The 459,074-nt window shown below is 72.0% G+C and carries 409 protein-coding genes, 2 tRNA genes, 7 pseudogenes and 1 riboswitch (2 of these 419 only partly in view); of the genes and pseudogenes, 230 read left to right on the forward strand and 188 right to left on the reverse strand.

The window, feature by feature from the left end:
* From WQO_RS22425 to WQO_RS22435, 3 genes are all read right to left on the reverse strand, one after another.
* A protein-coding gene (locus tag WQO_RS22425; RefSeq protein WP_010058534.1) for a phospho-sugar mutase crosses the window boundary here: on the reverse strand, positions 1-826 show its 5' portion. Its footprint begins 815 nt before the window's first position; the window shows 826 of its 1,641 coding nt (coding positions 1-826); the start codon lies at positions 824-826; the stop codon falls past the left edge of the window.
* 300 nt (positions 827-1,126) lie between these two features.
* Positions 1,127-1,951, reverse strand: coding sequence for a purine-nucleoside phosphorylase (locus tag WQO_RS22430; RefSeq protein WP_010058533.1), 825 nt, complete (start codon positions 1,949-1,951; stop codon positions 1,127-1,129).
* Positions 1,952-2,067: 116 nt separating this feature from the next.
* Positions 2,068-2,505, reverse strand: coding sequence for a gamma-glutamylcyclotransferase family protein (locus tag WQO_RS22435; protein ID WP_006127099.1), 438 nt, complete (start codon positions 2,503-2,505; stop codon positions 2,068-2,070).
* Between the two features lie 272 nt (positions 2,506-2,777).
* On the opposite strand from WQO_RS22435, the gene WQO_RS22440 reads away from it, so the two are divergent.
* Together WQO_RS22440 and WQO_RS22445 are read left to right on the forward strand one after the other, a co-directional pair.
* Complete coding sequence (locus WQO_RS22440; protein WP_010058529.1) at positions 2,778-4,217, forward strand: NAD(P)H-quinone dehydrogenase; 1,440 nt, start codon at positions 2,778-2,780, stop codon at positions 4,215-4,217.
* A 186-nt stretch (positions 4,218-4,403) separates the two neighbouring features.
* Entirely contained in the window at positions 4,404-5,366 is a 963-nt protein-coding gene (locus WQO_RS22445) for a DeoR/GlpR family DNA-binding transcription regulator (protein ID WP_073820414.1), read from the forward strand.
* A 107-nt stretch (positions 5,367-5,473) separates the two neighbouring features.
* On the opposite strand, the gene WQO_RS22450 is transcribed toward WQO_RS22445, so the two are convergent.
* Positions 5,474-6,016, reverse strand: coding sequence for a TetR/AcrR family transcriptional regulator (locus WQO_RS22450; RefSeq protein WP_441349757.1), 543 nt, complete (start codon positions 6,014-6,016; stop codon positions 5,474-5,476).
* Positions 6,017-6,189: 173 nt separating this feature from the next.
* Positions 6,190-7,944 (reverse strand): acetyl/propionyl/methylcrotonyl-CoA carboxylase subunit alpha, encoded by a 1,755-nt coding sequence (locus tag WQO_RS22455; protein ID WP_010058526.1) that lies wholly within the window; start codon positions 7,942-7,944, stop codon positions 6,190-6,192.
* A 353-nt stretch (positions 7,945-8,297) separates the two neighbouring features.
* Here WQO_RS22455 and WQO_RS22460 point away from each other — a divergent pair, with 353 nt between their 5' ends.
* On the forward strand, positions 8,298-8,732 hold the full coding sequence (locus WQO_RS22460; RefSeq protein WP_010058525.1) for a hypothetical protein: 435 nt from the start codon (positions 8,298-8,300) through the stop codon (positions 8,730-8,732).
* Here the strand turns inward: WQO_RS22460 and WQO_RS22465 are convergent.
* The 4 genes from WQO_RS22465 to WQO_RS22475 form a co-directional block, all read right to left on the reverse strand.
* On the reverse strand, positions 8,713-9,324 hold the full coding sequence (locus WQO_RS22465) for a nucleoside triphosphate pyrophosphatase (RefSeq protein ID WP_029182094.1): 612 nt from the start codon (positions 9,322-9,324) through the stop codon (positions 8,713-8,715). The genes WQO_RS22460 and WQO_RS22465 overlap by 20 nt on opposite strands.
* Before the next feature lie 80 nt (positions 9,325-9,404).
* On the reverse strand, positions 9,405-9,533 hold the full coding sequence (gene mmpB / locus WQO_RS37160) for a morphogenic membrane protein MmpB (protein WP_010058523.1): 129 nt from the start codon (positions 9,531-9,533) through the stop codon (positions 9,405-9,407).
* Between the two features lie 76 nt (positions 9,534-9,609).
* Positions 9,610-9,816: an acyl-CoA carboxylase epsilon subunit gene (locus WQO_RS22470; RefSeq protein WP_010058521.1), complete on the reverse strand. Its 207-nt coding sequence runs from the start codon at positions 9,814-9,816 to the stop codon at positions 9,610-9,612.
* Between the two features lie 42 nt (positions 9,817-9,858).
* Positions 9,859-11,439 carry an acyl-CoA carboxylase subunit beta gene (locus WQO_RS22475; RefSeq protein WP_010058519.1) on the reverse strand — a complete coding sequence of 527 codons (1,581 nt, stop codon included), beginning with the start codon at positions 11,437-11,439 and terminating at the stop codon, positions 9,859-9,861.
* Positions 11,440-11,684: 245 nt separating this feature from the next.
* On the opposite strand from WQO_RS22475, the gene WQO_RS22480 reads away from it, so the two are divergent.
* From WQO_RS22480 to hutH, 5 genes are all read left to right on the forward strand, one after another.
* A complete protein-coding gene (locus WQO_RS22480; RefSeq protein ID WP_010058518.1) occupies positions 11,685-12,554 on the forward strand; it encodes a biotin--[acetyl-CoA-carboxylase] ligase in 870 nt (289 codons plus the stop codon).
* Between the two features lie 238 nt (positions 12,555-12,792).
* The gene (locus tag WQO_RS22485) at positions 12,793-13,992 is read left to right on the forward strand and encodes an adenylate/guanylate cyclase domain-containing protein (RefSeq protein ID WP_006127111.1); all 1,200 of its coding nucleotides are present in this window, start codon (positions 12,793-12,795) and stop codon (positions 13,990-13,992) included.
* A gap of 113 nt (positions 13,993-14,105) precedes the next feature.
* Complete coding sequence (locus tag WQO_RS22490; protein WP_010058513.1) at positions 14,106-14,918, forward strand: enoyl-CoA hydratase/isomerase family protein; 813 nt, start codon at positions 14,106-14,108, stop codon at positions 14,916-14,918.
* 103 nt (positions 14,919-15,021) lie between these two features.
* On the forward strand, positions 15,022-16,176 hold the full coding sequence (locus tag WQO_RS22495; protein ID WP_010058512.1) for a GGDEF domain-containing protein: 1,155 nt from the start codon (positions 15,022-15,024) through the stop codon (positions 16,174-16,176).
* Positions 16,177-16,252: 76 nt separating this feature from the next.
* Complete coding sequence (gene hutH / locus WQO_RS22500; RefSeq protein ID WP_010058511.1) at positions 16,253-17,803, forward strand: histidine ammonia-lyase; 1,551 nt, start codon at positions 16,253-16,255, stop codon at positions 17,801-17,803.
* Positions 17,804-17,885: 82 nt separating this feature from the next.
* Here hutH and WQO_RS22505 read toward each other — a convergent pair whose 3' ends face one another.
* Entirely contained in the window at positions 17,886-18,185 is a 300-nt protein-coding gene (locus tag WQO_RS22505; RefSeq protein ID WP_010058510.1) for a hypothetical protein, read from the reverse strand.
* 152 nt (positions 18,186-18,337) lie between these two features.
* On the opposite strand from WQO_RS22505, the gene WQO_RS22510 reads away from it, so the two are divergent.
* The 4 genes from WQO_RS22510 to WQO_RS22525 all read left to right on the forward strand — a co-directional run bounded on the left by WQO_RS22510 (position 18,338) and on the right by WQO_RS22525 (position 22,533).
* Positions 18,338-18,742 carry a hypothetical protein gene (locus WQO_RS22510; RefSeq protein WP_010058509.1) on the forward strand — a complete coding sequence of 135 codons (405 nt, stop codon included), beginning with the start codon at positions 18,338-18,340 and terminating at the stop codon, positions 18,740-18,742.
* Between the two features lie 236 nt (positions 18,743-18,978).
* On the forward strand, positions 18,979-20,247 hold the full coding sequence (locus WQO_RS22515; RefSeq protein WP_029182092.1) for a L,D-transpeptidase: 1,269 nt from the start codon (positions 18,979-18,981) through the stop codon (positions 20,245-20,247).
* 227 nt (positions 20,248-20,474) lie between these two features.
* Positions 20,475-20,840, forward strand: a complete 366-nt coding sequence (locus tag WQO_RS22520) for a DUF1330 domain-containing protein (protein ID WP_010058506.1) — start codon at positions 20,475-20,477, stop codon at positions 20,838-20,840.
* A gap of 145 nt (positions 20,841-20,985) precedes the next feature.
* Complete coding sequence (locus WQO_RS22525) at positions 20,986-22,533, forward strand: SpoIIE family protein phosphatase (RefSeq protein ID WP_010058504.1); 1,548 nt, start codon at positions 20,986-20,988, stop codon at positions 22,531-22,533.
* On the opposite strand, the gene WQO_RS22530 is transcribed toward WQO_RS22525, so the two are convergent.
* Positions 22,500-22,952: an RDD family protein gene (locus WQO_RS22530; protein ID WP_010058503.1), complete on the reverse strand. Its 453-nt coding sequence runs from the start codon at positions 22,950-22,952 to the stop codon at positions 22,500-22,502. The genes WQO_RS22525 and WQO_RS22530 overlap by 34 nt on opposite strands.
* Positions 22,953-23,448: 496 nt before the next feature.
* Here WQO_RS22530 and gdhA point away from each other — a divergent pair, with 496 nt between their 5' ends.
* The 3 genes from gdhA to WQO_RS22545 all read left to right on the forward strand — a co-directional run bounded on the left by gdhA (position 23,449) and on the right by WQO_RS22545 (position 26,105).
* On the forward strand, positions 23,449-24,837 hold the full coding sequence (gdhA, locus tag WQO_RS22535; protein WP_010058502.1) for an NADP-specific glutamate dehydrogenase: 1,389 nt from the start codon (positions 23,449-23,451) through the stop codon (positions 24,835-24,837).
* A 329-nt stretch (positions 24,838-25,166) separates the two neighbouring features.
* On the forward strand, positions 25,167-25,643 hold the full coding sequence (locus WQO_RS22540; protein ID WP_335339652.1) for a hypothetical protein: 477 nt from the start codon (positions 25,167-25,169) through the stop codon (positions 25,641-25,643).
* 9 nt (positions 25,644-25,652) lie between these two features.
* A complete protein-coding gene (locus tag WQO_RS22545) occupies positions 25,653-26,105 on the forward strand; it encodes a helix-turn-helix domain-containing protein (RefSeq protein WP_010058500.1) in 453 nt (150 codons plus the stop codon).
* Positions 26,106-26,158: 53 nt separating this feature from the next.
* Here the strand turns inward: WQO_RS22545 and msrA are convergent, their stop codons facing one another.
* Both msrA and WQO_RS22555 read right to left on the reverse strand, forming a co-directional pair.
* Entirely contained in the window at positions 26,159-26,824 is a 666-nt protein-coding gene (msrA, locus tag WQO_RS22550; protein WP_010058498.1) for a peptide-methionine (S)-S-oxide reductase MsrA, read from the reverse strand.
* A gap of 75 nt (positions 26,825-26,899) precedes the next feature.
* A pseudogene (locus tag WQO_RS22555) lies at positions 26,900-27,676 on the reverse strand (LysR family transcriptional regulator); the annotation flags it as partial.
* 24 nt (positions 27,677-27,700) lie between these two features.
* Between WQO_RS22555 and WQO_RS22560 the strand changes: the two are divergent.
* Complete coding sequence (locus WQO_RS22560) at positions 27,701-27,874, forward strand: hypothetical protein (RefSeq protein WP_010058494.1); 174 nt, start codon at positions 27,701-27,703, stop codon at positions 27,872-27,874.
* A 54-nt stretch (positions 27,875-27,928) separates the two neighbouring features.
* Here WQO_RS22560 and WQO_RS22565 read toward each other — a convergent pair whose 3' ends face one another.
* Positions 27,929-29,032 carry a hypothetical protein gene (locus WQO_RS22565; protein ID WP_010058493.1) on the reverse strand — a complete coding sequence of 368 codons (1,104 nt, stop codon included), beginning with the start codon at positions 29,030-29,032 and terminating at the stop codon, positions 27,929-27,931.
* A 67-nt stretch (positions 29,033-29,099) separates the two neighbouring features.
* On the opposite strand from WQO_RS22565, the gene WQO_RS22570 reads away from it, so the two are divergent.
* Complete coding sequence (locus tag WQO_RS22570; protein WP_010058492.1) at positions 29,100-30,245, forward strand: cystathionine gamma-synthase; 1,146 nt, start codon at positions 29,100-29,102, stop codon at positions 30,243-30,245.
* Between the two features lie 60 nt (positions 30,246-30,305).
* On the opposite strand, the gene WQO_RS22575 is transcribed toward WQO_RS22570, so the two are convergent.
* The 10 genes from WQO_RS22575 to WQO_RS22620 form a co-directional block, all read right to left on the reverse strand.
* On the reverse strand, positions 30,306-30,503 hold the full coding sequence (locus WQO_RS22575; protein WP_010058491.1) for a DUF1059 domain-containing protein: 198 nt from the start codon (positions 30,501-30,503) through the stop codon (positions 30,306-30,308).
* 70 nt (positions 30,504-30,573) lie between these two features.
* Positions 30,574-30,831, reverse strand: coding sequence for a hypothetical protein (locus WQO_RS22580; RefSeq protein WP_010058490.1), 258 nt, complete (start codon positions 30,829-30,831; stop codon positions 30,574-30,576).
* Positions 30,828-31,313, reverse strand: a complete 486-nt coding sequence (locus WQO_RS22585) for a sigma factor-like helix-turn-helix DNA-binding protein (RefSeq protein WP_010058489.1) — start codon at positions 31,311-31,313, stop codon at positions 30,828-30,830. The genes WQO_RS22580 and WQO_RS22585 overlap by 4 nt, the downstream gene beginning before the upstream one ends.
* A 71-nt stretch (positions 31,314-31,384) precedes the next feature.
* The gene (locus tag WQO_RS22590) at positions 31,385-33,010 is read right to left on the reverse strand and encodes a fused response regulator/phosphatase (protein WP_010058488.1); all 1,626 of its coding nucleotides are present in this window, start codon (positions 33,008-33,010) and stop codon (positions 31,385-31,387) included.
* Entirely contained in the window at positions 33,007-34,383 is a 1,377-nt protein-coding gene (locus tag WQO_RS22595) for an ATP-binding protein (protein ID WP_010058486.1), read from the reverse strand. Before WQO_RS22595 ends, WQO_RS22590 begins: the two co-directional genes overlap by 4 nt.
* Positions 34,380-35,462, reverse strand: coding sequence for an ATP-binding protein (locus WQO_RS22600; RefSeq protein ID WP_010058485.1), 1,083 nt, complete (start codon positions 35,460-35,462; stop codon positions 34,380-34,382). Before WQO_RS22600 ends, WQO_RS22595 begins: the two co-directional genes overlap by 4 nt.
* The gene (locus tag WQO_RS22605; RefSeq protein ID WP_010058483.1) at positions 35,459-35,881 is read right to left on the reverse strand and encodes an ATP-binding protein; all 423 of its coding nucleotides are present in this window, start codon (positions 35,879-35,881) and stop codon (positions 35,459-35,461) included. The genes WQO_RS22600 and WQO_RS22605 overlap by 4 nt, the downstream gene beginning before the upstream one ends.
* On the reverse strand, positions 35,878-36,252 hold the full coding sequence (locus WQO_RS22610; protein ID WP_010058481.1) for an STAS domain-containing protein: 375 nt from the start codon (positions 36,250-36,252) through the stop codon (positions 35,878-35,880). Before WQO_RS22610 ends, WQO_RS22605 begins: the two co-directional genes overlap by 4 nt.
* Positions 36,249-37,100: an STAS domain-containing protein gene (locus WQO_RS22615; protein ID WP_029182090.1), complete on the reverse strand. Its 852-nt coding sequence runs from the start codon at positions 37,098-37,100 to the stop codon at positions 36,249-36,251. The genes WQO_RS22610 and WQO_RS22615 overlap by 4 nt, the downstream gene beginning before the upstream one ends.
* 144 nt (positions 37,101-37,244) lie before the next feature.
* Entirely contained in the window at positions 37,245-37,775 is a 531-nt protein-coding gene (locus tag WQO_RS22620; RefSeq protein WP_010058479.1) for a MarR family winged helix-turn-helix transcriptional regulator, read from the reverse strand.
* Between the two features lie 156 nt (positions 37,776-37,931).
* Between WQO_RS22620 and ilvA the strand changes: the two genes are divergently transcribed.
* The 3 genes from ilvA (at position 37,932) to WQO_RS22635 (ending at position 41,133) form a co-directional block, all read left to right on the forward strand.
* Entirely contained in the window at positions 37,932-39,161 is a 1,230-nt protein-coding gene (ilvA, locus tag WQO_RS22625; protein ID WP_010058478.1) for a threonine ammonia-lyase, read from the forward strand.
* Between the two features lie 137 nt (positions 39,162-39,298).
* Positions 39,299-40,273 (forward strand): daunorubicin resistance protein DrrA family ABC transporter ATP-binding protein, encoded by a 975-nt coding sequence (locus WQO_RS22630; RefSeq protein ID WP_010058477.1) that lies wholly within the window; start codon positions 39,299-39,301, stop codon positions 40,271-40,273.
* Positions 40,270-41,133, forward strand: a complete 864-nt coding sequence (locus WQO_RS22635; RefSeq protein ID WP_010058476.1) for an ABC transporter permease — start codon at positions 40,270-40,272, stop codon at positions 41,131-41,133. Before WQO_RS22630 ends, WQO_RS22635 begins: the two co-directional genes overlap by 4 nt.
* 91 nt (positions 41,134-41,224) lie before the next feature.
* Here the strand turns inward: WQO_RS22635 and greA are convergent, their stop codons facing one another.
* Together greA and WQO_RS22645 are read right to left on the reverse strand one after the other, a co-directional pair.
* On the reverse strand, positions 41,225-41,722 hold the full coding sequence (gene greA, locus WQO_RS22640) for a transcription elongation factor GreA (RefSeq protein WP_010058474.1): 498 nt from the start codon (positions 41,720-41,722) through the stop codon (positions 41,225-41,227).
* Positions 41,723-41,932: 210 nt separating this feature from the next.
* Entirely contained in the window at positions 41,933-42,349 is a 417-nt protein-coding gene (locus tag WQO_RS22645; protein ID WP_029182089.1) for a DUF4307 domain-containing protein, read from the reverse strand.
* Positions 42,350-42,503: 154 nt separating this feature from the next.
* Between WQO_RS22645 and mca the strand changes: the two genes are divergently transcribed.
* A complete protein-coding gene (gene mca, locus WQO_RS22650; protein WP_010058471.1) occupies positions 42,504-43,385 on the forward strand; it encodes a mycothiol conjugate amidase Mca in 882 nt (293 codons plus the stop codon).
* Position 43,386: 1 nt separating this feature from the next.
* Positions 43,387-43,632: a hypothetical protein gene (locus WQO_RS22655; protein ID WP_010058470.1), complete on the forward strand. Its 246-nt coding sequence runs from the start codon at positions 43,387-43,389 to the stop codon at positions 43,630-43,632.
* Between the two features lie 125 nt (positions 43,633-43,757).
* On the opposite strand, the gene WQO_RS22660 is transcribed toward WQO_RS22655, so the two are convergent.
* Together WQO_RS22660 and WQO_RS22665 are read right to left on the reverse strand one after the other, a co-directional pair.
* Entirely contained in the window at positions 43,758-46,979 is a 3,222-nt protein-coding gene (locus tag WQO_RS22660) for a tetratricopeptide repeat protein (RefSeq protein WP_058954067.1), read from the reverse strand.
* A gap of 291 nt (positions 46,980-47,270) precedes the next feature.
* Positions 47,271-49,007: an amidase gene (locus WQO_RS22665; protein WP_058954068.1), complete on the reverse strand. Its 1,737-nt coding sequence runs from the start codon at positions 49,005-49,007 to the stop codon at positions 47,271-47,273.
* A gap of 165 nt (positions 49,008-49,172) precedes the next feature.
* On the opposite strand from WQO_RS22665, the gene WQO_RS22670 reads away from it, so the two are divergent.
* A complete protein-coding gene (locus WQO_RS22670; RefSeq protein WP_010058467.1) occupies positions 49,173-49,844 on the forward strand; it encodes a TetR/AcrR family transcriptional regulator in 672 nt (223 codons plus the stop codon).
* Positions 49,845-49,997: 153 nt separating this feature from the next.
* On the opposite strand, the pseudogene WQO_RS22675 reads toward WQO_RS22670, so the two are convergent.
* A pseudogene (locus WQO_RS22675) lies at positions 49,998-50,420 on the reverse strand (Uma2 family endonuclease); the annotation flags it as partial.
* 89 nt (positions 50,421-50,509) lie between these two features.
* Here WQO_RS22675 and WQO_RS22680 point away from each other — a divergent pair.
* Entirely contained in the window at positions 50,510-52,531 is a 2,022-nt protein-coding gene (locus tag WQO_RS22680; protein WP_010058465.1) for a thioredoxin domain-containing protein, read from the forward strand.
* Between the two features lie 70 nt (positions 52,532-52,601).
* Here the strand turns inward: WQO_RS22680 and trhA are convergent, their stop codons facing one another.
* Positions 52,602-53,294, reverse strand: a complete 693-nt coding sequence (gene trhA, locus WQO_RS22685) for a PAQR family membrane homeostasis protein TrhA (RefSeq protein ID WP_010058464.1) — start codon at positions 53,292-53,294, stop codon at positions 52,602-52,604.
* A 225-nt stretch (positions 53,295-53,519) separates the two neighbouring features.
* Here trhA and WQO_RS22690 point away from each other — a divergent pair, with 225 nt between their 5' ends.
* The gene (locus WQO_RS22690; RefSeq protein ID WP_010058462.1) at positions 53,520-55,343 is read left to right on the forward strand and encodes a phosphoenolpyruvate carboxykinase (GTP); all 1,824 of its coding nucleotides are present in this window, start codon (positions 53,520-53,522) and stop codon (positions 55,341-55,343) included.
* Between the two features lie 273 nt (positions 55,344-55,616).
* Here the strand turns inward: WQO_RS22690 and WQO_RS22695 are convergent, their stop codons facing one another.
* From WQO_RS22695 to WQO_RS22705, 3 genes are all read right to left on the reverse strand, one after another.
* Positions 55,617-56,021 carry an SCO4983 family protein gene (locus WQO_RS22695; RefSeq protein WP_010058461.1) on the reverse strand — a complete coding sequence of 135 codons (405 nt, stop codon included), beginning with the start codon at positions 56,019-56,021 and terminating at the stop codon, positions 55,617-55,619.
* Between the two features lie 191 nt (positions 56,022-56,212).
* Complete coding sequence (locus WQO_RS22700) at positions 56,213-57,424, reverse strand: pyridoxal phosphate-dependent aminotransferase (RefSeq protein ID WP_010058460.1); 1,212 nt, start codon at positions 57,422-57,424, stop codon at positions 56,213-56,215.
* 283 nt (positions 57,425-57,707) lie between these two features.
* Positions 57,708-58,520: an arylamine N-acetyltransferase family protein gene (locus WQO_RS22705; protein WP_010058459.1), complete on the reverse strand. Its 813-nt coding sequence runs from the start codon at positions 58,518-58,520 to the stop codon at positions 57,708-57,710.
* 189 nt (positions 58,521-58,709) lie between these two features.
* Between WQO_RS22705 and WQO_RS22710 the strand changes: the two genes are divergently transcribed.
* Positions 58,710-59,039, forward strand: coding sequence for a hypothetical protein (locus WQO_RS22710; protein ID WP_010058458.1), 330 nt, complete (start codon positions 58,710-58,712; stop codon positions 59,037-59,039).
* A 75-nt stretch (positions 59,040-59,114) separates the two neighbouring features.
* Here WQO_RS22710 and WQO_RS22715 read toward each other — a convergent pair whose 3' ends face one another.
* The gene (locus tag WQO_RS22715) at positions 59,115-59,933 is read right to left on the reverse strand and encodes an NAD(P)-dependent oxidoreductase (protein WP_010058457.1); all 819 of its coding nucleotides are present in this window, start codon (positions 59,931-59,933) and stop codon (positions 59,115-59,117) included.
* Between the two features lie 101 nt (positions 59,934-60,034).
* Between WQO_RS22715 and WQO_RS22720 the strand changes: the two genes are divergently transcribed.
* Together WQO_RS22720 and WQO_RS22725 are read left to right on the forward strand one after the other, a co-directional pair.
* Entirely contained in the window at positions 60,035-60,448 is a 414-nt protein-coding gene (locus WQO_RS22720; RefSeq protein ID WP_010058456.1) for a winged helix-turn-helix transcriptional regulator, read from the forward strand.
* A gap of 113 nt (positions 60,449-60,561) precedes the next feature.
* Entirely contained in the window at positions 60,562-61,428 is an 867-nt protein-coding gene (locus WQO_RS22725; protein WP_010058454.1) for a S1 family peptidase, read from the forward strand.
* A 41-nt stretch (positions 61,429-61,469) separates the two neighbouring features.
* On the opposite strand, the gene WQO_RS22730 is transcribed toward WQO_RS22725, so the two are convergent.
* Positions 61,470-62,291, reverse strand: a complete 822-nt coding sequence (locus WQO_RS22730; RefSeq protein ID WP_010058453.1) for a TetR/AcrR family transcriptional regulator C-terminal domain-containing protein — start codon at positions 62,289-62,291, stop codon at positions 61,470-61,472.
* Between the two features lie 90 nt (positions 62,292-62,381).
* On the opposite strand from WQO_RS22730, the gene WQO_RS22735 reads away from it, so the two are divergent.
* Positions 62,382-63,230 carry a siderophore-interacting protein gene (locus tag WQO_RS22735; protein ID WP_010058452.1) on the forward strand — a complete coding sequence of 283 codons (849 nt, stop codon included), beginning with the start codon at positions 62,382-62,384 and terminating at the stop codon, positions 63,228-63,230.
* Positions 63,231-63,264: 34 nt separating this feature from the next.
* Here WQO_RS22735 and WQO_RS22740 read toward each other — a convergent pair whose 3' ends face one another.
* Positions 63,265-64,884 (reverse strand): N-acyl-D-amino-acid deacylase family protein, encoded by a 1,620-nt coding sequence (locus WQO_RS22740; protein WP_010058451.1) that lies wholly within the window; start codon positions 64,882-64,884, stop codon positions 63,265-63,267.
* 48 nt (positions 64,885-64,932) lie between these two features.
* Complete coding sequence (locus WQO_RS22745) at positions 64,933-66,255, reverse strand: type III PLP-dependent enzyme domain-containing protein (RefSeq protein ID WP_010058450.1); 1,323 nt, start codon at positions 66,253-66,255, stop codon at positions 64,933-64,935.
* A gap of 133 nt (positions 66,256-66,388) precedes the next feature.
* On the opposite strand from WQO_RS22745, the gene WQO_RS22750 reads away from it, so the two are divergent.
* The 5 genes from WQO_RS22750 (at position 66,389) to WQO_RS22770 (ending at position 71,932) form a co-directional block, all read left to right on the forward strand.
* On the forward strand, positions 66,389-67,672 hold the full coding sequence (locus WQO_RS22750) for a sugar kinase (RefSeq protein ID WP_058954069.1): 1,284 nt from the start codon (positions 66,389-66,391) through the stop codon (positions 67,670-67,672).
* Entirely contained in the window at positions 67,669-68,427 is a 759-nt protein-coding gene (locus WQO_RS22755; protein ID WP_010058448.1) for an IclR family transcriptional regulator, read from the forward strand. The genes WQO_RS22750 and WQO_RS22755 overlap by 4 nt, the downstream gene beginning before the upstream one ends.
* A gap of 6 nt (positions 68,428-68,433) precedes the next feature.
* A complete protein-coding gene (locus WQO_RS22760; RefSeq protein ID WP_006127176.1) occupies positions 68,434-68,844 on the forward strand; it encodes a RidA family protein in 411 nt (136 codons plus the stop codon).
* Positions 68,845-69,007: 163 nt separating this feature from the next.
* On the forward strand, positions 69,008-70,483 hold the full coding sequence (locus WQO_RS22765; RefSeq protein WP_010058445.1) for a GntP family permease: 1,476 nt from the start codon (positions 69,008-69,010) through the stop codon (positions 70,481-70,483).
* Positions 70,484-70,621: 138 nt separating this feature from the next.
* On the forward strand, positions 70,622-71,932 hold the full coding sequence (locus tag WQO_RS22770) for an Nramp family divalent metal transporter (protein WP_029182087.1): 1,311 nt from the start codon (positions 70,622-70,624) through the stop codon (positions 71,930-71,932).
* Positions 71,933-72,021: 89 nt separating this feature from the next.
* On the opposite strand, the gene WQO_RS22775 is transcribed toward WQO_RS22770, so the two are convergent.
* Entirely contained in the window at positions 72,022-73,752 is a 1,731-nt protein-coding gene (locus tag WQO_RS22775) for a chitinase (protein ID WP_010058442.1), read from the reverse strand.
* A gap of 575 nt (positions 73,753-74,327) precedes the next feature.
* Between WQO_RS22775 and WQO_RS22780 the strand changes: the two genes are divergently transcribed.
* The 15 genes from WQO_RS22780 to WQO_RS22850 all read left to right on the forward strand — a co-directional run bounded on the left by WQO_RS22780 (position 74,328) and on the right by WQO_RS22850 (position 88,340).
* Positions 74,328-75,194, forward strand: a complete 867-nt coding sequence (locus tag WQO_RS22780) for a hypothetical protein (protein ID WP_193407227.1) — start codon at positions 74,328-74,330, stop codon at positions 75,192-75,194.
* Between the two features lie 222 nt (positions 75,195-75,416).
* Positions 75,417-76,124: a Flp pilus assembly protein CpaB gene (cpaB, locus tag WQO_RS22785; protein WP_010058440.1), complete on the forward strand. Its 708-nt coding sequence runs from the start codon at positions 75,417-75,419 to the stop codon at positions 76,122-76,124.
* 7 nt (positions 76,125-76,131) lie between these two features.
* The gene (locus tag WQO_RS22790; protein ID WP_010058439.1) at positions 76,132-77,445 is read left to right on the forward strand and encodes a CpaE/TadZ family protein; all 1,314 of its coding nucleotides are present in this window, start codon (positions 76,132-76,134) and stop codon (positions 77,443-77,445) included.
* A 3-nt stretch (positions 77,446-77,448) separates the two neighbouring features.
* Positions 77,449-77,886: a TadE family protein gene (locus WQO_RS22795; protein ID WP_010058438.1), complete on the forward strand. Its 438-nt coding sequence runs from the start codon at positions 77,449-77,451 to the stop codon at positions 77,884-77,886.
* The gene (locus WQO_RS22800) at positions 77,880-78,290 is read left to right on the forward strand and encodes a TadE/TadG family type IV pilus assembly protein (RefSeq protein ID WP_010058436.1); all 411 of its coding nucleotides are present in this window, start codon (positions 77,880-77,882) and stop codon (positions 78,288-78,290) included. Before WQO_RS22795 ends, WQO_RS22800 begins: the two co-directional genes overlap by 7 nt.
* A 79-nt stretch (positions 78,291-78,369) precedes the next feature.
* The gene (locus tag WQO_RS22805) at positions 78,370-79,707 is read left to right on the forward strand and encodes a CpaF family protein (protein ID WP_010058434.1); all 1,338 of its coding nucleotides are present in this window, start codon (positions 78,370-78,372) and stop codon (positions 79,705-79,707) included.
* 10 nt (positions 79,708-79,717) lie between these two features.
* Positions 79,718-80,662 (forward strand): type II secretion system F family protein, encoded by a 945-nt coding sequence (locus WQO_RS22810; protein ID WP_010058433.1) that lies wholly within the window; start codon positions 79,718-79,720, stop codon positions 80,660-80,662.
* 31 nt (positions 80,663-80,693) lie between these two features.
* Positions 80,694-81,581 carry a DUF5936 domain-containing protein gene (locus WQO_RS22815; RefSeq protein ID WP_010058431.1) on the forward strand — a complete coding sequence of 296 codons (888 nt, stop codon included), beginning with the start codon at positions 80,694-80,696 and terminating at the stop codon, positions 81,579-81,581.
* Between the two features lie 74 nt (positions 81,582-81,655).
* Positions 81,656-83,095, forward strand: a complete 1,440-nt coding sequence (locus tag WQO_RS22820; protein ID WP_010058430.1) for a sensor histidine kinase — start codon at positions 81,656-81,658, stop codon at positions 83,093-83,095.
* Between the two features lie 14 nt (positions 83,096-83,109).
* Positions 83,110-84,084, forward strand: coding sequence for a response regulator transcription factor (locus tag WQO_RS22825; RefSeq protein WP_010058429.1), 975 nt, complete (start codon positions 83,110-83,112; stop codon positions 84,082-84,084).
* A gap of 210 nt (positions 84,085-84,294) precedes the next feature.
* Positions 84,295-84,525 carry a hypothetical protein gene (locus tag WQO_RS22830; protein WP_010058428.1) on the forward strand — a complete coding sequence of 77 codons (231 nt, stop codon included), beginning with the start codon at positions 84,295-84,297 and terminating at the stop codon, positions 84,523-84,525.
* Positions 84,525-85,133, forward strand: a complete 609-nt coding sequence (locus tag WQO_RS22835; protein WP_010058427.1) for a pilus assembly protein TadG-related protein — start codon at positions 84,525-84,527, stop codon at positions 85,131-85,133. Before WQO_RS22830 ends, WQO_RS22835 begins: the two co-directional genes overlap by 1 nt.
* Before the next feature lie 34 nt (positions 85,134-85,167).
* Positions 85,168-85,785, forward strand: coding sequence for a hypothetical protein (locus tag WQO_RS22840; RefSeq protein WP_058954071.1), 618 nt, complete (start codon positions 85,168-85,170; stop codon positions 85,783-85,785).
* 8 nt (positions 85,786-85,793) lie between these two features.
* Complete coding sequence (locus WQO_RS22845; RefSeq protein WP_032747640.1) at positions 85,794-86,441, forward strand: OmpA family protein; 648 nt, start codon at positions 85,794-85,796, stop codon at positions 86,439-86,441.
* A 282-nt stretch (positions 86,442-86,723) separates the two neighbouring features.
* A complete protein-coding gene (locus WQO_RS22850; RefSeq protein WP_058954072.1) occupies positions 86,724-88,340 on the forward strand; it encodes a hypothetical protein in 1,617 nt (538 codons plus the stop codon).
* A gap of 111 nt (positions 88,341-88,451) precedes the next feature.
* Here WQO_RS22850 and WQO_RS22855 read toward each other — a convergent pair whose 3' ends face one another.
* Both WQO_RS22855 and WQO_RS22860 read right to left on the reverse strand, forming a co-directional pair.
* The gene (locus WQO_RS22855) at positions 88,452-89,165 is read right to left on the reverse strand and encodes a haloacid dehalogenase type II (RefSeq protein WP_010063391.1); all 714 of its coding nucleotides are present in this window, start codon (positions 89,163-89,165) and stop codon (positions 88,452-88,454) included.
* A gap of 86 nt (positions 89,166-89,251) precedes the next feature.
* Positions 89,252-89,824, reverse strand: coding sequence for a hypothetical protein (locus WQO_RS22860; protein WP_010063390.1), 573 nt, complete (start codon positions 89,822-89,824; stop codon positions 89,252-89,254).
* A 19-nt stretch (positions 89,825-89,843) separates the two neighbouring features.
* Between WQO_RS22860 and WQO_RS37165 the strand changes: the two genes are divergently transcribed.
* Positions 89,844-89,966 carry a hypothetical protein gene (locus tag WQO_RS37165; protein WP_257721863.1) on the forward strand — a complete coding sequence of 41 codons (123 nt, stop codon included), beginning with the start codon at positions 89,844-89,846 and terminating at the stop codon, positions 89,964-89,966.
* Here WQO_RS37165 and WQO_RS22865 read toward each other — a convergent pair.
* Complete coding sequence (locus WQO_RS22865; protein WP_010063389.1) at positions 89,951-91,990, reverse strand: hypothetical protein; 2,040 nt, start codon at positions 91,988-91,990, stop codon at positions 89,951-89,953. The genes WQO_RS37165 and WQO_RS22865 overlap by 16 nt on opposite strands.
* A gap of 310 nt (positions 91,991-92,300) precedes the next feature.
* Between WQO_RS22865 and WQO_RS22870 the strand changes: the two genes are divergently transcribed.
* Positions 92,301-92,897: a hypothetical protein gene (locus WQO_RS22870; RefSeq protein ID WP_010063388.1), complete on the forward strand. Its 597-nt coding sequence runs from the start codon at positions 92,301-92,303 to the stop codon at positions 92,895-92,897.
* Between the two features lie 334 nt (positions 92,898-93,231).
* Positions 93,232-94,428, forward strand: a complete 1,197-nt coding sequence (locus WQO_RS22875; protein WP_010063387.1) for a glycosyltransferase family protein — start codon at positions 93,232-93,234, stop codon at positions 94,426-94,428.
* A gap of 76 nt (positions 94,429-94,504) precedes the next feature.
* Here the strand turns inward: WQO_RS22875 and WQO_RS22880 are convergent, their stop codons facing one another.
* Positions 94,505-94,903: a DUF192 domain-containing protein gene (locus WQO_RS22880; RefSeq protein ID WP_029182601.1), complete on the reverse strand. Its 399-nt coding sequence runs from the start codon at positions 94,901-94,903 to the stop codon at positions 94,505-94,507.
* 124 nt (positions 94,904-95,027) lie between these two features.
* Here WQO_RS22880 and WQO_RS22885 point away from each other — a divergent pair, with 124 nt between their 5' ends.
* From WQO_RS22885 to WQO_RS22895, 3 genes are all read left to right on the forward strand, one after another.
* Positions 95,028-96,044 (forward strand): prepilin peptidase, encoded by a 1,017-nt coding sequence (locus WQO_RS22885; RefSeq protein ID WP_058954073.1) that lies wholly within the window; start codon positions 95,028-95,030, stop codon positions 96,042-96,044.
* A 71-nt stretch (positions 96,045-96,115) separates the two neighbouring features.
* On the forward strand, positions 96,116-96,940 hold the full coding sequence (locus WQO_RS22890; protein WP_010063383.1) for a class I SAM-dependent methyltransferase: 825 nt from the start codon (positions 96,116-96,118) through the stop codon (positions 96,938-96,940).
* 137 nt (positions 96,941-97,077) lie between these two features.
* Positions 97,078-97,524, forward strand: a complete 447-nt coding sequence (locus tag WQO_RS22895; RefSeq protein WP_010063381.1) for a hypothetical protein — start codon at positions 97,078-97,080, stop codon at positions 97,522-97,524.
* 188 nt (positions 97,525-97,712) lie between these two features.
* On the opposite strand, the pseudogene WQO_RS22900 reads toward WQO_RS22895, so the two are convergent.
* Together WQO_RS22900 and mgrA are read right to left on the reverse strand one after the other, a co-directional pair.
* Positions 97,713-98,565, reverse strand: a pseudogene (locus WQO_RS22900) (DNA glycosylase AlkZ-like family protein).
* A 481-nt stretch (positions 98,566-99,046) separates the two neighbouring features.
* Entirely contained in the window at positions 99,047-100,096 is a 1,050-nt protein-coding gene (gene mgrA / locus WQO_RS22905; RefSeq protein WP_010063380.1) for an L-glyceraldehyde 3-phosphate reductase, read from the reverse strand.
* 262 nt (positions 100,097-100,358) lie between these two features.
* Here mgrA and WQO_RS22910 point away from each other — a divergent pair, with 262 nt between their 5' ends.
* The 4 genes from WQO_RS22910 (at position 100,359) to WQO_RS22925 (ending at position 105,420) form a co-directional block, all read left to right on the forward strand.
* Positions 100,359-101,120, forward strand: a complete 762-nt coding sequence (locus WQO_RS22910) for an isoprenyl transferase (RefSeq protein ID WP_010063379.1) — start codon at positions 100,359-100,361, stop codon at positions 101,118-101,120.
* Between the two features lie 327 nt (positions 101,121-101,447).
* Positions 101,448-102,770 carry a PhoH family protein gene (locus tag WQO_RS22915; RefSeq protein ID WP_010063378.1) on the forward strand — a complete coding sequence of 441 codons (1,323 nt, stop codon included), beginning with the start codon at positions 101,448-101,450 and terminating at the stop codon, positions 102,768-102,770.
* Positions 102,771-103,159: 389 nt separating this feature from the next.
* Positions 103,160-103,879 carry an aggregation-promoting factor C-terminal-like domain-containing protein gene (locus WQO_RS22920; RefSeq protein WP_010063377.1) on the forward strand — a complete coding sequence of 240 codons (720 nt, stop codon included), beginning with the start codon at positions 103,160-103,162 and terminating at the stop codon, positions 103,877-103,879.
* 146 nt (positions 103,880-104,025) lie between these two features.
* Entirely contained in the window at positions 104,026-105,420 is a 1,395-nt protein-coding gene (locus WQO_RS22925) for an AI-2E family transporter (protein WP_010063376.1), read from the forward strand.
* Between the two features lie 96 nt (positions 105,421-105,516).
* Here the strand turns inward: WQO_RS22925 and WQO_RS22930 are convergent, their stop codons facing one another.
* Both WQO_RS22930 and WQO_RS22935 read right to left on the reverse strand, forming a co-directional pair.
* The gene (locus WQO_RS22930; protein WP_010063375.1) at positions 105,517-106,050 is read right to left on the reverse strand and encodes an alkyl hydroperoxide reductase; all 534 of its coding nucleotides are present in this window, start codon (positions 106,048-106,050) and stop codon (positions 105,517-105,519) included.
* A gap of 12 nt (positions 106,051-106,062) precedes the next feature.
* A complete protein-coding gene (locus WQO_RS22935; RefSeq protein WP_003966619.1) occupies positions 106,063-106,617 on the reverse strand; it encodes a peroxiredoxin in 555 nt (184 codons plus the stop codon).
* Between the two features lie 133 nt (positions 106,618-106,750).
* Here WQO_RS22935 and WQO_RS22940 point away from each other — a divergent pair, with 133 nt between their 5' ends.
* On the forward strand, positions 106,751-107,743 hold the full coding sequence (locus WQO_RS22940; RefSeq protein ID WP_010063374.1) for a hydrogen peroxide-inducible genes activator: 993 nt from the start codon (positions 106,751-106,753) through the stop codon (positions 107,741-107,743).
* Positions 107,744-107,804: 61 nt separating this feature from the next.
* Here the strand turns inward: WQO_RS22940 and WQO_RS22945 are convergent, their stop codons facing one another.
* The 5 genes from WQO_RS22945 to WQO_RS22965 all read right to left on the reverse strand — a co-directional run bounded on the left by WQO_RS22945 (position 107,805) and on the right by WQO_RS22965 (position 112,788).
* Positions 107,805-110,204 (reverse strand): FtsX-like permease family protein, encoded by a 2,400-nt coding sequence (locus WQO_RS22945; protein WP_058954074.1) that lies wholly within the window; start codon positions 110,202-110,204, stop codon positions 107,805-107,807.
* Positions 110,201-110,887, reverse strand: coding sequence for an ABC transporter ATP-binding protein (locus WQO_RS22950; protein WP_010063370.1), 687 nt, complete (start codon positions 110,885-110,887; stop codon positions 110,201-110,203). The genes WQO_RS22945 and WQO_RS22950 overlap by 4 nt, the downstream gene beginning before the upstream one ends.
* Positions 110,884-111,408, reverse strand: a complete 525-nt coding sequence (locus WQO_RS22955) for a PadR family transcriptional regulator (protein ID WP_010063369.1) — start codon at positions 111,406-111,408, stop codon at positions 110,884-110,886. Before WQO_RS22955 ends, WQO_RS22950 begins: the two co-directional genes overlap by 4 nt.
* Positions 111,409-111,520: 112 nt before the next feature.
* The gene (locus WQO_RS22960; protein WP_029182599.1) at positions 111,521-111,820 is read right to left on the reverse strand and encodes a type II toxin-antitoxin system antitoxin; all 300 of its coding nucleotides are present in this window, start codon (positions 111,818-111,820) and stop codon (positions 111,521-111,523) included.
* Positions 111,817-112,788: an SPFH domain-containing protein gene (locus WQO_RS22965; RefSeq protein WP_010063367.1), complete on the reverse strand. Its 972-nt coding sequence runs from the start codon at positions 112,786-112,788 to the stop codon at positions 111,817-111,819. Before WQO_RS22965 ends, WQO_RS22960 begins: the two co-directional genes overlap by 4 nt.
* Positions 112,789-113,028: 240 nt before the next feature.
* Between WQO_RS22965 and WQO_RS22970 the strand changes: the two genes are divergently transcribed.
* Entirely contained in the window at positions 113,029-115,257 is a 2,229-nt protein-coding gene (locus WQO_RS22970) for a transglycosylase domain-containing protein (protein WP_010063366.1), read from the forward strand.
* Between the two features lie 92 nt (positions 115,258-115,349).
* Here WQO_RS22970 and WQO_RS22975 read toward each other — a convergent pair whose 3' ends face one another.
* The 3 genes from WQO_RS22975 to WQO_RS22985 all read right to left on the reverse strand — a co-directional run bounded on the left by WQO_RS22975 (position 115,350) and on the right by WQO_RS22985 (position 119,800).
* Positions 115,350-117,257: an ATP-binding SpoIIE family protein phosphatase gene (locus WQO_RS22975; protein WP_010063365.1), complete on the reverse strand. Its 1,908-nt coding sequence runs from the start codon at positions 117,255-117,257 to the stop codon at positions 115,350-115,352.
* Between the two features lie 384 nt (positions 117,258-117,641).
* Positions 117,642-118,328, reverse strand: coding sequence for a cytidylyl-2-hydroxypropylphosphonate hydrolase (gene fomD / locus WQO_RS22980; protein ID WP_010063364.1), 687 nt, complete (start codon positions 118,326-118,328; stop codon positions 117,642-117,644).
* A 56-nt stretch (positions 118,329-118,384) separates the two neighbouring features.
* On the reverse strand, positions 118,385-119,800 hold the full coding sequence (locus WQO_RS22985) for a class II fumarate hydratase (RefSeq protein ID WP_010063362.1): 1,416 nt from the start codon (positions 119,798-119,800) through the stop codon (positions 118,385-118,387).
* A gap of 105 nt (positions 119,801-119,905) precedes the next feature.
* Between WQO_RS22985 and WQO_RS22990 the strand changes: the two genes are divergently transcribed.
* On the forward strand, positions 119,906-121,459 hold the full coding sequence (locus WQO_RS22990; RefSeq protein WP_029182598.1) for a ricin-type beta-trefoil lectin domain protein: 1,554 nt from the start codon (positions 119,906-119,908) through the stop codon (positions 121,457-121,459).
* A gap of 58 nt (positions 121,460-121,517) precedes the next feature.
* On the opposite strand, the gene WQO_RS22995 is transcribed toward WQO_RS22990, so the two are convergent.
* From WQO_RS22995 to WQO_RS23025, 7 genes are all read right to left on the reverse strand, one after another.
* On the reverse strand, positions 121,518-124,100 hold the full coding sequence (locus WQO_RS22995) for an amino acid adenylation domain-containing protein (RefSeq protein WP_010063359.1): 2,583 nt from the start codon (positions 124,098-124,100) through the stop codon (positions 121,518-121,520).
* A gap of 36 nt (positions 124,101-124,136) precedes the next feature.
* On the reverse strand, positions 124,137-124,979 hold the full coding sequence (locus tag WQO_RS23000; RefSeq protein WP_032749140.1) for an SDR family oxidoreductase: 843 nt from the start codon (positions 124,977-124,979) through the stop codon (positions 124,137-124,139).
* An 80-nt stretch (positions 124,980-125,059) separates the two neighbouring features.
* Entirely contained in the window at positions 125,060-125,800 is a 741-nt protein-coding gene (locus tag WQO_RS23005) for a thioesterase II family protein (protein WP_010063357.1), read from the reverse strand.
* Between the two features lie 58 nt (positions 125,801-125,858).
* Positions 125,859-127,160 carry a M18 family aminopeptidase gene (locus WQO_RS23010; protein WP_010063356.1) on the reverse strand — a complete coding sequence of 434 codons (1,302 nt, stop codon included), beginning with the start codon at positions 127,158-127,160 and terminating at the stop codon, positions 125,859-125,861.
* On the reverse strand, positions 127,157-132,991 hold the full coding sequence (locus tag WQO_RS23015; protein ID WP_010063355.1) for a MupA/Atu3671 family FMN-dependent luciferase-like monooxygenase: 5,835 nt from the start codon (positions 132,989-132,991) through the stop codon (positions 127,157-127,159). The genes WQO_RS23010 and WQO_RS23015 overlap by 4 nt, the downstream gene beginning before the upstream one ends.
* The gene (locus WQO_RS23020; RefSeq protein ID WP_010063354.1) at positions 132,988-136,215 is read right to left on the reverse strand and encodes a type I polyketide synthase; all 3,228 of its coding nucleotides are present in this window, start codon (positions 136,213-136,215) and stop codon (positions 132,988-132,990) included. The genes WQO_RS23015 and WQO_RS23020 overlap by 4 nt, the downstream gene beginning before the upstream one ends.
* Positions 136,160-137,575, reverse strand: a complete 1,416-nt coding sequence (locus WQO_RS23025) for an MFS transporter (protein ID WP_073820919.1) — start codon at positions 137,573-137,575, stop codon at positions 136,160-136,162. The genes WQO_RS23020 and WQO_RS23025 overlap by 56 nt, the downstream gene beginning before the upstream one ends.
* 82 nt (positions 137,576-137,657) lie before the next feature.
* On the opposite strand from WQO_RS23025, the gene WQO_RS23030 reads away from it, so the two are divergent.
* Positions 137,658-138,659, forward strand: a complete 1,002-nt coding sequence (locus WQO_RS23030; protein ID WP_010063351.1) for a LuxR C-terminal-related transcriptional regulator — start codon at positions 137,658-137,660, stop codon at positions 138,657-138,659.
* Between the two features lie 58 nt (positions 138,660-138,717).
* Here the strand turns inward: WQO_RS23030 and WQO_RS23035 are convergent, their stop codons facing one another.
* Positions 138,718-140,388, reverse strand: coding sequence for a fumarate hydratase (locus tag WQO_RS23035; protein WP_006127248.1), 1,671 nt, complete (start codon positions 140,386-140,388; stop codon positions 138,718-138,720).
* A 198-nt stretch (positions 140,389-140,586) separates the two neighbouring features.
* Between WQO_RS23035 and WQO_RS23040 the strand changes: the two genes are divergently transcribed.
* Both WQO_RS23040 and WQO_RS23045 read left to right on the forward strand, forming a co-directional pair.
* Positions 140,587-141,282, forward strand: coding sequence for a DUF1707 SHOCT-like domain-containing protein (locus tag WQO_RS23040; protein ID WP_010063349.1), 696 nt, complete (start codon positions 140,587-140,589; stop codon positions 141,280-141,282).
* A gap of 165 nt (positions 141,283-141,447) precedes the next feature.
* Complete coding sequence (locus WQO_RS23045; RefSeq protein WP_010063348.1) at positions 141,448-141,819, forward strand: WhiB family transcriptional regulator; 372 nt, start codon at positions 141,448-141,450, stop codon at positions 141,817-141,819.
* A 113-nt stretch (positions 141,820-141,932) separates the two neighbouring features.
* On the opposite strand, the gene glpX is transcribed toward WQO_RS23045, so the two are convergent.
* Complete coding sequence (glpX, locus tag WQO_RS23050) at positions 141,933-142,964, reverse strand: class II fructose-bisphosphatase (protein WP_010063347.1); 1,032 nt, start codon at positions 142,962-142,964, stop codon at positions 141,933-141,935.
* A 203-nt stretch (positions 142,965-143,167) separates the two neighbouring features.
* On the opposite strand from glpX, the gene WQO_RS23055 reads away from it, so the two are divergent.
* Positions 143,168-143,671: a DUF4245 domain-containing protein gene (locus tag WQO_RS23055; RefSeq protein ID WP_010063346.1), complete on the forward strand. Its 504-nt coding sequence runs from the start codon at positions 143,168-143,170 to the stop codon at positions 143,669-143,671.
* A 100-nt stretch (positions 143,672-143,771) separates the two neighbouring features.
* Here the strand turns inward: WQO_RS23055 and WQO_RS23060 are convergent, their stop codons facing one another.
* From WQO_RS23060 to WQO_RS23075, 4 genes are all read right to left on the reverse strand, one after another.
* Positions 143,772-144,362, reverse strand: coding sequence for a malonic semialdehyde reductase (locus tag WQO_RS23060; RefSeq protein ID WP_010063345.1), 591 nt, complete (start codon positions 144,360-144,362; stop codon positions 143,772-143,774).
* Positions 144,363-144,504: 142 nt separating this feature from the next.
* Positions 144,505-144,747: an exodeoxyribonuclease VII small subunit gene (locus WQO_RS23065; protein ID WP_058954075.1), complete on the reverse strand. Its 243-nt coding sequence runs from the start codon at positions 144,745-144,747 to the stop codon at positions 144,505-144,507.
* A gap of 72 nt (positions 144,748-144,819) precedes the next feature.
* Complete coding sequence (gene xseA / locus WQO_RS23070; protein ID WP_010063343.1) at positions 144,820-146,043, reverse strand: exodeoxyribonuclease VII large subunit; 1,224 nt, start codon at positions 146,041-146,043, stop codon at positions 144,820-144,822.
* Between the two features lie 245 nt (positions 146,044-146,288).
* Entirely contained in the window at positions 146,289-147,752 is a 1,464-nt protein-coding gene (locus tag WQO_RS23075; RefSeq protein ID WP_050992358.1) for an APC family permease, read from the reverse strand.
* 82 nt (positions 147,753-147,834) lie between these two features.
* Between WQO_RS23075 and WQO_RS23080 the strand changes: the two genes are divergently transcribed.
* Entirely contained in the window at positions 147,835-148,824 is a 990-nt protein-coding gene (locus WQO_RS23080) for a 4-hydroxy-3-methylbut-2-enyl diphosphate reductase (protein ID WP_179887546.1), read from the forward strand.
* A 38-nt stretch (positions 148,825-148,862) separates the two neighbouring features.
* Positions 148,863-149,615 carry a polyphosphate--glucose phosphotransferase gene (gene ppgK, locus WQO_RS23085; protein ID WP_010063338.1) on the forward strand — a complete coding sequence of 251 codons (753 nt, stop codon included), beginning with the start codon at positions 148,863-148,865 and terminating at the stop codon, positions 149,613-149,615.
* Positions 149,616-149,849: 234 nt separating this feature from the next.
* Here ppgK and WQO_RS23090 read toward each other — a convergent pair whose 3' ends face one another.
* On the reverse strand, positions 149,850-150,425 hold the full coding sequence (locus WQO_RS23090) for a DUF6542 domain-containing protein (RefSeq protein WP_010063337.1): 576 nt from the start codon (positions 150,423-150,425) through the stop codon (positions 149,850-149,852).
* A 338-nt stretch (positions 150,426-150,763) separates the two neighbouring features.
* On the opposite strand from WQO_RS23090, the gene ychF reads away from it, so the two are divergent.
* From ychF to WQO_RS23125, 7 genes are all read left to right on the forward strand, one after another.
* On the forward strand, positions 150,764-151,852 hold the full coding sequence (ychF, locus tag WQO_RS23095) for a redox-regulated ATPase YchF (protein WP_010063336.1): 1,089 nt from the start codon (positions 150,764-150,766) through the stop codon (positions 151,850-151,852).
* A 174-nt stretch (positions 151,853-152,026) separates the two neighbouring features.
* Complete coding sequence (locus WQO_RS23100) at positions 152,027-152,311, forward strand: hypothetical protein (protein ID WP_029182594.1); 285 nt, start codon at positions 152,027-152,029, stop codon at positions 152,309-152,311.
* The gene (locus WQO_RS23105; RefSeq protein WP_010063332.1) at positions 152,293-152,706 is read left to right on the forward strand and encodes a hypothetical protein; all 414 of its coding nucleotides are present in this window, start codon (positions 152,293-152,295) and stop codon (positions 152,704-152,706) included. The genes WQO_RS23100 and WQO_RS23105 overlap by 19 nt, the downstream gene beginning before the upstream one ends.
* A gap of 497 nt (positions 152,707-153,203) precedes the next feature.
* Positions 153,204-153,641 carry an NfeD family protein gene (locus WQO_RS23110; protein WP_010063331.1) on the forward strand — a complete coding sequence of 146 codons (438 nt, stop codon included), beginning with the start codon at positions 153,204-153,206 and terminating at the stop codon, positions 153,639-153,641.
* Between the two features lie 67 nt (positions 153,642-153,708).
* Positions 153,709-154,806 (forward strand): SPFH domain-containing protein, encoded by a 1,098-nt coding sequence (locus WQO_RS23115; protein ID WP_010063330.1) that lies wholly within the window; start codon positions 153,709-153,711, stop codon positions 154,804-154,806.
* Between the two features lie 118 nt (positions 154,807-154,924).
* Positions 154,925-156,181 (forward strand): hypothetical protein, encoded by a 1,257-nt coding sequence (locus tag WQO_RS23120; protein ID WP_010063329.1) that lies wholly within the window; start codon positions 154,925-154,927, stop codon positions 156,179-156,181.
* The gene (locus tag WQO_RS23125; protein ID WP_029182593.1) at positions 156,171-157,160 is read left to right on the forward strand and encodes a hypothetical protein; all 990 of its coding nucleotides are present in this window, start codon (positions 156,171-156,173) and stop codon (positions 157,158-157,160) included. The genes WQO_RS23120 and WQO_RS23125 overlap by 11 nt, the downstream gene beginning before the upstream one ends.
* 76 nt (positions 157,161-157,236) lie before the next feature.
* Here WQO_RS23125 and WQO_RS23130 read toward each other — a convergent pair whose 3' ends face one another.
* A complete protein-coding gene (locus tag WQO_RS23130; RefSeq protein ID WP_029182592.1) occupies positions 157,237-159,915 on the reverse strand; it encodes a glycosyl hydrolase family 65 domain-containing protein in 2,679 nt (892 codons plus the stop codon).
* 363 nt (positions 159,916-160,278) lie between these two features.
* Entirely contained in the window at positions 160,279-161,400 is a 1,122-nt protein-coding gene (locus WQO_RS23135; protein ID WP_029182591.1) for a threonine synthase, read from the reverse strand.
* Between the two features lie 229 nt (positions 161,401-161,629).
* Between WQO_RS23135 and WQO_RS23140 the strand changes: the two genes are divergently transcribed.
* Complete coding sequence (locus WQO_RS23140) at positions 161,630-163,219, forward strand: S8 family peptidase (protein WP_029182590.1); 1,590 nt, start codon at positions 161,630-161,632, stop codon at positions 163,217-163,219.
* 115 nt (positions 163,220-163,334) lie between these two features.
* Here WQO_RS23140 and WQO_RS23145 read toward each other — a convergent pair whose 3' ends face one another.
* The gene (locus WQO_RS23145; protein ID WP_029182589.1) at positions 163,335-164,747 is read right to left on the reverse strand and encodes a glycoside hydrolase family 18 protein; all 1,413 of its coding nucleotides are present in this window, start codon (positions 164,745-164,747) and stop codon (positions 163,335-163,337) included.
* 266 nt (positions 164,748-165,013) lie between these two features.
* Here WQO_RS23145 and WQO_RS23150 point away from each other — a divergent pair, with 266 nt between their 5' ends.
* From WQO_RS23150 to WQO_RS23170, 5 genes are all read left to right on the forward strand, one after another.
* Positions 165,014-165,766 (forward strand): GntR family transcriptional regulator, encoded by a 753-nt coding sequence (locus tag WQO_RS23150; protein WP_010063322.1) that lies wholly within the window; start codon positions 165,014-165,016, stop codon positions 165,764-165,766.
* Positions 165,767-165,963: 197 nt separating this feature from the next.
* Positions 165,964-166,164 carry a hypothetical protein gene (locus WQO_RS23155; RefSeq protein WP_010063321.1) on the forward strand — a complete coding sequence of 67 codons (201 nt, stop codon included), beginning with the start codon at positions 165,964-165,966 and terminating at the stop codon, positions 166,162-166,164.
* Positions 166,165-166,380: 216 nt separating this feature from the next.
* Positions 166,381-166,785, forward strand: coding sequence for an NUDIX hydrolase (locus WQO_RS23160; protein ID WP_010063320.1), 405 nt, complete (start codon positions 166,381-166,383; stop codon positions 166,783-166,785).
* A 143-nt stretch (positions 166,786-166,928) separates the two neighbouring features.
* Positions 166,929-167,387: an ATP-binding protein gene (locus WQO_RS23165; RefSeq protein ID WP_029182588.1), complete on the forward strand. Its 459-nt coding sequence runs from the start codon at positions 166,929-166,931 to the stop codon at positions 167,385-167,387.
* Positions 167,388-167,601: 214 nt separating this feature from the next.
* Positions 167,602-170,169, forward strand: a complete 2,568-nt coding sequence (locus WQO_RS23170; RefSeq protein WP_010063318.1) for a SpoIIE family protein phosphatase — start codon at positions 167,602-167,604, stop codon at positions 170,167-170,169.
* 16 nt (positions 170,170-170,185) lie between these two features.
* On the opposite strand, the gene WQO_RS23175 is transcribed toward WQO_RS23170, so the two are convergent.
* Positions 170,186-170,899, reverse strand: a complete 714-nt coding sequence (locus tag WQO_RS23175; RefSeq protein WP_010063317.1) for a PspA/IM30 family protein — start codon at positions 170,897-170,899, stop codon at positions 170,186-170,188.
* A 58-nt stretch (positions 170,900-170,957) separates the two neighbouring features.
* Positions 170,958-173,069 (reverse strand): TPM domain-containing protein, encoded by a 2,112-nt coding sequence (locus WQO_RS23180; protein ID WP_029182587.1) that lies wholly within the window; start codon positions 173,067-173,069, stop codon positions 170,958-170,960.
* Positions 173,070-173,417: 348 nt separating this feature from the next.
* Between WQO_RS23180 and WQO_RS23185 the strand changes: the two genes are divergently transcribed.
* Together WQO_RS23185 and WQO_RS23190 are read left to right on the forward strand one after the other, a co-directional pair.
* Positions 173,418-175,085, forward strand: a complete 1,668-nt coding sequence (locus WQO_RS23185) for a glycosyltransferase (protein ID WP_010063314.1) — start codon at positions 173,418-173,420, stop codon at positions 175,083-175,085.
* 9 nt (positions 175,086-175,094) lie between these two features.
* Entirely contained in the window at positions 175,095-176,648 is a 1,554-nt protein-coding gene (locus tag WQO_RS23190; RefSeq protein WP_010063313.1) for a DUF6056 family protein, read from the forward strand.
* Between the two features lie 6 nt (positions 176,649-176,654).
* On the opposite strand, the gene WQO_RS23195 is transcribed toward WQO_RS23190, so the two are convergent.
* Positions 176,655-177,167 carry a MarR family winged helix-turn-helix transcriptional regulator gene (locus WQO_RS23195; RefSeq protein ID WP_010063312.1) on the reverse strand — a complete coding sequence of 171 codons (513 nt, stop codon included), beginning with the start codon at positions 177,165-177,167 and terminating at the stop codon, positions 176,655-176,657.
* A gap of 149 nt (positions 177,168-177,316) precedes the next feature.
* On the opposite strand from WQO_RS23195, the gene WQO_RS23200 reads away from it, so the two are divergent.
* Entirely contained in the window at positions 177,317-177,742 is a 426-nt protein-coding gene (locus WQO_RS23200; protein WP_010063311.1) for a Rid family hydrolase, read from the forward strand.
* A gap of 29 nt (positions 177,743-177,771) precedes the next feature.
* On the opposite strand, the gene WQO_RS23205 is transcribed toward WQO_RS23200, so the two are convergent.
* Positions 177,772-178,458, reverse strand: a complete 687-nt coding sequence (locus WQO_RS23205; RefSeq protein WP_010063310.1) for an SDR family NAD(P)-dependent oxidoreductase — start codon at positions 178,456-178,458, stop codon at positions 177,772-177,774.
* Positions 178,459-178,576: 118 nt separating this feature from the next.
* Here WQO_RS23205 and WQO_RS23210 point away from each other — a divergent pair, with 118 nt between their 5' ends.
* Positions 178,577-179,185, forward strand: coding sequence for a TetR/AcrR family transcriptional regulator (locus tag WQO_RS23210; protein WP_010063309.1), 609 nt, complete (start codon positions 178,577-178,579; stop codon positions 179,183-179,185).
* 28 nt (positions 179,186-179,213) lie between these two features.
* Here the strand turns inward: WQO_RS23210 and WQO_RS23215 are convergent, their stop codons facing one another.
* From WQO_RS23215 to WQO_RS23225, 3 genes are all read right to left on the reverse strand, one after another.
* Positions 179,214-180,191 carry a glycoside hydrolase family 6 protein gene (locus tag WQO_RS23215; protein ID WP_010063308.1) on the reverse strand — a complete coding sequence of 326 codons (978 nt, stop codon included), beginning with the start codon at positions 180,189-180,191 and terminating at the stop codon, positions 179,214-179,216.
* A 216-nt stretch (positions 180,192-180,407) separates the two neighbouring features.
* Positions 180,408-181,421, reverse strand: a complete 1,014-nt coding sequence (locus WQO_RS23220; protein WP_010063306.1) for a TY-Chap domain-containing protein — start codon at positions 181,419-181,421, stop codon at positions 180,408-180,410.
* Positions 181,422-181,503: 82 nt separating this feature from the next.
* Positions 181,504-181,830, reverse strand: a complete 327-nt coding sequence (locus tag WQO_RS23225; protein WP_010063305.1) for a hypothetical protein — start codon at positions 181,828-181,830, stop codon at positions 181,504-181,506.
* Between the two features lie 202 nt (positions 181,831-182,032).
* Between WQO_RS23225 and WQO_RS23230 the strand changes: the two genes are divergently transcribed.
* A complete protein-coding gene (locus WQO_RS23230) occupies positions 182,033-183,406 on the forward strand; it encodes an NAD-dependent succinate-semialdehyde dehydrogenase (protein ID WP_010063304.1) in 1,374 nt (457 codons plus the stop codon).
* A 43-nt stretch (positions 183,407-183,449) separates the two neighbouring features.
* Here WQO_RS23230 and WQO_RS23235 read toward each other — a convergent pair whose 3' ends face one another.
* Positions 183,450-183,998 (reverse strand): 2'-5' RNA ligase family protein, encoded by a 549-nt coding sequence (locus WQO_RS23235; protein WP_010063303.1) that lies wholly within the window; start codon positions 183,996-183,998, stop codon positions 183,450-183,452.
* 506 nt (positions 183,999-184,504) lie between these two features.
* Here WQO_RS23235 and WQO_RS37425 point away from each other — a divergent pair.
* From WQO_RS37425 to WQO_RS23260, 6 genes are all read left to right on the forward strand, one after another.
* Positions 184,505-184,948 carry a DUF6924 domain-containing protein gene (locus WQO_RS37425; protein WP_418082115.1) on the forward strand — a complete coding sequence of 148 codons (444 nt, stop codon included), beginning with the start codon at positions 184,505-184,507 and terminating at the stop codon, positions 184,946-184,948.
* Positions 184,945-185,136: a DUF6924 domain-containing protein gene (locus WQO_RS37430; protein WP_029182583.1), complete on the forward strand. Its 192-nt coding sequence runs from the start codon at positions 184,945-184,947 to the stop codon at positions 185,134-185,136. Before WQO_RS37425 ends, WQO_RS37430 begins: the two co-directional genes overlap by 4 nt.
* A 135-nt stretch (positions 185,137-185,271) precedes the next feature.
* A complete protein-coding gene (locus WQO_RS23245; protein WP_010063302.1) occupies positions 185,272-185,724 on the forward strand; it encodes a hypothetical protein in 453 nt (150 codons plus the stop codon).
* 76 nt (positions 185,725-185,800) lie between these two features.
* Positions 185,801-186,811 carry a YdcF family protein gene (locus tag WQO_RS23250; RefSeq protein ID WP_010063301.1) on the forward strand — a complete coding sequence of 337 codons (1,011 nt, stop codon included), beginning with the start codon at positions 185,801-185,803 and terminating at the stop codon, positions 186,809-186,811.
* A gap of 80 nt (positions 186,812-186,891) precedes the next feature.
* Positions 186,892-187,800: an alpha/beta fold hydrolase gene (locus WQO_RS23255; RefSeq protein ID WP_010063300.1), complete on the forward strand. Its 909-nt coding sequence runs from the start codon at positions 186,892-186,894 to the stop codon at positions 187,798-187,800.
* A gap of 34 nt (positions 187,801-187,834) precedes the next feature.
* Positions 187,835-188,710, forward strand: coding sequence for a Vgb family protein (locus WQO_RS23260; RefSeq protein ID WP_010063298.1), 876 nt, complete (start codon positions 187,835-187,837; stop codon positions 188,708-188,710).
* 126 nt (positions 188,711-188,836) lie between these two features.
* Here WQO_RS23260 and WQO_RS23265 read toward each other — a convergent pair whose 3' ends face one another.
* Complete coding sequence (locus WQO_RS23265; RefSeq protein ID WP_010063296.1) at positions 188,837-189,616, reverse strand: D-Ala-D-Ala carboxypeptidase family metallohydrolase; 780 nt, start codon at positions 189,614-189,616, stop codon at positions 188,837-188,839.
* 262 nt (positions 189,617-189,878) lie between these two features.
* Between WQO_RS23265 and WQO_RS23270 the strand changes: the two genes are divergently transcribed.
* Positions 189,879-190,709 (forward strand): alpha/beta fold hydrolase, encoded by an 831-nt coding sequence (locus WQO_RS23270; protein ID WP_010063294.1) that lies wholly within the window; start codon positions 189,879-189,881, stop codon positions 190,707-190,709.
* Between the two features lie 97 nt (positions 190,710-190,806).
* On the opposite strand, the gene WQO_RS23275 is transcribed toward WQO_RS23270, so the two are convergent.
* Complete coding sequence (locus tag WQO_RS23275) at positions 190,807-191,331, reverse strand: MarR family winged helix-turn-helix transcriptional regulator (protein ID WP_029182582.1); 525 nt, start codon at positions 191,329-191,331, stop codon at positions 190,807-190,809.
* 68 nt (positions 191,332-191,399) lie between these two features.
* Positions 191,400-192,458: a PP2C family protein-serine/threonine phosphatase gene (locus tag WQO_RS23280; RefSeq protein WP_029182581.1), complete on the reverse strand. Its 1,059-nt coding sequence runs from the start codon at positions 192,456-192,458 to the stop codon at positions 191,400-191,402.
* 146 nt (positions 192,459-192,604) lie between these two features.
* On the opposite strand from WQO_RS23280, the gene WQO_RS23285 reads away from it, so the two are divergent.
* From WQO_RS23285 to WQO_RS36160, 3 genes are all read left to right on the forward strand, one after another.
* Entirely contained in the window at positions 192,605-193,108 is a 504-nt protein-coding gene (locus WQO_RS23285; RefSeq protein WP_029182580.1) for a nitroreductase/quinone reductase family protein, read from the forward strand.
* 255 nt (positions 193,109-193,363) lie between these two features.
* Positions 193,364-193,585, forward strand: coding sequence for a hypothetical protein (locus WQO_RS23290; protein WP_010063290.1), 222 nt, complete (start codon positions 193,364-193,366; stop codon positions 193,583-193,585).
* 242 nt (positions 193,586-193,827) lie between these two features.
* Positions 193,828-194,130, forward strand: a complete 303-nt coding sequence (locus tag WQO_RS36160) for a hypothetical protein (RefSeq protein WP_158514072.1) — start codon at positions 193,828-193,830, stop codon at positions 194,128-194,130.
* Positions 194,131-194,143: 13 nt separating this feature from the next.
* Here the strand turns inward: WQO_RS36160 and WQO_RS23300 are convergent, their stop codons facing one another.
* Both WQO_RS23300 and WQO_RS23305 read right to left on the reverse strand, forming a co-directional pair.
* The gene (locus tag WQO_RS23300; RefSeq protein WP_010063288.1) at positions 194,144-194,995 is read right to left on the reverse strand and encodes an NmrA family NAD(P)-binding protein; all 852 of its coding nucleotides are present in this window, start codon (positions 194,993-194,995) and stop codon (positions 194,144-194,146) included.
* Positions 194,992-195,417 carry a nuclear transport factor 2 family protein gene (locus WQO_RS23305; protein ID WP_010063287.1) on the reverse strand — a complete coding sequence of 142 codons (426 nt, stop codon included), beginning with the start codon at positions 195,415-195,417 and terminating at the stop codon, positions 194,992-194,994. Before WQO_RS23305 ends, WQO_RS23300 begins: the two co-directional genes overlap by 4 nt.
* A gap of 85 nt (positions 195,418-195,502) precedes the next feature.
* On the opposite strand from WQO_RS23305, the gene WQO_RS23310 reads away from it, so the two are divergent.
* Positions 195,503-196,117 (forward strand): TetR/AcrR family transcriptional regulator, encoded by a 615-nt coding sequence (locus WQO_RS23310; RefSeq protein ID WP_010063285.1) that lies wholly within the window; start codon positions 195,503-195,505, stop codon positions 196,115-196,117.
* 164 nt (positions 196,118-196,281) lie between these two features.
* Here the strand turns inward: WQO_RS23310 and WQO_RS23315 are convergent, their stop codons facing one another.
* Positions 196,282-196,497, reverse strand: coding sequence for a DUF397 domain-containing protein (locus tag WQO_RS23315; protein WP_010063284.1), 216 nt, complete (start codon positions 196,495-196,497; stop codon positions 196,282-196,284).
* Positions 196,494-197,333: a DUF5753 domain-containing protein gene (locus WQO_RS23320; protein WP_029182579.1), complete on the reverse strand. Its 840-nt coding sequence runs from the start codon at positions 197,331-197,333 to the stop codon at positions 196,494-196,496. Before WQO_RS23320 ends, WQO_RS23315 begins: the two co-directional genes overlap by 4 nt.
* 93 nt (positions 197,334-197,426) lie before the next feature.
* Here WQO_RS23320 and WQO_RS23325 point away from each other — a divergent pair, with 93 nt between their 5' ends.
* Genes WQO_RS23325 through WQO_RS23340 form a run of 4 tightly spaced genes read left to right on the forward strand, consistent with a single transcriptional unit; the run spans position 197,427 to position 199,133 of the window.
* Positions 197,427-197,687 (forward strand): hypothetical protein, encoded by a 261-nt coding sequence (locus tag WQO_RS23325; RefSeq protein ID WP_010063282.1) that lies wholly within the window; start codon positions 197,427-197,429, stop codon positions 197,685-197,687.
* Positions 197,684-198,148 (forward strand): hypothetical protein, encoded by a 465-nt coding sequence (locus tag WQO_RS23330; protein WP_010063281.1) that lies wholly within the window; start codon positions 197,684-197,686, stop codon positions 198,146-198,148. Before WQO_RS23325 ends, WQO_RS23330 begins: the two co-directional genes overlap by 4 nt.
* A 22-nt stretch (positions 198,149-198,170) precedes the next feature.
* Positions 198,171-198,716: a hypothetical protein gene (locus WQO_RS23335; protein ID WP_418082116.1), complete on the forward strand. Its 546-nt coding sequence runs from the start codon at positions 198,171-198,173 to the stop codon at positions 198,714-198,716.
* Between the two features lie 36 nt (positions 198,717-198,752).
* Positions 198,753-199,133 carry a hypothetical protein gene (locus WQO_RS23340; protein WP_029182578.1) on the forward strand — a complete coding sequence of 127 codons (381 nt, stop codon included), beginning with the start codon at positions 198,753-198,755 and terminating at the stop codon, positions 199,131-199,133.
* 60 nt (positions 199,134-199,193) lie between these two features.
* On the opposite strand, the gene WQO_RS23345 is transcribed toward WQO_RS23340, so the two are convergent.
* The gene (locus WQO_RS23345; RefSeq protein ID WP_029182577.1) at positions 199,194-199,976 is read right to left on the reverse strand and encodes an MBL fold metallo-hydrolase; all 783 of its coding nucleotides are present in this window, start codon (positions 199,974-199,976) and stop codon (positions 199,194-199,196) included.
* 92 nt (positions 199,977-200,068) lie between these two features.
* On the opposite strand from WQO_RS23345, the gene WQO_RS23350 reads away from it, so the two are divergent.
* Entirely contained in the window at positions 200,069-200,671 is a 603-nt protein-coding gene (locus tag WQO_RS23350; protein ID WP_010063275.1) for a TetR/AcrR family transcriptional regulator, read from the forward strand.
* A 142-nt stretch (positions 200,672-200,813) separates the two neighbouring features.
* Positions 200,814-202,031, forward strand: a complete 1,218-nt coding sequence (locus WQO_RS23355; protein ID WP_010063274.1) for a low temperature requirement protein A — start codon at positions 200,814-200,816, stop codon at positions 202,029-202,031.
* Between the two features lie 26 nt (positions 202,032-202,057).
* On the opposite strand, the gene WQO_RS23360 is transcribed toward WQO_RS23355, so the two are convergent.
* From WQO_RS23360 to WQO_RS23385, 6 genes are all read right to left on the reverse strand, one after another.
* Positions 202,058-202,246: a hypothetical protein gene (locus WQO_RS23360; RefSeq protein ID WP_010063273.1), complete on the reverse strand. Its 189-nt coding sequence runs from the start codon at positions 202,244-202,246 to the stop codon at positions 202,058-202,060.
* A gap of 224 nt (positions 202,247-202,470) precedes the next feature.
* Positions 202,471-203,934 carry a glucoamylase family protein gene (locus WQO_RS23365; RefSeq protein WP_010063272.1) on the reverse strand — a complete coding sequence of 488 codons (1,464 nt, stop codon included), beginning with the start codon at positions 203,932-203,934 and terminating at the stop codon, positions 202,471-202,473.
* A 155-nt stretch (positions 203,935-204,089) separates the two neighbouring features.
* Positions 204,090-205,319 carry a glycoside hydrolase family 1 protein gene (locus WQO_RS23370; protein ID WP_010063271.1) on the reverse strand — a complete coding sequence of 410 codons (1,230 nt, stop codon included), beginning with the start codon at positions 205,317-205,319 and terminating at the stop codon, positions 204,090-204,092.
* A gap of 100 nt (positions 205,320-205,419) precedes the next feature.
* The gene (locus WQO_RS23375) at positions 205,420-206,298 is read right to left on the reverse strand and encodes a carbohydrate ABC transporter permease (RefSeq protein WP_058954076.1); all 879 of its coding nucleotides are present in this window, start codon (positions 206,296-206,298) and stop codon (positions 205,420-205,422) included.
* On the reverse strand, positions 206,295-207,278 hold the full coding sequence (locus tag WQO_RS23380; RefSeq protein ID WP_010063269.1) for a carbohydrate ABC transporter permease: 984 nt from the start codon (positions 207,276-207,278) through the stop codon (positions 206,295-206,297). Before WQO_RS23380 ends, WQO_RS23375 begins: the two co-directional genes overlap by 4 nt.
* Before the next feature lie 2 nt (positions 207,279-207,280).
* Positions 207,281-208,525, reverse strand: coding sequence for a sugar ABC transporter substrate-binding protein (locus tag WQO_RS23385; protein ID WP_010063267.1), 1,245 nt, complete (start codon positions 208,523-208,525; stop codon positions 207,281-207,283).
* A gap of 293 nt (positions 208,526-208,818) precedes the next feature.
* Here WQO_RS23385 and WQO_RS23390 point away from each other — a divergent pair, with 293 nt between their 5' ends.
* On the forward strand, positions 208,819-209,832 hold the full coding sequence (locus tag WQO_RS23390) for an acetylxylan esterase (RefSeq protein WP_010063265.1): 1,014 nt from the start codon (positions 208,819-208,821) through the stop codon (positions 209,830-209,832).
* Between the two features lie 72 nt (positions 209,833-209,904).
* On the opposite strand, the gene WQO_RS23395 is transcribed toward WQO_RS23390, so the two are convergent.
* Together WQO_RS23395 and WQO_RS23400 are read right to left on the reverse strand one after the other, a co-directional pair.
* Positions 209,905-211,098 (reverse strand): PP2C family protein-serine/threonine phosphatase, encoded by a 1,194-nt coding sequence (locus WQO_RS23395; RefSeq protein WP_029182574.1) that lies wholly within the window; start codon positions 211,096-211,098, stop codon positions 209,905-209,907.
* Positions 211,099-211,203: 105 nt separating this feature from the next.
* The gene (locus tag WQO_RS23400) at positions 211,204-212,286 is read right to left on the reverse strand and encodes a LacI family DNA-binding transcriptional regulator (RefSeq protein ID WP_032749125.1); all 1,083 of its coding nucleotides are present in this window, start codon (positions 212,284-212,286) and stop codon (positions 211,204-211,206) included.
* 467 nt (positions 212,287-212,753) lie between these two features.
* On the opposite strand from WQO_RS23400, the gene WQO_RS23405 reads away from it, so the two are divergent.
* From WQO_RS23405 to WQO_RS23465, 13 genes are all read left to right on the forward strand, one after another.
* Positions 212,754-215,177, forward strand: a complete 2,424-nt coding sequence (locus WQO_RS23405; RefSeq protein WP_010063262.1) for an ABC transporter family substrate-binding protein — start codon at positions 212,754-212,756, stop codon at positions 215,175-215,177.
* A gap of 367 nt (positions 215,178-215,544) precedes the next feature.
* Positions 215,545-217,419, forward strand: coding sequence for a translational GTPase TypA (gene typA / locus WQO_RS23410; RefSeq protein WP_010063261.1), 1,875 nt, complete (start codon positions 215,545-215,547; stop codon positions 217,417-217,419).
* Positions 217,420-217,954: 535 nt separating this feature from the next.
* The gene (locus tag WQO_RS23415) at positions 217,955-219,574 is read left to right on the forward strand and encodes a peptide ABC transporter substrate-binding protein (protein ID WP_010063260.1); all 1,620 of its coding nucleotides are present in this window, start codon (positions 217,955-217,957) and stop codon (positions 219,572-219,574) included.
* A gap of 128 nt (positions 219,575-219,702) precedes the next feature.
* Positions 219,703-220,632, forward strand: coding sequence for an ABC transporter permease (locus tag WQO_RS23420; protein WP_010063259.1), 930 nt, complete (start codon positions 219,703-219,705; stop codon positions 220,630-220,632).
* Complete coding sequence (locus WQO_RS23425; protein ID WP_010063258.1) at positions 220,625-221,581, forward strand: ABC transporter permease; 957 nt, start codon at positions 220,625-220,627, stop codon at positions 221,579-221,581. The genes WQO_RS23420 and WQO_RS23425 overlap by 8 nt, the downstream gene beginning before the upstream one ends.
* Before the next feature lie 11 nt (positions 221,582-221,592).
* On the forward strand, positions 221,593-222,651 hold the full coding sequence (locus WQO_RS23430; protein WP_010063257.1) for an ABC transporter ATP-binding protein: 1,059 nt from the start codon (positions 221,593-221,595) through the stop codon (positions 222,649-222,651).
* Positions 222,644-223,792 carry an ABC transporter ATP-binding protein gene (locus WQO_RS23435; protein ID WP_010063256.1) on the forward strand — a complete coding sequence of 383 codons (1,149 nt, stop codon included), beginning with the start codon at positions 222,644-222,646 and terminating at the stop codon, positions 223,790-223,792. The genes WQO_RS23430 and WQO_RS23435 overlap by 8 nt, the downstream gene beginning before the upstream one ends.
* A 164-nt stretch (positions 223,793-223,956) precedes the next feature.
* Positions 223,957-225,594 (forward strand): peptide ABC transporter substrate-binding protein, encoded by a 1,638-nt coding sequence (locus WQO_RS23440; protein ID WP_029182573.1) that lies wholly within the window; start codon positions 223,957-223,959, stop codon positions 225,592-225,594.
* Positions 225,595-225,697: 103 nt separating this feature from the next.
* Positions 225,698-226,621, forward strand: coding sequence for an ABC transporter permease (locus tag WQO_RS23445; protein ID WP_010063253.1), 924 nt, complete (start codon positions 225,698-225,700; stop codon positions 226,619-226,621).
* The gene (locus WQO_RS23450; protein WP_010063252.1) at positions 226,614-227,591 is read left to right on the forward strand and encodes an ABC transporter permease; all 978 of its coding nucleotides are present in this window, start codon (positions 226,614-226,616) and stop codon (positions 227,589-227,591) included. The genes WQO_RS23445 and WQO_RS23450 overlap by 8 nt, the downstream gene beginning before the upstream one ends.
* Before the next feature lie 13 nt (positions 227,592-227,604).
* Entirely contained in the window at positions 227,605-228,582 is a 978-nt protein-coding gene (locus WQO_RS23455; RefSeq protein ID WP_010063251.1) for an ABC transporter ATP-binding protein, read from the forward strand.
* Entirely contained in the window at positions 228,572-229,813 is a 1,242-nt protein-coding gene (locus WQO_RS23460) for an ABC transporter ATP-binding protein (RefSeq protein WP_058954077.1), read from the forward strand. Before WQO_RS23455 ends, WQO_RS23460 begins: the two co-directional genes overlap by 11 nt.
* Positions 229,814-230,016: 203 nt before the next feature.
* Positions 230,017-231,078: a hypothetical protein gene (locus tag WQO_RS23465; protein WP_237274157.1), complete on the forward strand. Its 1,062-nt coding sequence runs from the start codon at positions 230,017-230,019 to the stop codon at positions 231,076-231,078.
* A 30-nt stretch (positions 231,079-231,108) separates the two neighbouring features.
* Here the strand turns inward: WQO_RS23465 and WQO_RS23470 are convergent, their stop codons facing one another.
* A complete protein-coding gene (locus tag WQO_RS23470; RefSeq protein ID WP_010063248.1) occupies positions 231,109-233,235 on the reverse strand; it encodes a S9 family peptidase in 2,127 nt (708 codons plus the stop codon).
* Between the two features lie 182 nt (positions 233,236-233,417).
* Here WQO_RS23470 and WQO_RS23475 point away from each other — a divergent pair, with 182 nt between their 5' ends.
* The 4 genes from WQO_RS23475 to WQO_RS23490 all read left to right on the forward strand — a co-directional run bounded on the left by WQO_RS23475 (position 233,418) and on the right by WQO_RS23490 (position 237,418).
* Complete coding sequence (locus WQO_RS23475; RefSeq protein WP_010063247.1) at positions 233,418-233,612, forward strand: hypothetical protein; 195 nt, start codon at positions 233,418-233,420, stop codon at positions 233,610-233,612.
* A gap of 74 nt (positions 233,613-233,686) precedes the next feature.
* Positions 233,687-234,622, forward strand: coding sequence for an N-acetyl-1-D-myo-inositol-2-amino-2-deoxy-alpha-D-glucopyranoside deacetylase (gene mshB / locus WQO_RS23480; protein ID WP_010063246.1), 936 nt, complete (start codon positions 233,687-233,689; stop codon positions 234,620-234,622).
* Positions 234,619-235,092, forward strand: a complete 474-nt coding sequence (locus WQO_RS23485; protein WP_010063245.1) for a DUF6113 family protein — start codon at positions 234,619-234,621, stop codon at positions 235,090-235,092. Before mshB ends, WQO_RS23485 begins: the two co-directional genes overlap by 4 nt.
* A gap of 175 nt (positions 235,093-235,267) precedes the next feature.
* The gene (locus WQO_RS23490) at positions 235,268-237,418 is read left to right on the forward strand and encodes a hypothetical protein (RefSeq protein ID WP_029182572.1); all 2,151 of its coding nucleotides are present in this window, start codon (positions 235,268-235,270) and stop codon (positions 237,416-237,418) included.
* 84 nt (positions 237,419-237,502) lie between these two features.
* Here WQO_RS23490 and WQO_RS23495 read toward each other — a convergent pair whose 3' ends face one another.
* Positions 237,503-239,287, reverse strand: a complete 1,785-nt coding sequence (locus tag WQO_RS23495) for a hypothetical protein (RefSeq protein ID WP_058954078.1) — start codon at positions 239,285-239,287, stop codon at positions 237,503-237,505.
* Between the two features lie 298 nt (positions 239,288-239,585).
* On the opposite strand from WQO_RS23495, the gene WQO_RS23500 reads away from it, so the two are divergent.
* Positions 239,586-240,092 (forward strand): DUF4265 domain-containing protein, encoded by a 507-nt coding sequence (locus tag WQO_RS23500; protein WP_010061649.1) that lies wholly within the window; start codon positions 239,586-239,588, stop codon positions 240,090-240,092.
* A 78-nt stretch (positions 240,093-240,170) separates the two neighbouring features.
* Here the strand turns inward: WQO_RS23500 and WQO_RS23505 are convergent, their stop codons facing one another.
* Together WQO_RS23505 and WQO_RS23510 are read right to left on the reverse strand one after the other, a co-directional pair.
* Entirely contained in the window at positions 240,171-240,755 is a 585-nt protein-coding gene (locus WQO_RS23505) for a sugar O-acetyltransferase (RefSeq protein WP_058954079.1), read from the reverse strand.
* Complete coding sequence (locus WQO_RS23510) at positions 240,752-242,011, reverse strand: MFS transporter (protein ID WP_010061646.1); 1,260 nt, start codon at positions 242,009-242,011, stop codon at positions 240,752-240,754. Before WQO_RS23510 ends, WQO_RS23505 begins: the two co-directional genes overlap by 4 nt.
* Positions 242,012-242,180: 169 nt before the next feature.
* On the opposite strand from WQO_RS23510, the gene WQO_RS23515 reads away from it, so the two are divergent.
* The 5 genes from WQO_RS23515 (at position 242,181) to WQO_RS23535 (ending at position 250,063) form a co-directional block, all read left to right on the forward strand.
* Positions 242,181-243,158: an ArsR/SmtB family transcription factor gene (locus tag WQO_RS23515; RefSeq protein ID WP_029182385.1), complete on the forward strand. Its 978-nt coding sequence runs from the start codon at positions 242,181-242,183 to the stop codon at positions 243,156-243,158.
* 217 nt (positions 243,159-243,375) lie between these two features.
* Positions 243,376-246,123, forward strand: a complete 2,748-nt coding sequence (gene lanKC, locus WQO_RS23520; protein ID WP_010061644.1) for a class III lanthionine synthetase LanKC — start codon at positions 243,376-243,378, stop codon at positions 246,121-246,123.
* A gap of 81 nt (positions 246,124-246,204) precedes the next feature.
* Positions 246,205-246,336 (forward strand): SapB/AmfS family lanthipeptide, encoded by a 132-nt coding sequence (locus WQO_RS23525; RefSeq protein ID WP_003966507.1) that lies wholly within the window; start codon positions 246,205-246,207, stop codon positions 246,334-246,336.
* A 92-nt stretch (positions 246,337-246,428) separates the two neighbouring features.
* The gene (locus tag WQO_RS23530; RefSeq protein ID WP_010061642.1) at positions 246,429-248,177 is read left to right on the forward strand and encodes an ABC transporter ATP-binding protein; all 1,749 of its coding nucleotides are present in this window, start codon (positions 246,429-246,431) and stop codon (positions 248,175-248,177) included.
* The gene (locus WQO_RS23535) at positions 248,174-250,063 is read left to right on the forward strand and encodes an ATP-binding cassette domain-containing protein (RefSeq protein WP_010061641.1); all 1,890 of its coding nucleotides are present in this window, start codon (positions 248,174-248,176) and stop codon (positions 250,061-250,063) included. Before WQO_RS23530 ends, WQO_RS23535 begins: the two co-directional genes overlap by 4 nt.
* Here the strand turns inward: WQO_RS23535 and WQO_RS23540 are convergent.
* The 3 genes from WQO_RS23540 to WQO_RS23550 all read right to left on the reverse strand — a co-directional run bounded on the left by WQO_RS23540 (position 250,032) and on the right by WQO_RS23550 (position 252,887).
* Entirely contained in the window at positions 250,032-250,637 is a 606-nt protein-coding gene (locus tag WQO_RS23540) for a response regulator transcription factor (RefSeq protein WP_010061640.1), read from the reverse strand. The genes WQO_RS23535 and WQO_RS23540 overlap by 32 nt on opposite strands.
* A gap of 302 nt (positions 250,638-250,939) precedes the next feature.
* The gene (locus WQO_RS23545; RefSeq protein WP_010061639.1) at positions 250,940-251,821 is read right to left on the reverse strand and encodes a transglutaminase-like and tetratricopeptide repeat-containing protein; all 882 of its coding nucleotides are present in this window, start codon (positions 251,819-251,821) and stop codon (positions 250,940-250,942) included.
* A 70-nt stretch (positions 251,822-251,891) separates the two neighbouring features.
* On the reverse strand, positions 251,892-252,887 hold the full coding sequence (locus WQO_RS23550; protein WP_010061638.1) for a GNAT family N-acetyltransferase: 996 nt from the start codon (positions 252,885-252,887) through the stop codon (positions 251,892-251,894).
* 117 nt (positions 252,888-253,004) lie between these two features.
* Between WQO_RS23550 and fdxA the strand changes: the two genes are divergently transcribed.
* Both fdxA and WQO_RS23560 read left to right on the forward strand, forming a co-directional pair.
* Positions 253,005-253,325, forward strand: a complete 321-nt coding sequence (gene fdxA / locus WQO_RS23555) for a ferredoxin (RefSeq protein ID WP_003966501.1) — start codon at positions 253,005-253,007, stop codon at positions 253,323-253,325.
* A 110-nt stretch (positions 253,326-253,435) separates the two neighbouring features.
* Positions 253,436-254,530, forward strand: a complete 1,095-nt coding sequence (locus WQO_RS23560; protein WP_010061637.1) for a bifunctional succinyldiaminopimelate transaminase/glutamate-prephenate aminotransferase — start codon at positions 253,436-253,438, stop codon at positions 254,528-254,530.
* A 66-nt stretch (positions 254,531-254,596) separates the two neighbouring features.
* On the opposite strand, the gene WQO_RS23565 is transcribed toward WQO_RS23560, so the two are convergent.
* Both WQO_RS23565 and WQO_RS23570 read right to left on the reverse strand, forming a co-directional pair.
* A complete protein-coding gene (locus tag WQO_RS23565) occupies positions 254,597-255,064 on the reverse strand; it encodes a hypothetical protein (RefSeq protein ID WP_010061636.1) in 468 nt (155 codons plus the stop codon).
* Positions 255,065-255,354: 290 nt separating this feature from the next.
* Positions 255,355-256,281: a hypothetical protein gene (locus WQO_RS23570; RefSeq protein WP_193407229.1), complete on the reverse strand. Its 927-nt coding sequence runs from the start codon at positions 256,279-256,281 to the stop codon at positions 255,355-255,357.
* Between the two features lie 61 nt (positions 256,282-256,342).
* On the opposite strand from WQO_RS23570, the gene dapE reads away from it, so the two are divergent.
* Both dapE and WQO_RS23580 read left to right on the forward strand, forming a co-directional pair.
* Entirely contained in the window at positions 256,343-257,434 is a 1,092-nt protein-coding gene (gene dapE, locus WQO_RS23575; RefSeq protein WP_010061633.1) for a succinyl-diaminopimelate desuccinylase, read from the forward strand.
* Between the two features lie 93 nt (positions 257,435-257,527).
* The gene (locus WQO_RS23580; RefSeq protein WP_010061632.1) at positions 257,528-258,313 is read left to right on the forward strand and encodes an LOG family protein; all 786 of its coding nucleotides are present in this window, start codon (positions 257,528-257,530) and stop codon (positions 258,311-258,313) included.
* A 225-nt stretch (positions 258,314-258,538) separates the two neighbouring features.
* Here WQO_RS23580 and folP read toward each other — a convergent pair whose 3' ends face one another.
* Positions 258,539-259,411 (reverse strand): dihydropteroate synthase, encoded by an 873-nt coding sequence (gene folP / locus WQO_RS23585; RefSeq protein WP_010061631.1) that lies wholly within the window; start codon positions 259,409-259,411, stop codon positions 258,539-258,541.
* 129 nt (positions 259,412-259,540) lie between these two features.
* On the opposite strand from folP, the gene WQO_RS23590 reads away from it, so the two are divergent.
* A complete protein-coding gene (locus tag WQO_RS23590) occupies positions 259,541-259,954 on the forward strand; it encodes a cell division protein DivIVA (protein ID WP_418082127.1) in 414 nt (137 codons plus the stop codon).
* Positions 259,951-260,544, forward strand: coding sequence for a DNA-3-methyladenine glycosylase I (locus WQO_RS23595; protein WP_010061629.1), 594 nt, complete (start codon positions 259,951-259,953; stop codon positions 260,542-260,544). Before WQO_RS23590 ends, WQO_RS23595 begins: the two co-directional genes overlap by 4 nt.
* A gap of 7 nt (positions 260,545-260,551) precedes the next feature.
* Here the strand turns inward: WQO_RS23595 and chcB are convergent, their stop codons facing one another.
* Complete coding sequence (gene chcB / locus WQO_RS23600; RefSeq protein WP_010061628.1) at positions 260,552-261,364, reverse strand: 2-cyclohexenylcarbonyl CoA isomerase; 813 nt, start codon at positions 261,362-261,364, stop codon at positions 260,552-260,554.
* Between the two features lie 316 nt (positions 261,365-261,680).
* On the opposite strand from chcB, the gene WQO_RS35275 reads away from it, so the two are divergent.
* Positions 261,681-261,848 (forward strand): DUF3117 domain-containing protein, encoded by a 168-nt coding sequence (locus WQO_RS35275; protein WP_003966491.1) that lies wholly within the window; start codon positions 261,681-261,683, stop codon positions 261,846-261,848.
* A gap of 88 nt (positions 261,849-261,936) precedes the next feature.
* Here the strand turns inward: WQO_RS35275 and WQO_RS23605 are convergent, their stop codons facing one another.
* A complete protein-coding gene (locus WQO_RS23605) occupies positions 261,937-262,602 on the reverse strand; it encodes an O-methyltransferase (RefSeq protein WP_023609280.1) in 666 nt (221 codons plus the stop codon).
* A 177-nt stretch (positions 262,603-262,779) separates the two neighbouring features.
* On the opposite strand from WQO_RS23605, the gene sigE reads away from it, so the two are divergent.
* The 5 genes from sigE (at position 262,780) to WQO_RS23630 (ending at position 268,121) form a co-directional block, all read left to right on the forward strand.
* A complete protein-coding gene (sigE, locus tag WQO_RS23610) occupies positions 262,780-263,541 on the forward strand; it encodes an RNA polymerase sigma factor SigE (protein WP_172593797.1) in 762 nt (253 codons plus the stop codon).
* Entirely contained in the window at positions 263,538-264,608 is a 1,071-nt protein-coding gene (locus tag WQO_RS23615; RefSeq protein ID WP_010061625.1) for an anti-sigma factor family protein, read from the forward strand. Before sigE ends, WQO_RS23615 begins: the two co-directional genes overlap by 4 nt.
* A gap of 92 nt (positions 264,609-264,700) precedes the next feature.
* A complete protein-coding gene (locus tag WQO_RS23620; RefSeq protein ID WP_010061623.1) occupies positions 264,701-266,695 on the forward strand; it encodes a trypsin-like peptidase domain-containing protein in 1,995 nt (664 codons plus the stop codon).
* A gap of 131 nt (positions 266,696-266,826) precedes the next feature.
* Positions 266,827-267,327 carry a sec-independent translocase gene (locus WQO_RS23625; RefSeq protein ID WP_010061622.1) on the forward strand — a complete coding sequence of 167 codons (501 nt, stop codon included), beginning with the start codon at positions 266,827-266,829 and terminating at the stop codon, positions 267,325-267,327.
* A 125-nt stretch (positions 267,328-267,452) separates the two neighbouring features.
* Positions 267,453-268,121, forward strand: a complete 669-nt coding sequence (locus WQO_RS23630; RefSeq protein WP_010061621.1) for a hypothetical protein — start codon at positions 267,453-267,455, stop codon at positions 268,119-268,121.
* Positions 268,122-268,215: 94 nt separating this feature from the next.
* Here WQO_RS23630 and WQO_RS23635 read toward each other — a convergent pair whose 3' ends face one another.
* The 3 genes from WQO_RS23635 to WQO_RS23645 are packed head-to-tail and all read right to left on the reverse strand — an operon-like array spanning position 268,216 to position 271,226.
* Complete coding sequence (locus WQO_RS23635; protein ID WP_010061620.1) at positions 268,216-269,349, reverse strand: Mrp/NBP35 family ATP-binding protein; 1,134 nt, start codon at positions 269,347-269,349, stop codon at positions 268,216-268,218.
* A gap of 43 nt (positions 269,350-269,392) precedes the next feature.
* A complete protein-coding gene (locus WQO_RS23640) occupies positions 269,393-269,953 on the reverse strand; it encodes a DUF1003 domain-containing protein (protein ID WP_010061619.1) in 561 nt (186 codons plus the stop codon).
* Positions 269,940-271,226 carry a magnesium transporter MgtE N-terminal domain-containing protein gene (locus WQO_RS23645; protein WP_030810489.1) on the reverse strand — a complete coding sequence of 429 codons (1,287 nt, stop codon included), beginning with the start codon at positions 271,224-271,226 and terminating at the stop codon, positions 269,940-269,942. The genes WQO_RS23640 and WQO_RS23645 overlap by 14 nt, the downstream gene beginning before the upstream one ends.
* 265 nt (positions 271,227-271,491) lie before the next feature.
* Here WQO_RS23645 and WQO_RS23650 point away from each other — a divergent pair, with 265 nt between their 5' ends.
* A complete protein-coding gene (locus WQO_RS23650) occupies positions 271,492-272,259 on the forward strand; it encodes a hypothetical protein (RefSeq protein ID WP_029182380.1) in 768 nt (255 codons plus the stop codon).
* A 19-nt stretch (positions 272,260-272,278) separates the two neighbouring features.
* Here WQO_RS23650 and WQO_RS23655 read toward each other — a convergent pair whose 3' ends face one another.
* Together WQO_RS23655 and WQO_RS23660 are read right to left on the reverse strand one after the other, a co-directional pair.
* Positions 272,279-272,815 carry a hypothetical protein gene (locus WQO_RS23655; protein WP_010061616.1) on the reverse strand — a complete coding sequence of 179 codons (537 nt, stop codon included), beginning with the start codon at positions 272,813-272,815 and terminating at the stop codon, positions 272,279-272,281.
* A gap of 51 nt (positions 272,816-272,866) precedes the next feature.
* On the reverse strand, positions 272,867-273,997 hold the full coding sequence (locus WQO_RS23660; RefSeq protein WP_010061614.1) for a magnesium and cobalt transport protein CorA: 1,131 nt from the start codon (positions 273,995-273,997) through the stop codon (positions 272,867-272,869).
* Between the two features lie 466 nt (positions 273,998-274,463).
* Between WQO_RS23660 and WQO_RS23665 the strand changes: the two genes are divergently transcribed.
* The gene (locus WQO_RS23665) at positions 274,464-275,048 is read left to right on the forward strand and encodes a suppressor of fused domain protein (protein WP_010061613.1); all 585 of its coding nucleotides are present in this window, start codon (positions 274,464-274,466) and stop codon (positions 275,046-275,048) included.
* Positions 275,049-275,068: 20 nt separating this feature from the next.
* Here the strand turns inward: WQO_RS23665 and WQO_RS23670 are convergent, their stop codons facing one another.
* Complete coding sequence (locus tag WQO_RS23670; protein ID WP_010061612.1) at positions 275,069-276,307, reverse strand: MFS transporter; 1,239 nt, start codon at positions 276,305-276,307, stop codon at positions 275,069-275,071.
* Positions 276,308-276,473: 166 nt separating this feature from the next.
* Here WQO_RS23670 and WQO_RS23675 point away from each other — a divergent pair, with 166 nt between their 5' ends.
* The 3 genes from WQO_RS23675 (at position 276,474) to WQO_RS23685 (ending at position 278,862) form a co-directional block, all read left to right on the forward strand.
* Positions 276,474-277,151: a DUF6758 family protein gene (locus WQO_RS23675; RefSeq protein ID WP_010061611.1), complete on the forward strand. Its 678-nt coding sequence runs from the start codon at positions 276,474-276,476 to the stop codon at positions 277,149-277,151.
* A 99-nt stretch (positions 277,152-277,250) separates the two neighbouring features.
* Complete coding sequence (locus WQO_RS23680) at positions 277,251-278,117, forward strand: PHP domain-containing protein (protein WP_010061610.1); 867 nt, start codon at positions 277,251-277,253, stop codon at positions 278,115-278,117.
* A gap of 139 nt (positions 278,118-278,256) precedes the next feature.
* Positions 278,257-278,862 carry a MarC family protein gene (locus WQO_RS23685; RefSeq protein ID WP_010061609.1) on the forward strand — a complete coding sequence of 202 codons (606 nt, stop codon included), beginning with the start codon at positions 278,257-278,259 and terminating at the stop codon, positions 278,860-278,862.
* Between the two features lie 83 nt (positions 278,863-278,945).
* Here WQO_RS23685 and WQO_RS36245 read toward each other — a convergent pair whose 3' ends face one another.
* A complete protein-coding gene (locus WQO_RS36245) occupies positions 278,946-279,083 on the reverse strand; it encodes a hypothetical protein (protein ID WP_162493205.1) in 138 nt (45 codons plus the stop codon).
* A 222-nt stretch (positions 279,084-279,305) separates the two neighbouring features.
* Here WQO_RS36245 and WQO_RS23690 point away from each other — a divergent pair, with 222 nt between their 5' ends.
* Positions 279,306-280,226: an NYN domain-containing protein gene (locus WQO_RS23690; RefSeq protein ID WP_010061608.1), complete on the forward strand. Its 921-nt coding sequence runs from the start codon at positions 279,306-279,308 to the stop codon at positions 280,224-280,226.
* Between the two features lie 58 nt (positions 280,227-280,284).
* On the opposite strand, the gene WQO_RS23695 is transcribed toward WQO_RS23690, so the two are convergent.
* Positions 280,285-281,142, reverse strand: coding sequence for an alpha/beta fold hydrolase (locus tag WQO_RS23695; RefSeq protein WP_010061607.1), 858 nt, complete (start codon positions 281,140-281,142; stop codon positions 280,285-280,287).
* Between the two features lie 141 nt (positions 281,143-281,283).
* Positions 281,284-283,557 (reverse strand): DEAD/DEAH box helicase, encoded by a 2,274-nt coding sequence (locus WQO_RS23700; RefSeq protein ID WP_010061606.1) that lies wholly within the window; start codon positions 283,555-283,557, stop codon positions 281,284-281,286.
* A gap of 451 nt (positions 283,558-284,008) precedes the next feature.
* On the opposite strand from WQO_RS23700, the gene WQO_RS23705 reads away from it, so the two are divergent.
* The gene (locus WQO_RS23705; RefSeq protein WP_010061604.1) at positions 284,009-284,755 is read left to right on the forward strand and encodes a ferritin-like fold-containing protein; all 747 of its coding nucleotides are present in this window, start codon (positions 284,009-284,011) and stop codon (positions 284,753-284,755) included.
* 9 nt (positions 284,756-284,764) lie between these two features.
* Here WQO_RS23705 and WQO_RS23710 read toward each other — a convergent pair whose 3' ends face one another.
* The 4 genes from WQO_RS23710 to WQO_RS23725 all read right to left on the reverse strand — a co-directional run bounded on the left by WQO_RS23710 (position 284,765) and on the right by WQO_RS23725 (position 286,629).
* Positions 284,765-285,037 (reverse strand): hypothetical protein, encoded by a 273-nt coding sequence (locus tag WQO_RS23710; RefSeq protein WP_010061603.1) that lies wholly within the window; start codon positions 285,035-285,037, stop codon positions 284,765-284,767.
* A 198-nt stretch (positions 285,038-285,235) separates the two neighbouring features.
* Positions 285,236-285,463, reverse strand: a complete 228-nt coding sequence (locus WQO_RS23715) for a DUF3107 domain-containing protein (protein ID WP_010061602.1) — start codon at positions 285,461-285,463, stop codon at positions 285,236-285,238.
* Positions 285,464-285,603: 140 nt separating this feature from the next.
* Positions 285,604-286,245 carry a TetR/AcrR family transcriptional regulator gene (locus WQO_RS23720; protein ID WP_010061601.1) on the reverse strand — a complete coding sequence of 214 codons (642 nt, stop codon included), beginning with the start codon at positions 286,243-286,245 and terminating at the stop codon, positions 285,604-285,606.
* 168 nt (positions 286,246-286,413) lie between these two features.
* Entirely contained in the window at positions 286,414-286,629 is a 216-nt protein-coding gene (locus WQO_RS23725) for a hypothetical protein (protein ID WP_010061600.1), read from the reverse strand.
* 118 nt (positions 286,630-286,747) lie between these two features.
* On the opposite strand from WQO_RS23725, the gene WQO_RS23730 reads away from it, so the two are divergent.
* The 7 genes from WQO_RS23730 to moeZ all read left to right on the forward strand — a co-directional run bounded on the left by WQO_RS23730 (position 286,748) and on the right by moeZ (position 295,940).
* The gene (locus WQO_RS23730; RefSeq protein WP_029182379.1) at positions 286,748-287,713 is read left to right on the forward strand and encodes an alpha/beta fold hydrolase; all 966 of its coding nucleotides are present in this window, start codon (positions 286,748-286,750) and stop codon (positions 287,711-287,713) included.
* An 8-nt stretch (positions 287,714-287,721) separates the two neighbouring features.
* On the forward strand, positions 287,722-289,227 hold the full coding sequence (locus tag WQO_RS23735; protein WP_010061598.1) for a DUF3152 domain-containing protein: 1,506 nt from the start codon (positions 287,722-287,724) through the stop codon (positions 289,225-289,227).
* A gap of 233 nt (positions 289,228-289,460) precedes the next feature.
* On the forward strand, positions 289,461-291,350 hold the full coding sequence (locus tag WQO_RS23740) for a DUF3492 domain-containing protein (RefSeq protein ID WP_010061597.1): 1,890 nt from the start codon (positions 289,461-289,463) through the stop codon (positions 291,348-291,350).
* Entirely contained in the window at positions 291,343-292,707 is a 1,365-nt protein-coding gene (locus tag WQO_RS23745) for a hypothetical protein (protein WP_237274158.1), read from the forward strand. Before WQO_RS23740 ends, WQO_RS23745 begins: the two co-directional genes overlap by 8 nt.
* A 168-nt stretch (positions 292,708-292,875) precedes the next feature.
* Positions 292,876-293,841 carry an NAD-dependent epimerase/dehydratase family protein gene (locus WQO_RS23750; protein ID WP_010061594.1) on the forward strand — a complete coding sequence of 322 codons (966 nt, stop codon included), beginning with the start codon at positions 292,876-292,878 and terminating at the stop codon, positions 293,839-293,841.
* On the forward strand, positions 293,829-294,662 hold the full coding sequence (locus WQO_RS23755) for a spherulation-specific family 4 protein (RefSeq protein ID WP_010061593.1): 834 nt from the start codon (positions 293,829-293,831) through the stop codon (positions 294,660-294,662). Before WQO_RS23750 ends, WQO_RS23755 begins: the two co-directional genes overlap by 13 nt.
* Positions 294,663-294,761: 99 nt before the next feature.
* Positions 294,762-295,940 (forward strand): adenylyltransferase/sulfurtransferase MoeZ, encoded by a 1,179-nt coding sequence (gene moeZ, locus WQO_RS23760; RefSeq protein ID WP_010061592.1) that lies wholly within the window; start codon positions 294,762-294,764, stop codon positions 295,938-295,940.
* Between the two features lie 113 nt (positions 295,941-296,053).
* On the opposite strand, the gene WQO_RS23765 is transcribed toward moeZ, so the two are convergent.
* Positions 296,054-296,446 carry a MerR family transcriptional regulator gene (locus WQO_RS23765; protein WP_010061591.1) on the reverse strand — a complete coding sequence of 131 codons (393 nt, stop codon included), beginning with the start codon at positions 296,444-296,446 and terminating at the stop codon, positions 296,054-296,056.
* Between the two features lie 203 nt (positions 296,447-296,649).
* Between WQO_RS23765 and WQO_RS23770 the strand changes: the two genes are divergently transcribed.
* Positions 296,650-297,561, forward strand: a complete 912-nt coding sequence (locus WQO_RS23770) for an NmrA family NAD(P)-binding protein (RefSeq protein WP_010061590.1) — start codon at positions 296,650-296,652, stop codon at positions 297,559-297,561.
* A 9-nt stretch (positions 297,562-297,570) separates the two neighbouring features.
* Here the strand turns inward: WQO_RS23770 and WQO_RS23775 are convergent, their stop codons facing one another.
* Positions 297,571-299,157, reverse strand: a complete 1,587-nt coding sequence (locus WQO_RS23775) for an alpha/beta hydrolase (protein ID WP_010061589.1) — start codon at positions 299,155-299,157, stop codon at positions 297,571-297,573.
* A 172-nt stretch (positions 299,158-299,329) separates the two neighbouring features.
* Entirely contained in the window at positions 299,330-302,140 is a 2,811-nt protein-coding gene (locus WQO_RS23780) for a lysylphosphatidylglycerol synthase transmembrane domain-containing protein (RefSeq protein ID WP_010061588.1), read from the reverse strand.
* Between the two features lie 221 nt (positions 302,141-302,361).
* Between WQO_RS23780 and WQO_RS23785 the strand changes: the two genes are divergently transcribed.
* From WQO_RS23785 to nudC, 5 genes are all read left to right on the forward strand, one after another.
* Positions 302,362-302,886 (forward strand): MGMT family protein, encoded by a 525-nt coding sequence (locus WQO_RS23785; protein ID WP_010061586.1) that lies wholly within the window; start codon positions 302,362-302,364, stop codon positions 302,884-302,886.
* Between the two features lie 203 nt (positions 302,887-303,089).
* The gene (locus tag WQO_RS23790) at positions 303,090-306,629 is read left to right on the forward strand and encodes an ATP-dependent helicase (RefSeq protein ID WP_029182377.1); all 3,540 of its coding nucleotides are present in this window, start codon (positions 303,090-303,092) and stop codon (positions 306,627-306,629) included.
* An 87-nt stretch (positions 306,630-306,716) separates the two neighbouring features.
* On the forward strand, positions 306,717-310,352 hold the full coding sequence (locus WQO_RS23795) for an ATP-dependent DNA helicase (RefSeq protein WP_058954080.1): 3,636 nt from the start codon (positions 306,717-306,719) through the stop codon (positions 310,350-310,352).
* A gap of 10 nt (positions 310,353-310,362) precedes the next feature.
* Positions 310,363-311,760, forward strand: a complete 1,398-nt coding sequence (locus WQO_RS23800; RefSeq protein ID WP_010061583.1) for a dipeptidase — start codon at positions 310,363-310,365, stop codon at positions 311,758-311,760.
* Positions 311,761-311,827: 67 nt separating this feature from the next.
* Positions 311,828-312,784 carry an NAD(+) diphosphatase gene (nudC, locus tag WQO_RS23805; protein WP_010061582.1) on the forward strand — a complete coding sequence of 319 codons (957 nt, stop codon included), beginning with the start codon at positions 311,828-311,830 and terminating at the stop codon, positions 312,782-312,784.
* A gap of 93 nt (positions 312,785-312,877) precedes the next feature.
* Here the strand turns inward: nudC and WQO_RS23810 are convergent, their stop codons facing one another.
* Positions 312,878-313,132 (reverse strand): glutaredoxin domain-containing protein, encoded by a 255-nt coding sequence (locus WQO_RS23810; protein ID WP_006127421.1) that lies wholly within the window; start codon positions 313,130-313,132, stop codon positions 312,878-312,880.
* Between the two features lie 239 nt (positions 313,133-313,371).
* On the opposite strand from WQO_RS23810, the gene WQO_RS23815 reads away from it, so the two are divergent.
* The 5 genes from WQO_RS23815 (at position 313,372) to WQO_RS23835 (ending at position 317,372) form a co-directional block, all read left to right on the forward strand.
* The gene (locus WQO_RS23815) at positions 313,372-315,591 is read left to right on the forward strand and encodes an ATP-dependent DNA helicase UvrD2 (RefSeq protein WP_010061581.1); all 2,220 of its coding nucleotides are present in this window, start codon (positions 313,372-313,374) and stop codon (positions 315,589-315,591) included.
* A gap of 176 nt (positions 315,592-315,767) precedes the next feature.
* The gene (locus WQO_RS23820; RefSeq protein WP_010061580.1) at positions 315,768-316,100 is read left to right on the forward strand and encodes a hypothetical protein; all 333 of its coding nucleotides are present in this window, start codon (positions 315,768-315,770) and stop codon (positions 316,098-316,100) included.
* A gap of 173 nt (positions 316,101-316,273) precedes the next feature.
* Entirely contained in the window at positions 316,274-316,642 is a 369-nt protein-coding gene (locus tag WQO_RS23825; RefSeq protein WP_010061578.1) for a WhiB family transcriptional regulator, read from the forward strand.
* Positions 316,639-316,998, forward strand: coding sequence for a hypothetical protein (locus WQO_RS23830; RefSeq protein ID WP_029182376.1), 360 nt, complete (start codon positions 316,639-316,641; stop codon positions 316,996-316,998). Before WQO_RS23825 ends, WQO_RS23830 begins: the two co-directional genes overlap by 4 nt.
* Before the next feature lie 143 nt (positions 316,999-317,141).
* Positions 317,142-317,372 carry a hypothetical protein gene (locus tag WQO_RS23835; RefSeq protein ID WP_010061576.1) on the forward strand — a complete coding sequence of 77 codons (231 nt, stop codon included), beginning with the start codon at positions 317,142-317,144 and terminating at the stop codon, positions 317,370-317,372.
* 22 nt (positions 317,373-317,394) lie between these two features.
* Here the strand turns inward: WQO_RS23835 and WQO_RS23840 are convergent, their stop codons facing one another.
* Together WQO_RS23840 and WQO_RS23845 are read right to left on the reverse strand one after the other, a co-directional pair.
* Positions 317,395-318,828 carry an ABC1 kinase family protein gene (locus WQO_RS23840; protein ID WP_010061575.1) on the reverse strand — a complete coding sequence of 478 codons (1,434 nt, stop codon included), beginning with the start codon at positions 318,826-318,828 and terminating at the stop codon, positions 317,395-317,397.
* A gap of 64 nt (positions 318,829-318,892) precedes the next feature.
* The gene (locus WQO_RS23845) at positions 318,893-320,017 is read right to left on the reverse strand and encodes a ThiF family adenylyltransferase (RefSeq protein ID WP_029182375.1); all 1,125 of its coding nucleotides are present in this window, start codon (positions 320,015-320,017) and stop codon (positions 318,893-318,895) included.
* A gap of 234 nt (positions 320,018-320,251) precedes the next feature.
* Between WQO_RS23845 and WQO_RS23850 the strand changes: the two genes are divergently transcribed.
* The 4 genes from WQO_RS23850 (at position 320,252) to WQO_RS23865 (ending at position 324,077) form a co-directional block, all read left to right on the forward strand.
* Entirely contained in the window at positions 320,252-320,875 is a 624-nt protein-coding gene (locus WQO_RS23850) for a M48 metallopeptidase family protein (RefSeq protein WP_010061573.1), read from the forward strand.
* Positions 320,876-320,996: 121 nt separating this feature from the next.
* On the forward strand, positions 320,997-322,610 hold the full coding sequence (locus WQO_RS23855) for a TerD family protein (RefSeq protein WP_010061572.1): 1,614 nt from the start codon (positions 320,997-320,999) through the stop codon (positions 322,608-322,610).
* A gap of 11 nt (positions 322,611-322,621) precedes the next feature.
* Positions 322,622-323,302, forward strand: a complete 681-nt coding sequence (locus WQO_RS23860; RefSeq protein ID WP_010061571.1) for an AIM24 family protein — start codon at positions 322,622-322,624, stop codon at positions 323,300-323,302.
* A gap of 19 nt (positions 323,303-323,321) precedes the next feature.
* On the forward strand, positions 323,322-324,077 hold the full coding sequence (locus WQO_RS23865) for an AIM24 family protein (RefSeq protein WP_010061569.1): 756 nt from the start codon (positions 323,322-323,324) through the stop codon (positions 324,075-324,077).
* 87 nt (positions 324,078-324,164) lie between these two features.
* Here WQO_RS23865 and WQO_RS23870 read toward each other — a convergent pair whose 3' ends face one another.
* Together WQO_RS23870 and WQO_RS23875 are read right to left on the reverse strand one after the other, a co-directional pair.
* Positions 324,165-324,725, reverse strand: a complete 561-nt coding sequence (locus WQO_RS23870) for an NUDIX hydrolase (RefSeq protein ID WP_010061568.1) — start codon at positions 324,723-324,725, stop codon at positions 324,165-324,167.
* Positions 324,722-326,146 carry a zinc-dependent metalloprotease gene (locus tag WQO_RS23875; RefSeq protein WP_010061567.1) on the reverse strand — a complete coding sequence of 475 codons (1,425 nt, stop codon included), beginning with the start codon at positions 326,144-326,146 and terminating at the stop codon, positions 324,722-324,724. Before WQO_RS23875 ends, WQO_RS23870 begins: the two co-directional genes overlap by 4 nt.
* Before the next feature lie 190 nt (positions 326,147-326,336).
* Between WQO_RS23875 and WQO_RS23880 the strand changes: the two genes are divergently transcribed.
* The 3 genes from WQO_RS23880 to WQO_RS23890 all read left to right on the forward strand — a co-directional run bounded on the left by WQO_RS23880 (position 326,337) and on the right by WQO_RS23890 (position 329,572).
* Positions 326,337-327,488, forward strand: coding sequence for an SDR family oxidoreductase (locus WQO_RS23880; RefSeq protein ID WP_029182374.1), 1,152 nt, complete (start codon positions 326,337-326,339; stop codon positions 327,486-327,488).
* Between the two features lie 107 nt (positions 327,489-327,595).
* Positions 327,596-328,057, forward strand: coding sequence for a molybdenum cofactor biosynthesis protein MoaE (locus tag WQO_RS23885; RefSeq protein WP_010061565.1), 462 nt, complete (start codon positions 327,596-327,598; stop codon positions 328,055-328,057).
* 399 nt (positions 328,058-328,456) lie between these two features.
* The gene (locus tag WQO_RS23890; RefSeq protein WP_010061564.1) at positions 328,457-329,572 is read left to right on the forward strand and encodes a YlbL family protein; all 1,116 of its coding nucleotides are present in this window, start codon (positions 328,457-328,459) and stop codon (positions 329,570-329,572) included.
* Positions 329,573-329,655: 83 nt separating this feature from the next.
* Here WQO_RS23890 and WQO_RS23895 read toward each other — a convergent pair whose 3' ends face one another.
* Positions 329,656-330,216 (reverse strand): PPA1309 family protein, encoded by a 561-nt coding sequence (locus WQO_RS23895; RefSeq protein ID WP_234431486.1) that lies wholly within the window; start codon positions 330,214-330,216, stop codon positions 329,656-329,658.
* Positions 330,217-330,351: 135 nt separating this feature from the next.
* On the opposite strand from WQO_RS23895, the gene WQO_RS23900 reads away from it, so the two are divergent.
* The 4 genes from WQO_RS23900 (at position 330,352) to WQO_RS23915 (ending at position 335,953) form a co-directional block, all read left to right on the forward strand.
* Positions 330,352-333,345, forward strand: a complete 2,994-nt coding sequence (locus WQO_RS23900; RefSeq protein ID WP_029182373.1) for a UPF0182 family membrane protein — start codon at positions 330,352-330,354, stop codon at positions 333,343-333,345.
* A gap of 42 nt (positions 333,346-333,387) precedes the next feature.
* A tRNA-Met gene (locus WQO_RS23905) sits at positions 333,388-333,461 on the forward strand.
* 226 nt (positions 333,462-333,687) lie between these two features.
* Positions 333,688-335,763: a tetratricopeptide repeat protein gene (locus tag WQO_RS23910; RefSeq protein WP_029182372.1), complete on the forward strand. Its 2,076-nt coding sequence runs from the start codon at positions 333,688-333,690 to the stop codon at positions 335,761-335,763.
* A 116-nt stretch (positions 335,764-335,879) separates the two neighbouring features.
* Positions 335,880-335,953 (forward strand) — tRNA-Met (locus WQO_RS23915).
* A gap of 112 nt (positions 335,954-336,065) precedes the next feature.
* Here the strand turns inward: WQO_RS23915 and WQO_RS23920 are convergent.
* A complete protein-coding gene (locus WQO_RS23920) occupies positions 336,066-336,485 on the reverse strand; it encodes a Fur family transcriptional regulator (protein ID WP_010061558.1) in 420 nt (139 codons plus the stop codon).
* Between the two features lie 163 nt (positions 336,486-336,648).
* Here WQO_RS23920 and WQO_RS23925 point away from each other — a divergent pair, with 163 nt between their 5' ends.
* Positions 336,649-338,100 carry a catalase gene (locus WQO_RS23925; protein ID WP_010061557.1) on the forward strand — a complete coding sequence of 484 codons (1,452 nt, stop codon included), beginning with the start codon at positions 336,649-336,651 and terminating at the stop codon, positions 338,098-338,100.
* A gap of 80 nt (positions 338,101-338,180) precedes the next feature.
* Here WQO_RS23925 and WQO_RS23930 read toward each other — a convergent pair whose 3' ends face one another.
* Complete coding sequence (locus WQO_RS23930) at positions 338,181-338,585, reverse strand: CBS domain-containing protein (RefSeq protein ID WP_010061556.1); 405 nt, start codon at positions 338,583-338,585, stop codon at positions 338,181-338,183.
* 198 nt (positions 338,586-338,783) lie between these two features.
* Positions 338,784-339,584 carry a histidinol-phosphatase gene (gene hisN, locus WQO_RS23935; RefSeq protein ID WP_010061555.1) on the reverse strand — a complete coding sequence of 267 codons (801 nt, stop codon included), beginning with the start codon at positions 339,582-339,584 and terminating at the stop codon, positions 338,784-338,786.
* Between the two features lie 122 nt (positions 339,585-339,706).
* On the opposite strand from hisN, the gene WQO_RS23940 reads away from it, so the two are divergent.
* A complete protein-coding gene (locus WQO_RS23940; RefSeq protein ID WP_010061554.1) occupies positions 339,707-340,333 on the forward strand; it encodes a TetR/AcrR family transcriptional regulator in 627 nt (208 codons plus the stop codon).
* Here WQO_RS23940 and WQO_RS23945 read toward each other — a convergent pair.
* From WQO_RS23945 to WQO_RS23960, 4 genes are all read right to left on the reverse strand, one after another.
* Positions 340,290-340,613: a DMT family transporter gene (locus tag WQO_RS23945; protein WP_010061553.1), complete on the reverse strand. Its 324-nt coding sequence runs from the start codon at positions 340,611-340,613 to the stop codon at positions 340,290-340,292. The two genes, WQO_RS23940 and WQO_RS23945, sit on opposite strands and share 44 nt — an antisense overlap.
* Before the next feature lie 121 nt (positions 340,614-340,734).
* A complete protein-coding gene (gene rsgA / locus WQO_RS23950) occupies positions 340,735-341,751 on the reverse strand; it encodes a ribosome small subunit-dependent GTPase A (RefSeq protein ID WP_010061551.1) in 1,017 nt (338 codons plus the stop codon).
* 3 nt (positions 341,752-341,754) lie between these two features.
* Positions 341,755-343,107 (reverse strand): 3-phosphoshikimate 1-carboxyvinyltransferase, encoded by a 1,353-nt coding sequence (gene aroA / locus WQO_RS23955; protein ID WP_029182371.1) that lies wholly within the window; start codon positions 343,105-343,107, stop codon positions 341,755-341,757.
* Positions 343,108-343,210: 103 nt separating this feature from the next.
* On the reverse strand, positions 343,211-343,924 hold the full coding sequence (locus tag WQO_RS23960) for a M50 family metallopeptidase (protein ID WP_010061549.1): 714 nt from the start codon (positions 343,922-343,924) through the stop codon (positions 343,211-343,213).
* Positions 343,925-343,977: 53 nt separating this feature from the next.
* Here WQO_RS23960 and WQO_RS23965 point away from each other — a divergent pair, with 53 nt between their 5' ends.
* The 8 genes from WQO_RS23965 (at position 343,978) to def (ending at position 351,428) form a co-directional block, all read left to right on the forward strand.
* Complete coding sequence (locus WQO_RS23965) at positions 343,978-344,793, forward strand: SOS response-associated peptidase (RefSeq protein WP_010061548.1); 816 nt, start codon at positions 343,978-343,980, stop codon at positions 344,791-344,793.
* Between the two features lie 56 nt (positions 344,794-344,849).
* Entirely contained in the window at positions 344,850-345,491 is a 642-nt protein-coding gene (locus WQO_RS23970) for an alpha/beta hydrolase family protein (protein WP_010061547.1), read from the forward strand.
* 311 nt (positions 345,492-345,802) lie between these two features.
* Positions 345,803-346,459, forward strand: coding sequence for a sigma-70 family RNA polymerase sigma factor (locus tag WQO_RS23975; RefSeq protein WP_010061546.1), 657 nt, complete (start codon positions 345,803-345,805; stop codon positions 346,457-346,459).
* Positions 346,456-346,776, forward strand: coding sequence for a mycothiol system anti-sigma-R factor (rsrA, locus tag WQO_RS23980; protein ID WP_010061545.1), 321 nt, complete (start codon positions 346,456-346,458; stop codon positions 346,774-346,776). The genes WQO_RS23975 and rsrA overlap by 4 nt, the downstream gene beginning before the upstream one ends.
* Before the next feature lie 97 nt (positions 346,777-346,873).
* A complete protein-coding gene (locus tag WQO_RS23985) occupies positions 346,874-348,346 on the forward strand; it encodes an HD-GYP domain-containing protein (RefSeq protein WP_010061544.1) in 1,473 nt (490 codons plus the stop codon).
* On the forward strand, positions 348,343-349,626 hold the full coding sequence (locus WQO_RS23990) for an HD-GYP domain-containing protein (protein WP_010061542.1): 1,284 nt from the start codon (positions 348,343-348,345) through the stop codon (positions 349,624-349,626). Before WQO_RS23985 ends, WQO_RS23990 begins: the two co-directional genes overlap by 4 nt.
* 92 nt (positions 349,627-349,718) lie before the next feature.
* Entirely contained in the window at positions 349,719-350,714 is a 996-nt protein-coding gene (locus tag WQO_RS23995; RefSeq protein ID WP_006127468.1) for a tetratricopeptide repeat protein, read from the forward strand.
* A gap of 75 nt (positions 350,715-350,789) precedes the next feature.
* Positions 350,790-351,428, forward strand: coding sequence for a peptide deformylase (gene def / locus WQO_RS24000; RefSeq protein WP_010061540.1), 639 nt, complete (start codon positions 350,790-350,792; stop codon positions 351,426-351,428).
* A 6-nt stretch (positions 351,429-351,434) separates the two neighbouring features.
* Here the strand turns inward: def and WQO_RS24005 are convergent, their stop codons facing one another.
* Complete coding sequence (locus WQO_RS24005; protein ID WP_058954081.1) at positions 351,435-352,409, reverse strand: GlxA family transcriptional regulator; 975 nt, start codon at positions 352,407-352,409, stop codon at positions 351,435-351,437.
* An 81-nt stretch (positions 352,410-352,490) separates the two neighbouring features.
* On the opposite strand from WQO_RS24005, the gene WQO_RS24010 reads away from it, so the two are divergent.
* Entirely contained in the window at positions 352,491-352,703 is a 213-nt protein-coding gene (locus WQO_RS24010; protein WP_010061537.1) for a hypothetical protein, read from the forward strand.
* Here WQO_RS24010 and WQO_RS24015 read toward each other — a convergent pair.
* From WQO_RS24015 to WQO_RS24060, 10 genes are all read right to left on the reverse strand, one after another.
* The gene (locus WQO_RS24015) at positions 352,682-353,482 is read right to left on the reverse strand and encodes an ABC transporter permease (RefSeq protein ID WP_010061536.1); all 801 of its coding nucleotides are present in this window, start codon (positions 353,480-353,482) and stop codon (positions 352,682-352,684) included. The two genes, WQO_RS24010 and WQO_RS24015, sit on opposite strands and share 22 nt — an antisense overlap.
* A 5-nt stretch (positions 353,483-353,487) precedes the next feature.
* Positions 353,488-354,351, reverse strand: a complete 864-nt coding sequence (locus WQO_RS24020) for an ABC transporter permease (RefSeq protein WP_010061535.1) — start codon at positions 354,349-354,351, stop codon at positions 353,488-353,490.
* The gene (locus WQO_RS24025; protein ID WP_029182369.1) at positions 354,348-355,319 is read right to left on the reverse strand and encodes an ABC transporter ATP-binding protein; all 972 of its coding nucleotides are present in this window, start codon (positions 355,317-355,319) and stop codon (positions 354,348-354,350) included. The genes WQO_RS24020 and WQO_RS24025 overlap by 4 nt, the downstream gene beginning before the upstream one ends.
* 182 nt (positions 355,320-355,501) lie before the next feature.
* On the reverse strand, positions 355,502-356,521 hold the full coding sequence (locus WQO_RS24030; RefSeq protein ID WP_010061532.1) for a ribonucleotide-diphosphate reductase subunit beta: 1,020 nt from the start codon (positions 356,519-356,521) through the stop codon (positions 355,502-355,504).
* A complete protein-coding gene (locus WQO_RS24035; RefSeq protein WP_010061531.1) occupies positions 356,521-358,944 on the reverse strand; it encodes a ribonucleoside-diphosphate reductase subunit alpha in 2,424 nt (807 codons plus the stop codon). Before WQO_RS24035 ends, WQO_RS24030 begins: the two co-directional genes overlap by 1 nt.
* A gap of 137 nt (positions 358,945-359,081) precedes the next feature.
* Positions 359,082-359,205: riboswitch (cobalamin riboswitch) on the reverse strand.
* 64 nt (positions 359,206-359,269) lie between these two features.
* Positions 359,270-359,779, reverse strand: coding sequence for a GNAT family N-acetyltransferase (locus WQO_RS24040; RefSeq protein WP_010061530.1), 510 nt, complete (start codon positions 359,777-359,779; stop codon positions 359,270-359,272).
* Entirely contained in the window at positions 359,779-360,465 is a 687-nt protein-coding gene (locus tag WQO_RS24045) for a hypothetical protein (protein WP_010061529.1), read from the reverse strand. The genes WQO_RS24040 and WQO_RS24045 overlap by 1 nt, the downstream gene beginning before the upstream one ends.
* Positions 360,466-360,588: 123 nt before the next feature.
* Entirely contained in the window at positions 360,589-360,792 is a 204-nt protein-coding gene (locus WQO_RS24050) for a YbdD/YjiX family protein (protein ID WP_010061528.1), read from the reverse strand.
* Positions 360,789-363,014: a carbon starvation CstA family protein gene (locus tag WQO_RS24055; RefSeq protein WP_029182368.1), complete on the reverse strand. Its 2,226-nt coding sequence runs from the start codon at positions 363,012-363,014 to the stop codon at positions 360,789-360,791. The genes WQO_RS24050 and WQO_RS24055 overlap by 4 nt, the downstream gene beginning before the upstream one ends.
* Before the next feature lie 260 nt (positions 363,015-363,274).
* Complete coding sequence (locus WQO_RS24060; RefSeq protein ID WP_006127478.1) at positions 363,275-364,039, reverse strand: GntR family transcriptional regulator; 765 nt, start codon at positions 364,037-364,039, stop codon at positions 363,275-363,277.
* A 279-nt stretch (positions 364,040-364,318) separates the two neighbouring features.
* On the opposite strand from WQO_RS24060, the gene WQO_RS24065 reads away from it, so the two are divergent.
* The 4 genes from WQO_RS24065 (at position 364,319) to WQO_RS24080 (ending at position 369,136) form a co-directional block, all read left to right on the forward strand.
* Positions 364,319-365,617 (forward strand): sugar ABC transporter substrate-binding protein, encoded by a 1,299-nt coding sequence (locus WQO_RS24065; protein WP_010061526.1) that lies wholly within the window; start codon positions 364,319-364,321, stop codon positions 365,615-365,617.
* 115 nt (positions 365,618-365,732) lie between these two features.
* Positions 365,733-366,737, forward strand: a complete 1,005-nt coding sequence (locus WQO_RS24070) for a carbohydrate ABC transporter permease (RefSeq protein WP_010061524.1) — start codon at positions 365,733-365,735, stop codon at positions 366,735-366,737.
* The gene (locus WQO_RS24075; protein ID WP_010061523.1) at positions 366,734-367,597 is read left to right on the forward strand and encodes a carbohydrate ABC transporter permease; all 864 of its coding nucleotides are present in this window, start codon (positions 366,734-366,736) and stop codon (positions 367,595-367,597) included. Before WQO_RS24070 ends, WQO_RS24075 begins: the two co-directional genes overlap by 4 nt.
* Positions 367,598-367,606: 9 nt before the next feature.
* On the forward strand, positions 367,607-369,136 hold the full coding sequence (locus WQO_RS24080; RefSeq protein ID WP_010061522.1) for a glycoside hydrolase family 3 protein: 1,530 nt from the start codon (positions 367,607-367,609) through the stop codon (positions 369,134-369,136).
* A gap of 271 nt (positions 369,137-369,407) precedes the next feature.
* Here WQO_RS24080 and nagB read toward each other — a convergent pair whose 3' ends face one another.
* Positions 369,408-370,193, reverse strand: coding sequence for a glucosamine-6-phosphate deaminase (gene nagB / locus WQO_RS24085; protein WP_006127483.1), 786 nt, complete (start codon positions 370,191-370,193; stop codon positions 369,408-369,410).
* A 217-nt stretch (positions 370,194-370,410) separates the two neighbouring features.
* On the opposite strand from nagB, the gene WQO_RS24090 reads away from it, so the two are divergent.
* Both WQO_RS24090 and WQO_RS24095 read left to right on the forward strand, forming a co-directional pair.
* Entirely contained in the window at positions 370,411-371,493 is a 1,083-nt protein-coding gene (locus tag WQO_RS24090) for an SIS domain-containing protein (RefSeq protein ID WP_010061519.1), read from the forward strand.
* 362 nt (positions 371,494-371,855) lie between these two features.
* Positions 371,856-373,322: a sensor histidine kinase gene (locus WQO_RS24095; RefSeq protein ID WP_032748641.1), complete on the forward strand. Its 1,467-nt coding sequence runs from the start codon at positions 371,856-371,858 to the stop codon at positions 373,320-373,322.
* A 188-nt stretch (positions 373,323-373,510) separates the two neighbouring features.
* Here WQO_RS24095 and WQO_RS24100 read toward each other — a convergent pair whose 3' ends face one another.
* Positions 373,511-373,768 carry a WhiB family transcriptional regulator gene (locus WQO_RS24100; RefSeq protein WP_003953983.1) on the reverse strand — a complete coding sequence of 86 codons (258 nt, stop codon included), beginning with the start codon at positions 373,766-373,768 and terminating at the stop codon, positions 373,511-373,513.
* A 320-nt stretch (positions 373,769-374,088) separates the two neighbouring features.
* Entirely contained in the window at positions 374,089-375,057 is a 969-nt protein-coding gene (locus WQO_RS24105; RefSeq protein WP_010061515.1) for a diacylglycerol/lipid kinase family protein, read from the reverse strand.
* A 165-nt stretch (positions 375,058-375,222) separates the two neighbouring features.
* On the opposite strand from WQO_RS24105, the gene WQO_RS24110 reads away from it, so the two are divergent.
* A complete protein-coding gene (locus WQO_RS24110) occupies positions 375,223-375,672 on the forward strand; it encodes a hypothetical protein (RefSeq protein WP_010061513.1) in 450 nt (149 codons plus the stop codon).
* 30 nt (positions 375,673-375,702) lie between these two features.
* Here WQO_RS24110 and WQO_RS24115 read toward each other — a convergent pair whose 3' ends face one another.
* The 3 genes from WQO_RS24115 to WQO_RS24125 all read right to left on the reverse strand — a co-directional run bounded on the left by WQO_RS24115 (position 375,703) and on the right by WQO_RS24125 (position 377,562).
* Complete coding sequence (locus WQO_RS24115) at positions 375,703-376,659, reverse strand: RNA polymerase sigma factor SigF (RefSeq protein WP_373296724.1); 957 nt, start codon at positions 376,657-376,659, stop codon at positions 375,703-375,705.
* Positions 376,656-377,069 carry an ATP-binding protein gene (locus WQO_RS24120; protein WP_003966375.1) on the reverse strand — a complete coding sequence of 138 codons (414 nt, stop codon included), beginning with the start codon at positions 377,067-377,069 and terminating at the stop codon, positions 376,656-376,658. The genes WQO_RS24115 and WQO_RS24120 overlap by 4 nt, the downstream gene beginning before the upstream one ends.
* 232 nt (positions 377,070-377,301) lie before the next feature.
* On the reverse strand, positions 377,302-377,562 hold the full coding sequence (locus WQO_RS24125) for a UBP-type zinc finger domain-containing protein (RefSeq protein WP_010061511.1): 261 nt from the start codon (positions 377,560-377,562) through the stop codon (positions 377,302-377,304).
* A gap of 34 nt (positions 377,563-377,596) precedes the next feature.
* On the opposite strand from WQO_RS24125, the gene WQO_RS24130 reads away from it, so the two are divergent.
* On the forward strand, positions 377,597-379,198 hold the full coding sequence (locus tag WQO_RS24130; RefSeq protein ID WP_058954082.1) for a Na+/H+ antiporter: 1,602 nt from the start codon (positions 377,597-377,599) through the stop codon (positions 379,196-379,198).
* Here the strand turns inward: WQO_RS24130 and WQO_RS24135 are convergent.
* The gene (locus WQO_RS24135; protein WP_058954083.1) at positions 379,174-380,100 is read right to left on the reverse strand and encodes a 1-aminocyclopropane-1-carboxylate deaminase/D-cysteine desulfhydrase; all 927 of its coding nucleotides are present in this window, start codon (positions 380,098-380,100) and stop codon (positions 379,174-379,176) included. The genes WQO_RS24130 and WQO_RS24135 overlap by 25 nt on opposite strands.
* 206 nt (positions 380,101-380,306) lie before the next feature.
* Between WQO_RS24135 and WQO_RS24140 the strand changes: the two genes are divergently transcribed.
* From WQO_RS24140 to WQO_RS24165, 6 genes and pseudogenes are all read left to right on the forward strand, one after another.
* A complete protein-coding gene (locus tag WQO_RS24140; RefSeq protein ID WP_010061505.1) occupies positions 380,307-381,713 on the forward strand; it encodes a family 2B encapsulin nanocompartment shell protein in 1,407 nt (468 codons plus the stop codon).
* A 91-nt stretch (positions 381,714-381,804) separates the two neighbouring features.
* A complete protein-coding gene (locus WQO_RS24145; protein WP_010061504.1) occupies positions 381,805-382,848 on the forward strand; it encodes a family 2 encapsulin nanocompartment cargo protein polyprenyl transferase in 1,044 nt (347 codons plus the stop codon).
* A gap of 87 nt (positions 382,849-382,935) precedes the next feature.
* On the forward strand, positions 382,936-383,532 hold the full coding sequence (locus WQO_RS24150) for a GNAT family N-acetyltransferase (protein WP_010061503.1): 597 nt from the start codon (positions 382,936-382,938) through the stop codon (positions 383,530-383,532).
* Positions 383,533-383,599: 67 nt separating this feature from the next.
* Positions 383,600-384,031: pseudogene (locus WQO_RS24155) on the forward strand (DUF6304 family protein); the annotation flags it as partial.
* A gap of 211 nt (positions 384,032-384,242) precedes the next feature.
* Positions 384,243-385,211 (forward strand): SdpI family protein, encoded by a 969-nt coding sequence (locus tag WQO_RS24160; RefSeq protein WP_010061501.1) that lies wholly within the window; start codon positions 384,243-384,245, stop codon positions 385,209-385,211.
* A gap of 2 nt (positions 385,212-385,213) precedes the next feature.
* A complete protein-coding gene (locus WQO_RS24165) occupies positions 385,214-385,570 on the forward strand; it encodes a GntR family transcriptional regulator (protein ID WP_010061500.1) in 357 nt (118 codons plus the stop codon).
* Between the two features lie 115 nt (positions 385,571-385,685).
* On the opposite strand, the gene snpA is transcribed toward WQO_RS24165, so the two are convergent.
* On the reverse strand, positions 385,686-386,342 hold the full coding sequence (gene snpA, locus WQO_RS24170) for a snapalysin (protein ID WP_010061499.1): 657 nt from the start codon (positions 386,340-386,342) through the stop codon (positions 385,686-385,688).
* A gap of 316 nt (positions 386,343-386,658) precedes the next feature.
* Here snpA and WQO_RS24175 point away from each other — a divergent pair, with 316 nt between their 5' ends.
* From WQO_RS24175 to WQO_RS24195, 5 genes are all read left to right on the forward strand, one after another.
* Positions 386,659-387,612 (forward strand): LysR family transcriptional regulator, encoded by a 954-nt coding sequence (locus WQO_RS24175; protein WP_010061497.1) that lies wholly within the window; start codon positions 386,659-386,661, stop codon positions 387,610-387,612.
* A 121-nt stretch (positions 387,613-387,733) separates the two neighbouring features.
* Entirely contained in the window at positions 387,734-388,732 is a 999-nt protein-coding gene (locus WQO_RS24180; RefSeq protein WP_237274159.1) for an NAD-dependent epimerase/dehydratase family protein, read from the forward strand.
* Positions 388,733-388,879: 147 nt separating this feature from the next.
* A complete protein-coding gene (locus WQO_RS24185) occupies positions 388,880-390,397 on the forward strand; it encodes a choice-of-anchor A family protein (protein ID WP_237274160.1) in 1,518 nt (505 codons plus the stop codon).
* A 33-nt stretch (positions 390,398-390,430) separates the two neighbouring features.
* On the forward strand, positions 390,431-390,790 hold the full coding sequence (locus WQO_RS24190) for a DUF952 domain-containing protein (protein WP_010061494.1): 360 nt from the start codon (positions 390,431-390,433) through the stop codon (positions 390,788-390,790).
* Entirely contained in the window at positions 390,787-391,668 is an 882-nt protein-coding gene (locus tag WQO_RS24195) for an SDR family oxidoreductase (RefSeq protein ID WP_010061493.1), read from the forward strand. The genes WQO_RS24190 and WQO_RS24195 overlap by 4 nt, the downstream gene beginning before the upstream one ends.
* A 96-nt stretch (positions 391,669-391,764) precedes the next feature.
* Here the strand turns inward: WQO_RS24195 and WQO_RS24200 are convergent.
* From WQO_RS24200 to WQO_RS24210, 3 genes and pseudogenes are all read right to left on the reverse strand, one after another.
* Positions 391,765-392,434 (reverse strand): annotated as a pseudogene (locus tag WQO_RS24200) (alpha/beta hydrolase); the annotation flags it as partial.
* A 178-nt stretch (positions 392,435-392,612) separates the two neighbouring features.
* A pseudogene (locus WQO_RS24205) lies at positions 392,613-393,484 on the reverse strand (alpha/beta fold hydrolase).
* Positions 393,485-393,629: 145 nt separating this feature from the next.
* The gene (locus WQO_RS24210) at positions 393,630-394,565 is read right to left on the reverse strand and encodes a helix-turn-helix domain-containing protein (protein ID WP_058954084.1); all 936 of its coding nucleotides are present in this window, start codon (positions 394,563-394,565) and stop codon (positions 393,630-393,632) included.
* Between the two features lie 136 nt (positions 394,566-394,701).
* Between WQO_RS24210 and WQO_RS24215 the strand changes: the two genes are divergently transcribed.
* Positions 394,702-395,745 (forward strand): saccharopine dehydrogenase family protein, encoded by a 1,044-nt coding sequence (locus WQO_RS24215; protein WP_010061487.1) that lies wholly within the window; start codon positions 394,702-394,704, stop codon positions 395,743-395,745.
* A gap of 90 nt (positions 395,746-395,835) precedes the next feature.
* On the opposite strand, the gene WQO_RS24220 is transcribed toward WQO_RS24215, so the two are convergent.
* Positions 395,836-396,255: a MerR family transcriptional regulator gene (locus WQO_RS24220; protein WP_029182366.1), complete on the reverse strand. Its 420-nt coding sequence runs from the start codon at positions 396,253-396,255 to the stop codon at positions 395,836-395,838.
* Positions 396,256-396,683: 428 nt separating this feature from the next.
* On the opposite strand from WQO_RS24220, the gene WQO_RS24225 reads away from it, so the two are divergent.
* Positions 396,684-398,174: a SulP family inorganic anion transporter gene (locus WQO_RS24225; protein ID WP_029182365.1), complete on the forward strand. Its 1,491-nt coding sequence runs from the start codon at positions 396,684-396,686 to the stop codon at positions 398,172-398,174.
* 116 nt (positions 398,175-398,290) lie between these two features.
* Positions 398,291-399,412 (forward strand): hypothetical protein, encoded by a 1,122-nt coding sequence (locus WQO_RS24230; RefSeq protein ID WP_032748634.1) that lies wholly within the window; start codon positions 398,291-398,293, stop codon positions 399,410-399,412.
* 122 nt (positions 399,413-399,534) lie between these two features.
* On the opposite strand, the gene sodN is transcribed toward WQO_RS24230, so the two are convergent.
* On the reverse strand, positions 399,535-399,930 hold the full coding sequence (gene sodN, locus WQO_RS24235) for a superoxide dismutase, Ni (RefSeq protein WP_003966342.1): 396 nt from the start codon (positions 399,928-399,930) through the stop codon (positions 399,535-399,537).
* Positions 399,931-400,051: 121 nt separating this feature from the next.
* On the opposite strand from sodN, the gene sodX reads away from it, so the two are divergent.
* Positions 400,052-400,549 (forward strand): nickel-type superoxide dismutase maturation protease, encoded by a 498-nt coding sequence (gene sodX, locus WQO_RS24240; RefSeq protein WP_029182364.1) that lies wholly within the window; start codon positions 400,052-400,054, stop codon positions 400,547-400,549.
* Here the strand turns inward: sodX and WQO_RS24245 are convergent.
* Entirely contained in the window at positions 400,462-401,082 is a 621-nt protein-coding gene (locus WQO_RS24245) for a CGNR zinc finger domain-containing protein (protein ID WP_010061482.1), read from the reverse strand. The genes sodX and WQO_RS24245 overlap by 88 nt on opposite strands.
* A gap of 100 nt (positions 401,083-401,182) precedes the next feature.
* Between WQO_RS24245 and WQO_RS24250 the strand changes: the two genes are divergently transcribed.
* Positions 401,183-401,944 (forward strand): class I SAM-dependent methyltransferase, encoded by a 762-nt coding sequence (locus WQO_RS24250; protein WP_010061481.1) that lies wholly within the window; start codon positions 401,183-401,185, stop codon positions 401,942-401,944.
* A gap of 76 nt (positions 401,945-402,020) precedes the next feature.
* Here the strand turns inward: WQO_RS24250 and WQO_RS24255 are convergent, their stop codons facing one another.
* Genes WQO_RS24255 through WQO_RS24265 form a run of 3 tightly spaced genes read right to left on the reverse strand, consistent with a single transcriptional unit; the run spans position 402,021 to position 404,741 of the window.
* Entirely contained in the window at positions 402,021-402,785 is a 765-nt protein-coding gene (locus WQO_RS24255) for an amino acid ABC transporter ATP-binding protein (protein ID WP_010061480.1), read from the reverse strand.
* Entirely contained in the window at positions 402,782-403,750 is a 969-nt protein-coding gene (locus WQO_RS24260; protein WP_010061478.1) for an amino acid ABC transporter permease, read from the reverse strand. The genes WQO_RS24255 and WQO_RS24260 overlap by 4 nt, the downstream gene beginning before the upstream one ends.
* Before the next feature lie 28 nt (positions 403,751-403,778).
* Complete coding sequence (locus WQO_RS24265; RefSeq protein ID WP_010061477.1) at positions 403,779-404,741, reverse strand: ABC transporter substrate-binding protein; 963 nt, start codon at positions 404,739-404,741, stop codon at positions 403,779-403,781.
* 524 nt (positions 404,742-405,265) lie between these two features.
* Between WQO_RS24265 and WQO_RS24270 the strand changes: the two genes are divergently transcribed.
* From WQO_RS24270 to WQO_RS24295, 6 genes are all read left to right on the forward strand, one after another.
* Positions 405,266-406,519 carry an NAD(P)-dependent malic enzyme gene (locus WQO_RS24270; protein WP_010061476.1) on the forward strand — a complete coding sequence of 418 codons (1,254 nt, stop codon included), beginning with the start codon at positions 405,266-405,268 and terminating at the stop codon, positions 406,517-406,519.
* 346 nt (positions 406,520-406,865) lie between these two features.
* Complete coding sequence (locus WQO_RS24275) at positions 406,866-407,834, forward strand: zinc-binding dehydrogenase (RefSeq protein WP_010061475.1); 969 nt, start codon at positions 406,866-406,868, stop codon at positions 407,832-407,834.
* A gap of 88 nt (positions 407,835-407,922) precedes the next feature.
* The gene (locus WQO_RS24280; RefSeq protein ID WP_010061474.1) at positions 407,923-409,350 is read left to right on the forward strand and encodes a cellulase family glycosylhydrolase; all 1,428 of its coding nucleotides are present in this window, start codon (positions 407,923-407,925) and stop codon (positions 409,348-409,350) included.
* A complete protein-coding gene (locus tag WQO_RS24285) occupies positions 409,328-409,867 on the forward strand; it encodes a GNAT family N-acetyltransferase (protein WP_010061473.1) in 540 nt (179 codons plus the stop codon). Before WQO_RS24280 ends, WQO_RS24285 begins: the two co-directional genes overlap by 23 nt.
* Positions 409,868-409,898: 31 nt before the next feature.
* A complete protein-coding gene (locus WQO_RS24290) occupies positions 409,899-410,108 on the forward strand; it encodes a helix-turn-helix domain-containing protein (protein ID WP_010061472.1) in 210 nt (69 codons plus the stop codon).
* A complete protein-coding gene (locus WQO_RS24295) occupies positions 410,108-410,704 on the forward strand; it encodes a Clp protease N-terminal domain-containing protein (RefSeq protein WP_010061471.1) in 597 nt (198 codons plus the stop codon). Before WQO_RS24290 ends, WQO_RS24295 begins: the two co-directional genes overlap by 1 nt.
* A 35-nt stretch (positions 410,705-410,739) precedes the next feature.
* Here WQO_RS24295 and WQO_RS24300 read toward each other — a convergent pair whose 3' ends face one another.
* Positions 410,740-411,804: a PadR family transcriptional regulator gene (locus WQO_RS24300; protein ID WP_010061469.1), complete on the reverse strand. Its 1,065-nt coding sequence runs from the start codon at positions 411,802-411,804 to the stop codon at positions 410,740-410,742.
* A 1-nt stretch (position 411,805) separates the two neighbouring features.
* On the reverse strand, positions 411,806-412,663 hold the full coding sequence (locus tag WQO_RS24305; RefSeq protein WP_029182363.1) for a DUF4097 family beta strand repeat-containing protein: 858 nt from the start codon (positions 412,661-412,663) through the stop codon (positions 411,806-411,808).
* A 163-nt stretch (positions 412,664-412,826) separates the two neighbouring features.
* Between WQO_RS24305 and WQO_RS24310 the strand changes: the two genes are divergently transcribed.
* Positions 412,827-413,651 (forward strand): hypothetical protein, encoded by an 825-nt coding sequence (locus tag WQO_RS24310; protein WP_010061467.1) that lies wholly within the window; start codon positions 412,827-412,829, stop codon positions 413,649-413,651.
* Positions 413,652-413,717: 66 nt separating this feature from the next.
* Here the strand turns inward: WQO_RS24310 and WQO_RS24315 are convergent, their stop codons facing one another.
* From WQO_RS24315 to WQO_RS24335, 5 genes are all read right to left on the reverse strand, one after another.
* Positions 413,718-413,903 (reverse strand): DUF6104 family protein, encoded by a 186-nt coding sequence (locus tag WQO_RS24315; RefSeq protein WP_010061466.1) that lies wholly within the window; start codon positions 413,901-413,903, stop codon positions 413,718-413,720.
* 90 nt (positions 413,904-413,993) lie between these two features.
* Complete coding sequence (locus WQO_RS24320; RefSeq protein WP_010061465.1) at positions 413,994-417,818, reverse strand: multifunctional oxoglutarate decarboxylase/oxoglutarate dehydrogenase thiamine pyrophosphate-binding subunit/dihydrolipoyllysine-residue succinyltransferase subunit; 3,825 nt, start codon at positions 417,816-417,818, stop codon at positions 413,994-413,996.
* Between the two features lie 282 nt (positions 417,819-418,100).
* Entirely contained in the window at positions 418,101-419,177 is a 1,077-nt protein-coding gene (locus WQO_RS24325) for a HAMP domain-containing sensor histidine kinase (RefSeq protein WP_029182362.1), read from the reverse strand.
* Positions 419,174-419,911, reverse strand: a complete 738-nt coding sequence (locus tag WQO_RS24330) for a response regulator transcription factor (protein WP_010061462.1) — start codon at positions 419,909-419,911, stop codon at positions 419,174-419,176. The genes WQO_RS24325 and WQO_RS24330 overlap by 4 nt, the downstream gene beginning before the upstream one ends.
* Positions 419,912-420,146: 235 nt before the next feature.
* Entirely contained in the window at positions 420,147-420,866 is a 720-nt protein-coding gene (locus WQO_RS24335; RefSeq protein WP_010061461.1) for a spermidine synthase family protein, read from the reverse strand.
* A 259-nt stretch (positions 420,867-421,125) separates the two neighbouring features.
* Here WQO_RS24335 and lon point away from each other — a divergent pair, with 259 nt between their 5' ends.
* Positions 421,126-423,543: an endopeptidase La gene (gene lon, locus WQO_RS24340; protein WP_010061460.1), complete on the forward strand. Its 2,418-nt coding sequence runs from the start codon at positions 421,126-421,128 to the stop codon at positions 423,541-423,543.
* A 116-nt stretch (positions 423,544-423,659) separates the two neighbouring features.
* Here lon and WQO_RS24345 read toward each other — a convergent pair whose 3' ends face one another.
* A complete protein-coding gene (locus tag WQO_RS24345) occupies positions 423,660-424,412 on the reverse strand; it encodes a polysaccharide deacetylase family protein (protein ID WP_050992314.1) in 753 nt (250 codons plus the stop codon).
* Between the two features lie 244 nt (positions 424,413-424,656).
* On the opposite strand from WQO_RS24345, the gene WQO_RS24350 reads away from it, so the two are divergent.
* Positions 424,657-425,157, forward strand: coding sequence for a MarR family winged helix-turn-helix transcriptional regulator (locus WQO_RS24350; protein WP_010061458.1), 501 nt, complete (start codon positions 424,657-424,659; stop codon positions 425,155-425,157).
* A 19-nt stretch (positions 425,158-425,176) separates the two neighbouring features.
* Here WQO_RS24350 and WQO_RS24355 read toward each other — a convergent pair whose 3' ends face one another.
* A complete protein-coding gene (locus WQO_RS24355) occupies positions 425,177-425,971 on the reverse strand; it encodes a hypothetical protein (RefSeq protein WP_058954085.1) in 795 nt (264 codons plus the stop codon).
* 364 nt (positions 425,972-426,335) lie between these two features.
* On the opposite strand from WQO_RS24355, the gene WQO_RS24360 reads away from it, so the two are divergent.
* The 6 genes and pseudogenes from WQO_RS24360 to WQO_RS35290 all read left to right on the forward strand — a co-directional run bounded on the left by WQO_RS24360 (position 426,336) and on the right by WQO_RS35290 (position 433,147).
* Positions 426,336-429,437, forward strand: coding sequence for a sensor histidine kinase (locus tag WQO_RS24360; protein WP_010061455.1), 3,102 nt, complete (start codon positions 426,336-426,338; stop codon positions 429,435-429,437).
* A complete protein-coding gene (locus tag WQO_RS24365; protein WP_029182359.1) occupies positions 429,434-429,913 on the forward strand; it encodes a roadblock/LC7 domain-containing protein in 480 nt (159 codons plus the stop codon). Before WQO_RS24360 ends, WQO_RS24365 begins: the two co-directional genes overlap by 4 nt.
* Positions 429,910-430,326 (forward strand): DUF742 domain-containing protein, encoded by a 417-nt coding sequence (locus tag WQO_RS24370; protein ID WP_006127542.1) that lies wholly within the window; start codon positions 429,910-429,912, stop codon positions 430,324-430,326. Before WQO_RS24365 ends, WQO_RS24370 begins: the two co-directional genes overlap by 4 nt.
* A complete protein-coding gene (locus WQO_RS24375) occupies positions 430,307-430,981 on the forward strand; it encodes a GTP-binding protein (protein ID WP_010061453.1) in 675 nt (224 codons plus the stop codon). The genes WQO_RS24370 and WQO_RS24375 overlap by 20 nt, the downstream gene beginning before the upstream one ends.
* Before the next feature lie 39 nt (positions 430,982-431,020).
* Positions 431,021-432,256, forward strand: a complete 1,236-nt coding sequence (locus WQO_RS24380) for a styrene monooxygenase/indole monooxygenase family protein (protein ID WP_010061452.1) — start codon at positions 431,021-431,023, stop codon at positions 432,254-432,256.
* 40 nt (positions 432,257-432,296) lie between these two features.
* A pseudogene (locus WQO_RS35290) lies at positions 432,297-433,147 on the forward strand (IS5 family transposase).
* Positions 433,148-433,223: 76 nt separating this feature from the next.
* Here WQO_RS35290 and WQO_RS24395 read toward each other — a convergent pair.
* From WQO_RS24395 to WQO_RS24415, 5 genes are all read right to left on the reverse strand, one after another.
* Positions 433,224-434,555 carry a C40 family peptidase gene (locus WQO_RS24395; RefSeq protein WP_010060252.1) on the reverse strand — a complete coding sequence of 444 codons (1,332 nt, stop codon included), beginning with the start codon at positions 434,553-434,555 and terminating at the stop codon, positions 433,224-433,226.
* A 144-nt stretch (positions 434,556-434,699) separates the two neighbouring features.
* Entirely contained in the window at positions 434,700-437,567 is a 2,868-nt protein-coding gene (locus WQO_RS24400) for an outer membrane protein assembly factor BamB family protein (protein ID WP_010060250.1), read from the reverse strand.
* A gap of 178 nt (positions 437,568-437,745) precedes the next feature.
* Positions 437,746-438,021, reverse strand: coding sequence for a hypothetical protein (locus tag WQO_RS24405; protein ID WP_010060248.1), 276 nt, complete (start codon positions 438,019-438,021; stop codon positions 437,746-437,748).
* A 4-nt stretch (positions 438,022-438,025) separates the two neighbouring features.
* Entirely contained in the window at positions 438,026-438,802 is a 777-nt protein-coding gene (locus tag WQO_RS24410) for a TetR/AcrR family transcriptional regulator (RefSeq protein ID WP_010060247.1), read from the reverse strand.
* Positions 438,803-438,998: 196 nt separating this feature from the next.
* Entirely contained in the window at positions 438,999-439,934 is a 936-nt protein-coding gene (locus WQO_RS24415) for an AurF N-oxygenase family protein (protein ID WP_010060246.1), read from the reverse strand.
* Positions 439,935-440,186: 252 nt separating this feature from the next.
* Between WQO_RS24415 and WQO_RS24420 the strand changes: the two genes are divergently transcribed.
* Entirely contained in the window at positions 440,187-441,299 is a 1,113-nt protein-coding gene (locus WQO_RS24420) for a ferritin-like domain-containing protein (protein WP_010060245.1), read from the forward strand.
* A gap of 108 nt (positions 441,300-441,407) precedes the next feature.
* On the forward strand, positions 441,408-442,256 hold the full coding sequence (locus WQO_RS24425; RefSeq protein WP_058954086.1) for a hypothetical protein: 849 nt from the start codon (positions 441,408-441,410) through the stop codon (positions 442,254-442,256).
* 7 nt (positions 442,257-442,263) lie between these two features.
* Here WQO_RS24425 and WQO_RS24430 read toward each other — a convergent pair whose 3' ends face one another.
* The 9 genes from WQO_RS24430 to ligD form a co-directional block, all read right to left on the reverse strand.
* Positions 442,264-443,382 carry an amidase family protein gene (locus WQO_RS24430; protein ID WP_010060242.1) on the reverse strand — a complete coding sequence of 373 codons (1,119 nt, stop codon included), beginning with the start codon at positions 443,380-443,382 and terminating at the stop codon, positions 442,264-442,266.
* A 37-nt stretch (positions 443,383-443,419) separates the two neighbouring features.
* Positions 443,420-444,877 carry a peptidoglycan D,D-transpeptidase FtsI family protein gene (locus WQO_RS24435; RefSeq protein ID WP_010060239.1) on the reverse strand — a complete coding sequence of 486 codons (1,458 nt, stop codon included), beginning with the start codon at positions 444,875-444,877 and terminating at the stop codon, positions 443,420-443,422.
* The gene (locus WQO_RS24440) at positions 444,874-446,253 is read right to left on the reverse strand and encodes an FtsW/RodA/SpoVE family cell cycle protein (protein ID WP_010060238.1); all 1,380 of its coding nucleotides are present in this window, start codon (positions 446,251-446,253) and stop codon (positions 444,874-444,876) included. The genes WQO_RS24435 and WQO_RS24440 overlap by 4 nt, the downstream gene beginning before the upstream one ends.
* Positions 446,254-446,410: 157 nt before the next feature.
* Positions 446,411-446,911: an SH3 domain-containing protein gene (locus WQO_RS24445; RefSeq protein WP_010060235.1), complete on the reverse strand. Its 501-nt coding sequence runs from the start codon at positions 446,909-446,911 to the stop codon at positions 446,411-446,413.
* A gap of 94 nt (positions 446,912-447,005) precedes the next feature.
* The gene (locus WQO_RS24450) at positions 447,006-448,388 is read right to left on the reverse strand and encodes a sensor histidine kinase (protein ID WP_010060234.1); all 1,383 of its coding nucleotides are present in this window, start codon (positions 448,386-448,388) and stop codon (positions 447,006-447,008) included.
* Entirely contained in the window at positions 448,385-449,179 is a 795-nt protein-coding gene (locus WQO_RS24455) for a hypothetical protein (protein WP_010060233.1), read from the reverse strand. Before WQO_RS24455 ends, WQO_RS24450 begins: the two co-directional genes overlap by 4 nt.
* 145 nt (positions 449,180-449,324) lie before the next feature.
* Positions 449,325-449,642, reverse strand: a complete 318-nt coding sequence (locus tag WQO_RS24460; RefSeq protein WP_010060232.1) for a zinc ribbon domain-containing protein — start codon at positions 449,640-449,642, stop codon at positions 449,325-449,327.
* Positions 449,639-451,924 carry a HEAT repeat domain-containing protein gene (locus tag WQO_RS24465; protein ID WP_058954087.1) on the reverse strand — a complete coding sequence of 762 codons (2,286 nt, stop codon included), beginning with the start codon at positions 451,922-451,924 and terminating at the stop codon, positions 449,639-449,641. The genes WQO_RS24460 and WQO_RS24465 overlap by 4 nt, the downstream gene beginning before the upstream one ends.
* 243 nt (positions 451,925-452,167) lie before the next feature.
* Positions 452,168-453,058 carry a non-homologous end-joining DNA ligase gene (gene ligD, locus WQO_RS24470; protein WP_010060229.1) on the reverse strand — a complete coding sequence of 297 codons (891 nt, stop codon included), beginning with the start codon at positions 453,056-453,058 and terminating at the stop codon, positions 452,168-452,170.
* 104 nt (positions 453,059-453,162) lie between these two features.
* Between ligD and ku the strand changes: the two genes are divergently transcribed.
* Both ku and WQO_RS24480 read left to right on the forward strand, forming a co-directional pair.
* On the forward strand, positions 453,163-454,230 hold the full coding sequence (gene ku, locus WQO_RS24475; RefSeq protein WP_010060227.1) for a non-homologous end joining protein Ku: 1,068 nt from the start codon (positions 453,163-453,165) through the stop codon (positions 454,228-454,230).
* A gap of 54 nt (positions 454,231-454,284) precedes the next feature.
* Positions 454,285-456,024, forward strand: a complete 1,740-nt coding sequence (locus WQO_RS24480) for a serine/threonine-protein kinase (protein WP_237274161.1) — start codon at positions 454,285-454,287, stop codon at positions 456,022-456,024.
* Here WQO_RS24480 and WQO_RS24485 read toward each other — a convergent pair.
* On the reverse strand, positions 455,993-457,657 hold the full coding sequence (locus WQO_RS24485) for a hypothetical protein (RefSeq protein ID WP_029182244.1): 1,665 nt from the start codon (positions 457,655-457,657) through the stop codon (positions 455,993-455,995). The two genes, WQO_RS24480 and WQO_RS24485, sit on opposite strands and share 32 nt — an antisense overlap.
* Before the next feature lie 292 nt (positions 457,658-457,949).
* On the opposite strand from WQO_RS24485, the gene WQO_RS24490 reads away from it, so the two are divergent.
* Positions 457,950-459,074, forward strand: the 5' portion of a protein-coding gene (locus tag WQO_RS24490; RefSeq protein ID WP_010060221.1) for a serine hydroxymethyltransferase. The gene runs 177 nt beyond the window's last position; 1,125 of the gene's 1,302 nt are visible here — the first part of the coding sequence; the start codon lies at positions 457,950-457,952; its stop codon lies off the right edge, out of view.

A 459,074-nucleotide genomic window follows, 5' to 3' on the forward strand; every position in this document is an offset into this window, starting at 1 on the left:
CCATCGCGCCGGGCTCTTCCGGGTTGGGGAAGGCGACGGTGGGGAACGCGGGGTCGGGCTCGGCCTGCTCGGTGACGAGGACCGGCTCCGGGAACCCGGCGCGGGCGAACGCCGCCGTCAGCACCGACGTCCCGACGCCGTGCATCGCCGTGTAGACCGTGCGCGCGGTACGGGGGCTGCCGGAGGCCAGGACCGCGTCCGTACGGGCGAGGTAGGCGTCCAGGACCTCCTCGCCGAGGGTCTCCCAGCCGTCCTCGGGGCGTACGACGCCCGCCAGCGGGCCGACCGCGGCGATGGCGGCCGCGATCTCGCCGTCGGCGGGGGGCATGATCTGCGAGCCGTCACCGAGGTAGACCTTGTAGCCGTTGTCGCGGGGCGGGTTGTGGCTTGCGGTGACCTCGACACCGGCGACGGCGCCCAGGTGCCTTATGGCGTACGCCAGTACGGGGGTGGGGAGCGGGCGGGGGAGCACGGCGGCGCGGAGTCCGGCGCCGGTCATCACGGCGGCGGTGTCGCGCGCGAAGTCCGCCGACCTGTAGCGGGCGTCGTAGCCGATGACGACGAGCCCGCCCTCCTGCCCCTGGGCCTTCAGGTAGGCGGCGAGGCCCGCCGCCGCCCGGATCACCACGGACCGGTTCATCCGCATCGGGCCGGCCCCGAGCTCGCCGCGCAGTCCGGCGGTGCCGAACTGGAGCGTGCCGGCGAAACGGGCGGCGAGCTCGGCGGTGTCGCCCGCATCGATGAGGGCGGCCAGCTCGTCGCGGGTCTCGGGGTCGGGGTCCTCGGCCAGCCAGGTCCTGGCCTGCGCGATGAGGTCGTGCTGCACGGGGGCCGCCTTTCGGGGGTGTGCGGTGTGGTGGTGGTGGGGCGGTGCGGGTGGGTGGACGCCGGGGCTCCGCCCCGGACCCCGCTCCTCAAACGCCGGAGGGGGCCGGATGTGGGCCCGGTCCTCCAGTGCGGGGAGGGGTTGGAAGTGGGCCCGGTCCTCCAGCGCGGGAGCAAGGGAAGCGGCCCGGTCCTGCAGCGCGGGAGGAACGGAAGCGGCCCGGTCCTCGGGCGCGGGATGAACTGGTCGGGCCGCCGGAGAGGCGGGAAAGGCGGCCGGCCCGGAAAGCCGGGCTCGGCTCTAGATGCGCTCCAGCACCCTTGCCAGCAGCGCGCCCATCCGGGTCGCCGAGTCGCGGCCCGCCTGGAGGACCTCCTCGTGGTTGAGGGGTTCTCCGGAGAGGCCCGCCGCCAGGTTGGTGACCAGGGAGAGGCCGAGTACCTCGGCGCCCGCCTCGCGGGCCGCGATGGCCTCCAGGACCGTGGACATGCCGACCAGGTCGCCGCCCATGACCCGGACCATGTTGATCTCGGCCGGGGTCTCGTAGTGCGGGCCGGGGAACTGGACGTACACGCCCTCTTCGAGAGTGTCGTCGATCTCCTTGCACAGCGCGCGCAGCCGCGGGGAGTACAGGTCGGTCAGGTCGACGAAGTTGGCGCCGATGATCGGCGAGGCGGCCGTCAGGTTGATGTGGTCGCTGATCAGGACCGGCTGGCCCGGGCGCATGCCCTCGCGCAGACCGCCGCAGCCGTTCGTCAGGACGACGGTCTTGCAGCCCGCGGCCACCGCCGTACGGACCCCGTGGGCGACGGCGGCGACGCCCCGGCCCTCGTAGAAGTGCGTGCGGCCGAGGAAGACCAGGGCACGCTTCTCGCCGATCTTGTACGAGCGGACCGTGCCGCCGTGGCCCTCGACGGCGGGCGCCGGGAAGCCGGGCAGCTCGGTCACGGGGAACTCGGCCTCCGGAACGCCGAGTGCTTCGCCCGCGGGCGCCCAGCCGGAGCCCATGACCAGGGCGACGTCATGGGTCTCGGCGCCGGTCAGCTCGCGCAGGCGGGCGGCGGCCCCGGCGGCGGCTGCCTGCGGGTCGCCCTGGATGTTGTCCGGAATAACAGATGCGTTCACGCCGACGAGCGTAACCGCTGAATCCCTACGCGCGTAGATGCACTGGCGCAAAGACGCGCACGAGGCGTTCGTGCTTTTGTACGAAGAGGGGTCGGACGGGATGTCGTCCGCCCTGGTCAGCAGGGGCGCTTGCGCAGTTCCATCACATAGTCGTGCGGGGCGCCCGCGGACTCGGCGGCGTCGGCGATCTCGCCCAGATAGCGTGCCGAGGGCAGCCCGCCCTCGTACCCGTTGAGCACGTAGATCCAGGCCGGCTCCTCGCCGTCGAGGGTGTGCACCCGGATGCGCATCCGGCGGTAGATGTCGAGGCCGACACCCTCCCAGCGGTCCATGGAGTCCTCGTCCATGGGCGCCAGGTCGTACAGCGCGACGAAGACCTGGGAGCGCGGCGCCTCCACCACGGTGGCCAGCGCCCCCTCCCAGCCCATCTGCTCCCCGCCGAAGGTCAGTCGCCAGCCGTTGAGCCAGCCGGTGCTGCGCATCGGGGAATGCGGGGCGCGGCGGGTCATCAGCCGCGCGTCGAGGTTGCCGGCGTACGCGGCGTAGAGCGACATGGGTCCGAGGGTACGGGAGGTGGGGGCGGGAGCGGCGGTTCCTGTGACGAAGGCCCCGGTCGGGGGAGTGGGGGCGGGGAGTGGGAGCAGGGGTGAGGGGCGGGTGCGGCGCCCGTTCCGGGGGCTCGTTCCCGTATGGAGGGCCCCGGGGCGAAGCACCTTGGCGCGTGCGGGACAATGGAGTACGTACTGCATTCCCCCGGGGCGATCCCCCGGACCCCCGGCCGGGGCGGCAGGCGGCCGCGGGTTACACAACGCGAGGCGGACTTTTCGTGACCCGGATCGTGATCATCGGCGGCGGCCCCGGCGGCTACGAGGCGGCCCTGGTGGGTGCCCAGCTCGGCGCGGAGGTGACCGTCGTCGACTGCGACGGCCTCGGCGGAGCTTCGGTCCTCACCGACTGCGTGCCCTCGAAGACCCTGATCGCGACGGCCGAGGTGATGACCACCTTCGACTCCTCGTACGAGGAACTGGGCATCATCGTCGCCGACGACACCCCGCACGTGGAGCAGGCCGCCCGGGTCGTCGGCGTGGACCTCGGCAAGGTCAACCGCCGGGTCAAGCGCCTCGCGCTCGCCCAGTCCCACGACATCACCGCCTCCGTCACCCGGACCGGCGCCCGCGTGATGCGCGGCCGGGGCCGGCTCGACGGGCTCCAGGCCGCCGACGGCTCCCGGCAGGTCGTCGTCACCGCCGCCGACGGCACCGAGGAGCGGCTGACCGCCGACGCGGTGCTGATAGCGACCGGCGGTCACCCCCGGGAGATCCCGGACGCGCAGCCCGACGGCGAGCGCATCCTGAACTGGACCCAGGTCTACGACCTCGACGAGCTGCCCGAGGAGCTCATCGTCGTCGGATCCGGTGTCACCGGCGCCGAGTTCGCCGGGGCCTACCAGGCGCTCGGCTCCCGCGTCACCCTCGTCTCCTCCCGTGACCGGGTGCTGCCGGGCGAGGACCCGGACGCCGCCGCCGTGCTGGAGGACGTCTTCCGCCGCCGCGGGATGAACGTCATGGCCCGCTCCCGCGCCCAGTCCGCCAAGCGGGTCGGCGACCGGGTCGAGGTGACGCTCGCCGACGGCCGGGTCATCACCGGCTCGCACTGCCTGATGGCGGTCGGCGCGATCCCGAACACCGCGAACATGGGCCTGGAGGAGGCCGGCGTACGGCTCAAGGAGTCCGGGCACATCCTCACCGACCGGGTCTCGCGTACGAGTGCCCCCGGCGTCTACGCGGCCGGTGACGTCACCGGGATCTTCGCGCTGGCCTCGGTCGCCGCGATGCAGGGCCGGATCGCGATGTACCACTTCCTCGGCGACGCGGTCGCCCCGCTGAACCTCAAGGCCGTCTCCGCCAACGTCTTCACCGACCCGGAGATCGCCACCGTCGGCTACAGCCAGGCCGACGTCGACGCGGGCAAGATCGAGGCCCGGGTCGTCAAGCTGCCGCTGCTGCGCAACCCGCGCGCGAAGATGCAGGGCATCCGCGACGGCTTCGTCAAGATCTTCTGCCGTCCCGGTACGGGCATCGTGGTCGGCGGCTGCGTGGTCGCGCCGCGCGCCAGCGAGCTGATCCACCCGATCTCGATCGCGGTCGACAACAATCTGACGGTGGAACAGATCGCAAACGCTTTCACCGTGTACCCGTCCCTGTCCGGATCGATCGCCGAAGTGGCCCGGCAGTTGCACACCCGCAAGCTCACCGGCGAGGGCTGAGGACCCGGAAAGCCGGGCAACTCCCGCCAAACGCCGACAGATCGCGTGGTGCCGCGACCGCTTCGCGATCACCCCCGAACAACGAAGGGGCCTCCTATACCACTGGGAGGCCCCTTTGAAGTACAACTTCTGTTATTCGGCGCAAACTGCTGAAAACTCACCGGCGGCCAGGTTACTGTCAGTTTCGTGTTCGCTGCAGAACGTCGTCAATTGATCCTCGAAATGGTGCGCGCCAACGGGGCGGTATCGCTCCGTGAGCTCGCCCGCGTCGTCCAGACCTCCGAAGTGACCGTACGGCGGGACGTGCGGGCACTGGAGGCAGAAGGACTCCTCGACCGCCGGCACGGCGGTGCGGTCTTGCCGGGCGGTTTTACGCGGGAGTCCGGCTTTCCGCAGAAATCCCATCTCTCCACCGCGGAGAAGACCGCGATCGCCGACCTGGCCGCCGGCCTCGTCGGCGAGGGCGAGGCCATCGTGGTCGGCGCCGGAACGACCACGCAGGAGCTGGCCCGCCGGCTCGCGCGGGTTCCCGGGCTGACCGTCGTCACCAACTCCCTGCTGGTGGCGCAGGCGTTGGCCCATGCCAACCGGGTCGAAGTCGTCATGACCGGCGGCACCCTGCGCGGGAGCAACTACGCGCTGGTGGGCAGCGGGGCCGAGCAGTCCCTCCAGGGGCTGCGGGTATCCCGGGCCTTTCTCTCCGGGAGCGGCCTCACGGCGGAGCGTGGCCTGTCCACCTCCAACATGCTCTCGGCCAGCGTCGACCGGGCACTCGTGCACGCCGCCGCGGAGGTGGTCGTCCTGGCGGACCACACCAAGCTCGGCTCGGACACCATGTTCCAGACGGTGCCCACCGAACTGATCACCCGCCTGGTGACCGACGAGCCCCCGCTCCACGACGAGCGGGCCGCCGCCGAGCTCCAGTCCCTGGCCGATCAGGGGGTGGAGGTCACGGTGGCCGGTCCGGACGCGGACGCGCCGGGCGGGGACGGGCCCCCTCCGGGGGGCCGCCCTCGGAGGGACATGCCCCTGCCCGGCCAGCGGCGCACGCAGAACGGCGGCCTCGGGCCGCAGTTGCGCAGCGCGTCCGCCTTGGCGGACGTCTCGGGCGAGCAGCGGGCGCGGGTGGCGGATCTGCGGCGGCGGTAGGGGGGGCGCGTCGGGGGCGCTGCCCCCGGACCCCGCTCCGGAGTTCGCATGTCAGCCCCTCCGGCGATTGAGGAGCGGGGTCCGGGGCGGAGCCCCGGAAGGCACGGCTACTTCAGCCCGCGCAGCGTCAGGCGCAGCAGACGGTCCGCCAACTCCGGGTCGTCCGGGGACTGTTCGGCCGCCAGTGCGATCGCGTTCGTCAGCTGGAGCAGGTCGTCGATGGAGACGTCGTCCCGTACGGACCCGCTCTCCTGGGCCCGCCGCAGCAGCCCCGCGCCCGCTTCCCTCAGCGGCAGGTGGCACTGCACCAGGGCCGACGTCTCGTCGCGCGAGGCGGACATCAGGGAGTGGGCCAGGCCGCGGTACTCACCCGCATGAGTGATGATCGCGCCCAGCCAGTCCACCAGCGCCCGGCACGGGGCCTCCGCCGCCGCCAGTTCGCGGGAGCGGTCCAGGAGTGAGCACAGGGCGTCCTGGAAGACCGCGTTCATCAGGGCGTCCCGGTTCGGGAAATGCCGGTAGAGGGTGCCGATGCCCACGCCCGCCCGCCGGGCGATGTCCTCCAGCGAGGCGTCCGTACCGTGCTCGGCGAAGGACCTGCGCGCCTCGCCCACCAGCCGGTCGTGGTTCCGGCGTGCGTCCGCGCGCATCGGCCGGGCCGTCGGCTGTGCCGTGCTCGCGTCCATCGGGATCGCCCCTGCCATGGCTTTAGCCCCTCCCTCGGTCCTCGGGACCTTCGTGGGTTCCAGGATGCCACTGCGACGAAGGGGCCCGGTCCACGTCGTGACGACGCGGACCGGGCCCCTTCGGAGCGTGCGGGCGGTCAGTCCTTGATCTCGCAGATCAGAGCGCCGGAGGAGATGGAGGCGCCGACCTCGGCGGTGAGGCCCTTGATGGTGCCGGAGCGGTGCGCGTTGAGCGGCTGCTCCATCTTCATGGCCTCCAGGACGACGACCAGGTCGCCCTCCTTGACCTCCTGGCCCTCCTCCACCGCGATCTTGACGATGGTGCCCTGCATGGGCGAGGCGAGGGAGTCGCCCGAAGCGGCGGAGCCGGCCTTCTTGGCCGCGCGGCGCTTCGGCTTGGCGCCGGCCGCGAGGCCCGTACGCGCCAGGCTCATGCCCAGCGAGGACGGCAGCGAGACCTCCAGGCGCTTGCCGCCGACCTCGACGACGACGGTCTCGCGACCGGCCTCGTCCTCCGCGTCCGCTTCGGCGGGCGCGGCGAAGGGCTTGATGTCGTTGACGAACTCGGTCTCGATCCACCGGGTGTGCACGGTGAACGGGTCCGCGGTGAAGGCGGGGTCGGTGACGACGGCCCGGTGGAACGGGATCGCCGTGGCCATGCCCTCGACCTGGAACTCCGCCAGCGCGCGGGCGGCCCGCTGGAGCGCCTGCTCGCGGGTGGCGCCGGTGATGACCAGCTTGGCGAGGAGGGAGTCCCAGGCCGGGCCGATGACCGAGCCGGACTCGACGCCCGCGTCCAGGCGGACACCGGGGCCGGTGGGCGGGGCGAACAGCGTCACCGTGCCGGGGGCGGGGAGGAAGTTGCGGCCCGGGTCCTCGCCGTTGATCCGGAACTCGAAGGAGTGGCCGCGCACCGCCGGGTCGCCGTAGCCCAGTTCCTCGCCGTCGGCGATGCGGAACATCTCGCGTACGAGGTCGATGCCGGTGACCTCTTCGGTGACCGGGTGCTCGACCTGGAGGCGGGTGTTGACCTCCAGGAAGGAGATCGTGCCGTCGAGGCCGACGAGGAACTCGACCGTGCCCGCGCCGACGTAGCCGGCTTCCTTCAGGATCGCCTTGGACGCCGCGTACAGCTCGTCGTTCTGCGCCTGGGTCAGGAAGGGGGCCGGGGCCTCCTCCACCAGCTTCTGGTGGCGGCGCTGGAGCGAGCAGTCACGGGTGGAGACGACGACCACGTTGCCGTGGGTGTCGGCCAGGCACTGGGTCTCCACGTGGCGCGGCTTGTCGAGGTAGCGCTCGACGAAGCACTCGCCCCGGCCGAACGCCGCGACCGCCTCACGGACCGCGGAGTCGTACAGCTCCGGGATCTCCTCCAGGGTGCGGGCCACCTTCAGGCCGCGCCCGCCACCGCCGAAGGCGGCCTTGATCGCGATCGGGAGGCCGTTCTGCTCGGCGAACGCGACGACCTCGTCGGAGCCGGCGACCGGGTCCGGGGTGCCCGCCACGAGCGGGGCGCCCGCGCGCTGCGCGATGTGCCGGGCGGCGACCTTGTCGCCGAGGTCGCGGATGGCGGCCGGGGGCGGGCCGATCCAGGTCAGCCCGGCGTCCAGGACGGCCTGGGCGAACTCCGCGTTCTCCGACAGGAATCCGTACCCCGGGTGGATCGCGTCCGCCCCGGAGTCCGCGGCGGCCTGCAGCACCTTGGCCATGTCCAGATAGCTGGCGGCCGGGGTGTCACCGCCCAGGGCGAACGCCTCGTCAGCGGCCCGGACATGCAACGCGTCCCGGTCCGGCTCGGCGTAGACCGCGACACTCGCGATCCCCGCGTCCCGGCACGCCCGAGCAACGCGGACAGCGATTTCGCCACGGTTGGCGATGAGCACCTTGCGCACGATGACTCCCTCCTCGAAACAAGCTGAGTTTAGGGACTACCGACACGGCCGTACGACCTGTCCCCAATGGTGAGCTTGCCCACACGGAGTGTGATCCGAGGCTTGCCCCAGTAGTGAAATCCCTTGTGGCACCACGGTACGCCGGGATCCTCAACCGCACAGTAACCACCCGGTGTGGTCCAGGTCTCTGTCTCTAGGGTCAACGCCTCACGGCGTTTCTTTGTGGACTCCCTACGAACGGCCGGTGGATTCTTTGCTCGGCCCCCGGGCCCGTCCAACCTCTTGTCCGGACGAATACCCGCGAGTAGCGTCCGCGCTACGCACGTACCAGAGGTAACAGGGGTGGGACGCTGATGCGCAGACCGGTGGCGATCGTGACCGCGCTCGTGCTGTTCGGGGAGGCGGTGGGCATCGTGCTCATCAACGCCGTCCTGGCCACGGTCGCCGAGAACCAGAACATGTCGCTCGCCGGCCTGGAACCGGACGCCATGTCCGCCGGGACCTGGGTGATGGGCGGCGTCTCCGGGCTGCTGCTCGTCCTGTGCGGGCTGACAGCCCTGATCGCCGGGATACGCGACCGCGCACCCGGACGCGTCGGACGGATCGTCCTGATCGGCTGCGCGGTCGTGCACGGCGTCCTCGGCGCGGTCACCGTCGGCCTGGTGGGCTGGGCCGCCTTCGCGTTCATGATGGTCGTGCTGGCCCTGCTGGTGCTCACCCTGCTGTCGTACGGGCCTGAGACCCGGCCTCAGGCCCAGCGCCCCGAGCTCACACCCACAGCTCCGTGACCGACACGTCCAGCTCGCCCAGCAGCCGGCGCAGCAGCGGCAGCGAGAGGCCGATGACATTGCCGTGGTCGCCCTCGATCGAGTCGACGAACGGGGCCGACCTGCCGTCCAGCGTGAACGCCCCCGCCACGTGCAGCGGCTCGCCCGTCGCCACGTAGGCGGCGACCTCGGCGTCGCTCGGTTCGCCGAACCGTACGACCGTGGACGCCGTCGCCGACGCCGTACGGCCCAAGGCGGTGTCGATCACGCTGTGCCCGGTCTGCAGGACGCCCGCCCGGCCGCGCATCGCCTTCCACCGGGCGGTGGCCTCCTCGGCGTCGGCGGGCTTGCCGAGCGCCTCGCCGTCCAGCTCCAGCACCGAGTCGCAGCCGATGACCAGGGCGCCCGCCGCCTCGGGACGCTCCGCGACCGCCGCCGCCTTGGCCCGGGCCAGGACGAGCGCCAGCTCGGCGGGGGTCGGGGCGCTGAGCGCGTCCTCGTCCACCCCGCTGACGATCACCTCGGGGGCGAAACCGGCCTGGCGCAGCAGACCGAGACGGGCGGGCGAGGCGGAGGCGAGCACAAGACGGCGCTGATCAGTCATGTACGCCATCGTAGAAGGGCCGCCGGGCCCCGCGGCAGCGGATGCCGGGGTCGGGGCTCCGGGGGTGCCGGGGAACCTCGGGCGCCGGGTCAGTGGATGCCGAGCACGAACATCGCCACCAGCATCGCCAGCGCCAGCAGCACGCCGGCTCTGCGCATCATCGCCTGGGCGTCACGCAGTTCCTTCGGCGGCTTGTTCTCGGGATCGGACCACAGCATGCTTCCGATCCTGCTGCGCCGGGCGCCGCCGCGCCTGAGTACGGGTACTCAAGAGGCGGCGACGCCCGGTTCCGGCTCAGGCCGGCCAGTACGTCCGGGCCCAGGCCCGGGGCCCCGGCTGCGGGCGGCCGGTGCGGGCGATACGGCCCGGGTCGGACCACTGCTCGGGCGGCAGCGGGGCGCCGGACGACACGGCGGACGCGGCGGCGGCACGCGCCTGGACCACCGCCACGGCGGCGGCCAGCTCCTCCGGGGTGGGGTTGCCCCGTACGACCTTGATCATGGGCAGACCTCTCTGTGAACGGGTGAGCGGGTGGGCCGACGGCTACAGCGGGATGTTGCCGTGCTTCTTCGGAGGAAGGGATTCCCGCTTCGTACGGAGTTGACGCAGGCCCTTGACGATGTGGGCCCGGGTGTCGGACGGCATGATCACCGCGTCGACGTATCCGCGCTCGGCCGCCACGTACGGGTTGAGCAGCGCGTCCTCGTAGTCCGCCATCAGCTCGGCGCGGGTCGCGTCCGGGTCCTCGGCGGCGGCGATGGTGCGCCGGTGCAGGATGTTCACCGCGCCCTGCGCGCCCATGACGGCGACCTGCGCGGTCGGCCAGGCGAGGTTGAGGTCGGCCCCCAGGTGCTTGGAGCCCATCACGTCGTACGCGCCGCCGAAGGCCTTGCGGGTGATGACGGTGATCAGCGGGACCGTCGCCTCCGCGTAGGCGTAGATCAGCTTCGCGCCGCGCCGGATGATGCCGCCGTACTCCTGGTCCACGCCCGGCAGGAAGCCCGGCACGTCCACGAAGGTGATGACGGGGACGTTGAACGCGTCGCAGGTGCGGACGAAGCGGGCCGCCTTCTCGCTCGCGTCGATGTCCAGGCAACCGGCGAACTGCATCGGCTGGTTGGCGACGATCCCGACCGGGTGGCCCTCGACCCGGCCGAAGCCGGTGATGATGTTCGGCGCGAACAGGGCCTGGGTCTCCAGGAATTCGGCGTCGTCCAGGACGTGCTCGATCGCGGTGTGCATGTCGTACGGCTGGTTCGCCGAGTCCGGGATCAGCGCGTCCAGCTCGCGGTCCTCGTCCGTGGTGGCGAGGTCCGCCTCCTCCGGGAAGGACGGGGCCTCGGAGAGGTTGTTCGACGGCAGGTACGACAGCAGGGACTTGACGTACTCGATGGCGTCCTTCTCGTCGCCCGCCATGTGGTGCGCCACCCCGGAGGTGGTGTTGTGCGTACGGGCGCCGCCCAGCTCCTCGAAGCCGACGTCCTCACCGGTGACCGTCTTGATGACGTCGGGTCCGGTGATGAACATGTGCGAGGTCTGGTCGACCATCACCGTGAAATCGGTGATCGCGGGGGAGTAGACCGCACCGCCCGCGCACGGGCCGACGATCAGCGAGATCTGCGGGATGACACCGGAGGCGTGCACGTTGCGGCGGAAGATCTCGGCGAACAGGCCGAGCGCCACGACGCCTTCCTGGATGCGTGCGCCGCCGCCGTCGTTGATGCCGATCACCGGGCAGCCGGTCTTCAGCGCGAAGTCCATGACCTTGACGATCTTCTCGCCGTATACCTCGCCGAGCGAACCGCCGAAGATCGTGAAGTCCTGCGAGTAGACGCAGACCGGGCGGCCGTCGACCGTGCCGTAACCGGTGACGACCCCGTCCCCGTACGGGCGGTTCTTCTCGATGCCGAAGTTGGTGGAGCGGTGCCGGGCGAACTCGTCGAGCTCGACGAAGGAGCCCTCGTCCAGGAGCAGCTCGACCCGCTCACGGGCCGTCAGCTTGCCCTTGGCGTGCTGCTTCTCGACCGCGCGGGCCGACCCGGCGTGCGTCGCTTCGTCGATGCGGCGCGTCAGGTCCGCGAGCTTGCCGGCGGTGGTGTGGATGTCGCTTTGCGGCTCGGACATCGGGGGAGGCTCCCTGCCTGGTCACGCGGACGGCGACCGGATGGTGGTCACGGGGGGACGGGCGGTCGTCCGTCCGGCTCTGCGGCTACTGACTCGTCACGCGGATCCGGAATCCGCGCTGGTGCTGTGTTCGTACGGGCTCTGCTCTGGCGCTCTTGTTCGTCACTCTGCGGTTACTGCCTCGTAGGGTATCGGCGCGTCTCCGGAAAGGCAGTGCGTCCTTTGCCACACCTAGGCTGGGTTGCATGACACCACCGGATGCGTCACACAACCGCTGGTCGGACCTCGACCGGCCCCCTCTCAACGCCACCGCGCTGCGCCGCGGACTGCTGCGGCCGGACGCGCTGTGGACGTCGCTGGAGGTCGTGGAGTCCACCGGATCCACCAACACCGACCTCGCCGAGCGGGCCCGCGCCGGGGCGGCGGCCGAGGGCGCGGTGCTGGTCGCCGAGGAGCAGACCGCGGGGCGCGGGCGGCTGGAGCGGAGCTGGACCGCGCCGCCCCGCTCCGGTCTCTTCTTCTCGGTCTGCCTGGAGCCGGGCGACATCCCGGTGGAGCGGTGGGGATGGGTGCCGCTGCTGGCCGGGGTGGCCGCCGCGACCGGGCTCGCCAAGTCGGCCGGTGTCGACATGTCGCTGAAGTGGCCCAACGACCTGCTGGTCTCGGTGGAGGGCGAGGAGCGCAAGACCGGTGGCATCCTCGGTGAGTTCGCCGGGGACGGCATCGTCGTGGGCCTCGGTATCAACGTCTCCCTGCGCGCGGACGAACTGCCCGCCCCCACCGCGGGCTCCCTCGCCCTCGCCGGGGCCATCTCCACCGACCGGGAGACCCTGCTGCGGGCCGTCCTGCGTTCGGTGGAGCACTGGTACGGCGCATGGAAGGCGGCCGGCGGCGACGCGGCCGCGAGCGGGCTCCAGGCCGCCTACGCGGCGGGCTGCGCGACGCTCGACCGGAGGGTGCGGGCCGAGCTGCCGGGGGGTGCGTCCCTGGTCGGCGAGGCGGTCGCGATCGACGGGGACGGCCGGCTGGTCCTCTCCACCGAGGACGGGCTCCAGCAGCCGGTGTCCGCCGGGGACATCGTCCACCTGCGCGGCGCGGCGGGCGGCCTGACCTGAGGCGGCCCTCGACCCCCGATGGCACAGGGACCCGAGGCGGCCGCCGCCCCCGATGGCGTACGGACGTGAGAGCGCTTCCTCCGCTGATGTCACGCGCGACGCACCGAGGACGGGCGACCAAGGACGTGAGCCAGAGCACACCTGCCGTATTGTTGAGGCGATCCAGCGACAGATCACTGTTGGGGCGATCAGCGACAGATCGGCAGGCAGTGCGCAGGGAACGGGCAGGAGGCGGCTGGTGACCGTCGGCGACACGTCGTCCGGCGCGGGTGAGGAGCCCGGGGCGGACTCCTCGGTCCACGCCACACCCCACCACGAGGTCGACCACACGGTGGAACCGACCGACGACCCCCTCGCCATCCGCCTCGAAGCGCTGATCCTGGGGGCCGACCGGCGCTACACGCCGTTCCAGGCGGCCCGCACCGCCGGCGTCTCGATGGATCTGGCCTCCCGGTTCTGGCGGGCCATGGGCTTCGCCGACATCGGCCAGGCCAAGGCGCTCACCGAGGCCGACGTCCTCGCCCTGCGGCGGCTCGCCGGTCTCGTCGAGGCGGGGCTGCTCAGCGAGCCGATGGCGATCCAGGTCGCCCGCTCCACCGGGCAGACCACCGCCCGGCTGGCCGAATGGCAGATCGACTCGTTCCTGGAGGGCCTGACCGAGCCGCCCGAGCCCGGCATGACCCGCACCGAGGTCACCTATCCGCTGGTCGAGCTGTTGCTCCCGGAGCTCCAGGAGTTCCTCGTCTACGTGTGGCGGCGCCAGCTGGCCGCCGCCACCGGCCGGGTCGTGCAGGCGGCGGACGACGAGGAGATGGTCGACCGACGGCTCGCGGTCGGCTTCGCGGACCTCGTCGGCTTCACCCGGCTGACCCGGCGCCTGGAGGAGGAGGAGCTCGGCGAGCTGGTCGAGTCCTTCGAGACGACCGCGGCCGACCTGGTCGCCGCGCACGGCGGCCGGCTCATCAAGACCCTCGGCGACGAGGTGCTGTTCGCCGCCGACGACGCGGGCACGGCCGCCGAGATAGCCCTCCGGCTGATCGAGGCGATGTCCCAGGACGAGACGATGCCCGCCCTGCGCGTCGGCATCGCCTTCGGCACGGTCACCACCCGGATGGGCGATGTCTTCGGCACCACGGTGAACCTCGCCAGCCGGCTCACCTCGATAGCTCCGAAGGACGCCGTCCTGGTCGACGGGGCGTTCGCCAAGGAGCTCGTCCGCCACGGCGACGCCCCGGAGTCCGAGGCACAGGCCGCCGAAGCCGTCGCGGCCGCCGCCGAACGGGCCCGGCTCGCCGAGAAGGAGGGCCGCGAGCCCGACGACGAGCCGCCGCTGCCGACGTACCGCTTCGGGCTCCAGCCGATGTGGCAGCGCCCGGTGCGCGGGCTCGGCGTGGTGGAGCCGTGGCTGCTGGCCCGGCGCGGCAAGACCGGCTCCTGAGCGGTTACGGCATCGGTTGCGGCTTCGCCCTGTCGGCGGTCCGGTGGTCCTGCATAGGATTCCTGCCGGGTAACGCTCGTTAACGGGCGCAGTCGACCGACAGGGGTGCAGCCATGACCGTCACGTCCGAGCAGCGGTTCGGGGAGTTCGTCGTCGTACGGCGGCACGAGGGGCAGGACCACGTCGCCGAGCTGGTCCTCGACCGCCCGAAGGCCATGAACGCCGTCTCCACCGACATGGCCCGCTCGATCGCCGCCGCCTGCGACGCGCTCGGCGCCGACCGGGACGTCCGGGCCACCGTCCTGACCTCCAGCCATGAGCGGGCCTTCTGCGTGGGCGCGGACCTCAAGGAGCGCAACTCCTTCTCCGACGCCGACCTCGTCCGCCAGCGGCCCACCGCCCGTGCCGCCTACACCGGGGTCCTGGAGCTGCCGATGCCGGTGATCGCCGCCGTGCACGGCTTCGCCCTCGGCGGCGGCTTCGAACTCGCCCTCGCCTGCGATGTGATCGTCGCCGACGCCACCGCCGTGGTCGGGCTGCCCGAGGTGTCCGTGGGCGTCATCCCGGGCGGCGGCGGTACGCAGTTGCTGCCGCGCCGGGTGGGTGCGGCCCGCGCCGCCGAGCTGGTGTTCAGCGCCCGCCGCGTCGAGGCCGCCGAGGCACGCGAACTGGGGCTGGTGGACGAGCTGGTCGAGGCGGGCCGGGACCGCGAGGAGGCCCTCGCGCTGGGCGCCCGGATCGCCGCCAACTCGCCGGTCGGGCTGCGTGCGGCCAAGAAGGCGCTCCGGCTGGGGCAGGGGCTCGATCTGCGGGCGGGCCTGGAGGTCGAGGACGCGGCCTGGCGGTCGGTGGCCTTCTCCGGCGACCGGGCGGAGGGTGTGGCCGCGTTCAACGAGAAGCGGCGCCCGGACTGGCCCGGCGAGTGACGATGCGCGTCCGTGACGCAGGGTGGTCTCCCGGCGCGAAATAGTTGAAATTAGTTACGCACCAAACTGATCAAAAGGGGACAAATCTACATAGGCTGTAGAAATGGGTGGTGACGACGAACGGCTGCGGGCCGTGGTTTCGCTGGCGCAGACCATGGCCGCGGCCTACACGCCGCGCGAATCGTGGCGAGCGGCGGCGCTGGGCGCCTGCGAGGCGTTGAGCGGGAGCTTTGCCGCGCTCTCCGTGTGGGAGCGGGACCGGGGCAGGCTGCGGGTGCTGGTGAACGCGGGGCAACGGGCCGAGGGGGAGGAGGAGTTCCCCGAGGAGGAGGCCTACCCGGTCCATGAGTTCCCGGAGATCACCGAGTTCCTGCACGAGCGCTGGGCCGGCGGCGGCGAACCCGACGCCTGGGTGGAGACCGCCGACGGGCAGGCCGGAGCGGGTGGTCCGGCGCGCGGCGCCCGCCCGTACTGCCACCAGCGGGTCGCCGCGCTGCGGCGGCGCGGCCGGGGCTGCTGCGTGGTCGCGCCGATCGTGCTGCACGGCCGGGCGTGGGGCGAGCTGTATGTGGCGCGGCCGGCCGGGCAGCCCGTCTTCGACCGGGCCGACGCCGACTTCGCGACCGTGCTCGCCGCCGTCGTGGCCTCCGGGATCGCCCAGACCGAACGCCTGGAGGAGGTCCGCAAGCTGGCCTTCACCGACCCGCTGACCGGCCTCGCCAACCGCCGCGCGGTCGACATCCAGCTCGACGAGGCCGTCGAGCGGCACCGGGTCGACGACACGGTGGTCAGCCTCGTCGTCTGCGACCTGAACGGCCTCAAGGCGGTGAACGACACCCACGGCCACGCCGTCGGCGACCGCCTGCTGGAACGTTTCGGCTCGGTGCTGTCGCTGTGCGGGGCGATGCTGCCGGAAGCGCTGGCCGCCCGGCTCGGCGGCGATGAGTTCTGCCTGCTCGCGGCGGGCCCCCCGGCCGACGCGGTCGTCGGGGTCGCCACCGAGCTCTGCGACCGGGCGGCGGTGATCGAGCTGGGCGAAGGCGTCGCCTGCGGGGTCGCGTCGACCGGTGACCCGATCGGCCCCGTGCGCTCGGCTCGGCGGCTGTTCCGGCTCGCGGACGCCGCCCAGTACCGGGCCAAGGCGGCCCGCTCCCAGGGGCCTGTGGTGGCCGGGCGGGACGGCGAGGTCATCCGGCTCGCGGACTCCCCGCCGAAGTCCCCGCACGACCGGCGCAGGCTGCGCGGCAACCGGCCGTGAGTCCGGCCGGTGCCGTAAGGGGCCCTGTACGGCAGCACTAGTGACATGGAGGGTTTCAGTCCGTACGCTGCTGAATATGGATATGCACACTGTCGTGGTAGGGACGTCCGGAACCACCGCCGAGGACGTCGTCGCCGTGGCCCGCCACGGCGCCCGGGTCGAGCTCGCCGCCGCCGCCGTGGACGCGCTTGCCGCCGCCCGTCTCATCGTGGACGCGCTCGCCGCCAAGCCCGAGCCGGTCTACGGCGTCTCCACCGGCTTCGGCGCCCTCGCCAGCCGCCACATCAGCCACGAGCTGCGCGCCCAGCTCCAGCGCAACATCGTCCGCTCGCACGCGGCCGGCATGGGCCCGCGCGTCGAGCGCGAGGTCGTCCGCGCGCTGATGTTCCTCCGGCTCAAGACGGTCGCCTCCGGCCACACCGGCGTACGCCCCGAGGTCGCGCAGACCATGGCGGACCTGCTGAACGCGGGCATCACGCCCGTCGTCCACGAGTACGGCTCGCTCGGCTGCTCCGGAGACCTCGCGCCCCTCTCGCACTGCGCGCTCACCCTGATGGGCGAGGGCGAGGCGGAGGGTCCCGACGGCACGGTCCGCCCGGCCGGCGAACTGCTCGCCGCCCACGGCATCGCCCCGGTGGAGCTGGCCGAGAAGGAGGGCCTCGCCCTCCTCAACGGCACCGACGGCATGCTCGGCATGCTGGTCATGGCCCTCGCCGACCTGAAGAACCTCTACACCTCCGCCGACATCACCGCCGCCCTCTCCCTGGAGGCGCTGCTCGGCACGGACAAGGTGCTCGCCCCCGAGCTGCACGCCATCCGCCCGCACCCCGGTCAGGGCGTCAGCGCGGACAACATGCTGCGGGTGCTGGCCGGTTCGGGCCTGACGGGCCATCACCAGGACGACGCGCCCCGGGTCCAGGACGCCTACTCGGTGCGCTGCGCCCCCCAGGTCAACGGCGCGGGCCGCGACACCCTGGACTACGCGGCGGTCGTCGCGGGCCGCGAACTGGCCTCCTCCGTCGACAACCCGGTGGTCCTCCCCGACGGCCGGGTCGAGTCCAACGGCAACTTCCACGGGGCGCCCGTCGCGTACGTCCTGGACTTCCTCGCGATCGTCGCCGCCGACCTCGGCTCCATCTGCGAACGCCGCACCGACCGGCTGCTCGACAAGAACCGCTCGCACGGCCTGCCGCCGTTCCTCGCGGACGACGCCGGGGTCGACTCGGGCCTGATGATCGCCCAGTACACCCAGGCCGCCCTGGTCAGCGAGATGAAGCGGCTCGCGGTCCCCGCGTCCGCCGACTCCATCCCGTCCTCCGCGATGCAGGAGGACCACGTCTCCATGGGCTGGTCCGCCGCGCGCAAGCTCCGTACCGCCGTGGACAACCTGGCCCGGATCGTCGCCGTCGAGCTGTACGCGGCGACCCGCGCCGTCGAACTGCGCGCCGCCGAGGGGCTCGTCCCCGCCCCCGCCTCGCAGGCCGCCGTGGCCGCGCTGCGGGCCGCCGGAGCCGAGGGCCCGGGCCCGGACCGCTTCCTCGCGCCGGACCTGGCCGCGGCCGACACGTTCGTACGGGAAGGGCGCCTGGTCGCGGCCGTGGAGCCGGTCACCGGGCCGCTGGCCTGATCCGGCTCCCCTACGCGTACGGAGGAGGGTCCCCGCGCCGGGGGGGTGCGGGGGCCCTCTTCGTATGCGTACCCGTACCGGGTCAGTAGGCCGAGCGCGTCCCGGAGTGGCGCACCGAGTACGTGACGAAGCCCGCGCCGATACCCAACAGGGCGGTACCGCCGATGAGATACGGGGTGGTGTCCAGACCCGGACCGGTGTCGGCGAGACGCGCCTCGGATGCGGCGTCGGCCTTCCCGGCGGTCCGGTCGGATGTGGCGGCCGGGCCGCCCTGCTGCTCGGCGTTCTCACCGGTCGCGTTGGCCGACGGGACGAACCAGAGAGCGGCCAGCAGCGTGCCTGCGGCGGTGGCGGTCAGCAGTGTGCGACGAGCGACGGACACAGATTCGATCCCCTTGCGACAACCATGAGTTAGCCCCGTGGGCCGATGCTAAGCAAAGCAGCGGGTCGGTGGAAAGTCGTGGCCCCGCCGGGCCGTACGCTCCGGCCATGAGCACAGATGAGACATCCAGGTTTGTTCGACTTCGGGTCGAGATGGTGCTGGAGGTCACCGACCTCGACGCCCTGACCGGCACCGCCCTCGAATCGATCGCCGCCGAGTACGGGGAGCCCGTCGCCGGCGTCGGCGGGAGCGAGTCCGCCGAGGAGCGGATGCATGCCGAGGCCACGGTCCGGGCAGACGGTGCAGAGGCCCTCGCCTCCCTGGTCGACCCCTTCGACCTGGTCAGCGAGGTGCCGGGGGTCGAGCTCGCGCAGGCCTCCTGGAGCAGCGAATCCATCGAGTACGACCCCGACGCGGAGGGCTGGGACGACGCGGACGACGGCGAGGAGGGTCTCTTCCTGCCGCGGGACGGGGACGACGAGGAGGGGTACGGCGACACGGTCGCGCACAATGGGATGAACGACGGCGAGGACGGTGGCCCCGCGCAGCGGGTGTGACGTGTGAGAACACCGGCCCCGGCCCCGCTCTGCTGCGGACCGGGGCCGCGCCGTGCGGCGGAGGAAAACCGGGGCGCTGCCACGGGAACCATGACCGCCGGGGCGGCGTCGATGAGTGGTGTTCCCCACATCTGTCGAGGATGCGGAACGGACCGCCCTTCCCGGGTGTTCTTGGAACATTGACGGGGAATGCCGCCTGGCGGTCCCGTCCGGGGATTTTGGGGAAATCGGCAACGATGGAGAAGCGTGTGATGACGGACAGCAAGCGGCGCAAGGGCCTCGTGGCCGTGTCCGCACTGCTCGGCGGCGTGCTGGTGCTTTCGGCCTGTACCGACGACGGCGACAAGGGTGGCAAGGCGAACACCGGCACCTCGGAGTCCTCGCAGCAGGACGTCGACAAGGCGGCAGCCGCGGACGCCTCCGAGGCGCAGATAGCGATCAAGCCGAAGAACGGCGCCACCAACGCCAGCATCAACAACGCGGCCCAGGTCACCGTCACCAAGGGCAAGCTGACCGAGGTCGTCATGACGACGCAGGACGGCACCCCGGTCGAGGGCACGCTGGCCGCCGACGGCTCCAGCTGGAAGCCCGCGGGTCAGCTGGAGCGCTCCACCACGTACAAGATCGACGCCACGGCCGCCGACTCGAAGGGCCGCGAGGCCCACGAGAACAGCTCCTTCACGACCGTCTCGCCCGACAACAGCTTCATCGGGAACTTCACCCCCGAGGACGGCTCCACGGTCGGCGTCGGGATGCCCGTCTCGATCAACTTCAACAAGGAGATCACGGACAGGAAGGCCGTCCAGGACGGCATCACCGTGAGCTCCAGCAGCGGCCAGGAGGTCGTGGGTCACTGGTTCAACGGCCAGCGCCTGGACTTCCGCCCCGAGGACTACTGGCAGGGCGGCTCCACCGTCACCCTGAAGCTGGCGCTCGACGGCGTCGAGGGTGCGGACGGCGTCTTCGGCGTCCAGCAGAAGACCGTCACCTTCAAGATCGGCCGTAACCAGGTCTCCACCGTCGACGCGAAGACCAAGCAGATGACGGTCACCCGCGACGGCAAGACGATCAAGACGATCCCGATCTCCGCGGGCTCCCCCGACAACCCCACGTACAACGGTCAGATGGTGATCTCCGAGAAGCACAAGGAGACCCGGATGAACGGCGCCACCGTCGGCTTCACCGATGACGACGGCAAGGGCGAGTACGACATCAAGGACGTGCCGCACGCCATGCGCCTGTCCACGTCGGGGACCTTCATCCACGGCAACTACTGGGGCAAGGGCATCTTCGGCAACGCCAACACCAGCCACGGCTGCGTGGGCCTCGCCGACGTGAAGGGCGCGAACGACCCCAACGCCCCCGGCGCCTGGTTCTACGACAACTCGATGGTCGGCGACGTGGTCATCGTCAAGAACTCCCCGGACAAGACGATCACCCCGGACAACGGCCTCAACGGCTGGAACATGAGCTGGGCGGAGTGGACGGCCGGCTCCCAGGCCTGATCCGCCCACCGGCTCCCCTCCCGGTCCGCCGGTTCCCCTTCTCCGCACCACCCCGTCCCCGCCCGAAGGCGGCGGCCCCGGAAACCCCGGGACCGCCGCCTTCGGCGTGTCCGGGCCCGGCGGCCCTCTGGCATGACCTCCGAGGTAATCGACGGTCTCCGCTCCGCCCGGCAGCATCGAGGGTGTCGAGGGGATCCACCCCGACCATCCTTCCGGAGGGCCCGACCATGACCGCGTACGCCATCGCCCACCTGCGTCCCGCCGACGGCCCCGTCCAGGACGAGGTGCTGCACTACATCGAGCGGATCCAGGCCACCTTCGAGCCCTACGGGGGCCGCTTCCTGGTGCACGGCGCCGAGGCGGAGGTGGTGGAGGGGGCCTGGCCGGGCGCGGTGGTCATGGTGGGCTTTCCCGGGGTGGCGGAGGCCCGCGCCTGGTACGCCTCCCCGGCCTACCAGGGGATCCTGCCGCTGCGCACCCGGCATCTGGACGGTGACGTCGTGATCGTTCCCGGGGTCGGCCCGGAGTACGACGCGTCGGCCACGGCGGCGGCGATGCGGGCGGCGCGGGACCGTACGGCGCGGGAGGCCTGAGACCGGGCTCGGCCCGCGGCTCCCGCTCCTGGGCTGCCCACCCAGGTCGCGAGGGGGACAATGGAGCAGCCGGGAGACCGGTGCCGGCACATGGTCCGCACCGGCGGACGACAGCCGGAACGGGGGGCTGGGAGGAGCCTGGGCCATGGGTGCCACCGAGCGTTTCCAGGACGATCCCGGCTCTTCGGCCGTGGCGCCGTCGGACCCCGGTGGCCTGCTGGATGTGCTGAACGTGGCCGCTGTCCTGCTGAACGCCGAAGGCAGGATCGACCTCTGGAGCCCTCAGGCCGAGATCCTCTTCGGCTACAGCGCCGAGGAGGCCCTGGGCAAGTACGCGGGCCATCTGCTGATCGACAAGGAACACCTCGACACGGTGCTGGCGCTGTTCTCCCAGGTCATGGACGACGGCGAGAGCTGGGCCGGCGTCTTTCCCGTCCGGCACAAGGACGGCAGCACGCGGGTGGTCGAGTTCCGCAGCATGCGGCTGCAGGACGACCAGCGCGCATACTGGGCCCTGGGTCTCGCCACCGACCGGACGACGCTGCGGCGGGTGGAGCGGAACCTGGCCCTGTCCGCCCAGCTGGTCTCCCAGGCACCGATCGGGCTGGCCATGCTGGACACCGACCTCCGGTACATCTCCGTCAACCCCGCGGAGGAACGGATGAACGGTGTGCCCGCCGCCGAGCACGTCGGCCGGCACGTCAGTGAGGTGCTGCCCCGCCTCGACGCGGCCTTCGAAGGTGCCATGCGCGAGGTCCTGGCCTCCGGGACACCGGTCGTGGACCAGTACACCGTGGGCCGCACGCCGGCCGACCCGGACCATGACCACGCCTGGTCGATCTCGTTCTACCGGCTCGAATCCTCCGACGGGAGAGTCCTGGGAGTGGCCACCTCCAGCGTCGACGTCACCGACCGGCATCGCGCCGTGGAGGAACAGCGCCGGACCGCCCTCACCCTCCAGCGCAGCCTGCTGCCCCACCCACCCGCACAGCGGCCGGGGCTGGAGGTCGCCTTCCGCTACCGCCCCGCCCAGGCGACGATCGAGATCGGCGGGGACTGGTTCGACGTGATTCCCCTGGCCGGCGACAAGACCGCCCTCGTCGTCGGCGACGTCATGGGCAGCGGTGTGGCAGCCGCGGCCACCATGGGACAGCTGCGCACCGCCACGAGAACCCTCGCCGATCTCGATCTGCCCCCGGCCCGGGTCCTGCACCACCTCGACCACATCACGGACGGCCTCGACACCATCGCGACCTGCGTCTACGCCGTCTTCGACCCCCGCACCGGGCGATGCGACCTGTCCGTTGCCGGGCACCTGCCGCCCGTCCTCCTGCGTCCGGACGGCAGACGCGAGCTCCTCGACCTGCCCACCGGCGCTCCCTTGGGAGGCTGCGGCATCTCCTTCGAATCCACCTCCATCGTTCTCGAGCGGGGAGACCAGCTCGTCCTCTACACCGACGGACTCGTCGAGACGCGCGACCAGCCGATCGACGCACGCCTGAACGCTCTCCTCGACGTCCTCGACGACCCCCGCCGTTCGCTGGACGCCACCTGCGACCTGCTTCTGCACACCCTGCGGCACAGCGGAGAGCGCGACGACGTGGCTCTGCTCATCGCCCGGGCCGGTGCCGGCCCCGCAGGGCGAGGCGAGGGGCAGGATCAGTCCGTACGCCCCCGCACCGCCGCCCGGTAGGACCGCAGATCACTGCGCCGCACCTGGCGTACCCCCGCGAGGTCCTCCCACGGCTCGGCGGGGCGTCCCGCGGGGCGCTCGGGGCCGCCGTCGGCCGCCGCCGGGCCGCGGAGCCGGCGCCAGGGCTGGAGCGGCAGCCAGAGGAGGCCGTACAGCCAGCGCAGCACCAGCCTGCGGAAGCCCGGCCGGCCCGCGTCGGGCAGCCGGATCACCCGGACGCCCATGATCAGCTTTCCGGCGCTCGCCCGGACGGCCATGGTCAGCAGCACCTGGTTGGCGAACGACAGCACGGTCAGCTGGACGACCAGCAGGGCGATCGCGCGCCCCGTCCCGCCGGAGGCCAGGCAGGACCGCACCAGCAGCCCGACGGCCAGCAGGCACAGATAGGCGTCGAGCCCGACCGCCAGATACCGGCGCATGTCCGCCGTGCCCTTGGGCAGGCGCGGCTGCCCGCGGGGCCCCGGGGCGGGATAGGCGGAGGGGCGGGCGTAGGCCGGATACGCCGCTCGCGCGGGCGCCCGTACGGGAGGCGGCGGGGGCGGGACCGGGCGGGACCTCGGCGGGCCGTCCCCGGCCCGGTGCGCCCCGCGCGACGCCCGTAACTCGTCAGGAGGCTGCCCTCTCCGACGCCCCCGTGGCTTGGTCATGGGGGCATCATGACTGAACGTCAGGCGGGGTGTCCCTGTTCCTGACGGGTAACAAGCACGCCGGCCCCTTGTTTCACCGGACCCCCACGGTCCACCCGACGGTGCCTTGCGGCGGTTACGGGTCCGGAAGCGGGGGAAACGCCTGATCATGGCCACTATGTGGATGGCCCTCGAAGATCATCGGACAGCGTTGGACAATCGGACCGGTGGTGCCCTCCGGGACGGGGGCGCCGACGCGCACGAGCCGACCACGGAAGGTCTTGATCAGATGCCGGTCATCCCCGACTCGCCCGACTCCGCCCGCACGCAGGACGCCGCAGCCCGTGTCATCGAGCCGCTCTACGCCGAGATCCTGCGCCGCAACCAGGGTGAGCAGGAGTTCCACCAGGCGGTCCGTGAGGTCCTGGAGACGCTCGGTCCTGTGCTGACGCAGCGCCCCGAGTTCGTCGATGCCCGCATCATCGAGCGCATATGCGAGCCGGAGCGCCAGCTCATCTTCCGGGTGCCGTGGTCGGACGACTCCGGCGACATCCACGTCAACCGCGGCTTCCGGGTGGAGTTCTCCAGCTCGCTCGGCCCCTACAAGGGCGGGCTGCGCTTCCACCCCTCGGTCAACCTCGGCATCGTGAAGTTCCTCGGCTTCGAGCAGATCTTCAAGAACGCCCTCACCGGGATGCCCATCGGCGGCGGCAAGGGCGGCGCGGACTTCGACCCCAAGGGCCGGTCCGACGCGGAGATCATGCGGTTCTGCCAGTCGTTCATGACCGAACTCCACCGCCACCTGGGCGAGTACACGGACGTGCCCGCCGGTGACATCGGCGTCGGCGGCCGGGAGATCGGCTACCTCTTCGGCCAGTACAAGCGGATCACCAACCGTTACGAGTCCGGCGTCCTCACCGGCAAGGGCCTCGGCTGGGGCGGCGCCCAGGCCCGTACGGAGGCCACCGGCTACGGCACGGTCCTGTTCACCGCCGAGATGCTGCGCAGCCGGGGCGAGTCCCTGGAGGGCCAGACCGTCGCGGTCTCCGGCTCGGGCAACGTGGCCATCTACGCCGTCGAGAAGGCCCAGCAGCTCGGCGCGACCGTCATCACCTGCTCGGACTCCGGCGGTTACGTCGTCGACGAGAAGGGCATCGACCTCGCCCTCCTCAAGGAGATCAAGGAGGCCGGCCGGGGCCGGGTCGCGGAGTACGCCGAACGGCGCGGCGCCCACGCCCGGTTCGTGCCCGGAACGGGCGTGTGGTCGGTCCCCGTGGACGTGGCCCTGCCCTGCGCCACGCAGAACGAACTCCACGAGGACGACGCGCTGAACCTCGTACGCAACGGGGTCAAGGCGGTCGCGGAGGGCGCCAACATGCCCACCACGCCGGAGGCGGTCCGCATCCTCCAGGAGGCGGGCGTCGCCTTCGCCCCGGGCAAGGCGGCCAACGCGGGCGGGGTCGCGACGAGCGCGCTGGAGATGCAGCAGAACGCGTCGAGGGACTCGTGGACCTTCGCCCACACCGAGGAGCGCCTCGCCGAGATCATGCGGCACATCCACGACTCCTGCTACACGACGGCGGAGCGCTACGGCAGCCCCGGCAACTACGTGGTCGGCGCGAACATCGCGGGCTTCGAGCTGGTCGCGGACGCGATGCTGGCGCAGGGGCTGATCTGACGGACGCCGGGGGCGATGCGGACCGGGGAGGCGTCGACGCCTCCCCGGCGACCGCTGCCCCGCACGGCTGAGGCCGGTGCCTACGGCCTCCCCCGCGCGGGGGAGCGGCCCGGCCCGCGCGGGGGATTCGCCGTCGGGCCCGCCCCGCGAGGGTGGAGCCATGACCCCGAAGCTCTTCCACCGTCCCCCGCCCGCGGGGGACACCGAGCGGCCCGTTCCCCGCTGGGCGACGCCTGGCCCACGCGCTACCGCTGCTCCTGCTGCCGGCGTGCCTGTGGCGGCTGCCCTTCGCCGTGCACTTCGAGATGGGGCAGGTACAGGCGGGCGGCATGCCCGCCCACTGGCTGAGCATCCCGTACGTCCTCGGGCTCAGCGTGCTGACGGAAGTGATCGCGATCCTGACCATCGGGCTGGTCCGGGGCTGGGGCGAGGTGGCACCCGCCTGGATACCGCTCATCGGCGGCAGACGCATCCGGCCGACGGCCGCCTTCGTCCCGGCGGTCCTCGGCGGCCTGATCCTCACCGCCCTCTTCACGGCCGTCCCTCTCGGCGACGACCGCAGCCTCACCCTCTACGGCGTCGTCGACACCGTCGCGTACACCAACGAGGCCTGGAGCGCGCTGGCGACGGTCTGCGTCACCCCCGTCGCCGCCTGGGGGCCGATCACCATCGCTCTGGCGATCGCCTACTACCGTCGCCGGACCGCCCGTTCTCCGAACACAGCCGTCTGGCACGGAACTTCGCCGACAGCAGATCCGCCCGCAGCGCAACGCCCACCCCGTGCCGAGGGGGCGCCGAGCTCCTAACCTGGGACGGTGACCATCCGAGCGACGAACCAGGCCGACGTGATCCCCCTGCGCCCGCTCCCGACGGCGGCGGACCCGGCACCCCGGGACCTGCCCCGGGAGCCGCTCTGGCGCGACCTCGTCGGGGAGGTGCTGCGCCGCGAACGCCGGGCGCAGGGCCGGACGTTGAAGGACGTGTCCGAGGCGTCCCGGATCTCCATGGCGTACCTCTCCGAGGTGGAGCGCGGCCGCAAGGAAGCCTCCTCGGAGGTGCTGGCCGCCGCGGCCCAGGCGCTCGGCCTGAGCCTCGCCGACGTCCTGGCGCTGGCGGGGGAGCGGCTGGTGAGCCTCACGGCGGCCCGCGACCGGACCCGGTCCCGCTCGCTGGGGGCAGCGAGCGGGCACCGGCCGGTACGGACGAGCGGCCCGGTCCGTCCGACCGGCCCGGCGGGTCCGATGGGCGGCGTGCTCCTGGCGGCCTGAGTGACGGGCGGCGGCGTGCTGCCGGAGGCCCGGCCCGGACGCGAGGCCCTGGCTCAGCCCTCGGCCGGGGCCACGCCGATCGGGCAGGAGACGCCCGTGCCGCCGATTCCGCAGTAGCCGCCCGGGTTCTTGTCCAGGTACTGCTGGTGGTACGCCTCCGCCGGCCAGAACGGGCGGCCCTCGGCCGGGAGGATCTCCGTGGTGATCTCCTTGTGGCCCGAGGCCGTCAGGACCTTCTGGTACGCCTCACGGGAGGCGTCGGCCGCCGCTGCCTGGGCGGGGGAGTGGGTGTAGACCGCGGAGCGGTACTGGGTACCCACGTCGTTGCCCTGGCGGAAGCCCTGGGTCGGGTTGTGCGACTCCCAGAACAGCTTCAGCAGCTCCTCGTACGACACGACGGCCGGGTCGAAGACGACGCGTACCGCCTCCGTGTGACCGGTCAGGCCCGAGCAGGCCTCCTCATACGTGGGGTTCTCCGTGTAGCCGCCCTGGTAGCCGACGAGCGTCGTCCACACGCCCTCCGTCTGCCAGAACTTCCGCTCCGCGCCCCAGAAGCAGCCCAGCGCGAAGTCCGCCACCTCCAGGCCCTCCGGGTACGGGCCCACCAGCGGGTTGCCGAGGACCGTGTGGCGGGAGGGGACGGTGAATTCGGGGACGGGGCGGCCGCGCAGGGCCTGCTCCGGGGTGGGGAGCACGGGGGTGCGGTGGTTCAGGAACATGCGGGGCTCCTCCGGGGGGTTGGTGTTCGGTACGTACAACAAGGGAGCGGCCGCCGGGATTCCGGGGCCCGCCAGTCACCCGGCGGCCTCGGCGACGTCTGCCAGGGCCCGGGCGAAGCCCCGCGTCCGGGCCGTCTCGTGGTTCCGGTGCCACACCAGCGCGAGGGAGGACTCCGGGAGTCCGGTCACCGGGACGAAGGTCACCGCGTGGCTGCCGTAGTAGTCGGCCGTCGGGTCGCACAGCAGCATCCCGCCCCGGCCCGCCCGCACCAGGGCGAGGCCCTCCTGCAGGCTTCCCACCGCGGGCCCCGCCGGGATCGCGCGGCCACCGGGCGTGACGACCGGGGCCTGGGCGAGCCGCCAGTACTCCGGGGCCGCCCCCGAGACGCCGATGAGCGGGCAGCCCGCCAGGTCCTCGGCGTCGATGCCGGGGCGGCGCGCGTACGGGTGCCGGTCGGAGACGGCCAGGGTCAGCGGCCGGGCGGAGAAGACCGGGCCCAGCACCAGCGCGTCGTCCCGGACCGGCATCAGCACCACCGCCGCGTCGACCTCGCCCCGGTGCACCGCGCCGAACGGATCCGAGAGCGGTATCTCCACGATCTCGGCGGCGCAGTCGGGATGTCCGTCCCGGAACGCCGTGACCGCCCGCATGAACGGATCGTTCGCCGTCCCCTGGAAGCCGATGCGGAACACCCCGCCCACGCCGCGCGCCGCCTCCCGGACCTCCTCGATCGTCTCCACGATCGCGTCGAAGGCCGGCCGCAGCCCCGCGTGCAGCCGCTCGCCCAGCGGGGTGAGCCGGACCCGGCGGCTCGTGCGGTCGACCAGCCGTCCGCCGATCCTGCTCACGAGGCCGCCTCCTCGCTGTTCGTCGGGGTGTTCAACGCGGCCATCGCGCTCGGGGCGCTGGCCGGCGGGCTGGTGGCGGACGGCGTCGGCGTCACGGCGGTCACGGTGACGGGCGCGGCGCTCGTGGCGGGTGCGCTGGTGACGACGGCGGCGGGCCGGGCCCCTGTGCCCGAGGCACCCGCCGTGCCCGGGAAGGCCTGACCCCGCCGCGACGGCCCGGCCCCCGCCCCGCCGGACCATGCAGCCGTACGGAGGTCAGTGCGGCAGCGTCGCCGGGCTGCCGCCGTTCGCCTCGTACCCCGCGACCGCCAGCGCCCGGTAGACCGTGTACTGCGCGGCCGGGTCCGGCTCGGCCGTCCACGGCAGCGCGCCTACGTGGCCGTCGATCCGGATCAGCTGGTGCATCGCCTCCGACCAGCGCTCCATGTGCACCAGGAACAGCACCAGGAGGTGGCGGACATGGGCCAGCATCGGGTCGTCCTGGCGTGCCGCGTGCACCGCGAACATCGCGCCCTCGACCGCCTTGGTCACCACCTGGCTGCGGTAGAAGCCCTGCACCAGGTTGACCTCCGGCAGGTGCTCGTACACCGCGAACAGCGGCAGCGCCGCCAGCAGCGAACCGTGCGGGGCGCGGGCGGCGGCGGCCGTGGCGAAGGCCTCGGCGTCCTTGCGCGAACCGTGCCACCGCTCGGAGTGGAAGTGCAGCGCCGCGATGTGCGCGCCCAGGTGCGCCGGGGCCCGGTCGATGATCTTCGCCCACAGCTGGTCGAACTGCTCGGGGGTGTAGCCCAGGCCCCGGGCCACCGCCAGCTCCACGATGTACGGCACGGGGTCGCCCGGCGCGAGCAGGGCCGCCTCGCCGCAGACCGTACGGGCCTCCTCCAGGATGATCCGGAAGTCGTCGCTGCCCGCCGCCGAGGAGCGCCACGCCTGCTGCACCAGGAACTCCGCGTGCACCGCCGCACCGCCCGCGTCCTTCGGGGACTCCGCGCGCCAGGCCCGCAGCCACGAGCCGCCCCGGCCCGGCTGCTGCGCCAGCTCCAGCGAGGCCGCTCCCGCGAAGGCCTGGATCCGCTGCCAGCGCACCTCGCCCTCCTTCGGCGTCCCGGCCAGCAGCTGGGAGGCCGCCTGCCACTGCTGGGTGCCCTGGACGACGTCGAGCACGTCCAGGAGGTCCTGGTCGGGGCCCGGCATCCGGACGTCCAGCTCCTCCTGGCGGGCGAAGCCGTACGTGTCCGGGTCGGCGGCGTCCGGCGAACCGGGGGCGACCTGGCGGATACCGCCCCGGCGGCGCATCAGCCAGGGGCCGATGACCGCCGCGAGCATGCACATCGCGAGCAGGAACAACAGAATCTCCATGGACCCATTGTCCCCGGAGCGGCAAGTGGCCGGTAAGGGCCAGCGCCAGGAACTACGCTCGGGCCTCATGAGCGACCAGCACAGCTTCGAAACCCTCGCCATCCACGCGGGGAACACCGCCGACCCCCTGACCGGCGCGGTGGTTCCGCCGATCTACCAGGTCTCCACGTACAAGCAGGACGGCGTGGGCGGACTGCGCGGCGGATACGAGTACAGCCGCAGCGCCAACCCGACCCGTACCGCCCTGGAGGAGAACCTCGCGGCCCTCGAAGGCGGCCGCCGCGGTCTCGCCTTCGCCTCCGGTCTCGCCGCCGAGGACTGCCTCCTGCGTACGCTGCTGACCCCCGGCGACCACGTGGTCATCCCGAACGACGCCTACGGCGGCACGTTCCGGCTGTTCGCGAAGGTCGCCGCGCGGTGGGGCGTGGAGTTCTCGGTGGCCGACACCTCGGACGTGGCCGCCGTACGGGCCGCGATCACCCCGCGCACCAAGGCGGTCTGGGTGGAGACCCCGTCCAACCCGCTGCTCGGCATCACCGACATCGCCGCCGTGGCCCAGGTCGCGCACCAGGCCGGGGCCCGCCTCGTCGTCGACAACACCTTCGCCTCGCCCTACCTCCAGCAGCCCCTGGCGCTCGGCGCGGACGTCATCGTGCACTCCACCACCAAGTACATGGGCGGCCACTCCGACGTCGTCGGCGGCGCGCTCGTCGTCAGCGACCCGGAGCTCGCCGAGGAGCTGGCGTTCCACCAGAACGCCATGGGCGCGGTCGCCGGTCCCTTCGACGCCTGGCTCGTGCTGCGCGGCATCAAGACGCTCGCCGTCCGCATGGACCGGCACACCGAGAACGCCACGAAGGTCGCCGACCTGCTGACCCGGCACCCCAAGGTCTCCCAGGTCCTCTACCCGGGCCTGCCCGAGCACCCCGGGCACGAGGTCGCCGCCAAGCAGATGAAGGCCTTCGGCGGCATGGTGTCGTTCCGTGTCGCGGCCGGCGAGGAGGCGGCGGTCGAGGTCTGCAACCGGGCGAAGCTCTTCACGCTCGGCGAGTCCCTCGGCGGCGTGGAGTCGCTGATCGAGCACCCGGGCCGGATGACGCACGCCTCCGTCGCGGGATCTCTGCTGGAGGTCCCGGCCGACCTGGTCCGGATCTCCGTCGGCATCGAGAACGGTGACGACCTGCTCGCCGACCTCACCCAGGCGCTGGGCTGATCCTGCGGACATGACAGGGGCGCCCGCCGGTGACGGCGGGCGCCCCTCGCGTTCCGGTGTTCAGGCGCTCACCTTCTCGTCCGCGTCCTCCAGCATGCCCCTGATCTGCTCGCGCAGTTCAGGGGTGTTCTCGTGTCCGTGGACCGATGCCGCGTGTTCGCTCGCGGCCCGGACGACCTCGTCCTCCTCACCGGTGAGGGTGAGGGTGCAGTTCGTCTCGCTCGGATACTTGCGGCAGTCCGCGGTCTTCCTCGTCATCACGGCCTCCTCGGCTCGTACGACAGCCGCCTTCTCCAGCGTAGGCCTCTCCCACCGGGACCCCAACGGCTCACCAGCCCTCCAACGGCGGAGTGACCTGGGCGGGCTCGGTCGCCCACGGCTGCTCGACGCCGACCCAGACCAGGAACGCCACGAGCGCCAGGGCCAGCAGCCAGCCCGCCGTCCGCTGCGCCGCCCGGCGCAGCCGGAGGCGGCGTCCGCCGTGCCGGACCGCCTGCGCGGCCAGGTCGGGCGGCAGGGCGGGATGCGGGCCGTCCAGCATCCGCCGGACCTGCTCCTCGCGCGGGTCCCGCCGGTCCGCGCTCACGGCGTCCTCCGGGGTGCCGGGGCCGCGCCGCGCCCCGCACCCGACGCCCGCAGCGCCGCCACCGCCCGCGCGCACACCGCGCGGACCCGGTCGGCCGACAGTCCGAGCAGCGCCGCCGTCTGTCCCTCGCCGACCTCCTCGTACATCCGCAGGACCAGCACCAGCCGCTCGATCGGGGTCAGCCGGTCCAGCAGACCGCCGCGCGGCCGCTGGTGGCGCCGGGCCTCGCGGGCGAAGCGGAGAGCCAGCTCCCGGCGGGCCCGGTCGTAGGGGTCGCCGCCGTGCAGCCGGTCCCAGTCCGCGTACGTCCGGGCGAGCGCCGCGCGCAGCAGCGCCTCGGCCCGGACATACGCACCCGGGGGCTGCGACGGTTCGCCGGTCAGCAGCGTCGCCGTGTGCAGCAAGCGTCCGCCCGCGCCCGCCACGAAGGCCTCGAACTCCAGGGCGCGGAGCCGGTCCCGGTGGGTCGCCCGCTCTGCCATGCACCACATACGAGCCCCGGTGCCCGGGTGCGGTCAAGGGTGTGGGCACGGTGGGATCGGCTGGTGCGTCGCTATGCCGAGTACCGGTCCTCATGCAGATGCAGCGCGAGGAGCGCGATGTCGTCCTCCTTGCCCTCACCGAACGTGTCCAGGAGGTGGTCGCAGAGGGGTTCGAGCTCGCGCGGGCCGGCCGCCGCCGCGTCGAGGAACGCGCCCAGGCTGTGGTCGAGGTCCTGGTTGCGGACCTCGACCAGCCCGTCGGTGATCAGCAGCAGTCGGGATCCCGGTGCGGTGGTCCGGACATGGGCGGGAGGGTGGGGAAGCCGCAGGCCCAGCAGCGGACCGTGCTCGGACAGATAGGCCGCGCCGCCATCGGGAGCGAGGAGCAGCGGAGGTATGTGACCGGCGTTGGCTATGTGGATCCGGCTGTCGTCCGGCTCGACCAGGACCAGGCAGAGCGTCACGGTGAGACCGGGCCGGGTATGGGCGAGGAGGGCGTCCAGACGCTCCAGGACATGGTGGGGCGGGTGGCCTTCCAGGGCGTAGGCGCGCAGCGCGTGCCGGATCTCGCCCATGACCGTCGCCGCGACGAGCGAGTGTCCGGCCACGTCACCGATGGCCAGGAGCAGCCCGGCAGGGGTCTGGAGCGCCTCGTAGAAGTCGCCGCCGATCTCGGCGTGGTCGGAGGCCGGGCGGTAGCGCACGGCAAGGCTCGTGCCGGGAGCGTCCGGGAGCCGGTCCGGCAGAAAGGTCCGCTGGAGGGCCAGCGCCAGGGAGTGCTCCTCGTTGAAGGTGCGCAGGGCCTCCAGCGCCAGCGCACTGGCGTTCACCAGTTGCTGCAGGAGCTCGCGCTCGTCGGTGGTGCGGGCCGCGGCGGCCGGGACGGCGACGGCGACGGGCGGCCGGTTTCGTTTGGTGCGCGCCACGACGAGCGACACGTCGCCCTCGATCGGGTCGAGCGGCAGCAGCGCTCTCCACCGGCTCCCGGGAATCGTCACGACCTCGATGCCGGTGCTGCCTCCCAGGACCGGGGAGGCCAGCCCGTCGAGCAGCTCGGTCATCGCGGGCAGGGTGACCGGAGCGGCGTCCGGACCGGTCGCATGGCTGTGCACGGTCAAACCGTGTGGACTGAGGAAGACCGAGGTGGCGGGGCCGGACATGAGGGAGGCCGCACCACGGGTCGCCGCCGCGCTGAAGGCGGGAAAACCAACCGCCCGGTACACGTCCAGCGTGGCCCGGTTCAGCGCGGCCAGCCGCAGTGTCAGGTGCTCCGCGCGCCGCCGGGCCCGAGCGTAGCGAAGGGCTGCTGTCACGGTGGCCAGGAACTCGTTCGGATCGATCGGCTGGTCGAGATAGGCGTCCGCGCCCCGACTGAGTCCCTCGGTGTGGTCCTCCGTGTTGACGGCGACCGCTGACACGTGGACGACCGGCAGAGAGGCGGTGCGCGGATCGGCCTTGATCCGCTCGCACACCTCGAAGCCGCTCATGTCCGGGAGCTGTACGTCGATGACGGCCACCTCGGGCAGAGCGTCGCCCGTCTCGGCCAGCAGGTGGAGGCCCGCCGTCCCGTCGGCCGCGCCGAGCACCGTGTGCCCGGCGCGGGTGAGCCAGCTGGTGAGGATGTAGCGGTTGGTCTCGTCGTCGTCTATCACCAGGACGGTTCCTGGGGCGGCGTCGCGCCGGGCGGTCTCGGTCACGGGATGTTCTCCGGGGAGGGTGCGGGCGTAGCGGGCGTGAAGGGCAGCTCGACCTCCACTCGGGTGCCCGCTCCGGGGGTGCTCGACAAGCGCAGTGTTCCGCCGAGGAGCTCGGTGAGGGTCCGGGCGTAGGGGAGGCCGAGTCCGGTACCCCGGTGGACCCGCTGGAGGGGTCCGCGTACCTGGTAGAACTCCTCGAACACGCGGGACAGCTCGGCCTCCGGGATGCCCACCCCGGTGTCCGTGACCGTGAAGTAGATCCGCGGCGGTTCCACCCGGACGTCCAGCCTCACCTCGCCCCTCTCTGTGAACTTCAGGGCGTTGGACAACAGGTTGCGCAGGATGCGTGTGAGCAGGGCCTCATCGGTCACCGACACGGGCAGCTCCGAGGACGGCGGCATCAGCAGCGTTACGTCGGACGGGCCGGTGTTCCGCATCACCGCGCCCAACTGCGCCAGCAGCGCCCGCAGATCGGTCGGCGCCGCGTTGACCTCCAGCTGGCCCGCCTCGGCCTTGGCCACGTCCAGCAGATCGCCCACCAGCGCGAGCAGCGACTGCCCCGAGGCGTCGATCAAGGAGAGCTGCCGGCGCTGCTCGTCGGTGAGCGGGGAGGATCCGGGGGCCAGCAGCAGCCGGGTCAGCGCCACCACCGCGTTCACCGGGGTGCGGAGCTCATGGCTGATGTTGCGCCAGAACCTCGTCTTGGCCTCGCTCGTCTCGCGCAGCCGAGCGGACTTCTCCTCCAGTTCGGCGTGGAGGGCCACGACCCCGCTGTTCGTCTCCTCCAGTTCCTGCGACAGCTCGGTGTAGAGGGCGAGTACCCCGCGGTTGGTCTCCTCCAGCTCCTCGTTGAGCCGCCGCATCTCCTCACGTTGCGCCCGGGTCTCCTCCAGAGCGGAGATCAGGTCGCGGGTCTGGGCCCGCAGGTCGTCGGCGAGGGAAGGGGTCGCGTGGCGCCGCAGAGCCGCGACGACGGCGCTCCGGGCATCCGGGCCGTCCCTCCAGCTCGCCGGGAGGGCATGCTCCGCGACGATCCGGTGCCGGGCGGCGCCGGCCTCGTGGCGGACCCGGTTCAGCAGCCGGGAGGCCGGTTCCAGGTCGGGGCCCGCTTTCGTGCCGCGCGCCCACGCGAAGACGACGGTGAGCACGCGCTCCGCGTCCACCGGGAGCGCGAAGGTCACGGTCAGGTCCTCGCAGCCGAGGCGGTCGCGGCCGAGCTCGCTGAGCGCGGTGGCGAAGCGCACCTGGTCCTGCCGGTCCATGCCGAGCGCCTCCGCCGCGCTCTGCCCGGTGCGCCGCAGGGCGAAGACGTCCTGCGGCGTGGTGAGGCTGTACGAGGCGAGCACGCCCGGGTCCGGTGCGCCGCCCGTCACCAGGCCCCCTTGACGACCACGATCCCCGCGTCGTCGTGGCGGACACCGGCCTCGCGCAGCAATTGCCCGGCGATCACGGCCGGGGTGTGCCGGAGCAGCCCGGGCAGCTCGTCGGCCTTCCAGCGGTCGGTCAGGCCGTCGGAGTGCATGACCAGGGCCCCGCCCGGGGGCAGCGGCAGCTCGAACGTCCGCAGGCTGCGCATCTGCTGCCCGACGATGCCCGGTGCCGAGAGCAGGCCCTTGCGGGAGCCGGGGCCCAGCAGAACCCCGCTCACGTTGCCGATGCCGCAGTAGAGCACCCGTTCCCGGGCCGGCTCGATCCTGGCAATGGCGACTGCACCGCCCCGCGTGCTCCGTAGCGCCGCGTGGATCCGGCGCAGCAGGCCCTCCGGGTGCCGGTCCGCACTCCGCCGGAACTCCGTCACCGCCGCGTCGGCGGCGCGTGCGGCGAGCGGCCCGTGGCCCAGCCCGTCGCAGAGCATGACCAGCACCGCGGACCCCGACGCGGATGCGGAACGCGGTTCCGTCGCGTCGCTCGTCCCCCCGCCCTCGTCGACCTTGACGGCCCAGGCGTCACCGCAGCTGGTCTCCCCGCTGATGGGCCGCGTCAGCCCCGAGGAGACCGACACCTCCCCGCCGGTGGGCCCGCTTCCGGCCGGGCGGTCCCAGAACTGCGCGGCCATGACGGTGCCCCGGCCCGGCAGGGAGTGGACGTCGAACGCGTCGGCGAGACGCACCACCGCTCCCAGCCCGATCCCGAGGGTGCCGCCGGAGGACGTTCCGTCGGCCAGCGCCGCCTCGACGTCGGCCATGCCGGGGCCGGTGTCCACGGTGAGGAACTCGACCCCCGCCCGGTCCGAAGTGCGCAGGACCCGCAGCAGCAGAGCGCCGTCGCGCGCGTGCCGCTGGAGGTTGGTCGCGGCCTCGGTGACCGCGAGGGCGACCTCGGAGGCCCGGTAGCCGTCCAGCCCGATGCGCCGCGCAAGCGTGGCGGCAGCACCCCGGGCGGCCGAGGGCATCTCGGCGGCGGCGCGGAACCATTCCACGTCCTCGCAGTCGAGCACGGCCGGGCCGGTCATCGGGCCCACTTGACGATGGTGACGGTGGTGCCGCGGTCCACCTCGGTGTCCAGGAAGAACTCGTCGACGAGCCGCCGGGCCCCGCTGAGGCCGAGGCCCAGCCCGCCACCGGAGGTCCAGCCGTCCGTGAGGGCCAGTTCGGTGTCGGGGATGCCAGGGCCCGAGTCCTCGAAGACCGCCGCGACGCCGCGCCGGCCCTGCCGCTCCACCAGCCCGGCCCGCATCGCCCCGCCTCCGCCGTAGACCAGGGTATTGCGGGCGAGCTCGCTGGCGGCCGTGATGAACTTCGTCTGGTCGACCAGGGACAGCTTGCACTGCTGCGCGAACGCGCGGACGTGCTGGCGGGAGCGGACGACGTCGTCGTTCCCGGTGATCGGCTGTGTCCGCGGCGGGGCTTCGGCAGCCCACGGGACGGTCATGGCAGTTCCGCGCCGGTCGCAGACCGGCGCAGCAGCGCGAGTCCCTTCTCCAGGTCGAGTGCCGTGCGCACGCCGCCCAGGGAGAGGCCCAGCTCGACCAGGGTGATGGCCACGGCCGGACGCATGCCCACGACCACGGTCTCGGCGTCCAGCAGCCGGGATATGGAGGCGATCGTGGCCAGCATGCGGCCGACGAAGGAGTCGACGATCTCGACCGCCGTGATGTCGATGACGACCCCGCGGGCCGCCCGGGCGACGATCTGCTCGGCCAGATCCTCCTGGAGGTCCAGAACCGTCTGGTCCTCCAGATCGACCTGAATGGAGACCAGCAGGATGTCACCGATCCGTAGGACCGGAACGCGTTCGCTCATCGGCGCGCGTCCTGGTGCGTGACAAGGTCGACGCCGGACTTGCGTAGCGCGTGCTGGAGCGCGTCGGCGAGGGTCGCCTTGGTGACGATGTCGCCGAACTCGATGCCGAGGGCCACGATGGTCTGCGCGATCTGCGGCCGGATTCCGGAGACCGTGCACTCAGCGCCCATCAGCCGGGCCGCCACCACCGTCTTGAGCAGGTGCTGGGCGACCTGCGTGTCGACCGCGGGCACTCCGGTGATGTCGATGATGGCCTGCTCGGAGCCGGTGTCGACCAGGGCTTGGAGCAGCTTCTCCATCACGACCTGGGTGCGCGCCGAGTCCAGCGTGCCCACCAGAGGCACGGCGATGACCCCGTCCCACAGCTTGACCACGGGGGTCGACAGCTCCATGAGCTGGGCCGCCTGCGAGCTGATGATCTCCTCCCGGGTGCGGGTGTACACCTCGACGGTGTAGAGGGCCAGATCGTCCAGGGCGCGCCCCAGCCGGAGGTAGGCGGTGGTCTCTTCGGCGGAGTCGTTGCGCAGCGCGGGCTCCAGGGCCTGCTTGAGCGCCAGTACGCTGATTGCCGTCTCGCTCGGGGTGAACCCCTGCCGGGCCCGGTTGCGCGACAGCTCGGTCAGCAGAGCCCGCACCTCGGAGAAGCCATCCCCGCGGGTTTCCTCGCCACCCGCCCGCAGGCCCTCCACGAGAGCCTCGTACAGTTCCCGGAGCTCCCGGTCGACCTCGGCCTTGCTGATGCGGCCCTGGAGCGAGCCGGTGACCCCGTCGATCCACTCGGAAGTGATCTTCTCGCGGTCGGTGGAGAGCAGCTCCACCGGACCTCTCGGGCTTTCCTGCTGTGCCACGCCCCGCCCCTTCACTTCTAAAAAGTATCCTTCGGGAAACTCTTCAGGAAGCGTACGGCAGGGCGCCGCCGCTCCGGGCAGGGGCCTTCACGGGTGCGGCGGGGCGGGCGGCACGGAGAGGGAGGCGGGACCGGGAGAAGCGGGTCAGTCGGTCTGCGGCGGCTGGTGCGCGGCCTGCCGGGCGGCCAGCGACCCGTTGAAACGGGTGAGCAGGGCGCAGAACGTGTCCCGCTCCTCCTCCGTCCACCCGTCCGTCACCTGCGACATCAGCTCGCGGCGCGAGGCGCGGACCTCCTCCAGGCGGGCCTGGCCGCGCGGGGAGAGCTGGAGCACCACGGCCCGGCCGTCCTCCGGGTGCGACGTGCGCTTGACCAGACCGGTGTCGACGAGCGGCGCGACCTGCCGGGTCACCGTCGACGAGTCGATCCCCATCCCGGCCGCCAGCGCCTTGACGCCCATCGGCCCTTCCTTGTCCAGCCGGTTCAGCAGCAGGTACGCGGCCCGGTCCATCGAGTTGCGGACCTGGCCGACACCGCCGAGGCGGGTCTGCTCGGCACGGCGGGCGAAGACCGCCACCTGGTGCTGGAGCGCGTCCAGCAGGCGGTCGGGGCCCGGGTGTTCGGGGGCGGCGCCCCCGGAAGGAGACGCAGCAGTCGTCATGTCCTGTGGGGGCATGGCCGGGGACTCTCTTCGTGCGGTGTCGGATGAGTGGGGGACAGAGTACGCGGCCCCGGGGCAACGTGTACCAGTGCCGCACAAACCTGCGGACACCACCGCAGGCCGCCATGGACAAGTCTGCCGCGCCCCGTCCGAGCTGCAAGACTTGCGGGCATGAACTTCCGCGCGACCGCCCACCACCCGGCCCTGATCCTCGACGACGTCCGGGGCGCGCAGAAAATGCTGGACGGGGTGGCCCGGGTGACCGCACTGGAGGGAAGCCGCCATCTGACCGAGCTGGTCGGCGCCCCGGTCCACCTCAAGTGCGAGAACCTCCAGCGCACCGGCTCCTTCAAACTGCGCGGCGCCTACGTCCGGATCTCCGGCCTCACCCCGGTGGAGCGGGCGGCCGGGGTGGTCGCCGCCAGCGCCGGCAACCACGCCCAGGGCGTCGCGCTCGCCTCGTCCCTCCTCGGCGTACGCTCCACGGTCTTCATGCCCGTCGGGGCGCCCCTGCCGAAGGTCGCCGCGACCCGGGAGTACGGGGCCGAGGTGCGGCTGCACGGCCAGGTCGTCGACGAGACCCTCGCCGCCGCCCAGCGGTACGCGGAGGAGACCGGCGCGGTCTTCATCCACCCCTTCGACCACCCCGACATCATCGCGGGCCAGGGCACCGTCGGACTGGAGATCCTGGAGCAGTGCCCGGAGGTCCGCACGATCGTCCTCGGCATCGGCGGCGGCGGGTTCGCCGCGGGCGTCGCCGTCGCGGTGAAGGCCCTGCGCCCCGACGTCCGGATCGTCGGCGTCCAGGCCGAAGGCGCCGCCTGCTACCCGCCCTCCCTCGCCGCCGGGTACCCCGTCTCGCTGGACGCCCCGGCCACGATGGCCGACGGCATCAAGGTGGGCCGCCCCGGCGACGTACCGTTCGCCCTGGTCGAGGAGCTGGTCGACGAGGTCCGCACGGTCACCGAGGACGAGCTGTCCAGTGCGCTGCTGCTCTGCCTGGAGCGGGCCAAGCTGGTCGTCGAGCCCGCCGGGGCCAGCCCGGTGGCCGCGCTGCTCAGCGACCCGAAGGCGTTCCGCGGGCCGGTGGTGGCCGTGCTGTCCGGCGGCAACGTCGACCCGCTCCTGATGCAGCGCATCCTGCGGCACGGGATGTCCGCCGCAGGCCGCTACCTCAGCCTCCGGCTGCGGCTCACCGACCGCCCGGGAGCGCTCGCCGCCCTGCTGGCCACGCTGACCGTGGCCGACGCCAACGTCCTCGACATCAGCCATGTGCGCACCGACCCGCGCCTCGGACTCACCGAGGCGGAGGTCGACCTGTATCTGGAGACGAAGGGACCGCAGCACTGCGCGGACGTCGAGGGGACGCTGCGCGCGGAGGGCTACCGGGTCATGGGCTGACCGTCCGCTTCGCGCCGACTGGCCGGATCTTGCCATTCAGCGCGCGGCGACGCCCCGAGAATCCTAGGATCGCCGAATAAGCGCCGAGTGAGCCGTGTACGGGTGCAGTCGTCCACAAGTGACGGGGGAGTCTCTCCATGCCAGGTGCGATCCACGCCGAGGGTCTGGTGAAGACCTTCGGCGACGTAACAGCCCTGGGCGGTGTCGATCTCGACGTCCCCGAGGGCACCGTCCTCGGACTGCTCGGGCCCAACGGCGCGGGCAAGACCACCGCCGTACGGGTGCTGACCACGCTGCTGCGCCCGGACAGCGGCACGGCGACCGTGGCCGGGATCGACGTACTGAAGAAGCCCAACGAGGTACGCCGCTCGATCGGGCTCTCCGGCCAGTTCGCCGCCGTCGACGAGTATCTGACCGGCCGGGAGAACCTCCAGATGGTCGGGCAGCTCTACCAGCTGAGCGCCCGGGACGCGAAGGCCCGCGCGGGCGTCCTGCTCGACCGGTTCAACCTCGGCGACGCCGCCGACCGCACCGCCAAGACGTACTCCGGCGGTATGCGCCGCCGCCTCGACCTCGCGGCGGCGCTCGTCGTGTCGCCGCCCGTGATGTTCATGGACGAGCCGACGACCGGCCTCGACCCGCGCAACCGGCAGCAGCTCTGGGACGTGATCGAGGACCTGGTGGCGGGCGGTACGACCCTGCTCCTGACCACGCAGTACCTGGAGGAGGCCGACCGCCTCGCGAACGACATCTGCGTCATCGACCACGGCAAGGTCATCGCCCGAGGCACCTCCGACGAGCTCAAGGCCCGCACCGGCGGTGAGCGCGTCGAGATCGTCGTGCACAGCCCCGACGAGATCGAGCGCGCCCGTTCCGTGCTGAGCTCCCTCGCCAAGGGCGAGGTCACCGTCGTCCAGCTCTCCCGCAAGCTGACCGCGCCGGTCAGCGGCGGGGCCAAGCTGCTGGCCGAGATCATCCGCGACCTGGACGCCCAGGGCGTGGAGATCGACGACATCGCCCTGCGCAGGCCCACCCTCGACGACGTCTTCCTCTCCCTCACCGGCCACGCGGCCGAGGCCAACCGGAACGAGGACAAGGAGGACGCCCGGTGAGCGCGATCGCCAAGGACGCCCCCACGCTGGTACCCCGCCCCTCCGGGGGCGTCACGCAGTCCGTGAAGGACTCCCTCGTCGTCGCCAAGCGGAACCTGATCCGGATGACCCGGATCCCCGAGATGGTGATCTTCGGACTGATCCAGCCGATCATGTTCGTGGTGCTGTTCACCTACGTCTTCGGCGGCTCGATCAGCATCGGCGGCTCCACCGACCCGCAGCTGTACAAGGAGTTCCTGATGGCGGGCATCTTCGCCCAGACCGTCACCTTCGCCACCGCGGGCGCCGGCGCGGGCATCGCCGACGACATGCACAAGGGGCTCATCGACCGCTTCCGGTCGCTGCCCATGGCCCGGGGCGCGGTCCTCACCGGACGCACAATCGCCGACCTCGTCCAGACCACCCTCACCCTCGTCGTCCTCGCCGGGGTCGCCCTGCTGGTGGGGTGGCGCACCCACGAGAACATCGGCAAGGTGATCTGCGGCTTCCTGCTGCTGCTCCTGCTCGGCTACGCGTTCTCCTGGATCGGCGCGCTGATCGGCCTGTCCGTGCGCACCCCGGAGGCGGCCACCTCCGGCGGGCTGATCTGGCTGTTCCCGCTGACGTTCATCTCGAACGCCTTCGTCCCGGTCACCGGCATGCCGACGTTCCTTCAGCACGTCGCCGAGTGGAATCCGTTCAGCGCCACGGTGGCGGGGGCCCGCGAACTGTTCGGCAACACGATGCCGGGCGTGCCGAAGTCCGTGACCGGGGCCTGGCCGATGGAGCACCCGATCGTCGCCTCGATCATCTGGTCGGTGCTGATCATCGTGGTCTTCCGCACCCTCGCGGTCCGCAAGTACCGCTCGGCCGCCACCTGAGCCACCGAGGACCGACCGACGACGCGGGAGCCCCGGCCTTCATCAAGAAGGCCGGGGCTCCCGCGTCGTATGCGTCGTGGTGGGCCGGACGTCAGCCCGTGTACGGCTTCGCCGCCAGGATCTTCACCGAGGCGGTCCTGCCGTTCGGCAGCTCGTAGTCCGCGTCGTCGCCGGTCCGCTTGCCGTTCACACCGAGGCCGAGCGGGGACTGCGGGGAGTACGTCTCGATCTCCGTGCTGGCGTATTCACGGGAGGCGAGCAGGAAGGTCAGCGTGTCGTCCTCGTCGCCGTCGAAGGCGATCGTGACGACCATGCCGGGCTCGACCACGCCGTCGTCGGCCGGCGCCTCGCCGACCTTCGCGTGCTCCAGGAGCTGGGTCAGCTGGCGCACCCGCAGCTCCATCTTGCCCTGCTCCTCCTTGGCCGCGTGGTACCCGCCGTTCTCCCGGAGGTCACCCTCCTCACGGGCCGCCGCGATCTTGACGGCGATCTCCGTGCGCGCGGGACCAGACAGGTGCTCCAGCTCGGCCTTGAGCTGGTTGTACGCCTCCTGCGTGAGCCAGGTGACGTTTTCGCTGGTCTGGGTCACAGGTGCTCCTCGTCGGTACTGGGAAGTGCTGGGAATGCTGGGAAGTGTCGGAAATACAAAGCATCGCCCTACCCAGAAGCATGTGCCTCTGCGGGTGGGCGAAACCACGAGCCTAACAATTCCGCAGGAAAAGGGGGAGAAGGTAAACCGTCACACGCCAGGACCGGCCGTCACGCCGCGTATCGTCGCAGGTCAGGGCGGTGTGCCGGATCAGCCGCGCGGGCCGTCGTCGGCCGTGCAGCCCATCGGCTCGACCGCGGTCGCCCGGGACCGGGTCACCACGGTCACGACCTCGTCGATCCGGTCCTCGGCCCGGTCGAACCGGACTTCCTTGCGGCCCACCTCGGAGCCGTCCTCGCTGAGCGCCCGCACCACGCAGTAGCCGTGGCCCTCGCGGTCCTTGCGGACCTCCAGGTGGACGTCGGCCCGGGTGTCGGAGACGACCTTGAACTTGATCATCTCGCCGCTGATGCCCTGGTTGCCGACGTAGTCGTAGCCGATCCACCCGATCACACCGAGCAGGGCGACGCCCAGGACCGATCCGACGATCTTCAGCTTGCGGTCCGCACGCTGGTCCTCGGTCCGGCCGTACCGCCCCTCGGGCGCAGCCTCGCGAACCGTCGTCATGATCGTTCCCTCCGGACCGGGCATCGAGGAATTTTCCGGCCCCTCGGTCAGTCACTATAGAAGCCGCACCCCCGTCACCCGATCGCGCCCCACACCGACCGGATGGACAGCGACCGATGATCGACCAGAGCGACCAATGACTGAGGATCGAGCTTTGACTGAGCAGCTGCGACTGATGGCCGTTCACGCCCACCCCGACGACGAGTCGAGCAAGGGCGCGGCCACCATGGCCAAGTACGTGTCCGAGGGGGTGGACGTGCTGGTCGTGACCTGCACGGGGGGCGAGCGCGGCTCCATCCTCAACCCGAAGCTCCAGGGCGACGCGTACATCGAGAAGAACATCCACGAGGTCCGCAAGAAGGAGATGGACGAGGCCCGGGAGATCCTGGGCGTCCAGCAGGAGTGGCTCGGCTTCGTCGACTCGGGGCTGCCCGAGGGCGACCCGCTGCCGCCGCTGCCCGAGGGCTGCTTCGCCCTGGAGGACCCCGAGCTCGCCGCGGGGCGCCTGGTCGCGAAGATCCGCGCGTTCCGGCCGCAGGTCATCACCACGTACGACGAGAACGGCGGCTACCCGCACCCCGACCACATCATGACGCACACGATCTCGATGATCGCGTTCGACGGTGCGGCCGACGCGGAGCGCTTCCCCGAGGACGAGTTCGGCCCCGTCTGGACGCCGCGGAAGCTCTACTACAACCAGGGCTTCAACCGGCCGCGCACCGTCGCCCTGCACGAGGCGCTCCTCGCCCGCGGCCTGGAGTCGCCGTACGGGGAGTGGCTGCAGCGGTGGAAGGAGTTCGAGCGCGTCGAACGCACCCTGACCACGCACATCCCCTGCGACGACTTCTTCGAGATCCGCGACAAGGCGCTGATCGCGCACGCCACGCAGATCGACCCCGAGGGCGGCTGGTTCCGGGTCCCGATGGAGGTCCAGCGCGAGGTCTGGCCGACCGAGGAGTACGAGCTCGCGAAGTCTCTGGTCGATACCTCCCTCCCCGAGAGCGACCTCTTCGCGGGCATCCGCGACAATGCCTGATATGTACGCGACCCAGGCACTGACGCACCTCGTCCCGCTCGCCGCCGAAGAGCTCGACAAGAACAAGGTCACCCCCGGCGTCCTCGGCTTCCTCGTCTTCGCCGCGCTCGCCGTCGGCGTGTGGGCCCTGATGAAGTCGATGAACCGCCACATGGGCCGGGTGAACTTCGAGGAGGCCCCCGACCCGGACGCGCCGGCGGCCGAGCCCGCCGGCGACAAGGGCAAGGCGGCCTCGCCCGGCAAGTAGCGCGCCGAGTTCGCGGGTACGGAGCCGAGTTCGCGCGTACGGAGCCCACTTCGCGCGTACGGAAACGGGAAGGGCGTCCGGCCGGGTGGCCGGACGCCTCGTTCCCGTTCGCGCCGCTCACCTGCTCACGGCCTCGCCGGCTCCACCGCCACGCCCATGATCTGGCCGGCGCCACGGCCCGGGGTCAGCCCCAGCCGCCACGCCTGCCAGCCGTCCTCCAGGTCGACGCCCCGCTCCAGCGCCACCGCGAACGCCGCCGCCGACTGCTCCAGCTTGGTGTCCCTGGCCGGGTGCCGGGCCCCGATCAGCTCGGCCAGCTCCTGCTGCGCGACCACCGTGCCCACCTCGCTGCCCCCGGGCGAGGCGTACGGCAGCAGCGTGCAGCGCAGGAACCGGGCCCAGTCGCCGCCCCGCGCGTCCCCGTACGAGGCGAACAGCTCCGCCGCCTCCCCGCACAGCTCCAGCGCCTGCGGGGCCCGCCCGTTGCCCGCGTCGATCAACGCCAGCTCCACGCAGGCCCACGCCTCGCCGTACGGCACCTTGATCCGCCGGAAATCGGCCCGGGCGTCCATCAGCAGCTGCCGGGCGAACCCCGAATTGCGGAGGTTGCCCGTCTGCGCGGCCCGCTGGTCCCGGGTCACCCGGCCCGAGTGGTGCCGGGCGCAGGCCAGCCCGTACACGTCCCGCATCCGGGAGAACATCGTGCGGGCCCGCTCCAGCTCCCGTACCGCCTGGTCGGTGTCCCCGTCCTCCTCCAGCGCCTGACCCAGGTAGTACAGGGTCCACGCCTCGCCCCGGGCGTCCTCGTTGTCCCGGTGCCGGGCCAGGGCGTCCCGCAGCTGCTCCAGCGCGGCGGCCGGGTCCTCGTCCAGCAGCCGGGCCCGGGCCAGCTGCGTGATCGCCCACGCCTCACCGCGCCCGTCGCGGGTGCGCCCGTACAGCTCCAGGGCGGTGCTCAGGGCCTCCTCGGCCGCCGCCACCTCGCCCGTGCGCAACCGCACCTGGCCCAGCTGGAACTGCGTCCACGCCTCGCCGTGCAGCGACTCGCCCTCCCGGTGCAGCCGCAGCGCGTCGGCCAGCAGCGCCAGCGCCCTCGGCAGGTCGCCCCGGTCGCGCTCCACGGCCGCCAGCGCGTGCAGGGTCCACGCCCGGTCCTCGGCCTGCGCCTCGGAGGACTGGAGGGCCAGCGCCTCACCGAGCCGGGCCGCCGCATCGGTCAGATTGCCCTGGTGATGCAGGGTGATGCCGAGCGAGCAGAGGGCCAGCGCCTCGCCCGCGTCGTTCTGCGCCTCGTGGTAGAGGCCGACGACGGAGGACAGGGTGGTGCGGGCCTTGTCCAGCTCGCCGAGCTGCCGGGCCGCGATGCCCGTACGCCACTGCACCGAGCGCTCCAGCAGCCCCTGGTCCACGGCCTGGGTCAGCTCGCTGATCTCACCCAGCCGGTACAGGTCGCCGCGCAGCAGGCAGTAGTCGCACAGGGCACCCAGCAGATGCAGCACCGTGCCCTGGTCGACGCCCTCCGCGTGCCGCAGCGCGGAGGTGATGAAGCTCGACTCGTCGTCCAGCCAGCGCAGCGCCGAGTCCAGCGAACCGAACCCGTGCGAGCCGAACTGTCCGGCGCGGGTCGACATCTTCCCGTCGACCATCCGGATCACCGCGTCGGCCAGCTCCGCGTAGTTCGTCAGCAGCCGCTCCTGGGCGGCCGTCCGCTCGGCCGGCTCCTCCTCGTCCAGCAGCCGGGCCAGTGCGAAGGCCCGCACCAGGTCGTGCAGCCGGTAGCGCGATCCCCGTACGCGGGTGAGCAGCCCGGCTCGCGCCAGCACGGTGAGCAGCCGGTCCGCCTCCTGCTCGTCCGCCGCCAGCAGCGAGGCGGCGGCCGCCGCGCCGAGGCTCGCCCGGCCGGCCAGCGCGAGCCGCCGCAGCAGCCGGCGGGCCTGGTCACCCTGGTCGGTGTAGCGCAGCCACAGGGCCCGCTCGACCGGGTCCACCGGACCGTACGCCCCCAGGTCCTCCGCCAGCGTGTGCCGACTGCGCGCCCCCAGGGCGGAACCCGCCACCCGCAGCGCCAGCGGCAGCCCGCCGCACAGCTCCACGATCGCGTCCGTCGACGGGTAGTCGTACGGCCCGGTCTCGTCCTCCTCGGCGACCTCCCGCAGCAGCTCCTCCGCCCCCGCCGCGTCCAGCGCGCCGACCGGCAGATGGTGCACCCAGGCCGCCAGGTCCTCGGGCAGCTCCAGCGGCTCCCGGGCGGTGACGATCACCAGGCTGTCCGAGCGCTCCGGCACCAGGGTGCGCACCTGACCGGCGTCCGTCGCGTCGTCGAGCACGATGGTGACCGGCGTCCCCGTGAGGTGCTGGTGGTACAGGTCGGAGAGCCGCCGCACCTGCTGCTCCGCCGACGAGCCCTCCCGGAACAGCAGTTGCTCGCGCGGCGCGCCCAGCCGGTTCAGCAGATGGAGCAGGGCGTCCCGGGTCGGCAGCGGGTTCTCCCCGGCGACCTGACCGCGCAGATCGACCACGCACGCGCCCCGGAACTGGTCCTTGAGCGTGTGGGCCGCCCGCACCGCGAGCGCGGTCCGCCCCGACCCCGGGGCGCCGTGCAGCACGACGACGGTCGGCCGGGTCTGCGTGGAGGCGCGGGCCGCGTGCACCCACCGGGCGATCTGCGCCAGCTCGGTCCGCCGTCCGCTGAACGGCCCGTCCGCCTGCGGGAGATGGCCGAACGACTGCTCCAGCACCACCCGGGTGCGGGCCGCCGCGCTGCGGTCGCCGCCGCGCAACTGCTTGACCACCGGGGTGGTCTGCTTCTTCGGGGCACGCTTGGCGGGCGTCAGCATCCGCTGCTGGTCCAGGTACGGGCGGATGCCCCGTACCTCCAGGGCGGTCAGCCACTGGAGCCGCAACTGCTCGGCCCCGCCCGGCTGTCCGGCTGCCGCGGCCCGGCGGTGGGCGGCGGGCCAGTGCGAAGCGGTCACCTTCGCCACGGTCGTCGCCGTGCCGGCCACCGCGACGGCCGCACCCGCGCCGAACGCCAGGCCGGTGTTCGCACCGAGCGCCAGATCCGCGCCGAACGCGGCGGCCGCCGCAACTCCCGTCACCAGCAGGGGCGTTCCGAGCGTCGCTCTGCTGAAGCGCTCCGCCAGCGGCCGGTCGCCCGCCGCCGCCGAGTCCAGCGCCTGCGTGTACGCGGCGTACTCCTCGCCCGCGCTGGCGGCCATGGTGTCGAGCGCGGCCCGCGCCCGCGACATCAGCGCCCCGGCGTCGGTCCGCCCGCCGCTGCGCCGCGCCTCTTCCTCCACGGCCCGCACCAACAGCCTCTCGGCTTCCGCCCGATGGCTGTCCCGCATATGTGTCCCCCTCCAGGAGCTGCACTCCGGATCCCGGGTTCCGGAGCGTCGGATACCAAGCGTCGGGGTCAAGTGTCCTGCGTGGCAGGCTCCGGCGCGAGGGGCGCAGGGCAAGGGAGGGCCAAGGCGCGGGCGCAAGGGGGTCCGTGGATCGGTCGCCAGGGCTCTCCGGCGCCTCCGTGAAGGCCGAGGGCGTCGACGTCCAGCGGCCCCTGCCCGGCCCCTCCGCCCCTCCGAGGTGGCGGAGGCCGCCAACAGGGCCCTGCGCCGCGGCCCCCGCGGTGCGTCAGGTCACTGGGCCGGCAGGCGCGGGGTGCGCGGCGGCTCCGTGCGCCGGCTGCCGGTCTTCTCGAAGGCCGCTGCGAGGGAGAGCAGGGCGTTGTCGTCGTAGGCGCGGCCCGCGAAGGTCAGTCCGACGGGCATGCCGGTGTCGGCCATGGTGCCCATGGGGACGGTGACGGTCGGGATGCCGAGGTGGCGGGGGACCAGGTTGCCGTTCGCGACCCAGACGCCGTTGCGCCAGCCGAGGTCGGCGGAGGCCGCGTTCACGTCCATGTCGGCGGGGCCCACGTCGGCGACGGCGGGGAAGACCACCGCGTCCAGGCCGAGTCCGTCCATCCACTGCTCCAGGTCGACGCGGCGCGTCTCCTCCAGGCCCCGCAGCCCCTCCTCCAGCAGCGGCATGTCGGCGAGGGACTTGTATGGCCGCTCGCGCACGAAGCGCGGGTACTCGCCGATCGTGTCGTCGAAGCCCTCGTACCGGTCGGGCAGTTCGCCCTCCTGCTTGGGCCAGATGCGGTCGCCGTCGACGTCGGCGAGGGTGGAGAGGGCCGGGTCGCCGTTGGCGCGCAGGAAGTCGTCCCAGGCCCAGGCGGACAGGTCCTCGATCTCGAAGGTCAGGTACTCGCGGCTGACGAGCCCGCGGGTGAGCAGGGAGGGCGCTCCGGGGCGGTCGGACTCGTAGTTCGACACCGCGGGGAAGTCGACCTCGACCACCTCGGCGCCGACGGCCTCCAGGTCGCGGCGGGCGGCCTCCCACAGGGCGATCACCGAGGGGCGGGTGTCGACGCGCTGCCCGGTCTGGCCGCCCATGCCGCCGTCGGGGTTCGTTCCGGCGTCGGGGTCGGCGTTGATGTACATCCGGGGCACGCCGACGCGCTTGCCGACGAGCACGCCGGACGCGGCTGCGGCGTCGGCGGGCGCGAGGGCCGGGTAGGAGGCGGGGCGCACCCGCGACGGCGGGGGCAGCTCCAGCCACGGCTGGGCGCGCCACAGGTCGCCGCGCGTCTCGGGATCGTCGGCGACGATGACGTCGAGCAGTTCGAGCAGGTCGACCATGGTGCGGGTGTGCGGGACCACGACGTCCATGGTCGGCACGAGCGGCCAGTTGCCGCGGACCGAGATCACGCCGCGGCTGGGGGTGTAGGCGCACAGCGCGTTGTTCGAGGCGGGGGCGCGGCCGGACGACCAGGTCTCCTCGCCGAGGCCGAACGCGCCGAAGGACGCCGCCGTCGCCGTGCCGGAGCCGTTGGAGGAGCCGGAACCGTAGGCGCTGGTGAGCCACTCGGCGCTGTACGGGCTCTCCGCGCGCCCGTAGACGCCGCGCTGCATGCCGCCGTTCGCCATCGGCGGCATGTTGGTCAGGCCGATGAGGACCGCGCCGCCCGCGCGCAGCCGCTCGACGGCGAAGGCGTCGCGCTGGGCGACGAGGTGCTCGAACGCGGGGGAGCCGGACGCGGCAGTCAGCCCCTCGGCGAGGTAGCTGTCCTTGGCGGTGTACGGGATGCCGTCCAGCGGACCCAGCGTCTCGCCACGGGCGCGGCGTGCGTCGGACGCCTCCGCTTCCGCCCGGGCGCGCGGGTTCATCACGACCACCGCGTTCAGAGCGGTGGTCGTCCCGGGCCGGTCGTACGCCTCGATCCGTGCGAGATAGGCGTCGAGCAGCTCGACCGCGCTCGTCTCGCCCTTCTCCAGCGCCGTGCGCAGGTCGGCGATACAGGTCTCCACGACATCGAATCCGCGCGTCATGCGGTGTCTCCCTGGGCTGGTGAGCGGGGCGGGCGGAGCGTCGGCCGCCCGGGCGACCGCGCGAAGCGGGTCACCGAGACGGTCTAGATTTTTAATCTAGACTAAAAGTCTAGATTTCTGGAACCTAGACTGAGGACCCGGACATCCGGAACCGAGAGTGAGCACATGCCGACGTCAGAGACCGGGCCCGCCGGGACCGGCGCCGCCTCGCGCCGCCCGGCCCTGATCCCGATCGACAGGAAGCGCCAGCCCAGCGGGGACGAGGCGCGGGCGCGGGCCATGAAGGCCGCCATCGGCGTCATCGCCGAGAAGGGCACCGCCGCCCTGCGGATGTCGGACATCGCGGCGCGGGCCGGCATGAGCACCGGCCACATCCTCTACCACTTCGGCAAGAAGGACCGGCTCCTGCTCGAAGTCCTCGCGTGGAGCCAGGCCGACCTCTGGGCCCGGTTCCAGGAGGCCGTCGACCGGGCCGCGTCCCCCGCCGAGAAGCTGGACCTGTTCGTCCGCTTCTACCTGCCCACCCATCAAGGTGACGAACGCTACGCGCTGTGGACGCAGGTCCTGGCCCAGCGCCACGACGAAGCGGGCCGTCAGATCCTCACCGAGCTGCTGGACAGCTGGGACGAACGCCTGGAGGCCATCGTCCGCGAGGGCTGTGACCTGGGGCACTTCGCGGACGTGGACCTCCCCGAGTTCACCGTCCGGGCCGTGGCCATGCTGAGCGGACTCTCCGAGGACGTGATGTTCGGCCGCTCCCGCTGGCAGCACGCCTCCCCCCACGCGTTCGCCCTGGCCGCCCTCGAGCGCGAACTGCGTCCCGCCGACCGGCGCTGAAAGGCGGGCGGAGCGGCCTGTTCCGAGCTCGGTCAGGATCTGCGCCAGCAGCTCCTGCGAAAGAGAGATCACGGCACGCGCTCCCGGCAGCGGAGCCCGCCCGGCACGGTCAAGCGCCCCACCGGCCCGGCAGCGGGGCGACTTCTCGGTTCCTTACAAGACCCCAAGACCGACTGTGTTGGAGAAGGGCGCAGTGGCCTTCACCGTGCCGGTGAACATGTCGCCGTCCCGGTAGGCCTTGGTGGCGGGGCCGAGGACGTAGGTGTACACGATGGGGACACCGGTGGCGGCCTGTTCAATGCGCCAGTAGAAGGGGATGCCCGCCTTTGCGTACTGGTCCACCTTCACGATCCGGTCGGTGGTCTCCGAGCCGGGCGACATGACCTCGACAACCAGGAGTACGTGCTCGCGGCGGGTGGGAGTGAGGTCGATGGTCTCCGCCCGGTAGACGATGACGTCCGGACGGCGGTTGGTGAGCGGAACGTCCTGCAGGCGGACGGCGAAGCCCGTGTCGGCGTTCCAGTCCGGGCCCGCGGCGGCGTCCAGGGCGTTGGCCAGGAGCCGGGCCGCCCGACTTCGGCAGCGCACCCGGTCCCGCCTGCCCCTTCCCGCCCCGCCCCGTGGCGCGCGGGTCTCGCTGAGGAGGGTGCGCGAGGATGGGGTGTATGGCCAACCGACTTGCGCAGACCACCTCCCCGTACCTCCTCCAGCACGCCGACAATCCGGTCGACTGGTGGCCCTGGTCGCCCGAGGCGTTCGAGGAGGCCAGGAAGCGGGACGTGCCCGTGCTGCTCAGCGTGGGGTACGCCAGCTGCCACTGGTGTCACGTCATGGCGCACGAATCCTTCGAGGACGACGACACCGCCGCCTACCTCAACGCACACTTCGTGCCCGTGAAGGTCGACCGGGAGGAGCGGCCCGACGTCGACGCCGTGTACATGGAGGCCGTGCAGGCGGCCACCGGGCACGGTGGGTGGCCGATGACCGTCTTCCTCACGCCGGATGCCGAACCCTTCTACTTCGGGACCTACTTCCCGCCCGAGCCCCGGCACGGATCGCCCTCCTTCCAGCAGGTTCTGGAAGGGGTCACGACCGCCTGGACCGACCGGAGGGAAGAGGTCGCCGAGGTCGCCGGGCGCATCGTCGCCGATCTGGCGGGGCGGTCGCTGGTCCACGGTGGGGACGGGGTGCCGGGGGAGTCCGAGGTGGCGCAGGCCCTGCTCGGGCTGACCCGGGAGTACGACGAGCAGCACGGCGGGTTCGGGGGCGCGCCCAAGTTCCCGCCGGCCATGGCCGTGGAGTTCCTGCTGCGGCACTATGCGCGGACCGGGGCCGAAGGGGCCCTTCAGATGGCCGCCGACACCTGCGCGGCGATGGCCCGCGGCGGGATCTACGACCAGCTCGGCGGCGGATTCGCGCGGTACTCCGTGGACCGGGAGTGGATCGTCCCGCACTTCGAGAAGATGCTCTACGACAACGCCCTGCTCTGCCGGGTGTACGCCCACCTCTGGCGGGCCACCGGATCGGACGAGGCCCGTCGGATCGCCCTGAAGACCGCCGACTTCATGGTGCGGGAGCTGCGGACCGCCGAGGGCGGCTTCGCCTCCGCGCTGGACGCCGACAGCGAGGACGCCGAGGGCAGGCACGTCGAGGGGGCGTTCTACGTGTGGACGCCCGAGCAGTTGCGCGAGGTGCTCGGGGAGGACGACGCCGCCTTCGCGGCCGCCTACTTCGGGGTCACCGAGGAAGGGACCTTCGAGGAAGGCGCCTCGGTGCTGCGGCTGCCGGGGGACACCGGGCCCGTGGACGCCGCGCGCGTCGCCGGCGTACGGGCCCGGCTGCTGGCCGCCCGTGACGAGCGGCCGCACCCGGGGCGGGACGACAAGGTCGTCGCCGCCTGGAACGGGCTCGCCATCGCCGCCCTCGCCGAGACCGGCGCCTACTTCGACCGGCCCGACCTCGTGGAGCGGGCCACCGAGGCCGCCGATCTGCTCGTGCGGGTGCACCTGGGCGAGGTGGCCCGGCTGACCCGTACGTCCAAGGACGGGCGCGCCGGGGACAACGCCGGGGTGCTGGAGGACTACGGCGATGTCGCCGAGGGGTTCCTCGCGCTGGCCGCGGTGACCGGGGAGGGCGCCTGGCTGGAGTTCGCCGGGTTCCTGCTGGACATCGTGCTGGAGCAGTTCACGGGGGAGGGCGGCCAGTTGTACGACACCGCCCATGACGCCGAGCAGCTCATCCGGCGGCCGCAGGATCCGACCGACAGCGCCACCCCGTCGGGGTGGACGGCGGCGGCCGGTGCGCTCCTCTCGTACGCCGCGTACACCGGGTCCGAGGCCCACCGCACTGCCGCCGAGGGCGCGCTCGGCGTGGTGAAGGCCCTGGGCCCGCGCGTCCCCCGGTTCGTCGGCTGGGGGCTCGCCGTGGCCGAGGCGCTGCTCGACGGACCCCGGGAGGTCGCCGTGGCGGGACCGGTCGGCGGTGAGCTGCACCGTACGGCGCTGCTGGGGCGGGCTCCGGGTGCGGTGGTCGCCGCCGGGGAAGGGCCGGATGCGGGGGCCGAGTTCCCGCTGCTGGTGGACCGGCCGCTGGTGGGCGGCGAGCCGACCGCGTACGTCTGCCGCCACTTCGTCTGCGACGCGCCGACGACGGATGCGGGGGAGCTGGCGGCCAAGCTGGGCGGCTGAGGACCCGGCACATGCCAGGAGGGGCCGGCCGCTTCGTGCGGCCGGCCCCTCCTGCGTCACCCGAAGGCGTCTACCCGTGCTGGTACGCCACCAGCGAGATGCCCACGTAGTGCGCGACGAACGCCGCCAGCGTCAGCGAGTGGAAGACCTCGTGGAAGCCGAACCAGCGAGGCGACGGGTTCGGCTTCTTGATGCCGTAGATCACGCCGCCCGCGCTGTAGAGCACCCCGCCGACGATCACCAGGACCAGGACCGCGATACCGCCCGTCCGCATGAAGTCGGGCAGGAAGAAGACCGCCGCCCAGCCCATCGCGATGTAGCACGGGGTGTAGAGCCAGCGCGGCGCCCCGACCCAGAAGACCCGGAAGGCGATGCCCGCCGCCGCGGCCGCCCAGACCGCCCACAGCAGCGGCCGGGCCGTCGACTCGGGAAGCAGGAGCAGGGTCAGCGGGGTGTAGGTGCCCGCGATGATCAGGAAGATGTTCGCGTGGTCCAGGCGGCGCAGCACCGCCTCGCCGCGCGGCCCCCAGGTGCCCCGGTGGTAGACCGCGCTCACACCGAACAGCAGGCAGGCGCTGAGGATGTAGACGCCGCAGGCGATCCGGCCCATGGTGCTGTCGGTCAGCGCGATCAGGGTGATTCCGGCGATCAGGACCGCCGGGAACATTCCGGCGTGCAGCCAGCCGCGCATCCGCGGTTTCACGGGGGTGGGGTCGAGAACGACGGGGCCCGGGGTCGCGGCGGCAGCGGCGGCGTCAGTCATGACTCGCATGGTACCTACGCCTCCGTAGGTACCGGATATGGGGCGCAAATGAGTGGCGATGCTCACGTGTGAGGCCCCCTGGACATATGGGCGGATCGGTCGGATGATCAAATGAGTGCAGTCGGCACCGGATGAGCGCCAGGGGAATTCGAAGGGTACGAAGCATCCGGGTCGCAGCCCCCACGGGGCCTACAGACACCTGACACCCTCAACGTAGGAGCGATCGTGGCGCGCGACATCGCGGCTCCCCTCACTGCCCCCACCACCCACCAGGAGCTCATCTCCTGGGTCGACGAGATCGCAGCCATCACCCAGCCGGACCGGGTGGTCTGGTGCGACGGCTCCGAGGCCGAGTACGAGCGCCTGTGCGGGGAGCTCGTCGCCAAGGGCACGTTCACCAAGCTGGACGAGATCAAGCGGCCCAACTCGTACTACGCCGCCTCCGACCCCACCGACGTCGCCCGCGTCGAGGACCGTACGTTCATCTGCTCCAAGGAGGAGAAGGACGCGGGGCCGACCAACCACTGGAAGGACCCCGCCGAGATGCGGGAGATCTTCACCGGTGAGGAGGGCGTCTTCCGCGGGTCCATGCGCGGGCGCACCCTGTACGTCGTGCCCTTCTGCATGGGGCCCGTCGGCTCGCCGCTCTCCGCGATCGGCGTCGAGATCACCGACTCCGCGTACGTCGCCGTCGCCATGCGCACCATGACCCGCATGGGCCAGGCCGTCCTGGACGAGCTGGGCACCGACGGCTTCTTCGTGAAGGCCGTCCACACGCTCGGCGCTCCCCTGGCCCAGGGCGAGCAGGACGTCCCGTGGCCCTGCAACTCCACCAAGTACATCTCGCACTTCCCCGAGGACCGCGAGATCTGGTCGTACGGCTCCGGCTACGGCGGCAACGCCCTGCTCGGCAAGAAGTGCTACGCCCTGCGCATCGCCTCCGTCATGGCCCGCGACGAGGGCTGGCTCGCCGAGCACATGCTCATCCTCAAGCTGACCCCGCCGCGCGGTGAGTCGAAGTACGTCGCCGCCGCCTTCCCGTCCGCCTGCGGCAAGACGAACCTCGCCATGCTGGAGCCGACCATTCCCGGCTGGACCGTGGAGACCATCGGCGACGACATCGCCTGGATGCGGTTCGGCGAGGACGGCCGCCTCTACGCCATCAACCCCGAGGCCGGCTTCTTCGGCGTCGCGCCCGGTACCGGCGAGCACACCAACGCCAACGCCATGAAGACCATGTGGGGCAACTCCGTCTTCACCAACGTGGCGCTGACGGATGACGGCGACGTGTGGTGGGAGGGCATGACCGAGGAGGCGCCCGCGCACCTCACCGACTGGAAGGGCAACGACTGGACCCCCGAGTCCGGCACGCCCGCCGCCCACCCCAACGCCCGCTTCACCGTCCCCGCCGGACAGTGCCCGATCATCGCGCCCGAGTGGGAGGACCCCAAGGGCGTGCCGATCTCCGCGATCCTCTTCGGCGGCCGCCGCGCCTCCGCCGTCCCGCTGGTCACCGAGTCCTTCGACTGGCAGCACGGTGTCTTCCTCGGTGCCAACGTCGCCTCCGAGAAGACCGCCGCCGCCGAGGGCAAGGTCGGCGAGCTGCGCCGCGACCCGTTCGCCATGCTGCCGTTCTGCGGCTACAACATGGGCGACTACATGAACCACTGGGTCAAGGTCGGTGCCGACAAGGACCAGGCCAAGCTGCCGAAGATCTACTACGTGAACTGGTTCCGCAAGAACGACGCGGGCAAGTTCGTGTGGCCCGGCTTCGGCGAGAACAGCCGCGTCCTGAAGTGGATCGTGGAGCGCCTGGAGGGCACGGCCGAGGGCGTCGAGTCCCCGATCGGCATCCTGCCGGCCAAGGGTGCGCTGGACACCGAGGGCCTGGACCTCTCCGAGGCCGACCTCGACTTCCTGCTCACCGTCGACAAGAAGGTCTGGCGCGAGGAGGCCTCCCTGGTCCCCGAGCACCTCAACACCTTCGGTGACCACACGCCCAAGGAGCTGTGGGACGAGTACCACGCGCTCGTCGAGCGCCTGGGCTGATCCCGGCACCCCTCAAGGACCCCGCGGCCGGGTCCATCGGACATCCGCCCTGACCTGTGGGGCCGAACGACCCGCCGCGGTACGGGGCTTGTCGGCGACGACAGCCCCGGAGGGCCTGTCCCCGACCAAGGACACCCTCCCGGCCCCCGGAACCCCCTCACGGTTCCGGGGGCCGCCCCGTTTTCGCGGCGTTCCGGGGGCCGTCCCTGTGCGTGACGGGTGAGAGCCGTGGCGCCCGGTCCGCACGCCTCCGAGGCGCGCGGACCGGGGCCGTCAGTGGGCGCCGACCAGCTGCCCAGAGGGGGCGGTGTCGGCGGCGGCGAGGGCCGCGGTGTGGGCGTCCATCCGCTCGGCGGAGAGGATGGCGGCGGTCGTGTCGGCGCGGGAGGCGGCCACCAGCAGGGCGCGGCCCGCGAGGGCGTGGGCGCGGCGGTGGAGGTCCGCGGGGGCGGCGGCGGTCAGGCCCGCGTGCCGTGCGGGCGGGGCGCCGCGCAGCCGGGCCACCTGCTCGGCGATGCGGTCGCCCGCCGTGCCCAGGCCCAGCTCGTCGGTGACCGCGAGGAGGGCGGCCAGATGCCCGGCGAGCTGGATGTCCAGCTCCTCCTCGCGGCTGCGGTGCGGAAAGTCCGCGTCGTCGGCCGGGGTGTGGACCGAGGGGCTGCGGATCGGCTCGTACATGGATGGCCTCCCGAGGGTGCGTCGCACCATCCTACATTGGAACGAGTCTAAAGTTGTCTGCGATCCGGAAGTGTGATGGGTGCACGGCTGTCCGTGACCGTCCGCGGCGCGCCGACCGTCCGCGGCGCGCCGACCGGCTACTACTGCCCGTACCGCCGGTCCGGCTACGGCTGTCCGTACCGTCCGTCCGGCTACGGCTGTCCGTAACCGTCCAGGAAAGTGCCGATCCGGGTCACCGCGTCGGTGAGGTCCTCGACCGTCGGCAGCGTGACGATCCGGAAGTGGTCGGGTTCGGGCCAGTTGAACCCGGTGCCCTGCACGACCATGATCTTCTCGGCCCGCAGCAGGTCCAGCACCATCTGCCGGTCGTCCTTGATCTTGTAGACCTTGGGGTCGAGCCGGGGGAAGAGGTACAGCGCCCCCTTCGGCTTCACGCAGGTCACCCCGGGGATCGAGGTCAGCAGGTCGTACGCCGTGTTCCGCTGCTCCAGGATCCGGCCGCCCGGCAGCACCAGGTCCTCGATCGACTGCCGCCCGCCGAGCGCGGTGGCCACCGCGTGCTGCGAGGGCATGTTGGCGCAGAGCCGCATGTTGGCGAGGATCGTCAGCCCCTCGATGTACGAGGTGGCGTGCGCCTTCGGGCCGCAGACGGCCATCCAGCCGGAGCGGTAGCCGGCCACCCGGTAGTTCTTGGAGAGCCCGTTGAAGGTCAGCACCATGAGGTCCGGGGCCAGGGCCGCCGTCGGGGTGTGGGTCGCGCCGTCGTACAGGATCCGGTCGTAGATCTCGTCGGAGCAGACGATCAGGTTGTGCCGGCGGGCGATCTCGGTGAGACCGCGCAGCATCTCGTCGTCGTACACCGCACCGGTCGGGTTGTTCGGGTTGATGATCACCAGGGCCTTGGTGCGGTCGGTGATCTTCCGCTCGATGTCCGCGAGGTCCGGCATCCAGTCGGCCTGCTCGTCGCACCGGTAGTGCACGGCCGTCCCGCCCGCCAGCGAGACCGACGCGGTCCACAGCGGATAGTCGGGAGCCGGGACGAGCACCTCGTCGCCGTCGTCCAGCAGCGCCTGCATCGACATCTGGATCAGCTCGGAGACGCCGTTGCCCAGGTAGATGTCCTCGACGTCGAGCTCGATGCCCCTGGTCTGGTAGTGCTGCATCACCGCTCGGCGCGCGGACAGCAGGCCCTTCGCGTCGCCGTAGCCGTGCGCGCCCGCGACGTTGCGCAGGATGTCCTCGAGGATCTCCGGCGGGCACTCGAACCCGAACGCGGCCGGGTTGCCCGTGTTCAGCTTGAGGATGCGCTGACCGGCCGCTTCCAGCCGCATCGCCTCCTCCAACACGGGGCCCCGGATCTCGTAACAGACGTTGGCGAGCTTCGTCGACTGGATGACCTGCATGTCCGCGAGCTTACGGCGGCGTTTCACGGGGTGCGCGGGGATTGCTCCCGGCGTACTCCCTCCGGGGAGGGCCCTCGGCCCGCCCCGTCTTCCATCGCCATGCCCGCCGCCGCCCCGGACCGTGGGATCTCCCGGTCGGGGCGGCGTCGCGGCTTGGAAAGGCGGCGTGGGCGGCCGGGGCGGGTGAGATGCGCCACGCGGGGGCCCGCCCCGCCGTCGAGCGGCGGGGCGGGCGGGGCTGTTCAGCCTCCGAGGCGGGTGCGGCTCCGAGCACCGGGTGCCGTCACTCCGGCAGGCGCGTGCCCTCCGGGAGCCGGATGCCGAAGTCGTCCGCCAGGACCCGCAGCGCCTCGTCGCCGTCCTTGAGCCGCCGCTCCTTGACCGTGCCGTCGTCGGCCGTCTCCACCAGGTCCAGACCGGCCAGAGCCAGGTGGGAGCCGATCCGGGTGCGCTGCGCGTACACCGCCTGCCGGAACGGCGAGCGCGGGTGCGTCGCGACGTGCCAGTTCATCATCTCGTAGTCCGGCGCCTCGAACGGTTCCAGGGTGAACGTGTGCTGCGGCTCCCACGCGCCGCCCTTGTCCGCCTGCAGCTCCCACGTCGGCAGCGGACCGACGTGCGCGACGTGGACGAGCCGGTGGTGGCGCGGCGCGTCGAACAGCTCCGCTCCCTCCACGAGCTCGATGGGCTCCAGCAGAGCGCCGGTCGCCCCGAAGCCGACGTCCGCCAGATACGGGTGCGGCTCCCCCGCCACGTCCACCTGCAGCAGCATGTGCGAACGCGGCCGGATGTCGCCCGGCGCCGCGCCCAGCATCACGCGGGCCGTCACCGGTGTCACGGAGAAGCCGATCTGCCGCAGGACGGCGGCGAAGAGGGTGCCGTGCTCGAAGCAGTACCCGCCGCGCTCGCTGCGTACGAGTTTCGCCTCCAGGTCGTCGAGCGCCAGGGACGGGGCGGAGCCGAGAACGGCGTCCAGGTTCTCGAAGGGGATGCCGGACAAGTGGGCCCGGTGCAGGGACCGCAGCACCTCCAGGGTGGGGCGGGGCTCTCCGGTCCAGCCGATGCGGGCGAAGTAGGCGTCGAGGTCGAGTGTCATACCCCGAACGTACGCAGCCGGGGCGCGGGTATGCCTCCGGCTGCGGACCGAAGTGCGTGACCGGTGGGCCTCGGTCGCTGGACCGAGGCCGTCGACGAAGGCTCCGGGTGGGTGCGCTCACCCGGACCCGGCGGCTCAGATGTTGCTCAACTCCGGTGAGATTCGGGCCCGCCCGGGTAGCAGTGGATCATGAGCCTGTTCCGGAAGCCGCAGCCCCTCGCCGTCCTCGTCGTCCGTGACGCCCCCGATGTCGTCGCCGCACTGCGGAGTGCGCTGGAGGCCGCCCCGGACGCCGAGCGCCCCGGACTGGAGCACGCGCTCGCGCTGGCGGAGGAATCTGCCGGGCGCCCGGACGGCGAGCTGCGCGGCCGGTGGGTGCGCCAGCGGCTCGACGCCGCCGGGCACCAGGGCCCGGCGGACTCCGTGGAGGCCATCAAGATCCTGCGGCAGGCCGAGCCCGGGCTGACGCTGCTCCAGGCCGTGACGTACGCCAAGGAGGCCGCGGCGGCGGAAGCCTGACCCGGACGGGCGCGAGGCGGAAGCACCTGCCGGGGCGTCGCGTGCCCCGATCCGGCCCGGCCGCGACGCGGACCGTCACACGCCGTCCATCGCGCCCGCCGACGCGAGGAGCAGGGCCGTGCCGACGCCCTGCTCCTCGGCCGTGCGGAGCAGCGCCGCGTCCCCCGCCTCCGCCACGGCCGCGCTGGTCGGGTCGTCGGGCACGGGACCGCCCGCGTACGCCGCCGTCGCCGGGGCCATCGCCGTGAGCCAGTCCGCGACCAGGGTGCCGAACTCCTTCTGGTCGATCCCGGAGTCTGCCACCAGCGCGGCCGCGTGCCGGGCCCCGGCGAACATGGCGGTCATCGCGCTGAGCAGCGCCACGTCGTGGAGTGCGGCGAACCCGGGGTCGGCGCCGACGTACCGGGTGGCGACGGGCACGGCCAGCGTCGCGCGGTGGGCGTCGAAGACCTCGCGGGAGCCGCTGTAGAAGACGTAACCCCCGGCCTCCGGAACCCCGATCATCGGCGGCACGGCCATGATCCCGCCGTCCAGGAAGCGGGCGCCGCGCTCGTTCGCCCAGGCCGCGCGGGTCCGCGACTCGGCCGGGGTGGAGGTGGTGAGGTCGACCAGGTCCTTGCCCGTGAGGTCGGCCTCCGCCAGCGTCGCGCGGACCGACGCGTCGTCCAGCAGGCAGGTCACGACGAGCGGGCTCGCGGCCACCGCCTCGGCCGCCGTCGCGGCCACCCGCGCTCCGGCGGCGGCGAGTTCGGCGGTCCGGCCGGGGCTGCGGTTCCAGATGGTCAGGGGGTGCCCGGCGGCGAGCCAGGTGCGGGCGAGGGCGGCACCCATCGAGCCGAGGCCGAGCAGGGTGAGAGGGGCGGGGGAGGCGGAGGCAACGGCGTTGTCGGACATGCCGATTAGGCTGGTCGAAGGCTCCGAAGGCAACAAGTACGCACTACGGAGTGGGTGGTTACCTCGTGGATAGCGAGCAGGCGGGGAGGGGTGGACGGGCGATGACACGGATCGTACGGAGGCCGGGGGCGTTCGTCTGCGGGATCGACGCGGCGATGGACGTGATCGGCGGCAAGTGGAAGGTGCTCATCCTGTGGGCGCTGAACGAGAAGACCTGCCGCTTCGGTGAGCTGCGGCGCGCCGTGCCCGGGGTGACGGAGAAGGTGCTCAGCTCCCATCTCAAGGAACTGGAGGACGACGGCATCGTGCACCGCGAGGTGTACGCCGAGGTGCCGCCGCGCGTGGAGTATTCGCTCACCCCGCTGGGCCTCTCGCTGAACGCGGCGCTGGAACCGCTGGGGGCGTGGGGGCGCGACCACATCTACCGGGGGGCGGAGGAGTCCGGTGCTGAGGCCGCTGTCGGCGCTGCTGTCGAGCCTGCCGCCGAGCCCGTGGCAGGGCTGGGGAAGCGGTAGCCGTAGCCGCGGCCGGAATTGACCCCTTGTGATGGCCTGACATCTGCGCAAACATGCGCATGTCAAAAGCCGGAAGATCTCCGGCCCTTGGCATCACTGGAGGTACCCCCCACATGAACAAGCCTCTCGTCGGTGCGTTTCTTGCTGCCCTGCTCCTGGGAGCCGGTGCCGCGCCCGTCGTCGCAGCCGAACCCGCACAGCAGGCCCAGGCGCAGGAAACCGCATCCAAGGCCGTCCCCGAGGCGAAGGCCGTGACCTTCGCCGGGACCGTCGCGCTCAGCAACTGTTCGGGCTCCGTCGTCCGTTCGCCCGACTCCGCCCCCACCGACCCCGCTCTCGTGCTCTCCAACGGGCACTGCCTGGAGTCCGGCTTCCCGGGCCCCGGCGAGGTCGTCGTCGACCAGCCGTCCTCCCGGACCTTCACCCTGCTCAACGCCTCGGGCGACGGTGTCGGCACGCTGAAGGCGAGCAAGATCGCGTACGGCACGATGACCGACACCGATCTCTCGCTCTACGAAACGACCTCCACCTACCAGCAGATCGAGGACAGCTACGGCATCCAGGCGCTGGAGCTGGAGACCGCCCGCCCGACGGCGGGCACCGCCATCACGGTCGCCTCCGGCTACTGGAAGCGCACCTACAGCTGCGACATCGACGGCTTCGTCCACCAGCTCAAGGAGGGCCGGTGGACCTGGAAGGACTCGGTCCGCTACACCCCCGAGTGCCAGACCATCGGCGGTACGTCCGGCTCGCCGGTGATCGACGACGCCACCGGCAAGGTGGTCGCCGTCAACAACACCGGTAACGAGAGCGGCCAGGAGTGCACGGACAACAACCCGTGCGAGGTCGACGAGAACGGCGAGGTCACCGTCCGCGAGGGCATCAACTACGCCCAGCAGACGTACAACATGGTCCCGTGCATCGGGGCCGGCAGCACGATCGACCTCAACCGTGAGGGCTGCGGGCTGCCCAAGCCGTAGTCGCCCCGTCGCACAGGCGCGTCGGCCGGGTCCGGCCCCGGTCAGGTCCGGCCGACACGCGCCGCCTCGATCCCGTCCAGCAGCACCCCGAGCCCCACCCGGAACGTCTCGCGCGCCTCCCGCTCCGGATACGGCACCGCCTCGGCGCCCTCGGTCCCTTCGCCCGGATACGGCTCCACCGGCCCCTCCGCCTCCAGACCGCTCACCGCAGGGAAGCGCTCCGCGAAGTCCGGGACCAGCTCCAGCAGCGCCGCCGAACGCGCCGCCCACCACTCCTCGTCGGAGCTCCCGGTCGCCGCGGCGGCCAGCCTCGCGTCGGCCACCGCCTGCGCCGAGCCCCGGACGAACGGGAACAGGGTCCCCACCAGCCGCCGCAGCACCCCCGCTTCGAGCCCGGTCGCCCGCAACAGGGTCACCAGCGTGTCCAGGCCCGCGTACTCGTGCGGACCCAGCACCGGCCGCGCCTGCGAGACCTGGAGGACCCAGGGGTGGCGGACGTGGAACTCCAGGACCTCCCCGGCCCACGCGGTGAGCGCCGCCCGCCAGTCGGCCGGGTCCGACTCCGGGTATGCGGTGGGCAGTTCGGCGTGGACGGCGTCGTACATCAGGTCCAGCAGCTCGCTCTTGCCGGGGACGTAGGTGTAGAGCGCCATCGCCGTGCGCCCGAGCCGGTCGCCGACCGCGCGCATCGACAGGGCCCCCATCCCCTCCTCGTCCGCGAGCGCCACGGCCGCCGCCACGATCGCGTCCACGCTCAGCCGGGGCTTGGGCCCCGGGCCGCCGCGCGTCGGCGGCGGGGCGTCCGTGCGCCACAGGAGGGAGAGGGAACGGCGCGGATCGCCCTGCCCGGCGAAGACCACCACTTGCGACTCCTTACGGCGTAAAGTAACGTCCGGCGGGTCATTCCTTACGCCGTAAGGTATCAAGCTCCACGGGAGAGGGGGCGGGTTGCGATGGGTCAGGCGCTGCCGGTCACGTACGTACGGGTCGTGGACGTCGAGCGGGTCACCCCCGGGACGGCGAGGATCGGCTTCACCGCCGACGAGCTGCCCGGGCTCATGGAGGACCGCCCGGACCAGCAGATGAAGCTGTGCCTGCCGCGCGCCGGACAGGCCGTGCCCCGACTGCCGGAGCGGGACGCCGACGACCCGTACGGCATGCGCTGGTACGAGGCGTACCTCGCGGTCCCGGAGGCGGAGCGGCCCTGGATGCGCAGCTTCACCGTCCGCTCGTACGACCGCGAACGCAACGTGATGGCCGTGGACTTCGTGCTGCACGGCGAGGGCGGGCCCGCCGCGCGCTGGGGTGCGAGCGCCCGGGTGGGCGACGTCCTCGGCATGGTCGGCCCGTCCTCCCTCTACGCCCGCCCGCTGCCCGCCGCCCGGCGGATGCTCCTCGCCGGGGACGAGACCGCGCTCCCGGCCATCGCCACGGTGCTGGAGGTGCTGCCCGCCGGGACCGGGGCCGTCGTGTACGCCGAGGTCGCGGGCGCGGCGGAGGAACGGGAGCTGCCGCCCGCCTCCGGGGGCGCCGAGGTCCGCTGGGTGCACCGCGACCGGGGCGGCTCGCTGGTGGACGCCGTACGGGACGCCGGAGCGGACCTCGACGGGGTGGACGCGGCCTGGGTGGCGGGCGAGGCGTCCGCCGTGCGGGCGCTGCGCCGCCATCTGGTCGAGGACCGTGAACTGCCCAAGGCCGCCGTCGAGTTCAGCGGCTACTGGCGGCGCGCGCTCACCCAGGACGACGCCCCCACCGAGGAGGACCTCGCCTGGGCGGCCGAGCGCGCGGCGGACGCTTCGTAGGGCCTCGCGCGGCGGGCGGCTCACCCGTGAGCGGTCAGGCGGCCCCGGCTCCCCTGACCGCCTTGCCCGCCAGCACGGACGTCCGCTTGCCGTCCTCGATGACGAACCGGCCGTCGATCAGGACGTGCGGGATGCCCACCGGCAGTGTGCGCGGCTCATCGAACGTCGAGCCCGCCGCCACCGTCTCCGGATCGAACAGCACCAGGTCCGCGCGGTAGCCCTCGCGCACCAGGCCCCGGTCCGCCAGCCGCAGCCGGGCGGCCGGGCGCGAGGTCAGGTGGGCGACGCACTCCTCCAGCGAGAGGATGCCCAACTCCCGTGCGTAACGGCCGAGATACTGCGGGAACGTGCCGTACGCCCGGGGGTGCGGCTTGTCGCCCTGGAGGATGCCGTCGCTGCCGCCGGTGTGCACCGGGTGGCGCATGATCTGCTGGACGTTCTCCTCGTGGCCCACATGCTGGAGGATCGTCGTCCCGAGCCGGTCCTCGGTGAGCAGTTGCCGCGCGGTCACCCAGGGCTCCTCGCCCCGCAGCCGTGCCGACTCCTCGACCGTACGGCCCACGTACTCACCCAGCTGCGGTGCGCTCACCCCGGAGATCTCGATGGTGTCCCACTCGATCGGCACCCCGTGGCAGCCGTCCGAGCCCAGCACCTCCAGATGGTGCCGGATCTTCTCCGCGCTCACCGGGTCCGCGAGCCGGGTCAGGACCGACTCCGGCCCGCCCTCGCTCGCCCAACTCGGCAGCATGGCAACGAGCGTGGTGCAGCCGGGAGTGTACGGGTAGGTGTCGAGCGAGATGTCGGCCCCGGTGGCCAGCGCGCCGTCCAGGAGGGCCAGCAGGTCGGGCGCCTTGCCCTTGTTCACGCCGAAGTTCATGGTGGCGTGGGCGAGATGGAGGGCGCAGCCGGCGTGGTGCGTCAGCTGCACCATCTCCTCGTACGCTTCGAGCGCGCCCGCTCCGTAACTGCGGTGGTGCGGGCAGTAGTAGCCGCCGTGGCGGGCCACCACCCGGCAGAGCTCGGTGAGTTCGGCGTCGTCCGCGTACATTCCGGGCGTGTAGGTCAGCCCGGACGACATGCCGACCGCACCCTCGCGCATGCCCTGGTCCACCAGCTCCCGCATCCGGGCCAGTTCGGCGTCGGTGGCGGGCCGGTCGTCCCAGCCGACCGCGTACATCCGGACCGTGCCCTGCGGGATCAGATAGGCGGCGTTGACCGCGATGCCCTGGCCGCCGAAGTTGCGGTCCAGGCGGTCCAGATAGCCGCCGACCGTGCGCCAGTCGAAGTCGATGTCGCTCCCGTCGCCGTTCCAGCCGGCGATGGAGCGGCGGACCTCGGCGAGCGTCCGGTCGTCGACGGGGGCGTACGACATCCCGTCCTGGCCCAGCACTTCGAGGGTGACGCCCTGCGCCGCCTTCGCGCTGTGGTCCGGGTCGCGCAGCAGCGCCAGATCGCTGTGGGCGTGCATGTCGATGAAGCCGGGGGCGAGCACGAGGCCGTCCGCGTCCACGGTCCGGGCGGCGGTGGGGCGGGGGCCGGGGGAGCCCTCGGTGTGGATCTCGGCTATGCGGCCGCCGTCGAGGGCCACATCGGCGCGGTAGGAGGGCTCGCCGGTGCCGTCGACGACGAGCGCGTCACGCAGGACCAGGTCCATGGGTGGCCTTTCGGGGCGGGAGGGCAGGGGCAGGGAAGGGGCGGCTGCTCAGAAGAACGTGCGGATGTAGTCCGTGACCGTGCCGTCCGCCTCGACCAGCGGGATCAGCTGCCACTTGTCGAAGCTGGTGCAGGGGTGCGAGAGGCCCATGCCGACCCAGTCGCCCACCTCCAGCTCGGCCCCTGCCTCCGTCCGCACCCAGGTGTGCTGGTCGGAGAGGCCGGTGACCGTGACCCCGGTGGCGGGCCGCACCGAGCCGTCCCGGCCGGAGCGGACCACCTGCGCCTCGGGCAGATCGAGGTCGTACGCCGCGTCCCGCTTGCCCGCGTTCAGGAACGCCTGCTCGCCGGTCGGACGGGAGACGACCTGCGCCCAGAGCCGGAAGGCGGGCTCCAGGGTCCCCTCCTCGGGGACGCGGTTGAAGGGGGTCAGGTGCTTGTAGTGGCCGTCGTCGTGCGAGACGTACGCGCCGGAGCGCAGCAACTTCAGCACGGGCAGGCTCAGTTCGGGGATCTCGGCGAAGACGTCCGCGACCGCGTCGAACCAGGCGCTGCCGCCCGCGCTGATCACGATCTCCTCGGCCCCGGCGAACCGCTTCTCGCCGTCGAAGGCGGCCGCCAGCGCGACGAGCCGCCGCAGCCACGCCCGTACCCGCTCGGGGTCGGCGTCCGGCACCTCGCCCTCGTACCCGGCGACGCCCACCAGACGCAGCGACCCGGCCGCCGCCACCGCGTCGGCGACCGCGACGCAGTCGGCCTCCGTGCGGGCTCCGGTGCGCGCGCCCTCGCCCGCGCCCAGCTCGACGACCACGTCGACCGGGCGGGTGGCGCCGGCGGCGCTGAGGGCCTCGTCCATCAGCTCGACGCCGCGCACGGAGTCGGCGTAACAGACGAAGCGGAACGACGGGTCGGCCGTCATCTCGCCGGCCAGCCAGCGCAGGGCGACCGGGTCGACCAGTTCGTTGGCGAGGAAGATCCGGCCGATCCCGTACGCCCGGTAGACCCGCGCCTGGTGCGGTACGGCGGCCGTGATGCCCCACGCGCCGCGCTCCAGCTGGTCCGCGAAGAGCTGCGGGGACATGGACGTCTTGCCGTGCGGGGCGAACGCGAGGCCGTGGCGCTCCGCGTACGTCTCCAGGAGGTCGAGGTTGTGCGCCACCGACTCGGCGGCGAGCGCGAGGACGGGGGTGGTGAACCCGCCGGTGAAGAGGTTGCGGCGCTCGGCGGCCAGCGCCCCGACGGTCAGGCCCTCCGCGTCCGGCGGCAGAGCTTTGAACCGGTGGTCGACGCGCTCGTCGGCGAGGGAGGCCGTGAGGGATGCCGCGGAGGGTGCGGAGGACGCGGTGCGGTCGGTGGGGCTTTCGGCTGCCAAGGGGAGCTCCTCGAAGTTCGTTGCAACATATGCAACACCCATTGCGTATATCGCTCAACGCTGTCTAACATCCGAGCCGATGCCCGGTCAATGGTGACCACCGGCCCGCACGCCGATCAGCGAGGAGCCCTCAGTGTCCGGACCCGCAGCAGGGACGGCCGTCGCCGCCACGACCACCGATGTCGTCTGTCTCGGTGAGTCCATGGTGACGTTCCTGCCTTCGCAGCCCGGCCGCCTCGCCGACGTGCCCTCCTTCGGGCGCGGGATCGGCGGGGCCGAGTCCAACGTGGCCTGCGCGCTCGCCGCCGCCGGGCACCGGGCGGCCTGGGTCGGCCGGATCGGCGCGGACGGGTTCGGCGACCATCTCGTCGAGACGATCGCGTCGTACGGGGTCGACACGTCGGCGGTCCGCCGCGATCCTTTCCGCCCGACCGGCATCTACTTCCGTACGGCCACGGACCGGGGGACCGACACGCACGAGGTCGCGTACTACCGGGCGGGATCGGCGGCGTCCGCGATGTCGCCGGCGAACGTGCCGTACGAGGAGCTGTTCGCGGGGCGCATCCTGCATCTTTCGGGGATCACGGCGGCGTTGTCCGGCGACTGCCTGGCGCTGCTGCGCGAGCTGACGGCCGCGCGGCCGGGGCGGCCGCTGGTGTCCTTCGACGTGAACCACCGGCCGCATCTGTGGCGGGGCGGCGACGCGGATGCGTCGGTGCTGCTGGAGCTGGCGCGGCGGGCCGATCTGGTGTTCGTCGGGGAGGACGAGGCGGAGGAGGCGTGGGGGATCGTGGGCGCGGAGGCGATCCGGGCGGCGGTTCCCGAGCCGTCCGTGCTCGTGGTGAAGCGGGGGAGTGCGGGCGCGACGGTGTTCGCCTCGGGGCTCCGCCCCGGACCCCGCTCCTCAACCGCCGGAGGGGCTGAAAATGCCCCGGGCGCACGCTCCACGGCGGGCGGAGGCGCTGAAAATGCCCCGGGCGCACGCTCCACGGCGGGCGGAGGGGCTGAAGATGCCGCCGGAGCCCGCTCGTCGAGTGCGGGAGGGGCGGAAAGCGACGCCCGAAGGGCCGGAAGCGCCGGCCAAGGGGCTGAAGATGCCGACACGGCAGGTCCCGACACCGTCACCCACGTCCCCGCCCTCCGCGTCGACGTCGTCGCCGCCGTCGGTGCGGGCGACGCCTTCGCCGCCGGGTTCCTCTCCGCGACCCTGCGCGGGCTGCCCGTCCGTGACCGTGCCCGGCACGGGCATCTGATGGCCGCCGCCGTCCTCACCGTCCCCGGTGACCTCACCGAGCCGCCCGCCCGTGACCACGCCGACCGGCTCGTCGCCCTCGACGACGACGCCTGGGGGACACTTCGTCTCGGCCCCGGCTGGACCGCAGCCGACCGGGCCTCCGAGGAGGTACGCACACCATGAGCCAGACCGTCGACCGGGCGTTGAGCATCCTGCCGCTGCTCGCCCAGGGACCCGCCGACCTCGGCCAGGTCGCCGAGCGGCTCGGCGTCCACAAGTCCACGGCGCTGCGGCTGCTGCGTACGCTCCACGAGCACGGCCTCGTCTACCGCCAGGAGGACCAGCGCTACCGCCTCGGCGCCCGGCTGTTCGCCCTCGCGCAGGAGGCCGTCGAGAACCTCGACGTACGCGAGATCGCCCACCCCCACCTGGTCGCGCTCAACGACCGGTGCGGGCACACCGTCCACCTCGCCGTGTACGAGGAGCAGGAAGTCCTCTACATCGACAAGGTCGAGAGCCGCTACCCGGTCCGGATGTACTCCCGGATCGGGAAGCCCGTCGCGATCACCGTCGCGGCCGTCGCCAAGCTCCTGCTGGCCGACCTGACCGAGCCCGAGCGGCGCGTCATCGCCGAGAAGCTCGACTACCCCATGTACACGTCCCGTTCGACGCCCGACGCGGCCGCCTTCCTCAAGGAGCTGGCCGTCGTCCGCGAACAGGGCTGGGCCACCGACCTCGGTGGCCACGAGGAGTCCATCAACTGCATCGGCGCCCCCATCCGCGGCGCGGACGGGCGGGTCGTCGCGGCCATGTCGGTGTCCGCACCCAATGTGGTCGTCACGGCCGAGGAACTCCTCACCCTGCTCCCGCTGGTCCGGCGCACCGCCGAGACCATCAGCCGGGAGTACTCCGGCACCAACCGACCCAAGAAAGTCTGATCAGCCATGACCGAGAAGACCGCCCTCACCCCCTCCACCCACACCACGCCGCCCGCGAAGTTCTCGCACGGCGTGAAGAAGGGGAACATCCTCCAGGTCGCCGGCCAGGTCGGCTTCCTCCCCGCCGTCGAGGGCCAGGCCCCCACCCCGGCCGGCCCCACCCTGCGCGAGCAGACCCTCCAGACCTTCGCCAACGTCAAGGCGATCCTGGAGGAGGGCGGCGCGAGCTGGGACGACGTGATGATGATGCGCGTCTACCTCACGGACGTGGACCACTTCGCGGAGATGAACGAGATCTACAACGCGTACTTCGCCGAGCAGAACCTCAAGGAGGCCCCCTCGGCGCGCACGACCGTCTACGTGGGTCTCCCCAAGGGCCTGCTCATCGAGATCGACGCGCTCGCGGTGCTGAGCTGACGGTCCCGTATCCCCCAGGACCGTCCGGCTCTCTCCCCTCTGATCTGAATTCTTTGCTCCACACGCAGAACCACTCCCGCAGTACGCCGTACGGCGCGGCGCCCCGCTCCCCGGGGGCGCCGTGCCGCGCTCCCCCCTGCCCTCCAGCACCATCGGAGTCCCCATGCTGCTCGCCGCAACCCCCGCGCCGGCCGAGGCGCCACCGCACACCGGTGGACTGCTCCTCCTGATCGACGGCACCGCCGGTCTGCTGACCGTCGCCGCGCTCGGGATCGCCCTCCTGCTCTTCCTGATCATCAAGGTCAGGCTCCAGCCGTTCGTCGCCCTGCTCGCGGTCTCCATAGCCGTCGGCCTCGGCGCCGGGCTCTCGGTGACCGAACTCTTCGGCACCGTGCAGAAATCCGCCGCCGTCTCGGTCATCGAATCGGGCATGGGCGGCATCCTCGGCCATGTCGCGATCATCATCGGGCTCGGCACCATGCTCGGCGCGATCCTCGAAGTCTCCGGCGGGGCCGAGGTGTTGAGCGCCCGGCTGCTGAACCTCTTCGGTGAGAAGCGTGCCCCGCTCGCCATGGGGATGACCGGCCTCGTCTTCGGCATCCCGGTCTTCTTCGACGTCGGCATCTTCGTCCTCGCACCGATCGTGTACGCCGCCGCCAAGCGCTCCGGCAAATCGATTCTGCTTTATGCCATGCCCCTGCTGGCGGGCCTGTCGATGACCCACGCGTTCCTGCCGCCGCACCCCGGCCCGGTGGCCGCCGCCGGGCTCTTCAACGTGTCGCTCGGCTGGGTCATCCTGATGGGCGTCGTCGTCGGCATCCCGTCCGTCATCGCCGCCTGGGGCTACTCCGCCTGGATCGGCAAGCGGGTCTTCGTCGACGTACCGCAGGACATGGTGGAGGCCGCCGAGGAGGCCAAGGCCGCCGTCGCCGCCGAGCAGCGCGCCGCGGGCGTCACCCCGCACGAGAAGCCGGTCCCGCTCCTCACGGTCCTCGCGATCATCGGCACCCCGCTGGTCCTGATCCTCGCCGCGACGTTCTCCTCGATCGCCCTGGACCCGTCCACGCTGCGCTCGGTGATCGAGTTCTTCGGCAACCCGTTCGTCGCCCTGACGATCGCCCTGTTCCTCGCGTACTACCTGCTGGGCATCCGGCGCGGCTGGTCCCGCAAGTCCCTGGAGTCCGTCTCCACGTCCTCGCTCAAGCCCGTCGGCAACATCCTGCTGGTGGTCGGCGCGGGCGGCATCTTCGGCGCGGTCCTCAAGGGCAGCGGTATCGCGGACGCGCTCGCCGACACCTTCAACGACGTCGGCCTGCCCGTCATCCTGCTCGCCTGGCTGATCTCGGTCGTCCTGCGCGTCGCCCAGGGCTCCGCCACCGTCGCGATCGTCACCACGGCCGGGATCGTGGTCCCGCTCGTCGAGGGCCAGGACTTCTCCCAGGCCCACCTCGCGCTGATCATCATGGCGATCTCGGCGGGCTCGATCTTCGCCTCGCACGTGAACGACGGCGGCTTCTGGATGGTGTCGAAGTACTTCGGCATCAGCGAGCGCGACACCCTGAAGTCCTGGACGGTCCTGGAGACGGTGCTGTCGGTCGCGGGCTTCGTGGTCGCGGCGCTGCTGAGCCTGGTCATCTAGGGACTTTCCTCACGAGAGGCCCCTGGCTGCCCGTTCGTCCAGCGAACCGGCACACACCGTGACGTCCCGCGCCCCTGTCCCGCCCGATCCCCGCACACCCCCTTGTGCCGCCGTGCCGATTACGCTTCCTTGATCGGCATGGCGGAGACAAGCGCAACCACAGAGACAGGGGAGCCGGCCTCCCGACCACGTAAGTCCAGCTGGAAGTACATCGGCCCCGGCATCGTCGTCGCGGCGACCGGGGTCGGGGCCGGCGACCTGGTCGCGACGCTGATCGCGGGCAGCAAGTTCGGCTACACCCTGATGTGGGCGGCGGTGATCGGCTGCGTCGTCAAGATCTCGCTCGCCGAGGCCGCCGGCCGCTGGCACCTGGCGACCGGCCGCACGCTCTTCGACGGCTGGCGCAGCCTGGGCCCCTGGACCACGGTCTACTTCGCGATCTACGTCGTGGTCTGGGGCTTCATCTACGGGGCGACGGCCATGTCCTCCAGCGCCCTGCCCATCGTGGCGCTGTTCCCCGACGGTCCTGGGCTGAAGTTCTGGGCGATCGTGACCGGGCTGATCGGGCTGGCCTTCGTCTGGTTCAACCGGTACGCCGTCTTCGAGAAGGTCATGACGGTCCTGATCGGCATCATGTTCGTGGTGGTCATGTACGTGGCCATCCGGGTCGTCCCGGACGTCGGGGCCTCGTTCGCCGGACTGCTGCCCGTGCTCCCGGACGGCTCACTCCTCTACACCCTCGGACTGATCGGCGGCGTCGGCGGCACGATCACCATGGCCGCCTACGGGTACTGGGTCAACGCCAAGGGCTGGAGCAACTCCTCCTGGATGAAGGTGATGCGGCTCGACAACCGGGTCGCCTACATCACCACCGGGCTCTTCGTCGTGGCGATGCTCATCGTCGGCGCCGAGCTGCTGCACGCCTCGCAGATCGCCCTCACCTCCGGCGACCGCGGTCTTGTCGACCTGGGCAAGGTGCTGGAGGACCGCTTCGGCGCGGGTACGGCCAAGCTCTTCCTGGTCGGCTTCTTCGCCACGTCGTTCTCGTCGCTGATCGGCGTCTGGCACGGGGTGAGCCTGATGTTCGCCGACTTCGTGGAGCGGTTCCGGGCCCCGGCGGCCGGGGCGGCGAAGACGGAGGAGCACGAGGGGGCGGACGTCGCCGAGCGCCGGCAGCGCTCGCTGCCCTTCCGCGCGTACCTCCTCTGGCTGACCTTCCCGCCGATGACGCTGCTCTGGCTGGACCAGCCCTTCGGCCTGGTCATCGCGTACGGGGTGCTCGGCGCGTTCTTCATGCCGTTCCTGGCCCTGACCCTGCTCTGGCTGCTCAACTCCTCCCGTACGCCGGGGGAGTGGCGCAACGGATGGGTCAGCAACGGGATGCTCGCCCTCTCCGGGCTGCTGTTCGTCGTCCTGTGCGTCCAGCAGGTGCGCGACCTGCCCTGGTGACGGGCGGGCGCCCACGTAACGCCGCAGCGCCGCCGGGGGAGCGGCGGCGCTGCAGGTTCTGAGGATGCGTCGGTGTTACGGGATACGGGTTACGGCAGGCTGCGGACGTGCGGGCCGACCGCCTTCGACCAGGCGAACCCGGCCGTCGCGTCCCAGTTCGTCGACCAGGTCATCGCCCCGCGCAGCGACGGGTAGGTCTTCGACGGCTTGAACGAACCGCAGTTGGTGCCCTTGGTCAGGCAGTCCAGCGCCGCGTTGACGATGGACGGGGCGACGTAGCCGCTGCCCGCGCCACGGGTGGAGGCCGGGACGCCGATGCCGACCTGGGACGGGTCGAGGCCGCCCTCCAGCTGGATGCAGGCGAGCGCGGTGAGGAAGTCCACCGAACCCTGCGAGTAGACCTTGCCGTCGCAGCCGAGCATCGAACCGCTGTTGTAGTACTGCATGTTGACGACGGTCAGGATGTCCTTGATGTTGAGCGCCGTCTTGAAGTACTCGCCCGACGTCGACTGCATGTCGATCGTCTGCGGAGCCATCGTGATGACCAGTCCGCTGCCCGCCTTTGCCGACAGCTGGCGCAGCGCCTTCGTCATGTAGGTGGCGTTGAGACCGTTCTCCAGGTCGATGTCGACCCCGTTGAAGCCGTAGTCCTGCATCAGCGCGTACACCGAGTTGGCGAACGCGGTGGCGGAGGCGTCGTTGTCGACCCGGACCGTGCCCAGCTCGCCGCCGATCGAGATGATGACGTTCTTGCCCTGGGCCTGCTTGGTCTTGATGTCGGCCCGGAACTGGGCGTCGGTGTAGCCGTTCAGCCCGGCCGTGTCCAGGTTGAAGGTGACCTGGCCCGGGGTCGGCGTGGCGTCCGCGAAGGAGACCGCGATGATGTCGTAGTCGGCCGGGACGTCGGTGAGCTTCTGGACGGCCGCGCCGTTGTTGAAGTTCTGCCAGTAGCCGGTGACCGCGTGCTTGGGCACGGAGGTGCCGGGGCCGGGGCCCGTGCCCTCCTTCGCCGTACGGGCGCTGATGGCCGCCGACTTGACCGACTCTCCGGCCGCGTTGGTGGCGCTCACCGAGAACTGGTAGGCGGTGTCCGCGGTCAGACCCGTGACGGTCGCCGAGGTCCCGGTGGAGGTGGTCGCCTGCACGCCGTTCCGGTACACCTTGTAGCCTGTGGCACCGGAGACGGCGTTCCAGGACAGGGCGACGGAGGACGTGGTCGTGGCGCCCGCCGTGAGGCCGGCCGGGGCCGCCGGGATGACCGGTCCGGGCTCCTCGCCGCCCCCGCCGTCGGGCCCGGTCACCTCGATGTCGTCGGCGAAGTAGGCGGCCTGTCCGTACCAGCCGTGGGTGTAGACGGTCACCGACGTGGTGTTCGCGCCGGTCTTGAAGCTGGTGGAGAGCTTGGTCCAGGAGGAGGAGCCCGGCGTCCAGGTGGAGACGTCCGTGGTGCCCGTGCCGCTCACGCCGAGGTAGGCGTAGCCGCCCTGCACCCAGGAGCTGAGTGCGTACGTCGAATTGGGCTTCACCTTGACCGACTGCGAGCACTTGGCGTTGTCCTGGCCGGCCGGGGTGGCCTTCAGCGCGGACGTACCGCTGCGCACGGGCGAGGAGACGGCGGCGCCGCTGCCCCCGGAACAGGTCCAGTTGGCGAGGCCCGACTCGAAGCCCGCGTTCCTGGCGTTGTTGATGTCGGCGGCCTGGGCGGTGCTGACGAGCCCGGTGACGGTCAGGGCGGCGGCCGTGGCGACGGCGAGGGTGCCACCGAGCAGGGGCCGGGAGCGGCGGTGTCTTCTGCGACTGCGGCCTGCTGAGCGTTCCACTGGTGCCTCCGGGGGGAGTTGGGGGGTGCCGGGGATGGGCGGTGCGGTGCAGTGCGCATAAACTGGTCCAGACCAATCAAGTTGTCAAGACCTCTGGCGGCGAAAGGCCGTCCGCCGAGGCGGGTGCGAGGGGGAGCGGTCACCCCCGTACGGGGGTGCCGGCCGGCGGATTCCCGGTACGGGGGCGACGCCGCGAGCGCGCGCGGCCCCCCGCACGAGTGATCTTGCGGGAGATCTCCGGACGGTCACGGAAACGCCCTTACGAAAAGGGAGTCCGTCGCCCCGGAATCCAGGATGACGTGCGCGAATGGATATGTGATCGAAGAGTGGACGCGGGATTCGGTAACGCTCCGCAGTGACAGCCGAGTTGAGCGAAATCGATTTCATCCCGTTTAGCACCCGGCTTCCGTTGGAACGGTGTTCGCATGGTGCCGTACAGGTCTCCGATAACTGTTCTCTGCCTGGTGAGACGTGGCTAAAGTGCTGGGGCAGGAGCACGGAGCAGGAGCGATTGCGGTCGGCGTCCCCACGTCGACCGGAGCCGAAACGGGGAGAGCGTGCCGACCGCGATAGCAGTGACGAGCGCAGACCTGGTGCTGCCGCCCACCGACCAGCAGACACCGACCGCCGCTCTGCTCCAGGCCCCCGAGGCCCAGGTGCTGGAGCTGGCGATCGGCGACATGCACCTGCTGCTGGAACAGCACGGGTATGTGATCGCCCTCTACCCCTCGGGCATCCGGCCCGAGCACGAACGCCGCCTCCACTCCATCCGCTCGGTGCTGGAGAGCGACCGGATCGCCCTGGTCAAGGTGGACCTCCCGCCCCTCGGTGTCGCCGTACTGGTGCGTCAGCTGCGGCAGTTGTCCATCTGCGACTTCAGCCCCGGGGTGGTCGCCTCCGCCGCCCGGCTGCTGTCGCACTACATCTACGCGGGTGCCCTCCTCAACTCCGTCGCCCGGCTCGACCGGGTCCCGGTCAGCCTCAAGAGCCACGCCAGGTCCTGGGTCCCCGGCTCCCAGTTCGCCGTGCTCGCCGGCCCCGAGCCGCAGCTGGTGAAAGTGGGTCCGGCCGCCGAACCGCTCGCCGGTCCGGATTTCGGGACGCATCTTCTGGTGGCCAAAGGGAATCTGCAGTCGGAGTGGGTACAGGAGACCCTTGCGCCCTCCTGGAAGGTCCAGGCCATTCACGACACCTCGGTCCCGGCCGACTCACCCCGCTGGTGGGGTACGGGAAAGCTGGTGGAGTTCGCCGCCCATCTCCCGGACCTCTCCGTGCTCTACCAGCTGGTCTCCTCCGTACGCCGGGAAAAGTGTCACTGGTGCGCCATGGAACTCATCGGCGACCGCTGCGCATTCTGTTCCGCGCCTCTTCCGGTTTCGGAGAACCGCGCGCTGCCCGCCGGTGTCCCACACCATGGGGCCGACGAATCACCGGGCCCCTGACGCGACCGCTCCCCGCCACCCGTCCCCGCCCGGCGCCCCCACCCCGCCTCCTCCTCCCGGCCGCGGTGGACACAGCCGTAGATGTAAGCGCGTAACCGCTCCACAGCACGTCATCGCTCCACCGCACGTACCCCGTTCCACCGCACGTGCCCGTTCCACAGCACCGCTCACTCTGTCCGCTGTCCGCTCCACGCATCCGATTCGAACGAGGTTGTCCGGACCATGAACTCCCGCCAGCGCCGCGGCGTGATACTCCTGCTCCTGTCGGTCCTGTGCGCCTTCGCGGCCTTCGCCGGCGTGCTCTCGGTGATCAGCGACGTCAACTCGAAGGTCGGGCCCGAGGTGACGGCGTACCAGCTGAAGACCAACGTGGCGCCGTACACCGCTCTGAACAGCGGCCAGTTCGAGAAGATCAAGATGCCCAAACGGTGGCTCTCGGAGAACGCCGTGACCGACCTGCGGGAGGTCGAGTCGAAGATCGCGGTGACCGAACTCCGCCAAGGCTCGCTGCTCCAGTCGGACATGATGGTTCGCAAGCCCGAACTCCGCGCCGGTGAGCAGGAGATCGCCATCATGATCGACGCCTCCACCGGCGTCGCGGGCAAGATCACGCCCGGCGCCACGGTCAACATCTACGCCACCTTCGCCGGTGAGCAGCAGGGCGACCCGGCCCAGTCGAAGGTCATCGTCGCCAACGCCAAGGTGCTCGACGTCGGCGAGCTCACCGCCCTCGACCCGAGCGCGGACGACCGGGGCACCCGGGCCACCGAAGCCGTGCCGATCACCTTCGCCCTGAACACGCTGGACACCCAGCGCGTCGCCTACGCCGAGTCGTTCGCCGAGCACGTGCGCCTGGCGCTCGTCGCCCCCGGCAGCGACGGCACCATCCGCCCGGGGGACCGCACCTACACGCTCGACAAGGACAAGTGAGGATGGGATGACCACCAGAATCCTCCCGGCCGTCGGCGACATCGACGCGGCCCGCTCCGTCACCACCCTGCTCAGCCAGCTGCCCGACGCCGAACCGGCCACCCCGGTCGGCGACTCCACCCAGCTCATCGACACCCTGGCCCGCCTCGCGGGCGAGGCGCTGGACGAACTGCCCGAGGTGGTGCTGGTCCACGAGCGGATCGGCCCGGTGCCGGCCCTGGAGCTGATCCGGGAGGTGTCGCTGCGGTTCCCGTCCGTCGGCGTCGTCCTGATCACCGCGGACGCCAGCCCGAACCTCTTCGCCGACGCGATGGACTCCGGCGCCCGCGGCCTGGTCACCCTCCCGCTGAGCTACGAGGAACTCGCCAACCGCGTCCAGGCGGCCGCCCAGTGGTCCGCCGGGGTACGCCGCCACCTCACCTCCGGCAACGACGTCTTCACCGGCCCCGGCGGCACCGTGGTCACGGTCACCGGTGCCAAGGGCGGCGTCGGCGCGACCGTCACCGCCATCCAACTCGCCCTGGCCGCCCAGGCGTCCGGCAACACGGTGGCGCTGGTGGACATGGACCTCCAGACCGGGGACATCGCCTCGTTCCTCGACGTCCAGTTCCGCCGCTCGCTGGTCGACCTCGCCCTGATCACCGACATATCGCCCCGCGTGCTGTCCGATGCGGTGTTCTCCCACTCCACCGGCCTCGCCCTGCTCCTCGCCCCCGGCGAGGGCGAACGCGGCGAGGAGGTCAGCGACCGTTCGGCCCGCCAGATCGTCAGCGCCCTGCGCACCCGCTACGAGATCGTCGTCATCGACTGCGGCGGCCAGATGAACGGGGCCAACGCCGCCGCCGTCGAGATGGCGGACGTGGCCCTGCTGGTCACCACCCCCGACGTGGTCGCGGTGCGCGGCGCGAAACGCGTCGTACGGATGTGGGAACGGCTCCAGATCCGCAAGGCGGAGGAGACGATCACCCTCGTCAACCGCTTCACCCGCAACACCGAGATCCAGCCGCCGCTGATCCAGAAGATCACCGGCACCCGGGTCGCCTCGGCGGCGGTCCCCGCGAACTTCAAGGAACTCCAGGCGTCCATCGACTCCGGACGCCTGCACGAACTGGACGCCAAGAGCACGGTCAAGCAGGCGCTCTGGGGCCTGGCCGGAGAGCTGGGCATCGTGAAGGAGAGCGCGACAGGCAAGAAGAGCGGCGGTGCCCTGGTCAAACGGAACAGCGGCGCCTTCAAGAACGACCGGGGCTCGATCGGACGCCCGCGCCGCCGGCGCGACGGCTCCGGCCGCGGCCCCGGGGACTCCGAGGGGACACGTTGAGCGATGACCACCACAAGAACAGCTCGCAGCGGCATACGGGGGCGGATCACCGGCCTTCGTGACCGCCGGGGCCGGGACCGGGGCCAGACGGCCGTCGAGTTCCTGGGCATGACCCCCTTCATCATCCTGATCATGCTCGTGCTCTGGGAGTGCGCCCTGATCGGCTACACGTTCAGCCTCGCGGGCAACGCGGCGGACGTGGGCGCGCGCAAGGGGAGCGGGGCGGAGTTCGCGCCCGGGATGGCGTGCCGGGAGGGTGCGTTGAAGGACCTGCCCGGCGCCTGGCGGAAGGCGGCGGACGTGGACTGCGGTGGGAGCAGCAGCAGCCTGTACGAGGCCACGGTGGAGCTGAAGGTCCCGGTGCTGGTGCCGGGCCTGTTCGACCTCGACGCCAGGATCACGGGCACGGCCGGATCGCCGAGGGAGGAGCAGTCATGGTGACGACACAACCGCACGGCGAGCGCACCCGTCCCGCACGCGCGAAGGCCGACCGGGGCCAGGTGGCCATGGAGTACCTCGGCTTCCTGCCCCTGCTGCTCCTCGTAGCAGTGGCGGCCATCCAGCTCGGCGTCGCCGCGTACGCCGCCAGCCAGGCGGGCACGGCCGCCCGCGCCGGAGCCCGTACGGAAGCCAGCGTGGACGCCCGGGGCAGTGGCGAGAGCAACGCCCGCGACGCGGTGAGCGACTGGGTGGAGGACGGCGGATTCGAGTACCGCAGGACCGGCGGCCGCGACATCACGGTCACCGTCGAGGTGAAGGTGCCCTCCATCGTGCCCGGACTGGACGACTGGACGGCCAGGCGGAGCGCGACGATGCCCAACGAGCACGTCGGCTCCGGCTTCTGAGCCCAGCCCGCCCGGACAACCGACCGCGACGACCGCTACGACCCGACGACCCGACCACTCGACGAGGAGAGTTACGCAGATGAGCCTGCGGGCACGCATGACCGCTCCGGAGGAGCAGGGCGGGGCACGGGAGGACGGCCACCTGGTGGCCACCTACCGGGCCAAGCTGCTGGAGGAGATCGACCTCGCGGAGATGTCCTCGCTGGCCGCCGCCGACCGGCGGGCCCGGCTGGAACGCGTCCTCGGCCACATCATCAGCCGCGAGGGCCCGGTCCTCTCCACGGTCGAGCGCTCGCAGCTGATCCGCCGCGTCGTCGACGAGGCGCTCGGCCTCGGCATCCTGGAACCGCTCCTGGAGGACGCGTCCATCACCGAGATCATGGTCAACGGCCCCGACCAGATCTTCGTCGAACGCAACGGCAGGGTCGAACAGCTCCCGATGCGCTTCGGCTCCCACGAGCAGCTGATGCAGACCATCGAGCGGATCGTGTCGACCGTCAACCGCCGCGTCGACGAGTCCAACCCGATGGTCGACGCCCGCCTCCCCAGCGGCGAACGTGTCAACGTGATCATCCCGCCGCTGTCGCTGACCGGCGCGACGCTCACCATCCGCCGCTTCCCGCGCTCCTTCACCCTCCAGGAGATGATCGGCTTCGGCTCGCTGGACGAGCAGATGCTGGTGCTGCTTGCCGGGCTCGTCCAGGCCAAGCTCAACATCATCGTCTCGGGGGCCACCGGCACCGGCAAGACGACCCTCCTCAACGCGCTCTCCGGGCTGATCCCGAACGCCGAGCGCATCGTCACCATCGAGGACTCCGCCGAACTCCAGCTCCAGCAGAGCCATGTCATCCGGCTGGAGTCCCGCCCGGCCAACGTCGAGGGCAAGGGCCAGATCACCATCCGCGACCTGGTCCGCAACTCGCTGCGTATGCGCCCCGACCGGATCGTCGTCGGTGAGGTCCGAGGCGGCGAGTCGCTCGACATGCTCCAGGCGATGTCCACCGGTCACGACGGCTCGCTGGCCACCGTCCACGCCAACAGCGCCGAGGACGCGCTGATGAGGCTCCAGACCCTCGCCTCGATGTCGGAGGTCGAGATCCCCTTCGAGGCGCTGCACGACCAGATCAACAGCGCCGTCGACGTGATCGTCCAGCTCACCCGGCACGCCGACGGCGCCAGGAAGGTCACCGAGATCGCCGTCCTGGACAGCCACGGCCGGGACCCGTACCGCATCGTCACGGTCGCCCGCTTCAACGCCCAGCCCATGGCACCCGACGGCCGGATCCACGGCGACTTCCAGTACCTCCCGCTGCCCCGGAGGCTCGCCGAGCGCCTCTACCTGGCCAGTCAGCCCATCCCGCAGGCGTTCGGCGTCGCCCAGTCCGCCGAACAGCTCGCCACCCGAGAGGCCAACTAGGTACCGAGCCATGGACAACGTCAACCTCCCCCTGATCACCGTCGGCGTCACGCTGCTGTGCTGCGTGCTCGGCGTGATGGGCCTGTACGCCTACTCCGGCGGCAAGGCCGACCGCGACGCCCTCGTCGAGCGGCTCTCGCACGTCGGGCAGATCCCCGAGACGGGGCGCGTCCGCCGCTTCAAGGGGCTCGACCGCAGGCTGCGCGGCACCGCGCTGGGCCGCAAGCTGGAGCTCAAGCTCGCCGCGACCGGCCTGGACATCACGCCCGGCGAGTTCCTCGTCTACGCGGTCGTCGCGATGGCGGGGCTCTGGATGATCGCCTCCTCCATGCTCGCCGCGTTCTTCGGCCCGGTCGCCGCGCTGATCGGCCTCTGGGGCACCAACGCGTTCCTCAACTGGCAGCGGATCAAGCGCACCGAGCGCTTCATCAACCAGCTCCCCGAGCTCTCCCGCATCCTCGCCAACGCCACCCAGGCGGGCCTGGCCCTGCGCACCTCACTGTCCATGGCCGCCGAGGAGCTGGAGAACCCGGCCGGCGAGGAACTGGCCCGAGTGGCACGGCGCTTGGCCGTGGGCGAACCGCTGGAGGACGCACTGAGCGAGCTGACCGACCGCCTCCCCTCCCGCGAACTGGTCGTCCTGGTCACGACGCTGGTCCTCTCCAACCGGGCCGGCGGTACGGTCGTCAGCTCTTTGCGCAACCTCACCGAGACCCTGGAGGAGCGCAAGGAGACCCGCCGCGAGGTCAAGACCCAGCTCTCCCAGGTCACCGTCACCGCCTACGCCGTCCCCATCTTCGGCATCGGCGCGATGCTCCTGATGAACGCGGTCATGCCCGGCGCCCTGGACCGGATGACGGGCGCGTTCATCGGCCAGGCGGCGGTGGTCGTGGCGATCGTCCTGTACGCGATCGGATTCGTCGTGATCCGCCGCCTGTCCCGTATCGACGTCTGACGAGCTGACGAGCTGAGGGGAAGAAACCGCCATGGACCTGCTGCTAGCTCTCGTCGTCGGACTCGCCGTGTACGGGGCCATCCACGGCATCCGGATGTACCGGGCCGACGCCAAACTCCCCGGCGACCTGGCCATCGCCCTGGAGTCCGGCTCCTCCCGCACCAGCGCTGTCGGCTCCGGAATCGACCGCCTGGGCATCCGGTGGGCCCCCATGGTCCTGCGGATGATGGGCCCCAAGGCCGTCAACAAGAAGCGCCGCCAGATCGACCTGGCGGGCAACCCCGGCGGCCTCACCATCGACCGCTACGCCGCCCGCCGCGCGGTTTACGGCGCGCTGGGCCTGCTCGGCGCGTTCTCCATGCTCCTGCGCGGCCAGCTCTTCCTGGCCCTCCTGATGGTCGCCTTCGGCCTGTTCTGGGTGGAGGCCGGCATCTGGTCGGCCATCCGGGTCCGCCGCGAGCACATCGAACGCACCCTGCCGGACTTCCTCGACGTCCTGGCGGTCGTCGTCTCCGCCGGACTCGGCTTCCGGCAGGCGCTGGACCGGGTCGCGGAGAAGTACGAAGGCCCGTGGTCCGACGAACTGCGCATCACACTCCGCCAGATGGACATGGGCGTCAGCCGCCGGCAGGCCTTCGAGGAACTGCGCAGACGCAACGACTCCGAACAGGTCGCCATGTTCGTCACGACGCTCCAGCAGGGCGAGGAGCTGGGCGCCCCGATCGTCGAGACGCTGATCCAGATCGCCAACGACATGCGACGCACCGACGCCCAGAACGCCCGCCGCAAGGCGGCCAAGGCGGTCCCGAAGGCGACGTTCGCGGTGACCACGTTCCTCCTGCCCGGCACGCTCCTGCTGCTCACGGTCGGATTCGTGTACGGAGCCGACGTCGACTTCGGGGCACTCACGGGCGGATGACATGAACGACGGCCGGGATGGGGACGGAGACCCCGGAGCAGCTTTACGGGACACGAGACGGAGGTGACAGGCGCATGGCATACCAGCTGGGCAGCGCGCAGCCCGGACTGGCCGCGGAACTGACCCGCGCCCACACCGGCACCCCGGCCCGCCCGGCGTTCGCCATCCAGGTCAACGCGCTCCAGGCGATGTGCCGCCAGGTCTTCGGCTTCCGGCTGGCGATGATCGCGATAGCGACTCCGTACGCCATCAGCCACACGGCGCCCGGCCTGCCCACGTGGTTCATCGGCTCGGCGATCCTGGTCACCTTCATGGGCTCGTACGTCCTGTTCCGGGACTGGGAGCGCTTCGGCCCGATCCTGCTGCGCCACCCCTGGCTCTTGGCCGTCGACGCGCTCTTCGGCGCCCTGCTCCTGATCACAGCGACCCCCGAGTCGACCCTTGCGTACGTCACCGTCTGCACCCCGCTGCTGGCGGGCCTGATCCACGGCTGGCGCGGCGCGGCGGTCTTCGCGGCGCTCCAGGTGCTCATCGTCATCGGCGTGTACGCGAGCGTCCCGAAACTGGAGAGCAGCGGCCCGACGGCTCTCCTCCTCCCCGGCTTCTGCGTGATCGCGGGCGCGGTCGGGGTCACCCTGCGCAACCTGCTCCTGCGCTTCGGGACGGCCACCCAGGCGCTGACCGAGACCCGGGCGCGGCTGGCGGTGAACGAGGCGGTGGAGGCCGAACGCACCCGCCTGGCACGGGAGATGCACGACTCGGTCGCCAAGACCCTGCACGGCCTGGCACTGGCCGCCGACGGCCTGGCCGGCTCGGCGGACCGCATGGACCCGCCCACCGTGAAACTCCAGGCGGAGCTGGTCGCCCGGGCCGCCCGCCGGGCCGCCGCCGAGTCCCGCGAACTGCTCACGGACCTGCGTCGCGAACAGGGCTTGGAGGGCGGCGTCGACCTGGTGTCCGAACTGGCGGCCCACGCAGAGGACTTCACCGCGCGCCACCCGATCACGGCCACCTTCCGCCGCCTGTCCGAGGAGACCCCGGTCCCCCCGGTCCCGCAGGCGGTGGCCCGCCAGCTCCTCACGGTCGCCTCGGAGGCCATGGAGAACGCACACCGCCACGCCTCCCCGACGTACCTGATCGTCCTCGCGGGCGTGAAGGGCGACATGCTCCGCGTCACCGTGTACGACGACGGCCGCGGCCTGCCCGCCGGAACGACCCTGGAAGGGCTGCGCCGGGCGGGCCACTTCGGCCTGGTCGGCATGGTGGAGCGGGCCGCGTCGATCGGGGCCCGGATCAGGATCGGCCGGGGGAAGGCGGAGAAGGGGACGGAGGTGCGGGTGGAACTGCCGCTGGCGGCGCTGGCGGGCGGGTCCGCGGAGAGCCCGTCGCCGGCTCCTCGGCCCGCTTCCGTACCCGTGCCGCCCGTACCTGTTTCCGCACCGGCACCAGCACAGGCGCCGACGGCCGAGAAGACCACGACTTCTGCCATCCCCACCCATAACCCTCGACCCTGAGAGGAGGTCGCAGCATGCCGGACGATGTCTCCCCTGCGCCGGACCGCTACGGGGCGGCGGCTCACCGCCCCGCCCCCCAGCACCCGTCGCCGCCCATCCCGCTCACCCCGGCCCCCGACCCACGGAACACGGCGATCCCGTCCCCGTCCCCGCCCCCGTTCTTCCCGGGACCCGCCGCTCCGGCCGCCGAACGCCTCCGGGTGGTGGTCGCGGACGACAACCCGGTGGTCCGGGCCGGCCTGGGCGTACTGCTGTCCGGCCGGGCGGACATCCAGGTGGTCGCGGAGGCGGCGGACGGCCGGGAAGCGTACGAGAGGACGCTCGAACACCGCCCCGACGTCGTCCTGCTGGACGTCCGCATGCCGGGCGTGGACGGCATCTCGGCCCTGCCGCACCTGGTCGGCATCGCACCCGTGCTGATGCTGACGTACAGCCGCGAGAGCGAGATCGTCCACGAGGCGCTGCGGCTGGGCGCGGGCGGCTATCTGGTGCACGGCGAGTTCACGGCGAACCAGCTGGTCCAGGCGGTACGCGACACGAAGGACGGCCGCGCCAACTTCACCGTCACCGCCGCGGACGCCCTCCTGGCCCATATGCGCCACGGCACGCCGTCCCAGCGGGGTCCGCTCCCCGAGGGCCTGGGCTCGGCACTGGCGACGGCACCGGTCCCACCGCCCCCGCACACCGCCGAACCTTCGGAAAGCCTTTCGCAACTGCAACCAGTTGTGGGACAGTCTTCTGTATCCGGGGGGTCGGTATCCTCCCCCAACAGGCAGCAGTACGGGCTGAGTTCGAGGGAGGTGGAGGTCATGGACCTGATTGCGTCCGGAATGAGTAATCAGCAGATCGCCGCCACCTGCTTCATCAGTGAGAAGACGGTCAAGAACCACATCAACCGCATCTTCACGAAGCTCCACAGCGCCACCCGCAGCGAGGCCATCGCCCACTGGCTCGGCACCGCGCCCCGGAACCCCGGGCGGCAGCCGTGACCATGGCCGAGCGATTCCGCAACGCGGGGACCCAGAAGGACCTTTGGGCCCGGGAATGGGCCCACGGGCCCTCTGTGGGCGTGCGGATTCTCCCCTATGTTTCTCATGTCGCCAGCGGCACCGGCCAGGAGGAAGCCGGTAAAGAGGGCGGCGCCGCAGAAACGTGCGAGTCGGCCGGCAACCGGTCGGCCGAACCCGGAGGGGAACACCATGTCGGACATCACCGTGAAGACCGCCGTCCGCGTCAACGGCTGGGCCAACACCGCCGTCAGCGCGATCCAGAAGCGCTACGCGGCGAAGGACCGGGGGCAGACGGCGTTCGAGTACCTGGGGATCATTCTGGTGGTCGTGGCGATCATCGGGGCGATCGCGGCCTCCGGGATCGGCGGGAACATCTCCAGCCGCATCGACGGACTGGTGACCTCCATCGTCTCGGGCTGATGCGCAAGCGCCAACACGGCGACGCAGGGCAGGCCTTCCCCATCTACATCATGATGGTGGCGGGCCTGCTCTTCCTTGCGTTGGCCTTCTTCGCTGTCGGTAAGGCATCGGCTCTGCGCAACGGTTCCCAGGGAGCGGCTGACGCTGCTGCTTTGGCCGCCGCCCAGCAGGCACGTGACGACTTCGGGACGGGCTTCTACGCCTCGCTCCCCACCAACATGCTGGACGTGTTCCTCAACACGCTTTTTTCTGCGCCCTGTTACGAGGCGGACCGTCTCGCAGCGGCCAACGACGCCAGGCGGACCTCGTGCTATCCGACTCCTGGATATCTTCGCGACCGGATCACGGTCGAGGTCGAGGGCCTGAAGGCGGTCGACTCCTCGGTGCTGCCCGGCTCGGAGAACAAGAAGGCCAAGGCCAAAGCAACCGCACTCATCGAGTTCCGGTGCCCCCGCCCGAAGGCTGTGGACGCCAACAGCGACGGAATCATGGACCTTTTCATCTTCACGTGCCGGAACGGCAAGGTTCTCGAGATCGCACCGGGCAGCCCTCCACCGTGGGAGACGGTGAGCAGGACTCTCTTTGACGTGCGGTTGGTCGACCAGTGACAGCGAAGCGAACGACGAGTAGAGGAATCGGACCATGAGCATGCGGCGGACCACGACGACCAGAAGGGCCATGGCGGCTGTCAGCATGACCGCTGCCCTGGCCTTTGCTCTCGCCGGCTGTGGCGACGACGGAGGCGAGAAGCCCGGCAACGAGGGCTCCAGCGCGCCGCCCGCCCCTGCCAGCCCTTCCGCGGAGGACAAGGGCGAGTCGCAGCAGGAGGACACGGCTGCGGGCGAGAACGTGGACCCGGATGTGAAACTGGCGGAGACACGCGGGCAAGGTGGGCTCGTTCTGGTCGTCAACGAGGTCAAGCGGGACTCCGGCGGATTCCTGACCGTGCAGGGGGCGATCACCAACGAAGGGGACCAGGCGCGAACCACTTCGGGCTGGGCCGGCTCGGAAGTGAACATCGTGAACAAGAACCCCAACTCGGTCGCCGGTGCGACGCTGGTCGACAAGGCGGGGAAGAAGCGTTACTACGTACTGCGGGACACGGATTCCCGCTGCCTGTGCACTACGGCGATCACGTCCCTCGCCCCGGGCAAGTCGGCTCCGATCTTCATGCAGTTCCCCGCCCCGCCGCAGGACACGACCGAGGTCGACTTCAACCTTCCGACCTTCGCCACCACCTCGCTGAAGATTTCTGGGTGAACGCGGCCATGAAGACCACCCAGCGCCCCCGGGCGGCGCGCAGCGTAGGGCAAGCCGTAGCCGTCGCCGTGCTGATCGCCGGCACGACGCTGCTCGGTGCGTCACCTTCGTACGCGGACGACGGCCCGAGCGTGCCGCCCGGGACGGAGGCGACGTCGGAGCCGCCCGTCCCCGTCGACCCGAACGACCCCGACCTCAAGATGCCCGAGGGTGGCACCCTCGCCCCCGGCCGCGTTCTCGACATCGTCCAGGTCGTCGAGGACCTCGGCGGCGAGGAGCGCCGCGAGGACAGCAACGCCGACATCAAGTTCGCGCTCCAGGCGGAAGTCCTCTTCGGCAAGGACAGCGCCAAGCTCAGCTCGGCGGCCAACGCCCGTATCGCCGCCATCGCCGAGGAGATCAAGAAGCAGAACGCGACCAAGGTCCGCGTCTTCGGCTTCACCGACAACCTCGGTTCCTCGGCCCACGGCGACGTCCTGTCCAAGCAGCGGGCCGACGCCGTGCACGGGGTCCTGTCGAAGCAGCTCGGCCCCACCGTCACGTACGAGATCCGGGGCTACGGCGAGCAGTACCCGATCGCCAGCAACAGCAACGAAGAGGGCCGGAAGAAGAACCGCCGCGTGGAGGTCTCCTTCCCGCGCGGAGAGGGGTCCTGACCTCTCCCCACCCCCGGGCCCCCGCACCCCGAAACCCGCGCCCGCCGTCGTTCTTCCCACGACGGCGGGCGCGGGTGTGCCGTCCGAGGCCACACCGCCAGGGCAGGAATCCGGCCACATGTCCGCCGACACCGTCACCCGAACGGCGGACCCTCGTTGGTGTTGTGGGCCGGAATCCGGACTGCCCGGCGTAGCAGACTGTGACACGCCGCGCGCCGCAGCCACCTGCACAGGCAGGTGGCTGCCGCGGTGCGCATACGAACAGTCGTCGAGGAAGGTGTGATGGGTGTGGAGGCCCACGCGACGAACGAACGCGTGACGGGACGCCGGTGGACGGTGCGGCTGGACCCGGTCGGCCGTGGTCGTGCGGACGTACGCGTCTCGTGCAGCCGCCCGGCCTGCGCCGCGCAGGTGCTGCCCTCCGCCGCCGACGGCCGTACGGCGGCGATCGCGCACCTCAAGGCCCACCTGCGCGCCGGGCCGGCCCCCCGCCCCTCCGTGCACTGCGCCTGTCGGGCCGAGGAGTGCCATACGCACATCCGCCCCGCCGGGCCGCGCGAGCGCCCCGTGCCCTGGCGGTGCGGGGGAGCGGTCGTCCTGGCCGTCATCACGGACCGGGAAGGGCGCTGGTGGCAGGTCATGGAATGCTGCTCGCGCTGCGCCGCCGCCCACCCCACCGCGAAGGTCGTCGCCACGGCTCCGGCCGCCGAGGCATCGGCGAGGAACGACGGGTTCCGGGCCGACGCCCCAGCCCCCGCGACCCCCGGCGGCCCCGCAGCCACCACGCCGACCTTCTCGGCGATCAGCCCGCAGTTCTCGCACAGCGCGACCGCCACCGCCACCGGCACCGCCGTCCCCCAGCAGGCGTCGGCGCCCCGGTCCGCCGCCCGCTCCGCCCCCCGGTCCGCGAGGCCGACGCGGAAGCGCCCCCCGCGAGGGAGGATCGCTCAGCGCCTCGTCCCCCACGACCTGCGGCCCGTCGCGCTCCGGGACGAACTCACCGAGCTCGGCGAGCTCTTCCGCGCCTACCAGGCACGCACCGAACCCGACCTCGCGATGCTCGCCGACCTCCACGCGCGTAAAGCGGAGGCCTTCAACGCCTGGGCCGAAGTCACCGCCGACACCGGTCTGCGCCTCGACGCCCGGCGGGCCGAACAGGCCGCGGCCACCGCCCGCCTCCAGCATCTGCACCGCATCGGCCAGGCCCCGGACGGCGAAGGGCCCGCTGTCGTACGGCTGCTGACCGCCCCCGCGCAGTGGAACCACGCCCGAGCCGTCCTGGCACACGTGGCCGAGAACGCCCCCCTGCCGGGAGCCGAGGCGCGCCTGCTGGTGGTGATGGTGACGCTGCGCACCGCGCAGTCCGGGGTCGGCAACCTGGTCGGGCAGGACATCAAGGGGCTGCCCCTGCAGGATCCCGAGCACCTGGTGGGGCAGTTGGTGGAGTCCGGCTGGCTCGGCATCTCCGGGACCGTCGAGGAACTGATCGCCTCCCGCCCGGAGAGCCCCACCCGGATCAGCGTGCCGTCCCTCACGCCCGACGAGGACGACCCGGGGCCGTTCACGTTCGGCAGGAAGCTGCGCCCCAAGCTCAGCGGATGGGCCCAGCGGGTCGTCGGGGAGAAGAAGCTCCGCAAGGGCAAGACCGGGGCCGACGTACGGCTCCTGGCCCTGGCCCTGGCCACCGGAGCCGACGGCGAAGGACTGCTGGGGCCCGGAGGGGAGGGCATCGGCCTGGACGCCCTGTCCTCGTGGTGCTCCGTCGACCCCGCTGATCTGCCGGACCTCGTGGACCGGCTGACCGCCGCGGACTGGCTGGCGGAGGCCGACGTCACCGACACCCTCCTCACCGGCCGGCTGACCGAACGCGTCCTCCCGCTCGGCTGCCCGCTGACCTGAGGAGCGGAACGCGCCCCAGGTTCCCTGGCAGCCCCAGGGTCCCCGGCAGCCGCAGGGTCCCCGGCAGCCCCAGGTTCCCTGGCAGCCGCAGGCCCGCCGGGCCCGCGGCCTTCAGGAAACCCCGAGCTGACCCGCCAGATCCGCCAGGTCCTCCGCATGGAGGTCGAAGCGGTCCGAGGGCGCGGGCGGGTCGCCGACCGGGCGGGCCACATACGCCGTGCGCAGGCCCATCGCCTGCGCGCCGCGCAGGTCCCAGGCATGGGCGGCGACCATCAGCAGGCGCTCCGGCGGCAGCCCGGCGACGGTGACGGCCAGCCGGTAGACCGCCGGATCCGGCTTGTACGTACGGGCGTCCTCCGCGGACAGGGCCTGGTGCCAGCGCAGCCCGGCGTGGGCGTTCAGCTCCAGCAGCGCCGTCCGGCTCGCGTTGGAGAGGCCGATCAGCGGGAAGTGCCCGGCGAGGCGGGCGAGCCCCGCCACGGTGTCGGGCCACGGCGGGAGACGGCGGGCCGCCCGGGCCAGCGACTCCACGGCGTCCGGGTCCGCCACCGCCCCCGGACCCTCCGCTCCGGCCGCCCGCGCCACGACCTCGGCCGCCTCACGGTCCAGGGCGTCGCTCGGGAGATAGGGCCGGTCGCCGTCGACGATGCGGCGTTGCTCGCGCTCGATGTGCCGCTGCCACACCAGCAGAAGCCGTTCGGTCCCGGGGCCGTCCGGGTTCGAGGACGGGGCGAGCGCGCTGATGCCCGCGCGCAGTCCGGCCGGTTCGTCGACGAGCGTCCCCAGCACATCGAACACGACGGCGTCGATCGTCAGCACTGCCATGGCGAGGTCTCCTCCAGAAGACGGCCCAGAAGGTGGTCGGCAGAGGGAACAACGTCCCCAGCGCCCCTCTCCATGCCCCTCCAGCCCTACTTCACCGTGATCGACCCCACGAACGCGTCCAGGTCCTCCGCGTCCACCGCGTCCTTCACCGCGTTCAGACGCACCACGAACGGAACGCCCTTCGCGTCCACCCCCGCGACCAGGACCCCGGTCATCGGTGTCCCCCTGTTCGGGGTGTCCTCCTGGCCGTCCGCCGTGAAGTCGTAGTCGATCCGGCGTGCTTCGCGGGCTTCGCCGGCGTCCTCCGGGCCCGCGAGGCGGACGTCGTCCGTCGCCTTGCGGGTGGAGTTGAGGCCGATGCCGGCGCCCGCCGCTGCCGCCGCCCCGGCTGCGTCGTGCACGCCCGTGGCGAAGTCCAGCTGGACCGAGACCATGCCGGTCCGGATGCCGTCCTCCTCCTTGAGCGCGACGGCCGCGTTGGCCTTGGCCCGCTCGCCCGCAGGCTGCTCCGCGTACCCCTCGCTCTTCGGGTAGCCGACGCTCAGGCTGCCGGTCTCCAGGGTGCCCCAGCCCTCGGGTACGGACGCCTTGTCCGCGTCGCCGCCGCATCCGGTCAGCAGCACGGCCGCCACCGCGACGGCCACGGCGACAGCCGTCATCCGCCCCGGAGCATTCCGCGTGCTCTGCGTGCTCCGCGTGCTCCGCGTCCTGGTCCTCATCGACGTACTCATCGTCCGGCCCATCGCCGTACTCATCGCCGTACTCATCGACTCCGTCACCGCCGTTCAGTTCGCGCAGTAGCTGTACGGAAGATACGTGCGCGCGTCGCCCCGCGGCGCCCCGAGGAACTGTGCGTCCGTCAGCGTCTCCTTCTTCTCCTCCGTGGAGAGCGAGAACCCGAGGCTCATCCCGAGCGAGATCTCGAAGCCGAACTCCTGGGCGTCGCTCTCGCCCGTGTACCGCATGGTGCTGGACAGCCCGTCCTCGAACATCAGCTGCTGGAACGGGTCGTTGCCGTCCGGGCGGTTCTCCATGCCGTGGTCGCCGAAGAGGTACTCGAAGGGGGCCGTGTTGTTGCCGGAGCCGTCCAGCCACTGTTCGGCGATGCCCCGCTTGGCCTCGGTCGCCGCGTCCGTGTCCTTGCCGAAGACGATCGAGTTCGTCACGACGTCGATGCCCGTCTCGCCCGAGGAGTCCGACGCGCTGCCCTTGCCGCCCCGCTTGTCCTGGCCGCTCTCGCCGTTGTCGCCGCCGACCTCGACCTTGCCGGACGTCGAACCGCTCTCCACGGTCTGCGTCATGTCGATACGGACGATCTTCCCGGTCTTCTGGTCGCGCGTGACGGTGATGGCGCCGGTACGGTTCTGCTTGCCGCCCACCGTGCCCTTGACCGGGCCCACGTTCCCGCCCGCCTTGCCCTCCAGTTCGAGCTTGGCGGTGTACGTGGACGACTCGTTGCCGTTCACATCGTCCTTGGTGATCGTCACCTCGGGCGAGAACGTCGCCTTGCCGCCCAGCTTCGCGCCCAGCTCGTCCTCGTCGCCGCCCTTGACGGAGAGGCCGCCGTCCGCATAGGCGTTGAGGCCGACGGTCGAGTAGGAGATCTTCTTGTCGCCGATCTTCTTCTCGATGTCCTCCTTCTTCTCCGCCCACTTCATCGCGGAGTACCAGCCGCCGCCGTAGCCGCCGCTGTGCTTGGTGGAGGTCTCCCACATCTTCATCTCCTCGATGTCGTCCCGCATCCGCTGAGCCTCCTCCTCGCTCGCGAAGATCCAGGTGTCACCGTTGGTGATCTTGATGCCGCCGCCGATGTCGACATCCGCCTTGCCCAGGCTGCCGAGCTTGACGCCCGGCGTGCTGGCGGTGGCCCCGGCGGACGCGGCGTCGGTGAACGTCATCGAGACGACCTTGTCCTTGCCGTCGACCGTGCCGTCGCCGTTCACATCGGTGCCGGCCTGGGAGACCTTCTGCTGGAAGCCGTACTCCTCGCCCCACTCGAACCAGCCGATCTTGACCTTCCCGCCCGCCGTGTCCGAGATGCTGGAGACCTGGCACATCTTCGGTTCGTAGTCCGCGTCCGTCTTCGGCTTCGCCTCGGGGTCCTGGCCGCCGGACGCACAGGAGCCGCCGCCACCGGCCAGCGAGCTGATCGCACACCGCAGCCGCTCCCCGATCTTGCCGCCGACCCCGGCCATCGCCATCGCGCCGATCAGCATCGTGACGAGGACGACGAGCCCCAGGTACTCCATCGCCGTCGCGCCGCTGTCCCGCCAGTTGTACGCGTACCGGGGCGGCTCCGGGGTGCGCGTGGCGCGCTCCTCCAGCAGCCGGTCGACGGCCACCCCCGACGCCGCGCCCGCCGCCAGTGACACGGCGGGCATGAGGACGCCCTCGATGCCGATGACGTCCCCCGCGACGGCGAAGCCGTACAGCAGCCCTGCCAGCGGTACGGGCAGGGCCGCGAGCAGATACACCGTGCGGGAGGACTCGCGGTGCTCCTCGGGAAGGACGCGGGTCGCCGCCAGCACCGTCAGCAGCGTCACGACGAGGGCGGGCAGGTGGAGCAGGGCCAGCCGCCAGCCGAACGTCTCCAGCCGCTCCTCGGTGGCCAGCAGGTCGACCAGGACCCGGCTCATGACGAACCCGAGAGCGAGGTAGACCAGGCCGCCGATCACCCAGCTCCGGGTCAACGCGAAGAAGCGGCTGCCCTGTTGGGGCCGGTACGGGACACCGGAGGCGGCGATGCCGTGGTGTCCCAGCGGTATGTGCCCCGCGCTCCGGTCTCCCCGGGCCCGGCCCCGGTCTGCGCCCCCGTCACCGCTCACGGTGCACCCTCTCCTCGACCCGCGCGTGTTGCCGACGGCCGAGAGCGTACGGCCGAAAAGCTGCCACGGCCCGGGCCCCCGGTCCCAAAGCCGGGCCCAAGTCCTGCCCATGTCAGAGGTGTTGTGCCGGGGCGCGGTGGCCGTTCCGCTTGGGGCCGGCCGTGGGTCCGTGGGCCCACGCAGTCCCGGCCGCCGCTCAGTACGCTCGGGAGTGCCGGGGTCGCCGACCACGACGCCGCGCGAAGAAACAAGAGCGATCGCGAAGAATGAGAGCGATCGCGAGGAGCGAGAGCGATGGGGGTGGGCGTCGGTGGGTGCCGGATTCTTCTACTCGTACCACCTCGGCTGGACCCAACTGGACGCCCGCACCCTGCTGGGCGACCTGGAGGCCGAGGGGCTCCGTCCGGTGCACCCGGTGACCGGCCGCACGGTGCTCGTCAGCCTCGACTCCGCTTCCCTCGGGGCTCGTTCACCCGTCACCCGCGAGCAGTTGCTGTCCCTCGCCGGTCTCCAACGGCTGCACGAGGTCGGGTTCCGGCTGTGGACGGACGGGGGTCTCGACCTCCTGGTGCGCATCCGGCGGGCCCGGGCCGGAGTCGTCGCCGTCGAGTTCTCCGTGGGGGAGCTGCCCGAGCCGGAGCGGGAGCACGCGGTGGGCGCCATCCGGCGGACCGTCGGACGGGCCTCGGTGCTGTGCATCGGCTTCGTCGTCGACCGGGCCGGCGCTACGGCCGCCACCGACTGGGACGGTGTCGTCATCGAGGGCGCCGCGCACCTGGAGGCCTGGCCGGACACCGTCGCCGTACGGGACGAGACGGCGGCCCGGCACCCGCAACTGGCGGTGATGGACGCGGTGGAGATGTCGCCGTGGAAAGTGTTCGGGAACGAGGTGCTGGACGGCGTCTGAGAGCCGGGCGGCCCCGGCCGGTACGGGGGGCCGGGGACCGCCCGCACTTCTGCCGGACCCCTGCCGGACGCCGGTCCTGACCCTGCCGGACGCCCGCCGGGCCCTCTGCCGGCCGATCGCCCGGACCCCTGCCGGCCGATCGCCCGGACCCCAGCCGGATGCGGGCCCGGGCCCCAGCCGGATGCGGGCCCGGGCCCCAGCCGGATGCGGGCCCGGACCCCTGCCGGACGCGGGCCCGGACCCCTGCCCGGACCCCTGGCGACAGCCGTTCTCACCCCGGCCCTCCCGCCGCCCGTGGCTCAGCGCACCCCTCGCCGACGTCATAATCGGCCGTATGTCCGATCACCAGCTCCGCACCCGGACGCCCGCCGACCCGGCCCCCCGCACTCCCGGCGGGTCCCGGGCCGCCGCCGCGTTCCGGGCCGCCGCGCCCGCGCTCGCGGTCTACGCCGCCGTGCGGGCCCTGGGGCTCCTGGCCTTCTGGGCGGCCGCCTCCGCCGCCGGGAAGGACCCCCTGGGGCCGCTCAGCGGACGCTGGGACTCCGTCTGGTACCAGCGCATCGCCGAGCACGGCTACCGCTACACCGTCACCCTCCCGGACGGCTCCGTCCACTCCGATCTGGCGTTCTTCCCGCTACTCCCGGCCCTGGAACGCGCCGTCTCCGCCGTGACTCCGCTCACCCTCGGCGGCGCCGGGCTCCTGGTCGCCTGGACCGCCGGGCTGCTCGCCGCCTGGGGCATCTTCGCCGTCGGCTCCCAGCTGCGCGGACGGCGTACGGGGGTGGTGCTGGCCGCGCTGTGGGGCGTCTACCCGACGGCGTTCGTCCAGTCGATGGCGTACACCGAGACGCTGTTCACCGCGCTCGCCGCCTGGGCGCTGTACGCCGTCCTCAAGGGCCGCTGGATCGTCGCGGGCGCGCTCTGCGTTCTTGCGGGGCTCACCCGGCCCTCGGCGGCCGCCCTCATCGCGGCCCTGGCGATCACCTCCGCCGTCACCCTCGTACGGGAGTACCGCGACGAGCGCCGCGCCGGCCCGGTGCTCCGCCGCAACGCCCGGATGATCGCGGGCGTGGCGCTCGCACCGCTGGGCTGGCTGGCGTACGTGGTGTTCGTGGCCGTACGCGAGGGCAGCCCGGTCGCCTACTTCGATGTCCAGGCGCAGTGGGGCAACAACATCGACGGCGGCCGCGCGCTCGCCGCCTTCATCGCCGGGCTGCCGTGGCCCGCCGCCCTCGGCCTGTGCGCGGCGCTCGGGCTGCTGGGGTGGCTGGTGGTCCTCTGCGTACGGCAGCGGCAACCGCTCCCCGTGCTCGTCTACGCCATCACGATCGTCGTCATCTCGCTGATCGGCGCCGGATACTTCGGCTCCCGGCCGCGGCTGATGATGCCCGCCTTCCCGCTGCTGCTCCCGCCGGCCGTCGCCCTGCTGCGGCTGCGCACCACGGGCCGCACGGGCGCCGTGCTCGCCGCCCTCGCCTGCGCGTCAGCGGCCTACGGCGCCTGGACCCTGCTGGGCGCGGGCCCGCCGTAGGGCCGCGCCGTCCGGACCGTGGGCCCGCCGTGACGCCGAACCTGCCCGGGCGCGGGCCCGCCGTGAGCCCGCGCTCCTAGGCCGTGTCCGGCGCGGTGGCCGACGCCGCCTTCAGCTCCAGCCGTACGCCCGGCCGCACCCCCCACCGCTCCATCGCCCCGGCCTCCGCCTCCACCACGTGCCGGGCCCGCAGCCGGGGCAGCCCGAGGCGGCCCGGTTTCATCGTGGTGACCGCCAGGACCGTGAACTTCCGGTCCAGGTACGCCACATCGATGGGGAACCGCATCCGGAAGGTGTGCACGCTCCCGCACGGGGTGAGCATCATCGCCCCCTCGATCCCGTCCCGCCCGAGCAGTCCCTTGGTACGGGCCCGGTACGAGGCGGCTATCCGCAGCGGCACCGCCTGCCCCCCTGCCCCGGCCCCCGAGTCCGTGCCGACCGTCAGCGTCCCGTCGCCATCGCGCCATGTCCTCATGGGCACCGACCGTAGCCCCCGGCGGACGCCCCCGGACCCGGAACCGCGACGCTTGGGTCCCGGCCGGCCGCTCTGGGCCCCCGGGCCCAAGACCCCAGGTCCCGAGGCCCGTTAGGGTCACCCCGTGGACGCCGTGCTGCTCGCCCTCGCCGCGGTCTGGGGTGCCGCCACCGGACTGCTGATCCCGCGTGCCGCCTACCGGTTCGCCGTCGAGCCGGAGGAGCCCTGGCGCACGGCGTGCCCCGCCGGCCACCCGCTCACCGGCCCGGCCCGCGGCTGGCTCGGCCCGGCCCGGTGCGCACCGTGCGCCGCCCCGGCCGCCCGAGTCCCGGAAACGCCCGCCCCGGGAACCGCGGCTTCGGAAGCGCCAGGCCCGGGGGCCCCGGCTTCGAAAGCACCCGGCCCGGAAGCTCCGGTTTCGGAAGCGCCCGCCCCGGGAGCCCCGGTTTCGGAAGCACCCGGCCCGGAAGCCCCGGCGTCGGAAACGCCCGCCCCCGGAGCTCCGGCGTCGGAAACGCCCGCCCCCGGAGCTCCGGCGTCGGAAACGCCCACCCCGGAACCCCCGGAACCGCGGACCACGGACACCCCCACGACCTCCGCCTACGCCCCCACCACCCTCGCCCCCCTCGTCACCGTCCTCGCCTGTGTCGCGCTCGCCGCTGCCACCGGGGCCCGGCCCGAGCTCGTCGGGTGGCTGGCGCTGGCCCCCGTCGCCGTGCTCCTCGCCGTCGTCGACCGGCGGGTCCACCGGCTGCCCGACCCGCTGACCCTGCCCCTCGCGGCCGGGGCCGTCCTGCTGCTCGGCGGGGCGGCCCTGCTCCCCGGGCACGCCGGGTCCTGGACCTCCGGGCTGCTGGGCGGCCTGGCCCTCGGGGGCTTCTACCTGCTGCTCTTCCTGATCAACCCGAACGGCATGGGCTTCGGCGATGTGAAGCTCGCCCTCGCCCTGGGCGTCGCCCTCGGCTGGTACGGCTGGACCGTGCTGTTCGTGGGCGGGTTCGCCGGGTTCCTGTTCGGGGCGGCGTACGGACTCGCCCTCGTCCTCCTGCGCCGGGCGGGGCGCAGGACCGGCATCCCGTTCGGCCCGTTCATGATCGCCGGAGCGCTGACCGGAGTGCTGCTGGGGGCCCTCGCCGGGTGAGCAGGGGCGAGCCTCGCGGGCCGGGACGGAATCCGTTCGCGTCCTCCGGGCCTGTTTGACACGATTCCGGTATGCCTGAACCCACCACCCCCGACTCCGACTCCGCCTCCGCCCTCACGTTCGACTCCGCGGCCTCCCGCGACCGGTTCGAGGCCCTCGTGGCCGAGGCCGACGCCGTGTCCGTGGACGGGTGGGACTTCTCCTGGCTCGACGGCCGCGCCACCGAGGAACGTCCCTCCTGGGGGTACGCCCGCGCGATGGCCGAGCGGCTCGGCCGGGCCCATGCCGCGCTCGACCTCCAGACCGGGGGCGGCGAGGTGCTGGCCTCCGCGCCGAAGCTGCCGCCGGTCACCGTGGCCACGGAGGCCTGGCCGCCCAACATCGCCCGCGCCACCGCCCTGCTGCACCCGCTCGGGGCGGTTGTCGTCGCCGACGAGGACGAGCCGCCGCTGCCCTTCGGGGACGCCGCCTTCGACCTCGTGGTCAGCCGCCATCCGGTCACCACGTGGTGGGAGGAGATCGCGCGCGTGCTCGCCCCCGGCGGTACGTACTTCTCCCAGCAGGTCGGACCGGCCAGCGTGTTCGAACTCGTGGAGTACTTCCTCGGCCCGCAGCCGCCCGAGGTCCGTCGTGCCCGGCACCCCGAGGACGCGCGGGCCGCCGCGACCGCGGCCGGTCTGGAGGTGGTCGACCTGCGCTCCGAGGCCCTGCGCACCGAGTTCCGCGACATCGGCGCGGTGGTCTACTTCCTGCGCAAGGTGATCTGGATGGTGCCCGGCTTCACCGTCGAGCAGTACCGCCCCCAACTGGCCGCGCTGCACCGGAAGATCGAGAAGGAGGGGCCGTTCCTCGCCCGCACCGCCCGCTTCCTGGTCGAAGCCCGCAAGCCCCGGTGACGTTGGCCGAATCCCGCACCACAGGTCAACCTGCTTACTCCGTACGTCAGTTCAGCCGTGCCCCGGAGGCAACGGGATCGTGCGGGCCGCCGTCCTACCCTGCGAGGGGGCACGCACAGTGAAGGAGTGGGAGCGGCATGACCGTGGAGAGGGAAGACTGTGCGGGGCCCGCCGGGCGCGCGCGGCCCGGCAACGCCGACTGGCTCACGGGGGCCAGGATCACCGCCGTCCTCGGCGTCTACTACCGGCCCGAGGGCCGGGCGGGTGAGCCCGAAGCCGTCGAGTTCGTCCTCGCGGAGGACCAGTCCGTCCTGCTGACCTGTGCCTCCGACCGGACGCTGCGCGTCACCCCGGGCAGCTGGCCGCGGTTACCCGACTGGTGCGTCCCGGCGAGCCAGTGGCACCACGCGCCGCCCGCGCTCCTGCCGCCGGTGCCGTACGGGGGAGCGTGGACGGTCGTCGGCACCCAGGAGGTCAGGGACGACGGCGGCGAGGTGCTCCAGGCCGTCATCCGGTGCGAGGAAGGGGACTTCGTGGTGATCGCCGGAGACACGATGGCGATCCGCTTCGTCCCGCGCCCCTGAGGCGTACAGGCTGAGCCCCCGCCCCCGCCCGCGCACCGTACTCACCCCGCGCACCCGCCTCACCCCGCGCCCCGGAGACGTACAGGCCGAGCCTCCGCCCGCGAACCCACCTCCGCCCGCGATCCCGCCTCCGCACACCCGCCTCACCCCCGTACGCCCTCACCCCCGTACGCACGCCCCCCCCGCCCCTACGCGTGCGGCCCCACCGTCACCTGGCCGACCGTCAGCTCCGCCGTCCCCTCCATGATCCCGGCGACCCGCTCCACCTGCTCCTCCAGGTCCCGCAGCCGCGCCCCGGACAGCGGCTTCAGCGGTTCCACCGTCACCGCGATCCGGCGGCCCGAGCGGCGCTGGTGCCAGACGCCCGCCACCACGCCGTCCACCAGCAGCACCGGGAAGTTCCCCGCCTGCCCGCCGCCGAGAGCCCGCTCCCACGCCGCGCCCGGGAACAGCCGCTCGCGGGGGGCCGAGGCGATGGCGAACGCGTCGAAGTAGGGGAGCAGGCGCCCCCCCCGCACCGGCGCGTCCGGGAAGTCCGTGTCGCCCGCGGCCACCCACGCGGGCCCGTCCTCCCCGAACGTCACCTCGTCGATCGTGAGCTCCGCCCCGGTCAGCGCGTCCCCGACCGCCGCGACGACCGCCTCCACCCGGTCCGGGGTCATCCGGGCGTTCCCGGGGAAGGGGGTCGGGCCCGTCGGTACGGCGGAGAGGGCCCCGGTCCACAGCGGGAGGTCCGCCGCGGGCAGCAGATGGACCGTGCCGCGCGGCCCGAACGTCTTCACCAGGGTCGGTCGGTCCACAGCGCCGTACGGACGTCCGTACGGGTCATCCCGCCCCGCGCAGCCCCACCGACAGCTCGGCCGCCGACAGCACCTGGGCGTGCGCGCCGAGCATCGCGGCCACCGCGTCGCCAGGCTCGGCGAAGGGCGACGCGGTGGCGGCGGCGTCCGGGTGGAGGTGCTGCCGGGCCAGCCGCCGGGCGTTCGCCCCGGCCCAGGTCACGGTCACGGCAGCGGGCCCGAGCGCGGGGGGTGTCGTCATGCCCCGAACCTAGAGGCCCTTGCGGTCAGCTCCTGACCTCTTCCGTGCCCCACGGCGTGTGCGCCCCGGCCGCGTCAAGGCGGCGGCACCCGGCGACCCCTCGATACGGAGGCCGATAACGGGCCGGGAACGGGCCCCGAAGCCGGTGCCGACGTGGGGCGGGGCCTGCCCGCAACGGAGTCTGGCATATGCGGAGAGTAATGATGGAGTGGCGTGGCACGCGTTGGCACTTACGAAGGGTTATGGTGGAAACCCCCCCTCGGGCCGGTCCGTATCCCCCCCCACGGACCGGCCCGTTTTTCATGGGCCGGCACCGGCGCCGCCGTGCGGTCGGGCACCGGAGCCGCAGTCGCCGCCGTGCGGTCGGGCACCGGAGCCGCAGTCGCCGCCGTGCGGTCGGGCACCGGAGCCGCAGCGCGGCCCGGGAGCGGCCCCGGACCGCTCCCGTTCTTCCTTCCGCGCGGGCCCCGTTGAGCCGACGTCAGCCGCGACCGGCCCAGATGTTGGTCCCGGCCGTGTCCACGGCGAAGCTGTCGATCTCCTTCAGCTCCTCGGCGGTGAGCGCCGGACCCGCGAGGGCCGCCACGTTCTCCTCCAGCTGCTGCACGCTCGACGCGCCGATCAGCGCCGAGGTCATCCGGCTGTCGCGGAGCACCCAGGCGATGGCGAGCTGGGCGAGCGACTGGCCGCGGCCCTGCGCGATGTCGTTCAGTCCGCGCAGCCGGCGCAGGACCTCGTCCGAGAGCAGGCCGGGGTCCAGCGACTTGCCCTGGGTGGCGCGCGAGCCCTCCGGGATGCCCTTCAGGTACTTGTTCGTGAGCAGGCCCTGGGCGAGCGGCACGAAGGAGATGCAGCCCATCCCGGCCGCCTCCAGGGTGTCGAGCAGCCCGTCGTCCTCGATCCAGCGGTTGATCATGGAGTAGGACGGCTGGTGGATCAGGGCCGGGACGCCCATCTCCTTGAGCAGCCCGGCCGCCTCGGCGGTCTGCTCCGCGTTGTACGAGGAGACGCCCACGTACAGCGCCTTGCCCTGCTGGACGGCGGACGCCAGGGCGCCCATCGTCTCCTCCAGCGGGGTGTCCGGGTCGAAGCGGTGCGAGTAGAAGATGTCGACGTGGTCCAGGCCCATCCGCTTCAGGGAGGCGTCGAGCGAGGACAGCAGGTACTTCCGGGAGCCCCACTCGCCGTACGGGCCGGGGTGCATCAGATAGCCGGCCTTGGTGGAAATGACCAGTTCGTCACGGTACGGAGCGAAGTCCTGGGCGAAGAGCTTGCCGAAGTTCAGCTCGGCCGAGCCGGGCGGCGGGCCGTAGTTGTTGGCCAGGTCGAAGTGGGTCACCCCGAGGTCGAAGGCGCGGCGCAGGATCGCCCGCTGGGAGTCCAGCGCCCGATCGTCGCCGAAGTTGTGCCACAGGCCGAGCGACAGGGCGGGCAGCTTGAGGCCGCTGCGCCCGGTCCGGCGGTACTCCATGGAGTCGTAGCGCGAGGGGGCGGCACGGTAGTACAGGTCGGGGGAGAGGTAATCAGTCACGTTTCTCTGCTTATCACGGAGTTGTGACAGACCGGGTTGGGCCCTGGTGACCCGCTCGCAGTAATGTGGCGGCTTCGGGGAATGCCGATGTGCGGCGCGGCGATGGCCCGCGCGGCCCGTGCCGGTGGTAAAGGCGCGGACCGCCCAGGGAGTGTGCGAGCGGCGCGGGTCGTGCGGCGACCCCTGCGGGGGACGTCCCCTGTTGCCCCCGGCGACGGGGAGGGCGGGCCCCGGCCCGTACGGAACCGAGAGGGTGAACGCAGTGAACTTCCGCGACCTGGTGTACAGGCTCTACGCGCGCCGGGTGGAAGGCCGCCTGGACCACGACCAGGTGCCGAAGCACATCGGGGTCATCCTCGACGGCAACCGGCGGTGGGCCAAGGCCTCCGGCGGCTCCGCCGTGCAGGGCCACCAGGCCGGTGCGGACAAGATCTCCGAACTGCTCGGCTGGTGCGATGAGACCGATGTCGAGGTCGTCACCCTCTGGATGCTCTCCACGGACAACTTCGACCGGCCCGAGCACGAACTGAAGCCGCTGCTCGGCATCATCGAGAACACCGTGCGCAACCTCGCCGCGGACGGCCGCTGGCGCGTCCACCACGTCGGCACGCTCGACCTGCTCCCGCCGGAGACGCAGACGGTCCTCAAGGAGGCCGAGGAGGCGACGTCCGGAATCGACGGGATAATCGTCAATGTCGCCGTCGGCTACGGCGGCCGTCAGGAGATCGCGGACGCGGTGCGCTCGCTGCTCCTGGAGCACGCGGAGAAGGGCACCAGCTTCGAGGAGCTGGCCGAGGTCGTCTCCACCGACCTGATCTCCGAGCACCTCTACACCCGGGGCCAGCCCGATCCCGACCTGGTGATCCGGACGAGCGGCGAGCAGCGGCTCTCCGGCTTCATGCTCTGGCAGAGCGCCCATTCGGAGTACTACTTCTGCGAGGTCTTCTGGCCGGCCTTCCGCAAGGTCGACTTCCTGCGGGCGCTGCGCGACTACGCGGCCAGGCACCGGCGTTACGGGGCCTGAACCACCAGGGCGTCATCGGGCGGCCACCGGGACTTCTCCCCACCGTGTCATATGCGGCGGCATGGCTTCGGTTCGAATAGGGAATACCCCTGACAGGTCGACATCCGGTCATCAACCAGGCGGATGTCGTCACCAAGTGAGCGGCACCCAGTCCGCTCGCCCGGGAGGCCCTTTGCACACGAAGGACCGTACACAGCGTGCGGCCGACGCGGTGGCCGTGGTCAGGCCCGCGCACGAGGGCCCGATCCCGGTCCGTCCTCTCCCTTCGGGAAGCTCCGCGACCGTCCGTCGCACTCCCCGACCTCGTCCGAGGGGGTACGTCCTTCCGTGGTGAACAGCATCAAGCGCCGCATGCCCGACCGGCGCACATACGTTCTCGACACCAGCGTCCTGCTGGCCGACCCCGGCGCCATGGCCCGCTTCGACGAGCACGAAGTCGTGCTGCCGATCGTGGTGGTCACGGAGCTGGAGGCCAAACGGCACCATCCCGAGCTCGGCTACTTCGCCCGCCAGGCCCTGCGCCTGCTGGACGACTTCCGGGTCCGGTACGGCCGGCTGGACGCCCCGATCCCGCTCGGGGACCTGGGCGGGTCGCTCCGTGTCGAACTCAACCACTCCGATCCCGGCATACTGCCCGCCGGCTATCGGCTGGGGGACAACGACTCACGGATCCTCGCGGTCGCACGCAACCTCCAGGCCGAGGGGTACGACGTCACGGTCGTCTCCAAGGACCTGCCCCTCCGTATCAAGGCGTCCTCCGTCGGCCTCCTCGCCGAGGAGTACCGCGCCGAGCTCGCCATCACGGACTCCGGCTGGACCGGTATGAGCGAACTGTCCCTCGCCGGGGAACAGATCGACCTGCTGTTCAGCGAGGAGACGCTGTACGTCCCCGAGGCCGCCGAACTGCCCGTCCACACCGGCCTGGTCCTCCAGTCCGAGCGCGGCAAGGCGCTGGGCCGGGTGACGGCCGAGGGCAACGTCCGCCTCGTGCGGGGCGACCGGGAGGCCTTCGGCATCCACGGGCGCAGCGCCGAGCAGCGGATCGCGCTCGACCTCCTCCTCGACAGCGACGTCGGCATCGTGTCGCTCGGCGGACGCGCGGGCACCGGCAAGTCCGCGCTGGCCCTCTGCGCGGGCCTGGAGGCCGTGCTGGAGCGGCAGCAGCACAAGAAGGTGATGGTCTTCCGCCCGCTGTACGCGGTGGGCGGGCAGGAGCTCGGCTATCTCCCCGGCAGCGAGGCCGAGAAGATGAGCCCCTGGGCGCAGGCGGTCTTCGACACGCTCTCGGCGGTCGCCGGGCGCGAGGTCATCGAGGAGGTGCTCGGGCGCGGGATGCTGGAGGTCCTGCCGCTCACCCACATCCGCGGCCGCTCGCTGCACGACGCGTTCGTGATCGTCGACGAGGCGCAGTCGCTCGAACGAAACGTTCTGCTGACCGTGTTGTCCCGAATCGGGGCGAATTCGCGTGTCGTGCTCACCCACGACGTGGCGCAGCGGGACAACCTCCGGGTCGGCCGGTACGACGGAGTCGTCGCCGTCGTCGAGAAGCTGAAGGGCCATCCGCTGTTCGCGCACGTCACGCTCACGCGGTCGGAGCGTTCGCAGATCGCCGCGCTGGTGACCGAAATGCTGGAGGAGGGGCACATCTGACCTGCATGTCCCATTGATGCCGCCCGGCGAGCCAAGGAGCTTAGCCGGGCGGCATTGTGCTGCGCCGTCATTTCCGCAAAACCGATGGACCAAACGGGGTGTGACGTTTCCCACGCAACACAGAATTGCCTCCACGCGTCCCCGTCCGGCAGAGTCTTGCTTCCGTCAGGCCCCGCATACGGCACTTGGGCACCTCCAGAGGCGCCACGCACCACACAACTCAACACAAGACGCCCGTATGCCGCCCGCGAGCACCACGCGGCAGCCTCCTCACCGGGGTTGCCCATCGGGCCCGTGCCTCCCGTGACCCACGCAGTAGGGAGGCCAGTGTCAGGGGCACGAACGCGCCCGCGAGGTCACCTAAGCGGGCGATGCTGGAAGGACACCATGTGAGCCGGATCTCGGTCCGGGGGTTCGCCGTGGCATCCGCCACCGCGGTCACCACCGTAGGCGCCGTCGTAGGCGTTGCTGCGGGCGGCACACCTGCCGCCGACGACAACAACTTCGAGGCGGTCGCAGCCGACACCACGCTGCTCGCAGACATCCCCGCGGGCCAGCAGGCCCAGGTCCAGACCGCTTCGCTGACGCAGCAGGCCGACGCCCAGGCGTCCGCGGCCGACGCCGCCGCGAAGAAGTCGGCCGAGGAATCCGCCCGCCTCCAGGCAGCCAAGGACGCGAAGTCCAAGAAGCAGGCGGCCGAGGACCGGATCGAGGCCGAGCGCAAGGCCGAGGCGGAGAAGAAGGAAAAGGAAGAGTCCGAGCGCGCCAGCCGCTCTTCCGTCCGCGACGCCTCCTCGTTCGCGGCCCAGGGCTCGTACTCCGTGGCCCAGGTCCAGGCGATGGCCCGTCAGATGGTCCCCGCCGACCAGTTCCAGTGCTTCAGCAACATCGTGAACCACGAGTCGACCTGGAACTACCGCGCGACCAATCCGTCCTCCGGGGCGTACGGTCTGATGCAGGCGCTCCCGGGCTCCAAGATGTCGTCCGCCGGCGCCGACTGGCAGACCAACCCGGCCACCCAGATCAAGTGGGGCCTCAGCTACATGGACAGCCGTTACGGCTCCCCGTGCGGCGCCTGGTCCTTCTGGCAGGCCAACAACTGGTATTAGGGGAAGCGGGCGGAAGTTCACACGCCGCCCTCTCAACCCCGCGAGGCCCCTCACCGTCCAGACGGTGAGGGGCCTCGCGCGTTGTACGGTCACTTCCTGGTGAACCCGGAGCGCTGGGAAGCCCAGATGGGGGAAGGAAAGAGAGCATGTCAAAACTGCCGGGCTGGCTGGGCCGCTTCGGGTCCGAACTGACGGAGCTGGGCGCACGCCTGGACGAGCGTCGGGCGAGAGCCGCCGCCGACGATGAACCGTTCACGGTGAAGGGGGCCGTCCCCGACGCCGACGAGGAACCGGGGCAGGTGCCCGCGCCCCCCAGCTACGCCCCCTCGGTCGCCGCCAAGCCGGATCCGGTGGCGGCGATCCCGTGGGGCATGCGGGTCGCCGCGGAGGCCGGCTGGCGCCTCCTCGTCCTCGCCGGGACCCTCTGGGTGCTGATGCGGGTGATCACCGCCGTGGAGCTCGTGGTGCTCGCCTTCTCGGCCGCGCTGCTCATCACCGCGATGCTCCAGCCCACGGTGGTCCGGCTCAAGCGGTTCGGGCTGCCGCACGGGCTCGCCACCGCCGTGACCGCCGTCCTCGGGTTCGTCATCATCGGCCTGGTCGGCTGGTTCGTGGTGTGGCAGGTGATGGAGAACCTCGACACGCTCTCCGACCGGGTCCGGGACGGTATCGACGAGCTGAAGCGCTGGGCGCTCGACAGCCCGTTCCACGTCACCGAGTCGCAGATCAACGACATCGCCAAGAACCTCAGCGACACCATCGGCACCAACACCGAGGAGATCACCTCCGCCGGGCTCCAGGGCGTCACGGTGATGGTGGAGTTCCTCACCGGGCTGCTGCTGGCGATGTTCTCGACGCTGTTCCTGCTCTACGACGGCCGCCGCATCTGGGAGTGGTCGCTCAAGCTGGTGCCCGCCGCCGCCCGTCCGGGCGTCGCCGGGGCCGGACCGCGCGCCTGGCGCACCCTGACCGCCTATGTGCGCGGCACGGTGCTCGTCGCCCTGATCGACGCCATCTTCATCGGCCTCGGCCTCTACGTCCTGAACGTGCCGCTCGCGGTGCCGCTGGCCGTCTTCATCTTCCTGTTCGCCTTCATCCCGCTCGTCGGCGCCGTGGTCTCCGGAGCGCTCGCCGTGGTCGTCGCCCTGGTCACCGAAGGCGTGTGGACAGCCCTGTGGGCGCTGGTGGTGGTCCTGGCGGTGCAGCAGATCGAGGGCCACATCCTGCAGCCGTTCATCCTCGGCCGCGCCGTCCGGGTGCACCCGCTCGCGGTGGTCCTCGCCGTGGCGACGGGCGGCCTGGTCGCGGGCATCGGCGGCGCGGTGGTGGCCGTACCACTGGTCGCGGTGACCAACACGGTCGTGGGCTACCTGCGTTCGTACGCTACGCCGGGGCCCCCGGGCGAGAGCGGCGGGCGCACCGGGTCCACGGCTCTCTCGATGAACCCGGTGCCCGCCGGGGCCGCGCCCGCGCCACCCGGTCCGGGCCCGCAGGACGCCCCGGCCGAACGCCCGAAGGAGAACCCGCCGCCGCAGGAGTAGCGGGGCGGACGGGAGCACGCGAAAGAGCCCCGGGGACGGTCGGTCGTCCTCGGGGCTCTTCTCGTACCAGGGTGTATCAGGGGTGGTGCGGTGTCACTACTCGGCGAGTACGGCCTCGGCGTCGAGGGTCACACCGACCGCCTGGATCACCGAAGCGATCTTGACGGCTTCCTGGATGGTCTCGCGGTCCACGCCGGCCTTGCGGAGCACCTGCTCGTGCGAGTCCAGGCACTGGCCGCAGCCGTTGATCGCGGAGACGGCGAGCGACCACAGCTCGAAGTCGATCTTCTCCACGCCCGGGTTGCCGATGACGTTCATCCGCAGGCCCGCACGGAGCGTGCCGTACTCCGGGTCCGACAGCAGGTGCCGGGTCCGGTAGAAGACGTTGTTCATCGCCATGACCGCGGCGGCCGACTTCGCCGCGGTGTACGCCTCGGCCGAGAGGTTGGCCTTCGCCTCGGGCTCCAGCTCGCGCAGCACCTTCGGCGAGCGCGAGGCGATCGCGCAGGCCAGGACGGTGCCCCACAGCTGCTGCTGCGGGAGGTCGCTGTTGCCGATGACCGAACCGAGGTTCAGCTTCAGGTCCTTGGCGAAGTCCGGGACGGCGGACTTCAGTTCGTCGAGAGCCATGTCGGTATCAGCTCACTCGCCCGAGAGGAGCGCGACCGGGTCGAGGGTGTTCTCGCCCTTGGTCCAGTTGCACGGGCACAGCTCGTCGGTCTGCAGGGCGTCGAGGACCCGCAGGACCTCCTTGGGGTTACGGCCCACGGAACCGGCGGTCACCATCGTGAACTGGATCTCGTTGTTCTGGTCGACGATGAAGACGGCGCGCTGGGCGAAGCCGTCCTCGCCCTCGATGCCGAGGTCACGCATGAGCTCGTGCTTCGAGTCGGCCAGCATCGGGAAAGGCAGGTCGGTCAGGTCCGGGTGGTCCTTGCGCCAGGCGTGGTGCACGAACTCGGAGTCACCGGAGAAGCCCAGGATCTGCGCGTCGCGGTCGGCGAACTCCTCGTTCAGCTTGCCGAAGGCGGCGATCTCCGTCGGGCACACGAAGGTGAAGTCCTTCGGCCACGCGAAGACGATCTTCCACTTGCCCTCGTAGGTCTTGTGGTTGATCTGCTCGAACTCCTTGCCGCTCTCCAGCGAGACACAAGCAGTCAGGTCGAACTCGGGGAACTTGTCACCGACAGTGAGCACGCGCTCTCCTTGCAACGTCTGGAATTCCCTTTTTGAGGGTCTTCCTGAGGGTTGGACGGCTCCTACCCTGGCACAGAGTGCATTGATCACAGAAATAGCTACACTCGGTCCGGATGATCGGAGGTACCTATCAGTGACCCAGGTGAATCAGGGCGTACGCCCCAAGCAGTCCGGTAAGTCGCCGGTCAAGCAGCCCAGCCTGTCCCAGTTGAGGGCCTTCACAGCCGTGGCGGAACATCTGCACTTCCGGGACGCGGCGGCAGCAATCGGGATGAGTCAGCCGGCACTCTCCGGAGCGGTGTCCACCCTGGAGGAGGCACTGGGTGTCCAGCTCATCGAGCGTACGACGCGCAAGGTGCTGCTCTCGCCCGCGGGGGAGCGGCTCGCGGTGCGGGCCGGGGTGGTCCTGGAGGCCGTCGCCGCGCTGATGGAGGAGGCGGAGGCGGTCCGGGCCCCGTTCACCGGAGTCCTCCGGCTCGGCGTGATCCCGACCGTCGCCCCGTATCTCCTGCCCACCGTGCTCCGTCTCGTCCACGAGCGCTACCCGGACCTCGACCTCCAGGTCCACGAGGAGCAGACCTCCTCGCTGCTCGAAGGGCTCGCCGCCGGGCGGCTCGACCTGCTGCTGCTCGCCGTGCCGCTCGGAGTGCCGGGCGTCACCGAGATCCCGCTCTTCGACGAGGACTTCGTGCTGGTCATGGAGCAGGACCACTGGCTCGGCGGCCGCGCGGACATCCCCCGGGACGCACTGCGCGAACTGCCGCTGCTGCTCCTGGACGAGGGGCACTGCCTGCGCGACCAGGCCCTGGACATCTGCCGCGAGGCCGGCCGCACCCAGGGCGCGCCGGTCACCACCACCGCCGCCGGGCTCTCCACCCTCGTGCAACTGGTCGCCGGAGGGCTCGGCGTGACGCTGCTGCCGCGCACCGCGGTGACGGTGGAGACCGGCCGTAACGACGCGCTCGCCACCGGGTACTTCGCCCACCCGGCGCCCACCCGGCGGGTGGCGCTGGCGATGCGGACCGGGTCGGCGCGGGGCGGCGAGTTCGAGGAGCTCGCGGGCGCCCTGCGCGAGGCGATGAAGCCGCTGCCGGTGCGGCCGGTGGACCGCCCCGACCAGGAGTGAGGCGCGTACGGCCGGGGCTCCTGTTCCCAGGAGCCCCGGCCGTACGCCGATCACGCGGAGGTCACTCGGTGCGCAGCCCCTCCGGGCGCATCAGGCGCCACAGCGGCGGCAGCGACAGCAGCGTCACCAGCGCGATCAGCGCACCACCGGCGCCCACCATCGGCCAGAACAGCCACCAGTCGGCCACCGACTTGCTGATCATCCAGGCGAGCGTCCCGCCGAGCCCCAGACCACCCGCGACCGCGACCACCAGCCCGAGCGCCACCGGCACGGCGGTCTGCCACAGCACCGACCAGCCGAGCGTGGAGCGCCGGGTGCCGAAGGCGACCAGTACCGACAGCAGCCGCCTGCGCTCACGCAACTGCTCCAGCTGGGAGACCAGCATGGACGCGGCGATCAGCAGCAGGACCACGGTCGCCCCGACCTGGAGGCCGCTCTGCACGCTTTCGTACTGACGGTCGCGCGCCACCGGATTCAGCTCGCTGAAGCGCATCCCGGGGTCGATCCTGATCGCCGTGTTGCGTACGTGCTCGGCGACGTCCGGCACGCTCTCGTCGACCCGGATCTGGGCGACGATCGTGGCGCCGGGCAGCTTGCCCGCGTCCAGCGCGCCCGTGGTCGCCATGATCCCGAAGTGGGTTTCGCCCATCGGGTCCTTGCGGCCCATGACGGTCTCGGTGTCGGCGGGCAGCGTCCACCGGAACGGCTTGCGGCCCATGCCCTCGCCGATCAGGACGGTCCTGCCCTTGCGCGCGGTCTCGTCCACCCAGTCGGCCTGACCCTTGTCGCCCGGGGGGTGGACGACGAACGCGTCGCCGTCCTCGCACCGGTCGATGCGGGCCAGTTCGCGCAGGGTCGCGCAGGTGCCGACGGTCAGCGAGGTGGTGGGCTGGATCTCGTCGTCCGTGTAGCTCCCGGGCTTGGTCGCGTACGCCTCCACCGAGCCGATCACCGCCTCCACCCCCCGGGTGGCACGGAACTGTTCGATGGCGGAGGTGGCGGCCTCGCCGGTGACGTCCTCGGAGTACGCGGCGAACTGGGCCCGCGAGGGGTCCTGGCCGGTCGCCTGGTGGAAGTCGGCGTTCATCGCGGCGAACAGCATCTGCAGGGCGATCGCCCCGGCCACCGCGACCGTCACCCCGCTGACCGCGCGGGACGCGGCCCCGCTGCTGAACTGGAGCCGGCGGGTGGCGAGCTGCCACGGCACCGGGCCGCCGCGCAGCCGGTTCACACAGGTCTCGACCAGCCAGGGCAGCAGCAGCGCGAGACCCACCAGCACCAGGACCGCGCCCGAGGCTATGGCGAAGGGGTTCACCGGCTCGTACCCGTTGGTGCGGCCCGTCACGGCGAGCACCGCGAGACCGGCCGCGGGCATCAGCAGCCGCCACCAGAGCCGGCGTCCCCGCTCGCGGCCCCGGCGTACGACGCCGAGCGGCTCGATCACCACGGACCGCATCGCGACCAGGGTGACGAGGACGGCGGTCAGGGGCACCGCCACCACGATGAGGAGGGCGAGCCGGGGGTCGGGGACCAGGTCGGCGGGGAACGCGCTGACGTCCCAGATCTCCACCGAGCCGACGAACAACCGGCCCATCAGGAAGAACGCCAGACCGATCAGCAGCCCGAGCAGTGCGCCGAACATCGCCTCCCCGGCGGCGATCCGCCGGGTCGTCCGGATGTCCGCACCGACCAGGCGCAGCGCGGCCAGCCGGCGGTCGCGGCGGTCGCCGCCGAAGCGCACGGCGGTGGCGATGAAGATCGCCACCGGCACCAGCAGCACGACGCAGACCATGACGACGAGCACGATCAGCAGCGGCGGCAGGGGATCGCCCTCGCGGGAGTCCCCGTACCCGTCGATGCGGTGACCGCCCTTCGCGGGCGTCAGGGTGTCGCTGCCCGCGTAGTAGAGGAGTTCGTTGGGGGAGCGCAGCCCGGCGTCCCCGATCGTTCCGGTGATCTCGTACGGCAGCCGCTCGCGCAGCAGCTCGTTGCCCGGGTCGGCCAGCAGCTCCTTCAGCGCGGGGGAGACCACCATGGTGTCCGCCGCCGGGAAGCGGTCGACGCCCGGCGGCAGGACCGGCGCCGAACCGTCCGCGCGCATCAGATACCCGGCGACCGTCCGGTCCCGGTACTCGGACGTGGCGTTGATCCGCACCACCGAGCTGTCCGACGTCGCGGCGTTCGTGTCCGGTGAGTCGGAGATCCGCGGCTCGCTGCGGGCCTGTTCGCGCGCGTTCCGCTCGTCGAGCATGTGCGGTACGGAGGAGGCGAGCAGCAGCAGCGCCACACCGAGGCCGACGCCGACGGCGGTCAGCAGCGTGCGGATCCAGCCCTCGCGGCCACCGGCGGCGGCGAACCGGACGCCGAGGCCGAGGTCGCGGAGGGCCGCCGCGCCGCGCGAGGGCGGGGCCGGGCTCTCCGGTGCGGCGGGCGGGGCCGTACGGGAGTCGAGCAGCGTCATACCGCGTGCTCCAGATCCCGGGCGCGGCCGTCGCGCACGGTGACGTCACGGTCGGAGTAGGCGGCGACCCGGGCCTCGTGGGTCACCAGGACCACGGCCACGTTGGCGGACCGGGCGGCCTCGGTGAGCAGCTCCATCACCCGCTCGCCGTTGAGCGAGTCCAGGGCGCCGGTCGGCTCGTCCGCGAAGATCACCTTCGGCGACGCGGCCAGCGCGCGGGCCACGGCGACCCGCTGGCCCTGCCCGCCGGAGACCTCGCCGGGGCGCTGGGACCTGAGGTCGTCGACCTCCAGGCGCTCCATCCACTCCAGCGCGGTGCGCTCGGCGGCCTTGCGCTTCACGCCGTTGAGCCGCAGCGGCAGGGCGACGTTCTCCACACAGGTCAGCTCGGGGACGAGCTGGCCGAACTGGAAGACGAAGCCGAAGTCGCTGCGGCGCAGGGCGCTGCGCTCGGCGTCGGACATCGCGGACAGCTCGCGGCCCGCGTAGGTGATGGTGCCGGAGTCGGGTGTGATGATCCCGGCCAGACAGTGCAGCAGCGTCGACTTGCCGGAGCCGGAGGGGCCCATGACGGCGACGACCTCGCCGGGGTGCACGGAGAACGACGCGCCGTCCAGGGCGGGCGTCGAACCGTAGGTCTTGCGCAGATCGTGCGCGGCGAGCAGGGAGCCTTCGGGAATCACGGAGCCACCACCTTGGCGAGCTGGTCGAGGCGGGCGGCGGTCAGTTCCAGCCAGCGCAGATCGGCTTCGAGGTGGAACAGGGCGTGGTCGCAGATCAACTGGTCGGCGAGGTCGCCCTGGCGCTTGCGGTCGGTGAGGATGCGCATCATCCGCAGATGTGCCGAGCGCTGGGTGTCCAGCAGGTCGGCGGCGCTGCGGTCGGTCAGCAGCGCGAGGACGACCTTGGTGTAGAGCGTCGACTGGAGGTAGGGCTCCGGCTTCTCGGGCTGCGCCAGCCACTGCGAGACATCGGTGATCCCGGCGTCGGTGATGGCGTACCGCTTGCGCTCGGGGCCTCCTTCGCTCTCGACGCCGTCGACCTCGACGAGCCCGTTCTTCAGGAGCCGGGACATCGTCGAGTAGACCTGGCCGTAGTGCAGCGGGCGGTCCTGGCCGAACTTCTCGTCGAAGGTCCGCTTCAGGTCGTAGCCGTGTCGGGGGCCGGACTCCAGGAGCCCGAGGAGGGTGTGACCGATAGACATGAGGAGCACTGTACACGGTGTGTATACCCCCGATGTATACGCGTCCGAAAGGCGACCCCGGCCCTTGGGGTGGGCCGGGGTCGCTGTGTCGGTACGTGCCGGGGGTGTGGTGCTACGGGGCGTCCTGGCCGCCTGTCCCGGGCGGGGTCTCCGGCTCCTCCGGCAGCTGACCGGGCGGCTGGTTGGGCGGCCGCCCCCGCCGGGGGATCGGCCGCGCCGCCCCGGGCAGCCGGCCCGCCTCCGCGAGCGCCCGCCGCAGCAGGAACTCGATCTGCGCGTTGGCGCTGCGCAGTTCGTCGGAGGCCCAGCGGGCGAGCGCGTCGTGCACCGCGGGGTCCAGCCGCAGCAGCATCTGCTTGCGCTGCTGCGACCGGGACGCCGGCGTCCGCCGGGGAGGCGTCTGGTCGGTCACTGGTAGAGGGTGCCCGTGTTGAGGACCGGCTGGGCGCTGCGGTCACCGCACAGCACCACCATGAGGTTGCTGACCATGGCCGCCTTCCGCTCGGAGTCCAGCTCCACGATGTCCTGCTCGGCGATCCGGTGCAGGGCCATCTCGACCATGCCCACCGCGCCCTCGACGATCTGCTTGCGGGCCGCGACGACCGCGCCGGCCTGCTGGCGCTGGAGCATGGCGGAGGCGATCTCGGGGGCGTACGCGAGGTGGCTGAAGCGCGACTCGATGATCCGGACACCCGCCGCCTGCACCCGGGCGGTCAGCTCGGCGGCCAGCTTCTCGGTGATCTCCTCCGCGTTGCCGCGCAGCGAGAGGCCGTCCTCCTCGTGGGCGTCGTACGGGTACTCGATGGCGATGTGCCGGACGGCCGCCTCGGTCTGGGTGGCGACGAACTCCAGGAAGTCGTCGACCTCGAAGAGTGCCTGGGCGGTGTCCTCGACCTTCCAGACGACGATCGCGGCCAGCTCGATGGGGTTGCCGTAGGCGTCGTTGACCTTGAGGACGGCGGTCTCGTGGTTGCGGACGCGGGTGGAGATCTTCTGGCTGGAGGTCAGCGGGTTGATCCAGCGCAGCCCGTCGGTGCGGATGGTGCCGACGTACCGGCCGAAGAGCTGGATCACCCGGGCCTCGCCCGGAGCGACCATCTTCACACCGCTCATGCAGAAGAACGAGGTGAGCACCAGGAGCACCCCGAGGATGAGGAGCGGGACGCCGACCGCGTTGCTGCCGTTCGCGCCGATCACCCCGCCGACGATGGCGAGACCGGCCCCGGCGAACACCCCGACCACCGTCAGGAGCAGCCCGAGGCCGCCCGGGATCGCATGCGCGACGACCTCCCTGACCTGCGGTTCGGGCATGTCGGGAGCGTCGATGGAGAGGTCGGGCGCCGGGGCGTCCGGGTGGTGGTTCTCGTGCTGTCCGGTCATGGGATCCCCCGTTCGGCGCGGTATCGCACCGCGCTAGCAATGTGATTACACATTATCGGTTCTCGCAACCTTGTCCACCCCTGGGGAGTCGGTTCCTGTAGAGGCGGGTGCTGATTCTCACGTCCGCAAAAGGCCGGATCGCTTGTCTTTTGTCCCTGCTGTCGGTGTTAGCTGGCAGGTCTGAGCGAACTGAGGAAACCGAGCGAACCGGCCGAGCAGAGAAGCGGGAGCAACACACCAATGGGTCGAGCGGATGCGCGACGAGCCCAGGCGCAGGAGTCGCGCCGGGCCGCGAAGAGCGGCGGCATACGCAGACTCTTCACGTGGAAGAAACTGCTGGGCACGTTCTTCGGGATCGTCCTGCTGGGCATGGGCGCCTTCGGTGCCCTCTACCTGTACGTCGACGTCCCCGCCGCCAACGCCATGGCGGAGCGGCAGAGCAACGTCTACAAGTACAGCGACGGCACGGTCCTCGCCCGGACCGGCAAGGGCGTCAACCGCCAGATCGTCGACCTGGACGAGGTGCCGAAGAAGGTCCAGCACGCCTTCGTCGCCGCCGAGAACAAGACCTTCTACAAGGACCAGGGCGTCGACCTCAAGGGCACCACCCGCGGTCTCCTCAACACGGTCAGCGGCAAGGGCAAGCAGGGTGGCTCGACCATCACCCAGCAGTACGTGAAGAACTACTACCTGACGCAGGACCCCACCGTGAGCCGCAAGCTCAAGGAACTGGTGATCTCGCTCAAGATCGACCAGCAGCTGTCCAAGGACGAGATCCTCGCCGGGTACATCAACACCGCCTACTACGGACGCGGCGCCAGCGGTATCCAGGCCGCAGCCCAGGCCTACTACGGCATCGACGCCAAGGACCTGGACGTCTCCCAGGGCGCCTACCTCGCCTCCCTCCTCCAGGCCCCCAGCCAGTACGACTGGAACTCCGCCACCCCCACCGGCAAGAAGCTGGTCAAGGAGCGCTGGGCCTACACCCTGCGCAACATGGTCGAGATGGACTGGCTCACCGAGTCCGAGAAGGCGAAGCTGGAGTTCGACGTCCCGCAGAAGCCGAAGCCGGCCGCGGGCATGGAGGGCCAGACCGGCTATCTCGTCGAGGCGGCCAACAAGGAGCTGGAGAAGCAGGGCGTCTCCGCCGAGGACCGTGAAGCGGGCGGCTGGACCTTCACCCTCACCGTCGACAAGAAGCGCCAGCAGGCGCTCGAGAAGGCGGTCGACGACCAGCTGGAGTCCAAGCTCGACCGCGAGGGCAGCAAGGTCGACGCGACCGTGCAGGCCGGCGCCACCTCCGTCGACCCGAAGACCGGCAAGGTCGTCGCGCTGTACGGCGGCGAGGACTACATCAAGCACTACATCAGCAATGCCACCCGCCAGGACTACCAGCCCGCGTCCACCTTCAAGCCGCTGGTGCTCGCCTCCGCCCTGGAGAACGAGTCGAAGACGCAGGACGGCAGCCTCATCGGGCTGAACACGGTCTACGACGGCACCAGCAAGCGGCCCGTCGTCGGCAGCGACACCCCGTTCAACCCGCAGAACGAGGACGACCGCAGCTACGGTCCGATCTCCGTCCAGAGGGCGATGAACAGCTCGGTCAACTCCGTCTTCGCGCAGATGATCGTGGACGTGACGCCCTCCGCCGCGAAGCAGACGGCGCTCGACCTCGGCGTACCGGACAAGAACTTCCCCGAACGCCCCGCGGTCTCGCTCGGCACGATGAACGCCTCGACCTGGGACATGGCCGGCGCGTACGCCACGCTCGACAACCACGGCCAGAAGGTCACCCCGCACATCCTCCAGTCCGCCGAGCACCGCGACCGCACGGTCAACCCCGAGAAGCCCAAGCGGGAGCAGGCCATCAGCCGCGCCTCCGCCGACACCGTGACCAAGGCGCTCACCGGGGTCGTCGACGCCGGGTCCGGCAGCGCGGCCAACACCTCCGCCTACGACGCGGCGGGCAAGACCGGCACCTCCGAGGACAACAAGTCCGCCTGGTTCGCCGGGTACACCCCGGAACTGACCACGGTCGTGGCCCTCTTCGGCGAGGGCGACGGCGGCCGCAAGCAGGTCTCCCTGACCGGTACGGCCAACTCCGGCCGCGCCAACGGCGGCGGCTTCCCGGCCCGGATCTGGGCCGACTACACCCTCGGCGCCCTCGGCGGCGGGTCGGGCAAGACGTTCGACCTCCAGGACGTGGAGCGCGGCGAGGTGCCCGCCCCGCCGACCCCGTCGGACACGCCCTCCGAGGAGCCCACCGAGACCGAGGAGCCGACCCCGTCGGACACGCCCTCCGAGACGCCGAGCGAGACGCCCAGCGAGAGCCCGTCCTCGTCGGCTCCGCCGACGGACAGCCCGACCGTCACCACGCCTCCCACCAGCCCGGAGCTGCCGCCCCAGCCCGGGGAGGACGACGGGCAGCCGGGCGAACGGCCCGGCGGCAACGGTCTGCTCGGGCAGTGAGGGCCTGACAGCACCACGGACACGGCTCTACGGACGTGAGGGAGGGGCGGACCGATCGGTCCGCCCCTCCCTCACGTCCTTCCCGCCGACCGCTACTGGGGCCGCGCCGCCATCTCGAACCAGACGACCTTGCCGGTCGACAGCCGGGTCGCTCCCCACCGCCGGGCCAGCCGGTTGACCAGGAACAGCCCGCGGCCGCCCTCGTCCGTCTCGCGCGCCCGGCGCTGCCGGGGCAGCTGCGGGGAATCGTCCCCGACCTCGCAGCGCAGCACATCGGTCCGCAGCAGCCGCAGCGTCACCGGCCGCTCCGCATAGCGCACCGCGTTGGTGACGACCTCGCTGACCAGCAGCTCCACCTCGTCGGCCAGACCGTCCAGACCCCAGCGGCTCAGCGCCCGCCGGGCCAGCCTCCGGGCCCGGCCCGGAGCCGCGTCCTCCGGCTCCAGATACCAGTACGCCACGTCGCTCGGCGCGATCCCGTCGAAGCGGGCCGCCAACAGCGCGATGTCGTCGTCCCGGTCACCCGGGCCGAGCATGTCCAGCACGTCGTCGCAGAGCGCTTCCAGCGGCGGCGAGTGGTCGTCCCCGGTGAGCTGCGCGGTCGCCGCGAGCCGCTCCCGCAGCTGCTCGATGCCCGTCCACACGTCCCGCAGCCGCGACTCCACCAGACCGTCGGTGTACAGCAGGAGCGTCGCCCCGGCGGGCGCGTCCAGCTCGACGGCCTCGAAGTCGACCCCGCCCACCCCGATCGGGGCACCCGGCGGCACTCGCAGCACCTCGGCCCGCCCGCCCAGATGCAGCAGCACGGGCGGCGGGTGTCCGGCGTTGGCGATGGTGATCCGGTGCGCGACCGGGTCGTACACCGCGTACAGGCAGGTCGCCATCCGGTCGCTGCCGAGCCGCTGCGCCTGCTCGTCCAGGTGGTGCAGCACCTCCTGCGGCGGCAGATCGAGCTGTGCCAGGGTCTGCGCCGTCGTCCGGAGCTGCCCCATGATCGCCGCCGAGGTCATGGAATGGCCCATCACATCGCCGACGACCAGCGCGACCCGGCTGCCGGGCAGCGGGATCGCGTCGTACCAGTCGCCGCCGACCCGGGCGGTCTCGGCCGCCGGGAGGTAGCGCGAGGCGAGCCGGACACCGGTGGGCTGGGGGAGCGAGTCGGGCAGCATCGTGCGCTGCAGCTCGTCGGCGATGTAGGCCTCGCGCCCGTACAGCACGGCCTTGTCGATGCCGAGCGCGGTGTGCGTCGCCAGCTGCGCCGCGACCAGCAGGTCACTGGCCTCGAACGGGGTGCGCTCGGTGCCGCGCACGAAGACCGCCGCCCCGATGACCCGCCGCCGGCCGCGCAGCGGGGCGAGGATCGCCCGGTGCCCGGTGGGGACGGACCGGCCGGGGCCGAGCAGCTCCGGCAGCGCGGCCCGCGCCGCCGCGGAGTCGCCGAACACCGGCCGCACCCCGCGCAGCACCTCGGCCAGCGCCCCGCCCGCCCGCACCTCGCACAGCTCGGCGGCGGGCATCAGGTCGGCCTGCGGGTCCAGGATCAGCGGCCGCAGCCGCTCCGTCTCGGAACCGGTCGCCTCGGCGCCCTCCTCGTCGCTGACGCGCAGCCGGTCGCTGCGCCGCAGCCGCAGGACGAACGGGCTCACCGGGCGCTCGTCGCCCACGGGCAGCGGGTCGCGGAGGTAGACCAGGATCGCGTCGGAGAACGTCGGCACACTGGCCCGGCACAGTCCGAGGACGATCTCGTCCAGGTCTATGCCCCGGGCGATCCGCCGGGTCGCCGCGCCGACGAACCGCAGCCGGTCGCCCTCGCGGCGGGTGGCCGCCTGCGCGTCGGCGACGGCGGCCGCTCCGGGACCCGGGTTCGGTGCGGCGGCCGGAGCCGGCACCGAGGCGGCGGCAGCCGCGGCCGCGGCGTCCTGCTGCCGAGGCCGGGTGCGCTCCTGGGGCCGGGCAGCGAGCGGCTGCCGGCCTTCGTGGGAGGTGGGGTGCTCCGTCACGCGTGGGATTCCGTCCGTCCGGGCCGGTTGGATGAGGCAGTCGCCTCGTGGGGCGTCACTGTGCCCCGGCAAGCGCGGGAAGAACAACGGCTGTCACCGGATGCCCCCGATGAAGGGGCCGAAACCGAGCGCCGCGGAGATGGCCGACAGGCGACCCCTCCGGCAGCGGACGCGGCGAGCGGGCAGCGGACGGTGTGCATGTCTCCACCCCCTAGTAGTGGCTCCCGCGACCGCGCGGAACGTCCGGGTCCGTGGCCCGTCGCTCCGTACGACCGGTGTGGTGACTTGTGGTCAGTTCCGGTGTGGTGCCCGCTGGTTGCGGCGATCGGCCCTCCGTGCGACCGGACCTGCCGACCGGTCCGCCCGAAGGGTTCTTCCAGGGTCTCACGACGGCAGACGGGCAGGGGTGCGGTCCCAGTCATCCGGCAGCGGCGGAACCTGCCACCGCGGATCGGGCCGCCAGTGCTCCCAGCCGTCCCGGAACGGCGACCCCCAGCCGGTGATCACCTCGACCGCCGCCAGGCCCGCCTCCCGGACCCGACGGGCCGTCCCCCGGTCCATCAGGCCGACCTGCTGAGCCTGCGCGAACTCGTCCTCGTCGAGCCACTTCCAGCTCCGGTCGGGGTTCACGGAGATGTCGAGAAAGTGATCCTCGGAATCCACCCCTCCGGACCACCGGGTGCGGGGCTCCTCCAGATTCACGTACCAGTTGCGGAACATCCAGCCGCGGTCCCAGAACAGCCACACCGACCACGGGTCGCCCGGCCGGGCCAGCTTCAGCACCCCGGAGCCGAACCACGTCGAGCGGGCCGTCGTGCGCGGCGCGGTGTAGCGGGTGGCCAGCGGCTCGGCGTGCACCTGGGTGCCGTTCGCCAGGACCGGCCGCACGCACTCGGTGCCCGGCGCCATCCAGACGGCGAGCAGCTCGTCGGTGTCCTGCACGACGGTCACCGGACGGCAGATGTGCACGGGCGGGGCACCGGCCGTCCGGTGGGCCCGGCCGTTGTCGCGGTAGCGCCAGAGGATCTGGTCCCCCGGCGCCCAGCGTGCGCACTCTCCCGTACCTGTCATGGAGAGATCTTACGGAGCGCTCCCACCGGATCGCTGCGACTCAGGTCACCCGGGGATCACGGACGGGTCATCCGCAGCACGTCCAGCGCCTCGTCGAGCTGTTCCAGCGTCAGGTCGCCGCGGTCCACATAACCCGAGGCCAGGACCGTCTCGCGGATCGTCGTCCCGTCCTTCAGGGACTTCTTGGCGACCTTCGCCGCCTCCTCGTAGCCGATGTACTTGTTGAGCGGGGTCACCACCGAGGGGGACGACTCGGCGTAGGCGCGGGCCCGCTCGACGTCGGCGGTGATCCCGTCGACCGTACGGTCCGCGAGCAGCCGGGAGGCGTTGGCCAGCAGCCGCACGGACTCCAGGAGGTTCTTCGCGATGACCGGGAGCATCACGTTCAGCTCGAAGTTGCCCGCCGCACCGGCCGTGGCGACCGTCGCGTCGTTGCCGGTGACCTGGGCGGCGACCATCAGGACCGCCTCGGGGATCACCGGGTTGACCTTGCCCGGCATGATCGACGAGCCCGGCTGGAGGTCGGGCAGCGCGATCTCCGCGAGACCCGTGCGAGGCCCCGACGCCATCCACCGCAGATCGTTGGAGATCTTCGTCAGCGACACCGCGATGGTGCGCAGCTGGCCCGAGGTCTCCACCAGCCCGTCCCGCGCGCCCTGTGCCTCGAAGTGGTCGCGGGCCTCGGTCAGCGGCAGTCCCGTGGCCTCGGCGACCTCCGTGATCACGGCGGCGGAGAAGCCGGGCGGGGTGTTGATGCCGGTGCCCACCGCCGTACCGCCCAGGGGCAGTTCGGCGAGCCGGGGCAGGGAGGCGCGCAGCCGCTCCACGCCGTAGCGGATCTGCGCCGCGTAGCCCCCGAACTCCTGGCCGAGGGTGACCGGGGTGGCGTCCATCAGATGTGTACGGCCGGACTTCACGACGTCCGCGAATTCGGCTGATTTCCGCCCCAGGGAATCGGCCAGGTGATCGAGTGCGGGGATCAGATCGGCCGTCACGGCGGCGGTGGCCGCGATGTGGATGGAGGACGGGAAGACGTCGTTGGACGACTGGGAGGCGTTCACATGGTCGTTGGGGTGGACCTCGCGGCCGAGGCGCTCGGTGGCCAGGGTGGCGATCACCTCGTTGGTGTTCATGTTCGACGAGGTGCCCGACCCCGTCTGGAACACGTCGACCGGGAAGTGCTCGTCCCAGCGGCCGGACGCGACCTCGGCGGCCGCCTCCTGGATCGCGGCGGCGATGTCCGGATCCACCACCTTCAGCTCGGCGTTGACCTTGGCGGCCGCACCCTTGATCCGGGCCAGCGCCTCGATGTGGGCGCGCTCCAGCCGCTGCCCGGAGACGGGGAAGTTCTCCACCGCCCGCTGGGTCTGCGCGCGCCACTTGGCATGCGCGGGGACCCGCACCTCACCCATCGAGTCGTGCTCGATCCGGTACTCGGTATCGCCCGACGTGTCGCCTGCTGCGTCAGTCATGTGTTTAAACCTCCTGAAAAAGATGAGCACTTGTCTTGTTCTCTGTATTCCCAAGCGGCCTACCAGCCAGTAAATACCGGGGGTAACCACTTACCGGGAGGCGCAATGAGGCGCACCAGCACCAGACTTCGAGGGCTCCGAAGCCTTCGCCGGCTCCGCTGTACCGTCGCCGCCACCGTCGCTCTCGCGGCTGCCGTCGGCGGTATGGCCGCCGCCGGACCCGCGGGCGCGACGGAGTCGGCTACCAGCTCTATCGCATCCACCCCTCTTCCGCCCGCGCTGGAAGCCGTCCGGGCCGCCGAAGCCACCCAGCTGTACGGCAGCCCCGCCGAGCGGCCGCTCGCCGAACGCAAGACCGGGCTGATCTCGCTCGGCGACAGCGAGATCTCCGGTGAGGGCGTCGGCACCTACGACCCCGGAACGAACGGGCCGGACAACTGGTGCCACCGCTCTCCGGAGGCCGCCATCCACCGCACGGGCATCGCGGCGGACGTCACGTACAACGTCTCCTGCTCCGGCGCCTATACCGGGAACATCAAGATCGGCGGAAACAAGCAGTACGCCGACGAGCTCGTGCAGAGCGACAGCCTCGCGGTCAAGGCCCGCAACACCCGGATCAAGATGATCGTCCTGGTCGCCGGGGCCAACGACGACCTCCAGTTCGGCCCGGTCATGACCGACTGCGTGGTCCGCTACATCAGCCTCCAGGGTCCCTGCGAGCCGAAGTACGCGGGCGGCTGGCAGGCCCGCGTCGACGCGCTGGTCCCCAAGGTCGAGGCGACGGTCCGCGATCTGCGCACGGTGATGACCGGTGCCGGATACGCGAACAACGACTACCAGCTCGTCCTGATGGGCTACCCGAGCCCGATCGGCCCGGACTTCCGCGACAACCCGAACTTCCCCGGCAAGCTCATCTGCGGCGGCCTCGGCTACGACTCCGACACCGTCTGGGGCCGCAACACCGCCGTGCCCGCCTTCCAGGCCGGCATGCGCAGGGCCGCCGCGAGCACCGGGGCCTCCTACCTCGACAACTCCCGGCTCTTCCACGGCCACGAGGTGTGCAGCGAGGCCCCCTGGGCGCGCGGCCTCTACATCGACCTGAGCAAGCCCGGACTGCCCGACGAGAACTCCGTCCGGCAGTCCTTCCACCCCAACGCGGCCGGCCACCGGGCCTTCGCCTCCTGCCTGACCCAGCTGTACGACTCCGGGCTGCGCGAGGCGAGCTGCGCAGACCCGGCGAGCACGGGAAACCCGGTCCTGACCGGTAAGGCCTGGGACGACCTGTTCACCCCGCTGAAGAACGAGGCCACCGGGACCTGTGCCGACGTGCCGGGCTCGGTCACCCGTAACGGCACGGCCATCGGCGGCTGGGACTGCCACGGCGGGCGCAACCAGAACTGGTGGTACGACACCGGTACGCAGAACCTGCGCACCGCGCTCAGCCACGACCGGTGCCTGGACGTGTCCGGCGCCAAGTACAACCCGGGCGCCACGCTCATCGTGTGGAACTGCACGGGCGCGGCCAACCAGAAGTTCGTCCAGCAGTCGGGCACGATCCGCCCGGCCGCCGCGACGGGCCTGTGCCTGACGCTGGCGGGAGCGAAGGACCCGCTCAGGCTCCAGACGTGCGACGGCAGCGCGAAGCAGCGCTTCGTGTAGCCACCGCCGGTGAGCCAGGGGGTGACCGTGTGGGGCGGTCACCCCCTTCTCAGGCTTCTCAGGTCTTCAGGGCCAGGGCCTCGGACAGCGCCCCCAGCGTCGGCGTCAGATACAGCTGGCGCAGCGGTATACCGGGCAGCCCGCGCTCCCTGGCGAGCGTGCCGATGCGGATCGCGTACAGCGAATTGCCGCCCAGATCCCAGAAGTCGTCGTCCGGGCCGATCGCCTCGACACCCAGCACGTCGCACCAGATGGCGGCGAGGGCGGCGGCCGGACCGGCCTCGTGAGCCGCCGCGGCCGGGACGGGAACCGCCACCGGATCGCGCCGCGTCCCGGGCGCGGGCAGCCGGGCCGGGTCCAGCTTGCCGTTCGCGGTGAGGGGGAGGGCGGGCAGCACGGTCACCGTCGCGGGCACCATGTGCGGCGGCAGCAGCCGGGCCGCCCGCTCCCGTACGGGGCCGGGGCCCTCGCCCGACCCAGGGGCCGGAACCACGTACGCGTCGATCCGCACGGCCGCCGCGTCCCCGGCGCCGCCGCCGGTCACGGTGACCGCCGCCGCCGACACCGCCGGGTCCTCCAGCAGCACGTGCCGGATCTCGCCCGGCTCGATCCGGAAGCCCCGCACCTGCACCTGGTCGTCGATCCGGCCCAGGTGCTCCAGCGCTCCGTCGGGCAGCAGCCGCCCCAGGTCCCCGCTGCGGTAGAGCCGCCGCCCCGCCGGGTCCAGTGGGTCCGGGACGAAGCGTTCGGCGGTCAGGGCGGGCCGGTTCAGATAGCCGAGCGCCACGCCCGCCCCGCCCACCACGATCTCCCCGGGCGCACCAGGCGGCACCGCCCTTCCGTGCGCGTCCAGCACCCGGACCGACCAGCCGGGCAGCGGCCGCCCCACGGACCGGGAACCGGCGAGCGCGTCGCGCCGGGTCACCGTGGCCGCCGTGACATGGACGGTGGTCTCGGTGATCCCGTACATGTTGACCAGCCGGCAGCGGTCCTCCGGGTGCCGGTCGAACCAGTCCAGCAGCGGCCGGGCGTCCAGCGGTTCGCCGCCCAGCACCACCAGCCGGATGCCCACCGGCTCGGGGGCGGCCCGGTCGGCCGCCACGAGCTGGGTGAACGCGGAGGGGGTCTGGCTCAGCACGCTCACCCCCTCCCGGACCAGCAGGGCGTGGAAGTCCTCCGGGGAGCGGGTCGTCCAGTGGTCCACGACCACCAGCCGCCCGCCCGTCAGCAGCGCGCCCCAGATCTCCCATACCGAGAAGTCGAACGCCGCCGAGTGGAAGCACGTCCAGGTGTCGTCGGGGGAGAGCGCGAAGTCCTCGCGGACGGCGTCGACCAGGGCCGTGACGTTGCCGTGCGGGACGAGGACCCCCTTGGGACGGCCGGTCGAGCCCGAGGTGTGGATGACGTACGCGGGTGAGCCGGGCTCTCCGCGGGGTGCGGCGGGGCGGGCCGGATGGCCGGTGAGGGTGACCGGGTCCTCGACCGTCAGCCGGACCCCGGCGTCCCGCGCGGTGCGCTCCCGCCGGTCCGCCGGATGCTCCGGATCCAGCGGTACGTGGACGGCGTCCGCCTTCAGCACGGCGAGCATCGCCGCCACCAGGTCCGTCGAGCGGGGCAGGCAGAGCCCGACGAGATCACCGGGGCGGACCCCGTGGGCGTACAACCCGTCGGCCAACACCTCGGCGCGGCAGTTGAGTTCGGCGTACGAGAGCGTGGTGGCCCCGGCGGTGAGCGCGGGGGCGTCGGGTCGGGCGGCGACCTGTGCGGCGAAGGCCTCGTCGATGCGGAGGGCTTCCGGGGCCTGGGGACTGGCTCCGAGGGTCAGTTGCTCCGTGGACTCCGCCTCGCTCAGCGGATTCAGGCGGGAGAGGGGCGTGTTGGGTGGGCTGGTCAGCAACTGCTGGCGTATGCGCTCCACTTGGTGAGCGGGTACGGGAAGGGAGTCCGGTCCGGTCGGCAGGACGGCGGGTCCATCGCTCGCCATCAACGCCAGCGAAGGCGGCTCCTTGCCGTCGGCCGGCGCGACCGGCGCGGTGGCCAGCAGCTCCGCGACCGTACGCCCGGGTGACAGGTCCGCCGCGAACACGGCATACCCGTCGAGCGCCCCCAGTGCGTACGGCGGCCGGTCCCGGGCCGGTACGGGGACAGCGACGCGCACCGCGGACGCCCCCTCGTACCGACCGACGGTGAGTGCGAGCGCCGAGGCGAGGCGGCGGGTCTCCTCGTCGAGACGCAGGTCGAGCGGGAGCGGACCGGCGAGCGGCGTCACCGCCTCCGGGGCGAGATCGCCCCGCAGGACGCGGGCGACGACCCGCAACGAACGCGCGTCCAGGGCGGATCCGTCGGCCGTCAGGACGAGGTCGGGACCCGCAGCCGCTCCTTCCCGCCGCTCGTCCGCGTACCGCAGCAGCACCGCGCGCAGCCGGTGGCCCGAGGCGACGGGGCGGCTCGCCTCGGCCGCGCGGCGCCGGGCCGCCGTGTCGGATGCGGCCGGGGCGGGCACGGACTCCGTCCACAGCCGGGGGCGGCGGCGGTCCCCGGGCCACCACAGCTCGGCCGCCGCCGTGAGCGCGGCGGCGAGCACGGTGTCGGTGGCGGCCGGTGACAGGCGGACCGTCAGGCTGTGCTGGGCAGGCGGCACTTAGGCAACTCCTGGGGTGTGAGAGGGAGATCGGGGTCAGCGGGCGGTGAAGCCGCCGTCCACGGTGACCACGCTGCCGGTCACCTGCCGGGACGCGTCCGTGGCCAGCCAGAGCACCGCCTCCGCCACATCACCCGGCTCCACCAGCGCGTTCATCGGCTGGTCCCGGACGAAGGTCTCCTCGTGCTCCGCCACCGGCACCTCCAGCGAGCGGGCGATCTCCGCCAGCATCCGGCCCTCCATCGCCTCGTCGTCCCGCACCGAGCCCGGACAGACCGCGTTGACCCGGACCTTGCGGGGCGCGTAGTCCAGCGCCACCGCCTTCGTCAGGCCCACCAGACCGTGCTTCGCCGCGACGTACCCCGCGAAGTGCCGGTAGCCCACCAGCCCCGCCGTCGAGGCGACGTTGACGATCGAACCGGACCCCTGGGCGACCATCCGGGCCCCCACCGCACGGATCGCCCGCCACGCGCCGCCCAGATCCACATCGATCATCAACTGCCATTCGGCCTCGGTGATCTCGTGCGCCGGACGGCCCGAAGGGGCGGCGATACCGGCGTTGTTGACCAGTACGTCGATCCGCCCGAACCGCTCCTCCGCCGCATCGGCCGCCGCCTCCAGCGCCGCCAGGTCCCGGACGTCGGCCTGCCGGGCCAGCACGGCGGAACCCGCCTCGCGGCAGAGCTCCGCGGTGTGGGCGAGCTGCGAGGCCGAGCCGAGCGGATACGGCACCCCGGGCAGCTCGCCCGCCACGTCCAGCAGCATGAGGTCCGCCCCCTCGCGGGCGAACGCCAGGGCACAGGCCCGGCCGAGACCGCGCGCCGCCCCCGTGATCACCGCCGCCCGCCCGGCCAGCCGCCCCGTACCGCCGCCGGACACCGGACCGGTACCGGCGCCGCCGGTCACCGGCCCTGTGCCCGCACCGGCGCCGCCGGCCACCGCACCCGTACCGGCGCCGGTCACCGGCCCCTCGCCGCGCGTACCTCGGCGGCCACCAGCTGCAGCAGCTCGCCCGGCCGCTCGGCCAGATACATGTGCCCGCCGGCCGGCTCGGCCACCGTGAGCTTCCCGGTCGTCGCCCTACCCCACTCGGCCGCCTCCGCCGCCCCCACGAGGGTGTCCTCCCGCCCCCGGACGGAGATGACGGGAACGCCCAACGGGCGGTCCGTGGAGGGCACATACGTCTCGTGGAGCCGGACGTCCGCCCGCAGCGCCGGCAGCAGCAGCTCCCGCATCTCCGGGTCCGCCAGCGCCGGGTGGTCGTACCCGGCGAACGCCCGGACCCGGGCGGCGAACTCCTCGTCCGGCAGTCCGTCCGCCCGGTCCGTGCGCGGCGTCCAGGGGCCGGGCGCACCGCTGACGACGAGCGCGGCCAGGCGGACCGGCCCGCCCGCCCGCTCGATCCGGTGCGCCAGCTCGTACGCGAGCACCGCGCCCATGCTGTGCCCGAACAGCACGACCGGGCTGCCGCCCCCGTCCCCGTCCGCTCCGCCGAGCGCCGCCGTCACCTGCGCGTACGCGTCGTCGACGGCCGGGGCCGCCGCATCGTACGCGGGCTCGGGGAAGCGCTTCTCGCGGCCCGGCAGGGAGACCGGGAGGATCCGCAGCCCCTCCGGCGCGAGCTTCTGCCAGGGCGTGAAGAAGGAGGGGCCCGCACCGGCGAAGGGCAGGCAGATGAGGACGGTGTCTTCGTCGGCCACGATCGTTCCTGTTCTTTCTCTTCCAGCGGCTCTTCCAGCGGCTTCTGCCGGAGTCCGGTCAGTCCCCGACCATGATCGTCGTGAGGATCGCGGCGAGGTAGCCCGGGTCGCGGACCCCGCACAGTTCCCGCGCCGAGTGCATCGACAGGCCCGGCACCCCGACGTCCACCGTGGTGACGCCGAGACGGGCCGCCGTGAGCGGGCCGATCGACGTACCGCAGGGCATCGCGTTGTTGGAGACGAACGGCTGCCAGGGTGCCCCGGCCCGCTCGGCCGCCGCCGTGAACATCGCGATGCCGGTGGAGTCGGTGGCGTACCGCTGGTTGACGTTCACCTTGATGGTGGGACCGCCGTTGGGCAGCGGGCGGTGGTCGGGGTCGTGCCGCTCGGAGTAGTTCGGGTGCACCGCGTGCGCCATGTCGGCGGAGACGCAGAACGCGCCCGCCAGCGCCCGCGACCAGTCCTCGTCGCTGCCGCCGCGCGCCGACACGGACCGCGACAGGATCCGCTCCAGCAGCGGGCTCTGCGCGCCCGTCTCGGAACCGCTGCCGACCTCCTCGTGGTCGAAGGCGGCCAGCACGGGGATGAACCCGGGCTGCGTGGCCCCCGTCGCCGCGTCCACGAGCGCGGTCACCCCGGCGTGCACCGAGACCTGGTTGTCGAGCCGCGACGCCACCACGAACTCCCGTTCCACGCCCAGGTATCCGGGCGGCTGGATGTCGTGCAGCATCAGGTCCCAGCCCAGGACGTCCGCCGGGTCCTCACCGGCCGCCGCCGCGACCCGGCGCAGCAGCTCGCCCTCCCGCGGGTCGCCCAGCGCCCAGATCGGCGCGATGTGCCGCTGCCGGTCCAGTGCCACGCCCTCGTTCACCGAACGGTCCAGATGGATCGCCAACTGCGGTACCCGCAGCAGGGGTTCGTCGATCTGGACGAGCCGGCCGCGCGGCACGCCGTCGGGGCCGCGCAGCGCGAGCCGGCCGGAGATGCCGAGGTCCCGGTCGAGCCAGGTGTTCAGCGGCACCCCGCCGTAGATCTCCACCCCGATCTGCCGCCACCCCGAAGTCCCGGTGTCCGGTGCGGGTTTGATCCGCAGGTTCGGGGAGTCGGTGTGGGTGCCGACGATCCGGAACGGGGTGTGGGCGGGCGCGTCCTCGGGGACGTACCAGGCGATCAGCGCACCGGCGCGGCTGACGAACAGGCCGCCGGTCGCCCCGGTCCAGTCGTCGGTGCCGCGCAGTTCACGGAACCCGGCCTTCTCCAGGCGCTGGGCCGCACTGGCAACCACGTGGTACGGGGACGGGCTGGCGGCGATGAAGGAGAGCAGGTCGTCGGTGTGGCTGCGGTGGGGGGCCGGAGTCATACGGCGTCCGCCTTTCCGGTGTTCGGCAATGACAGGGAGGGTGACGGTCCGCCGGGCTGGTCGGGCCCGGCGCTGGCGCCCTGGGCGGAGCCCCCGGGGCCATGGCCCGAGGACCCCTGCGAGGGGCGCCCCCCGAGGAGTTCCCGCACCGGCCGGTCGGGCCGGGCGCAGAACTCCGCGAGCAGGTCGATGTACGACCCGAGAAGGTCGTGGGCGGTCGTGTGGTCCCACAGGTCGGTGGAGAATTCCAGGAACGTTCGATAACCCTTCGCGGCGTCCCGGCGCGGCGCAAGCCCGAAGCACAGCTCGCTGCGGGAAAGCGGCGGTGCCAGATCGGCCACCTCGACCCGTAGCCCGGGGATCTCGATGTCCGTGTCGACGGAGTTCTGGAAGGCCAGGACGTGCGGCACCCGGTCGGGGACGCTGACAGCGCCCGCGTCCCGCATCGCCTGCATGATGCGGGCCGTGGGCAGCACATGCGCCATGGCGCCGAGCGCACCCGCCCCCGTACGCACCGCGAGCTCCGCGCACGTCTCCGCAAGATTGGCTGAATCCAGTCGTACGCGAACCATCACCGCTGTGGACGTCATCGCCACGAGCGACTCCGAAGCGGTGCCCTCGCGGTTGGCGTACGGCACGCTCAGCAAGGTGTCCTCCTCGCCCGACAGCCGGGTCAGGAACACCCCGAGCGCGGCGGCGGCGACGGCGAACGGGGTGGTGTGCCGGTCGGCCGCGAGCTTCTCCACCGCCGCCCGCACATCGCCCGACGCGGCCCCGCGCACCGTGCCCCCGTGCCCGCTCAGCTTCTGCGGACGCGGCCGGTCCGTCGGTACGGGCAGGGCGGACGGCACCCCGTCGAGGTAGGCGGCGCAGAACGCGGCCCGCTCCTCCTCGGCCCCGGGATCGTGGTGCTCCCGCTGCCACCGGGCGTACCCGGGTGCCTGCATCGCCGGGTCGGGCAGTTGGTGCGGGACGCCCGCGGCGGCCGCCGTGTACAGCGCGGCGATCTCCGCGAGCAGCAGGGACAGCGACCAGCCGTCCGCGCACACGTGGTGCAGGACGAACATCAGCTGCCAGCGGTCCTCCTCGACCCGCAGCAGCCGCAGCCGGGGCAGCAGGGGCCGCCCCAGCTCGAAGGGGGCCGCCGCGTCCGCCCGGCACAGGGCGTCCGCCCGGGCCCGCCGCTCACCGGCGGGCAGCTCCGTCAGATCCTCCACCGGCAAGCCCACCGGCCCCGCGGCCACCACCTCCTGCCACCAGGGCCCGTCCGGCGCGTCCTCCTGGACGAACCGGGTGCGCAGCGCGTCGTGCCGGGCGATCACCTCGGACACGGCGGACCGCAGGGCCGCCGGATCCAGCGCCCCGGTGAACGTGATCCGCGTCGGGACGTTCCACACGGCGGGGTCGGGCATGGCGTGGTGCCCGGCGATCATCCGGGCCTGCTGGTCGCTGACGGGGGCGCGGTCGACGACGGCGGTGTCCTCGGCGGGGCCGTCCTCCGCCGCCGAGGTGGGCCCGTCGCCGGTCACCAACTGCGCGGTCATGGCCCGCAGGGTGGCCTCGGCGAAGAAGTCCACCAGCGGGTAGTCGACGCCGAGGGTGTCCCGGACCCGGTTCACGAGGCGGATCGCGGCGATCGAATTGCCGCCCAGGTCGAAGAAGTTGCTGTCGGCGGGGAAACCGCGCGTACCGAGGACGGACTCCCAGATCTCACGGAGGCGGGCCGCGGTGTCCGGGGCGGGAGCCTCGCGCGGGACGGCCTGCGCGTTCGGCATGTGCTCCTCGCGCGACGCTTGCTCCTCGCGCGGGATGGCCCCGTCGCCCGGGGCGGGATCCCCGTGCGGCACAGCTGTCACCACGTCCAACTGCTGGTCCAGCTCGGCGAGGTACCTCTCCGCCGTCGCCGCGTCGAACAGGTCCGCGTCGTAACGCAGCCGCAGCCGCAGACTCCCGTCCGGGGTGTGGGTGGCCATCAGCGCCAGCTCCAGCGGCGCCGACTCCGTCCCGGCCGCCACCCCCGCCGCCCGGAGCCCGGGCAGGTCGATTCCGGCCAGCGCCGAGCGGTCCAGATCGACCGAAACCGTCACCAGCGGCCGAGGGTTCCCCGGGGCGGGGTGGACGGCGGCGACCAGCGCGTCCAGGTCCACCCCGCTGTGCTCCTCCGCCGCGAACAGCGCCCGGCCGGTGGCCCGTACGGCCTCCGGCAGCGGGGTGGCGTCCGTCGCGGAGAGAGCCAACGGCAGCAGGGCCACATGGAAGCCGACCGTGTCCGTCGTCTCCGGCCGCCGCCGCCCGAACGTCGTGCCCAGCAGGAACGCGTCCTGCCCGGACCGCCGCCGCAGGACCAGCTGCCAGGCCGTGCACAGCGTGGCGAACAGGGTCACGCCCTGCTGCCCGCTCCACTCCCGCAGCCGGTCCGCCCGCTCCCGGCCCACGTTCCGGGCCACCGCCCCGCCGCGCCCCGCCACCCGGCGCCCGCGCGGCCGGTCCGTCGGCAGGGCCAGCACCGGGGGCTTCTCTCCCAGCAGCGCACGCCACCAGGCCAGGTCGGCCGGGTCGTGCGGCGGCTCGGGTGCCCCGACGGTCGTCCCGGCGGGCCGGGCGAAGACCGGCGGGCGCCCGGCGAGGGCCGCCGTGTACAGCTCGCGGAGATCCCCGGCGATCAGCGCGGCCGAGTGCGCGTCCGTGACGATGTGGTGCATCCCGAGGACCAGGACGTGGTCGTCCTCGGCCAGCCGGAGCAGCCGGGGTGTGAACAGCGGCCCCCCGGCCAGGTCGTAGGCACGGTGGCTCTCCTCGGAGAGCAGCGCCGCGATCGCCTCGTCCGGGTCCTGCCCCCGGGCGTCGGACACCGCCAACGGGATGCGGAGTCCGGCGCGGACGACCTGAACGACGCCCGCCTCGTCCGCGCCCCGGAACACCGTCCGCAGCCCCGGGTGCCGCTCGACGAGACCGTCGACCGCCGCCCGCAGCGCCGGCACGTCCAGCGGGCCGCGCAGCCGCACGGCCTGGGTCTCGTTGTACGCCGCCGGGTTCTCCAGCAACTGCGCGGCCAGCCACAGCCGCCGCTGGGCGGAGGTGGCGGGCGCGACGGTCTCCCGTACGACCTGGCTCCCGGCCTCCGCCGCTGCCTCCGCCGCCCGCTCCCGCGTCCGGCGGCGCAGCACGTCCAGCCGCTCAAGACCCGACCGCAGCCGCTCCCGGTCCATCCCGAAGTCGACCAGCGCGGCGATCTCGTCCACCCCGGCCCCGTGCAGCGCGGCCACGAACGGGGCGACGCTGTCCGGCGTACCGATCAGGGCCCGCTGGTCGCAGTAGCGGTCGTAGGCCCGGCGGAACAGATAGTCCAGGTCCTCATCGCTCGCCGCCGCCACGTCCTCGCGGCGCTGCCCGGCCGCCGTCGCCGCCGAGCGCATCAGCAGTGAGGACCGCAGGTAGCGCACCATCGGCTCCAGCGCTTCCGCCCGGGCGGTGGCATGGTCGTCGCCGAGATACGTGTGCACCAGCACCGTCACCCGCCCGGCGTCCGGGTCGAGCCCGCACGCCGCCCGCGTACGCCGGTAGAGCGCGATGTTCGCCGCCAGCTCGTCCACGGTCTGGCTCATCAGGTTGGTGACGACCCCGAGACCGCGCCGGGCCGCCTCCTCGTACGAGGCCGGCTGCCCGGAGGCCGCCAGGAAGAACGGCGGCTCCTCCTGCACCGGACGCGGCCGGATCCGGATCTCCGCCTCCGCACCTTCGCCCGTGCGCCGCCGCACCGCCTCCCCGCGCCACAGCCGCCGCACCTCGTCCAGGTGGTCGAAGGCGATCCGCCGCCGGTCCGCGAACCGGTCCGGGTGCAGGGCGAAGTCCCGGGCGTGCCAGCCGGTGGCGCAGCCGATGCCGACCCGGCCGCCGGAGAGGTTGTCGACCACCGACCACTCCTCGGCGACCCGCACCGGATCGTGCAGCGGCAGGACCACCGAGCCCGCGTTGATCCGGACGCGCCCGGTCTCCCGGGCCACGGCGGAGGCGAGCACGGCGGGGTTCGGGAAGAGCCCGCCGAAGGAGTCGAAGTGCCGCTCGGGCAGCCAGACGGAGGAGAAGCCGTGCTCGTCGGCGAAGCGCACGGTCTCGAAGAGCGCGTCGTACGCCTCCGGAGTCCCGCTCCTGCCGCTCCCGCCGGCCTCGGCGGCCTCCTCCGTCTCCGGGTAGTCGCCGAAGAAGTAGACGCCGAAGTCGGGTGCGGGGCGCGGGGTTCCCGTCGGCTTCACGACCGCCGGGCGCGGAGTGGACCGGGGAAAGAACCCGCCGTCGCGCAGCTCGCGCAGGGACCCCTCCACGGCCTCCGCGACCCGGTTCACGTCCTCCTCCGTGTGGGCGGTGGAGAGGTAGAAGCTGCGCCACTCCCACACGTACACACCGCGCAGTTGGAGGTGGTGGTAGAGCAACTCCAGGTCGGCGCGGTGCTTGAACCGGAACATCGAGCCGAAGTGCGCCAGCTCCAGCGGGAATTCCTCGTCGCGGAAGAAGGCGTTGAGCCGGTCGGCGAGTGCCTGCGTGCGGTCGTTCAGTCCGCTCTGCAGCCCGGGGCCCTGCTCGGTGAGGTGGGTGAGCACCGCGCGGGCCGCCGCCATCGACAGCGGGTGCTGCATGTACGTACCGCCGATGAACGTGGTCTCGCGCGAAGGCCCGCCGGGCTCCCCGTACCGCCAGAACCCGCCGTCCACCCCGTCGAGCAGATCCGCCCGCCCGGCCACCGCACCGATCGGGAAGCCGCCGCCGAGCGCCTTGCCGTACGTGGCGAGGTCCGGCACCACCCCGAAGTGCGCCTGTGCACCGCGCTGGTGGGGCCGCAGCCCGGTCAGCATCTCGTCGAAGAGCAGCACGATGCCCCGCCGCGCGGTGAGTTCACGCAGCGACCGCACGAACTCCACAGGCCGCAGACCCGGGTTGCGGCACTGCACGGGCTCGACGAGCACGGCCGCGATCGTGTCCCCGAGGGCGTCGATCGTCTCCAGGGACTCCTGCTCCCCGTACTCCAGCACGATCAGCTCCGCCACCGCACTGTCCGGGATGCCCCGGGAGACGGGGACCGCGTGCCGTCCCGGGCCGCCGGGGCGGCCGAGGACGGAGTCGATGTGCCCGTGGTATGAGCCCCGGAACATGACGACCTTGTCGCGCCCGGTCGCGGCCCGGGCCAGCCGAATCGCCGCCGAGTTCGCCTCCGTACCGGACGAGGCGAAGGCGACCCGCTCCATGCCGGTCAGCGAGGCGAGCAGGGCCGCCGCCTCGCCGGTGTCGGGGGAGCGGGGGCCGAAGCGCAGCCCGTCGGCGAGGTGGCGGCGCACGGCCTCGGTGACCGGCTCCGCCTCGTGGCCCAGCAGCAGCGCGCCGAAGCCCATGGTGATGTCGGTGTACGCGTTGCCGTCCACGTCGATCAGGCGCGAGCCGTGCGCCGAGCGGGCCGCGACCGGGTACAGCATCTCCTTGGTGGCGTCCCGGAACCCCACGACGGCCCGGCTGTCGGCCAGCACCGAACGGTACTGCTGGGCCAGCTCCTTGGAGGTCCGGGTGCGCTCGGTGAACCGCCGGACCAGCGACGCGGTGTGGGCCCGCTGCGCCGCGTCGGCCCCCGTCCCGGCCATCCCGCCCGCCGCGTCCACGACGAGCCGGGGGCCGTGCGCGCTCTGCTCGGCGAGCCGGAGCTTCTCCGCCGGGGCCTCCGCGGCGATCTGCGCGCGGGCCGCCGCCAGCCGGTCCGTGAGCGCCCGCGACAGCTCCGCCGCCCGGGCCACGGCCTCGGAGGCCCCTGCCGCCGCGTCGGCGGGTGCGGGTATCCCGGCGCTCATCGCGCGTCCGTCCCGGTGGTGCGGGCCGTCAGCAGGGCGACGGCTTCGGAGAGCTGGGTGAGCATCGCCGCCTGGGTCTCCGCCAGTTGACGTATCTGCTCGGACAGGGCGGCGACCTCGGCCCGGGTGGCGTACCCGGGCTCGTCGGCCACCGGCGCCGGTAGCGCCGAGGTCTCTGCGGTCTCTGCGGTCTCTGCGGTCTTTGTGGCCGCCGGGGCTGCCAGGGTGGCCGAGGGCGGGGCCGTCACCGAGGGAGCCGTCCGCCCCGCTATCAGCGCGGCCGTCAGCCGGGGCGTGCCCGCCTCCTCCAGGACCTCCCGCATGCTGATCTCCGTGCCGAACTCGGCCTCCAACTGCCGCACCATCCCGATGAGCTGGAGCGAGTCCGCGCCGAGCCCGACGAACGTGCGGTCGGCGGAGACCTCGTCGGACCGGTGGCCGAGATGGCGCGCGGTCAGCTCCAGCACCCTGTCCAGTACGGCCTGTTCGGTCATGCGGTCCTCCGTGGAGCGTGGGGATGGGTGAACGTAGGGTGCGGGGCCCCGCCAGTGGGAGCGCCGCTGGAAGGGGTACGTGGGCAGCCGGACGCGCCGGCCGCCGCAGCCGTCGAGCAGCGCCGCCCAGTCCACCCCCGCCCCGGCGCAGTGCAGGGTGGCCACCGCGCGCTCCCAGTCCCGCGTCGGTACGCAGACCGCGCCCGGCAGCGCCCGGCGGACGAGCCCCGTCAGCACGGCGGACGGGCCCAGCTCCAGCATCAGGGGCGCGGGGCCCAACTCCTCCAGCACGGCGGCGAAGTCGGCCGTCCGGCGGGCCTGCGCGACCAGGTACGCGGCGTCCGGCCGCCACCCGGCGGGGCGGACCGTGCCGTCGATCCCGTCGACGAACTCCGTTTGCAGCGGGCGTGGTTCCGTCTTGTCGGCGAGGACGCGGAACTCCTCCAGCGCCGGATCGAGCAGCGCCGTGTGGAACGCCCGGTCCACCGTCAGCACTTCGTACGCCTCGCCGCGCGCCGCCAGCAGGGCCCGCACCACGTCCACCGCATCCGGGGGGCCGCCCAGCACATGGTGCGTGGCCCCGTTGACCACGGCGAGCTCAAGGCCGGGGACGGCGGCCAGCAGCTCCCGTACCCGGGCCCGGGGGACGAACACGGAGACCATCGCGCCCGGAGCGGACCGTTCCTGCATCAGCCGCCCGCGCCCGCAGACCAGCCGCATCGCGTCCTCGGTGTCCAGCGCCCCGGCCACGCAGAGCGCGGCGTACGCGCCGACGCTGTGTCCGGCGACCCGGGCGGGGGTGACCCCGAGCCGCTCCCACAGCCGGGCCTGGGCGAGCTGGAGGGCGAACAGGGCGGGCTGCGCGAAGGCGGTGTCCCACCGCTCGGGGCCCTGCCCGCCGACGATCCGGTCCAGGAAGTCGTCCCGGCCGGTCTCCTCCCCGTACACCCGGGCGCAGGACTCCAGCACCTCGGCCACCACCGGGAAGCGCGCGGCGAGTTGGGCGCCCATGCCCGGATGGCCGCCGCCCTGCCCGCTGAACAGGAACACCGGGGCCGGATCCCGTACGCCGTCGGTGACCCCGGTCGTGTACGCCTCGCCCGCCGGGGCCCCGGACAGGAACGCCTCCAGCCCGGCCACCGGGTCCGCCGCCGTGACCACCAGCCGGTGCGGGAGGAGCCGCCGCCCGAGCGCGGTGGTGGTCAGCAGATCGGCGGGGGAGGGGCGGGCCCCGCCCGTCAGGTGGTCCCGCAGGGCGGTGGCGTACGCCCGCAGCGCGTCCCCGTCGGCGGCCGACAGCGGCAGCAGCGCGGGCACGGGGGCGGCGGGCGGCGCTGGGCGCACCGGCACGGCCTCCGGCGCCTGTTCCAGGATCACGTGAGCGTTCGTACCGCCCATGCCGATGGAGTGCACACCGGCTCGCCGTACCCCCGCCAGCGGCCAGGCCCGCTCCCGTACCGGCAGCAGGAACGGGGAGTCGTCCACCGCCAGAGCCGGGTTGGGCCGGGCGAAGTTCACCAGCGGCGGGACGATCCCGTGCCGCAGCACCTCGACGGCCTTGATCAGCCCGGCAAGACCCGCCGCACTGTCCAGATGGCCGATGGCCGGCTTCGTCGAGCCGAGCGCGCAGAACCCGGTCCGGTCGGTGTGCGCGCGGAACGCCTCGGTCAGGGCGGCGAATTCGATGGGATCGCCCTTGAGCGTGCCCGTACCGTGCGCCTCCACATAGCCGATCGACGCCGCGTCCACGTCCGCCGCGCGCAGCGCCCCGAGCACCGCGTCCCGCTGCCCGGCGACCCCGGGAGCGGCGAACCCCCGTTTGTCCGCACCGTCGTTGGTGACCGCCGAGCCCAGGATCACCGCGTGCACGGTGTCGCCGTCGGCCAGCGCCCGCTCCAGCGGCTTCAGGAGGACGGCGGCGGCCCCGTTCCCCCCGACCGTGCCGTCCGCGTCCGCGTCGAACGCCCGGACCGTGCCGCTGGGGGAGAGCGTCGAGCCCTTCACCGGGACATGGCCGCTGACCTGCGGCAGATGCAGGGCGGCCGAGCCCACCAGCATCAGGTCCGCGTCCCCGGCGCGCAGCGCCTGGCAGGCCAGATGCACCGAGACCAGCGCGCTGGAACAGGCCGTGGACACGGTGAGCGCGGGGCCGGTCAGACCGAGGCGGAAGGCGGCCCGGGTGGCCGTGAAGTCGGTGTAGTTGCCGACCTGGACCTGCTTGGCGGTCATCCAGTCGCCCGAGCCGGCCTCGGCCGCGAGGTGGTGGGCCAGATAGCTGTGCAGCGAGTACAGGCGGTAGCCGGAACTGCCGTACACCCCGATGCGTACGGAACCGCCGTCGCCGCCCGCGTAAGGCCTTCCGGAGCCCGCGTGCCCGCTCCCGCCGCCCGCGTACCGGACGTCCCCGCCCGCGTACCCCCCGTCCTCCAGCGCGTGGAAGCAGCACTCCAGGAACAGCCGGTGCTGCGGATCGGTGAGCTCGGCCTCCCGCCCGCTCATCCCGAAGAACCCGGCGTCGAAACCGTCCACGCCCTCCAGGGGCGCGCTCGCCCCGCCGAACCCCGGCCGCTCGCACTCCGCCGCCGGGACCCCCGCCGCGGCGAACTCGGCCCGGGTGAACCGGCGTACCCGGCTCCTGCCCGCCCGGATGTCGCGCCAGTACGCCTCGGGGGTGTCAGCCCCGGGAAACCTCAGCGCCGTCCCGATCACCGCGATCCGGTCGTCCCTCAACGGCCTCTTCCTTTCGCAGCCCCGCCCGCCCCGCCCCGCCCGCCCGCCCCATCGGGCCCGCGGGCTCCGCCCGTCGCAGCGCCGCCACCCGGAGCAGGAACACCACGGCGACGACGATGGCGGCGCCGTGGGACCAGCCCACCACCGCCAGCGGGGAGAACCGGTCCAGGGCCGCCGCCACCAGGATCATGCCGACCCCGAAACCCAGGTTCTCGAAAGTGGCCGAAAGACCGAAGGCGTGGCCGCGCAACGTGGCCGGAAGTGTCTGGAGGTGCGAGGTGTACGCGACCTCGGTGAGACCGTCCGCGGCCCCCGCGATCAGCGCGATCACCGCCGTGACCGCCAGCGGGAACCCGGCGAACGCCGCGATGAACGCCGCCGACATCACCACCGTGCCGTAGCCGAATCCGAGCGCCCCGACGGACTTGCCGGTGCGCTGGGTGTACCGCTGGATCACCTGCTGGGCACCGATGTTGCCGAGCGCCCAGACACACCAGAACGCGCTGACGAACACCGCCGGGTTTGATGCGTCCAGCGAGGTCGAGTAGATCGGCAGCGCCGCGTTGTGGGACGAGGAGCCGAACGCGTCGACCCCGCGCAGGGCCACCATCAGGCCGAGACCGGGGGCGGCGGCGAGCGCCAGGAAGGCCACCGGCCGCCACCGCGGCCCGCTCTTCGCTTCCTTCTCGCCCTTCCCGGCACCGGAGGCCCCGGCCTCGCTTCCCGCCCCCTTGCCGCCCGCGATCGGCAGCAGGGCCACCGTCACCGCGCAGATCACGAACGTCGCCATGTCGAGCAGGAACGCGGCGGTGTACCCGACGAGGGACACCACCACGCCCGCCGAGGCGAACCCCGCCACCATGGCCATCGAACGCCCGGTGATCGACAGGGAGTTGGCCCAGGCCCTGCGGTCCTCCCCGACCATCTCCGGGATCGAGCTGCGCAACGCGACCATGAACAGCGTCCCGCACGCCCCGATCACCACCGAGACGGCCATCAACGCCCCGGTCACCAGGGAGTCCGGGGCGAGGATGAGCAGCAACATCACGGCGCCCTGGCCGACATTCGCCCACAGCATGATGCTTTTCGCGCTGAAACGGGCGAGGAGTCCGCCGACGACCAGTCCGGCGACGAATCCGGAGGCCAGCCGCACCGCCATGAACAGGCCCATGGCCAACGCCCGGCCCGTCGTCTCGTAGACGAAGAGATTGAGCGCGACCATATTCAGGAATGTGCCGTAGGAAGACACCGCGTATCCGGCCACCAGGAATCGAAAACGGCGCTCGGAGACCGCGGTGTCCCGGGTCTTTCGAGATCCGCCGTCCGGCTCGTCCGCCGTCGGCCCGTCCGCACTCCCGATTCCAGATGTCACCCGCTCATACTCGTCGAGCGCGGGAGCCGGGCGGGAGACTCCCGATTGCACAAAGGTAATCTGCATCCTTGTGAAGGACGATCATTCCCCCTCACCGGTATGTGATTGCCGTGAATCACCCTCGGACCGGTCGATACCGGAACAACCCTGCGAGGCGGCGCTCGCGACCTATCGCCGTGCGCTGACGGAGGGCAGCCTCCCGGCCGCCGCCGCACCCCCCTGTCTGCTCTCCCTGCATCTGCTGGTCGCCGACCAGGACTCGCCCGGCCACCTCATCCCCGTACCGCCGGAGACCGCCTCGTTCGCCGCGCTCGCCCCCATCGAGAAGGCGATCGTCGAGCAGCGCCGCACCCTGCGCTCCGCCCGGGCCACCCTCGCCGCCTTCGAGGGCCTCTACGCCGAGGTCCACCGGCCCGAACGCCCCGCCCTCACCCGGCTCTCCGGCAAGGCCGTCATCGGCAAGGCCCTGGACGCCGGGGTCAGCGGCTGCCGTACCGAGGTCCGCACCGCCCACCCCGGCGGCGGACGCCCCGCCCACGTCCTGGCGCAGTCCCTCCCGCGCGATCTGAGCAACCTGCGGCGCGGTATCCGGCAGCGCACCCTCTACCAGCACACCGTCCGCTCCGACCGCACCACGCTCGCCTACATCGAGCAGGTGACCGCCGAAGGGGCCGAGATCAGGACCCTGCCCGAGGTCATGGACCGGTTCATCGTCTTCGACCGGGACCTCGCCTTCATCCCGTACTCCGACGAACCGCACACCGCGCTGCGCGTCCGGCACCCGGCGCTGGTCCGCTTCCTGGTCCGCCACTTCGACGAGGCGTGGTCCCGGGCCGTCCCCGTACGCCCCGAACGCGCCCCGCTGCGCACGCCCGTCGTCACCTCCGACCTCCAGCGCGCGATCCTCCAGGCCGTCGTCAACGGTGAGACGGACGCCGCGATCGCCCGCAGGATCGGCATGAGCCGCCGCAGCGTCGCCGAGCACATGCGCAAGGTCTCCGAGCAGCTCGGCAGCAACAGCCGGGCCCAACTCGGCTACCTGGTCGCGACATCGGGCCTGCTGGACGACTGAGAGACGCCGAAGGGGGCCTGCCCGGACGGGCAGGCCCCCTCTGTCGTACGCGTACGGGTCAGGCCAGACCCGGCCCCCGCACCGGAATGCTGGTGAACGTCGGAGCCGGGGCGGGCTCGGTGAAGAAGTCGTTGCCCTTGTCGTCGACGACGATGAACGCGGGGAAGTCCTCGACCTCGATCTTCCAGACCGCCTCCATGCCGAGCTCCTCGTACTCGACGACCTCGACCTTCTTGATGCAGTCCTGGGCGAGCCGGGCCGCCGGGCCGCCGATCGAGCCGAGGTAGAAACCGCCGTGGGAGCCGCAGGCGTCGGTGACCTGTTTGCTGCGGTTGCCCTTCGCGAGCATCACCTTCGAGCCGCCCGCCGCCTGGAACTGCTCCACGTAGCTGTCCATCCGGCCGGCCGTCGTCGGACCGAAGGAACCGGAGGCGTACCCCTCGGGCGTCTTCGCCGGGCCCGCGTAGTACACCGGGTGGTCCTTCAGGTACTGCGGCATCTCCTCGCCCGCGTCAAGGCGTTCCTTGATCTTGGCGTGCGCGATGTCACGGGCCACGACCAGCGGGCCGGTCAGCGAGAGCCGGGTCTTGACCGGGTACTTCGTCAGCTCGGCCAGCACCTCGTCCATCGGCCGGTTGAGGTCGATCTCCACGACGTCCCCGCCGGCCTCGTCGAGGTGCTCGTCGGTGGTGTCGGGGAGGAAGCGCGCCGGGTCCTTCTCCAGCTGCTCCAGGAAGACGCCCTCGGCGGTGATCTTCGCGGTGGCCTGGCGGTCCGCCGAGCAGGACACGGCGATCGCGACGGGCAGCGAGGCGCCGTGCCGGGGCAGCCGCACCACACGCACGTCGTGGCAGAAGTACTTGCCGCCGAACTGCGCGCCGATCCCGATCTTCTGCGTCAGCTCGAAGACCTTCTCCTCCAGCTCCTTGTCCCGGAAGCCGTGCCCGGTGGGGGAGCCCTCGGCGGGCAGCTCGTCGAGGTAGTGCGCGGAGGCGTACTTGGCGGTCTTCAGCGCGAACTCCGCCGACGTGCCGCCGACCACGATCGCCAGGTGGTACGGCGGGCAGGCCGCGGTCCCCAGCGAACGGATCTTCTCCTCCAGGAACTTCATCATGGAGGCCTCGTTCAGGACGGCCTTCGTCTCCTGGTACAGGAAGGACTTGTTGGCCGAGCCGCCGCCCTTCGCCATGAACAGGAACTTGTACGCGCCGCCGTCGGTGGCGTACAGCTCGATCTGGGCCGGCAGGTTGGAGCCGGTGTTCTTCTCGTCCCACATGGTCAGCGGGGCCATCTGCGAGTAGCGCAGGTTGAGCTTGGTGTAGGCGTCGTAGATCCCGTGCGACAGGGCCTCCTCGTCACCGCCCTCGGTCAGCACGTTCTGCCCGCGCTTGCCCATGACGATCGCCGTGCCCGTGTCCTGGCACATCGGCAGGACGCCCGCGGCGGCGATGTTCGCGTTCTTCAGGAGGTCCAGCGCCACGAACTTGTCGTTGGAGGACGCCTCCGGGTCGTCGACGATCCGCCGCAGCTGCGCCAGGTGGGCCGGGCGCAGATAGTGCGAGATGTCGTGCATCGCCTCGGCGGCCAGGGTGCGCAGCGCCTCCGGCTCGACCTTGAGGAACGTCCGGCCGTCGGCCTCGAAGGTGGAGACACCCTCGGCGGTCACCAGACGGTACGGCGTGGTGTCCTCCCCCAGGGGGAGCAGATCGGAGTACGCAAACTCTGCCATGACGGCCATTCCTCACTCGGCGACAGCGGCTGACCTCCCTCGGGCAGCGCGTCCACCAGGGTAGAACGCCGCCTTCGGGCGAATCCTGTGAGGTAAGGCTCACCTGGACGCAGACCGGGCCGGACGCGCCGGTCGGAGGCGAGGGCGCGCCGGTTGGAGGGGTAGTCGCGATCTATCGCGTTTGGGTACGCTGGGCCGGTGGACCTAGAGAAGCAGCCCCAGCAGCCCCTCACGCCGGCCGTCCCACCGCCCGCCGAAGTCCTGAACGGCGACGGCATCCGCGCCTCCGACGCCGACCGCGACCGGATCGCGGACATCCTGCGCGAGGCGATGGCCGAGGGCCGTCTGACGGCGGACGAGCACGCCGAGCGGGTGGACCTGGTCTACCGGGCCAAGACCGTCGGCGAGCTCCAGCCGCTCGTCCGGGACCTGCCCGCCGCCTCCGGTTCCACCGCGCAGGGCGCGGGCACGCGCCCGTACAGCTACGGCCCCGAGGCCCCGGAAGGCCCCGCGGACAATCTCGTCGCGGTCTTCAGCAGCTCCGTCCGCAAGGGGCGTTGGCGGGTCGGCGGCCGGACGAACGCCTTCGCGCTCTTCGGCAGCGTGGAGATCGATCTGACCGAAGCGCTTTTCGGCCAACGCTTCACCGTCATCAATGCGACGTCCATCTTCGGCAGCGTCGAGGTCCGCGTCCCGGAGAACATCTCCCTGCGCGGCAACGGCACCGGTGTGTTCGGCGGTTTCGAGGTGAAGTCGCTCGAATCCGCCGACCCGGAAGCCCCGGTCGTCGTTGTGAACGGCTATGCCGTGTTCGGGAGTGTGGAGGCGAAGCCGAAGCGGGGAAAGTTCGTCGCGGATCTCCAGCGACGGCTGCGTAAACACCTGGGCCACTGAATACGGCACCACTGACGACCTCTGATAATCGGCCAGAATGCCGCAGGGGCGCATTGCGGTGAGTCGCGCGCCGGTGCCACTCAGTGCATAGGCGTACGTACAGCGGGTAGGGAGTGCTGCATCGACTCTCGCTCGCGAAGCCGTAGCCGTCGTCAGGAGTAGCCCGTGCTGCAATCGCCGCATCAGCCTCTGCAGGTCGCCGCCGTTCCGGCCCAGCGGACCCCCGCTCGGGAGGACGATGCGGGCCCCTGGCATTCCGAGGCGGCCTGCCGCCGTGACGAGGCGGGCCTCTTCTTCGCCCCCTCCAAGGAACCGACCGCCGCCCGGCTGGCCCGCGAGGAGGCTGCCAAGCGGGTGTGCGGCGGCTGTCCGGTCATGATCGAGTGCCGGGAGCACGCGCTGATGCAGCCCGAGCCGTACGGGGTGTGGGGCGGGCTCACCGCGGCCGAGCGCCGGGTGGCGCTCGCCCGGCGGCGACGGCGGGACATCGAGATCAAGGCCGCGACGACGGCCGAGCACATAGCCGCGGCAGGCTGAAGGCGTACGCGAAGGGGGTGCGGGGAGCGAACAGGCTCCCCGCACCCCCTTCGTGCGCTTGGGGGGTCCGGCGGATCAGGGCCGGAAAACCCCCAACGCTCGCTGGCCCTCGGCTACTTCGCGCGGTCGAAGTCGATGGCGCTGTAGGCCCGCAGCTTCGACAGCCGATGGGTCGAGGAGATCGACCGGATCGTGCCGGACTTGGACCGCATCACGATCGACTCGGTGGTCGCTGTCTCCGCGCGGTACCGCACACCGCGCATCAGCTCACCGTCGGTGATCCCCGTCGCCACGAAGAACACGTTGTCGCCGCTGACCAGGTCGTCGGTGGACAGCACCCGGTCCAGGTCGTGGCCCGCGTCCAGCGCCTTCTGCCGCTCCGCCTCGTCCTTCGGCCAGAGCTTGCCCTGGATGACACCGCCGAGGCACTTTATGGCGCACGCCGAGATGATGCCCTCGGGCGTTCCGCCGACGCCCATCAGCAGGTCGACGCCGGTGCCCTCGCGGGCCGCCATGATCGAGCCCGCGACATCGCCGTCCGAGATGAACTTGATCCGCGCGCCGGTCTCCCGGATCTCCTTGACGATGCCCTCGTGCCGGGGCCGGTCGAGGATGACGACCGTGACGTCCTCGGGCGTGGAGTTCTTCGCCCGCGCGACGCGCCGGATGTTCACCGCCACGGGCGCGTTGATGTCGACGAAGTCCGCCGCCTCGGGCCCCGTGACCAGCTTGTCCATGTAGAAGACCGCCGAGGGGTCGAACATCGCGCCGCGGTCGGCCGCCGCCAGCACGGCGATGGCGTTCGGCATGCCCTTGGCGTTGAGCGTGGTGCCGTCGATCGGGTCGACCGCGATGTCGACCTCGGCGCCGGTGCCGTCGCCGACCCGCTCGCCGTTGAACAGCATGGGGGCTTCGTCCTTCTCGCCCTCGCCGATGACGACGACGCCGTTCATCGAGACGGTCGAGACGAGGGTCCGCATGGCCTTCACTGCGGCGCCGTCGGCGCCGATCTTGTCGCCGCGGCCCACCCAGCGCCCGGCCGCCATGGCGGCGGCCTCGGTGACCCGGACCAACTCCAGGGCCAGGTTGCGGTCGGGGGCCTCCGGGGAGACCTCCAGTTGGGACGGCAGATGATGCTCGGACATCGGAGCGCACCTTTCTGTACGGCGACGACCGGATATGAGGGTGCTGCGACTCTATCGGTAGGTCGATAAAATGAGCAGTGCGGGTCACGCATGAGCACCCCGGCGCCGCCGCCCCCCGACCGGCACCCTACGGCCGGGCGTGTCAGGCCGCGTGCCACCATGGACCCGTGGCAAGCAAGCGAGGCAAGCAGACAGTCCGAGACATGTTCCTGTCGACTTTGGTGATCGCCGCCTGCGCGGGGGTCATATACCTCTTCATCCCGAAGGACGAGCACGCCGACCCGGTCAAGGCGGTCGACTTCACCGTGGAGCTGGCGACGGTACGGACCGACGCCCCCTATCCGGTGGCCGCGCCGGAGGGCCTGCCGGAGAAGTGGAAGGCCACCTCCGTCCGCTACGACGGGGCCGAGGGCAAGGCCTGGCACCTGGGCTTCCTCGACGCCGACCGCAGGTACGTCGCGGTCGAGCAGTCCACCTCCGCCGCGCGCACGTACGTCCCCGAGGTCACCCAGAAGGCGAAGGACACCGGCCGGACCGAGACGGTGGCGGGCAAGGAGTGGCAGGTCTGGGAGGGCGACAAGTACAACGCCCTCGTGCTGCCCGGCAAGGGCCACACCACGGTGGTCACCGGCTCGGCGCCGAAGGAGAGCCTGGTCGAGATGGTCGAGGCGCTGAAGACGACGCCGCCCGCCACGCCGGCTTCCTGACGCGCGGCCCGCGCCGGCTCCCGTACGCGAAGGGCCCCGGAACACCAGGTGATGGTGTTCCGGGGCCCTTCGCGCGTGACGGTGACCGTACGACGGAGGCTCAGACGGTCGTGACGACCTCGTCGAAGGAGAGGCGCGGGCTGCGCGGGAACCAGGCGTCCTCGCCCGGCTTGCCGATGTTGACGACCATCAGCGGGGTGTGGTCGCCGTCCAGGAACTCCTTCTGGATGCCGGCGGGGTCGTAACCGGTCATCGGGCCTGCGGCCAGACCGGCGGCGCGGACGCCGATGATGAAGTAGGCGGCCTGGAGCGCGGCGTTGAGGCCGGCGGCCGACTCACGGGCCGGGCGCTCCGCGAAGAACATGTCCTTGGCCTGGGGGAAGTGCGGGAGCAGCGCCGGAAGCTCCTCGTGGAACTCGTTGTCGGCGGCCAGGATCGCGACCAGCGGGGCCGTCGCGGTCTTCGGACGGTTGCCCTCGGCCATGTGCTGCACCAGGCGCTCGCGTCCCTCGGCGGAGCGGACCAGGACGACGCGCAGCGGCGACTGGTTGAAGGCGGTCGGGCCGAACTTCACCAGGTCGTAGATCGCCTGGACCTGCTCGTCGGTCACGGGCTCGTCGGTGAAGGTGTTGGCGGTGCGGGCCTCGCGGAAGAGGAGGTCCTGAGCGGCGGGATCGAGAACGAGAGACATCTGGTGCAAACCTTCCGAACGAACGCGGTGGGGAGAGTCCGAAGGTACGCCAGAGATAGGTTAACTTTCAACTAAAACCGGAGCCGAGTGATCCATTACACACCCTTGCATGATGCAGCTAGTTGGTGTGAGGGTCCTGGGCTCAGACCTCGCCGCCGCCGTCCTGCGGACGGGCCAGGGCCGCGTCCAGCCGGGCGCGGGCGCCCTCCAGCCAGTGCCGGCAGACCTTCGCCAGCTCCTCGCCGCGCTCCCACAGGGCCAGCGACTCCTCCAGCGTCGTGCCGCCCGCCTCCAGCCGGCGCACGACCTCGATCAGCTCGTCGCGCGCCTGCTCGTACCCGAGCGTGCCCGTGGCGGCAGCCGCCGCCGTACCCTCGTCCGTCATGTGATCCACCCTAGATGTGAGCTGTTACGTCATCGTGGGAACGGCCCCGGCCCCGGCCTCTGGTCGGCCGGCTCATCCGTCCCCGTCCCGGTCCACCCGCACCGTGAACTCGCCCTCCGACACCCGCGCCCGCAGCGGCTCGCCGGGCGCCCCCGCCTCGTCGGGGGAGCGCACCACGTGGCCGTCGGGCCGCTGGAGCACGGCGTAACCCCGCTCCAGGGTCGCGGCCGGCGACAGCGAGACGACCCGGGCGAGCGTGTGCGACAGCTCGGAGTCGGCGCGGTCCAGCAGATGGCCCAGCACCCGGCGGCTGCGCCCGAGGAGCGCGTCCACCTCGGCCTCGCGCTCGTCCACCAGCCGCTGGGGCCGCTCCATCGCGGGGCGGCCCAGCGCGTGCGCGAGCCCCCGCTCCTCCCGGTCCAGCAGCCCCCGTACGGTACGCAGCGCCCGGTCCCGCAACTGCTGGACGCGCTCCAGCTCCTCGCCCACATCGGGCACGACCTTCTTGGCCGCGTCCGTGGGCGTGGAGGCGCGCAGATCGGCGACCAGGTCCAGCAGCGGGGAGTCCGGCTCATGGCCGATCGCGGAGACCACCGGCGTACGGCAGGCGGCCACGGCCCGGATCAACTGCTCGTCGGAGAAGGGCAGCAGATCCTCGACGCTGCCGCCGCCCCGGGCCACCACGATCACGTCGACCTCGTCCAGCGCGTCCAGCTCCTCGACCGCCTGCACCACCTGGGCGACCGCGTTCACCCCCTGCACGGCGGTGTTGCGGACCTCGAAGCGCACGGCGGGCCAGCGGCGGCGGGCGTTCTCCAGGACGTCCCGCTCGGCGGCGGAGGCCCGCCCGCAGACGAGCCCGATGAGCTGGGGGAGGAAGGGGAGCGGCTTCTTCCGGTCGAGTGCGAAGAGCCCCTCGCCGGCGAGCGACTTCTTGAGCTGCTCCAGCCGCACGAGCAACTCACCGATGCCGACCGGCCGTATGTCGGTGGCCCGCAGCGACAGCTGCCCCCGGGGCGCGTACCACTCGGGCTTGGCGAGGACGACGACGCGCGCGCCCTCCGTCACCACATCGGCGATCCGGTCGAAGACCTGCCGGAAACAGGTGACGCTCACCGAGATGTCGTGCGACGGATCGCGCAGCGTCAGGAAGACGACCCCGGCCCCCGGCCGCCGCGACAGCTGGGTGATCTGCCCCTCCACCCAGATGGCGCCGAGCCGGTCGATCCACCCCCCGATGAGCCGGGACACCTCGCCGACGGGCAGCGGCGCTTCCGCGGACGTGTTGAGAGCCATACGGGCGAGCGTATCGGCACCCACCGACAGGACCCGGGCCCCGCGCGAGGGGGACCCGGCCCGGACGGCGCGTCGCTCACCCGGGCGGGCCGCGTGGCTCACCCGTTCCTGCCCGAGCCGCTCACGCGGGCCTCACGGCGTCACGCGACCGGGCTTCAGCGCCGGCGGAGCCGGGCCTCAGCGCCCAGCAGCACCGGGCCTCAGCGCGCATCGGTGCCGGGCCTCGCCGCTCAGCAGACCCGGCCTCAGCGCTCGGCAGCGCCGGGCCCGCCGGGCTTCCCGGGCCCACCAGGCTTCCCCGGCCCGCCGGGCCCGCTCTGCCGCCCCGTGCCCTGCACCGCCAGCACCACGAGCCCCACCCCCAGCCAGCAGAGGCCCACCACCTGGGCGGAGGTCGTCGCCTCCACGATGACCGCGATGAGCACCCCCGCGCCGACCACGGGCACGAGGACATGCCGCCACCACACCGGCGGCCCCGCCATCCGGCGGATGACGAACCAGCCGACCACCGACGCGTGGAGCAGGACGAACGCCGTCAGCGCGCCGATGTCCACCACCGAGACCAGATGGTCCAGCCCGTCGTCGCGCCGGGCCGCCCACACGGCGGCCACCAGCGTCACGATGCCCGCGCCGAGGATCGCGAGGCGCGGCACGCCCGACGTCGGATCGACCTTCGCCAGGAGGCTCGGCAGCCGCCGCTCGCGGGCCATCGCGAAGACGAGCCGACCGGCGGCGGCCTGCCCCGCCAGCGCGGCGAACGCCGCCCCGATCGCCTTGCTGACCGCCACCAGATCGTGCAGCCAGGTCCCCACCGAGGCGTCCACCGCGTCGTAGAACGCCGACCCCTGCGCCGCCGGGTCCGCCGCCAGCTCGGCCGAGCTCACCGGCTCCAGCAGCGCCGCCAGATACGTCTGCGCCACGAACAGGACACCGGCGAGCACCAGACAGAACAGCACCGCCCGCGCCACCTTCTGCGAGCCGCCCGTCACCTCCTCGGCGAACGAGGCGATGGCGTCGAAGCCCAGATACGACAGCACGGCGATCGACACGGCTCCCAGCACCGCCGCCATGGAGAACGCGGTGTCCCCGGTCAGCGGCGTCAGCCAGCCGCGCTGGGCCCCGTCCCGTACGAGGACGACCACCGCCGCGACCACGAAGACCAGCAGCACCACGATCTCCATCGCCAGCACCGCGAAGCCGACGCGGGCGGCGGCCCGTACGCCCCACAGGTTGAGCAGGGTGGTCACGAGCACCGCGATCGCGGTCCACACCCACCGCGAGACCTCCGGCACCAGGGCGTTCATCGCGATCCCGGAGAAGAGGTAGGCGACGGCGGGGATCAGCAGGTAGTCGAGCATCGCCATCCACCCGGCGATGAAGCCCGGCCCTTCCCCGAGCCCCTTGCGGGCATACGTGAAGACCGAACCGGCGAAGGGGGCGACCCGCACCATCTGGGCGTAGCTGAAGGCGGTGAAGCCCATGACCACGGTGGCCACGATGTAGACGAGGGCGACCGCGCCGTCGGATTTCGCGTCCAGGGTGCCGAACACGCCGACGGGGGCCATCGGGGCGATGAAGAGGAGCCCGTAGACGACGAGGTCCCGGAACCCCAGAGTCCGCCGCAGCCTGCCCGGCTCCGCACTGCTGCCCGCACTGCTGTTCGTACCGCTGCCGAGACCGCTCTCCGACACCGGGTCACCACCCTCCATCACCATCCGCGATTCCTGACACACGCACCGCGACCAGTGTGGCGATCGGGCCGTCCTCGCGCCTGTTCGCCACGGCCTTACGATGGGACGCATGACTGCAACGCCTGCCCGCCGTGTCCTGCTCGCCGCTCCCCGTGGCTACTGCGCGGGCGTGGACCGTGCCGTGATCGCCGTCGAGAAGGCCCTGGAGCAGTACGGGGCCCCGATCTACGTCCGCCACGAGATCGTGCACAACAAGTACGTCGTGCAGACCCTGGAGAAGAAGGGTGCGATCTTCGTGGACGTCACCGCGGAGGTGCCCGAGGGCTCCATCGTGATGTTCTCCGCGCACGGAGTCGCGCCCACCGTCCACGCGGAGGCCGCCGAGCGCAAGCTCGCCACCATCGACGCGACCTGCCCGCTCGTCACCAAGGTCCACAAGGAAGCCGTCCGGTACGCCAAGGAGGACTACGACATCCTCCTGATCGGCCACGAGGGCCACGAGGAGGTCATCGGCACCTCCGGCGAGGCCCCCGACCACATCCAGCTGGTCGACGGCCCCGAGGACGTGGCGAACATCGAGGTCCGCGACGAGTCGAAGGTCGTCTGGCTCTCCCAGACCACGCTCTCCGTCGACGAGACGATGGAGACGGTCGGCGCCCTCAAGTCGAAGTTCCCGAACCTGCTCTCGCCGCCCAGCGACGACATCTGCTACGCCACGCAGAACCGTCAGATCGCGGTGAAGAAGCTGGCCGAGGACGCCGAGCTGGTCATCGTGGTCGGCTCCAAGAACTCCTCGAACTCCATCCGGATGGTCGAGGTCGCCCTCGACGCCGGAGCCGACGCCGCGTACCTGGTCGACTTCGCGAGCGAGATCGACGAGGCGTGGCTGGAGGGCGTGACCACGGTCGGCCTCACCTCCGGCGCCTCGGTGCCCGACGTCCTGGTCGACGGGGTCATCGAGTGGCTCGCCGAGCGCGGTTACGAGGACGTGGAGACGGTGAAGACGGCCGACGAGTCGATCACCTTCTCCCTGCCCAAGGAGCTCCGCCGCGACCTGCGCGCCGAGGCCGCCGCCCTTTCCGCCGAGTAGCCGCGCAAGGGGCCCGGCCTGCCCGTACCGTGGGTGCCATGGAGATCTTCGGCGTGGACATCGGCGGATCCGGGATCAAGGGCGCTCCCGTGGACCTGGACCGCGGAGACCTGGCGCGGGAGCGCCACAAAGTGCTGACACCGCACCCGGCCACGCCCAAGGGCGTGGCCGACGGCGTGGCGGAGGTGGTCGGCCATTTCGACTGGTCGGGCCCGGTCGGCATCACGTTCCCGGGGGTCGTCACGGACGGCATCACCCGCACCGCGGCCAATGTCGACAAGGGCTGGATCGACACGGACGCGCGCACCCTGCTGGCCGAGCGGATCGGTCAGCCCGTCACCATCCTGAACGACGCGGACGCGGCCGGGGTCGCGGAGATGACCTTCGGCGCGGGCAAGGGCCGTACGGGCACGGTCATCCTGCTGACGTTCGGTACGGGCATCGGCAGCGCGGTCTTCACCGACGGCAAGCTCGTCCCCAACACCGAGCTGGGCCACCTGGAACTGCACGGCCACGACGCGGAGAAGCACGCCTCCACGAAGGCCAAGGAGGACGAGGACCTGAGCTGGCAGCACTGGGCGCACCGGGTCCAGAAGTATCTGCTGCACGTGGAGATGCTGTTCTCGCCGGAGCTGTTCATCATCGGCGGCGGCGTGAGCCGCAAGGCGGAGAAGTTCCTGCCCCTGATCGAGAAGGTCCGGGCCGAGCTGGTCCCGGCGCAGCTGCAGAACAACGCGGGCATCGTGGGGGCGGCGATGGCGGCGGCGGGTTCGGCGCAGGGCCAGGCCTGAGCGGGCCGGGCGGACCGGGTCGGAAGCGGGGCGTCCGGGCCGAGCGGGCCGGGCCCAGGAGCGGGGCCGCCGGACCTCAGGGCCGCTGAGGGCGGCGGACCGCGATGGCGGAAGCAGCAGGCTAGGGCAGACCGGGCCCAGGAGCGGGGCCCCGGGGCCTCTGCGGCCGCGGGGACGTGATGGCGGAAACGGCAGGCCAGGGCAGGCAGGCCCGGGGAGCGGGGCCGTCTGACCTCAGGGCCTCTGCGGCCGCCGGGCCGCAGCCCCGGCTGTGCCCGCCGAGCCCGCCCCCGCCCTTACGGGCTTCGCGCCCGGCGGGGAGGCGGCGGCTGCGGCCCGGGGCGTGCGCTCACCGGCGGGGCCGCGCCCCTGGGCCAGGACGTACCGCCGCCGGGCCCGCATCAGGCGCACCTTGCGTACGGTGGCGATGACGCCCGCGACGAGCGTTCCGCCGTACAGCCAGCCGGCGTGCACGGCGAGGGCGGTGACCAGGCCCATGACCTGCCCGCCGAAGCCCTCGGACCCCCCGGAGATCGGGAAGACCCCGACGGCGAAGGCGATCGGCACGCTGATCGGCGCGGTGACGAGGTCGGCGGGCCGGACCCAGAGAGCGGTGAGCGCGCTGACGGGCAGGAAGAGCAGCCCGTAGACGAGCTCCGAGCTGTCGAACAGCAGTCGGTCGACACAGGCGAGCACGAACATGGTGAGCGAGGCGAACAGCCCGGCTCCGATCCCGGTGAGCCGGGGATTGGGGAACCGCCGCAACGCGAGGACGACGGGCGGCACGCTCCGCACCCGTACCCGGTACACGGCGGAACCACCCGGCGCGGGCGGGGCACCACCCGGCGCGGGCGGGGCGGGCGCGGCCTGCGGGGGCTGCCGGCGCTGCGGGGGACGTGTTTTGTGCTGCTCCACCTCCACAACGTAGGTCGCGGGGGGCGGGGAATCAGGCGTTGGACACGCGCTTTGGCCGACCTTGGGGTTGCGTTCGATGCCACACGGCCGAAAGCCGTCACTGTTCGGGCCCGTGGGGCAGGCCCGTAGACTGGAGAATCGGTCCACTGCGGGGTCCCGGCCACCAACGGCCGAGTCGGCCCCGGGACTCCTGCCCCCTGCCCCTCCCCGCCTCACTCCAGGAAGTCGCCAACGTGTCGCTCACGATCGGAATCGTCGGTCTGCCGAATGTCGGCAAGTCGACCCTGTTCAACGCCCTGACCAAGAACGACGTGCTGGCGGCCAACTACCCGTTCGCCACGATCGAGCCGAACGTCGGCGTGGTCGGCGTCCCGGACCCGCGCCTGAACAAGCTCGCGGAGATCTTCAGCTCGCAGCGGCTCCTCCCGGCGACGGTGGACTTCGTCGACATCGCCGGCATCGTCCGGGGCGCGTCGGAGGGTGAGGGCCTGGGGAACAAGTTCCTGGCGAACATCCGCGAGTCCGACGCGATCTGCCAGGTCATCCGGGCCTTCAAGGACGAGAACGTCGTGCACGTCGACGGCAAGGTCTCGCCGAAGGACGACATCGAGACGATCAACACCGAGCTGATCCTCGCCGACCTCCAGTCCGTCGAGAAGGCCGTCCCGCGCCTGACGAAGGAGTCCCGCCTCCAGAAGGAGAAGGTCGCGGTCCTCGCCGCGGTCGAGGAGGCGCAGAAGATCCTGGAGTCCGGCCAGACCCTGTTCGCGGCGGGCATCACGGCGGCCACGGAGAAGGGCAGGCTCCTCCACGAGCTGCACCTCCTCACCGTCAAGCCGTTCCTGTACGTCTTCAACGTCGACGAGGACGAGCTGGTCGACGAGGACTTCAAGAACGAGCAGCGCGCCCTGGTCGCCCCCGCCGAGGCGATCTTCCTCAACGCCAAGATCGAGTCCGAGCTGATCGAGCTCGACGACGACGAGGCCCTCGAACTGCTCCAGTCCATGGGCCAGGAAGAGCCCGGCCTCGCCACCCTCGGCCGCGTCGGCTTCGAGACCCTCGGCCTCCAGACCTACCTCACGGCAGGCCCGAAGGAGGCCCGCGCCTGGACCATCAAGAAGGGCGCCACGGCCCCGGAGGCGGCCGGTGTCATCCACACCGACTTCCAGAAGGGCTTCATCAAGGCGGAGATCGTCTCCTTCGCCGACCTGGTGGAGACGGGTTCGGTCGCCGAGGCCCGCGCCAAGGGCAAGGCCCGCATGGAGGGCAAGGACTACGTCATGCAGGACGGGGACGTGGTGGAGTTCCGCTTCAACGTCTAGCGGGTGGCACCGCAGCACGTCGCTGATCTTTCGGACATGCAGGTCAGAGAGGGTCCGGCTCTTTGAGTCGGGCCCTTGGTTTTCCGTGCTGGGACTTGCGCGGGCCGGACGCTGGGCGCGTGTGGAGGTAGCGCGGACGTGGCGCCTTTCCTACTCGTTTGACACAATCTGGGTATGGTTGAGACGACGAACAGCATCGGGGAAGGGCCGGCGACGCGGGTGAGCCTGTCACTTCCTGAGGGGACCGCGGAGGCGATTCGGGCTCGGGTGGGCAAGCGGGAGTTCTCAGCGTTCATCGCCGAGGCGGTCGAGCGTGAGCTGCGCGGGCAGGTCCTGGACGAGTACCTGGCGGACTACGAGAGCCGCAAAGGGCCGGTTTCCGAGCCGGCTCGTCAGCGGGCGCGGCAGGTCTTCGACGAGGTCTTCGCCGAGGAGGCCGAGTGGCCCGCCGCAGGCTGAGTCACGAGGGGACGCTGGTCCTTGACAGCGAGGGACTGTCGAGGCTGCTTGCCGACGACGAGCAGGTGGTGGCTCTGATCGCTGAGGCGCGCTCGCGCGGTATGGAGGTCGTGGTCAGTTCGCTCACCATCATCGAGGCCGTCCATGCCCGTCCGAACAAGTCCCGCCTGAACTGGGTGCTTTCCGGGCTGCGGGTCGTCCCGATCGGTGACGAGGAGGCGAGGTCCGCCTCGGAGTTGCTGATGAATGTGGGGTTGCACGGACACCAGTACGCGATCGATGCGGCCGTCGCCGAGGCCGCGCTGCGACAGCGCCGCCCCGTGGTCATGCTGACTTCCGACATCGACGACATGGCCAAGCTCTGCGGTGGCCGGGTGCGGCTAGTGGGGATCTGAATGCGCTCGACTACGTCGAGGCCGCGGGTTGCGCCAGGTCGGCCTCGTCGCCGCAGAGCCGGAATGCGAGCTGCCGCTACCGCGGCGAGCGTCCAGGCGTTGGAGGACTTCCTGGACGCGGGCCCGCGACAGTCAGTCGCCTGGTACTGACGTTGGGCTGCCGCCGGACGGAGGGACAGTTCCAGCCGTACGCCACCGGATTCCTCTTCGCGCGGCCGGTGCGGCGGAGGAGTCCTCGGCGGCGCCGATCGGCTACGGCTGGAACGGCTCGTTCGACTACGTACCGCGTGTACCGGACGACGATCACCTGCCGTACGAGCTTCCGTTTCCGAGTGGCCCCGCATAGGGAAGCCGGCACGTGAGAACGGGATTCGTGAACGGGGCCCGGACCCACGTGCCGGGACACACCGGAACTCGTAGATCGGGCAGGCCGGGCGGTTCCGGCCGGGGTCCGAAGGGGTACTACCTGAGTAGGTCCCCTTGGGGAGGCTGATTCGATGCCGTGGTTCGCATGGTTGCTCGCCGCCGCGGCGCTCGGCGCTGCGGAGTTCTTCACCCTGACGCTGGTCTTCGGGCTACTGGCCGGCGCGGCAGTGGTCGCTGCCGTCGTGGCCGGGGTGGGCGTCGGCCTGCTCGGTCAGCTCGTGGCGCTCGGACTGGCGGCCGTGGCGGGTCTCGCCCTCGTCCGCCCCGTCGCGATGCGGCAGCTCACCCAGGGGCCTCTGACCCGTGACGGCAGCGACGCGCTGATCGGCAAGCGCGCGGAGGTCGTGCAGGAGGTCACCGCGACCCATGGCCTGATCAAGCTCGCCGGAGAGGAGTGGACCGCCCGCGCCCTCGACGAGAGCCATGTGATCCCGGTGGGAGCGCTGGTGGACGTCATGGAGATCGAGGGCGCGACAGCCGTCGTCTATCCCCGCGAGCTCCTTCCGTGACCGGCCGAACACGTAGCGCTGAACCCCCGGCGCCGCGCCCGTAGCGAGCAGCGTTGGAGGAAGCAGCATGGATCCGGTGGTCATACCGATTCTCGTGGCGGCGCTCGTCGCGGTGTTCCTCGTGGCGGCCACCGTGCGGATCGTTCCGCAGGCGCGCCGCTACAACATCGAGCGGTTCGGCCGGTACCGCCGGACCCTCCAGCCCGGCCTGAACTTCGTCCTGCCGGTGGCGGACCGCGTCAACACCAAGCTCGACGTGCGTGAGCAGGTGTATTCGTCCGACCCCAAACCGGTGATCACCGAGGACAACCTCGTGGTCAACATCGACACCGTGCTCTACTACCAGATCACCGACCCGCGGGCCGCGGCCTACGAGGTCGCCGACTATCTGCAGGCCATCGACCAGCTCACCGTGACCACCCTGCGGAACGTCATCGGTTCCATGGACCTGGAGGGGACGCTCACCTCGCGTGAGGAGATCAACGCCCGGCTCCGTGCCGTCCTCGACGACGCGACCGGGAAGTGGGGCATCCGGGTCAACCGGGTCGAGATCAAGGCCATCGATCCGCCGAACACCATCAAAGAGGCGATGGAGAAGCAGATGCGGGCCGAGCGTGACAAGCGCGCGGCCATCCTGCACGCCGAAGGTGAGCGGCAGGCCAAGATCCTCACCGCCGAGGGTACGAAGCAGAAGGACATCCTGGAGGCCCAGGGCACGCAGCAGGCCATGATCCTGCGGGCCGACGGTGAGTCGAAGGCCGTGGAGCTCGTCTTCCAGGCCGTCCACCGCAACAACGCCGACGCGAAGGTCCTGGCGTACAAGTACCTGGAGACGCTCCCGCATCTGGCGCAGAGCGACAACAACACCTTCTGGGTGATCCCGGGCGAGCTGACCGAGGCGATCCGCACCGTCACCACCGCGTTCGGCGACCAGTCGGGCGGGGCGGGTCTTCCGGCGTCCGCCGAGCGCGAGGACGCGGCCGCCGATATCGCCGACAGCGACAAGGACAGCGTCGGGGCGCCGGAGATCGAGCCGAACTCCACCCTCGCGCTGGACGCCGTCGCCGCCGCCGACGAGGCCGCGAAGCAGGCCGCCGCCGCGGTGAGCGACGCGAAGGCGGAGGCGGAGGCCGCGGGCGAGACCAGGCTGCCGGGGCGGCGGTAGGCCATCGGCGCTGAGGCTTCCCGGACGTAAAACGTAAACGCCTTGGTACGGCTGCGCCCGTACGGCAGACTTGCCGCGCAACTCACTCACGGCACAGGCGACTCGGGGGAATACGACGGTGAATCGCCGCCCGGCCGTGCTGCTGGCCGCCTACGGGGCGTGGAGCCAGGCGACCGTCCTGTTCTTCCTCGACCCGCTGAAGCGGCAGGTCTCCGGCCTCGTGGAGCCCGAGGCGACCGTGGGCGAGGTCCAACTCCTGGGCCTCTCCCTCGAAGGCTTCGCGGTGCGCGACCTGTCCCATGTGCAGGGATGGCTGCCGCAGGTCGTCTTCCTGCTGCTGAGCGGGCTGCTCAGCTACGGCGTACTCCGCGCGAGCGCCGGCATCAGGCCGAGGCTCAGGACCGTCGTCGCCCTGGGCGGAGCATCGCTGCTCGCCGCGGGGGTGGCGATGCTGGCCGGGCCCGCCCTGGACCCGGACGCCGTCACCGCCGTGCCCACCTACGGCGCCTGGTTGGTGCGGGCGCAGATGGGCGAAGTGCCGGGCGCGGCAGCCCAGTTCGCGCTGCTCACGCTGTGGCTGCCGGTCCTCCTCTGGCTCCTGGTGTGGCGGTACCGGGAGTGGCAGCCCCTGCGGATGTACCTCAGGACCGCGGAGGACGGCCGCGACGGTCATGAGAAGTCCGTTCCGTCGCCGGTCTCCGCCCGGCCCCGGCGCCACCTCCTCAGCGCCGGGCTCATCCCGGCCGTGCTGCTGGCCGTGGCCGGCGGACCGGTCCTTCGCCACATCCGGGTGAACCATCTGTCGCAGGGCGCCCCGGGGTCTCCGGACGCCTCGGTCACCTTCGATCCGGATCTGTGGGAGAACTACCGGCCGCCCGCCACGGTCGAGGAGTGGAGCGGTGTCCTCTACCCGGCGCTGCGCCTGCGTCCGCTGAGGACCGAGGGGCCCGGCGGCTGGATCGCGACCCTGGTGGTCTGCGCCGTCTTCCTCCTGGTGCTGGCCGTGGCGCTCCGCGCCCTGGCGCGGCGTGCGGCGGAGGTACGGCGGTGGCGCCCGGCGACCCTCGCCGACCTGGCCATGAAGGGCTGGTACGCCACGGTCCTCGCGGCCGTCGTCGCCGCGGTCGTGGACGGCCGGCTGATGCGGTGGTTCGCCCCGCGCGGCGAGAGCGGTCCGGCGGCCGAACACCTGGGGGTGGCCCTCGGCGACGCCGTCCGGTTCGGGGCGGCCTGGGGGTGGGCCACGGGGCTCGCGCTCCTGGGCGCGGTTCTGCTGGTGACGCGGAGCACGGCGGTCCCCGTGGCCCCACGCGCCGATGATGACGAGGACCAGCCGGTCCCGGAGCGTGAGGAGCGGTCGGCCCATGGCGACTAACCGACGGGGGACCCGCAGGACGGGCGCGCTCACCCGGGCGAGCGTACGCCGGGGGAGCGGGGCGCGTCCGCCGCGCCCCGAGGAGGAGGACGCGGGGACGACGGGCCGCCTGCGGTTCGTGAAGAGCCCGACCACCTGGCTGCTGGGCATCCTGCTGGCCGTGGTGACCGTGACGTTCCAGGACGTCCTGACCGCGACGGTGAAGACCATCCTGCCGCTGGACCGGGTGCCGGACCGGCTCTCACCGCAGAACGCCATCGACGTGGTCGAGGTCAGGGACGTCAAGGACATCGGGTACTACGTGGTGCGCGACGCGGGCGGGGCCGGGCCCGGCGGGGACGGGAGGATCCTCGAAGAGATCTCGTCGGGCGGCCCCTGGCGGGAGGGCCGGAAGGTCGTCGACGCCGAGACCGCGGACTGGATGATCACGGTGCAGGGCAGGGCTTCCCAGCAGGTCCGGATCACCGACATCGTGCCCGTACTGGAGGGAGGAAGGTGCGAGAAGCCGCTCGGCGGCAGCCTGGCGCACTTCCCCTCCCAGGGGGTCATGGACGTCATCCCGCTGGAGCTGGAGGTGGACGCCCCGCGCCCGCGCCTGACGACCCTCGGCAAGGACGCCGAGGACGCCAAGCCGTTCTTCACCGGCCCCCAGGCCAAGCACATCACGTTGAACCAGAACGAGACCGAGGCGTTCATCGTGCACGCGACGGCCTCGACGGGCTACTGCCGCTGGCGGTACCGCGTGCACTACGAAGTCGGCGGCAGCACGGCCGAGACGACGATCAGCGGCCCCGGGGGCAAGCCCTTCGAGCTGACCGCGCGCCTGCCCGACGCGTCGAGTTACCGGAAGGTCTACTTCCCCACGCTCGACTGCGTGGTCCCGGACTCCCGTCTGCCGCACACCTGGTACGAGCAGACCGGCGCCGAGTACGCCCGTGACCGGCGCAGCGGCAAGGTGCCGCCCTGCCCGAAGAGCTGAGGCGGCACCCTGCCGCCGTCTGTCTGCAAGAGGCGAGGCGGCCCGGCTCCCTGCCCGCAAGAGGCGAGGCGGCTCCCTACCGCCCGTCCGCCTCCACCCGCAGCTCCGCCACCCCCGCCGGCTTCGCCGGGTCCTGCGAGCGGACCGTCACCCGGACCTTCCTGGCCGTGTCACCCGCCAGGAAGGGACGCCAGAAGCGGCCGTCGAGCGAGGTTTCCAGCGTGTGGGAAGCGGGCGGTACGTCGCTCCAGCGCGGGGTCGCCGCCGTGATCCGCAGCGGGCGCGGGCCCAGGTCCACCGTCAGGGAGCCCGCCGCGCCGTCGGGGGACCAGGACGTCGCCTGACTCCCGTCCACCGCCGCCTCCGCGTACAGGCCCGGGGCCTCGGAGGTCGCCGTCACCGGGCGGCAGCGCGCCGCGTCGGCCGTCGGGACCAGGTCCGGGCGGCGGGTGGGCAGGGTCAGGGTGGAGGCCAGGCGGCGCGGCCCCTGTGCCGTGTGGACCGTGAACGGGGTGCCCGAGGTCAGCCGGACCGTGGTCGTCCGGGGCCCGATCACGACCTCGTACGCCGCGTCCCGGAACCGCAGGCCCTTCAGCGTGACGCCCTCGTGCAACTGGGGCGGCAGCGTCGGGTCCAGCCGCACGCCGTCCTCGCGGAGGCGGAGCCCCGTCAGGCCGTGCGTGAACACCTGGAGGAAGCCGCCCTTGCCGGTCAGGAAGTCGTCGGCGGGGAAACCGGACAGCGGGTCCTGTGAGCCCGCCTTGTCGCCGCGCGCCTCGGAGAACAGGTCGTACGGGCCCCGCATGAACGGGCGTACCGAGCGCTGCATGTACGTGTACGCCGAGCAGCCCGGCTCCCCGATCGCCGCCGCGTCGATCGCGTGCACCGAGTCCGTCATCGCCGGGCCGTCCGGGTCGGTACGGGCCGCGTAGTAGTCCAGGGTGGCCGCCGCCGCGCCCGGCTCCATCGGCCACTCCAGGGGGTACGTGAGCAGGACCGTGTCCGCCTGCTTGATCGTGGAGCCGTTGTAGCCCGCGTACTGGAGGAAGACCTTCTTCTCCGCGTCGTACGGGATGCGGAGACGGTCCGCGACCCGGTTCCATTCGGCGGGCGGCGTCCGGCCGAGCATGCGGGCCGAGCGGGTCGCGTTGCGCAGGGCGGTGGCGGCGACCGCGTTGGTGAACACCCCGTCGTCGACGCCGTTGCTGTACTCGTCGGGCCCCGCCACGTCGTTGACGGAGTAGCTGCCGTCCGGGTTCGCCGTGGCGCGCGACCGCCAGAAGTCGGCGATGCCCTTCAGGAGCGGCCAGCCGCGTGCCGCCAGCCAGTCGCGGTCGCCGGTGGCGAGGTAGTACTGCCAGACGGCCAGCGACACATCGCCCTGGAGGTGATTCTGGGTCAGGCAGTGCGGCGGGTCCACGCTGTGGCACTCGGAGTCCAGCCGGCCCCGGCTCGCGCTCGTCCAGGGGTAGAACAGGCCGTCGTGGCCCAGCTTCACGGCGTTCGCGCGGGCCGCGCCACGGGTGCGGTAGCGGTACTCGACGACGGAGCGCGCCAGCTCCGGGCGGGTGGCGAGCAGCCCCGGGAACATCCACGTCTCGGCGTCCCAGAACACCAGGCCCGCGTAGTTGTCGCTGGTCAGACCGGCCGGGGCGACGCTGTCCGAGGAGCCGCGCCGGGTGTTCGCCAGCAGCGCGTACTGGGCGGAGCGGAGCCACCCCTGCAACGCGCGGTCGCCGGGGACCAGGACGTCGGCGGACCAGGCCTCGCGCCAGGCCGCCTCGTTCGCCGCGAACACCCGGTCCCAGCCGCGCCGCGCCGCCCGGTGCGCCGCCTCGCGGGCGTCCTCGGCCGGGGCGTCGGAGGTGAGGGCGGTGTCGACACCGACGTACTTCTCGAACGTGTACGTCCGGTCCGCGCGGACCGGGGTCGCGCGGGGGGAAGCACCCGGGCGCAGGGTCTCGACCACGCCCGAGCCGCGCCGCATCGCCTGCGCGACCGCCCCCTCGACCTTCGTGCCGAGCGTGCGGAACGTGCCGTTCTCGCGGAGCGTGATGCGGCGCGCGCCCCGCTCGTCGAGCCGGCCGGTGACGGTCGCGGCGCCGCTCCAGCGCGGGGTCATCCGCAGCCGTACGGCGCCGGTGTGGACGTCGGAGCGGTCGGCCAGGACCTCGTAGGTGAGGTCGGTCGCACGGCCGTCCGCGGTCGTCCACCGCAGAGAGGTGCGCACGAGGCCGCAGGAGAGGAAGACGGTCTGCCGGTAGTGCGAGATCCGGCCCGCCGGGGTGTCCGGGCCGAGGGTCTCCTTGCCGACGCCCACGTCGATGCCGGTCCAGCTGGGCAGCGCGGCGATCGCCTCCCGCCCCTCGGCGACGGCCGGGTCCGCCGCGTACAGCCCGGAGACGAACGCGCCGTCGTAGCGCGGGGTGTTAAGCGGCCAGCCGGTCTTCTCCCCGGTGGCGGCGTATCCGGCGCCGGTGGCCGGGACCCGATGGCCGAGATAGCCGTTGCCGACGTACGGGTCGTAGCCGTCGGCCTCCCCGAAGCGGGTGGAGGAGGGCGCCCAGGCGGGGTCGGAGGCGTTCCCGCAGGCGGGGGGACGGCCGCCGGGGCCGGGGGAGTCGGACGGGCGGCCCTGGCCGGACGCCGGCACGGGGCCGGGCCCGGTGGCCACGGCGACCGGCGGCAGCGGGGCGATCAGGGCGGCGACGACCAGGGGCGCGAGGGCGAGGGCGGAGACGCGGGGGAGGCTCACGGTACGAAGGTAGGGAGGCGGCGGTGCGGTCGCCGGCCACGGCACGCGCAGCCCCCGCACGGGGCGCCCGCCTGCCCGCCGGATGGAGCAGATCCGGCCACCGGGGAGGCCTTGGCGGCGGGCGGGTGCCCTTGGCCGCCATGGCGGGGGCAGGCCCCTCGGCCGCCGGACTGCGGCCACGCCGGGCCGGTGGCCCGGGTCGCCGTTCGCCGCCGGACCTCGACATGCCGGGACCCGCACCCGCCACCGGGGGAGGGCCTTGGCCGCCATCGGCGGATGCCCGTCGGCCGCCGGACCGCGGCCACCTCGGGCCGCCGGGCCGCCGCCGGGCCGGGACCGCACCGGCCATCGCGGGAGGCCCCCCTACCCCGCCATCCCCGTCTTCAGTCCCGCCCCGCACAACGGCACGACCACGCTGCCCCGTACCGCCTCGCCCCCCTCCCGGACCGCCGCCCAGCAGGCCACGCCCGTCGTCTCGACGTAGAAGCCGCGCGCCGCCAGGTCCCGTTGGGCCTCGCGGATGCCGTCCTCGGGGACCGTCAGGAACGTGCCGCCCGAGGCGCGTACCGCCGCCAGGATCTGGCGCGCGCGTGGCGGGCGGGGGATCGCGATGCCCTCCGCGAGCGTGGGGGCGGCCGGAGTGGCCGCGTCGCCCGGGAGCAGGTCGTCCGCGCCCGCATGGAAGGCGGCGGCCAGCGGAGAGACCGCCTCCGCCTGCACCGCGAGCAGGCGGGGACGCGTCTCGATCAGGCCCAGCGCGCGCAGTTCGGCGACCGCCAGCGCCGCGCCCAGCAGCAGGGTGCCGTTGCCGACCGGGACCGCCAGCGCGTCCGGCAGCCGGCCGCCGAGGTCCTCCCAGAGCTCGTACACGTACGTCTTCGTCCCGTGCAGGAAGTACGGGTTGAAGACGTGCGAGGCGTAGAAGACCCCCGGTTCGTCCGCCGCCGCGCGGGCCGCCAGCGCGGTCGCCTCCCGGCCGCCCGGGACGGCCACCAGGCGCGCACCGTGGGCCCGGATCTGCTCGGTCTTCTTCGCCGACGTGCCCTCGGGGACGTACACCGTGCACGGCAGTCCGGCCCGCGCGCAGTACGCCGCCACCGACGTGCCCGCGTTGCCCGTGCTGTCCGCCACCACCCGGTCCGGGCCCAGCCGCCGGGCCAGCTCCGCGAGCATCACCGCGCCCCGGTCCTTGAAGGAGAGCGTCGGCATCAGATAGTCGAGCTTCGCCGAAACGGTGTCCGTGAGCGGTACGAGAGGGGTGCGGCCCTCGCCCAGGGAGATCGCCGAGGAGTCGAGCGGAAGGAAATCCTTGTAACGCCACAATGAATCGATCCGGGCGGTAAGCGCATTCGGCCCGAGACCCCGCGCGGGGGTGAATGCAAGATCCCAGGGGCCCCGGCAGACCGGACAGCACCAGGTCAGAGCGGTGATCGCGGATCGCGTCCCATCCACTGGACAGTAATAGATCGTCATGTCCGTCAGCATGTCAGGCATATGGCAGGTGAATGGCGGGCGTATGGAACACCCCAAGGCACCCTTGTGAGTTCGCCATGGATCGGTCAATCTTTCGCTGGCAGCAGGGCATGCCGCTCACCGGACGACGCAGAACGTGGGGCGTTCCGATGGCTGATTTGTCATGCCCCTGTCGGGAGTCGGTCGTGCGGCTCCGGCACCACCCCCCACCAGAGCACCGCCTATGAGGAGGACCCCTCACATGTCAGTGACGCGTCAGACCCCCCAGGCCCGTCGAAGACTCGCCGCGGCGACCGTCATAGCCACCGCAGCCGCCGTCGCCCTCGCCACCGCCGCCCTTCCGGCGACCGCGGCCGAGCGCGCACCCGAAGGCGTGATCCTGAACGCGGACGCTCCGGGCACCATCAGCGACAGCTACATCGTCACGCTGAAGGACTCGGCCGCGAAGTCGGACTCCGCCCAGGGCAAGGCCCTCGCGAAGAAGTACGGCGCGAGCATCGAACGCACCTACCGCTCGGCCCTCAACGGCTACGCGGTCGAGGCCACGGCCGCGGAGGCGAAGAAGTTCGCCGCCGATCCGGCCGTCGCGTCCGTCTCGCAGAACCGCACCTTCACGGTCTCCGCCACCCAGACCAACCCGCCCTCCTGGGGCCTCGACCGGATCGACCAGCGGAGCCTCCCGCTGGACCAGCGCTACACCTACCCCGACAAGGCCGGCGAGGGCGTCACCGCCTACGTCATCGACACCGGGGTACGGATCAGCCACAGCGACTTCGGCGGCCGCGCCTTCAACGGCTACGACGCCATCGACAACGACAACGTCGCCCAGGACGGCCACGGCCACGGCACCCATGTGGCGGGCACCGTCGCGGGCACCGCCCACGGTGTCGCCAAGAAGGCGAAGATCGTCGGCGTCCGGGTGCTCAACAACCAGGGCTCCGGTACGACCGCGCAGGTCGTCGCCGGTATCGACTGGGTGACCGCCAACGCCGTCAAGCCCGCCGTCGCCAACATGAGCCTCGGCGGTGGCGCCGACGCGGTCCTCGACGCGGCCGTCCAGCGGTCCATCGCCGCCGGCATCACCTACGCCGTCGCCGCGGGCAACGAGTCGACCAACGCCAGCACCAAGTCCCCGGCGCGCGTCGCCGAGGCGATCACCGTCGGTTCGACGACCAACACCGACGCCCGCTCCAGCTTCTCCAACTTCGGCGCGGTCGTGGACATCTTCGCGCCCGGCTCCTCGATCACCTCGACGTGGAGCACCAGCGACACCGCCACGAACACCATCTCCGGTACGTCGATGGCCAGCCCGCACGTCGCCGGCGCCGCGGCGATCTACCTCGCCGACAACCCGGGCTCGACCCCCGCCCAGGTCTCCGCCGGACTCGTCGCGGCCGCCACCACCGGCGTCGTCACCAACCCCGGCACCGGCTCGCCGAACCGCCTGCTGCACGTGGGCCCGGGCGGCACCAACCCGCCGGAGCCGGGCAAGAAGTTCGAGAACACCACCGGCTACGCGATCAACGACAACGCCACGGTCGAGTCCCCGGTCACCGTCACCGGCATCACCGGCAACGCCCCGGCCGCGCTCCAGGTCCCGGTCAACATCTCCCACACCTACATCGGTGACCTGCGGATCGACCTCGTCGCGCCCGACGGTTCGGTCTACAACCTGAAGGCGTACGGCTCGGGCGGCAGCAGCGACAACGTGGTCACCACCTACACGGTCAACGCCTCCTCCGAGGTCGCCAACGGCACCTGGAAGCTCCGGGTCAGCGACAACGCCCGCGCCGACACCGGCCGGATCAACAGCTGGGCGCTCCAGTTCTGATCCCGGCCCGGCGGTGAACCACCGCACAGCGTGAGACAGCGTGAGAAGGCCGGGACGGTCGCGTCGTGCGACCGTCCCGGCCCCTTCGGCCGTCCAGCGACCAGATCCTCTGCCGTCAGCGGCGGTTGAGCGCGCGGTCGACCGTGGTGACCAGCTCGGCGTTCTCCGTGTCGCCGTCCAGCGACCAGAACATCGCCCCGCCGAGCCCCTTGTCCCGGACGTACGCGGCCTTGGTGCGCAGCACCTGCGGGTCGTCGTACGTCCACAGCGTCGTGCCGTCGAACAGCCACGCGTGGCCGTTCTTCACATCACGGTGGACCTTGTACGTCCCCGAAGCGGCCAGCTTCTTGAGGACCTTGTAGTCCTCGTAGCCCGCCGCCCAGGTGGCCGGCGCCGGGGCCGTCGCCGGCTGCCCCAAACCCGTACCGCCGCCGGTCACGCCGGTCCAGCCCTGGCCGTACGTCGGCATGCCCACCACGATCTTGTGCTTGGGCGCACCGCGGCGCACCCAGTCCCGCACGGTCTGGTCGACGCTGAAGTCGTTCCGCGCGTACAGGGCCGACTGCTGGGCCGTCTTCTTCTCGCCCGAGACGTGGTAGTCGTAACCCTGGATGTTGACGAAGTCGAAGTCCTTCATGAGGCGCTTCACGTCGAAGCCCGCGTCGATGGCCTTCGGGTTGGCCGGGACGTACGCCGACAGGTCGTAGTGCTTGGGCTTCGGCTTGTGGTGCCCGTGGCCGTGCCCCTTGCCCTTGCCCGCCTTCTCCTTGGCCTTCGCCTCGCTCTTGGCGTGGGCGTCGAGCTGTGTGCGGAACTCGCTGATCAGGGCGGTGAAGTTCTTCTTGTCCTCCGGGCGGAAGACGGTGCCCTCGTTGGCCGGCGAGCCGGGCCACTCCCAGTCGACGTCGATGCCGTCGAAGAGTCCGGCCGCCGCGCCGTCGCCGCCGCGTGCGCCGTCCTGCGGGAGGTTGCCCTTGATGTACAGGTCGATGCAGGAGGAGACGAGCGCCTTGCGGGAGGCCGCGGTGCGGACCGCGTCGGAGAAGTGGGTGGACCAGCTCCAGCCGCCCAGCGAGATCATGACCTTGAGGCCGGGGTGCTTGGCCTTCAGTTCGCGCAGCTGGTTGAAGTTGCCCGCGAGCGGCTGGGTGTCGGTGTCGGCGACGCCGTCCACCGATCCCGCCGCGTCGAGCGGACGGGCGTAGTCCGCCCAGGCGTCGGCCTGGCCGGGGATGTTGCCGGTGAAGCACGTGCCCTCGGCGCTGACGTTGCCGAAGGCGTAGTTGATGTGGGTCAGCCTGGCCGCGGCCCCGCTGGTGTCCAGGTCCTTGACCTGGAAGTCGCGTCCGTAGACGCCCCATTGGGTGAAATAGCCGATGTTCTTGTACGCGGGACGCTGGTGGCCCTTGCCGCGGTCGCCGCCGTTCCGGTCGTGGCCGGTACCGGCTGTGGCCGCGGGTGCGGCGCCTGCGAGCAGGGCCAGGGCGACGCCGGCGATGGTCATTCGGGACAGGTTTCTTCGACGCATGGGGCTCGTTCCTGTGCGGAAGGGGCGGGGGAGCCGTGCTGTGCACAGGAAGGTATTGGTCTGGACCAAAAATGGTCAAGAGCCCCGGAGTTGCCGGACGTCGCGGACGCGTGGACGGGGGTGGCGAGGGGCAATGATTCCGGGGTCGGGGGTATGCGTGGACCGCCACAAGATCATCACATTGGGTGAAACTCTGGCCCATGCTTGCGGTATACAACCCACGGTTGTCAGGCTGTCGCAGACTGTCAACCTGTTGGGAGTGGCCTGTGACTTTCGGTGAGCAGCCCGCCTATCTGCGCGTGGCGAGCGATCTCAGGGAGAAGATCGTCAACGGCGCGCTGCCGCCCCATACCCGCCTGCCGTCGCAGGCCCGCATCCGCGAGGAGTACGGGGTCTCCGACACCGTCGCCCTGGAGGCGCGGAAGGTCCTGATGGCGGAGGGGCTGGTCGAGGGGCGCTCCGGTTCCGGCACCTATGTGCGCGAGCGCCCCGTGCCCCGCATGATCGCCCGCTCCGGCTACCGGCCGGACAAGGGGGCCAGTCCGTTCCGGCAGGAGCAGACGGCCGAGGGGGCGCGCGGGACCTGGGAGTCCAGCAGCGAGCAGGAGGGGGCGAGTCCCGAGATCGCCGAGCGGCTGGGCATCGAGCCGGGCGACCGCGTGATGCGCACGCACTACGTCTTCCGGGAGGCGGGTGAGCCGATCATGCTCTCCACCTCCTGGGAGCCGCTCGCCGTCACGGGCCGCACGCCCGTGATGCTGCCGGAGGAGGGTCCGTTGGGCGGCTGTGGGGTGGTCGACCGGATGGCCGCGATCGACGTCGTCGTGGACAACGTGGCCGAGGAGGTCGGTGCGCGCCCGGGGCTGGCGGAGGAGCTCCTGGCGCTCGGCGGTGTGCCCGGTCATGTGGTCATCGTCATCGGGCGTACGTACTACGCGTCCGGCCGGGCTGTGGAGACGGCCGACGTGGTCGTCCCGGCGGACCGGTACCGGATCGCGTATCACCTGCCGGTGCGATGACGTGAGGTGACGCCTCGTCGGGCGAGCACAAGGGGGCGCATTCTGTGGATGCGCCCCCTTTCGTGATGGCCGGATGTGTATCTCTTTGTGTAAAGCCGCCTGCACTGAGTGAAGGTCAGGCGTACGCTCGGGCATATGCGTACTGCGGTTTCCTGGGGATCCTTAGAGACGTGCACGCCGGTGGGGAGAGGGGCGATATGCGGGGGAGCGACACGATGAGCGAGAGCGGCGCCGTGCTCCCGTGGCAGGTGATACGGCAGGACGACGGCGGCAACCGCTACCGCGTGGGCCGGTACGCCACGCAGGCCGAGGCCCAGAAGGTCGCCGACGGCCTCGACCACCGCCATCACCATCAGGTCTACCGGGTGGAGCGCGTGGGCCAGGGAACCGGTCCCTGACGGACGTCCGCCCCGTGGGGCCGTGAGGGTGGCCATCGGGCAGCCCTCACGGCCCCACGGGCTTCCCGGGCCCCTCGGTGCACGCGTGCGCTCCCGCATCGCCCGCATTCCGTGCGTCGGTGCCCCGGGCGGTAAGGTCCGGCCCGACCGGAGCGCGGAAGCCTCCGGCGGAACGGCGCCGCGAGCGGGGCGGAGTGATGACGGAGTGGTGACCAGGTGACGTCGGTGCTGATCGACACGGTGGCGTGGGTGCGGATCGAGGGCGGCAGGATCCTCTGCGCGCGGCCCCGGGGCAAGGACGTCTTCTACATCCCGGGCGGCAAGCGCGAGGGCGCGGAGACCGATCTGCAGACCCTCCTGCGGGAGGTCGAGGAGGAGCTGACGGTCGGCCTGATCCGGGAGACCGTCGTCCACGCCGGGACGTACGAGGCCCCCGTCGACGATCGGCCGGGCGCCGCCGTCGTCCGGATGAGCTGCTACTACGGCGACTACCGCGGCACGCTCGCCGCGAGCAGCGAGATCGAGGAGATGGCGTGGTTCTCCTTCGCCGACCGGGCCCTCGTACCGCCCGTGGACCAGCTGCTCTTCGACGACCTGAAGGCGACCGGCGCGTTGAGCTGACCCACCGGTCGGCCGGTGACGGGGGTGGGGCGTACGCCGTCTGCACCAAACACCCGGTTGCGCGGTAGTGCGCAATCAATGGTGGGTATGGGCTGTTTAGTCCCCATTTGGCTCGGGGGTGCGCCCGCGGTCGTCCCTGGGAAGTGATCGGCGTGATCGATACCGAAGGCGACTGCGCCGAGTGGACTTTCGCGGCCGAGCCCGGTTCCGTGCGCAGCGCCCGGCACGCCGTCCGGGGCGCGCTGGGTTCCTGGGGGCTCGACGCGGTGGTGGGCGACCTGGCGGTCCTCCTCGTCAGCGAGCTGGTGACCAACTCCCTCCGGTACGCCTCCGGCCCCATCGGCGTACGCCTGGCCCGTACGTACCCCGACGGGGACCCTTCCCCCGCCGATCACCTGCCCGCCGACCACCCGCCCGCCACCCCGGGACTGCTGGTGGAAGTCTCCGATCCGCTTCCGGATCCACCCACCGAACGCAGTGCGGGACCCGACGACGAAGGCGGCCGCGGACTCCAGCTCGTGGCCTGTTCCGCACGCCGCTGGGGGACCCGTCGCGGAAAGAGCGGCAAGACCGTGTGGTTCGAGCTGGCTCTCCCTGGTTAGGAGAGTGGAGGGAAGCACAGCGATCACCAGAGGTCGGGCAGAACCTGGCTGAAAGGGACTGAGACCTTGCTGTGATCGTGAACGCCGTGTCGGTCGGGGCCGTAGTGCTGAATACTGCGGGCAGGACCGGTCCGGTGCGTGAGCTGGAGGGGACGGTCGCGTGAGCGAAATACCTGGGACAACGGGCGACGCCGTCGGGACGGCCGGCGACGTCGTGTGGCAGAACAGCCCGCCCGGCTCGATCTATGACTACATCAGGGTGGCCTCCTTCTCGATCGGCCCCGACGGTCTGATCGAGCAGTGGAGCAGCCGGGCCGCGGGTCTGTTCGGCATGACCTCGACCGAGGCGGTCGGCCGCGACCCGGTGGAGGCCTTCATGCCCGCCGAGCTGCGTTCGGACGGCCATCGGCGGGTCGGCGAGATCCTCGACGGCAAGGAGTGGACCGGCCTCGTCCCGTTCCGGATGCCGGGCGAGGGCGGGGCGCACGGCGTCGCCGAGGTCTATGTGATGCCGAGTCTGACGGGCCAGGGCGAGCGGGCCGCGCTCTGCATCGTCGTCGACGTCCGGGCCCTGCGGCGCATCGAGACCGATCTCGCCGCGTCACAAGCCATATTCGGCCAATCTCCCTTCGGCTTCGTGCTGTTCGGCACCGACTTCGCGGTCGTCCGGGCCAACCAGCGCTTCGCCACGGTCTTCGGCGGCGCCGCCGACGACCACCGGGGCCGCACGGTGGAGGACTATCTGCCGCAGGCCGAGGCCGACCGGCTGTCCGCCACCCTGAAACGGGTCCTGGAGACCGGGGAGTCGGTCACCGACCTCCAGCTCGTCGGCACCGCTCCCGGCACCACCGAGCGCCGCCACTGGTCCATGAACCTCTACCGGGTGCACAGCGGGGCCGGCCGCCCCGTCGGGATCGCCGGCCTCGCCACCGACGTCACCCGCCGGCACATCGCCGCCCGCGAGGCCGCCAGCGCCCGCCGCAATCTCGCCCTGCTCAACGAGGCCAGCGCCCGCATCGGCAATTCCCTGGACCTGGAGACCACCGCCCGCGAGCTCCTCGACGTGGCCGTGCCCGGCTTCTGCGACCTCGCCGCCGTCGACCTCTACCAGGGCCTCCTCACCGGCGAGGAGGCCGCGCCCGGCAGTTGGGCGCCCGCCCACCGCGAGTCCGCCGGAGGCTCGGCGGAGCTGCGCCGGGTGGCCCACGCCAGCGCGGTCGCCGACGCCCTTCCCACCGCCGTGGCGGGCAGCGGACCTCCCGGCCCCGACGATCTGCCGCCCGCGCTCGGCTCCGTCCACCGCTTCCCGTTCGGTTCGCCCTGCGCCGTCGCGCTGCGCTCCGGCCGGGTCGAGGACGTCCCCGGCGACGAGATGGGCTTCGTGCAGTCGACGCTCGCCGTGCCGATGGTCGCCCACGACACCGTCGTCGGCCTCGTCCAGTTCTCCCGGACGAAGGGCAGCGAGCCGTTCGGCGAACGCGACCGGGGGCTCGCCACCGAGCTGGCCGCCCGCGCCGCCGTCTGCATCGACAACGCCCGCCTCTACCGCCGCGAGCACGAACGCGCCCTGATCCTCCAGCGCAGCCTGCTGCCGCCCGGCGACCCCGAGGCCGCCGGACTCGACATCGCCTGCCGCTATCTGCCCGGCAACACCGCCACCGAGGTCGGCGGCGACTGGTTCGACGTGATCGAGCTGCCCGGCCACCGCACCGCCCTCGTCGTCGGCGACGTCATGGGGCGCGGCCTGCGCGCCGCCGTCGCCATGGGCGAACTGCGCACCGCCGTGCGGACCCTGGCCCTCCTCGACCTGGAACCCGCCGAGGTGCTCTCCGCCCTCGACGAGGTCGCCCGCGGCCTCGGCTCCCCGGGCGGCGGCGAGCGCAGCGAGGGGCTCGGCGGCCGCGGGGGAGCGCAGTGGCCCTCCCGCGCCGCGCAGAAGTCCCGCGAGGCGGACCTCTCCGAGGTGTATCTCGCGACCTGCGTGTACGCGGTCTACGACCCGGTCACCCGGCGATGTACGTTCGCCAACGCCGGGCACATGCCCCCGGCCGTCGTCGAGCCCGGCCGGCCCGCCCGCCTCATCGACGTACCCCCGGGGATGCCGCTGGGCGTCGGCGGCGAGCCGTTCGAGGAGGTCGAGGTCGAGCTCGCCGAGAACGCTCTCCTCACCCTCTACACCGACGGCCTGGTCGAGTCCCGGGACCAGCCGCTGGACGAGGGTCTCGCGGCGTTGCGGGCCGTCCTCACCGGTCCGCAGATGGAGCTGGAGGACGCCTGCGACTTCGTCCTCTCCACCCTCGACACCCAGCACGGCGAGGACGACATCGCCCTGCTGATGGCCCGTATCCAGGGACTGCCCGCGGAGGCGGTCGGCGACTGGACGCTGCCGCGCGAACCCCGCTCGGTCGGCCGGGCCCGCGAGCTGGCCCGCGGCCAACTGCTCGCCTGGGACCTCGACGACCTGGTCGACACCACCGAACTCCTCGTCAGCGAGCTGGTCACCAACGCCCTGCGCTACGGCGAGGGCGAGATCCGGCTCCGGCTGCTGCGCGACCGCACCCTGGTCTGCGAGGTCTGGGACGCCGGTCTCGTCCAGCCGCGCCGCCGCCGCGCCCGCGACACCGACGAGGGCGGCCGCGGACTCCAGCTGGTCGGCCTGCTCAGCGCCGCCTGGGGGTCGCGCCGGACCCCGCGCGGCAAGACCGTCTGGTTCGAACTGGCCCTGCCGGACGGGGAACCGGCCGCCGAACTCTCCGTGGAGCAGCTGCTGAGCATGTACTGAGGCCCGCTCGGTCCGGCTACGCGCCCGTCTTCAGGGCCGCCAGCCGGGCCTCGATCTCCGCGCTGTCGCCCAGGCTGTCCAGCTGCTCGAACTGGGCGTCCAGCGAGGAGGCGGCCAGCTCCTGCTTGCCCAGGGCCTTCGCCTCCTCGCGCCGCACCTTGTCCTCGAAGCGGCTCAGCTCGCTCGTCGGGTCGAGGACGTCGATGTTCTTCACGGCGTCCATCATCTGGTTCTGCGCCTGGGCTGACTTCGAACGCGCCACCAGCTCGTCGCGCTTGGCCTTGAGTTCGGAGAGCTTGGCCTTCATCTGGTCGAGCCCCGTCTTCAGCTTGTCCACGACCTCCGTCTGCGAGGCGATGGTGGGCTCCGCCGTCTTCGCCTCCTGCTCGGACTGGAGCTGACGGCCCAGCGCCACCTTCGCCAGGTTGTCGAACGTGTCGGCCTCCGCCGCCGACCCGGCCCCGCGCAGCTCGTCGGCCTTCCGGCTGGCCGCCAGCGCCTTGCCGCCCCACTCGGCCGCCGCCTCCACGTCCTCCTTGTGGTCCTGCTCCATCAGCCGGAGGTTGCCGATGGTGGCCGCGACCGCCTGCTCGGCCTCCGCGATGTTGTTCGTGTAGTCCCGGATCAGCTGGTCCAGCATCTTCTGCGGGTCCTCGGCCTGGTCGAGGAGGGCGTTGATGTTGGCCTTCGCGAGCTGGGTGACACGGCCGAGGACGGTCTGCTTGGTCATGGGACGGCTCCTTGGAAGTCGAGACGGTTCACGCTGTGGTCCTGCTCTGCCGGTCGTTTCAGAAGCGGCCGCCCCCGCCCCGCCGCCCCCGTGTTCCGCCGCCGCCGAAACTGCCCGGCCCGCCGCCGAAGCCCCCGCCCCGGCCGCCGCCGAACCCTCCGCCGAAGCCGCCGCCGCCCCGGCCGCCGCCACCCCCGAACAGCCCGCCGAGGATGATGCCGCCGAGCACCGCCCCGCCCATGCCGCCACCGCCGCCCCGTGTCCCGCCCATGCCGCCGGGGCCCTGCACCGAGCCGAAGCCGCGGACGTCCTGCACGGCCAGGGCCATCGCCTGCCCGGCCAGCGCGTCCGCCTGCCGCGCCTCCGCCAGCGCCCCCTGCGCGTCCGTGGCCGACAGCTCCCGGGCCCGCTCCCACCGCCGCTGCGCCTCGGCCAGCCGGGTACGGGCCTGGCTGCCGACCGCACCCCGGTTGGTCGTGATGAAGTCGGCCGCCGCCCCGATCGCGGACCGGGCGGTGAGCATCGCCTGATCGAGGAGGGACCGGGCCTTCGCCTCGCCGCGCTCCTGGTCCCGGGCCCCCGCCAGCGCCTCGTCCAGGGCCGCGTCCGCCTCCTCCACCCGGCGCAGCGCGTCGATCGGGTCGTACGGTCCCGCCGCCATCGCGCCCCGCACATCGGCGAGTACGGCCTCGGCGCGGGCGATCCGGCCGCGCAGATCGGCGGTCGAGGCCCCCTCGGCGGTCCCTTCCAGCAGCCCGCCCGCGTCCGCGAGGTCGGTCTCCGTCTCGGTCAGCGCGGCCGGCAGCTTCCGGGCCGCCTCGCCCAGCTCCGCCGCCCGCCGGTCCACCGAGTCCAGCAGCGTGCCGGCCTGGCCCACCGCACCCTCGGCCGCCCGGATGTACACGGCGGCCCGGGAGTTCTCACCGCCGTCGACCGCCGCACGGGCCTCCTCCACGGCGGAGCCCGCGAAGACGAGCCGGTCCTTCGCCTGCTCGACGTCGGCCGCCACGGGGGCGGCGGCGCCCTCCCCGTACCGCTCGCGCAGCCCGGCGACGCCCGACTCGGCCGCCTCCACCCGGCCGGCGAGGTCGCGGTGGGTGGCGTCCACGGTGGCCAGGGCCTGCGGAGCGGTACGTTCCAGGGCGCGCAGCCGGTCGAAGTCCTCGGAGACGGTGTCGAGCCCGTCGTTCGCGGCCGCGCACCTCCGCAGGATCTCCTCCAGCATCCGGCGGCGGGTCGCGTCGTCCTCGGGGAAGGCGTCGTCGAGCTGCTGGCGCAGCCGGAACGACTGGGTCAGCTCGTCCTTCGCCCGCGCTACCGCCTCCGTGAACGGCTTCGCCGCCTCCTCGCCGAACTGGGCGGTGGCGAAACCGAGTTCCTCCTCGCTCGTACGCACCGCGTCGTCGGTGTCCACCAGCACCTGCTTCGCCTGAGCGTCCAGCTCCGGCAGCGGCGTCGGCGGCTCCGGCGCACCGCCCGCCCCCGCGCCCCGGCCCCACCCGGTGGCCGCCGGGGTGGTGCGCGTCGTCGTACGCCGTCTGCGCCGGGCGTACGCGTAGACGCCGACCGCGCCCACGCCCGCGACGACGGCCACCGGAAGGATGAAGTCGCGGGCGCCGGTCGAGTCGGAGCCGCCCGTTCCGGGGTCGGCGGGGCCCGGGGTGATCGCGGGGGCGGTCACCGGTCGTCCGGCCAGCACGGAGGCGTAGCCGCCGGCCGCGCCGATCGCCGCCCCCGCCCAGTCGTTCTCCCGCAGCGCGGGCTCGATCGCGGTCCCCGCCACGTCCCGCAGCTGGTCGTCGGTGAGCCGGGAGTCCGCGTCGACGGAGTAGGCGTACTGCCGGTCGTGGGTGGCGACGGAGAGCAGCACGTCGTCCTGGCCCAGACCGTTGCGCTCTGCGGTCTCGTCGCTCCAGGTCTGCCCGGACCGGCCGGAGAAGTCGCGTACGTACACCACGAAGAGCTGGATGCGCTGCTCGTCGTACAACCGGTCGAGGGCATCCTCCACCTGCCCCGTCCGGTCGCCCAGGGCCCCGACCCGGTCGGTGATCTGCCCGTCCCGGGACAGCTCGACCGGGTCGTCGGCGCGCGCGGGCGCGGCGGCGGGCAGCACCAGCCAGCCCACGGCGAGCAGCGCCGAGACCAGGGCGGCGAGCGGCGCGGCGGCCAGTGCGGCGCGTGGTGCCGAGGCCACGGCGGCGAGCGGGCCGGTCTTCCGTGGCGGTCGAGGAGACGTCACGTTTGCGAGGCTATGTCCGCCATTTCGCCCCCGCGACCCGGCGATCCACCGAACCGCATCCGCCGCCCGCCTGAGCGGTTGTGCCGGTCCGCCTCCGCTGTTCGCATGAAAGGGCGGCGGAAAGCCGTCCGCCCGCGCGTGTACGGACAGACGGAGGCCGCCGCCCGTCGTCAGATGGGGCGGACGCGGCGCGACCCGGGCCCCGGCGCCGGAGCCCGACGGCGCAGCCGCCGGTCAGGGACCCGGCCCCACGAGAGGCCCGAAGTCCGGAGGTGGCGAGTGACTGGCCTTCAGCTGTCCGTCGTCGTGCCGTGTTTCGACGAGGCCGAGGTCATCGAGTCCTTCCACGCGGCGCTGCTCGCCGTCCTGGACCCCCTCGGGGACAGCTTCGAGATCTGTTACGTCGACGACGGCAGCCGGGACCGCACCCGTCCCCTGCTCAACGCCATCGCCGCCCGTGACCCGCGCGTCCACTACACCGCCTTCAGCCGCAACTTCGGCAAGGAGGCCGCCATGCTCGCGGGCCTGCGCATGTCGCGCGGGGCGGCCGTGGTCATCATGGACGCCGACCTCCAGCACCCGCCCGAGCTGATCCCCCACATGCTGGAGCTGCACCGGCACGGCTACGACCAGGTCATCCCGCGCCGCGACCGCACGGGCGAGGGCATGGTCCGCAGCACCCTCAGCCACACCTACTACGCGCTCGTGCGCCGCTGCATGGACGTGGAGCTGATCGACGGTTCGGGCGACTTCCGGCTGCTGTCGCGGCGGGCGGTGGAGAGCGTGCTCTCCCTCCCGGAGAGCAACCGCTTCTCCAAGGGGATCTTCTCCTGGATCGGTTTCGACACGGTCACCTTCCGCTACCGCAACAGCGAGCGGGTGGCGGGCCGGTCGAAGTGGGGCAGCAGGCGGCTGCTGAACTACGGCATCGACGGACTGCTCTCCTTCAACAACCGGCCGTTGCGCCTCGCGATCTACGCCGGATTCTGGGTCTTCGTCTCGGCGCTGGCCTACGCCCTGTGGACCGTCGTGCGCGTCGTCCTGCACGGCGTGGACACCCCCGGTTACGCCACCCTGCTCACCGCCGTCGTCGCCCTCAGCGGCATCCAACTGGTGACGCTCGGGGTCATCGGGGAGTACGTGGGCCGGATCTACCACGAGGCGAAACACCGCCCGCCGTACGTCGTACGCGAGACGGACGCGACCTGCCGGGCGGTGCTGCCGGACAGCCCGCCGCGCCCGCAGCTGACCAGGGACGGGCACCTGAGCGGCGGCAAGCAGCTGACCAGGGACAAGCAGCTGACCAGGGACAAGCCGCTGAGCGGGGGCCGGGCGATCACCGGAGATCCCGCGCTCACCGATGGCGGAGGCCGGGCCAAGAGCTCCGCCACCGACTCCGCCATCGAGCCGGCCGCCGGCCCCGCCGCCCAGAGCCCCGGCGCCCCGGGCCCTCCCGCTTCCCCGAGCCGGTCCCGTACCGTCCGCCAGTTCGGCAGTTTCGTCCTCATCGGCTGCGTGAACACCGCCGTCTACCTCGGCGTCTACGCCTCCCTGAACCGCTGGATCCCCTACCTGACCGCCCATGTCATCGGCTACGCGATCAGCATCGTGTGCTCGTTCCTGCTCAACTCCTACGTCACCTGCCGGACGCGGCCGACCTGGCACGCGTTCGTCCGCTATCCCCTCTCCAGCCTGGTCAACCTGGTGGCGTCCGGGGCGCTGCTCTACGGAGCGGTGAGCGGCCTCGGGATGGACAAGAACCTCGCCGCGCTGGCCGCCGGAGTCATCGTCACGCCGATCTCCTTCCTGCTGGCGCGGTGGGCGATCACCTCCGGCCAGACCAAGGCGGCCGGCTCCGTGGTGAAGGCGGAGAGGGTTCCCGCCGAACCGCCGGCCGGCCGCCCCGCGCCCGCGACGCTGCCCACCCGCTCGCCCCAGGACCGGTGAGAGGACGCGATGTCCGACGAGGTTCCCGTAAGCGCGGCCCCGACCGGCGGCGCGCAGGAGACGACCGTGACGGACCAGGCAGGGCGGAACAGGACAGGGCGGACCAGGGCCGGGCGGGACCGTTCCGGGCGCCCGGCGGACCGCCCCTGGACGGCGCTCTGGGTGAGCGCCCTGGCGCTCCCGCCGCTCGCCCTGCTCGCCGCCGCCTCCTGGTTCGGGCGGTGGGTGCGGCCCAGCGCGGACGACTGGTGCTTCCTGCCGCGCGTACGGGACGACGGCATCGGCGGCCTCGTCGGGAAGTTCTACTTCGACGACAACGGGCGGGTCGCCAACGCGCTCCTGGTCGGTGCCTACGCGAAGTTCCAGGTCGCGGGACACCAGTGGTACCCCCTGGTCAGCGGGGTCCTGGTGCTCGCGGTCCTGTGGGCGGTGGCCGTCCTGGCGCTGCGCCGGGCCGCCCTGCGCACCCCGCGCGGGACGGCGCTCCTGCTGGCGGCCATGACCACCGCGCTGTTCCTGTTCGTCACGCCGAACACGTACAAGACGTTCTACTGGCCCGCAGCGTCCGTCTCGCACACGCTGCCGCCCGTCCTGGCCTGCGCCGCGCTGATTCCGCTCCTGCTCGCCCGTACCCGGCGGGGGCGGGTCGTCGCGATCGGCGTCGCGGTGCTGATGGCGGCCTTCCTCGCCACGCTGTCCGAGGAGACGGCGATCGTCGTGGTGATGGTGCTGCTGGCCGCGCTCCTCGTCTCCGGCCGGGTCGTCCCCGCCGCTGACCGGGGGTTCGTCCGCCTGTGGTGCGCCGGGGGCATCGCCGGGACGGCGGCCGGGGCCCTGGTCCTCATCACCTCACCCGGCTCCATGGCCCGCAGGGAGCGCTTCGGGGCGGAGACCACGTCGCTGCTCGCCCCCGACTCCCTCGCCGCGTCGCTGCGCGCGTTCGCGGAGATCACCGTCACCGTGGTCACGACCTGGCAGTACGCGGGCGCGGTCGCGGTGGGCGTCCTGCTGGGGCTGCTGTGCCGCCGGGCGGACGGGACGACGCCCCGCCCGCCCGCGTACTGGCCGCTGCTGACCGCCACCGGGCTGGTCACGCTGCTGGTCTCCGGCTACCTGTGCACGGTCATCGCGTACCCGGTGTTCCAGGACCGGGTGAGCGACCCGAGCGCCAACCGGCTGTGGAACGACTACCTCCTGCTGTACGTGATCCTGCTCGTCGGCGCGGGAGCCCTGCTGGGCCTGGCCGCCCGCCGGTACCTGCGCCGCACCGCCCCGGCGAAGGCGGTGTGCGCAGCGCTCTGCGTCCTGGTCTGCGTGGGCCCGGCGATCTCCCTGACCAACCTCGACGCCGCGATGCGGGCCCGGGCGGAGAAGTGGGACGCCCAGGACCGCCGCCTGCGCGAGGGGGCGGCGGCCGGGGAGCGGGTCCTGCCGTACGAGCGCCTGGTGATCAGCCAGATGCTGGAGCCGTTCAGCGAGGGTGGGGAGCGGTACTGGCCGGGCGGCTGTGTCGCCGACCTTTACGACCTCGACCGGGTCACGGACGGGGCCAGGGGGCGGTGATGGCGGTCAGCCGAAGTCGTCGGGCACGATCCGCATCTTCTCCGCGATGCGGACGAGCGCCTTCTGGTCGGCCGTGTTCAGGGAGTCGAGGACGAGGCCGCGCACGGTACGCAGGTGGGTGGGAGCCGCCTCGCGCACGATGTCGAAGCCCGCGTCGGTGAGTTCGGCGAGGGTGTAACGCCCGTCGGCCGGGTCGGGGGTCCGGACGACCCAGCCGCGCTGCTCACACCGTTTGATGACGTTGGAGAGCCGGGAGAGGGACCCGCTGGCGAGGAAGGCGAGCTCGCCCATCCGCAGTTTCCGCCCGGGAGCCTCGGAGAGATGGCTGAGTACGAGGTACTCGAACAGGGTGATGCCGTGCTCCTGCCGCAGCGGCGACTCCAGCTTGCCGGGCAGCAGCAGGACCAGGGAGATCAGCCCCGTCCACGCCGCCTTCTCCTGCTCGTCGAGCCACTGCGGCTGCTCGTCGTCCGTCTGCCCGCTCGTGCGCTCCTCTTCGCGCCCGTCCGTCTCGCTCATGGGCCTCTCCGCGTCGCTCATCGGTCTTCCCGTCCCCTCGGCGCGTTCCCCGATGACTTTGCGCTTGAAGTCATCGCTTGCTACGGTTACTTTACGCGTGAAGTCATGGAAGCGGAAACGCACCCTCGGGTGCGGGGAGAGGAAGCATCATGAGCACCGTCACCTTCGGCGTCGTTCCGGGCTACGGCGAGAAGCTTCACGAGGCCCTCGGCTACAGCGGCGCCGTCCGCGTCGGTGACCGGGTCGAGATCTCCGGTCAGGCCGGGGTCGACGACGATCTGGTCATCCCCGACTCGCTGGAGGACGAGATCGTCCGGGCCTTCGACAACGTGGAGCGCACGCTCGCCACGGTCGGTGCGACCTGGAAGGACGTCATCCATGTGAACTCGTACCACAAGGTCGCGCCGGGGGACGACGTCATCGGTGAGGACCACAACCGGGTCATGGCCGAGCAGTTCCGCCTCCGTCTCGGCGGCCGTGCGCCGATCTGGACCGAGACCGGCGTCACCGTCCTCGGACTTGCCGCCATGAGGGTGGAGATCCGCGTCACCGCCATCGCGGGCTCCGGGGCCTGACCGCCGCCCCCGGCGCAGGACCTGGGCGCCTACCAGGGCAGCACTCCGGCCTCGTCCTGCAGGGTTCCCGTCGGACCGTCCGCGTCGAGCGTCGCGAACCGTACGACGACCCGGGCGCTCTCCTCGGGGGAGCGCCCGATGCCGAACTCCGCGGTCATGTCGGTGGCGGTCGGGCCCGGCTCGACCGCGTTGAACCTGATGCCCGGCTCGGCCTTGGCGTACTGGACCGTGAGCATGGTGGCCGCCGCCTTCGAGGCGGAGTAGAGCGCCAGCGGCAGCGTGGACTCCACCCGGTCGGGGTTGTTCACCGCCCAGAACGACCCGGCGCTGCTGGAGACGTTGACGACCGTGGCGTTCGATGACGCGCGCAGCAGCGGGAGCGCCGCCTCCGTGACGCGGACGATCCCCACCGCGTTCGTGTCGAAGACCCGCAGGGCCTTGGGACCGTCGACGTCCCCGTGCCCCAGGAGGCCCGCGTTGTTGACCAGGATGTCGAGCCGGCCCTCGGCCGCGCCGATCGCCGCCAGCGCGCTGTCCACCGACGCGTCGTCGGTCACGTCGAGCCGGACGAACCGCGCGCCGAGTTCGGCGGCGGCCTTCTCGCCCCGCTCGACGTCACGGGCGCCGATGTAGACGGTGTGGCCCAGTTCCACGAGCTGCTGGGCGGTCGCGTAGCCGATGCCCTTGTTGGCGCCGGTGATCAGGGTGACGGTCATGGTGTTCCCCGGGTCCGTAGTCGTCGAGTTCCGTGGTCATCGAGTTCCGTAGTGATCGATGCGGAACTTCACCGTAGCACTTCTGCATCGGTCACTACGGAAGACGTAGGATGAGGGGGTGGAGACGAGGAAGAAGGGCCCGAGCGGCCGGCCGAGGGGGTTCGACGCCGATCAGGCGCTGGAGCGCGCGATGCTGGTGTTCTGGGAGCACGGCTACGAGGGCGCCAGCCTGGCCGCGCTGACGGACGCGATGGGCATCTCCGCCACCAGCATGTACGCGGCGTTCGGCAACAAGCAGGAGCTGTTCCGCAAGGCCATGGAGCGCTACGCCACCGGCCCCAGTGACTATCTGGTCCGGGCCCTGGAGCAGCCGACCGCCCGCGGCGTGGCCACCGAGATCCTGGCCGGCACCATCCGGACCACCACCCGCCCGTCCGGCCCGCAGGGGTGCCTGGGCGTCCAGGGCGCGCTGGCCGCGAGCGACTCCGGGCGCGAGGTCCGCGACCTGCTCGCCGACTGGCGGAACGACAGCTGCTGCCGGATCCAGGAGCGGTTCCGGCGCGCCGCCGACGAGGGTGACCTGCCGCCGGGGACCGATCCGGCGGTGCTGGCCCGGTACGTCACCACCCTGGCCTTCGGGATCGCGGTGCAGGCCGCGAGCGGAGTCTGCGGCGACGAGCTGCGGGCGATGGCCGATGTCGCTCTGCGCACCTGGCCGCCCGTCTGACGGAGACGGACGGCCAGGTGGACCGCTCTCAGTACCCGTGGATCATCTTGTACGCGACCTCCGGCAGGAACTGCCCGGCCACGGAACCGGCCCCGACCCCGCAGTTGCCGTCCGACTCGCCGGGGGTCTTCAGCCACAGCAGCATCTCGGCCCCGCCGCCCGTCTGACTGACGGCTCCCGTCCTGCGTCCGCCCGGGTTGCACCACTCGCCGTTGGAGCCGTTGCCGTTGCGGCTGGTGTCGATGACGTACGGCTTCGTGTAGCCGTAGGACGCCGACAGGGAGCCGTTGATGGCGTTGCCGTACGCGGAGTTCTCGCCGGTGGCGTAGTAGTTCGAGATGTTCAGTGTGAAGCCGTGCGCCTGCCGGGCCCCGGCGCCGTCGAGGTGCTGCGCCATGGTGTCCGCGCCGATCCAGGCCGGGTTTCCGGCGTCCAGGTAGGTCCAGGTGTTGGGGGCGTGCGCGGTGAACTGCGCCAGCGCGTCCCGGAGCATCCCGTTGCGCTCGTCGATCCGGGCCTGGCTCAGGCAGCTGAAGTCGCCCAGCGAATCGGGCTCGATGACCACCAGCGCCGGCCGCGACCCGATGGCGGAGGCGAACGCGGAGATCCAGGAGCGGTACGCGCTCGGGGTGCCCGCGCCGCCGCCGGAGTGGCCGCCGCAGGCGTCGCGCCCGGGGATGTTGTACGCGATGAGGACGGGCAGCTTGTCGGCGGCGTCGGCCGCGCCCACGTACGAGCTGACCGCCGCCCCGATGTCCCCGCTCCAGGCGCCGAACCAGCGGGCCATCGGCCGTGCGGCGATGTTGTCGCGGATGGCGGCGGCCCGGCCGTCACCGGGGTTCGCGGCGGCCCAGACGGCGGGCGTCGAGTGGGGGTCGGTGTAGAACCCGCTGGTCATGCCGATGGGGTCGGCCTGGGCGGTGGCGGCGGCCGGCTGTCCCGAGGAGAGGGGGAGCAGGAGGCAGGCGAAGGCCGAGGCGACGAGCGTGCGCAGAAGTCTCTTCATGAGTGCGGCCCTTCTGTGGGAGCGCTCCCAATCTGCGGCGGCCGAGCGGTGGGGAGGGGGCGCCAAGGTGGGGGTGGTGGGGGTGGTGGGGGTACGTACGTGCGTACGGCGGACCGGTGGGGATCCGGTCCGCGACTGCCGCCGTCAGTCAGGACGGTGACAGCGGGGCGCGGCGCTGTCAATGATTCCGGCAACGACTGCCCCCTGCACGGGAGTTCAGGCGGCGGAGTGGTGGACGCGCGGGATCCCCAGATCCGGCAGGTCGAGGTGGAAGCCGCGCCCGCGACCGCTCATGGTCCCGTCGTAGGAGAGGTCGGACAGATCGACGCCCAGCTGCCGCAGCTCCTCGACGAGCATGCGGGCGGCCGTCGCCGCGTGCGCGGGGCCGGCCATGGCGTCGGGGAACCGGCGTTGCCAGATGGAGCGGGAGAACTCCCAGCCGTTCTGCGCCAGGCGGGCGGCGTCGGCCGCGTCCGGCCGGTGCAGATGGCCGGTGGCCTCGACGACGAGGGTCAGATCCTGGCTCCAGCACTGGACGAAGCGCTGGGGATCGCGGGCGTCTCCCAGGTGCAGGATGAACCGGCCGGGGAAGAACGGGGTGTCGCGGCCGAGGGACCGAAGGGTTTCGGCCAGGCGCTTCTCGACCTGCTCCCAGGTGGTGCCGGGCAGTTCCGGTGAGGCGGGCGGCAGGTCGGCAGGTTCGGCGGCACGCCAGCGGCCACGGGAGTAGCCCCTCCCGGCGCCATCGCTGTCCGTTGCGGCAGGGAGGAGTTCGCAGCTCACCTCGCCCCCGTCGTGCGAGTGCACGAGGATGCTGGTGCCGGGGCGCCGCCACAGCATCCACGGCCCCGAGTCGCCTCCCCACAGCGTGGGCGGGCCCAGCTCGTCCTCCATCACCCACCAGGCGGCACGGATGAAGCCGGTGGCCGTGGCCAGGTCCTCGGGCGGCAGGTCGACGACGCGGACGTTCAGCTTGCGCAGCTGCTCGGGCTCCGATGCGTCGGCGATCAGGGTGCCGTATCCGGCCGAAGGCCCCTTCCGGGGAGCGAACCTGCGCCAGACCTGGCCCGCGACTTCCTTCGGCTCCCGAAGTTCCCAGCCCAGCGCGGAGGTTGTGCGCTCGACATCGGCCAGGCTCCAGGAGCCGAAGTGGAGCGGTGCGACCTCTCTCACGAACGTATGGAATATGTCGTCGTCGAGCCAGTTGCCGCGAGGGATCGTGTTCTCCATGCGCCGGACAGTAGCGGTTCGGTACGACAGAGCCGATGCCCCCGACGCGAGAGGCCGTCGACCGCCCGGGCGGAGCAGCGGCTCACCGCTCCCCGTGACCGTCGAACCAGGCGAGCCCGTCGCGCCACCGCCGGTCGCGCTCCCGCCCCGACTGCTCCCACCACGGGTCGCCCCGCTCGCCGAGTGCGACCTTCGCCCGCTGGACGCGGTCACGCGCCCGGCGCAGCCCGGCATCGTCCGTCGCGCGCTTCGCCTCCCGTACCGCCCGCCGCGCCGCCATCAGGTGGGAGCGCAGAGCGGCGGCCGCGTGCTCGGGGACGGCAGGGTCGGTCGCCCGCCAGCGCCGCCCCTTGATGATCACGTACCGCCCGTCGTCCGTCCGGTCCGGGCCGTCGCTCTCGGGCGGCATGTCCTCAGGCATGCCCTCATGATGCGCCGGATCCGTGCGGCCGGCCGGATTCGCGAGGGCGACACCGGGCGGAGTCGCGAGCGCGGTGGGAGGGTCGAGGTGTGCGCATCTGCCGGATGGGTACCCGAATGTCCGCCCGGTGGTCCTGCGGTCGTTTCCGTCTCGCAGGACCTTTTCCGGGAGCTGTCCACGGAAGGAAGTCATGAGTACGTACCGAGTCGTCAACCCTGCCACCGGTGAGACGGAACAGGAGTACCCCACCGCCACCGACGGCGAGCTGCGCGACGCGCTCGCCCTGGCCGACGACGCGCAGCGCGCCTGGGCCGCCCGGCCGGCGGCGGAGCGGGCCGAGGTGCTGCGACGGGTCGCGGACCTGTACGAGGAGCGCAAGGACCAGCTCGCCGCCATCATCACCCGCGAGATGGGCAAGCCGGTCAAGCAGGCCCTCGGGGAGCTCCGCACCGTCGTGTCCATCTACCGCTACTACGCCGACCGGGGCGAGGGCTTCCTGGAGACGGAGGAGCTGGACGTCGCCTCCGGCGGCCGGGCCGTCATCCGGAAGGAGGCGGTCGGCACGCTGCTGGGGATCATGCCGTGGAACTTCCCGTACTACCAGGTGGCCCGGTTCGCCGCACCGAACCTGATGCTGGGCAACGCGGTCCTGCTCAAGCACGCGCCGCAGTGCCCGGAGTCGGCGCTGGCGATGGAGCGGCTGTTCCTGGACGCGGGACTGCCCAAGGGGGCGTACGTCAACATCTTCGCCACCAACGAGCAGATCGAGACGCTGATCGGTGACGACCGGATCCACGGCGTCTCGCTGACGGGTTCGGAGCGGGCGGGCGCGGCCGTCGCGGAGATCGCGGGCCGCAACCTCAAGAAGGTCGTGCTGGAGCTGGGCGGCTCCGACCCGTATCTGATCCTCGGCGCGTCCAACATGGAGCAGGTGGTGAAGAACGCGCTGATCGGCCGGATGGGCAACGCGGGCCAGGCCTGCAACGCCGCCAAGCGCATCATCGCCCTGGACGAGCACTACGAGGGCTTCTCGACCGCCTTCACGGATGCGGTCCGGGGCATCACCGTCGGCGACCCCACCGACCCGGACACCTTCATGGGACCCCTCTCGTCGGAGAAGGCGGTCGAGACCCTGGACGAGCAGGTCCAGGACGCGATCTCCAAGGGGGCCACGGTGCTGGCCGGCGGCAAGCGCATCGACCGCCCCGGCGCCTGGTACGAGCCCACCGTGCTCGCGGGCATCACCCCGGACATGCGGGCCTACAAGGAAGAGCTGTTCGGACCGGTGGCCCTGCTGTTCAAGGTCGGCTCCGAGGAGGAGGCCGTCGACTTCGCCAACAACTCGCCCTACGGTCTCAGCGCCTCGATCCAGACCGACGACGACGCCCAGGCCGAGCGGGTGGCCCAGCGCCTGCAGACCGGCATGGTCTTCGTCGGCGCCCCGTCCGGCACCGCGGCGGAGCTGCCGTTCGGCGGGGTCAAGCGGTCCGGCTTCGGTCGGGAGCTGGGCCGGTTCGGCATGGAGGAGTTCGCCAACCACAAGCTGGTCCGGCTGGTGCGCTGACGTAAGGGAATGGGGGGCGCCCTGGCGCGCAGGCGGCGGCAACTCACGGCGCCCCCGGCCCGATGCCCGCCGTCGTCCGGCTCGTCGAGTCGTAGGAGCGGGCCTCGGCCCACCGCCCCGGCAGGGCGCCCGGCCCGGTGGCTTCCTCGGGGAGCCACCGGCCGTCGGGGCCGGGCCACACCGCGCCCCGGCCCCGGCCGAGCGTGATGTGCGGGACCCATCGGGCGGGGGAGAGCAGCGGGTTGGAGCGGTCGCCGCCTCCGTGCGATTCCCGCAGGATCCGCCACACCGTCTCGTGCAGTTCCAGGAGGGCGGCGTCGGGCCGGACCGCCCAGGCCAGCACGTTGACCCGGCCGGAGAAGCGCAGCAGCCCGGTCAGGTGGAGGGGGAGGGGGAGCGCGGCGAGGGCCTCCGCCAGTGCGGTGCGGGCTTCCGGGGGAATCGTCTCGGCCGTGGCGAGCGTGAGGTGCGGCCGGTTGGTCGGGTGGCGGTGGGCGCTCTGGCTGGGCAGGCCCTCGTCCGCGAGGGACCGCCACACGCCCCGTACGGCTCGGTCGGTCGCGGCGTCCGGTAGCAGCTCGATGCTGTGCACGGGGGCAGCGTAGGGCTGCCGCACCGCGGGCGGTGGCCGCCGCGACCGTGTGCCTCCCGCGGCCTCTCTGTCAGAGGCGGATGTTGGACCTGAGAGAGGTCTTCTCCGGCCCTGTGCAATCGATCTGACGAGGTGTCCGCCGATGCGTCCCCCCTTTCCTCTCCCTCCCCGCGACGAAGCGATCCGCGTGCCCGGGATCCTGCTGCTGCGCACCGACGACGGCAGCGAAAGCGATGCCTGGGAGGACGTCCTTGAGCGGATGGGCGAGCTGCCCGGTATGCGTCCGCCCGGGGCAGGGGGTGCGGCCGAAGCCGAGGCGTCCATTCCCAGGCGGCTGATCGTGGCGGAGGAGCCCGGCTGGGGAGGATCCGCCCGCGCCACCCCCGAGGAGATCGCCGTGGCCTTCGACCGCCCCGGGGCATGGATACCCGACCTGGTGGTGCTCACCGACGCCCGGACCACGCGCGACGCGGAGGCGCGCCCGCTGCTGGCCTTCAGCGGCAGCGATGGGCAGGCCTTCTGGATCACGCCGCGGCAGACGGCCATGGCGTACCTGGCGCTGCACCGGGGGCTCTCCTTCGCCTTCGACCGGTTCGCCGAGGAGGCTCCCGCCGAGTGGGAGGACGGGGAGGAGCCGGAGGAAGAGGACGGCTACGAGCCCGCCGGTTTCGCGTTGGAGACGCGGACCGACCCACCCCGCTACACCCCTCCGGCGCGCGCTGCCCGTGCTCGTCCAGGAGACCGATCTCCTCGTCCGTACCTACTTCGGCGACGACGCGGCCTGGGCTTCCGTGGTCGACCGTGTGCGCCGGGGCCGAGGGGCGGCGTCGGACGTGATCGAGGACTTCGGCGAGTACGTCACCTTCGTCGACGATCCGGCCTACGCGGGCGCCACACCGGAGCAGGTGATGGCCCCCAGGTCCGCCCGGGCGCGGATCCGGAAGCGATGATCTCCGACACGGTGCTGATCGCCGACAGCGCCACCCTGCGTGAGCCCGGACATTCCGTCCGGGTGGTCCCCCTGGAGGACGAGGTCGGGAACTCCTTCCGGGTGGACGCCGAGGTCGCCGGGATGATGGTGGTCAACCTGGCGCTGGGCAACATGGACCTCGGTGACTGGCGGGAGGGCGACGCGTAGGCCTCAGGGTCTGTGCGACCAGAGATGTACCCCTAAAAGCCCCATAGGTTGATGTTTCCGGCGCGTGAGCGGTCAAGAATTGAGGTGAGCAGAAGAGATCTGCTCGTAGTCGCAACAGGCATCAGGAGTGAGAACATGCGTGGCGTTCTGATAGGCGTCGTCGGCGCCGTGGCGGTCCTCGGAGTCGCGGCCGCCGTGGCCGTACCCGAGGCCAAGGAGTGGTACGACGGACGCCACGAGCAGACCTCGTCCTACGCCACGGGCAAGGACGCCAAGGAGGAGCGCGAGTCCGTTCCCCGCTGGCTGCCGGACGACGCCTCGTCCGTCGAGTACGCCATGCGGACCACCGGCGGCGAACGCATCCTCAAGGCCACGCTCCACGACGGCCGTCTCCCCGCGCTGTGCGAAGCGCTCGGCGGCGGGAGCGCTCCGGACCCCGAGATCAGCGCGTCCTGGTTCCCCTCGGGGACCGCGAGCAGGGCGAAGGGCCGCTGCGGCTCCTACTACGTGGCGCTCAAGGACCACACCCTGTACGCGTGGCAGACGAACGACGACTGGGTGGACGAGAACCGCCGCTCCGGGCAGTGACCGCCGCACCCCCGCGGATCCGCGGCCGGCGCTTCGCCGCAGACGTACCGACGTACCGACGAACCCGAGGCTCCCCGTGATCGCTTTCGCCCCGACGGCCGTGTTCCTGCTCTGGTTCTGCTGGGGCGTACGGCAGGACCGCCGCCAGTTCCGTAACGCGGTGCTGCTCGGCCTGACCGTGCTGAGCCTGTCGTTCGCCCTGCTGACGCAGGTGGACCGGCTGCCGGACAGCCTGGCTGTGCCGGTGTACGCGCTGGTCTTCCTGGTACCCGTGCTCGCGGTCGTGGTCCTCGGCGGCTTCCTCGTGGTCAACGGCCTCACCATGGTCCGCAAGGAGGGCCGCCGCCCCGCCAATCTGCTCTCCGGACTCGCCGGGATCGGCATCTTCGCCGTCCTGGCCCTGGTGGTCACCGCCGACTACCTCGGCGGCTCCAAGCCGTACCGCTCCTTCATCCTGGCCGTCGTGCTGATCACCGGCTATGTCGCCTTCCTTTTCCTCTGCTTCCTCGCCTACGCCTTCCTGTACGGCCGCATCCGGGTGCGCGGCGACGTGGACTTCGTGGTGATGCTGGGTTCGGGCCTCATCGGCGGGGAACGCGTGCCGCCGCTGCTCGCCTCGCGTCTGCGTTCCGGACTCCGCGTTCAGCAGCGGCAGATCGCCCGGGGCGGACCAACTCCCGTCCTGCTGGTCTCCGGCGGCCAGGGCCCGGACGAGAAGCTGCCGGAGGCCGAGGCGATGGGCCGCTGGCTGGTGGCCGAGGGTGCCGACCCGGACCTCGTCCTGGAGGAGAACCGCTCCCGTACGACGACGGAGAACCTGCGCTTCAGCCGAAGCCTGATGGAGGGGGCCGACGAGGGGTACGTCTGCGTCGTGGTGACCAACAACTTCCACGCGTTCCGAGCCGCGATGACCGCCCGCAAGGAGGGCGTGCGCGGCCAGGTGATCGGCTCGCCCACCGCCGCGTACTTCTGGCCGAGCGCGACGATCCGGGAGTTCGTCGCGGTGTTCTGGGAGCACCGGATCGTCAACGGCGCTCTGTGCGTGCTGCTCGCGGCGCTGGCCGTGGTGGTGGGGATGGGCTGGTAGCCCAAGGCATCCTCACCCCGCGCCGACCTCCCGCGAGAAAGCAGTTGCGCTTGTCGGCTTCTGGGCGTCAGGGTGCAGGGGTGATCGGATCAGAGATCGAACTGCCCGTCGTGGACGGGGTCCTCTCGGGTGTGGACTTCGGCGGCCACGGCGAGGGGGTGCTGCTGGTCCACGGCAGCGGACACAACGCTGCCGCCTGGGGGGACGTGGCGTCCCGTCTGGTGAGTGAGTGTCATCCGATCGCCATCGACCTCCGTGGCCACGGGCAGACCCGGCTCGACTCCACGGGTCCGGAGCAGTACTGGCGGGACATCGGTAGCGTCGTCACCGCGCTGGACTGGGACCGTCCCGTGCTGGTGGGCCATTCCACCGGCGGGTACGCGGTGACGGCTGCCACGGCCGGTGGCCTCGTGCAACCGGCCGCCCTCTGCATCGTGGACGGCGTGGTCCTCGACGACCGTGGCGCGTCACTCGCCGAGCACGCCGCCGCGCGCACCACGGAGGCGGCGGTCCGTCTGCGGACGATGTTCCGCTACGGCTGGGAAGCGCATGACGACCAGATGCATGCCTATGCCGAGCAGTGCGCGCGGGAGGCCGGAGGAGACTGGCTCAACGCCGGGGCACGGCGCGAACTCGTCGAGGAGGTCACGCGGCGCTCCTTCCTGCACCGCGGCCACCGGTGGGTACGGCGACCGGCCATCGAGGAGATCGCAACCGTCACCGCCGTGGACCCCGACGCGGAGGTCTTCCCGAGTGTCGAGGTGTACGACCGCCTCACCTGTCCGATGACCGTCGTGCTGGCCGAGGACGGTTTCTACGCCTCGCGGCGCGACGAAGTGCGAGCCGTCGTCGATGCCGCCCCCGGGCGCCGGCTGATCGACATCAGGTCGAACCACAACATCCCCATGACCCGGCCCGCTGACCTCGCAGCGATCATTCTCGACCTGGTGCGGGACCGGGCTACGGCGTCGGCCGGGAACGCCGGTTGACCCCCACTCCACTCCACCCCCGCAAGGAGTTGCTGTGACCGTGAGCGAGATGTCCGTGGCCGACAAGGACGCCGGACCGTACGGCATCGCGGCCGGACCTGACAACGCCCTGTGGCTCACCTTCGCGCACAGCGGCCGCATCGCGCGCCTCACCCTCGACGGTGAACTCGACGAATACCCCCTGGAACCGCCCGAGTGCCGCCCTACGGTCATCACCCCCGGGCCCGACGGAGCACTGTGGTTCACCCGGTCCCAGGACCACCGGATCGGCCGCATCACCGCCGACGGTGAAACGGACTCCTTCCCCGTGCCGACGCCCGGCAGCGGACCCTTCGGGATCACCGCCGGTCCGGACGACGCGATGTGGTTCGCAGAGATGAACACCGACCGGATCGGTCGCATCACCACCACGGGAGAGATCACCGAGTTCGTCCTTCCCTGTACGGGCGCCTATCCCTCGGCGATCACCGCAGGCCCGGACGGGGCCCTGTGGTTCACCCTCAACCAGGCGAACGCGATCGGCCGCATCACCGTCCACGGAGACATCGTCATCCACCCGCTCCCCACCCCGAGCGCTGCACCCGTGGGCATCACCAGCGACGGCGACGCCCTGTGGTTCGTCGAGATCGTAGCCGGCCAGATCGGCAGGATCTCGGTGGACGGCGCGATCAAGGAGTTCCCGCTCCCTGACCGTGCGGCCAAACCCCATGCGATCGTCGCGACCTCCACCGGGGACTGCTGGTTCACCGAGTGGGGAGCCAACAGCATCGGTCACGTCACCGGCAGCGGCGAGATCACCGAGTACAGCCTGCCGTCACCGTCGTCCGAGCCGCACGGCATCGCCCTGGGGCCCGACGGCGCTCTGTGGGCTGCCCTCGAAACGGGAGGGGTCGCGCGGCTCGAACCGTAGCCTCAGGACGAAGAACCGACCACTGCGGAGCATCGCGCACGCGTTTCGGTGGACGGGCACGGGCACGGGTACGGGGCCTCCGGTCCGCCGAGCGGAGGCCCCGTACGTCAGGAGAGCGCCGCGGTGTCAGATGCCGCAGCTGGGCGCGGACCAGAAGCGGCCGCTGCCGCCGGCGACGTGGGTGTGGTCGTTGTGGCCCGGGTAGCCCGGGCCGAGGATCTCGGTGAAGCCGTGGTTGCGGGCCGCCTGGGCGAGGGCGCAGAAGCCCTGGGATCCCGCGCCGAGGTCGGCAGCGTGGCCGTACATGTGGCGGCTGTTGGCGGCACCGCCGACGGCGCTGTTGCAGGAAACGCTGCGGAAGCCGCCGTTGACGGTCATGGGCCGGTCGCCCATGGCGTGCCGCATGGCCTGGAGCTTCCACATGGTGACCAGGGCGTTGGCGCGGGCGGTGGCGGCGCTGACCTTGCCCCCGGACCAGTCGGAGTTGCAGCGGTTCAGCTCGGCGTAGGTGAAGTTGACCGGGGTGCAGTCGTCGTCCTGGAGCTGGTAGATCTTGTTGAAGGTCGCGGGGCCCGCGATGCCGTCGGCGGCCAGCCCGTACGCGGCCTGGAAGCGCGACACGGCCGCCTTCGTCGCCGGGCCGAACGCTCCGTCGATGGCGATCTGGTTGCCGGTGCCGGGATAGCCCGCGACCCGGATCTGGAGCTGACGCACCGCCTCACCGCTGGAGCCCTCCCGGAGAGTTCCGCTCCAGGTGTAGCAGCCGTCGGCCGCACGGGCGGTGACGCCCGACGCGGAGTCGGGGGCCGGGGCGGCGGCCGGGCTCGCGGAGGCGGTGGTGCCGCCGAACGCCAGGGCGGCGCCGGCGAGGGTCGAGACGAGGAATCCGATGGGGCGTGATCGCATGGGGGCTACACCTCATTGTCGTCATGGCCGTCTGCGGTTCGTGGGGGATTCCGAGCCTCCGGCGCGGGCGGGGCAAGTGTCAAGGTCATGTCAACATGCTGCCAAGGGGGGCGGGGAGTGCCTGCCACCCGAGGGCGCGATGCGCTCCGGACGGCAGTGGAACTCGATCTCCGCCGGGTACCGATGAGTTCGCGGCGGTGCGGAGGTCTACCCCGGGGCGACCGCCGGTCGCCTTCTACCCCGTCGCTCAGAGGAGTTGACCATGTCCCCGGTCCTGAACCGGCCCGTCGCGGGCACCGTCGTGTCTGCCGACGGCACCGAGATCGCCTACGAACGGTCGGGCAGCGGGCCCGCGGTCGTCCTGGTGGCCTCGGCGCTGGCCGACCGTTCCGACACCGCCAAGCTCGCCGCGCTCCTCGCCGAGGACTTCACCGTGGTCAACTACGACCGGCGCGGGCGGGGTGCGAGCGGTGACGCCGACACGTACGCGGTCGCGCGTGAGGTCGAGGACATCGCGGCCCTGGTCGACCAGGTCGGCGGCTCGGCATCGCTGTTCGGTTCGTCCTCCGGAGCGGTGCTGGCCCTGCGCGCGGCTGTCGCCGGAGTGAAGGTGGACCGACTGGCCCTGTACGAACCGCCGTTCGTCACCGCCGAGGGAGACGCCGGACCGCCTGTGGATCTCGCCGAGCAGATCACCGTACGGCTCGCGGAGAACAGGGACGGGGATGCGGTCAGGTACTTCATGACGAAGGTTCAGGGCATGCCGGGCATCGCCGTGTCCTTCATGAAGCTCATGCCGAAGATGTGGGCGGGTCTCGTCTCTCTGGCCCGCACCCTGCCGTACGACATCGCGGTCATGGGCGACACCCAGCAGGGCAGACCGCTCGCCGCGGAGGAGTGGAGCGGCGTGGAGGTGCCGACTCAGATCCTGACCGGAGGAAAGAGTCCCGCGGCCTTCGGGCGTGCGGCCCGTGCCCTCGCGGAGATCCTGCCGCATGCCGACCACCGGACCCTGCCGGGGCTCAACCACGGAGCCGTCGTGATGGCCCCGAAGAAGATTGCGCCGGAGGTCATCCGGTTCCTGAAGGGCTGATCATGCCGGGCCTCGGCAGCCTCCATCTGCGCAGGCGGCTGCCGAGGCCCTCCTGAAGGCGGTCGTCAACGCTCCGATGCCGGGGCGTGGTCCCGGATCAGCCCGCCGTCTCGCCCCAGCCCAGCGGATGCGGCCCCGGGCGCTCGTCCGGCAGCAGCACGGGCCGCTCGCCGCCCGCGCTGTTGAAGTCCGTCAGCGCGCTGATCAACGCCGTCCGCTGCTGCGGGGAGAGACGCTGAACGATCGAGGCGATCTCCTCGCGCCGGCGCGCGGTGACGTTCTCCACCGTGCGACGTCCCTCCTCGGTCAGCCGGAGCAGGGTTTCGCGGCGGTTGCCCGGGTTGGTCTGCCGGTCGGCCAGTCCCGCCGTGATCAGCCGGTCGATCATGCGCATCGCCGTGGACGGGGCCACGCCCAGCAGCTCCGCCAGCGTGACGAGTTTGGTGTCCCCCCGGGAGGAGAGCACGACCAGCATCCGGAACTGGGGGAGGGTCACCCGCTCCTCCACCTCCGCCAGGGAGCGCGCGGAGACCGCGACCAGCAGCCGGGAGGCCGTCAGCACCGCCTCGGTCACCGCGTCCACATCGTCCATGCGCCCCGCCGGAGCGGCTTTCCTGCCCATGACACCTTTCTATCCTGCGTACGCCGCGGCCCGTGCCCGCGGGGGCCGCGACCGGTGCCCCTGCGGCGTCAGCGGTAGCGGAGCAGCAGCATCGCCGCGTCGTCGTGCGAAGAGCCGTCGGCGTGACGCGTGACGTCCTCGCGCAGTGCTGCAAGAGCCTGCCCGGCATCCGCGTCGCCGAGCAGTCCGGCCCGTTCCTGCAGGGGGTAGAAGACGCCCTCGGCGTTACGCGCTTCGGTGACTCCGTCGGTGTAGAGCAGCAGCTGGTCGCCCGGAGCGAACCTGGACCGGTGGGTCCGCGGAGGCTCCCCGCCGTGCATGCCCAGGCCCAGCGGAAGGGCGTAAGCGGGCGGGTGGGGAAGGTCGGTGGAGCCGTCGGCGCGGACGATCATGGGCGGGGGGTGTCCGCAGTTCAGGAGGACGGCCACCTGCTCGTCGGTGTGGATCTCGGCGAGGACGGCCGTCACGAACTTCTCCCCGTCCGCCTCGCGGGCCACGGTGCGCTCCAGCCTGGCGGCGAGTGCGGTCAGATCCGGCTCGTCGTGCGCCGCCTCCCGGAACACCCCCAGGACGGAGGCCGCCGTCGCCACCGCGGCGAGTCCCTTGCCCTGGACGTCCCCGACGATGACGCGAACCCCGTAGGGCGACGCCACCACCTCGTACAGGTCGCCGCCGATCCGCGACTCCGCGACCGCGGACGTGTAGGAGACCGCGGCCCGCAGCTCTCCGACCTGCCGGGGCACGGGACGCAGCAGCACGCTCTGGGCCGCCTCGGCGACCGAGCGCACGCCGGCCAGTTCCGCCTCGCGCCGCATCCGGGAGCCCGCGGCCAGTGCCCCGGCCAGGGTCACTCCGGCGACCGAGGCCATGGCGGTCCAGCCCCGCCGGGTGTCGAAGAGCCCGTCGTACACGCCCAGACCGGCGCAGAGCAGCAGGGCCACGCCGCCGATGAGAGCCGTACGCCGCCACGTGCCGATCAGCCCCGCGAAGGCGGGGCCGAGGGAGACCAGCGGAAGGAATCCCCCCTCCGGGCCGGCCGCCAGGTCTATTCCGGCGACGACCGCCATCACCACGATCGGCAGCCAGGACAGCATTGCTCCGCCGTCCCCTCGCTTCCCAGTGACCATGACGCTCCTAGCAGACGGACGTCCTCCGGCGGGCCGTCTTCCCCGGCGACCCAGCTTTAGACTATGCAAAGATTGCCCATGCTAAAGGTTGGCTCAGGTTTCCGTTACGCAATCGGTTCCCCTGCACGACGCGAGGAGGCGGCTCGATGACGAAGAGACGGCATGGCGTTCAGCACAACCGCCCACCGCCGGGCGGCGGGCGCCGACGCCGCGCACGCCTCTGCGTGGTCCTTTTCCGGGTGGGTCTCGGACCGGTCCTGGGCCGCCGTCTGCTGCTCCTGCACCACACCGCCAGAACGGACGGCCGCCTCCGCCACACGGCGCTGGAGGTCACCGCGTACGACGCGCGGCGCGGCGCCTGGATCCTGGCCTCCCCCGCTGACGCGCCGTGGTTTCTGGATCTCCTGGCCGCGCCCCTGACGACCGTCCAGGTCGGCAACCGCCACTACGCCGTCACCGCCTCCTTCCCGGAAGCCGACGAAGCCGCCGAGATCCTGGCGCGGCACCTCACGGACGGGGCGCGCCGCGCGCGACGCGCCTGCCCCGCCGGGGGAATGGCCGAGAACGCCGAGGCCCGGCCGCACGGGCGGACAGGGGATCTCCCCGCTCTCGTACGGCTCGACGCCGCCCCGGGGCAGCGCCTGCCCTGACCAGTGCGAACACTGCATCGGCTCCGCTGTTAGGGTCGGCCGTGCGCCGCACCCGATGCTGACCACATCGGTGTCATGCGGCTCATCAGCAGGGGGAAGTGCACGGGGGAGTCGAAGGCGCGCGCTGCGTGCCGTTTCCGGGGTGACGCCCGGTAATGCGCCGATGAACAAGGCGCGTTCTTCCGTCACCAGTCACAGGAAGGACGTGCTTTCGGCATGACATCACCATCGGGGTCGGCCTCTTCGAAGAACGAGGTGAAGACGCTCCCGTTCGCGGTGGGATTCGTCGTGGCGTTCGGCACGGGTTATGTGTGCGGGGAGTTCTTCGGCTTTCCGTGGTGGCAGCGCCTGATCACTGTCGTGGTCGTCGTCATGGCCCTGGAAGGCGCGAACCAGGCCGTGGGTCGCGCCCGCGCCAGAAAAAAAGCGCTGAGGGAAGCCGGTTCAGAAGCGGATCAACGCTCGTCCCGTTCCTGACGCGGCGGAGCAAGCCGGCCCTCGCCGGTCGCAGTGCCAGTTCATGCGACCGGCGGCGGGTTCTCCTCGAAGGTGATGACGGTGTGGCGGACGTAGTACGTGTAGATCTCGGCGACGGAGTAGGACCCGACGGTTGTCCGGTGCGGGCCCGTGGTCCCGTCTCCTCCGATCTTCTCCGAGGCCCTGGGCGGATGCGGCTCCCGATTGCAGAGTGGGAGGGTCAGGAGCTGAGCGAGGTCGTCATGTCCCGAGTACAGCGAACTCCTGTCCTCGGCGACCAGGGCACCGCCGAGGTGCTCGTGAAGACGCGCGCGATCGAGTTCAGGGGCGTGGAAGGCCAGACCCACGGTTACGAGCGGACCGTGATGGACGAAGAACTGCGCTCGTCCAGCCGCACGATGACGATCGCGGTCACGCGCGGCTGGACGACGGGTCATGCTCGCGGGCTCACCGGACTTGGTGAAGGAAGCCCTGGAGCCCGCGCTGCGGAAGGCGACGCAATGATCCACCTGCCGCCGCGGTCGGGCCGCCACCAGAACCCCTGATCTCCCTGGAGTATCAACCGATCCGGCCCGTCTCCCGCTCAAGGAGGGACCGGAAGGTCCGCGGGGGCCGGCCGGTGAGGCGGTGGACGGTGTCGGTGACGCGGTCCTCCGCCCCTTCCGCGATGGCGCGGTCCATCCCGGCCAGCATCGCGGCGAACTCCACCGGCACCCCCTGGGTGGTGAGGCGATCGCGCAACTGCTCGTAGGCCAGGCGATGGTGGACCACGGGCCTGCCGGTGACCTCGGTGATGATCGCGGCGATGTCGTCGTGGCCGAGCGCCTCGGGTCCGGTGAGGACGAGATCGGTGTCGGGGGCCTGCTCGTCGGTCAGAGCGCGTACGGCGACGGCCGCGATGTCCTCCGCGTCGACGAAGCCGACCCGGCCGGTTCCGGTGGCGGTCCGGATGACGCCCTCGTCGCGGATGCTGAGCGCGTGGGCGTGCGTACCGGTGAAGTTCTGCATGAACCACGAGGGGCGCAGCACCGCCCACTGCTCGAAGAGACCGGGCAGGGCCTGGTGCACCTTTCCGACCGCCGGGCCGCCCTCCGGGATGGCCGAGGAGCTGAGCAGCACCGCGCGGCGCACGCCGGCGGCGCGGGCCGCGCGGAGGAACGGCAGCATCGTCGCAGCAGGGTCGGAGTCGCCCACGGGCGGAATGAGGTAGACGCGGTCCACGCCGTCGAGAGCGGCCGCATGCGTCGCGGGGTCGTACCAGTCGAAGGGGACGTGCTCGGTCCCGGCGACCGGCGTGGCCCGGCGGCTGGCGGCCCTGACGCGGTGCCCTCCGGCCGTCAGCTGCGCGGCGGTGCGGCTTCCGGTGGTACCGGTCGCGCCGACGACCAGCGTGGTGGGTGCGGAGGTCATCGGCTGCTCCCGGTGAAGTCGGCGCCGGATTCCTGGACGGCGAGGGGGTTCCAGTAGTCGCGGTAGGAGGTGAAGTGCCCGTCGCGCACGGTCACGACGGCGATGTAGGTCATGTCGAAGGGGGCGTCGCTCTCCACCAGTCGGCCGACCCCGCGCATCTCGACCACGACGGTCTGCGGATCGGTGGTCCGGTGGATCCGCAGCTCGGGGAAGTCGTGCAGGTCGATGTGGTCGGGGTAGTGGCGCATGTAGGCGGCGACGGCCTCTTTGCCCTCCAGGCGCCGGGGCCAGCCGTCGGGAGCGAACGGGAACTCCATCACTCCGTCCTCGGCCCACAGGGCGATCCACGCGGGAATGTCCTTGTCGAGCAGCAGTCGCAGGCTGCGGCGGAAGAGATCCGCCGGGGAGGTCGGTGCGGGCATACGTGTCCTCCAGTCGTAGAATCCGGACCCGGGGTCCACTTAAAGATATGGACCGTGGGTCCGTTTTGCAAACGGAAGGAGCGGCATGTCCGAACGCCAGTCGTCCCGCAAGGACGCCATCCGCAACCGGGAGGCCGTACTCGCGGCTGCCGATGCCCTCTTCAGCCGCCGCGCGAGTCCGGAGGACATCACGATGGCCGACGTCGCGGCGGCGGCCGGAGTCGGCAAGGGCACGCTCTTCCGGGCCTTCGGCGATCGCGCCGGGCTGCTGCGCGCGCTGTACGAGGCGCGGCTCGAACCGGTCAGAGAGGCCGTCGAGGCAGGCCCGCCGCCGCTGGGGCCCGGGACCCCGCCGCAGGACCGCGTACGCGCCCTGCTCGATGCCGTCCTGTGCTTCAAGCTCGACAACGGGCCGCTCGCGCTGGCCCTGGAGGACAGCGGGAGCGACAGCAGCCCGTACCGGGCGGATCACTACGAGCGGTGGCACCGCCTGCTCCGAGCCGTCCTGGAGCAGATCCCCGGCCTGGCCGACAGCGACTTCACCGCCCACGCCCTGCTCGCCGCCACGCGGGCCGACCTCGTCGAGCACCTGGCGGGCGAGCGGGGGATTCCGCGGGAGCGGATGCGGGAACAGCTCGCGGGCTTCGTCGCCAAGGTCCTGGCCCCCGGCTCACGGCCGGAGGGGACCGTCGAGGAGTGAAGGAGAGAGGGGCGGCGGGTCCGCGGCCGTGCAGCACGCAGCCCGGTCGTCACCTTGCGGGTAGGGGCCGGGCTGTGTGCGGTGCGCGAGGGCTGCCGCAGAGGGTCAACTGCGGCCCAGGGCCACAGAATGGCCACGGGCCGCGCTCGCGGGAGCCTGTGGGATCAGGCGGCGTCGAAGCCGCCTGTCTTGACGCCCGCCACGAAGGAGGTGAACGCGTCAGCGGCGAGGGACAGGGCCGGGCCGCCCGGGTTCTTCGAGTCGCGTACGGGGACGATGCCGGTGGCGGAGGCGGTGGCCGGGGCCCACTCGACGCAGGTGCCGCCGTTGTCGCTGTAGGAGGACTTGACCCACTGCGGGGTCGTGGATTCGGTCGTCACGGGGTGCCCTTTCGATGCTGGTGGATCATGTCCACGGTATCTGTCTGCGACAGAGACACAGCCTGCAACTGATGGTAGGACCTCACCATCGGGATGACAGAGCTGAGTTCGCGGTCCAGATGGCCCTGCGTCTCGGACTCGACGTAGGAGACCACGGACCGATCCTGGAGCGTCAGCAGATTCACTGCCCGATTGAAGGGCCGCTGCTCACCGATGCTGTACGGGGCGATCTGCAGCATGGTGTGGGACTGTGTGGCGAAGTCGACCAGATACTGCAACTGAGTGTCCATCACGGCAGGGCTGCCGATCGGGCGGCGGATGCAGCTCTCGTCCAGCACCGCGATCAGCATCGGCGGCACGGTGCGTAACAGCGCGCCCTGGCGCTCCATGAGCAACGAGACGCGCTGATCGGCCTGTTCGGGGGTGATGACGCCCCGGTCGACCGCCCCGCGTGCCAGCGCCTCCGCATACTCCCGGGTCTGCAACAGCCCCGGGATGACGCCCACCTCGAACAGCCGGATCTCCGCCGCCCGGCCCTCCAGCGCCACGTACTCCGGGAAGCCCTGCAACAGCACCCCGTGCTTGATCTTGCGCCACTCGCGCTCGAACGAATCAGCGGTTCCCGTGTAGTTCATCGCCACGTCAACGGCGATCGAGAACTTGCGAGTTGGGGACTTGTGGCACAATTCCACGCCGGAAACGTGCCGCCCCGTGTAGCCGATACGGCCCCCGAGATCGTCCTGTTTCCAGCCCCGAGCCTCTCGCTCCCGCCGCAGACGCGCTCCGTAGGCCGCCTCAGGGCCCCCGTCCGGGTTCACTTCCTTGCGGTTGACCAACGTATCCCCCAGTTCCGAAACGTTGAAGACGTATCCACGCTAGGCCACGCTGAGTCGCCCCGGTAGTCGTTCGGCTACAGAGAGGAGCGATCGGTGTGCGGCGAGAACGCCAGCGCGAATACGGAACGGGCCCCACGCGTCCCTGCCCCCGGGACCCTGCTCGCGGACACCAGCCGCGGTGACCGCGTGGGGGAGTTCCAGGGCGTCGCCGGCCCGTACTGGTCGCTCCGGCCGGTCGGCGGCGGGCGCGAGTGGGAGGTCGAACCCCGTTACGTACGGCCCGCGTTGCTCATGGAGCAGTTACGGGCCCGCACGGCGCGGCTCAACGCCCGCAGCCGGGGAGAAGCGCTGTGAGGGCGGGGCTTCCCGGCGTGGGCCGGGCGAGGGTGCTGGACTACGTCGCGGCCGTCACGGTGACGGTCGGCAGCCGTGCCCTCCCGCTCGGCGGGGTCGCTCTGCCGAACCGCCGGCTCGTCCTCCGCTGGCTGCGGCGGCAGGCGCTGCGGCTGGCGGACGGGCACGGGCGGAATCTTCCTCCGGCCGCCCCCTGGCTCGGGGCCAGGGACGTCCGGCCGGTCGCCTTCCACGGCTGCGACGCCCCGGAGGCGCTCCGGGCGTGGGCGGACGACCACGGCCGCCAGGATCACGCCCTGGGCGCGCTGGAATCGGGGCGTCCCGCCCTGCTCACCGTGGTCGATCCCTTCGTGGGGCTGCGCGTCACCCTCGGCGCGTGGCCCGTGGACCTGTGGGGGTGGACGGCGGAAGCCTCGGCGGACCACCTGTCCCCGCCTCGCCCCCGCACGGAAAGGGCCTGACCGCGTGCTGCAATGCACCGCCGTGACCCAAGTCCCGTACGCGGAAGCGCTGCTGGCGCTGGCGACGATGGAGGGCGGGCCGGAGCACCCGCCCGACGCCGTGGAGCCGGAGGACTTCGTCCTGTGCGAGCTGGGCGACCACGACGAGTCGGCCGAGCACGCCGGGCACCTGTGGACGGCGGACACCCCGGACGACCAGGACCTGTGGCTCCTCTGGTCGGGCACCGGCGCCCACCGCGTCCACCGGCTCGACATGCTCCGCCTCTGCCCCGCCGTGCTCCGCGAGCTGGCGACCCGCACGGTGACGACGTGCGCGTTCTTCGACCACCACCCCGGGCCGCACTCCTTCTCCGTGACCGACCCGCTCGGCGACCTCATCGCCGCACACGTCCACAGCGAGGTCCGGCGACTGGTCTCGGAGGGCGACGCCCCCGGCGCGCCTGACGCTCCCCTCCCGCCCGATGCCCCTGGCATGCCCGACGCTCCTGGTACGCCCGACGCCCCCGGCACGCTCAACGGCCCTGGCGCTCCGGGCCGACCCGACACTCCCGACACCGACGCGCCCTGACGGCGACGACCGGAGGATTCCCGCCCCATGGACGCTATGGACCAGTGCACCGCCGTAACCCTGCTGCCGCCCCCGGACTTCGTGCTCCGCCTCGCCGCTGCCGGCGGCGGCAGCCGCCCGGAAGCCGGACACCTGCTCTGCGAGCTGGCCGCCGACCACGACGGCGACCACGCGATGGCGTTATGGGACGACGACACGAATCGCACCGCCGTCTGGGCCCGCTGGAGCGGCGAGCGGGCGACCCTGGCGGAGCTGGCCTGGTGCGGAGCTGTGGAGCCCCGGGGCGAGGACGCGTGCGGGCTGTTCGCCGGTCACCCCTCCGCCCACGACTGGGGCGTCGCCGATCCGACGCTCGCGGCGGTGGACGTCCTACTCGCGGGGGAGTACCCGCACCTCGCACCACGTGATGGCGTGTGACGGCTTCAGCCTCCCGCCCAGGGGTACGCAGCCGCGACCGTACCCGCCGGGGCGGTCCGGTCAGGCGGTCAGGTCCAGCCATTCGCCGACGGCCAGCACACGGGCGCGTGGTCCGGCGTGCCCACGCAGTTCCTCCGCCGGGTCGGCGACTTCGACGTAGCCCGCGATCTTGTCCGGCTGCTCCGGTTCGTAGTGGATCGGTACCACGTACCGGGCGTCGAGGATCTCCGCCGCCGCAGCCGCCTGCCCCGGGTCCAACGCGGCGAGCACCGGGCTCGGGGGTTGCAGATGCGGTGCGTCGACGACGGGCCCGTTGGCGGGCAGGAACGCCGCGTCGATCGGACTGAAGCGGCGCGCGATGAGCCACCAGGATCCGTGGAACATGGTGTCGCCGCCGTGGAAGAGCCGCTGCCCGTCGGCCTCGACCACCCAGTTCACCTGTGGGTCGCCCAGCCCGTCCACGGCCGGGACGGCGGTGACGTGGAACGGTCCGATCTCATGGACGGACCAGACGTCGACGACGGTCGCCGCCAGCCCGTGCGCGGTCAGCTCGCTCTCGGCGAGCAATGTCGTCACGTTGTCCACGTCGTCACCGTGGCCGGGAGCCGGCCTCAGCACCGGTGCTCCCGGCGCCAGCACCTTCGCGAGCGCGGACGCGTCGGTGTGATCCCGGTGCAGGTGGGTGACCAGCGCAGCATCGGCCTTCCCGCTCGGCTCCGCCAGCTGGTCACCGGGCTTCCATCCCGTGAACAGCGGTGAGATGTCCCGTACGTAGTCGATCACCAGCCGTTGGCCCCCGGCCTCGACCTCCAGTCCCGCCCAGCCCAGCCGTCGCACTCGCATCTCAACAACTCCTTCGTCTCGGTGACGCCCGCCAATTTAGCGTACGGTCGTACTCTAATCAATAGAAGACGCTCGTACGCTATGATCGGTGCATGTCTCCACGCCGCTCAGTAGCCGAAGCGCAGGCCACCAGGGGGCGGATCCTCAGCCGCGCCGCTGAGATCGCCTCGGAAGAAGGACTGGACGGCATCACCATCGGACGGCTCGCCGAGACGCTGGAGATGAGCAAGTCCGGAGTGCACAAGCACTTCGGCACCAAGGAGTCACTGCAGATCTCCACGCTGGACAAGGCGTTCGTGGACTTCTGGCACCGGGTGGTCGAGCCCGCGCTGGGCGAACCCCCGGGCCTGCGTCGGCTGCGCTTGGTGTGCTCCAACTCCGTGGACTACCTGGAGGAGCCCCTGTTGCCCGGCGGCTGTCTGATGACCGCGGCGCTCACCGAGTACGACGGCCGCCCCGGCCGGGTCCGTGACGCGGTGGCCGAGGTCTGGTCGCGCTGGCGTGAGCAGCTGCGGACGGATCTGGCCGCCGCGGTGGAGAACGCCGAACTGCCGGACGAGTTCGACGTCGAGCAGGCCCTGTTCGAGATCATCGCCGCAGGGCTGGCACTGAACGCGGCCATGCAACTCCAGCACGACCGATCGGCCGCGGACCGGGCCCGCCTCGCGATCGAACGGTCGCTGAGCCGGCCCTGAGAGCCCGGCACCTGAGGCTGCCGGACACAGCGCGTGTCGCCCATCCGCCTGACGTAGCGTCAGAAATGATGGCCGTATGTCTGAGCACCCGCCGAAAGACGACGACCACGGCAGACGCGCCCGTAGGCGCAGGCTCATCCCCATGACCGGACGTGACCCCGAGGAGGACGGCCGGGCCTCCTCCCCGCTGGAGCTGCTGTTCGACCTGACCTTCGTCGTCGCGGTCGGTACGGCGTCGTCCCAGTTCGCCGAGCTGCTGGCCGAGGGGCATCTGGCGCACGCGGTCATCGCGTTCGTCATGGCGATGTTCGCGATCAGCGTCGCCTGGATCAGCTTCAGCTGGTTCGCCTCGGCCTTCGCCACCGACGACTGGCTCTACCGGGTCCTCACGATGCTCCAGATGATCGGGGTCGTCGTCTTCTCGCTCGGCCTCCCGGCGATGTTCCACTCCGTCGACGAGGGCGGCCACCTCGAACTGCGCGCCATGGTCGCGGGGTACGTCGTGATGCGGATCGCGATGGTGCTCCAGTGGGCGCGCGCCGCGCGGGAGGCACCCGAGTACCGGAGCGTGTGCCTGGCCAACATCCGCTGGACGGTGATCGCCCAGGTCGGGTGGGTCGTCCTCGCCTTCGTCGGACTGCCGGTCTACGTCGTGTTCGCGGCGTTCGTCGTCCTCGGCGGGCTGGAACTGGCCCTGCCGGTCTTCGCCCAGGGCGCGGCGGGCGGCACGCCGTGGCATTCGCATCACATGGCCGAGCGGTACAGCCTGTTCGCGATCATCGTGCTCGGGGAGAGCGTGGTCGGCACGGTGGCCTCATCGGGCGAGCTGCTCGGTGGTGCCGATGGCACGGCCTGGACCGGGAACGCCATCGCTGTCGTGGTCGCGGGGGTCGGTCTGACCTTCGGCATGTGGTGGGTCTACTTCACGACCCCGTTCGGCGAGGTCCTGGAGCGCCGCCGCAACCGGGGCTACCTCTTCGGCTACGGCCACATCCCCTTGTTCATCGGGGTCGCCGGCGCCGGGGCCGGTCTGCACGTCGCGGGCCTCTACCTGGAACACCACGCGGAGATCCCCGAGACGACCGTCGTCCTCGCCCTGGCCCTCCCGGTAGCCCTCTACCTCCTGGTGGTCTACCTGCTGCACACCCTGCTGCTCTCGGCGGCGGACCGCTTCCACCTGCTGCTGATCGGCCTGACCCTCGCGGTCCTGCTGGCGGCCGGCCTGCTGGCTGTGACGGAAGCGCCGTTGGCGGTGTGCCTGATCGTCGTGATGCTCGCGCCCTTCGTGACCGTGATCGGTTACGAGACGATCGGGCGCGAGCATCAGCGGCGCATGCTGGAGGGGGCCGGGGTGGGGTAGGGCCGCTGGTGCGGGCGGTCGGCGGCTTACACCGACTTCCTCCCGGACCGGTACATCAGCAGTCCGATGCCCAGGAAGACAACGGGGGCGGCCATCACCGGAACGAATTTCGCCCCCGTGGCCAGCATGACGACAACGGATATCACCATGACTGCGGTCAGGGCGAGTATCAGGAGACCGAAGACCCTACTTATCGTTGCCTTCTCCGTGGTCATGCGCCTCACTTCCGGGTGTTCCATCCTCTGATGATGAGCGTCGTGATCACCGCGCAGGAAATGCTGATGAGAAAGACGGGGACCTGCCAGCCGTCCGGAATCCAGGAACCTTTTCCCTCAGATGCGAGAAGCCACACGACACCCACCCTCTCCGGCCGCAAGCAGGGCGATCGTCGACCCGCCGTGGAGTTTCGGATGCCCCCGGGGCAGCGGTTGAAGCCCCCTCAGATCGAGAACCGCTCCCTCTCCAGCAGCGGCCGCACCCGGCTCCGGAAACCCCCCGTCCGGAAAGGGCGTTGCAGCAAGCCCGGCCGCAGCTCCTGAGCCAGTGCCGCGGCGATCATCCCCTGGTCCAGCGCCAGCATGAAGTCGCTGACCCGGCCCGTCGACACGTTCACCGAGTCGCGGAAGCCGAGCCCCTCCTCGTACGCCCCGAAGTCCCGCTCCAGGGAACGCAGGTTGGCCACCGCCTCCCGGCGGGCGTACGGCAGGGCCAGGAAGGAGGCGTGCGGGGTGACCACGCCGTTGGTGAACGCCGAGGGGGGCGGCAGGGGTTCGCCGTCCGTCGTGTGCGTGCGGTCCGTGTTGGAGGCGTAGCCGTCCACCTGCATACCGAGCGCGTCCACCCCGTACTCCTGGTAGCCGTCCTCGGGGACGTTGGCGGGGGAGAAGCCCCAGTAGCCGTACTCCGCCTCCCGCAGGCCGTGGTCGATCTGGCCGCGTACGTACCGCTGGTGGGTCACGCCCCACGCGCGCGGCGACCACTCCGGCTCCGGCACGAACAGCGGCACCATCAGCGCCTCGAACATCGAGCCGCCCCAGGTGGGCACCACCTTCCGGCCGCGGTGCGTGTAGTGGCCGTTCCATACGCGTACGCCGTCGACCGTGACGTAGCCGCCGCCCGGCTTCTGCTCCTGCTCGTGCTCCGGCAGCATCGTGCGCAGCAGGTGCCAGTAGTGGTCGCCGGGGAGCGAGCCGTCCGCGATGCCCAGGTAACTCGCCATGCGGGGCTCGGTGTTGAGTGCTCCGTAGTGGTGCGGGGTCGGCTCGTCCGTGTCCGTCCAGACGCCGCCCCGGAGCTGGCCGGGGCCCGCCACCGGGTCGGCCGGGTCGTACGGCGTGTAGAAGTACGACCAGTCGGCGGTGGCCAGGATGCGGTCGATGCGCGGGCGCAGTGCCGGGGCCGCGTCGGCGGCGATCCGCAGGCCCGTCACCAGCCACGCGTTGTCCACCGAGGAGAGGAACGGGCGGACCGGGTCGCCCGTGCCGGGCCACTCGGTCAGCACCGAACCGTCGTGCGCGTCGTACCAGTTGAGCCAGAAGCCGTGGTGGCGTTCCAGCTTCTCCACCGCCGTGACCGTACGGGTCAGGGACCGGAGCATCGCTCCCTCGCCGATCACGCCCAGGCCCGCGGCGGCCACCGTCGACCACAGGCCGCAGCCGATGTTGGTGGGGGATGTCTGGCGGGACTGGACGGGGGCTCCCGCGCCCCTGAGGTCGATCTTGTCGGTGACCAGGCCGAAGCCGGTCGTCATCGCCTCGATCGAGCGGTACGTGTCGCGGAACCAGGTCCGCAGGAGGCGCGGATCGGCGGGGGCGGCTGCTGCTGTTGCGGGGGCTGTCACGGCTCCGAGCGACAGGGCCGCGGCCCCGGTCCCTGCGGCGGTGAGAAACGTGCGACGGTCCATCGGTCCGGCTCCTGGTGGCAGAAGGGAGAGAGGGGAACAGTGCTCGTGCGGGGGCGGCGCGGGAGCCGGCGGTCGTCAGGTTCCGCCGGCTCCCGGGCCGGAGGGAGCCGTCAGGTGGCTCCCCGTATCGAGGGCGCGCGAACGCGCGGGGTGAATCAGGCCTCCGTGCGCGGGAGTTCGCGGGTACGGCCCAGCGAGCCCAGCCACTTCGCCGAGTCGCGCGGGGTGCGCTCGAAGGTCTCCCAGTCGATCGCGATCAGGCCGAACGTGGCCTTGTACGTACCCCACTCGTAGTTGTCGAGCGCGCTCCACGCCAGGTAGCCCCGGATGTCGAGCCCGTCCTCCAGCGCCGAGGCGACCTCGCTCAATGCGCCCGTGTAGTAGTCGACGCGGCGGCTGTCGTCGGCGGTCGCGATGCCGTTCTCCGTGACGATCAGCGGCACGTCCCCGACGACCTCGGCCGTGTGGCGCAGCGCCTCGCCGACCGCACCCGGGTAGTACTCCCACGTCGTCAGCGTCCGCTCGACGTCGTCGGCCGCCGGGATCGGTCCGTCGGGGCCGATCCGCGTACGGGTGTAGGACTGCACGCCGATCCAGTCGTCACCGCGCGCCGCCTCGATGAAGACGTCCTCGCGCGGGTGGCGGTAGGCGGCGGTGACGTCCTCCGCGCCGGGGAGCGCCTGGTAGACCTGGTTGGCGATGGTCCAGCCGACCTGGATGCCCGCGTCCAGGGCCCGGACCTCCTTCACCGCCGCGAGGTGGGCGGCGATGACGGCCGCGGTCGTCTCGTCGTCGGGGGTGGGCAGGCCGGCGGGCGGGAAGCTGTTGTCGCCGCGCTTCGCCTGGCCCGCCATCACGGCGATCATGTTCGGCTCGTTGATCGTGCAGACGTGGGAGACGCCCTCGGAGATCACCGGGGCGCACGCCGCCACGTACCGGGCGAACAGCTCCACCGCGCCCTCCGCCGTCCAGCCGCCGCGCGCCTCGAACCACTGCGGGACCGTGAAGTGGTGCAGGGTCACCATCGGACGCAGGCCGCGCTCGATCGCGCCCTCCACCATCCTTCGGTAGTGGGCGAGCTGGGCGCGCGAGAAGCGGCCCTCGACCGGCTCGATACGGGCCCACTCGATGGAGAACCGGTAGTCGGTGAAGCCGAGCGAGGCCAGCAGGTCCATGTCCTCGGGCCAGCGGTGGTAGCTGTCGCAGGCGTCCAGGCTCGGCTCCGCGATGTGGGTGCCGGCGGCGTGCTCCTTGACCCACCAGTCGCAGTCGGTGTTGTTGCCCTCGATCTGGTGTGCGGCCGTGGACGCGCCCCAGAGGAAGCCCTCGGGGAACGGTACGGAAGCCGTTGTCGTCGGCCGGTTCGGGGCAGGGGTGTTCGTCATCGCGACATGTCTTTCTGGTGGTGGTGTGGGGTGTGCCCGCGCCGGGGTTCCGAGAGGGGTGTGGCGCGGTCTCTGTACGTGAAGTGCCTCGGCGGGGGCGCTACTTCATGCCCGCCGTGGCGATGCCCTGCGTGAAGTGCCGTTGCAGCGCGATGAAGACGACCAGCACCGGCAGCACGATCAGGAAGGCCCCGGCCATCAGCATCCCGTTGGAGCCGCCCGCCTTGTTGGGGTCGGTGGCGAAGGTCGCCAGGGCGACCGGAAGGGTGTACTTCTCGGGGTCGTTGGTCGCGATCAGCGGCCAGACGAAGTTGTTCCAGGAGCCCAGGAACGTGAAGATCGACAGCGTCGCGAGCGCGGGCTTCACCAGCGGCATCACGATCCGCCAGAAGATGTACCACTCGCTCGCGCCGTCCATCCGGGCCGCCTCCAGCAGCTCGTCCGGGATCGACTGCATGAACTGGCGCATCAGGAAGACCCCGAAGGCCCCGGCGGCGAACGGCAGCACCAGACCCGCGTAACTGTCGATCAGCTGCAGCTTGCTCATCAGCACGAACAGCGGCAGCAGCATCAGGTTGCCGGGCACCATCAGCGCACCGAGCACCAGGCCGAAGACCTTGTTGCGGCCGACGAAGTTCAGCTTCGCCAGGGCGTAGCCGAGCATCGAGCAGAAGACCAGGTTCGAGACGGTCACCAGGACCGCCACGATCACCGAGTTCATGAAGTAGAGCGGCAGGTCCAGCTTGTCGAGCAGCTGCCGGAAGTTGGTCAGCGTCCACTCGGTGGGGATCCACACCGGCGGGCTCGCCGACAGCTCGCTCTGGGTCTTGAAGGCGGAGATCCCCATCCAGAGGAAGGGCGCCGACATGACCAGCAGGCCGAGCGAGAGCAGGACGTAGGTCAGGGGGCGGGTGACGCTCCGCTTTCCGCGCGGCCCCTGGTCCAGGTTCTTGACCGGGGCGCTGCTGGTGGCGCTCATTTCGTGTTGTCCTTCAGCAGTCGGAGCTGGAGCACCGTGATGCCCATAATCACCACGAACAGGACGTACGCCATGGCGCTCGCGTAGCCCATGTGGAAGAAGTTGAACCCTTCGCGGTACATGTTCAGCGAGACCGTGAGGGTCGAGTCGGACGGGCCGCCCTGGGTCATCACGAACGGCTCCTCGAACACGTTGAGGTAGCCGATCGTCGTGATGACCGTGGCGTAGAGGACCGTCGGGCGCAGCAGAGGAATCGTGATGGACCGGAACTCGTGCCAGACGCTCGCCCCGTCGAGCTTCGCCGCCTCCCGCACCTCGGTGGGGATCGCCTGGAGGCCCGCGATGAACAGCACCATCACCGTGCCGACGTTCCGCCAGACCGCCATGACGATCAGCGACGGCATCGCCAGCGCCTCCGAGCCGAGGAAGTCCGGTGCCGTCCAGCCCACTTCGGAGAAGAGGCCGGCGATCAGCCCGTCGCTCGGGTCGAGGACGAACCGCCAGACCACGGCCACCGCGACGATGGTCGTGACCACCGGGGCGTAGAAGCCGACCCGGAAGAAGGTCCGTGCCCGGTCGATGCCGTTGTTCAGCAGGACGGCGACGACCAGCCCGATCCCGATCGTCAGCGGCACGCCGACGACCACGAAGTACCCCGTGTTGAAGAGGGATTTGAGGAACTTCTCGTCGCCGAACAGCTCGACGTAGTTCTCGAATCCGATGAACTCCGCCTCCCACGGGCGCGTCACATTGCGCAGCCCGAAGTCGGTGAAGCTCATCGCCAGCGTGGCGAGGATCGGGAACGCCATGAAGACGGCGAACAGGACGAGGAACGGGGTGGAGAACAGCCAGCCCGCCGCGTTCTGCATGCCCAGCGTCCGCTTGCGGCGGCCGCCGCCCGGAGCGGGGGCGGCGGATGCTCCCGCCCCCGCCTTCGCGGGCCGCGCGGCCTTCTCGGTCGTGGTGGTCGAGGTGCTCATGGCTACTGCTTCACGAGGCCTTCGATCTCGGACTGCGCCGTCTTCAGCGCGTCCTCGGCGGAAGCCTTGCCCTGCGTCACCTTGGCGATGGCCTGGTCCACCTTGTCGGTGATCTCGGTCCAGTTGGCCAGGGAGGGCGAGGACTTGGCGGTGTCCATCTGCTTCTTGAAGGTCTGCAGGTCGGTGTCGTCGGCGAGCGTGCCGGACTCCCACGCGGAGGTGTTGGCGGGCAGGTCCTTCGTCCGCTCGTACCAGTCGGCCTGGCCCTTGGTGTCGGTCAGGTACTGGATGAACTCGGTGGCCGCCGCCTTGTGTTCGCTGTCCTTGGAGACGACCAGCGAGGAGCCGCCGGCCATGGAGGTGGACGAGGCGTCCGCCGGAACGGGGGCGATGGCCCACTTGCCCTTGATCTGCGGCTGGCCCTCGTTGAGGAGCGTCACGTGCCAGGGGCCGCCGAAGAACATCGGGACCCGGCCGTTGCCGAAGTCCTTCACCACGTCGTAGCCGGGCTGGACGGACTTGTTGGCGAGGCCCTTGTCGAAGTAACTGCCGTACTCCTTCAGCGCCTTGACCGCCTCCGGGCTGTCGATGACCGCCTCGCCCTGCTCGTTGACGATCTCGCCGCCCGCCGAGTACAGGAAGGAGTAGAAGTTCTGCACGGTGTCCAGGCCGCTGGGCTGGATGGACAGCCCCCACTTCGTACCGGCCTTCTTCTGGTACGCGCCCGCCAGGTCCTGGAGCTCCTGCCAGTTCGCCGGGGCCTTGCTCACGCCCGCCTTCTCGGCCAGGTCCGTGCGGTAGTAGAGGACACGGGTGTCGACGTACCACGGCACGCCGTACGCGGTTCCCTCCACCTCGCCCTGCTCCCAGCCCGCCGGGAAGAAGTCCTTCTTCTCGAAGACCTTGGTGTCCACCGGCTCCAGCACGCCCAGCTCGGCGAACTCGCCCATGTAACTGCCGCCCATCTGCGCCACGTCGGGCAGGGTGCCCGCCGCCGCTGCCGAGACGAGCTTCTGATGGGCGACGTCCCAGCCGATCGGGGTCACCTTCACCGTGATGTTCGGGTTGGCCTTCTCGTAGACCTCGGCCACGTCCGCGAGCTTCTCGCCCTCGGCCCCCATGGCCCACACGGTGAGCGTCTGCTTCTCGTCGGCCGCGACGTCGCCGCCGGAGGAGCCGCAGGCGGAGAGGGTCACGGCGAGGGCGAGCGCTATGCCGGCGGGAGCTGTTCTGGCGATGCGGGACATGGGAGGGCTCCTCCTTGAGCAATCCGGATGCTGCGCTGTGCGCTGTGTATGCGCTGCCTGTAAGCGCATACATCACTCTGCGCCAGACGTTCGGCAATGCGCAAGAGGGTGGTGGGTCACACTCGTGCAACGCGCCCGACATCCTGGCGTCTTGTCGCCCGGCGTCTCGGCGTCCTGTCGTTGAACCGTAAACGCGGTGTTTGTAGAACAACAGGCGATGTGACCGATTCGTCGCCCCGGAGGGGCCCCGGAGGCGAAGGTTCCGCCGACGACCGGGCGTCTACCCTCGCCGCATGGCCTCATCCGTCGCGCTCTCCCACGACTTCCCGTTCGACCCGGCCTACGGGTACGACGCGCCGGACGCGCTGCTCTCGGTCCCCGCCCCGCCCGCTCCCGACGACTTCGACGCGTTCTGGCGCGAGCGGTACGCGCGAGCCCGTGCGGTGGACGCGGCGCCGGTCCTCGGCCCCGTGGAGGAGGAGCGCGACGGCGTCCGCGTGCACCAGGTCGCCTTCACCTCCGTGGGCGGCGTCCGGCTCGGCGGCTGGCTCGCGCTGCCCGCCGAGGGCCCGGTGCGGTACGGATTCGTCGTCGGGCACGGGTACGGCGGCCGCCAGCAGCCCGGCCGGGACCTGCCGGCGCCGCTGCCCGGGGCCGCCGTGATCCTGCCGTGCGTACGGGGCATGGGGGAGCGGGGGCGGGTGGACGGCATCCCGGACCTGGCCGACGCGCACGTCCTGCACGGCATCGGCTCCCGCACGTCGTACGTCATCGGGGACTGCGCGGCCGACCTGTGGTGCGCCGCCTCCGCCCTCACCGCGCTGGCGCCGGAACTGGCGGCGGCCGGGCAGCCTGGCGGGCCCCGCCTCGGCTACCTCGGGGAGAGCTTCGGCGGCGGGCTCGGGGCACTCGCGCTGCCCTGGGACGACCGCTTCGGCGCGGCCCAGCTCACCGTCCCCACCTTCGGCAACCACCCGCTGCGCCTGACCCTGCCCTGCGCGGGCAGCGGCGAGGCGGTCCGGGCGCACCACCGCGAACACCCCGAGGTCACGGAGGTCCTGCGCTACTTCGACGCGGCGACGGCCGCGACCCGGCTGACGCTGCCCACGCTCGTCGCGGCCGCGCTGTTCGACCCGTCGGTGCCGCCGCCGGGGCAGTTCGCCGTACACAATGCGCTGGCGGGGGAGCGCGAGCTCCAGGTGCTGACGGCGGGACACTTCGCGTACCGGGGGATGGCGGCCGAGGCGGCGGAGCTGCACGCGCGGCGGACGCGGTTCTTCGGGGAGCGGCTGGCCCCGGCCGCTTGAGGACCCGGGTGCGTTCCGGGTACGGCTCAGGTGCCGGGGGCTCAGGCGTCCGGGCCGGCTCGGGGCCCGGGCTCAGGCCTCCGGTTCGCGGGACGCGCTCCGGGGGCCGCGCCAGTCCAGGCACAGGACGGTCGCGTCGTCCTTGGGCGGGCGGCCGTCGTAGGCGTCGGCGACCGCGGTGACGAGCGTGCGGACGACCTCGCGCGGGTGCTCGGCGGCGGTCCGAAGCAGTATGTCGGGCAGGTCGACCGAGGCCGATTCCCGTTCCTGCACGCCGTCGGTGTACAGCAGGAGCCGGTCTCCGGGGCGCAGGTCCAGCTCCTGGATCGTGTACGGACCCTGGGGCGGAAAGCCGAAGGGCATGTCGACCCGCGGGGCGAGCACCTCGACCGAGCCGTCGCGCAGCCGGAGCGGCGCGGGGTGCCCGGCGTTGACGAACTGGGCGAGGGTCCCGTCCAGGGCGATGCGGAGCAACTGCCCGGTGGCGAAGGTGCTGCTGCCGTGGTCGAGGAGGGCCTGGTGCATCTGGCGGGCCTGCTCGGCGAGCTCCTCCCCGGCGCGGCGGGCGCCGCGCGAGGCGTTCACCACGAGGGTGGCGATCAGCGAGGCGTTGACGTCGTGGCCCATGGCGTCGGTGACGGACAGGTGGAGGTCGCTGTTGTCGAGGCTGTAGTCGTAGGTGTCCCCGGCGATGTCGGCGGCCGGGACCAGAGCCCCGGCGAGGGCGAACTCCGCCGCGTCGCAGGAGGCGGCGGACGGGAGCAGCTGACGCTGGATCTCCGCCGCCAGGCTGACCGGCGTGGTGCGGTTGCCCCAGTGGTAGAGGTCGGTGAAGCGGCGGTCGGTGACGATGATGTACGCCAGTGCGTGCGCGGCGTCCTCGACCTGCGCCAGCACCTCCTCGGTGACGGCGTCGAGGAACAGCTCCAGCACGCCGATGGTGTCACCGCGGTTGGTCACCGGGGCGAGGATGCGCTGACCGCACCCGTTCTGGTCCTCCTGCACCACCTTCTGAGAACGCAGCACCTTGTCGTAGATGCCACTGCCCTCCAGCGGAACCCTCTCGGTCCGGCCCTCGCGGGAGGTGTCGGCCGTGTCGTTGACCCGCAGCAGGCGGCTGCCGACCAGGTCCACGAAGAGGAACGACACATACCGCGCGCCGAACCGGGCGCGCAGATCGCGTGCCACGACATCGAGCGAATGCACCGGCGCGGCGTTCCGCGCGGCCGTCAGTACTGCGGCCAGTCCTGTTCTGTCGCTCACCACAGCCTCCTCGGGTAGGCAGTGCTTGTGCCCGCCCAGCCTCGGATCAGCGCCCTGTGTGAGAAACGCGGCTTATATGTGCGTACAAAAGCGCCCAAAGCGTCCGAGTCAGCCGCAGCCGCAGCTCGCCCTTCGTGTCACCGAGACCGGCAGCTCCAGCGAGACCGGGGCGCGGCCCGGGTCGGCCAGGCGCTGGACCAGGAGCTCCACCGCCTGCTCGCCCAGTTGCCGGATCGGCTGGCGGACGGTCGTCAGGGGCGGGCGGACCAGGCGGCTCAGCGGGATCCCGTCGAACCCGGTCACGGCGATGTCCTCGGGCACCCGCACCCCGCGCCGCTCCAGCGCCTGGAGCGCCCCGACCGCCATCTGGTCGTTGGCGAACAGCATCGCCTCCGGCCGCTCCACCCCCGTACCCTCCGACCGGTCCAGCAGGGCGTCCGCCGCCAGAGCGCCCTCGGCCTGCGTCATCATCCCGGCGCGCACCTCCGGTCGGGAGGGCACCGGAAGGCCCGCGTCCCGGCACGCCTCCTGGAAGCCCCGGAACCGGGCCTGGGCGTCCGGCGACTCCTCCTCGGCGCCGACGAACGCCAGGCGGCGCAGCCCGTGGTCCTCGATCAGATGGCGGGTCAGCTCGCGCTCGCCCTCGGTGTTGGCCACCACGATGTGGTCCAGGTGGTCGATCTCGCGGGGTCCGGCGAGCATCACCACGGGCAGCCGGCGCGATATCACTTCCAGGTCCGCGGTCGGCACGGTCCGGGCCAGTACGGCGAAGCCGTCGACCCGCCCGGCGACCTTCGCCACCAGGCTCTCCGGGCCGCCGTCCAGCGAGGCCGCGATCAGCAGGGCGTAGCCGTGCCGCCGGGCCGCCCGTTCCATGCCCCGGATGATCTGGTCGGAGTAGAGCATGACGGCCTGGTCGTCGTCCGCGTCGCTCGCCGCCGCCGCGGACTCGGCGTCCGGGTCCGCGTAGTCCGGGAAGCACAGCCCGAGCACGCCCGTCGTCCGGCTGGCCAGGCCCCGGGCGCTGCCGCTCGGTACGTACCCCAGCTCGCGGGCCGCCTCCATGACCTTCTCGCGGGTCTGGGCGCGTACGGAATCGGGGTTCCGGTAGACCCGGGAGACCGTGGCGATGGAGACGCCCGACCGCTCGGCGACGTCGTACACCGTGGGGGCGCTCACTGGACCCACCATCCGTCCACTTCTTCTTCCGCGGCCCCGCGTCCGGCGGTGCGGGTGCGGGTGCTGGTACCGGCCCGGCGGTCCGTGCGCCGGGCGAGGCGATCACGAGGCTCGTGAAAGCGCATTCACCCTAGATCCTGGGGCGTGCGAGGGGCAAGGTCATCCGGGTCGCGCGGCCTGCCCTTCCGGTGACGCGCGGGCTGCCCTCCGGTGCCGGGCCGGGCCCCTTCGGCGCCGGGCTCGGGCACCCCGATGACGGGCGGGCCGTGCGGGGGAGCCCGTCGGCCGTGTCGGGCGGAACGTTCCTCCGGGCGGGTGAGCTTGCGGCTCCCGGCCGTCGTGTCGTCGCCCCCTCGCGCGAAGGGGCGCTTTCAGTAAGCGGAAGGAATCAGTGTGATCAACTGCAAATGCCACCACATACGCACTATCCGGTCCATTCCGGTACGGGGTGGTCCGGGCCGGCCCCGGAGGTATCAGCCATGTCCCACGTCGGCGTCCCGCGCGGGACGGTTCGAAAGCGCCGATCGCTCGCGCTCCTCACGACGGGGGTGCTCACGATCCCCGTGCTGGCGGGGTGCAGCTCCGGCGGCGAGGAGACCGCCCGCGGCGTACCCCAGGACATCGCGCCCGCCGCTCGCGAGACGGTCGCCGACGGTTCGACGGCGGACTGGGCGGTCGACGCGCTGCCCGCCACCTTCAACGCCTTCCAGGCGGACGCGGACAGCGCCACCACCCGGATCACCGGAGCCCTGCTCCCGACCCTCTTCCCGATGGACAGGACCGGGCAGCCTAAGCTCAACCCGGACTACCTGGAGTCCGCGAAGGTCATCGAGCGCGAGCCCCGGCAGGTCGTGCTCTACAAGCTCAACCAGCAGGCGGTGTGGAGCGACGGGCGGGAGATCGGGGCCCCCGACTTCGTCGCCCAGTGGCGGGCGCTGAGGGGCAAGGACTCCGCGTTCTGGACCGCCCGCAACTCCGGTTACGAGCGTATCGAGAAGATCGAGCGGGGCGCGGACGACCTCCAGGTGCGGGTCACGTTCTCCAAGCCGTACGCCGACTGGCGCTCGCTGTTCTCGCCGCTCTACCCGAAGGAGATCACCGGGTCGCCGGACGCCTTCAACGACGGTGCGCGCACCACCCTGAAGACCACCGCCGGGCCCTTCGTCCTGAAGAGCATGAGCAAGTCCAAGGGCACCGTCACGCTGGCCCGCAACCCGCGCTGGTGGGGCGACAAGGCCAAGCTGGACACCCTCGTCTTCCGCGCGGTCGCCGCGAAGGACCGTACCCAGGCCCTCGCCGACGGCACGGTCGACATCGCCGACATCGACGCGGCCACCGCCGACCGCATCACGCTCGCCCGCCGCGACCGGGGCAGCAACGGCCAGCCCCTCAACCACGGCCCGGGCTCCGAGATCACGCCCGCCCAGGCCCTGCGCTCCTGGGCCCAGGCGCACGGCTCCGACGAGGACGCGGCGGAGATCGCGCAGGCCGCCCGGGAGAAGAACCGCAAGGCCGTCGTCGCCTATGCCACGGAACAGAAGGCCCTGCGCGACTTCGCCGTCCGCAAGTCCCTGGAGCCCGCCTACACCCAGCTCGCGCTGAACGGCGAGTCCGGCCCGCTCGCCGACGACCGGGTACGCCGGGCCGTCGCCCGCGCCCTGGACCGCCAGGAACTGGCCCAGACCGTGCTCGGGCCGCTGGGCCTCCCCGCGAAGCCGCTCGGCAGCCACCTCGCCCTCGCGGGGCAGCCGGGCTACAAGGACGGCAGCGGGGCGCTCGGCGAGCAGAACACCAAGGAGGCCCAGGCCCTGCTGGCGGACGCCGGGTGGACCCGGGGCGGCGCGGCCGAGCCGCCCAAGGACACCAAGGCGGGCAGCGAGGCGGAGAAGAAGGGCGGCAAGGACGACGAGGAGGACAAGGACGCCAAGACCGAGAAGAGCGAGAAGACCGGGAAGAGCGAGACCGAGACCGGGAAGAGCGAGAAGGACGGGAAGAAGGCCGAGGAGGACAGCACCGAGGACTCCGCCGCCGAGCGCAAGAAGGCCGACCGGGACTTCGAGGACACCGCCGCCTCCCGCGACGAGGGCCTCTACATCGTCGGCGGCGACAACAAGCCCGGTGCCCCCGCTCCCGCCACCGTTGCCAGCGCCTCCGCCGTCCACGTCCTGGCCCCCGCCCGGACCGCCGCCGCGCAGGGCACCGTTCTGCTCCGACAGGCGGGTGTCCTCGGTGAGGGCGGCGCCGTCGCCGCCACGGACAAGCAGCCCGGGGGAGCCGCCGGGGCGTACGCCCCCGTCGGCACCGCCGCCCCGGCGCCCGCCGCGGCCAAGGGGCAGCTCGGCAAGGACGGCAAGACGCTGACCCTGCGCTTCGTGCTCCCCTCCGGCCCCGGCTCCCAGTCGCTGCGCAGCGTCGGCGACAAGATCGCCGTTATGCTGGAGAAGATCGGCGTCGGCACGGAGATCACCAAGGTCCCGGACGAGAGCTACTTCAAGGACCACATCGCCTCCGGCGCGTACGATCTGGCGCTCTACTCCTGGCCCGCCACCGCCTACCCGGCCACCGACGGACGTCCGATCTACGCCAAGCCGGAGCCCGCCACCGACGGCTCGCTCCTCGTGGAGCAGAACTACACCCGGGTCGGCACCGACCACATCGACCAGCTCTTCGACAAGGCCGCCGGCGAGCTGGACGAGAAGGCCGCGCGGGAACTGATGAAGCAGGCGGACGCCCGGATCTGGGCCGCCGCCGGATCGATTCCGCTCTTCCAGCGGCCGCAGCTCGTCGCGGTCGACAAGAAGCTCGCGAACGTCGGGGCGTTCGGCTTCGCGGCTCCCCGGTACCAGGACATCGGGTTCAAGAACCGGCAAGCGGCAGGTTCCCCCGCAGACCGCAAGAAGTAGCGGGTAAATACCACACCCTCCCGCCGCCAAGCTCAGATGCACCTCAAAACCCTTGCCCGCCGGTTCGCCCGGCGGGCAGTGTGGTTTCTGCCCTGACCCGGGCCGTTCGTCGCTTCACCTCTCCTCACCCCCCACACGGCTACGCCCGTATTCCGGCCACATCGATGGCCCGGCAGTTCCTTGACACCGGCTGAATATCGCCTGAATCACACGGGAAGACCGCCTTCGCGGATCGGCCCGGGAAGCCCGGCGCGCCCGAGGCCCGTACGATGGGACGAGCCGTGGCGTGCCGCCCGGCGGGCGTACGAGGACTCGAAGACCGACTGAGACGCCTGATCCCACGATCCGAGAGAAGCGCAAGCCACCCATGCCCACGCGCCACGACATCCGTAACGTAGCCATCGTCGCCCACGTCGACCACGGCAAGACCACGCTGGTCGACGCCATGCTCAAGCAGGCCGGCTCCTTCGCCGCGCACGCTGCCGAGTCGCTCGACGACCGCATGATGGACTCGAACGACCTGGAGCGTGAGAAGGGCATCACGATCCTCGCCAAGAACACGGCGGTGAAGTATCACCCCAAGGACGGCGGGGACCCGATCACGATCAACATCATCGACACCCCCGGTCACGCCGACTTCGGTGGCGAGGTCGAGCGTGGTCTGTCGATGGTGGACGCCGTCGTGCTGCTCGTCGACGCCTCCGAGGGCCCGCTGCCCCAGACCCGCTTCGTCCTGCGCAAGGCGCTGGCCGCGCGGATGCCGGTCATCCTCTGCATCAACAAGACGGACCGCCCCGACTCCCGGATCGCCGAGGTCGTCGACGAGACGTACGACCTGTTCCTGGACCTGGACGCGGACGAGGACCAGATCGAGTTCCCGATCGTCTACGCCTGCGCCCGTGACGGCGTCGCCTCGCTGACCAAGCCCGAGGACGGCACCGTCCCGCAGGACAGCGACAACCTGGAGCCGTTCTTCAACACGATCCTGGGGCACGTGCCGGCCCCCGAGTTCGACGAGGCCGCGCCGCTGCAGGCCCACGTCACCAACCTGGACGCCGACAACTTCCTCGGCCGTATCGCGCTCTGCCGCGTCGAGCAGGGCGAGCTGCGCAAGGGCCAGACCGTCACGTGGATCAAGCGCGACGGCACCATGTCCAACGTCCGCATCACCGAACTGATGATGACCGAGGCGCTCACCCGCAAGCCCGCCGAGGTCGCGGGCCCCGGTGACATCTGCGCCATCGCCGGTATCCCGGACATCATGATCGGCGAGACGCTGGCCGACCCGGAGAACCCGATCGCGCTGCCGCTGATCACGGTCGACGAGCCCGCCATCTCGATGACCATCGGCACCAACACCTCGCCGCTCGTCGGCAAGGGCGGCAAGGGCCACAAGGTCACCGCCCGCCAGGTGAAGGACCGCCTCGACCGCGAGCTGATCGGTAACGTCTCGCTCCGCGTCCTGGACACCGAGCGCCCCGACGCCTGGGAGGTCCAGGGCCGTGGTGAGCTGGCGCTCGCCATCCTGGTCGAGCAGATGCGCCGCGAGGGCTTCGAGCTGACCGTCGGCAAGCCCGAGGTCGTCACCAAGCAGATCGACGGCAAGACCCACGAGCCGATCGAGCGCATGACGATCGACTCGCCCGAGGAGCACCTCGGCGCCATCACCCAGCTCATGGCGACCCGCAAGGGCCGTATGGAGACCATGACGAACCACGGCTCCGGCTGGGTCCGCATGGAGTGGATCGTCCCGTCCCGCGGCCTCATCGGCTTCCGTACGGAGTTCCTGACCCAGACCCGCGGCACCGGCATCGCGCACTCGATCTTCGAGGGCCACGAGCCGTGGTTCGGTGACCTGCGCACCCGTCACAACGGCTCGCTGGTCGCCGACCGCGCGGGCTCGGTCACGCCGTTCGCGATGGTCAACCTCCAGGAGCGCGGTGTCATCTTCACCGAGGCCGGCACCGAGGTGTACGAGGGCATGATCATCGGCGAGAACTCCCGCGCCGACGACATGGACGTGAACATCACCAAGGAGAAGAAGCTCACCAACATGCGTGCGGCCTCCGCGGACACCACGGAGAACGTGGTCCCGGCCCGGAAGCTGTCGCTGGAGCAGTCCCTGGAGTTCTGCCGCGAGGACGAGTGCATCGAGGTGACCCCGGAGACCGTGCGGATCCGCAAGGTCGTCCTGGACCAGCGCGAGCGCAGCCGCGCCGCCTCCCGCGCCAAGAACGGCTGACACGGGTGACACGGAGCCAGGAGACGCCCTGAGCCTCCCCTGAGCCCTTCCGGGGGCTCCGGGGGCGGGTCGGAGGCATACGCTCCGTATGCGCAGGCCCGTCCCGGGGTGGATCACCCCGTCGGACGGGCCGTCAGCACAGGCATTGACAGAAGGCCCGGCCCACCACGGACACTGTGGTGGGCCGGGCCTTCGTCAATTGCTTTTCCTGACCGGGGTGTCCGGATATCGGGGGTCGCTCTCCGGAACATGTGTTAACAGTCCGTTTCGGGCGTGTCTGTCTGGGATCGCTTTGTCCGGATTTCGGGCACACGGGCGGGTCTGATGTTGTCAAACCGAGACCCTTTAAGTGTGGTTTACAGCCCGGCCGTACTCAATAGTTGGCTCCATTGAGCTCGGGTCAATGGGTCACGCACTGTGGGGAGTGCCGACTCACGAGCACACTCGGGGCACTGAACGATCACCGTCAGGGGTGTCGGTGAATCTCTCCAGTGCCCTTCTTGTAGTCAAAAGTGGACTCATGAGGAGGAAACCCATGCGCGGTGCCAAGAGCGCCAAGTGGGTCGCGGGAGCGGCCGTCATCGCCCTGGCCGCGACTGCCTGTGGTGGCGGCGACAGCGGCGACGAAGGCAAGAAGAACACGTCGGGGCAGCCCGCCGGATACGTCTCGATCGACGTCGGCGAGCCCCAGAAGCCTCTGATGCCGGCCGACACGAACGAGAGCAACGGCTCCTACGTCATCCAGTCGCTGTTCACCCAGCTGCTGGACTTCGACGACAAGGGCGAGATCGTCTACACGAACGCCGAGTCCGTCGAGACCGAGGACTCCCAGACGTGGACCGTCAAGCTCAAGTCCGGCTGGAAGTTCCACAACGGTGAGGCCGTGACCGCGCAGTCGTACATCGACGCGTGGAACTGGTACGCCAACGTCGACAACAAGCAGCAGAACGCGTTCTGGTTCTCCGACATCAAGGGCTACGAGGACGTCCACCCCGAGAAGGGTGCGGCCAAGTCCAAGGAGATGTCCGGCCTGAAGGCCGTGGACGACACCACGTTCACGATCGAGCTGGCGAACAAGGTCCCGTACTTCAACTACAAGCTCGGCTACGCGACCTTCGCGCCGCTGCCCAAGGTCTTCTACGACGACCCGAAGGCGTTCGGCCAGAAGCCGATCGGCAACGGCCCGTACACGTTCGAGAAGTGGACCCACAAGAAGCTCATCCAGGTCAAGGCCTGGCCCGAGTACCAGGGTCCGAACAAGGCTGCCAACAAGGGCATCCAGTTCAAGAACTACTCGACCGTCGAGGCCGCGTACACCGACCTCGTCTCCGGCAACCTGGACATGATCCGCCAGGTCGGCCCGCGTGACCTCCCGAAGTACAAGACGGACCTCGGCGACGGCGCGATCGACCAGCCGTACGCGGCGATCCAGTCGCTGAACCCGGCGTTCTACTCGGACACGTTCAAGGACATCGACCCCAAGGTCCTCCAGGGTCTGTCCATGGCGATCGACCGTGACACCATCACGAAGACCGTCCTGAACGGCACCCGCATCCCGGCGACGAGCTTCACGCCTCCGCAGGTCAAGGGCAACCAGACCCTCGACTCGGACATCCTGAAGTACAACCCCGCCAAGGCCAAGGAGCTCATCAAGGCCGGCGGCGGCGTCCCGGGCAACAAGTTCACCATCCAGTACAACGCCGACGGTGGGCACAAGGAGTGGGTGACCGCTGTCTGCGAGTCCATCCGCAACGCCACCGGGGTCGACTGCGTGGGCGACGCCAAGCCGGACTTCCCGACCGACCTCGAAGCGCGTGACAACAACGAGGTCAAGGGTGTCTACCGCGGTGGCTGGGTGGCCGACTACCCCGTCAACGTGAACTTCCTCAAGGAGCTCTACCACTCCAAGGCGGAGTCCAACAACGGTCGCTTCTCCGACAAGGAGATCGACGACCTGATGGCGAAGGGTGACAAGGCCGACTCCCTGGAGGAGTCCGTCGCCGCCTACCAGGAGGTCGAGAAGGCCCTGGTGGACAAGATGCCCGCCATCCCGCTCTGGTACTACGCCATCAACGGCGGCCACGGCAAGAACGTCGACAACGTCAAGGTCGACTTCCACGGTGACCTCGAACTGACCGGCGTCACCACCAAGTAACGCCTGCGGGTCATTCCCCAACTGGCCGTCATCCGCCCGCGCCACCTGTCGGCGCGGACGGAGGCGTGGGGGTCGTCTCTGCGAAGAGGCGGCCCCCACGCCGCAGTTATCCCCACACGGAGGCACCCATGGGGCGTTATGTCGCACGACGACTGCTCCAGATGATCCCGGTCTTCATCGGGTCGACCCTGCTGGTCTTCCTGATGATGTACGCACTGCCCGGCGACCCCGTCAGAGCACTTGCCGGTGAACAGCATGTAGACGCATCGCAGATCGCCGCTCTGAAGGCCGAGTACGGTCTCGACCAGCCGATCTGGCAGCAGTATCTGAACTACCTGGGCAATCTGTTCCAGGGCGACTTCGGCACCCAGATCGGAACGCAGCGTCCGGTCGCCGAAGTCATCGCCGACGCCTACCCGATCACCGTCAGACTGGCGATCTTCGCCTTCGTCTTCACGGTCGTCGCCGGTATCTCGCTCGGCATCATCGCCGGTCTGAAGGCGGAATCGCTCCGGGACCGCGGTCTGCTCGGTCTGACGCTGGTGCTCATCTCCATGCCGTCCTTCGTGCTGGGCTTCCTCGTTCAGTACTTCTTCGCGTTCCAGCTCGGCATCGCCAAGCCCAACGTGAGTCTCGAACCCACCAACGGCGAGCTGATCATGCCGGCCATCGTGCTGGCGTCGCTGTCCCTCGCCTACGTGGCCCGGCTCACCCGTACCTCGGTCGCCGAGAACATCCGCGCCGACTACATCCGTACGGCTGTCGCCAAGGGCCTGCCGCGCCGCCGCATCGTCGGCATCCACCTGATGCGCAACTCGCTCATCCCGGTCGTCACCTTCCTCGGCACCGACATCGGCGCTCTGATGGGCGGCGCGATCGTGACCGAGGGCATCTTCAACATCAAGGGCGTCGGATCCCTCGTCTTCGAGGCCCTGTCCAAGCGTGAGGGTGCCACGGTCGTCGGGATCGTGACGTTGCTCGTCATCGTCTACCTCGTCTGCAGCCTGCTCGTCGACCTGCTCTACGCGGTCCTGGACCCGAGGATCCGGTATGCCTGACACCACCGCACTGACCAAGAGCACCGACGCTTCGGCCGCCGCAGCTCAGACACCGACCACGACGGACTCCGGCCCCGCGCCCGGCAAGCCGCGCAGCCTCTGGTCCGACGCCTGGCACGACCTGCGTCGCAACCCGCTCTTCCTCGTCTCGATGGTGCTGATCCTGCTGCTCACCGTCATGTCGATCTTCCCGGGCCTGTTCACCAGCGCCTCGCCGCGCGACGCGAACCTGGCCGAGCACTACCTCCAGAAGCCGAACTGGGGACACTTCTTCGCCCCCGACTGGCTCGGTTACGACGTCCAGGGCCGCTCCATCTACGCGCGTCTGATCTACGGAGCCCGCGCGTCCATCATGGTCGGCGTGATCGTGACCATCGCGGTCACCATCACCGGTCTGGTGATCGGGATGCTCGCCGGATACTTCGGCGGCTGGATCGACACGATCCTCTCCCGGATCACCGACGTCTTCTTCGGCGTCCCCTTCATCGTCGGCGCCATGGTCATCCTGACCACCTTCGAGGAGCGCTCCGTCTGGGTCGTGATCCTCTCCCTGTCCTTCCTCGGCTGGACGTCCATCGCCCGTGTCGCCCGTGGCTCGGTCATCACGATCAAGCAGGCCGACTACGTGGTCGCCGCCAAGGCGCTGGGCGCCTCCACCACCCGGATCATGACGCGGCACATCCTGCCGAACGCCATCGCTCCGGTGATCGTGGTCGCCACCATCGCGCTCGGCGGCTACATCGCCGCCGAGGCCACCCTGTCGTTCCTCGGTATCGGCCTCGCCGAGCCGACGGTCTCGTGGGGTATCGACGTCTCCGCCGCGAAGGACCAGCTCCGCAATGTTCCGACGGTCCTGATCATCCCCTCGGTGATGGTCTCGATCACGGTGCTGTCCTTCCTGATGTTCGGCGATGCGGTCCGCAACGCCCTCGACCCCAAGATGCGCTGAGGGAGGCGTTCGTGACCACCATCGACAAGACGGCTCACGTCCCCGCACCGCGGGAGTCCGTGAGTGGCGACGGTCCACTGCTCGACGTCCGTGACCTGCACGTGGAGTTCCACACCCGCGACGGTGTGGCCAAGGCGGTCAACGGTGTGAACTACACCGTCAGCGCCGGCGAGACGCTCGCCGTGCTCGGCGAGTCCGGCTCCGGCAAGTCCGTGACCGCGCAGACCATCATGGGCATCCTCGACATGCCGCCCGGGAAGATCACGCAGGGCGAGATCCTCTTCCGCGGCCAGGACATGCTGAAGATGTCCAACGAGGAGCGCCGGAAGATCCGCGGCCAGAAGATCGCGATGATCTTCCAGGACGCGCTGTCCTCGCTGAACCCGGTCCTCACCGTCGGCTACCAGCTCGGCGAGATGTTCCGGGTGCACCAGGGCCTGTCCCGCAAGGACGCCAAGGCCAAGTCCATCGAGCTGATGGACCAGGTCAAGATCCCGGCTGCGGCGGCCCGTATCTCGGACTACCCGCACCAGTTCTCCGGCGGTATGCGCCAGCGCATCATGATCGCCATGGCGCTGGCCCTGGAGCCGGACCTGATCATCGCCGACGAGCCGACCACCGCGCTCGACGTGACGGTGCAGGCCCAGGTCATGGACCTGCTGGCCGAGCTGCAGCGCGAGTACAACATGGGTCTGATCCTGATCACCCATGACCTCGGCGTCGTCGCCGACGTCGCGGACAAGATCGCCGTGATGTACGCGGGCCGGATCGTGGAGACGGCCCCGGTCGGCGAGCTGTACAGCCGCCCGGCCCACCCGTACACCCGGGGTCTGCTCGACTCGATCCCGCGCCTGGACCAGAAGGGCCAGGAGCTCTACGCGATCAAGGGTCTGCCGCCCAACCTGACGCGTATCCCCGCGGGCTGTGCCTTCAGCCCGCGCTGTCCCAAGGCACAGGACATCTGCCGTACCGAGATTCCGCCGCTCGCCCCCGTGACCGAGCAGGACGGCCTCGAGCTGGTCGGCCGCGGCAGCGCGTGCCACTTCTGGAAGGAGACGATCCATGGCTGAGCTCAAGAAGGAGCAGGGGCCCGTGGACGCCACCCCGAACGTCTCCGAGGTGGAGGCGGTGGACGCCGCGACCGAGGCGGAGGCCGTAGCCGCCATCGACGCGCCCGTCGGCCAGGGCGAGCCGATCCTCCAGGTGCGCAACCTGGTCAAGCACTTCCCGCTGACCCAGGGCATCCTCTTCAAGAAGCAGATCGGCGCGGTCAAGGCCGTCGACGGGATCTCCTTCGACCTGTACGCCGGTGAGACCCTGGGCATCGTGGGCGAGTCCGGCTGTGGCAAGTCCACGGTCGCCAAGCTCCTGATGACCCTGGAGCGGGCGACGGCCGGCGAGGTCTTCTTCAAGGGCCAGGACATCACCAAGCTGTCCGGGCGTGCGCTGAAGGCGGTGCGCCGCAACATCCAGATGGTGTTCCAGGACCCGTACACCTCGCTGAACCCGCGGATGACGGTCGGCGACATCATCGGGGAGCCCTTCGACATCCACCCCGAGGTGGCCCCGAAGGGCGACCGGCGCCGCCGCGTCCAGGAGCTCCTGGACGTCGTGGGTCTGAACCCGGAGTACATCAACCGGTACCCGCACCAGTTCTCCGGCGGCCAGCGCCAGCGCATCGGCATCGCCCGCGGCCTCGCGCTCAACCCGGAGATCATCATCTGCGACGAGCCGGTGTCCGCGCTCGACGTGTCGGTGCAGGCCCAGGTCATCAACCTGATGGAGAAGCTCCAGGACGAGTTCAACCTGTCCTACGTCTTCATCGCGCACGACCTGTCCATCGTCCGGCACATCTCCGACCGGGTCGGCGTGATGTACCTCGGCAAGATGGCCGAGATCGGCACGGACACGCAGATCTACGACCACCCGACGCACCCCTACACCCAGGCGCTGCTCTCGGCGGTCCCGGTCCCCGACCCGTCGGCCCGCGAGGGACGCGAGCGGATCATCCTCACCGGTGACGTTCCGTCACCGGCGAACCCGCCCTCGGGCTGCCGCTTCCGCACCCGCTGCTGGAAGGCGGAGGAGCGCTGCGCGACGGAGGAACCGCTGCTGGCGATCCCCGAGCGCTTCGTCTCGGCGGCCACCCCGGCCGCGCACGAGTCGGCGTGCCACTTCGCCGAGGAGAAGGACGTCGTGCACGCGGCGTAACCGCTCCCGCAGATCGAACGACCGAGGCCCGGCCCCTTCCGAGGGACCGGGTCTTCGTCGTCTCCGCCGCCCTCCTGCTCGTACGGGGCAATCCCGCATGCGATACGTCACGTAATGCGGTGATATGAGGCATTGAGCTACTCGATGACTCTAGGAGGCACTTCATGCGCGGAGCCACACAGGTCAGGTGGGCCGCATGTGCGGTGGCCGTCGCCCTGGCAGCGACGGCCTGCGGCGGCGGTGACGGCGACGGCGGCAGCGGCGGCGGCGGCGCCGACGGCATCGTCAGCTCCTCCTGGGGAGACCCGCAGAACCCGCTGGAGCCGGCCAACACCAACGAGGTCCAGGGCGGCAAGGTCCTCGACATGGTCTTCCGCGGACTCATCCGCTACGACCCGAAGACCGGCGAGGCCCAGAACATGATCGCCGAGTCCATCGACACGAAGGACTCCCAGAACTTCACGATCAAGCTCAAGGACGGCTGGACGTTCTCCAACGGCGAGAAGGTCACCGCCAAGTCCTTCGTCGACGCCTGGAACTACGGCGCGGCCCTGAAGAACAACCAGAAGAACGCCTACTTCTTCCAGTACATCGAGGGCTACGACAAGGTCCACCCGGAGTCCGGGTCCGCCTCCGCCGAGACCCTGTCAGGACTGAAGGTCGTCGACGACCTGACCTTCACCGCCAAGCTCACCCAGAAGTTCTCCCTGTGGCCCGACACCCTCGGCTACGCCGCCTTCGTCCCGCTGCCCAAGGCGTTCTACGACGACCACGACGCCTGGCTCTCCAAGCCCGTCGGGAACGGCCCGTACACCATCGAGTCGTACGCCAAGGGCTCCTCGATGAACCTGCGCAAGTGGGACGACTACCCGGGCGACGACAAGGCGAAGAACGGCGGCGTCGACCTCAAGGTCTTCACCGACAACAACACCGCCTACACCGACCTGACCGCGGGCAACCTCGACCTCGTCGACGACGTGCCCGCCTCCCAGCTCCGCAACGTCGAGGCCGACCTCGGCGACCGGTACATCAACACCCCCGCCGGCATCATCCAGACCATCGCCTTCCCCTTCTACGAGAAGGAGTGGGACACCGACGACGCCCGCAAGGTGCGCCAGGGCCTCTCGATGGCGATCAACCGGCCGCAGATCACCGACCAGATCTTCCAGAAGACCCGCACCCCCGCCACCGACTGGACCTCCCCGGTCCTCGGTGAGGACGGCGGCTTCAAGGAAGGGCTCTGCGGCAAGGAGTGCACGTACAACAAGGCCGAGGCCAAGAAGCTGATCGACGAGGGCGGCGGCATCCCCGGCGGCCAGCTGAAGATCTCGTACAACGCGGACACCGGCTCCCACAAGGAATGGGTCGACGCCGTCTGCAACAGCATCAACAACGTCATGGGCAACAACAAGGCCTGCGTCGGCGGGCCCGTCGGCACCTTCGCCGACTTCCGCGCCCAGGTCTCCACCCAGAAGCTCACCAGCGCCTGGCGCGCGGGCTGGCAGATGGACTACCCGCTGATCCAGAACTTCCTCCAGCCGCTCTACTACACCAACGCCCCGTCCAACGACGGCAAGTGGAGCAACCAGCAGTTCGACGACCTGGTCGACAAGGCCAACGCCGAGAGCGACAAGGCGAAGGCGATCACCACCTTCCAGGACGCGGAGAAGATCCTCGTCACGGAGATGCCGGTCATCCCGCTCTGGTACCAGAACGGCAGCGCCGGCTACTCGGACCGGGTGGACAACGTCGCGCTGAACCCGTTCAGCGTCCCGGTCTACGAAGAGATCACCGTCAAGTGACGCGCTGAGCGACGCGGACGGCCGGGACGCCCCGACACGCCGGCGCCCGGCCGTCCGCGCACCCCGTCCCCGGTACTGCTCGAACCGACCCCCGGAGCCCCTCATGGGACGTTATGTGATCCGGCGGCTGCTGCAGATGATCCCGGTCTTCTTCGGCACCACGCTGTTGATCTTCCTCATGGTGAACGTGATGGGCGACCCCATCGCGGGCCTCTGCGGCGACCGCCAGTGCGACCCGGCCACCGCCGCCCAGCTGCGCTCCGAGTTCGGCCTCGACAAGCCGGTCTGGCAGCAATACCTCACCTACATGGGCAACGTGTTCACCGGCGACTTCGGCACCGCGTTCAACGGGCAGAAGGTCACCGAGCTGATGGCCACCGCCTTCCCCATCACGATCCGGCTCACCATCGTCGCGGTCGTCTTCGAGGTCGTCATCGGCATCAGCCTCGGCGTCGTCACCGGTCTGCGGCGCGGCCGCCCCGTCGACACCACCGTCCTCATCCTGACGCTGATCGTCATCGCCATCCCCACCTTCGTCACCGGCCTGCTGCTCCAGCTCCTCCTGGGCGTCAAGTGGGGCATCATCAAGCCCTCGGTCTCCGCCGACCCCACCTTCGACGAACTCCTCGTCCCCGGGCTCGTCCTCGCCTCGGTCTCCCTCGCCTACGTCACCCGGCTCACCCGGACCTCGATCGCCGAGAACGCCCGCGCCGACTACGTACGCACCGCCGTCGCCAAGGGCCTGCCCCGCCGCCGGGTCGTCGTACGGCACCTGCTGCGCAACTCGCTCATCCCCGTCGTCACCTTCATCGGCACCGACGTCGGCGCGCTGATGGGCGGGGCCATCGTCACCGAGCGGATCTTCAACATCCACGGCGTCGGCTACCAGCTCTACCAGGGCATCCTGCGGCAGAACTCCCAGACCGTCGTCGGCTTCGTCACGATCCTCGTCCTGGTCTTCCTGGCCGCCAACCTGATCGTCGACCTCCTGTACGCCGTACTCGACCCGAGGATCCGCTATGCCTGAGCCGCAGACCCCGGACGAAGCGATCTCCCAGGCGGGCGCCGGCGGCGCGACGGACCTCGCCATGGAGGAGGGCACCAGCCTGGAGAAGAACCCGGGCGGCCCCGACGGCACCGGGCCCGCCGGAAAGCCGCGCAGCCTCTGGTCGGACGCCTGGCGCGACCTGCGGCGCAACCCGGTCTTCATCATCTCCTCGCTGGTCATCCTCTTCCTGGTGATCATCTCGATCTGGCCCTCGCTCATCGCGAGCGGCGACCCCCTCCAGGCCAACCTGGACGACGCACAGAAGGGCTCCGAACCCGGCCACCCCTTCGGCTTCGACCCGCAGGGCCGCGACGTCTACACCCGCGTCGTCTACGGCACCCGCACCTCGGTGACCGTCGGCGTCTGCGCCACCCTCGGCGTCGCGATCCTCGGCAGCGTCCTCGGCGGACTCGCGGGCTTCTTCGGCGGCTGGTGGGACGCGATCCTCTCCCGCCTCACCGACGTCTTCTTCGGCATCCCCGTCGTCCTCGGCGGCCTGGTCTTCCTCTCCGTCGTCACCAGCTCCACCGTCTGGCCCGTCGTCGGGTTCATCGTCCTGCTCGGCTGGCCCCAGATCGCCCGCATCGCCCGCGGCTCGGTCATCACCGCCAAACAGAACGACTACGTCCAGGCGGCCCGCGCGCTCGGCGCCTCCAACTCCCGCATGATGCTGCGCCACATCACCCCGAACGCCATCGCCCCCGTCATCGTCGTGGCGACCATCGCGCTCGGCACGTACATCTCGCTGGAGGCGACCCTGTCCTTCCTCGGCGTCGGCCTGAAGGACCCGGCCGTCTCCTGGGGCATCGACATCTCCGCCGCCGCCAACTACATCCGCAACGCCCCGCACATGCTGCTCTGGCCCGCCGGCGCGCTGGCGGTCACCGTGCTCGCGTTCATCATGCTCGGCGACGCGGTGCGCGACGCCCTCGACCCCAAGCTGCGCTGAGGAGCCGATTGCCATGTTGCTCGAAGTGCGCGATCTGTACGTGGAGTTCCACACCCGCGAAGGCGTCGCCAAGGCCGTCAACGGGGTCAACTACTCGGTGGCCGAAGGCGAGACGCTCGCCGTCCTCGGCGAGTCCGGCTCCGGCAAGTCCGTCACCGCCCAGGCCGTCATGGGCATCCTCGACATCCCGCCCGGGAAGATCGCCGGCGGGGAGATCCTCTTCAAGGGGCAGGACCTCCTGAAGGCCAAGCCGGACGAGCGGCGGAAGATCCGCGGCCAGGAGATGGCCATGATCTTCCAGGACGCCCTGTCCTCGCTGAACCCGGTCCTCACCGTCGGTCAGCAGCTCGCCGAGATGTTCGTCGTGCACCGCGGCATGTCCCGCAAGGACGCCAAGGCCAAGGCCGTCGAACTGATGGACCGGGTCCGCATCCCCGCCGCGAAGGAACGGGTCAACCAGTACCCGCACCAGTTCTCCGGCGGGATGCGCCAGCGCATCATGATCGCCATGGCGATGGCCCTCGAACCGTCCCTGATCATCGCCGACGAGCCCACCACCGCCCTCGACGTCACCGTCCAGGCCCAGGTCATGGACCTCCTCGCGGAACTCCAGCGCGAGCTGAACATGGGCCTCATCCTGATCACCCACGACCTCGGCGTCGTCGCCGACGTCGCCGACAAGATCGCCGTGATGTACGCGGGCCGGATCGTCGAGACCGCCCCCGTCCACGAGATCTACAAGGCCCCCGCCCACCCGTACACCAAGGGCCTCCTCCAGTCGATCCCGCGCCTGGACCAGAAGGGCCGGGAGCTGTACGCGATCAAGGGCCTGCCGCCCAACCTCACCCGCATCCCGCCCGGCTGCGCCTTCAACCCCCGCTGCCCGATGGCCCAGGACGTGTGCCGCAGCGATGTGCCGCCGCTCTACGAGGTCGACGAACAGCGCCGCAGCGCCTGCCACTTCTGGAAGGAGACGCTCGATGCACGCTGACCGCGACGGGCACGAGAAGACCGGTGGCGGCGCGGCCGGCTCCACCCTGCTCTCCGAGGCGAACAAGGACGCCACCGCCCCGTACACCGAGGGCGACCCGATCCTCCAGGTGCGCGGCCTCGCCAAGCACTACCCGCTCACCCAGGGCATCCTCTTCAAGCGGCAGATCGGCGCGGTCAGGGCCGTCGACGGCGTCGACTTCGACCTGTACGCGGGTGAGACGCTGGGCATCGTGGGGGAGTCGGGCTGCGGCAAGTCGACCGTCGCCAAGATGCTCGTCCACCTGGAACGCCCCACCGCCGGGGCGATCCGCTACAAGGGCGAGGACATCTCCCAGCTGTCCGGCCGGGCGCTGAAGGCGGTCCGCCGCAACATCCAGATGGTGTTCCAGGACCCGTACACCTCGCTGAACCCGCGGATGACGGTCGGCGACATCATCGGGGAGCCGTACGAGATCCACCCCGAGGTCGCCCCGAAGGGCAGCCGCCGCCAGAAGGTCCAGGACCTGCTGGACGTCGTCGGGCTCAACCCGGAGTACATCAACCGCTATCCGCACCAGTTCTCCGGCGGCCAGCGCCAGCGCATCGGCATCGCGCGGGGCCTCGCCCTCAACCCGGAGATCATCGTCGCCGACGAACCGGTCTCCGCGCTCGACGTCTCCGTCCAGGCCCAGGTGGTCAACCTGCTGGACCGGCTCCAGGCGGAGTTCAACCTCAGCTTCGTCTTCATCGCGCACGACCTGTCCATCGTCCGGCACATCTCCGACCGGGTCGGCGTGATGTACCTGGGCCGGATCGTGGAGATCGGCTCCGACGCGGAGATCTACGACCACCCCACCCACCCGTACACCCAGGCGCTGCTCTCCGCCGTCCCCGTACCCGACCCGACCGCCCGCGAGCACCGGGAACGGATCATCCTGCACGGCGACGTCCCCTCGCCCGCCAACATCCCCTCCGGCTGCCGCTTCCGCACCCGCTGCTGGAAGGCGCAGGAGCGGTGCGAGCTGGAGGTCCCGCTGCTGGCGGTCCCCGCGGAGTTCCGGCACGTCGACACCCCGGCCCGGCACGACTCCGCGTGCCACTTCGCGGAGGAGAAGCGCGTGGTGCCGCCGGAGGGCGAGCTGGAGATCCCGGGGCCGACGGAGGCGCCGGGGGACGGGGAGGCGCCGGGGGGCGGGGAGGCGCCGGGGGGCGGGGGAGCTTCCGAGGCGGAGGGGGACGAAAAGTCATGAACCGGCGTCAGCATCGTTAACACGTAAGCAACTCCGCCGTCGCCGCTCCGATATACGAACGCCCCATGCTGATCAGCGTACGGCCGTGCGGGTGCCGTGGTCCGGCCGGAGCGTCGTCCTGGCGCTCCGGCCGGTCGCCCGCCGCCACCGCCCCGCCCCCGAACGCCCTTGTTCATCCGTTCGGGGCAATGGAGTATCAGCGGGTGACACTTACACGGGGAGCAAGAATCACCGGCGCCGTTCTGTGCGCGGTGCTGGCACTGATGGCCGTCGCCTGGATCGTGCGGGACATACGGGCCGCCGACGGACCGGTGCCGGTCTGGGAGTACTGGTCGGGCACCGCGAGCCTCCGGGACATGGTGCGGCCCACCACCACCTCCACCAGCCTCGTCCTGCTGCTGGCCTATGCCGCCGCCGCTGTGGCGGCACTCCGCTCGGCCTCCGCCGCCTCGGTCCTGATCGTCACCGGCGTCGTGACCTTCGTCCTGCGGCTGCCCGGCGTCTGGACCGTCGCCGACGCCCCGGCCCCGGAGGAGCTCCGCGACCGGGCGCTGCTCACCACGTACGCCGCGCTGGTGGCCGGGCTCGCCCTGATCGTCGTGGGGACGGCGGGCCGCCGCCCCGTGCCGCAGGGCGAGGAGCGCCCGGCGGGTCCGGGGCGGGGTGCGGGGGTGGCCGTCTTCCTGCTCCTGGGTCTTCAGGCAGTGATCTTCACCGCCTGGGAGATCCGGCAGCCGTTCGTCTTCCCGTCCGGGTTCTATCCCGAGTGGTTCATCGGCGGGGCGCCCCTGAGCACCCCGCTCATCGAGGGGCCGCCCGGCTGGGTCACCGTGGCGATCATCCTGATGTCCCTGGTGGCGGCCCTCGGCGCGGTCGGCGGGGCGGCCCTCGCGCGGCCGCTCGGCCTGATCGCGGGCGGGTTCGTCCTCGCCTCCGGCGCGCTGGGCCTGGCGCGCATCATCCACTTCGAGCTGTACGAGCGGTTCACCGACCTGGACGTCGAGGGGCAGCTCACCCTGGTGAGCCAGATCTGCTCGCTCCTCATCGGGCCCGTCGTGATCGTCCTGCTCGCCCGCAAGGGCGTCGCACGGACCCCCGCCGCCGGCCCCTGGGGCGGCCCGAACTCCTGGGGCGGCGGCTGGGGCGCCCCGGCGCCCGGTCAGCCCGGACCGCAGGGTTACCAGCAGCCGCAGGCCCCGGGCTTCGGGCCGCCACCTGGCGGCGGCTTCGGGCCCCCGCCCTCGTCCCCGCCGCCCCGCTGGTGAACCGGGGGCGGACGGGGAACGGCGGGCGGCTCAGGCGCCGGACATCCCCAGCGACCGCTTGAGGAAGTCCACCTGGAGCAGGAGCAGGTTCTCCGCGACCTGCTCCTGCGGCGTCATGTGCGTCACCCCGCTCAGCGGCAGCACCTCGTGCGGCCGCCCGGCCGCCAGCAGTGCCGAGGACAGCCGCAGGGCGTGGGCGACCACCACGTTGTCGTCGGCCAGACCGTGCACGATCATCATCGGCCGGACCTCGGCGGCGGCCTCGGAGAGACCGTCGTCGGTGAGCAGCGAGTTGTACGCGTACACCTCCGGCTGCTTCGCCGGGTCCCCGAGATAGCGCTCGGTGTAGTGGGTGTCGTACAGCCGCTGGTCCGTCACCGGGGCCCCGACGACCGCCGCGTGGAAGACGTCGGGCCGCCGCAGCACGGCCAGCCCCGCCAGATAGCCGCCGAAGGACCAGCCCCGGATCGCCACCCGGGACAGATCGAGCGGGAACCGGTCCGCCAGCCCGTGCAACGCCTCGACCTGGTCCTCCATGGTCAGCACGAGGTTGTCCCGTACCGCCTTCTCCCAGGCGGGTGAGCGGCCGGGCGCGCCCCGCCCGTCCGCCACGACCACCGCGAAGCCCTGGTCCGCGAACCACTGCGACGTCAGGTGCGGGTTGTGGGCGGCGACCACCCGGCGGCCGTGCGGCCCGCCGTACGGATCCATCAGGACCGGAAGGGGACCGTCCGACTCCTGGTAGTCCGACGGAAGCAGCACGGCGCACGGAATCCGCCGTGCGCCCCCCTCGGTGAGGGTCACGCGGGCGGTGAGCACCGGCTCCTGGGCGAAGCTCGCGATGCGGACCAGCCGCTTGCCGTCCCGTACGACCCACGCGGCGGTTCCGGGCTCCTCGGGGACGGCCGAGACCACCACCGACAGAGCGCCCGAGCGGACCGCGGAGTGCACACCCACCCCTTCGGAAATCCGCTCGATTCCCAGCTCGTTGACCCGGTACACATGGATCTGCCCGATCTCCGGCTCGACCGCGTCCTCACCGGCCACCGCCGAGACCAGGATGTCCGACTCGCCGATGTCCAGCACCGCCTGGACGTGCAGCTGCGATCCGGTGAGCGGCCGGTCCCCGACCGCCAGCACCCGCGCGCCGCCCTCGTCCGCGATCCGCACCAGCCGCCCGTCCGGCGCCCACGCGGGCACCCCGGGGAAGAGATCCAGCCAGACCGGGTCCTCGTCGACATGGACGATCCGGGTCGCACCGGTCTCTGGGTCCACCGCCAGATACCGCTGACTGCGCTGGTCACGGGCCTGCACCAGCAGCAGCGGGGCACCCGCGGACGACCAGTGCACCTGGGCCAGGTACGGGAACGCCTCCCGGTCCCAGACCACTTCGGTACGGTCCCCCGCCAGGTCCACGACGAAGAGCCGCACCTCCGCGTTGGGCGTCCCCGCCGCCGGGTAGGCGACCTCGGCCGGCTTGCGCCCGGGGTGTGCCGGATCGGCGATGTACCAGCGCTGTACGGGGCTCTCGTCGGCCCGCGCCACCAGCAGCCGGTCCGACTCGGGCGACCACCAGAAACCCCGGTAGCGGTGCATCTCCTCGGCCGCGATGAACTCGGCCAGACCATAGGTGACCTGGGGGTCCTCCGGCTCGGCCAGCGCCCGGTCGCCCTCGCCCGTCGCGTCCACCACCCGCAGCGCGCCCTTGGCCACATAGGCGATGTGCCGGCCGTCGGGGGACGGACGGGGGTCGATCACCGGACCCGGCACCGGCAGCGCCCGCGCGGTCCCGGCCCGCAGCTCGGCCACGTACACCTTTCCGGACAGCGCGAACGCGGCCAACTCCGCCGCCGCGTCCACCGCGTAGGAGACGATCCCCGACGAACCCTCCCGGGTCCGCTCCCGCCGGGCCCGCTCCTGAGCCGACAGCTTCTCCGCCGAACCGCCCAGCAGGACGTCAGGATCGGCGGCGATCCGCTCCTCGCCGGTCGCCGGGTCGAGCACCCACAGCCGGGTGGTCCGGTCCGTTCCGGAGGTGGACCGGAGGAAGATCACACGTGTCTCATCCGGTGAGACGGTGAAGGCGCGAGGTGCGCCGAGAGTGAAGCGCTGGGTCCGGGCGTGCTGGCGGGGAAAGGACAGCTTCTGCGAGGTCATGGCTCTGAACCTAGCCCGCAACTCGGCCGCAGGGCACGGTTCGTGCGCCCCTCGTGCTGCTGTGCCCCGATCAATGCGTTGGCACGGAAAGTTATGATCCGTAGCGCTCGGTGGGTAAGAACCTGCTGGCTCCGTTTACCCCCGTTCCGACCGTCCGAACGTACCGATGGAGGTGAACCGCCGTGGCGCTCTCGATTTCGGCGGTAGTGCTGCTGGCGATCATCGTCTTCCTGCTGATCCGGAAATCCGGACTGAAGGGAGGACACGCGGTGGTCTGCATGCTGCTCGGGTTCTACATCGCGAGCTCGTCCATCGCACCGACCATCTCCGATCTGACGACCAACGTCGCGGGAATGATCAGCAGCATCAAGTTCTGACCCGGGCGGCCGAGGGCCGGCGGGCGCAGGGGCGCGGGGGCACGGGGGGCCTCCGGGCTCGTAGGGTGGTCCCCATGAAGGACCTCCCCGCCCGCCGTCTGCTGCTCGTGCACGCGCACCCCGACGACGAGTCGATCAACAACGGCGCCACCATGGCCAGGTATGCGGCCGAGGGCGCCCACGTCACCCTGGTGACGTGCACGCTCGGCGAGGAGGGCGAGGTCATCCCGCCCGCGCTCGCCCGTCTCACCTCCGACCGGGACGACGCGCTGGGACCCCACCGCGTCGGCGAGCTGGCCGCGGCGATGCAGGAGCTCGGCATCACGGACCACCGCTTCCTCGGCGGCGCGGGCCGCTACCGGGACTCCGGAATGATGGGCGCCGAACAGAACGGCCGCCCCGGCTCCTTCTGGTCCACCCCGGTGGACGAGGCCGCCGCCCACCTCGTCGAGGTGATCCGCGAGGTCCGCCCCCAGGTCCTGATCACCTACGACCCGGGCGGCGGCTACGGCCACCCCGACCACATCCAGGCCCACCGTGTCGCGATGCGCGCCGCCGACCTGGCCGCCGACCCGGCCTACGGCTCCGACGCACCGCACACCATCGCCAAGATCTACTGGAACCGGGTGGAGCGCGAGGTGCTGGAGGCCGCCTTCGACCGGCTGCGCACCACCGCGCCCGACGCCTTCCCCGGCATCGCCGCCGTGTCCGACGTCCCGGGCGTGACCGACGGGGAGCAGATCACCGCGGAGATCGACGGATCGGCGTACGCCGGGGCGAAGTCGGCGGCGATGCGCGCCCACGCCACCCAGATCGCGGTGGACGGCCCCTTCTTCGCCCTCTCCAACGACCTCGGCCAGCCCCTGCTGACCACCGAGTACTACCAACTCGTGCGCGGCGTTCGCGGCCTGGCCGGACCGGAGCGCGAGAGCGACCTGTTCGCGGGCGTCCCGGGCGCCGACGCCCCGGACACGGCGGGCGTCCCGGGCGCCGAAGGAGGCGCGGCATGAGCGGCACCCCCAAGAAGTCCCGCGGCCGCGCGGACTCCTCCCACGCGCCGCGCCGGAACGCGCCCCCCAGGGGGCCCGAGCCCATCGGATTCGCCGCCCGGCCGAACCCGGCCCGGATCGCCGCCTACTTGGGCCTCGCGGTCCTCGGCGCGCTCGTCGCCCTCGCCGGAACCCTCGTCCAAGCGGCCTGGTTCCCGGGCGGGTTGATCATCGCCCTGGTGGGCTCCGCGGGCCTCTTCTACGGCGGCCGGATCCTGACCCGCACCCAGATCGGCGCACTCGCCCCGGCGGCCGGCTGGTTCATCACCGTCTTCCTTCTGCTGAGCGGCCGGCCGGAGGGCGACTACGTCTTCGGCGACGAACTCGGCCTGGTGCTCTTCATGCTCGGCGGAACGGCCGTCGCTGTGATCTGTGCCACCACCTCCAAAGTGCCGCAATCAGCCATCCACAGCGGCCGGTCCGGCACGTGAAGTGCCAAGTCCGGGTCCGGAGAGACCCCCACAGGTGTGAGGCACGGGTGGAGGTTTCACCCGGTCGCGGAGTGTCCGACGGCGGCGGCCAGTATGGTGGTGCGCGCGCCGAGCCGTCCCCTGGCCTGCGGCATGGGGGAAGTACGGGCGGCGGAGCCAATCGGGAGAACCTGCTTTGAGTCGTGAAACTGACAGTTCGTCCTCCGGGCCCCAGGGCCGCGGCGGAGCCGCGTACCCCTCGGGTACGCCGCCGTACGGATCCCGCCAGTATCCGTCGCTGCACCCGTCGCAGGACGGCTCTGACGAGAACCCGGAATCCGTGGATCCGCCCCGGCCCGAGGAACCGAAGACCGAGACGACGCTGACGACGCGCATCCGGATCAACATCCCCGGCTCGCGTCCCATCCCGCCGGTCGTGATGCGTACGCCGATGGCGGCGAGCGACATCTCCGGCGACGGCGGCTCGGACACGGAGCGCACCGGCGCGACCCCGCGCCCCGGCACGCCGCCGCTCGCACCGGTTCCCGGTGCGAGCGCGAGCGCCGGTTCCAACGGCGGCGCGCCCGCGGACCGGTCCCGGGACGGCGGCCCGGCCGCCGACCCGGCGCCCGGGGAGAAGCCGGGCCGGGAGAAGAGCGGCAGCGACTGGTTCGCCCCGCGCAAGACCCCGGCCGCCGGACCGGCGGCAGCCGGCCAGGGCACCGGTGCGCCCGGTGGTCCGGGCGGCCAGGGCGCAGGCGGTCCCGGTGGTGCGGGCGGCCCGGGTTCGGGTGGCCTCGGCGGTCCCGGCGGTGCGCCCGACGGCGGCGCGGGTCGCTCGCGCCCCGACCTGCCGTACTTCTCGGACGCCCCGACCTCCGGCGGCGGACCGGGTGCGCCCGGCTCCGGCCCCGCCCGCAGCGCTCTCGACAGCTACGGCACCGAGCCCCCCGGCGGCGGCCCGCGTGCCACCCCCGGCCCCGGAGTGCCGACGCCCGGCCCGTCCGGCCCCACCACGGGACCGGTCACCGGCAGCTCCTCGCTGACCCCGAACCTCGACGGCGTCCCCGGCCTCGGCGGCCCCGGCCCGATGGTTCCGGGCACCCCCGGCGGCGTACCGCCCCGGATGTCCGACGACACCGCGATCCTCACGCCGCAGGCCCCGGCGCCCGAACCCGGCCCCGGCGGCCATGTCTCGGGCGACACGCTGACGAGCGGCATCCCCGTGGTGCCCAGCGAGCCCCGCGCCACGTTCCCGGGCGGGCCGGGCACCCCCGGCGGCCCGGTGACGGGCCACGGCGGTCCCGGCGGACCGGGCGGACCGGGTGTTCCCACGCCGGGTTCCGCCGCTCCGCGCCCCGCGCCGCAGGCCGCCGCCCCCGCATCCGCTCCCGCGAAGAAGGGCCGCTCCAAGCTGGTCCTGCTCGGGGTGGCCGCGGTCGTGCTGCTCGGCATCGCGTACGGGGCGGGCCTCCTGCTGAACCACGCCGAGGTCCCCAAGGGCACCACGGTGCTCGGTGTCGACATCGGCGGCGGCACGAAGGAGGCGGCGGTCACCAAGCTCGAAGCCGCCCTCGGCGAGCGGGCCAAGGCTCCCATGACGCTGTCCGTGGACGGCAAGGAGGAGAAGCTCGACCCCGAGAAGGCCGGTCTCACCCTGGACAGCCAGGAGACCGTGCGCGGCGCGGCGGGCAGCGACTACAACCCCGTCTCGGTGATCGGTTCGCTGTTCGGCGGGGAGCGCCCCGCCGACCCGGTGATCCCGGTCGACGAGGAGAAGCTCGGCGTGGCGCTGACCGACCTGGCGGGCGCTTCCGGCTCGGCCAACGACGGCACGATCCGCTTCGAGCCGAACAAGGCCGTGGCGGTGCCGGGCAAGCCGGGCAAGACGCTGGACGCCGGCCAGTCCCTGATCTCGGTCCGGGACGCCTACCGCGCCCAGGTCCAGACCGGGAAGGCCAACGTGGTCGAACTTCCCGTCACCACCAGCGAACCCACCATCACCCAGGCCGAACTGAACCGGGCGATGAAGGAGTTCGCCGAGCCCGCGATGTCCGGTCTGATCACCATCAAGGCCGGTCCCAAGCAGATCCAGTTCGGCCCGGCCCGGTCGCTGCCGCAGATCCTGTCCATGAAGCCGGTCGACGGCCGACTGGTCGACGTCTACGACAAGAAGGCGATCGACACGCTCCTGGACGGTGTCTTCGACGGCATCATGGCCGTCAAGGCCGACGGGAAGCAGCACCAGGTCGGCCCGGACGACGTGGCCCAGGCGATGAAGACCGCCCTGGCCGGGAAGACCCCGGCCGAGCGCACGGTCACCATCAGCCTGACCGGCGAGGGCTGAGCCCCGGCGCCCACGGCGAAGCGGGGCCCGGCGCTCACCAGCAGCCGGGCCCCGCTTCCGCACGACTCCCTCAGCCGATGAGGACTAAGGGAAGTTCACCACCTGGGACGGGACCGTCTCCGTGCCCGACGTCGGGGAGCCGACGTCGTTGATCACGTGCTCGTACTGGCCGTTGCCGCCCAGCGAGACGACGATCAGGCTGTGGAACTTCACGCCGGGCTTCACCGGTGCCTTGAAGCCGTGCTCCTGGATGATCGTCGGGTCGACGTTGTAGTAGCAGTAGCTGCCCATGCCCCAGCCCTCGTGCTGCTCGACCGAGTCGTCCACCCGGTAGGCCGCGTAGCCCTTCGTGTCGCCGTTCTGGATCGCCTCCTGGTTCGGGGCGTCGTACGCCTTCTCGTTCTGGAAGAAGATCGTGCGGCCGCGCTCGCCGTACCACTCGACGTCGTACTTGTTGAAGTGCTCCACGAACAGCCCGGTCGCCAGGACGTCGTCACCGTTCACGCGGACCCCGTAGTCGGCCCGGTTGGTCTCCCAGCCCCAGCCCTCGCCGTGGTCCGCCCGCCACACCCAGGTGTGGTCGATGATCACGTCGTCGCTGTTCACCACGATGCTCGTGGTCGCCTTGCCGGGGCCCGCGCCGCCGATCCGCACGAACACGTCCTGGAGCGAGGTGGGGTTGGCCGCGTGGTCCGCCGAGGCGTTCTCGGGGCCGACCTCGATCAGCGTCTCGGAGTTCACCGGGCCCGCGTCGACCAGCAGGCCGGCGAGCTTCACGCCGTCCACGTCACCGACCTTGATCGCGGTCACCCCGTTGTCCGGGATGATCGTGGCCAGGCCGAGGCCGAGGGCCACGGTGTCCGCGCGGTTGATGGTGATCGTCTCGTCGATGTGGTAGACGCCGGGCGTGAAGAGCAGGTGCAGGCCCTGCTCCACGGCCGCGTTGATCGTGGCGGCGTCCGCCCCCTCCTTCACGACGTAGAACTGGTCCAGCGGGATCGACTCGCCGGCGGGCGTGCCGTCGGCCCACGAGACACCGCGCGCGTTCTCGCGATTCTCGGGGACGAAGACCTTGTAGTCGGCGCCGTCGAGGTAGAGGAACGGCTTCTCACGCGAGATGGGTGTGGTGTCGAGCGTGGTGTACGGCGGCTCCGGGAAGCTGTTGGCCGGTGCGCCCTCGACGCCCGAGAACGTCATGTTCCAGACGCCGTTGACCCAGCCGCCGACGGAGCTGTCGCGGGTGTACCACTGCTGCTGGGAGTACGGGCCGACCTCGCCGTCGATCTTGGAGTCGGCGATGTAGCCGCCGCTCGCCCAGCCGTAACCGTCGGGGGCGAGGTTCAGCCCGCCCTTGACGTGCATCCGGCGGAAGGGTGCCGCCTGGGAGACCGCCCAGCGGTTGGTCCCGGAGACCGGGTTGAGCGTCAGGTTCTCCGCCGAACGCCAGAAGTTCTGTGTCGCGTTGCCGTCGAACCAGCCCGCGTCGACCGTCACATCCCCGTTGAACGTGGTGTCGTTCGGGTTGAGGCCGAGACCCGCGATCTGCGTGTAGAAGCCGATCTGCGCGTTGATGTTGTCGTACGTCCCCGGCTTGAACATCAGCGCGTGGCGCTCGAGGCCGAACTGCGCGGACTCCTGCTTCTTGAAGATCTCGTCGACCTTGCCCTGGATGTCGGGCGTCGACGGGTCGAAGACATGGACGTTCGGACCGAGGTCGCCGCCGCCCGGCACGGCCTTGGCCTCCTCGCCGAAGGCGGTCTGGGCCGTGGGCACGGACATCAGCATCGCCACGGCGAGCGCGGCGAACCCGAGGGCCCGGGTGCGGAGGCGGGTGCGTGGGGCGGTGGGGGGAGTGGGGGGAGCATGCATGAGGTACGTCTCCTGGGTCGTGGTACGTGTGCACGACGAACGGGCGAGAGAGCCTGGGGGGAGGCTGCGGGAGAGCGCTCTCTCGTTACGCCGATGTTTCCCCTGTGGGCCTGTACGCGTCAAGAGGTGCGCATCAGGAGCCTCAGGAGATGCGGCTGAATCCAACAACTGACCCTGAATGTCAGGAAATTGGCGGTCCCGACGCGGTGGGGGAGGGTCGCTGACTTCACAAGCTGATGTCGTGCCTGGTCGAGGCGGTGGACAGGCGGACGCGCCGCGCGCGGGGGACCATGGGGCCATGAGTTCCCCCGCCGGTCCGGAACGCCCACCCCGCGAGGCCGATCAGGTCAAGCTCTGGTTCCGGGTGGCCCCGCGCGAGGACGGGCCGCCGCCGTACGAGACGGAGGGCTTGTGGGCGACGCGGCTCGGCCCGGACACCGCGCGGGTGGACAACGTGCCCTTCCTCCGGGACGGGGTCGCCGAGGGCGAGACCGTACGGTTCCGGACGGACGACGACGGTGTGCACTGGGCCGTCGGCCGGGTGGCGGACTCCGGCAACTGCACGGTCCGGGTGCTGCCCGTGCCGGACGGTCCGCTCGGGCACGACGTACGGGCCGTGCACGAGCGGCTCGCCGGATTCGGGCTCACGGGCGAGGTCTTCAGCGCCGATTTCCCGCTGGTCGCCCTGACCGTGCCCGGCGGCGCGGACCTGCGCGGGGTGAAGGCGCTGCTCGCCCGGGGCCGGGACGAGGGCTGGTGGCACTTCGAGGTGGCGTGCGACACGGATGCCTGGCGGTCGGCGTAGGACACGGGTGCGGAAGCGTCCACGGGTGGGGACCCCCCCGGGTGCGTGGAGTGCCGGTTCGCGGAGGGCGCCGGTGGGTTACGCCTCCGGCTCGCCGATCGTCCGGATCACCCGGGCCGGGTTGCCGACCGCCACCACGTTCGCCGGCAGGTCCTTCGTGACGACCGCCCCCGCGCCGACCACCGTGTTCTCACCGATGGTCACCCCGGGGCAGACGATGACCCCGCCGCCCAGCCACACGTTGTCGCCGATGGTGATCGGCTCGGCGGCCTCCCACTTGGCGCGGCGCTGCTCGGGGTCGATGGGGTGGGTCGGGGTGAGGATCTGGACGTTCGGGCCCATCTGCACGTCCGCACCGATGGTGATGCGGGCGACGTCCAGGAGGACCGCGCCGAAGTTGATGAACGTCCGCGGGCCGATGGTCGTCCGGTAGCCGTAGTCGACCCGCAGCGGCGGCCGTACCTCCACGCCCTCGCCCACCTCGCCGAGCAGCTCGGCCAGCACCGCGCGCCGGGCCTCGGGGCCGGCGGCCGATGTGGCGTTGTAGCGCTCGCTCAGCACGGCCGCGTGCAGGGCCTCCGCCGCCAGTTCGGGGTCGTCGGCGAGGTACAGCTCGCCGGAGAGCATGGCTTCCTTCTGGCTGGGCCTGGCGTTGTCGCTCATGTCGTCTCTTCCGGTGCGGGATGTGCGGGGCGGGGTGTACGGGACGCTCGCGGTGACAGTGATCCGTCCGCTCCGAGCAGTCTGCCCCCGTCGGCGTCGACCGGCGTACGCAGCCCCGGGGCCAGCGCCAGCGTCACCGCCACCGAGAGGCCCGCGACCGCCGCCATGCCCGTCGCCGGGGAGGTCACCTGGGCGATACCGCCCGCCACGGCCGCGCCCACCCCCTGCATCGCGAGCATCCCCGAGGAGCTGAGCCCGAGCGCGTGGCCGCTCAGCTCCTGCGGGGTGAGGGCCAGCAGCCGTTCCTGGAGCAGCAGGCTCGCGGCGAAGCCGACGCTCGCCACGACGACCACCGCCAGGGCGACGGGCAGCCCCGGGCGCAGCGCGAAGAGCAGGTAGGGCGCGGCCAGGAGCAGCCGCAGCGGTGCCCCCAGCCGGACCCGCCACCGGACGGTCACGAACCGCCCGACCAGCGTGTCCCCGGCCAGCATCCCCAGGGCCCCGCCGGCGAAGAGGAGCCCGGCGTGCCCGGGCGCGTACGCCACGTACAGGGACTCGCAGCCGACGACCAGCCCGTTGGGCACCCACAGCGCCAGGAACACGTACCGGCGCGGCGTGGACGACCAGAGCAGCGCGTTCGTCCGCCAGGTCTCACCGATCGAGGGGCGGCCGGTCGCCCTCGGGGGCCGGGCGGTCAGCCCGACCCGGGTCACGGCCGCCGCGACGGCGTACAGGGCCGCACCGGCCAGCAGCGTGCCGCGCGCCGAGAACACCGCCACCAGCGCCCCGCCCACCGCGAATCCGCAGATCTGCATCGCGCCGCCCGTCATGTTCAGCACCGAGCGGCCGAGCAGGAACCCCTCGCGCGGCACGATCTCGTTGAGCAGCCCGTACCGCACGCCCCCGCCCGGCGACGCGGCCACCCCCATCACCAGCAGAACCGCGAACGCGGCCCACAACGGCAGCCCGGGGACGGCCTGGACGCCGGCGGCCCCCGCCGACAGCAGGGCGAGCGCGGTCAGCGCGGCACGCGGCGGCAGCCGGTCCGCCGCCGACAGCAGGGTGAGCGCCCCGGCCAGCTGGGCCAGCGACGGGCCGAACATCGCCAGCGCGGACAGCAGGGGCGAGCCGGTCCGGGCGTACACGAGGGTGCCCAGCGCCAGGCCGGTCGCGGTCTGGGCGGCCGTCTGCACGGAGACGGCCGCGAAGAAGGGGGTGAACTCCGGGGTCCGGAACAGTTCGCGGTAGGTGCGCATGGACGGAGTCTCCGGACGCCGTCGCCGGGGCCGTTACTGTTTCGCGCGGACGCGAAAGCCTGGGGCGGCCGGGCGGCGCGGGGTCTCCTGAACGGGAGCGCCCGGAGCCGACAGGGCGGAGAGCGCGAACAGGGCCGGCAGGGCCGGGAAAGAACGGGTGGTGGTGGGCGTGGGCTGGTGGCAGGTCAGCGCGGACACGCTCGCGAACAGCCGGTTCGTCGTCTCGCCGCTCGCGGAGGCCGTCGCGAGCCTGCTGCTCCTGGAGCGGTCCAACGCCGGGCACCCGGGGGAACGCGCCTGGCTGGAGGCCCATCTGCCCGCGTACCGGCGTCGGGCGGCCGGCGACCCGGTCTCCGCGCTGGTGATCCGCTCCGCCCTCGCGCCCCGCTGGACCGCCGACTTCCTCACCCCCGCACCGGTCCCCGCCCCACCGGGCCAGGCCCCGCCCTCCTTCGCCGAGGAGCTGGCGCGGGTCCGGGCCACCCCGCCCGGCCGGGCGCGCGCCGATCTGGCCGTGGCGCTGGGCGGGCCGCTGCCCGCCGCGCTGGACCGGGACGATCTGGCCGAGCGCGCCGCCGACGCCGTGGAGTGGGTCTGGACGCACACCGTGCTGCCCGACTGGCCGAGGCGGCAGCGGGTCCTGGAGGCCGATGTGGTCGCCCGCACCGCCCAGTTGGGCCGAGCGGGCTGGGCCGAAGCCCTGAACGGCATGCGGCCCGGCATCCGTTGGCTGGGCGAGAGCCGGCTGCAGATCAACACCTACGACAACCCGCCCCGCGAACTGGACAGCGCTCAGATGCTGTTCATCCCCGTCACCCCGGGCCAGTCCTGGGTCTGCTGGGACATCCCGCACCGGTACGGACTGGTGTACCCGTGTTCCGGCGCGCTCGCCGAGGCCGGGCACACGCCCGTACCCGCCGCTCTGAGCGCGCTGATCGGCCCCGCGCGGGCGGCCGTCCTGTCGCTGCTGGCCTCCCCGCTCAGCACGACGCAGCTCGTCACGCTGACCGGCCAGGGGCTGGGCTCGGTCGGCCGCCATCTGCGGATCCTGCTGGACGCCGGACTGGTCCGCCGCCGCCGGGCGGGCCGCTCCGTGCTCTATTCCCGTACCGAGGCGGGCGACTTCCTGGTGCGCGGCGCGGGCTGAGGAGAGCGAGAGCGCCCGATGCACGCCCCCGCGCGCCCCCGGGCAGCGGCCTTACCTGGCGGGGCGAGGATCGGATACGCATCAGTACGGGGTGCGCTCCGCATGGTTGGCGCGCATGTACGAGTCGTGACAACGGTGACTATGGGCACCGCTCGTCGTTATGACAACTTCTCTCTCGCCGCGAACGACGCGGAGGAACCGAGCGAGGGGGTCGTGGGTGAATCCGGAGTACGCCGCGTACTGCCAGGCGGACCGCCGCTTCTACGACGCACCCCACCGTTCCCTCGGACCGGCCGGGGCCGTCGACGCGGAGAGCTCGTTCTACGCGGCCGTCCGTGGCTCCGCCCCCGAGGGGTGGACCCGCTCCCGGCGCGGTGACTGGCTCTCCTACAGCCCCGACGGGCTGCGGCTGCCGGCCCAGGGCTGGAAGATCCACATATCCGCCGCCCTCGACAACGCGGCCTCCGTGCTCGACCGGGTCACCGCCCACTGTCTGGAGCACCGGCTCGCCTTCAAGTGCATACCGAACGCAGGGCTCTTGGGCCTGCGGAACGCCAAGTACGCGGACCGGGCGGGCAGCGGGAAGTTCATCACCGTCTACCCGCCGTCCGAGGAAGCGTTCCCCGAGGTGTGCACCGCCCTGATGCAGCTCCTGGAGGGCGAGCACGGCCCGTACATCCTGAGCGATCTGCGGTGCGGGAACGGTCCCGTGCACACCCGGTACGGGGCGTTCGCCGCCCGCTTCTGCTCCGGTCCGGACGGGCGGCCCGTGCCCGCCGTCGCCGACCCGCAGGGCCGGCTCGTCCCGGACGACCGGGGCCCCGCCTTCCGCGTCCCCTCCTGGGTGACCCCGCCCGGCTTTCTGATGCCGCACCTCGAAGCCCGGGCCGCCGTGGGCCTCGCCGACCTCCCGTACGCCGTCGAGAAGGCGCTGCACTTCTCCAACGGCGGAGGGGTCTACCTCGGCCGCGACACCCGCACCGGGGAGCAGGTCGTCCTCAAGGAGGCCCGGCCGCACGCCGGTCTGGCCGCCGACGGGGCGGACGCCGTGGCCCGGCTGGAGCGGGAGAGGACCGCCCTGGAGCACTTGGCCGGACTGGACTGCGTCCCGGACGTCCGCGACGTGTTCCAGGTCGGCGACCACCACTTCCTGGTCCTCCAGTACATCCCCGGTACCACCCTCAACACCGTGTTCGCCCGCCGCTTCCCGCTGGCCCGGCAGAACCCGTCACCCGAGCTCCTCGCCGAACACGCCGCGTGGGCAGAGGAGTTGTACGGGCAGGTCGAGCGGGCCGTCGAGTCGGTGCACGAGCGGGGCATCGTCATCAGCGACCTGCACATGAGCAACGTCATGGTCGACGAGGAGGCCGGACGGATCGTCCTGCTCGACTTCGAGGCGGCCTCCCCGGCCGCCGAACGCCGCCGCCAGATCGTCGCCAACCCGGCCTTCGTCGCCCCGGCCGACCGGCGCGGCACCGACATCGACCGCTACGCACTCGCCTGTCTGCGGCTCGCCCTGTACCTGCCGCTCACCACGCTGTTCGGTATCGACCGCACGAAGGCCGCCGGGCTCGCCCGGGACATCGCCCGCGCCTTCCCGGTCGCGGAGGAGGCGCTGCGACCGGCGGTCGAGGAGATCCTGCGCGACGTACGGGATGCGGGAGAGGCCGGCGCCCGGCCCACTCCGGCAGCGGCTTCCGGTACGACTCCCGCCGCCGAGTCCGGCCGGGATTCCGGCGAGGCTGCCGCTTCCGCGTCCGGCCGCGACTCCGACAAGGCTTCCGCCTCCGTCTCCGGCCCCGCTTCCGCTTCACCCGCCGACCTCCGCGACTGGCCGCGCGCCCGCGACGCCCTGGCCCGGGCCATCACCGCCTCCTGTACACCGGAGCGCGACGACCGCTGCTTCCCCGGGGACATCGCCCAGTTCGCCACCGCCACCGGCGGCCAGTCCTTCGCCCACGGGGCGGCCGGGGTGCTCCACGCCCTCCACGAGACCGGCGCCCCGCCGTGCGCACCGGCCGAGGACTGGCTCCTGCGGCACGCCAAGGACCCGGCGTCCGGCAGCCCCCTCGGCTTCTACGACGGGCTCACCGGCATCGCCTGGACCCTGCACCGGATCGGCCGCACCGCCGAGGCCGCCGATCTCCTCCGGATCATCCTCGACCAGCCCCTGGAGGGCCTGACCCCCGGGCTGCACAACGGGTACGCGGGCATCGGCCTCGCCTTCGACGACCTGGCCCGCACCGCATCCGCCACCGACGCCCCGGCCCTGTCCGCCGCCGCGGACCGCTGCACCGCCCTCGCCGTCCGCGCGCTCACCGACGGTCCGCCGTCGCCCCGCACCGGACTGCTGCACGGCGCGAGCGGCATCGCCCTGCTGCTGATCCGCCGGTACGCGACCACCGGGGACACCGCCCTGCTCGACCTGGCCGCCGCCGCACTCCGCCGCGACCTGGAACGCTGCCGGGCGGGCGACGACGGGTCACTCCTCGTCGTCGAGGGCAAGCGGCTGATGCCGTACGTCGGTTCGGGCAGCGCCGGTATCGCGGCCGTCATCGACGCCTACCTCGCCCAGCGTCCCGACCCGGAGCTGGAGACGGCGGGCCGGGCCCTGCTCCCGGCCGCGCTCTCCGCCTTCTACGTCCAGCCCGGACTGTTCAGGGGCTCCGCCGGACTCCTGCTGCACCTCGCGGCCACCCCGCTGTGCGATCCGGCCGACCGGCAGCGCGCGATCGACCGCCACACCGACCTGCTGGGCAGTCACGCCCTGGCGTACGGCGGCGGACTCGCCTTCCCCGGCGAGCAGTTGATGCGCCTGTCGATGGACCTGGCCACCGGGACCGCCGGCGCTCTCCTCGCCCTGGGCGCCGCTGCCGGCCGCCCCACCGGACTTCCCTTCCTGCCCGCCGCTCCGGCGGCGGCACACCCCGGCCGCGCGAGCGGCCCCACGAACCGGCCCCGTTAGGGGTCGTCGGACCGGCCCCACCCGGGGTCGTTCCAGCACCACCGCCCAAAGCACCACCAATCGTCCCCGAAAGGACACATCATGGCGCTTCTCGACCTTCAGGCGATGGACACCCCGGCCGAGGACTCCTTCGGCGAGCTCGCCACGGGCAGCCAGGTCTCGCTGCTGGTCTGTGAGTACAGCTCCCTCAGCGTGGTCCTCTGCACCCCGTGACCCGCACCGGCCGGCCCGTCGGTGAGCACCACCGACGGGCCGGCCGGCCACGTGCCCGCAGGGGCCGCACCCCCGACCCGAAAGGCGACCCCGTGCCGCTGCCGCACCCGGACCCGAGCCCCGGCACGGCGTCCGGCGCCCGACGGCTCGCCCGGCAGCACCCGGCCGCCCTCACCTGGCTGTTCCTCTGCTCCACCGGCGGGGCGCTCGCCGCCCTCGCCCTGCCCGCCGCCCTGGGCCACACCGTCGACCGGCTCGTCTCCGGCGGGCCCGTGCCCTGGCCCGGGCTGCTGCTCTGCGCCGCCCTCGTCCTCGCCGAGACCGGGTTCGACGCGGCGGCCGCCGTGACCGGCACGACCACCAGCGCCCGGCTCACCGCGTCCCTGCGCACCCGCACCGCCGCCCGGATCCTGGCCGCCGAACCCCGCCGGGCCCTCGCCCTGCCCACCGGCGACCTCACCGCCCGGCTCACCGCCCGCACCGCCGACGCCGCCTCCGCGCCCGTCACCGCCGCCGGAGCCGTCGCGGGCGTCCTGCTCCCGCTCGGCGCGCTCGTCGGGCTCCTCCTCATCGACGTCTGGACCGCCGCCGCCCTCCTCCTGGGCGCACCTCTCCTGGTCCTCCTGCTCCGCACCTTCACCCGGGGCACCGCCGACGCCGGGGCCGACTACCAGCGCGCCCAGTCGCTCATCGCCCACCGGCTCACCGAGGCCCTGGACGGCGCCGACACCATCCGCGCCGCCCGCACCGGCGCCCGCGAACACCGCCGCGTCCTGGAACCCCTGACCGCCCTCGCCGACCACGGCCGCCGCACCTGGACCGTGTACGGGCGGGCCGTCGGCCGCAGCGGCCTCCTGCTGCCCCTGCTCATGCTGCTGGTCCTCGCGGTCGCCGGACTCCGGCTCGGCGCGGGCGCGATCGGCGTCGGCGAACTCGTCGCCGCCTCCCGTTACGCGAGCCTCGCCGTCGGCATCGGCTCCCTCACCGGAGCGCTCGGCTCGCTGGCCCGCAGCCGCGCCGCCGCCCGGAGCCTCGACCCCCTCCTCACCCTCGCCCCGCTGCCCCACCGCGGCCTGGGCCCGGTCCCCGACGCCCCCGGCCACCTCGAACTCCGCGACGTCGGCGTCGAACAGGACGGCCGGCCCCTGCTGACCGGGGTCCACCTGACCGTCCCCGGCGGCACGTCCCTGGCCGTCGTCGGACGCTCCGGCTCCGGAAAGTCCCAGCTGGCCGCGGTCGCCGGGCGGCTGCTCGACCCGGACACCGGCAGCGTGCTGCTGGACGGCGTCCCGCTGGACGGCATGGAACCGGCCCGGCTCCGCCGCGAAGTGGCGTACGCCTTCGCCCGCCCCGCCCTCCTCGGCACCACCGTCGAGGACACGATCGCCCACGGCCCCTGGACCGCCGCGCCCGACGCCGTACGCGAAGCGGCCCGCGCGGCCCGCGCCGACGGGTTCCTCGCTCTGCTCCCGTACGGCTACGCCACCCCGCTCGCCGACGCCCCGCTCTCCGGTGGCGAACGGCAACGCCTGGGCCTGGCCCGTGCGTTCGCCCATCCGGGACGGCTGCTGATCCTCGACGACGCGCTGTCCAGCCTCGACACCGTGACCGAGCACCACGTCCGCCGCGCCCTCGACGCCCGGGCCGGGCGCTGCACCCGGATCATCGTCGCCCACCGGCTGTCCTCGGCCGCGCGGGCGGACCGCGTCGCCTGGCTGGAGGACGGCCGGCTCCGCGCGACGGGCCGCCACGACGAGCTGTGGGAGGACCCGGACTACCGGGCGGTCTTCAGCACGGACACCACCGCACCTTCCCCCCTCGCCGCAGCGGAGCCCCGATGAAGCCCGGCCACGACCCGGCACGCCCCGAGTGCGACACCGCCCTGCGCCGGGTCAGCCGCGAGGCCCGGCCCTTCCTGCGGGCGCGCACCGGGGCGATCCTGCGGCTGTCCGGGTGGTCCCTGCTGGAGTTCGCGCAGACCTTCCTCAGCGGATACGGGGTCGCCCGCGCCCTCGACGACGGCTTCCTCGCCGGACGTCCGGCCACCGGCCTCCTCTGGCTGGCCGTCGCCGCCGTCGCCGTGCTGCCCTCCGTGCTCGCCGCCCGCGGCGTGTTCGGCCGGCTCGCCGACCTGGTGGAGCCGCTGCGGGACGGACTGGTGCGGCGTGCGGTGGCACGGGCGTTGTCGGGCGCGCTCGGCCGTTCCGGAGATGTCAGCACCCGATCCCTCTCCCAGGTCACTCATCAGAGTGAGATCGCCCGGGACGGCTGGGCCGGACTCGTCCTGACCCTGCGGTCGTTCGTGTTCACGGCCGCCGGAGCCGTCACCGGCCTGCTGGCCCTCTCGCCCGCCCTCCTCCTCATCGTGCTGCCGCCCCTGGTCCTGGGGGCCGCGCTGTTCCTCGGCACCCTGCCGCCGATGGCCGCCCGCCAGCGCGCCTACCTCGCCGCCGACGAGGCGTACGCCGCGCACGCGGGCGAGCTCGCCGCCTCCGTAAGGGACATCGCCGCCGCCGGAACCGCCGGGCGGACGGTGGCCGAGTCCCGGGTCCTCGCCGACGCGCAGCTCGTCGCCTCCCGTTCGCTGGCCCGCTGGTCGGCCGTGCGGGTGGTGGCCCTCGCGGTCTGCGGCCGGTTCCCGCCGCTCCTGCTGCTCCTGGGGGCGCCCTGGCTGCTGCGGAACGGGCTCACACCGGGCGGTCTCGTCGGCGCCCTGACCTACCTCACCCAGGCGCTCGCCCCCGCCGTCCAGGCGCTGATGACCATGCTGGGCACGGCGGGCGGCCGCCTCGTCGTGGTCCTGGACCGCTTCACGGACGCCCCGCCCCCGCCCGCCGACGAACCGGCCCCGGCCATCTCCGACGACGCGCCGCCACCTTCTCAAGGCCCCGCCCGTCGCGCCCCGGTCGCCGAACTCCACGAGGTCACCTTCGCGTACGGGCCCCGCGCCCACCCCGTCCTGGACCGGCTCTCCCTGGCGGTCGGGGCGGGCGAGCACCTCGCCGTCGTCGGCCCGAGCGGCAGCGGCAAGTCCACCCTGGCCGCCGTCCTCGCCGGGACCGAGCAGCCCACCGGGGGAGCGGTGCGGTGGCGGGGACGCCCGGCGCGGCCGGCCGACGCCACCTCCGTACGCGTCCTGCTGCCCCAGCACGCCTATGTGTTCAGCGGCTCGCTGCGGGACAACCTCCGCTACCTCCGGCCCGACGCCCGTGACCGGGAGATCGCGGCCATGGCGGACGCGGTCGGCCTGGACACGCTGCTCTCCCGGCTCGGCTCCCTCGACGCGGCCGTCGAACCGGACCGGCTCTCCCAGGGCGAACGGCAGCTCGTCGCGCTCGGCCGGGCCTACCTCGCCGCCCCGCCGCTGCTGATCCTCGACGAGGCCACCAGCCGGCTCGACCCGGCCGCCGAGACCCGCGCCGAGCTGGCGTTCGCCACCCTGCCGGGCGCGCTGGTCGTCGTCGCCCACCGGCTCAGCTCGGCCCGCCGCGCCGACCGGACCCTGGTGATGGACGGCCCGCGCACCCAGTGCGGCACCCCCGGCGAACTCCTGCGCTCCAGCGCCCTCTACCGCGACCTGTCCGGCCTCTGGGAGCCGGAGGAAGCGGATGCGGTACCGGAGCAGGACGTGCCGGAGCAGGACGTGCCGGAGGAAGCGCGGCGGGAACAGCGGCGGCTCGGCGAGGAGCGCGCCATCAGATCCACCCCGCCTCCTTCGCCCGTCTGATCGCGTCCAGCCGATTCCGCGCCCCGGACTTCCGGATGGCGGCGGCCAGATAATTGCGAACGGTCCCCGGCGTCAGGTGCAGTCGCGCGGCTATGCCGGCCACGTTGTCACCCTCCTCGGCCATCGCGAGCACACTCAATTCCCTCGGCGATAACGGCATGTCGGCCACCTGCAGAAGACTGAAGGCCAGCGACTCGTCGATATGCCGTCCCCCGTCCGCCAGTTTGTGCATCACCTCGCACAGGTCGTCCACCGGGCGGTACTTGTCGATGTAGCCGAGCGCTCCCGCCTCGTACGCCCGCCGCAGGCCGCGCGGCTGGTCGCTGCGGGTGAGCACCGCGAGGGGATACGTTCCTCCCTGCGGTGCGGTGACCGTCTTCACCTCGTCGAGTACGTCCCGTGCGCCCGGACAGTCGAGATCGGTGAGCAGCACGTCGGGGCACCCGCCGCTCAACGCCGCGCGTATCGCGCCGCGTTCCGCGGTGCGGACCTCTATGCCCTGCCCCGTGCCGAGGAGCGATGCCAGCGATGCGCGCCACAACGGCACGGTGTGGACCAGCAGCACAGTTGTCATCAATCTGCCCTCAGCTCTTCTCTTCCGGCCGCCCAACGCGGAATGCGATGGACTGTGCGCGCCCCGTGACGGGTTTCCAGTTGAGCGCATGGGCATTCGTGTACGCGGACGAACGGGCCGAATAACGCCACCGTTGGGCGCGGAAGGGGGCGTTCGGATGTAAATCGGGAGCGCACATCGCTCACGGACCCATCCGTCTCGCCAGGCCGGGGCACTTGCACGCGTGACGCCAGGCAGATTTCGGCGGATCCGCAGATGAACGGATCCGCCGATCCGCGGATTTCTTTACCGGAGGGCGGGATTCAGTTCAGCAGGGCGCGCGCCGCGTGAGCCTTGCGCCGGATGTTCTCGGCCGTCGTCGGCTCGATCTCGGCCAGGATCTCCGCATATTCCTCCATCTCCGCCGCCCCGCGCAGGAATTCACCGCGCTGGACGAGGAGCTGGGCGTGCTCGTAGCGGAGCCTGGCCGGATGCGAGGGCAGGAGCAGCGACAGCTCCACCGCCCACAGGGCCACGTCCGTGCGCTCGGGCCGGGCCGCCGCCCACGCCCGGATGTTGTTCAGGATCCGCAGCACGATCTCCAGCGGGCGGGAGGGCACCATCATCGACGGCTCCAGCGCCGCCCCGGTCGCCCCCGTGACCAGCAGCTCCGCGTCCTGGCCGGTCAGCGGCGCGCCCCCGGCGAACGGATCGGCCAGCACCGGGCGTTCCCGGTCGCCGAAGCCGACCACGAAGTGCCCGGGCAGCCCCACCCCGTACACCGGGGCGCCCGCCCTCCTCGCGACCTCGATCCAGACGACCGAGAGCAGGATCGGCAGCCCCCGGCGGCGCCGCAGCACCTGCTGGAGGAGCGAGGAGTCCAGCCGCTGGTAGTCGGCCGACGAGCCGCCGAATCCGCAGCGCTCACCCAGCAGTTCGGCCAGCGCCGAGGCCCAGCCGGCGGGGGAGCGGGAGCCGTAGGGCAGCAGACCCGCCAGCCGGTCCAGCTCGATCTGCGCGGCGTCGATGCCGTACGGGTCGGGGACGGGCTCCCCCGGAGTCACCGGGACGACCTCGGCCGGCCCCACCGGCCCGGCCTCCGTACCCAGCAGCAGGCACAGGAGGGCGAGGTCCGGCCGCTCGGACCGGGCCTCCTCGGCGAACTGCCGCCGCCGCTCGGCCGCCCCGGAATCCAGCCCGCTCATGTCCGCCCCACGCCCCTGCTCGTCCTGTCCCCGCCCCGGTCCCGGCCTGTGCGGCGCGCCGCGTGGCCCCTCACGCCGAGCGGTAGTGGTGGTACCGGTGATGGCCCGCGAACCCCATGCCGTCGTACAGCGCCCGCGCCCCCTCATTGTCCTCCTCGACCTGGAGCCAGGCCGCCCAGGCACCCTCGTCCAGTGCGCGGCGGGCCAGTGCCGTCATCACCGTCGTGGCCAGTCCGCGCCGCCGCTGCTCGGGGGCGACCTCCACGGCCATGAACCCGGCCCACCGGCCGTCCACGACACACCGCCCGATCGCATCCGGTGCGTCGTCGCTCCCCGGCACCGTGGCGAACCAGACCGAAGGGCCGCTGCCCAGCACCCGCAGCACGTGCGGGCCGGGCGTGGAGAAGCGCTGGTAGCGGGCGAGCCAGGCCGCGTCCGGCTCCCGGGTCAGACGGACCGCGGACACCTCCGCCTCCCGGTCCCCGACCGGTGCCAGCGCGGCGATCCGCACCTCCGCCGACACCTCGCGCCGCCAGCCGTGCTCCTCCAGCTCCGCGCACAGGAGCTCCTGCGTGCCCTCGGCCCCGGTCGCCGTCTGGACGTACGCGGGCAGCCCCCGCTCGTCGTACCAGCGGCGGACGCGCCCGAACGCCTCGCCGAGCGGCAGACCCGGATCGCCGAGCGGCAGCACGGAGTTGGCGCGCCGGGTGAAGCCCCCGGCCGCGCGCAGCCGCCAGTCGCCCAGCGCCTCGCTCTCCACCGGCTGCCAGGCGCGCGCGGTGACGGCCGCCAGCTCCTCGAAGGAGGCGGCGGGACCCCGGCGCCGGGCCGGGGCGGCGGGCACGACCTTGCCCGCGACCAGGGACGATTCCACGATGTGGACGGATTCCCCGCTCTTTCGTGTGATCGACACCACACCGTCGTTCCATGATGTGAGCACGCCGACCACGTCGGTGAACTGCGCGCGCGTGCCGCCGCTGTCCGTCCGGCGCCGCACGGACACGCGTTTGCCCACGTCAGCGGGTGTGATGCGGACTTCCAGCCGTCCGCCGATGGTGAATTCCACAGCTCTGTCCGCCCCTCCTGTTCGGATCGTGCCCGAGAACGGAGATACTAGGGGCGGGCATCGACGACGCCGCGCTCCCGCGCGAGAGCCAACGCCCTACCGAGGAGGAACGACAGCGTGACCTACGTCATCGCGCAGCCTTGTGTCGACGTGAAGGACAAGGCCTGCATCGAAGAGTGCCCCGTCGACTGCATCTACGAGGGCCAGCGGTCCTTGTACATCCACCCGGACGAGTGCGTCGACTGTGGAGCCTGTGAGCCGGTGTGCCCGGTCGAGGCCATCTTCTACGAGGACGACACCCCGGAGGAGTGGAAGGACTACTACAAGGCGAACGTCGAGTTCTTCGACGACCTCGGCTCGCCGGGCGGTGCTTCCAAGCTCGGTCTCATCGAGCGCGACCACGCGTTCGTCGCCGGACTGCCGCCGCAGAACCAGTAACACGGCGGCACCACGCGCGCAGCCCGGTCCCGTACGGCTCGTCCCCGTGCGGGACCGAGCCGTTTCCCGTGCCGCCGCCGTACCCGAAAACCCCGAGAAAGCAGAGCCCCGTGTCCGCAGTCTCCTCCCGCCTCCCCGTCTTCCCCTGGGACAAGCTCGCGCCCTACAAGTCGACGGCCCAGGCCCACCCGGACGGCATCGTGGACCTGTCGGTCGGCACTCCGGTCGACCCGGTCCCCGAGCTGATCCAGCGGGCGCTGGTCGCCGCCGCGGACAGCCCCGGCTATCCGACGGTGTGGGGCACCGAGGCCCTGCGGGACGCGCTCACCGGCTGGGTGGAGCGCCGCCTCGGCGCGGTCGGCGTCACCCACGCCAACGTGCTGCCGGTCGTCGGCTCCAAGGAGCTGGTGGCCTGGCTGCCGACGCAGCTCGGGCTCGGCGCGGGTGACAAGGTCGCCTACCCCCGGCTCGCCTACCCGACGTACGAGGTCGGTGCCCGGCTCTGCGGCGCGGAGCCCGTCGTCTACGACGACCCGACCGACCTGGACCCGGCGGGGCTGAAGCTGCTCTGGCTCAACTCGCCGTCCAACCCCACCGGCAAGGTGCTGTCCAAGGACGAGCTGACCCGGATCGTCGCCTGGGCGCGTGAGCACGGCGTCCTCGTCTTCAGCGACGAGTGCTACCTGGAGCTGGGCTGGGACGCCGAACCGGTCTCGGTGCTCCACCCGGACGTCTGCGGCGGCCACTACGACGGCATCGTGGCGGTCCACTCCCTCTCCAAGCGCTCCAACCTGGCCGGATACCGGGCCGCGTTCATCGCGGGCGACGCGGCCGTCCTCGGTGAGCTGCTGCTGATCCGCAAGCACGGCGGGATGATGACGGCCGCCCCCGTCCAGGCCGCCACCGTCGCCGCCCTCGGCGACGACGTGCACGTCTCCGAGCAGCGTGCCCGGTACGCCGACCGGCGCCTCGCGCTGCGTGCGGCCCTGGAGGCGCACGGCTTCCGCATCGAGCACAGCGAGGCGAGCCTCTACCTGTGGGCGACCCGCGACGAGCCGTGCTGGGACACCGTGGCCTACCTCGCGGAGCGGGGCATCCTGGTCGCGCCCGGCGACTTCTACGGTCCGGCGGGCGCGAGCTTCGTGCGGGTGGCGTTCACCGCGACGGACGAGCGGGTGGCGGCGGCGGTCAAGCGCCTGTCCTGATCCGGACACGCCGGAGGGCCTGAGGAGTGCGCACTCCTCAGGCCCTCCGGCGTATGCGTGTGCCGGTCAGCCGATCGGCAGGCCGTTCAGCGGCAGGGCGTCGGTGGGCAGGCCGCCCTTGCCGAGGCTGTCGGTGGGCAGACCGCCGCCGAGGCCGTCGGTCGGCAGACCGCCACCGGCGGCCTCGGCCACCCCGCCGACGGCCTCGCCCGCGTTGCCCGCGGCCTGGCCGGCGGTCTCCTGGGCGGCCGGGACGGCGACCTTGGCGGACTTGCCGACGGTCTCGCCCGCCGCCGGGAGTGCGGTGCCGACGAGCCGGCCGCCGGTCTCACCGGCGGCCTGGGTACCCTGCTGAGCGGCGCTGTCCAGGGTGTTGCCGACGTTCGCGCCGTCCAGTGCGGTCAGGCCGCCCAGCTCCGGGGCCGCCGGGAGATCTGCGGCGCTCGCGGCACCGGCCGCACCGACCACGGGGGTCGCGCCAGCGGCGATCAGCAGCGCGGCACGAGCGATCCGACGGGTCAGGGGGAGGGACATGATGCTCCTTCAGCGGGTTGTGCACGAATCTGTCTGTCCGGTGATCGGACGCACTGACAACCGCTTCGGGGGAGGGGAAGGTTGCGGCGGGCAAAGGTAAAGACTGGGTAATGCGTCCGATTATCCGCCGCGGAAGAACCCGGGCAAACAATCCATACCGCCGCGACCCGATGAACCGTCACTTCCCTTGCCGTACAAGGGAATCGGGGCAGAGGCGCAAGGTCGCGAGAAGCCGCGTGAAAAGAGCTCGGGGGCCCGGCCCCCATGGCCCGTACGAGCGACAGGGCGTACTACTGAACGACCTCGATCCTGACTGCGGTCGTGCCCGTTTCCTTGCCCTTCGCGTCTTCCGTCCGCCAGCCCGTACCGGCGCTCCAGACCCGGTCGGCATAGCTCACGCGCTCGATCCGCAGCGCCTCGGACTGCGCCACGGCCCAGTGCGCCAACTCCCAGCCGCGCCGCGGCGACGCCTGGTCCTCGGCCCGCGCCGAGGTCGCCGGGACGGGCACGGAGACGGTCGAGGCGGCGGAGGCGCCCGCGGCCTTCGCGGCGGGCAGCACGTCCTTGCCGAAGGCCCGCACCAGCTCGGTCCGCACCTGCCCGGCATTCCCCGGGCCCTCGGCCGTGGCGGTCGACGGGGTGCAGTTCAGCGAGGCCGGCCGGCGCCCGGTCAGCGCGGCCGCGAGCAGCGCGGCGTCCGGCTCGTGCTTGGCGTACGCCTGCGGGAACCCGCTGCGCTGGACGCGCTGCGCGGCCACGGTCAGCGGCAGCCGGGAGTAGCCCGGGACCTCGGCGAGATGGTCGTAGAACGCCCCGGCGGAGTAGACCGGGTCCATGAGCTGGGCTGGCTTGCCCCAGCCCTGCGAGGGCCGCTGCTGGAAGAGCCCCAGCGAGTCCCGGTCGCCGTAGTCGATGTTGCGGAGCGTGGACTCCTGGAGCGCGGTCGCCAGCGCGATCGTCACCGCCCGCTCGGGCATCCCCCGGGTGGTGCCCACCGCGGAGATCGTCGCCGCGTTGACGGCCTGGGCGAGGCTCATCTCGTACCGCTGGGTCCCGCCCTCGTCCCCGTCCTTCGCCTCCACCACACAGCGCGGCGGGTTCTTCGAGCCGGAGGAGTCGTACTGCACGGCCAGATAGCCGCCCAGGGCCGCGAGCACGGCGAAGGCGGCCCCGTAGCGGAAGAGGCGTCGTCGGCGAGGGCTGGCTGTCCTGGACACGGGCCCACCGTACTGGAGGGCCCGGGCGGGGCCGATACCCCAGTCGCTTAGGGTCGGGTCCATGGCCGACAGCACCCTTGACCCCGCCCTTGACCTCACCCTGGACGGACCGGCGCTCACCGCCCGGCTCGTCGACTTCCCCTCGGTCAGCGGGGAGGAGAAGGCCCTCGCCGACGCGATCGAATCGGCCCTGCGCGCCCTGCCGCACCTCACCGTCGACCGGTACGGCAACAACGTCGTCGCCCGCACGAACCTGGGCCGCGCCGAGCGTGTCGTCCTCGCCGGGCACATCGACACCGTGCCGATCGCCGACAACGTCCCCTCCCGCCTCGACGGGAACGGCATCCTCTGGGGTTGCGGGACCTCCGACATGAAGTCCGGCGTCGCCGTCCAGCTCCGGATCGCCGCGACGGTCCCCGAGCCCAACCGCGACCTGACCTTCATCTTCTACGACAACGAAGAGGTCGCCGCCCACCTCAACGGCCTCGGTCACATCGCCGACGCGCACCCCGACTGGCTCGCCGGAGACTTCGCCGTCCTCCTGGAGCCCTCCGACGGCGAGGTCGAGGGCGGCTGCCAGGGCACCCTGCGGGTCCACCTGCACACGACGGGGGAGCGGGCCCACTCCGCGCGCAGCTGGATGGGGTCCAACGCGATCCACACCGCCGCCCCGGTCCTGGCCGCCCTCGCCGCGTACGAGCCCCGCCGCCCCGTCATCGACGGCCTCGAATACCACGAGGGCCTCAACGCGGTCGGCATCGAGGGCGGCGTCGCCACCAACGTCATCCCGGACGCCTGCACCGTCGTCGTCAACTACCGCTACGCCCCCGACCGCACCGAGGAGGAGGCCGTCGCCCACGTCCGCGAGGTCTTCGCCGACTGCGGCGTGGCCGAGATCGTCATCGACGACCACTCCGGCGCCGCGATGCCCGGCCTCTCCCACCCCGCCGCCCAGGCCTTCATGACCGCCGTCGGCGGCACGGCCCGGCCCAAGTTCGGCTGGACCGACGTCTCCCGCTTCGGCGCGCTCGGCGTCCCCGCGGTGAACTACGGACCCGGCGACCCGATGTACGCCCACAAGCGTGACGAGCACGTGGCCGTCGACAAGATCACCCACTGCGAGGAGCGCCTCCGCTCCTGGCTGACCGACTGACCCGCTGACCGCTCGACGCACGACATTCCCCCCTCCGTAACCTCCGCCGATCTACGCTGGCCGGACGAAGCAGGCTGGTGGAGGGAGCGGAACATGGGCAACGCCGAAGACGCACGGATCCCCGAGGGTGCGGAGGTTCCCGAGGGCGCGGTCAGCCCCGGGGAACAGTGGCTGGGCCCGGTCCTGCGCCGCAGGGAGCAGGTCCAGCCCGGTACGACCGATCAGCGGCTGCTGGACTCCGAGGGCGACTCCGAGTGGGTGCACACCGACCCGTGGCGGGTGATGCGCATCCAGTCGGAGTTCGTCGAGGGCTTCGGCGCGCTCGCCGAACTGCCGAGCGCGATCAGCGTCTTCGGCTCGGCCCGCACCCCCGCCGGATCGCCGGAGTACGAGGCCGGGGTGGCGATCGGCAAGGCCCTGGTCGACGCGGGCTTCGCGGTGATCACCGGCGGCGGCCCGGGTGCGATGGAGGCGGCCAACAAGGGCGCCCGGGAGGCCAAGGGCGTCTCGGTCGGCCTCGGCATCGAGCTGCCCTTCGAGTCGGGCCTCAACCCGCACGTCGACATCGGCGTCAACTTCCGCTACTTCTTCGTCCGCAAGACGATGTTCGTGAAGTACGCGCAGGGCTTCGTGGTCCTGCCCGGCGGCCTCGGCACCCTCGACGAACTCTTCGAGGCCCTGACCCTCGTCCAGACCGGCAAGGTCACCCGCTTCCCGATCGTCCTGTTCGGCACGGCCTACTGGGGCGGCTTGATCGACTGGCTCCGCGACACGGTGGTGGCCCAGGGCAAGGCATCGGAGAAGGACCTGCTGCTCTTCCACGTGACGGACGACGTGGAGGAAGCGGTGATGCTGGTGACGAAGGAGGTCGGGCGGTAGCTGCTTCTGCCCACCCGGCGAACTCAAGCCCGCCCGGCGTTCGAGGGCATCTTCGACCGGCACCTTCCGGGCGGGCTGGGGTGGCCGTGTCGGCCGGGCCGCGTAAAAATCAAGCCCGTCCGGCGCTTGAGGACATCCTTTCAGCCCCTCCGGCGCTTGGGGAGCGGGGCCCCGGGGCAGCGCCCCAGGCCCCGCCCGCCGGGGCAGGCCCCAGGCGGCAAGGAACTACGCCAGCCCCCGCCGGGCAACCGCCGGCGGCCGATGCCCGGCAATGGACGCCACCATGTCCAGAACCTGCCGCGTCTCCGCCACCTCATGCACCCGGTACACCCGCGCCCCCAGCCACGCCGACACCGCCGTCGTCGCCAGCGTCCCGATGACCCGCTCCTTCACCGGCCGGTCCAGCGTCTCGCCCACGAAGTCCTTGTTGGACAGGGACACCAGCACCGGCCACCCGGTACCGGCCATCTCCTCCAGACGCCGCGTCGCCTCCAGCGAATGCCGCGTGTTCTTCCCGAAGTCGTGCCCCGGATCGATCATGATCCCGTCCGGCCGCACACCGAGCTCCACCGCCCGCTCCGCAAGCCCCACCGTCACCCGCAGGATGTCCGCCATGACGTCGTCGTACGCGATCCGGTGCGGCCGCGTCCGCGGCTCCGCGCCGCCCGCGTGCGTGCACACGAGCCCCGCCCCGTACCGCGCGGCGACCTCCGCCAGCTTCGGGTCCACCCCGCCCCACGCGTCGTTCAGCACATCCGCCCCGGCCTCGCAGACCGCCTCGCCCACGTCGTGCCGCCAGGTGTCCACGCTGATCACCACGTCCGGGTGGCGGCGGCGGACCTCGGCGACGAACCCGACCGTGCGGCGCGCCTCCTCCTCGGCGGTCACCTCCTCGCCGGGGCCCGCCTTCACCCCGCCGATGTCGATGATCGCCGCGCCCTCGGCCACCGCCTGCTCGACCCGGGCGAGCGCCGGCTCGTCCCGGAACGTGGCGCCCTGGTCGTAGAAGGAGTCCGGGGTCCGGTTCACGATCGCCATGATCACCGGCTCGTGCGGGCCGAATTCCCGCCGCCCCAGCCTGAGTGCCCCGCTGCGCATCCCGTCTTTCCTCCTCAGATAACCGGCTACGACCCGCCTGCCGACCCTACGGCCTTTCGTGGCCCGGCCCCGACCTGTCGGTGCCGCATGGCACGATCGGAGCCGGACGAGGTTTCCGCCCCCGGGGAGATGCGCGTGTTCTGGTTCTTGCTGCTCACGATGGTCGTGGTCGTCACCGCGGTCACCCTCGCGGTGGTCGGGGGCGGTGGGAGCGCGGTGCTCCAGGACGTACCGCCCGAGCGGTTCACCGACCCGCTGCCCGCAGCCCGCCCCGTCGGCCGGGCGGACATCGAGGTGCTGCGCCTGCCCATGGCCCTGCGCGGCTACCGGATGATGGACGTCGACGAGGCGCTGTCCCGCCTCGGCGCCGAGCTGGCAGAGCGCGACGCCCGGATCGCGGAGCTGGAATCGACCCTGGCCGGGGACCGGGCGGCCGCGGTGACGGCGGGTACCGACCTGTTCAAGCAGCCCGGCGACCGGCCCGAGGCCGAACCGGCCGGCCGCGCGGACGGCCCGGACGGCACCGAGGAGGACGGCCGATGAGCGGCGGAGCCGTGGCCGCCCCCGACGGCAGGCTGCGCTGCCCCTGGGGCCTGTCCACCGAGGACTACCTCGCCTACCACGACACCGAGTGGGGCCGGGCGGTCCACGGGGACGACGCCCTGTTCGAGCGGCTCTGCCTGGAGGCCTTCCAGTCCGGGCTCTCCTGGCTCACGATCCTGCGCCGCCGCGAGACCTTCCGTACCGCCTTCGAGGGATTCCGGATCGAGGCGGTCGCGAAGTTCACCGACACCGACCGGGAACGGCTCCTGGCCGACCCGGGGATCATCCGCAACAAGGCCAAGGTCGACGCGACCCTCGCCAACGCGAAGGTCCTCGCCGGCTGGCCGGCCGGCGAGCTGGACGAGCTGATCTGGTCCTACGCCCCCGACCCGGCCGGCCGCCCCGCCCCGCGCACGCTGTCGGACGTCCCGGCCGTCACACCGGAGTCCACCGCGCTCGCCAAGGCGCTGAAGAAACGCTCGATCCGCTTCGTCGGCCCCACCACCGCCTACGCGCTGATGCAGGCCTGCGGCCTGGTCGACGACCACCTCGCGGACTGCGTGGCGCGCGGCGGCGGCCTGCCCCGCTGAGGCGCGGCTACTTCCCGAGGTAGACCGGCTTCTCCTTCGCGAGGAACGCCTCCACCGCGATGGTGTGGTCCTGCGACGCGCCCGCCCGGGTCTGGAGTTCGTCCTCCTTCTCCAGGGTCTCGGCGAGCGTGTGCCCGGCGGCGTACGCCATCGACTCCTTCAGCGCCGCGTACGCCACCGTGGGCCCGGCGGCCAGGGTGCGGGCCACGGCCGCCGCCTGCTCGGCCAGTTCGGCCGCCGGGACGACCCGGTTGACGATCCCCAGCTCCAGCGCGTCCTGGGCGGAGATCGACCGGGGGAAGAACAGCAGATCGGCGGCGCGGCTCTGCCCGATCAGCCGGGGCAGGGTCCAGGACACACCCGAGTCGGCGGTGAGTGCGACGCCCGCGAACGAGGTGTTGAAGGAGGCGGTGTCCGCGACCACCCGGTAGTCGGCCGCCAGCGCGAAACCGAACCCGGCCCCGGCCGCGACGCCGTTCACCCCGGCCACGACCGGCTTCGCCATCTCCGTGATCGCCCGCACGATCGGGTTGTAGTGCTCCCGCACCGTACTCAGCGCGTTGCCGCCGCCCGAATCGCGGGTCGCCGCGAGCGTGGCGATGTGCTCCTTGAGGTCCTGGCCGACGCAGAAGGCGCGCCCGGTGGCCGTGAGCAGAACCGCCCGGACCTCCGGGTCCGCCGACGCCTCCAGCAACGCGTCCCGCAGCGCGATCTTCGCCGCCGTGCTCAGCGCGTTCATCGCGTCGGGTCGGTTGAGCGTGATCGTCGCGAGCCCCTCGCTCACGTCGTACAGAACGGTGTTCGCCTGCTCGTCGGCCATTCCGGTTTCCCCTCGCTGCTCGGGCGTCGTTGCTCCTTGCAGGCAAGCATGGCCGACGCCGACCGGGGCAGAGATGTGACCTGCGTCTAACAATTGGCTCTCACCTGGAGGTCCGGGGCGGCGCAGTATCGCAGCCGGATCGCCGAATTGGGTGGTTTTGGGAAAGCGCGTTGCGCAAGCGATGCAGACCGATGTTGGTCATCGGGGTCGTTGATGCGGGATAATGGCGAAGAAGCAATGTGTTCGATGCCGGTGAGGCAGCGCCTGTCATGGGGCCGCCGGTTGCGATGAGCTGGTTTCAGGAAGGGGAACGAGCATGGCGGCCATGAAGCCGCGGACGGGCGACGGCCCGCTCGAGGTGACAAAGGAGGGGCGGGGCATCGTCATGCGCGTTCCGCTCGAAGGCGGCGGTCGGCTTGTTGTCGAGCTGACTCCGGACGAGGCCGATGCCCTCGGCGACGCGCTGAAGAAGGTCGTCGGCTGACGCGGAACGCCCATCACCTTCACGACTGCCCGGCACGGTCTCCGTGCCGGGCAGTCGTGCGTTCGCTCGTCCGTGTTCCCGAGGCCGCTCAGCCGCGCCGGACGGCGCAGAGCAGCCCGTCGCCGACCGGCAGCAGGGTCGACATCAGCTCCTGGCTCTCGCGCACCGCGCGCAGCAGCTCCCGCAGCCGCAGCACCTCGGCCGGCTGGGCCGCCGAGTCGATGGTGCGGCCGTCCGCGAAGACCCCCTCGAAGCAGACCAGACCGCCCGGACGCAGCAGGCGCAACGATTCAGCGAGCACGTCGAGGCTCTCCAGCCGGTCCCCGTCGCAGAAGACGAGGTCGTAACCGCCGTCCGCGAGCCGGGGCAGGACGTCCAGGGCGCGGCCGGGGATGAACCGGGCCCGGTTGGTGGCGAAACCCGCCGCGCGGAACGCCTCCCGGGCGAACTGCTGACGCTCGGGCTCGGGGTCCACCGTGGTCAGGACCCCGTCCGGCCGCATGCCGTGCAGGAGATAGATGCCGGACACGCCCGTGCCCGTACCGATTTCCGCCACCGCTTTGGCGTCCGCGGCGGCGGCCAGCAGGCGCAGCGCGGCGCCGGTGCCCGGTGACACCGGGCGAAGCCCCAGCTCGCGAGCCCGCTCCCGGGCCACGTGCAGTGCTTCGTCCTCGGCGACAAAGGCGTCGGCGAACGCCCAGCTCGTCTGCCGGTTGGCGGTAATGACCCTCTCCTGTCCCCGTAGTTGGCGCAACGGTGACTGTATCCGCTGGACCCGGGAACCCGCAGATGGGACCGGGCGTTGTGCAAGGAGTGGGGAAAGCGCAGCGACCGGGTCCGCGGATCGGACCGGTGAGCTGGGTGAAAGCCCCGGGCGACGCCCGGCCCCAACAGGGAAAAGGCTTATCCGGAGCTAACGGGCGAGGTGGCTATGGTAGGGGCTCCACTGGACACCACCAGAGCCGATAGGGGAGGTGCGGCTGCGCCTGTGGACCGGGGAGGGGTGCTGCGGCGCCTGCTCAGGTCGGCCGGTGAGCCGAAATCCGTGACCAACATTGCTGACCGTTCTTCCGAAGACTCCGCACCGACCGCGACCTTCGCCTCTGATGCGGACTCTCAGGCGTGGACCCCGCCCTCATGGGAAGAGATCGTCAGCACGCACAGCGGTCGTGTGTACCGCCTTGCCTACCGGCTGACGGGAAACCAGCACGACGCCGAGGACCTCACCCAGGAGGTCTTCGTCAGAGTGTTCCGCTCGCTGTCGACGTACACACCCGGCACCTTCGAGGGCTGGCTGCACCGCATCACGACCAACCTCTTCCTGGACATGGTCCGGCGCAAGCAGCGCATCCGCTTCGACTCGCTCGGCGACGACGCGGCCGAGCGGCTGCCGAGCCGTGAGCCGTCCCCGCAGCAGATCTTCAACGACACCCACTTCGACGCCGACGTGCAGCAGGCGCTGGACACCCTCGCGCCCGAATTCCGTGCGGCCGTGGTCCTCTGCGACATCGAGGGCCTCAGTTACGAGGAGATCGCCGCCACCCTCGGCGTGAAGCTCGGGACCGTGCGCAGCCGGATCCACCGCGGCCGCTCGCATCTGCGCAAGGCGCTCAAGCACCGTTCGCCCGAGGCCCGCGCCGAGCAGCGCTCCCTGGCGGACGCGGTCCTGGCGGGGGAGGGCGGACTGGCGTGAGTGGCACAGGTCCGACCGGTCCCACCCCTGCCGAAGCGCACCTGGGGGACCGGCTCGCCGCGCTGGTCGACGGCGAGCTGAAACACGACGCCCGTGAGCGGGTCCTGGCCCACCTGGCGACCTGCGCCAAGTGCAAGGCCGAGGCCGACGCCCAGCGCCGCCTCAAGAGCGCCTTCGCCATGTCCGCCTCACCCTCGCCCTCCGAGGGGTTCCTGGCCCGCCTGCAGGGCCTTCCCGGGGGTCCCGGCGGCGACGACACCGGCTCCGGCGGCCCGTTCGGCGGCCGGGGGCCCTTCGCCGACGAGTTCTTCCCCGGACTGCGGGCCTCCGGCGCCGGCACCCGCGCCGACAGCGGGCCCTCCCCGCTGGACGGTTTCGGATACCTCCCCGCCACCCACGGCTCCACCGCGGTGCTGCGCGGCGGGGCCGCCTCCGGTTCGGCCTTCCGCATACACGAGGTGGGCCGGGAAGCGGACCGCTCGCCCTGGCGCGGGCGTCGCTTCGCGTTCGCCGCGGCCAGCGCCGTCTCCCTCGCCGCGATCGCGCTGGGCGGCACCCTGCCGCTGGACTCCGGCCCCGAATCCTCCCTGCGCGCCGAGGGCGCCGGGAACAACGTCACCCCGCTCGACGCCGAGACCCGCGCCGAGAACGGCGCCACGGCGGTCAGCCGCCGGGGCGGCGGCGCCCTCGCGGTGACCGGCGAAGGCCGGGCCCCCGAGCGGCCGGGCTCCGGCAGCGCCGAGACCGGCACGAACGCGGTGCCCCCGTCGCTCACCGGGACGACCCCGGTGGTTCCGGCCGTCACCTCTCCGGTGAACCGGCAGGGACCGCCGACCGCGCCGCCACTGTTCGGCACTGCGGCCTCGGGCGGACACCCGTTCATGCTCCCCGTGCTGAACGTGTCCGTGCCGCCGCTGATACGCCCGGCGGCCTCCGGCACCCCGCTGCTGGCGGCGGCGCTCGGCAGCGGTGCGGTGCCGAAGACGGTTCCCTCCTCGCTGCCCTCGGGGCTGCCCCCCGGCTCGCCCGCCAACGATCTGGCGAGCCCGCTTTCCCCCCGGCCCTGACGGGACCCTGCGCAGGGTTTCGCAAACCTGGTTGAATTCCGGTGAGGGACGCCTCTGGGGGGCGTACGACAGAGGCCAGTTGCGGGGAGAGCATGGACGACGGGAAGCCCACCGGGCCGCAGGCGAAGTGGTGGAGCCGCCCCACGAGGCGCGCCGCCCACCCGGAGCCGGCCGGCGGCCCGGCCCCGGCGAACGCCCCGGAGCCGGAGGAGCCCGCTGCGGTCCCGGCCGCCCTGGACCAGGCGCCGGCCGCTCCGGTTCCTGCTGTCCCGGACCAGGCTCCCGCCCCGGCTCCGGCCGAGCCTTCCTCCACGGCCCCCGTCGCCCCGGACCAGGCGCCGGCCGCCCCGGCTCCGGCTGTCCAGGACGCGGTCCCGGCCGCCCCGGATCAGGCGTCCGCCCCGGCCTCGCGTTCCGACGCGGCCGCCCCGGCCGACGAGCCCGGAGGGCAGGAGATTCCGCGCCCCCGGCCGTCCGGGCAGCCGTTGCACGAGCCCGACGAGTACAGCACCCCGCCCTACGGCGGTCCCGGCCCCTGGGCGCCCGCCCCGCCGGTGCAGCGGCCGACCCCGGCCCACGGCACCGTCGTACCGCCGGGGGCCGGCGGACCGTCCCCGCAGTACCCCGCGACGAACGGCGCCGGAATCCCGGCCCCGGTCCCGCCGCCGGCCCCCGCGCCCGCACCGCATCCCGCGCCCGCCGACGGCCACACGCCCCCGCACGCCCAGCCCGCCGGAGCCTTCGCGGCCGCACAGCCCGCGCCCGCCGACGCCTTCCCGCCCCCGCACGCCGCGCCCACCGACACCTACGCACCGCCGCCCCCGCAGCCCCACGCCCACGCCCAGCAGCCCGCTCACCCGGCCCCCGGCCAGCAGCACCAGCAGACGCAGTGGCTCCAGTACGACCCCTGGGGCGCTCCGGGGCAGCCGTTCACCCGGCCCGGTCCGCCCGAGGGCGCCGAGCCCGGGCGGAAGAAGAAGCGGCGCGGCGGGGCCTTCGTGGGGGTGCTCCTGCTGGCCCTGGTCGCCAGCGGCATCGGCGGCGGAGTCGGCGCGTACATCGAGCGCAACGGCGGGCTGACCACCGTCGAACTGCCCCAGGCGGGCCGGGACAACGGCGACCGGGCCCCCGACAGCGTCGCGGGCATCGCCGCGAGCGCCCTGCCCAGCGTGGTCACCCTCCACGTCAGCGGAACCGCGGAGTCCGGCACCGGCACCGGCTTCGTCCTCGACGGCCAGGGCCACATCCTCACCAACAACCACGTCGTCGCCCCGGCCGGATCCAGCGGCGACATCACCGTCACGTTCAGCACCGGTGAGACGGCCTCCGCCGAACTCGTCGGCAAGGACAGCGGCTACGACCTCGCGGTCGTCCGGGTCCGCGGGGTCTCCGGCCTCAAGCCCCTGCCCCTGGGCAACTCCGACAACGTCCGGGTCGGCGACCCCGTGGTGGCCATCGGCGCCCCCTTCGACCTGTCCAACACGGTGACCTCGGGCATCATCAGCGCCAAGCAGCGGCCGATCACCGCGGGCGGCGAGAAGGGCGACGGCAGCGACATCAGCTACGTCGACGCCCTCCAGACCGACGCCCCGATCAACCCGGGCAACTCCGGCGGCCCCCTCGTCGACTCCCAGGCCCACGTCATCGGCATCAACAGCGCCATCCGCGCGGCCGACAGCGGGGGAGGCCCCGAGTCCGGCGGCCAGTCCGGTTCCATCGGCCTCGGCTTCGCTATACCCATCAACCAGGGCAAGCGCGTCGCGGAGGAGCTGATCAGCACCGGCAAGGCCACCCACCCGGTGATCGGCGTCACGCTGGACATGAAGTACACCGGCGACGGGGCCAAGGTCGGCACCAAGGACGCCGACGGCGGGCCCGCCGTCGCCAAGGACGGCCCCGCGGACAAGGCGGGCATCAAGTCCGGCGACGTGATCACGCAGGTCGAGGGCCAGCGCGTGCACAGTGGCGAGGAGCTGATCGTGAAGATCCGGGCCCACCGCCCCGGCGACGATCTCGACCTCAAGCTGACCCGCGGCGGCGGGGAACGGACCGTGACCCTGAAGCTCGGTTCGGCGAGCGGCACGTGATCCGGCATGTGAGCGCCACCGCGAGGTACCGCCCGGACACCTTCGACAGGTACCTTTGACCGGTCCGGGCCGCAGGGGGACCCGGGCCGCGATCGCACGGAGAACACGCGGAGAACACGAGGAGCAACAAGGTGTTCAATGACATCGGCGCACTGGAGCTGCTGACGCTCGGGGTGCTGGCCGTGCTGGTCTTCGGCCCCGACAAGCTGCCCAAGCTGATCCAGGACGTCACGCGCACCATCCGCAAGATCCGTGAGTTCTCGGACAGCGCCAAGGAAGACATCCGTTCCGAGCTGGGCCCGCAGTTCAAGGACTTCGAGTTCGAGGACCTCAACCCCAAGACGTTCGTCCGCAAGCAGCTGATGGACGGCAACGACGACCTGGGGCTGAAGGAGATCCGCGAGAGCTTCGACCTGCGCAAGGACCTGGCCGACGTCACCGACGCGGTCAACGGCCGCACCCCGGCCGCGTCCGATACCGCCAACAGTGCGGCGAACGGCTCTGCGGGCGCGTCGGCCGGCGCCCCCTCCACCAGCCTGGCCAAGACCGGCGACACCGCTCCTGACCTGCTGAAGAAGGCTCCTTCGCCGGCTCAGCCCGAGCGCCCGCCGTTCGACTCCGACGCCACCTGAGCCCCGGTCAATCCCGACTCGTCCGGACGGTATCGCTATTCTCCATCTGTCCGGTTGCGAGGACGCCCAAGCCCGCGGGGGGCGGGCCGCTCCGGATCCTGACCGATCGAGGAGCGGCCGCGCACATGGAGACGACGAGTCGGATTGATACGGACGGTGTCCCGGGCACGGCCACGGCGGAGGAGCCGCAGGAGGCCCCGGCGGCCCGGCAGGCCGCCGACGGCTACCGGGCGGCGACCTTCCCCTGGTACGGGCTGGACGAGGCCTTCACGGGCCCGCGCTGGCTGATGCAGGTCGGCACCGCGGCCGACGGCACCGTGCAGCACGGTGCGACCGGGCACGGTGACGAGCCGTCGGTGAAGTCGGACGGCTCCGTTGACAAGGAGCGGTTCGCCGCGGTGATCACGGTGGCCGCGAGCCCCGTGCGGCGCAGCGGCGACGGTACGGGGGTGCTGGACGCCACCACGGTGTCCTCGGCGGCCTGGCTCGCGGGCTCCGGCCTACTGGCGTACACCTGGCCGCCGCAGATGGACCACACCCTGCGCGACGACTGGCTGGACCAGCAGACCGAGACGGCGTTCACCCTCGCCGACGACCTCGGCAGCGCGCCCTGGACGACCCTCACCCTGCCGGTGGACGGGGTTCCGGTGGAGTTCCACTACCGCGAGTCCGAGTTCGGCTGGGTCCTCGCCGGATCCGCCCACGAGGGCGTGCACATCGGGGCGTACGGCCGGGGGATGAGCGCGTACGGTCTCGGCTTCGCGGTCATCAAGGACATCGGGACGTACGCGTAACGACCGCGGGAGCAGGAAGCACGACCAGCACGCGACAGGGCGGGCCGGATGACCACCGGCCCGCCCTGTCGTCCGTGTGTACCGGCCCGGTGGGTCAGAACTTGTTGCGCGGGGTGATCCCCAGCGACATGCCCGACAGGCCGCGCTGACGGCCGCCCAGCTTCGCCGCGATCGAGCGCAGCGCACTGCCGGCCGGGGAGTCGGGGTCGGACAGGACGACCGGCTTGCCCTCGTCGCCGCCCTCGCGCAGCCGCAGGTCGATCGGGATCGCGCCGAGCACCGGCACCTCGGCGCCGATCGTGCGGGTCAGGCCCTCCGCGACCCGCGCGCCGCCGCCCGAGCCGAACACGTCGACCGTCTCGTCGCAGTGCGGGCACGGCATGCCCGACATGTTCTCCACCACGCCGACGATCTTCTGGTGGGTCTGCACGGCGATCGAGCCGGCCCGCTCGGCGACCTCGGCCGCCGCCTGCTGCGGGGTCGTGACGACCAGGATCTCGGCGCCCGGCACGAGCTGCGCCACCGAGATCGCGATGTCGCCGGTGCCCGGCGGCAGGTCGAGCAGCAGGACGTCCAGGTCGCCCCAGTACACATCGGCGAGGAACTGCTGGAGCGCCCGGTGCAGCATCGGACCACGCCACACGACGGGCTCGTTGCCCGGGGTGAACATGCCGATGGAGATGACCTTCACGCCGTGCGAGGACGGCGGCATGATCATGTTCTCGACCTGGGTGGGCTTGCCGTCCGCGCCGAGCATCCGGGGCACGCTGTGCCCGTAGATGTCGGCGTCCACGACGCCGACCTTCAGCCCGTCGGCCGCCATCGCCGCGGCGAGGTTCACCGTCACCGAGGACTTGCCGACGCCGCCCTTGCCGGAGGCGACCGCGTACACCCGGGTCAGCGAGCCGGGCTGGGCGAAGGGCACCTCGCGCTCGGCGGTGCCGCCGCGCAGCGAGCTCGCCAGCTCCTTGCGCTGTTCGTCGCTCATGACGTCGAGGGTCACGTCGACCCGCGAGACGCCCTCGACCCGGGCGACCGCGTCGGTCACGTTCCGGGTGATCGTGTCGCGCATCGGGCAGCCGGAGACCGTGAGATACACCGTGACAGCGACTACACCGTCAGGATCGATCTCGACCGATTTCACCATGCCCAGCTCGGTGATCGGGCGGTGGATCTCCGGGTCGTTCACTGTCGACAGTGCCTCAAGCACCGCGTCTTCCGTAGCCATACAGACGATGTTACGGCGCGCGGGCCTACGGACGGGTAGCCCGTCAGCGGTCGCCTTCGTCACTCTCGGCCGGGAACAGCACCTGCCGCTCCTCCATGTCCTTCACCATGTCCTGGAGCTCCGAGCGGATCCAGTCCCGGGTGGCGACCTCGCCCAGGCCCATCCGCAGGGCCGCGATCTCCCGCGTCAGGTACTCGGTGTCGGCGATGGAGCGCTCGTTCTGCTTGCGGTCCTGCTCGTGCGTGACCCGGTCGCGGTCGTCCTGCCGGTTCTGCGCGAGGAGGATCAGCGGCGCGGCGTACGAGGCCTGGAGCGAGAGCATCAGCGTCAGGAAGATGAACGGGTACTGGTCGAACCGCAGGTCCTTGGGCGCGAAGATGTTCCACAGCACCCAGATGATGATGATCAGCGTCATCCAGACGATGAACCGCCCGGTCCCCAGGAAGCGCGCGATCCGCTCCGAGAACCGGCCGAACGCCTCCGGGTCGTACTCCGGCAGCAGCCGCCGGCGCGGCGCCTTCGGCTGGTCCAGCCGGGTACGCGGGGGCCGCACCAGCCCGGAGGAACCGGTCGAGGACGCCTTGGACCGCTCATCGCCCGCCACGATCGACCCCCTCCTCCCCGTGCAGATCCGTCAGGTCCGTCTCGCGCCAGTCGTCCGGCAGCAGATGGTCCAGGACGTCGTCCACGGTCACCGCGCCCAGCAGCGAACCGCTCTCGTCCACGACCGGCGCCGACACCATGTTGTACGCGGCCAGATAGCTGGTGACCAGCGGCAGCGGGGTGTCCGGCCGCAGCGGCACCAGATCGCTGTCCACGATCGAGCTGACCAGGGTGAACGGCGGGTCGCGCAGCAGCCGCTGGAAGTGCACCGTGCCCAGGTACTTGCCCGTGGGGGTCTCGTCGGGCGAGCGGCACACGTACACCTGCGCGGCCAGCGCGGGCGACAGGTCCGCCTGCCGTACGCGGGCCAGCGCGTCCGCCACCGTGGCGTCCGGGCGCAGCACGATCGGCTCGGTCGTCATCAGACCGCCCGCCGTGCGCTCCTCGTACGACATCAGGCGGCGTACGTCGGCGGCGTCGTCCGGCCGCATCAGCGCCAGCAGCCGTTCCTTGTCGTCCTCCGGCAGCTCCGAGAGCAGGTCCGCCGCGTCGTCGGGGTCCATCGCCTCCAGGACGTCGGCGGCCCGCTCCTCGGCGAGCTTGCCGATGATCTCCACCTGGTCGTCCTCGGGCAGCTCCTCCAGGACGTCGGCGAGCCGGTCGTCGTCCAGGGCCGCGGCCACCTCCACCCGGCGCTTGGGCGAGAGGTGGTGCAGGGCGTTGGCCACGTCGGTGGGCCGCAGCCGCTCGAACGTGGCGACCAGGTTCTCCGCGCCCTGCCCGTGCTCCTCCAGCGAGAAGCCGCTGACCGCCGACCACTCCACCGTCAGCGTCTCGCCCTTGCGGCGCAGCGCCCCGCCACGTCCCTTGCGGACGAAGTACTTGTCGATCTCCCAGTCGCGGCGGGCCGGCAGCTGCTGGATGGCCACGTCCAGGACGGTGACCTCCTCGTCGCCCTCGACCAGCCGGACCCGCCGGTCCAGGAACTCGCCGAGGACGAGCCGCTCGGTGGGCCGCTGTTCGAAGCGCCGCATGTTGACGACGCCGGTGGTGATGACCTGGCCGGACTCGACGCCGGTCACCCGGGTCATCGGCAGGAAGATCCGGCGGCGGCTGATCACCTCGACCACAAGGCCCAGGATGCGCGGCGGACGTCCGCCGACCCGCAACATCGCCACCAGGTCGCGGACCCGGCCGACCTGGTCGCCGTTGGGGTCGAAGACGGGCACCCCGGACAGGTGCGAGACGAAGACCCTGGGGGTGACCGCCGCCATCCGCCGCCTCCTTCGTCCGTCCGTGTCCGTGTGGTCCCGTATCCGACCGGAACCGTTTCGTCCGGTCCGTGGCCGTGCGTCCCCGACCGTCCCGGTCCGCCGTCGCCGACCAGCGGATTTCGCCGGTACGCCGGGATCAGGCTAGCCCGTACCGCCGTGCCGCGCCCCGGCGGACCCGGCCGTACGGCTGGCTGCCGGACGGTGCGCGCTCCCCAGGTACGCTGCCGTCTGCTACCCCCGATCGCAGTGGAGAGGCAGTGCGCCCGTGACCTCTTTTGCCCCGGCCGTGCGGAACCATCGCCGGACCGCCCTCGCTCTCGTGCTGTGCGGAGGGCTCACCGTGGCCCTGGCCGCCTGCGGCACGGAGGAGGACCCGGACAAGGGGACCAACGGCGTCGCCAGACTCTCCGCCGCCCAGATCGACAAGAAGGCCAGAGCGGCGGCCGACGCGGCCAGTGCCGTACGCCTGTCGGGCACGCTCGTCAGCAAGGGCGGCACCTACGAGCTGGACATGAAGCTCAACGCCGAGGGCGGCATGGGCTCGGTGACCTCGAAGAAGCAGAGCTTCGCGCTGCTGCGGGTCGAGGACGAGCTGTACCTCAAGGCGCCCGCCGAGTTCTGGACCCACGAGGGCAGCGGGGGCGAGGGCGAGACCGCCGACGCGGCGGCCGCCGACAAGCTGGGCGGCAAGTACGTGAAGGTCCCCGAGGGCGACCCCAGCTACCGCCTGCTGCGCGGTTTCACCGACAAGAAGGTCCTGCTCGACGGGCTCCTCGCGCTCCACGGCACGCTCAACAAGGGCGGCCGGGACACGGTCGCCGGGCAGCGCACCATCCAGGTCCTCGGCGGCAAGGGGGAGGGCGGGGCCTTCGACGTCTCGCTGGAGAAGGAGCCGTATCCGGTACGGGTGGCCCGGGGCGGCGGCGGGGGAACGGTCTCGCTGGCGGACTGGGGTCAGGCCTTCCCACTGGCGGCCCCCGAGAAGGACGACACCGTCGACTACGGCGGCCAGCTCCCCAAGTCCTCCGGCTGAGCCCCGGGCCCGGCCCCGCTCAGCCCTTCCGGCGGCGCTTCAGCAGCAGCCGGGGGACCGCTGCCGGGACGGGCTCCCGGGTGGTGGCCGCGGTCGGCAGCGGAACGGCCGCCAGCGAGGTGTCCGGCAGCTCGGTGCTCACCGCCTCGGGCGTCAGCCGTACCAGCGTGCACGTGCGCGCCCACCGCTCGGGCATCGCCTCGGCGTCCGGCGCGTTCAGCCGCTTGCCCTTCAGCTCGGCGACCGCCGCCTCCCACTCCTCGGAGCGCGGCGCCAGGAAACGTACCGCCGCACTCCAGGCGACGATCCGGCCGCCCTTGTCCTTGCTGCGTACGGTCACCTCGGCGCGGCCACCGTCGGCCAGGCCCTCCGGCAGCGGCTGCTCGCCGGGGCCGCCGCCGACCAGGAGCGCCGCGCCCTCGTGCCAGACGTGCCAGACGGCACGGGCGGGCCCGGAGCCCCGGACCCAGACCAGGCCCGACTTCTTGGTGGCCTCCTCGGCGAGGGCCCGCTCCAGCAGGCCGGCGGCGGCGTCGGTCGCGGCGGCGTCAGTCATGGGGGCGAGCTTAGACGGGCCTCGGGGCTTCTCGTCCGGATCGGGCCGGGCTCACAGCCAGCCGTTGCGCTTGAGGATGCGGTAGATCGAGAAGCAGACCGCCCCGATCACGCCGAGCACCAGCGGATAGCCGTACTTCCACTCCAGCTCCGGCATGTAGTCGAAGTTCATGCCGTAGACCCCGCAGATCATCGTCGGCACGGCGATGATCGCCGCCCAGGAGGTGATCTTGCGCATGTCCTCGTTCTGCGTGACCGTCGCCTGCGCCAGATTGGCCTGGAGGATCGAGTTCAGCAGCTCGTCGAAGCCGAGGACCTCTTCCTGGACCCGGGCGAGGTGGTCGGCGACATCGCGGAAGTACTTCTGGATGTCGGGGTCGATCAGGCGCATCGGACGCTCGCTCAGCAGCTGCATGGGGCGCAGCAGCGGGGACACCGCCCGCTTGAACTCCAGCACCTCGCGCTTGAGTTGGTAGATCCGGCCCGCGTCCGAGCCGCGTGCGGAGCCCTTCGCCGGGGTGGAGAAGACATCGATCTCCACCTCGTCGATGTCGTCCTGCACGGCCTCGGCCACCGCGATGTACCCGTCGACCACATGGTCGGCGATGGCGTGCAGCACGGCGGACGGGCCCTTGGCGAGCAGCTCCGGATCGTCCTGGAGCCGGTGGCGCAGAGCGCGCAGGGAGCCCTGGCCGCCGTGCCGGACGGTGATGACGAAGTCCCGGCCGGTGAAGCACATCACCTCACCGGTCTCCACGACCTCGCTGGTCGCGGTCAGTTCGGCGTGCTCCACGTAGTGGATCGTCTTGAAGACGGTGAACAGCGTGTCGTCGTACCGCTCCAGCTTGGGCCGCTGGTGGGCGTGGACGGCGTCCTCCACCGCCAGCGGGTGCAGCCCGAACTCCCGGGCGATGCCCGCGAATTCGGCCTCCGTCGGCTCGTGCAGACCGATCCAGGCGAAGCCGCCCTCCTCCCGCACCTGGAGCATCGCCTCGTGCGGGGTCGGGGTGGCGGGCGTCACCAGCCGGCGGCCGTCGCGGTAGACCGCGCAGTCGACGACGGCGCTGGAGGCGGACGGGTCGCGGGTGGTGTCGTACGCGCTGTAAGGGGCGCTGTTCTTACGGAGGGACGGGCGCAGGGAGGACGGGCGCACGGCGGCGCGCAGGTCACGGATCATCGACATGGCTGGCTCCTTCACGGAGGGCCGTCGGCGAGGGCGTGGAACAGCCCGGAATGGGGACGTGGGCTCACGTCCGCAAAGCGGGCTCCACCGCGCGGGCGCGATGACGGCGTTCGCTACAGACAGGCAAAATGCGCTACAGGCAGGCAGGAACGAAGGGCTCTTCCGTCACGCGGACCGCTGTCGGGAAGTCGTCCGGACACGACGGCGATGTCGGCCCGGGCGACCGACGGGAGACGTCGGATCAGCGGGAGAGGTGAGGCTCGGAAGAGCGGTCGGTACTGCACGGTCGACTTGGATCCATAGCAGTCCCCACCTCCTCCGGCCGGTCCCCCTTGGGGGACGACGTGTCGTCGGGACGAAGAAGAGCGACGCTTCTGCGTGCTGTCCCGACCGGCGGCCAGGCTATCAGCCGCTCAAGGCCCAATCCCGTACTTTGCCCATTCACCACGCGATCTATGCTCACCGCATGGCAGAAATTCTTCCGCTGGTCGAGGCCCGGCTCCGTTCCGCCCTCGGGGAACCGGACGCCCGCGCCGATGTGACGTTCCTCGGTACCGACCGCATCGAGGTGCTGCGCTTCCTCGACGGCGACATCGTGCGCTACGCGACGCTCGGCATGTCGGGCGCGCCGATGGCCGATCCCACCTCCCCGCTCGCCGACCCGGTGAAGGGGCCCCGGGCCGAGCTGATCCTCTCCGTACGGGGCGGAATCGCCGACACCGACCAGGTGCTGCGCCCGCTGGCCGTGCTGGCCGCCTCCCCGCAGGTCGAGGGGCTGATCGTGGCCCCGGGCGCCTCGCTGGACCTGGGGAAGCCGCTGTGGACCGGGGCGCCGTTCACCTCGGTGCTGGTCGCGGAGTCCGGCGGTCTGGTGGAGGACCTGGAGCTGGACGAGCCGATGGAGCCGGTCTGCTTCCTGCCGCTGCTGCCGATGACGCACAACGAGGCCGCCTGGAAGCGGGTGCGCGGCGCGCAGGAGCTCCAGGAGCGGTGGCTGACGCACGGTACGGACCTGCGCGACCCGCTGCGCACGTCCGTACCGCTGGACTGACCGGTCCCCCTGAGGAGGCGTCAGTCGGCGAAGACCGTCACGCTGTCCTCCATCGCGTGGGCCGGCTCCAGCTCCTCGGCCTCGTGGGTCAGCGCCGTACGCCGGGCGACCACGACGGCCGCTCCGACCAGGGCGGCGAGCGCGGCGACGACGAACGGGACGTGGATGTCGGTCCACTCCTCGATCTTCGGGGCGAGGAAGGGGGCCGCCGCCGCGGCGAACCAGCGGACGAAGTTGTAGCCGGCGCTGGCCACCGGGCGCGGGGCGTCGGAGACCCCGAGGGCCAGTTCGGTGTAGACGGTGTTGTTCATGCCGATGAACGCGCCGGAGACGATCGTGGCGACGATCGCCGTGGTGTGGCTGCCGTACCCGAGGACCAGCAGGTCGGCGGCGAGCAGCACCAGCGAGCCCCCGAGCACCTTGAGCGAGCCGAAGCGGCGCTGGAGGCGCGGGGCGACCAGCACGGAGAAGACGGCGAGCAGCAGGCCCCAGGCGAAGAAGACAGCGCCCGACTTGTACGGGGTCATGTCCAGCACGAACGGTGTGAAGGCCAGGATCGTGAAGAAGGCGTAGTTGTAGAAGAACGCCGAGGCCGCCACCGAGGCCAGGCCGCCGTGGCCCAGCGCCTTGACGGGATCGAGCAGTGAGGTCTTCACGGCGGGCTTCGGCTGCTCCTTGAGGAACGCGGCGATGCAGAGGAAGCCGATCGCCATCAGCGCGGCCGTGCCGAAGAACGGGTAGCGCCAGCTGGCGTCCCCGAGCAGCGCGCCGAGCAGCGGTCCGCACGCCATGCCGAGGCCGAGCGCCGACTCGTACAGCAGGATCGCCGCCGCGCTGCCGCCCGCCGCCGCTCCGACGATCACCGCGAGGGCGGTCGAGACGAAGAGGGCGTTGCCCAGACCCCAGCCGGCCCGGAAGCCGACGAGTTCGGCGACGGAGGACGAGGTGCCGGAGAGCGCGGCGAAGACGATCACGAGCGCGAGACCGGCCAGCAGGGTCTTGCGGCCGCCGATGCGGCTGGAGACGAAGCCGGTGACCAGCATGGCGAAGGCGGTGATCAGGAAGTACGAGGTGAACAGCAGCGACACCTGGCTCGCCGAGGCGTCCAGCCCCTGGGCGATGGACGGCAGGATCGGGTCCACCAGGCCGATCCCCATGAAGGCCACGACCGAGGCGCCCGCCGTGGCCCAGACGGCCTTCGGCTGGCGCAGGATGCCGCCTCCGGTCGCTCCTTCGTCGAACGGATCCTCTTCCCGCATGGGCTCTCTCCTTCTCCCTCGGCCCCATCAGATCGATGCGTTATGCACAGAATAAGTTAGACAATCTAATAAATGCAAGCTACATCTACTTTCCCCGGTCAGGGCCACGCTGCGGACGGGTGATCGTCCTTGACGGGAGGACCGGCGGGGAGGACGGTTGGTCCTTATGAGGGGCGAACCCAGTTGCCCGAAGTGCGGTGGCCGGGTCAGGGCGCCCGGTCTCTTCGCCGACGCCTGGCAGTGCTCCGTGCACGGCCAGGTCCACCCGATGCAGCCGGTCGTCCCACCGAGCGTCGAGGCGCTCGGCGTCGTGGTGCACCGCACCCAGGTCCCCGTCTGGATGCCCTGGCCACTCCCCGTGGGCTGGCTGTTCACCGGGGCCGCCAGTGCGGGCGACGACCGCAGCGGCGGCCGTGCGAGCGCCGTGGCCTGCTCCGGACCCGGTCCGCTGGGCGGGATGGGCGAGCTGCTCCTCGTCGCCGAGGAGCTCGGCGTCGGACTCGGCGCCCGGTACGCCGGCATCGAGGGCCCCGACCCCGGTCACCACCTGAACGTCGACTCCGCCCCCGACGCCAAGGTCCACGCCGCCGGCCGCCCCACCCCGCTCTGGCACGTCCGGAACGCCCCGGAGGACCGCGCCGTCTTCGCGGGCGAGGCGCGGGGGCTGTGGCTCTGGGCGATCCTGTGGCCCGAGCAGTCGGGGCTCCTGATGTACGACGAGCTGGTCCTGACCGATCTGCGGGACGCCGGGGGAGAGGTGGACCTCGTCCCCTGCGGCGCGCTCACCCCGCGCCTGCTCACCGCCCCGGAGGCGCCGCCCCGGCAAGGCAAGAGCGAGCGGTAGATCACGTGGGCCAGAGGGCTTTCGCGGCCTGAGGCCTGGCCCGCGACGGTTATCCTTGAGCGGTCCCCCGTCCGCCCGCGAGCCCCGGAGTCAGCCGTCGTGCGTATCGACCTGCACACCCACTCCACCGCGTCGGACGGCACGGACACCCCCGCCGAGCTGGTCGCCAACGCCGCCGCCGCGGGCCTGGACGTCGTCGCGCTCACCGACCACGACACCGTGGGCGGCCACCAGCAGGCCATCGACGCGCTGCCCGAGGGGCTCACCCTCGTCACCGGGGCCGAACTCTCCTGCCGCGTCGACGGCGTGGGCATGCATCTGCTCGCCTACCTCTTCGACCCGGCCGACGCCGAGCTGGAGCGCGCCCGGGAACTCGTCCGCGACGACCGGGTGCCGCGCGCCCAGGAGATGGTCCGCAAGCTGCGCGCCCTCGACGTCCCCATCACCTGGGAGCAGGTCGCCCGCATCGCCGGGGACGGCTCGGTCGGCCGCCCGCACGTCGCCGCCGCCCTCGTCGAACTCGGCGTCGTCCCCACCGTCTCCGACGCCTTCACGCCCGACTGGCTGGGCAACGGCGGCCGGGCATACGCCGAGAAGCACGAGTTCGACCCCTTCGAGGCCGTCCGTCTGGTGAAGGCGGCGGGCGGGGTCGCCGTCTTCGCCCACCCGGGCGCGGCGAAACGCGGCGCGGTCGTCCCCGAGTCCACGATCGCCGCCCTCGCGGAGGCGGGCCTCGACGGCATCGAGGTCGACCACATGGACCACGACGAGCCCACCCGGGCCCGGCTGCGCGGCCTCGCCCGCGAACTGGGGCTGCTCACGACCGGCTCCAGCGACTACCACGGCAGCCGGAAGACCGTCGAGCTCGGCGCGTACACCACCGATCCCGAGATCTACGGCGAGATCACCCGGCGCGCGACCGGAGCCTTCCCGGTGCCGGGCGCCGGTGGAGCCGTCCGCCGCTGAGGCTCGCAGCACCTTCGCCGTACCCCGTTCACCTCCCCGCGCCCCTGTGCGTACCGTCGCGTGCCCGACGCATCGCGACGCCCGCTGCCAGGACCCGCGCCCCCTCCGTACCGCCCGCTCATCTCTCGCAAGGCTCACTGTGTTCGACGTCGCTGTCTTCGGATCCCTTTTTCTCACCCTATTTGTGATCATGGACCCGCCCGGGATCACGCCGATCTTCCTCGCCCTCACCGCGGGCCGCCCCGCCAAGGTGCAGCGCAAGATGGCGCTCCAGGCGGTCACGGTCGCGTTCGGCGTGATCGCCGTCTTCGGTCTGCTCGGTCAGCAGATCCTCGACTACCTGCATGTCTCCGTGCCCGCGCTGATGATCGCGGGCGGACTCCTGCTGCTGCTCATCGCGCTCGACCTGCTGACCGGCAAGACGGACGAGCCGACGCAGACCAAGGACGTCAATGTGGCGCTCGTGCCGCTGGGCATGCCGCTGCTCGCCGGGCCCGGCGCCATCGTCTCGGTCATCCTCGCGGTGCAGCACGCCGACGGCGTGGGCGGCCAGCTCTCGGTGTGGTCCGCGATCGTGGCCATGCACGTCGTGCTCTGGCTGACCATGCGCTACTCGCTGGTCATCATCCGCGTGATCAAGGACGGCGGCGTGGTGCTGGTGACCCGGCTCGCGGGCATGATGCTCTCCGCCATCGCCGTCCAGCAGATCATCAACGGTGTCACCCAGGTCATCCAGAACTCCTGAGGCCCCGCTCGCGCCCCCGCACACCACAGCACCCCCGCACGGACGTTCCGTGCGAGGGTGCCTCGTCTTCACAACGTCAGGTGTTACGAGGCCGAACTGTCGGCCGGCCGGATGTAGATGCGCTGGCCCGTCGCCGCGGCCTGCTGCACGATCCGGTTGACGGAGGCGGCGTCCACGACGGTGCTGTCCACGGCGGTACCGTCGACGTCGTCGAGTCGCATGATTTCGAAGCGCACAGTGCTTCCCTTCGTCTGATCCTCCTGCTGGAGAACTGCTGGCGCCGGTGGGGCGTCCCACCGGCAAGACTAGGAACGCGAGGTTTCCCTCGCGTTCCACAAGGGTGACAACGAGTTGCCCCTGGCAAACATTCCCTACGCTAAGGAAATTTTTTGGATGTCTAAATACCCGTCGGTAGCCACACCACCACAGACCATGAGGTTCGCATGAACGAGGCGGACCCGCAGATCACCGGGGTCACCGCAGGTGCCGGCCTCGCCGCCCGCCTCGACCGCACCAACGAGCTGCTCCAGCGCATGCTCGTCGAGGTGGCGAAGACCCCCTCGACGCACGCCATCTTCGTGGACGCCGGCTATGTCTACGCCGCGGCCGGGCTGCTCGTCACCGGCACCGAGGACCGGCGCTCCTTCGACCTCGACGCCGAAGGGCTGATCGAGGCCTTCATCGACAAGGCCCGCACGATCTTCGCGGACAGCAGGCTGCTGCGCGTCTACTGGTACGACGGGGCCCGGCGCCGTATCCACACCACCGAGCAGCAGGCCATCGCCGAACTCCCCGACGTCAAGGTGCGGCTCGGCAACCTCAACGCCAACAACCAGCAGAAGGGCGTCGACTCCCTCATCCGCACCGACCTCGAGTCCCTCGCCCGGCACCGAGCCATCAGCGACGCGGCGCTCGTCGGCGGCGACGAGGACCTGGTCTCGGCGGTCGAGGCCGCCCAGGGCTACGGGGCCCGCGTCCACCTCTGGGGCATCGAGGCCGGCGAGGGCCGCAACCAGGCCGAGCCGCTCCTGTGGGAGGTCGACAGCCAGCGCACCTTCGACCTGGACTTCTGCCGCCCCTACGTCACCCGGCGGCCCGTCACCATGTACGAGGACGACACCCCGGCCCCCTCCCGGGAGGACGTCCGCTTCGTCGGCGCGCAGATCGCGGCCGCCTGGCTCGCCGCCCGGGGCCGGGAATCCCTCGCCGACCTGCTGCCCGGCCACCCCTACCTGCCGGGCTCCGTCGACCAGGACCTCCTGGTCGAAGCCGAGCGGCTGCTCCAGCACTCGCTGCGCGGCCACGCCCATCTGCGGCGGGCACTCCGCGACGGCTTCTGGCAGCACCTGCAGGCGCAGTACTGACCCTGCTGCCTCTCGCGCGGCTACGGACCCGGGGCGGGCGACCTCCGTCAGGCCCCCGTCAGGCGTCCGGCAGGCCGTCCCAGAACGCGGCCAGCGCCTTCGCGGTCTCCTGCGGGCGGGCGGTGTTGGGGGAGTGCTCGGCGCCGGCGACCGTGGTGCGGCGGGCGCCGAGACGCCGGGCCATGGCGTCGAACAGCTCCACCGGCCACACGTCGTCGCGCTCCCCGGACAGCACATGGACGGGCAGCCCGACGGCGGCCAGCTCGTCCACCCGGTCCGGCTCGGCCGCCAACTGGGCCCCGGTGGCGATCAACTGGGCCGGGTTGTGGGCCAGCCAGCGGCGGCGCATGTCAGCCCCGTCGCCGGTGTCCGCGTCCTGCGGGGGATCCACCGCCTGCATCGCCTGCCACACCTCGTCCATGGACAGCACGGACAACGCGTCGCTCAGCATCTTCACCTTGTCCCGCTGGGCCGCGACGACCTCGGCGGGGCCCGAGGACATCAGCGTCAGGGAGCGGAACGGGGAGGCGTCCAGCAGGACGGCGGCGCGGGCGATCTGACCGCCGAGCGAGTGCCCGAGCAGATGCAGCTCCCCGGGGCCCTCGCCCAGAGCCGCCGCCTGCGCCAGCACGTCCCGGGCCAACTCGCCCTGGGCGTAACTCTCCTGACGGTCCGTCCCCTGCGACTCGAACTGCCCCCGGCCGTCCACGGCGACCACCCGGTAGCCCGCCCCGGCCAGCGGTTCCAGCAGGGCGACGAAGTCCTCCTTGCTGCCGGTGTACCCGGGCAGCAGCAGGGCGGTGGCCCGGGCCGGGGTACGCGGCACGGCGTCCAGAACGGCGAAGTCGCCGCGCTCGGTGGCCAGGACACGGGCGCGGGCGCAGGGCGGCGGGGTGAAGGTGGGCGGGCGGCTCATACGGCGAGGCTATCCCCGCCGCCCCGGGCCCGCCGCCACCGGGCGGCCTTCCGGACGACGGGACGGCGAACGGCCCCGGCCCCCGCGCGGTGCGGGGGCCGGGGCCGTTGTCGTGCCGGTCGTGCGGTGTCGCCCGAAGCGTCAGCTCTCGGTCGCCGTGACCGAGGCGGCGCCCGCAGGACGGGTGGCCCGGCGGCGGCGCGGCTTCGGCTCGGCGGCGGCCTCGCTCACCACGGCCTCGGCGGCGGAGACCACGGCGGCCTCCTGCGTCGCGGTCGAGGTGACGCTGCGGGTGGCGCGGCGGCGGCGCGGCTTGGCCTCCGCCCCGTCGGCCGGAGCCTCGACGGCGGACTGCTCGGTGGCGACGGCCTTCGACGCGGCCTTGGTCACCTTCGCCGTGGCCTTCTTCTCCGCGGGCTCCGCCGTCTCCGCCTTGGCGCGGGACTTCGTCGCCCTGGTCGCCCGGGCCTTCGGCTCGGCGGCCGGCGCGGACTCGGTGGCCTTCGGCTCAGCCTTCGTGGCCTTGGGCTCGGCCTTCGCCTTCGACTCCGTCTTCGGCTTCGTGGCGCGGGCCGGGCGGCGACGCGTCTTGACCTCGGGCTCCGGCTCGGCGGCCGGGGCGATCTGGAAGTCGACCTCGTCGGCCGGCTTCACGACCCGGGTGCGGCGGCGCGGCTTGACGGCCTTCGGCTCGGCGACCGGCTCGATCACACCCGCCGCGACGGCCACCGTCTGGAACTCGACCGGTGCCGGGGCGGCCGGAGCCGCGGCGACGGGCGCGGCCGTCTCCTCGGCCACCGGCTTCGCCGCGGCGCGGCTGCGACGACGGCGCGGCTTGGTCTCCGCCACCGGCTCCGCGACCGGCTCGGCCACGGGCGCGGCCTCGATCACGGGTGCGGCCTCGGCCACCGGGGCGGGAACCGCCGGGGCCTCGGCGACCGCCACGGCCGCCTCGGCGACAGCCTCGGGGGCGCTGGCCCGCGTACGGCGGCGACGGCGCGGCGTACGCGGCGCCTCGGCGGCCTCGTCACCCGCCGGGGCGACCGGGGCGGCCTCCTTGGCGGGCGCGGGCACCGTCGCGGCGTCCGCCTCCGCCGTGGCTCCGCCACGGGTGCGGCGGCGCTGGCGCGGCGTACGGGTGCGCGGCTCGCGCTCCTCACGGGCGGGGGCCGGAGCGGCGGCCTTGCGGCCGCGGCCGCCGGTCTCGCCGAGGTCCTCGACCTCCTCCGCGCGCAGACCGGCACGGGTCCGGTCGGCGCGGGGCAGCACACCCTTGGTGCCCGCCGGGATGCCCAGCTCCTCGAACAGGTGCGGAGAGGTGGAGTACGTCTCCGGCGGGTCCGGGAACTTCAGGTCCAGTGCCTTGTTGATCAGCTGCCAGCGCGGGATGTCGTCCCAGTCGACCAGCGTGATCGCGATGCCCTTGGCGCCCGCCCGGCCGGTGCGGCCGATGCGGTGGAGGTAGGTCTTCTCGTCCTCCGGCGACTGGTAGTTGACGACGTGGGTCACACCCTCGACGTCGATACCGCGCGCGGCGACGTCGGTGCAGACCAGGACGTCGACCTTGCCGTTGCGGAAGGCGCGCAGCGCCTGCTCGCGGGCGCCCTGGCCGAGGTCGCCGTGGACCGCGCCGGAGGCGAAACCGCGCTTCTCCAGCTGCTCGGCGATGTCTGCGGCCGTCCGCTTCGTCCGGCAGAAGATCATCGCCAGGCCGCGGCCCTCGGCCTGGAGGATGCGCGCGAGCATCTCCGGCTTGTCCATGTTGTGGGCGCGGTAGACGTGCTGGACCGTGTTCTTCACGGTCGTGCCCTCGTCGTCGGGCGACGTGGCGTTGATGTGCGTCGGCTGCGACATGTAGCGGCGGGCGAGGCTGATGACGGCACCGGGCATGGTGGCCGAGAACAGCATCGTCTGGCGCTTGGCCGGCAGCATCGTGATGATGCGCTCGACGTCGGGCAGGAAGCCCAGGTCCAGCATCTCGTCGGCCTCGTCGAGGACGAGCCCGCGGATGTGGGAGAGGTCGAGCTTGCGCTGGCCCGCCAGGTCCAGGAGACGGCCCGGGGTGCCGACGATCACATCGACGCCCTTCTTGAGGGCCTCGACCTGGGGCTCGTAAGCCCGGCCGCCGTAGATCGCGAGAACGCGGACGTTACGGACCTTGCCGGCCGTGAGCAGGTCGTTGGTGACCTGCTGGCACAGCTCGCGGGTGGGGACGACGACGAGCGCCTGCGGCGCGTCGGTCAGCTGCTCGGGCCTGGCCCGCCCGGCCTCGACGTCGGCGGGGACGGTCACGCGCTCCAGGAGCGGGAGACCGAAGCCGAGCGTCTTTCCGGTGCCGGTCTTGGCCTGGCCGATGACGTCGGAGCCGGAGAGGGCTACGGGGAGCGTCAGCTCCTGGATGGGGAAGGGGGACATGATGCCGACTGCCTCAAGGGCTTCGGCCGTCTCGGGAAAAATACCGAGTTCGCGGAACGTAGTCAGGGTGCTGCCTCTTCTGTGAGACGCGGTCCGAGGCGAACGCTGGGGGTCGTACCGTGCCGGGGTTGGTCATCCGGCCGTGGTGGGGCCGGGTGGCGCGGGACCACTGCCGTCGCTCGAGCGCTCGTGCCGCTGAGGGGGCCCCTCATCTGCAGTCGTACGTGTCGTACGCACCGCGTGGAGGGCTGTCGGGTCGGAGCCGATCGGGCCTCCGACCGGGCATCCTCATTCAAGGGCGCGCCTCTGGCACAGCACAGTGCTCAGTAAGCGCAATACCACTGTACCCCGGATTCGCGCATGTGTGTTGGACGAATTCATCGGAACGGTATGGGGGCCCCGGCTGACCAGGCCCTTCCGCCCTGCGCCGGGAGGGCTATCGTTCCGTTTCATGGAGACGCCAGACCACGCCACCGACACCCCCGCCGACTCTTCCGGAGCCACCGGGATCGCCACCCAGGACTGGGCCACCGCGGCCGCCGACCCGCAGTACCGCGCCGCGGTCGTGGACCTGCTCGGCGCCCTCGCCTACGGAGAGCTGGCGGCCTTCGAGCGGCTGGCCGAGGACGCGAAGCTCGCGCCGACCCTCGGGGACAAGGCGGAGCTGGCGAAGATGGCCGCCGCCGAGTTCCACCACTTCGAGCAGCTGACCGAGCGGCTCACCGCGGTCGACGAGGAGCCGACCGCCGCGATGGAGCCGTTCGCCAAGGCGCTCGACGACTTCCACCGCCAGACCGCCCCGTCCGACTGGCTGGAGGGCCTGGTCAAGGCGTACGTCGGCGACTCGATCGCGAGCGACTTCTACCGTGAGGTCGCGGCCCGGCTCGACACCGACACCCGGTCGCTCGTGCTGTCCGTGCTCGACGACACCGGCCACGGGAACTTCGCGGTGGAGAAGGTGCGCGCCGCCATCGAGGCCGACCCGCGGGTCGGCGGACGGCTCGCGCTGTGGGCCCGCCGGCTGATGGGCGAGGCGCTCTCGCAGGCCCAGCGGGTGGTCGCCGACCGCGACGCCCTCTCCACGATGCTGGTGGGCGGCGTCGCGGACGGCTTCGACCTGGCCGAGGTGGGCCGGATGTTCTCCCGGATCACGGAGGCCCACACCAAGCGGATGGCCGCTCTCGGCCTGGCCGCGTAGGACCGTCGGCTACTGGGCCGCCGCCGACCGGGTGAGGCGGCGGCCGCGTGGCCGGATCAGGAGCGAGAGCGTCACCGCTCCGACCGACACGGCTCCGATCAGCGTCGCCAGGACATGGCCGGGACCCAGCGCGGCATGCGTCAGATAAGCGCCGAACAGGGCGCCCAGCGTGCCGGTGAGATAAACCGCACGGCCGGCCGGCAGACGGTCGGCCAGTGATCGGAGCGCCACCCAGGACAGGGCCAGTCCGAGCACGGCGGCGCCGAAGGATTCCCAGATCACAGAAGATCACCTCGCGGGGGTGTGCGGGGCGGGCAAATCGGTCGTAGGCGGTACTACCCCCCGGCCGCGGCGAGCAATCCTCCGACCGCCCCATCCGACCCGTACGGGAACGGCGGAGCCGCACCCCTGCACGTGAAACAGGACCGGCCCGGCGGGAAGATCCCGCCGGGCCGCTCCTGTGATCAACGCGTCCGTGGACTACAGCGCCCCGAACCCCACCCGCCGGGTGGTCGGCTCACCGATCTCCACATAGGCGATCCGGTCGGCCGGCACGAGGACCTTGCGGCCCTTGTCGTCCGTGAGGCTGAGCAGCTCCGCCTTGCCGCCCAGTGCCGCGGCGACCGCGCTCTCGACGTCCTCGGCGGAAAGCCCGCTCTCCAGAACGATCTCGCGGGGCGTGTGCTGCACCCCGATCTTGACCTCCACGGCTATGTCCCTCCGACGGTCAGTCCCTGCGCGGCGAACCGCGCCGTACGCAGCCACATTAGCCCGGCGGAAGCGGCGCTCAGGGCCCGACCGGCAACGCCCGCAGCGAACACGGTGTCAGGCGTCCCGGCGCGGAGGGGTCAGTGCTGCTCGACACCGTGCAGCGGGAAGCCCGCGATGCCCCGCCAGGCCAGCGACGTGAGAAGCTGCACGGCGGTGTCGCGGGGGATGGCGGACCGGCTGGAGAGCCAGTAACGGGCCACCACCTGGGAGACGCCGCCGAGCCCCACCGCCAGCAGCATGGACTCGTCCTTGGACAGGCCCGTGTCCCCGGCGATCACGTCCGAGATGGCCTCGGCGCACTGGAGGGACACCCGGTCCACCCGCTCGCGCACGGCGGGCTCATTGGTCAGGTCGGACTCGAAGACCAGCCGGAACGCGCCGCCCTCGTCCTCCACGTACGCGAAGTAGGCGTCCATCGTCGCCTCGACGCGCAGCTTGTTGTCCGTCGTCGAGGCCAGCGCCGTGCGGACCGCCTGGAGCAGCGACTCGCAGTGCTGGTCGAGCAGAGCCAGGTAGAGCTCCAGCTTCCCGGGGAAGTGCTGGTAGAGCACCGGCTTGCTGACCCCGGCCCGCTCGGCGATGTCGTCCATCGCGGCGGAGTGGTAGCCCTGCGCGACGAAGACCTCCTGTGCGGCGCCCAGCAGCTGATTGCGTCGGGCGCGGCGGGGCAGGCGGGTGCCCCGCGGGCGCGCCGCCTCTGTCTGCTCGATGGCTGTCACGCCGCCTCCCAAATATGTGTTCCAGCACAGCCGGTCCGTGCACGCTGCGCCGTACATCCATCGTACTTTTGGGTAACCCGGGTATGCGCGGCGCGGACGCAGAATTTCACGGACCGGACGGCTGGGGAAGTCACAGTTCTTTGCGGTCGTGGGTAAAAGCCGGGCGTTTCAGCGGTAATCGTCCTCGTCGAGGGGAATCACCCTGCGCTGTTCCGCGACGTCGGCCTCGTTGGCGGCGGCCGGGTCGGCGCTCTCCGCCCGCTCGTCGTGCTCCGGCCGGACGTCCGCGCGCTGCTCGGCGGCATCCGCCTCCGGAGCCTCCGGCCCCGGCTCGTCCGGCTCCGCGCTCTCGAAGGTGTCCGGGTCGCTCGGGTCGACCGTCATGTGCAACTCCCTTTCTGAGGTTCCCCATGAAGCCTAGGAGCTACCCGTCTACCCCGCGATGCGGCCCTGTGACGGCGAACACATGAATCAGTGCGTGATCGTCTCGTAACATTGGCGCATGTCTTCGACCGAACTGCCGGGTATGCAGGCCGCCGCCGCAGCGGTGGCCCCCACGGTCAGTGCCGTCCGGGTCGCCGACGGCGAACGGCTGCGCTCCGTGTCCTTGCCGGGGATCGGTCTGAACATCCGCTGCCGGCCGGGGGACCGGACCGGACTGCCCCCCGCGCTGTACGTGCACGGGCTCGGCGGCTCGTCGCAGAACTGGTCCGCGCTGATGCCGCTGCTGTCCGACGTGGTCGACGGAGAAGCCGTCGACCTGCCCGGATTCGGGGATTCGCCGCCGCCCGACGACGGCAACTATTCGGTGACCGGACACGCCCGTGCGGTGATCCGGCTGCTGGACGCGGAGGAGCGGGGGCCCGTCCACCTGTTCGGCAATTCGCTGGGCGGCGCGGTCGCCACCCGGGTCGCCGCCGTCCGCCCCGATCTCGTGCTCACCCTCACCCTGATCTCGCCCGCCCTGCCGGAGTGGCGGGTGCAACGGCCGGCCGTCCCGACCGGTCTGCTGGCGGTGCCGGGGGTCGCTTCCCTGTTCTCCCGGCTCACGAAGGGCTGGACCGCGGAGCAGCGGACGCGTGGAGTCATGGCACTCTGTTACGGCGATCCGGCACGGGTCTCCGAGGAAGCCTTCCGTCATGCGGTGGCCGAGATGGAGCGCCGGCTGGAGCTGCCGTACTTCTGGGACGCGATGACGCGTTCGGCCCGGGGCATCGTCGACGCGTACACCCTGGGCGGCCAGCACGGACTGTGGCGCCAGGCCGAGCGGGTGCTCGCACCGACCCAGCTCGTGTACGGCGGACGGGACCAGCTCGTCTCGTACCGGATGGCACGCAAGGCGTCCGCGGCCTTCCGCGACGCCAGGCTGCTGACCCTGCCCGACGCGGGGCACGTGGCGATGATGGAGTACCCGGAGGCGGTCGCCCAGGCGTTCCGGGAACTGCTGGACGATAGCGGCGGGAGCTGATCCGGGGCGTGGGACGACACAGTCGAAAGGGCTCCGGGGCGACTCGCCCGGACGCGACAGCGGCGGAGCCGGGCGGTGAGCGCGCCGCGGCGCACCCCGCGTCCGGCAACGGCCGCCGCAGGCGGACCGCACCCGCACCGACCGCGGACGGGCGCAACCTCTTCTCCCCGCTGACCGGTGACGGGCAGGGCCCGTTCCCGCCCGACGCCCCGCAGGTGCGCGGCGGCCACCCCGAACAGCATGAGAAGGGCGGCGGCTGGGGCGGCACCTGGAGCACCGGGGCGCAGCCCCGCTACGGGCAGGGGCCCGGCGCATCCGCATCACCCGGCGCCCCCCACCCGCAGGCGCCCCACCAGCACCCCGGCCCGGACGGCCGCCCGGGCGATGCCCGGCCGTCTCCCGACGGGCCGGGCGGGTCCGCCGGCTCCTTCGAATCCGATGACGCCGCCGCCCGGCAGCAGGCCGTGGCCCGTCAGGTCTCCGCCCAGCGAGCGGCCCAGCGCGCCGCGGACGGCCGGGCCGCACAGCAGCAGCCCGCCGGACCGCCGGTGCCCGGCCCGCGCCAGGAGTTCCTGGAGGCCTTCGACACCGAGGCCCCCGGGACCGCGTCCGCACCGTCGGCCGGGAGCCCGGACGGCCCGGACGGCCCGGACGGAACCGGGGCCGCGGAGCCCGAAGAACAGGCCGTGCCCCGTGGCTCCAAGGGGCGGACGTTCACCGGGATCGCCGCCGCCGCGGTGACCACCGTGCTCGCGGTCGTGGTGGCCGGACAGGTCGCCGAGGACTCCGGCGGCCGTGCCGCGGCCGCGCGCGCCGCCGAGGTGGACCGGCAGGGCCTCGGTGACGAGGCCTCCCGCTCCGACGCCCGCCCGACCCCGGAGCAGCCCGCGCGGAAGCCCGAGGTCAAGCCCCTCTCGTACGGGGCCAAGATGGCGCAGCCGTATCCGCTCGCCGCCGACCTGAAGGCGACCGGCGAGTTCGAGGCGGTGCCCGGACTGGCGAAGGCCCCCGGCAAGGGGCAGAAGCACCGCTACCGGATCGATGTGGAGAAGGGGCTCGGCCTCGATGCCGGGCTGTTCGCCGAAGCCGTGCAGAAGACGCTCAACGACGACCGGAGCTGGGCGCACAACGGCGCGATGACCTTCGAGCGCATCTCGTCGGGGCAGCCGGACTTCGTGATCACGCTCGCCAGCCCCGGGACCACCGGCGACTGGTGTGCCAAGTCCGGTCTGGACACCACGGTCGACAACGTCTCCTGCGACTCCGCGTCGACCGACCGCGTCATGATCAACGCCTACCGCTGGGCGCAGGGCGCCGCCACCTTCGGCCCGGACAAGCTGCTGCCCTACCGTCAGATGCTCATCAACCACGAGGTCGGCCACCGGCTCGGGTACAACCACGTGAGCTGCCGTACGCCGGGCGCTCTGGCCCCGGTCATGCAGCAGCAGACCAAGACCCTCGAACTCGAAGGCATCAAGTGCAAGCCCAACCCCTGGGTGCACCCCAAGGGTTGATTCCCCAGGCCCGACAACCCGGCAGGAGTTGGCCCGGGCCTGACGCTCCGTGACAACCGACCGCTGTATCGCGACGGAACGCGACCGGCACGGGAAAGTTACGACGGTTCACCCCTTTCGGTGGCGCGACGGACAACCGTCCGTCGCGCCACCGGCGTATCCGCTTACGGTCGTCCCGCTGTGAGTCGCCGGTTCAACGGCGGCCGCCCACAAGGGAGATCGGGGGTGCACTCGTGCGGATCGGACTGCTCACCGACGGTGGTTATCCGTATGCGACCGGTGAGTCCAGACTCTGGTGCGACCGACTGGTGCGCGGGCTGCCGCAGCACGAGTTCGACCTGTTCGCGCTGAGCCGCTCCGCCCATCAGGAGGCCCAGGGCTGGGTCCAACTGCCCTACCAGGTCAGCCGGGTGCGCACCGCGCCGCTGTGGACCCCCGAGGACGGCACCCTGCGCGGAAGCGGCGAACGCGGTCTGCTGGCCCGGCTGGTGACCGGCGGCGAGCAGTCCTACGGGCGGCGCGACCGCAAGCGCTTCACCGAACACTTCACCGCCCTCGCCACCGCCGTCTGCACCCCCGACCGGGCCGGGACGGAAGCGGGCGAGGGCCCCGGCGCCGAGCTCTTCACCGCAGGGCTCTACGGGCTGGCCGAGCTGGCCCGCGAGCGCGGCGGACTCCATCTCGCCCTGCGCTCCGAGACCACCGTGCGGATCCTGGAGGCGGCCACCCGCGCCCACGGCACCGGCCGGACCGTGCGGAGCGCCACCGTCCCCGACCACCTCGCCTTCGCCGCCGAGCTGGAACGGGCCCTGCGCCCGCTCTCGCTCGACTGGTACGACCAGGAGAGCCTCGGCGCGGTCGACCTCTGCCACGCGGCCTCCGGCGGGGCGGCCGCCCTCCCGGGACTCCTGGCCAAACGCTTCTTCGGGGTGCCGCTGCTGGTCACCGAGCACGGCGTCCCGCTGCGGGCGCACTACCTGGCCGCCGCGTTCGGCACCCCGTACGGAGCCCCCGTCCGCGCCCTCCTCGCCGCGTTCCACGGCCGCCTCGCCACCGAGATCTACCGGCAGGCCGCGCTCGTCACCCCCGGCAACACCCACGTCCGCCGCTGGCAGCAGCGCTGCGGAGCCGACCCCGCCCGGCAGCGCACCGTCTACCCGGGCATGGCGGCGGAGCGCTTCGGCCCGGTCGGCGAGGACGCCGAACGGCTCGGCGCGGCAGGCGAGGGCGCCGAGTCGGACGGCCCCGACACGCTGGTCTGGGTCGGCCGGATCGAGCCCGCCAAGGACCTGATCGCCCTCCTCCACGCCTTCGCCGAGGTCCGCCGCGCCCGGCCCGACGCCCGGCTGCGGATCTTCGGCGCCCCGGCGGAGGGCGACGAGGCCACCACCTACCTCGCGCACTGCACGGCCCTGGCCGCACAGCTCTTCCCGGACGAGGCCACCGGCGCCCACACCGAGGGCCGCAGCCCGGTCACCTTCGAGGAGATCGGCGGCCCCGAGATCCCCGATCTCGCCGAGGCGTACGGGGCGGGCGGCGTGATCGTCCTCTCCAGCACCGTCGAGGGCTTCCCGGTCAGCCTCGTCGAAGCCATGTTCTGCGGCCGGGCCACCGTCTCCACCGACGTGGGCGCGGTGGTCGAGGTCATCGGCGGCACCGGTCTGGTGGTGCCCCCGCGCAATCCCAAGGCGCTTGGCGACGCCTGTGTCGCGCTGCTGCGCGACCCCGAGCGCCGGGCCCGGCTGGGCGCCGCCGCCCGGGCCCGCGCGCTCGAACTCTTCACCGTCGAACAGAACCTCGCGGCATTTCGCGGCATTTACCTGGAGCTGATGTCGCACACCCCGGTGCGCCGGGAGACGGACACGGTGGACGCCCACGGCGACCCGCTGCCGTTCGCCACCCCGCCGGAGGCCCACCTCCTCGGCCACTGGACCCAGCCCGGGGTACACCTCAGGTCACCGGAGGACCCGGAGTGCCCTGCCGCCGTGCCCGGCTGGGCCGCCGCGCCAGGGGCCCGGCTGCCGGACCGGCCCGGGGAGCCCGAGCCGGAGCACGACCGGGAGCCGGAGCCCGAGGGCGTCTGCGCGGTCGCGGCAGGACCGGCGGGGGACGGCGATGCGTGACCACCCGGCCCCCGACCGCCTGGCCCTCGACGGCCCGGCCCGCCACGGCCCGGCCCGCCACGGCCCGGCCCGCCACGGCCCGGCCCGCCACGGCCCGGCCCGCCACGGCCCGGCCCTCCGCGAACGGCCGTCCCACCGACCGGCCTCCCACGACCCGACGCTTCACGACCACGGAGACCCCCCGATGACCCGTCCGGACGACCCGGTGACGCCCCCCGCTGCCGCCCCGGAACGCCCCGCGGAGATCCCGCCCCGCGCCTCGGCCCGCCGGGCGTCGGGCGCCACCGCCCGGCGGGGTCCCGCCGACCCGGTGAAATCCCTCCTGCACGACCACCGCGACCTGTGCGAACGGGCCGTGGACCCGCTGGAGATCGCCGCAGGACTGGAGGCCCACGGCCTCACCGACCGCACCGCCGCCCGCTACCGCCACCGGGACGTCTTCGCCCTCGCCGAGGAGCTGTACGCCCGCATGCCGCCCCGGGCCCACGATCCCGCCGCCGGCGGACCCCCCGGCCCCGGTCCCGACACCGAGGCGCGGGCCGCCTGGACGCTCCTCGCCCTGCTCCCCGGGGCCGCCTGCCTCGCGACCGCCGGGGTGCTCCGGGTCACCGAGGGCGTCCTCGGTGACGGGACGCGGGCCCTCGTCACCGTCGTCGGGGCGCTGCTCGCCTGCCTGGCGCTCCGGGCCTGCCTCGGCCGCGGCCCCCTGCGCGCCCCCGAAGGAGCGGGCCGCGCCGGGATGTACGCCTGCTGGCTCCTCAGCTACGCGGTGTACGGCGAGGAACTGCTCGCCCAGGTCATGACCGGCGGCCCGGACGGGCCGTGGGGCGGCAGCCCCGCCCCGCTGCTCGGCCTCGCCGCCGCCATCGCCCCGGCCGCCTGGTGCGCCCACCTCTTCACCGTCCGCGCCCACCGCAAACTGTCCGGCAGCCGCGCCCTGGAGGAGTTCGGCGCGGGCGTGCGCCCCCTGCTCCTGGCGGCCGTCTCCCTCTTCCTCGGCGCGCTGCTGCCCCTGCTGTACCTGGCCGACCTCGGTCTCGGCGGGGGCGGCGTGCCCGTGGCGGCCGTCGCCCTCGGGGTGCTGTTCTTCGTGGCCCGGCTGCTCGCCGTCCACGGACTGCCCGAGCCGGGCACCGTCGCGCTCGCCGCCGCCTGTGCCGTCGAGGCCGCCGCCCCGGCCCTCGTCCTCGCCGCCCGGCTCCCCGGCCTCGAACCCCTCGCCCAGCCCGTGGACGCCCTCGTCTCGGCAGGCGGGACAGGAGCTGTTTCCGCCCTCGCCTGCGGCGGGGCCGCACTCGGGCTGCTCCTGCACGCCGCCCTCGCGCTCTCCCGGGCCTCCGCCCACACCCGGGCCTGAGGACCCGAGGGCCCCACCGACGTACCACCGCACCACCCGCACCACTCCCGCGGAGCCGACGCCGCGGGCCCCACCGGCACCGTACGACTGACTGACCTAGGAGAAACCCGCCATGACCCCCCAGTCCCCCGCACCGGCAGTGAGCCGTCGGCACCGAGGCGGTGCGCGATGAGGGTGCTGCTGCTCGGAGCCAACGGATTCCTCGGCCGCTTCGTCGCCGACCGTCTCCTCGCCGACCCCGCCGTCCACCTCACGGCCCTCGGGCGCGGTGACGACGCCGACGTCCGGTTCGACCTCGCGGGCGGCAGCCCCGGGGCCCTCACCCGCTTCCTGGACGCCGTCCACCCCGGGGTCGTCGTCAACTGCGCGGGCGCCACCCGCGGCGGCGCCCGGGACCTCACCCGGCACAACACCGTCGCCGTCGCCACCGTCTGCGAGGCGCTGCGCCGCAGCGGCTGCGGGGCCCGGCTCGTCCAGGTCGGCTGCGCCTCGGAGTACGGGCCCTCGCAGCCCGGGTCCTCCACCGCCGAGGACGCGGTCCCGCGCCCCGGCGGCCCGTACGGCGTCAGCAAGCTCGCCGCCACCGAACTGGTCCTCGGCTCCGGCCTCGACGCCGTGGTCCTGCGGGTCTTCTCGCCGGTCGGCCCCGGCACCCCGGCCGGCTCCCCGCTCGGCCGGCTCGCCGAGGCCATGCGCCGGGCCATGCAGGCGGGCGACGGCGAGCTCAAGCTCAGCGGGCTCGGCGTGCAGCGGGACTTCGTCGACGTACGGGACGTGGCGCGGGCCGTCCACGCCGCCTCGCTCTCCGCCGCCCAGGGCGTCGTCAACATCGGCACCGGGCGCGCCGTCCGGCTCCGCGACGCCGCCGCCGTGCTCGCCCGCGTCGCCGGGTACGCGGGCGCGCTCCACGAGCTGGACTCGCCTCCGCCGCGGCTGCCCATCGGGGCCCCGCGCACCTCCGCCGAGTCCGTCATGGAGCACCTCTCCGCCACCCCGTCCCCGTATCCGGACGGCTGCGGCGCCTGGCAGCAGGCCGACGTCCGCACCGCGCGCGACCGGCTCGGCTGGCGCCCCCGGATCAACCTGGAGGAGTCCCTCGCGGACATCTGGATGGAGGCGGCGTGCCGCATCTGACCGCCTCCGCCGACGCCCGCCGGATCGCGGGCGGCGAACAGCTCGGCTTCGGCGTCCCCGGCTACGCCCACCCGCTGCTCGCCCCCGCCGAATGGGCCGAGCTGGCCCGCCCCGGTACCCCGTTGCACTGGGCCGTCCTCAACATCGCGAACGGCCCCGGCTCCCGGCCCGACCCGCACTGCCTGGAGGCGGCGGGCCGACTGCGCAACGCCCGCGAACGCGCCCTGCACGGCGAGGCCCCGGACGACACCGTCCGGGCCTCCGGCGGCCGGCTGCTCGGCCACCTCGACCTGGCCCACGGCGAGCGGCCGTTCGAGGAGCTGATCGCGGACGCCCGGTCCTTCATCGACTGGTACCGCATCGGCGGCTTCTACCTCGCCCGCTGCCCCGCCGACCGCGCCCGGCTGCCCGCCGTCCGGCGGCTCACCGGCACCCTGCACGCCCTGCTGGCGGAGAGCGACAGCGCCGACGGCGGGGGCCGCCTGGTGCTGGGCCACGGCACCCACCCGTACCCCGGGTACGCGGAGGCCGCCGACCAACTGGTCACCTTCCAGGGGCCGTGGACCGACTACCGCTGGTCCCAGGTGGCCGAGTGGACGGCCGACTACCCGCCGGAGCGGTTCGCCCACTTCGTCCACGGGGTCCCGCGCACCCACCTGGAGGAGGCCATGCGCGTCGCCCGCTGGCAGGGCGCCGGGACGATCTTCTTCACCGACCGGAACGACCGGGACGGCCGAAGCGGACAAAGCGATCCATTCGCGGCGCTGCCCAGTTACTGGGACGAAATCGTCTCGCGGATCGGACCCGGTATCTCGGAATGAGAAGGGGCGTGGCAGTGTTACGTGGAGAACAACCGTACGTAGTCGACCGTAAGAAGCCGGTCTACGTAGAATCCGACCACCTGCATTGTTGAGGTTCCTGTGTCGCTGCCACCCCTGGTCGAGCCAGCCGCTGAGCTCACCGTCGACGAGGTCCGCAGGTACTCCCGCCACCTGATCATCCCGGATGTCGGGATGGACGGACAGAAGCGCCTGAAGAACGCCAAGGTGCTGTGTGTCGGCGCCGGCGGCCTCGGCTCGCCGGCCCTGATGTATCTCGCGGCGGCCGGAGTCGGCACGCTCGGCATCGTGGAGTTCGACGAGGTCGACGAGTCGAACCTGCAGCGCCAGATCATCCACAGCCAGTCCGACATCGGCCGCTCCAAGGCGGAGTCCGCCAAGGACTCGGTGCTGGGCATCAACCCGTACGTCAACGTGGTCCTTCACGAAGAGCGGCTCGAAGCCGAGAACGTGATGGAGATCTTCGCGCAGTACGACCTGATCGTGGACGGCACGGACAACTTCGCCACCCGCTATCTCGTCAACGACGCCGCGGTGCTGCTGAACAAGCCGTACGTGTGGGGCTCGATCTACCGCTTCGACGGCCAGGCCTCCGTGTTCTGGTCCGAGCACGGCCCCTGCTACCGCTGCCTCTACCCGGAGCCCCCGCCGCCGGGCATGGTCCCCTCCTGCGCCGAGGGCGGCGTGCTGGGCGTGCTCTGCGCGTCCGTCGGCTCCATCCAGGTCACCGAGGCCATCAAGCTGCTCGCCGGGGTCGGCGACCCGCTGGTCGGCCGGCTGATGATCTACGACGCCCTGGAGATGCAGTACCGCCAGGTCAAGGTCCGCAAGGACCCCGACTGCGCGGTCTGCGGCGAGAACCCCACCGTCACCGAGCTCATCGACTACGAGGCCTTCTGCGGCGTCGTGTCCGAGGAGGCGCAGGAGGCGGCACTCGGCGCGACGATCACTCCCAAGCAGCTCAAGGAGTGGATCGACGGCGACGAGAAGATCGAGATCATCGACGTCCGCGAGCCGAACGAGTACGAGATCGTCTCGATCCCCGGCGCGAAGCTGATCCCGAAGAACGAGTTCCTCATGGGCACCGCCCTCCAGGACCTCCCGCAGGACAAGCGCATCGTGCTGCACTGCAAGACCGGTGTCCGCAGCGCCGAGGTCCTCGCGGTCCTCAAGTCCGCGGGCTTCGCCGACGCGGTGCACGTGGGCGGCGGCGTGATCGGCTGGGTCAACCAGATCGAGCCCGAGAAGCCGGTGTACTAGCACCCGTCCCGTACGGCTGTGATGAGAAGGGGCCCGGTCCGCGCGTCGCGGACCGGGCCCCTTCTTCCGTACTCCCTGACCGTGTTCCTCCGCCGCGTGCCGGAGGCGGCTCCTCAGTTCCTCCCGTCGCGGGGGCGGCCGTCGCCGGAGGGGCGTTCCGGTCCCCCGTCACGGTGTGCCTCGGTGATGCAGGCGTGCAGCCGGTCGCGTGCGTCCCGCAGATCCGTCATCTGCCGGTCCAGGCGGTCGCGTTCGGCGGTGAGCAGCCCCACCAGTTCCGGTGATGCCCCGCCGGCCCCCGCGAACGACAGCACTTCGCGGACGATTCTGCTCGGCAGGCCCGCGGAGTAGAGGCGCCGGATCAGTCCGACCCGCTCGACGGCGTCGGCCGTGTACTGGCGCTGGCCGCCCCGGTTCCGCGTGGAGTGCAGCAGGTCCTGCTCCTCGTAGTAGCGCAGCGCCCTGACGCTGACGCCCGCTTTCGCGGCGACCTCTCCGATCCGCATCCCGGCCTCCCGACCCTACTCCACGTCTCGCTTGCACCTGACGCCCACGTCAGGTTTTAGCGTAGCGGCGACCGGTGCGAACCGCCCTCACGAACCTGGGAGCCCCCTGTGACCAGCACACCCCGGACCTGCTTCCCGCGCTGCCCGGCAGGCCCGGCCCTGCCCGCCGTCGGGCTCCGCGCCCGGACCGGCGGGAGCGCGGCATGACCGGCACGGACGGCAGCCGGACCGTCGTCGTCCTGGGCGCCACGGGCCAGCAGGGCGGAGCGGCCGCGGCGGCGCTGCGGGCCGACGGCTGGTCGGTGCGCGCGGTCGTGCGGAACCCGTCCGGCCGCCGGGCCCGCGCCCTCGCCGCCGCCGGTGTCGACATCGTCCCCGGCGACCTCCGGGAGCCGGAGTCACTCGGCGCGGCCTTCTCGGGCGCTTACGGTGTCTTCAGCGTCCAGCCGAACTCCGGGCAGGCCGGTGCGGAGGTGACCGACGAGGACGAGGTCCGCTTCGGTACGACGGCGGCGGACCTCGCCGAGCGCCTCGGCGTCGCCCACCTCGTCCAGAGCTCGGCTGTCACTGCGGGCGCCGCGACGGGCGTCGGCCACCTCGACACCAAGAACCGTGTCGAGGCCCACGTCCGGAAACTGGACACCGCCGTCACCATCCTGCGCCCGGCCACCTTCATGGAGCTGCTGGTGGCCCCCGAAACCGGCCTCGACCAGGGGCGGTTGTCCTTCCTCATGCGCCCGGACCAGGCCATGCAGTTCATCGCGGTACGCGACATCGGGCGCATCGCCGCCACGGTCTTCGGCGCACCCGGTCGCTATGCCGGCCGTACGCTGGAGATCGCCGGCGACGCCCTCACCGGCGAGGCCTTGGCCGAGCGCCTGACCCGGGCCGCCGGCCGGCCGATCGGCTACCGCCGGCTGCCGCCAGGGGGCGAGGTCCTCGATCGGCTGATGGCGCTCGTCGACGACGGCAGGCTGGCGGGAAACGCGGACCTCGACGCGCTGCGCGCCGAGTTCCCCTTCCTGCTGGGCTTCGACCGCTGGCTGGCGGGTCCGGGGGCGGACCTGCTCGACGAGGCGCTCCGCGCTCCGCGGGAGGGCGACGCATCGCGCTGAGAGCCGGGGTCAGCCGCAGACCGTGCCGGACTTCGGGACCCGGCCGTTCAACAGGTAGCCGTCCACGGCCCGTTGCACACACGTGTCCTTGCTGTTGTACGCCCCGTGGCCCTCGCCCTTGTACGTCAGCTCCACGCCGACGCCCTTGCCGAGCTGCTGCACCATCGCCTTCGCACCCGCGTACGGGGTCGCCGGGTCACCGGTGTTGCCGATGACCAGGATCGGAGCGGCCCCCGAGGCGCTGACGTCCGGGGTCTCCCAGGCGCCCGCCACCGGCCAGCCGGTGCAGCTCATCAGCCCCCAGCCCAGGTACTCGCCGAACAGCGGGGACGCCTTGCGGAACGCGGGCAGCGCCGCCTTCGTCTGTTCCAGGGTGAACCGCTGCTTGGAGTCGGCGCAGTTGATGGCGATGTTGGCGGCGTTGGAGTTGTCGTACCGCCCGTCCTCCGAACGGCCGTTGAGGGAGTCGGCCAGGGCGAGCAGCAGCCCGCCGTTCCCGCCGCCCGCCTCGTCCAGGCCCTGCTCCAGCAGCGGCCAGGTCTCCTGGGAGTAGAGCGCGGACGCGATGCCGGTGGTGGCCAGCGTCTGCGTCAGGGTCCGGTCGCCGAGCCCGTCGACGGGCTCCTCCTCCAGCTCGGCCAGCAGATCGGCGATGCCCTGCTCGACCTCCTGCGGGGTGGCCCCGGGCAGGGCGCAGTCGTCTCGCTCCGCACAGTCCTTCGTGAAGTTGTCCAGGGCGAGCTGGAACCCCTCGGCCTGGCCGAGGGCGGACTGCTCGGCGTCCTTCGTGGGGTCGACCACCGCGTCGAAGACCGCCCGTCCCACCTTGTCCGGGAAGAGGTGGGCGTACACGCCGCCCAGCTCGGTGCCGTACGAGATGCCGAAGTAGTGGAGCTCGTCGTCGCCCAGCACCGTACGCATCAGGTCCATGTCGCGGGCGGCGTTCGTCGTACCGACGAAGGGGAGCTCGGGGCCGGAGTTCTCCTCGCAGTCCGCGATGTAGTCCTTCTGCCCCTGGACGAACTGCTTCTGTTCGGCCGCGTCGTCCGGGGTGGAGTCCTCCTGGTAGAAGGCGTCCAGCTGGGCGTCGTCCGCGCACTGGACGCCCTCGCTGCGGCCGACCCCGCGCGGGTCGAAGCTCACCAGGTCGTAGCGGGTGCGGAGCTTGTCGTACTCGGTGCCGAACGCGGGCAGCGTCGCGACGCCGGACGCGCCGGGCCCGCCGAAGTTGAACACCAGCGAGCCGATCCGCCGCCGCTGGTCCTTGGCCTTGGCCCGCACCAGCGCCAGCTCGATCGTGCGGCCGTCCGGCTTCGCGTAGTCGAGGGGCACGTCCATGAAGGAGCACTCCCACACCACACCGCCGGGCAGCGGGGACGGTGACTCGCCGCCGCCCTGGGCCGTGTTCGGGGGCGGGCAGGGGGACCACTCCAGCTTCTGCGAGGACAGGTCCTCGGCGGTGGCGGTCGGCGAGGCGGTCGAGGCCCCGGTGGGCGTCGATGACCCTTCCCCGCCTCCGTCGTCCGAACAGCCGGCCAGCGGCAGCAGCACGGTGGCAGCGAGGGCGGCGGCACGCAGAGCGGGGGAAGTCCTCATGCCCCCATCGTGCGGCGGGCCGCCGGGGAGCGCGGCCGGGCGCGGTCCATGCGGGTGGCAGCGGGGCCGCTACCGGTGGACGGCGGCGGGGCCGCGCGACCGGTGGACGACGGCGGGGCCGCGACCGGTGGACGGCGGCCGCCCCGCTACCGCCCTCGCCCGCCCGGTCCGATCACAGCTCGCCCTTGCGGGTCAGCTGGTTGAAGGCGAGCCACCCCGGCAGCACCGGCAGCCACAGCGTCATCACGCGGTACAGCAGCACCGCGGGCGCCGCGACCTCCTTCGGCAGCCCGACCGCGATGAGGCCCAGCGTCAGGGCCCCCTCGACCGCACCCATACCGCCCGGCGTCGGGGCGGCCGAGCCGAGCGCGTTCCCGGCGAGGAAGACCACCGCGATGCTCGCGTAGCTCAGCTGGGGGACGTCGGGCCCGCTGAACGCCCGGATCGAGGCGTCCAGGCAGAGCACGAACAGGCCGGTCAGCAGCAGCATCCCGCCGATGCCGGTGAGCAGCTTCTGCGGCCGCTGCACCACGTCCAGCATGCGCGGCACGACCCCGGCGAACAGCGAGCGCACCCGGGTCACCACGAACTTCCGCAGGAAGGGGACCGCCGTCACCACCAGCACCAGCACCGCGACCGTCAGCAGACCCGCGATCACGGTCCGGGACGGGGTCAGCGAGTCCGGCGTCTTCTCCGTACCCGTGAGATAGCCGAACAGCGCCAGCAGCGTGATGTGGGCGCCGAGCCCGAAGAGCTGCGACGCCCCGACGCTCGCCACCGCGAGACCGGGGCGCACCCCGGCGCGCTGGAGGAAGCGGGTGTTCAGCGCCACGCCCCCGACCGCGGCGGGCGCCACGATCTTCACGAACGAGCCGGCCACCTGCGCCTGCACGGTCTTCAGGAACGACACCCGCTCGGGCACGAAGCCCAGCAGGCTCATCGCCGCCGCCACGTAGCTCAGCGCCGAGAAGCCGAGGGCCGCCGCCACCCAGCCCCACTCCGCCTGCTCCACGACCGTCCCGAAGTCGGCCTGGGTCACCTGCGAGATCAGGAAGTACGCGGCGATGGCCCCGGCGATGAAGCTGAACAGGGTGCGCGGCTTGATCCGCTCCAGGCGGACCGGTTCGACCGGGGCCTGCGGGCGGATCAGCAGCACCTGACGGCGGATCTGGGCGAGCAGATCCTCCTCGCGGGCCTCCTCCAGCGCATCGTCGATCGCGCGCTTCTCGGCCTGCTTCTCGGTGCGCAGCGACTTCCGCTCGGCCTTGGACTCCGCCTTGGATTCGGCTTTGGACCCGGCCGCGGGGCTGTCCGCCGGCTGCTCGGCCTTCGCCTGCTCCGCCCGCGCCTGCTTGGCCGCCTGCGAGGCCTCCACCACCGCCTCCCGCTCGCGCTGCGAACGCTCGCGGGCGATCCGGCGCAGCGTCGCCCGCGTGGAGCGGCTCAGCGCGATCGGCTGGAGCAGCGGCAGGCAGTCCGCCACCGCGTCCGGGCCGAGCACGGCCAGCGCCCCGGCGACCGACCGCTCGGCCCCCACCCGCAGCCCCAGCGTGGTCAGCAGCTGGGCCACGTCCATCCGCAGCACCAGATCGCCCGCGGCGATCTCACCGCCGCGCAGATCCGTCACGAACGCCCTGCCGGAACGATCCACCAGGAGCGCGTCACCGGTCAGCCTGCGGTGCGCGATCCGCCGCGACTGGAGGGCCTTCACCTGACGCCAGGCGCTGCGCACCAGATCGTCGGTGATCTCCTCGTCTTCCATCTGGTCCAGCGACCGGCCGCCGATGTGCTCGTAGACCAGCATCACCGCGTCGGGGCCCAGCTCCGACGTGGCGATCAGCTTGGGCGCGTTCGCCCCGGCGGCGATGGCCGCGTACGCGAGCAGCGCCTCCTGCTCCAGCGCCTGGCGCAACGACTGGATCGAGCGCCGCTGGGTGAGCGTACGCAGCGTGATCCGCCGCCAGGCCCGGTAGAAGAACCCCTGGGCCTGCTGTTCCCGGTCGACGACGGTGACGTCCAGCGGCGGCCCGTCCTCCAGCGTCACCAGATAGCGCCGCCCCCGGTCGCCCTGGTCGGCGTTGTCCTTGTCCGGGGTGTCCTCGGTGCGCATCGCCGCGACCGGGCGGAAGCCCACGTGCCGCAGACCCGCCATCAGGTGCTGGCCGGTGGGGCGGACGTTCGGCGAGCCGACCGCGTACAGCGTCCCGTACGCCACCGTCCAGCCGATCAGCACGGTGAGGATGATCGAGAACGGGGTGGTGTACCCGCCGACCAGCATCGCGAACGCGTCGAGCAGCAGCACCACCCACAGCACCACGCGCCAGCGCGGCCGCCGTGCCATCCCGACCGCCGTCATGTACGCGATGACCGGCGCGAGATAGCCGTGCACCGGGTCGGTCAGACCGCCCGCCGTCTGCGGCTGGGTCAGCGCGTCCTGGATGGTGCCGGGAGCGGTCCGCGAGACCCAGAGGTCCGTCGCGAGCGTCACGCCGTGGGCGAGCACGGCGGCGAGCACCCCGTCCGCGATGCGCAGCCCGTCGCGTTTGATGAGGCGTTCGATGGCGAAGGCGACCGGCACCAGCAGCACCGCGATGCTGGACACCAGGCCGGCGATCTTGATCAGCAGATCGGGCGCCTGCTCGGTGCCCTTGGAGATGTCGTCCTCAAGGCCGGTCGTGGTGCCCTGGGCGAACGCGGCGATCGAGAACAGCACCGCGATCGCGAGCACCCCGATGAGCAGCCGCATCAGGTCGGAGGGGCGGTGCACCCGGGCGGGGAGCAGCGGTTCGTCGCCGGAGACGCGGTCGGTCAGCGCGGCCTCTGCGGAGGCCAGCGTCGAGCCGGCCAGATGTCCGGTGGTGGACGCCGTGGGGCCGTCGGCACGGGACGGCCCGGCGGCGGCACCGGGCGGCGCGGAGGACTCGGGAGCACCCTGCGGGCGCTCCCCGGCATCGGAGGCGTCCGCCGCCTTCGGTGGCTGCACGCCCTGCTCCTTCGTCGCCTCTGGTTCGTCTTCGTGTTCTGGTATCACCGGTCACCGCCCGCATGATGGTGGCACGGCCCGTAGACAGAGGGGGGCATCAGGGTGCATTGCACGGGCGCGGGAAGCGCAACATACGCTCCTTTGCCCCCGCGTGCACGCTGTGTACCCGGACGGACACCGTTTGGGCCGGGCTGTCGGTGGCGTACGGCAGGATGGGGCGGATGAGCCAGGACCAGACGGACGGGGGCGGCTCCGGCACCGCCCCGCCGGGCGCCGGACCGCCGGATCACCCGGAGCTGCCGGAGTACGCGGAGCGCGTCCTCGACGTGGCCGAGCTGATCCCGCCCGGCCGGGTGATGACGTACGGCGACATCGCGGAGTGGCTGGGCGAGGGAGGTCCCCGCCAGGTCGGCCGGGTCATGGCGCTGTACGGGGCGGCCGTGCCGTGGTGGCGCGTCGTCCGCGCCGACGGGACGCTGCTCCCCGCCCACGAGCTGCGGGCGGTGGACCACTACCGCGCGGAGTCCACCCCGCTCCGCGAGGCGTCCCGCCAGGCGGAGGGCCACATCCCGCGGATCGACATGCGGCGCGCCCGCTGGGACGGCGGGACCGGAGGCTCCGACGACGGCGCGGGCGGCCCGGGCGGCTCCGGTGGCGGGCCGGGCGGCGACGCAAAAGACCAAGGCGGTCCGGGCGACGGCGGGTCGGGCGGTCCAGGGGGTCCGGGCGAGGAAGCTCACACCTGACAGCTTCCGCCATGCGTCCCCGGCCCGGGCGGCCCGACGCGGCCGCGGACGTGACGAGGGACGCAGCACAGCCGCCGCCTCCCGCGCCACCGCTGGCGTAGCGTCGTCATCGCGCGGCACGCTCCGCCCCTCTCCTCGGGCTGTCCCGACTGCCCCGAACCTGTTCCTCATCACCTGTACACCCACCAGGACCGGCGATCCACGTGAGTTCCTCCTCCACCCGGCACAGTCCGCGCCGTGAGTCACGGCCGCGGACCACGGGTGCATACCGACTGGTGCGCACCCCGCCGGGATCCGTGGAGCCCCCCCTCCTGGACGCAGGCCAGCGCGCGGTGGTTGATCACCCCGGCGGCCCGCTGCTGGTCCTCGCCGGGCCGGGCACCGGCAAGACCACCACCCTCGTCGAATCCGTCGCCGCCCGGGTGAACCGGGGCGGCGACCCCGCCCGCATCCTCGTCCTCACCTTCAGCCGCAAGGCCGCCGTCGAACTGCGCGACCGGATGGCGGCCCGCCTCGGGGCGGCCCGGGGGCCGCAGGCCACCACGTTCCACTCGTACTGCTACGCCCTGGTCCGGGCGCACCAGGACGCCGACCTGTTCGCCGATCCGCTGCGCCTGCTGTCCGGGCCCGAGCAGGACGTCACCGTCCGCGAACTGCTCGCGGGCCAGCTCGACCTGGAGAAGGAGGGCCTGGGCCAGGTCCGCTGGCCGGACGAACTGCGCGCCTGTCTGACCACCCGCGGCTTCGCCGACGAGGTGCGCGCCGTGCTGGCCCGCAGCCGTGAGCTGGGCCTCGGCCCGGACGCGCTGGCCGACTTCGCCCGCCGCACCGGCCGCCCGGACTGGACCGCGGCCGCCCAGTTCCTCGCCGAGTACCTCGACATCCTCGACGCCCAGGGCGTCCTGGACTACGCCGAGCTGGTGCACCGCGCGGTCCTGCTCGCCGAGCGTCCCGAGGTGGCTGCGGAGCTGGCCGGCCGGTACGACGCGGTGTACGTCGACGAGTACCAGGACACCGACCCCGCCCAGGTGCGCCTGCTGCACGCGCTGGCCGGGAACCGGGGGCGCGCGCCGGGGTACACCCGGGGGCACGGCGAGGGCGGCCGGGGCGAGGGAGAGAACGTGCGCGGTGAGGGTGCGCGCGCCGGGGATGCGCGAAGCGAGGGGGCGCGCGCCGGGCGGACGCTGATCGCCTTCGGCGACCCCGACCAGTCGATCTACACGTTCCGGGGCGCCGACGTGAACGGCATCCTCGACTTCCCGGACACCTTCCGCCGGGCCGACGGTACCCCCGCGCCCGTGGGCGTCCTCACCACCTCGCGCCGCTCCGGGGCCGGACTGCTGGCGGCGACCCGGCTGCTCACCCGCCGGATGGCGCTGACCCGGCTGCCCGCCGACACGGTCCGCGCCCACCGCGAGCTGCACGCCGTCCGGGACGGCGGCCGCGTCGAGACGTACACCTACCCGACCGCGTCCACGGAGCTGGAGAACATCGCGGACCTGCTGCGCCGCGCCCATCTGGAGGACGGGGTTCCGTGGCAGGAGATGGCCGTGCTGGTACGGGCCGGAGGCCGCTCGCTGCCCGCCGTCCGCCGCGCCCTCACCTCCGCCGGCGTCCCCCTGGAGGTCGACGGCGACGACCTCCCGCTGCGCCACGAACCAGCCGTCGCCCCGCTGCTGACGGCCCTGCGGGCGGTGGCGACGGCAGCGCTGCGAGGCCTCCCCGAGGAGGACCAGGAGGAGAAGGGGGACCAGGACGAGGCGGACGGAGCGGACCCGGGCGGGAATGACGGAGCGGACCCGGGCGGGACCGGCGGGGCGGGCCCGGGCGGGACCAGCGGGGCGGGCCGTGCGGGGGCCCGAACGCCCTCCTGGCTCGACACCGAGACCGCCCTCACCCTCCTCACCTCCCCGCTCGGCTCCATGGACGCCGCCGACCTGCGCCGCCTCGGCCGTGCCCTGCGCGACGAGGAACGCGCCGCCGGGATCCGGGTCCCCGCCCCCTCCGACGACCTGCTCGCCCGCGCCCTCGCCGAGCCCGAACGCCTCGTCACGCACGACCCGGCGTACGCCCACGGCGCGCAGCGCCTCGGCGCGCTCCTGCGCAAGGCCCGTGAGCTCCTCGAAGGCGGCGGCACCGCCGAGGAGGCCCTGTGGACCCTGTGGAACGGCACCCCCTGGCCCGGCAGGCTGGAGCGGGCCGCGCTGCGCGGCGGGGCGGGCGGCCGCAACGCCGACCGCGATCTCGACGCGGTGTGCGCCCTGTTCGACACGGCCGCGCGCGCCGAGGAGCGCACCGGCGGGCGTGGGGCCCTCAACTTCCTGGAAGAGGTCGACGCCCAGGACATCGCCGCCGACACCCTCTCCCGGCGGACCGCCCGCCCCGACGCCGTACGCCTGATGACCGCCCACCGCTCCAAGGGCCTTGAGTGGCGGCTCGTCGTCGTCGCCGGGGTCCAGGAAGGGCTCTGGCCCGACCTCCGCCGCCGGGGCTCCCTCCTGGAGGCGGACCGCATCGGCCGCGACGGGCTCGCCGAACCCCTCACGCCCGGCGCCCTCCTCGCCGAGGAACGCCGCCTCTTCTACGTCGCCGCCACCCGCGCCCGCGAGCGCCTCGTCGTCACGGCCGTGAAGGCCCCCGCCGACGACGGCGACCAGCCCTCCCGCTTCCTCACCGAGCTGGGCGTCGAACCCCGCGACGTCACCGGCCGCCCGCGCCGCCCCCTCGCCGTCGCCGCGCTCGTCGCCGAACTGCGCGCCACCACGGTCGACCCGGGAGCCTCCGACGCGCTGCGCGAGGCTGCCGCCCACCGCCTCGCCCGGCTCGCCGCGCTCACCGACGACGAAGGGCAGCCGCTGGTGCCCGCGGCCCACCCGTACCGCTGGTGGGGGCTGGAAGAACCGACCCGCTCCGCCGTTCCGCTGCGCGACCGCGACCAGCCCGTCACCCTCTCCGGCTCCGCGCTGGACCAGCTCGCCAACACCTGCGCCCTCCAGTGGTTCCTGGGCCGCGAGGTGAAGGCCGACGCCCCCGCCACCGCCGCCCAGGGGTTCGGCAACGTCGTCCACGTCCTCGCCGACGAGGTCGCCTCCGGCCGGACCCCCGCCGACCTGGACGTCCTCATGGAGCGCCTGGACTCCGTCTGGAACGGCCTCGCCTTCGACGCCCCCTGGAAGTCCGAGCAGGAGAAGGACCACGCCCGCGCCGCCCTGGAACGCTTCCTGCACTGGCACGTCCTGGACCGGGCCGGCCGGACCCCCACCGCGAGCGAGCACGACTTCGACGTGACGCTGGAGGCGGGGGAGTACGCCGTCCGCATCCGGGGCTCCATGGACCGGGTCGAGCAGGACGCCGAGGGCCGGGCGTACGTCGTCGACTTCAAGACCGGCAAGGGCGCCCCCACCAAGGACGAGGTCGCCGCCCACCCCCAGCTCGCCGTCTACCAGCTCGCCGTCCGCGAGGGCGCGGTCGACGAGGTCTTCGACGGCAACCGGCCCGAACCGGGCGGCGCCGAACTGGTCCAGCTCCGTCAGCCCGCCCCCAAGAAGGAGGGCGGCGAGGCCTTCCCCAAGGTCCAGGCCCAGGAACCGCTGGCGGGGGAGTGGGTCTCCGACCTGCTCGCCACCGCCGCCGGAAAGGTCCTGGACGAACGGTTCACGCCCACCACCGGAACGCACTGCTCCCACTGCACCTTCCGCACCTCGTGCAGCGCCCAGCCGGAGGGGCGGCAGGTGGTGGAGTAGCCCACCGCATCCGGATGCCAGGTGGTGGAGCAGCCGCCGCATCCGGTTCGTGCCGGGTTGTCGGCGGTCCCGGTTACCGTTGTCCGGGTGTCCCCACGCATCACCGATCCCGAGCAGCTCAAGGAGCTCCTCGGGATTCCGTTCACCCCGGAGCAGACGGCCTGCATCGTCGCGCCGCCCGCCCCGCAGGTGATCGTGGCCGGAGCCGGGTCGGGCAAGACCACGGTGATGGCCGCCCGCGTGGTCTGGCTGGTGGGCACCGGACAGGTCGCGCCCGAGCAGGTCCTCGGCCTCACCTTCACCAACAAGGCGGCGGGCGAGCTGGCCGAGCGCGTCCGCAAGGCGCTGATCGCCGCCGGGGTCACCGACCCCGACGTCATCGACCCGGACAACCCCCCGGGCGAGCCCACCATCTCCACCTACCACGCGTTCGCCGGCCGCCTCCTCACCGAGCACGGCCTGCGCATCGGCCTGGAGCCCTCCACCCGCCTCCTCGCCGACGCCACCCGCTACCAGCTGGCGGCCAAGGTGCTGCGCGAGGCCCCGGGCCCGTATCCGGCGCTCACCCGGTCCTTCTCCACCCTGGTCAGCGATCTGCTCGCGCTCGACGGGGAGCTGTCCGAACACCTCGTACGGCCGGGGACGCTGGAGACGTACGACACCGAGCTGCTGCACGAGCTGGCCACCGCCAAGCTCAGCAACGCCGACCTGCGCAAGATCCCCGAGGCCGCCGAGGCCCGCCGCTCGCTCCTCGGCCTCACCGAGCGCTACCGGGCCGCCAAGCGCAGCCGGGACCTGCTGGACTTCGGCGACCAGATCGCGCTCTCCGCCGAGCTGGCCCTGACCCGGCCGGAGGTCGGGAGGATCCTGCGCGAGGAGTTCCGGGTCGTTCTTCTCGACGAGTACCAGGACACGTCGGTGGCGCAGCGGCTGCTGCTCTCGGCGCTGTTCGGCAGAGGCGGCAGCGGTGGTACGGAGCCGGGGGTGGCCGACCACGCGGCTCCCACCGGCCAGGCGGCTCCCACCGGCCACGCGGCTCCCACCGGCCACGCGGCTCCCACCGGCCACGCGGTGACCGCCGTGGGCGACCCCTGCCAGGCGATCTACGGCTGGCGCGGCGCGTCCGTCGCCAACCTCGACGACTTCCCCGAGCACTTCCCGCACGCCGACGGCACCCCCGCCACCCGCTACAGCCTCAGCGAGAACCGGCGCAGCGGCGGACGTCTCCTCCAGCTCGCCAACGGCCTCGCCGAGCCGCTGCGCGCGATGCACGAGGGCGTCGAGGCGCTGCGCCCCGCGCCGGGCGCCGAACGCGACGGCGTGGTCCGCTGCGCCCTCCTGAACACGCACACCGAGGAGGTCGACTGGCTCGCCGACTCCCTCGCCCACCTCGTCCGCACCGGCACCCCGCCCGGCGAGATCGCCGTCCTGTGCCGCACCGCCGGGGACTTCCCCGAGATCCAGGCGGCCCTGGTCGCCCGGGACATCCCGGTCGAGGTCGTCGGCCTCGCCGGACTGCTCCACCTGCCCGAGGTCGCGGACCTGGTGGCCGTCTGCGAGGTCCTCCAGGACCCGGGGGCCAACGCATCCCTGGTCCGGCTGCTGACCGGACCGCGCTGGCGCATCGGCCCCCGTGACCTCGCGCTCCTCGGCCGCCGCGCCCGCCTTCTCGTCCACCGGGCCGGCCACGCGGACGAGGCCGACGCGGACCAGCGGCTCGCGGAGGCCGTCGAGGGCACGGACCCGGCCGAGGTGATATCGCTCGCGGACGCGCTGGACACCTTCCTGGTCGCGGGGGACGCGGCCGACGACGGGCTGCCGTTCTCCGCCGAGGCCCGCGTCCGCTTCGCCCGCCTCGCCCGGGAGTTGCGCGACCTGCGCCGCTCGCTCGCGGACCCCCTGATGGACGTCCTGCACCGGGTCCTGGCCACCACCGGTCTGGAGGTCGAGCTGTCCGCGTCCCCGCAGGCGCTGGCCGCTCGCCGCCGCGAGACCCTGGCCAACTTCCTCGACACAGCGGCCCGGTTCGCCTCGCTGGACGGAGAGGCGTCGCTGCTCGCCTTCCTCGGCTTCCTGCGCACCGCCGCGCAGTACGAGAAGGGCCTCGACAACGCGCTGCCCGGCGGCGAGAACACCGTCAAGGTCCTCACCGCCCACAAGTCCAAGGGGCTGGAGTGGGACGTCGTCGCCGTCCCCGGACTGGTCACGGGCCAGTTCCCCAGCGGCCAGTCCCGGGACGCCTGGACCGCCCAGGCCAAGGTGCTCCCACACGCCCTGCGCGGCGACGCGGCGACGCTCCCGGCCCTCGACAGCTTCGACGCCAAGGGGATCAAGGCGTTCAAGGAGGAGATGAAGGAGCACCAGCACACGGAGGAACTGCGCCTCGGCTACGTCACCTTCACCCGCCCCCGCTCCCTGCTCCTCGGCTCCGGCCACTGGTGGGGCCCGTCCCAGAAGCGGACGCGCGGCCCTTCCGCCTTCCTGGAGGCGCTGTACGAGCACTGCGCGGCGGGCCACGGCGAGATCGAGGCCTGGGCGGACGAGCCCGCCGAGGACGAGGAGAACCCGGCCCTCGCGGAGCGCGACGCCGACCTGGCCTGGCCGCTCCCGCTCGACGCCGACGCCCTGGCCCGCCGCCGCGCCGCCCGGGACACGGTCCTGGCCCACCTGGAGCGCATGGCCGTCCGGGGGGACGAGCAGGCACCGGCGTACGCCCCCGGACCCGGCGACGTACCGGCGCACGAACCCTGGGACGACGAGCCTCCGCTCGACGAGCCCCCGGCCGACGAGGACTGGGACTGGGACGCGCTCCCCACCGAACGCCCCCCGGGCCCGTGGGAGACCGAACCGGACCCGGTGGACACGGCCTCCGAGCCGCCCCCACACACCGAGGCCGCACCGGACACGGCCTCCGAGCCGGCCCCGCACACCGGGCCGCCCCCCCACATCCCGGCCGCCCGCCACCCGCAGGAGGATCCGGCCGCCCGCCACGCCCCGGAAACCACCGAACCGGCCGACCGGCTCACCCCCGAGGAGGCCCGCACCCTCGCCTCCTGGGACCGGGACCTGGACTCCCTCGCCGGAGAGCTGCGCCGCGCCCGCGCCACCGTGCGCGAGGTGGTCATCCCCGCCGCCCTCTCCGCCACCCAGCTGCTGCGCCTGGCCGAGGACCCCGACGCCTTCGCCCGCGAGCTGGCCCGCCCCATGCCCCGCCCCCCGCAGCCCGCCGCCCGCCGGGGCACCCGGTTCCACGCCTGGGTCGAGTCCCGGTACGAGGAGCTGCCGCTGCCCCTGCTGGGCCCCGACGAGCTGCCCGGCGGCGACGAGAGCGACGCCGAGATCGCCGACGAGCGGGACCTCGCCGAGCTGAAGGAGGCGTTCGAGCGCACGGCGTACGCCCGGCGCACCCCGTACCGGGTGGAGACCCCCTTCCAGATCACCCTGGCGGGCCGCGTGATCCGGGGCCGGATCGACGCCGTCTACCGCACGGGCGACACCTACGAGATCGTCGACTGGAAGACCACCCGCCACCGCACCGCCGACCCGCTCCAGCTCGCCGTCTACCGGCTGGCCTGGGCCGAGCTGCACGATCTGCCGCTCGACGCGGTCACCGCCACGTTCCTCTACGTACGCACGGGCGAGACCGTCCATCCGCAGGGGCTGCCCGGCCGGGCGGAGCTGGAGCGGATCCTGCTGGACGAGCCGGACCCCGATGGCGGATAGGCTCAAGAGCATGAGCGAGACCCCGGACAGCGTCGTCCGTACGTACACCGAGCAGCACCGCGCCGCCTTCCTCGACGACCTCGCCGAGTGGCTGCGCATCCCCTCCGTGTCCGCGCAGCCGGAGCACGACGGGGACGTACGGCGCAGCGCCGTGTGGCTGAGCGACAAGCTCAAGGAGACCGGCTTCCCGGTCGCCGAGATCTGGGATACCCCCGGCGCCCCGGCGGTCTTCGCCGAGTGGCCGAGCGAGGACCCCGGCGCCCCGACCGTCCTGGTCTACGGCCACCACGACGTCCAGCCCGCCGCCCGCGAGGACGGCTGGGCGACCGACCCGTTCGAGCCGGTGATCCGGGACGGCCGGATGTACGGTCGCGGCGCGGCCGACGACAAGGGCCAGGTGTTCTTCCACACCCTGGGCGTCCGCGCCCACCTCGCCGCGACCGGCCGCACCACCCCCGCCGTCAACCTCAAGCTGCTGATCGAGGGCGAGGAGGAGTCCGGCTCGCCGAACTTCCGCGCCCTGGCCGAACAGCACGCGGAGCGGCTCGCCGCCGACGCGGTGATCGTCTCGGACACCGGCATGTGGGACGAGGACACCCCGACCGTCTGCACCGGCATGCGCGGCCTCGCCGAGTGCGAGATCCAGCTGTACGGGCCCGCCCAGGACATCCACTCCGGATCGTTCGGCGGAGCCGTTCCCAACCCGGCCACCGAGATCGCCCGGCTGGTCGCCGCCCTCCACGACGAGGACGGCAAGGTCGCGATCCCCGGCTTCTACGACGGGGTCACCGACCTCACCGACGCCGAGCGGGCCCTCTTCGCCGAGCTGCCCTTCGACGAGGCGACCTGGCTGCGCACCGCCAAGTCGGGCGCCGCGTCCGGCGAGGCCGGGTACTCCACGCTGGAGCGCGTCTGGGCCCGCCCCACCGCCGAGGTCAACGGCATCGGCGGCGGCTACCAGGGCGCCGGAAGCAAGACGATCATCCCCTCGTCCGCCCTGGTGAAGATCAGCTTCCGGCTGGTCGACGGCCAGGACCCCGACGACGTACAGAAGACCGTCCGCGCCTGGGTGGAGTCCCGCATCCCGGCGGGCATCCGGCACACCATCGCCTTCCAGCCCGCCACCCGCCCCTGTCTGACCCCGCTGGACCACCCCGCCCTGCAGGCCGTGGCCCGCGCGATGGGCCGGGCCTTCGGGAAGAAGATCCTCTTCACCCGCGAGGGAGGCTCGGGCCCGGCCGCCGACCTCAGGGACGTGCTCGGCGCCCCCGTCCTCTTCCTCGGTATCTCCGTACCCTCCGACGGCTGGCACGCCCCCGACGAGAAGGTCGAGCTGGACCTGCTTCTCAAGGGCGTGGAGACGACCGCCCACCTGTGGGGCGAACTGGCCAAGGCGCTCGGCCGGTGAACCTCGGCCGATGAACCCCGCCCCACCTCCGTACACCCGATCCACCCAGGGGGAGTAGGAAGCACCTGTGAGCACCTTCGACAACGCCACCGCAGACCGCCCGATCGGCCTCACCGCGCCGAGCGGCATCGACCGCGCGGCACACCACCGTCTCGACGAGGCGTGGCTGGCCGTGGCGTGGAGCCACCCGACGACCCGCGTCTTCGTCGTCTCCGGCGGTCAGGTGCTGATCGACGACACCCCCGACGGGGGCACCGAGATCGTCATGACCCCGGCCTTCGAGGCCCCGGTCACCGAGACCCACCGGTACTTCCTCGGCACCGACGAGGACGGCGTCAGCTACTTCGCGCTCCAGAAGGACTCGCTGCCCGGCCGCATGGACCAGTCGGCCCGCCCGGCCGGACTCCGCGAGGCGGGCCTGCTCCTCGGCCCCCGGGACGCGGGGCTGATGGTGCACGCCGTCGCCCTGGAGAACTGGCAGCGGCTCCACCGCTTCTGCTCCCGCTGCGGCGAACGCACCGTCATCGCGGCGGCCGGGCACATCCGCCGCTGCCAGGCGTGTGGGGCCGAGCACTACCCGCGTACCGACCCGGCGGTCATCATGCTGGTCACCGACGACCAGGACCGGGCGCTGCTCGGCCGCCAGGTGCACTGGCCGGAGGGCCGCTTCTCCACCCTCGCCGGGTTCGTCGAGCCGGGTGAGTCGATCGAGCAGTCCGTGGCCCGTGAGGTCTACGAGGAGGCCGGGATCACGGTCGGCGAGGTCGAGTACGTCGCCAGCCAGCCGTGGCCGTTCCCCTCCAGCCTGATGCTCGGCTTCATGGCGCGGGCCACCTCCTTCGACATCAACGTCGACGGCGAGGAGATCGAGGAGGCCCGCTGGTTCTCCCGCGAGGACCTCACCGCCGCCTTCGAGTCCGGCGAGATCATGCCCCCGTTCGGCATCTCCATCGCGTCCCGCCTGATCGAGCTCTGGTACGGCAAGCCGCTCCCGAAACCGGGCGCGGTGAAGCGGACCGCCTGAGGTCCGTCGACGTCCGCGCCCCCGGACACACGACTGCCCCCGGCGGTGCCGGGGGCAGTGGTACGCGCGACAGGCGGTCGTCTCTCCGCCGGATCAGGCGGCGAGCGCCTGCTTCACCTGGGCGAGCGAGGGGTTCGTCATGACCGACTCGGTGCCCGAGGGGGCCACGATCAGCAAGGTGGGGACCGTCTGGTTTCCGCCATTCGCCTTCTCGACGAACGCGGCGGACTCCGGGTCGTGCTCGATGTTGACCTCGTTGTACGCGATGCCCTCGCGGTCCATCTGGCTCTTCAGCCGACGGCAGTAGCCGCACCAGGTGGTGCTGTACATCGTCACAGTGCCCGCCATGTCGCTGGCGCTCCTTCGTCTCGTCCGTACCGCTGCGCGGCCGGCAGCGTCACCTGCGGACCGGCCGCTCACCGCAGCGCTCCCGCAAGGTTAAGGAACGCACGGGAGGTGGCCACCATTCCCGCGACGCCGGTGCGGCCCCGGTGACCGGCCCCGCACCTCCCGCCCCGGTACGACAAACAGCTCACACCTGTGGACGACCGCCGCATCCGCCCCCGGGTACCTGGCAGCATGGCGGGGTGACAGCAGCAACGCACTCCACCCTCTTCCCGCAGGTACCCGAGACCCCGGACGCCGTGCTCGACGGGCTCGACCCCGAGCAGCGCGAGGTGGCGCTCGCCCTGCACGGACCGGTGTGCGTGCTGGCCGGAGCCGGTACGGGCAAGACCCGCGCGATCACCCACCGCATCGCGTACGGGGTGCGGGCGGGCATCCTCCAGCCCGCCACGGTCCTTGCCGTCACGTTCACCAACCGGGCCGCCGGAGAGATGCGCGGCCGCCTCCGTCAGCTCGGCGCGACCGGCGTCCAGGCGCGGACCTTCCACTCCGCCGCGCTCCGGCAGCTCCAGTATTTCTGGCCGAAAGCAGTCGGTGGCGAGCTGCCCCGGCTGCTGGAGCGGAAGGTGCAGCTCGTCGCCGAGGCCGCCGCCCGCTGCGAGCTCCGGCTCGACCGCAGCGAGCTGCGGGACGTCACCAGCGAGATCGAGTGGGCCAAGGTCACCCAGACCGTCCCCGCCGACTACGCGGCGGCCGTCGCCAAGGCCCAGCGGGACGCCCCCCGGGACCCGGCGGTGCTCTCCCAGATCTACTCCGCGTACGAACAGCTCAAGCGCGACCGCTCGGTGATCGACTTCGAGGACGTGCTGCTGCTGATGGTCGGCATCCTCCAGGACCGGGGAGACATCGCCGACCACGTGCGCGGCCAGTACCAGCACTTCGTCGTCGACGAGTACCAGGACGTGAGCCCGCTCCAGCAGCGGCTGCTCGACCTCTGGGTCGGCGACCGGGACAATCTCTGCGTCGTCGGCGACGCCAGCCAGACGATCTACTCCTTCACCGGGGCCACCCCTGACCACCTGCTGAACTTCCGCACCCGCCACCCCGGGGCGACCGTCGTCAAGCTGGTCCGGGACTACCGCTCCACCCCGCAGGTCGTCCACCTCGCCAACGGCCTGCTGAGCCAGGCCCACGGCAAGGCCGCCGACCACCGCCTGGAGCTGGTCTCGCAGCGCGGCAAGGGCCCCGAGCCGGTCTACACGGAGTACGGGGACGAGCCCGGCGAGGCCGAGTCCACCGCCCGGCGCATCCGCGACCTCATCGCCGCGGGCGTGCCGGCCGGCGAGATCGCCGTGCTCTACCGGGTCAACTCCCAGTCCGAGGTCTACGAGCAGGCCCTCGCGGACGCCGGGGTGCCCTATCAGCTGCGCGGCGCCGAGCGGTTCTTCGAGCGGGCCGAGGTCCGAGAGGCGGGCATCGCCCTGCGCGGCGCGGCCCGCGCCGGGCGCAACGACTCCCTCCTCGACGGCGCGGAGGACCTGGCCTCCCAGGTGCGGGCGGTGCTCTCCACCAAGGGCTGGACCACCCGCCCGCCCGCAGGATCGGGCTCCGTGCGCGACCGCTGGGAGTCGCTGGCCGCGCTGGTGCGCCTCGCCGAGGACTTCGAGACGGCGAAACCGGGGGCGACCCTGACCGACCTGGTCCGCGAGCTCGACGAACGGGCGGCCGCCCAGCACGCCCCGACGGTCCAGGGAGTGACGCTGGCATCGCTGCACGCCGCCAAGGGCCTCGAATGGGACGCCGTGTTCCTGGTCGGACTGACCGAGGGCATGATGCCGATCGCCTACGCCAAGACCGACGAGCAGGTCGAGGAGGAGCGGCGCCTGCTGTACGTCGGGATCACCCGCGCCCGCGTCCACCTCTCGCTCTCCTGGGCGCTGACCCGGTCCCCGGGCGGCCGGGGAGGCCGCAAGCCGACCCGCTTCCTGAACGGGCTGCGGCCGGGCTCGACGGGGTCCGGTGCGCGGGGCGGTGTCGGTGGGGGCGGTGGGATCGACCGGGGCACCGGGCGGGCCGCGACCACCGGGCGGGCCCCGGCCGTCGAACGCAAGCCCAGAAGCCCGGTGCGCTGCCGGGTCTGCGGCCGGACGCTCACCGACGCGGGCGAGATGAAGCTGATGCGCTGCGAGGAGTGTCCTTCGGACATGGACGAGGGACTGTACGAGCGGCTCCACGAGTGGCGCGCCGGCCAGGCGGCCCTGCTCGGCCAGCCCGACTACTGCGTCTTCACCGAGAAGACCCTCATGGCGATCGCCGAGGCCGTGCCGTCCACCGAGGGCGAGCTGGTCGTCATCGCCGGTGTCGGCAACCGGAAGTTGGGCCGCTTCGGCGCCGACGTTCTGGCCATCTGCGCAGGTGAGACGGTTGGTGACGGGCCCGACGAGGGCCCCGGCACGACCTGAGAAAAACTCGTCCAGAAAATAGTTTGCGCGCGCACCAGTCGTCACCATAGGTTCTTAACCACGGGAACAGCGACTTCTCTGAAGCCCTGGCTCCGTGCTGTACTTAGCTGTACTTATCCGCATACGCAGGACCGGCCCCGGCCGGTCCCATGAGACGCCGAGAGGAGGCGATTGAAGTGATCAGCATCATCGAAACCCAGAAAATGACCGATCTTTCGGTCGTCTCCGCCTGCTCGCTCGGCCTCACCCGCTCCGCGGCTGCCTCGCTCCACGCCACCGGTCTGTCCGGCATTTCTGCCGCCCGTCCGCTGTCTCCGGCGAGCCTCCCCGTGACGCGGGAGCGCAATGAGCGACCGATCGAGGCATCGGCGGCAGCAGTAGTGAAGGCAGCGCAGGCCCAGGCCTATGCCTTTGCGGCAGCCGGTGCCGGAGTCAAGACGCAGACGCAGATGAAGCACCACACGATGTGGGCCTTCCGTGGGCCTGAACCCTGGAGCGATCCAGCCTGATCCAGCATCAGGCCGGCGCCTTCAGGGCCGCGGAACCCCACTCGGGATCCGCGGCCCTTTTGTTTTGTCCGAACGGACGGAACGGAACGAAGGAGCCTCGGGACCAGCAGGACCTGGTACCAGCAGCCAACCGGCCAACCGGCCGGCACGACCAGACGAGGACACCACCCACCGTGCACATCGAAACGCACGCCCCGTCAGTACCGCTCTCCACCCCGAACTCGCCGCCCGGCTCCACGGAGGACTCCACCTTGACCCCGCTCACCACGCTCACCGCGCTCGACGACGCCATCGAGAACCTCGGTGTCCCCGTCCCGTGCCGCTCCTACGACCCGGAGGTCTTCTTCGCCGAGTCGCCCGCCGACGTCGAGTACGCCAAGTCCCTCTGCCGCACCTGCCCGCTCGTCGAGGCCTGCCTCGCCGGCGCGAAGGACCGCCGCGAGCCGTGGGGTGTCTGGGGCGGCGAGCTCTTCGTCCAGGGTGTCGTCGTGGCCCGCAAGCGTCCGCGTGGCCGTCCGCGCAAGAACCCGGTCGCAGCGTGACCGCGACCTGTGGGGTCCCCGCCCCCACCCGCAGTCTGCGCCTCGGAACGATCGACCGCCCCTACACACATGACCCCCGGAATCAGGCACCGATGATCACCCCCACGAAGGAGCCCGTCGGCTCCGCCACCCCCGACGTCACCATCAGCGGCGCGAACGACTCGCGCAAGAACAGGACCCGCGAAATGCAACTCATCCCAGAAGCCCTGGCACGTGCGCATATGCACGACCGCCTGCGGGAGGCCCAGGAGGACCGCCAGTCGGCCCGCCTGCTCGCCGCCCGCCGGATGCAGCGCCGAGCGGAGCGCGCCTCGCTGCGCGCCCGCCGCGCGCTGGCCATGGCGGTCATGCACTGATCTGCCATGTACCGATCTGCCATGTACTGGCGGTCATGCACTGGCCTGCGTAGCCATCACGCCCCGGGGGGCCGTCCGGACACGGACGGCCCCCCGGGGCGTTTGCGCTGTCGGCCGTCCGGCCACGGGGATATCGTCAGGAGGTGGACGAGGAGACCGAGCCCCCTGAGCAGTCCGAGAATCCGGAACAGCCCGAACGGCCCGCCGCGGGAAGCGTGGTGTGCGCCCGGTGCGGCACCACCGCCGAAGGCGGCACCATCCCCGTGACCTGGCTCAGCTCCGTGGAGGACGGGCGCCGTCTCCACTTCTGCGAGAGCTGCGCCCGCCTTCACATCCGTGCGATCGAGAGCCGCCTCGACTCACTCTGGTGGTGAACCCCGGAGCCCCTCGGCCCGCCTACACCTGGACCGTCTCCCCCTCCGGCTCGCCCTTTTTCTTCGGTGCCTCGGCTGCCTCGGTCGCCTCGGTCGCCTCGGCGAGGAACCCCGGCAGCCACTCCTCCAGCTCTTCACGCATCCGGACCGTCGCGCCGAGCTGGCACAGCACCCCGATCGTGCTGAGCGTCACCCGGTGTATGAGGACATAGGACGGGGGGAGGTTCAGCTGCCGGCCGAGCTGATGGGCGGGGGAGCGCGGGTCCGCCACCCGGGCCGCCTGGTCACGGATCCAGCCACGGGTGAAGACGAACTCCTCCGCCTGCGTGGGCTCGATCATCGGAAGCAGGTAGTCGAGGACCTCGTCCGGGTCCAGGTCGATCGACTCCTTCACGAAGTTCTCTTCGCGCAGCAGCTCGTACACCCCGGCCGCGTCGCCCTCCATCGCCATCCTCAAGGAGTCGCCGATGGTCCGCGGCAGCCCGCCCGGAAGCCGGTCGACCGTGCCGAAGTCCAGCACTCCCAGCCGCCACGAACCGGCCAGGGTGTCCTCCGGCTCCGGATGCTCCGCGTCCTGGTCCGGGGGCAGCAGCCGGAAGTTCCCCGGGTGCGGGTCGGCGTGCAGCAGCCCGGTGCGGGCCGGACCGGAGAAGAGGAAGCGGGCCAGCAGCTGCCCCGCGCGGTCCCGCTGCTCCGCCGTACCCTCCACGATGACCTCGGACAGCGGGATCCCGTCGATCCACTCCGTCACCAGCACCTGGTCGGCCTGGTGCACCACCTGGGGGATCACCACATCCGGGTCGTCCGCGAACTCCGCCGCGTGCTCCCGCTGCGCCTGCGCCTCCAGCTCGTAGTCCAGCTCCTCCGACACCCGGTCGCGCAGCTCCTTGATCAACGGCTTGATGTCCACCCCCGGGACCAGCGGACCGAGCAGCCGGGCGAAGCGGCTGAGCTGGGCGAGGTCGGAGAGCAGCGCCTCGCCCGCCCCGGGATACTGCACCTTCACCGCGACGACGCGGCCGTCGTGCCACACCGCACGGTGCACCTGCCCGATCGAGGCGGCAGCCGCCGGGGTGTCCTCGAACTCCAGGAAGTACTCCCGCCAGTCCTCCCCGATCCGTTCCGCGAGCACCCCGTGGACCGTGCGCGCGGGGAGCGGCGGCGCGGCCTCCTGGAGCTTGGTCAGCGCGGCCCGGTAGGGGCCGGCGATCTCCTCGGGGAGCGCCGACTCGAAGACCGAGAGGGCCTGGCCCAGCTTCATGGCCCCGCCCTTCAGCTCACCCAGGGTCTTGAACAACTGGTCCGCCGTGCGCTGCTGCACCTCACGGGCGACCAGCTCGGCCGACTTCCCGCCGATCCGCTTGCCCAGACCCCAGGTGGCACGGCCGGCGAAGCCGAGCGGAAGCGCGGCCAGCTTGGCCGTACGCGTAACCGCCTTCCGGGGAAGATCAGACATGTGCCCCTCCAGTTCCCAGACTGCCGTGCCGCTCGGGCCTCCGGTGTCACCCCGGCGCCGACGGTCACCCCGCCATTGTGTCCTGCGCCGGAACGCCACCGAAGGCCCCCGCCCCTCCAGCGCCCCCGGCGGCCCCGCAGGAGCAGTCCGCATGCGGGCCGACCTGCTCGGACCGCCAGTCCAGCAGGGGAAGAGCGGCCTCCCAGCGGGTTCCGGTACAGGCGGGGAGATCCCCGTCCAGGAACGCCAGGGCATGCGCCGCTGCCAGACCGGCGACCGCCGTGGCGAGCCCCAGATCGCAGGCGGGCACCGCTCCCCGCCGTCCGGAACGCCACTGGGCCAGCATCCGGGGCCACTGCGGATCCCGGTCCGCGCGGTGCAGCTCCAGGCACCCCGCGCATCCGGTGCCCCCGGGGAGGACGAGCGGCCCGACCACTCCGGTGGCCTCGATCACGCCCGCGTAGAGATGAGGAGTGCCCGAGGCGATCCAGGGACCCGCGGTGTCCGTGACCGGTGCGTACACCGCGAGGCCGTCCCGGGGAGCGACGACGATCAGGGACAGGCCGCGCTCCCCGGTCTTCTCCGCCGGGCCGGGCCCCGGCGCCGAACGGCGGACGAGCCGACGGGCCGCCACATCGCGCCGTTCCCCCACGGACGCCGCGGGGAGACCCCCGGGCGCCACGTCCCAGGGCTCGGCCCGGCCCCCGTCGAGCACCTCCACATGCCCCACCCCCGCACCGGAGAGCACGGAGGCGATGGACGCCCCGACCCGGCCCGCACCCCGCACCTGGACCCGCATCGCCCGCCGGGCCTCCATCCGGCGCAGCCCGCCGCCCGGCTCGGGACGTACGACCGACAGCGAAGCCACGTCGGGACGCTGGCGGTCCATCACTTCGGCACGACGGCGCAGCACATCGGCTTCCGGACCCGCTGACCTCGGGTCGTCGAGGAGCCCGGCCTCCGTCAACCGGGCCAGCAGAACGTCCACGTGATGTTCCGACAGGTCCAGGGCGCGCGCCTCCTCGTACAGCAGCGGCAGTCCGCGCGTGCCGTCGAGCAGTTCCAGGAAACTCCCCGTGGCGATGTCCACCGGTCCGAGCGTCACGGCATGTGCGGGTGTCACACCGAACTGCACGGTGTTCCGTCCGCGCCAGGCGCGACGCAGTGCGGGCTTCAGCATCGGATACACGACTTCTCCCCCCGGGAAATGCCGCGGGCACGGGTGCGCCCGCGGTCCTGCTGATCCGCGGAGCTTCGGGTTCATTCCGCTCTTTCCGCAGGACCACCGCCAGAATGCGGGCCCGCCGCGAACCGTGCGCGGAGTTGTCCACAGGTGCGGGCTGTTCATCGGATAACCCGGGGATCGTGGTCGTGCCACTCCCGGGGCGGGACTTCTTTCCCGGACAGCGGGTAACGTCGTGGCGTGCCCGCCGACCCTTCGTACGGCTCCGCCGGGGAGACCCCCGCGCGCAGCGCCGGAAGCCATCAGCGCAGCGCGGCAGCCCATCCGGCCCGCGCTTCGGCGACGAGCGCGGTCGAGGTCCGCCGGAGCACCCGGCGCAGGAAGTCGGTCTCCGCCTACCGCGAGGGCGACCGCACCATCGTGCTCATCCCCGCCCGGATGTCGCAGGCGGAGGAGCGGCGCTGGGTCGGCGTGATGCTGGACAAGCTCGCTGCCCAGGAGAGCAAGCGCCACCTGGGCGACACCGAGCTCACGGAACGTGCCGCCCGGCTGTCCGCCCAGTACTTCGACGGTCGCGCCAGGCCCGCCTCGGTGCGCTGGGTGACCAACCAGAACACCCGCTGGGGCTCATGCACCCCCGCCGAGGGCAGCGTCAGACTCTCGCACCGGCTTCAGGGAATGCCGGAGTACGTCGTCGACTACGTGCTCCTCCACGAACTGGCGCATCTGCTCGTCCCCGGACACGGCCCGGGGTTCTGGCGGCTGCTGGAGGCGTATCCGCGCACCGAGCGCGCCCGGGGGTTCCTGGAGGGCGTGGTGGCGGCCGAGCGGCTGCCGCAGCCGCCCGCCGACGGCGACGAGTGATCCGAGGTCATTCGCGTTCGTCGATTCTGTACCGGGTGTGTACCGGCTTGGTCCGATCTCGTTGTTTGCGGTTAGCCTGACGCGACGCATTTACCTTCGGGATGGGGGACGGTCGTTACGCATGGCCAGGGAATTCCAACGCGGCCACAAGGCCAAGATCAGTGATCTCACGGCAGGGACGGATCTGTACGTAGGCGTACAGATCGCCGCTCCGGGGCTGACTTTCGACATCAGCTGCTTCGGCCTGGACGCCAACGAGCAGCTCTCCGACGACCGGTACTTCATCTTCTTCAACCAGCCGAAATCGCCCGAGGAATCCATCCAGCTCCTGGGCGCGCAGTCCGGTGACACCGAGTCCTTCCGCGTCACGCTCGACCGCATCCCGGCAGCGATCCAGAAGCTCTCCTTCACCGCGACGCTCGACGGCGCCGGGCAGATGTCCCAGATCGGCCCGGGGTACATCCGGATCGTCGCGGGCGGCGAGGAAGTGGTGCGCTACTCCTTCACCGGATCGGAGTTCACCACCGAGCGCGCGGTGATGCTCGGCGACTTCTATCTGAAGGACGTCTGGCGTTTCGCCGCCGTCGGCCAGGGCTTCGACGGCGGTCTCGACGCGCTCCTGAAGAACTTCGGCGGCGAGGTCGCCGAGGAGGAGGCGCCGTCCGCCCCGGCGGCAGCCGCCCCGGGCTTCGCTCCGCCGGCCCAGGCCGCCGCGCCTCCGGCCTTCGGCGCGCCAGCCGCCCCGTCCGTGCCCCAGGCCCCGCAGCCCGCCCCGTCCTTCGGTGCCCCGTCCGCGCCCACGCCGCCGCCCGCGCCGCAGCCGGTGCACACGGCGCCGACGATCGCCGCCCCGCTGGCACCTCATGCCCCGCAGGCCCCGTCCCCGTACGGCCAGCCGCAGCAGCCGCAGTTCGGCCAGGTCCCGGGCCAGGCCGCGCCGCCCGCCGCCCCCTTCGGCCAGCAGGTCCCCGCTCCCTACGGTCAGCCCGCGCCGGCCCCGTACGGTCAGCAGCCCCCCGGCTCCATGCCCCCGGGCGCCCCGCAGGGTGTGCCCCAGGGCGTGCCGGCCACGGGCGCGGGTCTTCAAGCGGCCCTCCAGCCCTACAAGGAGACCGCGACCGGGCAGCGCTGGACCCCGCAGAACCAGCAGCTCATGCGGGTCGACCTGACCATGGGCGGAGCCGGAGTCCTGGCCCGCCAGGGCAGCATGGTGATGTATCAGGGCAAGGTGGACTTCGGCTACAAGAGCGCCGGATTCGTCGGCCGCGCCGTGGGCAACGCCACCGGCCAGGAGATGCAGCTGATGCGCTGCACCGGTCGCGGGCAGGTCTTCCTCGCCGAGGAGGGCTCGCACCTGCACCCGGTCGAGCTGCAGGGCGACGGCATCTGCGTCTCCGCCGAGAACGTCCTCGCCTTCGACGAGTCCCTCCAGTACGAGGTGCGCAGGGTCGAGGGCCACGGCATCCCCGGCGGCGCGCTGTTCACCATGCTGTTCCAGGGCACCGGCACCGTGGTGGTGAAGACCCACGGCACCCCGGTCGTCCTGCCGGTCACGCCCACCACCTTCGCCGACTGCAACGCGGTCGTCGCCTGGTCGGCCGCCTCCCAGGTGATCGTCTCCAGCCAGGTCCGGCTGCGCCGCAACGCGTACCCCGGACACAGCGGCGAGACCGTGAACCTCCAGTTCCGGGGAGCCCCCGGCAACTTCATCGTCGTCCAGCCCTACGAGGTCTGAGGGAGCCCGTCATGAACCAGCAACTCGCGGGCTTCGCCCCGACCCCCGTCACGGCCCGGATGGAGAACCACGGCAGGACCATGCTCAAGGTCGCCATGGCCTCGGGGCAGGATCTCTTCGCACGCACCGGCTCGATGGTCGCGTACGAGGGCTTCATCCAGTACGAACCCAACCCGCCCGCTGCCCGGCAGATCGCCTCCCAGTGGATCACCGGCGAGGGCGCGCCCGTCATGAAGTGCTCCGGCGACGGGCTGCTCTACCTCGCCGACTACGGCGCCGACGTGGTCGTCATCAACCTCAACAACGACTCCATCTCCGTCAACGGCACCAACCTCCTCGCCTTCGACGCCCACCTCACCTGGGGCGTCGAGAAGGTCAAGGGGCTCGCCAAGTTCGCCGGACAGGGCCTGTGGAACGTCGTCGTCCAGGGCACCGGATGGGTCGCCATCACCTCCCGGGGCACCCCGATCGTCGTCGACTGCGGACGCGGCGAGGACGAGACGTACGTCGACCCGGACGCGCTCGTCGCCTGGTCCCCGAACCTCAAGGTGAAGGGCAAGCGCAGCTTCAAGGCGGGCTCACTGATCGGACGCGGCAGCGGTGAGGCGTACCAGATGGCCTTCTCCGGCCAGGGCATCGTCGTCGTCCAGCCGAGCGAGGACAGCACGGACCGCCTGCGGATCCGGAACTGACGGGGAGGGAGAACACATCATGCAGAGTCCGCTTTTCAGCTACACCGAGCAGCAGACCCAGGACCGGTACGCCATCCAGAACCCGCAGCTCCTGCGGGTCTCGCTGACCGGGCACGACGACATCCTCGCCCGCAAGGGCGCGATGGTCGCCTACCAGGGCCTGATGGACTTCGACGGGGAATACCAGTCGCGGAGCCAGCGCAACGCCCGCGCGCGCACCGGCGAGGGCCTCGACCTGATGCGCGTGTCCGGCCAGGGCACCGTCTACCTCGCCAACCTCGCGCAGTACATCCACGTCGTGGACGTCGACCGCGAGGGGATGACGGTGGACAGCTCCTACGTCCTCGCGCTCGACTCCTCGCTGCACACCGAGGTCATCGCGGTCGACAGCCAGTACGGCATCTCCGGCAGCGGCAAGTACCAGCTCAACATCTCCGGCGCGGGCAAGGTCGCCCTCATGACCTCGGGCCAGCCGCTGATGATGCAGGTCACGCCCGAGAAGTACGTCAACGTCGACGCGGACGCGATCGTCGCCTGGTCCAGCTCCCTGCGGGTGCAGATGCAGGCCCAGACGCACTCCTCCGGCGTCTTCAGGCGTCGGGGCAACACGGGGGAGGGCTGGGAGCTGAGCTTCCTCGGTCAGGGCTTCGCCCTGGTCCAGCCGAGCGAGGTCATGCCTCCGCAGAACGCCCAGATCGGCCAGGGCGCCCGTGCCCAGTTCGGCATGGGCCAGCAGGGCTCCCACGGCCAGAACCAGAACAACGCCTGGAACTGACCGGCACCGCGCGGGTCCGGCGGACCACAGCGATAAGGGGCGGCCTCCCGGAGGCCGCCCCTTACGCACATCGCCTGCGGCCCGCCGCTACAGCCGGGCCCGCGTCGCCTCCAGCAACCGGACGACCGAGGCGTCGGCCACGTCGGGCACCTCCTCGTAGCCGAACCAGCGCAGCTCCAGGGACTCCTCGCTGATCCGCTCCGCCGCCCCGGCCGGGGCCAGCGCGGCGTACTGCACATCGAGGTGCCAGTTGCAGGGGGACGGAATCGGGTGCCGGTCCAGCCGGACCGGTCCGCCGGACAGCAGGGTGAGCCCCGCGATACCGGACTCCTCCGTCGCCTCCCGGAGCGCCGCCGCCTCCAGGGTGGCGTCCCGCTCCTCGCAGTGGCCGCCCATCTGGAGCCACATCCGGAGCTTCCGGTGCAGGGTCAGCAGAACCTTGCCCCGCTCCGGGTCGATCACCAGGGCGCTGGCCGTCACATGCCCGGCGCCGCACGCCTTCCACATGCCGTCGTCGTGGCGTGCCAGGTGGTCCAGGTAGGCCTGTCGCAGCTCCGCCTGGTCACTGTGCGTGCCTTCGAGGTGCCCGGAAGGGCCCTCGTGGGCGTACCCCTTCAGTACGAGGACGGCGTCTTCGTACAGGCTCACTGCTCGGGGCCGCCCTTGCCGTCTTCCTTGCCGTCATCGCTCTCGGCGGGCTTCTGCGGGCCCTTCGCCGCCTCGCCGAGCATCTTGTCCAGCTCGGAGAAGTCGGCCTGCTCGTGGTGGACGAAGCCGTCCGGGTCGTCCAGGTCGTGGGCGGTCGGCAGCATGTCCGGGTGGGCCCAGAGCGCGTCCCGGCCCTCCAGACCCCGGGCGTCCGTGAGCGAGGCCCATAGGCGCGAGGCGTCCCGCAGCCGGCGCGGGCGCAGCTGGAGACCGATGAGCGTGGCGAACGTCTGCTCGGCCGGTCCACCGGAGGCGCGACGCCTGCGCATCGTCTCGCGCAGCGCGTCGGACGAGGTCAGCCGGGACTTCGCGGCCTCGTGGACCACCGCGTCCACCCAGCCCTCCACCAGCGCGAGAGCCGTCTCCAGACGGGCCAGGGACGCCTTCTGCTCGGGCGTGTCCTCGGGCTGGAACATGCCCTGCTGAAGGGCGTCCTGCAACTGCTCCGGCTGCGAGGGGTCGAACTGGCCGACGACGTCCTCCAGCTTGCTGGTGTCGACCTTGATGCCGCGCGCATACGCTTCGACGGCACCGAACAGATGCGACCGCAGCCACGGCACATGGGCGAAGAGCCGCTGGTGAGCCGCCTCGCGCAGGGCCAGATACAGCCGGACCTCGTCCTGCGGAACGCTGAGGTCCTTGCCGAACCGCTCCACGTTCAGCGGGAGGAGCGCGACCTTGCCCGCAGGACCGAGCGGCAGCCCGATGTCGGTGGAACCGACCACCTCACCGGCCAGCGTGCCCACGGCCTGCCCGATCTGCTGGCCGAACATGGCGCCGCCCATGGACCGCATCATGCCGATCAGCGGGCCCGCCATGGCCTGCATCTCCTCGGGCAGCACGTCGCCCATCGCCAGGCCCACCCGCTCGGCCACCGGGTCGACCAGCTGCTGCCAGGCCGGCAGCGTCGCCTCGACCCACTCCGCGCGGCTCCACGCCACGGTGGAGACCGAACCGGAGGGCATCGACGTCACACCGTCCAGCCAGAGGTCCGCCAGGCGCAGCGCCTCGTCGACCGCCGTCCGCTCGGACGGGCCGACGCTGGCGTCCTTCGTGCCGTCCGGGGTGCCCTGCGACACCGTCTGGCGGGCGATCTGCTTGGCCATGTCCCAGTTCACGGGACCGCCCTCGTAGCTCAGCATCTGGCCGAGCTGCTGGAAGGCCGCACCGAGATCGTTCGGATTCATCGAGCCGAACATTGCGGCGAACGGGTTGTCCCCGCCCGCCCCCGGCCCGAAACCGAACGGGTTTCCCATCCCGCCCGCGCTCTGCCCACCTTCGGTGGGGTCCTTCTTCTTGCCCTCGTCGCCGTTCTCCGGCTCCTCCGGCGGAAGGCCGAATCCGAATGGGGTGTCACTCACGGGTTTCCTCGGCTCGTAGGGCCGCCGGCTCGAACCGACGGCGACTGCCCGACATCACCATCCAGCGTAGACACCACGCCCGCTTCGGGCCTCAGTGCTCCGCCGACTCCCGGCCTGCGGCAGGATGGACGCCACCTGGTACGTACGCGTCATTCGGGTACGTACTGAAGACAACCGCTGGAGACGCCCGGTGAGTTCCCCAGATCCGCAGGTTCGCGCAGCGCGAAACCTGACCGACCCCTCGCCCGAGAGCACACCCGAAGAGAAACGCCCCAGGTCCCCCGGAAACCGGGGTCCCGTGGTCGCCGTCACCGGCGCCGCCACCGGCATCGGCGAACTGCTGACCGCCCACCTCGCCGCATCCGACGCGATCAAGCAGGTCATCGCGATCGACGAGCGGCGCGGTGAGGTCTCCGAGGCGACCTGGCACATCCTGGACGTACGGGACCCGGCGATCGCCGAGAAGCTGCGCGGCGCGGACGTCGTCGTGCACCTGGCCCTCGACCTCGATCTGGAGACCGACCCGGCCGCCCGCACCGCGTACAACGTACGCGGCACCCAGACCGTGCTCACGGCCGCGGCCGCCGTCGGGGTCCACCGGGTCGTGCTGTGCACGTCCGCGATGGTCTACGGGGCACTCGCCGACAACGACGTGCCGCTCTCCGAGGACGCGGAGCTGCGCGCCACCGCCGAGGCCACCGGCGTCGGCGACCTCCTGGAGATCGAACGGCTCGGCCGCCGGGCCCCGCGCGCCCACCCCGGGCTCAACGTCACCGTCGTACGCCCCACCGTCCTGGTCGGCGGCACCGACACCGCCCTGACCCGCTACTTCGAGTCCCCGCGCCTCCTGGTCGTCGCCGGATCACGCCCCACCTGGCAGTTCTGCCATGTCGAGGACCTGGTCACGGCGCTGGAGTACGCCGCCCTGGAGAAGATCGACGGCGAGTTCGCGGTCGGCTGCGACGGCTGGCTGGAGCAGGAGGAGGTCGAGGAGCTCACCGGCGTACGCCGGATGGAGCTGCCCTCCGCCGTCGCGCTCGGGGCCGCCGCCCGGCTGCACCGGATCGGCCTCACCCCGTCCCCGGCGGGCGACCTGGCGTACACGATGCACCCCTGGGTGGTCAGCGTCAGCCGGCTGCACGATGCGGGATGGCGGCCGAAGTGGACGAACGAGGAGGTGCTCGGCGCCCTCCTCGAAGAGGTCGAGGGCCGCCACACGCTCGCGGGACGCCGTCTCGGCCGCAAGGACGCCACCGCCGCCGGAGCCGCCGGGGCCACGGTCGCCCTGCTCGGCGCCGCCGCCGTGGTCCGTCGCGCCCGCAAGGCCCGCCGCCGCATCTGACCGCGCACCGCGCCCGCGGACCCCTGTAGGAGGCTCCAAACCGGTCGGCCGGCCGCCGGTAGAACAGGCAATTCCGGGATGCCGGAGCCGTACGGCACGATGGGAGCATGGCACCCACCCACGACCACCCCGGCGAGTACGCGGCGGCCGACCCCGTCCGGCTTCTGGCGATCCGGGACACCCCGCTCTCCGTCGACGAGGTCTTCCGCGCCGTCGGCGACGACGCGGCGGGCGGCATCGCGCTCTTCGTCGGCACCGTGCGCAACCACGACGCGGGACAGGACGTCGGCGCGCTCGGCTATTCCTGCCACCCCTCGGCCGAGGAGGAGCTGCGCCGAGTGGCGGAGAAGGTCGTCGCCGACTTCCCGGTCCGTGCCCTGGCGGCTGTCCACCGAGTGGGTGAACTGGAGGTGGGTGACCTGGCCGTCGTCGTCGCGGTCGCCTGCCCGCACCGGGCCGAGGCCTTCGAGGCCTGCCGCAAGCTCATCGACGACCTCAAGCACGAGGTTCCGATCTGGAAGCACCAGCGATTCTCGGACGGCACGGAGGAGTGGGTCGGAGCCTGCTGAGCGCAAACCGTACCGGGGCGCATCAGCCCCGATTTGCGTAACCGCACCCCCGCCACGAGCGTTGGTCTTCCGGATCGTTAATCTGCTGATCGGGCATCCGGTCGCTCATGGGGTAGGGAGGTCGTGATGGCGGCACTCGCTTGGCTGTTGATTCCACTTATCGCTGCTGTCGGTGGTGCGATATGGGCGAGTTGGGCAGCCCGCAATCGCACGACCGGCGATGTCACCGAACTCGCCGGCTACGCCAGGTTCCGTGACGCGATGGAGAAATCGCACTCCGGTTCCGAGGCCCTCTGAGACCGACGTACGCCGCGTGACCGCCCTCCGCCGCGTTTCCGGTCCCCTCGTACGGACCGGCCCCGGCGGTGCACTGACAGGCCCTTCCCGTACTGTCGTTCCATGCCACGCCGCACCGCGACGATGCTCGCCTCCACTCTCGTCCTCATCGCGCTGCTCTGCGCAGGCGTGCTGATCAAAGTGCCGTATTCGGAGATGTCTCCCGGACCGACGGTCAACACGCTCGGCGAGGCGCGTGGCGAGCCCGTCCTGCAGATCTCCGGTCGCAAGACGTATCCGGCGTCCGGCCATCTCAACATGACGACGGTCCGCGTCACCGGGGCGGACTACCGGATGAACATCTTCGAGGCCGTCTACGGCTGGCTGGCCCACGACAGCGTCGTGGTGCCGCACGACACGCTCTACCCGGACGGCAAGACCGAGGAGGAGTCCACCCAGGAGAACGCCGAGGAGTTCAGCCAGTCCCAGGAGAGCGCCAAGGTGGCCGCTCTGAAGGAGCTGGACATCCCGGTCTCCACGCAGGTCGTGGTCTCCACGGTGGTCAAGGGCAGCCCGTCCGAGGGCAAGCTGCACGCGGGCGACGTGATCAAGGCCGTCGACGGCACGGCGGTCAAGGAGCCCGACGACGTCGCGAAGCTCGTCACCGAACACCGCCCCGGCGAGAACGTCACCTTCACCATCGTCCCGGCGGCGGACGCCGCCGCGGCCGAGAAGGCCGGCCGTGACCCCGTGGGCGACGAGAAGATCACGATCAAGACCGTGAAGGCTCCCCCTGCCGAGGGCGACGGCGAGGAGGGCGGCAAGGGCCGCGCGATCGTCGGGATCAGGGCCGGGACGGACCACACGTTCCCGTTCGAGATCGACATCAAGCTCGCGGACGTCGGCGGGCCGAGCGCCGGGCTGATGTTCTCCCTCGGCATCATCGACAAGCTCACCCCGGGCGATCTGACCGGCGGCAAGTTCGTCGCGGGCACCGGCACCATCGACGACGCGGGGACCGTCGGGCCGATCGGCGGCATCACCATGAAGCTGGTCGGCGCCCGTAACGCCGGCGCCCGCTACTTCCTCACGCCCGACGACAACTGCACCTCGGCCGCCGCCGACACTCCGGACGGGCTCACCCTCGTACGGGTCAAGACCATCGAGGACGCCACGAAGTCGCTGGAGCAGATCAAGGCGGGGAAGACCGCCGGCCTGCCGAGCTGCTCGACCGGCTGACGGCCGCGCGGCCAGGCCGGCGCACGGGTCCGGCCGACGAGCGCGCTGCCCGGGACCGTACGACGGCCCCGGGCAGCGAACGATCAGGACTCGAACGTCGCCGCGAGCGCCTCGGCGAGGCCGGGCACCAGACCGGCGCCGGTCAGCACCTCGGTCGGGGAGTCCTTCTCCCGCAGCCGTACGGCGGACTCGCGCGCCCCGTCCCGCAGGACGGCCACGGTCATCCGCACCTCCTGGCGGTCGGGGTGCTTGGCCACCCACGCGGTCAGCTGCTTGTCGCTGAGCTTCTCCGGTACGGACGCCTCGGCGGAGGGCGGCAGCATCAGCCGCTCCACCGTCATGGCGCAGCCGACCACGGCGTCGGGCCAGGCGATCGTGGCGAGGAACTCGTCGAGCGCGGTGCCCGGCGGCAGCTCGTCCTGCTCGATCGGGGTGAGCGCGGCGACGGAGGAATCGGGCTTCTCCAGGCCCAGCTGAGCTGCGAGGCCGGGCTCCTGGGTCCGCAGCCGGTCGGTGTCGACCAGGGCGAACAGCCGGGCGGGCTGGTCCCAGCCGAGGTTGGAGGCATAGGCGTCGATTTCGAGGACGGCGACGGTCAGCGGACTCGCGGCCATCGGGGGTCCTGCGGGGGAAACGTTGGGCATGGGCAATATCCTGCCTCCTTCCGCCCCGGGAACGGGAACTAGGTAAAGCCTCAGTAAGTTGCATAGGTGGGCTCTAGGATCGCTGGGCCTGTTCACACGACCGCGAACTTCGAGGTGCGCACGTTGGCTTTCCAGATGCCGGACCGCGGCGGAGGCCCGACCGGGCCACGGATCAGAGTCGGCCGCCCGTCCCGGCGCGCCCGTACCCTGCTCATGACTTTGGGTGTCCTGGCGGTTCTCGCCATGGCCTTCGTCATGTTCGCGGGGTTCTGGACGGACTGGCTCTGGTACAGGTCGGTCGCGTATTCATCCGTCTTCACCACCACCCTGTGGACCAAGATCGGGCTGTTCCTCGTCTTCGGACTGCTGATGGCGCTCGCCATCGGCGTGAACATCTGGCTCGCGCACCGGCTCCGGCCGCCGCTGAGCGCGATGTCGCTGGAGCAGCAGAGCCTGGACCGCTACCGCATGAGCATCGCCCCCTACAAGAAGTGGGTGCTGCTCGCCGTCACGGCGCTCGTCGGACTGATCGCCGGAGCCTCCGCCTCCGGCCAGTGGCGCACGTGGCTGATGTACGTCAACGGCACGTCGTTCGGGCAGAAGGACCCCCAGTTCCAGCTGGACGTCTCCTTCTACGCCTTCGACCTGCCGTGGTACCGCTTCATGCTGGGCTTCGGCTTCGCGGCGACCGTGCTCTCGCTGATTGCCGCGGCGCTGACCCACTATCTGTACGGCGGGCTGCGCATCACCAGCCCCGGCGCCCGGGCCACCGGGGCGGCCACCGGCCACCTCTCGGTCCTGCTCGGCATCTTCGTCTCCCTGAAGGCCGTGGCGTACTGGCTCGACCGGTACGGGCTGGCCGTGAAGTCCAGTGACTTCAAGGCCACCGACAACTGGACGGGCCTGCGGTACGTCGACGCCAACGCCTACCTCCCGGCGAAGACCATCCTGTTCTGCATCGCCGCGATCTGCGCGGTGCTGTTCTTCGCGACGCTGTGGCGCCGCACCTGGCAGCTCCCCGTCATCGGCTTCGGTCTGATGGTGCTCTCGGCGATCCTGATCGGCGGGCTCTACCCGGCGATCGTGCAGAAGTTCCAGGTCCAGCCGAACGAGCAGGCCAAGGAAGCGCCGTTCATCCAGAAGAACATCAATGCCACACGCGACGCGTACGACATCGATGACGCCAAGGTGGACGACTACGACGGTCAGGCGACCACGGAGGACGACACCAAGCTGCGGGCCGCGGCCAACACCGCCGCCAGCTACCGCGTGATGGACCCCAACGTCGTCTCCCCGGCCTTCCAGCAGCTCCAGCAGCGGAGGAACTACTACCAGTTCCCGAGGACGCTCGACGTCGACCGCTACAAGGACAAGGACGGCAAGGAGCAGGACACGATCATCGGTCTGCGTGAGCTGAACATCCAGGGCCTGCCCAAGCGGAACTGGATCAACGACCACTTCACGTACACCCACGGCTACGGCGCCATCGCTGCCAGCGGAACCACCACCGGCACCAACCCGACGGGGTCCCCGGACTTCACCGAGTCGGGTCTGCCCTCGACCGGTGAGTTCGGGAAGTACGAGCAGCGGATCTACTACGGCGAGAAGACCGAGCAGTACTCCATCGTCGGCGGGCCCCAGAAGGAGCTCGACTACGAGGAGGACGGCGAGAAGACCACCAGCTACGAGGGCGACAGCGGGGTCAGTCTCTCCAACTCCTTCAACCGTGCCGCGTACGCGGTCGCCTTCAGCGAGCCGCAGATCATGTATTCGGGAGCCATCGGTGACGGCTCGCGGATCCTGTACAACCGCACGCCCAAGGAGCGCGTCGAGGCGGTCGCCCCGTGGCTGACCATCGACGGCGACGCCTACCCGGCGGTCGTCGACGGCCGCATCAAGTGGATCGTCGACGCGTACACCACGACCAACGGCTATCCGTACGCGTCCCGGACGACGCTCGGCGACACCACGGCCGACTCGCTGACCACCAACCAGCGCGCGGTCGTCGCCCAGCAGAACCAGGTCAACTACATCCGCAACTCGGTGAAGGCCACCGTCGACGCGTACGACGGCAAGGTCAAGCTCTACGAGTGGGACACCAAGGACCCGGTTCTCAAGACCTGGCGCAAGGCGTTCCCGGGCACGGTCGAGCCGCGCGGTGACATCCCGCAGGAGCTCATGGACCACCTGCGGTATCCGCAGGACCTCTTCAAGGTCCAGCGCGAGCTGCTGACCCGCTACCACGTCGAGGACCCCGCGCAGTTCTACAGCGGCTCCGACGCGTGGCAGGTGCCGGACGACCCGACCAACAAGGAGCCGGGTTCCGTCCCGCCGTACTACCTGAGCATGAAGATGCCGGGCCAGGACGCGCAGCAGTTCTCGCTGACCACCACGTTCACGCCGAGAGGACGCCCCAACCTGGGTGCCTTCATGGCGGTGAACGCGGACGCGGCCAGCAAGGACTACGGCACCATGCGGCTGCTGCGGGTCACCTCCACGGTGAAGGGCCCGGGCCAGGTACAGAGTGAGCTCAACGGCAACGACGACGTCGCCGAGTTCGTGAGGAACCTCAAGGGCACCGACTCGGACATCGAGTACGGGAACCTGCTGACGGTTCCGCTGGAGGGCGGCTTCCTGTACATCGAGCCGGTCTACACGCGCGGTGGCAACCAGAACTACCCGCTGCTGCGCAAGGTGGCCGCCTCGTACGGTTCGAAGATCGTCTTCGAGAACAGCCTCGGTGAGGCGCTCAACGCGGTCTTCGGTGTCGAGGACGACGGGTCCACGACGCCACCGGACACCCAGGATCCGCCGGGCGAGACCGACGATCCTCCGGCCACCGGCAGCGCCGCCCTCAAGAAGGCCATCGCGGACGCCCAGAAGGCGTACTCCGACGGCGAGAAGGCGCTGCAGGAGCAGGACTGGCCGGCGTACGGCAAGGCCCAGGAGGCTCTCCAGGACGCCCTGGAACGAGCCGCCGCCGCGCAGCCCAAGGCGGGCAGCGAGGGGGACAAGGCGGACAGCGCCGAGAAGCCGGAAGGCGACGCGAAACCGGAAGGTGACGCCAAGCCGGAGGGCGAGGCGAAGCCGGACAGTTCGGCCGAGCAGGCCTCCGACCAGGGCAGCTGAGCAAGGCCCACCCCGCGTCGTGGTACGGTTTGAACACAACGACGCGGGGTGGAGCAGCTCGGTAGCTCGCTGGGCTCATAACCCAGAGGTCGCAGGTTCAAATCCTGTCCCCGCTACTGAAAGACGAAGGCCCGGATTCCCTTGGGATCCGGGCCTTCGTCGTGTCCGTTGTGTGTGCGGGCCGTGTCGGTCCCAGGCTGGGGACGCGAAGTGCGGTTCGCTGGGCAGCAGTTGCCTCCAGGCGTGTTTGACTTGTCTCCCTGTGGGCATGTCGACAAAACGCTGTAGTGACCTCACTGGCCGCGATATACCAGGTGTACGCGGGTTACAGGTGGTGCGACGATGGTATTTATGGGGGACAGGGCAACTCTGTTGGAGACAGGGCGGTTTGTGCAGCAGCACGGCCAAGATACGGAAAGCGCGGTAGACGCGGCTTTCGCCGCTGCCATCGCCGGGGCGGGCGCACCGGTCCAGCGGACCGGCGCCGCCGACGCGAGCGCTGCCGTCGCCGCCCCGTCCGACGAGGACACCACGGACGCGGTCGACGCCGCGGACAGTGCCGAGAGCGAGGCGCGCCACCGCCGTGCCGCCGACGCGGGGGACACCGCGTCCATGAGCGTCCTGGGCGCACTTCTGCTGCGCCGCGGGGAGCTGGACGGCGCCGAGCGGTATCTGCGCGCCGCCACCGCCGACGGGGACCGGGCCGCCGCCAACAACCTGGGCGTCCTGCTTCACCAGCGCGGCTACCCGGACGAGGCCGCCGGATGGTGGCGCATCGCCGCCGTGGCCGGTTCCGCCGCCGCCGCCCACTCACTCGGCCGGCACTTCCGCGAGCGCGGTGACGAGCCCGGCGCGGAGTACTGGCTGCGCCAGTCCGCCGAGCAGGGCCACGCGCTGGGCGCGTACGCGCTGGCGGACCTCCTGGAGCACCGCAGCGACGTCGGCGCCGAGCGCTGGCTGCGCGCCGCCGCCGAACAGGGGCACCGCGAGGCCGCCTACCGGCTCGCCCGTGCCCTGGAGCGGAAGGCCGTAGAGGACCCGCACGACGCCTTCGGCCTGGGCCGGAGCGCCGCTTCCGGCGGGACCGGGACGGGTCTCGGCCTCCCCGGCGCCACGCCCGCGCCCGCGGGGAACGCGCGGGCAACGGGCCCCGCCGGAGACAAGGGCGCGGTCGACGGGGACAGCCCCGTGGCGGGTCCCGCCGCCGGCCGGGTCGGCGAGGCCGAGCAGTGGTACCGCCAGGCCGCCGCCCGGGGCCACCGCCGCGCCGCCCTGCACCTCGGCGCGATCCTGGAGCAGCGCGGCGAGCTCAAGGAGGCCGGCCGCTGGTACCTCACCTCCGCCAAGGACGGCGAGCCCCGCGCCGCCTGCGCCCTGGGCTTCCTGCTGCGCGACGCGGGCGACGAGGAGAGCGCCGCCGTGTGGTGGCTGCGCGCCGCCCAGGACGGCGACGGCAACGCCGCCAACGCGCTCGGCGCGCTGCACGCCGCACGCGGTGAGCAGCAGACCGCCGAGCGCTGGTACCGGGCCGCCATGGACGCCGGTGACGTCAACGGGGCGTACAACCTCGGGCTGCTCTGCGCCGCCCAGGACCGCACCCCGCAGGCCGAGCAGTGGTACCGCCGCGCCGCGTACGCCGGACACCGGGAGGCCGCCAACGCGCTCGCCGTGCTCCTCCTCCAGGCGGGCGACCACGCGGGCGCCGAGCCCTGGTTCTCCAAGGCGGCCGAGGCGGGCAGCGTCGACGCGGCCTTCAACCTCGGCATCCTGCACGCCGGGCGCGACGAGGACCGTACGGCGCTGGGCTGGTACGAGCGCGCCGCGGCGGCCGGGCACACCGACGCCGCGCTCCAGGTCGCCATGGCGCTGCTGCGCGACGGCGACGGCCAGGCGGCCGAGCGGCACCTGCGCTGCGCCGCGGGCGGCGGCAGCGCCGAGGCCGCGTTCCGGCTGGCCGGGGTGCTGGACGCGCGCCAGCCGCCGCCGGGCCCGCCCGCGCTGGGCGAGCCGATGCCGGAGAAGACCGAGTGCGAGGAGTGGTACGAGCGGGCCGCCCAGCAGGGCCACCGCCGCGCCCAGGTCCGGGTCGGCATGCTCGCCGCCGCACGCGGGGACGTGGAGAGCGCCGCCCACTGGTACCGGGAGGCCGCCGAGGCGGGCAGCCGCAACGGGGCCTTCAACCTCGGGCTGCTGCTGGCCCGTGAGGGCAGTGAGCGCGAGGCCGCCCTGTGGTGGACCCGTGCGGCCGGCGCCGGACACGGCCGGGCCGCGCTGCGCCTGGCGCTCCTCGCGGCGCGCCGGGGCGAGCTCACCGAGGGGCAGCGCTGGTGCGCGCGGGCCGTGGAGCTGGGCCCGGCCGAGGTGGCCGAGCGGGCTGCGCGGCTGCGGGAGGCGCTGCACCAGGAGCTCACCGCGTGACGCGGTGAGCGCCCGGCGCCGGTGCTCCGACCTCCTGGGGCGTGCCCAGGGCCTTCCCGGGCCGCGTGAATGGATTTGCGCTGCCCGACCCGCTGACGTAATGTTGCATTCACCGACGCGGGGTGGAGCAGCTCGGTAGCTCGCTGGGCTCATAACCCAGAGGTCGCAGGTTCAAATCCTGTCCCCGCTACTGAAGACGAGGGCCCGGATCTCATCGAGATCCGGGCCCTCGTCATGTCCGGACAACAGAGAGCCGGGGCCCGCCGGTCGCGTCAGGCGGGCCCCGGCTCTCTGTTGTCGGCTCAGGCGGTGGCGGCGCAGTTCGGGCAGATGCCGCGGTACGTCACCTCGACGCCGGAGACCATGAAGCCGTAGCGCTCGTCCGTCGGCAGGTCCGCCAGCGGGTTGCCCGCCGGGTGGACGTCCCGGATCGCGCCGCACTGCGCGCACACCAGGTGGTGGTGGGGGCGGTGCGCGTTCGGGTCGTAGCGCTTGGCCCGGCGGTCGGTGGAGACCTCCAGCACCTCACCGAGGGACACCATCTCGCCGAGGGTGTTGTAGACGGTGGCGCGCGAGATCTCGGGCAGCCGGGAAACGGCCCTCGCGTGGACCTCGTCCGCCGTCAGGTGCACGTGGTCCCCGTCGAGGACCTCGGCCACGACACGCCGCTGCGCCGTCATGCGCCAGCCGCGTCCACGAAGTCGTTCCAGCAGGTCGCTCATGCAGCTCAGCCTAACAGTGGGGGGACCGAGTCCCGATCGGGTGTGACTTTGGATGCTTGCTTGACTTAGACATTGTCCATTGTAGGATCGAGAACGGCATTGGCCAAGGGACAGGGCTGTACAGGATGGAACGCTGTGCAGGGATACGACGCAGGAGGCGCACGTGACGCAGGGACCGCTGACGACGGAGGCCGGCGCGCCGGTGGCCGACAACCAGAACAGTGAGACCGCGGGCCCCGGCGGTCCCGTTCTCGTGCAGGACCAGGCGCTGCTGGAGAAGCTCGCCCACTTCAACCGCGAGCGCGTCCCGGAGCGCGTCGTGCACGCCCGCGGCGCCGGCGCGTACGGCACCTTCACGCTGACCCGCGACGTCTCGCAGTGGACCCGGGCGAAGTTCCTCTCCGAGGTCGGCAAGCAGACCGAGACCTTCCTGCGCTTCTCGACCGTCGCGGGCAACCTCGGCTCCGCCGACGCCGTGCGCGACCCCCGCGGCTTCGCGCTGAAGTTCTACACCGAGGAGGGCAACTACGACCTCGTCGGCAACAACACCCCGGTGTTCTTCATCAAGGACGCCATCAAGTTCCCCGACTTCATCCACACCCAGAAGCGCGACCCGTACACCGGCTCGCAGGAGGCGGACAACGTCTGGGACTTCTGGGGTCTGTCGCCCGAGTCGACGCACCAGGTGACCTGGCTCTTCGGCGACCGCGGCATCCCGGCCACGCTGCGCCACATGAACGGGTACGGCTCGCACACCTACCAGTGGAACAACGAGGCCGGCGAGGTCTTCTGGGTCAAGTACCACTTCAAGACCGACCAGGGCATCAAGAACCTCACCCAGGCCGAGGCCAACAAGCTCGCCGGCGAGGACCCCGACAGCCACCAGCGCGATCTGCGCGAGTCGATCGAGCGCGGTGACTTCCCGTCCTGGACCGTGCAGGTCCAGATCATGCCCGCGGCGGACGCGGCGACGTACCGCTTCAACCCGTTCGACCTCACCAAGGTGTGGCCGCACGCGGACTACCCGCCGATCGAGATCGGCAAGCTGGAGCTCAACCGCAACCCGGAGAACGTCTTCGCCGAGGTCGAGCAGTCGATCTTCAGCCCCGCGCACTTCGTGCCGGGCATCGGCCCGTCCCCGGACAAGATGCTCCAGGGCCGCCTCTTCGCGTACGGCGACGCCCACCGCTACCGCGTCGGCATCAACGCCGACCACCTGCCGGTGAACCGCCCGCACGCCACCGAGGCGCGGACCAACAGCCGGGACGGCTTCCTCTACGACGGCCGCCACAAGGGCGCCAAGAACTACGAGCCCAACAGCTTCGGCGGGCCCGCCCAGACCGACCGGCCGCTGTGGCAGCCGCTCCCGGTCACCGGCGCCACCGGCAGCACCGAGGCGCCCGGCCACGCCGAGGACAACGACTTCGTCCAGGCGGGCGACCTCTACCGGCTCTTCTCCGAGGACGAGAAGGTCCGGCTGGTCGAGAACCTCGCCGGGTTCATCGCCAAGGTCTCGCGCGACGACATCGCCGAGCGCGCGATCGACAACTTCCGCCAGGCGGACGCCGACTTCGGCAAGCGGCTGGAAGCCGCGGTCCAGGCCCTTCGCGGCTGACCGGACGCTTGTCGTCGACCGTGGGCCGGATCCCCTCGCGGGGGGTCCGGCCCACCGGTCGTTCCGGCCCCCGGCAGGCGTCAGCCGGCCGCCGCGGCGGGCGTACGGCGGTGGGCGGGGGCCCAGCAGCGGATGATGTCGCGTACCGACACGATGCCCACCGGGCCGTCGCCGTCCAGCACGATCAGGTGCCGGAATCCTCCGTGCGTCATGGCTTCCGCGGCCTCCTCCAGGGTCCAGGCCGGGGCGGCGAACACCACGTCGGTGGTGGTGTGGGCGGACGCGGTCTCCCGGTCGGGGTCCAGCCCCGATCCGACCGCGTCGAGGATGTCGCGCTCGGTGATGATGCCGAGTCCGCAGGTGTCCGGGTCGTGGACGACAGCTGCCCCGATACGGCGGGCCGACATCAGCCGGGCCGCCTGGCGGAGCGTGTGGGTGGGGCCGATGGTGAGGACCACCGTGCTCATGGCGTCACGGACGAGCATGAATCGAGCCACCTCCTCGGTGAGCCGACTCTGTGAGTCGATTCACAAGTTCACAAGTGGGGGGACTCTCAGAGTTGCACCCTTGGGGCGGGTCGACAAGGGGTGGGCGGGCGCGCGCCGGGGGGAGTGCGCGAGCGTGCACGCGACGGCCGGCACCGCCGGGGCGGCACGGTTCAGCGGCGCCGCCCGAGCGCGGGCTCAGTAGCGCTGGTTGAGATACCCCAGCAACTCGTCGTGGAGGAGGCCGTTCGAGGCCGCCGCGTTTCCGCCGCCCGGACCGTCCTCCCCGTCCAGCGAGGTGTACCGGCCGCCCGCCTCCTGCACGACGATCGCGGGCGCCGCCATGTCCCACAGCGACAGCTCCGGCTCGGCGCAGATGTCCACGGAACCCTCGGCGACCATCATGTACGGCCAGAAGTCCCCGTAACCCCGCGTCCGCCAGCAGGCCCGGGTCAGGTCCAGGAGACCGTCGAGGCGGCCCTGCTCCTCCCAGCCCGACAGCGAGGAGAACGCGAACGAGGCGTCCGCGATCCGCCCCACCTTCGACACCTGCATCCGGGACGCGGAGGTGAGGCTGCGGCCGGTGAACGCGCCCGCGCCCTTCGCCGCCCACCAGCGCCGATTCAGCGCGGGCGCGGAGACCACGCCCACCACCGGCCGGAAGCCCTCGTCGCCCGCCTCCATCAGCGCGATCAGCGTCGCCCACACCGGCACACCGCGCACGTAGTTCTTGGTGCCGTCGATCGGGTCGATCACCCAGCGCCGCGGACCGGTGCCCTCGACCCCGTACTCCTCGCCCAGGATCGCGTCCCTCGGGCGGGCCCGATGCAGATGGCCCCGGATCAGCTCCTCGGCGGCCTTGTCGGCCTCGCTCACCGGCGTCATGTCCGGCTTGGTCTCCACCTTCAGGTCCAGAGCCTTGAACCGGTCCATCGTCGCGGCGTCGGCGGCGTCCGCCAGTACGTGGGCGAGGCGCAGATCATCGTGGTAGTCGGGCATGCCGCCACAGTATCCAGCGCCGCCGGACGCGGGCTACAGCGCCCCTGACGCCCGCAGCCCTTGACAGCCCCCGGGAGCGCGTCAACTCTGAACGGCAGGATCCCGGGGCGGGGGAGGCGACGATGCCGACAGCGCGGCAGGCCTTGCTGGAGGCCGCCCACCGGGCCCTGGCCGACCGGCCCTGGCGTGCCGTGCGGATGGTCGACGTCGCGACCCTGGCCGATGTCTCGCGCCAGACGCTCTACAACGAGTTCGGCACCAAGGGCGGACTGGCCGGGGCCCTTCTGCGACAGGCCGCCGACGGCTATCTCGCCGGCGTCGACCGCGCCCTGACCGCCCCCGCGCCCGATCGTCCGGCCGCCGTCGCGCTCTGGACCCTCCGGGCCGCCCGCCAGGACGCGCTGGTCAGGGCTCTGCTCACGGGGCACTGGGCGGAGGGGCTGCCCCGCCCGGACCGGCGGCCGGACCCCCGGGGGCGTACGGGCGGTAAGCCGCCGCCGGAGCCCGGGGAACTGCTCGCGCTGGTCCGGGACCGGATGGCGGCGGCCTCGCCCGGGGTCACCGCCGGGCGCTGCGAGACCGGCCTGCGACTCGCGTTGTCCTGTGTGATCGTGCCGGTGCCGGGCGACGACGTCACGGACAGCCGCGCGCTCCGCCTCGTCCGGGAGGCGACGCGGCCGGTGGTCCTGGAGAGGGCGGCGGGGATCAGTGGGCCGAGCCGGACAGCTGGAGGCCGATCACCCCGATGATCACCAGGGAGATCGACACCAGCTTCAGGGTGGAGACCACGTCGCCGAGGAAGATCATGCCGTAGATCGCGGTCCCGGCGGCCCCGATCCCGGTCCACACGGCGTACGCCGGGCCGACGTCCAGCTTCTTCAGCGCCAGGGTCAGCAGACCGAAACTGCCGAGCGCGAACGCGGCGAACGCGATCGTCGGCCAGAGCCGGGTGAATCCGTGGGAGAGCTTCAGACACACGGCGAAGCCGGTCTCCAGCAGTCCTGCGACCACGACCAGCAGCCACGGCATCGTCAGTTGCCTCCCGCATAGGTGACGGCTTCGTCCCACTCGGTGCGATTATGCCTTTACCGGTCGTTGAAGCTCGCAAACATGCCCACGCCGCCCCGAAGGATTGCCGCCGGACGCGCCGTCAGTCGCCCTCGCGCCGCTCGCGGGTGGCGAGAAGCCGGCGCAGGGAGTCCAGGCGCGCCGGGTCGGCGTGCCCCTCGGCCACCCAGGCTTCCAGCGCGCACTCGGGCTGGTTCGCGTCGTGGGTGCAGCCGCGCGGGCACTCCTCGGTGCCCGGCTCCAGGTCCGGGAAGGCGTGGATGACGCGCGACGGGTCGACGTGGTGCAGCCCGAAGGAGCGCACGCCCGGGGTGTCGACGACCCAGCCCCGGTCGCCGGGCAGCGGCAGCGCGAGGGCCGAGGTGGTGGTGTGCCGGCCCCGGCCGGTGACCGCGTTGACGATGCCGGTGGTCCGCCGCCGGTCCTCCGGCACCAGGGCGTTGACGAGCGTCGTCTTGCCGACCCCGGAGTGTCCGACGAACGCGGTGATCTTGCCCTCCAGCAGCTCGCGCACCCGCTCCGCCGCGTCTCCGTTCTCCAGTTCGTCGCGGCTGGTCACGATGTACGGGACGCCGAGCGGGGTGTACGCCTCCAGCAGCTTGTCCGGCGAGGCCAGGTCGGACTTGGTCAGCACGAGGAGCGGGGTGAGCCCGCCGTCGTACGCCGCCACCAGACAGCGGTCGATCATGCGTGGGCGGGGCTCGGGGTCGGCCAGCGCGGTGACGATCGCCAGCTGGTCGGCGTTGGCGACGACGACGCGCTCGTACGGATCGTCGTCGTCGGCCGTGCGGCGCAGCACCGTACGGCGCGGGGCGATCCGCACGATCCGGGCCAGGGTGTCCTTCTCGCCGGAGAGGTCACCGACGATGGAGACGGTGTCGCCCACCACTGCGGCCTTGCGTCCCAGCTCGCGCGCCTTCATGGCCACCACGGTCCGGCCCTCGACGAGGCAGGTGAGCCGGCCCCGGTCGACGGTGAGGACCATGCCGTCCTCGGCGTCCTCGTGCTTGGGCCGGATGTGCGTACGCGGCCGGTTGCCCTTGCGGTTGGGGCGGACGCGGATGTCGTCCTCGTCGGGGTTCTTCCCGTAGCGGCGCATGATCTAGGCCCCGAGCATTCCGGTCCACATGTCCGGGAAGTCCGGCAGGGTCTTGGCGGTCGTGCCCACGTTCTCGATCTCCACACCCTTCACCGCCAGGCCGATGATCGCCCCGGCGGTGGCCATCCGGTGGTCGTCGTACGTGTGGAAGACGCCGCCGTGCAGCGGACGCGGGCGGATGTGCAGCCCGTCGGCGGTCTCGGTGACATCGCCGCCCAGCTCGTTGATCTCCTTGGTCAGCGCGGCCAGCCGGTCCGTCTCGTGCAGCCGCAGATGGGCCACCCCGCTCAGCGTGGAGGGGGAGTCGGCCAGGGCGGCGACCGCGGCGATGCCCGGCGTCAGCTCGCCGACCTCGCCGAGGTCCACGTCGATGCCGTGGATCCGGCCCGTACCGGTGAAGGTCAGTCCGCGTTCGGTCAGCTCGCAGGAGCCGCCCATCGCGGTGAAGATCTCGCGCAGGGCGTCGCCCGGCTGGGTGGTGCGCTCGGGCCAGTCCGGGATCGTGACCCGGCCGCCGGTCACCAGGGCCGCCGCCAGGAACGGCTGGGCGTTGGAGAGGTCCGGCTCGATCGTCAGGTCCCGGCCGAGCAGGGCGGAGGGGGAGACCCGCCAGACGTTGGGCTCACCGCCCGTCTCCGGCTCGTCCACCTGGGCGCCGACGGCCCGCAGCATGTCGACGGTCATCCGGATGTGCGGCATCGAGGGGAGCACGGCCCCGGTGTGCCGGACCTCCACGCCCTGGTTGAACCGCGGCGCCGACAGCAGCAGCGCCGAGACGAACTGCGAGGACGACGAGGCGTCGATCGAGACGGGGCCGCCCTCCAGCGCCCCGCCGCCGTGCACGGTGAGCGGCAGCGCGCCGCGCCCGTCGTCGTCGATCCGCGCGCCGAGAGCGCGCAGGCCCTCGATCACGCCGGTCAGGGGGCGCTCGTAGGAGCGGGGGTCGCCGTCGAAGCGGATCGGGCCGTCGGCGAGCGTGGCGACGGGCGGCAGGAAGCGCATGACCGTGCCCGCGTTGCCGACGTCGACCGTGGCCGGGCCGCGCAGCCCCGCCGGGATGACCCGCCAGGCCTCGCCCGAGCTGTCCGGGGAGGCCGCGGCGGACGGGCTGCTCGCGGACGAGGAGGAGACGGTCTCCTCGATGCCGACGCCCATGGCGCGCAGCGCGTCGGCCATCAGCAGGGTGTCGCGGGAGCGCAGCGGGCGGCGCAGCCAGCCCGGCTCGGCGGCCAGCGAGGCCAGCACGAGCGCGCGGTTGGTGACCGATTTCGATCCGGGCACGGTGACGGTCGCGTCGACGGCCCCGCTCGCATGGGGGGCGGGCCAGAGGGCGGGGTGCACGGAACTCTCGGTCATGGCCATCACTTTAGTGGCTCCGAGCCGACCTGGATCCTGAACAAATGGGCGGAAACCGGTGCGTAACGAAAGAGTGGTACGGGCCGCGCCGGTCCCTCCGGCCTCACCAGCCCAGCAGCCACCGTCCGCCGCCGATCAGCGAGCACAGCGACACCGCGTGGAAGAGGAAGAGCCACAGCACCGCCGGGGCGTGCGTGAGCCGGGCCAGCTGGTCCGCGTCGGAGTCCGGGGCGCCGCCGTGCCGCCGCTTGGACTGGAGCTCGAACGGCGGCCGCACCCCGCCCAGCAGCAGGAACCACACCACCACGTACGCGAACGCCGACTGCACGTCGGAGGAGGCCAGCCAGGACACCAGGAGGAACGTGGTGCCGGTCAGGATGACCGTGAGGGCCCCGTACACATTGCGGATCATCACCAGCATCACCGCGAGGAGGGCCGTCGCCACCCACAGCAGGAGCGTGATCCTGCCGTTCGTCAGCAGCCAGGCGCCGCCCAGGCCCAGCAGGGACGGGGCCGTGTAGCCCGCCGCCGCGGTGAGGATCATGCCGATCCCCGTCGGCTTGCCGCGGCTCACGGTCAGCCCGCTGGTGTCCGAGTGCAGCCGGATACCGGAGAGCTGCCGCCCGGTGAGCAGGGCCACCAGCCCGTGGCCGCCCTCGTGCGCGATGGTGATCGTGTTGCGGGCGAGGCGCCATATCGGGTTCGGTACGACCGCGATGAGCGCGAGCGTGGCCGTCACCACCACCAGCCACTGCTCGGGAGCGGACTGGGTGCCGGTCACGCGATCCCACAGATCGCCCAATTCGGTGCTGTTCATCGGCCGGGCGACTCCTTGCGGTCGGGGCGGGCGGTCGTGGCAGTCTGGCACTTATGTGCGGACGGTATGCAGCGAGTCGGAAGCCCGAGGACCTGACCGGACTCTTCGGCGTCGAGAAGTGGGAGCCCACCGAGACCCTGGAGCCGGACTGGAACGTGGCGCCGACCAAAGAGGTCTACGCGGTTCTGGAGCGTCCTGTTAAAGACGCGGACGACCCGCGTCCGGTTCGCCAGCTGCGCGCCCTGAAATGGGGACTCGTACCGTCCTGGTCCAAGACCCCCGAGGGTGCCGCCCGGATGATCAACGCCCGCGCGGAGACCGTGCACGAGAAGCCCTCCTTCCGCCGCGCCTTCGCCCAGCGCCGCTGCATCCTGCCCGCCGACGGCTACTACGAGTGGGTCACCGGCGCGGAGGAGCGGCAGCTGGAGGAGAAGAAGGGGAAGAAGCGCCCCCGCAAGCAGCCGTACTTCGTCACCCCCGCCGACGGCTCGGTCTTCGCGATGGCCGGACTGTACGAGTTCTGGCGCGATGCGACCCTGCCCAAGGACCACGAGAACGCCTGGTGGGTGACGTGCTCGGTGATCACCACCGAGGCGGAGACCACCCCGCTGGCCGTCGCCCCCGCCGAAGGGCCCGGCGCGCTCGCCGACATCCACCCCCGGATGCCGCTCATGCTCACCCCGGACCGCTGGGACGCCTGGCTGGACCCCTCGCGCACCGGTGAGGACGAGCTGCGGGCCCTGCTGGAGCCGCCGCCCGGCGGGCTGATGCGCGCCTACCCGGTCGCCACCGCCGTCAGCAACGTCCGCAACAACGGGCCCGAACTGCTGGAGGAGCTTGCAGCGCCGGGGGAATCCACGCTCTTCTGAGGCGTACGCGGGGAAGTCCACGCTGTTCTGAAGCGCGCGCGGGGGAGGATGGCGCGGTGAGCCGTCAACCACGTACGCAGAACGTCACCACCGACGCCGGTGAGGCCCGGATCACCTGGGTCCCCGCCTCCGCACCCCGCCGCGTGCTCGCCGTGAGCCACGGGGCGGGCGGCGGGATCGAGGCCCGCGACCTGAAGGCCCTGGCCGCCGCCCTGCCCGGACACGGCGTCACCGTCGCCCTGGTGGAGCAGCCCTGGCGCGTGACCGGCAAGAAGGTGGCGCCCGCCCCGAAGACCCTGGACACCGGCTGGCGCGGACTGTGGCCCGCCCTCGCCGCCCCCGGGCTCCCCGTCATCGCCGGAGGCCGCAGCGCCGGGGCCCGCGTCGCCTGCCGGACCGCCACCGAACTGGGCGCGGCGGCCGTCCTCGCGCTCAGCTTCCCGCTGCACCCCCCGGGCAAGCCCGAGAAGTCCCGCGCCGACGAACTGCTCGGCACCGGCGTGCCCACGCTGGTCGTGCAGGGCGGCAACGACCCGTTCGGCAAGCCCGGCGAGTTCCCGCCCGGCTCGTACACGCTGGCCGAAGTGCCCTACGGCGACCACGGGTTCGCGGTGCCGAAGCGGTCCGGGCTCACCGAGGAACAGGCGATGGGCATCCTCACCGAAGCGGTCACCGGGTGGCTCACGTCACTCGGATGACCCAGTGCCACCGGCCGGCCCGGCCGTCGCACGCGTGTCACCGGCCCCGGGAATGCTCCGCCCCGGGGCGCTGTTGTTCGGGACGTCGGTACAACAACGTCGTACGTGGAGAGGGAGTCCGTCGCATGGGTTCGACCATCTGCCCCAGCCGCTCGAACGCCGCTGACCTGGAGTGGACCGTGCTGCCTGCGGCGAGGACCACCTCCGAGCGGACCCTGGGCGGGGGTAATCGACAGGCCGCCACCAAGCAAGGTCGACTATTCTCCGAGGCGAGCGGGTCCGGTTTCGGCTCCGCCACATCGTTGGAGGAGGTGGGTCCGGTCACTGGGACCGACACAGGGACCGACGACGGCCGCGCACCCGAGACGCCCGCCGAGCGCAACGCGCGCTTCGAGCGGGACGCGCTCGGCTTTCTCGACCAGATGTACTCGGCCGCGCTGCGCATGACGCGCAACCCCGCCGATGCCGAGGACCTGGTCCAGGAGACCTACGCGAAGGCGTACGGCTCCTTCCACCAGTTCCGTGAGGGCACCAACCTCAAGGCGTGGATGTACCGCATCCTCACCAACACCTTCATCAACTCGTACCGCAAGAAGCAGCGGGAACCCCAGCGCAGCGCCGCCGAGGAGATCGAGGACTGGCAGCTGGCCCGGGCCGAGTCGCACATGTCGACCGGTCTGCGCTCGGCGGAGTCCCAGGCCCTCGACCATCTCCCGGACTCCGACGTGAAGTCGGCGCTCCAGGCGATTCCCGAGGAGTTCCGCATCGCCGTGTATCTCGCCGATGTCGAGGGCTTTGCCTACAAGGAGATCGCGGACATCATGGGGACTCCCATCGGTACGGTGATGTCCCGGCTGCACCGCGGCCGTCGCCAACTGCGCGGCATGCTGGAGGACTACGCCCGTGAGCGCGGGCTCGTCGCGGCCGGTGCCGGTGACTCGGACGATCGGAAGGGCTCGGCCTCATGAGCTGCGGAGAGCCGCACGAGACGGATTGCTCGGAGGTCCTCGACCATCTCTACGAGTTTCTCGACCGGGAGATGCCCGAGGGCGACTGCACCAAGTTCGAGACGCACTTCGAGGAGTGCTCCCCGTGCCTGGAGAAGTACGGCCTCGAACAGGCCGTGAAGAAGCTGGTCAAGCGCTGCTGCGGACAGGACGACGTCCCGACCGACCTGCGCTCCAAGGTGATGGGCCGGATCGACCTGATCCGGGCCGGCGAGGCCGTGCCCGATCAGGACGTGACCGTGCAGGAAACGGACCGGTCGGCGACCGCCGCCGAATAGTCACCCGAATGTGCTAATCGGATCCGTAGCGGCTCGGTGAGCCGCGCAACTCGCTAGCGTGGCGCGTCCATCGACCATGCTGGGGGCGACTGCGGGCGTGAGCGGCACACCGGCGGCGGCGCGTGCCTGCATCCTGGCCGCCGTCCTCTGCGCGATCTGGTGCACGCTTCCCGCGTTCGCCCCCGACGCCCCGGTCCCTTGGGGCGCGGCTGTCCTGCTGGCCGCCCTCGGGCTCGGCTGCGAGGCGGCCGGCCGCCGCTCACCGCCCGGAGGCCCCGGACCGGTCGCCGCCGGAGCGTTCCTCCCGCTCCTCCTCACCGCCTCCTTCCTGCTGCCGCCCGCGGCCGCCGCGCTGGTGGCGGCGAGCGGTTCCCTGGCCGGGAGGGTGGAACAGCCGCCGTACGCGGCCCGCCGGATCTGGCGGGCCGCGCAACTCGCCCTCACCTGCGCCGCCGCCTCCTGGGCGTACGCGACCCTCGGCGGCCCCGCGACCCTCGGCGGCGGGGGAGCGGCCCCGGACTTCCCGCGCGCCCTGCTGCCGGCCTGCGCCGCGGCGCTCGCCTTCAGCCTGGTGCTGACCGCGCTCGACGGCCTCGTCCTCGCCGCGGCGGAACGCAGGCCCGTCCACCGCAGCGTCTTTGCACTCCTGCCGCTCGCCCTCGGTCCGCATCTGGTGCACGCGCTCGCCGGGCTGATGACGGCCGTCCTGTGGCGGAGCCCGTACGGCCCCCTCTCCGCGCTTCTCGTGCTGCTCCCGATGTACCTCGCCTGCTGGGTGTTCGCGCTGTACCACCGCGAACAGGCCGCCCACCGTGCCACCATCCGCGCCCTGGTGCACGCCGTCGACATCAAGGACACCTACACGCGGGGCCACAGCGAACGCGTCGGCCGGGCCTCCGTTCTGATCGCCCGTGAACTCGGCATGGACGACCGCCGGGTGGAGGGGCTCCGGTTCGCCGGGATCCTGCACGACATCGGCAAGCTCGGCGTCCCGACCCGGGTGCTGCGCAAGGACGGGCCGCTCACTCCCGAGGAGCGGCGGATCATGGAGCTGCACCCGGAGTACGGGCACGAGATCGTCCGGGGCATCGGCTTCCTGGACGAGGCCCGCGACGCGATCCTCCACCACCACGAACGGCTCGACGGCAGCGGCTATCCGTACGGGCTCAGCGGCTCGCGCATCCCCGAGTTCGCCCGGGTCGTGGCCGTCGCCGACGCCTTCGACGCGATGACCTCCACCCGCTCCTACCGCCGCGCCCGCCCGGTCCCCGCCGCGCTCGCCGAGCTGAAGCGGTGCGCGGGCAGCCAGTTCGACCCCCGGATGGTGGGCGCGCTGGAACGCGCCCTCGGCCGACACGGCTGGAGCGAGGGAGACACCGCCGTCACGGCCGACGAACCGCGCGAGCCGTACGGATCGCGCGAGCCGCAGGGCCCCCGTGAGCCGCAGGGACCCCACGGTCCTCGTGAGCCGCACGGTGCGCCGGCCGGCGTCCGCCAGGACGCGCCCCCGATCCCGCACGCCCGGAGCGCCACTCCGCTGTCCGGGCCGTCCCGGGACCGCCGCCGGTGAGGGCCCCGTCCGGGATCGGCCCGCCCGCCCCGGCCGTCGTCGCGGTGCGCGGGGCCGCCCTGCTCCTCGCCCTCGTCGCGCTCGCCCACACCCTGGTACACGGACTCGCCGAGCCGGGCCTCGCCCTGGTCTTCGGGCTCCTGGTCGCCGCCGGGGAGCTGGTCCGCCGGGGCGCCGCCGGGGAGCGGGAGCCCGCGCCGCTCGCCGCGGCCGGGGCCCTCGCGTACGCCCTGCTCGGGGACAGCGCCGGGCGGCCGACCACGCACGGGGCGCTCCAGGTGATCGCCGTGGTGGTCGTCGCGCAGGCGCTCGCCGCCGCAGCGCGCGGGGCGTGCGGCCGTCGCGCGGACGCCGACCGGACCGCCCGCCGGACCCTGACCGTGGGCTTCGCGGCGGTCTGCTGCCAGCCGCTGTACGCGTCCGGGCAGGCCGAGCGCTGGTTCGGCGACGGGCCGTCGTTCCCGCTGTTCCCGCTCACGGTCCTGGCGCTGACCGCCCTGTGCGACGCCGTGCTCGCCGCCCTCCTGGCGCGTTCGGCGGCCCGCGCCGAGGGGCCCGGCGCCCTGCCCCCGTACGGATCGCTCCTGGTCGACGAGGTGCGCGCGCTCGCCGGGACCGGGACCGCGATCGGGGCGACCGGGGTCGTGACGGCGCTGGGTGTCGCGGTCGCCGGGCCGTGGGCGCCGGCGGTGCTGTGCGGCCCGCTGCTGCTCACCCAGGTCTCCGCCCGCCGGTACACCGCCGTCCGCACGACCTGCGGGCAGACGATGGCCTCGCTCGCCCGCGCCACCGAGATCGCCGGATACACCCCGCCCGGCCACGCCCGCCGGGTCGCCGCGCTCGCCACCGCCGTGGGGCGGGAGCTGGGGCTGACCGGGCCCCGGCTGACCGTCCTCGAACACGCCGCCCTGATGCACGACATCGGACAGCTCTCCCTCCTCGACCCGGTCGCCGGCGGGGCGACCGCCCGGCTGCCCGCCGCCGAGCAGCGCCGGATCGCCCTGCTCGGCGGGGCCGTGGTCCGCCGGACCGGGGCCGGTCCGGAGGTCGCGGCGGTGGTGGAGCAGCAGGCCGATCCGTACCGGGAGCAACCGCTTGCCGCCAGGATCGTCAGGACGGTCAATGCATACGACGACCTGTGCGGGGAAAGCGTCGGCGGGCCGCTCCGGGCGCTGGAGCAGCTCAGGCTCGGCACCGGGCACGACCACCAGCCACAGGTGGTCGAGGCGCTGGGACGCGTCCTCGCGCGGGGCGGTCTGACCCAGTCCGGAGCTGGGTAACCCATGGGTAATGAGCGGGCGTCCACCCGGGCATGGTTGGATGCGAAAGCAGAGCGGATGACGAGGGTGTCCAGTCGGGACAGGCGGGAATCGTGAGGATCTTCGGGAAGGTACGGCATCGGCCGTCCGCCTCTTGGCGGCAGGCCACGGACCGCGCGTTCACGCTGATCGGCGACGGCCGGTACGAGGACGCGGGGGCGCTGCTGACGCGCGCGGCGGATCTGGAGCCCTGGCTCTCGGAGTCCTGGTTCAATCTGGCGCTGCTGCACAAGTTCCGGCACGACTGGGAGCAGGCGCGCGCGGCGGGCCTGCGGGCGGTCGCGCTGCTGGACCGCGAGTCCGGCGCCCCGGACTGGTGGAACGTGGGGATCGCGGCCACCGCGCTGCAGGACTGGCCGCTGGCGCGGCGGGCCTGGCAGGCGTACGGACTGAAGGTCCCCGGCGGCGGCCAGCACAGCGCGGCCACCACCGAGCCGACCGGCATGGAGCTGGGCAGCGCCGCCGTGCGGCTCTCGCCGGAGGGCGAGGCCGAGGTGGTCTGGGGCCGCCGGCTCGACCCGGCCCGGATCGAGGTGCTCTCGATCCCGCTGCCGTCCTCCGGGCGGCGCTGGGGTGAGGTCGTCCTGCACGACGGGGTGCCCAACGGCGAGCGGGTCACCGCGGCCGGGCCCGCGTATCCGGTGTTCGACGAGATCGAGCTGTGGGCGCCGTCCCCCGTGCCGACCTGGGTGGTGCTGCTGGAGGCTGCGACCGAGGAGGACCGGGACGCGCTGGAGAAGCTGGCGTCGGACGCCGGGTTCGCCGCCGAGGACTGGTCCTCGTCCGTGCGCCTGCTGTGCCGGGCGTGCTCGGAGAGCCGGATGGAGAGCGACGAGGGCGACGGGGAGCACCTGGACCCGCACGACCACAGCGAGCCGGGCCACCCGGGACCGCTGGGCCACCGCACCGCCGGGGCCGGCGACCTCTGGGTGCCCGAGCGCGAATGCGGACTCGCCGCCCCCGCCGGACTGGTGCGCGGACTGCTGGACGGCTGGGTCGCCGACAGCCCGGACAGCCGCGAGTGGCGGGATCTCGAAGAAGTCTGCTGACCGCTGCCCGTAGGCTGTAGGCGCACCGATCGCGGTGCGGTTCCCCCAGGTTTTGCAGGAAGGCGTACGGCGGACATGTCGCAGCAGGAGACGGACGGGCGGATCGACGTGGACGACGAGGGGTTCGTCGTCGACACCGAGGACTGCGAGGAGCGTGAGGCGGCCTACCGCGCGCGCGGCACCTCGCGTCCGATCACGGTCGTGGGCAACCCGGTGCTCCACAAGGAGTGCAAGGACGTCACCGCGTTCGACGACGAGCTGGCCCAGCTGATCGACGACATGTTCGCCAGCCAGAAGACGGCCGAAGGCGTCGGCCTCGCCGCCAACCAGATCGGCGTGGACCTGAAGGTCTTCGTCTACGACTGCCCGGACGACGACGGCAAGCGCCACACGGGCGTCGTCTGCAACCCGGTCCTGGAGGAGCTGGCCCCCGAGCTGCGGGTGCTCGACGACTCCAACGAGGGCTGCCTCTCGGTCCCGACCGCGTACGCCTCCCTCGCCCGCCCCGACTACGCGGTCGTGCGCGGCCAGGACGCCCAGGGCAACCCGATCCGCGTCAAGGGCACCGGCTACTTCGCGCGCTGCCTCCAGCACGAGACGGACCACCTGTACGGCTACCTGTACATCGACCGGCTCTCCAAGCGGGAGCGCAAGGACGCGCTGCGGCAGATGGAAGAGGGCACGCCGCGCTACGAGACCGTCCCCAACGACTGAGGCCCCTCAGGCGGCGTCGGCCCTGGCCGCCGGGCCCCGGAAGGTCCGGCGGTAGGCGTTCGGCGTCGTACCGAGCGTGCGCACGAACTGGTGCCGCAGCGTCGCCGCCGTACCGAAGCCCGTCTGCCCCGCGATCGTGTCGATCGTCCGGTCGGAGGTCTCCAGCAGATGCTGGGCCAGCAGCACCCGCTGCCGCAGCAGCCAGCGGTACGGCGTGGTCCCGGTCTCCTGCTGGAACCGCCGGGCGAAGGTGCGCGGCGACATGTGCGCCTGCGCGGCCAGCTGCTCCACCGTCATCTCCTGGTCGAGGTGCTGCTCCATCCACGCCAGGGTCCCGCCGACCGTGTCGCAGGCGCTCCTGGGCAGCGGCCGGTCGATGTACTGCGCCTGACCGCCGTCCCGGTGCGGCGGGACCACCATCCGCCGGGCGATGGTGTTGGCCGCGTCCTGCCCGTACTCCTGGCGGACCAGATGCAGGCAGGCGTCGATCCCGGCGGCGGTCCCGGCCGAGGTGATCACCGGGCCCTCGTCGACGTACAGCACGTCCGGCTCCACGATCGCCTTCGGGTAGCGGCGGGCCAGATCCGCGGCGTGCCGCCAGTGCGTCGTGCAGCGGCGGCCGTCCAGCAGCCCGGCCGCGCCGAGGACGTACGCCCCCGAACAGACGCTCAGCACCCGCGCACCGCGCTCCACGGCCCGGCGGAGCGCGGACAGGGCCTCTTCCGGATGCGTCTTGGCCATGACGTTGCCGCTCGCGGGAACGGCGATGAGGTCGGCCTCCTCCAGCCGGTCCAGGCCGTGGGGCGTGCTGATGGTGAAGCCCGCGTGGGTGCGCAGTTCGGGCCCCTCGGCGGAGACCACCGCGAAATCGTGCACCGGCAGGCCCTCTTCACTGCGGTCGAGGCCGAACACCTCGCACAGCACACCGAGTTCGAAGGGGTGGACCTCGTCGAGCAGCAGGACGGCGACATTTTTCAGCATGGAACCAGTGTGGCAGTAATTCGACGCTGTGTGGCAGTGCTGCCACTGACCAAAATCTGCCGGGCGGACGAAGGTAGAGGCATGAACCTCTTCCTGAACTACCTCGTCGTGACCGTCCTCCTCGCCCTCGTCCTCCTCCCCGCGGGCCTCGGCCTCGCCCGTGAACGCCGCATCGACCGCCAGCTGCGCGACGCCGCCCGGGGGGAGGCGGAACCCACGGAAACGGAAAGCCGAGGCGCGTTCTCCCGAGAGCCTCGCACGGTCGGTCCCGCTCAGTGCCCGCTGCTCTCGTAATGGCGGGACTGCCGCTCCCAGAAGCGGTACGCGGCGTACATGAGCACGACGCCGATGGCCGGAGCGCCCCAGGCGAGCCATTCCGGCACGGCGAGTTCGTCCCCCCGTTCCATCAGCACCGTCGCCGGCAGATAGGCGACGAAGGCCAGCGGGAAGACGAAGGTCAGTCCGAAACCGGCCACCGGGCCGAAGATCTTCAGCGGGTAGTTGCCGAAGTCGCTGAAGATCATGTCGATGGCGAACTTGATGGGAGAGACCCTCTTCATCCTGAAGACCAGCGCGGAGGCGGCCAGTTGCAGAGAACCTTCCACCAGCGCACCGCCCGCCACGGCGAGCAGGAGGAAGCAGACGGCTCCCGGTGACCAGTCGACCGGTGCGGAGGCCGAGGCGATGGACAGGAGGACCACTCCGCCCGCCAGGTCACCGAGCGAGCTCAGCCGGACCCTGCGGGTGAGGAGCTGGACCAGCGGTGGCACCGGACGGACGAGATAGCGGTCGTAATCGCCCTCGATGACGACCTCGTCGACGTGGATCAGCTGGTGACCGGGGAGCAGCCACAGACCGTGGGCGGTGAGCCTGATGCCGTAGAGGAAGGCGATCTCCGCCAGTCCCCAGCCGCCGACCTGCCCGAAGCGGTCCAGCACCGCCCAGATGAACGCCAGCCCGACGCCCTGGTAGAACAGGCCGCCGATGATGTTGATGAACAGGTTCCCCCGGTACTGGAACTCGGCCCGGAACGCCGCACCGGCCAGCAGCAGATAGACGCGCGCACCTCGCATCGCCCTCATCCTCCCTGCGACATGACGCGGCGCCGGGCGCGCGACCAGACGAACGCGGCCAGCGCGCCGAGCGCGCCGATCCAGGCGAGCTGGACCCCCAGGGCGGTCACGATGCCCAGGCCGCCCTCGACCTGGCCCAGGTAGACGGCCGCTGGGGTGTACGCGGTGGCCTGGAAGGGCAGCCATTCCGCGGCAGCCCTCACCGGTCCCGGCATGAACCACAACGGGACCAGGGCCCCTGAGAAGAACTGTGCGACGAAGCGGTAGGCCATCAGGGCGCCGCTCACCTCCAGGGTCCAGAACGAGACCATGCCGAGCAGCAGCCCGAGCAGCTGGTTCACGAGCAGCGCGCCGATCAGTGCCACCGGGTAGGCGAACCCGGCAGCCGCCGAGGCGGGCGCCCGGCCCGCGCCGATCAGCAGCGCGAACGGCAGGGCCACCAGCAGGACCGGGACGGCGGCCGATGCCCACCCGAGCTGGCCGGAGAGCATCTGGCCGGGAAAGCCGACGGGCCGCAGCAGGTCCACGGCGACCTTGCCCTCCCGTACCCGCTGGTCGATGGGGGAGGACCGCCACGGGCTGACGAGCTGGTACTGGAGCGTCGTCAGCGTCGCGTACGCCGTCATGGTGGTGAGGCTGAGCCCGTCCACCTCCGCGCGGCCGTCGTAGAGGGCCTTCCAGACCACCGTCAGCAGCCAGATCTGGAGGAGCATCATGGCGAAGGACGACAGATAGGCCGTGCGGTAGGTGAGGGCGGCGCGGAACTCCATCCGGGCGCAGGCGAGATGGGACCGGAGCAGCGCCCTCAGTCGCTGCTTCGCGGAGGTGGGGGCCGGCTTCGCGGAGGCCAGGGCCGTCGGGGCGGTCATCCGCGGTCCGCGTAGATCCGGTGGATGACGCTCTCCAGCTCGGGTTCCACGATCGAGAGGTCGGTCACCCGGTGCCGCTCCAGCACCGCGGCCACCAGTTCGGCGGGCGGGGTGCGGACGGGGTCGAAGCGCAGCCAGACCTTGCCGTCCTCGCGGCGGACGACCTCCGCGCCTTCGACGCTCTCCAGCCGGTCGGTCTGCACCACGAGTTCGCGGTGCGGCGCGTAGCGGGCCTTCAGCTCGTCCACCGCGCCGTCGTAGGCGACCTTGCCGTGGTCGATGAGGATGATCCGGTCGCAGAGTTCCTCGACGTCGTCGAGGTCGTGGGTGGTGAGGACGACCGTGGTGCCCGACGCGCGGTTCAGCTCCCCGACGAAGGTGCGTATCCGCTCCTTGGCGATGACGTCGAGCCCGACGGTCGGCTCGTCCAGATAGAGGATGTCCGGGTCGTAGAGCATCGCGGCGGCGAGGTCGCCGCGCATCCGCTGGCCCAGGGAGAGCTGGCGGACGGGAGTGTCGAGGAACGGACCGAGGCCGAGCACCTCACTGAACTGCCGCTGCCTCTCGCGGAACCGGGCCTCCGGGACGTCGTAGAGGCGGCTGATCAGCCAGAGCGAGTCGCGCAGCGGCAGGTCCCACCAGAGCTGGCTGCGCTGGCCGAAGACCACGCCTATCCGGCGGGCGTTGCGGGACCGGTCCCGCCAGGGCGTGGCACCGGCGACCGTGACCGTGCCGGAGGTCGGGACGAGGATGCCGGTGAGCATCTTGATGGTGGTGGACTTCCCCGCACCGTTGGGGCCGAGATAGCCGACCATCTCGCCCTGCTGGACCGTGAAGTTCACGCCGTCGACCGCACGCTTGACGGTCTGCTCACGCGTCAGCAGCGTACGGAGACCCGCGAAGCGGCCCTCCTGCCGTGTGGGCCGGCTGAACTCCTTGACGAGGTCTGCCACTTCTATGACGGGCATGTCCGCCTCTCTGGAGCGATCCGGGCCCGGTCGGGCGTGATCGATCTGAGAGTGTGCACGCCGAGGCTTGGTCTAGTCCAAGTGTTTTTCCGTTCGGCCGGTTCTCGTCATGCCGTCAGGGGACGCGGAAGGCCCCACCGTGCTCAGCGGCACGGTGGGGCCCTTCAGATTCCGGAGCGGGTCTAGAAGTCGTCGTCGAACCCGACCGAGCCCTCGACCGCCACCTGGTAGGCGGACGGGCGGCGCTCGAAGAAGTTCGTCAGCTCCTGGACGCCCTGCAGCTCCATGAAGGAGAACGGGTTCTCCGAGCCGTACACCGTCGGGAAGCCGAGGCGGGCGAGGCGCTGGTCGGCGACGCACTCCAGGTACTGGCGCATCGACTCGGTGTTCATGCCCGGCAGGCCCTCGCCGCACAGGTCGCGGCCGAACTGGAGCTCCGCCTCGACGGCCTCCTTCAGCATGTCGGTGACCTGCTGCTGGAGCGCGTCGTCGAAGAGCTCCGGCTCCTCCTTGCGGACGGTGTCCACGACCTCGAACGCGAAGTTCATGTGCATCGTCTCGTCACGGAACACCCAGTTGGTGCCCGTGGCGAGGCCGTGCAGCAGACCGCGCGAGCGGAACCAGTACACGTAGGCGAACGCCCCGTAGAAGAACAGCCCCTCGATGCAGGCCGCGAAGCAGATCAGGTTCAGCAGGAAGCGACGGCGGTCCGCCTTCGTCTCCAGCCGCTCGATCTTCTCGACCGAGTCCATCCACTTGAAGCAGAACTGCGCCTTCTCGCGGATCGACGGGATCTCCTCGACCGCGTCGAACGCCGCCGCCCGGTCGTCCGGGTCGGGCAGATAGGTGTCCAGGAGCGTCAGGTAGAACTGGACGTGCACGGCCTCCTCGAAGAGCTGCCGCGACAGGTACAGCCGCGCCTCGGGGGAGTTGATGTGCTTGTACAGCGTCAGCACGAGGTTGTTCGAGACGATCGAGTCACCGGTCGCGAAGAACGCCACCAGCCGCCCGATCATGTGCTGCTCACCCGGCGACAGCTTCGCGAGGTCGGCGACGTCCGAGTGGAGGTCGACCTCCTCCACGGTCCAGGTGTTCTTGATCGCGTCCCGGTAGCGCTCGTAGAAGTCCGGGTAGCGCATGGGACGCAGGGTCAGCTCGAATCCCGGGTCGAGCAGGTTCTTCTCGTTGCTGGTGGTGCTCATTACTGGCAGGCCTCGCAGGACTCGGGGTTCTCAAGAGAGCAGGCGATGGCGTCCGCGTCGGGCGCCGAAGCCTGCTGTACGGGAATGGGGGCGGCGGCCGACGCCTGGCCGGACGCGGCACGGGCGATCCGGGTCGCCGGGCGCGAACGCAGGTAGTACGTCGTCTTCAGCCCCTGCTTCCAGGCGTACGCGTACATCGAGGAGAGCTTGCCGATCGTCGGCGTCTCCAGGAACAGGTTGAGCGACTGGCTCTGGTCCAGGAACGGCGTACGGGCCGCCGCCATGTCGATCAGGCCGCGCTGCGGGATCTCCCACGCCGTGCGGTACAGCGCCCGCACGTCCTCCGGGATCCAGGCGAAGCCCTGCACGGAGCCACTGGCCTCGCGCAGCGCCTCACGGGTGCGGGCGTCCCACACGCCGAGCTTCTTCAGCTCGTCCACCAGGTAGGCGTTGACCTGGAGGAACTCACCGCTGAGCGTCTCGCGCTTGAACAGGTTGGAGACCTGCGGCTCGATGCACTCGTACACGCCGGCGATCGAGGCGATCGTCGCGGTCGGCGCGATGGCGAGCAGCAGGGAGTTGCGCATCCCGGTCTTCGCGACCCGGGCGCGCAGGGCGTCCCAGCGCTCCGGCCAGTTCAGCTCGGTGGCGTAGTGGTCGGGGTGCAGCACCCCGCGCGCGGCACGCGTCTCGGACCACGCGGGCAGCGGGCCCGAGCGCTCGGCGAGGTCGCAGGACGCCTCGTACGCGGCCAGCATGATCCGCTCGGAGATCTTCGTGGAGAGCGCGCGCGCCTCGGGTGAGTCGAACGGCAGGCGCAGCTGGAAGAAGACGTCCTGGAGGCCCATGGCCCCCAGGCCGACCGGCCGCCAGCGGGAGTTGGAGTTCCCGGCCTGCTCGGTCGGGTAGAAGTTGATGTCGACGACCCGGTCCAGGAAGGTCACGGCCGTACGGACGGTGGAGTCCAGGCGGTCCCAGTCGATCGAGCCGTTCGCCACGAAGGCGCCCAGGTTGACCGAGCCCAGGTTGCAGACGGCCGTCTCGCCGTCGTTGGTGACCTCAAGGATCTCCGTGCACAGGTTCGACGAGTGCACGACCCGGCCCGGCTCGGCGGTCTGGTTGGCGGTCCGGTTGGAGGCGTCCTTGAACGTCATCCAGCCCTGGCCGGTCTGCGCGAGGGTCCGCATCATCCGGCCGTACAGCTCACGCGCCGGCATCGTCTTGCGGGCCAGGCCCTTCGCCTCGGCCGCGCGGTAGGCCGCGTCGAACTCGTCGCCCCACAGGTCGACCAGCTCGGGCACGTCCGCCGGGGAGAACAGCGACCACTCGGTGTCCGCGTCGACCCGGCGCATGAACTCGTCCGGGATCCAGTGCGCCAGGTTCAGGTTGTGCGTACGCCGCTGGTCCTCACCGGTGTTGTCGCGGAGCTCCAGGAACTCCTCGATGTCCGCGTGCCAGGTCTCCAGGTAGACCGCCGCGGCGCCCTTGCGCCGGCCGCCCTGGTTCACCGCCGCCACCGAGGCGTCCAGCGTCTTGAGGAACGGCACGATGCCGTTGGAGTGCCCGTTGGTGCCCCGGATCAGCGAACCCCGGGCGCGGATGCGGGAGTACGACAGACCGATGCCGCCCGCGTGCTTCGAGAGCCGCGCCACCTGGTGGTAGCGGTCGTAGATCGAGTCCAGCTCGTCCTTCGGCGAGTCCAGCAGATAGCAGGAGGACATCTGCGGGTGCCGCGTACCGGAGTTGAAGAGGGTGGGGGAGGACGGGAGGTAGTCCAGCTTGCTCATCAGCCCGTAGAGCGCGGCGACCTCGTCCAGCGCCCGCGCCGACTCGTCCTCGGCGAGGCCCGCGGCCACGCGCAGCATGAAGTGCTGCGGGGTCTCGATGACCTGCCGGGTGATCGGGTGGCGCAGCAGGTAACGGCTGTGCAGCGTACGGAGACCGAAGTAGCCGAAGCGGTCGTCGGCGCCCTCGGCCAGCGTCCGCTCGACCAGCTCGTCCAGCGCCTTCGCGTGCAGCTCGACGAAGGCGGCGGTGCGGTCGGCGATCAGGCCCTCGCGGTGGCCCACGGTGACCGAGGCGGAGAAGGACGTCGCGCCCTGGCCCGCCGCCTCGTCGGCGATCGAGAGGGTCAGCAGCCGGGCGGCCAGCCGGGAGTACGCCGGGTCCTCGGAGATCAGCCCCGCGGCGGCCTCGGTGGCCAGCATGCGCAGCTCGGCCTCGTCGGAGCGGGCGTTACGCCCGCGCAGCGCTGCGGCGGCGACCCGTCCGGGGTCGGTGTCGGGAAGATCGACGGTGAGGTCGGTCAGGGTCCGCAGCAGAGCGGTCCCGGGTCCGTCGTTCGGGACTTTCCCGGCCGTGGTGGACGCTGCGGACTCGGCGGATTCGGTGGCTGAAACCGGATCGGCGGGCGCGATGGTCACTGGGCTTTCCCTCGCTCGGCAGGGGGCCTGTGGAAGGCGGGGAAGCCGGGCAGCGCGAAACCCGGGGCGGGGCAGCACTGCTGACGGCGTCCACCGGCCTATCCGCGAGGCCCGGACGTCTGGCATCCGGTTCGGTCGAGCCGGACGCACTGTCGACAGGTCTTCGGACTTGCAGGTGCGCAAAAGCACACTGATCACACCGTTGCGGGACAGTTCCGGATTCGCACCGGATTCCCCTGCGGCGACAGCGAGGTCGAGCATACATGTGGGGGCCGCCAGATGCTGCGGCCCCCACATGTTGTGTCGCGTCGATTTCATGTGCCCCTCAGGACACCGCCTCCAGCGGCAGCCGGAAGGTCATGAGCCGTAGGCCCGGCACCGGTTCCCAGTCCCGTTCGGGGGTCCGCAGAAAGCCGAGCCGCCGGTAGATCCTATGGGCTGAGAGCATGGCCGGCTGCGTCGACAGCACCAGCGCCCGGACACCTTCCGCCGACCGGGCCCGCTCGATGCACGCCCGTACGAGCGCCTCTCCCACGCCCCGTCCGCGCCCCTCGCGGGCCACGGCCAGCATCCGGAATTCGGCCTCGTCCGGACCGGCGATGTCGCGCCACGGCGTGCCGGGAGCGGCATAGGTCACACCGCCGAGCACCGCCCCGTCCGCGTCGAGCGCGACCAGCGTCTCCGCCTCGGCCGCCCGCTGCTCCACCGCCCGCAGTTTGCGGAGATACGGGTCCTGCGGCCCGTGCAGCAGACCGTCGCCGAGATACGCCTCGGCGACGATCTCGCCGAGCACGCCGTACTCGGCCGGCTCGGCCACCCTGATCGTCAGATCCATCAGCCGCTCGCTCCCACTTCGTTGTCCGGGGCCCCGTCGCCCTCCGTCGGCAGATCGCCGCGCTCGACCGGCGCTCGCCCGGAGGCCTCCCCGGCGGGCGGCAGTACCTGGTCCAGCTCGTAGTCGTCGGCGCGGTGGGCGGCCCGCGCCGCCGCACGCAGCGTCGGCCGGTCCACCTCCTGGCGTGTTCCGCTCAACGTCACCACCAGGCCGTCCTGTTCCCGGGCGTAGGAGTGGCCCGACTCCGTGGCGCTGTACCACTGTCCGCCGTCGCGCTCACAGGTCACCAGGGGCTGCTGGCCGCCGCCCGGCGCGGGGCCGTCCGTGCAGTCGGCGTCGGCGTGCGGGAGGCGTTCCACCGACAGCCGGATCTGCCCGCCGTCCGGCTCGGTGTAGACGCTGCCGAACCCGTCGTCGCCGAGCACCCCGACGGACTGGCGCGCCAGGGTGTAGCCCGCGGCCTCGGTCACCCACACATGCTCCGCGACGAGCTGCGCGGCGCTCGCCCGCGCCTCCAACTCCGCCCGGTCGGGCGCCGGATCGGCCGAGGAACTCCGGTCGGCCGCTGTCTGCGAGCCGGGCGCCGGCTCGGTGCCGCAGCCCGTCGCCGCCAGGGCCAGGGTCATGGTCAGCGTGGTGGTCAGGAGGAGGGGCCGGAGCCGGGGCGGCCGGAAGCGCGGTGTCATGGGCACATCCTTGTCTAGGGCGAGGGCGCGGTGTTCCGGACGGCGATGTCCGGTCGGGGGCGCGGAAAGGGGCCGCCGCGCCCCTGGACGGGATGCGGCGGCCCCGGTGGCGGCCCGTGGTGCTCAGCAGCAGCGGAAGCCCTCGCGGGGATCCGCCTCGCGGGCGTCCGTCCGGCTGCGTTCGAAGGCGCGGCGGGTCATCACCGGCGCGTCCGGATCGTGCGTCCTCGCGTGCGCCACATAGCGGTCGTACGTGGACTCGCCGGTCAGCTCACGGACGTACCAGCGGATCCGTCCGGCCACCCGTCGTACGTCCGCGACCGTCATGTCCGGCTCCCCGTCTCCGCCGGCTCCTTGCGGATGCCGCCCTCGGGCCCGACGCCGGCGGCGAGCAGCTCGGCCTTCTCCTCCTTGGTGGCGAAGAGCGAGGCCGGGGCGACGAGCTTGGACTCGACGTACGGCGTCTCGTGGAGCTTGACGCTCTCCGGGTCCCGGATGGCCTTGTAGCAGACCCGGCCGGCGTCCACGAGCACCACGATGATGAGGAGCGCGAAGAGCGCGCTCAGCACCCCGTCGACCGTGGAGTTGGTGACGACGGTGCGCATGTCGTCCATGGACTTGGCCGGCGCCAGCACCTCGCCCGCGTCGATGCCCGCCTGGTACTTGTCGCGCTGGGCGAAGAAGCCGACCTTCACGTCGTCGGAGAAGATCTTCTGCCAGCTCGCGGTGAGCGTGACCGCCACGTCCCAGGCGAGCGGGACCGCGGTGACCCACGCCCACTTCAGCCGGCCGGACTTGACGAGCAGGGTGGTGCAGACGGCCAGCGCGACGGCGGCCAGCAACTGGTTGGCGATACCGAAGAGCGGGAAGAGCTGGTTGATGCCGCCCAGCGGGTCGTGCACGCCGACCCAGAGGAAGTACCCCCAGCCGCCGACCACGACGGCACTGGCGAACCAGACGCCCGGCTTCCAGCTGACCTCGCGGAACGGCTTGTAGGCGTTGCCCAGCATGTCCTGGAGCATGAAGCGCCCGACCCGGGTGCCGGCGTCCACCGTGGTGAGGATGAAGAGGGCCTCGAACATGATGGCGAAGTGGTACCAGAACGCCTTCATCGCCGTTCCGCCGACGACCGCGGAGAAGATCTCCGACATGCCGAGCGCGAACGTGGGCGCGCCACCGGTCCGGGAGAGCAGGCTCGCCTCTTCGACGTCCTTGGCGGCCTGGGCCAGGGCGTCCGGGGAGATGGTGAAGCCGAAGTTGGCGACGGCCTGCGAGGCGGACTGGACGCTGTCGCCGATCACACCGACGGGCGCGTTGATGGCGAAGTAGAGGCCGGGGTCGATGATGCAGGCGGCGATCATCGCCATGATCGCGACGAACGACTCGACCAGCATGGAGCCGTAGCCGATCATCCGGATCTGGGTCTCCTTCTGGACCATCTTCGGCGTGGTGCCGGAGGAGACCAGGGAGTGGAAGCCGGAGAGCGCGCCGCAGGCGATGGTGATGAAGACGAACGGGAACATCGAGCCGGCGAAGACCGGGCCCGATCCGCTGGAGGCGAAGTCGGTGACCGCGGGCATCTTCAGGGTCGGCAGTGCGACGACCACGCCGAGGGCCAGCAGCCCGATCGTGCCGACCTTCATGAAGGTGGAGAGGTAGTCGCGCGGGGCCAGCAGCAGCCACACCGGGAGCACGGAGGCGAGGAACCCGTACACGATCATCCAGATGACCAGCGTGCCCGGCTCCAGCGTGAAGAAGTCCGCCCACGACGACTCGGCGACCCAGCCGCCCGAGACGATCGCGAGCAGCAGCAGCGCGACGCCTATGAAGGAGACCTCGCTGACCTTGCCGGGCCGCAGGACACGCAGATAGACGCCCATGAAGAGGGCGATCGGGATCGTCATACCGATGGAGAAGACGCCCCACGGCGAGTGCGCGAGCGCGTTCACGATGACCAGCGCGAGGACCGCGAGCAGGATGATCATGATGATGAAGACCGCGACCAGGGCGGCGATCCCGCCGACCGGGCCTATCTCGTCGCGCGCCATCTGACCGAGCGAACGGCCGTTACGGCGGGTCGAGAAGAAGAGCGTCACCATGTCCTGGACGGCGCCGGCGAAGATGACGCCGACGACGAGCCAGATCGTGCCGGGCAGGTAACCCATCTGCGCGGCGAGCACGGGGCCGACCAGCGGCCCCGCTCCGGCGATGGCGGCGAAGTGGTGGCCGAAGAGCACCCGGCGGTCGGTGGGGTGGAAGTCGACACCGTTGTCCAGCCGTTCGGCCGGGGTCGCACGGTTCTTGTCGGCCTTCAGGACCCGGTTGGCGATGAACCGGGAGTAGAAGCGGTACGCGATGGCGTACGAACCGAGGGCCGCCGCCAGCATCCAGGCGGCGGAGACCTCTTCACCCCGCGAGAGCGCGAGGGTGGCCCAGCCGATGGCGCCGGCCAGGGCCACCAGGCTCCAGACGGCTATGGACTTCGGGGTCGGCCCCCGCCGCCCCGCTGCTGGTGAAACCGGTGGTGCTGGTGTGGGCGATTCCGGCATATCGATCCGTCCCCTCGCGCGATCCTTGTCGTAACGTGCGCGAAATCTAAGTGGTGCGGCCGCTCGCCGGAACCCCTGTCCGCATACCGGTCGCGCATCACCGATGTCTCCACCGAAGTTCCGCGATTGGGGCACGGACGACGGGAGGAATCGGTTCACCCGATCCTGCTCCACCTGGGATGACCGAAAACGGGCGGTGGCCCGGGGAGTCGATCCCCGGGCCACCGCCCTGTGTTCCGTCGCGCCGGCGCGTGCGGCTCTCAGTCCGTCGGGCGCTTGAGGCGCGCCACGAACTTGTAGCGGTCGCCCCGGTACACCGAGCGCACCCACTCCACCGGTTCGCCCTGGCCGTCCACCGAATGGCGGGACAGCATCAGCATCGGCAGGCCCACGTCCGTGCCCAGCAGCCCCGCTTCCCGGGGCGTGGCGAGCGAGGTCTCGATGGTCTCCTCCGCCTCGGCGAGACGGACGTCGTACACCTCGGCGAGCGCGGTGTAGAGCGAGGTGTACTTCACCAGTGAACGGCGCAGCGCCGGGAAGCGTTTGGCCGAAAGGTGCGTGGTCTCGATCGCCATCGGCTCGCCGCTGGCGAGCCGCAGCCGCTCGATGCGCAGCACCCGGCCGCCCGTCGAGATGTCCAGCAGGCCGGCGAGCGTGTCGTCCGCCGTGACATAGCCGATGTCCAGCAGTTGGGACGTCGGCTCCAGCCCCTGGGCGCGCATGTCCTCGGTGTACGAGGTGAGCTGGAGGGCCTGGGAGACCTTCGGCTTGGCGACGAAGGTGCCCTTGCCCTGGATGCGCTCCAGCCGTCCCTCGACGACCAGTTCCTGGAGTGCTTGACGCACGGTGGTGCGCGAGGTGTCGAACTCGGCGGCCAGGGTGCGTTCGGGCGGCACCGGGGTGCCCGGCGGCAGGGTGTCCGTCATATCGAGGAGATGCCGCTTGAGCCGGTAGTACTTCGGTACGCGCGCCGTGCGCGTACCGGTACCGGTCTCACTCCCCGTACTGCCCCCGTCGGCACTCATGGCCCGCCTTCCCGACGCTTGCGTTACTGCCGTCACCGGCTCCTCCGACTGTCGCGGCTCACATGGTGGCACGGTCCGGTCACGGGTCGTCGCCCTCCCTTAGGTGTCGGTCCTATAACGGACGCGAGTGCACTTCTTATACACCCTTGACACCCCTAAAGGTCTAGGCCAAGCTCCCGGTACTGGTCTAAACCATTAAAGACCAGGTCCAGCCCCAGCAGAACTCGTCGAATGTCTTCGCGGTGGGTGGGGTTGCAGCATCCCTGAGGAGGGTTTGACGTGAAGCGCAAGCTCATCGCGGCGATCGGTGTCGCGGGCATGTTGGTTTCGGTCGCAGCGTGTGGTTCGGATGACAAGAATTCGTCCGCCGACCCCAAGGACCGCAAGGAAACCCTGACCGTCTGGCTCATGGGTGAGGCCCAGTCCACCTGGCCGGAACTGGTCAAGGACGTCAACGCCGAGTTCAACAAGAAGTACCCGGGCGTCACCGTAAAGGTTCAATACCAGCAGTGGGCCGACAAGGTCAAGAAGCTGGACACCTCCCTCGGTGGCGACAAATTCCCGGATGTCGTCGAACTCGGCAACACCGAGACCATGCAGTACATCCTCAATGGTGCGCTCGGAGAAATCGACCCCAAGAAGTACGAGAACTCGGACACCTGGATCAAGGGTCTGAAGGACACCTGCTCCTTCGAGGGCAAGACCTACTGCGTTCCTTACTACGCGAGCGCCCGTCTCGCCGTGTACAACAAGGACATGCTGAAGGCCGGCACCGGCAGCGACGCCCTCCCGCAGACCGAGGACGAGTTCCTCGCCGCGATGGACAAGGTCGACGCCGAGCTGGGCAAGAAGGACAAGCGCGCCTCCTCCCTCTACTTCCCGGGCCGTTACTGGTACGCCGCGATGTCCTACGTCGCCGCCTTCGGTGGCCAGATAGCCACGTACGACGAGGGCAGCAAGGAGTGGAAGGCCGCGCTCTCCACCCCCGAGGCGCAGAAGGGCCTGCAGCACTTCGTCGACCTGGTCAAGAAGTACAACAAGGCCGACGTGACGAAGGACGAGCAGGACCACGCCAACGTCATGGCCAACGAGAAGGCCGCCGTGATCTATGGCCAGGCCTGGGAGGCCGGCAGCGTCACCACCGGCGAGAACGGCAACCCGAAGCTCGAGGGCAAGATCGCCACGGCCGGTATGCCCGGCCCCGAGGGCAAGGCCCTCCCGTCCTTCATCGGCGGCTCGGACCTCGCGACCATCTCCAAGTCCAAGGTCCAGGACCTCGGCGAGGAGTGGATCTCCCTCTTCACCAACGCGAAGTCCATGGAGGTCCTCGCGTCGAAGAACATCCTCCCCAACAACGAGAAGCAGCTTGAGCCGCTGAAGCAGAAGCCGGAGACCGCCGCCATCGCCAATGCGGTGCCGGACGCCTGGTTCACGCCGATCGCGCCGGGCTGGGCCTCCGTGGAGAAGGAGGAGATCCTCCAGAACATGCTCCTGGAGATCGTCAAGGGTGCCTCCGTCGCCGACGCCAGCAAGAAGGCCGACGAGAAGATCAACGAGCTGATCAACAAGGAATCCTGACCTTCCGATCGCCAGGCGGGGGCCCGGCACCTGTGCCGGGCCCCCGCCCCTTTCCCGCAAATGCATGCCGTGAATTCCGGGGTTCGCCCCGGACCCGCGATGGAAGGTCAGCCACGTGTCTGCCGCTGATACCAAGGCCGCCGGGCCGCCGGTCCCCGTACCACCCGTCCCGCAGGTGACCGGGAAGTCGCCGCACGACGACGCGCCCCGGGTGCAGAAGAGGAAGCGGAAGAAGGGCGAACTGCTCCCCTACTTCCTGATCCTCCCGGCGATCGTGGCGATCGCCGCCGTCTACCTCTACCCCCTCGGCAAGACGGTCGTCATGTCCTTCCAGGACATGGGCCGCCGTGAGCTGTGGTCCGGAGAGCCGGCCCCCTGGGTCGGCTTCGAGCAGTTCACGAACATCCTCGGCGACTCCGAGTTCTGGTGGGTCACCTTCCGCACGATCGTCTTCATGGCCATCTGCGTGGTGCTCACCATGGGGATCGGGCTGCTGGTCGCCCTGCTCATGCGCAGGCTCTCCACCTGGGTCCGGCTGGTGCTCACCGCCTGCCTCATCGCCGCCTGGTCCATGCCGCTGATGGTCGCCGCCTCGATCTTCCGGTTCATGGCCGACTCCGACTACGGCCTGATCAACACCCTGATCGCCAAGGTCGCCGGCGAGGACTGGCTCGGACACAACTGGTACCTCAACCCGGTCCAGGGCTTCGGCATCATCACGCTGCTGGTCGTCTGGGGCGCCATCCCGTTCGTCGTCGTCACCCTGTACGCCGCCCTCACCCAGGTCCCCAGGGAACTGGAGGAGGCCGCCGCCCTCGACGGCGCCAGCGCCTACGGCATCTACAAGTTCGTCACCTGGCCGGTCATCAAGCCGGTCTTCACCATGGTCGCCACCCTCTCGGTGATCTGGGACTTCAACGTCTTCGGCCAGATCTGGCTGCTGCGCGGCAACAAGCCCGAGCCGGAGTACGAGACCCTCGGCCTCTACTCCTACTCCAAGGCGTTCGAGTCCACCTCCTTCAGCCAGGGCACCGCGATCGCCCTGATCACGGTGCTGCTGCTGTCCGGCGTGGCCGTGTACTACCTGCGCCAGCTCATGAAGACGGGAGAGGTCGAATGAGCAGCACGACCCAGACGACACAGGCGCTGCGGCCCGACCGCAAGAAGAGCCGGCTCCACCTCGACATCCTCGGCCTCGGCATCGCCCTGGTCATGGTCTTCCCTGTCTACTGGCTGGTCATCAGCGCCCTGCGGCCCAACCGGGAGATCCGCAGCTACGACCAGACGCTCTGGCCCACGTCGATCACCTTCGACAACTTCGTCCGGGCCACCGAGCAGCCCAACTTCGGCACCGCCATCCAGTCCAGCCTGATCGTCGCGGTCACCGCGGTGGTCGGCGGCATGATCATCGCGACGCTGGCGGCCCTGGCGATCGGCCGGTTCCGGTTCTTCGGCCGCAAGGCCCTGGTCCTGATCATGATCCTGGTCCAGATGCTGCCCCCGACGGCGATGCTCATCCCCATCTACGCCCAGCTCAACGCGATGGGCGGGATCGACGAGTACTGGGGACTGATCGTCGTCTACCTCGTCTCCACGCTGCCCTTCGCCACCATCATGATCCGCGGCTTCGTCGTGAACATCCCGGTGGAGCTGGAGGAGTCCGCGATGGTGGACGGCTGCACCCGCTTCCAGGCCTTCCGCCGGGTGATCTTCCCGCTGCTCGCCCCCGGGCTCGCCGCCGCGTCGATCTTCGCCCTGGTGAACGCGTGGAACGAGTACCTCTTCGCGTACATCCTGATCAACGACAACTCCAAGTACACGCTGAACGTCTGGCTGATGACGTTCACGACCGAGCGCGGAACGGACTACGGCGCCCTCATGGCCGCATCGACCATGATCGCCATCCCCGTCGTCGTGTTCTTCATGATCATCCAGAAGAAGATGGCCACCGGCCTCACTTCCGGCGCCGTGAAGGGATAGTGCGGGCCCATGACCACCCTCGTCTCCACCACGGACACGGTGACGCGCGACGCGCTCGCCGTGCTCCAGCCCGGATTCACCGGAACCACCGCACCGGACTGGCTGCTGCGCCGCGTCGGTGAGGGCCTCGCCTCCGTGGGCCTGTTCGGCCGCAACATCACCTCGCCCGAGCAGCTCACCGCGCTCACCGCGCGGCTGCGCGCCGAGCGGGACGACGTCCTCGTCGCCATCGACGAGGAGGGCGGGGACGTGACCCGCCTGGAGGTCACGCACGGCTCCTCGTTCCCCGGCAACTTCGCGCTCGGCTCGGTGGACGACGTCCACCTCACCCGGGCCGTCGCCCAGGAACTCGGCCGCCGGCTCGCCGAGTGCGGCGTCAACCTCAACTGGGCGCCCTCCGCCGACGTCAACTCCAACCCGGGCAATCCGGTCATCGGCGTACGCTCCTTCGGCGCCGACACCCGGCTGGCCGCCCGGCACACGGCCGCGTACATCGAGGGGCTCCAGGCCGCCGGCGTCGCCGCCTGCACCAAGCACTTCCCCGGACACGGCGACACTGCGGTCGACTCCCACCTCGCGATGCCCCGCATCGATGTGGACCTGGACACCTTGCACGCCCGTGAACTGGTGCCCTTCCGGGCGGCCATCGCCGCGGGTTCCAAATCGGTGATGAGCGCGCATATCCTGCTTCCCGCACTCGATCCGGACCGCCCGGCGACCCTGAGCCCGCAGATCCTCACCGGTCTGCTGCGCCAGGAGCTGGGCTACGACGGCCTGATCGTCACGGACGCCGTGGAGATGGACGCCATCGCCGGTGCGTACGGCATCGAGCGCGGGTCCGTCCTCGCCCTCGCGGCGGGCGCCGACGCCATCTGTGTGGGCGGCGGCCTGGCCGACGAGGAGACGGTGCTGCGGCTGCGCGACGCCCTCGTCGCGGCCGTGCGCAGCGGGGAACTGACCGAGGAGCGGCTCGCCGACGCGGCCGCCCGTGTACGAGCCCTGGCGTCCTGGACGCAGAGGGTTCGGGGGGACATCCGGGAGTCGGGCGCGGCAGTGCAGGAGGGGACCGCGCCCGGCACCGGAGTCAGCTCCGACATCGGTCTGATCGCCGCCCGCCGCGCGGTCCGGGTGACCGGCTCCGGCGACCGGCTGACCGAGGCGGCGTACGTGGCCTCGTTCGGCGCGGAGGCCAACATCGCGGTCGGTGACGAGACCCCGTGGGGCATCGCCGCCGAGCTGGAGCGGATCCTGCCCGGCACCGGCACGGACACCTACACCGCCGGGACCACCGGTGTGGTGGAAGCGATCCTGGCGGCGGCGGGGGAGCGGCGCATCGTCGCCGTGGTCCGCGACGAGCACCGGCACGCCTGGATGGGCGCGGCGCTCGACGCCCTGCTGGCGGCCCGCCCGGACACGGTCGTGGTCGAGATGGGCCTGCCCCAGTCGGAACCCCGGGGCGCGCTGCACATAGCCACCCACGGCGCGGCAAGGGTCTGCGGAGTGGCAGCGGCGGAAGCACTGACCGGCACGAAGACCTGACAGGCCGGCCAAGATCCAGCCTGTCCGGGGCCGCAGCTCAAGGCTCCGGACGGCGGAGAACCAGCCCGTCCGGCGATTGAGGACAGAGCCTTGGACGGGGGGCCCGCAGCCAGAGCCCTGGGCCGGCCAAATCCAGCCCGTCCGGCGATCGAGGACAAAGCCTCCCGCCGGACGGGCTGCACCATATCCGCACCGAACACCGCACGGCAGAGGGCCGGGACACCGCAACGGCGTCCCGGCCCTCTGCCGTAACGGGGCGAGGGGCGAAGCCCTACAGCCCCTGCCACCCCGGCTTCGCCGCATACGTGGCCCGGAAGTAGTCCGCCAGCTTCAGCTTCGACGCCGCCGCCTCGTCCACCACCACCGTCGCGTGCGGATGCAGCTGGAGCGCGGAGGCGGGCACGATCGAGGCGACCGGCCCCTCCACCGTCTGGGCGACGGCCTCCGCCTTGCCCTCGCCGGTGGCCAGCAGGATCGGGTGCCGGGCGTCCAGGATCGTCCCGATGCCCTGCGTGATCACGTGGTGCGGCACCTGCTCGATGTCGTCGTCGAAGAAGCGCGCGTTGTCCACCCGGGTCTGCTCGGTCAGCGTCTTGATCCGGGTGCGCGAGGCGAGCGAGGAGCACGGCTCGTTGAACCCGATGTGCCCGTCCGTGCCGATGCCCAGCAGCTGGAGGTCGACGCCGCCCGCCTCCGCCAGAGCCCGGTCGTACGCCTCGCAGGCCGCCTGGACGTCCTCGGCCGCGCCGTCGGGGCCCATGAAGGAGGCCTCGGAGAGCCCGAGCGGCTCGACGACCTCGCGCAGGACCACGGAGCGGTACGACTCCGGGTGGCCCGCGGGCAGCCCGACGTACTCGTCGAGCTGGCAGATCCGGGCGCGCGACGCGTCGACCGCGCCGGAGGCGACCTTCGACGCGAGCGCGCGGTAGATGGGCAGCGGGGTCGAGCCGGTGGCAACGCCGAGCAGGGCGTCGGGCTTGCGGCGGAGCAGCGCGGCGATGGCCTCCGCGATCAGTTCGCCGCCTGCCGTGGCGTCCGGGACGATGACAACTTCCACGCTGTGCCTGCCGATCTGACTAGAGGTGGAGGTGGTATAGACCAATCAAACTCCAATTTAGCAGAATCGGGCAGCCGTACGGAGAGGAGTCCGCACACCGGCGGCCCGTATCCCCGCCCTTCCCCGCCCGCCCCGGCCCGCTGGCGGCCCGCGGGATTGCCTGGTCGACTTGTCCGGTACGGCGACACCGCAGCCGACAGCGCAGGGAGGCCCTCACATGTCCGCCACCTTCCCGGTCGACCCGGGCGGCCGGGGCGACGAGCCCGGCCGCATCATGTCCGGCGAGATGGCCGAGCAGCCCGCGATGCTGCGCCGCATCCTCGACCGGGGCGCGCCCCGCATCCGCGAGGTCGCCGCCGAGATCGCCGCCCGGAAACCCCGCTTCGTCCTGCTCACCGCGCGCGGCACCTCCGACAACGCGGCGCTCTATGCCAAGTACCTGCTGGAGATCCGCCTCGGCCTGCCCTGCGGCCTCGCCTCGATGTCCACCACGACGGCGTACGGGGCCAAGCCGGACCTGCGGGACGTCCTCGTGATCACCGTCAGCCAGTCGGGCGGCTCACCGGACCTGGTGGCCTCCACCAAGGCCGCCCGGGATGCCGGGGCCGTCACCCTCGCCGTCACCAACAACCCGGACTCCGCGCTCGCCGCCGTGTCCGAGTACCACATCGACATCCTGGCGGGTCCGGAGAAGGCGCTCCCGGCCACCAAGACGTACACCGCATCCCTGCTCTCCCTGTACCTCCTCGTGGAGGGCCTGGGCGGCCACGACGGCACCGAGGCCGCCGAGGGTCTGCCCGACCTCGCGGGCGCGATCCTGGGCCGCCGGGCCGAGGTGAAGGCGCTGGCCTCCCGCTACCGCTTCGCCGATCGCATGGTGATCACCTCGCGCGGCTACGGCTATCCGACGGCCAAGGAAGCGGCCCTGAAGCTCATGGAGACCAGCTACATCCCCGCTCTCTCCTACTCCGGCGCGGATCTGCTGCACGGTCCGCTGGCGATGGTCGACAACATCTCCCCGGTGATCGCCGTGGTCACCGACGGCCGGGGCGGCGAGGCCCTCCAGCCGGTGCTGGACCGGCTGCGCGGCCGCGGCGCGGATCTCTTCGTGGTCGGCCCCAAGGCCCAGGTGGAGGCGGCGTCGGCCGGCTTCTCGCTGCCCACGGCGGGCGTCCCGGAGGAGTTGCAGCCGATCCTGGAGATCCTGCCGCTGCAGATGCTGGCGTACGAGGTGACGATCGCCCGGGGCCAGGACCCGGACGCGCCCCGCGCCCTGGCGAAGGTCACCGAGACCCGCTGAGAACCGGAGGCGGTGGCGCCCCGAAAACACCCGCGGGCCGCGGCGCCGGGATGGGACCCTCAGCCCATCCGGCACCGCAGCCCGGAGCTACCTGGCCGGCGGTGTGCGGTGCCCCCGGCCACTGGAGGCACCGGCGCGGTCAGGGCAGAGAGCGCCGGGTGCCTCGGTCCACTCTCCTGTGCGGGGAGAGCGGAGGTCTTGATGAACATTGTGGACTAGACCAATTCTCGTGTCCATCCGTGTGCACGACATTCTCGGGCCGGCCGCCGCGCCTGTCCATCGTTGTACCCCCTGCACGGCTCATCGGCCCCAGTGGTTCGAACGCTTTCGGTAACCCCAGGTACGCTCCACACGTGCCCTCCATGAACGACCTCGTCCGCCAGCACACCGCTCTGAGCGACACCGACCTCGAGTGGCTCCATCTGCTGGTCTCGGAGTGGCAACTGCTCTCCGACCTGTCCTTCGCCGACCTCGTGCTGTGGGTGCCCACCCGCGACGGCACGCGGTACGTCTCCGTCGCCCAGATGCGCCCCAACACCGGGCCCACCTCCTACCAGGACGACATGGTCGGCCACCTGGTGCCGCGCGGCCGCCGCCCGCTGCTCGACGCGGCCCTGGACGAGGGCCGGATCGTGCGCGAGGGCGACCCGGAGTGGCGCGAGGAGGTGCCCGTACGGGTCGAGTCCATCCCCGTACGCCGTGACGGGCGGGTGCTCGGCGTGATCGCCCGCAACACCAACCTGCTCACCGTGCGCACCCCCTCCCGACTGGAGCTCACCTACCTCCAGTCCGCCTCCGACCTGGCCCAGATGATCGCCGCCGGGTCCTTCCCCTTCCCCGGCCAGCAGGTCGACATGGACGCCTCCCCGCGCGTGGGCGACGGGCTGATCCGGCTCGACGCCGACGGGATCGTCCAGTACGCCAGCCCCAACGGCCTCTCCGCCTACCACCGTCTCGGCCTCGCCTCCGACCTGGTGGGCCACCACCTCGGTACCGTCACCGCCGAACTGGCCCCGTCGCGGGGGCCGGTGGACGAGGCCCTGGTCAAGGTGGCGAGCGGTTACGCGCCCCGCGAGTTCGAGGTGGAGTGCGCGGGCGGGGTGATCCAGCTGCGGGCCATCCCGCTCAAGCCCAAGGGCGTCCGGATCGGCTCCCTGGTCCTCCTGAGGGACGTCACCGAACTGCGCCGCCGCGAGCGCGAGTTGATCACCAAGGACGCGACCATCCGGGAGATCCACCACCGGGTGAAGAACAACCTCCAGACGGTGGCCGCCCTGTTGCGCCTCCAGTCCCGCCGCATGGACTCCGAGCAGGGCCGCGAGGCCCTCAACGAGGCGGTCCGGCGCGTCGGTTCGATCGCCATCGTCCATGAGACGCTTTCCCAGAATCTGGACGAGCGGGTCGAGTTCGACGAGATCGCCGACCGCGTCATCGCGATGGTGTCGGAGATCTCCCCGGGCAAGGTGACCTGCCGGCGCACCGGACGCTTCGGCATCCTCGACGCCGAGGTCGCCACCCCGCTCTCCATGGTGCTGACCGAGGTGCTGCAGAACGCCCTGGAGCACGCCTTCGCCCTGGCCGACCACGGCACGGTCGAGGTCTCCGCCGTGCGCGGCGGATCGCCCACCGAAGGGCGGTTGCTGATCACCGTCACCGACGACGGGCGCGGCCTGCCCGAGGGGTTCGACCCGAAGCGGGCCGGCAACCTCGGGCTCCAGATCGTACGGACGCTGGTCGAGGGGGAGCTGGGTGGCACGTTCGGCATGGTCCCGGCCCCCGAGCGCGGCACCCAGGTGGTGCTGGACCTCCCGGTGCAGGGTCTCAAGTAGCTCCGGGCCGTCCCGGGCGACCGAGCGCACACACAGCAGAGCGGGCCCGGACCGTGGTGACGGTCCGGGCCCGCTCCGTGATGCTCACGTTGCGATGCGCTTCGGGGTACTGCGCGCTGCGACTCGAAGGCGGGGCTGTGCGTACGCTCTGTACGCGCCGCCGGGCTCAGGCTTGGTGCGGGGGTCGCTCAGGCGCTTGCGTTACGCGCCCGGTTGCGAGCGGCGCGGCGCTTCATCGCGCGGCGCTCGTCCTCGCTGAGGCCACCCCAGACGCCGGAGTCCTGGCCGGACTCGAGCGCCCACTGCAGGCACTGCTCCATGACGGGGCAGCGGCGGCAGACAGCCTTGGCTTCCTCGATCTGCAGCAGCGCAGGACCGGTGTTGCCGATGGGGAAGAACAGCTCGGGGTCTTCCTCACGACAAACGGCGTTGTGACGCCAGTCCATGGCTGCTACCTCTCCTTGGTATTACACGCTTGTTGCTTGTGAATGTGAACGCTTTCACGAATCCCCCCACAGGTGACGGGCCGACTCCCAGATGGACTGGGTGTGGTCTGTGATGGTGAGGAGGGGTTCTGGCTCTCAGTGGAGGCCGGTGTTGCGGGCCGTCCCGATCGCCATGAAGAGATTCCCAAACCTCAGCGACGGATACAACCCCTTCTGGAAAGTTTTTTTTGATTCCTCGGTGTCGACTAGGTCACAGGCGCACTTCTTGGGGGTGGGACCCAGTCCAAACGTTCGAGTTAAAGGACTTTCGGCCCTTCCACTCACACAATCACACGCAGTGCACGGCGTACGCCTGTGAACGTCACGCTCGTACGCAGTCCCAGGTGGTCACCGTCCATCTGGAAGGGCAGTGGAACCTTTGAATGCAAGGTGAAGTCCGTGAGGTCATGGCGTGAAACGGCATGCTTCCCGCGCGGCCCTTTCTCGGGGCTCGAAGTGAGCAGCTGGGTGCCGTACAGGGCCACCGCAGGAGTGGACAGACGCTTCAGTCCCAGGACGTCCAGCGCGGTGTCGAAGGAGGCCTTCGGCGAGGCGTAGACCGGGCGATTGCCCAGGTAGGTCCAGGGGGCGGTGTTGCAGATTATGGAGAGCGCGAGGTCGGTCACCGGGTCCTGGCCGGGCACGTCGAGCGTGATCGTCCCGTGCCGGCGATGGGCCTCGTTCAGGAACTGCCGCACCACCTGGCGTACGTACAGGGCGTGGGTCGAACGCTTCCCGCCCTCGCGTTTCTGTTCGACCCGGCCGACGACTCCCGCGTCGAACCCGAGTCCGGCGCAGAAAGTGAACCAGCGTTCGGGAACGGACTCGTCCTCGGTGCCCGGGGTGCCGGCGGCCAGGCCCAGACCAACCGTGCGTTCGGTCCGGTTCTCCAGGGCGTCCAGGATCGCGCCGGTCGCCTCCACCGCGTCGTTCGGCAGCCCCAGGGCGCGCGCGAAGACATTCGTGGACCCGCCGGGGACCACGGCGAGCTTCGGGAGGCTGTCCACGTCCGGGCCCCGGTGCAGCAGCCCGTTCACGACCTCGTTCACCGTGCCGTCACCGCCGAGGGCGACCACGAGATCGATGTCGTCGCTGTCCGCGGCCCGCCGCCCCAGATCCCGTGCGTGCCCCCGGTACTCCGTGGTCACCGCCTCCAGCTTCATCTCGCTGGCCAGCGCGTGGATGAGCACGTCACGGGTGCGGGCACTGGTGGTGGTAGCAGCTGGATTGACCACGAGGAGTGCGCGCATGACGGCCAGCCTACCTACCGGGCGGTTCGGCCCTGAAGTCCCGGTTCGCTGCGCTCGGGTCCGGTGACGGAGCGTGACGCCACGGCCCGGTCCACCGCCGAACGGGTGCGGCCCCCGCGCACCCCGGCTTCACTTCCGGGCCCCGGGGATGCCAACCTGAAAGGCGTGAGCACTCAGCAGACACCGTCCACGCCGTCGCCCTCCACCGCGGAGCGCCCGACCAGGATCACCGTCCTCGCCGGGGTCAACGCCCTCGAAGGCGTGGCTCTCGCCGTCGGCGGGATCTACCTGCTGATCATGGGGCTGCTCGGAAAGCTGGAAAGCACGCAGCAGGCGGAGACGGTCGGGATCACCCTGGTCGCGCTCGGCGCCATCCCGCTGATCGCCGCCCGTGGACTGCTCCTGCTGCGCAGCTGGAGCCGGGGGCCCGCGCTGATCACCCAGATCATGGCGCTGCCGGTGGCCTGGACGCTGCTGCGCTCGCAGGGCGCGCTGATCCCCACCGGGATCGTTCTCGCGGTGGTCGCCGTCACCGGCCTCGTGCTCGTCCTGAACCCGGCGACCACCCAGGACCTGGGCATCCGCCGGGCGCCGAGGACGACCCCCGACGCCTGAGCCTCCTGGCCCCGCTCGCCGCTCCTCGGCTCACTCCTCGACGAGCAGCCGCTCGCGCAGCTGCGCCAGGGTACGGGCCAGCAGCCGCGAGACGTGCATCTGCGAGATGCCGACCTCCTGGGCGATCTGCGACTGGGTCATGTTCCCGAAGAAGCGCAGCAGCAGGATCCGCTTCTCGCGCGGCGGCAGGTCCTCCAGGAGCGGCTTGAGCGACTCCCGGTACTCCACGCCCTCCAGCGCCTCGTCCTCCGAGCCCAGGGTGTCCGCCACGGCCGGCGACTCGTCGTCCGTGTCCGGCACGTCCAGCGAGAGCGTGCTGTACGCGTTGGCCGACTCCAGGCCCTCCAGCACCTCCTCCTCGGAGATACCGAGCCGCTCCGCCAGCTCGTGCACGGTCGGCGAACGGCCGTGCTGCTGGGAGAGCTCCGCGGTGGCCGTGGTCAGCGAGAGACGCAGCTCCTGGAGGCGGCGCGGCACCCGCACCGCCCAGCCCTTGTCCCGGAAGTGGCGCTTGATCTCGCCGACCACCGTGGGAGTGGCGTACGTCGAGAACTCCACCCCCCGGTCCGGGTCGAACCGGTCCACGGACTTGATCAGCCCGATCGTGGCGACCTGCGTCAGGTCGTCCAGCGGCTCGCCGCGATTGCGGAACCGCCGGGCCAGGTGCTCCACCAGCGGCAGATGCATGCGCACCAGCCGGTTGCGCAGCTCCGCCTTCTCCGCCGAACCGTCGGGCAGCTCCCGCAGCTCGAAGAACAGGGCCCGGGCCCCGCTGCGGTCGTGTGGATCGTGGTGCCCGTGCTCGCTCATCTGGCCCGCCCGCTCTGCCTGCGACTGCTGCTCCACCGCGACGTCGAAGCCCTCGGGCCCGTCCGCTCCGTCCTCCGGATGCGGCCGGGCCTGTTGCTCCGGGATGCCTGCTGGGCGCACCACCCCGGATCGGATCGTCTCGTCCCGCACAGGACCGTCCCCGTTCCCGTCGCTCACGCCGGCCCGGGGCCCGCGCCGCGCTGTTTGTAGAGGCTGATGCTGACCGTACGGTCGTCCGCGACCGTGGAGTCGACCTTGCCGGCCAGTGCGGAGAGCACCGTCCAGGCGAAGGTGTCGCGCTCGGGTGCCCGGCCGTCGGTGGTGGGCGCCGACACCGTCACTTCGAGGGAGTCGTCGACGAGTCGGAAGACGCAGCTGAGGACCGAGCCCGGCACGGCCTGCTGGAGCAGGATCGCGCAGGCCTCGTCGACCGCGATGCGAAGATCCTCGATCTCGTCGAGAGTGAAGTCCAAACGCGCTGCGAGACCGGCCGTGGCCGTTCGCAGCACCGACAGGTAGGCACCCGCAGCGGGCAGCCGGACTTCCACGAAGTCCTGATTCCCGGGCTCGCCTGCGATCTGGGACACCCTCACCTCCAAGGTGGCACAAACTCTTTCGAGGTTCCGGGAAGGGTGGCCCGGAGCCATGCGGTCCGTCGACGGTTCTTCGGCTCGGCGACGTTATCGGATCCATGATGCCGTGTCGTACGGACCCCACACCGCGACCGTCACTCATGGTAACTCCATGAGCACGGAAAGTGGCTAGGGGTCTGCGGCGTCCAATTACGAAGAACCGGCGCCGCATTGACGTACCCAGGCGTCAGACGATCGAACCGTCCTCGAAGCACCAGCGCCAGCTCTCGCCCGGCTCGAAGCTCCGCATCACGGGGTGACCGGTCGCCCGGAAGTGTCCGGTGGCGTGCCGCAGCGGCGACGAGTCGCAGCAGCCGACGTGCCCGCAGGTCAGACAGAGCCGCAGCTGTACGGGGTGGGTGCCCGCCTCCACGCACTCGGGACACGTCTCGCCGAGCGGCACGGGCTCGGGGCGTGGCAGATCCGCTACATGCGCACACTCGCTCATGATGGGCAGGTTACGACGGATCGAGGACGGTGGGATGGACGCGCTGCCGCTGATCGCCCTGGTCGCCGTGAGTGCGGCGGTGGCCGGCGCGGCCCGCCGCACCCCGGTGCCCGCACCGCTCGTGCTCGTCGCCGTGGGGCTCGTGGCCGGCTATCTGCCGGGCGTCCCGACGTACCACCTGGACGCCCATGTCGTCCTCCCGCTGCTGCTCCCGCCGTTGCTCCATACGGCGGCCCTGGACAGCTCCTACCTGGATCTGCGGGCGAACATCCGGCCGGTCGCCCTGCTCTCCGTGGGCTACACCCTCTTCGCCACCGTGGCGGTTGGCTGGCTGGCGTACCGGATCATCCCGGACCTGCCGCTGACCGCCGCGCTGGTCCTGGGGGCGGTCGTCGCCCCGCCGGACGCCGTGACGGCCGCCGCGATCGCCCGCCGGGTGGGGCTGCCCGCCCGGGTGACCACGATCCTCCAGGGCGAGTCCCTGGTGAACGACGCCACGGCGATCACCGCCTTCCGGGTGGCGCTGGCCGCGGCGGTGGGGGAGGGGATGAGCTGGGGCGCCGGAATCGGCGAGTTCCTGCTCGCCGCGATCGGCGGGGTCGGCGTCGGCCTGCTGCTGATGGTCCCGTTGCACTGGCTGCGCACCCACCTCAAGGAAGCGCTCCTCCAGAACACGCTGTCCCTCCTGATCCCCTTCGTGGCGTACGCGGCGGCCGAACGGGTGCACGCCTCCGGTGTCCTCGCCGTGGTCGTCGTCGCCCTCTATCTGGGCCACCGCTCCTGGCAGGTCGACTTCGCCACCCGGCTCCAGGAAGCGGCCGTCTGGAAGATGGTGGCGTTCATCCTGGAGTCCGCGGTGTTCGCGCTGATCGGCCTCCAGCTGCCGTTCGTCCTGAAGGAGCTCGGCCCGTTCGGAGTCGAGGAAGCCATCGGCTACGCGGCCGTGGTCTTCGTGGCCGTCGTCGTGGTCCGCTTCGTCTGGGTCTACCCGGCCACCTATCTGCCCCGGTGGCTCTCCCGGCGGGTCCGGGAGCGCGAGCCCGGCACCGACTGGACCGCGCCGCTCATCGTGGGCTGGGCCGGCATGCGCGGGGTCGTCTCGCTCGCCGTCGCGTTCTCCATCCCGCTGGTCACGCAGGACGGTGAACCGTTCCCGGCCCGCAGCCTGGTGCTGTTCCTGACCTTCACCACCGTCATCGGGACGCTGGTGATCCAGGGCCTGACCCTGCCCGTCCTCGTCCGCGTACTGAAGTTGCCGCACCCCGACCCGCAGACCGTCACACTCATCGAGGCGCAGGCCCAGAGCGAGGCGTCCGAGGCGGCGGAGGCCCGGCTGCGGGAACTGCTCGACGACCCGCACAACAGCCTCCCGCCGCCGCTGGCCGACCGGCTGCGCACGGTGCTGGAGCGCCGCCGCAACGCCGTCTGGGAGCGGCTGGGCGCCGCCGACCCGGTCACCGGCGAATCGGCGGACGACACCTACCGGCGGCTCTCGAGGGAGATGATCGAGGCCGAGCGCGAGGTCTTCGTCCGGCTCCGGGACGAGCGGCGGATCGACGACGAGATGATGCGGACGCTGCTGCGCCGGCTGGACCTGGAGGAGGCGGCCGCCTACCGGGAGACGGACGACTCCTGAAGCGGCGCGTCCGGGGCACCGGTGATCACGGCGGCCACCCGGGTGCCCGGCGCGAACGCCCCCTCGTCGGCCAGCGCGGTCAGCGCGAACAGCAGCTTGGCGACGTAGACCCGCTCCACGGGCAGCCCGTGCCGGTCCTCGAAGCCGTCGGCGAAGGCGTCGAGATCCGGGGCCGTACGGGCGTAGCCGCCGAAGGTGAAGCGCTCCTCCAGCGCCCAGTCCCCGGCCGGGCCGCCGAACGCCTCACGCTGGAGCCGCGCCACCTCCCCGGCCAGGAAACCGCCGCCCACCACCGGCACGCCCAGCGCCCGCTGCCCGGGATCCAGCCCGGCGGCGAGCCCGGCCAGGGTGCCCCCGGTCCCGCAGGCCACGGCCGCCACATCGACCTCTCCGGCCAACTCGCGCCCCAGCGCCGTACAGCCCTGTGCGGCCAGGGCGTTGCTGCCGCCCTCCGGGATGACCTCGACGTCCCCGAACCGGCTCAGCAGCCCCGCCAGGACCTCGGGCGATGCCTTCGCCCGGTACGTCGTACGGTCCACGAAGTGCAGCCGCATCCCGTCGGCCGCGCACCGGGCCAGCGAGGGGTTGAGCGGCCGGTGCGCCAGCTCGTCACCGCGGACGACGCCGACGGTCCCGAAGCCCAGCAGCCGTCCGGCCGCCGCGGTGGCCCGGAGGTGGTTGGAGTACGCACCCCCGAACGTGAGCACGGTGCGCCCGGCGGCGGCCTCCAGATTGAGGGCGAGTTTGCGCCACTTGTTGCCCGGCAGATCGGGGTGGATCAGATCGTCCCGCTTGAGGAACAGCCGTACCCCGCGGCGGGCGAACCCCTCGTCGCGGACCTCCCGCAAGGGGGAGGGGAGGCGGGGCCGGAGTGCATGGGCGAGGTCTGCGGACGGGCTCACCGCCCCATTGTGGCTGTGTCCTTTCGCCGCTCCGTCACGGCCGGAGAGCGCGACCGAGGCGCCCGGTGGGGCGCTGGTGGTGCGGAAGGGACCAACGTGCCCCGCCTGAAGGTGGATTAGTCACACTCTTTTGTGTAATGGCGGGCCTCCCCCTCCTGCTGAAAGTCTTTTCCTCGCAGGTCAGCCCATGATCGAGAGGACGTCAGATGTCCGTTGGTGAAGAGGTTCGCGACACGCAGGCGCCGCCGCAGCAGAGTCTGGGGACGGCAGCTGCGCGGAACCTCGCGACGACCACCAAATCCGCGCCGCAGATGCAGGAGATCACCTCACGGTGGCTGCTGAAGATGCTGCCGTGGGTGCAGGTACAGGGCGGTACGTACCGGGTGAACCGTCGGCTCAGCTATTCGGTCGGCGACGGCCGGGTGACCTTCGTCCAGACCGGGGACCGGGTGGCCGTGATCCCCGCCGAGCTGGGGGAGCTGCCCGCTCTGCGTGACTTCGGGGACGAGGAGGTCCTCGCCGAGCTCGCCCGCAGGTGCGAGCAGCGGGACGTGGCCGCGGGGGAGGTGCTCGCCGCCTCGGGGGACGCGGCGGACCGGGTCTATCTGCTGGCGCACGGCAAGGTCGAGAAGATCGGCTCCGGCCTCTACGGGGACGAGACGGAGCTCGGGGTCCTCGCCGACGGCGCGTACTTCGGCGACCAGAGCCTGATCGACGGCGACGCCGTCTGGGAGTACACCGCCCGCGCGGTCACCCCGTGCACACTCCTCACTCTGAGCCGTGCCGACGTGTTCAACCTCGCGGAGCGCGCCGAGTCGCTGCGCGGCCACCTCGCCGGACTGCTCTCCATCCCGCACCAGCGGACCAACCACTACGGCGAGGCGGCGATCGACCTCTCCGCCGGCCATGTCGGCGAGGCGGTCGTCCCGCACACCTTCGTCGACTACGACGCGGCGCCGCGCGAGTACGAACTGAGCGTCGCCCAGACCGTGCTGAAGGTCCACAGCAGGGTCGCCGACCTCTACAACCAGCCGATGAACCAGACCGAGCAGCAGTTGCGGCTCACGGTCGAGGCGCTGCGCGAGCGCCAGGAACACGAGCTGATCAACAACAGGGAGTTCGGCCTTCTCAACAACTGCGACTACGGGCAGCGGATCCAGCCCCATGACGGGGTACCCAGCCCGGACGACATGGACGAACTGCTCTCGCGCCGCCGCGGGTCGAAGCTCTTCCTCGCCCACCCGAAGGCCATCGCCGCCTTCGGCCGCGAGTGCAACCGGCGCGGACTCGTCCCGGAGAGTGTCGACATCGGCGGCCACCACGTGCCCGCCTGGCGCGGGGTGCCGATCTTCCCGTCCAACAAGATCCCCGTCACCGACGCCCGCACCACCTCCATCATCTGCATGAGGACCGGCGAGGCCGAGCAGGGCGTCATCGGCCTCCAGCAGACCGGCATCCCCGACGAGATCGAACCGAGCCTTTCGGTCCGCTTCATGGGTATCGACGAGCAGGCGATCATCTCCTACCTCGTGACGGCGTACTACTCCGCCGCCATCCTGGTACCGGACGCCCTCGGAGTGCTGGAGAACGTCGAGGTCAGCCGCTGGCGCTGATCCCGAGTCACCCCGGGGGTCCGGGCGGCCGCTGCCGCCCGGACCCCCGGGTCCGCACCCACCGCCTCGCCCCAGGGAGTTGACCGTGACCATGACCAGTACGGACGCAGCGACGGAAGGGCACGAGGCCGCGGCGCTCCTGGAGCGCACCCGCGCCGTCGTCGACCCGCACCTGCGATCAGCCGTGGAGTCGTTGCCCGGCGGCATACGCCGGATCGCGATGTACCACTTCGGCTGGCAGAACGCCGACGGAACCCCCGCCGCCGGCCAGGCCGGAAAGGCCATCAGGCCGGCCCTCGTGCTGGCCGCCGCCCGCGCGCTGGGCGGCGATCCGGAACGTGCCGTCCGGGCCGCCGTCGCCGTCGAACTCGCCCACAACTTCACCCTGCTCCACGACGACGTCATCGACGAGGACACCACCCGCAGGCACCGACCCACCGCCTGGGCGGTCTTCGGCATCCCGGACGCCATCATCACCGGCGACGCCATGCTCGCCCTCGCCCAGCGGCTGCTGGCCGAGGACCCGCATCCGGCCGCGGCGCCCGCCGTCGCCCGGCTCTCCACCTGCGTCATCGAGCTGTGCGCGGGCCAGCAGGCGGACTGCGCCTTCGAGGAGCGCGCGCCCGACGAGGTCACCCTCGACGAATGCCTCGCCATGGCGACCGCCAAGACCGGCGCCCTGCTCGGCTGCGCCTGCGCGCTCGGCGCCCTCTACGCCGGGGCGGAGGACCGGGCCGTCCGCGCGATGGACGGGTTCGGACGGGAGGCCGGGCTCTCGTTCCAGCTCATCGACGACCTGATCGGCATCTGGGGCGACCCCGACCGCACCGGCAAGCCCGTCGGGGCCGACCTGTCCGCCCACAAGAAGTCCCTGCCCGTGGTCGCCGCCCTCACCTCCGGCACCCCGGCCGCCGCCGAGCTCGCAGCGCTCTACCGGGGGCCCATGAACACCGCCGCCGAGGTGAGCAGGGCGGCCGACGCGGTGGACCGGGCCGGCGGACGGGACTGGGCCCAGGTCTGCGCCGCCGACCGGATGGCCCGCGCGGTCCACCACCTCTCCCGCGCGGTCCCCGATCCGAGCGCGGCGGGCGACCTGCTGGCGCTGGCCGAATTCGTCACCCGCCGGACCAGCTGACCCACCTCGGGTGACCGGTGGTTACCTGTCAACTCTAGTATTCCGGAGGTTGGTTGAAGGAAGGCAGCAGAGAGGCGGCAGCCCTTCATGGGTATACGGATCCAGCAGGCGGAGCAGCGCGACCGGGAGCTCGTCGTCTCGGTCATGGAGGAGGCTTTCCACGACGACCCGGTCAGCAGCTGGGTGTTCCCCGACGAGGCCCACCGGCGCGCGGTGCACGGCAGGTTCCTCGGCGTCTTCGTCGACGTCGCCCTCGCCGAGGGGCGTATCGACATCGCCGAGGACGAGGCGGCGGTGGCCCTCTGGCTGCGGGTGCCCGCCGGGGCCCCCGAGGAGGAGGACCCCACGCCCGCGCTGATGCGGCAGACCGCCGACCCGGACAACGAGCGCTGCGAACTGGTGGGCAGGCTCACCGGGGCGATCCACCCGCACGACCGCGCGCACGCCTATCTGCTGATGATCGGCGTCCGTCCCGACCGCCAGGGAGAGGGCATCGGGGCGGAGCTGATCGGAGCGGAGCTGGAGCGCTGCGACCGGGAGGGCCTGCCGGCCTATCTGGAGGCGAGCAGCGCCCGGAGCCGGGTGCTGTACGAGCGGCTCGGCTTCCGCTTCCTCGGCCGGGAGGTCGACCTGCCGGGCGGTCCGCCGATGTACCCCATGTGGCGCGAACCCCGGACGCTTTGACGCCCCGTCGGTTCGCTGCGGAGGGCGGTACGGCAGTTGTCCGAGGCGGGGGCTACAGTCCCTGCTCATGACAGATGAGTCGTGGGCCGGCTGGTACCGGGACAACAAGGGTTCCGACGCCGCCGTTCTCACCACGGACGGACAGCGGATCCGGCTCCGGATCAGAGGGGCCGACTTCGAGGGCGAGAGCTTCGACGGCCTGAGGCCCGTCGCGGGCGCCCCGCCGGAGGACGGGTTGTTCGGTCTCCGCGACGGTGCGCTCACCGACTGCGTCCTGGAGTGGGACCGGCCGCTGCCCGTCCTCGTCGCGGGCACGCCCCGCCATGCCACACTCACGTGCCTGCTCTCCCTGCGCCGGGCCGATCCGGATCTCCATCTCGCCCTCCATCTGGACGGCGCGGTGTACGAATCGGCCCGCGCCGAGCGCGACTTCGCCGCGGCCCTGGCCGCCGTCCAGCGGATCCTGCCGGACGACGTCAGTCTCCAGACCTGCGTCGCCTGGCCCGGAGCCGCCTGACCCGAGTCGTCCCGCCGCCACCGGCAACCTGCCTGCCGCCACCGGCAACCACCCCCAACCTCCCGTCACCGACGAACCGCTCGCGTCCGCCCCGTACCGCATCTTGGTACGGGGCGGACGCGCGTTCCCCGCCGCCTTCACCCGTTGCCTCCGCCACATTGTTCTACTAGCATGCGAACAACGGAGGTTTTCCATGACAAGTAAGAACCTTGGCCGCGTCACTCTCGCCGCCCTGCCCTTTGCCCTCGCACTCCTCATCGACCTCACGCTCTACGCCGCCATCGCGGACCGCCTGCCCGACCGGCTGGCCGTCCACTTCGACGCCGGCGGATCCGCCAACGGATATCTGAGCTTCACCGCCTATCTGCTCTGCACGTTCCCCTCGCTGCTGGTGCTCGGCGCGCTGTGGGCCTTCATCGCGGTCAAGGGCAGGCTCCACGGCCGCGCCCACCGGTGGCTCACCGGTGGGGGCTTCGCCGTGGCCGCGTTCCTCGGCTATCTGCAGATCGCCGTCCTGTTCGTCAACGTGGATGTCCCCGAAAGCGGTTCGGCCGACGGGTTCCCGCTCTGGCACATCGCGGTGGCCCTTGGGGCGGCCGCCCTCGCCGGAGCCCTCGGGCTGCTGCTGTCCCGACTGGTCCCCGCGCCCGAGGACCCCCGCGACCCGGACCCGGCGACCCGGGAGCGGATCGTGCTCGCCGACGGTGAGGTGGCCGTCTGGGGGCGCGGCATCGGTGCCTGGTGGGCACCCGTCGCCTTTCTGGTGCTGCTGGCGGCCGGTGTCGCCGTCGGCCGGGAGCAGAACTGGTTCATCGGCGTTCCGCTGATCCTGCTCGCCCTGGTGGTGGGCACCTTCTGCCGCCCCCACGTCACCGTGGACCGGCGAGGCCTCACCGTCTCCGGTCTGCTGCCCCGGCCCCGGGTGCGGGTGCCGCTGGAGCGGATGGAGGTCGCGGACAGCCGCCCGGTCAACGCCCTGGCGGAGTACGGCGGCTGGGGCTATCGCATCCGCCCCGAGCGCAGCGGCGTCATCACCCGCTCGGGCGAGGCCATCGTCGTCAGCCTGACGAGCGGCCGCGAGTTCGCCGTCACGGTCGCGGACTCGGCCACCGGCGCCGCTCTGCTCAACACGCTGCTCGACCGGCAGCGGGCGGGGCGCTGACCATGCTCTTCCGGGTCGATCCGACCTCCACCGTGCCGCTCGGCGACCAGATCGCCGCCTCGGTCCGGCGTGCGGTCGCCGAGGGCACCGTAGCCCCGGGCGAGCGGCTGCCCGCCGCCCGGGCGCTCGCCGAATCCCTCGGCGTCAACGTCCACACCGTCCTGCGCGGCTACCAACGGCTGCGCGAGGAAGGGCTCATCGAACTGCGCCGCGGACGGGGCGCGGCGATCACCGCGGGCGCCTCGCCGCAGCGCGCCCGGCTGCTGGAGAGGGTGCGCGAAGCGGTCGCGGACGCCCGGGACCTGGGCATGACCGAGGACGAACTGCTGACCCTCGTCCGTAACGAACTCGACGCCTGACAGGGGGAGGCGTCGGGGACCGCGCAGAGGACCGTTCCGGAAGCGGAACGGTCCTCTGTCGTGTGGGGGGTGCCGGCCGGTCCCGGGACACGGGACCGGCCGGACGAGCGCGGAGTCAGGAAGCGGAACGGGCGAGCGAGGCCTGGCCGTTCTGCCACAGCTGGTTGACCCGGGCCCGCTCGTTGGCGTCCGGCTGTGCGTTGGTGCAGGACGGGCCGGGGCCGCCGCCGGACATCAACTCGCTGCACGGACCGGAGTAGTTGTCCGGCAGGCCGAGCACGTGCCCGGTCTCGTGCGTGGTGACGCGGGTCGAGTCGTACTGCTGGTTCTGGGCGTAGTCCAGGAAGATGTACCCGCGGCCGTGGCCGTCGGTGCTCGCGTAGGAGCCGCGCGGGTCGTTGCCCTCGCGGTAGGTGAAGTCGGCGCCGGAGCCTTCCTGGAGCTGGACGTTGGAGACCGAGCTGTTCCAGATCTGCGTGCTGTTGGCTATCTGGCTGCGGAAGGACGGCGCGCCGGAGGCGTCGTAGGTGACCGTGACGGCCTTGATGCCCGGGTTGGCCGCGCGCTTCTCGGCGACGGACTTCATGACCGCGTCGAGGAAGGCGCGGTTGGCGGCGGCGTTCTCGCCGGAGCCGTTGTACGCGGCGATGGTGGAGGAGGCGGAAGGGGCGGCAGGGGCCGGAGCGGCGACAGCGACCGGTGCGGTGCCCAGCGCGGCGACGAGACCGAGGCCGGCGGCGGCGGTGGCGACGGCGTTCTTGAGGTGTCTCATGGGGGGATTTCTCCTACCTGTCCGAACGAACCCACGCCGTGGGGGTGTCCGCCGAGCGGACAAGGCGTGGGGTGGTACGGGGAAGAGTGTGGTGCAGCGCACGGTCGCGGGGGATGATGCCGAACGGCGATAGCGCCGCGCTATCGTCGCCCGTCCGCTTCTCTTTGCGCACGTCAGCCGCTCGCCGTCATGCCATGCCCACGTCATCAACACGGCATCGTCACAGTCCTCCGAGCCCAACACCCCCCGAATTGAGCCTGTTTGGTGGGGTTGCGACGTCTGGTGCGCGGCGGACGGCGGTCATAGTCTCCGCTGCATGGAGCTGGAGGTGAGACACCTCAAGGCGCTGTGCGCCATCGCCGACGCGGGCAGTCTGCACCAGGCGGCCCGCCGCCTCGGCGTGAGCCAGCCCTCCCTGACGACCCAGCTGCGGCGGATCGAGAACGTGCTCGGCGCCGAACTGTTCCTCCGCGAACGGACCGGCTGCCGCCCGACGTCCCTGGGCCGGGCCGTCCTGAGCCGGGCCCGGCCCCTCGTCGACGGCATGAGCGACCTGGTGGCCGCGGCGCTGGCGGAGGCCGAGGCCGCCCGGCCCCGCGGCTCCCGGCTGCGCATCGGGTCGACCGCGAGCCGGGTCATCGGCGGCTGGCTGCGCCGGCTGCGGGTCGCCCTGCCCGGCACCGACATCTCCCTGCGGGTCGACGTCTCCGCCCACGAGCTGCTCCGCTCGGTCGCTGCGGGCCGCCTGGACGTCGCCTTCGTGCACGAGGTGGAGGGCTGCCCGCTGACGCTGCCGGAGGGCCTGGAGCAGCGCGTACTCGTGGACCGGGAACCGCAGTTCATCTCCCTCTCCCGCGACCACCCGGCCGCCCGCCGCCGGGTGGTGGAGCTCGGCGACCTCGCGGGCGACCCGTGGATGGTCGATCCGACGGTGGACGGCGAGTGGGACGGGGTACGCCGGGTGCTCGGCGCCGCCGGACTGAACCCGCCGGTCCTGCACGGCGACTACCTCACCGCCGCCTCCCTCGTCGTGCTCGGCGAGGCCGTCGCCCCCTGCCAGCCGACGTCGGGCCCGCGCGACGACATGGTGATCCGACCGCTGCTGGGCGACCCGCTCGCGGTACGCCTCCTCCTGGTCTCCCGGCCCGGGACCGACATGGAGGTGGTGTACGCGCAGCTGGAGGACGCCTACCGGGACGCGGCGCGACGGGCGAGCGGCTACCACGAGTGGCTGCTGCGCCACCGCTCGCCGCTGGCCCGCACGCCCTGACGCCGGGCGGTTGTGCCGGTCCGTGAGCCGGCCCCTCCGTGCGTCGACTGCGCGGAGTTCCCCCTTCTGCCGACAGCGTGCACGGGTTCCTCCGCCGCCTGCCGCCGGGCAGAGTCGGCCCATGAGGCTTCTGATGCTGGGCGGTACGGAGTTCGTCGGGCGGGCCGTCACCGACGCGGCGCTGGAGCGGGGCTGGGACGTCACGGTGTTCCACCGCGGCCGCCACGCGCCGCCGCCCGGCGTGAGCGCGCTGACCGGGGACCGGACCGCGGGCGGGCGGGGGCTCGCGGCGCTGGCGGAGAGCCGGCAGGACTGGGACCTGGTCGTCGACACCTGGAGCGGTGCCCCGGCGGCCGTCCGGGACGCCGCCCGCCTGCTGTCCGGCCGGGCCGGGCGCTTCAGTTACGTCTCCAGCCGCTCGGTGTACGCCTACCCGGCCGCTCCCGGACTCGACGAGAACGGCCCGCTGGTCACCGGCGCCTCGCCCGACGACGGCGAGGACGTGCCGTACGACCGGGCCAAGCGCGGCGGCGAGCTGGCCGCCCTCGACGCCTTCGGGGACCGGGCCCTGCTGGCACGGGCCGGGCTGATCATCGGCCCCGGGGAGAACATCGGCCGGCTTCCCTGGTGGCTGTCGCGGATCGCCCGCGGCGGACCGGTGATCGCCCCGGGCCGGCCCGATGCCGAGCTCCAGTACATCGACGTCCGGGACCTGGCGGAGTGGATCCTGGACGCGGCGGCGGTCGGGCTGAACGGCCCGTACAACACCGTCAGCCGCCCCGGCCACGCGACCATGGGCGAGCTGCTGGAAGCCTGCGTACGGGCCACCGGCTCCGACGCCGAACTGCGCTGGACGGATCCGGAGGTCCTGCGGGCCGCCGGCGCCGAGCCCTGGAGCGACCTGCCGATCTGGCTGCCGCCGGGCGAGCTGCACGACACGATGCACCGCGGCGACCACACCAAGGCATACGCGGCGGGGCTGCGCTGCCGCCCGGTGGACGAGACCGTCACGGACACCTGGGGCTGGCTGCGCGCGCTCGGCGGCACGGCACCCCAGCGCCCCGACCGCCCGGCCGTCGGCCTCGACCCCGAGCTGGAGGCGAAGCTGCTGGCGCTCTGACGGCTGCTGCGCTCTGCCACTCCGCCGCTCGGACACACCGCTCCCGTGTGCGTGTCGCGCGAAGAAACCACCCATAGGCCTACGTAACGGCGCAAGAGCGGCGTGTCATACAAAACGACAAAGTGATGACCATGCATATTGCGCGGCATGGAACAGAAGGCGCGCAGGCGCGGCAACGCAATCCGGGCAGCAGTGACAGTGGCCACGGCCGCGGCGATGGTGGGCGTGCTGGCCCCGGCCGCGGGTGCCGATCCGCTGCCGGGCGGACTGGGACCCTGCCTCGGCAGCTCCTGCCCGCCCAGCTGGAACGACCCCAACAACGGCCCGGTCGTCGGATTCGACAGCAACATCAACGTCTTCGTCGGCGGGGACTTCCTGGTCCGCGAGGCGGCGGCCGAGGCGGAGGGCAAGGTCGTCACCCTCGGCGAGTTCGACATGAACAAGCGGGAGGGGGTCTCGCAGATCTACAACGTCGGCATCGCGGGGGTCGGTTCGCGGGTGCCGCCGCCGGACGGCTCCGACTATCTGACGACGGGCGGGGACATCACCATCGCCGACGGTCAGCGCCTCCTCGCCGAGGAGGGCGAGCACTCCGGCCGCGTCGCGTACGCCGGGGCGCTCACCGGCACGGTGAACCCCACCACCGCCCCGCGCTTCGACGCGGACGCGGCCGCCCCGTACACGCAGCTGCGCCCGCAGCTCACCGAAGCCAGCCGGTGTTACGCCTACGACGGCGACGAGCACCGGGAGGCGACGGGCACCTGGCAGCAGGTCGGCGACCTCATGACCTTCACCGGCGACGGCACCTCCGCGATCCAGATCTTCGACGTGGACGCGGACCTGGAGTCCGAGACGGGCGGCAACACGGGGTTCGTCTTCAACGGGATCCCCGAGGGCGCGACCGTCCTGGTCAACGTGTACGGCAGCACCCGCAGCGTCGCCACGTTCATGGGCTCGTTCCCCAACGAGGGCCTCCGCGAGAACCTGCTGTGGAACTTCCCGGACGCCACCGCTCTGTCGCTGACCGGCCCGGCGCAGTTCGAGGGCAGCATCCTGGTCGGCCAGCCGGCCAGCTCCACGGTGCTCAGCATGAGCGGGACCAACGGCCGCTTCTACACGGCGGGTTCGCTCACCCACACCTCGCAGGGCCAGTCGGGCGGCCAGGAGATCCACGCGTACCCCTTCGACGGGGACCTGCCGTCGTGTGCACCGGAACCCACACCGACCCCGACGGATCCCACGCCCACGCCGACGGACCCGACGCCGACGCCCACGGATCCGACGCCGTCCCCGACGGATCCCACGCCCACGCCGACGCACCCGACGCCGACGCCCACGGATCCCACGCCGACGCCCACGGATCCCACGCCGTCCCCGACCGACCCGACCCCGACGCCCACGGACCCCACTCCGTCCCCGACGGACCCGACGCCCACCCCCACCGACCCCACCCCGACCGAGCCGTCCGCGTCCCCCACCGAGCCGACGCCGACCCCCACCCACCACTCGCCCCGCCCCACGCACTCGCCGAGCCACCCGGGTGAGCTGCCCGACACCGGCTCCCGGGGCGGCGAATGGATCATCGGGTCCATCGCGGCAGCGCTGGTGGCCGCCGGCGGTACGGTCCTCGTGGCCACGCGCAGGGCTCGTCGCCGCACCTACTGACCGGCACGCGGCCGTGCCCGTTAGCGTGGTTCGATGACCGAACCGCTGCTGCACCTCGCCGAAGCACCTCTGTGGGAGGCGGCCCGGGGGACAGGGACGTACGAGATGTCCACCCGCGGCCGCACCCTCCAGGAGGAGGGCTTCATCCACCTCTCGCTGCCCCACCAACTCCCCGGTGTGGCACGGATGCTGTACGGAGGCGACGACCGGGACCTCGTGGTCCTGGTCGTCGACCCCGCGCGCCTCGCCGCCCCCGTCCGGTTCGAGGCGATGAAGCCCGGCGGCGAGGAGTTCCCGCACCTGTACGGACCGCTTCCCGTGAGCGCGGTCGTCCAGGTGCGGCCCCTTGACGACTGGTACCACGACCGACGAGAGGAAGACGAACCCCAGTGATCGGCCCCCTCACCGCGGTGACCGGAGCGAGCGGAGCGGTCGGCGGCCGGGTCGCCCGACGGCTGGCCCGGACCGGCGTCCCCGTACGGCTCCTCGGCCGCGACCCCGCCCGGCTTCCCGACGTGCCCGGCGCCGACCATGCGCCCGCCGCCCCCTACGGCGACGGGGAGGCCATGCGCCGGGCCCTCGACGGAGCCCACACCCTGTTCCTGGTCTCCGCCCACGAAAGCCCCCACCGGGTCCGCGAGCACACCACCGCGATCGACGCCGCCGTGGCCGTGGGGGTGGAGCGGATCGTGTACGTCTCCTTCCAAGGCGCCGCCCCCGACGCCACGTTCACCTTCGCCCGCGACCACTGGGACACCGAGGCCCACATCCGTACGGCCGAGATCCGCCACACCTTCCTGCGGGACAACTGGTACCTCGCGGGGCTGCCCGCGATGACCGGGACCGACGGCGTCCTGCGTGGACCCGGCGGCGACGGGCGGGTGGCGGCCGTCGCCCACGAGGACATCGCCGACGCGGCGGCGGCCGTGCTGCTGGACGAGGGCACGGACCACGACGACCGGGTCTACGACCTCACCGGCCCCGAGGCGTTCACCCTCGCCGAGGCCGCCGACGAGCTGAGCCGGGTCACCGGGCGGCCCGTCGTCTACGTCCCCGAGACCCGGGAGGAGGCCTACGCCTCCCGGGCCTGCTACGGGGCCGAGGACTGGGAGGTGGCCGGCTGGGTCACCTCGTACGAGGCCATCGCGAGCGGCGAACTGGCCGCCGTCTCCGACGCGGTGCCCACCCTCACCGGGCGCCCGGCGCAGAGCTTCGCCCAGTTCCTGGTGGAGAACCCGGACAGCTACCGCCATCTGCTCCCCGGCGGCTGACCGGCGGTTCGCCGGGGCTCACCGCCACGGGATGTGCTTCCACGGACTGCCCTCGCTCTCCGTCAGCAGACGGTGGGCGAGGACGTTCTGTTCACACCCGGGCGATCCCGTCGTCACCGCCCCGGAGGCGGATCGGGCGCAGATCACGGAACCGTACGAGTGGCAGAGCAGGGTGATCCGGGTGGCGGGCCGGACCGCGCGCACCTCGCCCACCAGGGCGCGCAGCCCCGGCGCGGCCTCGTCGGCGCGCCCGGTCGTCAGGGCGGCCGGGCTGACGGTGGCGGGGGCGCGGTGGCCCTGCCAGACGAGGACGGCCGCGCCCTCGCCCAACTCCTCGCGCAGGGCGGTCGCGTCGCGCCGGAGCCGCCCGTACGCGTCCAGGCCGACACCGGCCCCCGGCACCAGGTCCGCGATCCGCCGGGCCGAGGACAGCTCGCCCACGACCTCCACGCTCCGGCCGCCGTCCCGCCCGTCGAAGGACAGGAACTGCCGCCCTGCCGAGGCCATCGCCCGCAGCGAGTCCGCCCGCGTCCGGTCCCCGTGCGCGTCCGCCGCCCGTCCGGCCGCCCGGATGTCGCTCCGGCTGACCGCACCGCTCCTCCAGCGCCGCCCGGCTCGCGTCCCGCAGTGGCCCGAGAACAGTGGGCGCGGGGGCGGGCACGGCCTCGGGCCGGGCCGCTCCGGACACCGGCACGGCCACCGCGAAGGTGACGAGGGCGGCGAGCAGGGTGCGGCGCAGACGGGGTCTGCGCGGGCGGTCCGCCATGGGGTGAGGTCCTTCCGTACCAGGGCCAATGCTTGCTTCCGGTACAGAAGTTATGACCGGGGGACGGTAGTCGGCGTCCCGCTGAGGAGTGCACCTGCGGGGTGGCTCCCAGGTATGACGCGGGGCATCCGGCGCGGCGTCAGCTCAGGGTCGTACGCCCGGGGGAAATGGCGTGCCGTCAGCTCCGGCCCGTGTGGTCCAGGATCGCGGCGGCGAGCGGGGCGTGGACCTCGCGGGGCAGGGCGTGCCCCATGCCGGGGATCTCGACGAGCCGGGCGCCTCGGATGACCTGGGCGAGGTGCTCGGCGTGCGGGGCAGGGGCGACCGGCTCGGCGGGCGCCGAGGTGATCAGCGTGGGCACCTCGGTGGCGGCGAGCTGCTCGGTGCGCTCCATGCCGGAGTAGTCGGCGCGGGCGTGGGCGGTCCCGGCGTGGTGGTGGCCGGTGTGCGCGATGATCCGGCGCTCCAGCTCCCGGGCGTACGCGGCGTCGAACGGGATCAGGTCGCCGCCGAGCACCCGCCAGTGCTCGACGCGCCGTTCCAGCTCCGCCTCCGGCCCCCGGTCCTCGACGGGCCGCGACCACAGCTCCATCAGCTCCGGGGAGACGCCGGGCAGCTCCTCCGGGGGGACGCGGCGGCCGTCCGGCGCGACGTACGGCGTCGAGCTGAGCGCGTTCGTCCCGATGACGGTGGCGCTGAGCAGCCGCTCGGGGTGGTCGGCGACGAGCAACTGCGTGAGCATGCCGCCCATCGACATCCCCACCACATGCGCGCCTCCGCACCGAACGCGTCCAGCACGGCGACGGCGTCCTCGGCCAACGCGGTGAGGGGGTAGGGCTGTTCATCGAAGGAGGCGGTGGAGCGGCCGGTGTCCCGATGGTCGTACCGGATCACCCGGTGCCGTACGGCCAGCAGCTCGACGAACTCGTCGGGCCAGCCGAGCCCGGACGCCTGCGCACCCATGGCCAGGAGCAGGACGGGCGCGTCCGGACGACCGCGCTCCTCGGCCCAGAGGCGGACGCCGGGGGCGGCATCGACGAAGCGTTCCATGGTGGACCTCACTGTTCGGCGATGAATGCTTAGACGAGACGTCTCGTCTCGCTATGTCCGTGCAGAGTAGCCCATCCTCGACCCCGGGGCCAGCGGAAGGGCGAGGCCGGTGGATCTGGTGGACTTGACGGATCCGGTGGGTGCTTCAGGAGCGGAAGGTGCGGCGGTAGGTGTCCGGCGGGACGCCCACGCTGCGCTGGAAGTGGCGGCGCAGGGTGGTGGCCGTGCCCATGCCGGCGGCCGCGGCGACGGTGTCCACCCCGGCGTCGGTCGTCTCCAGCAACTCCTGCGCGTGGCGGATGCGTTGGGCGTGCAGCCACTGCAGGGGAGTGGTGCCGGTCAGGTGCTTGAAATGGCGGGCGAGGTGGCGCGAGCTCATCCCGGCCCGGTGGGCCAGATCCTCCACGGTGAGCGGCTGGTCCAGCCGCTCCAGCACCCACGGGAAGAGATCGCTCAGCGGATGGCCGCCCGGCGTGGGGACCGGAGTGGTGATGAACTGGGCCTGGCCGCCGTCGCGGTGCGGCGGGACGACCAGGCGCCGGGCGATCCTGTTGGCGATCGCCGAGCCGTGGTCGAGCCGGACCAGGTGCAGGCACAGGTCCATGGCGGCGGCCTTGCCCGCGGACGTGAGCACATCGCCGCTGTCCACGTAGAGGACGTCCGGGTCGACGGTGGCTGCCGGGTGGCGCCGGGCCAGCTCCCGGGTGTGGCCCCAGTGGGTGGTGGCGCGCCTCCCGTCCAGCAGCCCCGCCGCACCCAGGACGAAGGCGCCCGTGCACAGGGACGCCATCCGCGCGCCCGCCGTGTGGGCCGCACGCACCGCGTCGACCAGCTCGGCGGGCGGTTCGCGGTCGGTGTCGGCCCAGCCGGGGACGATCACCGTGTCGGCGCGCGCGAGGTGGTCGAGCCCGTGATCGGGTTCCAGGCGGAAGCGGTCGACCCGCACCGGGGCGCTCCCGCAGAGAGTGAAGTCGTACCAGGGGTCCACGATGTGGGCCAGGTCGGCCCCGAACACCTCGACGGCCACGGACAGTTCGTAGTGCAGGACGCCGTCGGCGACGGCCAGGGCGACGGAGGGCATGTCGGAAACTGTACGGGGTCTGTCGTTTCCGACGCTCGCGTGAGAGGCGGACCGCGACCAGGATGAGTGGTGTCAAGCCGCGGCGGCCCACCACTGCGGCGGGTGTCGGAGCAGGTCAACGACGAGGGGGAGTCCCATGGGGTCGGGTCAGCCGGTGGCGGTGTTCGGAGCGTACGGTCACACGGGCCGATTCGTGGTGGCGGAGCTGGCCGCACGTGGATACGCCCCGGTGCCGTCCGGGCGCAACGCGCAGGCCTTGGAGAAGCTGGCCCTCGACCACGGCTGGACGGCCCGGGCGGCGTCGGTCGGCGATCCGGCCTCGCTGGACCGGGCCCTGGCGGGCGTGGTGGCGGTCATCAACTGCGCCGGTCCCTTCGCCTCGACCACCGGCCCCGTGATCGAGGCCGCGCTCCGCGCGAAGATCCCCTACCTGGACGTGGCCGCCGAGCTGGAGGCCAACCTCGACACCTTCGGCCAGTACCGCGAACGGGCTCTGGAGGAGGGTGCGCTGATCGTTCCGGCCATGGCCTTCTTCGGCGGGCTCGGCGATCTGCTGGTCACGGCGGCGATGGGCGACTGGACCGAGGCCGGCGAGGCCCACATCGCCTACGCGCTCAGCAGTTGGCACCCCACTGCCGGAACCCGGTTGTCGGGCGCGGTCTCCCGCGAGCGGCGCGGAGACCACCGCCTCCGCTACCGGGGCGGGAAGTGGGAGCGCCGTACCGACGCCGCGCCCGCCCTGGAATGGACGTTTCCCGAACCGGTGGGCCGGCGGCCCGTCATCGGGGAGTTCACGATGGCGGACGTCGTCACGGTCCCCCAGCACCTCGTGATTTCCGATGTGACCACGTACATGAGCGCCGAGGCCGCCCGGGACGTCGTCTCACCCGACACGCAGGCCCCCGCTGCCGCGGACGAGAGCGGCCGCTCGGACCAGACCTTCCTCGTCGACGCCGTCGTCCGCCGCGGCGACACCGAACGCCGGGCCACCGCGAGCGGCCAGGACATCTACGCCGTCACCGCGCCCCTGGTCGCCGAGGCCCTCGACCGCGTCCTCACCGGCCGGACCAGGTCGCTCGGCGTCGTCCCCGCCGGCGAGATCTTCGACGCTCCTGACTTCCTGCGCGCACTGGAGCCGCACATCGCTCTCGACCTGCACCCGGGCACGGCCGGCGCCTGACCCGCGCCCGCCCGCGCACCGGGAGTCGCACCCGGCCCGCCCGTGGGTCGGAAGACCGCGTCCGACGGCCGACCCGTGCGGGAGACGTCGTCAGCCCCGGGCGGTGTGTGCGTTCTGCTCCAGGCGGGCGCGCAGGGTGCCCTCGAAGTCTTCGGCGCGGGAGAGCTGCATGCGGAGCTTCTCGACCTGAGCGGCGGCTTCCCGCTGGTAGGCGCGGACGCGCTCCAGGAGGGCTTCACGCTCCTCGGCGCCGGGAGCGGCGTCGGCGTCGGCGTCGAGGCGATCGGTGGCGTCCAGCAGGTCACGCATCTGGTCGAGGGTGAAGCCGAGGGGCTTCATCCGCCGGATGACCATGAGGCGGGCGACATCGGTCTCGGTGTAGAGGCGGAAGCCGCCCTGGGACCGTGCGGAGGGGGTGACGAGCCCGGTCTCCTCGTAGTGGCGGATGGTGCGCAGGGAAAGCCCGGTCCGTGCGGCGACCTCGCCGATCTGCATGTGCTTGCCGTCCACGCCCGTGATCCCCTGGCCCTTCGCCTTGTCAGCGGCCTCACCCCGGACGAGCACCGCCGAACTCTACCCTAACGTTAGGGTAGAGTTGTTGGTGTGAGGGCGGCGTCGCGCGGCCCCGCTGTTGTTGTGCCCGGGCCGATGGTGCCCCGGCTGAGTATCGATTCTCGCAGGAGAGACGCGTGCGCGAGTCCATGGCGCTCGGCGCCGCTGTCTGCCCGCCGTGATGCTTCGTCCCCGTACGTGAGCCTGGCCGCGTCGGCGGCCGTTGCGGCTTCATCCCCCTCGACTTCCGGCTCCGTACGCCACGCGGCGCCGGCCGCGGAGTGCCGTCCCGGCTGCTCCGCTCCCTCTCGCACGTCCCTCGCTGCCGACCAGGGTGTGCCCGAGCACGACAGGTTCCTTGTCCCTTGCCTTCTGCCATCCCTGCTCTGTCCCCGGCCGCGCGCCTGCGCGGCCTGAAGCCCGACTGGATCTCCGACCCGAAGGTCTGGCGTACGGAGGTCCTGGCCGGTCTGGTCGTCGCCCTCGCGCTGATCCCCGAGGCCATCTCGTTCTCGATCATCGCGGGCGTGGATCCGGCGATCGGTCTCTTCGCTTCCTTCACCATGGCTGTCGTCATCTCGATCGTCGGGGGCCGTCGGGCGATGATCTCCGCCGCCACCGGCGCCGTCGCCCTGGTGATCGCACCGCTGAACCGGGAGCACGGCTTCGGCTACCTCGTCGCCGCTGTTGTCCTCGCCGGCGTCCTCCAGGTCGTTCTGGGCGCGCTGGGCGTGGCGAAACTGATGCGGTTCATCCCGCGCTCGGTGATGGTCGGTTTCGTCAACTCCCTCGCCGTCCTGATCTTCATGGCCCAGATCCCGGAGATGCGCGATGTCCCCTGGGCCGTCTATCCACTGATCGCCGCCGGTCTGGCGCTCATGGTGTTCTTCCCGAAGGTCACCACGGTGATTCCGGCGCCGCTGGTCTCCATCGTCATCCTCACCGTGATCACCGTCGGCGCGGCCATCGCGGTGCCGACCGTGGGCGACAAGGGTGAACTGCCCTCCTCCCTGCCCGTGCCGGGCCTGCCGGACGTTCCGTTCACGCTCGACACGCTGACGACGATCGCCCCGTACGCGTTCGCGATGGCGCTGGTCGGCCTGATGGAGTCGCTGATGACGGCCAAGCTGGTCGACGACATCACCGACACCCACTCGAACAAGACGCGCGAGTCCATCGGTCAGGGCATCGCCAACATCGTCACCGGCTTCTTCGGCGGCATGGGCGGCTGCGCCATGATCGGCCAGACGATGATCAACGTGAAGGTGTCGGGCGCCCGCACCCGGCTCTCGACCTTCCTCGCCGGGGCGTTCCTGATGGTGCTCTGCATCGCTTTCGGCCCGGTCGTCTCCGACATCCCCATGGCTGCCCTGGTCGCCGTCATGGTCATGGTGTCGTTCGCGACCTTCGACTGGCACTCCATCGCCCCGAAGACTCTCCGGCGGATGCCGGCGGGTGAGATCGCCGTCATGGCCATCACCGTCGCCGCAGTCGTCACCACCCACAACCTCGCCGTCGGCGTCGTCCTGGGCTCCGTCACGGCCATGGTCATCTTCGCCAAGCGGGTCGCCCACCTCGCCGAGGTGACCGCCGTCGTCGATCCCGACGGCCGGACGGTGGTCTACCGGGTCACCGGCGAGCTGTTCTTCGCCTCCTCCAACGACCTGGTGGGCCGGTTCGACTACGCCACCGACCCGGACAAGGTGGTCATCGACCTGAGCTCGACGCACATCTGGGACGCCTCCTCCGTCGCCGCCCTCGACGCGATCGAGACGAAGTACGCCCGGCGCGGCAAGACCGTGGAGATCATCGGGCTCAACACCCCGAGCGCCCATCTGCACGGCAAGCTCAGCGGCGAACTGACCGCCGGTCACTGACCGGCCCCACGATCCACTCGTCAGGACCCCGGCCCCACCCGCCCGGCGAGGAGTAAACACATTGGCCGGCCGCCGGTGAGCTGCGAGAATGCGTCCGTTTCCCGGACGGAGGATGTTTGTTCGTTTTCGTGTGTGCCGGATGCGGCGCCGAGTTGACCACCCCGCTGTCCCAGGTCGCCCTTCCGGTTCACACCCATCAGTCGTACGGGAACGGGGTCCAGCTTCCGGTGCTCATGAGGGCAGGGACGTTCGCCGAGGACCCGGAGCCCTGGGGCGGGCCGTGGCGGATGTGGGACGAGACCGAACCGGGCGAGGCGGAGGCGCGCGGAATCCACGCACCCGTCCGCGCCTTGTCCGACGCCGCACCCGGGGCCGTCGTCATCGCGCCCGGTGATGTGCGCGGAACCCGGCTGATCCCCGAGAAGCGCGGTGGTTCCTGCTGCGGCCTCGACGGAGCCGACGGGCCCAACATGGCCTGCGGGGCCTGCGATGCGCCCGTGGCGACCCGCGTCGACGACTGCTCGCTCTGGCAGGCGGTACGGCTCGGCTCGGACGCCGTGCACCGCGTCCCCGTCGACGGCCCCCGCCCCGCGCCCCTCTCGTGGGCCGAGCCGGCGGAGACGGAGGAGGCGACGCCCCTGTTCGAGCCGATCGCCACGTGGGGCGGGCTGTCGGGGACGGACCACTACTGGTCGTGGAGCCCGCGGTGGGAGGCGGCGGCCGGACACGCGCTCGCGCATCTGCTGGTGGCCTCCCAGGGGCGGCCGGTGAAGGTCCCCGACGGTGTGGCGACGGACGTGTTCCAGCGGGCGCTCGACGCCCTGCTGCCCGCAGCTGCTCCGAAGCGGCGTGCCGTTCTGGCCGGACCTGAACTGCCATCGCCCGGCGCGGACGCCGACATCCTCCTCGTACCGGTCCATCCTCGGACGGGCCGGACCTGGACCCCGGAGGGCCCGACCGCCTCGGCCCGTCTGGTGCCCCTGCCGCTGGGGGTGTGGCTGTCGCTGGTCTCGCCCCCGCCCTACCTGCCGGTTCCGGCATCGGGCCGCATGCCGCGCGACGAACTCCGCGACGACCCGCTCCCCCTGCTCCCGTGCCGTCCGTTCCGGGTCGACCGGCCAACGTTCGAGCGCACCCTGGTCCGGCTGCCGGCCGCGCGCAGCCCGTGGCTGCGCGCGATCCTCGAGAACCTTGGCCACGACACCTCGCCTGACCTCGTGCAGGCGGTCGGCCCGTGAACAGAGCCAGGAAGCACCGCACCCCGGCCCGCCATGGCCGCCGTTTTCGGCGGCCTGCGGACCGGGTGCGGACCGGTAGGAAGCCTGACCGGCGAAACCGCAGGTCAGACGGCCCAACCAGATCAGGCCTTCTTGGTCTCCCAGAAGATCCGGTCGACCTCGGCGATCAGGTCCAGCGCCTTCTGGCCCGTCTTCGGGTCGTTCGAGCCCTTGGCCGCGGAGAGCGCCTTCAGGGTGTCGTTGATGAGCTGGTGCAGCTCCGGGTACTTCTCGAAGTGCGGGGGCTTGAAGTAGTCGCTCCAGAGCACCGAGACGTGGTGCTTCGCGAGCTCGGCGCGCTGCTCCTTGATCAGGACGGCGCGGGTGCGGAAGTCCGCGTCCTCGTTGGCCTGGTACTTCTCCTGGACGGCCTTGACCGACTCGGCCTCGATGCGGGCCTGGGCCGGGTCGTACACGCCGCAGGGCAGGTCGCAGTGGGCGCTGACCTTCACCTTGGGGGCAAACAGGCGGGAAAGCATGGAGCTGTCCTCCTCGTGATCGTCTTCTCAGGTGGGACATTACTCCGTGGAGCGCCGCTTTCCGTGGCTGCCCCAGGGGCTTAGGTCAAAAGTCCGGTGTGAGAATCGGGCCGTCGGCCGAATGTACGGGGCGGTCGGCGGAAGGGTGTCCTACGGGACGGTGCAGGAGGAGGAACGGGCGGTGGCGCAGATGCCGGAGCGGCGACAGGTGTCCGGGGGCGGGCGGGTGACGCGGCGTCCGTTGCGGGTGGTGGAGGTGACGGGCCCTTCGATGGTGCCCACGCTCTACCACGGCGATCTGCTGCTCGTGCAGTACGGCGTGCTCGTCCGCCCCGGTGACGTGGTCATCCTGCGGCACCCCTTCCAGCAGGACCTGCTGGTGGTCAAACGGGCCGTCGAGCGACGGCCCGGCGGCTGGTGGGTGCGGGGCGACAACACCTTCGCGGGCGGGGACAGCACGGATTACGGGGTCGTGCCCGAGGAACTCGTGCTGGCCCGGGTGCGGGCCCGCTACCGGCCCCTGGCGAAGGGTCAGCGGTCGGTGACGGCGGTGCTGGGCTGGGCGGCCTCCGCGCTGCGGCCGGTGCGTTCGGCCTCCTCGCGCTTGCGGGCCCGGTAGGCGGCCACGTTCGCGCGTGTCGCGCAGCGGTCCGAGCAGTAGCGCCGGGACCGGTTGGTGGAGGTGTCCAGGTACGCGTTGCGGCAGGGGGCCGCCTCGCACAGGCCGAGCCGGTCCACGCCGTGCCCGGTGAGATGGAAGGCCAGACCCATCGCCGCGATGGCCGCATAGCCCGCGGTCGCGTTCGACGGGTGGTCGGCCAGGTGCATGTGCCAGTCCGGCCTGCCGTCCTCGTCCCGGAAGTCGTGCCCCGAGATCTGCGGGCTCACCGGGAACTCCAGCAGCAGCGAGTTCAGCAGGTCGACCGCGAGCGTCTCGTCGCCGTCGTCGGCCGCCTCGAAGACCGCGCGCAGCCGGGCCCGTACGGAACGGAACCGGGTCACGTCCGCCTCCGTCGCCCGTCGCGCCGCCTGCTGGCTGCCGCCGAACAGCTCCCGGACCGCCTCGACGGAGGTGAGCGTGTCCTTGCTGCGGGCCGGCTCCTCGGTGTTGACCAGGCGCACGGCGTAGTCCGAGTAAGAGGCCAGATCCACTTGTAGTCCTTACGGCGTCGGGCTAGAGTCTGGGCATCGACCAGTGTAATGGCCGACTTGGGTTAATGGGTATTACAGCGGGCTTGATGCGGAGGTTGGCGTGACGGAGACGGCTACGGGCACCGACTGGCAGTCCTGGCAGGAGAGCTGGGACCGGCAGCAGGAGTGGTACATGCCCGACCGCGAGGAGCGGTTCCGGGTGATGCTGGACATGGTCGAGGCGGTCGTCGGACCGGAACCGAGGATCCTCGACCTCGCGTGCGGTACGGGAAGTATTACGGACCGGCTCCTCAAGCGGTTCCCGAACGCCACGAGTACCGGCGTCGATCTCGACCCCGCGCTGCTCACCATCGCCCGCGGCACCTTCGACGGCGACGACCGGGTCACCTTCGTCACCGCCGACCTGAAGGACCCGGACTGGACCGAGCGGCTGCCGCACACCTCGTACGACGCGGTCCTCACCGCCACCGCTCTGCACTGGCTGCACAGTGAGCCGCTGGCCGTCCTGTACGGGCAGCTCGGCGGGCTCGTCCGGGATGGCGGGGTCTTCATGAACGCCGACCGCACCATCGACCCGGCCACCCCGCGGATCAACGCCGCCGAGCGCGCCCACCGGCACGCCGCGATGGACCGGGCCAAGGCCGCGGGCGCCCTGGACTGGGCGGAGTGGTGGGCCGTCGCCGCGAAGGACCCCGTCCTCGCCGCACCCACCGCCGAGCGGTTCGCGATCTACGGCGAGCACGCGGACGGCGACATGCCCTCCGCCGACTGGCACGCCCGTACGCTGCTGGCCTCCGGTTTCGGTGAGGCCCGCGCGGTCTGGGCGTCCCCCTCGGACAGCCTCGTCCTCGCGGTGAAGTAGGGCGCGCAAGCAAGAAAGAGGGCGGTACGGACCCGTGTCCGTACCGCCCTCTCCCGTACGTGCCCTCAGGCCGTCGCTACAGCACCTTCGACAGGAACGACTTCGTCCGGTCCTGCTGCGGGTTGCCCAGCACCTCGCGCGGGTGGCCCGACTCGACCACCACGCCGTCGTCCATGAAGACCAGCGCGTCGCCCACCTCGCGGGCGAAGCCCATCTCATGGGTGACGACGATCATCGTCATACCGTCCTCGGCGAGGCCCCGCATGACGTCCAGGACGTCACCCACCAGCTCCGGGTCGAGAGCGGAGGTCGGCTCGTCGAAGAGCATCAGCTTCGGCTCCATCGCCAGCGCGCGGGCGATCGCCACGCGCTGCTGCTGGCCGCCGGAGAGCTGCGAGGGGTAGTTCTTCGCCTTGTCGGCGAGGCCGACCCGGTCCAGCAGCTTCTCGGCGCGGGCCCGGGCCACGGCCTTGGCCTCGCCCTTGACCTGGATCGGCGCCTCCATGACGTTCTCGATGGCCGTCATGTGCGGGAACAGGTTGAAGCGCTGGAAGACCATGCCGATGTCCCGGCGCTGGAGCGCGACCTCGCTGTCCTTCAGCTCGTAGAGCTTGTCGCCCTTCTGCCGGTAGCCGACCAGCTCGCCGTCGACCGAGAGCCGGCCGGCGTTGATCTTCTCCAGGTGGTTGATGCACCGCAGGAAGGTCGACTTGCCGGAGCCCGACGGGCCGATCAGGCAGAACACCTCACGCGGGGCGACCTCCAGGTCGATGCCCTTGAGGATGTGGGCGGCGCCGAAGGACTTGTGGACGCCCTCGGCCTTCACCATGGGGGTGGTCATGCGGAGACACCTCCGGAGGGCCGGTTGCTGAACGCGGCGAGGTTGACCTTGATGCGCTGCAGCGGCGTGAGCGGCAGCGAGCGCAGCGAGCCGCGGGCGAAGCGGCGCTCCAGGTAGTACTGGCCGACGCTGAACACGCTGGTCATCACGATGTACCAGATGGACGCGACGAACAGCATCTCCATCACGGCGTACGACGTGGAGCCGATCTGCGAGGTGGAGCGGAGCAGTTCGTTGTACGTCACCGCGTAGACGAGCGACGAGGTCTTCAGCATGTTGATGAACTCGTTGCCGGTCGGCGGGATGATCACCCGCAGCGCCTGCGGGAGGACCACGCGGCGCATGGTCTTCGCCTGGGTCATGCCCAGCGCGTGCGAGGCCTCGGTCTGGCCCTCGTCGACGGACTGGATGCCCGCGCGGCAGATCTCCGCCATGTAGGCGGCCTCGTTCAGCGCGAGGCCCAGCAGGGCGCACATGAACGGGGTCATGACGTCCGTCATCTCGTCCTTGTAGATGAACGGGATGTTCAGGACCGGGAAGATCAGCGCCAGGTTGAACCAGAGCAGCAGCTGTACGTAGACCGGGGTGCCCCGGAAGAACCAGATGTACAGCCAGGCCACCCAGCTGGTGACCGGGTTCTTCGACAGCCGCATCACGGCGAGCACGACGCCGAGGACCACGCCGAGCACCATCGCGAGGACGCTGATCAGCAGGGTGCGGCCCGCACCGGCGACGACGTTGCTGTCGAACAGCTTGTCGCCGACGGCCTGCCACTGGATGTTGCCCTGCGAGAAGGCGTACCCCAGGGCGACGAGGAGGCCGATCACCACGACGCCGCTGATCCAACGGCCGACATGGCGGACGGGAATGGCCTTGATGTTCTCCGGGGCCGTGGTGGCGGCCTTGGAGACGGACACCTGGCCGGCCGGTGAGGCGGCGGGTGTCTTGTCGAACTTGTCAGTCATCGTGACTGCCCTTCGGTGAAGCGTCCGGTCACTTGCCGCCGTTGACGGCGGCCTTGTCGATCGCTCCCGTACCGGCGCCCCACTTGTCGAGCACCTTCTGGTACGAACCGTCGGCGATGATCGCGTCGACGGCCTCCTTCAGGGCGTCGCGCAGGCCGGTGTTGCCCTTCTTGACGGCGATACCGAACGGGCCGGCGTCGACCTGCTCGCCCACGACCTCGAACGCGTTGCCGCCGTCGGCCTTGCGGGCCAGGTCGACCGCGACCGGGTAGTCGTTGACGCCGGCGACCGCACCGCCGGACTTCACGCGGGTCTGGGCCTCGGTGTCGTTCTCGAAGGGCTCGATCGTGATGGCCTTCTCGCCGCCGTCCGTACAGGCCTTCGACTGCTTCTTGAGGGCCTCCTCGTACGTGGTGCCGCGCTGCACCGCCGCGCGCTTCCCGCACAGGTCCTCGATGGACTTGATGTTCTGCGGGTTGCCCTTCTTGGTGTACACGGCCGTACCCGCGAGGAAGTAGTCGACGAAGTCGACGCCCGGACCCAGCTTCTTGCCGGCGTCGTCCAGGCCCTCCTGGCGCTGCTTGTTGTCCGTGATGGACGACATGGCGATGTCGTGGCGGCCGGAGTTCAGGGCGGTGATGAGGCCGTCGAAGGAACCCGAGGTGAACTCGAACTTCACGCCGAGCTGCTTGCCGAGCGCGTCGGCCAGATCGGGGTCGACACCCACGATCTTCCCGTTCTCCACGGACTCCATCGGGGCGTATTCGGCATTCGTGCCGACCTTGATCACACCGGACTTCTGGTACTTCTCCGGCAGCTTCGCGAAGAGCGGAGCGCCGCTCTTGGTCTCCTTGCCGCTGCCGCTCTCCTGGGACGAGCTGTCGGTCTGGTCGCCACAGGCGGTGAGCAGCAGGGAGCCGGCGACCGCGATGGCGCCGATCGCCGCAATCCGGGACTTCGCGGTCGTGCGACGCGTGATGCTTGCGGTCATGTCGGGATCCTCCGGCAGGTGAGGGTGAGGTGCTGGTGGGCGGCTTGGCACGCACCTTCGAGTGTCGCCACCTTGTGTGATGACGGCATCCTGCCATTCGGACTGGCCCATTCAGGGGTCCTGCCATGTCAAAATCGGATAACGGGCGACCCCCGAACATCAACGGCCGGTACCTCGGGACCGGACCTTCTGTGGGGATTCATTCCTCACGCCGGAGAATCTTCGGCACGTCTCGACTGGTGGACGGCATTTATGCCGGTTTGCCGACTTGTCCAGATATTCGACTATGAGTCACGTCACCGCGTCGATATGGACTCGTCCGTAACACCGTTCGTCCGGTAAGAAAGACGTTTACACCCCTCATCCGGGGCTCAGGGCGCGTGTGCGGCGCGCCCGCGCGTACGTACCTCTCCCTGCCGGGGCGGGCCAACCGCTCGGTGCGGGGCACGTACGCGGTGCCCGCCCACCCCTCCTCAACCAGGAGTGGCCACCCTCAAACGATGAAGACTTAAGGGGTCAACACCATGGCAGCGGAGATCGTCAATCCTCGCAGCGACAGCACCGTCGACAGCGCCACCGACCGTGGCATCGAGCGCACGAGCGCGGCGGACACGGGGGCCGACGAGCCCTTCGATCCGGCCTTCGCCCTCCACCGGGGCGGGAAGATGGCCGTGCAGGCCACCGTCCCGATCCGGGACAAGGACGACCTTTCCCTGGCGTACACACCGGGTGTGGCGAAAGTGTGCAGCGCCATCGCCGCCCAGCCCGAGCTCGTCCACGACTACACCTGGAAGTCGCAGGTCGTGGCCGTCGTGACGGACGGCACCGCCGTGCTCGGCCTCGGCGACATCGGGCCCGAGGCGTCCCTCCCCGTGATGGAGGGCAAGGCCATCCTCTTCAAGCAGTTCGGCGGCGTCGACGCGGTGCCGATCGCGCTCGCGACCACCGACGCCGACGAGATCGTCGACACCGTCGTGCGGCTCGCCCCCTCCTTCGGCGGGGTCAACCTGGAGGACATCTCGGCGCCCCGCTGCTTCGAGATCGAGCGCAAGCTCCAGGAGCGGCTGGACATCCCGGTCTTCCACGACGACCAGCACGGCACCGCGGTCGTCACCCTCGCCGCCCTGCGCAACGCCGCGAAGCTCTCCGGGCGGACGCTCGGCGATCTGCGCGGCGTCATCTCCGGCGCGGGCGCGGCGGGCGTGGCCATCGCCAAGTTCCTGCTGGAGGCGGGGATCGGCGACATCGCGGTGGCCGACCGCAAGGGCATCGTCAGCCGCGACCGCGACGACCTCACCGAGGTCAAGCGCGAGCTGGCGGAGCTGACGAACCGGGCGGGTCTCTCCGGCTCGCTGGAGCAGGCGCTCGCCGGTGCGGACGTCTTCATCGGCGTCTCCGGCGGTACGGTCCCGGAGGCGGCGGTGGCCTCGATGGCCCCCGGTGCGTACGTCTTCGCGATGGCCAACCCGAATCCGGAGGTCCACCCGGAGGTCGCGCACAAGTACGCGGCCGTCGTGGCGACCGGGCGGTCCGACTTCCCGAACCAGATCAACAACGTGCTGGCGTTCCCGGGGATCTTCGCGGGTGCGCTCCAGGTGCGGGCTTCCCGGATCACGGAGGGCATGAAGATCGCCGCGGCGAACGCGCTGGCCGACGTGGTCGGTGACGAGCTGGCGGCGGATTACGTGATCCCGTCCCCGTTCGACGAGCGGGTCGCGCCGGCGGTCACCGCCGCGGTGGCCGCCGCCGCGCGGGCTGAGGGTGTGGCTCGGCGCTGAGGTTGTTGCCGAGCGGTGCGTGATGGGCGGGGCCTGTACTTGTACGGGCCCCGCCCTCGCGTTTCCGCCTTGCGGCGATCACCCCAAGCCCCTGCGGCGATTGAGCAGCGGGGGTCTGGGGGGCGGAGCCCCCGGGGCGCTGCCCCGGACCCCGCTCCTCAATCGCCGGAGGGGCCGGGTTGGTGCGGCTCAAACGCCGGAGGGGCTCAGTGGTGCGGCTTAATCGCCGCAGGGGCTGGACAGGCGGGCCCCGCCGGCCAAGCGTTGGGTGCGGGCCCACCCCGGTTGGTGTGCGTCACACGCGGAGGCGGTTACGTGGGCGCCCCGCCCCGCCTATCGTCGACCCATGTTCGCCGCCTACGCAGCCCGCATCGACCCCGACCAGCCCCTCACCGGCCTGGAGCTGGGCGATCGCCCGGCCCCCCAGGCGCGTCCCGGGTGGAGCACCGTCACCGTCCGGGCCGCCTCCCTCAACCACCACGACCTCTGGTCCCTGCGCGGCGTCGGCCTGTCGCAGGACCGGCTGCCGATGATCCTCGGCTGCGACGCGGCCGGCGTCGACCAGGACGGCAACGAGGTCGTCCTGCACTCCGTCATCGGGCAGTCCGGGCACGGCGTCGGGCCCGACGAGCCGCGCTCCATCCTCACCGAGCGCTACCAGGGCACCTTCGCCGAGCAGGTCACCGTCCCCACCTGGAACGTCCTGCCCAAGCCGAAGGAGCTCAGCTTCGCCGAGGCCGCCTGCCTGCCGACCGCCTGGCTCACCGCGTACCGGATGCTGTTCACCAACGCCGGGGTGCGGCCCGGGGACTCCGTGCTCGTCCAGGGCGCCGGCGGCGGGGTCGCCACCGCCGCGATCGTGCTCGGGAAGGCCGCCGGGCTGCGGGTCTTCGCCACCAGCCGGGACAAGGCCAAGCGCGAGCGGGCGGTCGAACTCGGCGCGCTGGAGGCGTACGAGCCCGGCGCCCGGCTTCCGCAGCGGGTGGACGCCGTCATCGAGACCGTGGGGGCCGCCACCTGGTCCCACTCCGTGAAGTCGCTGCGCCCCGGCGGCACCCTCGTCATCTCCGGGGCCACCAGCGGCGACCGGCCCACGCACGCCGAGCTGACCCGGATCTTCTTCCTGGAGCTGAAGGTCGTCGGCTCCACCATGGGGTCCAAGGACGAGCTGGAGGACCTGCTCGCGTTCTGCGCGACCACCGGGGTGCGCCCGGTCATCGACGAGGTGCTGCCGCTGGACCGGGCCCGGGAGGGCTTCCAACGGCTGGAGTCCGGCGACCTGTTCGGGAAGATCGTGCTCACGCCGACCGCCTAGGGTCGGCAAGAACTCCTACGTTCCGCATACTTGAACAAGTCTCAGCTTTGCTGATGGGATGCCGCCCATGCGAATGGGCAGAGCACTCATGGCAGTTGTCGTCGCGTCCGTGCTCGCGGCGGGGGCCCTCGCCCCCGCCGCCTCGGCGCGCCCCGCACCCGTCTCCTCGTCCTCGTCCCCGTCCTCGTACGAACGCGCCGTCCCGCCCCTCACCGACGACCGCGGGCGCACCCTCACCCTGCGCGGCTGGAACGTCGAGGACAAGGCGAACCGCGGCGAGGACGCCCTCAGCGCCATCACCGAACGGCACTTCCGCGACCTGCGGGCAGGCGGCTTCAACTTCGCCCGGCTGCTGGTCTTCTGGGACGACCTGGAGCCCCGGCGCGGCCAGTACAGCGCGCGCTACCTCCACACGATCGAACGCATCCTGGACTGGGCCCGCAAGCACCGCGTCCACGTCCTCATCGACGCCCACCAGGACGTCTTCGGGCCTGCGTTCGGGCACCGCGGTATCCCGGAATGGGCCACCAGGACCGACGGGCTGCCGTTCACCCCGAACCCCGACGACTGGTTCTCGGAGTACTTCCAGCCCGCCGTGCAGCGGGCCTTCACCCACCTCTACGAGGATCCCGACCTGCAACGCGCCCAGGCCGCCATGTGGCAGGTCCTCGCCGACCGTTTCGGCCGCCACCCCGCCGTCATCGGCTACGACCTGATCAACGAGCCCATGGGGGAGCTGAGGGAGGGCGAGGATCTGGCGACCGCCGCCCGCCGCATCGAGGCCGAGCACCTCACACCCATGTACAACCGGCTCGCCCGCGCCGTCCGCACGAAGGACCGCGACACCTGGATCTTCGTCGAGCCGACCCCCATCGTCGGCGAGGGCGTGCCCACCGGACTCGGCCGGATCAAGGACAACCGGACCGTCTACGCCCCGCACTTCTACAACACCGCCATGGAGGCGGGCGCCGACTACGACCCGGACGCCGGCTGGATCGAGGCGTACGAGGCCGCCGTCACCGCCTACCCGGCCCGCCACCGTATGCCCGTGGTCGTGGGGGAGTGGGGGCCGCTGAACAACGCCCTCCCCAACATGAGCCGCTTCTACCGCGAGGCCGTCGCCTCCCTGAACCGCTACAGCTCCGGCTGGGCGGGGTACGTCTGGTGCTACGGCGGCGGCTACTGCGCGGTCGACGAGCGCGGCCGCTTCCGGACGAACAAGGAGCAGACCGCCACCCCGTACGCCCCGGCCGTCGCGGGAACCGTCCGCTCCGACACGTACGACGCGGGCACCCGCACCTACCGCCTCGCCTACCGGGCCGCCGCCCGGCCCGGAGTGACGGAGCTGTCCCTGCCGCCCGCACCCCGGGGCTGGCGTGTCACCGTCACCGGACGTGCTCACGTCCTTGGCGCCTCGTCGCGCGGTGCCTGGCCGGTCGTCCTCGCGTGGCCCGGGAGTGAGGTGGTCGTGACCGTGCGGGAAGCTGGGCCGCATGGACGAACTGACCACCCCTGAGGGGTTTCTGCTGCGCGCCTGGCTGCCCGACGACGCCTCGGCGGTACTCCGCGCCTTCGCCCCGCCCGAGATGGACCGCCAGACGGACCGGCCCGTGGACGACCGGTCCGGGGCGCTGGCCTGGATCGCCGAACGCGCGCGCGAGCGAGGGGCGCGCACCGGCTACTCCTGGGCCGTCGTGGGGGAGGAGGGCGAGGCGCTCGGCTGTGTGGCGCTCAACGTCGTCAACCGGGCGCATGACAGCGGCTGGGTCTCCTACTGGACCACCGCATCCGCCCGCGGCCGGGGCGTCGCCCCGGCCGGCGTGCGGGCCCTCGCGCGCTGGGCCTTCGGCGAACTCGGCCTGTACCGGCTGGAGCTGGGACACCGCACCGACAACGTCGCCTCCTGCCGGGTCGCGAACCGGTCCGGATTCGCGTCCGAGGGCATCGAGCGGGCCAAGCTGCGGTACGGCAAGGTCCGGTACGACGTCGAGCGGCACGCGCGCCTCGCCGACGATGATGTCAACTTTGATTGACGGACGATGCGTGTCAATGTAAGTTGACATCATGACCGAAGCAACGGATCTGGCCGCGCGCGCCGGTGACCGCGACCCGCGTGTAGGGCTGCGGGCGGTGGCCGCGCTGCGGCGGCTGCTGGAGCAGCTCGAAGCCGTACAAGTCGGAAGCGCCCGTGCTCAGGGCTGGTCGTGGCAGGAGATCGCCGCCGAGCTGGGCGTCAGCCGGCAGGCCGTGCACAAGAAGTACGGGAGGCGTTGATGTTCGAGCGATTCACCCGAGGGGCCCGCGCCACCGTGAAGGGTGCCGTGGCCCAGGCCGAGCGGGCCGGGGCCGGCTCGGTCACCGAGGAACACCTGCTGCTCGCGCTGCTGGAACAGGAGGGCGGCCGGGCCGCGTTCGCCGTCACCGCCCTCGGCCTCCACGACCGCCGTGCCTCCTTGGACGCCGCCTTCGCCGAGGCCCGCCGCCGCGGCGGCCTGACCAGAGCCGACACCGACGCCCTCGCCGGCATCGGGATCGACCTCGGCGCGATCGTCTCCCGTGTCGAGGGCGCCCACGGCGAAGGGGCCCTCGACGCCGACCGCCGCGGCCGCCGGGGGTGGTGGTCCGGGCACCGCCCCTTCACCCCGGGGGCGAAGACCGTGCTGGAGAACGCGCTCCGGGTGGCCCTCGGCCGCGGCGACCGGTTCATCGGCGAGGAACACCTGCTCCTGGCCCTCACCGCGAAGCCCGGAGTCGTCGCCGACGTCCTCGCCGAGCACGGTGCGACCTACGCGGCCGTGCAGCGGGCGCTGTACGGCCCCGACGCGGGCAGGGGCGACGCGGGAGGTCAGGGGCACGCCCAGGCCGGGTGAAGGGTGGGGCTCCCGCCCCACCCCCCACGGGAGCCTCAGGCCTTGTCCTCGTCCTCCGCAGTCAGCAGCGCCTCGATCCGCGCCGCCGCCTCACCCAGATGGCGGCGGGCCTCCGCCAGCCGGGTCTCCGTCACCCCGTGATCGCGGGCCGTGTCCCGGACGCCGTCGCGGAACCGGTCCAGCAGACGGTCCAGATCGCGCACCGGGTCCCCGGTCGCCGGCACGTCCTGCCCCCAGTCCGCACCGGGGGCCGGGTCCTGGACCGGCGGGGCGGTCTCCGGCCCGGGCTTGCCGAACGGAGGCCAGGCGCCGGACCGGGCGAAGCCGCCGAGCTGGCCGGTGATCTCCGCGAGACCCTCCCGTACGCCGGAGGGCCAGTCACCCCGGGCGAAGTGCTCCTGCACCTGGCGGGCGGCGGTCTGCATCTGCTCCCGCGCCTTCTCCTGGGCCTCCTTGGCCTGGCGGCGGGCCTGCTGGGCGTCCTCGCGGGCGCGCCGTGACTCGTCCTTCGCCCGGCGGGCCTGCTCCTTCCACTCCTGCTTGGCCCGGCGCAGCTCCTCCTTCGCCGTGCGCCACGCCTCACTGTCGCCGAGGTCGCCCAGATTGCCGAAGTCCCCGAAGTCCCCGAAGTCGCCGAAGGGGGAGGAGGGTTCGCCCTTCCCCTTACCCTTCGCCTTTCCGGTCCCGGTCCCGGGTCCCGCCTTCGTGCCGTGCCGGGACTCCGATGCCGCCGCCCGCATATCGCTGCGGAGCCGGCCTGCCGCGCCCCGTACGTCGTCGCGTATCTCGGCGGCCAGCTCGGAGAGCGAGTCGCGGATCTCCAGCTCCAGGTCGGCCAGTTCGCCGCTGCGGCCCGCCAGCTCCTCGCGGCCTGCGTCGGTGATCGAGTAGACCTTGCGGCCGCCCTCGGTGGCATGGGTGACCAGGCCCTCGGCCTCCAGCTTGGCCAGTCGCGGGTAGACCGTGCCGGCGGACGGGGCGTAGAGGCCCTGGAAGCGCTCCTCCAGCAGGCGGATGATCTCGTAGCCGTGGCGCGGGGCCTCGTCCAGCAGCTTGAGGAGGTACAGGCGCAGACGGCCGTGGGCGAATACGGGGGGCATGTCAGAGAACCTTTCCGGTCGGCTCGGCGGCGTACGCGTCGTCCTCGGCGGGCGGCCTGCGCAGGAGGGCGATCGAACCGGACACGGTCGTCGCCCGCAGGGTCCCCGTCCCGGCGCCCAGCGTGCCGGTGATCTTCTTCGCGCCCCACTGCCCGCCGACCCGCAGGTCCTCGAAGGCGTTGGAGACGGCCCCGCTCGCGGTGTTCGCCTCGACCCTGGCGTCCGCCGGGTGCGGCAGCCGGATCGCGATCTCGCCGGACACCGTGGTCAGCCGGATGTCCGTGGGCTTCCCGGACGGGTCGACGTCCAGCACCATGTCACCGCTGACCGATTCGGCCCGGACCGAGGCCCCCGCCCCGTCGATCACCGTCAGATCACCGGCCACGGACTGGAAGCGCAGGTCCCCCGTGACGCTCTGGGCCTCCAGGCTGCCCGACACCGACTCCCCGCGCACCGCGCCCGTCAGCCCGACGAGCGTGGAATCCCCCGTGATGCCGCGGACCTCGGTGCGGCCGCTGATGCCGGAGACGACGGCCCCCGCGCCGATCACGCCGACCTCGACCGAGGCCGTGGTGGGCACGACGAGCGAGACGACGGCGCTGCGGCGGCGGCCCTTGGGGTCGAGCCAGCGCAGGAGGTCCTGCCAGGGCAGATCCTCGTACGCCACGGTGAGCCGGCCGTCCTCCTGGGTCACGATCAGCGGCGGTCCCTCGATCGCGGAGACCTCCAGCCGGGCGCCCGGCTCGTCGGTCCCGACCACGTTGACCGTGCCGTCGACGATACGCACCTGGAGCGCCGTCACCGGATCGTCGAAGGAGAGCTTCCGCGGCTCATCGATGGTCCATGTCGACACAGGCATGGATGTGACCTCCCGGGAAGCGTGGCAACGCAACATATCGCGTCTCGTGAAGAACACGATATATCGCGGATGTGGGAAGTCAAGGGACGCCGCGTCTCGTCAGCGATCAGCACAATGCCTGCAACGCGATCAAATGTGGGCATATTGCCCTAGCGTATGAGCCATGAACGCGACATCCACCGGGGCTCTCCTGCTGTGCCGGGCCGACCCCGAGACCGTACGGCCGCTCGCCCACCTGCTGCGCGAGCAGATGCTGCTGGTCCGCGCGGGCGAGGAGTGGAGTGCGCTCGTCCCGGAGGGAAAGCCCTGGCGGGCCGGGGGAGCGGAGCAGGACGCCGAGCCGGTCGACCGGGTCCTCGGCGGCTGGGCCACCGCGCTCGCCGTCGGCTCCACCTGGCCGGTGCTCGCCCTGTGGTGGGACGCCGACCGGGCCGGATACACCCTCGCCGCCGGGTTCCGCCGGCCCGTGGGGTACGTCTGGCTGACCGACGGCACCCCGGTGGGCGAGGACGAAGCCATGCGCACCTTCGCCGCCCGGCTCGGCCTCGACCCGGTGCTGGACGTACAGGCGCTGGAGCAGCTGACCCGCCCCGATCCGGAAAGCGACGCGGAAGCCCGGCTGCGCGGACTGCTCGCCGTCCTCACCGGCACCGGACTGGCCCTGCCCGCCGGGCTCTCCCCGGGCGAGAGCGCCGACCGGCTGCGCAGCGTCGCGGCGGCGCAGCGCCAGGTGGACCGTGTCGAGTGGGCCGGCTGGCGCGATGCCGTACGGGCCGAACTGGACGCGGTCGAGAGCAGCTGGGTCGGCCCGTGGGTACGCGGCCCGCGCGCCCGGGCCGTGGCCGCCGTCCAGCTCGCGGCCGGGCTCCCGCTCCTGCTCTGGGGCGCGCGGCGCCGCAGCGGCGGCTGGGCGGCGGCCGGGGCGGTGCTGCTGGCGCAGGGCGCGCTGGGGCTCCTCTACGAGCGGGCCAGGGCGGGTACTTCCTAGGCGCTGAGGATCAAGCCCCGAGGATCAAGCCCCGAGGATCAAGCCCCGAGGATCAGACGCTGAGGATCACTCGTCCTCGTCGTCCTCGTCGTCCAGGCGGGCCAGCCAGGTCGCGAGGCGCTCGACGGGCACCTCGAAGTCGGGGTTGAGATCGACGAACGTCCGCAGCTGCTCGGCGAGCCACTCGAAGGTGACCTCCTCCTCGCCGCGCCGCTTCTCCAGTTCCTCGATGCCACGGTCCGTGAAGTACATGGGAGAAGGATATCCAGCGGGGAAACGCCGGGGACCCGGCCCCGCGACAAGCGCGGAACCGGGTCCCCGGGGTGTTCGGCGTTACGGTCCTCAGGCCTCGAAGACCTCGTTGACCAGCTGCGTCTGCTCCGCCTGGTGACGCTTGGCCGAGCCGACCGCCGGGGACGAGCCGTGCGGCCGCGAGATGCGGCGCAGGCGCTCGCCGTGCGGCACGTCCGCGCCGACCGCGAGGTCCAGGTGGTCGATCAGGTTGAGCGCGATGAACGGCCACGCACCCTGGTTCGCCGGCTCCTCCTGCGCCCACAGGTACTTCTCGGCGTTCGGGTACTTCGCGATCTCGGCCTGGATCTCCGCACCCGGCAGCGGGTACAGGCGCTCCAGCCGGATGATCGCCGTCTCCGTGTCGCCGCGCTTCTCCCGCTCGGCGTCCAGGTCGTAGTACAGCTTGCCGGAGACGAAGACGACCTTGCGGACGTCCTCGGCCTTGACCGACACGTCGCCGATCACCGGGCGGAAGCCGCCGGTGGTGAACTCCTCGATGGACGAGGCCGCCGCCTTCAGACGCAGCATCGACTTCGGGGTGAAGACGATGAGCGGCTTGTGGTGCGGGTTGTGCACCTGCCAGCGCAGCAGGTGGAAGTAGTTCGACGGCAGGGTCGGCATCGCGACCGTCATGTTGTCCTGCGCGCACATCTGGAGGAAGCGCTCGGGGCGGGCGGAGCTGTGGTCCGGGCCCTGGCCCTCGTAGCCGTGCGGCAGCAGCAGCGTGACGCCGGAGGTCTGGCCCCACTTCTGCTCGGCCGAGGAGATGAACTCGTCCACGACGGTCTGCGCGCCGTTGACGAAGTCACCGAACTGGGCCTCCCAGATGACCAGCGACTCCGGACGGGCCAGCGAGTAGCCGTACTCGAAGCCCATCGCCGCGTACTCGCTGAGCAGCGAGTCGTAGACGTTGTAGCGGGCCTGGTCGTCCGCCAGGTACAGCAGCGGGGTGTAGTCCTCGCCGGTGACCTGGTCGACCAGGACCGCGTGGCGCTGGCCGAACGTGCCGCGGCGGGTGTCCTGGCCGGCGAGCCGGACCGGGGTGCCCTCCATCAGCAGCGAACCGATGGCCAGGGTCTCGCCCATGCCCCAGTCGATCGTGGCGTTCTCCACCGAGGCCGCGCGACGCTGCATCTGCGGCATCAGACGGGGGTGGACGGTGATCGACTCGGGGATGTTGACCTGGGACTCGGCGATCCGCTTGACGACCTCGGCGGAGACCGCCGTCTCCACGGCCACCGGGAACGCGGCCTGCGGCTCCGGCACGTGCGGGGACGCCGGCTGCGAGGTGGCCTCGCGGACCTCGGCGAACACCTTCTCCAGCTGACCCTGGAAGTCCTGGAGCGCCTGCTCCGCCTCTTCCAGCGTGATGTCGCCACGACCGATGAGGGACTCGGTGTAGAGCTTGCGCACCGAGCGCTTCTTGTCGATCAGGGTGTACATCTGCGGGTTGGTGAACTCCGGGTTGTCGCCCTCGTTGTGACCGCGGCGGCGGTAGCAGATGAGGTCGATCACGACGTCCTTGTTGAACGCCTGCCGGAACTCGAAGGCGAGCCGCGCGACGCGGACCACGGCCTCCGGGTCGTCGCCGTTGACGTGGATGATCGGCGCCTCGATCATGCGCGCCACGTCGGTGGCGTACATCGAGGAGCGCGAGGACTCCGGGGCGGCGGTGAAGCCGACCTGGTTGTTGATCACCACGTGCACGGTGCCGCCGGTGCGGTAGCCGCGCAGCTGCGACATGTTGAGCGTCTCGGCGACGACGCCCTGGCCCGCGAAGGCCGCGTCGCCGTGGAGCGCGACCGGCAGGACCGTGAAGTCCGTGCCGCCCTTGTTGATGATGTCCTGCTTGGCGCGGGCGATGCCCTCCAGGACCGGGTCGACCGCCTCCAGGTGCGAGGGGTTGGCGGCCAGCGAGACCTTGATCTGCTCGCCGTCCAGACCGGTGAAGGTGCCCTCGGCGCCCAGGTGGTACTTGACGTCGCCGGAGCCGTGCATGGAGCGCGGGTCGAGGTTGCCCTCGAACTCGCGGAAGATCTGCGCGTACGACTTGCCGACGATGTTCGCCAGGACGTTCAGCCGGCCGCGGTGGGCCATGCCGATGACGACCTCGTCGAGGCGGGCCTCGGCGGCGGAGTCGATGACCGCGTCGAGCAGCGGGATGACGGACTCGCCGCCCTCCAGCGAGAACCGCTTCTGGCCGACGTACTTCGTCTGCAGGAAGGTCTCGAACGCCTCCGCGGCGTTCAGCCGGCGCAGGATGCGCAGCTGCTCCTCGCGCTCGGGCTTCGGGCGCGGGCGCTCCACCCGGTCCTGGAGCCACTTGCGCTGCTTCGGGTCCTGGATGTGCATGAACTCGATGCCGGTGGTGCGGCAGTACGACTCACGGAGCACGCCGAGGATGTCGCGGAGCTTCATCATCGTCTTGCCGGCGAACCCGCCGACCGCGAAGTCCCGCTCCAGGTCCCACAGGGTGAGGCCGTGCTCGGTGATGTCCAGGTCGGGGTGCTTGCGCTGGTGGTACTCCAGCGGGTCGGTGTCGGCCATGACGTGGCCGCGGACCCGGTAGGAGTGGATCAGCTCGAAGACCCGCGCGGCCTTGGTGACGTCGTCGTCGTGCGAGGCGTCGATGTCCTTGAGCCAGCGGACCGGCTCGTAGGGGATGCGCAGCGCCTTGAAGATCTCGTCGTAGAACTCGTTCTCGCCGAGCAGCAGCTGGGACAGGACGCGCAGGAACTCGCCGGAGGCGGCGCCCTGGATGACCCGGTGGTCGTAGGTCGACGTGAGCGTCATGACCTTCGAGATGCCGAGCTTGTTGAGGGTGTCCTGCGAGGTGCCCTGGAACTCAGCCGGGTAGTCCATCGCGCCGACGCCCATGATGAGGCCCTGACCGGGCATCAGGCGGGGCACCGAGTGGACGGTGCCGATGCCGCCGGGGTTGGTCAGCGAGGCGGTGACGCCGGTGAAGTCGTCCATGCCGAGCTTGCCGATGCGGGCGCGCCGGACGATGTCCTCGTACGCCTGCCAGAACTCGAAGAAGTTGAGCGTCTCGGCCTTCTTGATGGCCGCGACGACCAGCTGGCGGTCGCCGTTCGGCTTCACCAGGTCGATGGCCAGACCCAGGTTGACGTGCTCCGGCTTGACCAGGGTCGGCTTGCCGTCCTTCTCCGCGAAGGAGTAGTTCATCGACGGCATGGCCTTGAGGGCCTGCACCATCGCGTACCCGATGAGGTGCGTGAAGGAGATCTTCCCGCCGCGGGCGCGCTTGAGGTGGTTGTTGATGACGATGCGGTTGTCGAAGAGCAGCTTCACCGGGACCGCGCGGACGGACGTGGCCGTCGGCAGCTCCAGCGAGGCGTTCATGTTCTTCGCGACGGCGGCCGAGGGGCCGCGCAGCGTCACGTACTCCGGACCCGCCGGGGCCTCGGTGGACTCGTCCGCCTTGGGCTTCGCCTTGGCGGGCGCGGCGGCGGGCTTCGCGGCCGCGGGCTTCGCCTCGGCGGGGGCGGCCTTCGCCGGAGCGGGCGCGGCCTTGGCCGGGGCCGGCTGCGCGGGGGCGGCCGGAGCGGCGGTGGGCGCGGCCTTCGCCGGAGCCGGAGCGGCTGCCGGAGCGGGCGCGGCCGGGGCGGCGGCCTCGGTCACCGGGGCCCCCGAGGCCCCGGGAGCGGGCTTGTCCGCCGTGCCGGCGGCACCCGGCTTGTAGTCGGCGAAGAAGTCCCACCAGGCACGATCGACCGAACTGGGGTCCTGGAGGTACTGCTGGTAGATCTCGTCGACGAGCCATTCATTGGCGCCGAAAGCCGCGGCCGGGTTGGTGCCCGGGCTGGCTTGGTCGGTCGAGACGCTGGAGTTACTGGGGGACTGAGACGACACGGCGGCAACCGCCCTCTTCCGCTTCACAAGGTGATGGACAGCGGAAATCAAGGCTACGCCCCCCGAACCGTTCCTTGCAGGCCGGGCCGGTGCTTCGTCGTGCACATCACATCGAAGGGCGGGTTTCGGCGCAGGAAATGGCGGGAAACAAGCGAGGTTCCACTGCACTTCGGGTACGCAGGACCGTGGACACGGCCCTGTGACCGCATCCCCTTGAGGCCCCTTGCTGGCAGGACATGTATGAACGTGCCCTTCCGGTTCGACCCTATGCCAACAAGACCGTCAGCCGCGCTGCTCGGGGATTCCCGGAAGGGTGACCTGGATCCGGCAGCCTCGTACGGATTCGGCCACACCGATCCGGCCGCCGTGCAGATCGACCGCCCACCGGGCGATGGCGAGCCCGAGGCCCGTCCCGCCGTCGCTGCCCGGGCCCTGCGGGGAGGGCGCCTGGCCCCGGTTGAAACGCTCGAACACCCGGTGGCGCTCCGCCTCCGGGATGCCCGGCCCCTCGTCGATGACTTCCAGCTCCAGCGACTCCGGACAGGCCCCGCGCCGCGCCAGCACCGTCACCCGGCCGTGCGGCGGGCTGTGCTTGACCGCGTTGTCGATGAGGTTCGCGACCACCTGGTGCAGCCGCTCGGCGTCCGCGTGCGCGGTGAGCTCCGGCGGCGAGACGTCCAGATGCAGATGGACGTCCGTACGGGAGTGATTGCCCGAACCCGACGACAGGCGTCGCTGGGAGGCGGCGAGATTCGCCTCCTTCAGTACGCCCGACAGATACGGCCACACCTCGAAACGGCGTGCCTTGAGTGCGACGACCCCGTTGTCCAGGCGCGACAGGTCCAGCAGTGTCTCGACCAGCCGGCCGAGCCGTTCCGTCTGTTTCAGCGCCGTGCGCATCGTCTCCGGATCGGCGGCGGACACCCCGTCCACCACGTTCTCCAGCACGGCTCTGAGCGCCGCGATGGGCGTGCGCAGCTCATGGCTGACATTGGCGACCAGCTCTTTTCGATGCCGGTCCTCCGCCTCCAGATCGTCCGCCATGCGGTTGATCGTCTGCGCCAGGTCGCCCAGTTCGTCCCGCCGCCCGGCGCCGCTCACCCGGCGCGTGTAGTCGCCGTGCGAGATCGACCGGGCCACCGCTCTCATCTCGTCCAGCGGCGCGGTCAGACCGTGCGCCACGAACTGGGTGATCAGCAGCGTGGCGATCACCGAGAACACGGTGATGAACTGGAACTCGGTCCGGGTCCGCAGGGCGACGATCAGCAGTCCGGTCGTGATGAACACCGAGACCACGACGAGCGTGCCCAGCTTGGCCTTGATGGAGAAGGGCCGCATTCCGGGCCCTGGCCACGTCACGGCGCCGGAGTCTCCAGGGCGTAGCCCACACCGTGCACGGTACGGATCCGCTCCGCGCCGATCTTCCGGCGCAGCGCCTTGATGTGGCTGTCGACCGTGCGGGTGCCCGAGGCGTCCGCCCAGTCCCACACCTCGGCCAGCAACTGCTCCCGGGAGAGCACCGCGCGCGGGGTGTTGGCGAGGCAGACCAGCAGGTCGAACTCGGTCGGCGTGAGGTGGACGTCCTCGGCGCGCACCCGGACCCGGCGCTGCGCGTGGTCGATCTCCAGCTCACCCAGGCGCAGTATCCCGCTGCGCGGGGTGACGGCGGCCAGCGCCGCCCGCTCCACCCGGCGCAGCAGCACGTGCACCCGGGCGGCCAGCTCCCGCATGGAGAACGGCTTGGTCATGTAGTCGTCGGCGCCGACCCCGAGCCCGACCAGCATGTCGGTCTCGTCGTCGCGTGCGGTGAGCATGAGCACCGGCACCGGGCGCGACGCCTGCACCCGGCGGCAGACCTCCAGGCCGTCGAAGCCCGGAAGCATGATGTCGAGCACCATCAGGTCGGGCTGCCAGGCCTCGGCCGCGTCCACGGCCGCGGGGCCGTCCAGCGCGGTCTGCACCAGGAAGCCCTCCGCCCGCAGCCGGGCGGAAATGGCGTCGACGATCGTGGCGTCGTCCTCGACCACCAGCACCCGGCGCTGAGCCCCCGGGGTGGCCGCGACGCCGTTGTGGGTGGTGTGTGTCTGTTCCATCGCCCCGCCCCTGCCCGTTCTCGCGGGGGCCATTCCCCCGCAAGGCACGGTCTTCGCTCGTGGATTTCGTGGGTGATCCCGTGTGCCGGTCAGCAGCGTAAAGGCAGCGGAGGCCTCCCGGCTACGCAGGGTGTTGCCCCGAGGTCATGAGTTCGGGCCGGACGGGCGGCCGGATCGTCGGCCTTGTGACGGTTGACCCGTGCCACCGCCGGGGCCACGCATACCGGGAGGGGGTTCAGCCGGCCCGGAGTGCGAGATGGACCACGTCGGGCACACCTCGGGCAACGGCCACTTCTTCCGTCCGAACCCCGCTGAACCCGGCATTCCGCAATGCCTGTTCGAAGGCGGGGGACGGCTGCGCGGACCAGACGGCGAGTACGCCGCCCGGGGTCAGCCGGTCGTGACAGTGCGCCAGACCGGCGGGGGAGTAGAGGCTTTCGTTGCTCTCCGTGACCGTCCAGTCGGGTCCGTTGTCGATGTCCAGGCAGAGCGCGTCGTAACGCTCCGTGGCGGTACGGAGGTGGGCGACCAGGTCCGTGTGCAGGATCCCGGTCCTGGGGTCGGCCAGCGCCGCTCCGGAGATCCGGTCCAGCGGCCCTTCCCGGTGCCAGTCCACGATCGCCTGCTCCCGCTCCACGACCACGATCCGCCCCCAGCGCTCCTCCTCGGCGGCCCGCACCAGGGAGAAGCCGACGCCCAGGCCGCCGATGAGCACGGAGGGGGCCGTCCGGCCGGCGGGCAGCGAGGCCAGCGCGACGTCGATCAGCAGCCGCTCGGAGCGCCCGTCGGAGGTGTCCATCAGGAAGCAGCCGTTGGCGATGATCTCGAAGTGCTCCCCGCGCTCGCGCAGGACGACCTCGCCGAAGGGGCCCTCCCGGCGGTCGAGGACGACGGGGGTGCCGGGGGAGCGCAGGGGCAGCGATTCCATCGGTTCGGGGGCGGTCGTCGCGGACATGATGCGGCTCTCCGGTATCCGGTCGTGGCGGTCGGTGCCCGCCCATCCTGGCCCGCTGTGGGGGCGGATGCCACCGCCTTTCCCGTTCCGGGGAGGGGAACAACCGCTCGCCTTCGAGTGCTGCCGTACGGGGAGGGGCGCCCTGGTGAAGGGGGTCGCCGCCGGGCTGATCGCTCAGAGCGAACACCGACCGGGGAACATTCGGCGACTCACAAGCATTGAGCCCACATAGCTCAACTTGCCTGCCGAAGGGGAGATCATGACTAACGAGTCCCAGGCGTTCACACCGATCGACCTGCCCGTGCTGCCGCTCGACGACGAGGTCGTCCTGCCCGGCATGGTGGTGCCGCTGGACCTGTCCGACGCCGAGGTGCGCGCCGCCGTCGAGGCCGCGCAGGCCGCGGCCCGCCCCGGCGGCGGCAAGCCCCAGGTGCTGCTGGTCCCGCGGATCGACGGCACGTACACGGGGACCGGTGTCCTCGGCACCGTCGAGCAGGTCGGACGCCTGTCGGACGGCGATCCGGGCGCCCTCATCCGGGCCCGTGACCGGGTCCGCATCGGCGCCGGGACCAGCGGTCCCGGCCGGGCGCTCTGGGTCGAGGGGACCGTGCTGGAGACCGCCGCCCCCGACCCGCTGCCCGGATCAGCCGCCGAGCTGGTCAAGGAGTACAAGGCGCTCGCCACCAGCTGGCTGAAGAAGCGCGGCGCCTGGCAGGTCGTGGACCGGGTCCAGCAGATCGACGACGTCTCCGCGCTCGCCGACAACTCCGGATACTCACCGTTCCTCTCCACCGCCCAGAAGGTCCAGCTCCTGGAGACCGTGGACCCGATCGCCCGGCTGAAGCTCGCCATCCAGTGGCTGAGCGAGCACCTCGCCGAACAGGACGTGGCCGAGTCCATCGCCAAGGACGTCCAGGACGGCGTCGACAAGCAGCAGCGCGAATTCCTGCTGCGCCGCCAGCTGGACGCCGTACGCAAGGAGCTCGCCGAGCTCAACGGCGACCCGGAGGACGAGTCCGACGACTACCGGGCCCGCGTCGAGGCCGCCGACCTGCCCGAGCACGTCCGCGAGGCCGCGCTCAAGGAGGTCGAGAAGCTGGAGCGGTCCAGCGACCAGTCGCCCGAGGGCTCCTGGATCCGGACCTGGCTGGACACCGTCCTCGAACTGCCCTGGACGGAGCGGACCGAGGACGCCTACGACATCCGCGGCGCCCAGGAGGTCCTGGACGCCGAGCACGCGGGCCTCGCCGATGTGAAGGAACGCATCACCGAGTACCTCGCGGTGCGCAAGCGGCGTGCCGACCGAGGACTGGGAGTCGTCGGCGGGCGTCGCGGCGGTGCCGTGCTCGCCCTCGTCGGTCCGCCCGGCGTCGGCAAGACCTCGCTCGGCGAGTCCGTCGCGCACGCCATGGGCCGCAAGTTCGTCCGTGTCGCGCTCGGCGGTGTCCGGGACGAGGCGGAGATCCGCGGGCACCGGCGCACGTACGTCGGCGCGCTCCCCGGCCGCATCGTGCGGGCCATCAAGGAGGCCGGTTCGATGAACCCGGTCGTCCTGCTCGACGAGATCGACAAGGTCGGCTCCGACTTCCGGGGCGACCCGGCCGCCGCCCTCCTCGAAGTCCTCGACCCGGCGCAGAACCACACCTTCCGCGACCACTACCTGGAGGTCGAGCTCGACCTCAGCGACGTGGTCTTCCTGGCCACCGCCAACGTGCTCGAAGCCATCCCGGAGGCCCTGCTCGACCGCATGGAGCTGGTCCGCCTCGACGGCTACACCGAGGACGAGAAGGTCGTCATCGCCCGGGACCACCTGCTTCCGCGCCAGCTGGAGCGGGCCGGTCTGGAGAAGGACGAGGTCGCCCTGGAGGAGTCGGCGCTGCGCAAGCTGGCCGGCGAGTACACCCGTGAGGCGGGCGTGCGGAACCTGGAGCGGGCGGTCGCCCGGCTGCTCCGCAAGGTCGCGGCCCAGCACGAACTGGGCGACCGTGAGCTGCCGTTCACGGTGACCGACGCGGATCTGCGCGGCCTGATCGGGCGTCCGCACCACGTGCCCGAGTCCGCCCAGGATCCGGCCGAGCGCCGCACCGCGGTGCCGGGTGTGGCCACCGGGCTCGCGGTGACCGGGGCGGGCGGTGACGTCCTCTTCGTCGAGGCGTCGCTCGCCGACCCGGAGACCGGGGCGTCCGGACTGACCCTGACCGGTCAGCTCGGGGACGTCATGAAGGAGTCGGCGCAGATCGCGCTGAGTTTCCTGCGGTCGCACGGCGCGGAGCTGGAGCTGCCGGTCGCGGACCTGAAGGACCGGGGCGTGCACGTCCACTTCCCGGCGGGCGCGGTCCCCAAGGACGGTCCGAGCGCCGGCATCACGCTGACGACCGCGCTGGCCTCGCTGCTCTCCGGACGCCTGGTCCGTACGGATGTGGCGATGACCGGTGAGGTGTCGTTGACCGGGCGGGTGCTGCCGATCGGCGGCGTCAAGCAGAAGCTGCTTGCCGCGCACCGGGCGGGCATCACGACCGTGGTGATCCCCCAGCGCAACGAGGCCGACCTCGACGACGTCCCGGCCGAGGTGCTGGAGAAGCTGGACGTCCACCCGGTCACCGACGTCCGCCAGGTGCTGGAGATCGCCCTCGCCCCGGCCACGGCCCCGGCCGAGAGGATCCCGGCCGCGGCCTGAGTGCCACGCAGTGACGGGCGCGGCATCAGGTACGCGACCGGTACGGACGGCCCGCTTCCCGCTGCGGCGGGGGGCGGGCCGTTCCGCGTGCCCGGGGCAGGACACCGGCACGCGGCTCAGGGGCGGTAGATCGTGCCCGGCTGCGGCTCGGCGGGAGCCATCAGCTCGGGGACGGTCACGAGGGTGTAGCCGTCTTTCCGGAGCGCGTCGATGATCCCGGGCACGGCGGGGACGGTGCCCTTGTAGATGTCGTGCAGCAGGATGACGCCGTCCTTGCTCGCCTGGTCCAGGATCCGCTTCTTGATCAGCACGGAGTCGTTGGTCGAGTAGTCCTTGGCGGTGGCGCTCCACAGCACCTGGGAGAGCCCGAGGTCCTTGCTGATGTCCGAGACCGTGTCGTCGGTGCGGCCCTGCGGCGGACGCATCAGCCGGGGCTTCCTGCCGGTGATCTTCTCGATGGCCACCTGGGTCTTCTCCAGCTCGGCCCGTATCTCGTCCGGCTTCCGGTCGGTCAGCACCTGGTGCGTCCAGGTGTGGTTGGCGACCTCGTGGCCCTCGTCCTCGATCCGCCGCACCACCTCGGGGTGCTTGACGACGTGGTGCTTGCCCAGCAGGAAGAAGGTGGCGTGCACCTTCTTCTCCTTGAGGATGTCCAGCAGTCTCGGCGTGTCCTCGCCCGGGCCCGCGTCGAAGGTCAGGGCGATGCACGTGGCCTTGCGGCAGTCGACCGGCCCGAACGCACCCTTGGCGTCGGACGCCGCCTCCCCGCGTGCCGAACCCGGCGCGGTGGTCTCCATCGAGCAGCCGCTCAACGTCAGTGTGAGCGCCGTCACCAGCGCCGCGGCCAACCCCATCCCGGGCAACGGCATCTTTCCGGGCACGACGCATCACTCCTCTGTACGGGGAATCCCGCACAGGAGTGCGGTACGGCGATGACTATACATAGTGTGTATACATCGAGTGCATAGTGAGGGTGGGGGGGCGGCGCCTGGCCCCCGATCGGGGCCGGGCCGGCGTGGTCGGTCCGCTCCTGCGAAATACTGGCCGAGCTGCGGCGATGACCGGCCGCGGCAGCAGCTTTCATCGGCAGGGAACCGTACGAGGGGTACTGACGTGCGCGGAGACGACAGCGGGCCGGAGCCGGGCGCACCCGAGGAGCCGGGCGCACCCGACGTGAGCGGCGTGGACCATGAATTCCTGGCGCTGGAGCGTGAGCTGGCCGTGTTCCTGCGCCGGGCGCGCGCCAGCTCGGGCGAGATGGCCCGGGAGGTCCACCCCGAACTGGAGCCCGCCGCCTACGGTCTGCTCGTCCGTCTGGAGGCGGCGGGCCGGCAGCGGGCCACCGAACTGGCCGCCTACTTCGGCGTCGGCAAGGCCACCATGAGCCGCCAGCTCCACTCGCTGGAGAACCTCGGGCTGGTGGCCCGCGAACCCGATCCCGCCGACGGGCGCGCCTGGCTCGTCCACCTCACCGACGACGGCCTGGCCCGCTTCCGCAGCGTCCGGGACGCCCGCCGCGGGCGCTACGTGCGCAAGCTCGCCGGCTGGGACCGGGCCGAGGTCGCCGAGCTGGCCCGGCTCCTGCACCAGCTGAACGCCCGCGCGGAGAGCTGACCGGGCTTCCGGCTGTCCGTCAGGCCAGCTCCACCAGGAGCGCGGTCGCGTCGTCGTGCGTCTTGCCGCGCCGCAGCCGTACGCGCCCGGCCGCCGCGTCGGCCTCCTCCAGCTCCCGCACCCGGTCGATCAGCCCCTGCGGCCCCGCCTTCCGCAGCAGCCCCAGCGTGTCCGCCCAGTCGCCCTCGCCGAACACCTCCGTCCAGCGGGCCGCGCCGTCCGTGAGGGCGGCCAGCGCCCGGACCTCCGCCGCCGGGACACGGCCCGTCACCGCGCGCGAGGCCACCGCCGGATCGGCGGCGGCCGTGAAGAAGCCGCCCTCCTTGTTGCGCACGGTGGCGTCGGCGATCTCGTTCGAGGCGAGCGAACCCGGCGGCAGCCGCGTCAGCCGGTCGTCCAGAATCGCCCGGACCGCACCGCCGGGGGACTCCAGCAACAGGACCGAGTCGGACAGCACCAGGTACTCGATCGCGCGTTCGCCCCAACGCGCCAGGGCCACGGTCGCCTGAGGCGTACGCACGTGAGAAAGGTCACAGGTGACCCGATGGGCCTCGGCTGTACGGGAGATGGCCGCGGCCAGGATCTCGGCCAGGGTCAGATCAGGGCGGGAACCGGACAGTTCCACCAGCGCACCGCCCAGCCGCGCGGTGAACCACGGGACCGAGTGCACACAACCGTCGTTCTCCCGCGGCGGGGTGACACCGTCGAGCAGTACCAGCACACCACCCTGGCCGGACGCGGGAAGAGACCCGGACACCCAGTCCTCGTTGGGGCGTTCGGGACTGCCGGGAACGGTGGCGAGTTCGATGCGCATACCGCCAGTCTGCACGAGCCCTTCACCATCCCGGCACGCGGCCGAAGATGGCCTGTACCAGCAGGTCAACGCGGGCGCACGGGACGAAAGGAGGTGCTCCGGGGAGCGTGCGGGCGGGCATCCTGCCAAAGGCGGAGCGGAAGTTCCACCCCGTGGTCCACGCATGGTCAGGGGTCCGGTGGGGGAGACTTGTTCGCCAACTCCAGAGTGATGTTCACTCCTTCGAGTGGCGGAGCGGTTGATGCGCGCCCCCCTCTCATAAGCGCTGGAATGGTCGGAAGCCGTACCAGGAGCGGGGCGCCCTTCCATGTGACCGTGCGTCACCTCTGCTTCAAGGGTGGACGAGTCAAGATTGCGAGCACCGGTGCAGAAGAAGCGGCCGCGGAGCAAGGGCACGACGCGCGACGGTTCCGGGGCGACGCCTCCGGCACCCGGTGCGGACAAGCGGACCGTGCGGGTGCGCAGCCGACTGGTCGCCGGGGTCGCGGTCGTCGGCGTCATCGTCGTGGCGGCGGGCACCCCCGCCGTGCTCGGAGCCTCCGCCGATCTCACCGAGTCCCAGCGGCTGGTCACCCTCGCCGAGCTGAACCAGCAGGCGGTCACCCTCGGGCACTCCCTCGCCGACGAGCGCGACGCCGTCACCGCGTACATCGCCGCCGGCCGTGCCGAGGAAGGCGACGACGGAGACGGCGCGCAGAACCGCACCGCCCGCACCACCCGCGTCGACCAGCAGATCGACGAGATCCACGAGGCGGCCTCCGCGGCCCTGCGCCGGGACCTCTCGACGGTCCCCTCCCTGCGCCGCTCCGCGCTGACCGGCAAGGGCTCGGCCCTGGAGGCGCACCAGGCGTACTCCGACCTCATCGCCAAGCTGCACGGCATCGCCGCCGAACTCGCGGAGAAGACCCCGCCGCGCGCCGCCGACGCCACCCGGGCCCCGCTCACCCTCGGCGGCGCCTCCGAACAGGCCTCCGCCACCCGCGGGCTCCTCCTCGCCGCGCTCGCCGTGCCGAGCCCCGAGCCGACGGCCCCGCAGACCGACCCCTTCACCGGGCTGCCCGTGCAGACCCAGGACGAGGGCGCCACCCGGGCCGACCGCGAACGCGACGAGCTGAGTGCAGCCGCCCAGCAGGCCCGGGTACGGGAGCTGGCCGCGCTCGCCGACTTCGACCAGGCGGCGGACCCGGAGGCCCGTGACAAGCTCTCCGCCACCGTCACCGGCTCCCAGGTCAACGACGCCGAGAAGTACCTCACCCGCCTCACCGACCGCCCCGAGCTGTCGGAAGCGGACCGCAAGGTCAGCCCCCGGAAGCTGGAGGCCGCGCTCTCCGCCCGCGTCGACCGGGTGCGCAGCGTCGAGTCCGCCCTGACCACCGGCCAGGTCCAGCACCTGGAGGGGCTGCGCGACGACGACGTCACCGCCCTCGAACTGGCCATCGCCCTGCTCGGCGGCTGCTTCCTGCTCGCCGTCGGCGTCTCCACCGCCGTCGCCCGCACCCTCACCCAGCCACTGGCCGTCCTGCGCATCGGCGCCGCGCGCCTGGCCGAGGACCCCGAGAACGCCGAACCGGTCCGCTACACCGGCCGCAACGACGAGTTCGCCCAGGTCGTCCGGTCGATGAACGCCCTGCACGGCCGGCTCACCGCCCTCCACCAGGACCTCGGCGGACGCGTCGAGAGCCTCACCGCCGAACGCTCCGGCCTGATCAAGAGCCGCGAGTCCCTGGCGCAGCAGCGGACCGAACTGCAGGAGCGGACCGCCGAGCTCGCCACCCAGCTGGGACAGCTCAAGAACACGGTCCACCACACCTTCGTCAACCTCTCGCTGCGCACCCTCGGCCTCGTCGAGCGGCAGCTCGGCGTCATCGAGGGCCTGGAGGAGCGCGAGCAGGACCCGGAGCGCCTGGCCACCCTCTTCAAGCTCGACCACATGGCCACGGTCATGCGCCGCCACAGCGAGAACATGCTCGTCCTCGCGGGCGCCGAGCACGGCCACGGCCACGCCGGGCCGATCCCGCTGGTCGACGTGGCGCGCGCCGCCGTCAGCGAGATCGAGCGGTACGAACGGGTCACCATCCAGTCCCTGCCGCCGCACGCCCAGATCGCCGGGTTCGCCGCCGACGACCTCAGCCACCTGCTGGCCGAACTCCTGGAGAACGCCACCTCCTTCTCCCCGCCGGACTCCCATGTCGAGCTGGCCGGCTGGCTGCTGGAGAGCGGCGAGGTGATGCTCTCCGTGTCGGACGAGGGCATCGGCATGTCGACGGTCCGGATGGACGAGCTGAATGCCAGGCTGGCCGACCCGGCCTCGTTCGAGGCCGGTGAGCAGAATGCCGACGGCGCCGGACTCGGTCTCCAGGTGACGTCGCTGCTGGCCGCCCGGCACGGGGTGCGGGTCCAGCTGCGCGAGCAGAAGGGGAGTGGAGTGACGGCCGTCGTCGTCCTGCCGCAGGCCCTGCTGCCCAAGACGCTGCCCGCCGCCACCCCGCCCGCCGTGCAACTGCCCGGCGACGCGCCCACGCTCAACCTCCCGGGCTCGGTGGCCGAAGCCAACTCCAACGCCCTGCCCAGCCGTTCCCCGCAGCCGGCCGCGCTGCCCGAGCCGGCGGCCGACGCGGAGAACATCCACGACGAGGGCGCCGGGACGCCCGCCGAGCCCGGCCCGGCCGAAGCCGACCCGATGATCGCCGCCGCCGAGCGGACGATCCGCGAGAACGCCGACGCCTCCGAGAGCGCCGACGCCGGGAGCGCCCCGGCCGAGAACGCCGACGAGAGCCCGGAAGCCACCGCCGTACCGCCGCAGGACCAGACGCAGGAGGTCCGGCAGCCGGTCGCGGAAGCCGGGACCGACGCGGACGCCGGCGCGGACACCGACGCCGAGTCGGAGTCCGAGATCACGCTGCAGGTCCGGCTGCCGAAGCCGCCCGCGGCCCCGGCGGAAGAGGCCGCACCGTCCGCCGACCCGTACGCCATCGGCCCCGACCGCCACGAGCGCCCGGCCGAGACCGGACCCGGCGCCCAGGACCCGGACGGGCCCGCGTTCCGCCCCGCTCCCCGCGCCGAGGCAGCCGAAGCGCCCGAGGCGATCGCAGCGCCCGACGCCCCCGCCGAGACCGTCCCCGGCCCCCGCCGTCCCGAGGCCGGCCGCGTCACCGACAAGGGACTGCCGAAGCGCACCCCCAAGGTGGTCCGGCCGGACGACGCGACCCCCGCCCCCGGACGCACCGGCAGCCTCGACCGGGACGCGCTGCGCCGCCGGCTCGGCAGCTTCCACCAGGCGGCGAAGGAGGGCCGGCGCGACGTCGAGGCCGAGATCGCCGAGACCGGCGGCATCGCCGTCGCCGGGCCCGGGAGCGTACCCACGGGGCGTACGGGGCACGAGAGCACCACCGCGCACACCACAGGCGCCGCACAGGACACACGGAACGAAGAGACGGGGGACACAGTCGAGGAGGCACGCAGTTGACTGCGCCCAGCACATTCGGGCTGAGTACCGAGGCCCGGAACCTTCACTGGTTGCTGAGCAATCTCGTGGAGGAGGTGCCAGGGGTCCACTCGGTCACCGTCGTCTCGTCCGACGGCCTGATGCTGCTCTCCTCCGACCCCGGCCATCACCAGGCGAAGGCCGCCGGACCGTCGGACGGCCCCAAGGGATCCAGCGCCGACCTGGCCACGATCGTCTCCGGCATCGGTTCGCTGACCGTCGGCGCCGCGAAGCTGATGGACGGCGGCGGCGTCAAACAGACGATGGTCGCCATGGACGAGGGCAGTGTCTTCGTCATGTCGATCAGCGACGGCTCCCTCCTCGGCGTCCACGCCACCCCGGACTGCGACATGAGCGTCGTCGCGTACCACATGGCCCTCTTCGTCGGCCGGGCCGGACACGTCCTCACCCCCGAACTCCGCAGTGAGCTGCGCACATCGATGGAGAGCGCCCTGTGACCACCGCCGCAGCGGAACCCGCCCCCCGGCTCCCCGTCCGCGGGGCCGACAAGCGCCCCGCCCGGGTCCGCCCGTACTCCCTCACCGGCGGCCGCACCCGGTTCGGGCACGTCCTGCTGGTCGAGACGTTCGTCGCCGCCCTCGAAGCACCCGAGGAGCGCCGCGAACTCACCAACGGCAACCTCGCCTCGCGGGTCATGCCGGAGCTCCAGGCCATCGTCGAACTCTGCCGCCGCATGCGTACGGTCGCGGAGATCTCGGCCCTGTTGAAGATGCCGCTCGGAGTCGTCCGGGTGCTGCTCAGCGACCTGGCCGACCAAGGAAAGATCCGCGTGTACGGAACCGGTCACGGCACCGGCCAGCCCGACCGCGCACTGCTCGAAAGGGTGCTCAATGGACTCCGCCGTCTCTGAGGCGCCGCTCTTCGCCCCGCGCCAGCCGGGCTCCCGGGACGACCGGCCGTCGCGGCCCCAGGAGCAGGCCGAGGAGTCCCTCCAGGCCTGGCAGCTCGACCACACCCGCGCCCCCACCGCCACCAAGATCGTGGTGGCGGGCGGATTCGGCGTCGGCAAGACGACGTTCGTCGGCTCGGTCTCCGAGATCACACCGCTCCAGACCGAAGCGCTGATGACCCAGGCCAGCGAGGAGACCGACGACCTCTCCGCGACACCGGAGAAGACCACCACGACGGTGGCCATGGACTTCGGCCGTCTCACCCTCGACGACGACCTCGTCCTGTACGTCTTCGGCACCCCGGGCCAGCAGCGCTTCTGGTTCATGTGGGACGACCTGGTGCGCGGGGCGATCGGCGCGGTCGTCCTCGCCGACACTCGGCGTCTGGAGGACTGCTTCCCGGCGCTCGACTACTTCGAGAGCTGCGGCCTGCCCTACATCGTGGCGGTCAACCACTTCGAGGGGACGCCCGGTTACGAGGCGGAGGACGTCAGGGAGGCCCTGACCGTACCTCCGCAGGTGCCGATAGTGATCATGGACGCGCGTAACAGGATCACGGTCGTCGAGTCACTGCTGGCCCTCGTGGGCCATGCTCTCGACGTCACCCCCGCCTGACGCCTCGAATTCAGAAACGACGGAGCACGGAGAGCCGCGATGCGGAAGATACTCATAGTCGGAGCCGGCCAGTCCGGGCTCCAGCTGGCCCTGGGGCTGCAGTCCAGAGGCTACGAAGTCACCCTGATGTCCAACCGGACCGCGGACGAGATCCGCTCCGGCCGGGTCATGTCGACGCAGTGCATGTTCCACACCGCGCTCCAGCACGAGCGGGACTACCAGCTCAACTTCTGGGAGTCCCAGGCCCCGAAGATCGAGGGACTCGGCGTCTCCGTCGCCGCCCCCGACTCCTCCCGTGCCATCGACTGGGTCGGCAAGCTGGACGGGTACGCCCAGTCCGTCGACCAGCGCGTGAAGATGGCCGGCTGGATGGAGACCTTCGCCCAGCGCGGCGGACAGCTCGTCATCCACGGGGCGGCCGTCTCCGACCTGGACTACTTCTCCCGCACCTACGACCTGGTGATGGTCTCGGCCGGCAAGGGCGAGCTGGTCTCCATGTTCGGCCGGGACGCGGCCCGTTCGCCGTTCGACGCCCCGCAGCGCGCGCTGGCCGTCGCGTACGTCCACGGCATGGGCCCGCGCCCGGAACACCCGGAGTTCGACGCGGTCCGCTGCAACCTGGTGCCGGGCGTCGGCGAGCTGTTCGTCATGCCGACGCTCACCACCTCCGGCCGCGCCGACATCCTCTTCTGGGAGGGCATCCCGGGCGGACCGCTCGACGCCTTCCAGGGCATCAAGGACCCCTCCGAGCACCTGGCGAAGACCCTGGAGCTGATGGAGAAGTTCACGCCGTGGGAGTACGCCCGCGCCACCAAGGTCGAGCTGACCGACGCCAACGGAACCCTCGCCGGCCGCTACGCCCCCACGGTCCGCAAGCCGATCGGGCGGCTGCCCGGCGGCGGCCTGGTCCTCGGCGTCGCGGACGTCGTCGTGGCCAACGACCCGATCACCGGCCAGGGCTCCAACTCGGCCTCCAAGTGCGCGAACGCGTACCTGGACGCGATCGTCGAGCATGGTGAGAAGGAGTTCGACGCGGCGTGGATGCAGTCCACGTTCGACCGTTACTGGGAGACCGCGCAGCACGTCACCAAGTGGACCAACGCGATGCTCGGCGTCCCGCCGGAGCACGTGCTGAACCTGATCGGCGCCGCCGGCCAGCTCCAGCCGGTCGCGAACCGCTTCGCCAACGGGTTCAACGACCCGGCGGACTTCGAGAACTTCTTCTACGAGCCGGACAAGACGAACGCGTACCTGGCCTCGGTTGCCGGGGCCTAGGGCGTGTCCGCAATGTCGTTTGGTCGTTGGGCCGTTCGTGGTGCGTCGTCATGAAGTGACTGATCAAGCGTGGGAAGTGGTCGGGCCGTTGCTGGCTCCGCCTCGGATGGGTCGTCCGGTGCGGGACCGGCGGCAGGTCCTCAACGGGATCCTGTGGAAGCTGTCCACGGGGGCGGCCTGGCGGGATCTGCCGGATCGGTACGGGCCGTGGAAGACAGTCTACGAACGGTTCCGTCGCTGGTCGGCGGACGGGACGTGGGACCGGCTCCTGGCTCATGTCCAGCAGCACTCGGATGCGGTCGGGAAGGTCGACTGGTCGATCGTCTGCGTCGACTCGACGATCGTGCGGGCCCACCAGCACGCGGCCGGGGCCCGAAAAGGGGGCCCTGCACCGGCGAGGCACTGGGCCGGTCCCGCGGCGGGCTGAGCACGAAGATCCACCTCGCCTGCGACGGGCAGGGCCGACCGCTCGCCTTCACGATCACAGGCGGAAACGTCAACGACTGCACGCAGTTCGAGCCGGTCATGGCCCGCATCGCCATCAAGCGGGACGGGCCCGGCCGGCCCCGCACCCGGCCCGACCGGGTAGCCGGCGACAAGGGCTACTCCTCCCGAAAGATCCGGGCCTACCTGCGCAGACGCGGCATCGCCTGCACCATCCCCGAACGCACCGACCAGATCAGCGGCCGCCGACGACGCGGCGAGACCCCCTGCCGCCTCGACCGCACCGCCTACCGACGCCGCAACGTCGTCGAACGCTGCTTCAACAAGCTCAAGCAGAACAAAGCCCTCGCCACCCGCTACGACAAACGCGCCCGCCACTACCAAGCTCTCGTCACCATCGCCTGCCTACGACTCTGGCTCCCCGCGGACATTGCGGACACCCCCTAGGGCCTGTCGTCACGCCCCCCGATCACCGCTTCGGCGGCCCGACCAGCACCGCCGGTCCGGCCGCCGAGGTCGGTTCCTAGGGGGTGTCCGGCGCCGCGTCCGTGCCGTACCCCGTGTCCGAACCGTCGCGCGCGCCCTCGGGCAGCTCCGGGCGGGTGTACGTCGACAGCGGGGCGCCGCCGGGGTCGGGGCGCACGGCCCCCAGCAGCGGGTTCGATGCCAGCGGCGAGACCTTGACCTTCGCTCCGGGGCGGGGCGCCTGCACCACCAGGCCGTCGCCGATGTACAGCGCCACATGGGTCGCCTTGGGGAAGTAGATCACCAGGTCCCCGGGGCGCAGCGCGGACACCGGCACCCTCGGGAGCCGCTTCCACTGCTCCTGCGAGGTGCGCGGGACCGTCCGCCCCGCCGCCGACCAGGCCTGGGACGTGAGCCCGGAGCAGTCGAAGGAGTCGGGCCCCTCGGCGCCCCACACGTACGGCTTGCCGATCTGCCGGACCGCGTACGCCACCGCGTCCCCGCCCTGCCGCGTCGGGGGCCGGGTGGAGCTGAGCGCGCCAGAAGCCACCAGCTCGCGCTGGGCCTTGTCCACGCCCTGCTGTTCGAGACCGGCGAGCTGGGTGATCTGTTCCTCGGAGAGCGTGGCGAGCAGCCCCTCGACCTCCCTGAGCTTGCCGTTCACGGCATCGCGCTGCTTCTTCTGGCGGGCGGCGAGCTTCTTCTGCTGGTCCAGCGCCTTACGGGAGGCGGCGGCCAACTGGTCGGCGCGCCGGGCGGAGTCGGTGAGCCGGTCCACCGTCGCCGCGCGGTTCGCCGCCAGCCGCCCCACGACATGGCTCTGGTCCAGGGCCCGCTGCGGATCGTGGGCCAGCAGGAGCCGGAGGTACGCCGAGAACTCCGTACGTCCCTGGTACTGCTCCCGGGCCAGCCGCCCGGCGTCCCCGCGGCTCGTCTCCAGCGCGGCCCGTGCCTTCGCCAGGTCCGCGTTCACCTTCTTGAGCTGGGCGGTGCGCTGCTTCAGCTTCTCGGCGGTGGCGTTGTAGGTCTCGCTCGCCTCCTCCGCCGCCTGGTAACGGGTCTGCAACTCGCGCAGCAGGCTGACGACGCTTCTGGGAGCGTCGGGGGCGGCGAGGGCGGTCTCGGCGTCGACCTCCGCCGTGTCCGTGTCCGTGTCCGCGGTGTCCTCGTCCGCCGCGTCCGTGCCGGCGTCGGTGTCGGCGTCCTCGTCCGTGGTGTCCGTGTCCGTGTCCGCGTCCGGCGGGTCTGTGTCCGCGTCCGTGGTGGCCGTCGCGTCGGCTTCCTCGGACGGTACGGGGCCGGGCTCGGCCGAAGCGACGGTGGCTGGCGAGACCGTGAGCGCCGTGGTCAGCACGGTCGTGCAGACCGCGCGCAGGAGCCTGCCTGACACGAGATCACCTCCGTGACGGAGACGCGGCCCGGCAACGGACCCGTCCATAAGTGAGCGAATCCTATTAATCCGGTCACTCGGTGTCGGGTGATGCAAGCACCGCGCGGCGCGCCGCCCGGGGCATCCCCCGGACGGCGGCCCGCCTCAGGCCACCGGGAAGGCGTAGAAGGACCGGTCCCGCTGGACGACGACGGTCTCGCCGAAGGCGAGGGCCCGGTAGGACGCGCGGACCGTCTCGCCCTTCGGGTCGGCCGACCCGATGTCCTGGAACTTCCACAGCCGCTCGCCGTCGGCCGCCGAGAACGCCGTGACCTGGATGGCGTCGGCGGCGATCAGGGTCTTCTCGCTGCCGCTCAGCGTGAGCGAGGGGGCGGGTCCGGTGCCCGGCACCTCCGTGGAGCGGCGCCACACGAGCCGGCCGCTCTCCCGCTCCACCGCGCCGACCAGCCGGCTGCGTTCGGTGGTGTGGATGAGGGGCCCGGCGATCAGCGGGGTGCCGAACCACGAACCGTCACTGCCCTCGACGCGCCACAGCGGCTTCGTCGTGTCCGCCTCGAAGGCCTGGAGGTCCTGGCCGACCGCCGCGTACAGCGTCCCGTCCTCGTCGCCCGAGGTGGCGGCCTCCAGGGAGGCCGCGCCGTACTGCCTGGTCCACAGCAGCTTGCCGGTCTTCTGGTCGAACGAGCGGACCGACCCCTTCCCCTTGGCCTTCTTGACCTCGGCCGCCGTCAGACTGACCGCGTCCTGCCGTACGAGGACGTCGGCGGAGCGCTCCGCGACCACCCGGTAGGCGGGGGTGCCGGGGGCACGGCCCGCGGGTACGGGGGTACGCCACAGTTCCTTGCGCTGCACGATGTCGTACGCGAAGAAGTAGGCCTCGACGACTTCCTTGTCCTTGCCCTTCTTCTTGTCCTTCTTCGGCTTCGGGGCCTTCACCGTCACCGTGTGCGACCCGGTGAACCAGATGACCGGCCCGGAACTCCCGGCCAGCCGCCCGACGGTGAGCCCCGGCAGGTCGTCGAAGGCCTCGGTGTAGCGCACGCGGTGTACGACCTTGCCGTTCTCCGGCGACAGCCACAGGAACTCCGTCGGACTCGCCACGAAGACCAGATCGGCGCCCGCCGCCAGCGCGGCCTGCCCCTTCGCCCCGTCCGCGCGCTGCCACAGCCGCTTGCCGGTGCGCAGGTCCACGGCGCTGGCCTGGCTCTCGCTGGTCACCACGAGCAGCTTGTCCTGCCAGAGCGCGGTGGAGAGCGGGGACGCCTCGGAGGCCGGGTGCGCGTAGATCCAGCGCGGCTCGGGGGCCTGGCCCGGGAGCGTACGGCGGGGCTTGGGCGCGGGCTTGCCGTCCGTCGCCCGGGCGGTGTCGCCGGACCCGAGCGCGGCGACCGAACCGCCGCCCACGATCAGCCCGCCGACGGCCGCCGCCGCGATGGTCAGCAGGGTCCGGCGGCTCGCGGCGGGGTCGGGCGCCGGGGCCGGTGCGGGCGGCAGCGGCAACGACACCATCGGTCCCTGGCCGGGACCGCCCGGACCCGCGGGCCCGGCCGGGAGCGCGGCCGCGGGGTACGGGGCGGGCCCGCCGTGCGTGTGGCCGGGCTGCTGCGGGGTGACGGGGGCGGCGGGCAGGGCGAGCGGTGCGGCGGGCTGCACGGGGTGTGGCGACGGGGCGGGCACGGTGAGTTCGTGGGGGAGCGCGAGCTGGGTGGTCGGCCGGTCGTTCTGCGGCGGGCGCGGCCCGGTGTTGAGGAACCGGGTGGTGCCCCGGTCCTCACCGATGTCCCCGTTCCCCGTGTCGGCGTTCCCGGATGGCGCGGGGGCGCCGGCGGGCTTCCGGAGCGAGGGCGCGTCCACGGGCGGCGCGTCCACGGGCGGCGCGTCCACCGGCGGCGTGCCCACCGGCCGTGCGTCCTCCGGTTCCAGGGCCGTGCCCGCGCCCTCCGGCTCCCGGAACGTCCGGGGGTCCTCGGGCCGGGCGTCCTCGGGGGCGGCGGGGGCATCGGCCTGGCCGGGCTTCGCCCCGGCGTCCCCGGCGTCCCCGGGCGCGGCGGGGGCGTCCCCCTGCTCGTGCTCCGCCGCGGCCGACGCCTCCTCCGGCACCTCCAGGGCCAGGACCCTCGCCTCCTGGTCCGCGACCGCCGCCGCGAGCGGTTCGGGCAGCCAGCCGCCCCGGGCGAGGCCCGCCGCGCCCTCCAGGGCCAGTTCGGCGGCGACCGTGCCGGCGGTGGGCCGCTGATCCGGGTCCTTCGCCAGGCAGTTCGCGATCAGCTCGCGCAACTCGTCCGGTACGGCGCCGAGTTCGGGCTCGTCCTCGGCGATCCGGCGGGTGGCCTCCTCGGCCGGGCCGTCCGTGAACGGCGTCGTCCCGGTCGCCGCGTACGCCAGGAGCAGCCCCAGCACGAACAGGTCGGAGGCGGCGGAGACCTCCTTGCCCTCGATCTGCTCGGGCGTCAGATAGCCCAGGCGCACCGACAGCTGGCCGCCCGGACCGGCTTCCGCCGACGCTGCCGCGCCCAGCGGGCCGAAGGCGGTGAGGCGGGGGCCGTCGGCGGCCAGCAGCACCGTGCCGGGGGCCAGGCCCTGGAGCACGGACCCGGCGGCGTGCACCCGGGAGAGGATCTCGGCGATGCCCGCGCCCAGTATCCGCAGCGCCCGCTCGGGCAGCGGACCGGCGATCCCGATCGCCTCGGCCAGCGGCAGTGCGGGGACGTAACCCGCCGCCGTCCACAGGAGTTCCGCCCCGTCCGCCGGCGTCTCCGCCGGGTCGCCGGTGTCCAGGGGCGGGGTCACCCAGCCGCCCGCGAGGCGTTCGGCGGTGCGGGCCTCGGCCTGGAAGCGGCGGCTGAAGACGGGGACGGCGGCCAGTTCGGGACGCGCGGCGGTGATGAGGGCGGTCTCGCCGGACGCGATGTCCCGGGCCACGTACCGCACGGCGCTAGCGCCTTCGTCGAAGCGGGCCAGCGCGGTGAAGCGACCGAAGCGGCGTGGATCGTCCTGACGCAGCGCCTCCATGGCGCACCCCCTTGTGACCGTTGTGCGGCGACCGGATGGCCCGTCCCCGGCGCCTGACCGTCGATCTTAGACCCACCGGAAATCGGGGAGTGGGAGAAGGAGCCCCGCGACGCCGCCCCCCCCCAATTGCCGGTGGGCCCAAGGGCCTGTGCCGAACGCGGGGGCCGCCCACCGTCGTTCAGTCGCGGCGCGGCGGCTTGGACCAGGGCCACTTGAGCGTGCGGTGCTCACGGCCGCCGGGGGCGTACTCGTACACCCAGCCGCGCTGGAGCCCGAGCCGCTTGGTGTAGCCGGCCGGGACCCGCTGGTAGGCGTACACCGTGGCGGGGCCGCCGTCGGGGGAGGGCACCGGGACCTCGTACCACTTCGGCGGATGGCCGGTCGGGCCCAGCAGGATCGGCAGGACCCGGCCGTCCAGGGGGCCGCCGCGGAAAGGGGTGTTCTCGCTCTTCACCCGGTCAGTCTGACGCAGGGGGCGCGGGCAGCAGGTGCGCCGCCTCCGCGACGACCGGAATCACCCGTTCCGCGAGCTGTCCGGCCGGGCCTTCGGAGGTCTCCAGGGCCAGCAGGTCGTTCACCACCGCCGCGGTCTCCGGGTCGGTCGCGGCGGTCGCGGCGAGCAGGGCGATCAGATGGTCGACCAGCCAGCCGCGCAGCTCGGCGGCGGCCGGCTGCTTCCCGTCGTCCAGCCACATCAGCGACACCGCCTCGACGGCCGCGATCCAACTGCGCACCAACATCCGCAGCCTCGGCCCGGCGGGCTGCTCCCCGGCCCCGCCCATCCGCCCGAGGTGCCGCAGGATCTCGTCGGCCGCCGCCCGGCGCACCCCGTCCACGATCGTCGTCGTCCGGGAGGTCTCCACGACGCTGCCGCCGCGCAGCAGGGCGCTGAACCCGGTGTCGTGCTCGTCGACGAAGCGCAGATAGCGGTCCAGTACCCGGGCGACCCGCTCGGTCGGCGGGCCCACCGGCGGTTCGGTGAAGCACAGGGTCAGCTCGTCGGCCGCCGAGCCGAGCGCGGCCTCGTACAACTGCTGCCGGCCGCCCGGGAAGTAGCGGTAGACGAGCGGCCGGGACACCCCGGCCGCCACCGCCACCTCGTCGAGCGACACCTCGTCGGGCGCCCGGTGGGCGAAGAGCCCGAGCGCGGCGAGCAGCAGCTGGGCGCGGCGCTCCTCGACGCTGAGCCTCCGGTACGTCGCCCGGGGCGGCGGGACTGCGGCGGTGGACGTCATGCCCCCGAGCTTAGGGCCTCTCGTTCGGATCATGCCGGGCTCGCGGGGCTCGGCACGCGCATCTGCGGCATTGTCGTCGGTCGCCGATGCTCCGCAGTGACTCCCTCCTCCGCCTTGCAGCTGCACGCACCGAGCCCCGCTCCCTGATCCGGCCTGATCCGAACGAAAGACCCTAGACGCTGTCGGCCGGTACACCTCAGGCCAGCAGACCGGAGCTTCGCCACAGCCGGCGGCCGACGCCGTTCAGCAGCCCGATGTCGTCGAAGAAGTCCGTGAGCCGTTTCGCGCCGGACTGCATGACTTCGGCGCGGTGGCCGCTCGCCTTCACCTGGGCGACGGCCTCCCGGCGGTCCAGGCCGACGTTCTCGTACACCTGCGGGTTCACGAAGCAGACGGAGAACACCCGGGCCGCCTCGCCGCAGCTGACCTTGGTCAGTTCCCGCTCCCAGCGCGGGGCGGTCACCATCTGGCGGCGCAGCTCCTCGCGGGCGTACCGGACGTGCCTGGCCTCCTCGATGACATGGATCCGGGTCACCCCGCGCACCAGGGTCTGCACCCGCTCGTCCGGGAAGGTGAGGCGCTGCATCCAGTCGAGGATCTCCTCGCCGAGCAGGGTCGCGGCGAACGAACCGGGGGTGGTGGAGACGGTCTTCAGGACCCGCGCGAGGTTGTGGTAGACCCGCGGCACCGGATACGTCGGGGCGCCGCCCCAGTCGATCATCCGGCCGAACATCATCGAGTGCCGGCACTCGTCGGCTATCTCCGTGAGCGCGTAGCGGACGTGGTTGCTGGTGACGGGCTTGTCGTAGACGTGCCGGACCAGCAGCTGCATCAGGATGATCTCGAACCAGATGCCGAGCGATGCCAGGGCCGCCGCCTCGTGCCGGGAGAGGTCGAGCCGCTGCTCCTCGGACATCCGGTCCCACATCGGGGTCCCGTACAGCGAGAGCAGCTCCGGCGGCCAGAACCACTGGCCGTCCTCGACCGCCGCGTCCCAGTCGAGTTCGGTGTCGGGGTCGAAGGAGTGCTTCGCCGAGGATTCGAGCAGCCGCAGGGCGATCTGCTCGCGGTCGCGGAGCGGCCCGAGCGCGTCGCGGAGCACGGTCGCATCGCGAGCGGTGACGGTCGTCATGGCGGGAGCACCTCACAGAGGGGGACCGGGAACAGGAGCCACCGGAAACAGGAGTTACCGACGGTCATCCCTTATGAGACTGCTCGTCAGCAAGGCCGTCAATCCCTTGCGCACGGTTCCGTCCGACTTGTTGACCCGATGTCTACCAACGTGTGAACCTGCCGGGGAGGCGGCTGATGCACGCGCTCAACTGCCTTCGGCGTCACGGAACTTGTCGATCGCGTCCCGCTGTCCGAGGCGAAGGAGCCGTCCGTGTCCACCCATGAGCTCTACACCACCCCGCCCGCCGAACCGATCTGGCAGGTCCCCGCCACCGGGGCCGCCCGGTTCAGCTGGGACTACGACGACGGCCGTGAACGCCTCCTCGCCCTCTACCAGAAGGGCAAGGACAAGCAGTGGGACGGCAACAAGCGCATCGACTGGTCCCTGGAGGTCGATCCCGCCGACCCGCTCGGCACCCCCGACGAGGCGCTCACCCTGTACGGCACCCCGCACTGGGCGAAGATGACGGAGAAGGACCGGGGCGAGCTGCGCAAGCACTACACCTCCTGGCAGTTCAGCCAGTTCCTGCACGGCGAGCAGGGCGCGATGGTGTGCGCGGCGCGCATCGTGGAGTCCGTCCCCGACCTGGACGCCAAGTTCTACTCCGCCACCCAGACCATGGACGAGGCCCGGCACGCCGAGATCTACGGCCGGTTCCTGCACGAGAAGATCGGCATGCTCTACCCGGTCAACGACAACCTCCAGGGGCTGCTGGGCGACACCCTGCGCGACTCCCGCTGGGACATGCCCTACCTCGGCATGCAGGTCCTGATCGAGGGCCTGGCGCTGGCCGCCTTCGGGATGATCCGCGACACCACGACCAAGCCGCTGCCCAAGCAGATCCTCGCGTACGTCATGCAGGACGAGGCCCGGCACGTCGCTTTCGGGCGGATGGCGCTGCGCGACTACTACAAGCAGCTGAGCGACGCCGAACTGCGCGAGCGCGAGGAGTTCGTCATCGAGGGCTGCTACCTGATGCGGGACCGGCTCAGCGGGGTCGAGGTCCTGGAGAACTTCGGCATCGGCAAGCAGGAGGCGAAGGACCTCTCGGAGCACTCGGAGTACCTCCAGCTCTTCCGGAAGCTGCTCTTCAGCCGCATCGTCCCGTGCGTCAAGGACATCGGCCTGTGGGGCCCGCGCCTCCAGAAGGCGTACGTCGACATGGGCGTCCTCGAACTCGGCGACTCCAACCTCGACCTGCTGATGTCGCAGGACGAGGAGATAGCCGAACAACTGGACCGGGACCGCTTCGCCGCCGAGGAGGAGGCCCGGGTGGCGGAGGTCGCGGAGGCGATCGAGGAAGGCGGCGAGGCGGCCGCCTGAGCCGAGGAGGGCTGGCGGGCGAGGAGGGGCGAGGCGCCTTGCTCTCGACCTGATACCGATATCGGCCGCATCGAAATTCCGTTCGCAAACCTGCCGTACCGTGAGCGCATGACCACCCCGCCGCATCCGCCGCAGGGCCCGTACGGGCCGCCGCACCCGCAGAATCCGTACGGTGGCCCGCCGCCGGTCGCGCCGGGGGCCGTGCCGCACCAGCAGCCCTACGGCTACCCGCAGCAGCCCCCGCCCCCGCCCCAGCAGGGCGGCTGGGGGCAGCCCGGCCCGCCGGGCGCGGGCGGCGGCTGGCCGCCCCAGGGCCCGCAGCCCCCGCGCCGCAAGCGGACCGGGCTGATCATCGGGATCGCGGTCGGCGCGGTCCTGGCGGCGGGCGGGATCGTCTTCGGGGTCACCCAGCTCGCCGACAAGGGCGCCGACCTGGTGTACCCGAAGGCGGAGTACGAACTCGTCGTGGAGAAGAAGCTCCTGGACGGCGAGTTCAGCCTGGAGCAGGACCTCTCGGAGACCGAGGGCGAGGAGATCGAGAAGACCCCCGACGCGAGCATCCGGGACGCCGAGGCGGTCGTCGCGCACTACACCTCGGCCAAGGGCGGCGCGTTGGTGCTCTCGGGGATGTACGGGCGGCTGGCCAGCCCCGACTTCATGCGCGGCAAGATCATGGAGGGGGCGGCGGAGGCCGACGGCGCGACCCTCGTCGTGCGCCCCAAGAAGTTCCGGCCCGAGGGGTACACCGTCACGGTCGAGTGCCAGGTCGTGCAGTCGAAGGAGTCCGGCGGCCTCGTCAGCATCCCGATGTGCGCCTGGGGCGACGACAACACCGCAGCCATGATCGGGGTGATCCGGCCGGAGACCCTGCTCAAGGACCCGAAGTCCATCGACCTGGCGGCGGTCGCGGAGGAGACGGCCAAGGTCCGTGAGGAGATCCGCCGGCCGATCGGCTGACCGTCGCTCAGCGGCGCCCCGGCAGCGGCGGCGCCGGCGCGGCGGGCAGGGCGTCCTCCACCGCGCGGGCCGCGGCGAGCAGCCCGAGGTCCGCGCCGCGCGGTGCCACCACCTGGAGCCCCACCGGGCAGCCGTCCCCGGTGAACCCGGCGGGCAGGCTCGCCGCCGGATGCCCGCTCAGGTTGAACGCCCAGGTGAGCGCCGTGGAGTAGCGGGACCCCGGGCCCTCGTGACCGTGCGGCCGGTTCGGCGTGGCCGGGGTCAGCAGCAGGGCGCCGCCGGAGAACAGCCCGTCCAGCCGCTCGTCGTTCGCCCGCCGCACCCGCACCGCCTCCGGGTCGTCCGGCGAGCCGCCCCGTACCGCCGTCCAGGCGCCCGTCGGGTCGAGCAGTCCGGCGTCGCGGTCCAGCAGGCGTACGGTACCCGCCGCGACGAGCCGGTCCACGGCCGCCCGGACGACGGCCGCCACCTCCGGGTCCACCGCCGCGAACCCCAGGTCCTCGCTGTACACGGCGGGCAGGGGGAGAGGCAGCGGAAGCCCGAAGGCCTCGTCCGGCGTGCCGCCGCCGCTCAGCACCCGGCGCAGATACGGCTCCGCTGCCGCCGCCGACCGGGCGAACACCCCGGCCGATGCCAGCCCGGTCCGGTCGGGGGAGGGGAGGAGCCCGTTCGTCGTCTTCAGCCCGAACACCCCGCACCAGGCGGCCGGGATGCGGACCGAGCCGGCCCCGTCGCTGCCCGTCGCCGCCTCCGCCATCCCGGCCGCCACCGCGACCGCCGACCCGGCCGACGACCCGCCCGGAGTACGGTCCGCCCGCCACGGGTTGACCGTACGGCCGTGCGCGCCCTGCCCCCAGGTCTGCCAGACGGTGCCGGGGCCGGGCACCGAGGTCGCGCCCACCGGGACCCCGCCCGCCGCGATCAGCCGGCGGGCCGCGTACGAGCGGATGCCGGAGGGGCCCTTCACCGCGAACGGCCGCCCGCCCAGGGGGAGTCGCCGCGCCACGGCCTCCCGTTCCCGGGCAAGCGCTTCGTCCGGCCAGACCTCGATGAACGCGTGCAGCGCCGGGTCCAGCCGCTCGATCCGCTCCAGGGCCCGCGCCACGGCGGAGGTCGTACGCGTCATGGGCCCAGTCTGCCCGCACCGTCCGACGCCGGGCGGGTCACTCCTCCAGCGCCGCCTCCATCACGGCCCGGGCGATCGGGGCCGCGCTGCCGCCGCCGCTGATGTCGGCCCGGTCGGCGGCGGCGTCCTCCACCACCACCGCCACCGCGACGGCGGGACGGCCGGAGTCGGGGGCCTGGGCCCAGGAGATGAACCAGGCGTACGGCAGACCGGAGTTGTCGACGCCGTGCTGGGCGGTGCCGGTCTTGCCGCCGACCCGGACCCCGTCGATCGCCGCGTTCGACCCGGTGCCGTTCTCCACCACCTCGACCATCATCCGCTGGAGCTGCACGGCCGTCGCCGGGTTCATCGGCCGCTCGTACGACTCCGACCCCTCCTGCCGGACGGTGTCCCCGGTGTTCGTGGTCACCCGGTCCACCAGATGCGGACGGCGCAGATCCCCGCCGTTGGCGACCGCCGACGCGACCATCGCCATCTGGAGCGGGGTCGCCGTCGTGTTGAACTGCCCGATGGAGGACAGGGCCAGCTGGTCCTCGCTCATGTCCGTGTCGAAGTTGCTCCTCGCCACCCCGGACGGAATGCGCAGCCCGGTGTCGTTGAAGCCGAACTTCTCCGCCGTCCCCACCATCCCGTCGAGGCCGACCTCCACCCCCAGATGGGCCATCACCGTGTTGCAGGAGACCCGGATCGCGTCCGCCAGCGACGCGTTCTCGCAGCCCCTCGCCTCGTTCGGCAGGGTTGTCCGCGTCCCCGGCAGGACGTACGGCGACGGGGTGTCCGTGGCCGCGTCCGCGTCCGTCACCACCCGGTCGTCCAGAGCCGCCGCCGCCGTCACGATCTTGAACGTGGAGCCCGGCGGATACGTCTGCCGGATGGCCCGGTTGAGCATCGGCATGCTCGTGGAGTCGTTCAGCCGGGACCACGCGTCGGTCACCGCCGCCCCGGTCCCGGACAGCCGCTCGGGGTCGTACGACGGCGTCGACACCAGCGCCAGGATCGCGCCCGTCGACGGGTCCAGGGCCGCCACCGCGCCCCGTCGCCCGCGCAGCCCCTCGTACGCGGCCTGCTGCATCGACGCCTTGATGGTCGTGACGACATCGCCGCCCGGCTGCCGGCCCCGCGTGAACTCGTTCCAGAAGGGCAGCGGCGCCAGCAGGGAGTCCGTACCGGAGAGCACGGCGTCCTCGGCGTTCTCGATGAGCGTCGTGCCGTACGTCTGCGAGGCGTATCCGGTCACCGGCGCGTACAGCGGGCCGTGCAGATAGGTGCGCTCGAAGCTCAGCTGTTCACCGGTCTCCTTGTTGCCGGTCACGGGCCGGTCGCCGACCAGGATGTTCCCGCGCGGCTGGTCGTAACGGACGATGGCGTCACGGCGGTTGGCCGGGTTGTCGTCCAGCTCGTCGGCCTCGAAGAGCTGGACGCGGGCCGCGTTGACGAGCAGCGCCACGAGCAGCAGCAGACAGAAGGCGGCGGCCCGCCGGATGTAGCGGATCACCGGTTCTCCTCCTCCACGGCCGCGACGACCCCCGTCTCCACCTGCTCCGGATGGGGCCGGCGCGCGACGTCGCTGAGCCGGATCAGCAGCGCCACGATGATCCAGTTGGTGACGACGGACGAGCCGCCCTGCGCGAGGAACGGCATCGCCATCCCGGTCAGCGGGATCAGCCCCATCACCCCGCCCGCGATCACGAACACCTGGAGCGCCAGGATCGAGGCGAGACCGATGGCGAGCAGCCGCCCGAACGGGTCGCGCAGGGCGAGCCCGGCCCGGTAGCCGCGCGCCACGAGCAGCGCGTAGAGCAGGAAGATCGCGGTCAGACCGGACAGGCCCAGCTCCTCGCCCGCGGTCGCGAGGATGAAGTCGGACTTGGCGGCGAAGCCGATCAGGATGGAGTTCCCGGCGCCGAGCCCCGTCCCGAGCATCCCGCCCGCCGCGAACGCGAACAGCGACTGGGCGAGCTGGCCAGGGCCCCGCCCCGCGTCGATCGAGGCGAACGGGTCGAGCCAGTCCTCCACCCGGCTGTGGACGTGCGGTTCGAAGGAGCCGACGACGAACGCCCCCACGGCCGCCAGGAGCAGCCCGACCGCGATCCAGCCGGTCCGGCCCGTCGCCACGTACAGCATGATGACGAACAGCCCGAAGAACAGCAGCGAGGTGCCGAGGTCCCGCTCCAGCACCAGCACGCCGACGCTCAGCAGCCAGATCGCCACGATCGGCCCCAGCACCCGGCCCGCGGGCAGTTGCAGCTTCCACACCCTGCGGCCGGTGTACGCGAGCGCGTTGCGGTTGGCGGCCAGATAGGCGGCGAAGAACACCGCCAGCAGGATCTTGGCGAACTCCCCGGGCTGGAAGGAGAGTCCGCCGATCCGGATCCAGATCTTCGCCCCGTTCACCGCCGGGAAGAAGATCGGCACGATCAGGAGCACCAGCGCCGTCGCCACCGAGAGGTACGCGTACCGCTGGAGCACCCGGTGGTCGCGCAGCAGCACCACCACGGCGGTGAACAGCGCGACGCCGAGCGTGGACCAGACGAGCTGGGTGGGCGCGGCCTGGTCCCTCGGGGTCTCCAGGTCGAGCCGGTAGATCAGGACCAGGCCAAGGCCGTTGAGCAGCACGGCGATCGGCAGCAGCAGCGGATCGGCGTACGGGGCCCGGAAGCGGACCGCGACATGGGCGAGCAGCGCGAGCGCCCCGAGCCCGGCCCCGTATCCGGCGACATCGGGCGGCACGGCGCCGTCGTGGGTGAGCCCGACCGCCGCATAGCCGAAGACGGAGATCAGGACGCCCCCGACGAGGAGGGCGAGCTCCACCCCGCGCCGCTTGGGCAGGCGGAGCTCGGGCGGGGGAGCGTCCGCCGTCGTTGCGGTCATGCCCCGCAACGTAGCAAGAGGTGGGCGGTATTTCCCTTATGTCACACCTTTGTCGCTTCCGGAGCCCTCTCGCACCCGCGCCCGCCCGTGGAGCGCGCGGCGACAGGGGCCGGGCTCCACGGGCGGGCGCAGGTGCGGATGTGCGGGTGACGCGAGGTCAGCACCACTTCGGCGCGGCGCCGATGTTCTCGATGTAGCGGGCCGAACCCCAGGCCCAGGTGCCGTCGGTCAGCAGGTACCAGCGGTTGTTGCCGTCGACGTTGTCGCCCTGCGTCTTGCAGAAGATGGTGACGTACGAGCCGTACTTCACCGAGCCGACGACACGGCTGCTGCGGGTCGGCTTGTCACGGAGCAGCAGGTACGGCTTGGCGATGACCCGTCCCTTGTAGGTCCGCTTGGGCGCCTGGGGCCGCGCCTGGCCCTGCTGCTGCGCCTCCTGGCGGGCCTCCTTCTGCTGCGCCTCGTGCTCGCGCTGCAGCGCCGAGGCGGAGAGCTCGTCGGACATCGGGTCCGGAGCGCCGGCCTCCGCACGCTGGCCGACGGGCTGGGGGTCGGCCGCCATGGCGGCGGGAGCGGCGGCCGTGAGCGCCGCGAGCGTGCCGGTGGCCACGCAGAGACCGAGCCGGCGGAGCCGCGAGGGGCGGGACAGGGGGGACATGCTGCCTCCATGCGATGAGGAAAGCGGAACGTGGGGGACACGAGCTGGGCTCGTGATCGTCACGCTAAAATCGCCACTCACGGTCTGCAACGCGTCACGATGCGTGAGAGTCGTTCCCCGTTGAGCCGTCCGGGTCTTCCGGGCCCCGCCGACCCCTGTCCCCACCGGGATTCCCGGCGGAATCACCGTCGTCGAGCCGCACGTACTCCGGCAGGGTCAACCGGGCGAGCGCCCCGCCGTCCGGCGCGTTGCCGAAGTCCAGCCGGGCACCGATGACCTGGGCCTGACCGAGCGCGATGGTCAGCCCGAGACCGTGCCCCTTGCCCGCGCCGTCCGTACGGAACCGCTGCGGTCCGCCGTCCAGCAGATACGCCGGGAACCCGGGCCCGTGGTCCCGCACGGAGACCACCGCGCCGTCCACGCCCAGCACCACCGGAGGGGCCCCGTGCCGGTGGGCGTTGGCCACCAGGTTGCCCAGCACCCGCTCCAGCCGCCGCCGGTCGGTCTCCACCCGGGCCGCGCCGCTCACCCGTACCTCGGTGTCGGTGCCCGACGCCCGGACGACCCGCTCCGCGATCGGCGCGAGATCGTGCACGGCCAGGTCGACCTGCTCGGTACGGGCGTCCAGCCGGGAGATCTCCAGCAGGTCCTCCGTCAGCGCCCGCATCGCCTGCACCCGGTCGCGCACCAGCTCCGCCGGGCGGCCCGGCGGCAGCAGTTCGGCGGCGGCCGACAGACCGGTCAGCGGAGTGCGCAGCTCGTGCGCCACATCGGCGGTGAACCGCTGCTCGGTCTGGAGCTTGCGCTGGAGGGTCGAGGCCATCGTGTCGAGCGCGCCCGCCACGATCGCCACCTCGTCCTGGGCGCGGACCGGACGCGCCGTACGCGGATCGTTCACCCGCGCGTCGAGGTCGCCCGCGCTGATCCGGCGGGCCACCCGGGCGCTCTGGTGGAGCCGGCGGGTCACCCGGCCGACGGCGAACAGCCCGACGAGCAGGGTGGCGGCGATGGCCAGCAGCGAGGAGCCGATGATCGCCCGGTCGAGGCCGCCGATGGTGCGCGCGCTGTGGCTGTAGTCCGTCCAGGTGGCCAGCGCCCGCCCGTCCGCCGGGCCCGCCGCCCACATCGCGGGGCCGCCCTGGCCGTCCGGGTCGTCCGGCCGGTGCGGCCCGTCCGCGACGACCGTGCCCCGCTCGCCCCCGGCCGCGAGGGCGCGCAGCGAGCCCGGCAGGCCGGGCGGGTCGATGCCGGACCCCCGGGGCAGCGGCTCCCCGGCCTCGTACGCGTCGGTGACCACCTCCAGCCGGGCCAGCGCCTTCTCGCGGGCGTGCTCGACGGTCTGCCGGGTGACCGCGGTGTGCACCAGGACGCCGAGGAGGGCGGCCAGGGTGCAGCACATGGCGGTCAGGAAGACCGCGGACTTCCAGGTGAGGCTCGCGGTCCAGGAGGGCGAGCGGAACCGGCGCCTACGCCTCATGGCGTCCCCGTGGCGGAGCCGGAGGGCGTGGGAGTTCCCGGGCTTGCGGTGGCGTCGGCGGACGGGGTCGAAGTGCCCGTCGCCGGGTTCGTCGGCGTGCGCTTCGGCCTCGGGGCCTTCCGGTGCTCGGGCGTCCGCAGGATCTCGTCCCGGGTCGGCAGCATCGCGCGCTGCCGGTCGTCCCAGGACCACGCGGTGCGGTACTCGTACCCCGGGATCACCGAGGGAGCCCGCATGATCAGGTCCCGGCCCGCCAGCTCCACGCTGATCACGGCGTCGTACGTGGACATGATCCGGGTCAGCCCGCCCCCGTCCGGCATGTAGACGCGCACCGCGAGCTGCTGATCGGGCATGCGGATGCCGAGCACCAGTTCGTCCCTGCCGTCACCGGTCAGATCGCGGTAGTACGGCGGGAGTACCGGGCAGTCCTCCGGGGCGGTCCGGCACGCCTCGATCTGCCGCACCGTGCCGTCCGGCAGCTCGTCCAGGCCGCTGTCCCGGTCCGTCTTCGCCTTCAGGCCTGCCTGCGCCACGGTCACCGGATCCAGCCGCCGCACATCACCGCCGGCGACCCTAATCCCCGGGATCTTCGCGGTCTCGCCCTCCCCGTAGTCGTACGGGGCGGAGGAGGCGGGCGGCAGCTTGGGCCACAGGGCCTTGGGCTCGACGGCCGACGGCGCGTCCCCCGCGCTCTTCAGCCCGCCCGCCGCGCCGCAGCCGGACAGCACGGCGAGCGCGGCGACGGCGCACACGGCGGTGCGGGTCGCCGCCGGGGCGCGGTGCGGACGCAACTCTCGCCTCCTCCTCGACGACAGAGGCTTCACACCCTAATCGGACAGCCGTGTGCAATGCCCGGTTCGCACCACTGCGTGACGTTGCGTGACCCTACGGTGGCCGCAGGGTCGGTGCCGGTGGCAGGGACGGGTCAGGGCCGGATCAGCGCTGGTACGGGTTCTGCCCGGGAGGCGTGACGCCGGGCTGCTGCGGGGCCCGGCCGTAGGCGTTGCCGTCCTGCCCGGCCGCGGCCTGGGCCAGCAGCTGGTCCGCCTCCTCCTTGGGTATCTGCCGCTCCCCGCCGCAGAACGTGCACTGCGTGGCGTACTTCGTCGAGAACGGGAACAGCGGCACGAAGAACAGCGTGAACTTCGTGACCCGCTTACGCAGGGTGTGCGCCGCCGGATTGCCGCACCAGCCGCACACCATCGTCAGGACGGCCAGTTGGTAGAGGTAGCCCTTGGTACCGAAAATGATCATGACGTGCTTCCTTTCCCCGTCCCCCGCAGTGCCTGCCGGCACAGCGCCAGGAGCTTTTCGTCCTCGTGGATGTCATGACTGCCGTACCCGCCGTCCATCGCGTTGTGACGGCGTACGGAGGCGAGTTCGCTCCGCAGGACGTGTGCCGCGGCCGACCCCTCCGGGAATGGCCCCATCCGTGCCAGGCATTCTGCCACCCGGACCCGGACGTGGCGGTTCTGCTCCCAGGCGGTGAGCAGCGCCGCGACGGTCTCCCGGGTCCGGCCGGACACCTCCCACAGCGCGATCGCCGCGTCCACCCGCAGCCACAGCTCCTCGTGCGCCAGCAGCCCGCGCAGCCGGGGCGCGGCCACCGCGGCGCGCGGCCCGAGGGCCGCGAGCGCCACCGCCGCCGCCCGCCGGTCGTGCACCTGGTCCGACTGGAGGCCCTCGATCAGCACCGGCAGCACGGCGTCGGCGTCACCGGAGACCGCCCACAGGGCCTCGGCCGCCTCCGTCGCGGACGCCGTCCCCGGGCGGCTGACCAGCGCCCGCAGCTCGGGGACGGCCTCCCGCGCGGCGGGCCCGAAGGCGCCGAGCGCCCGCAGCGCCGCCGTACGCAGCCACTCGCCCCGGTACTCCGGCGCCCCGCGCAGCACCCGCAGCACCTCGGGGGCCGCCTCGCCCGCCCGCAGCGCGGTCAGCCCGGCCAGCAGCGGGCTCGCCCGGTCGTAGGCGCCCTCGTCCAGCTCCACCTCCGCGAGCCTGCGCCGCAGCGCCCCGGCGAGCGGCCGGGCCGCCGCTCCCAGGTGCCCCACCGCGAACCCCACGTCGTGCGCCACCTGCTCCAGCTCCAGAGCCGCCGCGAGCGCGGGCACCGCACGGGCGTCGCCGAGCCGGGCCAGGGCCTTCACGGTGGAGGAGAGCCCGGGCGGTCCGCTGGCCCAGGCCTTCACCCAGCTCCCGGGATCGGCGGCCAGCCGGGCGGCCAGGGCGTCCGCGGCGGGCGCGGCGAGCCCGAACAACTCCTCCAGCACGTGGGACGCGGCCTCGGCGAGCCGGGGCTCGGGGTCGGACAACTGCTCGCCGACGAGCGCCACCAACTCCTCGTACGGGCCGCGCCAGGCCCGTATGAGCCCGCCGCTCATCCGTACGGCGTCGATCCGCTGGCGGCGGTCGGGGCTGCGCAACTGGTCGGCGAGCAGTGCGGTGCGGTCGCCCACCCGGTCGTCGAGTCCGACGTGCAGCGTGCGCAGCAGATCCGCGGCCCAGGGGGTGTCGCGCCCGGCGTTCTCCTGGGTGGACAGCGAGCGCAACTGCCCCACGAGCGTCGGCGTCGCGACGTGTTCGCCCCGCCCGGTCTCCACCGAGGCCGGTGGATCGAGGTCCACGGCCTGCACCGCCTCCACGGTCTCGGAGCCCGCCTGCTCGCTCGGCTTCACGAGCTCGGGGTCCACGGGCTCCGCGTCCGGTGCCGTGTCCGGGCCGGGCTCCGGCTCGTCGTCCTCCCGCGCGGCGATCCCCCCGGGAGGGGCGTGCTCGCACTCGTCGCCCCGGTCGCCGGACTCCTCCGGCACCGAACGCATCTCGCGCAGCAGCGCCGAGACCACCGGCACCACGTCCCCCGGCAGCCCGTCGGGCGAACAGCGCGCCAGCTGGGCCAAGGCCGCGAGCCGCAGCCCCGGGGAGTCGGCCCGGGACGCCAGCAGACCCAGCCACTTCCCGACCCGCTCCGCCAGCGGCCGGTGCCGCAGAGCGACGCGCCCGGCCGCCTCCACCAGGGCGAGCCGCACCTCCTCGTCGGGCTCCACCGGCAACCGCTCCCGCAGCAGCGCGAGCACCCGCACCGGGTGCCGGTGCAACGTGGCGAGTGCCAGCGGGGCCGCGAGCCGCACCCCGGGATCCTCGTCGGCGATCAGCTCGAAGAACACCCCGGCGCCCGCGGTGACCGCGGCCGCCGCCATGGCGTAGTTCGCGGCGCCCTCGATCTCGTCCTCGTCGATCGCCGCCTCGTCGTCCTCGTCGAGGTCGAAGCCCCCGATGCTGGTGAGCAGTTCGACGACGCCGCCCCGGTCCTGCACCCCCGGGTCCACGACCAGCTCGAACAGGAACGGGATGCACGCGAGCGTGCACGCGTACACATCGCCCTGGTGGTGCACCGCCCCGTACATGCCGTCGAGCGCGGCCTCCCGCTCCGCCGGATCGGCGGAGGCGAGCCCCCGCAGCAGCTCCGGTACGTCGTCGGCCGGCCCGTAGGCATGCTCCATCGAAGCCCAGTCGACCTCGTCGATCCCCGAGAACACGCCATCCCCTCCCCACGATCACGACAGCGCCCGGACCGGCGCACCACAGGGCGCACCCGGCCCGTCACACCCCTCCCGGCGCGCCCCGTAGAAAGCGCCTGCGCAGAGTGTGCACCACGGCTCCGACAATCCACCCGCCACTTGTGGCCTTTCCTCGCGGCCGTAACCAGGTCATGACCGGGTCAAGACGATCCGGCTGTGAGGTCGCTGTGGGCTGTTGGCTTTCCCTGGCCCCCGGAGGTGTCACGCGGGCAGCGGATGCGCCCGTTCCGGGTCGTTCAGCGGGGCGAGCAGATCGCCGTGCCGGTCCAGCCGGGCGGCCATGTCCCCGGCGCGGAACACCAGGGCCCCGGCCTCCCGGCACCCCGTGATCTCGTCCCAGGTGACGGGGGCCGAGACGGTGGGCTCGGGCCGGGCGCGCAGGGTGTAGGGCGTGGCGGTCGTCTTCGACGCGGAGTTCTGGCTGAAGTCGACGAACACCTTGCCCGGCCGCAGGGCGCGCTTCATCCGGTGCAGGGCAAGAGCCGGCAGGGCCTCCTCCGCCTCCATGGCGAGCCGCTTCGCGTACGCGGACACCTCGCCGGACGGCGTGGGCTCCAGCGGAACCAGCAGATGCAGCCCCTTGGACCCGGACGTCTTCCCGTACGCCGCCAGCCCGTCGTCCGCGAGCCGCTCCCGCAGCCAGAGCGCCACCGCGCAGCACTCCACGACGGTCGCGGGGGGGCCGGGGTCCAGGTCGAAGACCATCCGGTCGGCGACCCCCGGCGCCCCCGTGCGCCACTGCGGGGTGTGGAACTCCACCACCAGGTTCGCCGCCCACATCAACGAGGCCAGATCGCGCACGACCACCTGTCGCGCCCCCTGGTCCTCGCTCCGGGGGACCGGGGCCGTCTCCACCCAGGCGGGTGTACCCGGTGGCGGATTCTTGGTGAAGAAGAGCTGGCCGCCCGGCCCGTCCGGATACCGCAGGAAGGACACGGGGCGGTCGGCCAGGTGGGGCAGGATCACGCTGCCCACGGTGGCCGCGTAGTAGTGCAGCACCTCGCCCTTGGTCGTTCCCGTGGCCGGATACAGGACCTTGTCGAGATTGCTGAGCGAGACCCGTCGCCCCTCCACCTCGGTGATCGGCGTCATACGATAAGAGTCACACGAAACCAGGCTAAAGCTTCCTTATCCGGCAATCCGGCACAGAGTCCTTCACGGTCAAAGAGTCCTTCACGGTCGACAAGGGGTGAACGGTGAGGTCCATATGGAACGGCGCGATCTCCTTCGGGCTGGTCAGCATCCCGATCAAGCTGGTCAACGCCACCGAGAACCACTCGATCCACTTCCGGCAGATCCACCTCGCCGACGGTGGCCGGATCCGGTACCGCAAGGTCTGTGAACTGGACGAGGAAGAGGTCCAGGGCGGCGAGATCGGCAAGGCGTACGAGGACGCCGACGGCACGATGATCCCGATCACCGACGAGGATCTCGCCCAGCTCCCGCTGCCCACCGCGAAGACCATCGAGATCGTCGCCTTCGTGCCCGCGGACCAGATCGACCCGCTCCAGATGGACGCGGCGTACTACCTCTCCGCCAACGGCGTACCCGCCGCCAAGCCGTACACCCTGCTCCGCGAGGCACTCAAGCGCAGCAACAAGGTCGCCGTCGCCAAATACGCCCTGCGCGGCCGCGAACGGCTCGGCATGCTCCGCGTCGTGGACGACGTGATCGCCATGCACGGACTGCTCTGGCCCGACGAGATCCGCGCCCCCGAGGGCGTCGCTCCGGACGGTGACGTCACGGTCCGCGACGCCGAACTCGACCTGGCGGACGCCCTGATGGACACGCTCGGCGAGGTCGACATGGACAGCCTCCACGACGACTACCGGGAAGCGGTGGAGGAACTCATCGCAGCCAAGGCCTCCGGCGAGACCGTGCGCCCGGCCGAGTCCGGGGACACCGGCGGCGGCAAGGTCATCGACCTGATCGCCGCCCTGGAGAACAGCGTGCAGGCGGCGAAGAAGTCCCGGGGCGAGGCGGGGGACGGGGCGGAGGGCGACGGCGAGATGGCCGACGTGCACCCCATCAAGAAGACGTCCGGAAAGCCGTCGGCGTCGGGGAAGTCTTCCGCGCAGACCACGAAGAAGAGCTCCGCGGCGGCGAAGAAGTCCCCTTCCAAGTCCGCTCCCAAGTCCACGTCGACGACGAAGAAGGCCACCGCGAAGAAGACGACGAAGACGGCGGCGAAGAAGCAGACGTCGTCGCGCGGCGGCACCGGGGCGAAGAAGACGGCGTCGTCCCGCAAACGCGCCTCGGCCTGACAGGACTGCCGCCCCCGGTCCCCGCTGTCCGAAGCCCCCCGTACGCTACGGCCCATGAGCGAAGAGGTCCCCTCGGGACGGGTGATCGACGGCCGTTTCACGCTGGTCGAGCGGCTCGGCAGCGGTGGCATGGGCATGGTCTGGCGGGCCCGCGACGAGGCGCTCCACCGCGACGTCGCGCTCAAGGAGGTGCGGCCCCCGGACCCAGCGCTCGCGGAGTACGACCCCGAGGGCGCCCGCACCCTGCGCGCCCGGGTGCTCCGTGAGGCCCGCGCCCTGGCCCGGGTCGACCACCCCAACGTGGTCACCGTCCACCACATCGTCGACCCCGGCGAGGACGGATACCCGTGGATCGTGATGGAGCTGGTGGCCGGCTCCTCCCTGCACGACCGGCTCGCCACCGGCCCCATGGAGCCCGCCTACGCCGCCGAGCTGGGGCGCGGCATCCTCTCCGCCCTCCGCGCCGCCCACGCGGCCGGGATCCAGCACCGGGACGTCAAGCCCGCCAACGTCCTGCTGCGCCCCGACGGCCGCCCCGTCCTCACGGACTTCGGCATCGCCGCCATCCGCGAGTCGACCAGCCTCACCATGACGGGCGCCCTCATCGGCTCGCCCGACTACATAGCCCCCGAGCGCATCCGGGGCACGGAGGGCGACCCGTCCTCCGACCTCTGGTCGCTCGGCATGATGCTGTACGTCGCCGTCGAGGGCCGCCACCCGCTGCGCCGGGCCACCACCCTCGCCACGCTGGCCGCCGTGCTCGACGAGGAGATCCCGCCGCCGGTACGGGCCGGGGCCCTCGCCCCGGTGCTGAGCGCCCTCCTCACCCGGGACATCCCGGCCCGCCCGGCCGCGGAGACCCTCGACCGGCTGCTGGCCGAGGCCGCACGGGGCGGCGGGAGCACGCCCCCGACCCCCACGGAGCGTGTACGGGAACGGCCCGCCTCCGCGCACCCCGGATCCGTACACGCCGCGCCCACGCAGTCGGCCACCCCGCCGCCGCGACCGGGGCCCGGGTTCGCGTCCCTCGGAGCCCCGGAGGACCGCGTCCCGACGGGCTACGGCACCCCGCCCCCCGCTTCCGATGCCGCCTCGCGGGAGCGCGGCCGCCGCATCGAGCGCCGGGTCTGGCGGATCAGCGCCGCGTCGTCCGTCGTCTCGGCCGTGGTGATCGCGGGCGCCGTCCTCTGGACGGCCGGTGCCTTCTCCACCGAGAGCTCCGGCGGCGACGACCTCCCGCGCGACCGGGCGAGCGCACCCCAGGTCCCGGCCCACACGCCGGACCCGATCGCCGACGGGTCCGACGGGTCCGACGAGCAGGACGCACCGGAGGCGGAGACGGCGAACCTCCTGACCCCGGACGGCGCGCGGACCGCGATCGACGCGCTGGAGCCGCTCATGGGCGGAACGAGGGTCACCGACTTCACGCTCTACGGCGAACACGCCTCCGCCGAGGCGCCGCTGAAGTCCAACGCCGCGCTGTACGACCGCTTCAGCTACCGCGACGGCCGGGCGGAGAACGACGACATGGGCGGCACCCTGATGTCCGGGTCCACGACGGTCGACCTGGACTCCGTCGACTGGGACGCGCTGCCCGCCCTGCTGAAGACGGCGGAGCAGACGCTCAACGTCGAGAAACCGGAGAGCAGTTACGTGATCGTGGACCCCTCGTCGCCCTTCCACGACGACCGCCCGGTGCTGCGCGTGTACGTCTCCGACGCGCACGGCGGCGCCTTCCTCACCGCCGAACTGGACGGCCGGGTCATCGAGAAGAACCCGCGCCCCAAGGGCTGACCACCGGCTGGATCGGATCGGGCAGCAGCGGGAGGTCCAGGTCGAAGGGGCTCCGCTCGATGACGTACGTGCAACTGGTGTAGGTGTAGCCCGGCTGGACCCTGGTCCCGGAGGAGTGGCTGTCCACTCGGGCGGTCGCGCCCGTGCCGTGCTTGTAGAGGAAGTGGTACTCCCCGGAGGGCAGTTGGAGCCGGGCCTTCGGGTAGTTCCTGCCGCTCGCCTTGCAGGCCCGCCGCGGCCCCTCGGATGCGCTGTACCGCTCGCAGCCCGCGCAGGCCCTCAGCGTGACGGTGCCGGTGACGGGCCCGGTGTAGAGGACCTCGACCGTGTTCGGCGCGTCATTGCTGATGACCAGCTCCATCCGGGCCCCGCCGGGCCGCTTCGACGGCGGCAGCCGCTTGCCCGCGGCCGGCCGGTCGTCGGCTATCTCCGCGGCTATCGCGATGTTCCGCGCCTGCCGCACCCGCCCGTCACTCTTGTACGTCGCCGCGAAATCGGTCAGCGTCGTGCGCGCGGCGCCGAACTTCTCATCCTTGAACTGGTCGACCCCGCAGGCGTACACCCCGTCCACGACCCCCTCGTCGGCGTCGGCGCCCAGCTTCTTCACGCTGTCGTCGGGCAGCCGGGACGCGGTGGCGCCGAGGCCGCGCAGCACCTCGGTGGCCGTACACGGCTCGGCTCCCTTCAACGCCGCGACCTGGTCCTTGATCCGCTCGTCGATCGCGGGCGCGACCCGCCGCGCGGAGGCGGACCCGGGAAACGTACGCAACAACTGCCCCAGCTCCGCACCGCCGTCACCGCCACCACTGCTACCGCTCCCCGCCCCGCCCAGACGCGAGACGCCGCACGCGTAGAGCGACTCGGCGAGCGGTGTGTCGGGCCAGGCGGCCAGCTCGCCCAGCACCTTCTTGTCCACCGAGTCCGGCAGCGTCCGCAGATACGTCAACGGCGCGACGGCCTCGCAGTGCCGCTTCTTCGCGTACGGGGCCAAGACGGCGTCGTAGTACGCCTTCAGCCGGTCCGGGACGAGCTTCGCGGCCCGGGACCCGGGATGGTCCTCGCCGAGCGCGCGATAGACGTCGAGGGCCTTGGCGTACTCGCCCTTCGCCGCCTCGAACGGCTGCCCCGAGGCGGTGGCGACCCGCTCGTCCCCGGCCTCCAGCCGATCCAGCAGCATCTGCTCCCGCGCCTCGTCCCGCGCGGAGCCGTACACCGCGGCCCCACCCGCCGGCACGGCCAGCAGCACCACGCCGAGCCCGACCGCAAGACCGGGCCGCCACGCCCCGCCCACCGCCGCACGCCGGGCGATCCGGCCCCCGTCGACGGCGGCGAGCACCAGGACCAGCAGATACCCGACGAGCACACCGGCGGGCACCCCGTCCGGATCGGCGGGCAACGCCACCCACAGCAGCACCGCCGTGGCCGCCCAGCACACCGCGGCCCGCCCCCAGCGCCCCAAGAGGGCGTAACCGAGCCCGAGCCCGGTCAGGTTGAGCAACGCGGCGGCGGCCGCCCGTAACGGCGCACCGGGCGGCGGCGGCCCGACGGACGGCGCGTGGGAAGGCGGAGGCGGCACCGTCCCGTCGCCCCCGGACCCGTACCCCGCAACGCCGTAACGATCACCGGACTCCATAACGGTCCCCCACCGCCGAGCCGAAAAAGTCACCGGGAATCTGCCCCGTTCCGTCACCGGTCACGCACGGTCGCGGCAGCCTCTTCGTGCGCCGGACCACCGCCGCCCCGGCCCACCCTCTAAACTGCCGAACGCCGCAACTGGCGCGCGCCCCGGCAGGGGCGCTCCGTGGAACCGACCACGAGGAAGCGGCGCACCCCGGGCGTGCCCGGGGCGTCATCTCCGGAGAGCCGTCCGCCTGGGCATCCGGGTCCACGCCGCGTACAGCGGCCGACCCGGAAGGACGTCTTCCATGGCCACCCGGTCCACCATCGGCACCGCCCCCGCCACCACGCCCCGCCACCCGGCCCTCACCGCGTCCGACCCGGAACTGGCCGCCCTGATCGGCGCGGAGGAGCAGCTCCAGGCCGACACCCTGCGCCTGATCCCCAGCGAGAACTACGTCTCCGCCGCCGTGCTCGAAGCCTCGGGCACCGTGCTCCAGAACAAGTACTCCGAGGGCTACCCCGGCAAGCGGTACTACGAGGGCCAGCAGGTCATCGACCAGGTCGAGACCCTGGCGATCCGCCGTGCCCAGGCCCTCTTCGGGATGGACCACGCCAACGTCCAGCCGTACTCCGGCTCCCCGGCCAACCTCGCCGCCTATCTGGCCTTCCTCCAGCCCGGTGACACCGTCCTCGGCATGTCCCTCCCGATGGGCGGCCACCTGACGCACGGCTGGGACGTCTCGGCCACCGGCCGCTGGTTCCGCGGTGTCCGGTACGGGGTCCGCCGGGACACCGGCCGGATCGACCTGGACGAGGTCCGCGACCTGGCCCTCGCGGAACGGCCGGGGCTCATCTTCTGCGGCGGTACGGCCGTTCCCCGCACGATCGACTTCGCGGGCTTCGCGGAGATCGCCCGGGAGACGGGTGCCGTCCTGGTCGCGGACATCGCGCACATCGCCGGCCTGATCGCGGGCGGTGCGCACCCCTCGCCCGCCGGTCACGCGGACGTCGTCTCCACCACCACCCACAAGACCCTGCGCGGCCCGCGCGGCGCGATGCTGCTCTCCACCGCCGAACACGCCCGCGCCATCGACCGCGCGGTCTTCCCCGGCCTCCAGGGCGGCCCGCACAACCAGACCACGGCCGCCATCGCGGTCGCCCTCGGCGAGGCCGCCACCGCCGGGTTCTGCTCCTACGCCCACCAGGTCGTGGCCAACGCCCGCGTCCTGGGGGAGGAGTTGGCCGCGCGCGGCTTCGACCTGGTCTCCGGTGGCACCGACAACCACCTGGTGCTGATCGACCTCACGAACAAGGACGTCCCCGGCAAGACCGCGGCCAAGGCCCTCGACCGCGCGGGCATCGTCGTCAACTACAACACCGTCCCCTACGACCCCCGTAAGCCCTTCGACCCCTCAGGCATCCGGATCGGC

The sequence above is a fragment of the Streptomyces globisporus C-1027 genome (genome assembly GCF_000261345.2).
Classification (GTDB): domain Bacteria; phylum Actinomycetota; class Actinomycetes; order Streptomycetales; family Streptomycetaceae; genus Streptomyces; species Streptomyces pakalii.

Bases quoted from the DNA above. Each gene is read 5' to 3' on its own strand.
- WQO_RS22435 (WP_006127099.1), bottom strand. From the start codon at position 2,505: ATGTCGCTCTACGCCGCGTACGCCGGCAACCTCGACGCGCGGCTGATG.
- WQO_RS22450 (WP_441349757.1), bottom strand. From the start codon at position 6,016: ATGCGCGCGGACGCACGCCGGAACCACGACCGGCTGGTGGGCGAGGCG.
- WQO_RS22460 (WP_010058525.1), top strand. From the start codon at position 8,298: ATGCGCAGACCGGTGGCGATCGTGACCGCGCTCGTGCTGTTCGGGGAG.
- WQO_RS22465 (WP_029182094.1), bottom strand. From the start codon at position 9,324: ATGGCGTACATGACTGATCAGCGCCGTCTTGTGCTCGCCTCCGCCTCG.
- mmpB (WP_010058523.1), bottom strand. From the start codon at position 9,533: ATGCTGTGGTCCGATCCCGAGAACAAGCCGCCGAAGGAACTGCGTGAC.
- WQO_RS22470 (WP_010058521.1), bottom strand. From the start codon at position 9,816: ATGATCAAGGTCGTACGGGGCAACCCCACCCCGGAGGAGCTGGCCGCC.
- WQO_RS22475 (WP_010058519.1), bottom strand. From the start codon at position 11,439: ATGTCCGAGCCGCAAAGCGACATCCACACCACCGCCGGCAAGCTCGCG.
- WQO_RS22480 (WP_010058518.1), top strand. From the start codon at position 11,685: ATGACACCACCGGATGCGTCACACAACCGCTGGTCGGACCTCGACCGG.
- WQO_RS22490 (WP_010058513.1), top strand. From the start codon at position 14,106: ATGACCGTCACGTCCGAGCAGCGGTTCGGGGAGTTCGTCGTCGTACGG.
- WQO_RS22495 (WP_010058512.1), top strand. From the start codon at position 15,022: ATGGGTGGTGACGACGAACGGCTGCGGGCCGTGGTTTCGCTGGCGCAG.
- hutH (WP_010058511.1), top strand. From the start codon at position 16,253: ATGGATATGCACACTGTCGTGGTAGGGACGTCCGGAACCACCGCCGAG.
- WQO_RS22510 (WP_010058509.1), top strand. From the start codon at position 18,338: ATGGTGCTGGAGGTCACCGACCTCGACGCCCTGACCGGCACCGCCCTC.
- WQO_RS22515 (WP_029182092.1), top strand. From the start codon at position 18,979: ATGGAGAAGCGTGTGATGACGGACAGCAAGCGGCGCAAGGGCCTCGTG.
- WQO_RS22520 (WP_010058506.1), top strand. From the start codon at position 20,475: ATGACCGCGTACGCCATCGCCCACCTGCGTCCCGCCGACGGCCCCGTC.
- WQO_RS22525 (WP_010058504.1), top strand. From the start codon at position 20,986: ATGGGTGCCACCGAGCGTTTCCAGGACGATCCCGGCTCTTCGGCCGTG.
- WQO_RS22530 (WP_010058503.1), bottom strand. From the start codon at position 22,952: ATGCGCCGGTATCTGGCGGTCGGGCTCGACGCCTATCTGTGCCTGCTG.
- gdhA (WP_010058502.1), top strand. From the start codon at position 23,449: ATGCCGGTCATCCCCGACTCGCCCGACTCCGCCCGCACGCAGGACGCC.
- WQO_RS22540 (WP_335339652.1), top strand. From the start codon at position 25,167: ATGCCCGCCCACTGGCTGAGCATCCCGTACGTCCTCGGGCTCAGCGTG.
- msrA (WP_010058498.1), bottom strand. From the start codon at position 26,824: ATGTTCCTGAACCACCGCACCCCCGTGCTCCCCACCCCGGAGCAGGCC.
- WQO_RS22565 (WP_010058493.1), bottom strand. From the start codon at position 29,032: ATGGAGATTCTGTTGTTCCTGCTCGCGATGTGCATGCTCGCGGCGGTC.
- WQO_RS22570 (WP_010058492.1), top strand. From the start codon at position 29,100: ATGAGCGACCAGCACAGCTTCGAAACCCTCGCCATCCACGCGGGGAAC.
- WQO_RS22575 (WP_010058491.1), bottom strand. From the start codon at position 30,503: ATGACGAGGAAGACCGCGGACTGCCGCAAGTATCCGAGCGAGACGAAC.
- WQO_RS22585 (WP_010058489.1), bottom strand. From the start codon at position 31,313: ATGGCAGAGCGGGCGACCCACCGGGACCGGCTCCGCGCCCTGGAGTTC.
- WQO_RS22600 (WP_010058485.1), bottom strand. From the start codon at position 35,462: ATGACCGGCCCGGCCGTGCTCGACTGCGAGGACGTGGAATGGTTCCGC.
- WQO_RS22605 (WP_010058483.1), bottom strand. From the start codon at position 35,881: ATGACCGTCCCGTGGGCTGCCGAAGCCCCGCCGCGGACACAGCCGATC.
- WQO_RS22610 (WP_010058481.1), bottom strand. From the start codon at position 36,252: ATGAGCGAACGCGTTCCGGTCCTACGGATCGGTGACATCCTGCTGGTC.
- WQO_RS22620 (WP_010058479.1), bottom strand. From the start codon at position 37,775: ATGCCCCCACAGGACATGACGACTGCTGCGTCTCCTTCCGGGGGCGCC.
- ilvA (WP_010058478.1), top strand. From the start codon at position 37,932: ATGAACTTCCGCGCGACCGCCCACCACCCGGCCCTGATCCTCGACGAC.
- WQO_RS22630 (WP_010058477.1), top strand. From the start codon at position 39,299: ATGCCAGGTGCGATCCACGCCGAGGGTCTGGTGAAGACCTTCGGCGAC.
- WQO_RS22645 (WP_029182089.1), bottom strand. From the start codon at position 42,349: ATGACGACGGTTCGCGAGGCTGCGCCCGAGGGGCGGTACGGCCGGACC.
- WQO_RS22655 (WP_010058470.1), top strand. From the start codon at position 43,387: ATGTACGCGACCCAGGCACTGACGCACCTCGTCCCGCTCGCCGCCGAA.
- WQO_RS22660 (WP_058954067.1), bottom strand. From the start codon at position 46,979: ATGCGGGACAGCCATCGGGCGGAAGCCGAGAGGCTGTTGGTGCGGGCC.
- WQO_RS22665 (WP_058954068.1), bottom strand. From the start codon at position 49,007: ATGACGCGCGGATTCGATGTCGTGGAGACCTGTATCGCCGACCTGCGC.
- WQO_RS22670 (WP_010058467.1), top strand. From the start codon at position 49,173: ATGCCGACGTCAGAGACCGGGCCCGCCGGGACCGGCGCCGCCTCGCGC.
- WQO_RS22680 (WP_010058465.1), top strand. From the start codon at position 50,510: ATGGCCAACCGACTTGCGCAGACCACCTCCCCGTACCTCCTCCAGCAC.
- trhA (WP_010058464.1), bottom strand. From the start codon at position 53,294: ATGACTGACGCCGCCGCTGCCGCCGCGACCCCGGGCCCCGTCGTTCTC.
- WQO_RS22695 (WP_010058461.1), bottom strand. From the start codon at position 56,021: ATGTACGAGCCGATCCGCAGCCCCTCGGTCCACACCCCGGCCGACGAC.
- WQO_RS22700 (WP_010058460.1), bottom strand. From the start codon at position 57,424: ATGCAGGTCATCCAGTCGACGAAGCTCGCCAACGTCTGTTACGAGATC.
- WQO_RS22705 (WP_010058459.1), bottom strand. From the start codon at position 58,520: ATGACACTCGACCTCGACGCCTACTTCGCCCGCATCGGCTGGACCGGA.
- WQO_RS22710 (WP_010058458.1), top strand. From the start codon at position 58,710: ATGAGCCTGTTCCGGAAGCCGCAGCCCCTCGCCGTCCTCGTCGTCCGT.
- WQO_RS22715 (WP_010058457.1), bottom strand. From the start codon at position 59,933: ATGTCCGACAACGCCGTTGCCTCCGCCTCCCCCGCCCCTCTCACCCTG.
- WQO_RS22720 (WP_010058456.1), top strand. From the start codon at position 60,035: ATGACACGGATCGTACGGAGGCCGGGGGCGTTCGTCTGCGGGATCGAC.
- WQO_RS22725 (WP_010058454.1), top strand. From the start codon at position 60,562: ATGAACAAGCCTCTCGTCGGTGCGTTTCTTGCTGCCCTGCTCCTGGGA.
- WQO_RS22735 (WP_010058452.1), top strand. From the start codon at position 62,382: ATGGGTCAGGCGCTGCCGGTCACGTACGTACGGGTCGTGGACGTCGAG.
- WQO_RS22740 (WP_010058451.1), bottom strand. From the start codon at position 64,884: ATGGACCTGGTCCTGCGTGACGCGCTCGTCGTCGACGGCACCGGCGAG.
- WQO_RS22755 (WP_010058448.1), top strand. From the start codon at position 67,669: ATGAGCCAGACCGTCGACCGGGCGTTGAGCATCCTGCCGCTGCTCGCC.
- WQO_RS22760 (WP_006127176.1), top strand. From the start codon at position 68,434: ATGACCGAGAAGACCGCCCTCACCCCCTCCACCCACACCACGCCGCCC.
- WQO_RS22765 (WP_010058445.1), top strand. From the start codon at position 69,008: ATGCTGCTCGCCGCAACCCCCGCGCCGGCCGAGGCGCCACCGCACACC.
- WQO_RS22770 (WP_029182087.1), top strand. From the start codon at position 70,622: ATGGCGGAGACAAGCGCAACCACAGAGACAGGGGAGCCGGCCTCCCGA.
- cpaB (WP_010058440.1), top strand. From the start codon at position 75,417: ATGAACTCCCGCCAGCGCCGCGGCGTGATACTCCTGCTCCTGTCGGTC.
- WQO_RS22790 (WP_010058439.1), top strand. From the start codon at position 76,132: ATGACCACCAGAATCCTCCCGGCCGTCGGCGACATCGACGCGGCCCGC.
- WQO_RS22795 (WP_010058438.1), top strand. From the start codon at position 77,449: ATGACCACCACAAGAACAGCTCGCAGCGGCATACGGGGGCGGATCACC.
- WQO_RS22800 (WP_010058436.1), top strand. From the start codon at position 77,880: ATGGTGACGACACAACCGCACGGCGAGCGCACCCGTCCCGCACGCGCG.
- WQO_RS22805 (WP_010058434.1), top strand. From the start codon at position 78,370: ATGAGCCTGCGGGCACGCATGACCGCTCCGGAGGAGCAGGGCGGGGCA.
- WQO_RS22810 (WP_010058433.1), top strand. From the start codon at position 79,718: ATGGACAACGTCAACCTCCCCCTGATCACCGTCGGCGTCACGCTGCTG.
- WQO_RS22815 (WP_010058431.1), top strand. From the start codon at position 80,694: ATGGACCTGCTGCTAGCTCTCGTCGTCGGACTCGCCGTGTACGGGGCC.
- WQO_RS22820 (WP_010058430.1), top strand. From the start codon at position 81,656: ATGGCATACCAGCTGGGCAGCGCGCAGCCCGGACTGGCCGCGGAACTG.
- WQO_RS22825 (WP_010058429.1), top strand. From the start codon at position 83,110: ATGCCGGACGATGTCTCCCCTGCGCCGGACCGCTACGGGGCGGCGGCT.
- WQO_RS22830 (WP_010058428.1), top strand. From the start codon at position 84,295: ATGTCGGACATCACCGTGAAGACCGCCGTCCGCGTCAACGGCTGGGCC.
- WQO_RS22835 (WP_010058427.1), top strand. From the start codon at position 84,525: ATGCGCAAGCGCCAACACGGCGACGCAGGGCAGGCCTTCCCCATCTAC.
- WQO_RS22840 (WP_058954071.1), top strand. From the start codon at position 85,168: ATGAGCATGCGGCGGACCACGACGACCAGAAGGGCCATGGCGGCTGTC.
- WQO_RS22845 (WP_032747640.1), top strand. From the start codon at position 85,794: ATGAAGACCACCCAGCGCCCCCGGGCGGCGCGCAGCGTAGGGCAAGCC.
- WQO_RS22850 (WP_058954072.1), top strand. From the start codon at position 86,724: ATGGGTGTGGAGGCCCACGCGACGAACGAACGCGTGACGGGACGCCGG.
- WQO_RS22855 (WP_010063391.1), bottom strand. From the start codon at position 89,165: ATGGCAGTGCTGACGATCGACGCCGTCGTGTTCGATGTGCTGGGGACG.
- WQO_RS22860 (WP_010063390.1), bottom strand. From the start codon at position 89,824: ATGACGGCTGTCGCCGTGGCCGTCGCGGTGGCGGCCGTGCTGCTGACC.
- WQO_RS22875 (WP_010063387.1), top strand. From the start codon at position 93,232: ATGTCCGATCACCAGCTCCGCACCCGGACGCCCGCCGACCCGGCCCCC.
- WQO_RS22880 (WP_029182601.1), bottom strand. From the start codon at position 94,903: ATGAGGACATGGCGCGATGGCGACGGGACGCTGACGGTCGGCACGGAC.
- WQO_RS22890 (WP_010063383.1), top strand. From the start codon at position 96,116: ATGCCTGAACCCACCACCCCCGACTCCGACTCCGCCTCCGCCCTCACG.
- WQO_RS22895 (WP_010063381.1), top strand. From the start codon at position 97,078: ATGACCGTGGAGAGGGAAGACTGTGCGGGGCCCGCCGGGCGCGCGCGG.
- WQO_RS22925 (WP_010063376.1), top strand. From the start codon at position 104,026: ATGTCAAAACTGCCGGGCTGGCTGGGCCGCTTCGGGTCCGAACTGACG.
- WQO_RS22930 (WP_010063375.1), bottom strand. From the start codon at position 106,050: ATGGCTCTCGACGAACTGAAGTCCGCCGTCCCGGACTTCGCCAAGGAC.
- WQO_RS22945 (WP_058954074.1), bottom strand. From the start codon at position 110,204: ATGACGCTGCTCGACTCCCGTACGGCCCCGCCCGCCGCACCGGAGAGC.
- WQO_RS22955 (WP_010063369.1), bottom strand. From the start codon at position 111,408: ATGTCTATCGGTCACACCCTCCTCGGGCTCCTGGAGTCCGGCCCCCGA.
- WQO_RS22965 (WP_010063367.1), bottom strand. From the start codon at position 112,788: ATGACCGGACAGCACGAGAACCACCACCCGGACGCCCCGGCGCCCGAC.
- WQO_RS22970 (WP_010063366.1), top strand. From the start codon at position 113,029: ATGGGTCGAGCGGATGCGCGACGAGCCCAGGCGCAGGAGTCGCGCCGG.
- fomD (WP_010063364.1), bottom strand. From the start codon at position 118,328: ATGACAGGTACGGGAGAGTGCGCACGCTGGGCGCCGGGGGACCAGATC.
- WQO_RS22985 (WP_010063362.1), bottom strand. From the start codon at position 119,800: ATGACTGACGCAGCAGGCGACACGTCGGGCGATACCGAGTACCGGATC.
- WQO_RS22990 (WP_029182598.1), top strand. From the start codon at position 119,906: ATGAGGCGCACCAGCACCAGACTTCGAGGGCTCCGAAGCCTTCGCCGG.
- WQO_RS23010 (WP_010063356.1), bottom strand. From the start codon at position 127,160: ATGACTCCGGCCCCCCACCGCAGCCACACCGACGACCTGCTCTCCTTC.
- WQO_RS23015 (WP_010063355.1), bottom strand. From the start codon at position 132,991: ATGAGCGCCGGGATACCCGCACCCGCCGACGCGGCGGCAGGGGCCTCC.
- WQO_RS23035 (WP_006127248.1), bottom strand. From the start codon at position 140,388: ATGGCAGAGTTTGCGTACTCCGATCTGCTCCCCCTGGGGGAGGACACC.
- glpX (WP_010063347.1), bottom strand. From the start codon at position 142,964: ATGTCCGAGCATCATCTGCCGTCCCAACTGGAGGTCTCCCCGGAGGCC.
- WQO_RS23055 (WP_010063346.1), top strand. From the start codon at position 143,168: ATGTTCCTGTCGACTTTGGTGATCGCCGCCTGCGCGGGGGTCATATAC.
- WQO_RS23060 (WP_010063345.1), bottom strand. From the start codon at position 144,362: ATGTCTCTCGTTCTCGATCCCGCCGCTCAGGACCTCCTCTTCCGCGAG.
- WQO_RS23065 (WP_058954075.1), bottom strand. From the start codon at position 144,747: ATGACGGACGAGGGTACGGCGGCGGCTGCCGCCACGGGCACGCTCGGG.
- xseA (WP_010063343.1), bottom strand. From the start codon at position 146,043: ATGGCTCTCAACACGTCCGCGGAAGCGCCGCTGCCCGTCGGCGAGGTG.
- WQO_RS23075 (WP_050992358.1), bottom strand. From the start codon at position 147,752: ATGGAGGGTGGTGACCCGGTGTCGGAGAGCGGTCTCGGCAGCGGTACG.
- WQO_RS23080 (WP_179887546.1), top strand. From the start codon at position 147,835: ATGGGACGCATGACTGCAACGCCTGCCCGCCGTGTCCTGCTCGCCGCT.
- ppgK (WP_010063338.1), top strand. From the start codon at position 148,863: ATGGAGATCTTCGGCGTGGACATCGGCGGATCCGGGATCAAGGGCGCT.
- WQO_RS23100 (WP_029182594.1), top strand. From the start codon at position 152,027: ATGGTTGAGACGACGAACAGCATCGGGGAAGGGCCGGCGACGCGGGTG.
- WQO_RS23110 (WP_010063331.1), top strand. From the start codon at position 153,204: ATGCCGTGGTTCGCATGGTTGCTCGCCGCCGCGGCGCTCGGCGCTGCG.
- WQO_RS23115 (WP_010063330.1), top strand. From the start codon at position 153,709: ATGGATCCGGTGGTCATACCGATTCTCGTGGCGGCGCTCGTCGCGGTG.
- WQO_RS23125 (WP_029182593.1), top strand. From the start codon at position 156,171: ATGGCGACTAACCGACGGGGGACCCGCAGGACGGGCGCGCTCACCCGG.
- WQO_RS23135 (WP_029182591.1), bottom strand. From the start codon at position 161,400: ATGCTGACGGACATGACGATCTATTACTGTCCAGTGGATGGGACGCGA.
- WQO_RS23140 (WP_029182590.1), top strand. From the start codon at position 161,630: ATGTCAGTGACGCGTCAGACCCCCCAGGCCCGTCGAAGACTCGCCGCG.
- WQO_RS23145 (WP_029182589.1), bottom strand. From the start codon at position 164,747: ATGCGTCGAAGAAACCTGTCCCGAATGACCATCGCCGGCGTCGCCCTG.
- WQO_RS23155 (WP_010063321.1), top strand. From the start codon at position 165,964: ATGCGGGGGAGCGACACGATGAGCGAGAGCGGCGCCGTGCTCCCGTGG.
- WQO_RS23175 (WP_010063317.1), bottom strand. From the start codon at position 170,899: ATGACCAAGCAGACCGTCCTCGGCCGTGTCACCCAGCTCGCGAAGGCC.
- WQO_RS23190 (WP_010063313.1), top strand. From the start codon at position 175,095: ATGTCCGACGAGGTTCCCGTAAGCGCGGCCCCGACCGGCGGCGCGCAG.
- WQO_RS23195 (WP_010063312.1), bottom strand. From the start codon at position 177,167: ATGAGCGAGACGGACGGGCGCGAAGAGGAGCGCACGAGCGGGCAGACG.
- WQO_RS23200 (WP_010063311.1), top strand. From the start codon at position 177,317: ATGAGCACCGTCACCTTCGGCGTCGTTCCGGGCTACGGCGAGAAGCTT.
- WQO_RS23205 (WP_010063310.1), bottom strand. From the start codon at position 178,458: ATGACCGTCACCCTGATCACCGGCGCCAACAAGGGCATCGGCTACGCG.
- WQO_RS23215 (WP_010063308.1), bottom strand. From the start codon at position 180,191: ATGAAGAGACTTCTGCGCACGCTCGTCGCCTCGGCCTTCGCCTGCCTC.
- WQO_RS23220 (WP_010063306.1), bottom strand. From the start codon at position 181,421: ATGGAGAACACGATCCCTCGCGGCAACTGGCTCGACGACGACATATTC.
- WQO_RS23225 (WP_010063305.1), bottom strand. From the start codon at position 181,830: ATGCCGCCCGAGAGCGACGGCCCGGACCGGACGGACGACGGGCGGTAC.
- WQO_RS23230 (WP_010063304.1), top strand. From the start codon at position 182,033: ATGAGTACGTACCGAGTCGTCAACCCTGCCACCGGTGAGACGGAACAG.
- WQO_RS37425 (WP_418082115.1), top strand. From the start codon at position 184,505: ATGGGCAGGCCTTCTGGATCACGCCGCGGCAGACGGCCATGGCGTACC.
- WQO_RS37430 (WP_029182583.1), top strand. From the start codon at position 184,945: ATGATCTCCGACACGGTGCTGATCGCCGACAGCGCCACCCTGCGTGAG.
- WQO_RS23245 (WP_010063302.1), top strand. From the start codon at position 185,272: ATGCGTGGCGTTCTGATAGGCGTCGTCGGCGCCGTGGCGGTCCTCGGA.
- WQO_RS23265 (WP_010063296.1), bottom strand. From the start codon at position 189,616: ATGCGATCACGCCCCATCGGATTCCTCGTCTCGACCCTCGCCGGCGCC.
- WQO_RS23270 (WP_010063294.1), top strand. From the start codon at position 189,879: ATGTCCCCGGTCCTGAACCGGCCCGTCGCGGGCACCGTCGTGTCTGCC.
- WQO_RS23275 (WP_029182582.1), bottom strand. From the start codon at position 191,331: ATGGGCAGGAAAGCCGCTCCGGCGGGGCGCATGGACGATGTGGACGCG.
- WQO_RS23280 (WP_029182581.1), bottom strand. From the start codon at position 192,458: ATGGTCACTGGGAAGCGAGGGGACGGCGGAGCAATGCTGTCCTGGCTG.
- WQO_RS23285 (WP_029182580.1), top strand. From the start codon at position 192,605: ATGACGAAGAGACGGCATGGCGTTCAGCACAACCGCCCACCGCCGGGC.
- WQO_RS36160 (WP_158514072.1), top strand. From the start codon at position 193,828: ATGTCCCGAGTACAGCGAACTCCTGTCCTCGGCGACCAGGGCACCGCC.
- WQO_RS23300 (WP_010063288.1), bottom strand. From the start codon at position 194,995: ATGACCTCCGCACCCACCACGCTGGTCGTCGGCGCGACCGGTACCACC.
- WQO_RS23305 (WP_010063287.1), bottom strand. From the start codon at position 195,417: ATGCCCGCACCGACCTCCCCGGCGGATCTCTTCCGCCGCAGCCTGCGA.
- WQO_RS23310 (WP_010063285.1), top strand. From the start codon at position 195,503: ATGTCCGAACGCCAGTCGTCCCGCAAGGACGCCATCCGCAACCGGGAG.
- WQO_RS23340 (WP_029182578.1), top strand. From the start codon at position 198,753: ATGGACCAGTGCACCGCCGTAACCCTGCTGCCGCCCCCGGACTTCGTG.
- WQO_RS23345 (WP_029182577.1), bottom strand. From the start codon at position 199,976: ATGCGAGTGCGACGGCTGGGCTGGGCGGGACTGGAGGTCGAGGCCGGG.
- WQO_RS23350 (WP_010063275.1), top strand. From the start codon at position 200,069: ATGTCTCCACGCCGCTCAGTAGCCGAAGCGCAGGCCACCAGGGGGCGG.
- WQO_RS23355 (WP_010063274.1), top strand. From the start codon at position 200,814: ATGACCGGACGTGACCCCGAGGAGGACGGCCGGGCCTCCTCCCCGCTG.
- WQO_RS23360 (WP_010063273.1), bottom strand. From the start codon at position 202,246: ATGACCACGGAGAAGGCAACGATAAGTAGGGTCTTCGGTCTCCTGATA.
- WQO_RS23365 (WP_010063272.1), bottom strand. From the start codon at position 203,934: ATGGACCGTCGCACGTTTCTCACCGCCGCAGGGACCGGGGCCGCGGCC.
- WQO_RS23370 (WP_010063271.1), bottom strand. From the start codon at position 205,319: ATGACGAACACCCCTGCCCCGAACCGGCCGACGACAACGGCTTCCGTA.
- WQO_RS23375 (WP_058954076.1), bottom strand. From the start codon at position 206,298: ATGAGCGCCACCAGCAGCGCCCCGGTCAAGAACCTGGACCAGGGGCCG.
- WQO_RS23380 (WP_010063269.1), bottom strand. From the start codon at position 207,278: ATGAGCACCTCGACCACCACGACCGAGAAGGCCGCGCGGCCCGCGAAG.
- WQO_RS23385 (WP_010063267.1), bottom strand. From the start codon at position 208,525: ATGTCCCGCATCGCCAGAACAGCTCCCGCCGGCATAGCGCTCGCCCTC.
- WQO_RS23390 (WP_010063265.1), top strand. From the start codon at position 208,819: ATGGCCTCATCCGTCGCGCTCTCCCACGACTTCCCGTTCGACCCGGCC.
- WQO_RS23400 (WP_032749125.1), bottom strand. From the start codon at position 212,286: ATGGTGGGTCCAGTGAGCGCCCCCACGGTGTACGACGTCGCCGAGCGG.
- WQO_RS23405 (WP_010063262.1), top strand. From the start codon at position 212,754: ATGTCCCACGTCGGCGTCCCGCGCGGGACGGTTCGAAAGCGCCGATCG.
- typA (WP_010063261.1), top strand. From the start codon at position 215,545: ATGCCCACGCGCCACGACATCCGTAACGTAGCCATCGTCGCCCACGTC.
- WQO_RS23415 (WP_010063260.1), top strand. From the start codon at position 217,955: ATGCGCGGTGCCAAGAGCGCCAAGTGGGTCGCGGGAGCGGCCGTCATC.
- WQO_RS23420 (WP_010063259.1), top strand. From the start codon at position 219,703: ATGGGGCGTTATGTCGCACGACGACTGCTCCAGATGATCCCGGTCTTC.
- WQO_RS23425 (WP_010063258.1), top strand. From the start codon at position 220,625: ATGCCTGACACCACCGCACTGACCAAGAGCACCGACGCTTCGGCCGCC.
- WQO_RS23435 (WP_010063256.1), top strand. From the start codon at position 222,644: ATGGCTGAGCTCAAGAAGGAGCAGGGGCCCGTGGACGCCACCCCGAAC.
- WQO_RS23440 (WP_029182573.1), top strand. From the start codon at position 223,957: ATGCGCGGAGCCACACAGGTCAGGTGGGCCGCATGTGCGGTGGCCGTC.
- WQO_RS23445 (WP_010063253.1), top strand. From the start codon at position 225,698: ATGGGACGTTATGTGATCCGGCGGCTGCTGCAGATGATCCCGGTCTTC.
- WQO_RS23450 (WP_010063252.1), top strand. From the start codon at position 226,614: ATGCCTGAGCCGCAGACCCCGGACGAAGCGATCTCCCAGGCGGGCGCC.
- WQO_RS23455 (WP_010063251.1), top strand. From the start codon at position 227,605: ATGTTGCTCGAAGTGCGCGATCTGTACGTGGAGTTCCACACCCGCGAA.
- WQO_RS23460 (WP_058954077.1), top strand. From the start codon at position 228,572: ATGCACGCTGACCGCGACGGGCACGAGAAGACCGGTGGCGGCGCGGCC.
- WQO_RS23470 (WP_010063248.1), bottom strand. From the start codon at position 233,235: ATGACCTCGCAGAAGCTGTCCTTTCCCCGCCAGCACGCCCGGACCCAG.
- mshB (WP_010063246.1), top strand. From the start codon at position 233,687: ATGAAGGACCTCCCCGCCCGCCGTCTGCTGCTCGTGCACGCGCACCCC.
- WQO_RS23485 (WP_010063245.1), top strand. From the start codon at position 234,619: ATGAGCGGCACCCCCAAGAAGTCCCGCGGCCGCGCGGACTCCTCCCAC.
- WQO_RS23495 (WP_058954078.1), bottom strand. From the start codon at position 239,287: ATGCATGCTCCCCCCACTCCCCCCACCGCCCCACGCACCCGCCTCCGC.
- WQO_RS23500 (WP_010061649.1), top strand. From the start codon at position 239,586: ATGAGTTCCCCCGCCGGTCCGGAACGCCCACCCCGCGAGGCCGATCAG.
- WQO_RS23505 (WP_058954079.1), bottom strand. From the start codon at position 240,755: ATGAGCGACAACGCCAGGCCCAGCCAGAAGGAAGCCATGCTCTCCGGC.
- WQO_RS23510 (WP_010061646.1), bottom strand. From the start codon at position 242,011: ATGCGCACCTACCGCGAACTGTTCCGGACCCCGGAGTTCACCCCCTTC.
- WQO_RS23525 (WP_003966507.1), top strand. From the start codon at position 246,205: ATGGCGCTTCTCGACCTTCAGGCGATGGACACCCCGGCCGAGGACTCC.
- WQO_RS23535 (WP_010061641.1), top strand. From the start codon at position 248,174: ATGAAGCCCGGCCACGACCCGGCACGCCCCGAGTGCGACACCGCCCTG.
- WQO_RS23540 (WP_010061640.1), bottom strand. From the start codon at position 250,637: ATGACAACTGTGCTGCTGGTCCACACCGTGCCGTTGTGGCGCGCATCG.
- WQO_RS23545 (WP_010061639.1), bottom strand. From the start codon at position 251,821: ATGAGCGGGCTGGATTCCGGGGCGGCCGAGCGGCGGCGGCAGTTCGCC.
- WQO_RS23565 (WP_010061636.1), bottom strand. From the start codon at position 255,064: ATGTCCCTCCCCCTGACCCGTCGGATCGCTCGTGCCGCGCTGCTGATC.
- dapE (WP_010061633.1), top strand. From the start codon at position 256,343: ATGGCCGACAGCACCCTTGACCCCGCCCTTGACCTCACCCTGGACGGA.
- WQO_RS23580 (WP_010061632.1), top strand. From the start codon at position 257,528: ATGGGCAACGCCGAAGACGCACGGATCCCCGAGGGTGCGGAGGTTCCC.
- folP (WP_010061631.1), bottom strand. From the start codon at position 259,411: ATGCGCAGCGGGGCACTCAGGCTGGGGCGGCGGGAATTCGGCCCGCAC.
- WQO_RS23590 (WP_418082127.1), top strand. From the start codon at position 259,541: ATGCGCGTGTTCTGGTTCTTGCTGCTCACGATGGTCGTGGTCGTCACC.
- WQO_RS23595 (WP_010061629.1), top strand. From the start codon at position 259,951: ATGAGCGGCGGAGCCGTGGCCGCCCCCGACGGCAGGCTGCGCTGCCCC.
- chcB (WP_010061628.1), bottom strand. From the start codon at position 261,364: ATGGCCGACGAGCAGGCGAACACCGTTCTGTACGACGTGAGCGAGGGG.
- WQO_RS35275 (WP_003966491.1), top strand. From the start codon at position 261,681: ATGGCGGCCATGAAGCCGCGGACGGGCGACGGCCCGCTCGAGGTGACA.
- sigE (WP_172593797.1), top strand. From the start codon at position 262,780: ATGGTAGGGGCTCCACTGGACACCACCAGAGCCGATAGGGGAGGTGCG.
- WQO_RS23620 (WP_010061623.1), top strand. From the start codon at position 264,701: ATGGACGACGGGAAGCCCACCGGGCCGCAGGCGAAGTGGTGGAGCCGC.
- WQO_RS23630 (WP_010061621.1), top strand. From the start codon at position 267,453: ATGGAGACGACGAGTCGGATTGATACGGACGGTGTCCCGGGCACGGCC.
- WQO_RS23635 (WP_010061620.1), bottom strand. From the start codon at position 269,349: ATGGCTACGGAAGACGCGGTGCTTGAGGCACTGTCGACAGTGAACGAC.
- WQO_RS23645 (WP_030810489.1), bottom strand. From the start codon at position 271,226: ATGGCGGCGGTCACCCCCAGGGTCTTCGTCTCGCACCTGTCCGGGGTG.
- WQO_RS23655 (WP_010061616.1), bottom strand. From the start codon at position 272,815: ATGACTGACGCCGCCGCGACCGACGCCGCCGCCGGCCTGCTGGAGCGG.
- WQO_RS23660 (WP_010061614.1), bottom strand. From the start codon at position 273,997: ATGTCGATGATCCGTGACCTGCGCGCCGCCGTGCGCCCGTCCTCCCTG.
- WQO_RS23665 (WP_010061613.1), top strand. From the start codon at position 274,464: ATGGCAGAAATTCTTCCGCTGGTCGAGGCCCGGCTCCGTTCCGCCCTC.
- WQO_RS23670 (WP_010061612.1), bottom strand. From the start codon at position 276,307: ATGCGGGAAGAGGATCCGTTCGACGAAGGAGCGACCGGAGGCGGCATC.
- WQO_RS23675 (WP_010061611.1), top strand. From the start codon at position 276,474: ATGAGGGGCGAACCCAGTTGCCCGAAGTGCGGTGGCCGGGTCAGGGCG.
- WQO_RS36245 (WP_162493205.1), bottom strand. From the start codon at position 279,083: ATGCGACTCGACGACGTCGACGGTACCGCCGTGGACAGCACCGTCGTG.
- WQO_RS23690 (WP_010061608.1), top strand. From the start codon at position 279,306: ATGAACGAGGCGGACCCGCAGATCACCGGGGTCACCGCAGGTGCCGGC.
- WQO_RS23695 (WP_010061607.1), bottom strand. From the start codon at position 281,142: ATGAGCCGCCCGCCCACCTTCACCCCGCCGCCCTGCGCCCGCGCCCGT.
- WQO_RS23700 (WP_010061606.1), bottom strand. From the start codon at position 283,557: ATGTCCCCCTTCCCCATCCAGGAGCTGACGCTCCCCGTAGCCCTCTCC.
- WQO_RS23705 (WP_010061604.1), top strand. From the start codon at position 284,009: ATGGAGACGCCAGACCACGCCACCGACACCCCCGCCGACTCTTCCGGA.
- WQO_RS23725 (WP_010061600.1), bottom strand. From the start codon at position 286,629: ATGACGGTCGACCCGAGCGACCCGGACACCTTCGAGAGCGCGGAGCCG.
- WQO_RS23730 (WP_029182379.1), top strand. From the start codon at position 286,748: ATGTCTTCGACCGAACTGCCGGGTATGCAGGCCGCCGCCGCAGCGGTG.
- WQO_RS23745 (WP_237274158.1), top strand. From the start codon at position 291,343: ATGCGTGACCACCCGGCCCCCGACCGCCTGGCCCTCGACGGCCCGGCC.
- WQO_RS23750 (WP_010061594.1), top strand. From the start codon at position 292,876: ATGAGGGTGCTGCTGCTCGGAGCCAACGGATTCCTCGGCCGCTTCGTC.
- WQO_RS23765 (WP_010061591.1), bottom strand. From the start codon at position 296,446: ATGCGGATCGGAGAGGTCGCCGCGAAAGCGGGCGTCAGCGTCAGGGCG.
- WQO_RS23770 (WP_010061590.1), top strand. From the start codon at position 296,650: ATGACCGGCACGGACGGCAGCCGGACCGTCGTCGTCCTGGGCGCCACG.
- WQO_RS23775 (WP_010061589.1), bottom strand. From the start codon at position 299,157: ATGAGGACTTCCCCCGCTCTGCGTGCCGCCGCCCTCGCTGCCACCGTG.
- WQO_RS23785 (WP_010061586.1), top strand. From the start codon at position 302,362: ATGAGCCAGGACCAGACGGACGGGGGCGGCTCCGGCACCGCCCCGCCG.
- WQO_RS23800 (WP_010061583.1), top strand. From the start codon at position 310,363: ATGAGCGAGACCCCGGACAGCGTCGTCCGTACGTACACCGAGCAGCAC.
- WQO_RS23810 (WP_006127421.1), bottom strand. From the start codon at position 313,132: ATGGCGGGCACTGTGACGATGTACAGCACCACCTGGTGCGGCTACTGC.
- WQO_RS23840 (WP_010061575.1), bottom strand. From the start codon at position 318,828: ATGTCTGATCTTCCCCGGAAGGCGGTTACGCGTACGGCCAAGCTGGCC.
- WQO_RS23855 (WP_010061572.1), top strand. From the start codon at position 320,997: ATGGCCAGGGAATTCCAACGCGGCCACAAGGCCAAGATCAGTGATCTC.
- WQO_RS23860 (WP_010061571.1), top strand. From the start codon at position 322,622: ATGAACCAGCAACTCGCGGGCTTCGCCCCGACCCCCGTCACGGCCCGG.
- WQO_RS23865 (WP_010061569.1), top strand. From the start codon at position 323,322: ATGCAGAGTCCGCTTTTCAGCTACACCGAGCAGCAGACCCAGGACCGG.
- WQO_RS23885 (WP_010061565.1), top strand. From the start codon at position 327,596: ATGGCACCCACCCACGACCACCCCGGCGAGTACGCGGCGGCCGACCCC.
- WQO_RS23890 (WP_010061564.1), top strand. From the start codon at position 328,457: ATGCCACGCCGCACCGCGACGATGCTCGCCTCCACTCTCGTCCTCATC.
- WQO_RS23895 (WP_234431486.1), bottom strand. From the start codon at position 330,216: ATGCCCAACGTTTCCCCCGCAGGACCCCCGATGGCCGCGAGTCCGCTG.
- WQO_RS23900 (WP_029182373.1), top strand. From the start codon at position 330,352: ATGCCGGACCGCGGCGGAGGCCCGACCGGGCCACGGATCAGAGTCGGC.
- WQO_RS23910 (WP_029182372.1), top strand. From the start codon at position 333,688: ATGGTATTTATGGGGGACAGGGCAACTCTGTTGGAGACAGGGCGGTTT.
- WQO_RS23920 (WP_010061558.1), bottom strand. From the start codon at position 336,485: ATGAGCGACCTGCTGGAACGACTTCGTGGACGCGGCTGGCGCATGACG.
- WQO_RS23930 (WP_010061556.1), bottom strand. From the start codon at position 338,585: ATGCTCGTCCGTGACGCCATGAGCACGGTGGTCCTCACCATCGGCCCC.
- hisN (WP_010061555.1), bottom strand. From the start codon at position 339,584: ATGCCCGACTACCACGATGATCTGCGCCTCGCCCACGTACTGGCGGAC.
- WQO_RS23940 (WP_010061554.1), top strand. From the start codon at position 339,707: ATGCCGACAGCGCGGCAGGCCTTGCTGGAGGCCGCCCACCGGGCCCTG.
- WQO_RS23945 (WP_010061553.1), bottom strand. From the start codon at position 340,613: ATGCCGTGGCTGCTGGTCGTGGTCGCAGGACTGCTGGAGACCGGCTTC.
- rsgA (WP_010061551.1), bottom strand. From the start codon at position 341,751: ATGCGCCGCTACGGGAAGAACCCCGACGAGGACGACATCCGCGTCCGC.
- aroA (WP_029182371.1), bottom strand. From the start codon at position 343,107: ATGACCGAGAGTTCCGTGCACCCCGCCCTCTGGCCCGCCCCCCATGCG.
- WQO_RS23960 (WP_010061549.1), bottom strand. From the start codon at position 343,924: ATGAACAGCACCGAATTGGGCGATCTGTGGGATCGCGTGACCGGCACC.
- WQO_RS23965 (WP_010061548.1), top strand. From the start codon at position 343,978: ATGTGCGGACGGTATGCAGCGAGTCGGAAGCCCGAGGACCTGACCGGA.
- rsrA (WP_010061545.1), top strand. From the start codon at position 346,456: ATGAGCTGCGGAGAGCCGCACGAGACGGATTGCTCGGAGGTCCTCGAC.
- def (WP_010061540.1), top strand. From the start codon at position 350,790: ATGTCGCAGCAGGAGACGGACGGGCGGATCGACGTGGACGACGAGGGG.
- WQO_RS24005 (WP_058954081.1), bottom strand. From the start codon at position 352,409: ATGCTGAAAAATGTCGCCGTCCTGCTGCTCGACGAGGTCCACCCCTTC.
- WQO_RS24010 (WP_010061537.1), top strand. From the start codon at position 352,491: ATGAACCTCTTCCTGAACTACCTCGTCGTGACCGTCCTCCTCGCCCTC.
- WQO_RS24015 (WP_010061536.1), bottom strand. From the start codon at position 353,482: ATGCGAGGTGCGCGCGTCTATCTGCTGCTGGCCGGTGCGGCGTTCCGG.
- WQO_RS24020 (WP_010061535.1), bottom strand. From the start codon at position 354,351: ATGACCGCCCCGACGGCCCTGGCCTCCGCGAAGCCGGCCCCCACCTCC.
- WQO_RS24025 (WP_029182369.1), bottom strand. From the start codon at position 355,319: ATGCCCGTCATAGAAGTGGCAGACCTCGTCAAGGAGTTCAGCCGGCCC.
- WQO_RS24030 (WP_010061532.1), bottom strand. From the start codon at position 356,521: ATGAGCACCACCAGCAACGAGAAGAACCTGCTCGACCCGGGATTCGAG.
- WQO_RS24040 (WP_010061530.1), bottom strand. From the start codon at position 359,779: ATGGATCTGACGATCAGGGTGGCCGAGCCGGCCGAGTACGGCGTGCTC.
- WQO_RS24045 (WP_010061529.1), bottom strand. From the start codon at position 360,465: ATGACACCGCGCTTCCGGCCGCCCCGGCTCCGGCCCCTCCTCCTGACC.
- WQO_RS24050 (WP_010061528.1), bottom strand. From the start codon at position 360,792: ATGACGGTCGCGGACGTACGACGGGTGGCCGGACGGATCCGCTGGTAC.
- WQO_RS24055 (WP_029182368.1), bottom strand. From the start codon at position 363,014: ATGCCGGAATCGCCCACACCAGCACCACCGGTTTCACCAGCAGCGGGG.
- WQO_RS24060 (WP_006127478.1), bottom strand. From the start codon at position 364,039: ATGAGTGCCGACGGGGGCAGTACGGGGAGTGAGACCGGTACCGGTACG.
- WQO_RS24075 (WP_010061523.1), top strand. From the start codon at position 366,734: ATGAGCAGCACGACCCAGACGACACAGGCGCTGCGGCCCGACCGCAAG.
- WQO_RS24080 (WP_010061522.1), top strand. From the start codon at position 367,607: ATGACCACCCTCGTCTCCACCACGGACACGGTGACGCGCGACGCGCTC.
- WQO_RS24090 (WP_010061519.1), top strand. From the start codon at position 370,411: ATGTCCGCCACCTTCCCGGTCGACCCGGGCGGCCGGGGCGACGAGCCC.
- WQO_RS24095 (WP_032748641.1), top strand. From the start codon at position 371,856: ATGAACGACCTCGTCCGCCAGCACACCGCTCTGAGCGACACCGACCTC.
- WQO_RS24100 (WP_003953983.1), bottom strand. From the start codon at position 373,768: ATGGACTGGCGTCACAACGCCGTTTGTCGTGAGGAAGACCCCGAGCTG.
- WQO_RS24105 (WP_010061515.1), bottom strand. From the start codon at position 375,057: ATGCGCGCACTCCTCGTGGTCAATCCAGCTGCTACCACCACCAGTGCC.
- WQO_RS24125 (WP_010061511.1), bottom strand. From the start codon at position 377,562: ATGAGCGAGTGTGCGCATGTAGCGGATCTGCCACGCCCCGAGCCCGTG.
- WQO_RS24130 (WP_058954082.1), top strand. From the start codon at position 377,597: ATGGACGCGCTGCCGCTGATCGCCCTGGTCGCCGTGAGTGCGGCGGTG.
- WQO_RS24140 (WP_010061505.1), top strand. From the start codon at position 380,307: ATGTCCGTTGGTGAAGAGGTTCGCGACACGCAGGCGCCGCCGCAGCAG.
- WQO_RS24145 (WP_010061504.1), top strand. From the start codon at position 381,805: ATGACCAGTACGGACGCAGCGACGGAAGGGCACGAGGCCGCGGCGCTC.
- WQO_RS24150 (WP_010061503.1), top strand. From the start codon at position 382,936: ATGGGTATACGGATCCAGCAGGCGGAGCAGCGCGACCGGGAGCTCGTC.
- WQO_RS24160 (WP_010061501.1), top strand. From the start codon at position 384,243: ATGACAAGTAAGAACCTTGGCCGCGTCACTCTCGCCGCCCTGCCCTTT.
- WQO_RS24165 (WP_010061500.1), top strand. From the start codon at position 385,214: ATGCTCTTCCGGGTCGATCCGACCTCCACCGTGCCGCTCGGCGACCAG.
- snpA (WP_010061499.1), bottom strand. From the start codon at position 386,342: ATGAGACACCTCAAGAACGCCGTCGCCACCGCCGCCGCCGGCCTCGGT.
- WQO_RS24175 (WP_010061497.1), top strand. From the start codon at position 386,659: ATGGAGCTGGAGGTGAGACACCTCAAGGCGCTGTGCGCCATCGCCGAC.
- WQO_RS24180 (WP_237274159.1), top strand. From the start codon at position 387,734: ATGAGGCTTCTGATGCTGGGCGGTACGGAGTTCGTCGGGCGGGCCGTC.
- WQO_RS24185 (WP_237274160.1), top strand. From the start codon at position 388,880: ATGGAACAGAAGGCGCGCAGGCGCGGCAACGCAATCCGGGCAGCAGTG.
- WQO_RS24190 (WP_010061494.1), top strand. From the start codon at position 390,431: ATGACCGAACCGCTGCTGCACCTCGCCGAAGCACCTCTGTGGGAGGCG.
- WQO_RS24210 (WP_058954084.1), bottom strand. From the start codon at position 394,565: ATGCCCTCCGTCGCCCTGGCCGTCGCCGACGGCGTCCTGCACTACGAA.
- WQO_RS24215 (WP_010061487.1), top strand. From the start codon at position 394,702: ATGGGGTCGGGTCAGCCGGTGGCGGTGTTCGGAGCGTACGGTCACACG.
- sodN (WP_003966342.1), bottom strand. From the start codon at position 399,930: ATGCTTTCCCGCCTGTTTGCCCCCAAGGTGAAGGTCAGCGCCCACTGC.
- sodX (WP_029182364.1), top strand. From the start codon at position 400,052: ATGTACGGGGCGGTCGGCGGAAGGGTGTCCTACGGGACGGTGCAGGAG.
- WQO_RS24255 (WP_010061480.1), bottom strand. From the start codon at position 402,785: ATGACCACCCCCATGGTGAAGGCCGAGGGCGTCCACAAGTCCTTCGGC.
- WQO_RS24260 (WP_010061478.1), bottom strand. From the start codon at position 403,750: ATGACTGACAAGTTCGACAAGACACCCGCCGCCTCACCGGCCGGCCAG.
- WQO_RS24265 (WP_010061477.1), bottom strand. From the start codon at position 404,741: ATGACCGCAAGCATCACGCGTCGCACGACCGCGAAGTCCCGGATTGCG.
- WQO_RS24270 (WP_010061476.1), top strand. From the start codon at position 405,266: ATGGCAGCGGAGATCGTCAATCCTCGCAGCGACAGCACCGTCGACAGC.
- WQO_RS24275 (WP_010061475.1), top strand. From the start codon at position 406,866: ATGTTCGCCGCCTACGCAGCCCGCATCGACCCCGACCAGCCCCTCACC.
- WQO_RS24280 (WP_010061474.1), top strand. From the start codon at position 407,923: ATGGCAGTTGTCGTCGCGTCCGTGCTCGCGGCGGGGGCCCTCGCCCCC.
- WQO_RS24285 (WP_010061473.1), top strand. From the start codon at position 409,328: ATGGACGAACTGACCACCCCTGAGGGGTTTCTGCTGCGCGCCTGGCTG.
- WQO_RS24290 (WP_010061472.1), top strand. From the start codon at position 409,899: ATGACCGAAGCAACGGATCTGGCCGCGCGCGCCGGTGACCGCGACCCG.
- WQO_RS24295 (WP_010061471.1), top strand. From the start codon at position 410,108: ATGTTCGAGCGATTCACCCGAGGGGCCCGCGCCACCGTGAAGGGTGCC.
- WQO_RS24300 (WP_010061469.1), bottom strand. From the start codon at position 411,804: ATGCCCCCCGTATTCGCCCACGGCCGTCTGCGCCTGTACCTCCTCAAG.
- WQO_RS24305 (WP_029182363.1), bottom strand. From the start codon at position 412,663: ATGCCTGTGTCGACATGGACCATCGATGAGCCGCGGAAGCTCTCCTTC.
- WQO_RS24310 (WP_010061467.1), top strand. From the start codon at position 412,827: ATGAACGCGACATCCACCGGGGCTCTCCTGCTGTGCCGGGCCGACCCC.
- WQO_RS24315 (WP_010061466.1), bottom strand. From the start codon at position 413,903: ATGTACTTCACGGACCGTGGCATCGAGGAACTGGAGAAGCGGCGCGGC.
- WQO_RS24330 (WP_010061462.1), bottom strand. From the start codon at position 419,911: ATGGAACAGACACACACCACCCACAACGGCGTCGCGGCCACCCCGGGG.
- WQO_RS24335 (WP_010061461.1), bottom strand. From the start codon at position 420,866: ATGTCCGCGACGACCGCCCCCGAACCGATGGAATCGCTGCCCCTGCGC.
- lon (WP_010061460.1), top strand. From the start codon at position 421,126: ATGACTAACGAGTCCCAGGCGTTCACACCGATCGACCTGCCCGTGCTG.
- WQO_RS24345 (WP_050992314.1), bottom strand. From the start codon at position 424,412: ATGCCGTTGCCCGGGATGGGGTTGGCCGCGGCGCTGGTGACGGCGCTC.
- WQO_RS24355 (WP_058954085.1), bottom strand. From the start codon at position 425,971: ATGCGCATCGAACTCGCCACCGTTCCCGGCAGTCCCGAACGCCCCAAC.
- WQO_RS24375 (WP_010061453.1), top strand. From the start codon at position 430,307: ATGGACTCCGCCGTCTCTGAGGCGCCGCTCTTCGCCCCGCGCCAGCCG.
- WQO_RS24380 (WP_010061452.1), top strand. From the start codon at position 431,021: ATGCGGAAGATACTCATAGTCGGAGCCGGCCAGTCCGGGCTCCAGCTG.
- WQO_RS24400 (WP_010060250.1), bottom strand. From the start codon at position 437,567: ATGGAGGCGCTGCGTCAGGACGATCCACGCCGCTTCGGTCGCTTCACC.
- WQO_RS24410 (WP_010060247.1), bottom strand. From the start codon at position 438,802: ATGACGTCCACCGCCGCAGTCCCGCCGCCCCGGGCGACGTACCGGAGG.
- WQO_RS24415 (WP_010060246.1), bottom strand. From the start codon at position 439,934: ATGACGACCGTCACCGCTCGCGATGCGACCGTGCTCCGCGACGCGCTC.
- WQO_RS24425 (WP_058954086.1), top strand. From the start codon at position 441,408: ATGACCACCCCGCCGCATCCGCCGCAGGGCCCGTACGGGCCGCCGCAC.
- WQO_RS24430 (WP_010060242.1), bottom strand. From the start codon at position 443,382: ATGACGCGTACGACCTCCGCCGTGGCGCGGGCCCTGGAGCGGATCGAG.
- WQO_RS24440 (WP_010060238.1), bottom strand. From the start codon at position 446,253: ATGACCGCAACGACGGCGGACGCTCCCCCGCCCGAGCTCCGCCTGCCC.
- WQO_RS24445 (WP_010060235.1), bottom strand. From the start codon at position 446,911: ATGTCCCCCCTGTCCCGCCCCTCGCGGCTCCGCCGGCTCGGTCTCTGC.
- WQO_RS24450 (WP_010060234.1), bottom strand. From the start codon at position 448,388: ATGAGGCGTAGGCGCCGGTTCCGCTCGCCCTCCTGGACCGCGAGCCTC.
- WQO_RS24460 (WP_010060232.1), bottom strand. From the start codon at position 449,642: ATGATCATTTTCGGTACCAAGGGCTACCTCTACCAACTGGCCGTCCTG.
- ligD (WP_010060229.1), bottom strand. From the start codon at position 453,058: ATGACGCCGATCACCGAGGTGGAGGGGCGACGGGTCTCGCTCAGCAAT.
- WQO_RS24480 (WP_237274161.1), top strand. From the start codon at position 454,285: ATGAGCGAAGAGGTCCCCTCGGGACGGGTGATCGACGGCCGTTTCACG.
- WQO_RS24485 (WP_029182244.1), bottom strand. From the start codon at position 457,657: ATGGAGTCCGGTGATCGTTACGGCGTTGCGGGGTACGGGTCCGGGGGC.